This is a genomic window from Methylocaldum sp. MU1018, from assembly GCF_053646775.1.
In genome coordinates this window covers 2962534-3423906 of the sequence record NZ_CM132195.1, presented here as the reverse complement: position 1 = coordinate 3423906, position 461373 = coordinate 2962534, and the positions used below count along the sequence as shown (strand labels likewise).

Genomic DNA, 461373 nt, shown 5'->3' with positions numbered 1-461373 from the left:
GTGGCGGGAGCCCTGCGGGGCGGGGCCGCGGCGATCCAGTACCGCGCCAAAGCCGCGCGCGATCCTCGGCGCGAGGCGGCGTGTCTTTTGATGATCTGCCGCCGGAGCGGGGTGCCGCTGATCGTCAATGACGACGTGGAGCTCGCCTGTCGCATCGGCGCCGACGGCGTGCATGTGGGCAAGGACGATCTGTCGCCGGCGGATGCGCGGAAGGCTTTGGGGTCCGGCGCCATCATCGGCGTGTCCTGTTACGATTCGGTCGAACGGGCCGTTCGGGCCGAGGCCGGCGGTGCGAGCTATGTCGCTTTCGGCCGGTTCTTTCCCTCCAAAACCAAGCCCGACGCGCCTTGCGCCCGATTGGAAACGCTCTCGGCCGCGAAGCGGCGCCTGCGCATCCCCGTGGTCGCTATCGGCGGGGTGGCGCCGGAAAACGGCGGGATTCTTTTGGACGCCGGCGCGGACGTCTTGGCCGTGATCGACGGAGTCTTCGGCGAAACCGATCCAGAGAGTGCGGCGCGGAGGTTCAAATCTCTTTTTGTTCGATCCTGACGGTGCGCGCGTTCCGCCGCTGCCGGGAAGATGCCGGTCCATGCCGGCGGGATATCTCGCCGCGCCGCTTTAAGGTCGTTGCGGGATGAACTGGAGTTGGTTCGCCGCAAATGTGGCCGCCGCATTTCTGCTGCCTCCGCTCAACATGCTCGTCATCGGGGCGATCGGTCTTTGGCAGCTCGGCAAGCGGCCCCGCCTGGGCCGCGGTCTGATCGCCGCCAGTCTGCTCGGGCTGGGGCTGTTGTCGACGCCCTTCATATCCAGCGGCCTGTTGGCCACGCTCCAGGTCCCGCCTTTGCCCGTCTCCGGGCACGACGCCGAGGCTATCGTCATTCTCGGCGGCGGCATTCAGATGAGCGCGCCGGAATACGGCGGCGGCGCGACTCTCAATGCGCGTACCCTGGAGAGACTCCGCTACGGAGCTTCCTTGTACCGCAAGACCGGTAAGCCGATCCTGGTCACCGGCGGCGCGCCCGAAGGCTACGCGTCCGAAGGCCCCATCATGCGCTCGGTCTTGGAGGAAGAGTTCGGCGTTCCTGTCGAGTGGGTCGAGCGCGAGTCGATCAATACGAGGGAAAATGCCCGATTCTCCGCTCGGATTCTCAAGCGGGCGGGCATACGCCGGATTTATCTCGTCAGCCATTCCTGGCACCTGCCGCGGGCGATTCCGGAGTTCGAGCGGGAAGGGCTTGAAACGGTGCCCGCCGGAACCGGATATGTGTCCCCGGATACCCTCAGACTCATCGATTTCGTGCCTGCATTCCGGGCCGTGACGAACAGCGCTTTGGCTCTGCACGAGTGGATCGGGCTGGCGTGGTATCGGCTCCGTGGCCGATGAACCGGCCGCGCGGCTCGCATATTTGCCGACCTGATCTAAGTTTAAGCTGGAATTATTCCGCAACGGATTCATGATCGAGCGGCTTAGGGCTCGGTCCGGCCGATCTCGCTTTCGAGGTCCGCCGCTGCGTTCCGCGGAATGCGTCGATGTTCCCGAATCTTCCATGGAAACGGTCCGAACCGCGCGGGCCGCCCGAGACGGTCCATTCGTGGCGCCTTGCTCGGGCCTTCGGGTGTCGCCAAGCGATTTTTCAGGGGTCTATCATGTCCGCAGAAACCGATACGCTCATTGGTCATTTGTTGGAGGTTCGCAACGGCCGATTCATGGCCAAGTTGCTGACCGAGGAAGAAGGCTTTCGCCCCATCGCGGCGATGGCGGGCGGAGAATCCGAGGTCGTCGGGCAGGTGGGATCTTATGTGTCGATCCGCCAGCATGGTTTTCGCTCGCTGGCGCTGATCAACCATATCGAGGCGGACCGTTCCGGCGCGCGGGCCAGCCGTTCCGCCGCCGGCTGTCTCGTGACGCTCACGCCGCTGGGACAAATTACCGAGGAAGGCGTGTTCCAGCGCGGCGTAAGGCATTTCCCGACGCCCGGCGCCGAATTGCACGTCGTGGCCCAGGACGAGATCAATTCGATTTTCGCCAAGTACCGGCGGTACCGATTCAATCCCGGCTATCTGCGCAGTTGTCCCGCGACGGGAGTTTATCTGGATCCGTCGGCCCTGTGCAGCCGCCATTTCGCGGTTCTCGGGCAGTCCGGTTCCGGCAAGTCGTGGTCGGTGGCCAGTCTGGTCCAGCGCATGGTCGATACCATGCCGAACGCGCACGTCATCCTGCTCGATTTGCACGGCGAATATTGCTGGAAGGATCGGGACAGAGTTTTGCACTCGGCCTTCAAGCCGGAACAGATGCGCTATCTCGATGCCCGGGCTCTGGAAATCCCTTATTGGCTGATGACTTTCGCCGAGTTGCTCGATCTGTTGATCGACCGCAACGATCCGGGAGCCGCCATACAGACTGCGTTCCTGCGCGAGACGATTTTTACGCTGAAGAAAAAAGCGGCGAAATCCCTGGATTTGGAAACGGTCTCGCTCGACTCGCCGATCTACTTCTCGCTACAGGAAGTTTACGACAGTTTCAAGGAAGCCAACGAATTCCGCACCGATTTCGGCAAAAGCAAAGGCCCGCTGTTCGGCCAATTCGACGAGTTTCTGGTGAAGCTGCTGAGCCGGCTCAATGACGTGCGCTATGACTTTCTGCTCAACCCGGTGCGGCGGAACCGCTCGGAAAGCCTGCCGGGGCTGCTGCGGGACTTCGTCGGTCTGGGCAATCCCAAATGCCAGATTACGATCATCGATTTGAGTCCGGTGCCTTTCGACGTGCGTCCGACCGTTTCCGCGCAGATCGGTCGGCTGGCCTTCGAGTTCAACTACTGGAACCCGTTCAACCGCGAATTCCCCATTCTGCTGATCTGCGAGGAGGCCCATGCCTACATTCCCCGGGAATCCAGCACCCAGTTCGAAGGCACCCGCAAGACCATGGAGCGCATCGCCAAGGAGGGGCGCAAATACGGCGTCGGGCTGGGCGTCGTCAGCCAGCGTCCCCATGAGTTGTCGGAAACGGTATTGTCGCAGTGCGGCACGTATATCTGCCTGCGCATCACCAACCCCGACGATCAGGATTATGTGCGCAAACTGGTGCCGGAGGGGGAGTCCGATCTGGTGGATATCCTGGCGTCTCTCGGCCGCGGCGAGGCCATGATTCTCGGCGAAGCCATCCCGCTCCCCACCCGAACCCAGATCTATAAGCCCGATCCCACGCCGAACAGCAACGATGCGGATTTCTACACGGCCTGGAAATCGGGGCCGGACGATCTCGACATCGAAGGCATCGTCGATCGCTGGAGACGGCAGGGACGGTAAGTCTGCCGACCGCCGAAATCTGGGCAAAATTCCGCCGATTTATGAAAACTCTTGAATGTTAATGGTTTAGATCGGCTCTCTATAGCCCGCCCACAAACTTATGCACAGGAACGGTGGATAACCGCCGTTCCGGCTTTAGTGGAGCGGCCACGCCTCAGCGGGTATAATGCCTGTTGGTTATTTGCGCCGCGGATTTCGAGCAGCGCGGCTTCCTTACGGTACAGCAATCCCTCATGACTTCCTTCGCCAAAGAAATCATTCCGGTCAATCTCGAAGACGAGATGAAGCAGTCCTATCTCGATTACGCCATGAGCGTGATCGTGGGGCGCGCCCTGCCGGATGTTCGCGATGGCCTGAAACCGGTGCATCGGCGCGTGCTTTACGCCATGCACGAACTGAACAACGATTGGAACAAGCCTTACAAGAAGTCCGCCCGCGTGGTCGGTGACGTCATCGGTAAATACCACCCCCACGGCGACGCCGCAGTGTACGACACCATCGTACGCATGGCCCAGCCGTTCTCGCTGCGCTATATGCTGATCGACGGCCAGGGCAATTTCGGGTCGGTCGACGGCGACCCGCCGGCGGCGATGCGTTACACCGAAGTCCGTATGGCACGGATTGCGCACGAATTGCTCGCGGATCTCGAAAAAGAGACGGTCGATTTCATCCCGAACTACGACGAATCCGAGAAAGAGCCTTCGGTGCTGCCGACCCGCATTCCGAACCTGCTCATCAACGGTTCGGCGGGCATCGCGGTGGGCATGGCGACCAACATTCCGCCCCACAATCTCACCGAAGTCATCAGCGCCTGCTTGCTGCTGATCGAAAATCCCGATGCCGGTATCGCCGATCTGATGGAGCACATTCCCGGTCCGGATTTTCCCACGGCGGGCATCATTAACGGGGCGAGCGGCATCCGCGAAGCCTATCTCACCGGCCGGGGCCGCATTTATATCCGCGCCCGCTGCGATTTCGAAGAAGAAGGCGGGCGCACCAGCATCATCGTCAGCGAGTTGCCGTACCAGGTGAACAAGGCGCGGCTCATGGAAAAAATCGCCGAGCTGGCCAAGGAAGGAAAGCTCGAAGGCATTTCCGGGCTGCGCGACGAATCGGACAAGGACGGCATGCGCATGGTGATCGAGCTGAAGCGCGGCGAAGTGCCGGAAGTGGTGCTGAACAATCTGTATCAGCAAACCGCCATGCAAAGCGTGTTCGGCATCAATACCGTCGCTCTGCTGGACGGCCGTCCGCGTTGCCTGAATCTCAAGGAGTTGCTCGCGGCCTTCATCGACCATCGCCGCGAAGTGGTTACCCGACGCACGCTGTACGATCTCAGAAAGGCGCGCGAGCGGGCGCATATCTTGGAAGGTCAGGCCGTCGCTCTCGCGAATATCGACGAAGTGATCGAACTGATCAAGACTTCGCCGACCCCGGCGGACGCGAAACAGCGGCTGCTGGAGCGCAGTTGGCGTCCCGGCGTGGTTTCGGAGCTTCTGGCCAGGGCGGAGGATGCGATACGGTCCCGTCCGGAAACCCTCGCGGCCGGCTACGGTCTGACCGAAAACGGCTACAACCTGTCGCCGGAACAGGCGCAGGCGATCCTGGATCTCCGTCTGCACCGCCTGACCGGACTGGAGCAGGACAAGATCATCGACGAGTACAAGCAACTTTTGGCGCAGATCGACGAATTCCTCGAAATTCTGGCCAGCGACAAGCGGCTGATGGAAGTCATTCGCGACGAGCTTCAAGCCATCCGCGACCAGTTCGGCGACAAGCGCCGTACCGAAATCATTGCGGACCGTCTCGATTTGTCCGCCGAAGACCTGATCACCGAGGAAGACGTGGTGGTCACGGTTTCGCACGAGGGCTACGTGAAATCGCAGCCGCTCACGGTCTATCGAGCGCAGCGACGGGGCGGGCGCGGCAAGGCGGCGGCGACCACCAAGGAAGAGGATTTCATCGAAAAACTCATGGTCGCCAACACCCATGACACCATCCTGTGCTTTTCCAGCGTGGGCAAGGTGTATTGGCTCAAGGTGTACGAACTGCCTTCCGCCAGTCGGGTTTCGCGCGGCAAGCCGTTCGTCAATCTGCTGCCGCTGGAGCAGGGCGAGCGCATCAACGCCATTCTGCCGGTGCGGGAATTCGACGAAAGCCATTACGTGTTCATGGCGACCGCGTCGGGTATCGTCAAAAAGGTGACTTTGCGCGAGTTCGAACGCCCGCGCCCGTCCGGGAAAATCGCCATCGATCTCCGCCAGGACGATCATTTGGTGGACGTGGCCATCACCGATGGTAAGCAGCGCGTCATGTTGTTCAGCAACGCCGGCAAGTCCGTGTGCTTCGAGGAAGAGGACGTCCGCCCCATGGGTCGCGGCGCGACCGGCGTGCGCGGCATGACGCTGCACGACGGCCAGAAGATCATCGCGCTCATCATCGGCACCGAAGGTTCGGTGCTGAACGTCACGGAAAACGGTTTCGGCAAGCGCACCGCACTCGGTGATTTTCCGATACACCGCCGCGGCGGGCAGGGCGTGATCGCCATTCAGACCAGCGAGCGCAACGGTTCGGTGGTCGGCGCCGTGCTGGTGCAGGATTCGGACGAGATCATGTTGATCACCGACGCCGGCACGCTGGTCAGAACGCGGGTCGAAGAGATTCGGGAACTCGGTCGCAACACCCAGGGCGTGATGGTCATCCGCCTCAGTCCGGGCGAAAAAGTGGTCGGCGTGGACAGGATTCCCGTACTCGAGGGCGAAAACGACGAATTAGCGGAATCGGACGAAAACCAGGAGGGCGACGATGGCTAGGGTCTACAATTTCAGCGCGGGACCGTCCATGCTTCCGGAGGCGGTGTTGCTGCGCGCGCGCGAAGAATTGCCGGACTGGCATGCCACCGGCATGTCGATCATGGAAATGAGCCATCGCGGCAAGGATTTCGTCGCCATTGCCGAGAAATCCGAAGCGGATCTTCGGGAGCTGATGGCGATTCCGGTCAACTATAAAGTCCTGTTTTTGCAAGGCGGCGCGACCGGGCAATTCGCGGCGGTTCCGATGAATCTGCTGCGGGAAAAATCCAAAGCCAGCTATGTCAATACCGGCCTCTGGTCGGAAAAGGCCATTTCCGAGGCCGGGCGTTACTGCTCGGTCGATATCGCGGCGAGTTCCAAAGAGAGCGGTTTTACGACGATTCCCAACCGCGCGGGCTGGCGTATCGATCCGGATGCCGCTTATCTCCATTACACCGCCAACGAAACCATCGGTGGGGTCGAATTTCAGGATATCCCCGACTCGGCCGGTCTGCCGCTGGTTTGCGACATGTCGTCCAATATCCTGTCGCGGCCACTGGAGGTCTCCCGATTCGGGCTGATTTACGCCGGCGCCCAGAAAAACATGGGGCCTGCCGGCATCGTCGTGGTGATCATGCGCGAAGACTTGATCGGGCAGGCTCGGGCGGACACCCCGTCGATCTTCGATTATGAAAGACAGGCCGACAGCGGCTCCATGCTCAATACGCCGCCGACCTACAACTGGTATCTGCTGGGTTTGGTGCTGGAATGGCTGAAGGAGCAGGGCGGATTGGCCGCCGTCGAGGCACGCAATATCTGCAAGGCGGAAAAGCTGTACGCCGCCATCGACGGTTCGGCGTTCTATTCAAATCCCATCGAACCGGCCTGTCGTTCCCGTATGAACGTCCCGTTCCGTCTGGCGAGAGCGGATCTGGAAAAAACGTTTTCGGCCGAAGCCAAGGCGGCAGGATTGGTCAACCTGGAGGGGCACCGTTCGGTAGGCGGATTCAGGGCGAGCATCTACAACGCGATGCCCGAAGAAGGCGTCGATGCCTTGATCGAATTCATGCACGGGTTCGAGCGGAAGTACGGGTAAGAGATTTTTCCGCTAATACGCCATCAAGAAAGAAAAACAAAAGCCCATGGGAGTCGATCTGCTGCCGGTCTCCATCCGGGAGAAGTACGAGGTTCACGAATGGAAACATGCTTGTGCAATCCTCGCGTCGGATTTCCCGTCCGAATGGCAAGATATTATCGATTTGCTTGAACAGTTTCGTTTTTGCAAGAGTTGGATCACCGTGGGTGGCGGCAGAAAATCCGCGGTTGCCCAATGTATAGACGAATTTCTTTATGCGCGTGGCTGGATGGAAAAGAAATTCGAGACGTCCATGAAAGTGGACGACAAACTCATGAACGCTCCCACCCACAAGGTGGATTGTTACAAAAACCAGATTGCGCTGGAGATCGAATGGAACAATAAGGACCCGTTTTTCGGCTATCGGTTTTCGGCATCACCAGCCAGGTTTATTGCGAGAATTGTTAAACGATGATTGAGCCTACCCTGAGTCCGGCGCAAGATTTCCTGGCACAGATGCAAAACCGCCGTTACGGAGCCGTATTGGCCGATCCTCCTTGGCAATTCGCCAATCGCACCGGAAAAATGGCCCCCGAGCACAAACGCTTGTCGCGTTACTCGACATTAACCTTGCAAGAAATCAAGGAAATTCCGGTTTCTCTGGTTATGGCGGAACAAAGCCATTTGTATTTGTGGGTTCCCAATGCTCTGCTCAAGGAAGGTTTGGAAGTGATGGAGGCTTGGGGATTCGAGTACAAGACGAATATTGTCTGGCATAAGATTCGTAAAGACGGCGGGCCGGACGGTCGCGGCGTCGGCTTCTATTTCCGCAATACGACGGAATTGGTGCTTTTCGGCGTAAGAGGACGGTTGAGAACTCTGGGGCCGGGTAGGCGTCAGGTCAACATTGTGAAATCGCAAAAGCGGGAGCATTCCCGTAAGCCCGATGAACTGTACGACATTATCGAGGCATGCAGCCCTGGGCCTTTTCTGGAGATGTTTGCGCGCGGAAAGCGCCCTGCCTGGGAACAATGGGGGAACGAGGTCGACGGCTACAGTCCCTCATGGCCTACCTACAGCAATCACAGCCAAAATGTCGTCGTGCTGGACGCCCATAGACGTCGACGCGGCTAATCAAGGAAAGAAAACCTCCATGTTCAAGATTCTCACCTACGACAATGTCTCGACAGTCGGTTTGGAGCGACTGCCCCGCGATCGCTACGAGATTGCCTCGGAAATTCGGAACCCCGACGCCATACTGCTGCGCTCTCACGATCTGCACGGCGTACCGATTCCTCAATCGGTGAAGGCGGTGGGGCGCGCCGGGGCCGGGGTGAACAACATTCCCGTCGCGGACTACTCGAAACGCGGCATCCCCGTGTTCAATGCGCCGGGTGCCAATGCCAATGCGGTGAAAGAACTGGTCATGGCGGGCATGCTGTTGGCGGCGCGGAATATCTGCGCGGCCTGGGATTTTGCCCGCCAGTTGCAAGGCGACGACGAAGCCATTCATCACCAGGCGGAAAAAAAGAAGAAGCAGTTCGCCGGTTTCGAACTGGCGGGCAAGACTCTGGGCGTTCTCGGGCTGGGCGCGATCGGTGTAAAAGTGGCCAACGCGGCGACGGGTTTGGGCATGCAGGTGACCGGTTACGATCCGCTGCTCACGGTGGAAAGCGCCTGGCAATTGTCGTCGTCGGTTGCGCGGGCTGCAAGTATCGACGATTTGATCGTCGGTGCCGACTTCGTTACCGTACACGTGCCTCTCAACGATCAAACGCGCCACCTCGTCAACGCGGCGCGGATCGGCATCATGAAAAAAGGAGCGGTCTTGCTCAATTTCTCCCGCGCCGGCATCGTGGACGACACCAGCGTGCGCGGCGCTCTGGATGCCGGCCATCTCCACGCCTACGTGTGCGACTTCCCCTCGCGCGCCATGCTGAATCATCCGCGCGCCATCATACTTCCGCACATCGGAGCCTCCACGGCCGAAGCCGAGGAGAACTGCGCGGTGATGGTGGCCGATCGCGTGCGGGATTTTCTGGAAAACGGCAACATCCGGCACTCGGTCAATTTTCCGGAGGTGGTCATGCCACGCACCGAGGGCGTCCGCCTGGGGATAGCCAACGAGAACGTGCCCAAAATGGTCGGGCAGATTTCCGGCGCCCTGGCCGATGCCAACCTCAATATTCTCGACTTGCTGAACAAGTCGAGAGGAGAGCTTGCTTATACGCTCGTCGACCTCAATGCCGAGGTGCCGTCCGAAACCTTGGAGCACATCAGAGCCATCAAGGGAGTGCTCTCCGCCCGCGTCATATAACGAGTCGTTATGGAGAATTCGAAGAATACATTGGTTGCCGATGCCCCGTTGCGCCATCTCCGCCAGGAGATCGACACGATCGACGATCGGATCTTGGAGCTGTTGAACCGGCGAGCCCGCTGCGCCCAGCAAGTCGCCGGAATCAAGACCGCGGCGGGCGAGGTCGAATGCTTTCACCGTCCCGAACGGGAGGCGGAAGTGCTGCGCCGCATCGCCGAAAACAATCGCGGTCCCTTGAGTCGGGAGGCGGTTACCCGTTTCTTCCGCGAACTCATGTCGGAATGTCTGGCTCTCGAAAAACCGCTGAGCGTAGCCTTTCTCGGCCCGCAAGGCACCTTCACGCAGCAAGCCGCCTATAAACACTTCGGCCATGCCATTCAGTCGGTGCCCTTGCCGGCCATCGACGAGATCTTCCGGGCCGTCGAGAGCGGAGCCTGTCAATACGGGGTGGTGCCCGTCGAAAATTCGACCGAAGGGGTGATCACCCATACCCTGGACAGCTTCCTGCGATCTTTTTTGCTGATCGCCGGCGAGGTGGGCATGCGCATTCATCACAACCTGATGAGCACGCTGAGCCGCTCCGAAGAAATACGAGAAGTTTTCTCCCATCAGCAATCTCTCGCCCAATGCCGGGAATGGCTGGATCGCTATCTTCCCAACGCTCGGAAGACCGCGGTCAGCAGCAATGCCGAGGCGGCGCGACTGGCCGCCGTCACGCCGCATACCGCGGCCATAGCCGGCGAAGTGGCGGCCGAACTGTACGGGCTCGACATCCTGGAGCGCAACATCGAAGACGAACCGGACAATACGACTCGGTTTCTGGTGATCGGACGCAATCCGGTCGGCGCCACCGGAAACGACAAGACGTCGCTGCTCCTGTCGACCCGGAACAATCCGGGCGCCCTTTATGCCGTCCTCGAGCCTTTCGCGAGACACGGCATCAGCATGACCAAAATCGAGTCCCGGCCGTCTCGCCGGGGCGCTTGGGACTACGTTTTCTTCGTCGACGTGGAAGGGCACCGGAACGATCCTCGATTGGCCGAAGCTTTAAAGGAGCTCGAGGAAAGTGTCACGATGCTGAAAATCCTGGGTTCTTATCCTCGGGCCTTGTCTTGATCGTTCGATCCTAGTACTCGATTCATCTCTATGAAAGCAGAACAATTAGCCGTTCCCGGAGTCCGGGCGCTCACGCCTTACCTGCCCGGCAAGCCCATCAGCGAATTGGAGCGGGAGTTAGGCATACGCAACATCGTTAAACTGGCCTCGAACGAGAATCCCCTCGGACCGAGCCCGAAGGCGCTCGAGGCCGCGCGTCGTGCGTTGTCCGAAATACATCTTTATCCGGACGGCAGCGGTTTCGAACTCAAGACCGCATTATCGGGCAAGCTCGATGTCCGCCCCGAGCAGATCACGCTGGGCAACGGTTCCAACGACGTACTGGAATTGGTGGCCCGCGCTTTTCTCTCCCCGCAGTCGAAAGCGGTCTATTCCGAGCATGCCTTTGCCGTTTATCCCATCGTGACGCAAGCCGCCGGCGCGCCGGCCGCCGTCGCGCCGGCCCACGACGGTTCGCGCGGCCCCCGTTACGGCCACGATTTACAGGCCATGGCGCAGCGGGTGGACGAATCGACGCGAGTCGTATTCATCGCCAATCCCAACAATCCGACCGGGACCTATTTGACGACATCCGAGCTGCGCGGTTTTCTCGGCGCTCTTCCCGAGCACGTCATCGCCGTCGTGGACGAGGCGTATTTCGAGTATGTCGAAGCGGCCGACTATCCGAATGGCATCGAGTGGCTGTCCGATTTTTCCAATCTGATCGTGACCCGGACTTTCTCCAAAGCTTACGGACTGGCAGGGCTCAGGGTCGGCTATGCCGTCTCGAGCCCTTCGATTGCCGACCTTCTGAACCGTGTCCGGCAGCCGTTCAACGTCAATTCCTTGGCTTTGGAAGCAGCCAGGGCCGCACTCGAGGACGACGAGCATCTGGCCCGTTCGGTGAGCTTGAATCGAGAAGGGTTGAGCCGGCTCGGCGAAGCCTTTGCCCGGCGTGACTTGAGCTTTATTCCTTCGGTCGGCAACTTCATTACGGTCGATGTCGGAAGACCGGCTGCCCCGATTTATGAGGCGATGCTGCGCCAGGGCGTCATCGTTAGGCCGGTCGCCAATTACGGTTTGCCCAATCATTTGCGTGTGACCGTCGGTACCGAGGAAGAAAACCGGATTTTCCTCGACGCGCTGGACCGAGCCTTGGCGCCATGATCGAACGTTTGTGCGTTATCGGCGTGGGACTGATCGGCGGGTCGGTGGCGCGCGCGGCGCGCGCCGAAGAACTCTGCCGCGAGATCGTCGGAGTCGATGCCGATCCCGATAACTTGCGGAAAGCATTGGAAAGCGGCGTCATCGACGCCGGATTTTCCGATCCAAGGCAAGGTGCTGCCAATGCCGATTTGGTCATGATCGCGACTCCGGTCGGAACCTTTGACGCCGTTTTCGGCGCGTTGAAGCCGGTGTGGTCCACTCTGGCTGCCGTTACGGATGCGGGCAGCACGAAGTGCAACGTCATCGAATCCGCCGAAAGAATCTTTGGCGAAGTTCCCGACAACTTCGTGCCCGGGCACCCGATCGCGGGCGCCGAGCGGAGCGGCGTGGACGCCTCGACCGCCGATTTGTATCAGGGCAAGCGCGTTATCCTGACGCCTCTGAAAACCACGTCTTCGCAGGCGCTGAGGCGGGTCGAGAGCTTTTGGCGATCGATCGGGGCCAAGGTCTTCGAAATGGAGCCCGCCCATCACGACGAGGTGTTGGCCGCGACCAGCCATCTGCCCCACGTCTTGGCTTTTACGCTGACTTACATGCTGGGCAAAAAAGACGAGCAGCAGGAAATTTTTCAGTACGCCGCCGGCGGATTCCGGGATTTTACCCGTATCGCGTCGAGCGATCCGAAAATGTGGCTGGATATTTGCCTCGCGAACCGGCGGGAAATCGTGCCCTTGATCCACCAATTCCGCGAAGAGCTCGGCGTGGCCGCCGGCCTGATTTCCAGAGGCGCCGCGGACGAGCTTTACGCTCTATTCGCCGATGCCCGCAGCGCGCGACAACGATTTTTAGAGCAACTTGAAAAACAATAGCCCCATGCAGAACAACACGATCAGCTTCCGGGTACAGCCGGGCGGTACGCTTCGCGGAGAAGCCCGCGTGCCCGGCGATAAATCCATCTCTCATCGATCCATCATGCTGGGCGCGCTGGCCGAAGGCACGACCCACGTCACCGGCTTCTTGGTAGCCGAGGATTGTCTCGCCACCATGAATGCGTTTCGGGCGATGGGCGTCGACATCGAAGGCCCGGAAAACGGGCGGGTATGCATTCGAGGCGTGGGGCTGCACGGCTTGCGTGCGCCCAAAGATCCGTTATACCTGGGAAATTCGGGCACATCGATGCGTCTGCTCAGCGGCCTGTTGGCAGGGCAGCGATTCGACTCGGTCTTGACCGGAGATTCCTCGCTTTCCCGCCGCCCCATGAAACGGGTTACCGAGCCGTTACGCGCCATGGGCGCGGTAGTGGAAACCACCGAAATGGGAACCGCTCCGCTCAGAATCAAAGGCGGCCTGGAGCTTAGGGGGATTCATTACGACATGCCGGTGGCCAGTGCGCAGGTCAAATCCTGCCTGCTCCTGGCCGGACTCTACGCCTCCGGCCAAACGTGCGTGCGCGAGCCGGCTCCGACCCGCGATCATACCGAGCGCATGCTGGCCGGATTTTCCTATCCGGTGATCCGAAAAGGCGATACCGTGTGCATACGGCCGCACGGCAAGCTGCTGGCCTGCGACATCGACGTGCCCAGTGACATATCGTCGGCGGCCTTTTTCATGGTCGGTGCCGCGATAGGCGAGGGCGCCGACGTTACCCTCCGGCATGTAGGCATCAATCCGACCCGGACCGGCGTTTTGGACATCCTGCGCCTGATGGGGGCGGACATCCAGATTCTCGACGCCCGGGAGATCGGCGGGGAACCGGTTGCGGATATCCGCATCCGTTCGAGCCGCCTGCGCGGGATAGAGATTCCTGAAGAGCTGGTGCCTTTGGCGATCGACGAGTTTCCGGTTCTATTTATCGCCGCGGCTTGCGCCGAGGGAGAAACCCGGTTGACCGGCGCCGAGGAACTCCGCGTCAAGGAAAGCGATCGTATCCAGGTGATGGCCGACGGTTTGCAAGCCCTGGGCATCGATGCGCAACCGACGCCCGACGGCATGATCGTGCAAGGCGGAAAACTGTCGGGTGGCCGCATCGATTCCCGCGGAGACCATCGCATCGCCATGGCGTTCTCCATTGCTGCGCTGCGTGCCGGCGGCTCCGTAGAAATCGACGATTGCGCGAACGTCAACACCTCTTTTCCGAGCTTCGTGGATTTGGCGCGCGATATGGGCCTGAACATCACTGCCATTTGCGGCGAGATCGTATGATCACGAATGTACCGGTGCTTACCATCGACGGACCGAGCGGCGCCGGCAAGGGAACCGTCAGCCGTGCGCTGGCGAAAAAGCTGGGCTGGCATTTTTTGGACAGCGGCGCCATCTACCGCTCACTGGCCGTCGCGGTTTTGCAGGCGGGAATCGATCTTCACGATATCGAGGCGGTCGTTCGTGTCGCCCGATCGATGGATCTTCAGTTCGATGCGAACGATCCGCCGCGCATACTTTTGAACGGCCAGGACATCACCCGTCAAATCCAGTCGGAAGATTGCGGCAGCGCGGCTTCAAAGATTGCTGCTCACGGCCCGGTCAGGCAGGCGCTTTTGCAGAAGCAGCGGGATTTTCGAAGGGAACCCGGCCTGGTCGCGGATGGGCGCGACATGGGGACGGTGGTGTTTCCGGACGCTCCGTATAAGATCTTTCTCACCGCCAGCGCCGAAGTGCGTGCAAACAGGCGGTATAAGCAGTTGAAAGAGAAGGGGGCAGATGTTAACCTTGATCTTTTAACGAAAGAGATTGAAGAGCGGGATCGGCGCGACAAGGAGCGTACCGAAGCACCGCTGACCATGCCTGATGGCGCTGTTCTGGTTGATTCGTCCGATCTCACGATCGATCAGGTTATCGCCCGATGTTTCGATATTATAGGCAATAGGCGAGATCTTGATCGGTAGTTTTCATGGGGTTGCCGACACTGTTCGGCAATAATGTTTAACCAATTAACCCAAACGGCTGAGTAACCTCGGCTGTTGGAACCAAGATCGTTTTATGAGCGATAGCTTTGCACAATTGTTTGAAGAGAGTCTGGCCAAGGCGGAAATGCGCCCGGGCAGCATCATTACCGGCACCGTCATCGATATCGGCCCCGATGTGGTCGTGGTCAATGCGGGGTTGAAGTCGGAAGGCGTCATACCGAAATGGCAGTTCTTGAATGCCGACGGGCAGATAGAGGTGCAGATCGGCGACACCGTCGAAGTGGCCCTCGACATGCTGGAGGACGGCCTCGGCGCTACCCTGTTGTCCCGCGACAAGGCAAAGCGGCTGAAGGCATGGCAGGATCTCGAGCAGGCGCACGAGAAGAATGAGACCGTGGTCGGCCGTATCACGGGCAAGGTGCGCGGAGGTTTCACCGTGGCCGTCGGCGCGCTGCGCGCATTCTTGCCGGGCTCCCTGGTCGATGTACGTCCGGTTCGCGACACCGCCTATTTGGAAGGACGCGATCTCGAATTCAAGGTCATCAAGATCGACCAGAAACGCAACAACGTTGTGCTTTCCCGTCGGGCTGTAGTGGAATCCGAGTTCAGCGCCGAGAAGGAAGCGTTGCTGGAAAATCTCAAGGAAGGCGCGATCGTTGCGGGTGTCGTGAAGAACCTCACCGATTACGGTGCATTCATCGATCTCGGCGGCATCGACGGCCTGCTCCACATTACCGACATGGCTTGGAAGAGGGTGCGGCATCCCTCGGAGGCCGTTCAGATCGGTCAGGAGATTCAGGTCAAAGTCCTTAAATTCGATCAGGAAAAGAACCGCGTTTCGCTTGGCTTGAAACAGCTGGGAGAGGATCCGTGGCTCAATATCGCGCGCCGCTATCCGCCGGGTACGCGCCTGTTCGGAAAAGTCAGCAATCTTACCGATTATGGCTGCTTCGTCGAATTGGAAGAAGGCGTCGAAGGCCTCGTGCACGTATCCGAGATGGATTGGACCAACAAGAACGTCAATCCGGCCAAGGTTATCCAGTTGGGCGAAGAAGTTGAAGTCATGGTGCTCGACATCGACGAGGAACGTCGCCGCATCTCGCTCGGCATGAAGCAGTGCAAGCCCAATCCTTGGGAAGAATTTGCCGCAAGCCACAAGAAGGGCGACAAGATCACGGGCAGCATCAAGTCGATCACCGATTTCGGCATCTTCATCGGACTGGAAGGCGCCATCGATGGCTTGGTGCATCTGTCGGACATTTCCTGGTCCATTCCGGGCGAGGAAGCCATTCGCCAATACAAGAAAGGCGACGAAGTGGAGACCATCATCCTGGCCATCGATCCCGAACGGGAGCGAATCTCGCTCGGTATCAAACAGTTGGAGCAGGACCCCTTCCAGAACTATCTGGCGGCTTACGAGAAGGGCAGCATCGTCACCGGCATCGTCAAAGAAATCGACGCAAAGGGAGCGGTAGTCACTCTGGCCGACAGTGTCGAGGGCTATCTGCGCGCATCCGAGATTTCTCGCGACCGCGTCGAGGATGCTCGTACCCAACTCAAGGTCGGCGACGAAATCGAAGCCAAGTTCATCGGCGTCGACAAGAAAAACAAGACCATTACGCTTTCGATCAAGGCGAAGGATCAGGAGGAAGAAGCTGCTGTAATCAAAGGATATTCGCAGCAACCCTCCTCGGGTATGCCTACTTTGGGAGACATCTTTAAGGAACAGATGGAAAACAAGTAGTCAGGTCAAGCAAGGGGGGCAGTAAATGCCCCCCTACTACTCATGGAAATGGCAGTGACAAAGTCAGAATTGATCAATCTTTTAGCAGAAAAATACGGCCATCTTGCTTTTAAGGACGTCGAGGCGGCAGTAAAAGGAATGATCGAACATATGACTCATGCTCTTTCATCGGGCGAGCGCATCGAAATTCGAGGATTCGGCAGTTTCTCGCTGCATTACCGTCCGCCGAGAGTCGGGCGAAATCCAAAAACAGGCGATTCGGTAGAATTGTCTTCCAAATTTGTCCCTCATTTTAAGCCCGGCAAAGAGTTGCGGGACAGAGTCAATCAATCGCGGGGTTGAATCGCGCCCTGAATTTGGCCCTTCGGCGCCAATCTCGACTCGGAGAGGCTGACGATGCGGTACCTTGTCTTGTCGCTTCCGTCCGAGTTCTCGTTCCCCAGGCATTCCATGTAGTGCGTCAGTCGGTGTAAATCTCTCTTCAACCAAGCCGCTAATCGGTTGGGTTGAAACATAAGTACGAAACGATACTGTCAATATTCACCTTAGAATATTGGGCCCTTCCTTTGTCTCGTGGATGGTCCGCTACTAAGGCGTGTTCGTTTCGACGCATTCGCGGCGTGGATCACGAAGTTTCGGAACGATGACGCTGGTGGCAAGGAGCATCGTAGCGCCGAGATCCGATCTGCGGGCGAAGTAGGGTATCTCCTTTTGCGCCGCCGCCCGGACGAGCTTTCCAGGCAAGACCGGCTCGGTCTTTTTCTTCTGCATTCAGCGTATTCGGACACGGGTAAAGCTGCGCGGCCGAATTTCCCTCAAGCTTCATAAAGCCGTTTCCCCGAAACGGGGGTGCGCCAATCCAGCCGGTTAAACCTCGAACAGTCGGGCGAACGCGCTTTCACAAGTACGAAGGGATTGTAGCGCCCCACGGTTCGGCGCCGGCAAGTATCCGGCCTGGATCTGCGGCAGGGCGCTGATGCTGATCATGAGCGGCAACATCGAGGGATGTGAGCTTGTGTCCGCGCGTCAGGCCGCTTTGAATGAGCATGCGGAGCGGCGGAGCCCGAAGCGGCCGGCATCGTGTCGCCTATCGGTTACGCTTTGTTGAAGCGCATCCGGTCATTGTGGGCGAGTCAGTAAAAGCTTACGCAAAGTTCCGAAAATCCTTACATCTGTTTCAATTGAATATCAGATGTCGGCTGCTAACTTTAAATTTGCCGAATGATTCGATCATAAGGAGGAATGATGTTCAGTTTTGTAAGAGTTATTTTTGCCTTAATTCTTTTCAGTTGCGCTTGGTACGTATCGGCCGAACCTGTAGATATCAATTCCGCGACGGCGGATCAGCTTGCCCAAGGTTTGAACGGCGTAGGCAAGGCGAAGGCGGAGGCAATTATTCAAGATCGCGACAAAAATGGCCGGTTTAAGTCTGTGGAGGATTTGGCGCGAGTCAAAGGAATAGGTCCCGCTACAATCGAAAAAAACCGCGATAAAATCACGGTGGGCATGGAAGCGCCCAATCCGCCGGCGGCGCCTCCCAAGGCCAAATAGCCAAAATCGACCATGAATTTCCTGGGCTCCTTCGAGGAGCCTTTTTTTTGCAAAATAAATTCCCCTATCGTGGTGAGTGCTATCGATCTCGAGGCTAAAATAAACCGGAACAGTCAAAATCGAGTGAAAATTGCTCCTATGAATTCAAACATTGTGTGGCATCAGGCATCTATAACACGTGAAAGGCGAGAACAGCTCAATGGCCATGAAAGTTTTATCTTGTGGTTTACCGGGCTTTCCGGAGCGGGCAAGTCGTCTTTGGCTCACCGCGTAGAAGAACTGTTGTTCGAGCGAGGGTGCCGTACCTATGTGTTCGATGGCGATAATGTGAGGCACGGACTTTGCTCAGATTTAGCGTTCAGCAAAGAAGATCGACGCGAGAACATTCGGCGCATCGGCGAAATGAGCAAGCTGTTTATCGACGCAGGCGTCATTGCGTTAACGGCGTTCATCTCGCCGTTTCGAAAGGATCGCCAAATGGTGAGGTCACTGGTCGGAGAAGGCGATTTTATCGAGGTTTATTGCAACGCCTCGATCGAGGTCTGCGAAAATCGAGATGTAAAAGGATTGTACAAGAAGGCCCGCTTAGGCGAGATTCCCGATTTCACCGGTATTTCCTCGCCTTATGAGGAGCCTGAGAATCCTGAGGTCACCGTGCATTCGGGCGTCGATACCTTGGATACGTGCGCACAAATCGTGCTTCGATATCTTGAGAACAAACACAAGATTTAACCTTAGTCAGTAAAGAGCAAGACAGACAATGAAAAGGATCGTAAGAAAGGCTGTGTTTCCGGTGGCGGGCTTGGGAACTCGATTTCTCCCGGCGACCAAGGCTAGTCCGAAAGAAATGTTGCCCATTGTGGATAAGCCGTTGATCCAATATGCCGTGGAAGAAGCCGTGGCGGCTGGGATTGACGTTATGGTTTTTATAACCAGCCGTACGAAAAGAGCGATCTCGGATCATTTCGACAAGGCTTATGAACTCGAAACCGAGTTGGCCAATCGCGGCAAGTCGGAGATTTTGCGAATCGTTCAAAACATCGTCCCACCGCATGTCACGTGCGTTTATATTCGCCAGGCAGAAGCCTTGGGTTTGGGACACGCTGTCAACTGCGCGCGGGCGGTGATCGGAGACGAGCCATTCGCCGTGTTGCTTGCCGACGACATGATCGATGATGGGAACAGCGGCTGTTTGTCGCAAATGGTTGGCGTGTTCGACGAATGGCAGTGCTCCGTTCTGGGAGTTGAACGGATCGCCCCTTCAGAAACCCAAAGCTATGGCATTGTCAAAGCCAACTTGATTCAGGGTAACGTCGGGAAGCTGGAGCAAATCATCGAGAAGCCGAAGCCGGAAAATGCACCTTCGAATTTAGCGGTCGTTGGCCGATACATCCTGACCCCCGCTATTTTCGACAAGCTCGATAACGTGGCCAGAGGCGCCGGCGGCGAAATTCAGCTCACGGATGCCATTGCGATGCTCCTGCACGAGGAACCGGTGTTGGCCTATGAGTTCCACGGCAAACGGTATGACTGCGGCTCAAAGCTTGGATACCTGATTGCAACCGTTGAGCAAGGTCTGAAACATCCGGAATTGAGCGAAAGCTTCAAGGAATATTTGGGAAATCTCAAGTTATCGCAGTGATGCGGCAAAGGCATCGCCGGGTCGTTGGAAATCTCGATGTCGCAGTGCGCGAGCGGGCCGAGACAGTCGGGGTACTTAACCCGGTGCGCCATCGCGAGACCCCGGCAAGCCGGGACGAGGCACGTTGTGCGCCCGGCGGATTAAAGCCCGCGAACGAAGCGGGTATGGCGGCCAGCAGCGCCGTGTCCGCGATTCGGAATTACGGCTATGGGGGCGTCACCGGACATTCAAGGAGTGGGCGCGAAAGCCTACTTAGATTTGGCGTTGGTTTGCCATACAGCCGATCCCGGCGGAAGCGGAAAACGCTTCATTTCGTTCCGGCCAAGCCTTCTCCTCTGGGATCGCTGGCGGCATAAACGCGATTGGCGCTTTTGTCCCAAAGAATCGCTTGCATGTCGCCATACCGGCGGTCGACCGGTTTCAAGACGTGGCCTCGTTGCTTGAGTCCCGCCTGCTCCGCCTCCGTCAAGCCGCCTGGTTCGTATTGAATGACGTCCGGCAGGTACTGATGATGAAATCGCGGAACGGAAACCCAGGAGTCCGGCGTATGGCCTTCGGAGAAATCCAGAACGGCCAACAGGACCATGGACACGATGCGGCTTCCGCCGGGGGTTCCAACGATTCCTATGCGTTGCGGGCTCTCGAGGAAAACCGGCGTCATGCTGGACAGCATCCTCTTGCCCGGAGCAATGGCGTTAGCTTGGCCGCCCACCAGTCCATAAATATTGGGCGACCCGGGTTGAGTGGCGAAATCATCCATTTCGTCGTTCAGCAATACGCCGGTGCCGGGCGCCATGAATCCGGATCCGAAAGGATAGTTGATGCTTAAAGTGGCGGCGACGCGGTTGCCTTCCCGATCTAGAATCGAAAAGTGCGTAGTGTTTTCTCCATCCGGTTCGGGAACGCTGGGTTGGCTTAAATAAGCGCTCGGCAAGGCCCGGTCCGACCGTATCGCCGCGCGCAAGCCGGCGGCGTAATTCGGGCTCAGCAAGCGAAGCAATGGCATCGTCACGAAGTCGGGGTCGCCCAGGAATTGTTCGCGGTCGTGATAGCTGCGCCGCATAGCTTCGACGATAAGATGCTTGCGGGTGGTGCTGTCGACGGTTTCCAGGCCATAGTCCGACAGAATGTTCAGCATTTCGATCAACCCGACACCTCCGGCTGAAGGCGGCGGGGGCGCGGTGATGCGTATTCCGCGATAGAAGCCCCGGACAGGCTCCCGTTCGATCACGCGATAGTCGGCTAAATCCCGTATGGTCCAGATGCCTCCGGCGTTACGAACGCCTTCGACCAGCTTTTGGGCGGTATCGCCGCTATAAAAACCGGCTCTGCCGAACTCGCCGATCTGTTGGAGGGTATTGGCGAGATCCTTTTGTATGAGGGGCGCTCCGACTCGCGGCACCGCTCCTTCGGCCAGAAAAATGTCGGCCGCCGCTTTCGACCTGCGCAGCACGTCGGCACGAAACGACAACAATCGATGGTGGCGTTCGCTTATGGAAAATCCTTCTTCGGCATAACGGACAGCCGGAGCCAGGTCGGTCGAAAGCGGGAGCCGTCCATAGTGTTCCGCCAGATGTGCGAGCGCTGCGGGCATGCCGGGAATAGCGGCCGAAAGAACGCCATCGATCGATTTGCCGGGCACCGGATTGCCCTTCTCATCGAGGTACATGTCGGGCCGCGCAGCCGATGGCGCCTGCTCCCGACCGTCCAGCATCACTGTTTTGCCGTCGGAAGCTCGATGAAGAAGCCAGAATCCGCCACCGCCAAGTCCCGATCCGGCGGGTTCGACCACCGCGAGTGCGGCGCCGACGGCCACTGCGGCATCGAAGGCATTGCCGCCTTTTTCCAGGATTTCAAAACCTGCCGCCGTGGCGAGCGGATGCGCGCTGGCGATGGCGGCTTGAGGCGGGGAGGCCATCGCCGCCGGCGGGAAAAACAGGAGGCAGATGACGAGTCGGAACAGCTTGAGATCGGACAACGCTCCGCAGAAAACGCTAAATGCGTTGACCAGGACGTTCAAGTGTGAAGAGCAGGGGCGATATCGACGACTGTCCATTACCGGATTGTGTCACTGCACGGCGCGAGAAAGAAGATGCTGTTCCAGTTCGCGGGCGCAGCGAGTTACGGTCTTGGGCTTTTTGAGCCATCGGGATTATCGGCCCGATCCGCTGTCCGGCCGGCTACGCAGCGCGGCTGTTTCCAATGATGAAAATTTTTGTGATGGGCGCCGTCAAGTTTTGAGTCCCAGTACGTCCTGCATGTCGTAACATCCGGGGCCCTTGTCCATAAGCCAGGCGGCGGCCCGCATGGCGCCCTTGGCGAAAGTCATGCGGCTGGAGGCGTTGTGAGTGATTTCGACGCGTTCGCCTTCGTCGGCAAACATGACGGTATGCTCGCCCACGATGTCGCCGGCTCTGATCACGGAAAAGCCGATGCTTTTAGGATCGCGCTCTCCGGTATAGCCTTCCCGCCCGTAAACGGCGCATTCGCGCAGGTCCCGGCCGAGCGCGCCGGCCACTACTTCGCCCATGCGCAAGGCGGTTCCGGAGGGCGCGTCCACCTTGTGTCTGTGATGGGCTTCGATAATTTCGATATCAGTTTGTTCGCCAATGACCTTCGCTGCGATTTCCAGCAGCTTGAGGCACAGATTCACGCCCACGCTCATATTCGGGGCCAACACGACGGGAATCGCGAGAGCGGCCTGCTCGATATCCGCCCTTTGTTCCGGCGTGAAGCCGGTGGTCCCGATAACGAGCCGCTTTCCGTGTTTCCGGCACAGTTCCAAATGTGCCAGGGTCGATTCGGGACGGGTGAAATCGATGACGACATCGAGATCGTCAATGATGTGCGCCAGATCGTCGATCACGGGAAGGTCGAGCCTGAGCAGTCCGGCAAGCTCCCCGGCATCTTTCTCCACCGCGGGACTGCCTTTTCTTTCCACCGCGGCGGTCAAGACCATTCCGTCGCTACCGAGGCAGGCGCGTATCAAGGCGTGCCCCATGCGGCCGGCGGCGCCGACGATTCCGACTTTGATCATTGTAAATTTCCTGGGGTGTAGTTTTGGTTATTGAACATCGATTCGTTAGCGTTACGGTGCTCCGACATGCTCGGCCGCTAAAGTCCCAGTTTGTCGAAGAATTGTTTTACGCCGTCCAGCCAGCCGTGCGCTTGCGGGCTGTGATGGCTGCCGCCTCCGCTCAGGGAATCGTCCAGTTTCTTGATCAGCTCGATCTGTTCTTTATTGAGGTGAACCGGCGTCTCGATGCGGACCCGGCACAATAAATCGCCCTGCGGGCCGCCGCGCACCGGCTTGACTCCTTTGCCCCGCAGCCGGAACAGCCGTCCGGTCTGGGTTTCCGCGGGGATCTTGAGCACGACCTTGCCGTCAAGCGTCGGCACCTCCAGTTCACCGCCCAAACAAGCCGTCGGGAAGCTGATAGGAACTTCGCAATAGAGATTGGCGCCGTCCCGGGTAAAAATCGGATGCTCCTTGACCGAGATTTGTACGTACAAATCCCCCGGCGGCCCCCCGCTTTCTCCCGCTTCGCCTTCGCCGGCCAAGCGGATGCGATCCCCGGTATCCACGCCCGGCGGGATCTTGACCGACAGCGTCTTGGTTTCCTGAACGCGTCCCTGCCCGTGGCAGGCGCGACAAGGATCCTTTATCTGCTGGCCCGTGCCGTGACAGGTCGGGCAGGTTTGCTGTACGGCAAAGAAGCCTTGCTGCATCCGGATGGCGCCGTGGCCTTGGCAGGTCGGGCAGGTCGTGGGGCCGGTGCCCTTCTTGGCGCCCGTGCCGTTGCATTCCTCGCAGGTAACGAAGGTCGGCACGCGGATCTTGACTTCGGTACCCGCCACCGCCTCTTCCAGGGTGATTTCCAGGTTATAGCGAAGATCGGCGCCCCGTTGCGCACGGCTGCCTCGCCTTCGACCCGCGCCGCCGCCGCCGAAGATATCACCGAAGACATCGCTGAAGATATCGCTGAAACTTTCACCGGCAAAGCCGAATCCCCCGGCTGCGCCCATGGATGGATCAACTCCGGCGTGGCCGAATTGATCGTAAGCGGAGCGCTTCTTCGGATCGGAAAGCACGTCATAGGCTTCCTTGATCTTTTTGAACTGCTCTTCCGCCTCCGGATTGTCGCGGTTGCGATCCGGATGGTATTTCATCGCCAAGCGGCGAAAGCTTTTTTTAATGTCGCTATCGCTCGCGTTACGCGGCACGTTTAAAAGTTGGTAATAATCTTCTTTCGTCATAACGTGAAGAGCCGCAGGACTCGGCCTGCGGCTAAGTTGGAAGCGGTGCCAGGGTACACGAAACCGGCCTGATTTTTCAGGCGTTGAGCGTCGACCATCGATGTTCCCTCACTTAAAAGTCCGTCCTGGAGTCGAGGGTGAGGGTGAACGAGCGCCCTGTTTCCACGCATCTGCGCTCATGGCTCGTACCATTCAAGCGACGGGGCGTCTTATTTCCGGTCCTCTTTGACCTCCTCGAACTCGGCATCGACGACATCTTCGCCGGATTTGGCTTCCGCGGCGGGTTCGGGCTCGGCGCCGGGCGAACCGGCCGTTTCGCTTTTCTGAGCATATAGGCGTTCCGCCAGTTTACCCGAAAGCTCGGTCAGATGTTCGGTCTTTCGTTCGATTTCCGCCTTGTCGTCGCCGTTCATGGCGGTTTTCAGTTCGCTGATCGCGGTTTCGATTTTGCTGCGCTCGTCACTTGTCACTTTATCGCCAAGCTCATGCAGCGTTTTGTTCGTCGCATGGATCATGGCGTCCGCATTGTTGCGCGCGGCCACCAGTTCGTGCAGTTTTTTGTCTTCTTCGGCATGCAGTTCGGCATCTTTGACCATCCGCTTGATTTCGTCCTCGGTCAGACCGCTGGAGGCGGTGATGCGGATCGACTGCTGCTTGCCGGTTGCCTTGTCCTTGGCCGATACGTGCAGAATGCCGTTGGCATCGATGTCGAAGGTCACTTCGACCTGCGGAATGCCGCGCGGAGCGGGTGGAATGTCGGTCAGATCGAACTTGCCGAGAGACTTGTTGTCTCTCGCCATCTCGCGTTCGCCCTGCAGGACGTGGATCGTAACCGCGGTCTGGTTGTCCTCGGCGGTCGAGAATACCTGGCTGGTTTTGGTCGGAATCGTGGTGTTCTTCTCGATCAGCTTGGTCATGACGCCGCCCAGGGTCTCGATCCCCAGAGACAACGGAGTGACGTCCAAGAGCAGCACGTCCTTGACCTGCCCGCCCAAAACGCCGCCCTGAATCGCAGCGCCGAGCGCCACCGCTTCATCCGGATTGACGTCCTTGCGCGGCTCCTTGCCGAAGATGTCCTTCACGAAGTCCTGAACTTTCGGCATGCGCGTCTGGCCGCCGACGAGAATGACTTCGTCGATTTCGCTGGGCTTGAGACCGGCGTCCTTGAGCGCGGTTTCGCACGGCCCTTTGGTCTTCAGGATCAAATCCTCGACCAAGGATTCGAGCTTGGCGCGGGTCAACTTCATATTGAGGTGCTTGGGCCCGCCGGCGTCGGCTGTGACGTAGGGCAGGTTGATGTCGGTCTGTTGGCTCGACGACAGCTCGATCTTTGCTTTTTCCGCGGCTTCTTTCAGGCGCTGCAAGGCCAGCGGATCGTTGTGCAGATCGATGCCGTTCTCTTTTTTGAACTCGTCGCAGATGTAGTCGATGATGCGCAGGTCGAAGTCTTCACCGCCCAAATGAGTGTCGCCGTTGGTGGACAGCACTTCGAACTGATGCTCGCCGTCGACTTCGGCAATCTCGATGATAGAAATATCGAACGTACCGCCGCCAAGGTCGTAAACCGCAACTTTGATGTCACCGTGCTTTCTGTCCAGGCCGAAGGCCATGGCCGCAGCCGTCGGCTCGTTGATGATGCGCTTGACGTCGAGTCCGGCAATGCGGCCTGCGTCTTTGGTGGCCTGACGCTGGGAATCGTTAAAGTACGCCGGTACGGTGATGACCGCCTCTTTGATCTCTTCGCCGAGAAAGGCCTCGGCGTCCTTTTTCAGCTTCATCAGGACGCGCGCCGAGATTTCCGGCGGGGCCATCTTTTTGCCGTTGACTTCGACCCATGCGTCGCCGTTATCGGCTTCGACGATCTTGTACGGCACGAGATGTATGTCTTTTTGGACCACGGAATCCTTGAAGCGGCGTCCGATGAGGCGCTTTATGGCGTATAGCGTGTTTTTGGGGTTGGTGATCGCCTGCCGCTTGGCCGACTGACCCGCCAATACCTCGTTGTCGCCCGTAAAGGCCACGACGGAGGGCGTGGTGCGGGCGCCTTCGGCATTTTCGATGACGCGCGGTTTGCCCCCTTCGAGAATGGCCACGCAGGAGTTGGTGGTGCCCAAATCGATACCGATGATCTTCGCCATTTAATTCTCCAGATTAATCAATAGCTTGTGGTTTAGGTGGTGGTATAACGTTAATATGGGGGCGCCGCTGCTGATTTCAAGCTTGTTCGTCGATATGGGGAGACCCCGCGGCGGCTTGAGCCACAACCACCATCGCCGGGCGTAACAGGCGGTCGTGGAGCAGGTATCCTTTTTGGAAAACCTTTACGACCGTGTTGGGCTCGGCATCTGCGGCCGGCTGCATCGCCATGGCTTGATGTAATTCCGGGTTGAATTTTTCGCCCATCGGGTCTACTGCCCGGACGCCGAATTTTTCCAGCACCGAATTCAACTGCTTGAGCGTGAGCTCCATGCCTTCGCGCAGTTTTGCCACGTCCGGGGCGTCTCCCGCCGCGGCTTGCAGGCCGAGTTCGAGGCTATCGGCTACGGTCAGCAGTTCTTTCGAAAACTTTTCCAGGGCGTATTTGTGGGCATTCTGGAGTTCTTTTTCCGAACGTCGGCGCAAATTCTCCAACTCGGCCTGGGTACGTGCGAATTTGTCCCAGTTTTCTTCCGCTTGTCGGGTGGTATCGGCCAACTGTTGCGCCAGTTGTTCGATCGGGGTCGGTTCGACAACGCTTTCTTCGGTCTCGATTGGCTTGTCGATAGAAGACGCCTGTTCCACTTGATCCGGCGCCGTTGGCGGCGATTCTGGCGAAGCCTGGTCTTTGCTCATATAACATGCTCCTTAAACAAAATGACGACGAGCCCGCTGCGCTTGTCTATGCACGCATGGGGCGACGTTGTTCTATCAGATGTGGATTAAGATGGGGGCAGGGATTTCTGATTCAAGGCGGCCCCCAACAATTTCGCCGTGACGTCGACCAGGGGAATGACCCGTTCATACGCCATGCGGGTGGGGCCGATGACGCCAAGGACGCCTACCGCTTCGTCATTCACGGAATAGGAGGCGGTCACCAGGCTGCACTGATCCAGTGCGCGATAGCCGGATTCCTCGCCGATGAAGATCTTGACGCCGGGGGTTTCCAGGCAGCGGTCCAGCAGATGGACCAGGTCTTCCTTCTGATGAAACGCTTCGAACAAGGAGCGCAGCCGCTCCATGTTGGCCAAGTCGGCAAAGTCCATCAAATTGATCTCGCCGGTCAGAACAAACGGTTTCCGGCGTTCTCTTTCATCTTTGAGGGCCAAATCCGCAATTTCGGCGGCGTCTATGATTTCCTGGCTCAAGCGATTCCGCACGTCCTGCAAATCGTTAAACAGACTCTCTCGAATCGCGGTTAAATCCTTGCCCGCGTACGTCGAGTTGAGAAAATTCGCTGCCGCCTGCAAATCGGAAGGAGAAAACCGGCGGGACGTGTGAATGATTTTGTTGTGGACCTCCTGCTCGTTGGTGACCAGTATGACCAGCAGGCGTTGACCGGATAGCGAGATAAACTCGATGTGCCTGAAGGCCACGATTTCACGGCGCGGCGACATCACGAGCCCCGCCATGTGCGTAATTTCCGAGAGGGCCCGGGAGGCGGTTTCGAGCAGGTCGTCGGGATTGTCCTGAGTATCCAGGTTCAGGCGAAGCTGCTTGACGAGGTCTTGCTGTAAAGGCTTGACCGTCAACAAAGTATCGATGAAGAAGCGGTAGCCGGTCACCGTGGGCATGCGTCCCGCCGATGTGTGCGGCGACGTGATCAGCCCGATGTCTTCCAGATCCGCCATGATGTTACGGATCGTCGCCGGGCTTAAATTCAAGCCGGTGTCGCGGGCCAACGCCCGAGAACCAACCGGTTGGCCTTCGCCGATATAGCGCTCCACCAGCACTTTCAGCAAGTGTTGGGCGCGTGCGCTTAACTGGGGATAGTTGGGCACCGATATCCTCGGATGGTAAGGTTTTTAGCACTCGAAACCATCGAGTGCTAAAAAAGTAGCAACCCCTAGATAATGTGTCAAGAAGCTCATACCATATCGAGAAAACGGCGTCTAACATAGAGTGTGTTCTTAACGAACGCGGGACAAACGATTCCGTATCCAAGGAGAGAATCATGCAAGGCGACTCAACGGTTATCGACTACCTTAATCGCGTACTCGGCAACGAGCTGATCGGCATCAATCAGTATTTCCTTCACGCCAGAATGTACAGGAACTGGGGATTGAGCGGGCTCGACAAGTATGAGTACGACCAGTCTATCGATGAGATGAAGCATGCCGACAAGTTGATCGAGCGTATTTTGTTTCTCGAAGGATTGCCCAATTTGCAAGATCTCGGCCATCTGAAGATTGGAGAAAATCCGGAAGAAATGCTCGGCTGCGATCTCCAGCTGGAGCTGCAAAGCGTCTCCCTGGCGCGCGAAGCCATCGACTGTTGCGAAAAGGCTGGCGACTACGTGTCCCGCGATCTTCTGGAAGAGATACTCGAAAGCGAAGAAGAGCACATCGACTGGTTGGAAACCCAGTTGGGTTTGATTCAAAAAATAGGACTACAGAACTATTTGCAGTCTCAAATGTAAGCTGCGGCACAGGCCGTTCGGGCTTGCAGACACGCCGTAATAAGTTTACAGCCGCAGAAACTCATGTCATCTCCTTTCCGGAACGTTGCCCTGATCGGGAAGCCCGATGCGCCGCGCATTGCCGAAACCCTTTCCGTGCTTTACCGGCACCTCGTCGGGCGGAGGCTGCGCGTGCTGGTGGAAAGGGATTGCGCCCATTTCATCGCTGAGTCTTCGCCGGAAACGGGGACTGTCGCCGAAATAGGCCGGCGCTGCGACCTCGCGATCGTCGTCGGCGGCGACGGCACGCTGTTGTCCGCCGCGCGCGTTCTGGCGCAGTTCGAGATTCCGCTGATCGGAGTGAATCTGGGGCGGCTGGGGTTTCTCGTCGACATTTCCCCCTCAGATGCCGGCACCATCCTGGATGAGATTCTCGATGGACGGTTCAGCGCCGACGAGCGTTTCTTGCTGCGCGCGAAGATTTTGCGTAACGGCCGTACATGGCACGAGCAGACCGCGATCAACGAGGTGGTCGTGCATAGCTGGAACGCCGCCAGCATGATCGAAATCGAGACCTCGATCAACGGCGTTTTCCTGAACTCTCAACGTTCTGACGGGCTCATCGTATCCACGCCCACAGGATCTACGGCCTATGCTCTCTCGGCCGGAGGCCCGATTCTTTATCCCACGCTCAGGGCTATTGTATTGGCGCCCATCAATCCGCACACCTTGACCAACCGCCCGATAGTCGTGGCCGACGACAGCGTGATCGAAATCGCTTTCAGGCCCAGCAAGCAGTTCAAGGCGCAGGTCGTGTGTGACAACGTGTCGATTCCCGACGTCGAGATCGACGACCGCATCGAGATCCGAAGAGAGTCGAAAAGCTTCCGTATTCTTCATCCGCTTGATTACGATTTCTTCGAAATTCTTAGAGCAAAGCTCAATTGGAGTTCCGGTTATCGGAGCTAATCATGCTTGCTCACCTCAGCATCAGAGATCTGGCTGTCGTCCAATCGCTCGAATTGGAATTCGAGCGCGGGCTAACCGTGCTGACCGGTGAGACCGGCGCAGGAAAATCGATACTGTTGACGGCTTTGGGATTGGCTTTGGGCGATCGTGCCGATTCCGGTTTTATCCGCCCGGGGGCCGCTCGCGCCGAAATCAGTCTTGCGTTTGAATTGAATGACGCGCCCGAGGCACGTCGCTGGCTCGAGGAAAATGAATTATCGGAGGACGGCCAGTGCCTGGTGCGGCGGATAATCGGCCAGGACGGACGCTCGAAAGCTTTCGTCAACGGGCGCCAGATCACCTTGCAAGCCTTGCAGGAACTGGGATCCAATCTGGTCGAGATACACGGTCAGCATGCTCATGTGCATCTTTTGAAGGCAGCGGAGCAGCGGCGTTTATTGGATGAGGCCGCGAGGAACGAAGCGCTGCTGGTCCAGATAAACGACCTCTATGCGCATTGGCGAAATACCCGGGGCGAATTGGACAGGCTCGCGAACACGGCCAAGGATCAGGCGGCTCGGGAAGAATTGCTGCGCTATCAAATCGACGAGCTGGAGCAGCACGAGATCTCGGGATTGGACTATCCGGCTCTAATCGAAGAGCATACGCTTCTGGCGAATGTCGGCAAAATACTCGCCACGGGCCAAGCCCAGTTCGAACTTCTCTACGAAGACGAGAATCACTCGGTCAACGCGCATCTGGCACAGGCCATCCATGCCTTATCGGACTTGAGTCGGCTGGCTCCCGAGCTGGAAGAAACGGCCGCTCTCCTTAACGAAGCGCAAGTACAGGTTAAAGAAGCGGCTTTGCAACTCCGCCGTCAACTTGAACGTATCGAGGCCGATCCCGGTCGTCTGGATTGGCTGGAGCAGCGCCTTGGAGATATCCATCGCTTAGCCCGCAAGCACCAGGTTCCGCCGGAGGAACTGCCCAAACAGCTCGAATCGTTGCGCTCGGAATTGAGCGGTATCGCTCGCGAAACGGAAAGGATCGAGAGCTTGCAGGCCGATCTTCGGCTGGTTCTCGCGGAGTACGGGGACGTTGCCGATTTCGTATCTCGGCGCCGGCGAGCCTCCGCCGGCACGCTGCAATCGCGTATCTCGGAAATGATTCAGGAATTGGGCATGCCGCAGGGACAGTTTCTGGTCGAGGTGCGTCCCGAGGACAGGAGCGAGCCGAGTCCTTTCGGCATGGATCAAGTCGAGTTCTTGGTCAGCGCCAATCCGGGCTTACCGCCGCGTCCTTTGGCCAAAGTCGCATCCGGCGGCGAACTGTCGCGTATCAGCCTGGCCATTCAGGTGGCGGCTATCGATTCCAAAACCGTTCCGAGCTTGATTTTCGACGAAGTGGATACCGGAATCGGCGGGCGAGTGGCCGAAATCGTCGGCCACAAGCTGCGTGCGCTGGGGCAGGGACGGCAAGTGTTTTGTATAACTCATTTGCCGCAGGTCGCGGCTCAGGGTCATAACCACTTGTTAGTGGAAAAAGCCAGTGTGGCCGGGGTTACGCAGTCGACGGTCCGAAAGCTTTCCCGTGAGGAAAGGAAGCAGGAAATCGCTCGCATGCTCGGCGGAATTCGCGTCACTCAGCAAACCTTGGCCCATGCCGAAGAGATGTTGGACAGCCATGCGCAAAGCGGGTTGGAGGTCTAAAACGCACTGAGAATGCCCCAAAAACGAGCCGTAGGCGCTATTGGTCGTGTGGTCGTCGTTCTCGGGGCGCTTTGACGAAAAATCGAGAGCATTGCCGGGCGGCTTGTCCGGGCCGCCCGATTGGGTCGACAGCTAAGGCGTATTTGCGTTCGCTGAAAAAGAATTACTCCGTGCCGTTTCCGCTGTTCGGGCTATCGGGTACGTCGGCATAGGCGGCGCTGCGGCTCTCTTCGGACTGCCGATACTCGTCGGCGAAGCGGTTGTCGTGAGTTGTCGAAGGTATTTCGCCCGTTTCTCGGATCTCTTCGTGGTTGATGTCGTTTTGCCCTTCACCCGGTTCGTTGTGCTTGCCGGCAAACCTTTTGTCCCGTCTGCCGCGTCCCCGGCGTTTGGCCAGGGGGTGGCGGGGCGATTTGCGAATCGACGGTTCGTTGGAGCTTAAATCTTCCGTTTCGGCTTCGGTCTCTTTCCGGTCGTCCGGGGAAGGCGCAGGCTCGGAAGAAGCAATTGCCGATGCGTCGGCCGAGCTTTGGTTTTCCCGCTCGATACGAGGTTCTTCCAGGGTCGCGGGCTTCGGTAAATAGATTGCCGGAAGATCGCGTTTTTCCTCCTGCTCCAACGATGCGCGCGCTGGTTCGATAAAGATCGGCATTGGAGTATCGGAAGCCGGCGTGGGCATGATGGCCTGGGTTGGATTCTCCTCCACGGGGCTGTAATCGGCCGATGGGCTCTCCGGTATCGGTAGCCCGAACTCCTCGGTTTTCTCCTGCGGAAGGTCTCTCGACTGGCTTTGCGGGCCGCTGTGCACTAGGCCGGGTTCGCCCCTTCTTGCTCGTCTCCGTCGGGATCCTCCCCGTCTCGACTGATCCCGGACGCGCCGGTCGCCGTTGGCGAATTCCTGTTTTTCCGAGAGCGGGGCGCGGGTTTCGGTTTCCCGTGCTTCGAGCATTTCTCCGCCTATGGGACGCGGGCGCTGTTTGAACTCGGCTACCCGAGGCGGTCGCTGCTGAGCGGCGCGCGGAAGCATCGGTTGAGGTTTTTCGAGGTTCGTCTCCTCTTCGTCCTCCGGCTTGCCGCCGGTCAGAATCGACCAGAACCGTTTTATGAAACCTCTCGCAGCCTGTTTCCCGGCCGCCGTCATGGGTGCGGGATGGCTGGGCAGGAATTCTTTGACGGCAGGCTCCGCGCTGGCTGATGCGGTCTCTCTCGCAAATCTCGGGAGTTCGATCCCTGCCGACCTGAGCAGCTGATAACTTGGTTTCTTTTCTCCTTCTTCCTCGGTGCCGCTGCTCCGAACGCGCTGGATTTCATAGGCCGGCGTCTCCAGGTGTTTGCTGGGAATGACGATGATGCCGACCTGGTGCCGTTTCTCAATCTCTTCGATGGTCGAGCGTTTTTCATTGAGAAGATAGGTGGCCGAGTCGATGGGCAGATGAGCGATAACCTTGTCGGTGTTTTTCTTCATCGCCTCTTCTTCGATGATGCGCAGCACCGACAGCGCCAGCGACTGTACGCTGCGCACCGAGCCTTGGCCGTTGCATCGCGGGCAGGTGAGCAGGCTGGATTCGCCGAGCGACGGACGGAGGCGCTGACGCGACATCTCCAGCAAGCCAAAGCGCGAGATGCGCCCGATTTGTATCCGGGCCCGGTCCGATTTGATGGCGTCGCGCAGGCGGTTTTCGACGGCGCGCTGGTTGCGCGCCGCCATCATGTCTATGAAGTCGATCACGAATAAACCGCCCAAATCCCGGAGTCTGAGTTGGCGCGCGATTTCGTCGGCAGCCTCCAGGTTGGTGTTCAGCGCGGTTTCCTCGATATCGCCGCCTTTGGTTGCGCGGGCGGAATTGATGTCGATTGCCGTCAGGGCTTCGCTGTGATCGATTACGATCGCCCCGCCGGAGGGTAACGGCACTTCCCGGCTGTAGGCCGTTTCGATTTGGCTTTCGATCTGATAGCGGCTGAACAGCGGAACGGTATCCTGATACAGCTTCGCCTTTTGGATGAATTGCGGCATGACCTGCTGCAAGAAACTGCGCACCAGCTTGTACGTGCCGGCGTCGTCGATCAGGATCTCGTCGATGTCGCCGCGGAGGTGATCCCTCAATGCGCGAATAATCACGTTGCTTTCCTGAAAGATCAGGAAGGGAGCGGATTTTTCTTTTGCCGAGCGGTCGATCGCCTCCCACAGTTGCAGGAGGTAATTGAGGTCCCATTGCAATTCTTCAGCCGACTTTCCGCCGCCGGCTGTCCGCACGATGAGTCCCATGCCTTCGGGAATTTCGAGCTGGCTCATGACCTCGCGCATATCGGAGCGAATGTCGCCCTCGATGCGGCGCGAAATGCCGCCGGCGCGCGGATTGTTGGGCATCAGGACCAGATAGCTGCCGGCCAGGCTGATGTAGGTCGTTAGCGCCGCACCTTTGCTGCCGCGCTCCTCTTTTTCGACCTGAACGATGACTTCCTGGCCCTCTTTAATCAGTTCCTTGATATCGCGGCGCGAGAACTCCTCATCCAGCGGCTGTCCGAAATAGATCGGTGTAATTTCCTTGAACGGTAAAAAACCATGACGCTCGGCGCCATAATTGACGAAAGCCGCTTCTAGGCTGGGTTCGATACGGGTGATGATGCCTTTGTAAACATTGGCTTTTTTCTGTTCTTTGGAGGGGATCTCTATATCAAAATCGTAAAGTTTTTGTCCGTCCACCAGTGCAACCCGAAGCTCCTCGGGTTGCGTGGCATTGATCAACATTCTTCTCATTCGGCTGGTCCTTTGGCGTTTCCCCGAAGGAGTGGGCAAGCGGTTTCATGCAGCCATTTTTCTTATCAATCAAAGCGTATTCTTAATTGATGTTAATGCGCCTAGCGCGTTGAAAACCGAATCTTGACGTTGCGCGGGATGGCCCGGCCTCGAGAGGAGGAAGGCTCTTCCATTCTTCAGGTAACGCGATGCTCGCTCATCATGGGTCGAGCGAAAAAACCCTGTTTATATCGTTCTTTAGGCCAAATTTCCCTGCCTGATACTTTATGGCTCCTTGAACAATGTTCTGTTTGTCGCCAATAAATCCCGATCGGTGAATGGTTTTTCGATTAGGTTGGGTATGTGGAAGCGACAGGCTTAAGGCCGACTGAAATGAGAGCGGCTAAGTCCGTCTGCCCCGTAGTCGAGTTGTTTACCGCCGATCGTATTCGGCGGCCTCGCTATCTAACCGTAAAACTTGCGATTTCCCGACCCTTGCCGCGTAACCCCGAGAAGGATCGCCTTTTTGTCGGCCTTATGGTTCTCGACGTCAGGTCGCTCTAAATTTCTTCAGGGCTATCATGGTCGGGGTAGTCCGGATAGCTACTTGGCGCGCGGTTGCTGGCAACCGTAAGCTAACTATAACAACCTTAAAGAGAACCATCAATTTGGGTGGTTAAAGCTGATATGATGTCACTATGAAGCACGTGTTAAGTGGCGTTTCCGTTCAATGGATCGAGGTCGATAAGGAGAGTGCGGGGCAGCGAATCGATAATTTTCTGTTCGCGCGTCTTAAAGGGGTGCCGAAAAGCCATGTCTATCGAATTCTGCGCACCGGCGAAGTTCGTCGCAATGGCGGACGTATTCAGGCTCAGGAGAGGCTGGATGCCGGTGATTTGATCCGCGTTCCGCCGCTTAGATTGGCTGTCCGCGATCCTGATCGAATACCCGAAGCGTTTGTCCGAACCCGCTTGGAGCCTCGCATCTTATATGAGGACGACGATCTCTTGATCCTCAATAAGCCCGCGGGGATGGCGGTGCACGGCGGTAGCGGTTTAAGTTTCGGCGTCATTGAAGGCTTGCGGGAAATTCGCTCGGACGCCCGGTTTCTGGAGCTTGTGCATCGATTGGATCGCGATACCTCCGGTTGCCTGTTGATTGCTAAAAAGCGCAGTGCTCTGCGAATCCTGCACGAGCAATTTCGCAACGATGAAGTGAAGAAAGCTTATCTGGCCTTGCTTGTCGGAGCATGGGCGAGAACGCGGTGGACGGTGGATGCGCCGCTCAAGAAGAACGTGTTGCAGAGTGGCGAGCGAATGGTGAAGGTCGCGCGAGAAGGGAAGCCGGCGGTGACCGAGTTTAGGAGAAAGGCGCGCTATGCGAGTTCCACACTGGTCGAGGCTCGTCCGATTACCGGACGCACTCATCAAATCCGGGTTCACGCTCAAGCTATGGGGCACCCGATCGTAGGGGATGATCGCTACGGCGACGAGAAGGTCAATCGGGAGTTTCGCCAGTTCGGTTTGAAGCGTCTTTTTCTTCACGCTCTGGAAACGACTTTCCGCCATCCGCGTACCGGCAAGCCAATCGAAGCCAAAGCTCCGCTCGATCGGGACCTGTCTGAATTTCTCGATGCCCTGCCGCGATGAACGGTCGATTCGATCTTTTGGTTTTCGATTGGGATGGCACGCTGTTCGACTCGGTCGGATGGATCGTGGAATGCTTGCAGCAGGCGGCGTATCGGTGCGGTTTGCCCATGCCGTCCGAGCAGGCGGCAAAAGCTGTTATCGGTCTCGGTCTGAGGGAGGCAATGGAGGCGTTATTTCCCGAGCATCCTTCTGAAATGGCGCTCCGTCTGGCGGAAAACTATCGTCGCCATTACAACACTAAGACGATTGGTGCCGACGGTTTGTTTGCCGGCGTGCTCGATATGTTGGCGGAGTTGAAGGGGCGCGGTTACCGCCTCGCGATCGCTACGGGCAAAACCCGTACCGGTTTGGATCGTGCCCTTGCGGCGACCGGGACGGAGTCGTTTTTTCATTCGACGCGCTGTGCTGACGAGACGGCGTCGAAGCCGGACCCGGAAATGCTCTTTCAACTCATGCGTGAGCTCGATATCGCCGGCGAGAGAACCTTGATGGTGGGCGATTCGCTTCACGACCTGCGCATGGCTCGAAATGCCGGAGTCTCCGCGGTCGGTGTCGGATGCGGCGCGAACGATTTGGTCGAGTTGACCGGGTTCGGTCCTCTGGCATGCCTGGAACGGACCGTCGACCTTCTGGACGTTCTAAACTGACAAGTCGATTTTGGGTTTGAATATCAAGGCAAACAGTGAGAAATTGGCTGAGATAATACTATGGACCAACAAAACATGAATGAAGCGAGGCAGGAAACGGAGGATCGGACGTCTTCGCCTGCATGGGAGCGCGAAATTCTGGAAAAAGTGTTGCTGGCGTCGGTTGCGGAGCAGCGGCGAGCGAGGCGCTGGGGAATATTTTTCAAGCTGTTTATGTTGGCCTACTTGGGCGTCGCGCTTTGGTTGGCCGCTCAGCCGCTGTCGGAACAGCGCGGTAAGGGAGAGAGAAGCCATACTGCCGTCGTCGACGTTGCGGGCATGATCGCGGCCGGCGAAAAGGCCAATGCCGATGCCATCATCGAGGGGCTTAGAGCGGCCGCCGAAGCCGCCGGCACTAAAGGCATTATTTTGCGCATGAACACGCCGGGCGGTAGTCCCGTGCAATCGGCATACATTTATGAGGAGGTCCGGCGGATCAAAAAGCTTAAGCCGGAACTTCCGATTTATGCGGTGGTGGCGGACATGTGCACTTCGGGCGGTTATTACATTGCGTCCGCGGCCGACAAGATCTTCGTCAATCAGTCGAGTATCGTGGGGTCGATCGGCGTGATCATGGATAGTTTCGGATTCGTGGACGCCATCAATAAGCTCGGCGTCGAGCGTAGGGTGATGACGGCCGGAGAGCATAAGGCGATTCTCGATCCTTTTTCGCCGGTCGATCCGGTGGCGAAGGAGCATGTGCAAACGGTTCTCAATTCAATACACCGGCAGTTTATCGAGGCTGTCCGACAAGGCCGGGCCGGGCGCCTGAAAGAGGATGCTCCCGGGTTGTACTCGGGACTCGTCTGGGCCGGCGCCGAAGGCATTGAGCTCGGTTTGGTGGATGAGCTTGGAGATGTCCGTTCGGTGGCAGAAACGGTGATTGGGGCTAAGGACATAGTCAATTACACCCCGGAGGAAAATCTGTGGGATCGGGTGACGAGTCGCATCGGTGCCAGCTTCGGCCGTGCGTTGCGCAGTGCGGTGTCGGCCGGGCTATATCCCGGTTAGGCGGGTTCGTCGGTTATGGCGGAGATCGAGAAAGCATTCGATTTGATTGAAGAAGAGCCGATCTATCGCGGTTTTTTTTACCTGTCGCGCATCCGGCTCAGGCATACATTGTTTCGTGGGGGCTGGAGTGAGCCTCTGAGCAGGGAACTGTTTCATCGGGGCCGGAGTGTTGCGGTGCTTCCCTATGATCCTGTGGCGGACCGGGTGGTGCTTATCGAGCAGTTCAGGGTTGGAGCCATGCCGGTGAACAGAGATCCTTGGCTTCTCGAAATTGTGGCCGGCGTTATTGAGGAAGGGGAGAGTCCCGAGGATGTTGCTCATCGCGAAGCTCGCGAGGAAGCCGGTTGCGAAATTCGCGAACTCATTCGTATCGCCGAGTTTTTTCCTACGCCCGGCGGCTGCTCGGAAAAAATTACGCTGTTTTGCGGAATCGTGGATTCCTGCGATTTAGGCGGCGTGCATGGCCTTGGCGAGGAACACGAGGATATTCTGGCTAGCGTCGTGAGCTTTGATCAGGCGATGGATTTGCTTGAGCGGGGCCTGATTGAAGCGGCCGTCCCGATCATTGGTCTTCAGTGGCTGGCATTGAATCGAGACCGCCTGAGAGATTTATAACGCCGCTTAAGGATGACGCACTCGCCGGGTGTGCTGGGGTTTGGAAGTGGTCTTGTCGGATGTTGGAAGGCTTTGAGGGAAAGAAAGTAACGGCGAGAAAAACAATTTGACGGAGCACTTTTTTTAATCGATAATGCAATTTCTACCGCGCGCCTGTAGCTCAGTTGGATAGAGTACCTGGCTACGAACTAGGTGGTCGGGAGTTCGAATCTCTCCAGGCGCGCCATTATTAAGTTTGTGCGGGGTTTGACCGGTTTCGGTCCTGTTTTTATAATCCCGATGCTTAGCATTCTTCCCCTGTAGCTCAGTCGGTAGAGCAGCTGGCTGTTAACCAGCGGGTCGGCGGTTCGAGCCCGTCCGGGGGAGCCATATTCGTGTATCGCGAACCTTTTTGCTAATCCGGCTTGGGTTCGCGATATGCATGTCAGGGCGCGGCTTGTCGGGCTGTAAGGGTCTGGCGGGTTGTCGGTTTGAGTTGTTTATCCCTTAGTCTGTCATCGGATATCGTCGCGTTTTTGTGCATGATGGCCGATTTTTGATTTGATGTCCGCCGTCATCTTCTGTCTGCGCGCATTCGTTGGTGGGCGGTATCTGTGTGAATTTGGTCTTTGCCGCTCTGGTTTGGCGGATGTTCGCTCTATGGCTTGGTGTATTCCGTCTCCCCTCCTTGTTTTCTAGGTACTGGAATGGGGTGGTGTTGACAAAGCTGTTTTTTAGTTTTAAATTTCGCCGCTTTACCAGCGGCCTTTTGGCGTTTTCTAGGGCGAGTCAGGAGTCTGGTGATGATTTTTCCGAAGGTTGAGCGAAAAAGTTTTGGAGTTTGGTAATGACCACGATAAACCAGTTGGTTCGGAAGCCGCGAGTCAGAAAAAAAGACAAAAGCAATGTGCCGGCCCTGGACAGTTGTCCTCAGCGGCGCGGTGTCTGTACGCGCGTTTATACGACTACGCCCAAGAAGCCGAATTCCGCATTAAGGAAGGTGGCGCGCGTCCGCTTGACGAACGGCGCTGAAGTAACCAGCTATATCGGTGGTGAAGGGCATAACTTGCAGGAGCACTCCGTGGTTCTGATCAGGGGTGGTCGTGTGAAAGACCTGCCGGGCGTGAGATATCACATTGTCCGCGGTAGTCTCGATACGGCTGGCGTTCAAAAGCGTCGCCAGGCGCGGTCTAAGTACGGCGCGAAAAGGCCAAAAAGTTAACTGAATTCTGGGTTGCGTTATGTCTAGAAGAAGAGTTGCTCAAAGAAGAGAAGTTATCCCGGATCCGCGCTTCGGTAGTGAGGTTCTTGCTCGCTTCGTCAATATGTTGATGGTGAGTGGGAAAAAGTCCGTGGCCGAGAAAGTGGTGTACGGGGCTTTGGATTACATTTCCGCCAAGACTAGTCAGTCGTCCTTGGATGTGTTGACTAAGGCTCTGGAGAATGTCCAGCCGCTGGTGGAGGTCAAGTCGCGTCGCGTGGGTGGTGCCACTTATCAGGTGCCGGTCGAGGTTCGTCCTGCGCGTAGATCGGCTTTAGCTATGCGCTGGCTGATTGATTCCGCGCGCAAGAGAAGCGAAAAGGGGATGGTCATGAAGTTGGCCGCCGAGTTGCTTGATGCGAACGAGAGTCGCGGTGCGGCGGTGAAGAAGCGCGAAGACACGCATCGAATGGCTGAGGCAAACAAGGCATTCTCACATTATCGTTGGTAAGTAGCGACTTATTATTTTCAATTCAGGTTAGCGAAGGTTAAGGCAGTGGCACGCACGACTCCAATCGAGAGATACCGCAATATAGGGATTTCCGCGCATATCGACGCAGGTAAAACTACTACCACGGAGCGTGTGTTGTTTTACACCGGCGTCAATCACAAGCTCGGCGAAGTTCATGATGGCGCTGCGACGATGGACTGGATGGAGCAGGAGCAGGAGCGTGGTATTACCATTACCTCTGCGGCAACCACCACTTATTGGAAGGGGATGGGGCTCAACTACCCCGAGCATCGCATCAATATCATTGATACGCCCGGTCACGTCGATTTTACGATCGAGGTGGAGCGCTCGATGCGCGTCTTGGACGGGGCTTGCATGCTCTACTGTGCGGTTGGTGGGGTTCAGCCCCAGTCGGAGACGGTTTGGCGTCAGGCTACGAAGTACGGGGTTCCTCGTATTGCGTTCGTGAACAAGATGGATCGTTCTGGTGCGGATTTCTTTAAGGTTTACCGGCAAATGCGCGAGCGTTTGCGGGCGAACCCCGTGCCTATTCAGATTCCTATCGGCGCCGAGGATTCGTTCAAAGGTGTGATTGATCTGGTGAAGATGAAATCCATCTTGTGGAACGATGCGGACAACGGAACGACGTTTGAATATGCGGACGTTCCTGGTGAGCTTGCTGATATTGCCGTCGAGTGGCGTGAAAAGATGGTCGAGGCGGCGGCCGAAGCCGATGAAGAGTTGATGAACAAGTATCTGGAGCAAGGAGAGCTTTCGGAAGAAGAGATCAAGCGTGGATTGCGTCAGCGTACGATCGGGCTCGAAATTTTCCCGATGCTTTGCGGGTCCGCTTTTAAGAATAAGGGCGTGCAGGCGATGCTGGATGCGGTCATCGATTACCTGCCGTCTCCGGTAGATGTACCTCCCATTAAAGGTGCGGATAGAGATACTGAGCAGCCGGTTGAACGTAAATCGAGCGATGATGAGCCGTTTTCCGCTCTTGCGTTCAAGATCATGACGGACCCGTTCGTGGGAACGCTGACCTTCGTCCGTGTTTATTCGGGTGTCTTGAGTTCCGGTGATAGCGTAATCAATTCGCAAAGCGGAAATAAAGAGCGAATCGGTCGTCTGTTGCGCATGCATGCCAATACGCGCGAGGAGATCAAAGAGATTCGCGCGGGCGATATCGCTGCGTGCGTCGGTTTGAAGGATATTGTTACCGGCACGACCTTGTCCTCTCTGGATAAGCCTGTGGTTCTCGAAAGAATGGAATTTCCTGAGCCGGTGATATCGGTTGCGGTGGAGCCGAAAACGAAAACTGATCAGGAAAAAATGGGGCTTGCGTTACAGAGATTGGCGCAGGAAGACCCGTCATTCCGTGTGCATACCGATGAGGAGTCTGGGCAGACCATTATTTCCGGTATGGGTGAGTTGCACTTGGAAATTATCGTCGATCGAATGAAGCGCGAGTTCAAGGTCGATGCCAATGTTGGTGCGCCTCAGGTAGCTTATCGAGAAACTATCCGGAAGTCCGTCGAGCAGGAAGGGAAGTATATCCGCCAGACGGGTGGTCGCGGTCAGTATGGCCACGTGTGGTTGCGGATAGAGCCTTTGGAAACGGGGGGGTACGAGTTCGTGAATGGCATTGTTGGTGGTGTCGTTCCGAGGGAGTACATCCCGGCTGTGGATAAAGGCGTGCAAGAGCAATTGCAAAATGGTATATTAGCCGGCTACCCCGTTGTGGACGTGAAGGTCACGTTGTTCGACGGCTCGTACCATGACGTAGACTCCAGCGAAATGGCATTTAAGATTGCTGGTTCGATGTGTTTCAAGGAGGGGGCTCGCAAAGCCGGTCCGGTTCTGCTTGAGCCGATAATGAGTGTAGAGGTGGAAACGCCTGAGGATTACATGGGTGACGTCGTGGGTGATTTGAACAGGCGTCGAGGTATGGTGTTGGGGATGGATGATAATGCGGGCATTAAGGTTCTGAAAGCCGAGGTTCCTCTGGCTGAGATGTTCGGTTATTCAACCACTTTGCGATCGCTGAGTCAGGGAAGGGCTACCTACTCGATGGAATTCAAGAAGTACCAAGAAGCTCCTGCGAACATTGCGGACGCGGTGATTAAGAAGGCATCTGTCGGTTAACGTTTAGAGATAAGAATTAGAGAGGTATTCAGGTCGTGTCCAAAGAGAAATTTACGCGCACAAAGCCGCATGTGAACGTCGGGACGATTGGTCATGTTGACCATGGCAAGACGACCCTGACGGCGGCCTTGACAAAGGTGGGTGCGGAGCGCTTTGGTGGTGAGTTCAGAGCGTACGATCAGATCGACGCGGCGCCGGAAGAGCGGGCGCGCGGCATCACGATCGCCACGGCGCACGTGGAGTACGAGTCCCCTACGCGTCACTATGCGCACGTCGATTGCCCCGGTCACGCCGACTACGTCAAGAACATGATCACCGGTGCAGCCCAGATGGACGGCGCGATCCTGGTCTGCTCGGCCGCGGACGGTCCGATGCCGCAGACGCGCGAGCACATCCTGTTGGCGCGCCAGGTCGGCGTTCCCTATATCGTCGTGTTCCTGAACAAGGCCGACATGGTGGATGATCCCGAGCTGCTCGAGCTGGTCGAGATGGAAGTGCGCGAGCTGCTGTCCAAATACGATTTCCCTGGGGACGATACTCCGATCGTGCGTGGTTCGGCCTTGAAGGCCTTGGAAGGGGATCAGAGCGAGATCGGCGTGCCGGCCATCCTGAAGCTGGTCGATGCGCTCGATGTCTATATCCCCGAGCCGAAGCGCGACATCGAAAAGCCGTTCCTGATGCCGATCGAGGACGTGTTCTCGATTTCTGGGCGCGGCACCGTGGTGACCGGGCGTATCGAGCGCGGCAAGATCCGGGTCGGCGAGGAAATCTCCGTCGTCGGTATTCGCGACACCACTAAGACCACCTGTACCGGCGTCGAAATGTTCCGCAAGTTGCTGGATGAGGGCGTGGCGGGCGACAACGTCGGCGTGCTGCTGCGCGGCACCAAGCGGGAAGATGTGGAGCGCGGTCAGGTGTTGGCAGCGCCGAACACCATTACCCCGCACACCCATTTCGAGGCGGAGATTTACGTGTTGTCCAAGGAGGAGGGCGGTCGTCACACGCCGTTCTTCAATGGCTATCGTCCGCAGTTCTATTTCCGTACCACGGACGTGACTGGCGCGGTCGAATTGCCGGAAGGCGTGGAGATGGTGATGCCGGGCGACAACGTCAGAGTCACGGTCAAGTTGATCGCGCCGATCGCGATGGAAGAAGGCTTGCGCTTCGCCGTGCGCGAAGGCGGTCGTACCGTCGGGGCGGGCGTCGTGTCCAAAGTGTTGGAGTAGTTCTGTGCAAAAGCAGCGAATCAGGATACGTCTGAAGGCGTTTGATCATCGATTGATCGATCAGTCGGCCAGTGAAATTGTCGAAACGGCGAAGCGAACCGGGGCGCAGGTTCTTGGTCCGATTCCGTTGCCGACCAAGAAAGAGCGTTATACCGTTCTTATTTCGCCTCACGTCAATAAAGACGCGCGCGACCAGTACGAGTTGAGAACTCATAAACGCCTGATGGACATTATCGAGCCGACGGATAAAACCGTTGATGCCTTGATGAAGCTCGATCTTGCGGCTGGTGTGGATGTACAAATAAAGTTGAATTGATGTATTAGGAGCGATCGATGGCGCTAGGTTTAATAGGACGGAAGTGCGGTATGACCCGTATCTATGTCGAAGACGGCTCCGCAGTGCCGGTTTCCGTGATCTATGTGGAGCCCAATCGCGTCGTGCAAGTCAAGGCTATGGAGACCGATGGTTACCGGGCGATCCAGGTAACTACCGGGGTTAAGAAGAGATCTCGCTTATCTCGACCCGAATCCGGGCATTATGCCAAGGCGGGTGTCGAGGCTGGGCGCGGGTTGTGGGAGTTTCGTCTCGAACACGACGAGGCGGGTGACTATTCTGTCGGATCCGAGCTGAATGTCGATGTTTTTCAGGAAGGCCAATACGTTGATGTGCAAGGCACGAGTATCGGTAAAGGGTTCGCCGGTGTAGTTAAGCGGCATAATTTTAGAACACAGGATGCTACGCACGGTAACTCGCTATCGCATCGGGCTCCTGGTTCCATCGGTCAGAATCAGTCGCCGGGTCGCGTATTTAAAGGCAAGCGAATGGCGGGGCATCTTGGCAACGTTACGACGACCGTTCAGAGCCTCAGGGTGTGTGCAGTCGATAAGGAGCGCTCGCTGTTGCTGATCAAAGGGGCTGTGCCTGGCGCTAAGGGTGCGGACGTCGTTATTAGGCCGGCTGTTAAGAAGTAAAGAGGGTAATATGGGATTGCAGATTCCATCGGCGGTCGATGGCGGTTCGTCGCTCGAAGTCTCAGAAGCGGTTTTTGGACGAGATTACAACGATTCTCTTGTTCACCAGCTCGTTGTCTCTTATTTTGCTGGTGCGCGGTCTGGCACTAAAGCTCAAAAGACGCGCTCCGAGGTGAGTGGGGGCGGGGCGAAACCCTGGAAACAAAAAGGCAGTGGCCGTGCGCGCGCCGGTACGACTAGGAGTCCTTTGTGGCGCACGGGTGGTGTTACTTTCGCGGCACGGCCTCGGTCATACGATCAAAAATTAAATAAGAAAATGTACCGCGCAGCCATGAGGTCGATCTTGTCGGAACTGCTGCGTCAAGGGCGTCTGTTTATTAGTGACGATATTTGCCCGAATGTGCCGAAGACGAAAGAATTTCTCAAGAAGTTGAAGAAGGTGGGTGTGGACCGCGGGCTCGTGGTTACTGACGCCGTCGACGAGAACCTTTTTTTGGCCGCACGGAATTTACGAGACGTTCTGGTTTGTACGGCTAGTTCTGTAAATCCTGTCGCGCTTGTGAATAGTGAAAAAGTAATTTTGACATCGCAGGCCGCAAAGCAACTAGAGGTCGCCCTAACATGAGACAGCTGGAATTGATGAATGTGATCGAGGCGCCGATTATCTCGGAAAAAAGCACCTCTGTTGCTGAGGGCTCCGGGCAGATCGTTTTTCGCGTAAGGAGGTCCGCAACCAAGCCTCAAATCAAGCAGGCGGTTGAGCTCCTGTTCAAGGTGGAGGTTGCGTCGGTTCACGTGATGAATGTGGGCGGAAAGGTCAAGAGATCCGGGCGATTTGTCGGAGAGCGCTCCGATTGGAAGAAGGCCTACGTGAAATTGAAGCCGGGATTCGATATTGATCTGTCCGTTGCTTAGGGCGGCAACGGTGCGTTGACAAGTAAATAATTGCGGAAATATCAGATGGCGCTTATAAAATCCAAACCTACCTCGGCCGGCTCCCGGTTTGTTGTCCGAGTACGGACCGATGGCCTCCATAAAGGAAAACCCTATGCCGGGCTCGTAGAGAAGCAAACGAGAAATTCCGGTCGAAATAATCAGGGGCGGGTAACCACACGTCATAAGGGCGGTGGTCACAAAAAGTTTTACCGCGTTATCGATTTCAAGCGCGACAAGCTGGATATCCCCGGAAAGATTGAGCGGATCGAGTACGATCCCAATCGGACGGCGCATATCGCTTTGGTTGTGTACAAGGATGGAGAGCGCCGCTACGTGATCGCACCCAAGGGTGTGAGCGCGGGGAACGAAATCATATCCTCCGAATATGCGTCGATCCGTCCGGGCAATTGCCTTCCGATCAGAAATATACCGATCGGTGCCCTTATTCACTGTATTGAACTTAAACCCGGTAAAGGCGCTCAATTGGTTCGGAGCGGAGGAGCATCGGCCCAGTTGGTGGCAAAAGAGGGTGCTTACGCCACGATTCGTTTGCGGTCGAGTGAAATGCGTAAGGTGCTCGCCGATTGCAAAGCCGTGATCGGCGAGGTTTCAAATCATGAGCATAACCTAATTTCGCTAGGCAAGGCCGGCGCCACGCGCTGGCGGGGTATACGACCTACCGTGCGAGGTGTCGTAATGAACCCTGTGGATCACCCGCATGGCGGCGGCGAGGGCCGTACGTCCGGTGGTAGACATCCGGTTTCTCCTTGGGGTGTACCCACGAAAGGATACAAGACCCGAAACAATAAGCGCACTGATGCCATGATCGTGCGGGGTCGTAAGCAAAAATAAATATGAGAGGTAGAAAACGTGCCACGCTCGATTAAGAAGGGACCGTTTGTTGATCATCACCTACTGAAAAAAGTAGCGGAGATAAGCCAGTCTGGAACGAAAAGGCCCATAAAGACTTGGTCACGCCGCTCGATGATCATTCCGGAAATGATCGGTTACACCTTGGCCGTCCATAATGGTCGTCAGCACATTCCGGTACTCGTGACCGACAATATGGTAGGGCATAAGCTCGGTGAGTTCGCGCCGACACGGACGTACAAAGGCCATCAAGCCGACAAGAAGACCAAATAATCGGGGTGGTACAACATGGCAACAGTTGCAAAGCTTAACAATACCCGGGTATCGGCTCAAAAATGCAGGCTCGTGGCGGATCAAATTCGCGGATTGAGAGTTGACAAAGCCATTGATCTTCTCAGCTATAGCACGAAAAAGTCGGCGCGAATCCTGAAAAAAGTGCTTGAGTCGGCAATAGCGAATGCCGAGCACAATGACGGAGCTGACGTGGACGAGTTGTTGGTCAGTGCGATAGAGGTAGCTGAAGGGCCTACGTTGAAGCGCATGTCACCGCGTGCAAAAGGGCGTGCTAACCGCATTCTCAAGCGCACATGTCATATAACGATTTACGTCGCAGAGCATCGATAAAGGGTATTTATGGGGCAGAAAGTTCATCCGACCGGGATACGGCTCGGCTACATTAAAGATTGGACCTCCCGCTGGTATGCGCCGAGTAAGGATTATTCGGCTTTTCTTTTCAATGATTTGAAAGTTAGGGAGTTTCTTAAGAAGAAGCTTGGGCATGCGTCGATCAGCCGAATCCAAATAAACCGGCCGGCTAATAATGCCCACATTACCATCCATACCGCAAGACCCGGATTGGTAATCGGAAAAAGGGGCGAGGATATTGATGCTCTAAGAAAAGAGTTGTCCTCAATGATGAGGATTCCCGTCCAGGTTAGTGTAGAAGAGATTCGCAAACCTGAGCTCGATGCTCAGCTCGTAGCGGAAGGCGTGGCTCAGCAATTAGAGAAGCGAATCATGTTTCGCCGGGCTATGAAGCGCGCTGTAACCAATACTCTTCGCCTTGGCGCCGAAGGTGTAAAGATTAACGTAAGCGGACGGCTCAACGGCGCGGAAATCGCGCGCAGCGAATGGTACCGAGAAGGACGCGTTCCGCTCCATACGTTTCGTGCCGATATCGATTACGGTTTCGCTGAGGCGAAAACGACGTACGGAGTCATCGGGGTGAAGGTCTGGATCTTCAAAGGTGAAGTTTTTTCAGCCACAGAAAGCGAAACGAAAAGTGTCGCTTCATCTGAGGCATAATTGGGGCTAGTCGACCATGTTGCAGCCGAAGAGAACTAAATATAGAAAACAGCAGAAGGGTAGAAACACCGGCCTGGCTACGAAAGGTAATCGGGTAAGTTTCGGCGAGTTCGGCTTGAAAGCCGTAGAGCGCGGACGGATTACCGCAAGACAAGTCGAGGCTGCGCGAAGGGCGATTACCCGACATGTGAAGCGTGGCGGAAAAATGTGGATCCGCGTTTTTCCGGATAAACCGATATCCAAGAAACCGTTGGAAGTTCGTATGGGAAGCGGAAAGGGAAGCGTGGAGTACTGGGTTGCCGAAATAAAACCAGGTGCCATGTTGTATGAGCTTGAGGGAGTCAGCGAAGAACTGGCTCGTGAAGCATTTGGCCTTGCGGCGGCTAAACTTCCTATAAAAACAACATTTTCGGTCCGGACGGTGATGTAAATGAAAGCCAGTGAACTTAGGTTGAAGACCGAAGCTGAGCTTAATGAACTGGTGCTCGAATTGCATCGGGAGCGGTTCAACCTCAGAATGCAAAAAGCAACGGGGCAATTGAGTAAACCAGACCAATTGCGAACCATCAGGCGGGACATTGCGAGAGTAAATACGGTCCTGACGGAGAAGAGCGTTTAGTATGAGCGAAACAGCGAAGACATCCCGAACGATTACGGGAAGAGTTAGCAGTTCAAAAATGGATAAAACCGTAACCGTGTTGGTCGAGCGGATGGTGTCCCACCCGGTATATGGCAAATTTATTCGCAGAACGAGCAAAGTGTTGGCTCATGACGAAAATAATGAGTGCCAAGAGGGTGATGTCGTTATCGTTTCGTCTTGCCGTCCGATTTCCAAGAAAAAAGTCTGGAAGCTGGACAGGGTAATCGAGCGGGCAAAATGACACCGATAAGCGCAAAGGCAAGAAAGAAGGAGTATCCAAGATGATTCAGATGCAAAGCAACCTGGATGTAGCCGACAACAGTGGCGCGAAAAGGGTCATGTGCATCAAGGTGCTCGGCGGTTCTCATCGGCGGTATGCAAATATTGGCGACATCATCAAAGTTAGCGTCAAGGACGCTATCCCGCGTGGTCGTGTTAAAAAGGGTGAAGTCTACAACGCGGTGGTTGTGAGAACGAGAAAGGGGGTACGCCGGACGGATGGATCGGTTGTACGATTCGACGGCAATGCCGCCGTTTTGCTCAATAATCAGCACCAACCGATCGGCACGCGTATTTTTGGGCCGGTTACGCGAGAATTGCGCTCGGAAAAGTTCATGAAGATCATTTCGCTTGCGCCCGAAGTGCTTTAACGAGGAGCAATCCGTTATGCGAAAGATTAAAAAAGGTGATCAGGTTGTAGTGCTCAGCGGTAAGGATAAGGGGAAGCGCGGGGCGGTTCTGTCGGTTTCGGCTGATGATCGACTGGTCGTCGAAGGGGTCAATCTAGTTCGCAAGCACCAGAAGCCGATTCCGATGAGAGGAATCAACGGCGGTATAGTAGAGAAGGCCATGCCGATTCATCTATCCAATGTGGCGCTTTACAACCCCGGAACGAACAAACCAGATAAGGTTGGTTTCAGGCTTTTGGCTGATGGTAGAAAAGTTCGTTATTTTAAGTCCACAAACGAAGTTATCGACGTTTGAGTTGGCGGAACACAATTATGGCTAGGTTGCAATCTATATACAAAGAACAGGTGGTTCCCGAGCTGATCAAGCGGTTCAACTACGGGTCGGTGATGCAAGTTCCGCGACTGGAAAAGATTACCCTCAACATGGGGGTCGGCGAAGCCGTGGCCGACAAAAAAATACTTCAGAACGCGATGGACGACCTTCAGAAAATTTCCGGCCAGAAGCCGATTATAACGATCTCGAGAAAGTCGATCGCAGGATTCAAGATTAGGGAAGGTATGCCCATAGGATGTAAAGTTACGCTGCGTCGTGATAGGATGTACGAATTTCTCGATCGGCTCATCAATATCGCGATACCGCGAATCCGGGATTTCCGAGGCTTGAGTTCCAGATCGTTCGACGGCCGTGGAAATTACAGCATGGGTGTTAGGGAGCAGATTATTTTTCCCGAGATTGATTACGATAAAATTGATGCTATTCGAGGCATCGATGTAACTATCACAACCTCTGCTGCAAGCGATCAAGAAGCGCGTGCGCTGCTCGAGCAATTTAGATTTCCGTTTAGAACTTAGGGAAGCACAATGGCGAAAAAATCAATGATCGCGCGCGAGAAAAAGCGCCAATCGCTGGTTGATAAATATTTTAAAAAGCGGTCTGCATTGAAAGCGGTCGTGCAGAGTGCTTCCTCAACGGATGAGGAGAAATATGAGGCACAACTCAAGCTTCAGCAATTACCCAGAGATGCTTCGCCATCCCGTCTTCGCAATCGCTGCAGTCTTACCGGAAGGCCTCATGGTTTCTATCGAAAGTTCGGTCTCGGTCGGAACAAATTGCGCGAGTCGGTTATGCGGGGCGACGTCCCTGGTGTGACCAAGGCAAGTTGGTAAAGGTACGGGCAAGTTTCGGCCCTCGTGAGCCGAACCGTTTTGTTTACGGAGTTTTTTGAAATGAGTATGACCGATCCCTTGGCTGATATGATCATCCGTATAAGAAACGGGCAGGCTGCGGGGAAAAGCGAAGTGGTGATGCCATCGTCGAATGTAAAAGCGGCAGTATGCCGGGTGTTGAAAGACGAAGGCTACATCTTGGATTATCAGGTAAATCATCGCGAAAACAAAGCCGAGCTTTGCGTAGTCCTCAAGTATTACAAAGGTCAGCCGGTAATCGAGCAGTTTGAGCGAGTCAGCACCCCGGGTCGGCGTATGTACCGGTCCAAAAACAAGCTTCCTGCGGTTCTGGGGGGGCTGGGGGCCGCGATAGTATCGACTTCCAAAGGTGTTATGACGGACAAGGAGGCGAGAGATGGCGGTCATGGTGGCGAAGTTCTCTGTCTGGTATCGTAATCACGCTTAGAGACTTTTCAATGTCCAGAATAGCAAAAAATCCAATTGCTCTACCCAAAGGGGTAGAGGCGAGCATGGCTGGTAATGTGATCACGGTAAAAGGTGCTAACGGCACACTGAGCCGGAATATTAGTCCTAAAGTTCAGGTCAGCCTTTCGGAAGGTGTGATATCAATATCAGCAGATAAGAGCGACAAGCAGGCAAATGCTCTGGCGGGTACTACGCGAGCGAACATCGCCAATATGGTTACAGGCGTAAGCGTCGGGTTTGTTCGTAAGCTGACGATGGTCGGCGTCGGATATAGAGCTCAGGCCAAGGGCGATGTGCTAAGTCTTTCGCTTGGATTTTCTCATCCGGTAGAACTCACGGCGCCTAAGGGAGTGACGATCGAAACTCCGTCGCAGACGGAGATCGTGGTGAAGGGTTCCGATAAGCAAAAGGTGGGTCAAGTTGCTTCCGACATAAGGGCTTACCGCCCGCCGGAACCTTACAAAGGAAAGGGGGTTAGATATTCGGACGAAGAAGTCGTCAGAAAAGAAGCTAAAAAAAAGTAGGTAAGTGATGGACAAGAAATCGGCAAGGCTGAAGCGAGCAGCAAAGGCTAGAGCTATCATTAAATCATTAGGCGTCAATCGGCTTACCGTTCATCGGACACCCAGGCATATTTACGCGCAGATTACGAATGCCGATGGCTCAAGAGTTCTAGCTTCGGCATCGACTGTTCAATCTGATGTAAGGTCGGCGTTGGATAGTACCGGAAACATTGAGGCTGCCAGGACTGTCGGTAAATTGATAGCGGAAAGAGCTCTCTCGGTGGGTGTGTCGAGCGTCGCCTTCGATCGGTCTGGTTTTAAGTATCATGGGCGCGTGAAGGCGCTCGCCGATGCCGCGCGTGAAGCCGGACTCGGATTTTAGGAGGAGTTATGGCGAACCTAAGTTCTCAGAGCGGCTCGAGCGAAGGCTTTCAAGAAAAGTTAATTGCAGTTAGGCGTGTTGCAAAAGTAGTTAAAGGCGGACGTCAATTTGGATTTACCGCGCTTACAGTTGTAGGTGATGGTAATGGGCGTGTAGGGTATGGTTTATGTAAGGCACGCGAAGTTCCCGTCGCGATTCAAAAATCAATGGAGCAAGCGCGCCGCAACATGCGCAAGGTCAGCCTGAACGGCGATACGCTGCATTATGCAGCGACGGCATCTACTGGGGCGGCTAAAGTATTTATGCAGCCGGCTTCCCAAGGAACGGGGATTATCGCAGGTGGTGCGATGCGTGCGGTATTCGAGGTTGTAGGAATACATAATGTACTTGCTAAGTGTATCGGAACGAATAATCCGATTAACGTCGTTCGAGCAACGATTAAAGGGTTGACTGAAATTCGCGATCCACGGTTTATTTCCGCAAAAAGAGGTAAGGTTGCGGATAATCGTTCGGGGAAAGGAAAATGAGCGCTAAACAACTCAAGATTACGCAGGTGAAAAGCGAGATCGGGCGATTAAAGTCGCACCAAGCATGTTTGCGTGGCCTAGGCGTGAGACGCATGCACCGGCCTGTGTACGTTTCCGCAACGGCAGCTAATTGCGGAATGATCAATAAGGTAGCGTACATGCTCAAGATTGAGGAAGTTTAAATGTTCTTAAATTCCATCAAGCCGTCTGAAGGTAGTCGAAAGAAAAAGGTACGCGTTGGTCGCGGTATCGGTTCTACGCTAGGTAAGACTTGTGGCAAGGGGCACAAGGGGCAGAAAGCGCGGGCCGGCGGATTCCACAAGGTCGGATTCGAGGGCGGTCAGATGCCGCTTCAGAGAAGGCTACCAAAGGTTGGATTTAAATCGAGATCCAAGGTATTTTCTGCTGAAGTTAGGCTAAACGAGTTGAACGGATTTGCGGGTTTGACCATCGATGTTCAAGCATTGAAGGCGGCCAGTGTAATACCGGCGCAGGCGCGCTCAGTCAAGATTATTGACTCTGGCGAGATTACCGCTGCGGTTGCTCTTGTCGGTGTAAAAGCAACCAAGGGTGCGCGTTCTAAAATTGAAGCGGCTGGCGGAACGATCGAGGCGTAAGTGAGCACCTCTACCTCAACTCTTAGCGATAGATTTGGGAGGCTGACAGAGCTTCGCCAAAGGCTTTTTTTTGTTATCGGTGCCCTTGTGGTTTATCGAATCGGGGCTCATGTTCCTATCCCAGGAGTCGACCCGAAAGCCTTGGCTGCGATGTTTTCTCAGCAGGGTGGTTCGATACTAGATATGGTCAATATGTTCTCGGGCGGAGCTTTGAAGCGTCTTAGTATCTTCGCTCTCGGGATTATGCCGTACATTTCTGCTTCCATTATCATGCAGTTGATGGCTGGCGTCATTCCGAAGCTGGAGCAGATAAAGAAAGAAGGCGAGTCGGGGCGAAAAAAGATTAATCAATACACGCGTTATGGGACAGTTTTTCTGGCTACGTTTCAGGCTGTCGGAGTGGGTTTGGCGCTTCAAAACCAGTCTGCTTCTGGGGTGCCGGTAGTTATCAGTCCCGGAATCCATTTCCTATTTATCACAGCCGCGTCGTTGGTGTGCGGGACGGTGTTCTTGATGTGGCTTGGAGAGCAGGTCACGGAAAGAGGGATTGGAAACGGCATATCGATCATTATTTTTGCCGGTATCGTGGCGGGACTGCCGTCAGCGATAGGGGGCACACTTGAGTTGGCGCGAACGGGCGAGTTGGCCATGATCAGCATCGTCGGGTTGTTCGGTATCGCGCTTGCGGTGACTGGGCTTGTCGTTTTTGTGGAGCGTGGACAGCGGCGGATAACGATCAACTACGCTAAGAGACAAGAGGGCCGGCGAATGTACGCTGCGCACAAGAGTTTCTTGCCTTTGAAATTAAATATGTCAGGGGTAATACCGCCTATATTTGCCTCCAGCATCATTTTGTTTCCTGCGACGCTTGCAGGCTGGTTCGGGAACAGTAAAGGTCTTGGGTGGCTGCAAGATATTGCTACTACGCTGTCACCCGGCCAGCCGCTGTACGTGCTGTGTTATGCTAGCGCAATCGTATTTTTCTGCTTTTTCTATGCCGCCCTAGTATTTAACTCGAACGAAACGGCAGAAAACTTGAAGAAATCCGGAGCGTTTGTTCCTGGTGTTAGGCCAGGACAGCAGACTGCGGCATATATCGATGCCGTAATGACGCGGTTAACCTTGGCGGGTGCGATCTACATTACTGCGGTATGCTTGCTGCCAGAGTTTCTGATCGTTTACTGGAACGTTCCGTTTTATTTTGGCGGGACTTCGTTGCTGATTATCGTAGTGGTGGTGATGGATTTTATGTCGCAAATTCAGACCTATATCATTTCGCACCAGTATGAAGGCCTCCTGAAAAAATCGAATATTAAACTCAGCTAGCGTGGTCATAGAATCACGGTAGATACCGTCATCAATGAGGGGAATTTCAATGAAGGTTCGTGCATCGGTTAAAAAGATCTGCCGAAATTGCAAGGTTTTAAAGCGAAAAGGGATAGTTCGTATAATTTGTAAAGATGCGCGTCATAAGCAACGTCAAGGCTAAGCTTGTAATAGCATGTTGATAAGTGACGTGGTATGATGCGAAATTCAGCCCAAGTCCAGAGATTCGATACGGAGGCAGGATAAATGGCACGAATTGCGGGAGTTAATATTCCCGATCATAAGCACCTGATTATTTCGTTGATGGCGATTTATGGTGTCGGTAAATCTAGAGCGGCTTTGATTTGTCAGGGTGCGGGTCTTGATCCCTCGGTGAAAGTAAAGGAGCTGGGGGAGGCGGAGATCGAGAAAATCCGCGAAGAAGTTGCGAAGTTTGTGGTTGAAGGTGACCTGCGCCGCGAGAGCGCGATGAACATAAAGCGATTGATGGACTTGGGTTGCTATCGCGGACTAAGGCATCGCCGAGGGCTTCCAGTCAGGGGGCAGCGTACCAGAACAAATGCGCGAACCCGTAAAGGCCCACGTCGGCCGATTCGCAAGTAAATAGAAAGAATTGTTTTCGAGGTAAGGCATCGACATGGCTGCATCAAGTCGTCCCGCAAAACGGATTAAGAGAGATATTTCGGACGGAATCGTTCATATCAGTGCGTCGTTCAATAATACCATTATCACTATAACCGATCGTAAGGGTAATGCATTGGCGTGGGCGACGGCTGGGGCTTCGGGGTTTCGTGGATCTCGGAAAAGCACTCCCTTTGCTGCGCAAGTCGCCGCGGAAAAAGCGGGTAGCATAGTGAAGGATTATGGTGTGAGGAATCTCGATGTCCGAATAAAGGGGCCGGGTCCGGGTAGAGAATCGGCAGTTAGAACGTTAAATAATATGGGGTTCAAGATTACGAACATCATCGACGACACTCCGATACCTCACAACGGCTGCAGGCCTCCTAAGAAGCGACGCGTATAAGTAGAGGGGCGAAAAATGGCGAGATATTTAGGGCCGAAATGTAAGCTAAGTAGGAGAGAGGGGACTGACCTGTTTCTTAAGGCCAGGGGCAAGTCTCTCGATGGGAAGTGCAAGTTGGACCAGCAGCCGGGCCAGCATGGTCAGAAGCGCGCAAGAATGTCCGACTATGCCACCCAGCTCCGCGAAAAGCAGAAGCTGCGCAGAATCTACGGTGTGCTGGAGCGGCAGTTCCGCAAGTACTATAAGGCTGCGGCAGGCAAAAAGGGATCGACTGGCGAAAATTTGCTGAATCTGCTTGAGTCGCGCTTGGATAACGTTGTTTATCGTATGGGGTTTGCGTCCACCAGAGCGGAGGCGCGCCAGCTCGTCAGTCATAAGGCGATAATGGTCAATGGCCGTGTATTGAATGTTCCTTCATACCAGGTCGGGCCTGGCGATGTTATCGACGTGCGGGAGTGCGCTAAGTCGCAGTTGAGGATTAAGGATGCGCTACAAGTTTTGGAGCAGTATGGATTTCCGGCGTGGGTTGAGGTGGATTCGAAGCAGATGCGCGGCATATTTAAGGCTGTGCCTGATCGCAGCGACTTGGGCTCAGACATAAATGAGCAACTGGTTGTTGAGCTGTACTCCAAATAATTGTTCCTAATCGATGCAAAACTACTTGCCCAATCTAATTAAACCTCGCTTGGTTGATGTTAATCCGACGGATAGGAATAGCGCGAGGATTGTAATCGAACCTTTAGAGAGAGGGTTCGGGCATACGCTCGGAAATGCACTGAGGCGAGTGCTGCTTTCGTCGATCCCGGGGTGTGCGGTCACAGAAGTGACGATAGAAGGCGTCTTGCACGAATATTCCACTATTGATGGTGTGCAAGAAGACGTCATCGACATTCTTTTAAATCTCAAGAACCTTGCTATCCGTATTTCAGGCGGGCAGGAGGCGACTCTTCGGATTAATAAAGCAGGCCCTGGTCGAGTTTCTGCAAGCGACATTGAGCTAACTCATGATGCGGAAATCTTAAATCCGGAATTGGAGATCGCTAATCTCACCCACTCCGGAAAGCTGAGCATGACGCTGAAAGTCGAAAAGGGACGCGGTTATCAACCGGTCAGTGCGAGGAACTCAGGGGCAACGGAATCTGCGGTGGGCGTCCTCAACGTCGATGCTTCGTTCAGCCCGATTCGACGCGTGTCATATGTGGTGGAGAACGCACGCGTTGAGCAGCGAACGGATTTGGATAAGCTTATCCTGGAGTTGGAGACTAACGGAACGGTCGATCCAGAAGAGGCCGTTCGGCAAGCGGCATCGATTTTAAACGAACATTTGTCGGTGTTTATCGCTCTACAGAGCGAGGAGGCACCGCGAGTTAGTGAAGGAAAGCCTCAATTTGATCCTCTATTGCTGAGATCGGTTGATGATCTTGAGCTAACGGTGCGGTCTGCAAACTGTTTAAAGGCCGAGAATATCTTTTATATCGGTGACCTTATCCAAAGAACGGAAGTGGACCTTCTCAAGACTCCGAATTTAGGGAAGAAATCGCTCACCGAGATCAAGGATGTGTTGGCGACCAAGGGGCTTTCGCTTGGCATGCGGCTCGAGAACTGGCCGCCCGAGGGTCTTAAGAGAGAACAACAAGACTCGTAAAAATAATGTGGGTATAGCAAATGCGGCATCGTAATTCGGGTAGAAAACTTAATGTTACCGGTAGTCATAAGAATGCTTTGTTCCGGAATATGACTGTCTCGTTGATACAGCATGAAGTCATTCAGACGACCTTGCCGAAGGCAAAAGAGATCAGGCGCTTTGCCGAACCCCTGATAACATTGTCGAAGAAAAACAGCGTGGCGGCGCGACGTATTGCGTTCGCCCGCATCAGGGATCGCGACGCGGTTGTGAAGCTGTTTGATGAATTAGGTCCTAGATTTCGGGATCGATCGGGCGGATATCTACGGATTTTAAAGTGTGGATTTCGGAAAGGCGATGCTGCGCCAATGGCGTATGTGGAGCTTGTTGATCGACCGGACGCATAAAAGCGCGAAAGATGCGGGTTCGGCCCGCGGATTCTTCAAACACGATGGCCTGTCTGACCAAATGCTTGGCGGACGGGCCATTTGTTATTGTGGTGCGATGTCACGTTTTGCGAAGCGCTCAGAGATACTCGTGCCGAATAACGAAGCTCTGCCTCTTGATTTCGATAACGACACGGGACTGTTGCCTGGATTGAACGATCATGAATTTATTCGAGAATTCGGTTATGCAATCTAGGCCACTTATTATGGGGATCCTCAACGTAACGCCGGATAGTTTTTCCGATGGCGGGCAGTATTGCGGAGAGACCGAGGCGTTAGCGCATGCGCAGAGAATGTTGTTGGAAGGAGCCGATATTATCGATGTTGGCGGCGAGTCTACGCGGCCAGGTTCTGAACCGGTTAGTGAAGCGGATCAATTGGCGCGCGTCATCCCGGTCATTCGAGCATTGCGCTCTCACTTGCCGGCGGCTGTCGTAATAAGCATTGATACGACGCGGAGCAGAGTTGCAGATGCAGCTATTTCTGCGGGCGCGAATATGGTCAACGATATTTCGGCCGGGAGGGATGATCCGGAAATTTTGGCGGTGGCTGCAAGGGAGGGCGTTCCTTTGGTGCTTATGCACATGCAGGGTAGCCCGAAGAATATGCAGGACAATCCGAAATACGAGGATGTAGTCGAAGAGGTTTTGGCGTTCCTGATGGAACGGGTGGAGGCGGCTAGGGATGTCGGGGTTAGGCCGGAAAATATTATCATTGATCCAGGCATCGGATTCGGAAAGCGTAGAGACGACAACCTCAGATTGATTAGAGAGTTGGGGCGGTTTACGGCGACCGGCTACAAAGTCTTGCTTGGAGCGAGCCGTAAGAAATTTATGGGAGCTATTTGCGGCGAGAGTCGCCCCTCGGAACTAGCCGGCGCGACGATTGCGACGACGGTTCTCGGGGTGGCTGCGGGCGTTGCCTTATTTCGGGTTCATGACGTAAAGCCGAACCGGCAAGCGGCAGATGTTACTGCTGCGATTTTGAGGATGTGAAATTAATCTGCGTCTAATCTGAAGGCTGGTTCCGAAGTCCGATTGCTTTGAAGCGGAATAGCGGTTTTCAAGCTGCTTGTACGGGTATGGCATGGCCCGTGCGGATGATCTGGTTGTGGTCGCCGAGATAAATCAGCGTGGGTTTATAACCGGTCAGTTCGTTCTGGTTCAATCCCACATACGCACATATAATCACGATGTCTCCGGGAGCGGCAAGCCGGGCTGCGGCACCGTTGACGGAAATCACGCCGGAGCCATCTTGTGCGCGGATGGCGTAGGTAGTGAAGCGTTGACCATTGTTGACGTTGTAAATATGGATCTGCTCGTATTCTCTAATCCCCGAACGTTCGAGCAGCAAACCGTCAATGGCGCAAGAGCCCTCGTATTCGAGTTCGGAGTGAGTCACTCGACCTCTGTGTAACTTTGCTTTCAGCATCATCGTTTGCATACAGTAAACCTATGGATAGGCTCCTTCGAGCGGGGAATTATGCGGAAAAACGAAGGCGGTCGCAACCGCACCCGGATGGAATCGGCTTCATGGATGAGCATTTTTATTGTCACTACAGACAGAATCTGGAAACAAAAGTGCCCTCTGGTTTTGACCGTTGCAAGCGGACGCCTATCAACACAATCCCGGAAGAATCAGGTGAAAGAGCAGGCGCATAAGGGACGTGGCCATGAGCGGATGGGGTTAGGTTTGCCGTCATGAGCGGTAAAGTGGTTCAGGCTCATGATCTGACGGTGTCGAGCGGTGACGTCGATTGTTCGACGATATGAAACAATATAAGCTCGGAGTTCGTGCAACCGGGCCTAACTTATCGGCTTTCCCGTGGTCTCAGTTTGCAGCGGGCGAAATTGGATCGAGCAGGCGTAAATGTGCTTTAAAGTAACTTGCGAAAAGCCGATGCTCTGACAAGGGGGTGCGGGATACGGCGCCTTCATGGGACTGGTAAAGAGATCAAGTGATTGTAATCACGAGAATCGGTTAATATCGTCATCCAAATTCATTGGGCGGCATTCAGGAGTAAATAAATGGGTATAGGCATATGGGAGTTGTTGCTCCTTTTCTTGATTGTGCTGTTGCTGTTCGGTACTAAGCGTCTCCGCAACATAGGCGGCGATTTGGGATCGGCAATAAAGAGTTTTCGTAAGGCAATGAACGAGGGCGACGACGAGAAGAGCGGGCGGACGATCGATGGAGAAGCTGTTCACGAGAACAAAGACAAGACCTGATGACGAGCCAAAAAAAGCATGTTCGATATCGGCTTTTGGGAATTGGTTTTAGTTGCCGTGGTCTCTCTTCTGGTGTTTGGGCCGGAACGTCTGCCCAAAGTGGCTAAAGAGGTTGCGCTATGGATTCGAAAAGTTCGTGCCATGGCCAACTCGGTCAAGCAAGAAATCGACCACGAGTTTCAACTGCAAGAACTGCGTCAGTCGTTGTTAGAGGAAAAAAGAAAGCTGGAGTCGCTATCGACCTCGCTTCGGCATAACGAAGAAGAAGGCCGTGCGCCGGCAGCGGACTCTAGCGAAGCACGCGAAAAACCGATCGTTTCCGAGCATCGCGATGGCGAAAAAGGCTGACAAAAAACGGAGTCGGGAACCGATGGAGGACATCGAGCAGCCGTTCATTTCCCATCTGGTGGAACTCCGGAACCGATTGCTGCGCTGCATCGCCGCAGTTTTGTTGGTTTTCATAGGCATGGCCTATTTTGCCAACGAGATCTACGCGTATTTGGCCGGGCCGCTTATGAAGCATCTGCCGCCAGGCTCGCAAATGATCGCGATCGATGTCGCCTCGCCATTCTTGACGCCGTTCAAGCTGACCTTGGTAGCGGCGGTATTTCTGTCGATGCCGTATATTCTTTACCAGGCTTGGGCCTTCATTGCGCCAGGTCTCTATAAGCATGAGCGCCGTTTGGCTCTGCCGCTCCTGTTGGCGAGTACGGTGCTGTTTTATGCTGGAATGGCGTTCGCCTATTACGTGGTTTTTCCGCTCATTTTTGGCTTCCTGACGGCGACGGCGCCCGCCGGCGTCGCGGTGATGACGGATATCACGCATTACCTGGACTTTGTGCTGACCTTGTTTTTTGCCTTTGGCGTCTCGTTCGAAGTGCCGATAGCCACCATTCTGCTCATTTGGAGTGGAATCGCTACACGAGAGAGCCTGTCCGAAAAACGGCCTTACATCATCGTGGCTGCTTTCGTGATCGGCATGGTGCTTTCTCCCCCGGACGTGGTTTCGCAAACTCTGCTGGCGGTACCGATCTGGTTTCTATTCGAGTTGGGGCTTTTGTTTTCGAGATTTTTCCGGTCGAGACACGAAGATCGGATTCCAAGTCTTCAGGACGAATAGTCTGAGACGTTAGCCGGTAGCTCATTTGCCGCTAATGCCGCAATGATTTTTCTGTTTACCGATTTCGGCGCCGAGGGGCCGTATCTTGGACAAATGGAAGCCGTGCTGCGATCGCATGCGCGCGGCGTGGATGTCGTAAACCTCCTCAGCAATGCGCCAGCGGGCGAACCGCGGTGGAGTTCGTATTTACTTGCGGCCTTGTCCAAATCGCTTCCTGCCGGTAGCGTGTTTCTTGCCGTGGTCGATCCCGGCGTCGGCGGCGAACGGTTGCCAGTCGTTCTTTCCGCGGATGGGCGATGGTTTGTGGGACCCGATAACGATCTGTTTAACAGCGTCGCGGTGCAATCGGTCGAAACAGAATGGCGGATCATCGATTGGCGACCGACGACGCTTTCGTCCAGTTTTCATGGCCGCGATCTTTTCGGTCCTATCGCCGCACGTATCGCGGTCCATGATTTCGGCTGGGCCGGCCGCGACTATCAAAAACCGGATTTGGCCTTGTGGCCATCCGATCTGGCCGAAATCATCTATATCGATCACTACGGCAACGCCATTACCGGCTTGCGCCACGCTCCTGCCCATAATGGATTGACGCTTAGTGCGAACGGCCGGCTATTGGCGCAGGCGGACACATTTTGTTCCGTGCCTGCAGGCGAGGCCTTCTGGTACCGAAACTCGATGGGACTCATTGAGATCGCGGTTAACCGCGGGCGCGCCGATCGCGATTTGGGGTTGGCTCTCGGAGCCGCCGTCTCGTTCACGCCGTGATATTACCTTCTGCGAGTCAACGTTCATGCTCTTTCAGAAAAGAGAGCAAGCGCTTGCGGTTGTTCTCCGCAACGAAGGTGGCGATATGCGGTCCGTGGGTCAGCCAAAGCGATTTCGGTTCGCCGGCCGCCTTGAACAGCGCGATGCTGTGACGGGCCGGCACGATTTCGTCGGTGCCGCTACAAATGACGAGCAGCGGTAACGGCGATAACTCGGCAATGTTGTTGATCGGACTGTAACTGTCCGGCATCAGCCAGGAGAGCGGATACTGGAGAGGCCATGTGATCGGGAATTGGCCCAGTTTTTCACGGGCGAGTTCTCGATAGCTGGCAAAGGGAGCGTCCAGAACGATCGCGGATAATCGATCGCGCGCCTGCGGATTGGCGCCGACGAAATAGGCGGCCAAATCTGCGCCGAGACTCTGGCCCAGCAGAAACAGAGGGCTCTTCGTTACGCGAGGTTCGCCCGCGAGCCACCGAAAGCCTGCGGCCACGTCGGTCAGTACCTCGGGCAGATCGGGCGAACCTTCGGATAAACCGTAGCCGCGGTAATCCAGCAGAAACACCTGATATCCCGTTTCCGGCAGCCAGGCGACGTTATAGATGTGGGTGCTGATGTTCTGGGCATTGCCGTGGAGGAAAAACACCGTTCCGCGGGCTTCGCCCTGAGCCAACAAGAACCAGCCGTGCAGTCTGGTTCCGTCGGAGGCGGCCAGACTTACATCTTCGTATTTCAGGCCCAAGTCGTCCGGCGTGAGCCGCATCGCTCGGTCCGGATAAAATAGAAGACCGGCGCATCCGGAAAGGCCAAGGGCAAGCGGAATCATAAAAAGCTTTCCGAAAAGGCGCGACACGTCAATTCTCCATCAGAACCGGATGAAGGTACGACCCGGAATCTTAGAAATATCGACGCACCGACAAAAGAAGTTCATTCGCATAAGCGTGTTCTCCCCGTTCTCGTCCGAGGCGCAGGTTCAGCGAGTAATCCCGCCCCAAATTAACCGTATGGTCCAAGTGCAGGCCGCCAGCGCAATAATCGTCGGCGAGATAGCAATCGATCCGGAAGTCCAGGAGTCCTTGCCCGCCCAGACCTTGATACAACCAGCCGATTCGGGGGCCGAGTCCGATATCGACGCCCGTTCCAATCGCTTCGCCGGCCTCCAGCGTGGCGTTCATCAGGCCGAAGATCATTCCGTCGCCGATTCCATAACTCAAGCCCGCGCCGCCCTCCAGATAACCGACCAGCGGACGTTCGGTTTTGAGCAATTTTCGCCGGGCGCCGAGTCCAACGGACCAGGACAAGGGCTGAATGAACTCCGTGCGCGGCGTTAACGATGCGATATTGATCACGTCCACGGCCTCGACCCGGAATCTGTCGTCCTCGTAGTACCGGAAACTGCCGTCGAGAAATTTGATTTGGGCTCCAAGCCGGTAGCCGGCTGCAGGATCGGTCAGATCGTGATAGGCGGAGCGCAGCCGGAAGGTGCCGAATGCCGTGCGATCGAAAAAACCGAAGCCGAGGTCGGCGCGCCAGGGCCTGTGGCCTTCATCATCCCGGGTTGCGGGGCGCTCCGGCGGTTTCAACGGTGAAGGGGCATCGATCCGGCTGCGAGCCAGCAGGAGCTTGTGACTCAACCTGGCGACACTGTCTCGCGGCAATTTGTCGGCCAATGTGCGGTAACGCAGGGATTCGTATGCGGCTTCCAATAGGGCGGCCCGTTCGGCGGCGGAGCGCAATTTGATGATATCGCTGTCCGGGGCTATTTTTCCGTCTGCAAGCTGTTCGGCCAGGCGGCGCTGGTGCGCTGCAAACTGGCGGGCATGCTCGTTCAGCACTGTGGCCGCGGAGGGGCGGTAACTCACGTCTTTGACCAGGCCCGCATCGACGATGGCGCGGACGGTGTCCGAGGGAATGGCGCGATGAGGAAATTTCTCTCGCAGAGCAAGCGCCGGACGCACGATATCCAGGAGGCTCAGGATACGATAGGAGCAGTTTTCTCCGATAAAGTAATAGTCGAAGCGGATGGGCCGGATTTCCCAGACATGACGGACCAGTTGCGCCGTTTCCTCAGGCGTGAGGTTGAGGGTGTATTCCCAGATGTCGCGATTTTCGAAATCGCTGTATTCCTGGACTTTTTCATAAAACGGCCGTACCGATATCACGCCCGGGTAACCGCCGAATATCCCTCGATAAGCGTAGAACAGTTCGTTGTCCGCCACGTTCACGTCGGCGGCGTAATTGATCGTATAGGCGAGCAGGCGCGCATCTTCATCCTGGTTTTCCCGGTCCAGGCGCAGAAAGGTATGCCCGAACATGGACGACGGGCTGTTGAGATACGAGGCGGGGAAGATCAGGCTGACCGAATGAGCCTTCAATGTTTCCGCCCACTCCGAAAAGGCTTTGCAGTCGAGATCCGACAGTGTCGAAGCGCCGAAGTCGAGCTGGCTCTTCAGCCAATGGTAACGCGCGGGAAATCGGCATCTAGGGTGACGATCGCCGCTCCCCGGCACGAAGTAGGCAAGAACCGTGGCGGATAATTCGGCTTCAGGATCGTGCGCGCCGGTTTCGGCGAGAAAAAAGGCCGGGTCGTCCGCATCGCTTGCCCAATCTCCCAGGAGGGTGCGCCGGTAGTGGCCCAAGGCCAGCCAGGCGGGGTCGTCGTGCAGTCGCATCGCTTGTGCCCGGCGAAGCAGCGTCGCGGGATGTTCCGATCCGGATGCATCGAGAACGGCTGCCTGAAGTAGCAGAGCGGCAGTCAGCCGCAGTAATGCTTTCACGGCGGAAGAAAGGAGAGGCGCTTCGCGATTCGGGGAGCGCCTCGCAAGGCAGAAATCAGCCGGCGTACTTCGACAGAGCGGAGTCGGATTTCATCACGACGATCAAGGCGTCCATCACTTCGTCGCTGGTTACGGAGTCGCGGGGATAAATGACGGCAAAATGCTTTTTGACCAGCGCGTAGAAAGCCGGCCGGTCTTCTTTGGCGATGCCCATGACTTCGGAAAGCCCGGCGAGCGTTTCGCCGTTTCCGCGGGACATGTCCTCGGCTAATTTGGTCATGTTGGCGCCGATGTAGACGCGACCGCCCTTATAACGAATCGTCTGGTTGGCGTTGCAGCCGTTGGTGCCCGACGATAGGCCGAAAGTGTTATTGCCGAAGCTGCCGTTGGTGGTGACGGCGAGCACATGGGCGCCGACGCCGCTGTTGCCGTCGAACAGCAAAGAACCCCAGCCGCAACCTCCTGCTCCGTCTCCTGCGGGGCCGATGCCCTGCGGCGGCGGTGCCGAGTGGGCCAGGACGGGGCCGATTAACAACAAACCACCCGCTATGATCTTTTTCATTGGAATTCTCCTTGAGGTTGTTGAACTGAGGTCGACATCATCCCCTTAATATCAGAAATATCAGATTGTGTCGAAATTTGTAACTTTATCGGCGGAATCGACCCAATTCGGTGCGGTTTCAGTCTCGCGCACGATTTTGCCGGATTTGTCGCAACCGTAATTTGAAACGCCGGAGGGCATTTCCCGAAGCGTTGCGCTCGTATGCCAAGAAAGCGCGGCTCGCTTTAAATACCCTGGCGCTTTGCGTATAGTTTTTGCGCTATATTCGTCCAGAAACAACGACATCCGTGCCAAAAGGCCATTCATGACGCACCCGAACAAGGCCGCACCCGCCATACCCTTTAGATCCCGCTATCCGTTGATAAATCGTTTCAGCGACACGCGGGTCATCGCCATCGATAACGGTCATTCCATAACTTCGGGCGAGTTTCTCCAAGAGGTCGTGAGTCTGGCGGCGCATCTTCCCGATCGCCTCTATATGGTCAATCTATGCGAGAACCGTTACCGGTTTCTGGTGGCTTTCGCCGCGGCTTTGCTCAAAGGACAAATCAATCTGCTGCCGCCGAGCCGGGCGCCCAGGATTTTGCAGCAACTGGCGGAGCAGTATCCGTCGCTTTACGGCTTGGTCGATGGCCCGGACGCTCCGGAGGCACTGGACATGATCGTCCATTATGATCGCCGACCGAGTCCGGTGTCTCCGGAAGCCTGCATCCCGGAGATACCGGGAGATCAAATCGCGGCGATCGCCTTTACCTCCGGCAGCACCGGCCGATCGCAACCTCACGTCAAGACCTGGCGGACCTTTTGCGAAAGCGCGAAATTGATCGGTGCTGGCCTCGGTTTGGAGCCGGAGCGGCCGGTTGCCGTCGTCGCCACGGTGCCGCCCCAGCATATGTACGGCATCGAAACCAGTATCCTTCTGCCGCTCCGTTTTAGCGGAGTGGCGTTGCACTCCGGCAAGCCCTTTTTTCCGGCCGATATCGGCTCGGCTCTGGAAAATTGCCCAAAATCCCGGATTCTCGTAACAACGCCGGTGCACATTCGGGCTCTCATCGAGGCCGGGGAAGCCTTGCCGGATATCGAATTCATCGTGTCCGCCACGGCACCGCTTTCCCAAGACCTGGCCGCCAAGGCAGAAAGCCTGTTTCGAACGCGCGTGCTGGAGATTTACGGCTGCACGGAAGCCGGCTCCATCGCTTCCCGTCGCACGAGCCGCGGCGATATCTGGCGAGCGTTCGAAGGTGTGCGCTTCCAACGAAAGGCCGAAGAATCCTGGGTGGATGCCGATCATCTGCCCGCCGCCATCGTGCTGAGCGATTTGATCGAATGCTGTGACTCCGGACGGTTCAGGCTATTGGGGCGCAGCGCGGATCTGGTGAATATCGCCGGAAAGCGCACCTCGCTCGGCACCCTGAATCATGTGTTGACCGAGATCGAGGGGGTCCGCGATGGTGTTTTTTTCTTGCCGAGCGGCCCGGAAGGGATCGTCCGCCTGATCGCGTTCGCCGTGGCTCCGGGCAAGACCAAAGAACAACTGCTCGCAGAATTGCAGGCGCGTCTCGATCCGGTTTTTCTGCCCCGCCGGCTGTATCTGCTGGACGAATTGCCTCGCTCGGAGACGGGCAAGTTGCCTCGACAGGTGTTGACCGAGCTGGCGGAGAAATTGGCGATGATGTGAGCGCGCCGTTTTTCGCCGGCGCTTGGCGAAGGCCGGCATGCTTCGGACACAAAAGGCCCCGCTCGATTCGGCGGGGCTTTGCGATTGCGGAGCCGGGCAAGCCGGTTATTTAACCTTGATCAGTTCCTTCCCGTCGCTGTCGAAGTGGCAGATCCCCGCGACGAAATACTTGCAATCCGGCGATTGTTCGACCTTGGCGCCATCGTCGGACAGCAATATCTTCAGCGAGCAGTAGTGAGCTTCGCCTTCGGCCTGTTTTTTCAGCACGATTTCGTTTTCGCTGACGGCCTTGGCTTCGCCCGAAACTTCGGCGGAGCACGGTTTTTGACCTTCCTCGGCCGAACCGGTGGGCTCGAAATCGACATCCATGCTTACTTTGATGTCTTCGCCGACTTTGTTGATCTTGAGATGATGAACGTGATTGCCCTCGTGCAGGACGTAGTGGTCCGTGGCGGCGAAGGCGCTCGTGGAAACCAGCAGGGCGAAACTCAGGAACAGGCTTTTCTTCATAATGTACCTCTTTGTTGTAATTGAACTTTCCTGGTCGGGTTTGCCTAGAGCGTTTTCAATACGGACGCAGGGGCAATGTAGGGCGACTTGAGTCGCCCCTGCTACATACTCACACGCATTCCACACGGAATGCCGTTAACGCGAGATGAAAGGCTCTAGTCGCAGCTCGATTAATCGCGCAGCAGTTCGTTGATGCCGACTTTGCTGCGGGTTTTTTCGTCCACCTGCTTGATGATGACCGCGCAGTAAAGGCTGTGGCTGCCGTCTTTCGCGGGGAGGTTTCCGGGGACCACTACCGAGCCGGCCGGCACGCGTCCATAACTGATCTCGCCGGTCATGCGGTTGTAGATCTTGGTGCTCTGGCCGATGTACACGCCCATGGAGATGACCGAGCCTTCCTCGACGATCACCCCTTCGACGATCTCCGAGCGCGCGCCGATGAAGCAGTTGTCCTCGATGATGGTGGGCGCGGCCTGCAAGGGCTCCAGTACGCCGCCGATGCCGACGCCGCCGGACAGGTGCACGTTCTTGCCGATCTGGGCGCAGGACCCGACGGTTGCCCAGGTGTCGACCATCGTGCCGGAATCGACGTAAGCGCCGATGTTGACGAATGACGGCATCAGCACGACGCCGGGGCCGATGTAGGCGCCGCGCCGGACGGTCGCCGGCGGCACCACGCGGGCGCCCATCGCGGCGAAGTGTTCCGGTCCGAAACCGCCGAATTTCGGTTCGACCTTGTCGAAATATTTGGTCTCGCCGCCTTCCATGATCCGATTGTCGGCGATGCGGAAAGACAGCAATACGGCTTTCTTGAGCCATTGATTGACGACCCAGTCCCCGCTTTTCTTTTCGGCGACCCGGGCTCGTCCGCTGTCGAGCAGCGCCAGGGCTTCCAGAACGGCTGTCCGAATCTCGTTGCTGGTCGAGGAGGGGGTGAGGTGGGCTCGGTCTTCAAAGGCTTCGTTAATGATGTTTTCTAAGGACATGGCTTTACTTTTCGATTTACAAGGATTGAATGAACTCTCGAGTACGGTGGGCGGCCTCCACGCATTCTTCCAGAGGAGCCACCAAGGCCATCCTGACATGATTTAGGCCGGGATTGACCCCGTGTGCTTCGCGGGACAGAAAACTGCCGGGTAGCACGGTCAGGTTTTGCCGGGCGTAAAGATCCCGCGCGAATTGCCGGTCATCGCGCTGTATGTCGGGCCAGAGATAGAAGCCGGCCGGCGGCAGCGACAGATCCAGCATATCCTTCAAGACTGCGTATACCGCGGAGAACTTCTGCCGGTATGCCGCGCGATTTTCCGCGACATGCTTTTCGTCCCGCCAGGCTCTGATGCTCGCGTGCTGCACCGGCAGCGGGAGCGCGCAACCGTGATAGGTGCGATACAGTTGATACTGCTTGATGATCTCGGCATCTCCGGCGACGAAGCCGGACCTGAGCCCCGGCGCGTTGGAGCGTTTCGAAAGGCTGTGGAATACGACGCAGCGCTTGAACTCGGTATTGCCCAGGGCATGGGCGGATTGCAGCAGGCCGGGCGGCGGAGCCGATTCGTCGGCGTATAGCTCGGAATAACATTCGTCCGAGGCGATGATGAAACCGTAGCGGTCCGACAGATTTATGAGCTTTCCGTGCGTCTCGGCGCCGATGACGGAACCGGTGGGATTACCGGGGGAGCAAACGTAAATGAGCTGGCAACGCTCCCAAACCTTGTCCGGCACCGACTCGATGTCGGGCAGATAACCGGTTTCCCGCGTCGTATTGAGAAAATAGGGTTCCGCGCCGGCCAGCAGGGCCGCCCCTTCGTAGATCTGGTAGAACGGGTTCGGCATCAGCACCAGCGGCCGCGTCGAGGCATCGACGACGCATTGGGCGAACGAGAACAACGCCTCGCGGGTGCCGTTGCAGGGCAGTACGTGGCGTTCCGGGTCCACGCTTTCCGGTGGCAGGGAAAACCGGCGCGACAGCCAGTCCGCTATGGCCCGACGCAGATCCAAAAGCCCCTTGCTGGCCGGATAGTTGGCCAGTCCGTGGAGATGGGCGATCAAGCTTTCGGCAATGAAATGAGGCGTCGGATGTTTCGGCTCGCCTATCGATAGCGCGATATGAGGTTTGTCGTCCGGCGGAGTGATTCCTTGCTTGAGCTTCGACAGCTTTTCGAAGGGGTAGGGCTGTAGTTTTTGCAGATGAGGATTCATGCAGGGACTGTCAGGTTCCAAAGTTCAGCGCCTTACCGCTGAGCGCGTGTCTAGGAGCGTAGCGAGCGGCCTGGCGCCGCGCGCGCAGCCCTCGGGCTGCACAGTAGCTCTTAAAATACGCTCTCAAAAGCGGGGCATAGTATAAGGGGATATGGAGGAGGTTCCAACTTGCCCGGCTGGAGCGCGCAAACCGCGGCCGGCGCCTCCGAGTCCGGGCGCCGGCCGCGGCTGCGACTAACCGATGCCGTTTAGCCGCGCCCGGAGGAACGGCACGACTTCCTCCAGCGGAATTTGAATCGCTTCGGCGTCCCGTCGACCCTTGTATTCCGCCTGGTTCGACTCGAGCAAACGCTCGCTGACGACCACCCGATGCGGAATGCCGATCAGTTCCAAGTCGGCGAACATGACGCCGGGGCGGGCCTTCCGGTCGTCGAACAGGACTTCGATGCCTTCGTTCCGAAGCGAGCGGTACAGATGCTCGGCGGTTTCCGTCAGCCGTTCCGAAGTCTGCATGTTGATGGGCACCAGAGCGACCTGGAACGGCGCGAGCGCTTCAGGCCAAACGATGCCGCGTTCGTCGTGGTTCTGTTCGATGGCGGCAGCGACTACGCGCGACACGCCGATGCCGTAGCAGCCCATGCTGAGTATCTGGCTTTTTCCCTCTTCGTTCAGCACGGTGGTCTGCATGGCCTCGCTGTATTTGGAGCCGAGCTGGAAGATATGCCCCACTTCGATGCCACGGGCGATGCGGAGATTTCCTCGGCCGTCCGGGCTGGGATCGCCTTCCGTCACCTTACGGAGGTCGTACACATGCTGTGGCGCCGGTTGGTCCCGATCCCAGTTGACGCCGGTCAGATGGAATCCTTTCTCGTTGGCGCCGCAAACGAAATCGCTCATCGCCGGAACAGCGCGGTCGGCAACGACGTTTATGGCTCCTTTCGTTCCAGGCGTTTGGACCGGGCCGATATAACCCGCCCGGCAGCCCATATGTTGCTCGATTTCATCGTCGGTGGCGAAACGGAAACGACCGAGGATCTTTCCGGCTTTGACTTCGTTGAGCTCATGATCGCCCCGAAGCAGCAAGAGGCAGAACTCTTCCCATTCCCTATCGAGGTCGCGCTTGCCGATCATCACGGCGATGGCTTTGACGATCTTTTCGGCCGGGACGTTCAGAAATTCCGCTACTTCGGCAATGCTGGTCCTGCCGGGCGTCGCGACCTTTTCCATGCGGCGGCTCGCCGGCGCGCGCGCCGCGGCGGGGGCAACGGCCTCGGCCATCTCGACGTTGGCGGCATAATCGCTCTGGTCGGAAAAGGCGATGGCGTCCTCGCCGGAATCGGCCAGCACGTGGAACTCGTGCGACATGCTGCCGCCGATCGCGCCGGTATCGGCCAGCACGGCGCGGAATTGCAGGCCCAGCCGTTCGAAGATGCGGGAGTAAGCCTCATGCATCCGGTCGTAGGTTTCCTGCAAGGAGTCCTTGTCGAGATGGAACGAGTAGGCGTCCTTCATCAGGAACTCGCGCGCCCGCATGACGCCGAACCGGGGGCGGATTTCATCCCGGAATTTCGTTTGAATCTGGTAAAAGTTGACCGGGAGTTGCTTGTAGCTTTTGATCTCGTTGCGGACCAGATCGGTGATGATTTCCTCGTGGGTGGGCCCCAGGCAGAAATCCCGCTCGTGCCGATCCTTGAACCGGCAAAGCTCGGGGCCGAACACATCCCAGCGGCCCGATTCCTGCCAAAGCTCCGCGGGCTGCACCGCGGGCATGAGCACTTCCAATGCGCCGCTGCGGTCCATTTCCTCGCGGACGACGTTTTCCACCTTGCGAAGTACGCGCAGTCCCAAAGGGAGCCAGGTGTAGAGGCCGGCGGCGAGCTTGCGGATCAGGCCGGCGCGCAGCATCAGTTTATGGCTGACGATCTCGGCATCGGCCGGGGTTTCTTTGAGGGTATTGAGCGGAAATTGGCTAGTGCGCATGGTGGATGGTCGATACGTCCGGATAAAAAGTAAATCTATTGTATCGTCAGCGGCGGCCGCCCGTCAGCGAAGATTGAGGCGCGCAGTCCGCGTTTCGAACCGGATGAACGGAAAACTTGCTTATCCTTCCCCGCTTTCGCAAAATTCGACTCCGCCGCTCCCGATGTCTCCTTGTGGATGACTTCGTCGATCCTTTTCTCGCCGCTCTCCGGTCGATTTTTCAGTTCGATCCCGAGGTTTACAAATCGTCCGGACATCGCTCCGGATTTCGTTTGCCGCGGCGCGGCTCGGCGCCGGTCTCCGCGACTCGTTTCGGGGGCGCATCGTCATGATCGCGGAAGAAGCGGGGCGGGCAAGGATGACCGTCGGCAAACTGCACGCCCATAACACCCTTGAGTCGCTGCAAGATCTCGGCTTGGAACCGGGGATGAACGTTTGGGGCGGATTCAGGTCTACGGCGGTGAAAGTGTTTGAGCCGCTCGCGAACCTGCCGTAACGGATCGGATCTCGATCAAGTCAGGAAAACGCGTATTTACGCTACGCGGCGGATTGGCTATGGTGCTTCGATAATGACGATTCACGAAATCTAAGGTCCTATACTCATAATCTCATGTGGCTGCAAAAAAGAATCGCTTTGAAACCGCGGCCGCGCGGTTTCCATCTCATCACCGAAGAACTGCTGGGGTTTTTGCCCGAACTGAAAAAAATCCGCGTGGGCATGGTCCATTTTTTCATTCAACATACCTCGGCGTCGCTGGTCCTCAACGAGAATGCCGATCCGAGCGTTCGGCGCGACCTGGAAACTCATCTGAGGAGTCTGGCGCCCGACGGCTCGGCCCATTACACCCATACCCTCGAAGGAGCGGACGATATGCCGGCCCACATCAAATCCTGTTTGATCGGGTCCGGAGTAACCGTTCCCGCCGGCGATGGGCGATTATTGTTGGGCACCTGGCAGGGCATCTACCTGGGCGAGCACCGCGACCAAGGCGGCTCGCGCTCGGTGATCGCCACTCTGAACGGGGAAACGTTTTAACCTTGGAGTAATCAATGAAATTTTTACGTTTGACGCTAATAACGGTATTTCTGTCGGCGTTTTCGGTTCAAGCCGAGGAGAGCGTGTGGGACAAGGGTGTGCCGGTCCTGGAAAAACCGGTGGAAATGACGGTCTACCGCAGTCCCTCGTGCGGCTGCTGCGGGAAATGGCTGGAGCACATGAAAATGCATGGATTTGCCGTGCGCGATATCAAATCCAACGATATGGACAAGATCAAGAAAGAGCTCGGCGTGCCGGAGAAACTGCAATCCTGCCATACCGCACTGGTCGGCGGTTACCTGATCGAGGGCCATGTTCCGGCCGCGGACGTGCAGAAACTGCTGCAAACCAAGCCCGAGGCGCTGGGGCTTGCTGTTCCCGGCATGCCGGCGGGTGCGCCCGGCATGGAGATGGGCGGGAAAAAGATCCTTTCGCCGTGCTGCTCTTCGACAAGAAGGGGGGCGTGAGCACGTTTCAGGAATACCGGTTTTACTGATTTCACCCCAGGGCTGGAGAAGGGCGAGCCGTCATGCTGCTAGCGGGCGATGTGGGAGGGACGAAAACGATCCTGGCCCTGTATGAGGACGAGACGAAAGGACGGCCCGTCCTCGTGAGGGAGGAGACTTATCCAAGTGCGGGATATGGCTCGTTCGAGGCGGTCGTCGAGGATTTCTTGCGCGGCCGGAACGAGCCATTGGACGCCGCGTGCTTCGGAGTGGCCGGTCCCGTCGTCGACGGATGCTGTCATACCACCAACCTGCCCTGGTTGATCGAGGAAAGGCGTCTGTCGGACCTTCTGGGCATTCCTGGGGTAAGGTTGTTGAACGATCTTCAGGCGATGGCCTTGGGCTTGCTCCGGCTGGAGGGCGACGAATGGGTCGATCTGAACCCCCGCGCGGCGCCCGCAACGGGCAACCGGGCGGTCATCGCCGCCGGCACAGGGCTCGGCGAGGCCATATTGTACTGGGATGGCCGTCTCTATCATGCGCTCGCTACCGAGGGCGGCCACGCGGATTTTGCGCCCAACGATGCATTGGAAGACGGCTTGCTCGTTTATCTCCGTAACAAATTCGGCGGCCATGCGAGTTATGAGCGGATCTTGTCGGGGCCGGGGCTCGTCAATGTCTACGAATATTTGCGCGACATTGGCCATGCGCCCGAACCGCCGGAATTGGCCGCCGCGATATGCATGGCGGACGATCCGGCGCGGGAAATCAGCATGCGGGCGCTGCATGAGGGAGATGCGCTGTGTCGGGAAGCCCTGGGCCTGTTCGCGCGCATTTTTGGCGCGGAGGCCGGCAACCTGGCGCTGAAATGCTTCGCCACGGGAGGCGTTCTGGTGGGCGGCGGCATCGCCCCGAAGATCCTGCCCGCGCTACAGGACGGTTCTTTCCTGCAAGGCTTCTGCAGCAAAGGCCGGCTGTCCAAAGTTCTCGCCGCCATCCCGGTCCGCGTTGCGTTGAATTCCCATACGGGGCTGATGGGGGCGGCCGATTATGCGGCGCGCATGTTGCTTGAAACACCTTGATCGTCCGCCGGCCGAATTTTCTTGCGGCCGGCGCGATCCTTGTAATGCCATTATCACATTCACCGCTCAGATTTGATTTGAGCCGATTTCCGGAGGAAGTTCATGATGCGTGTCGATCAAGTTCGCGAAATAGCCAAACGTATGGGCTTGGTTCCGGGCCGTTTGAGCAAGCGGGATCTCATCAGAAAAATCCAGATCGTCGAAGGAAATTTCGACTGTTTCGGCACGGCTCGCGACGCTGCCTGCGATCAGCACGGCTGTCTGTGGCGCGAAGAATGTTTTGCACAAGCCAAAAAGGAGAATCGAGCGCTTTCGATAAAACCGTGAATTTGGACTCAAGGAAGGCCGGGGCGCGGAACCGCGCTGTTTTTTTTGATGCATCTGAACCAAGGAGAGATTGATGATTAATGCCGCGGAGCTTTTGGATTTGGCCCGTAACGAGGGGTTCCGGGACCTGGACTGTTTCCGAACGGAAAAGCAACTGGTATGGGCCATCCAGCGAGCCAGAGGCAAAGCTGCATGTTTTTTGTCCGACAATCGCATGGAGTGCCAGGAATTCGAGTGCCCGTGGCGCCGGGAATGCGTTAAGCCGATTGTCGAGCAGGGCCGCTGAGCGGTCGGCAACCGGAATGTTTCGGTTCCTCGAATGACGCGACGGCGCGCAGCCGGGATCATCGGCACGAGGGGCGGTGGCCGCCGTCCCTCATGCCGGATTTGGCGAGTTCGTCCGCCCGTTCCCGCTGCGGAATGATCGTTATGGCCGCTATTTTCGGATCTCCCCAACCCGCCCGATCGCATGGCAACTCCATATAGGATTGCCCTTCGGAAATCGGAAGTTTAATCTCTTAGCCATGCGTGCGGCTCGGTCGATCCGCGGTCCATGCTTCGCGCCGTTTCCGTGCCGCTTCGAGCCCCCGGTCAGGCGGACTTCCGAACGCCGCTTCCCGAAGATAACGGCTCCCGATGCCGGATTCGCGCGAAAGCCGCGGGGCTCCGGCCGGAGCAAGAATCAGCCCTCGGTTTTTCCAAGGATGGCCTGATCCCTTCGGGCGCATTCATATCCGTCGGACATTTTCGAATCACCAGATTGCATACCTTTATGAGAATCGGCGTACCTAAAGAGATCAAAAACGAAGAAAACCGTGTCGCACTGATTCCGCATTACGCGGCGATGCTCGTCCGGGCGGGGCACGAGGTTTCGGTCGAGACGGGTGCGGGGCTCGGTTCGGGATTCGGGGACGACGAATATATCCGGGCGGGAGCGCGTATTTGCAGAGCCGAGGAAGCCTGGAGCGCGGATCTGGTGCTCAAGGTCAAGGAGCCGGTGGAATCAGAGTATCCCTATCTCCGAGACCAGATCGTCTTCACCTTTTTTCATCTGGCGGGGAGTCCCCGTTCGCTCACCGAGCTCTTGCTGGAGCGCCGCACGACGGCGGTGGCTTACGAAACGCTGGAGGATTCGTTCGGACGGCTGCCGATTCTCGCACCGATGAGCGCGGTCGCCGGCAATATGGCCGTCTTGGTCGGCGCCTATTACCTGGCGGAATTCAACGGCGGCAAGGGCGTGCTGATCGGCAATGTTCTCGGAACACGCCATGGGCGGGTTTTGATCGTCGGCGACGGAGTCGTAGCTTTTCATGCCGCTCAAACGGCCTGGGGGCTCGGGGCCCGGGTTTCGGTCGCGGGCATAGATGCGGCCAAGGGCGAGCGGATGCGGCGCGAGATTGCAGCGGGCCTCGAGTTTTTCGCTTCCGAGCCGGAAGCTGTCGCGCGGCGGGTGCGCGAAGCGGATTTGGTTATCGGCGCCGTGTTGCGGCACGGGGCCAGGACGGACTATGTGGTGACCGGGAATATGGTCGGATCGATGCAGCCCGGTTCGGTCATCGTCGATGTCAGTATCGATCAGGGCGGCTGCGTGGAGACCTCGCGGCCCACGACCCATTCGAAGCCGGTTTACGAGAAGCACGGCGTAATCCATTACTGCGTGACCAACATGCCCGGCGCCTATCCCCGAACATCTACCCTCGCTTTAACCGAGGCGTCCTTTCCATATGTTCTCCGTCTGGCCGATCAGGAATTGGCGGCGGTGCGGGACGATCCGGGATTTGCCAGGGCCATCAACACTTATCAGGGGTATCTTACCTGCAAGCCGGTGGCCGAGGTTTTCGGGCTCGCGGAGCGCTACCGGACGTTTGCCGCACCGTGATCGTCCGAGGATTGCGGCGGAGTCGCGCGGTTATCGGCGTTCGTCTTCTTCGTTGAGAAAGTCGTCCAGGGTGAGGTTCCGCTGATCCGATTCGTGAAGGTCCGAATCGGTGTAGCCGAGGTCGTCGATTTCCACGCCGTCGAAAGGGGCGCTCCAGTCTTCGGGCGGCTCGACGGGCACGAATGGCGACTCGTACCAGGAAGCGAAATCGAATTCGCCGAGGTCGCCATCAAGATATTGAATTTCTATGACGTCATGTTCCTCGTCCAGTGCGACGACGCGGAACGATCTCCCGGTTTCGGCATCTTGATACCAGCTTTCGAGCAGCGGATCTGCAACCGTTGGCATGGCTTTATCCTCCGATAATGCTTGGAAACATGGCTTCCGAAAGGAATGACCCATTCGCCGGTCGCGGGGAAGCATAGCACGAGTCGTCGGCGAAAAAACGGGGCGGCCGGATCCGATGCGGGTACCGAAAAGAGGCTTAGTTTTTCCCCACCAGTGCGACGATCGCTTCGCTCAGTTGGCGTCTTTGAAGATCGCTGCTTAGCGGGTGATCCTGATGGTCGGTGATATAGAAAATGTCTTCGGCCCTGCTGCCGATGGTGGAAATCTTCGCGTTATAGAGCCGCACGCCGCATTGTCTGAACGCCTGGCCAACCTTGGATAAAAGACCGGGGCGGTCGGTGGCGACGAGTTCCAAAATCGAGTAACGGTTTTGCGGGTCGTCATGGAAATAGATTTGAGTGGGCACCGCGAAATGTTTTATTTCCCGCGGTTCGCGCCGGTGAACGCGAAGCGGCGTGCGGCTCGGCTCCAGCAGGCATTCGCGCAATCGGCTACAAATCTGGGTCTGCCTCAGATGATCGTTGATCGGCTCCCCGGTCTGTTCGAGCACATGGTAGCTGTTCAGCACGTAGCCATCGGCGGAGGTCACGATCTTGGCGTCGAAAACGGTGAGCCCGAGTTGATCCAGAACCGCCGTGCTGTAGGCAAATATAAGGTCTTGGTTTTTCGCGTACAGGAAAATTTCCGCGCTCCCCCTCTGGCTGACCGGGCGCAGCAGGACCAGAGGCAAATCGCCCGGCTTGCAGGCGCTGATGGCTACCGTGTGCCAGGCGATTTCCTCCGCCAGGTAGCGCAGGAAATATTCGTCGTTAACCATTCGCCAGACTTTGGCGATGGTTCGGTCGCTGATACCCAGCCGTCTGAGTAGGGCATGGCTCTCGGCCTTGACTGCGTTGATCTTTTCCTCTTGTTCCAGCGGCTTCGCGAGGCCCCGGCGGAACGCCCAGCGCGTCGCGAGGTACAGTTCCTTGAGCAGGGCGTCTTTCCACGAGTTCCACAGGCTCGGGTTAGTGGCGCGAATATCGGCCACGGTCAGGAGATACAGATAGTTCAGCGTGTCCTGGTCGCCGACGGCGGTGGCGAACTCGTGAATGACGTCGGGATCGCTGATGTCCTTCCGCTGAGCGGTCATGGACATGAGCAGATGGTTCTGAACCAGCCATTTGACCAGGTCGGTGTCGCTGCGGTCCAGCCCGTGGCGCAGGCAGAAGTCTTCGGCGATGGTCGCTCCGATCATGGAATGGTCGCCGCCGCTGCCTTTGGCGATGTCGTGCATCAGGCCCGCGATGTAGAGAAGCTCCGGTTTTTCGATGATCTCGAAGATTTCATGGCAGAGGGGGTGCTCGGTTCTGTGTTTCTCCAGCGCAAACCGCCTGAGGTTGCGCACTACGAAGAGCGTATGCTCGTCCACGGTATAAACGTGGAAAAGATCGTATTGCATGCGGCCGACGACGCGGCCGAAGGCCGGAAGATAGGCTGCCAGAATGCCGTAGCGGTTCATCCGCCGCAGTTGATGCGTGATGCCGCCCGGTTGGCGCAGGATATCCATGAAAAGCCGGCAGGCTTCGGGGTCTTTGCGGAAATCTTCGTCGATCAGGTAGAGATGCTGCCGGATGAGACGGATCGTCGCCGCGCGTATGCCTAGCACGCTGGTGTTTTGCTGCAACAGGAGGAATATTTGCAGCAGCGCCAGCGGTTGTTCCCGAAACACGTTCGGGTGCAGGGCTTCGATGTAATTGTTGACCGCCTGGAAGTTTCCGTTTATCGGCAGGATGACGGCGTCCTCGTCGCTATGCAGCACGGCTTCCTTGAACAGTTGCAGCAGCATCTCGTTCAGCCGCTCGAGCCCCATGACGGTGCGGAAGTAGCGCTGCATGAACTGCTCGACGGCTTGATTGATGTTGGGGTCCCGATATCCAAACTGGCTGGCCAGTTCCTTTTGGTACTCGAACAGCAGGCGGTCCTCGCTGCGCCCCGTCAGGGTATGCAGCGCAAAGCGGAGTTGCCAGAGGAAATGTTGCGCCTGCATGAGTTCGCCGTGCTCGGCTTCGGTTAGCCAGCCGCGCAAAAGCAGATCGTTCAGATTCGCGGCATTGTAATGACGCTTGATGATCCAGCCGATGATCTGAATGTCCCGGAGGCCGCCCGGACCTTCCTTGATGTTGGGCTCCAGATTGTAGGCCGTGTCGTGGTACTTGGCGTAACGGGCGGCCTGCTCGGCCATCTTGGCTTCGAAGAATTCTTGGGATGGCCAGATATGCTCGGGGCCGATGCGCGCCCACAGACCTTCGAACAGCGGCGCGGACCCGTGCAGCAACCGGGACTCCATCAGATTGGTGATGACCGTCAGGTCTTGGCGGGCCTGGTCGATACACTCATCGACCGTGCGCGCGCTGTGAGCGGGTTTGAGGCCGATGTCCCAGAGTAAATTGAAAAAATCGGCCAAGCCCCGCCGGTAGGAGCGGTCTTCCGCCCGGTCGGCGCTGCCGTCCCGATGTTCGAGAAGGATCAGGACATCGATATCGGAGTGAGGATGCAATTCGCGTCGGCCGTAACCGCCTACGGCGATGAGCGCAAGATGTTCGGCGTCGGGGCCGAGAAAGTGGTTCCAGCAGGCCCCGAGCAATTCGTCTATGAAATCGGAGCGCGCCCGAATCAATTCGGCGGCCGGAACGCCGGCGTGGAAGCGGGCGGCTAATTCCGCATTGTGCTGTTGGATGTGTTCTCTGAGCGCTTTGATGCGCCTGGAGGACGAGAGGATATGGTCATAATCCGTCGAGTTTAAGGCGGCCGTTTTCAATCGCGTGTGCCTCTTCTTGCCGCAGGGTGAGAATTTCGTAACCGTCTTCCGTAACCAGAACGGCATGCTCCCATTGCGCGGACAGGCTATGGTCCTTGGTTACGGCGGTCCATCCGTCGGGAAGGATTTTGACGTAGCGTTTGCCCAGATTGATCATGGGTTCGACGGTGAAAATCATGCCGGGTTCCAGCGCTATGCCGGTATTGGGTTTGCCGTAGTGGAGCACCTGGGGGTCTTCGTGAAAGCTTCGGCCTATGCCGTGCCCGCAGAATTCCTGCACGACGGAATAGCCGTGCGATTCCGCATGCCTTTGGATGGCGAAGCCGATGTCGCCCAGTCGCGCGCCCGGGCGTATTTGCTGGATTCCGAGATACATGGATTCCTGGCAGATTTTGACCAGTCGTTTGGCGCGTATGGGCACTTCGCCGACGAGAAACATCTTGCTGGTGTCCCCGTGATAGCCGTCCTTGATCACGGTGATGTCGATGTTGACGATGTCGCCGCTCTTCAGTTTCTTCGGACCCGGTATGCCATGGCAGACCTGATGGTTCACCGAGGTGCAGATGGATTTCGGGAAACCTTTGTAATTCAGCGGCGCGGGAATGGCTTTTTGGACGTCGACGATGTAATCGTGGCAAATTTGATCCAGCTCTTCGGTCGTCGCGCCGGGAACCACGAATGGCTCGATCATTTCCAATACTTGTGCGGCGAGTCGCCCGGCGACACGCATTTTCTCGATTTCGGCAGGCGTTTTAAGGATGATGCTCATCGCAGGATTCGTTGCTTCCCGTCGTGTGGCGCTCGGTAGAGCGGGGGGTGTGGGAAAAGTGTCGGATTGTTGAATAAAGCAGGTTATGGTATAAATCGCTGCCATTTTTGGCAATAACACACACGCACCGTCACGTCCGGCGGGGTGCCGGGTCCCTGTGATCCGGTCGTCGGTCGGGGTGCGTGGAGGCTCAACCCGGATGCCGGTTTCAGGCCGGCAGAGATCAATCAGGAGATTCGAATGTCCAATGTCACCATGCGCCAGATGTTGGAGGCCGGCGTGCATTTCGGCCACCAGACGCGCTATTGGAATCCCAAGATGGCTCCGTATATTTTCGGTGCACGGAGCAACATCCATATCATCAATTTGGAGAAAACGATCCCGCTGTTCAACGAGGCCATGAAATACCTCGAGCAGCAGGCGGCCAACAGAGGCAGAATTCTTTTCGTAGGCACCAAAAGAACCACGCGCAAGGTCATCGAAGACGAAGCCAAGCGCTGCGGTATGCCCTACGTGAATTACCGCTGGCTGGGCGGAATGCTCACCAACTTCAAAACCATCAAGCAGTCCATCGCCCGCATGAAAGAGCTGGAAGCGATGCGCGACGACGGCCGGTTGCAGCGGTTCAACAAGAAAGAGGCGCTCGGCATGATGCGCGAGCTGGAGAAGCTGGAGCACAGCCTGGGCGGAATCCGCGATATGGACCGGCTCCCCGATGTGATGTTCGTCATGGACGTGGGCTATGAAAAGAATGCCATCAGCGAAGCGAAGAAGCTGGGCATTCCGGTCGTCGGCGTGGTCGACACCAATAACAGCCCGGTCGGCATCGACTATGTCATACCGGGCAATGACGACTCCATCCGCGCGGTTCAGTTGTATGCCCAGAGCGCCGCGACGGCGATCTTGCAGGGCAAGGCGCACAGCCTGGATTTTGCCGGAGCGGAAGATGAATTCGTCGAGATGGAGTCGGCCGACAAAGTCGAATCCGATCCCGATGCGGAAGCGGCTAACGCATATGGCGAGTGACGGCGCGCGTTTTTTCTTCCGCGCCTGACCAAGTTCGAAACGCCTCCATAAGGGGGCGTTTTTATAAGCGTAAACGCTTGAAAAGAAAAGTTAAGCAATCAATCATGAGGTTCGGTCAATGAATATCAGTGCCGCAATGGTGAAGGAACTCCGCGAACGCACCGGTTCGGGGATGATGGAGTGCAAGAAGGCATTGCAGGAAGCCAACGGAGATATGGAGGCTGCTGTAGAGTTAATGCGGAAAGCCGGTCTTGCAAAAGCGGACAAGAAATCCGGCCGCACCGCCGCCGAGGGCAGCATTTCCGTGAAAACGAGCGCGGACAGCAAGAATGCCGTGATCGTGGAAATCAACTGTGAGACCGATTTCGTCGCCAAGGGCGATGATTTCGCGGGATTCGCCAATGACGTCGTCCAGGCCGCGCTGGACTCGACGGCCGGTTCGCTCGATGAGTTGCTTGCCGCGACGATGCCGTCCACCGGTTCCAGCGTGGAGGAAACACGCCGGGCGATGATTGCCAAGATCGGCGAGAATATCAACGTGCGCCGGTTCGAGCGCATCAAGTCGGAGAACGGCATCGTCGCCAGCTATCTGCATGGCGCCCGTATCGGCGTCCTGGTGGAGTTGATCGGCGGCGATCAGGAATTGGGTCGGGATATCGCGATGCATATCGCGGCCAGCAAACCCTTGTGCGTGGACGAAAAGGGCGTGCCCGCCGAAACCGTCGCCAAGGAACGGGACATCGCCAAGGCGCAGGCTGAAGCCGAAGGGAAGCCTGCCAATATCGTCGAAAAAATGGTAGAAGGCAAAATCAAGAAATTCCTGGGGGAAATCACCCTGCTCGGCCAGCCTTTCGTCAAGGATCCCGATCAGAGCGTCGGCAAGTTGCTGAGCGGTCGGGGAGCGAGCGCCGGACGTTTCGTCCGCTTTGAAGTCGGCGAAGGTATCGAGAAGATCGAGAGCAATTTCGCCGAAGAAGTGATGGCGCAAGTACGGGGCAGCTAAACGTTCGTGAACGGAATCCGGCGGGAGCGCTGTCGCGGCGTTCCGCCGGATCTTGCGGATAACCAATCGACAACACAAAATTTGAACCTATGAGCGCACCAAGATACACCCGAATCCTGCTAAAGCTGAGCGGCGAAGCGCTTATGGGGGAGCAGGGAAGCGGGATCGACCCTCAGACCATCAAGCGTCTCGCGCATGAAGTAAATGACTTGTGTCGAATCGGCGTCCAGGTAGGGCTGGTTATCGGGGGCGGCAACATCATCCGTGGCTCGGAGAAGGCGTCGGAAGGCCTGGACCGGGTTACCGGCGATTACATGGGCATGCTGGCGACGGTCCTGAACGCTCTCGCCATGCAGGACGCTCTGGAAAATCTCGGACAAGCCGTCCGCGTCATGTCGGCCTTGAAGATCAACCAGGTCTGCGAAGATTACATCCGGCGTCGTGCGGTCCGGCATCTCGAGAAAGGGCGGGTCGTCATCTTTGCCGCGGGCACCGGGAACCCGTTTTTCACGACGGATTCGGCGGCAAGCCTCCGCGCGATCGAGATCAACGCCGAGTTGTTGATCAAGGCGACCAAGGTGGAAGGGGTTTATTCGGCGGATCCGCTCAAAGATCCCAATGCGCGATTTTATTCGCGACTGACCTACGACGAGGCCCTGGATCAGCGCCTCAATGTGATGGACGCCACCGCTCTGGTTTTGTGCCGCGACCATAATATGCCGCTGAGAGTGATGAATGTGTTCGAGCCGGGTGCCGTCATGCGCGTGGTCCTGGGCGAAGATATTGGATCCTTAATTGAAACCGGTAAATAACCATGATCGATGATGTTCAAAAACGCACCACGGAGCGAATGAAGAAAAGTATCGAGGCGCTCAAGCATGAGCTTGCCAAGATAAGAACCGGCCGAGCTCATCCCAGTCTCTTGGATCACATCATGGTGTCTTATTACGGCAACGAGGTGCCGTTGACGCAAACCGCCAACGTTGCTGTCGAAGATGCCCGCACGCTGACCGTGACGCCGTGGGAGCGCAGCATGGTTCAGGCTATCGAAAAGGCGATCATGACGTCCGATTTGGGCTTGAATCCCTCGACGGCCGGCTCGGTCATCCGCGTCCCCATGCCGCCGCTCACCGAGCAACGGCGGCGCGACCTGATCAAGGTCGTACGCCACGAGGCGGAGAATGCGCGGGTTGCGATCCGTAACATACGGCGCGACGCCAATAACGAGTTGAAGGCCGCGTTGAAGGAAAAGCAAATCTCGGAAGATCAAGAACGCCGCAGCCAAGAGCAAATTCAAAAATTGACCGATCAGTACATCAAAGACATCGATGCCTTATTAGGTGAAAAGGAAGCGGACTTGCTGGCGATTTGAGCGTCCCTGCTTGCCGCGATGTATCCGCTTTCGTCTCTTTCGTCGATTTTCAGTCAGTATTCGATGGTGCCATCCGGCGAAACCGGCTTCGCTAAGGAGCGGTAAGGCGCCTCGCTCCCCAAAATAATGATCAGTTCGGAATTTAAATATGGAAGTGCCCGCTGTCTCTATCGATGATGACCGGCTGCCCCGCCATATCGCCATCGTCATGGATGGTAACGGCCGCTGGGCGAAAAAGCGCTTTCTGCCGCGCACGGCCGGACATCGCGCCGGTGTCGCGTCCGTGCGAAAGGTTATTGAACATTGCCTGAAGCGCCGAATCGAGGCGCTCACTTTGTTTGCGTTCAGCAGCGAAAACTGGCGGCGCCCTCCCCAGGAGGTGTCGTTGCTCATGGAGCTGTTCCTGGCGACCTTGGAGCGGGAAACCGAGAAACTTCACGAGAACGGCGTGCGGCTTCGGGTGATCGGCGACCGGGCGGCATTTTCGCCTGCGTTGCAGGAGAAGATCGCGTCCGCCGAGAGGCTTACCGGCGGGAATACTCGGTTGAATCTGACAATCGCCGCCAATTACGGCGGCCGTTGGGATATTTTGCAGGCGGCGCGCGCACTGGCCGAAAAGGTGGCGCAGGACGGACTGCGTCCCGAGGACATCAGCGCCGATGCCTTTAAATCCCAACTGACGCTGGCGGATCTGCCGGAGCCCGATCTTTTCATCCGAACCGGGGGCGAACAGCGGATCAGCAATTTTTTGTTGTGGCAGCTGGCTTACACCGAACTCTATTTCACGTCCGACTTGTGGCCGGACTTCGACGATCAAGCGCTCGATCAGGCGTTGAAAGATTATGCCAGCCGGCAGCGCCGCTTCGGATATACGAGCGAGCAAGTCGAAGACCGGGTTTCAGAAAACGTTTGCACTAAGACAAGCGAATTCCGTTAATTTAAATATTTACGAGACAGTCATGCTGAAAAATCGAGTCATTACGGCTTTGGTGCTGGCGCCGCTAATCGTTGCCGCGATTTTGTTCTTGCCCGCGAACTATTTTGCGGTGTTTTGGGGCGCGATCATCTTGGCCGGCGCTTGGGAATGGGGGAATCTCTCCGGGCTCGGTAGCTTATCGGCGCGTTTCGGTTTCGTGGGGATGATCCTTCTTTTTCTGCTCGCCGCGCGGTATTTCGCCATCGACTGGGCACCGGGAGAACTGCCGGCGTGGTTTTACTGGCCCGTGGTGGCTTGGTGGTTCTTGTGGGGGATTGCGTTCCGCCGGATGCCCGAGAAGCTGGTTAAAGCCAAGTACCCGCTTGCCGGGAAATTGGCTGCCGGCGCTTTCGTGCTGATCACCGGCTGGGTTTTTATGGTCTGGTTGCGGTTGAATTTTCGCCAGGAACAGGTCCTTTATCTCGTATTTCTCATCTGGTTGGCCGATGCCGCCGCCTATTTCGTGGGCAGGCGCTGGGGGCATACCAAGTTGCTGGAACCGATCAGTCCCGGCAAGACGGTCGAAGGCGTTTACGGAGCTTTATTCGCTGCGCTGGTCTTCGCCATTGCCGTAGGCGTTTTCGTGAAACTCGAAACGATCCTGCTGGCCGACTTCGTTTTCCTGTCCCTGTTCACGGTGCTGGTCTCGGTTTGCGGCGATCTTTTCGAGAGCCTGGCGAAACGGGTTCGCGGCGTGAAAGACAGCGGTACCGTTTTTCCGGGGCATGGCGGAGTTCTCGATCGTATCGACAGCTTGCTGGCGGCGGTTTCGGTTTTTTACGTCGGCTCATTGCTGCTGCCGCTGTTCCTCGCTGTGGGAACGGCCTCTCTGGAAACGGGCGTCGTCATTCCGCAGGAGCCGGCTATCGAAGGTGCGGAAGACGCGTCTCCGCAGCCGGAAAGCGCCTCGGATGAAGGCTTCACGGAGGAAGAAGCGGTCACCGAAGAAAAATCTCCCTCCAACAAGGAAGCTCCCTGATGAAAGGCATTTGCATTCTTGGCTCGACGGGGTCGATCGGCGTCAGCACGCTCGATGTGGTTGCAAGGCACCCGGATCGCTACCGGGTCGTCGCGCTTACCGCCAACAACAACCTGGGGCGTCTGCATGAACAGTGTTTGCAGTTTCGCCCCCCATATGTGGTTTTGCGCAGCGAGGCTCAGGCCGAAGAACTGAGGGAGCGGTTGAGCGCCGCGGGGTTGTCGCGCATCGAGGTGCTAAGCGGCGCAAAGTCGCTGGAAGACGTCGCCGTGCTGCCCGAAGTGGATAGCGTCATGGCCGCCATCGTCGGTGCTGCCGGGCTTCTGCCCACTCTGGCGGCGGCGCGTGCGGGCAAGACGGTATTTTTGGCGAACAAGGAGGCCTTGGTGATGTCGGGCCAGCTTTTCATGGCCGAAGTCGCCAAGTCTGGCGCCAAGCTGTTGCCGATCGACAGCGAGCACAACGCCATATTCCAATGCATGCCGGCGGATTATCGCGCCGGCCAGTCCGCTTCCGGCGTCCGGCGGATTTTGCTCACCGCTTCCGGCGGCCCCTTTTTGCGCAAGCCCCTGGATGAGTTGGACGACGTAACCCCGGATCAGGCGGTCGCTCATCCGAACTGGGTCATGGGCCGGAAAATTTCCGTTGATTCCGCAACCATGATGAACAAGGGGCTGGAGGTGATCGAAGCCTGTTTGTTGTTTAACATGCCGCCCGAGCGTGTTCAGGTGGTCGTGCATCCGCAGAGCGTGATTCATTCGCTGGTCGATTATGTCGACGGAACGGTGCTGGCGCAAATGGGCAGCCCGGACATGCGTATTCCGATTGCCCACGCCTTGGCCTGGCCGGCGCGTTTTGAGTCGGGCGCGGAACCTCTCGATCTATTCAATGTCAGACAATTGGACTTCGAGGCCCCGGACGAAACCCGCTTTCCGTGTTTGGCCTTGGCTTATGAAGCCGTCCGTGCGGCGGGAACGATGCCAGCCGTCCTGAATGCCGCCAACGAAGTGGCCGTCGCATCTTTTTTGGACCATAAAATACGATTTACGGATATTCCGGAGACGATCAAGCATTGTATGGCAACTATCGCACCGGGCCCAGGCAACACGATCGATGCGGTTCTCGAAGCGGACCGTGCCGCTCGTTCGATGGCTGAGTCATACATTAACCGGTTAACGGTGTATTAACGCCCCATGTTTTCGCTCCTGCACACGCTTTTTTACTTCATCGTAGCGTTAGCGATCCTGATCGCCTTTCATGAATTAGGGCATTTTTGGGCCGCTCGGAAGTTGGGCGTCAAGGTCATCCGGTTTTCTCTCGGGTTCGGAAAAATTCTCTGGCGCCACCAAAGAACGCCGGATAGCACCGAATTCACCGTGGCGGTGCTTCCCTTGGGCGGCTATGTGAAAATGGTGGACGAACGCGAAGGCGCGGTGGCGCCGGCCGATTTGCCCTATGCGTTCAACCGGCAATCTCTGATCCGCCGGGCGGCGATCGTAATCGCCGGGCCGTTAGCAAATTTCGTTTTGGCGATCCTGATTTACTGGCTCGTTTTCATGATCGGCGAAACCGGCGTGCGTCCGGTGCTGGGACCGGTTGCCAGTGGCTCGCTGGCCGCGCAGGTCGGATTTGCGGAAGGCGACGAGATCGTGGCGGTGGCCGGCGAAAAGACGTCGACTTGGAGTCAGGCCATGAGCGAACTGCTCGAGCGGACGATGGAAGGCGAGGCCGTTTCCGTCGATGTGAAGACCAAAGCCGGCGAGCGACTGGAGCGCACCCTGAGAGTGCCGGCGGCGCTTGCTCAACAGCCGGATCTGCTGTATCAGCGTTTGGGCTTTCGCCCTTGGGAGCCGGATCTTCCGCCGGTCATCGACAGGGTCGAGCCGGGCGGCGCCGCGGAGATGGCCGGATTGCAGGCCGGCGATCTGGTGGTCAGCGTAGACGGGAGGCCGATCAAGACATGGCAGGAATGGGTGGAGTATGTGCGCGCCCATCCCGAGGTGTCGCTGGATATGGTCGTGGAGCGTGACGGCGCTCGCTTGTCTCTCCCGGTGAAGCCGGCCGCGGTGGACTCGCCCGAAGGGCGCATCGGGAAGATCGGGGCCGCGGTTCGAATACCCGAGCACCTGATCGATTCCATGCGGGTGGAGTATCGTTTGGGCATCCTTCCGGCGTTCGCGGCCGCGCTGGAAAAAACCGGCGATTATTCGGCGCTCACTTTGAAAATGATAGGCCGAATGCTGGTCGGCAAGGCGGCCATCGAGAATCTGAGCGGTCCGATCAGCATCGCCCAGTATGCCGGGAAATCGGCGAGCATCGGCTTTAACCAGTTTCTTAAATTTCTCGCCATCGTCAGCGTCAGTTTGGGCGTGCTGAATTTGTTGCCGATTCCCGTGCTCGACGGCGGGCATCTCGTGTTTTATGCGGTCGAGGCCGTGAAAGGCAGTCCCGTATCGGATCGGACGCAGGCATTTTTTCAGCAAATCGGCTTATTTATTCTGTTATCCCTGATGAGTCTGGCATTCATTCTCGATATCGAGCGATTGCTGACATAAATCGAAACCGAAGCAACACACGGGTACACTCATGAAGACATATTGGGGCGTCGCGATTTTGGGTATGGCGGCTTTGTTTTTCGGGCCGGCCTATGCCGACAATAAAGCCATCGAACAAGCGTTAAAAGAGGCTTTGCCCGGAGTCAAGCCGGATTCGATTACACCGTCCGCCATGTCCGGACTTTACGAGGTGGTCGTAGGGCCGAAGCTGTTTTACGTTTCGGATGACGGCCGGTATTTGTTTCAGGGCTCGATGATCGACGTCAAGGCGCGCGAAGACCTGACGGAAGGCAAGCTAGCCGGCGCCCGCATAGGCGCCCTGAAAAAAGTCGGCGCCGACAACATGATAGTCTTCAAGCCCAAGAGCCCGAAGCACCTGGTATACGTTTTCACCGACATCGATTGCGGCTACTGCCGAAAGCTGCATTCCGAAATCGACCAGTATTTGAAAGAAGGCATCGAGATCCGTTATTTGTTTTTCCCTCGCGCCGGCGAAGGCTCGGATTCCTACAAGAAAGCGGTATCGGTATGGTGCGCGGATGACCGTAATACCGCTTTGACCAAAGCCAAGCGCGGCGACGCGGTCGAAAGCCGGGAATGCGACAATCCTGTCAGCCGGCATCTGACGTTGGGAACGCAAATGGGCGCCGCCGGGACCCCCATGCTCGTCACCGAAAAGGGGAACATACTGCCGGGATATGTGCCGGCTAGCCAGTTGGCCAAGATCTTGGCTCAAGAGAGCGGACAATAGGCGGTTTTTCCGGAACCGCTCCGTATGCCACGCAAGCCGGGCAGCCGCCCGGCTTCGCTTGCAGAAGCCGCGTCGTTTCTTCTGCGTCTGTTTGACCGAGGCGCCGGGTGACTCCCGGCGCTTTGTTCAGATCGCCAATTTCTTCAGGGCGAACAGCAAATCCAGCGCCTGTTTGGGGGTGGTTTCCTCGGGGCTGATCGTTCTAAGCAAATCCATCGCCTGATTGGACTCGGTCGTCGCGAAAAGGTCGAATTGCCGAGTCTCGTTCTGATTGCGGCGTTCCGCATAAGCCTGATTTTCCAGAGCCATCAGTTTTTCGCGAGCGTTGTCGATCACTTTTCTCGGCACTCCGGCCAGCGCCGCCACTTGCAATCCATAGCTCTGATTGGCCGGGCCGTCCTTAACGGCGTGCAGGAAAACGACGCCGTCGCCATGTTCCACCGCGTCCAGGTGAACGTTCCAGACCCCGGGACATTCTTCAGGGAGCGTAATCAATTCAAAATAATGCGTGGCGAAAAGCGTAAATGCCCGAATCTTTCGCGCCAGGTAATCGGCCGTTGCCCACGCCAGCGCCAAACCGTCGAAGGTGCTGGTGCCGCGACCGATTTCATCCATCAGTACAAGGCTCGATGACGTGGCGTTGTGAAGAATATTCGCGGTCTCGGTCATCTCGACCATGAACGTCGACCGGCCGCTGGCCAAATCGTCGGAGGCGCCGATCCGGGTGAAAATGCGATCGATCGGGCCTATCGCCGCCGCTTCCGCAGGCACGTAGCTGCCGATGTGCGCCATCAAGACTATGAGTGCCGTTTGACGCATGTAAGTGGATTTTCCGCCCATGTTCGGGCCGGTAATGATGAGCATGCGGCGGTCGGAGTCGAGTTCCAGGTCGTTGGGAACGAACGGGGTATCGGCGACGGTTTCGACGACGGGATGGCGGCCGCCCGTGATGCGAATGCCCGGCGTCGAGGCCAGTTCGGGCATGGTCAGTTTCAGGCTTTCGGCACGCTCGGCCAGATTGGCTAACACATCCAGTTCCGATAGACCCGAGGCGCAGTCTTGCAGGACCTTTACGTGACTGCCGAGCATATCCAGCAATTCGTCGTAGAGGGCTTTTTCGAAGGCCAGGGAGCGTTCGCGGGCGCTCAGCACTTTGTCCTCGAAGGCTTTTAGCTCCGGCGTGATATAGCGTTCGGCGCCTTTCAAGGTCTGGCGCCGGATATAATCGGATGGAACCTTGTCGGCCTGGGTGCGGGAGAGTTCCAGATAGAAACCCTGCACGCGATTGTAGCCGACCTTCAGGTTGGATAACCCGGTCCGCTGGCGTTCCCGCTGCTCGAGTTCGACCAGAAAACGTTCCGTGTTTTGGCTGAGGTTGCGCAGCTCGTCCAATTCGGGATGATAGCCTTCGGCGATGACGCCGCCATCGCGGATCAGCATGGGCGGGTTCTCCACGATCGCTCGGCTGATGAGTCCGTGGATTTCGGGCCGTTCTTGAATCCGTTTCCGTATATCCATGAACAGCGCGCTTTCCATCGTTTCAAGTCGAGCGAGAAGCTCGGGCAGTGTGCCCAAGGATGTCCGCAGCACCACGAGATCCCGCGGCCGGGCCGATTTGAGGGCAATGCGGGCGACGATGCGTTCGATGTCCCCGATCGATGCCAGGACATCGCGGACGGGCGCATAGCTCCGATTTTCGAGGAGCGCTCGTATGGCCTGGTAACGCTGGTTGAGGACGCTTGGAGCGCGCAGCGGCCGATGGAGCCAGCGCCGCAGCAGACGTCCGCCCATGGCGGTCGAGGTCCGGTCGAGCACACCGAATAGAGTGAGGTCGATCTGACCCGACGGATGATAATCCAGCTCCAGATTGCGGCGGCTCGCGGCGTCGAGGATGATGCTTTCCTCGCCGGTTTCCGTCCGCAAGCCTTGGATGTGGGGTAGTGCGCTTTTTTGCGTATCCTGAACGTATTGAAGCAGGCCCCCCGCGGCGGCGATGGCGGCAGACAAATCTTCGCAGCCGAAACCGGCCAAATCTTGGGTCTTGAATTGGCGAAGCAATCTGTGGCGCGCGCTTTCCGGGTCAAAATGCCACGGCGGACGTCGGGTGATTCCGCGCCGGGCAGCCACGAACGGCGGCGGAGTCCAATCTTCGCTGATGAGCAGTTCGGAAGGATTCAAGCGTTCCATTTCGCCGGCCAGCCTCTCCAGGCTGCCAACCTCTTGAACGGCGAATCTGCCGCCCGCCAAATCCAGTGCGGCGATACCATAAAGCGCACCGGATTGGACGACGGAAACCAGCAGATTTTCTTTGCGATCTTCCAGCAAGCTCTCCTCGGTGACGGTGCCGGGGCTGACGATACGCACGACCTTGCGCTCGACCGGGCCTTTGGACGCGGCCGGATCTCCGATTTGTTCGCAGATGGCGACAGATTGGCCGAGTTTGATCAGACGCGCGAGATAACCGTCAGCGGCGTGATAAGGCACGCCTGCCATCGGTATGCGTTCGCCGGCCGACTCGCCGCGCGCCGTCAGGGTAATGTCCAGGAGTTGCACGGCTTTGCGGGCATCTTCGTAGAACAGTTCATAAAAGTCCCCCATCCGGAAGAAGAGAAGCTGGTCGGGGTGTTCGGCCTTGATGCGCAGGTACTGCTGCATCACGGGGGTATGGCGGGGGAGAGTGGTCGCTTGATCGGTCATCGGCGTAGTTTATCGGATAGAATAAAAGTCCGCGATTGAGCGAAAGGCCCATTCATGTCGGAAGATGAAGCGTTATACGCGTTGGCGTACGAGGTCGGTCGGGTTTTAAGGCTTCAGGGGCGCGTGCTGGCCTTGGCCGAATCCTGCACCGGCGGATGGGTGGCCCAGTGTGTCACCGACGTGCCGGGAAGCTCCGCCTGGTTCGATCGGGGGTTTGTCACCTACAGCAATCGGGCGAAGTGCGAATTGCTGGGAGTGCCGGGCGAGGTCATCGGCGTTCACGGGGCCGTCAGCGGCGAGACGGTGCGCGCCATGGCGGCGGGCGCCTTGAGTCATAGCGCGGCGGATGTGGCGGCGGCGGTCAGCGGAGTCGCCGGACCGACCGGCGGCACGCCGGATAAACCCGTGGGCACCGTATGGTTCGCCTGGCAAAGTCGCGATAGCCTCTGTCGCGTGCAGCGGATGCGATTCGAAGGCGACCGGCGTAGCGTCAGACGGCAAGCCGTGCGTGTCGCGCTTCAAGGGATTCTTGATGTCTGCCGAGACTAAAACGCTCCGCTTGTTTTTTGCGTTGTGGCCGGACGATGCGGCGCGCGCTTCGCTGGCCGGCACCGTCGAGGCGCTTAAACGAGCGACCACGGCCAAATGGGTAAAACCGGAAAATCTTCATATTACGCTGGCTTTTCTGGGGGAAGTGGATGAAGATCGGTTGCCGCTGATCAATCGGGCTGCCGATAGTATCATCGGTCGATCGTTTAAACTGGAGTTGGACCGGATCGAATTCTGGCCGCGTAGCGGAATCGTCTGTCTCTCGCCTGCGAGCACGCCGGAGGAGCTGAAAAAACTGGTAAGCGGTCTAACCGCCGAGCTCGGCGGGGTCGGGTTCGTCATGGAAAGCAGGCCGTACCGGGCGCATCTGACCGTGGCCCGGAAAGCTCGCCCCGGTGTCGTATCGCAAGCTCTCGCCGATCCGATCGATTGGAATGTGCGTTCGTTCGATCTGGTCGAGTCCCGGATCAGTCGCGCCGGTTCTCTGTATCTGGTGCGTGAAAGCTGGAGCTTGCAGAGTCTTTAGGCTATTCCCGATGGTTCGTATGTGAGATAATTGGCAATTATTTACAATGATTTAGTCGGCATTAAGCGAATGGACGAAAACAAAAAGAAAGCGTTGAGCGCAGCGCTTTCTCAAATCGAAAAGCAGTTCGGTAAGGGGTCCGTGATGCGGATGGGCGACGTCCCCGCAATGCGCGATCTCGAAGTCATTCCCACCGGTTCCTTGTCTCTCGATATCGCATTGGGCTGCGGCGGCCTGCCACGCGGACGCATCGTGGAAATCTACGGTCCCGAATCGTCCGGCAAGACCACGCTGACGCTCGAAGTCATCGCTCAAGGCCAAAGGCGCGGCGGGGTGGCGGCATTCATCGACGCCGAGCACGCCCTAGATCCCGTTTATGCGGAGAAGATCGGCGTCAATCTCGACGACCTGCTGGTGTCGCAACCGGATACCGGCGAACAGGCGCTGGAAATCGCCGATATGCTGGTCCGCTCGGGCAGCGTGGATATCGTCGTGATCGACTCGGTGGCGGCTTTGACGCCTAAAGCCGAGATCGAGGGTGAAATGGGCGATTCCCATGTCGGACTTCAGGCCCGTTTGATGTCCCAGGCGCTGCGAAAGCTCACGGCCAATATCAAACGATCGAACACGCTGGTCATTTTCATCAACCAGATCCGCATGAAAATCGGTGTCATGTTCGGCAATCCAGAGACGACGACCGGCGGCAATGCGCTCAAATTTTACTCTTCGGTCCGCCTCGATATCCGCCGTCTGGGAGCGATCAAGAATGGCGACGAGATAGTCGGCAACGAGACGCGTGTCAAGGTGGTGAAGAATAAAGTGGCGCCCCCGTTCAAGAACGCCGATTTCGAGATTCTTTACGGCGAAGGCGTTTCCCATGAAGGTGAATTGGTCGATTTGGGCGTGGTGCACGGCATTTTGCAAAAGTCGGGCTCCTGGTACAGTCTCGGAGCGGAACGCATCGGCCAGGGTAAGGACAATGCGCGTAATTTCCTGAAAGAGCATCCGGACCTGGCTGCAGGCATCGAATCGAAGATTCGCGAAAAAGCCTTCGGTGGCAGCGTTCCGGCAGCGGAGCGGGCCGCCGCGCCCGATGCGTTCGAGGGGGCCGGATCCTGAGCGATTTTCCCGATTCGTTGCAGGCGGTAAAGGCTGTGGCTCTGCGTTATCTTTCGCATCGCGAATACAGTAATTTGGAGTTGCGGCAAAAACTTTGCCGCAAAGGCTATCCAGAGGCCGTGGTCGAGCAAGTCGTTGCCGATTTGGTTTCCCAGGGCTTTCAGAGCGACAGTCGTTTCGCCGAAGTGTTTGCGCGCAGTCGTGCCGAAAGGGGGTACGGTTTGCATCGGATTCGGCAGGAGTTGCGACTGCGGGGTGTCGATACGGACGGCGCGCTGGAGAGCGCGCGTGACTGGGATAACCTCATCCGAAAAATTTATGTCAAAAAGTATGGTGAGACCCTTCCGGAATCGTTCGAGGAGCGTGCGGCGCGAGAGCGTTTTCTCAGGCGTCGCGGCTTCGAGGCGGATCAGATCCGCCGTCTGTTCAAGAGCCTGAGGCATGTCGGCGGCGACTAAGTCCACAAAAATAAGAATAAAACCATCGGTGGCAGCGAAATGACCAGTGCAGAACTGCGTTCACTTTTTCTGAAGTTTTTTGAAGAGCGGCAACACGCGATCGTTCCATCCAGTCCGTTGATTCCGGCCGATGATCCTACTCTGCTGTTCACCAATGCGGGTATGGTCCAGTTTAAGGATGTCTTTTTGGGGCGAGAGGAGCGTCCGTACGTGCGTGCGGCCTCGGCGCAGCGCTGTGTGCGGGCGGGCGGCAAGCACAACGACTTGGAGAACGTCGGGTATACGGCGCGCCATCACACCTTCTTCGAAATGCTCGGAAACTTCAGTTTCGGCGACTACTTCAAGCGCGACGCGATTCACTATGCCTGGGAGTTTTTGACGGGGGTATTGAAGCTGCCGGCCGAGCGACTCTGGGTTACGGTTTATGACCAGGACAAAGAGGCCGAGGCAATCTGGCTCGATGATGTGGGCGTCGATCCCGCGCGATTTTCTCGTATCGGCTCCAAAGACAATTTCTGGAGCATGGGAGATACGGGGCCCTGCGGACCTTGCACCGAAATTTTCTATGACCACGGCGAAGGCATTCCGGGCGGTCCGCCAGGCTCGACCGAGGAGGACGGCGACCGGTACATCGAAATCTGGAATCTCGTATTCATGCAGTACGATCGTGCTTCGGATGGGGTGCTTACGCCATTGCCGAGACCGTCGGTCGATACCGGCATGGGCTTGGAGCGGATTGCCGCCGTCGTTCAGGGCGTACACAGCAATTACGAGATCGACATCTTCAAGGCTCTGGTTAAGGCGGCGGCGGACCTCGCGCAAATCGAAGCTACCGACCATGGCTCGTTGAGAGTACTGGCGGATCATATTCGCTCGTGCGCTTTCCTGATCGCCGATGGCGTTTTGCCGTCCAACGAGGGGCGGGGGTATGTGCTCCGGCGCATCATCCGGAGAGCGATTCGCCACGGCTATAAGCTAGGCATTCGCGACACCTTCTTTTGCCGCTTGGTCGGTCCGCTTTGTGCGCAAATGGGCGATGCTTATCCTGAGTTGGTGGCGGCTCGCTCCATGGTGGAGCAGGTCCTAAAGAAAGAAGAAGAGCGTTTCGCCGAAACCTTGGAACAAGGTATGAGACTTCTCGAGGCTCATCTCAAGGATATGAGCGGCAAGACGGTTCCCGGAGAGACCGTGTTCCAGCTTTATGATACATATGGTTTCCCGGTTGATCTGACGGCCGATTTCGCTCGAGAGCACGGCTTGACTTTGGACATGGAAGGCTTCGAGCGCGCGATGGAGGCGCAACGGGAGCGCGCCCGCGCTGCGAGCCATTTCGCCGCCGATTACTCGCACGACGAACACCTCGACGTGCACTGCGAATTTACCGGCTATGAGAGTTCGTGCGAAGACACGGCCATTGCGGCGGTGCTGCGGGACGGCAAGTCCGTCGAAGCGCTGGCGGCCGGGGAAGACGGTATTTTGATTTTGACAAAGACGCCGTTTTATGCGGAGTCGGGCGGGCAAGTCGGCGATCGGGGTATCATTCGTGCCGGGGAAAATCTGTTCGAAGTGATCGATACCCAAAAGAAGGGCGGCGATGTGATCCTTCATATAGGCCGGGTATCGAAGGGCGCGTTCGCGCCGGGCCTGACTTGCGAGGCCAAGGTCGATGCCAAGGCCCGGAACGCCACGGCGCTCAATCATTCCGCGACTCATTTGTTGCATGCTGCGCTGAGGAAAGTTTTGGGAGACCATGTGACGCAGAAGGGTTCTCTGGTTAATCCTGATCGGTTGCGCTTCGATTTTTCCCACTTCGAACCGGTTGCGGCGGACCAGCTCGAGGCGGTTGAGCGGTTGGTGAACGAGCAGATTCGGGCCAATAACGGCGTCGCGGCTGAGGTTATGTCGAAAGAGGATGCTCTCAGGGCGGGAGCGATGGCTTTGTTTGGCGAAAAATACGGCGATAAGGTACGCGTCCTTCGAATCGGCGATTTTTCAACCGAACTGTGCGGCGGAATTCATGTCAAACGCGCCGGCGACATCGGCTTGTTTAAAATTGTCAGCGAAACGGGAGTGGCTGCCGGAGTCCGGAGAATCGAGGCCGTTACCGGCGAGGCCGCTCTGGATTGGATCGAAAAAAACGATCGCATTTTGCAGTCCCTCGGGGAAAGAATGAAATCCGGGCGGGAGAGCTTGGATGAGAAGGTTGGCCAGCTTCTTGAGAGAAATCGGGTTCTGGAGAAGGAACTGGAGCGGCTCAAGAGCAAAATGGCGACCGCCGCCGGCGATGATTTGGTCTCCCGTGCCGTAATGATCGACGGCATAAAAGTCCTTGCGGCGAAAGTGGACGAAAGCGATCCCAAGGGACTCAGGGATATGGTGGACCAACTCAGGAACAAGCTGGGCAGCGCGGCGATCGTATTGGGATCGGTCAAAGAAGATAAGGTGACGCTTATTGCGGGCGTGACCAAGGATCAGATCGACCGAATTAAGGCCGGCGATTTGGTTAATGCGGTAGCGGTGCAGGTCGGTGGAAAAGGTGGCGGCCGAGCCGACATGGCTCAGGCGGGAGGAACCAATCCGAAGATGCTGGATGCGGCGCTGAAGAGCGTACCGGATTGGGTGCGACGCCATACGGCATAGTTATAAGCGGACTCCAACGAAAAATATGGCTTTATACGTACACAAATACGGCGGCACGTCGGTAGGCAACATCGAACGGATACGGCATGTTGCCGATAATATTATCGAAGCGCGAGGGAGAGGCGAGGGTGTTGTCGTTGTCGTATCTGCTATGAGCGGAGAAACCAATCGTCTCGTAGCCTTGGCCCAGGAGATTCAAGCCCGTCCCGAGCCGCGCGAGTTGGACGTGCTGCTCGCCACGGGCGAGCAAGTTACGATAGCGCTTCTATGCATGGCTCTGCACGAGAAGGGCATCCCGGCGTGCTCGTATACTGGCGGGCAGGCGAGAATCGTGACCGATCGCGCGCATACCAAGGCGCGCATTCTGAACATCGATACCAATCGTATCCTGGATGATCTCGAGCAGGACAGGGTGGTGGTTGTGGCCGGTTTTCAAGGCATCACCGAGGATGGCGATATTACTACCTTGGGCCGGGGTGGATCGGATACTACGGCTGTGGCCTTGGCGGCCGCGCTCAAGGCGGACGAGTGCCTCATCTACACCGATGTGGACGGCGTTTATACCACTGACCCGCGCGTCGAGCCGCGCGCGCGCCGATTGGATCGGATCACATTCGAAGAAATGTTGGAGATGGCGAGTTTGGGATCGAAGGTGCTACAGATTCGATCCGTCGAGTTCGCCGGTAAGTACAATGTTCCTTTACGGGTGCTTTCAAGTTTTAAAAAAGGTCCCGGCACGTTAATCAGTTACGAGGATGTAGACGTGGAAAAGCCGCTAATTTCCGGAATAGCGTTCAATCGCGACGAAGCTAAGTTGACCATCATGGGGGTTCCCGATCGCCCGGGTATTGCCTATAAAATTCTGGGTCCCATTGCAGATACCAATATAGAAGTCGACATGATTGTCCAAAACATCGGAGAGGACGCCACGACCGATTTCACGTTTACGGTACATCGCAATGACTATGGGAAAGCTTTGGATATCCTGCAGGGCATTTGTGCGGAACTTGGCGCTCGCGAAGTCGCCGGCGACGATAAAATCGTCAAAGTGTCTTTGGTGGGGGTCGGTATGCGCTCGCATGCCGGGATCGCCAGCAAGATGTTCGAGGCCCTTGCCAAGGAAGGGATCAATATCCAGATGATATCCACCTCCGAGATCAAGATTTCCGTGGTTTTGAACGAAAAGTATTTGGAACTTGCTGTTCGAAGCCTGCACGAAGCCTTTAATCTTGAGCAGGCGGTGGATGCGGCGTAACGTAAAAAATTCATTATAAATACAAGAAAAAGTGATATAATGTTACGCTTAACCGTTTGTGTTGGCTTGGCGTTGCGGTAAGCTACGCCGTTTTAAGGTAGGTCATGATCGACCGGAAAGGAAGGACTTATGTTGATATTGACTCGTAGAGTCGGTGAGACTCTTATGATCGGGGACGATGTAACGGTTACCGTGTTAGGGGTGAAAGGTAATCAGGTTCGGATCGGCGTGAACGCGCCCAAGGAAGTTTCCGTGCATCGGGAAGAAATCTATGAGCGTATAAAGCGGGAGCAGCAGGCTCAAACATCGGAAAAAACAGCTGAGCATACCGAATAAGTCGATTATAATCTTGTCAGTTTCGGAGAGATGGCCGAGAGGCTGAAGGCGCTCCCCTGCTAAGGGAGTATAGGGTCAAAAGCTCTATCGAGGGTTCGAATCCCTCTCTCTCCGCCATTCACCGAAGTGCAGAGCGTCTTGATTGGTGGATGCCCAGGTCAGGGCGCCTTTCGAGCGTATCGAGCTAAGTCAATTAAGCATTCATGAGGCAAAGCCGTTTCCGTTCTGGTTCGACTTCGTGATTGGGGTCTGATCCAGGCCGAAAGGTCTTCACATGAATGAGTTTTTCGGTAAAATAGCCGGATTTTTCGGATTGTCCTTGCGTCCTAAGAGGAATTTTAATGGTCACGATTCGTCTTGCCCGTGGCGGCGCCAAAAAGCGCCCTTTCTATCATGTCGTTGTTGCCGACAGCAGATGTAAACGAGATGGTCGTTACATTGAGCGGGTGGGTTTCTTCAATCCGATCGCTTCCGGAAAAGACGAAAGGCTGCGTTTGGACGATGCTCGCGTTCAGTATTGGTTGAGTCAGGGAGCGAAGACTACCGATCGGGTCAATAGTTTGATCAAAGAATTCAGCAAGCGCGCAGAGGCGGTTGCCGCTTAAAGATAGATGCGCGGCACGAGCTTAGAGTGGCGCGGCAGATTATAGTCGGTGAAGTGGCGGGCGCCTTTGGTGTCCGGGGGTGGGTGAAAATCCGCTCATATACGGATCCGGCAGACAATATACTGAGCTATTCGCCTTGGTTGATCGGCGATGGAGAGTCGCAAAGGGAATTCAAGGTTCTCGGCGGGCGCCGGCAGGGTAATTCGGTGGTGGCTCGTTTGGATGGCGTGGATACGCGCGATCAAGCGTTGCAGCTAAACGCATCGCGCATATCCGTCGACAGAGATCGGTTCGAACCTCCAAGGCCAGGCGAGTACTATTGGGCGGATTTAATCGGGATCGAGGTTCGCACTACGCGCGGCGTCAGTTTGGGTACGGTCGTCGGCATGATGGAAACCGGCGCCAATGACGTCATGGAAGTTCGCGGTGAGCGGGACCGCCTGATCCCTTTTGTGATGGGGCAGTTCGTCAAGGATGTCGACTTGAATGCGGGCGTCCTGATCGTGGAATGGGATCCGGATTTTTAGAGTCGGAGCCTGATGCGTTTTGACGTCGTTACCCTGTTCCCCGAAATGGTCGAGAGCGCTGCCAAATGTGGCGTGACGGGACGGGCGATCGAAAAAGGGATCGTTGATCTAAGGCTTTGGAATCCGCGAGATTACGCATCGGATCGGCATCGGACGGTGGATGATCGTCCTTATGGCGGCGGGCCGGGCATGGTCATGAAAGTCGAGCCTTTACGCAGCGCCATTCGCGCTGCTCGGGCCGATTCGAGCCTGCCGATGAAGACGATTTATTTGAGTCCGCAGGGCGATTTGTTACGCCAAGGCGCCGTGGTGCGTCTTGCCCGAAGCCCTCGGCTCATTCTGGTTGCCGGACGCTACGAGGGTGTGGACGAGCGCCTGATCGAAGCCGAAATCGACGAAGAATGGTCGATAGGCGATTATGTTTTGAGCGGCGGCGAGTTGGCGGTGCTGGTGATGTTCGATGCCGTGGCCAGATTATTGCCGGGCGTTTTGGGGCATGCCGATTCGGCCATTCAGGATTCGCACATGACGGGCTTGTTGGATTGCCCCCATTATACTCGGCCTGAAGAGATCGACGGCCGGCGAATTCCTGAGGTTTTGCAGAGCGGGGATCACGGCGCGATTAGACGCTGGCGCCTGAAGCAGTCCCTCGGCCGAACTTGGTTAAGAAGGCCGGATCTGTTGGCCAAGCTGGAACTCGATGCCGAGCAGCGGAGTTTGCTGGAAGAGTTTAAATACGAATTGAAAGCCGGAACGAATTAAGGGGAATAGCAATGTCCAGTCACATTATTCAACAACTTGAACGCGAATGGATGAGCCGGAAAACGGTACCGGATTTCGGTCCGGGCGATACCGTCGTCGTACAGGTGAAGGTGAAGGAAGGAAATCGTGAGCGCTTGCAGGCTTACGAAGGCGTGGTGATCGCCAAGCGGAACAGGGGGTACAACTCCGCTTTCACCGTGCGCAAAATGTCTCATGGCGAAGGCGTGGAGAGAGTTTTCCAGACGTATAGCCCCCAGGTCCAGGACATTCAGGTAAAACGCCGCGGCGATGTCCGTCGATCGAAGCTTTATTATCTGCGTGACCGCACCGGCAAGGCCGCCCGTATCAAAGAAAAAATCTGACCGGGGAAGGATCGCCGCGGCGATTGATGCAAGAATCGATGACGGGCAGCGAGCGCTGCCCGTTTCTCGTATCGGGGGACGAAATAGCCAGGAATGCTTCATAAAAAGGTTATCGCTCGTTACGGATCCGGATGAAGAGGCGCGACTGGTGACCGCATCGTTCGGGCCGCTATCGATAACTGCTCGAAGCAGCCATCGCGTCGGTATCGATTTTGGGTGGATGGCGTTTCGAAGCACGAGCCGCCGAATCCGCCTCCCGACGAAGCGGAACGTCGGCTTCGCGCTTGTTTTCAGGGCCAGGACACCCGTTTCAACCCGTCGCGGCAATCGGCATGGTTTGTCACCGCATCATTCGGTACGTGGATTAGGCGGCTATCGTGGCCACACATCAGGACCATCCTTCGAAATCGAATCTTGGCTATCGAGTCATGAAGGCTATGCGCTCGATTGAACCGCGCATTACCGACTCCGACGGAGAACTGATCCGGCGTTTCATGAATGCCCTGTGGGTCGAAGAGGGTTTGAGCGAGAATACTCAGAAAGCGTACTGTAGCGACCTCGGTCTATTTGCCGCTTGGCTGGATAAGACGCATCGCAAGACGCTTTGCCAGGTGGATGCCGGCGAAATCGAAGGCTACTTGGCGCTGAAGTATCATCAAAAGGCAAGCCAGCGATCCAGCGCCCGATTGCTGTCGAGTCTTCGTAAATTTTACCTGTTCGCCACTCGCGAAGGTTTCATGGACAAGAATCCGACCGTGTCCATAGAGGCGCCCCGGATCGGTCGCCCTCTGCCGAAGACGCTTACGGAAGAGGATGTGGAAGTTTTGCTGGAGGCTCCGAATACCGAAGAGCCATTAGGCTGCCGTGACCGGGTCATGCTGGAAACGCTGTATGCGACCGGGTTGCGGGTAAGCGAACTGGTCGGGCTTACGCTGGGGCAGCTAAACCTTCGCCAGGGCGTGGTTCGCGTGGTCGGCAAAGGCAGCAAGGACCGTTTGGTGCCGATGGGCGAAGAGGCCGAAGATTGGGTGAATCGCTATCTGCGGGCGGCGCGGCCGATGATTCTGAAAGGGAGGCACAGTAACGACTTGTTCGTTACGGACCGCGGGGCGGCAATGACACGCCAGGCCTTCTGGCACCTCATAAAACGCTATGCTTTGCTGGCCGGAATCCACAAGCCGCTTTCGCCTCATACCCTGAGGCATGCTTTCGCGACGCATTTGCTGAATCACGGCGCCGACCTGCGGGTAGTCCAGCTTCTGTTGGGGCATAGCGACCTGTCGAGCACGCAAATTTATACCCATGTCGCCCAAAAGCGCCTAAAGGACCTGCATGCCCGCTGCCATCCGCGCGGTTGAAACCGTTCTGAGCTTGCCCGAGGATTTATGACTACGCTTATCCATCCTACCGCTTGTATCGCCCCCGATGCCGAACTGGGTGCCGGCGTTTCGGTCGGTCCCTATGCCGTGATCGAGGGCCGCACCGAAATCGGGGACGGTTGCCGCATAGAGGCGCATGCCGTGATCCATGCCTATGTCTGCATGGGCCGGAACAATCAGGTCTGCCCGCAAGCGGTCATCGGCGGCTTGCCCCAGGATTTGGGGTTCGATCCCTCGGCGGAAACCTACGTGGAGATCGGCGACGGCAATGTTTTCCGCGAAGGCGTGACGGTGAGCCGCGCCACCCGTAAAGGCGGCGCTACGCGGATCGGCGCGGACAATTATCTGATGAACAATAGCCATGTGGCTCACGATTGCCGGCTGGGCGACAACAATATCTTCGCCAGCGGCGCCACCCTAGGCGGTCACGTTCAGGTAGGCGATCGGGTTTTTTTCGGGGGCGGAGTCATGGTTCACCAGTTCTGCCGTATCGGCAGCTTCGCGATCTTGCAGGGACTTGCGGGCATCAATAAGGATGTCATCCCCTTTACCATGGTCGGCGGAAGGCCGGGCAAGCATTATCGGCTGAACCTGGTGGGCATGCGGCGGGCGGGGATCGACGGGGACCGCTTGAAAGCCGTATCGACCGCCTACCGGCGCTTGCGGAACAAGCAAAGCCTGGACGACTTGCCGGATACGCCGGAACTCATCTATCTTCGTCGCTGGCTGGCGGAAGAGTCGAAGCGGCACGGGACTTTGGGCTTTATCGAGATTCGTGCCCGCGGCGAAGACTGATTTGCCTGCTACATCGACGCATCCACTTTCTTCTTCAGTTAAAAAAAGCACCATGAGTTCACTGAAATGTGCCGTGATCGGAGTCGGTTATTTGGGGAAGTTCCATGCGGAAAAATATGCCGCCCTTTCCGATTGCGAATTGGTCGCCGTAGTCGATACCGATCGGCAGGCGGCTCAAGCCGTGGCCGACAAGACCGGTAGCCGGGCGCTGACCGATTACCGCGAGTTGCTCGGTCGTGTCGATGCCGTCAGCATCGTGGTGCCGACCAGCCTGCACTATCAGGTGACCAAGGATTTTCTGACGGCCGGAGCGCATGTGTTGGTGGAAAAGCCGATCACGGTGACGGTGGCGGAAGCCGATGAGCTCATCCGTATCGCCGAAGAAAAGCGCCGCACGCTCATGGTGGGACATCTGGAGCGCTTCAACGCCGCTCTATTGGCGCTCGATCTGACCGAGGACAAGCCGATTTTCATCGAATCGCACCGGCTGGCGCCGTTCAAGCCGCGCGCCAATGACGTCAGCGTGGTGCTCGATCTCATGATCCACGACATCGACATCATCCTGGACCTGGTCGACTGTGAAGTCGACCGCATCGACGCCAAGGGGGTGCCGGTATTGACCGGCGACGTCGATATCGCCAACGCGCGCATCGCGTTCAAGAACGGCAGCGTGGCCAACGTCACGGCCAGCCGGGTCAGCCAGAAAGTCGAGCGCAAAATGCGCATGTTCATGCCCAATGCTTATATTTCCGTCGATTTCCAAAATCGCGTGCTGACGCGCCATCGTAAAGGTGCGGGCGAAATGTTCCCCGGCATACCGGAAATCGTCAGTGAAGAATCCGTGTTCGAGAGCGGAGACGCTCTGATGGAGGAGGTCAAGCATTTCGTCGCTTGCATCCGCGACGGCCGCGAGCCGCTGGTGTCCGGACACGCCGGGCGGCGCGCGTTGGCGACAGCCACGGAAATTACTCGCTTACTCAACCGCTAATCGTTCATGACATGCGCGCCGCGCCGGCGAGGACCGGCGACGTGGCGTGAGCGATTTCGCCCAGTTTTTGCCTTTCCCGCCGGGTGAGGGGAAAAATGTGTCGCTTGCGACGATTGTCATGATAACGCCTAAAGGAGAGTTAGAACTCATGATCCCCATGGTCGATTTGAAAGCCCAATATCTGCAACTCAAGGACGAAATCGATCAAAGCTTGAGGCAGGTCTTGGATAGCTGCGCCTTTGTCCTGGGGCCGAACGTTAAAGCCTTCGAGGAGGAAACGGCGGCTTATCTGGGGGTCAAGCATGCCATCGGCGTCGCTTCCGGAACCGATGCCCTGCACCTGGCTCTTTTGGCGGCCGGCATCGGCGCAGGAGACGAAGTCATCACGACGCCGTTTACCTTCATCGCGACGGCGGAGGCGATTCGTTATGTGGGCGCGAAACCGGTGTTCGTGGATATCGATCCCAAGACCTTCAACATCGATCCCGCGGCCATCGAGGCGGCGATCACGGAAAAGACCGCCGCCGTCATGCCGGTGCATTTGTTCGGCCAACCGGTGGATATGCAGCGGATCGGCGCGATATGCGAAAAGCACGGGCTCAAGATCGTGGAAGATTGCGCCCAATCCTTCGGCGCCTCGATCGGCGGGCGGCAGACCGGCAGTTTCGGCGTGAGTGCCGGATTCAGCTTTTTCCCGAGCAAGAATCTCGGTTGCTACGGCGACGGCGGCTTGGTAACCACGAATGACGACGGACTTGCCGGCAAGGTCAGGGTGCTGCGCAACCACGGCTCCGAGGTGCGCTACTATCACGACGTGATCGGTTATAACAGCCGGCTCGACGAACTTCAGGCGGCGATCTTGCGCATCAAGCTGAAGCGCATCGACGATTTCAACCAAAATCGCCGCCGTGTCGCCCATTTATATTCGGATCTGATGTCGGATCTTCCGGTGACCACACCTTACGAGGACGGCATCGGCGTTCATGTCTACCATCAGTACACCCTGCTGACCGACCGGCGCGACGCCATCATGCAGGCGCTGCAGAAGGCCGGCGTCGCCTGCGCGGTCTACTATCCGGTGCCCCTCCATCGGCAGAAGGTATTTGCCGACGAGTGTGCGGGGCTAAACCTGCCGGTTACGGAAGCGGTTGCGGAGCGCTGCCTGTCCCTGCCCATCTACCCAGAACTCCAGGAAGCCGATATCCGCCGTATCGTATCGATCATCCGCGCCGTGCTGAATGGCTGAGCGCGCGCCTCTCATCATGCTGAGCGCCGGAGAAGCCTCCGGCGATCTTCATACGGCGAATCTGTTTCGGGAGCTGAAAAAACTGATCCCGAATCTGCGCGGCATCGGCATGGGCGGCGTCAGAATGCGTGAGGCGGGCATCGATCTCCGTTGCGACTCCACCCATCTCGCCGTCATCGGGCTCGCCGAGGTGGCCAAGCATTACGGTGAGATTCGCCGCGCGCTCCGTTCGATGCAACGGATTGCCTGCGAAGAGAAACCGGACCTGTTGATCTGTGTCGACTACAAGGAATTCAATTTCCGTCTTGCCCGGAAGGCCAAGGCTTGCGGCGTCAAGGTTCTGTTCTATGTGAGTCCGCAGGTCTGGGCCTGGCGTCCCGGCCGGGTGAAGAGCTATGGCCGGATCGTCGACCATATGGCGGTGATTTTCCCGTTCGAAGTGCCGTTCTACCAGGCGTATAAAATACCGGTGACTTACGTGGGCCATCCCCTGGCGGGAAAGGTGAAGCCGTCCCTGGGGCGGGCCGAGGCCAGGGCGAAGTTCGGATTTTCGGGCAAAGGCCCGGTCATCGGACTTCTGCCGGGGAGCCGGGCCAACGAGATCAACCGGCTTTTGCCGGTTATCCTGGGCGCCGCCGAACGTCTGGCGGTCGAGTTCGCGGCCGCGGAATTCGTTCTCTTTCGGGCGCCGTCGATATCGGACGAGTTGCTGCAAAGTCATCTCGAAGGCAGCGGCCTCCCCATCCGCGTGATCGAAGGGCAGGATTACGACGCCCTGCAATGCTGCGATGCCGTGATCACGGTTTCCGGCACGGCAACCTTGGAAGTGGCGCTGCTGGGCGTGCCGATGGCGATCGTTTACCGGCTGACCGCGCTGAGTTATTGGCTCGGACGCCTGCTGGTCCGTATTCCTTATATCGGACTGCCGAACATTTTGGCGGGCCGGCATGTGGTCCGCGAATTCATCCAGCATGATGCGACGGCCGACAACATCGCCGGCGAGATTGCCCGAATTCTTCGGGACCGCGACTATGCGGAGACGATGCGGCAGGCGCTGAGGCAAATCAGGGACGAGCTGGGAGAGAAGAACGGCGCGGCCAAACTCGCACAACTGGCGGCGGACATGTTGGAACGCAACGAGAACGGAAGCCGGTCAAGTGGCTAGTGGATGAACACTTTGCGTTGAATCGTGATTTCGTCCCGAGGGGAGACCGTGTCAGCCGCTTTTTCGCCCTCGATGTTTTCGACGTGTATCGCGTTTCCGCAATATTCTTTGGCCTTCTTCTTGGCTATCGAAGCCCGCTCGGCGATCACTTCCTTGGTCAAGTCATTCTGCGCCGCGGTCACCGGCAAAATACCGATAGAGAGAGATACGAAAGGAAAGTATCGTTTTTCGCCGTATCGGTCGCTGGCTTCTATGCCACCGATCTGCCGGTGTTTGGCGGTGTAATAGTCGGGCGCCAGCGCCTCGAAGGTTTGTAAGAGTTGCTGGCACCGTTCCCGCCAGTCGGCATTCCGGAACATGACGATGAAATCGTCGCCGCCGATGTGCCCCACGAAATCCAGATCGGGGTCCGCGATTTCCGTCAAGAGACGGCCTACGAGCTGAATGAGGTCATCGCCGCGGATATAGCCGTAAACGTCGTTATAAGCTTTGAAGTGATCGAGGTCGCAGTAGGCGACGATGAAATCCTCGCGATTGCGCAGGAACTCATCCAGTTTCTGCTGAATCAAAACATTGCCGGGCAATAGGGTCAGCGGATTGGCATGCCGGGCTCTGGTGATTTGCAGGTCGGTGATCGTGCTCAGGAGGTCCAGAAGAGTGCCCTTACCGACCAGTCGTCCGTTGTCCGTAATGATGAATTCGTCGGTCTGATGATTGACGGCGTTGGTCAGGCAGCGGCTGGCATCCTCGAGAGACGTGTGCAAGTCGAATTTAAGCGTCGGCTTGGAGGCGAGTTCTTGTATCGGTTTTCGGCCGTGCAAATCGCGTCCGTACCGGCTTGCCAAAAGATTCATCAGATCGCTGCGAAGGACGAGCCCCAGAGGTTCGCCATCGTCTACGACGGCTACGGATTGGAGCGTTTCGCTGATCCGGAAGATGTCGCCGACCTCTTCCATGCTCGATTGCGGCGATACGGCGGGAACGTCCTTCAGCAGATGGGCGATGGTTAGCTTTTCCGAATAGACGTTGCGTTTTTGCCGGTCGCTGAAGAGCTGTGGATTGAGCGTGACGTCGGGCGTTTTCTTCGGCGGAGCGAAATAGAACCCTTGGGCCATGTCGATGCCCAGTTTGCGCAAGGCCGCGTATTCGCGTTTATGCTCGACGCCTTCGGTAATGGTTTGGCAACCCAGGGATTTGGCGATTTCGATGATCGATTTGATGAATTGGCGCTTGGTTTGGTCTTCGTCGATACCCTCGATGAAATGCCGGTCGATCTTGACGAAATCGGGATTCAATTCGGACCAGAGCCTAAGGCTGGAGTGGCCGGCCCCGAGATCGTCCAGCGCGACCTTGAAGCCCATTCCGCGGTAATGTTGGAGAGCATGCTGGAACACCGTCCAGTCTTGGATGGGTTGGGTTTCGGTGATTTCGACGACGACGCGCTCCGGATCCAGGTTATGATTCTCGAGATACATGAGCGTTCGCCCGTGGATGAATTCATCGTCGGCTAGTGTGACGGGATTGATGTTGATGAAGAGATGCCCCGACAGACCCAGTTTGGCGAACTGCCGGATGATGAGCTTGCGGCACAGAAAGTCCAGCTCCATCAGGCGTTCATACTTGGCCGCCGCGGCGAACAGAACGTTCGGCCGGTGCAGCAAAGACTCGGAAGGTCCCCGAATCAATCCCTCGTATCCGAAAATCGCCTGTTTATCCAATACGACTATCGGCTGGAACATGACGATCAACTGCTCCAACGCGAGTATACGATCAAGCAGGCTCTTGACGTGGACTTCTTGCTTCTGCACCTGGAACTCGTCGCGATCGGTGGATAGGGCCGCCGTTTACCCAGTGAACTATAGCAGTTTGTATCATTTTGACGGATAAATATGACGGCGTGCGTTGTACGGGCGCGTACCCGTAAGTTTACTGCGTTATCCGGTTCCGGCGCTTGCGTCGAACGTCTGTCCGGCAATACTTTCACGGGCGCAGGATTTTTCCATGCCTCCGCCGCTAAGATTTTGAGGTAGTTATCATGAGTCGTGCTTTTGTCAAAGAACCGGACGGCGAACAGGCCGGCGACGATCTTCCCGAACGGCCTCGGAGTTCGTATACCAATTATGTGACTCCCAAGGGGCTGGCGCAGCTTCAGGAGAAGGTGCGGGCGCTGAGCGCGCAGCGGGACGCCCTGGCCGGGAACGATGATTTGGGCGCCCGGCAGCAGTTGAAACAGGTGGAGCGCGATTTGCACTATTACGAGGAGCGCGTTCAAAGTGCCGTGGTGGTGTCGCCCGAAGCGCAGACGGACGACAAGGTGCGCTTCGGTTCGACGGTCGACGTTCTCGATTCGGACGGTCGTACGCTGCGCTTCACGATCGTCGGCGAGGACGAGGCGGATGCGGCTCAGGAAAAAATTAGCTGGATGTCGCCTTTGGCGCGGGCTTTACTGGAGGCTCAGGTAGGCGATGTGGTGACATGGAAACGACCGGTAGGCGATAAGGAGCTGGAAGTCGTGGCGATCCGAAAAGGCTAGTCCGTGCCGGGGAGCTTTCCTGTCCCTTACAGCATCCGCCGCAGTCGGCGGGCCAAGCATCTTAGGCTGGTTGCCAAGCCTCACGGGGTCGAACTCGTCGTTCCGCCTACCGTCAGCGAGGCTCGAGCCCTGGCGTTTTTGCACCAGCATCGCGATTGGGCCGAACGCAAGCTGTCGGAACTGCGCGCGAAAACCGCCGCGTCCCGGCCGGCTCGGCATCTGGAGAACGGCTCGACGCTGCCGTTTCAAGGCCGGGAAGTCGCGCTGGAGGTTCGCGAGCATGCCGGGCGAAGGACGCATATCCAGTATGACGGCCGCTTTCTGATCTTCGTGCCCGCCAATGGCTCGGAGGATCTCCGGCGCATCACCCGGACCGCGCTTTTCAACTGGACGAAATCGTGGATGCGGGGCGAGGCCGGCGCCATCGTACAACGGCACGCCGGCCGGTTCGGATTGTATCCGCGCCAAATCAGGGTCAAACGGATGACGAGCCGATGGGGAAGCTGCGGTCCGAGAAACGACATCAACCTGAACTGGCTTTTGGCTTTCGCACCGCCGTCGATATTGGAATATGTGATCGTGCATGAATTGTGTCATATCCGCCATCGGAACCACTCGGCCGATTTCTGGCATTTGGTTGCCCGGCATCTGCCCGGCTATCTCGCGGAACGCCAGTGGCTGCGCCGGAACGGCGGCGATTTGCTGGGGCGATTCGAGTAAATCTCCATGACCGGCAAGTTGAAGCAAATGCTGATATTCGGCTGCACCGCGATTGCGCTGTATGCCGGCGTGCAGTGGGTCGCGGCTCTCGGCCTGGCCGCCGGGGCGCCGCCCTCGATCCGCGCGACCACCTTGGACGGCGAGACATTCGATTTGCACGACCCTGAAGGCCGGCCGGCCGTGATCTACTTCTGGGCGAGCTGGTGTCGGATCTGCAAGGCGATGCAGGGCTCCATCCGATCGCTGGCGCAAGATACGCCGCTGGTCAGCGTGGCGTTGTTGTCCGGAACCGAAGTTGAGGTTCGGGAATTCCTCGAGCGGGAAGGATTCAAGGTTCCGGTGATTCTCGACCCGGACGGCGCCATCGGCAAAGACTACGGCATACGCGGCGTGCCGGCCGTATTCGTTCTGGGGCCGGACGGCAATATCCGCTTTTCGACCATCGGTTATACCAGCGAGCTCGGGCTGCGGGTACGGCTTTGGCTGGCCCATCTGTAGGAGATTCCGGTTGAGCGGTTTTGTCCCCGATACCATGACGGCCGCCGAGATCGCCCACTGGGGCGGTCCGGAAGTCTTGCGAGCGTGCCGGCGGCCGACGCCGCGGCCGGGGCCGGGCGAGGTGCTGATCAAGGTAGCGGCGGCTGGGGTAAACCGGCCCGACGTCATGCAGCGCAAGGGGCTTTATCCGCCGCCGCCGGGGGCACCGGACATACCCGGCTTGGAAATCGCGGGCGAAGTCGCCGCTTTGGGAGAAGGCGTGCATGCGCCTGCCGTCGGCGAATCGGTTTGTGCCCTGGTGAGCGGAGGGGGATATGCGGAATATTGCTCGGCCGCCGCGGCACTCTGTTTGCCCGTCCCCCGGGGGTTCGGACCGATCGAAGCCGCCGCCTTGCCGGAAACGTTTTTCACGGTCTGGAGCAACGTTTTCGAGCGGGGCGGGCTAAAAGCCGGCGAAAGCGTGCTGGTGCACGGAGGCAGTAGCGGCATCGGCACCACGGCGATTCAACTGGCTCGAGCGTTCGGCGCCACGGTGTTCGTAACCGCGGGAAGCTCGGAAAAATGCCGGTTTTGCGAGCAGATCGGGGCGCGGGCGATCAACTATCGCGAAGAAGACTTCGCCGACCGTATCCGGACGCTGACCGAGGGCAGGGGCGTAAACCTGATTCTCGACATGATCGGCGGCCCTTATCTTCAGCGAAATCTCGGCTGTCTGGCCGCCGATGGCCGCCTGGTGGTGATTGCGGTTCAGGGCGGGCCCAAGGCGGAAATCAATCTGCTGCCCATTTTTTTGAACCGTCTGACTTTGACCGGCTCGACCTTACGGCCGCGCAGCGTGGAAGAAAAAGCCGCGATTGCCGAGGCGCTGAGACGGAACGTATGGCCGCTGCTCGAGTCGGGGCAGGTCAAACCCGTCGTTCACAGCGTTTTCTCCCTGGAGGAGGCATCGGAAGCTCACCGGCTGATGGAAAGCAGCCGGCATATTGGCAAGATCGTGTTGTCGCTCGCTTGAGTGCGGCCTGGCGAACCTGCTTGACCGCTCAGACTCTCTTCGTCCGAATCCCGAAAAACCGGAATACATCGTGATTGCGTCTGGCTATAAAAAATTACCCGTTTTGATTTTATGGGCGGCGAGCCTCGGGCTGGCTGTTCCCGCACCGGCCCGGGCCGAGTTCGAGGAAGGCATGGCAGCCATCGAACGGCACGACTATTCCGCGGCCTTCGCCGAATTCGAACCCTTGGCGGAACAGGGCATGCCGCAGGCTCAAGTCAATTTGGGCAACCTTTACATGAGAGGGCTGGGCGCGCCGCAGGACTATGTCGAGGCCCGGCACTGGTATGAGCAAGCGGCCCGGCAAGGCGATGCGACCGCCGAAAGCAAGCTCGGCGTCCTCCATTTCTACGGTTTGGGGACTCCGATCGATATGGGCGAGGCCGCGCGCTGGTTCCGCAAAGCGGCCGAGCAGGGCGATGCCGGCGCCCGGGCCGTGCTGGGTTCGCTCTACGCGTCCGGCGACGGCGTCGAGAAGGACAATGCTCAAGCCTATTTCTGGTATACGCTCGCGGCCGAGCAGGGCAATCAGAACGCGGTCGACGGCAAGAACAGCCTGGTCGACGAGATGGCTCCCGGCGAAATGGCCCTGGCTCTGGACCGTCTCGCCGAGTGGCAAAGGCAGCAGGAGGCCGCTCAGACGCCGCTGCTGAATAAAAAGCCCAAGACAAAGAAAGCTCAGGCCAAGAGCAAGTCGAAAAAGACTTCCAAAAAGACGAAGGGAAAACACAAGAACGGCTCGCGTTGAGTCTGCCTCTTGTCTCAAGCGAAGTGGCAGACGTAGTCCAGCAGACCCGTCGTTTCGATGTCGAAACGGCTGTTGCCCGGCGCTTGGAACGACTCGCCGGCGCCATAGGTTTTCCATTCCGTCTCGCCGGCCAGCCGGACCCGGCAGGAGCCCGCGATGATTTCCATGATTTCCGGCGCGGCGGTGTTGAAGGTCAGGGCGGAAGGAAAGATCACGCCGACGGTTTTGCGGCTGCCGTCCGGAAAGAGGACGGTATGGCTGATGCATTTGCCGTCGAAGTAAACATTGGCTTTCTTGACGACGCTGACGTTGTCGAATTGCGACATGGCGGCTCCTTCGAAATGGGGGATTATACGTGACGGACCGGGCTCCGGGCATGATCGGCCCGGCAGGATAGACGGAGTATCTGCGAGATGAGCCTTCCGGTAATCTGGCCGCCCAAGCCGCCGCCGGTTATCATGGAGGATTTCGGTAAACTTCTCGCGCTGCGCCCGTCGAATGTTCGAGCAACTTCTCTGGTCTTTGACGCATCGTCCGTACATCACGGCTTTTCTGATCGCATTCCTGTTGCTTTCCTGGCTGGAACAGGGTGCGCTGCGTACGGCGATTTGGGTAGTCGTCAGTTATGGAGTGGCCTTGCTGGCCGAATGGGGAAGCATCAATCACGGAATCCCGTTCGGCAGGTATGTCTACCATTATGAGGCGCTGAGCAACGATTTGGTCGTTTTCGGCGTTCCCTTCTTCGACAGCCTATCGTTTTCGTTCCTCAGCTATGTCAGTTTCTCGCTGGCGCAGTTTTTCATGTCGCCGCTATGGATCGGCGCCTACGATGTCCAGCGCGTAACCTCGGCCGAGATCCGGAACTCGCTGCCGGTGCTTCTCCTCGGCGCCTTCTTCATGATGGTCGTCGATCTCATCGTCGACCCCATCGCCAATCTCGGCAAATACTGGTTCTTGGGGGATATCTATCATTATCCCGATCCCGGCATTCACTTCGGGGTCACCCTGGAAAATTATGGCGGCTGGTATGTCGTCGCGACGGCGACGATTCTGCTGAATCAGTGCGTCGACCGGTATTTGCTGAGCCTGGAGAAAAGGCGCGGGGAACCGGTCAGGCTGGTCTATATGCCGTGCAAAGGATTGTTCGCGCCGTGTTTCTGGGTCGGCATAGTCATTTTTCAGTTGGGGGTGACCTACTGGCTGGCTTACGGGGGAGGCGCGGTTCCCGATCAGGATCGGTTGAAGTTGCAGGCCCTGACCGGCAGCTTCATCATCGCGCCGGTCTTGATGCTCGCCGCGGCGCAGTTGGTCAAGCCGTCCAATCGTATCGCCGGCGACGATATTCGGGATCGGGTCGCTACTTACCCGCCGGCGGTCAGGGAACGGACATAATCCGAGGACTCGGCCCGGCCGATGCGTCCTGCGGCGCGGCATCCGCGTAGCGCCAGCTCACGCCCAGGGATCTTTGCAGACTGTCCAGCAAGTCTTCGAGCTCCACGGGTTTGGTGATGAAGTCGTCGAAGCCCGACGCCAGGCACATTTCCCTGACATCGTCGAACGCATGCGCGGTCACGGCGACCACCTTGGCGTTCCGCCCGGGTTCTTTCTGCCGCAGATGCTTGACGGTCTCGGACCCGTCCATGCCGGGCATCAAAAGATCGATCATGATCAGATCGGGATCGAAAACCGCGAATGCGTCCAGGCATTCTCTGCCGCTCGAGGCCGTTTCTACATTGAAGCCCAGCGACTCCAGCAATGCCGAGAGCATCGTCAGGTTATCCGGGTTGTCGTCGACGATTAATATGCGTCGGGTTTTTCCCTCATAGCCGACGACTTCGGCTTGGTCGGACCTGGGTTGCGACGGTTTCGGTGCCGCCGGCAGTACCAGGGAAACCGTAAAAACGCTTCCTGCGCCGAGCGCGCTTTGCACGTCGATCTGCCCGTTCATGGCATCGACCAGCCGCTTGCTGATGGCCAGTCCCAGGCCGGTTCCTTCGGTAGAATCGTGATAGGCCGCTTGCTCGAACGCCAGGAAAATCCTGCCCAGGTCTTCTTCCGCGATGCCGACCCCGGTGTCTTCTATCTGAAACGAGACCGTTTCGCCATGACGGGAAACTTTCAGGGCAGCGTATCCATGATGGGTAAATTTTATGGCATTGCCCAAGAGATTGATGAGTATCTGCCGCAATCGCTTCTCGTCGCCGATGACGTATTCAGGCAAGTCCGCCGATTTCTCGAATGTAAATCCGATGCCTTTATGACTCGCGCGGAGTTCGAATATCTCGGCGATGCCGTCGAGAAACTCCGGGAAATGGAAGATGGCGTTTTGTATTTCCAGCCGCCCGGCTTCTATTTTGGATAAATCGAGAAGATCGTTGATCAAGGTCAGCAAATGATTTCCGGAGCGGCTGATATAACCGAGATACTCCTTGTTTCTTGCGGTGATATCGGTTTGTTTTTGAAGAATCTGGGTAAATCCGAGTATTCCGTTCAAAGGGGTTCTCAATTCATGGCTGATATTGGCGAGAAACTCGGTTTTGGCTCGGTTTGCAGTTTCGGCCGCTTCTTTGGCGTCCTTCAAAACCAGCTCGACTTGCTTGCGTTCGGTAATGTCGATCCAGGCGCCGATAACTTCCACCAGGTTTCCCTCGGAATCGCGCAGCGATCGGAGCTTGTCGTGAATCCACCGATACGAGCCGTCCTTGTGCCGGAACCGGTATTGGTGCGTCAGTTCGTCCTGGCGGATAAGTCGCTTTTGGTTCTCCAACACGGTTGCTCGGTCGTCCGGGTGAACATGGTCGATCCAGAAGGTCTCGTCGCAATACCATTGGCGCGGTTCATGGCCGGTCACCAGCGTTATGGTTTCGCTGATGAACTCGATCTTGAAGGGGAATGCCGGATTGTCCGTTCGGGAAAGGATGTAGATGACGGACGGGCTGGTGTTGACGATATATTCGAGCCGATTCTGCGACTGCTGCAATTTCTCCTGTTGGGTGCGCAGCGCGAGCTCTAGCTGTTTGTAGTTCGTGATGTCCGTGAACACGACCTGGATCAGCTTCTTTTGATTAAGCTGAATGACCTTCGCGGTAACGCGAATATTCCGCACGATGCCGGTTTTCGTAACGTGTTCGGTTTCGAATGCGTCGCCCCCGTTATCCCGAATTTTCTCGATATGCCGCTTGATGTCCTCTTCCGATTTCAGCCGATCGATGTCGCTTACCTGTAGTTTTCTGAATTCGTCGCGACTGTATTCGAGGTTTTGGTGAGCTTTCGGGTTGAAGTCGATCAATTCGCCGCTTTTGATGTCCACTAATACCAGCGCATCGGGCATTTGCTCGAACAGGGTGCGGTAGCGGCTTTCCGATTCACGCAGCGATTCCTCGATACGCAGACGCTCCCGGATCTCGCCTTCCAGCCGACGGTTCGTCTCGACCAGTTGGGCGGTGCGCTGCTCTACCATTCTTTCGAGATTGGCGTTCAATCGCCTGACTTCTTGTTCCTTTCCCTTTCTCTCCTCGATTTCGTGCTGCAATTGCCGGTTCGCCTCTTCGAGCCGGGCCGGGCTCGGGATCTTCAGCGCGTGGGGAATCAGAGGCCACAGCAGAACCGACGTCGCGACCGAGACGAGTCCGGTAAACAGCTTGATGAAGCCTTCGAGAACATAACCGGGGTGCCAAATCGTCCATATGCCCATCAAATGGGTCGTCCCGCAGGCCGTGATGAAAACGCCGAAGAGGACGAAAATCCAGCGAAACTCGAGATCTCGCCGCTTGATGACGAAATAGATCAGGGCCGCGGGAATCGAGTAATAAGCCGCCGTAATCAGCGAATCCGACAGGATATGAAGAAACAGCAAATCGGGGCGCCAGAGGAGGCATGTCCCATGAGGGATGAAGTCTTTGACCGCCTGGGCAGAGAAGAGATTTTCGAACATGGCAGGTTCTTCCGAGATGAATCCGCTTGCCGCAATCCGATCGGACTCTCAGGGACAAATCGATTGCAGCGCTCCGCGGCGAAACCGTTCCGAAAAGAAGCCGGGTCGATCGGCATGAACGAGCGGTTGCGAAGCGCCGAGGAGGGCAACCGCCTATGGATTGGGCCGCTAGCGGGGACCGCCGCGGCCGGGTGGGGCGGACATCCGGCCGCTCGAAGACGGCGCTTTTGGCGAATGGCCAACTGCTTGCGATTGCTGAGAGCGGCGACCGGCGCGCGTTAAGGATTGACCTTCAACAGTTCCACATCGAAAATCAGGGCCGCGTTCGGGGGGATCACGCGGCCCGCGCCGCGTTCGCCGTAGGCCAATTCCGGCGGAATGAAAAAGCGATACTTAGCGCCTTCCTTCATCAACTGCAAGCCCTCGGTCCAGCCGCGAATGACGCCGTTCAAGGGAAAGCTCACGTTTTCGCCGCTGTCGAATTCCTGGCCGGAGACCAGGCTGCCCCGATAGTTGACGATGACCGTGTCGGTAGCCTTCGGCGAGGCGCCGTTGCCCTCATTGAGAACTTGGTACTCCAATCCGCTCGCCGTAGTTGCCACGCCGGGTTTTTGCGCGTTGTCGACCAGAAATTTCAAGCTCTCCTGTCTGTGTTTGTCTGCGTCGGCCGACGGCGAGGGGCCGCAGCCGGACAGCCCGAATGCAACAAGTACGACCGTTCGGGAAAAAATTCCGAGTTTCTTCATGACGTTTACGCTCCTTTTCGGGGTTGATGGGCGAAGCAGACACTCCACGGATTTCAACGCGCAGCAACCTGGCGGAAGGGATGCGCGCAAGCCGGAGAACGGTGCGCCCGAACAGTGTCTCGATTCATTGACAAAAATTTTTTACTCGGCCGAGGCTGCTTCCGCAAGAATGGTATCAAGCAAATGGCCTCATCGGCGCTCGACTATAACGTATTGGCGCCGGTGCGGGTATCGGGAAGAAATCCTCCGGCCTGCATGGCCCACAGTTTATGGTAAAAATCCTTTGCCGCCAGCAGCTCTCGGTGATTTCCATCCTCGACGATGCGTCCCCGATTGAAAACCAGGATACGGTCGAGGTGCGCGATTGTGGACAACCGATGGGCGACGACGATAACGGTTTTTCGTCCCATCAGCCGGTCCAGGCTGTCCTGTATGGCTTTTTCGGTTATGGAGTCGAGGCTGGACGTGGCCTCGTCGAGAATCAAAATCGGCGCGTCTTTGATCATGACCCGGGCAATCGCTATGCGTTGCCGCTGGCCACCCGATAATTTGACGCCGCGCTCGCCGACCAAAGACTCGTAGCCGTCTTGCATGGCGTCGATGAAATCGTGCGCATGGGCCATCCGCGCCGCGGCGGCGATATCGACGTCTTCGGCGTCCAATCGCCCGTAACGGATGTTGTCCCGCAGCGAACGGTGGAACAGCGAGGGATCCTGGGGAATCAGGCTGACCTGTTCGTGAAGGGATGCCTGGGTCACGTGAGCGATGTCGGTGCCGTCGATCAGAATTCGACCGCCCTGCGGTTCGTAGTAGCGGAGGATCAGCCCTACGAAACTGGATTTTCCGGAGCCCGAGAAGCCGACCAGCCCGACCCGCTGGCCGGGCTCGATGACGACGTTCAAGCCGTCGAATACCCGTTGTCCCGACGCATAACCGAAGCGTACGTCGCGGAATTCGATGCGTCCGTGCGTTACTCGCAGCGGCCGCGCCTTGGGCGCATCGACGATGTCATGAGGTTTGACGATGGTGGCTACGCCGTTAGCGACGTTGCCCACGTATTCGAAGAATTCCAGAAAGCGGCGGCTGAGGTTGCGCGCATCGCCGATGATCAGGAGCGCCAGCCCGGCGCTCATCGCGAAGTCGCCGATGCCGATCAAGCCTCGCTCCCAAAGCGTGAGGGCAAAATAGATGGTGCCTATTTTCAGCGCCGCGGCGGAAATGAACTGAAACCAGCGGACCCGTTCCATGTACCAGAACGTCCGGCGTCCGGCCTTGACCTCCGTTTCCAGGTAACGGTCGAGATAATCCCGCTCGTGCCGCAGCCGTGCGAACAGCTTTACGTTCAGGATATTGGTCACCGAGTCGACGATTTTGCCGTTCACCTGGCTGCGGGTTTCGGCGTACGCCTGAGCGTAGGGGCGGCAGCGCCTTGCCAGCCAGAACGAGACGCCTACATAGATCAGTACCCAGACCGCCACAAACCATCCGAGATCCGCGTGAGCTCGCAGCAGCAATGCGACGGACACGGCGAAGACGATGCCGATCGGCCAAAAATCGAAGAGAACGGCCCAGACGGTGTGATTGACGCTCATCGCGGTCTCGGTGATCCGATGGGCCAGCGCGCCGGCAAAATATCCGCTGAAGTAGCGTACCGAGTGGTGTTGCAAATAAGCGTACAGCATTTGCGTCGTCCTTTGGCGCAAGCGCGGCCCCACCGCGATCAGACAGGCGCCGCTGGCCCGGCTGAACAGGATTTCGGCGATATTCAGCGCGGCGAAAAGCATCAGCGGCGTTTTCAGGCGCTCCGCCAGAGGTGCGGGATCGCCGCTCGCCTCCGTTACGCCGTCGATGATTTGTCCGATGGCGTAGGGCACGAGGATGTTGCTCACGGCCTGTCCCGCTTCCAATATCAGCATCAGCAGAAGCCATCCGCGGAACCCCGCCATACAGTGCATGATGAAGCGAAAGCCGGTATCGGGCAGAGCCGGCGCATCGGCAGTGCGTTTGAATGCGAATCTTGTCGAATCGTTCATGGTAAAGACAAAAACGTGCGGAAAGGAAAGCGGCGATCGGTTTTCAAGATCGGCCGGGCCCGCAACGCGGACGCAAAAAAGCCGAAAAGCCCGTCGACTGCCGCTTTCGGGAGCATTTGCCGCTTTGCCGAGGAGGAATGCGAGACTCGCCGTCGTTAATGACGAGATGCGATCGATCGCGCGCTTCGAAGTGGGCTTTGTCGCTCGAGTGCGCTCGAGCGACAAAGCGAGGCGATTGCCTTCGGTTTAAGGGATGGTCGAAAGGTTCGGACGAACGAAAGCGCCCGCTAGCCGGTTTGCGCGTGGAAGCCGGAATCGAAGCCGATCGAATGGGGGAGTTCGTAACGGTCTTCGGTGCCCGCATCCATCTCGTCGTCCGGTTGGATCCGGATATCCAGCCGGTCAACATCATCTGCCCATCTGTCCAAAAGTGCCGGCAGACTCTTCCTCAAATAATCTCCTTTGATTCTCATGGTACTTTCCTTATTTTGAGTAAGTTGGCAAATTTAGGTCTTCACCTCAGCAAGGCTGCGGTAGTTTAGTTATAAAAAAAATCAAGATTCAGGTAAATCAGAATTCCTTATGTATATGAGCTTATCGATAAGCGATTATGTTTCGGTTTTGTAGCAATCGGCTTGAACCCGCGACGGATTCGAATCCGAATCGGGACGCTTCAGTACGGCGCGCAAAGGCAGATGATCGGAGGTCTCCCGGGCCAGAGGCGTGGAATAGGCGGAGATATCGGCGAGGAGTTCGCGGGGCTTGACCCAAATCCGGTCGAGCGCGAACAGCGGGCATATGGAAGGGTAAGTCGCGATGTCGGGGATGTGGCCGAAATGATTGCGCAGCCAGCGCAACGGTCTGCCCCACAGAAACCACTCGTTCAGATCGCCGAAGAGCAGCGCCGGCGGGGGCGCGTCGGCCAGCAGATTCAGCAATCGCGTCATTTGCTTCCGCCGCTCGCCTGGAAGCAATCCGAGATGGGTGCCGATCGCGCGCAGCGGGCCGCAGGGACTGTCGACCGAAAGATCGATGGCGCCGCGCGGCTCCCGATGCGGAAAGCTGAGATCGATGCGCCAAATGTTACGGACGGGCAGCCGGGTGAGAATGGCGTTGCCGTAGTGCCCGTTGCGGCGCAACAGCGTCGGCCCCGGAATGGCCCGGTAGTGCAAGCGAGAGGCGAAATGTTGCAGCAGGTCGAGAGCGACCTTGGGCTCCCATTGCAGCTCCTGGAGCGCGATGAGATCGGCGTCGAGCTCGCGAATGATCGTCAGCACCCGCTCCGGATCGTAACGGCCGTCACGCCCGATGCAGTCATGAACGTTGTAGGTTGCGACGACTAAGGACATGAGCGGACGGGCTGGCTAACCTGCCGAACCGTCGGCGCAAGCCGCGCTTTCCGCTTCGCGCCGCCGTAGCCATCGGTGCATGGCGAACGCGGCGACGCCGATGACCGCGGCGGAACCGGCGAGCAGGGTAATGTTACCGGGGCTGGGGTGATGAACCGTGGCGGCCAGGCGATCGGAAAAGACGGTGATGGCCGTCGCGCCGGGAAGCATGCCCAAGACGGTCCCGAGTAGAAAATCGCGGAAACGGATATGGGAGGCGCCGGCTACCAGATTGACGACGGTAAACGGCGCGACGGGCACCAGGCGGACGGTGAGCATGGCGAGCAACCCGCGACGGCTCAGCCAGCGGCTGAGCGTGTTGAGCCGTACACCGCCCAGCCGCCGCACGATATTTCGACCGAAAACATGGCCCAGCGCAAACGTGAGGGACGCGCCCGCCAGCGATCCGAGAATCGAATAGACGAACCCCAAGGTGGGGCCGAAGACGACAGCCGTCGTGAAGATCACCAATGTGATGGGGATTGCCGTCAAAGCGGCAAGGATATAAACCCCGAGCACCCAGACCGGCGTCGCCGGAGTCTGTTGCAGCGCACGCCCGATACCGATCAACGTGTCCTTGTCGAGCCATTCGTGCAGCGGGCCCCAGCGCCAGGCGGCGGCGAGCCCTCCGACCGCGGCGAGCAGGCTCAGCGTGGCCATGATCCGTTTGCGTGCCGAAGGACGGTGTTCGGCGGGAACGAGCTCGTCGATCAAGCGGTCGGGATCAATGGGCGTTTCCGGATCGATCACGCTGGCTTCCGGCAGGCGGGCATCGGCTTCGGGCGACACCTCGCCTTCGAGGAATCGAAGCGTGTGCGGGTTTCCGCGCAGGCTCTCGATCGCCAGGATCAGCGACTTTTCGCGTTTGATGGCCTGTTCCACGCGATCTACCGGGACGCCCAAATGCTCGGCCAGCAGACGATCGCGAAAATCGGTTACGGCTTCGGCCGTCCGCGATTCGGTCGCTTCTATGGCGAGATTGCATTCGGTGTCGAGCCCCATCGAGCGATTATTCAGGTTGGCCGAGCCGACCAGCGCGAGACGGTCATCTACCACCATCACCTTGGAATGTACGTTGATACATTGGTCGTTCAGGCCGTCGCAGTGCGGATAGTAGATCCGGAACTTGCTGTGTCGGTCGGCCGCGCGAAGGCGGCGCAGCAGCCGGGCTCGCAGGACTTCCATCGTGGTTTGCTCGAGCCAGCCGCCGCCGGTCAGCCGCGACACGACGACGATTTCCGGAGGGCTCGGCTCGCGAAGGCGTAATTCGAGCAAGGCGCCGACCGAGGAGGCGGTAAGATATTGATTCTCGATGTAAATCGTGTCCCGCGCCGATTTGATGGCGTCGAGATACAACTGCCGGAGCTCGGCGACTTCGGGAGAGCCATTGAACCGCGGAGCGGTCCGGGCAATCGCGACATCGACATCGGTGAGGTCCGGGACGATCGACGGGGGCCAGGGATCGGTTCCGGGAAGGCTGCCGCCGTGCAGTTCGCATCCGGTCGCAGAACGCCAGCGCTCGCGGACGAGCGTGCCGAGTTCCGCCGCGACCGCCCCGTCCACCATCATCTGCACGTCATGCACCGGCGCATAGGCTTGGCCGTTGGAGCGCCGGCGGCAGGGCGCGTCGGGCTCGTGATCCGGCGTGTCCCAGCGCTCCTGCGCCAGGTCCATGCCGCCGACGAAGGCCAGGGCGTCGTCGATGACGATGATTTTCTGGTGGTGGGAAGCGCCGACCGGATGCCTGCCATCGAGATAAAAATGGAGATGCCGGTGGCTTTGCCAGCCGAGCGTGTAGATGGGCAGGACTTCGCGGCCGGGCGCATAAAGCATCGCGAAGTCCCAGTTCAAAATGTAGATTTCCAGCCCGCGTCTATGTTCGATCAGCGCTTTCAGAAAGTCGCCGAGCCGGATCGGAAATCCGTCGCCGACGCCGCCTTCAGCCAGCTTGGTCCGGCTGTCGATGTCCCAGCCGACGATGAAGATGGAGCGCCGCGCACGGATCGCTGCCGTCCGCAAGGCGGGAAAATACGCCGAGCTGTCGATCAGGAACGAAACCCGGCGGGCGCGAGCGCTGCGCCAGCAGTTGCGCCCGGGTTCCAGTATGCGGTTCTCGGCTGTTCGATGGCTGTCGAGATACCTCATTCCTTCAATCTTCCTTGTCGATAAGCGTAAGACACTGAAAAAACGCCGGAATGAGTCTGGTTTCCGACGGCGTGAGGGAATCGCGGAAATGACGATCGGATCTCTTTAGCTTGTTTGACAAGCTTTAGCGGCCGGCGCTCCGAACTCCGGCGATTCCGATGTCCGTGCGAAAGGTTTTTGATCGGGGCCGGGGCAAGGCGAAGGCCGCCGCGGCGACTTCCTCGCTTTCATGGCGCGCGCTTTCACTCTGGTCGCGTTGCGAATACCGCCCATAAAACACCGCCTTCACGTCAGCGTAGGTTTACAGAGCTGTATCGGGGGGATAAGATTCTGAGTTTACCGGTAAATTTCCCACCGGTTTGTCTGCATGTTCGTATATACAAATGCATGACCTTCATGGAAAATACCGATCGCGTACTTTCGAAACCATATTGTTGAAAAGGCGTTGGATATGGCTGTTAATGGACTAACAGTTTTCATTGTCGACGATGACCCTGACGTATGCGATGCCTTAGCGGCATTGCTCAGGGCCGAGGGTTTCGTTGTCGAGACTTATTTGTCCGCGACCGACTTCTTGGCTTCTCTGAAGCCCGAGCAGCAAGGATGCATCATTCTGGATATCAATCTTCCCCAGATTTCCGGGTTGGATCTGCAGCAGATTCTGACGGAGAGGGGATTCAACCTACCCATCATTTTCCTCACGGGATATGGCGACGTACCCAAATCGACCGCCGCCTTCAAGGGCGGTGCCGTGGATTTCCTTGAAAAACCCGTGGACGCCGACGTGCTGATACCGGTGATAAGAAACGCGCTCGTGCTCGGTTATCAGCGCTATGAAGAAAAATCGCGGCAGAACGAACTCGACGCTCTTTATGCGAGCCTGACGCCTCGCGAAAAGGAAATCCTGGTGTTTCTGGCGCGCGGCTATTCGGCGAAACAGGTCGGCAAGGCTTTGGGCATCAGTCATCGCACTGCCGAAATTCATCGGGCTCGAATCATGGAGAAGCTGGGGGTTCAATCGCTCGCCGACCTCGTGGCGCTCGCCATCCAGATGGGCATTCGTTGAGCGGTGCGGCGAGCTTTTGCCTTGTTCTGCGAGGCGCCATCGTTCGATCCGGCCGAAAGCCCGCCGGAACTTTCGCTTTCACGGCGCATAGAGCGCCCGCAAATCGTTCCCCGCGGTTCATGAACGAAGCTCTCGATGCCGTGCCGTCGGTTCTCGTCGTGTTGCGCGCGCGAACGAGTACGTAAAAATACGTACATTCGAATCGCGGCTTGGCGTCGTACCCTACGAAAACATTGGAGAACATACGGGTTTTTTCATAAACCAAAATGTTCCGGTAATCCCGGAATCGCCGAACGCATCGCCCTTGCCTTCGCGGCATCGCTCAAGCCACGGATCGCGGCAGCTCGAATACGGTCCCGAGACGATTCTGTTCGATCCGTAGCCGATACAAACGAGAATACGCAGAACCTCTCGTCATCCGGAATTCCGGCTTTGCAAGCAGACGGGTATCGCTCGGGACGCCGCACAGCGTAATCGGAATGGAGGTCAATCGTGCCCAGCGTCAATAAATCCAGCGAGACGTTGAAGCCGGCGAATCCATTCGCAGTTCTTGGACCGTATCTCGTCGTTCTGGCTTCGGCAGCGGCCGTCGTCGGGTTGACCGCTGCGGCCCATGCAGCGGGCTGGCCGATTCCGATCGGCCTTCCTTTACTGGTTCCGGTCTTCCTCGGCGCCTGCTTGGGCGGATTCGGCGCCGGCCTGTTTGCGATGGCGCTGGGACTGGCCGCGGATCATTTTCTGTTCGGGGCGTCCGCTTTCGATATCCAGCGGCTGTTTCCTCATGCGAATGCCCGGGTTCGTTTCGTATTCTTCATGACCGAAGGATTGCTGCTGATCGGGATCGGTCATTGGTACCGGCTGTCGAGGCAGAAGGCCCGCGAGTCTCTGCGGCGCAGGCAAATGCTGGAACAAGAGATCGTCCGTCGAAGGAAACTGGAAGAATTGCTGGTGCGGAGCCAGCGCGCCGTGAAATCGCAGCTCGCGGAAATCGAAAGTATCTATGCCACGGCGCCCGTGGGACTCTGTTTTCTCGATCGGGATCTGCGCTTTGTCCGCATCAACCGGCGGTTGGCCGAGATTCACGGGGCCTCCGTGGAAGCCCATCTCGGCCGGAGCGTGCAGGAGGCGGTTCCGGAGATCGGCCCGGCGATCGTTCCGCACTTGCGGCGAGCGATCGTATCGGGCGAACCGATTCTGGAAAAAGAGATTGCGGAGACGAGACCGAACGGTTCTCGATCGGAGCGGATTCTGCTGGCGAGTTTTTTTCCGATCAAGGAAAGCGACGGCTTTGTCTCGGGCGTGAACGTTGCCGTTCAGGATATCGCCGGGCAAAAGCGATTCGAGGTCGCGCTGCGGGACAGCGAAGCGCGCTTGCAGTTGGCTCTTGAAATGGGCCGAACGGCGGTGTGGGAGCATGACCCGTCGACCGGCGGCGTAACCTGGTTCGATCCGGCGCAGGTGCGTCCGGCTGTCGATTTCGAGGACCGCTTCCTGGCTTGGTTGCAGGAAATCTCGGCACAGGATTTGTCCGCTCTCCCAGAACCCGAAGACCGTTCCGTCCCGAGCCATCGCCGGGAATTCTGCGTCGCGTTGCCGGACGGACGCTCGAATTGGGTGGAGGTCCGGGGGCGGCGGATGTTGGGTGACTCAGGACATTGCCCGCGACTGGCCGGCGCTCTCGTCGACGTTACCGATCGGAAGCGCGCGGAGGAAGGCCAAATCCGTGCCGAGCGACTCTATCGGGCGGTCGGCGAGTCCATCGAATACGGCCTGTGGGTAGGGACGCCCGAGGGCAGCCTGGCGTACGCTAGCGAATCTTTTCTGGCCTTGACCGGCCTGACCCTGGATCGATGTTCGGATTTCGGATGGCTGGCCGCGGTTCATCCGGATGATGCGCCGCGCGTTTCGGAAAGCTGGCGGCTGGCGGTACGGACGCTGCAGCCGTGGGACAGCGAATACCGCTGCCGCGGCACGGACGGGCGCTGGCATCCGATACGGGCGCGCGGAGTGCCGGTCGAGGACCTCGACGGTTCGGTCATGTGCTGGGCGGGTGTCCATCTGGACATCGGTCGTCTCAAGGAGGCCGAAGACGCGCTCTGCGAAGCCGAACGAAGAAAAGACGAGTTCGTCGCGTTGCTGGCTCACGAACTCCGGAATTTTCTCGCGCCGATTCTGACTTCGGCGCAACTGTTGAAACGGCGCGGCTCGGAGCGGCCGGAACTGCTCGAATCGACCGCCGGCAGCATCGAGCGCCAGGTCAAGTCCCTGACTCGGCTGATCAACGATCTTCTGGATGTCTCGCGGCTTGCGCGGGGTAAGTTAAAGCTGAATTTCGAGGTCGCCGACATGGCTTCGGCCATTGCCCAGGCCGTCGAGGTTTGTCGGCCGGTCATTGAAAAAAACCGCCAGGAGCTGGCGCTTCTGGGAACCGGTCGGCAGCTCTGCCTTTGGGGAGACTCGGCGCGGCTCTCGCAGATCGTCGCAAATCTGTTGATGAACGCCGCGAAATTTACGCCGGCAAGCGGCCGGATAGAGTTGGCGATGAACCGGGTCGGGAAAGACATTTCCGTAACGGTTCGGGACAACGGCATCGGAATCGGGCCGGACGCGCTCGAGCATATCTTCGAACCGTTCGCTCGATTCGAGCGGCCGCTGCACAATGCGCCCGGCGGATTGGGCGTCGGCCTGGCTCTCGTAAAAAGCCTGGTGGAAATGCACGGCGGGACGGTTTCGGCCGCCAGCCCCGGTAAAGACCGGGGCAGTGAATTTTCGATCCGGCTGCCTTTGTATGATCCGGCGTCCGGGCGCCCGATGGCCGGCGAAGGCGAAGCGCGGCCGCTCCGGTCCTCCGTGCCGCGCGACATCGTCAGCCCGGCTCATGTTTTGGAAGGATAGAACGGCTCGCGTTCGGCGGCCGGGACTCGAACCGGCCGCCGACAAAACATCGTGCTTCAGATCTTCAGAAGCAATCTGACCGGGTCTTCCAGCAGTTCCTTCAGGGTGAACAGAAAAGTCACGGCTTCGCGGCCGTCGATGATGCGGTGATCGTAGGAGAGGGCCAGGTAGATCATCGGCCGGATCACGATTTGCCCGTCTTCGACCACCGGTCTGTCCTTGATGGCATGCATGCCGAGAATGGCGCTTTGCGGCGGGTTGAGGATGGGGGTCGAGAGCATGGAGCCGAAGATGCCGCCGTTGGTGATGGTGAACGTGCCGCCGCTCAGATCTTCGAAGCTGAGCTTGCCGTCGCGGGCTTTTTGCGAGAAATCGATGATCGCTTTTTCGATTTCGGCGAAGCCGAGGCGGTCGGCGTCGCGCAGAATCGGTACCACCAGTCCGCGGTCGGTGGATACGGCGATGCCGATGTCGTAGTAATCGTGATAAACGATGTCGTTCCCGTCGATCGAGGCGTTGACGATCGGGAAGCGTCTGAGAGCTTCCACCGTCGCCTTGACGAAGAAGGACATGAAGCCCAGCTTGATCTTGTATTCCTGCTCGAAGCGCGCGCGGTGCTGATTCCGCAGATCGAAAATCTTTTGCAGATTGACTTCGTTGAACGTGGTTAATGTGGCGGTCGTGTGCTGCGCCTCGATCATGCGCTCGGCGATGCGGGCGCGAAGCCGGGTCATGGGCACGCGCCGCCCGGTCCGGCCCTCCGTAACCTCGGCTGCAAGCCTTTCCTTCGGCACGGGTTCCGGCTTCCGGGACGGAGCGATCCGTTCCGCCGCTTCCCTTTGCCGGGATTCCAGATAATCCAGCACATCCTGCTTGGTCAAGCGGCCCTCGCGGCCGGTGCCCGCGATCTGCGCCGGATCGAGGTTGTGTTCCATGATCAGCCGCCGCACCGAAGGCCCTAGGGGTTGGGCGAACCTCGTGGGCCTGGGAGCCGCTTCGAGCGCGGCAGCCGGCTGGGGTTTCGCCGGAATTTCCGCGGGCGCCGCGGTTTCGGCGGCCGCGGGCCGGGTCTCCGTATCGATCACCGCCAGAAGCGCGCCGCTCCCGACCACGTCGCCTTTGACATGGCGGATTTCCTGTAACACCCCGTTATCCGGAGCGGGAACTTCGAGGACTACCTTGTCGGTTTCCAGGTCGACCAGCGTCTCGCTCTTTTGCACCGGATCACCCGGCTGTTTATGCCAGTCGAGCAAGGTTGCGTCGCTGATGGATTCGGGCAGATTAGGCACGGTGACTTCGATGCGCATGAACGATTCCTAGTGGCTCTTGACGGGGCACGGTTCTAAACAGTGCATCTTCGACGACTTTCTTCTGCTGCTCCAAATGCCGATGGAATTGACCCACGGCAGGCGCGGCGGACATGGGACGCCCAGCATAGCTGAGGACGATGTCCTTTTCCAGCAGACTCAGGAATCGGTGCTTGATCTGGTGCCAAGCCCCTTGATTTTCCGGTTCCTCCTGACACCAGATCAATTCTTTCATGTGGGAATAGGCCGCCAGTTCCTGCATGAAGGCATCGTAAGGGAAGGGATAGAGCTGTTCGATGCGGATAATGGCGACGTGTTGAAGGTTTTCCTTGCGCCGAGTCTCCAGTAGATCGTAGAACACTTTGCCGGTGCACAGGATGACGCGGGTGATCTTGGCGGGATCATGGGCGTCGATTTCGCCGATGATGTTGCGAAAGCTACCGGTCGACAGTTCGTCCAGTCGGGACGTGGCCAGCTTGTGTCTCAGCAGGCTCTTGGGCGTCATGACGATGAGCGGTTTGCGGCAGGGCCGCAGCATCTGCCGGCGCAGGAGATGAAAAATCTGCGCCGGAGTCGTCGGGACGCAGACCTGGATGTTCTGCTCGGCGCACAGTTGCAGGTAACGTTCGATCCGGGCCGATGAATGTTCGGGACCCTGGCCTTCATAACCGTGAGGCAGCAGCATGGTCAGGCCGCTGAGCCGCCCCCATTTGGTTTCGCCCGAGGTGATGAACTGGTCGATGACGACTTGAGCATTGTTGGCGAAATCGCCGAACTGCGCTTCCCAAATGACCAGGGTGTCGGGCTCGGAACTGCTGTAGCCGTACTCGAACCCGAGCACGCCTTCCTCGGACAGGAGCGAATCGTAAATGTGAAAGCGCGCTTGTTTGTCGCTGAGGTTCTGAAGCGGAATGTAGGCATCACCGGAATTCTGATCGTACAGAATTGCGTGGCGATGGAAGAACGTTCCGCGTCCCACGTCTTGACCGGTCAAACGTACAGCGTAGTCTTCGGTCAGCAGCGAGGCATAGGCCAAGGTCTCGGCATATCCCCAGTCGAGAGGGAGTTCCCCGGCCGCCATTTTGCGCCGGGTATCGATGATCGCCGCGGCGCGCGGATGAAGGGCAAATTCCGGCGGAATGCTGACCAGGCGTTCGGACAGTTCGCGAATGGCCGTTTGCGGCAAGCCCGTTTCGCAGGGCTGCGTCCATTCCGTGCCGAGGTAATGATCCCACCGGGTTTTGGCGTAGTTCGTAGCGTCGTGAACGATCGGCCGGAAGAACGTTTCGTCCTTTTTCAAGCCGTTCTGGTAGTCCTCTTCCATGCGCTGGACGGCATCCGCGGTCACCGCATCTTCGGCGATCAAGCGGTCGGCGTACAGTTTCCGTACCGACGGATGGTTGCGGATAAACCGGTACATCAAGGGTTGCGTCACGGCCGGTTCGTCCGCCTCGTTATGGCCGTGGCGCCGGTAGCAGATCAGATCGATCACCACGTCCCGCTTGAATTTCATGCGGTAATCGAGAGCCAGCCGGGTGATATAAATCACCGCTTCGGGATCGTCGCCGTTCACGTGAAACACCGGCGCCTGAATCATGTTCGCGACGTCGGTGCAGTACAGCGTGGATCGGGCGTCGAACGGGTTGCTGGTGGTGAAGCCGATCTGATTGTTGATGACGATGTGTATGGTGCCGCCCGTCGTATAAGCGCGAGTCTCGGCCATGTTGAGCGTCTCCATGACGACGCCCTGTCCCGCGAACGCGGCGTCGCCGTGAATCAGGACCGGAAGCACGGCGGTCTCGCCGTCTTCGTTCTCGCGCCGGTCCTGCCGCGCGCGCACCGAGCCTTCCACCACCGGATCGATGATTTCGAGATGGGAGGGATTGAAGGCCAGGGCGAGATGCACCGTGCCGCCCGCCGTTTCGATATCCGACGAAAAGCCCATGTGATATTTCACGTCGCCCGCGCTGGCATGTGGCGGCGCGTTGGCGTAGGTGCCTTCGAACTCCTGAAACAAGGAGCTGGGTTTCTTGCCCAGAATATTGATCAGAACGTTCAGCCGGCCGCGATGAGCCATGCCCATCACGATTTCCTTGGTTCCCTTTTCGCCGGCGCGCTGGATCAGATCGTCCAGCAGCGGAATCAGGGCCTCGGCGCCTTCGAGCGAAAATCGTTTTTGCCCCACGTATTTCCGGTGCAGGTATTTTTCGATGCCCTCGGCCGCGGTGAGGAGCTTCAGCAGCCATCTTTTCTCTTCCGCGTCGAAATTTCCCCGCGCGCGCGCGCTCTCCAGCCGTTTCCGGATCCATTGCTTGATATCGCGGTCGACCATGTGCATGTATTCGGCGCCGATATGGCCGCAATAGGTTCGGCGCAGCATCGAGAGAATCTCGTGCAAGGGCAGCCGTTCCGAACTCCGCAGGATATCGATATAGAAGAGGCGGCCCAGCTCGTCTCCGCCCAGCCCGTAATGGGCGGGGTCCAGGTCCCGCAGTTCCGCCGGAGGGGAGAATTTCAGCGGATTGTTGTCGGCGGCCTGGTGGCCGCGGGTCCGGTATTGTTCGATCAGTTGATCGACGGCGGATTGCTTGCGCAACATGTCTTCCGCTTCGGACACCTCGGCAGGCGACTTGGCGGCGACAGGTTCTTTTCCGGCCGAAGGTTCCCCGAGAGCCAATTCCTGCTGAATCGACCGGAATTTCTCCCGCCAGCTTTCGTCGACGGATTCGGGATTGCGCAGGAACTTTTCGTAGAGATCCTCGAGGAAATTGACGTTGTCTTCGCTAAAAGCCGACGCTTCTTTGAACAATTGTAAGAGTTTATTCATTGTATTGGTCTCGGATGTCCGTCCCGTTGTTTCGGAGTTTAAAGGCTTTATGGCCGCCGCGTCACATGCAATCCATCGGGCGGGCGTGGGACGTTTACAACGTCTCAGACAAATTCGAGCCGGATTTTATCTCGGATGAAGTCCGAAAATTTGCCCGGCCGACAGAGCATCCCGACGAATAAACCCGGCGTCGGCCGGACCGGACGCCTGCCAGCCGATTTAATCCGCCATTCCGGACAATGGCAATACGCCGAGCGTTCGGAATATTCTTGTGCTAGCCTGTTTCATGGCGTGATTTTTGTTTCTGAATGAACTACGGCGGGGAATGACGATGTTCGACGGGTTGGTCGGCCGCGTGCCGATATATACGCGCACTCTCGACGTATACGGCTACGAACTCAGTTTTTGCAGCGGCGAGTCCCTGCGCCTCGGCACCAAAGACGACGAGGCGCGGTGGAAGGAAACGGTGCGTCGGGCCGGCCGGCAGCTGGATCTGAAAGATCTGGTCGGCGACAGCCGGGCGCTGATCCGGGTGCCGCCCGGAGCCCTGGGCGTGTGCGAAGATCTGGATTGGCCGAAATCCCAGGTCGTGCTGGCGATGCCGGAAGAAATCTTGAGCGGCGGCGCGGCGGAGGAAACCGCCTCCCGTCTGGCCGGCGAGGGGTTTACCATCGCCCTTCACAATCCATCCTGCGATTGGGGCGAACTCGGGCGCGAGGCCGGCTTCGTGTCGATCTGTTCTCTGGACGCCCGGAAACTCAACGATTTCAAGTCGGATTGGACGGCCCGCCACGACTCAAACCTGCATCTTCTGGTGCGGGACGTGGAAACGCCGGATGAATACGACCGCTTTTGCAAGCTGGGATTCGATTATTACGAAGGCACGTTCTTCGAGCGACCCAGGCCGTTGCAGGGCTGCGAGATACCGGGAAACCGCCTGGCCGTGCTGGAACTGTTGGCGCGGCTGCAAAACCCGAAGGTCGATGTCGCCGAAGCCGAGGCGATCATCGCGCGTGACATGACCCTGAGCTATAAACTGCTCCGCTTGATCAATTCCGCATTTTTCAGTATGTCGAAACGGGTCGATTCGATCCGTCGGGCCGTGGTTTTCTTCGGTTTGCAGCGAATCAAAAATTGGGCATCCGTGATTTTGGTCAATTCCGTCGATTACCGTCCGCGCGAGTTGCTGACCACGGCGATGGTGCGGGCGAGGACGTGCGAACTGCTGGCCGAGCAATTGCAGCGCCCCGAGACCGAGCTTTATTACATCGCCGGGTTGTTCTCGCTGGTGGACGCGGTCATGGACGTTCCCAAGGCGCAGATTCTGCAACATTTGAATCTCGACGACCGCATCGAGGAGGCGCTGCTCCGCGGCAGCGGCCCGATCGGCGAGGTGCTCCGCGCCGCGATCGCATTCGAGCGCGCCGAGCCCGGCGAAATTCAGGACAGCCGGTTCGGGCAGGGGATGCCGGTCCGTACTTACGTGGAATCGATCCGCTGGGCCGCGGACGTCCACCGGGCGCTGGCAGCGCATTGAGCGCGACCGCCGGGCGGCTCGCGCCGTCTAAATCCCGAGTAATTTGCTTGGCTATTGAGCCGGCTTCGTGAGAAAATCCCAGTCGAGCTTTCGATCCCATCCGACCAGAACGGCAATTCTATGGCGGCCTTACCTGCGCGATTGATCGACCGCTTCGGGCGGCGCATCGATTATGTCCGCATTTCCATCACCGACCGTTGCGACTTTCGCTGCATTTATTGCATGAGCGAAGACATGGTCTTTCTGCCGCGCGCGCAGATTTTGACGCTGGAGGAAATTCTGGCCGTCGCCGCGGCATTCGTGGAACTCGGTGTCGAAAAGATCCGGATCACGGGCGGCGAGCCTCTGGTGCGCAAGGGTGCGGTCGATCTTTTGCAAGGAATCGGCAGGCTGCCGGGCTTGAGTGAACTGGTGTTGACGACCAACGGTTCGCAGCTGGAAAAAACCGCATCCCTGCTGAAATCCGTCGGAATCAAGCGCATCAACGTCAGCCTCGATTCGCTGGATGCCGGCCGGTTCCGGAAAATGACCCGGGTGGGAGATTTGGATCAGGTGCTCCGCGGCATCGACGCCGCGCTGGCGGCCGGTTTCGAGCGGCTCAAAATCAACGCCGTCGTGCTCAAGAACCGAAACCACGACGAGGTGGGCGACTTGGTCGCCTATGCGATTGCCAAGAACATCGACATCAGCTTCATCGAGGAAATGCCGCTGGGCGTGGTCGACGGGCACGACCGGGCCGAAGAATATTATTCCAGCGACGACATCAAGCGCGACCTCGACCGGCGGTTTATCCTGTTGCCCACGCCGGAAACCACGGGCGGCCCCTCGCGTTATTACCGCGTCTCCGGCACCGACACCCGCGTCGGGTTCATATCCCCGCACAGCCATAACTTCTGCGGAACCTGCAATCGCGTGAGGGTAACGGCGGAAGGCCGGTTGCTGCTCTGTCTGGGCAACGAGCACTCGATAGACCTGAAACGGATCTTGCGGGCCAACCCGGGCGATATGGACAAGCTGAAGCGCGCGATCGTCGATTCGATGGCGATCAAGCCCGAGCGGCATTATTTCGACATCAAGGCTCAGCCGGTCATTTTCCGCCACATGAACGCCACCGGCGGCTGAAACCGCCGGAGCGCAAGCGCTATTCCAGGACGATCTCGCCGTCCATGACGTGACGGATATGGAGGGCCGGGATTTCCAGAGTCATCTTTACGGCGAACTTTTCATTTCCGGCCAGCTTGCCGGCCTGTAGTTCGTCGTGCACGACCAGCTCGATTTCCCGCTGCGAAGTCACGCCGACTTTTTTCAGGAACTTGCGGATGCTCATGTTGAACGTTTCGTCGTCCATTGCCGTACCTCCTTCATCTCCCTTTCGATCCGATTTTCCGCGCCCGATTCTGGCACGGCAAGCCGTATGAGACCGCGACCGCCTCGGGGGGTAAGGGAATCGTCACGGGCGGCCCGGCGGCGACGTCGCGCGGTCGTTTCCCGCGCTCCCTCTCAGAACAGCGGCGAGACCCCGAATAGCGCGACATGGAAGTGCAGCATTCCGAGATAAAGCACCAAGGCCAGCGCGATGCGCCACCAGCCGATCTCGGCCAGATCGAGCCGATTGCGCCCCGCGCGGATGGCGTTGAAAGGGACGCTCGATGTTACGGCAGCGAATTTCGCCCAGCGTTCCCCGAGATTTCTTTGACGCTTGGCGTCTATCGAGCGGGCTCCGCCCGCGATCAGGAGCAGCAGGGAGCCGAACAGGACGAGCGCCGCGACATCGCCGTTGGCGATCAGGTGCGCCACGGCCCATAGGCCGATGCCCCAGAGAAGCGGGTGGCGGGTGATGCGCAGAACGCCGCGCGCCGGCTCGGCTTCGGGCGGCGAGGATTCGCCGCTTGCTGGCGCCGGGACGGGCGTCGTCAGGCCGGCGACGGCCAGGATGAAAGCGAGCAGCATCAGCAGCGCCGCTACGGGTTTGAACCACGCGAGCTGTCCCCAGGTTTCGAGATAAGGCGCATGGCGATAGGCCCCGATCAGCCAGATCAGGCCAAGCAGCGAAAGGCTGGAAAAACCGATGCGGTAGATGTGCTCGCCGTATCGTGCAACGAGCCGGCCCCGCCATCGGGTGCCGGCGATCAGGAAATGGACGCCGACGAAAAACGCGGCGGCGAGCGTAAGCTGAATCATGTGGAGGCTCCAGGTTCGAGTTCGGTACGGTGTAGGCGCCACGCCGTCGGCGGCGGGATTCGACCGGCCTATTTTTCCAGCAGGCGAGGCATCAATTCCACCAGATTGCACGGACGGGTACGGTAATCGAGCTGATCGCGGATGAGCAGATCCCAGGCGGTGCGGCACGCGCCGGAGGAGCCGGGCAGACAAAAGAGGTAGGTGCCGTTGGCCACGCCGGCGACGGCGCGGGACTGGATCGTCGAGGTTTTGATGTCCTGATAGGAGAGGGTGCGAAAGACCTCGCCGAATCCGTCCAAGGTCTTGTCGAACAAGACCGAAACCGCTTCCGGCGTGCCGTCGCGTCCGGTAACGCCGGTGCCGCCGGTGGTGATGACGACCCGAACGGTTTCGGAAGCGATCCACTCCGAGACCACGGCGCGTATCCGGTAAATGTCGTCGGGCACGATGCGCTTGTCCGCCAGGCGATGTCCTGCCGCCGTCAGCCGCTCGGCCAAAGTCTTTCCGGAAACGTCGTTTTCTTCCGTGCGCGTGTCGGATACCGTCAATATCGCGATATCGAGGGGAATGAAGCTTCTTTCTTCGGCCATCGAGATGCTTTCCTGTCGTGCGTGTTGTAAATTCAGTCCGCGAGAGGCCGGCTTGCCGTTCGTTCGGAGGCGGCGCGGCCGATTGGAAAACTATCGAACATCCCGGGGAGGCGCAACCCTCACGAAACATCCGGACTTGATTAAATATTAATAAATACTTATATTTTATTTTGCGGTTGGCCCGCAATCGGGCGTCGGTCGGCGCTTCCGGTGATTTTTCAAGGTTGTGGCGCAAGAGGATATGGAGCAAAGGCAGGACATGACTTCAAAGCGTTCCAAGACGGGACTTTTAGCCACAGGGGCAACACTTTGGCTGGTTCTGAGCCAGATCGGGCTGACCGCCGACGCGCGGCCCGACCCAGGCGCCCGCCATCCGCTCAAGCTACAGGAAGCGATCGACCTCGCGTTCGAGCAGAATCCGGACCTGATCGCGGCCGCCGCCCGGATCGGCGAAGCCGAAGCCAAGGTCGCCGAGGCCGCCGCGAACTTCTACCCCAAGCTGACCGCACGGGTCGGTTACGCTTATTCGGACGATCCTTCCCAAGCCTTCTCCTACATCGTGGCACAGCGCCGTTTCAACTTCGGGCAGGACATCAATCATCCCGGCTGGGTGGAAAACTTCCGCCCCGAAATCGTCGGCACCTGGTCGCTGTATCGGGGGGGGCAGGACAGCTACCGGAAGAAAGCCGCCGAACTGGGGGTCGAGGCGGCCGGACTGGAGCGTTCGGCGATCCGCAACCGGCTGGCCGCCGCGGTGACGGCGGCGTATTACGCGCTGCTGTCCGCGCCGCGGCAAGTGGACGTGGCGCGCCATTCGATCGCCGCCGTCGAGCGCGAGCTGATGCATGCCAAAGAACGGGTCGCCCAGGGCATGGCGCTCAAGACGGACGTGTTGTCTCTGGAAGTCCGCGCGGCGCAGGCTCGGGAGTCCGAGCTGAAGGCGCAAAACGCCATCGAGTTATCCCGTTCGGCGCTCAAGACGCTGCTCGGCGGCACGGCGGGCGAGACGGTCGAATTCGGCGAGCCCGCGGACACGGCTTCCGCGCCGCCGAACCGGGACTACGCCGGACTGCTCGATCAAGCCTTGGCCCAGCGTCCCGAAATGCAAGCCGCGATACGCCAGTCGCAAATACGGCGCGAGGAATTACAGGCCGAGCGGGGCGCGCGCTGGCCGCGAGTGAATGCCTACGCCGCTTACGGCCAGAACAGCCGCTCGCCGGATTTCGCGTTCAGCCGCGATAATGTCACTCTGGGCGTCAACGCCGAGGTGGATCTGTTCGCGGGCGGCGCGGTGACGGCGCGCATCGCGCAGGCGGAACGCCGGCTGTCCGAGGCGCAGGCGCTGGAGCAGCGCACCAGGCTCGAGATCGAGGATGAAGTCCGGCGCGCCTATACGACCCTGAACGAAGCGCTGCAACGCCTCAAGATGGCCGAAGCCGGGGCCGCCTCCGCCGACGAGGCGTTGCGTCTGGTCAAGGAGCAGTATCGAGGCGGCACCGCTACCGTGACGCGCTTTCTGGAAGCGGAAACCGACCGCGCAGACGCCGCGCTGCGCGCCATCGTGGCCGGTTACGAGACCCGGGTGGCGGAGGCCCAGTTGCAAAAGGCGGTGGGGCATTGGCGGTAAGGCGCTTTGACGGCCCGTTTCTGATCCTCCGCTTCAGCCGGTTCCCTGGGAAGCGTCGCCGGGGATTTTCGCGCGATCATCAACCGGCAAGACACCGAAAGGCCCGTTCATGACCCATTCCAAGCATTCCCGGACCAAGCTTATCTATGCCTTGGCCGCTGTCGCCGTCTTGATCGTGCTTCTCATGTGGATGCAGGGAAGCTTCGAGAGCAAAGTGGAGCCGGGGGTGAGCGAGGCCGCAGCGAATGGCGAAGTCATCGCCAAGAATGCGACCACGGCCAAGGTGGTCCGGAAGGAAATCGAAAGGGTCTTCGCCTGGCCCGGCACGGTTGCGGCGCGTACGGTCGCGCAGATCGCCGCCAAGGTTCCCGGCAGGATTCTGGACATCGCCGCGCGCGCCGGCGATCGCGTCGAGCGGGGCCAGGTGCTGGCGCGGCTCGACCAGCGGGAGATCCGGGCCCGTCTCGGCCAGGCGCGCGCCGCCCTGGCTGCGGCCGAGGCGCAAGCCGGGCGCGCTCGCGCCGACGCGCGCCGGCTGCAAAATCTCTACGACAAGGAGGCCGCGACCCGGCAGGACCTGGATGCCGTCCTGGCGGCCGCGCGGACCGCCGAAGCCCAGGCTCGGAAGGCCAGGGATGCGGTTCGCGAGGCGGAGTCTTCGCAGGCGGAAACCGTGCTGCGCGCGCCCTTCGACGGCGTCATCGTCGAACGCCGTCTGGAGCCGGGCGACATGGCGCTGCCCGGGGCGCCGATACTGGTCCTTCAGGAGTCGCAGCGGCTCCGCATCGAAAGCGCCGTTCCGGCAAATTGCGCCGGCCTGGTCAAGCTCGGCGAAGAGCTGAAGGTCCGCATCGCCAATCCGGAAAGCGAATTGAGAGCCGCGGTGGACGAAATCCGGCCGGCCGTCGATCCCAAGACCCGGACGGTGCTGGTGAAAGCCCGTTTGCCGGAGGACTCGGGGGTGCAACCCGGCGCTTTCGGCTGGCTCTACCAACCTTGCGGCCAGGACGAGGCGCTGCTGGTGCCGGTTTCCGCCGTGAACCGCGTCGGCCAGCTCGAAAGCGTGCGGCTGGTGATCGACGGCAGGGCTCGGCTGCGCCTTGTCCGCACCGGCAAGCGTCATGACGGGCAGATCGAAATCCTTTCGGGCCTCGATGAAGGCGATACCGTACTGCTTCCGGAGAGCGGCCGATGAGCGCGGAAAGTTCCGTCGAGCGCGGTCTGACCGCCCGCATCGTCGAACTGTTCATCACCTCCAAGCTGTCGCTGCTCCTGCTGATCGCGTCGTTTCTGGCCGGGTTCGCCGCGCTGGTGCTGACGCCGCGCGAAGAAGAGCCGCAGATCGTGGTGCCGGTAGCGGACGTCTTGATCAGCGCGCCCGGCGCTGGCGCCGAGGAAGTCGAAAAACTGGTTTCGACGCCGCTGGAGACCTTGCTGCGGGAAATCGACGGCGTGGAATACGTCTATTCGATGTCGCGGGAAGGCGAGGCCCTGGTGACGGTGCGCTTTTACGTCGGCGAAAACCGCGAGGACAGCCTGGTCAAGGTCTGGAACAAGCTGATGTCCAACCAGGAGCGGATGCCGTCCCTGGTGAACTCGTGGACCGTGAAGCCGGTGGAAATCGACGACGTTCCCATCGTCACCCTGGCTTTGTCGTCGAACGATTCCGCCTACGATACGGCGGCCTTGCGCCGCCTGGCCGACGAGATGAAGGACAAGCTGGCCGGGGTGGAGGATGCCGGCAAGATCGGCGTGGTTGGGGGCGAGCGCCGCCGGATCTCGGTTTATCCCGATGCGGCGCGCTTGGCGGCGCACGGCGCGAGCGTCCTGGACGTGATGCGCGCCTTGCGGGCGGCCAACGTCAATTTGCAGGCCGGGACCTTCGATCAGGCCAATCGCGTCGTCCGTCTGGATGCCGGACCGTTTTTCGCGAGCGCGGAAGAGGTCGCCGGCGCGCCGGTGGCCGGGCAGGGCGGCAAGCTGATTTATCTCCGCGACGTGGCGGATGTGATGGATGGGCCGCAGGAGCCGGAGAGCTACACGCGGATCGGCTACGGGCCGGCGGCCGCCGAGAGTCCGCGGCTGGACCGGACGGAAGCCGCCAGGCCCGGCGAAGAGCGGCAGTCGGTCACCGTGGCCGTCGCCAAGCGCAAAGGGGCCAACGCCGTCGCGGTGGCCGAGGACGTCATCGAGGCGGCGAAAGGGCTATACGGCACCGTGATTCCCGAAGACGTCACCGTCAACATCACCCGCAATTACGGCGAGACCGCCGATCACAAGGTCAACGAACTGGTCAGACACCTGTTCATCGCCATCGTCACGATCATCGTTCTTCTGGCCTTCGCGCTGGGGCCGAAAGAGTCCTTCATCGTCGCCCTGGCGGTGCCGATGACCCTGGGCGTGACGCTGTTCTGCGATCTCGTTTTCGGCTACACCATCAACCGCGTGACCCTGTTCGCGCTGATTCTGTCGCTGGGGCTTCTGGTGGACGATCCCATCGTCGACGTGGAAAACATCTTCCGCCATTTCAAGCTGCGCCGCGAACCGCCCCTGGACGCCACCCTCACCGCCGTGGACGAGGTTCGTCCCCCCACCATCTTCGCGACCTTCACCGTCATCGTTTCCTTCCTGCCGATGTTTTTCATCACCGGCATGATGGGGCCGTACATGGCGCCGATGGCTTTCAACGTGCCGATCGCGATGCTCATGTCGCTCCTGGTGGCGTTCACCGTAACGCCCTGGGCCAGCTATTACCTTCTCAAGAGCGAATACGGTAAGGGCGAGGAAGCGTTCGATCTCAAGCAGAGCACGGTGTACCGGTTTTACCGCCGCACTTTGGGGGAACTCTTGGCGACCGCCGGGCGGGCCAGGATTTTTCTCTGGCTGGTGCTGGCCGCCTTCATCGCATCGGCCTTGCTGGCGGTTTTTCGCATCGTGCCGCTGAAGCTCCTGCCCTTCGACAACAAGAACGAGCTGCAAATCGTCATCGACATGCCGCGCGGCACCACCCTGGAAGAGACGGACGCGGCGGCGCGGGTGCTCGGGAATTATCTCGCGACCGTCAACGAGGTGACCGATTTCGAGAGCTACGTGGGACTCGCTTCGCCCATGGATTTCAACGGCATGGTGCGGCATTACTATCTGCGGCGCGAACCCTACCAGGCCGAGATTCGCATCGATTTGCTGCCCAAGGAGCGACGCGAGCAGCAATCCCACGAAATCGCCCTGCGCATCCGTTCCGACATCGAGCGCATCGCCAAGGCTTACGGCGCCAATGTCAAGATCGTCGAAACCCCGCCCGGCCCCCCGGTGCTGTCCACTTTCGTGGCCGAGGTGTACGCGCCGCTGGACGCGGATTATGCCGATCTGGCGCGGGTCGCCGAGCGGGTGAAGCAGGACGTCGCCGGCATCGAGGGCGTCGTGGACGTGGACGACACCGTCGACGAGCCGCAGACCGTGCTCCGTTATCGGCTCGACCGGCAGCAGGCCGCGCTGCACGGCGTTACCGTGGCGGACGTGGCGGAAACGCTCCGCGCGGCGTTGAATGGAGTATCCGCCGGCACCGCGCACGTTTCGTCCGAGCGCGAACCCTTGGAAATCGTCGTGCGGCTGCCGCGCGCGGAGCGGTCTTCCGTGGCCGATCTGAATACGCTTCGGGTGAAAGGGCTGGACGGCTCGCTGGTGCCGCTGGGCGAAATCGGCCGGGCGATGGAGGCGCCGGCCGATCTGACCATTTACCACAAGAATCTCCGGCGCCTGAGTTACGTCACCGCGGAAATGGCGGGCCGGAGCCCGGTGGAAGCCGTGTTCGACTGGTGGGACATCGAAGAGGAAAAACCGCTGCCCGAAGGTTATACGGTCGATCTGGCCGGGGAAGGGGAGTGGAAGATTACGGTGGACGTGTTCCGCGATCTGGGGCTGGCGTTCGGCGCGGCCCTCATCATGATTTACGTGCTGCTGGTGGCGCAGACGGAGTCCCTGGGCATGCCGCTCATCATCATGGTGGCCATCCCCCTGACCGTCATCGGCATCATGCCCGGCTTTGCGCTGCTCAACCTGCTGTTCACCGAACCGGTGGCCGGTTTCGACGATCCCATCCTGTTCACCGCCACCGCCATGATCGGCATGATCGCCCTGGCCGGCATCGTGGTACGCAATTCCATCATTCTGATCGACTTCATCGAGCGCCTGCGGGCGCAAGGCGAACCGCTCGTCGATGCCCTCGTCGAGGCCGGCGCCACCCGACTCCGCCCCATCTTTCTCACCGCCGCCGCCGCGCTGTTCGGTTCTTTCGTCATCACCTTGGACCCGATCTTCTCCGGCCTTGCCTGGAGCTTCATCTTCGGCATCTTCGCCTCGACCGCCTTTTCCCTGTATGTGGTGCCGGTGGTCTATTACCTGCTGAACCGGAAAGCCGCGCAATAACGGCTTTCCGGCACAGCCGGATGCGGGCTTTTTGGAAGTTCCCGGAATTTCGCGATCCGCAGCCCCGTCTGACTGTCCGTTCCGGCCGAGAATTCCGCAACGATGTGTCGGCGGCGGGCGGCACATCGTCGCGAGGCATGAACTAATGGTTCATCAGGATGTCAATACGTAGGTGTTCTTCCTCCTCGTACCCACCGCATGGTGGGTTTTTTTGTCCTCCGCGAAGAGCGGAATATCGGCCCGAATGACGCGATGAGCCGCGGCGAGCTCGAGCGAGGATCAATCGTCTCTCGCGCCAAAAGCGGCAAACGGAAAGGGCATGCGATCGGTGCTGTAGGACATGAAAAGCATCATGCCGTAGATCCAGGCCGACAGGGCTTCGCCCCACTTCACGCCGCGCCGGGTGGCCCGGCCGGTAAGAAGATGAGCGACGAACTGGAATAGCACGACGGCCCACAAAGTGAAGCGGACGATGCCGAAAAGCGCAAAAAACAGAGCCATGAACAGCAGGCGCTTGAAGGCGTTCATGTTGACCGGGACATTGTTGTTGATCGGATCTTTCATAGGGCGAAAAAGATAAGAGACGCTATGGGCCTATTCAAAGGGTCATTGCCGACGGACCGATTCGCGCCCATCATCGAAGGCAGGGCGAATGACCGTCGGCGGTAAACGATATAAGGGTTTTGCGCCGGTCGATCGACGATCCGACCTGCTCCGGGCGCTGGCGGTCAAGGATTTTAGGAGGGACAGCGACATGGGACAACTCTTATTCGCCAAGCACGACGGCCGCGCGGCTTCATCGCGTTCGCAGGGCGGACTGCGCGTCATTGCGATGATCGAGCTGAGCAAGGGGGCGCTGGTCTTGCTGGCGGGATTCGGGTTTTTCTCGCTCATCGGCCGCGACGCGCAGCGGGTGGCCGAGGACATTGTCGGTCATTTCCACCTCAATCCGGCCAGCCGGTATCCGAGCATTTTCATCGATTTGGCCGGGCGGCTTTCGGACAAAAGGCTGTGGGTTCTGGCCGTCTTCGCCTTTTTATATGCCGGATTGCGGTTTGCCGAGGCTTATGGATTGTGGCGGGAGCGGCACTGGGCCGAATGGCTCGCGCTGGCGAGCGGCGCGGTCTACGTGCCCATAGAGTTTTTCGAACTGCTGGCCGGCGTCTCGTGGATCAAGGTTCTGACGTTCGTCGCCAATGTGACGGTCGTGTCTTATGTCGGCTTCGCGCTATGGCAATTCCGAAGGCATCGTCCGGACAGAGCCGTTCCGGCCGCGGCGAAGCATGAGAAAAAGAAGGCGGGAAGATGGAGCGGGTGATGGGAATCGAACCCACGTCATCAGCTTGGGAAGCTGAGGTTCTACCATTGAACTACACCCGCGCTCGCGTCGTAAGCGCCAATTTTAAGCGTTTTCATGCGCCCGGATCAATCTTCCCGGTTCATTCGGGCGGCTTGCAGATCGGCCGGTCGCGTAAGATAAATTGCGTCTTTGGCCGGCTTCGGATCCGTGACATGATGGAATGCAACCAGCACCACCGGGACTTTGGGGTGGAACGATGGGCCAAGAGATAGCGAAAGTCCGGTTCTCCGATGCCGAATTCGATCATTTCCGCCGGCGTCTGGGAGAAGAAACGGCCTTGCTCGATCGCTGCGTCCGTAGCGGATTCTGTTCGTCGCAAGGGCCTATCGCCGGCTTTGAGCTGGAAGCGTGGCTGATCGATCCGGACATGAATCCCGCGCCGGTCAATGCCGAGTTTCTCGAAATTTTCGACGACTCGCTCGCCTGCCCGGAACTTGCCAAATTCAACGTGGAGTTCAATACCGCGCCGCAATTTCTGGGTGGAGACGCGCTTTCGCGGCTTCGCCTCGAGTTGGACGGCCTGTGGCGAAGCGCCTGCGCGGCGGCGGAAAATCTGGGCGTCGATCTCGTCGCGATCGGAATACTGCCGACGGTACCCGCGGCGGCGCTCAATCTGGGCAATATTTCCGAGATGAACCGATTTCGGGCGCTGAACGAGCAGATTCTGTCGGCGCGTCGCCAGGCGCCGCTGAAGCTCGATATTCGCGGTCATCAGCATCTCGCGATCGAACATCGGGATGTGATGCTGGAGTCGGCGGCGACATCTTTTCAGATTCATCTTCAAGTTCCGCTCGAAAGGGTTCGGGACTATTTCAATACCGCGATCCTGATCTCCGCGCCGCTGGTGGCCATTTCCGCCAATTCGCCTTTTTTGTTCGGCAGGGATTTGTGGGCGGAAACGCGGATTCCGCTGTTCGAGCAAGCCGTCGATACCGGCGGTTATCGGGAGGCCGGTCAGGGTCCTTGGCGTCGGGTCGGTTTCGGCAGCGGTTATGTCCGGCGCGCCATCACCGAGGTGTTCGAGGAAAATTTGCGGCATTATCCGGTCTTGCTGCCGGTGCTGTCGGAGACGCGGCCCGAGCGGTTCGCCCATTTGCGCTTGCACAACGGCACCATCTGGCGCTGGAATCGTCCTCTGGTCGGTTTCGATCCCGACGGTCGCCCTCATATCCGAATCGAGCATCGCGTCATTCCGGCGGGACCGAGCGTCGTGGACATGGTGGCCAATGCCGCATTCTTTTACGGTCTGGTGGAAGCGCTCGCGAACGAGCGCGATGAGCCGCCGATTTCGTTCGCTCAGGCCAAAGACAATTTTTATCGAGCGGCGCGGTACGGTTTGGAGGCGCACATGGTTTGGCAAGGCGGCGTAAAGTTGCCGCTCAAATCATGGATGCTGCGCGAATTGCTTCAAAAAGCCAGGCTCGGCTTGAATCGGCTGGGGCTGACGGAGGCCGATGCCGCCTATTTTTTGGACATCATCGAGCGGCGGGCGTTATCCGGCCAGACCGGCTGCGAATGGCAGCGCCGCTTCATAGCGAAGTATCCCGGAGAGTTTTCGACCATGACGCGTGAATATATCGATCGCCAGAAGAGCGGGGAGCCGGTTTGCCTATGGCCGCTCTGACTCATGCCTCATTCTTGACCCAACTGGATCGTGTCCCGGAAGGCCTGACCGAAATCGACGCGAAGCGTCTTCATACGATATTGCCGGGGCCGACGCTCATTCATCTCCGGGGGCGTCAGGAGAGACCCTTGTTCGTATCCGCGCTGCTTCACGGCAACGAGCCGGTCGGCCTGCACGCATGCCAGGCGCTGCTCAGAAAATATTCGGAACAGCCTTTGCCGCGCGCGTTGTCGATTTTTATCGGCAACGTTGGCGCGGCGCGGGAGGGCTTGCGCCGGCTGGACGGGCAGGCGGATTACAATCGCGTCTGGCCCGGAACCGCTCATCCCCCCTGTCGAGAGACGGCCACGATGCAGGCCGTGGTGGCGGAAATGGCGCGACGCCGGGTTTTCGCCAGCATCGATGTGCATAACAATACCGGGATAAATCCCCATTACGCTTGCATCAATCGGCTGGATCACCGGTTTTTCCGGCTGGCGTCCATGTTCGGCCGGATGGTGATTTATTTCACCTACCCCAAAGGCACCCAGACCTCGGCTTTCGCCGACCTGTGTCCCGCGGTCACCCTGGAGTGCGGCAAGCCCGGACAAAAATACGGAAGCGAGCATGCTTTCGAATACCTGGATGCCTGTCTGCGTCTCGCCGATATACCGGATCAGCCGGTTGCGCCGCAGGATGTGGATTTCTACCGCACCGTCGTGCAGGTCACCGTGCGCGAGGGGGTGTCCTTCGACTTTCAGCCCGGAGACGTCGAGCTTCAGCTGAACGAAGATTTGGATCATCTCAATTTCACGGAGTTGAGCGCGGGCACGGTTTTGGGAACAGTCAAAAACGGCTCGTCCGTTCTTCCCTTGATGGCCTGCGACGAATCGGGGCGGGACGTGGCCTCCGATTATTTCGAAGTGCGCGAGGATCGTCTGACGCTGAAAAAGGCGGTGATGCCTTCTATGTTGACCTTGAACAGGCAGATCATCCGTCAGGACTGTTTCTGCTATCTGATGGAGAAGAAACCGTTCGATTTTTGACGGTGAAAGGAATTCGAATCTTTTGTATCGTACGCGGGCGATGCCACGAAGCACCGCATCGTTCCGGAGCGAGGCGCGAACGAAACGGCCTTGCCGTACCGGACGATCTCATTAAAACGATATCACTCGGAGGAGAGGCAATATGATAGGCGGCATTGTCGCAGTGTTGATTGCGTATTGGTTTTACCGCAGTGCGGAAGAGCGCGGTCTTCCCGCTCTCGAATGGGCTTTTGCCGGGCTTTTGGCCTTTTACATACCTAATTTTGCCTGGAGTTTGTTGGTCGCGAAGCCGTGGATCGCCTCGCTCCATGCACAGCAAGCGACGATGTCGACCGGGCTGATCAACTTTTCGTCGGTCGCCCTCGGTCTCGTGTGCGCCTTGCTGGTTCGGTATTTTGCCTTGCTCAAAGCGGTCAAGGCTCAGTAACGGGAAATGAAAACGCCCTGCGGACGTACGTCCGCAGGGCGTCGGATCGAGCAAGATTCGAGTCTTACAGGTTGCCGGCGTTCTTGCTCAGGTAGGCGGCGACGCCTTCGGGGCTGGCCGACATGCCGGTCTGGCCTTTATTCCAGCCGGCCGGGCAGACTTCGCCGTGTTCTTCGAAGAACTGGAGCGCGTCGACCATGCGGATGAGTTCGTCCATGTTACGGCCCAGCGGCAGGTCGTTGACGACCTGATGACGAACGATGCCGTTCCGGTCGATCAGGAACGTGCCGCGATAGGCCACGGCCGCGCCTTCCACTTCCACGTCATACGCTTTGGCGATGGCGTGGCTGACGTCTGCCACCATGGTGTATTTCACCGGACCGATGCCGCCCTTGTCCATCGGCGTGTTGCGCCAGGCATTATGGGTGAACTGGGAGTCGACCGATACCGCGATCACTTCGACGCCGCGCTTCTTGAGTTCGTCGACGCGGTGATCGAGCGCGATCAACTCGGTCGGGCAGACGAAAGTGAAATCCAGCGGATAGAAAACGACGGCAGCGTATTTGCCTTTGGTTTCTTTCGAGAACCAGTAGCAGTCAACGATTTTGCCATCGCCCAAAACGGCGGCTGCTTGAAAATCGGGGGCTGGTTTACCGACTAATACGCTCATTAAACGTCTCCTTTAGTGTGTCAGATTTAGATGCATTGGCCGTAAGCCTCGGAAAAGAACCGGTGGCTTCGACGGCTTCGGTCATCCTTTGCGATGACGGCCGAAAGTTCAAAAATCAGGAGTCATCGATTCTACACAAAATTAGTCAGAAATTCTTCCGGCAATCGCCCCGCGAAATCCGGGGCTCGCGGCGACGTCGCGGGGCGCGATCAAAAGAACAGCCCGGATTCGGGCGAAGAGGCCGAGGCATAGCGGCGGCGCGGCATGCGGCCGGCGAGAAACGCCTCGCGACCCGCTTCCACGGCTTTTTTCATCGCTGCGGCCATCAGCGCGGGGTTTTTCGCTTCGGCGATGGCGGTGTTCATCAGCACGCCGTGGCAGCCGAGTTCCATGGCGACCGCGGCGTCGGACGCCGTGCCGACGCCCGCATCCACCAGGATGGGAACCTTGGCGTTCTCGATGATGGCCAGAATATTGTAGGGATTGCGTATGCCGAGTCCGGAGCCGATCGGCGCCGCGAGCGGCATGACGGCGACGCAGCCGAGTTCTTCCAGGCGCTTGGCCACGACCGGATCGTCGCTGGTGTAGACCATGACCTCGAATCCCTCCCTGACCAGGATTTCCGCGGCCGTCAAGGTGGCGGTGACATCCGGGTACAGCGTTTTGGGATCGCCCAAGACTTCCAGCTTGACCAGGTTGTGGCCGCCCAGGAGTTCCCGGGCGAGCCGGCAGGTGCGTACCGCGTCCTCCACGGTATAACACCCGGCCGTATTGGGCAGCAGGGTGTAACGATCCGGCGCAACCGCATCGAGCAGATTGGGCTGGCCTGGATCTTGTCCGATGTTGCTGCGGCGTATGGCGATGGTGACGATTTCGGCTCCGGACGCCTCCACGCAACGGCGGGTTTCGTCCAGATCCTTGTATTTCCCGGTCCCGACCAGGAGCCTCGACCGGTAACTGCGGCCGGCGATGACCAGAGGATCGGCCTGTCCGCCGCCGATGGCATGTACGATTTCTATTTTATCGTCCATAGTGAGTCGATGATCTTCATAGTGTCCGTGGGGCACGATTTCGCGGTTCAATTCCACGGCGATGCGCTTGCCGCCCAGGTTCAATTCGGCGATGAGATCGGCCAGGGTCGAGCCGTCGGCCAGGTTGCGCGGTTCGCCGTTGACGAAAATACGCATGGTTTAGGTACTCGATCGGATGCGGCCGGTCGCGGTTTCCTCGCGGCGATGCCGGCGCCGCCGGGCCACGCCTTCCGCCAGATGCCGGAGCAGCGCTTGGCTGTCGTCCCAGCCGAGGCAGGGGTCCGTGATGCTGAGGCCGTATTCCAGCGGCTTGCACGGCTCGAGCTTCTGATTGCCGGCTTTCAGATGGCTTTCGATCATGACGCCGAAGATACGGTGATCGCCGGCCCCGATTTGCGCCGCCACGTCCATTCCCACGGCTATTTGGCGCTGATAGTCCTTCATGCAGTTGGCGTGACTGAAATCGATCATGATATTGGGCGGCAGGCCTGCCTTTTCCAGGGTTTGAGCCGTGGCTTCCACGCTTGCGGCATCGTAGTTCGGCTGTCTTCCGCCGCGCAGAATGATGTGACTGTCTTCGTTGCCGGTGGTGGAAAAAATCGCCGAATGTCCCGCTTTGGTCAACGATAGAAAATGGTGCGGGCGCCGCGCCGCGTTGATGGCGTCTATGGCCACTTTGATGCCGCCGTCGGTGGCGTTCTTGAAACCGACCGGGCAGGAAAGGCCGGAGGCCAGTTCGCGGTGCACCTGGCTTTCCGTGGTGCGCGCGCCGATCGCCCCCCAGGCGATGAGGTCGGACACGTATTGCGGCGTGATGAGATCGAGATATTCGGTGGCGGCGGGCATGCCCATATGATTCAGATTGAGCAGCAGTTGCCGGGCCAGTCTCAGTCCCTTGTTGATATTGAAGCTCTCGTCGAGGCAGGGGTCGTTGATCAATCCCTTCCAGCCGATCGTGGTCCGGGGCTTCTCGAAGTAGACCCGCATGACGATCACCAGGTCGCCGGCCAGTTCCTGCTTGGCTTCCAGTAAGCGTCTCGCGTATTCCAGCGCGGCTTCGGGATCGTGAATCGAGCACGGACCGATGACGACCAGCAGGCGGTCGTCCTGACCGGCCAAAATGCCGTGAATGTCCCGGCGCGCTTGTAGCGTCGTCAGCGCGGCTTCCTGGGTGATGGGAAATTCCTTGTGAACCTTTACGGGCGGAATGACCTCCTTGACTTCACAAATGCGCAGGTCATCCGTGTTGTATTCGTTATGCATTACCGCCATGATCTCCGAGAGCTGTTTCATAGCCTTGTCTTACCGCAGGGATCGCCTCGTCTGCTCGAATAGAAGCGCGCTTAAAAGCCGATTATTGTACTCTCCGCGTGGGGATGGAGCTACCCGGCGCGGGCGCTTTTCAAGAAACGCCGTTGCCCGATGCCGTGTTTTCGTTCGGTTTCACGCGCTCAGAAAGACCGATATTCTGCCCGCCAGAAGAACGGAACCGTTCGCTTCCACGGTAAAGGCGTACAGCAGACTGGTTTCGTTTCCGACCAGCATTTCGGCGCGGATCACGAGAGCGGATTCGACGAGATCGAGGTCGTCGACGGCGAGTTCGATCTCGCGGACGGCCACCAGATATCCCGGCTTCATGGGGGCGCCCCGCCGTCCGGCCAGCAAACCGCCGTGTATCGCGGCGGCTTGGGCGGCGTATTCGATGCCGCATACCGCGCTCAGGCCCCCGGCGCGGCGCAGCGGATTATCCGGCCGCCGGTGGCCGGCGGTCGACGCGACGATGCGGGTTTCGTCCCAGTCGAGCACGGCATCGAGCAGGCACATGGCTCCCGCATGAGGGAGCAGGCCGCCGAGTTCGGACCGGTCTAGGCGCATGGCGTAAGCTCGACCTGCAATGGTCTGCTGTCGGCGCAGCCGAAGCTCAGTTCGGCGGGTTCCGAGCGAGCCAGAGCCGCCAGCAGCGGCAAACTTCGGGCGGCGGGATTGCCGGCGCGCAAAGCCTCCAGCCCGGCGTTTTCCATGCGGCCGGGATCGCCCGTGCCGGCGGCATCGAAGCCGAGCGCCAGTTCGCCGAGGCTGCGCCCGGATGGTTCGGGAGCAAGCAGCATGGCGACCGCGAACGGGGCCTCTAACGGACGAAATTCGAAAATCGGCTGAAACGGCGGGAAGTCGTAAGCGACGAGCAGAACTTTCGCGCGTTCGGTGCATGCCTGGCCGGCGGTTTCCAGGAGTCCGACGGCGAAGGAGTCGTCGAAGCAGGACAGGCTCGTCGATGCCTGGCGCGAGCCGGTCGCGATGCTCCAATATCCGGAGGCCGCGTTATGGACCGAGTTGTGGAACTGGGTCGGCGAGATCTGCCGCTCGGGAGTCGCCAATTCTTCGAAAATCCGATGGATGATTTCCACCTCGCCGCCCGAGGACGTGAACACCGTCGCGACGTCTCCCGCATTGACCTCTGGCAGCAGCGCTTGTTCCGCCACGTCGAGCGCGAGCCGGGTGACGGCGGTGCTCCTCCGCCGCTCCGCCGGAGGCAGCCGGCCGGCCAGGAGCCGCGGCAGCTCGCCGCCCGCATAGGCTTGTCGTCCCGCCAGAATCTCCCGGCTCTCGCTCCAAGACGGAAGTCCGGGGCCGATGACGCCGACGCCTTCGATAAATACGCGGATCATGAGCGTTTCCCCAGAACCAGACTGGCGTTGTTTCCGCCGAAACCGAAGGCGTTGCTGAGGACGGTCCGGACCGGCCGGCGCAGTTCCTCCGTGGCGATCCAGGATGCGATTTCCGGATCGACCCGTCCGGTGTTCAGGCTGCGCGGCACGAAGCCTTCGCGAAGGCTCAGGCAGCTGACGACGACGTTCACGATTCCCGCCGCTCCCAGGGTATGGCCGGTCCAGCCCTTGATCGAGCTGCACGGCACGGTTGCGCCGAAGATGCCGGACACGGCCTTGTCCTCGGCGGCATCGTTGGCCTGGGTGGCGGTGCCGTGCAGATTGACGTAATCGATGGCGGCCGGCTCGACCCCGGCCCGTTGCATTGCCTTGCGCATGGCCTCAGCCGCGCCCAGGCCGTCGGGATGGGGCGAGGACATGTGGTAGGCGTCGGTGCTTTCGCCATAGCCGAGCAGCGCGATATCGCCGGCGCCGCGATCCGGCTTTTCCAGCAGCGCGAAGCCGGCCGCTTCGCCGATGGAAATGCCGTTGCGGTCCGCGTCGGCGGGACGGCACGGGGCGGACGACACCAGTTCAAGCGCGGTGAAGCCGTACAAGGTGGTAAAGCAGAGGCTGTCGACGCCCCCGACCACCGCGGCATCGCACAGCCCCGTCCGGATCAGGCGCGCGGCGCTGGCGAACACCTTGCTGCTGGACGAGCAGGCCGTGGATATGACGGATGCCGGGCCCTGTAGATCGAGATAGCGCCGGGTGAAATCGCCGACGGAGAAAGTGTTCTGGGTCTGCCGGTAACGAAAATCGCGCGGCAGCGCGCTGGTTTCGGGATCGCGCCGGCGATAGGCGGATTCGGTTTCCAGGATGCCGGACGTGCTGGTGCCGAGGATCACCGCGATTCTCTCCGGTCCGTAGCGCCGGCGGGCGCTTTCCACGGCGCGGGCGAAGCCGTCCTGTTCGAGGCCGATCCGGGCCAGGCGGTTGTTGCGGCAATCGTAATCGCTCAAGGCTCCGGCGATGGGCTCGTGTTCGATGCCCTCGACCCGGCCGATATACGTGTCCAGTTCGGCACCCGGAAAGTCGCAGTAGCGAAGACCGCTGCGCCGTTCCCGAAGCGCCGCCAAAGTCGCAATCAACCCCCTTCCCAGGCTGCTGGTCAGGGTGAATGCGGAAAGAATCAATGGCTGCATCAGGTCGGTGTGGAGAAAAATGGTGTGAGACGGAGACGTGAAAAGTTCAACCTAAATTCAGCCGTTGGCCGTATCCCGAAACGTTGCGTTTCCTCATCTCCTGATTTAGCGAACGCATGGTTTTCGCTCCCCGATGGTCGGAAATGCGCAAATACCCTTTTCCGACACGCTTCTCTGGGAGAGGGGAAGCGACCGTCGACGTGGCTTTGCAGTCATTTCGAAGATTTAACTGCGGTTATCGGATTCAAATATTATGCCGAAGACGGATTCCGTCTGGCCAGCATCGCCGCGAAAAGAACCGCGAGCGCCGCACCCATGGCCACGGTGCTGCCGATGGCGTTGAGAATGTTGACCTTCGACGTGGCCAGAATGCCGAAGGCGGTTACGGCGCTGAAGCTGCAAATCAGCAGCGACAGGAACGTTCGGTTGCGTTCCTCCGGCGTTCGGCCGGGTTTGTTGAAAAACAGGGCCTGGTCCATGCCGAGCCCCATCACCAGGAGCAGCGAGACCAGATGATAGAGCGACAGCCCGCCGTGCTGCCGCATCAATACGGCCGCGGCAACGAAAGCCGCGGCGGCCATCGGCGTCAACACCCGCAGCATGCCGCCCACCGAGCGAAGTCCCGCGGTCAGCAGGATCACGATGGCGACGAGGCTGGCGCCGAGCAAATGAACGGCTTCGCGCCGATAACCCCGGAGCAGCCGGCTCGATGCTTCGCGAAGATCCAGATAAATCACGTCATTGCCCGCTTCCGCCGCGAGCGCGGCTTGCAGGTGCGCGGCATCGGCCACGCCGACGAGCGGAACCAGGGCGATCCACAGATCGCCGTGCCGGAACAGAAGCGACTCGATCTTGAGCCGGAACGTGGTTCCGGCGAAGCTCGCTTGGTCGAGCAGCGGCGCCCGTTTCGCCTGCGACGCATCGGCCAGGAAAGGCTCGAAAGCACCGCGCTTGAACGACGTTTCGCGCAGCGCCTCATCGAGATTCCGCCGTAGGGCGGCCGCCTCGGGCAAGGCCGACTGCCGGAGGCTTTGCGTTTCCCGGCTGGGCAGGTAAAGCGCCGCCATGTCGAAACCGGCCAGCGTCCCGCCGTCGACCAGCGGCTTCAGGATTCCTTGCAGACGCTCGCTCCGGCGCAGGACGCTCTCCGCATCGCCTCCGGTTACGACGATTAGCTGGCGAAGGTCCGGCGCGCCCAGGTCGCGCCGCAGGGCTTCGTCCAGCGCCTTGCGCGATTCGGGCACCGGGCTCAAGGCGTCGATGTCGTCGTTCCAGAGCGACGCGCCGGAGCCGGCGATCGACACGGTCGCAGCCAGAATGAGCATGGGCGGGACCCAGCGGAACCGGTACAGCCGGTCGAGAAACGCATCGGCGCGCAAGCCTTTGACGATCCGGTCGGGCAAATCGATGTGTTCCGGCATCAGCGCCGGCATGATCCAGCGGCAGGTCAGCCCGGCGGCCAGGAGTCCCGTCGCAGCGAAAACGCCCAGTTGGGAAAGGCCCTCGAAGCCCGAGAACAGCATCGCGGCAAAGCCCGCCACGTTGGTGAGTATGCCCAGCCGGAGCGTCGGCCAGATCAGCCGCACCGTCTGGCGGCTGGTTTCCTCGCGGCGCACGTGGGCGAACAGATGGTTGGGATAATCGGCGGCGACGCCGATCAGGGTCGCGCCGAAACCCAGGGTGATGCCGTGTATGCCGCCGGACCAGAGGCTGACCGCGCAGGTTCCCGCCAAGGCGCCCGTCGCCAGCGGCACCAGGCCGAGCAGGATGACCCGCAGCGATCGGAACACCGCCGCCAGCAGCAGGGTAATCGCCAGCGTGTTGAGCAGGGACAGCCGCGCGGCATCCTGGGTGATCGTGGCGTTGGCTTCCACCGAAAAAACACCGGGGCCGCCCAAGAGCAGATCGACCGGACGGCTACCTCTGATCGCGGCGAAGCCATTCCGAATCGAAGCCACCGCCTCGGCCTGGGCGTCCAGATCGAAAGCGGGCGCCTTCGTCTCCGCGACGAGCAGCGCCCGGCGGCCGTCCGGCGAGAACCAGACGCCCCGGCGCATGGACGGTCCCCTCGACGCCATCCAGGGCCGCAGGGTCTCGAGGAATTCGCCGGTCGGATCGCGCGGCAGAAATTCTTTTTCCAGCAAGCCGGCGGGCGAGGCCAGTTCCGTCAGGCGCGCTTCCAGGGCGCGCCTGAGCCCCGCCGAGCCGAACCGCCGTGCGCCGACTTCCGGACTCAAAAGGTAGCGGTTCCGGAACAGGAAATCCCGGTCGGCCGCGGAAAGCCCTTGAGAGCCGTTGTCGACCCGTGCGAACGACGCATCGTTCCGCAGCCGTTCCGCCAGTTGCCGGCTGATCTCGGCCAGATCGGTTTCGTTACCCCCTTCCAGCGCCACGAGCATCAGGCGGGACGCGACGCCCTGGCGCAACTGCTCGACCAGAATCTGCTCCGCGATCCCGGCTTTTTTCGGGAGAAAATGAGTGAGGTCGGTGGACACTGGGGTGCGGAACAGCGCGATCCAGGCGCCGATCGCCATGAGGACCAGCCAGGCGAAGACCGGCAGGCGTTCTCTCACGGCCGATGCTCGATGGTCATGACCGAGACGTCGCCTCCGGTTTCCTCGATTTCGATGCGATCGATGCGGTCGCCGCCGCCTCGAATGCGGACGAACCGCACCAGCCTGGCCATATCCGGCTCGGTAGGCACCAAGGCCAGCAGCCAGTTGCGCTGCGACCCCCCGAAACTGACTTTGTAAAAGCGGTTCAAGGTCGCCAGATCGCCGGCCAGCGGCGCCCTGATGCTTTCCACGAAGGCCCAGATGGCCGGTTGAGAAGCCAGCGAGAGCGTTTGTTTGATGCCCTTGGCGGGGTTCTCTATGGTCAGGGAATCGCCGTCCACCGTATAGCGTTCCTCGAACGGAGACAGCACGCGCTTTTCCAGGAAGGACGGCGCGCGATAGGTCAAGGTGCCGCTCAAGCGCAGGGGCTCTTTGAGGAGCGCCACGGTCTTGATTTCGGTATAGCGTTTTTCGCCGCCCTCGATGCGGGACAAGGCGTTCATCAGCGCCGCGATATCCCAGCGTTCGTCCGCGCCGACCGGGATCGCCGCAAAAACCAGGCCCAGCAGGATCATCCCGAGTTTTCGCGAGATGCGCCGCATGCGCCAGGCTACGTGGCTTTTCGTTTCCATAAAAGGTTCGAACGATGTGATCAGGCTTTGACGGCGCGGCAACGGGAAACCCTCAACCGCTCCGGTTACGGCGTCCGAAAACGCGGCGCGCATCGCCGGGTTCAAAAGAATGTCTGTACTTCTGAATTTTTGCCGGGCGAAGACGGATTCCGGGGCGCGAACAGGCTAGAGCGGTTTCATCTCGGGTTGACGGCATTCCGTGCGGAACGCTCGTGTCGTCCGTATTGAAAACGTTCTAGTGTAGCGGCACGCCCGCGGCGACGGAAGCAGTTCCGTCACCCGGCCGGTGAAGACGGGCCCGGCGACTCGCCAATACGGAACGGCCGCGCTATCGATACCGTGCCCCATCGGCGGCTTGCGGCACTCAAGCGACCCGCACCGCCAGCCGGTTGATCCCATCGGCCAGCGCGGCCGAAACCGCCGCCGCGGGCACTTCGGCGGCGCCCAGGCGGTAAGGGTTGGCGCTTCGGTCAAAGGGCAGGTCGGCGCCGTTGAGGTTCACCGCGGTCGGGCCGCATCCGGAGCCGTCGACGCGATAAACCACTTCGACCGTCCGGCCCAGGAGTTGCGTCTCGATCCGCAGCCCATCCAGGCTCTTCGGAATCACCGGATCGATCACCAGCCGGTTCTTCTCCCGGCATAACCCCAGAAAGCACCGTAGAATCAGTCTCATGCCGATGCCGGCGCCGCTGGAATAGATCCGCCAGCCGCCGTCGAGGGGGATTTCGCCCCGCCGCACCCGGTCGTACTCGGCCTGGGCCCGGTAACGATCGGCGAAGGTCGCATCCGAACTGGAGTAGTAGCCGTTGGATTGCCGCAGGGTGGCGGCGGGAACCAGCGCGCGGAGACCGACGGGATTGGCCTTGCACAGGGCTTCGAAAAACCCTTCGGCATCGCCGTAGCGGGCCAGCGCTTCGGCATAGCGCAGATGGGCATGGGTGTACATCAGGCCGATTTCGCGGCCGAAGAAGCTGCTGCTCTCGGCGCGCTGGAAAATCCTCTGCGGGCCGCCGCGGTATGTCATGGGCCGGTCGAACAGCCGGGCGCCGTCGGGCGCCGAGAGGCGGTCTCGAATGCAGGCGAGGTGGGTTTCCGCCTGGGCCGGGGTCAACATGCCGTTGATGACGGCATGGATCATCGGCAACAGGCTGTAGGCGAGGCCGGTGGTCCGGTCCCGCGGGTGCAGCAGATAGTCGATGCGGCCGTCGCCCCCGAAATAAGCGAAACCGGCGAGAAGATCGTCGACCAGCAAAAGCCGCCGGAAATCCTCCAGGACACTCTCGGCCGCCGCCTCGAAGCCGGCCGCGCGCTCGTCCAGACCCAGACGGCGCAGAGCTTGCGCGAGGGTGGTCAGGGTCTGGTAGTGTAGGGTGACGGTCCAGGTGCTGCACAGCCGTTCGCGCATGGCCGGATCCACCGGTTGCAGCGCGTCGTTCCAGTCCCCGTGGCCGTAGGCGGCGAGCCGCGTGCCCGGGATCGTCCGCGCTCCAATGACCGTAAGCGCCCGCTCCACATGCTGCCATAGCGTCGCCCATTCGGCCTTGCCGTCGCCTTCGGGATGGAAGAAGGGCACCGATTCCTCCAGCAGCGAGGCGTCTTCCGTGGCGGAGAGGTACTGTGCGAGCGCCAGGATGGGCCAGAACACGATGTCGCCGTGGGAGTCGGAAGGCCGGATGTTCCGCTCCCGGTCGAAGAACATGAACCATTGCGGCCAGTCGCCGTCGGCGTTCTGGGCCTTGAACACCCGGATCAGGAGGTCGCGCAGCGGCTCGAAGCGGCCCAGTGCCAGCAGCATCTCCACGGGACCCTGGGTCACGTCGCGGGTGCCCCAGCCGCCGCCGGAATACTGCTCCAGGCCGCGGGGGCTGAGATAGTGGATCAGCGCGTTATGGGCGAACCAGGGCAGGATGTCGGCGAGTCGCGCCGCATTCCCGGCCAGAGGGCTTTCGGCAGGCGGTTCGATGCGCGTTCCGGCGACCGCCTCCGTCCAGTACCGATCCGGGCTCATCTCCTCCCCGGCCGTTGCGTCAACGGCCATCAGGCAGCCCGTCATGCGGAAGCCGATCTCCGTCGCGGGGGCCGTGACCAGGCACAGGAATGGTTGGTGGCGGGAGCGGCCATCGGCGAACAGGAGCTCGTCTCCGCCCACCTGCTCCAGGCCCGTGCCGGGGACGGGATCGATGCGGAATCCGCCACCCGGAAAACGCCGGCCGACGTCGCTCTCGGCAATCGGACGGACGAACACGCCCTGCTCGTCCCGCTCGTACCGCACCGGTACCGCCTCGGCGCCGTCGTCGCCGTTGATGGCGACATGATTGGAAATCAGGCAACGCACGGAGGGGCCGGACAACACCTCGACGGCCAGATTCAGCTCGTGTCTGTCGGTCGGCGCCAGGCTTCGCACTTCGATCAGCCCGTCATCGTGTTTGTAAATCCAGCGGCAGCCTTCGGGCATCATCTCGAAGGCCGAGGGGACATCGAGCAAACGCCAGTCTCCGGCCAGGTCTACGAAAATGCGCTGGCCGTGGGAGCGGAACAGGCTCAGATAGCTGTGGGTGGTGGACAGGAATCGGTTGATGGACACATGCCCTTGCGTCACCATCGAGTGGAACACGCCGGCCATCCAGACGGTGGACGTCAGTCCGGCCTCGTCGGGAGTCAGCCCGCTACCGGTTCGAAGGATATGGCCGTGGGGCCGCAGCACTTTCAGTTCCTTGACTTTCAACGCCACGTGCCGGCGCGAACCCGCGAAAAAGGACAGCAGAGCCTCGTCGACGACCTCTTCCTCCCGACGTTCGCCGCCGAACAGATGGTCAAGATCGGCTTCGGTCAGTTCCAGGGCATCGAGCAGCGGCGCGGAGCCGAACAGATTCGCGTCCGGCGCGATACCTTCGGGCGCGTTCCGGTCCCATGACGGTGCGGCTTCCGGCAGACTCAGGACTCGATCGACGTAAACCAGGTCGGCATCGGAGCTCGCCGCCGGATGATCTTCCCGGAACCCGCCGAAAAAACCGGCCACCTCCGTGGCGCCGGGTTCCAGCCGCAACGGGGCATCCTGAATCGCCGCCATGGCGTGCTCGTGCTGGCGGCGGAATCCGGGCAAACCTTCCGCCAGTCCCGGCGGCAGCCGGCCGGCGCGAGCGGCGAGGCCATAGACCTGCAAGGCGTCGGTGGCGTAACTCGTGCCCCGCCGCAGCGATCCCACGATCGCCCAGGGATTCCGCCCTCCCACGGACAGGTTCTGGCGCGAAGCCAGAACGATTCCGCGCTCGGGATGGGCCAAGGGCGCGTGGTCCAGATATTGGCTGACGTAATACTCGTTGAGCCTCACCGCGCCATACGGGGCCAGTCCCAGGTCCTGGGTATGGATCAGCTCCACCGTTCGCGGTGCGCGGCCCGTATTCTCCAGCCGCACGTGCCAAAACCAGGCAGGCGCGGATTCCGCGAGAACCAGAGAGACGGTAAACCGGATGTCCCGCCATTCGCCGCTCGCGACGAGACCTCGCCGGTCACGGCGAATCGCGGCGGGGCTCCGGGGACCGAGCAATGGAACGGCTTCGACCGGATTGCCGGGCAAACGCAGATAGAGATTGGCGGGACCTCCCTCCACCTCGTTGCCCGGAAAGAGGTTGATGAGAATGTCCTTGTGATCCATGCGCCGAATCGAGCCGTTGGCATTCACCTGTACGGAAAGGCCGGAAGGGCTTTCGAGACGACCGGATTCCATCGGGGGAGGGGGATTGTGATTCGCCATGAGCGAGGTTCCTTACATCTGTTGTGCCGGTCCGGAAGGCCGCGGCGCGATCCGATTCGACGAACTCCAAAAGGCTAGAGCATTTTCATCTCGCGTTGACGGCATTCCGTGCGGAACGCGTATGTCGTGGGGGAGGGCGACTCAAGTCGCCCCTACATCGCCCCTGCATCCGTATCGAAAACGCTCCAACGGTTCGCCCATCCCGGAGCCGCCGGTAATTTTTCGGGTTCACGAGGGAGGGGCGTGTCTAATTTATCAGAACTTTATCCTTCCATGGAGCCGCGAACCGGTTGCTCCGAAGGAGCGGCTCATCGGCGGATGCCGAAACCCGACAGCCCTAACGGACGGAACTCGGAACTACCGCCCCGGCCTCTAATAAGACCAACGAGCCTCGCTGCGGCAGGCTCGTCAGGCATGGAGATTCGACTCGGACGGCTATTCCCCCAGAGTCATGCGCCCACCCGATCCAAATACCTCCGTTGCCCGAAAAATTCGTCAATGACGTATGGAGGAGACTCGACATGACTGCCGATTTCACAAATCTCGACGAAAGAGAGGCCATCAGCGCTTTTGGTCCTGCCCGTTCCACCGTAACCGGAGCGCCCCTGAACGCCGACGAATTGCGCCAAATCCACGCCTTCTGGCGCGCTTCCAATTATCTGGCCCTGGGGATGATTTACCTTCAGGACAATTCGCTGTTGCGGGAATCGCTCAGGCCGGAACACATCAAGAACCGGCTGCTGGGGCACTGGGGCGCCAGCCCGGCACTGTCCTTCGCCTATACCCACATGAACCGCGCCATCCGAAAATACGACCTGGACGCCATTTTTCTGGCCGGTCCGGGTCACGGCGCGCCCGGCGTATTGGGTCCGGTGTACCTGGAAGGCACTTATTCGGAGATTTATTCGGACAAGAGCCTGGACGAGCAAGGGCTCAAGATCTTTTTCAAACAGTTCTCCTTCCCCGGCGGGATCGGCAGCCACTGCACGCCGGAAACCCCCGGCTCCATCCATGAAGGCGGCGAACTGGGCTATGTGCTCTCCCACGCCTGCGGCGCGGCCTTCGACAACCCCGATCTGATCGTCGCCGCAGTGGTGGGCGATGGCGAAGCCGAAACCGGACCTCTCGCCACTTCCTGGCACATCAACAAATTCCTGAATCCGGCTCGCGACGGCGCGGTGCTGCCCATCCTCAATCTCAACGGCTACAAGATCAACAACCCGACTCTTTTGGCCCGGATCAGCCATGAAGAACTGAAAAAGCTGTTCGAGGGCTATGGCTGGACCCCCTATTTCGTGGAAGGCTCCGATCCCGACAGCATGCACCAGGCGATGGCCGCCACGGTGGATCGCTGCGTCGAGGAGATTCGTTCGGCCCAGGGCGAAGTCCGCCGCGGCGGCATCGTCGGTCGTCCGCGTTGGCCGATGATCGTGTTGCGTAGTCCCAAGGGCTGGACCGCGCCCGATACGGTGGACGGGCACAAGATCGAAGGCTTCTGGCGCGCGCACCAGGTGCCCATCGCCGACGCGAAGAAGAACCCGGAACATTTGAAGCGCCTGGAGGACTGGTTCCGCAGCTACAAGCCGGAAGAACTGTTCGACGAGAGCGGCGCGCCGGTGCCGGAAATCCGCGCCCAGGCCCCGACCGGCCAGCGCCGCATGGGTTCCAACCCGCATGCCAACGGAGGCGTACTGAAGAAGATGCTGCGCATGCCCGATTTCCGGGATTACGCCATCGCCGTGGACCAACCCGGCCAAACGGAGGCGGAAAACACCCGGCCGCTCGGGGTGTTCCTGCGCGACATCATGGTCGCCAATCCGAACAATTTCCGCCTGTTCAGCCCGGACGAAAACACCTCCAACAAGCTCACCGCCGTGTACGAGGCCAGCAAGAAATTCTGGATCGAAAACTACCTTCCGGAAGACGCCGACGGCGGCGAACTGGCTGTCGACGGGCGGGTCATCGAAATGCTCAGCGAGCATACTCTGGAAGGCATGCTGGAAGGCTATCTTCTGACCGGACGGCACGGCTTCTTCTCGACCTACGAAGCCTTCGTCCACATCATCGATTCCATGTTCAACCAGCACGCCAAATGGCTGACCATCTGCAACCATTTGTCCTGGCGGGCGAAAATCGCTTCACTCAACTTGCTCATCACCTCCACGGTGTGGCGGCAGGATCACAACGGCTTCACTCACCAGGACCCCGGTTTTCTCGATATCGTGGTCAACAAGCGGGCGGAAGTGACCCGCATCTATCTGCCGCCCGACGTGAACAGCCTCTTGTCGGTGGCCGACCATTGCCTGAAGAGCGAGAACTACGTCAACGTCATCGTCTGCGACAAGCAATCGCACCTGCAATACCTGGACATGGACAACGCCATCGCCCACTGCTCGAAAGGCATCGGTATCTGGGACCGGGCCAGCAACGACCAGGGGGTGGAACCGGACGTGGTATTGGCCTGCGCCGGCGACATCCCCACCCAGGAAGCCCTGGCCGCCACCGCTCTCTTGCGGGCGGAATTCCCCGATCTCAAGATCCGCTTCATCAACGTGGTGGACCTGTTCAAGCTGCAACCGGAGACAGAACACCCGCACGGTCTTTCCGACCGCGACTTCGACAGCCTGTTCACCGTGGACAAGCCGATCATCTTCAACTTTCACGGCTATCCCTGGCTGATTCACCGCCTGGCCTACCGGCGGACCAACCACAAGAACATGCACGTCCGCGGCTACAAGGAAAAGGGCAACATCAACACGCCCCTGGAGCTGGCGATCCAGAATCAGATCGACCGCTTCAGCGTTGCCATCGACGTCATCGACCGGGTGCCGAGAATCCGGGTGGCCGGCGCCCATGCCAAGGAGAAGTTCAGGAACCGGCAACTCGCCTGCCGGCATTATGCCTACGAGCATGGGACGGATCTGCCGGAAGCGGCGGAGTGGCGGTGGCCGGGCTGACGAATGCGGATCGGATTCCGTCCGGCGCTTCGGCCGCCGTCGCCGCACACTTGTGACGAGATCCGGTTGGAGATGGAGAGCCGGGCCGCGCATCAACGGACGCGGGAAACCTACGGACCGGAACGGTTGCAGCAGGATTTGGCCGCGCACGGAGTCCCGTTTCGCCTGGCGCATCGGATCCGGACCGCGCTGCCGTCGTCGGACGAAGGCGTAGCAGCCCGCCCGGCTCACCCCCGGCACACGGCACAATCGTTTCACGGAATAAGCCTTCTTCGCCTGATCAATGAACGGATATCTCCGCCCACTTCCTGCGCGAAGAAGGCCGCCGCCTTTACCGGAATATCGCGCTCCTGCTTCAGCCGACGGTTCTCGTCCCGCAGTCGCCGCCGTCCGCTTGCCATTCCCGTGGAAGGCTTCGCTTTCATCGGCCCGGAACGCCTGGATCCATCACCCCAGCATCTTCGGGTTGATCCCCAGGTTGCGACCGGCCTCGGCCTGAGTGTGCCCGTGTTCGGTCACCAGCCGCACCGCATCCTGCCTGAACTCCTTCGTATAGCGTTTTCTTGTCACCAATTTTCACCGCAGTTGTAGAGCTTAACTCCTTAACGCAGGTGTCTGCTGGCATTGGATCACGTCAGACTCGCCGATGCCTCCCCTGTATTGGCCAGCTTTTGGTGGCCTTTACCTCACTTCACCGGTGCGAGTTCGAAAATCACGATTTCGGCGTCGCCTCCTCCGATATTCTCTACGGTCATGGCGGCTCCCGTTTCCCAGAAAACATCGCCCGGACCGTAGACGTGCGTTTCGCCCGAGTCCTCCACTCTTAGTCTCCCCTTGAGCACGTAGCGCGGGCCGGGACCTTCGTGGGTATGCAGAGGCGTCTTGTGGCCGGATGGGAACTGAACCCGAATGACCCGCGTTTCCACCGTATCGGCGGACAGCGGCACCACCTTCTTCAACAACAATTGCCGGGCCATCGGAGCCGCCTCCTCGGCATAGGTTGAGCCAATTCCGGCACCGAAACCTAATGCGCCCAGCATGAGGGCAATGTACGAACAGCGTGAAATTCCTTGCATGGCATGACCTCTAGAAAATATTCATCATCGTCTTCCCGGCAAAAGCTTGGACGGAAAGACGGTTGAATGGGTGCCCGACCGACTCGGTTCGGCTTCGGGCTTATCCGCCTCGCCTCTTCGGAACCGAGACTCAGCCGACGCGCCCGGCCTTCATCGCCTCCGGTACTTCGATCAGCTTGCCGCTGCGTACGTCATAGATGAAGCCGTAGATCGGAATGTTTTTCGGCACCAGAGTGTGGTTGCGGATCCGTTTCACGTCCTCGACGACGCTTTGCTCCTGATTCTCGATGGTCAGCCAGTTGATGTATTTGCCGTCCGTCGAACCCGGACCCTTGCCGACATCGTGCCAGCCGCCGGCGTCGATGGTGGCGGTTTCCAGGCTGCTGCTCAGCAAATCGCTCATGATCTCGTTGGTGAACAATTCCATTCCGCAATCGGTGTGATGGATCACGAACCACTCGCGGGTTCCGAGCAGCTTATACGAGATCACCAGGGAACGGATCGCATCGTCGCTGGCCCGCCCGCCCGCATTGCGGACCACGTGAGCATCGCCCTCGGAAAGACCGGCGTACTTGGCGGGATCCAGACGGGCATCCATGCAAGTCAGGATCGCGAAATGCCGTCCCGGCGGCATGGGGAGGTGACCTTTGTTGAAGCCGGACGCATAGCCCTGGTTGGCATTCAGCACTTCAGTCAGGATTTGGCTCATCAGATTTCCTCCTAAGGATGGTTGTTATTGAAGCCAAGTCGCCGGTCAGGCTCGGCGGTAGATCAAGGCGAAGTTATTGGCCGGCATGTCCGTGGCTTGATCCAATGTCAGGCCATGCTGGGCGGCGGCACGGTTCAGGTCGGCCGTATCCTTGAGCCCCCATTCCGGCACGCCCGCTGAACGCAGGGTCCGATCGAACTCTTCGTTCGACGGTGTCGCGAATCTCCCCTCGACTTTGAAAGGGCCATAGATAAACAGAAAACCGTCGTCCGCCAACACTTGCGAGGCGCACTGCATCATGCCGTCCGCGATGGAAACCGGCGCGACCTGAAAGATGTTGATGCAGTAGATCGCGTGGAATTCCTCTTCGTCCGGATCGGGCCAGGTTTCCGGCTGGGTGAGATCCAGCCGGCGCGGCTTACGGATGTTGCTGAGACCGCTATCCGCCGTCAGCTTTTCGATATTCGGAAACACTTCCGCGTTCATGTCCGAGGGATGGAATTGCAGATGCTCGAAATGCGGGGCGAAGTAGTGCAGGTGCATGCCGCTCCCCGAGGCGAATTCGAGCACGTGGGCTTCGTCCTTTGGCAGCAGCGTTTTTAGTGTTTCCAGGATCGGATCCCGGTTGCGACGGCCGGCCCAAGCCACGTAGGGGCTCAGGGGATGGGGATCCAGTGGGGGTCTGTCTTGGGACATAAAAAATTCTCCTCTGGAAGGATCTTGTTTTCATGATTCAGGTCAGGTGTCCGGGAACCGGGCGAATTAGAATAGGCAGCTTGCGTGCCAATCTTGTTTGATTCGGATTTAACATAAAAACAAGCAATTACAAGGAGGAGCATGTATGGTAGTGAAAGATAGCTTCACTAAATGAAGCTAGGTTTCGCGTAATCTCGTTCCGGGCCGTTGATCACTCCGCTGTCCGCAGCCAAGCATTTCGGACCGGTCTCGCGGCGAGTCCGTTTCCGCCGATCAGCGCTTGTTGCGCTCGCACAGACTGTCCAATCGGCTGGCGAAAGCCCGCTCCCACAGGCCATAAACCCATCCGAGAACCGGTCTAACGAAAGCGGATTAAACGTTACCCCTTCGCCGAAGGCATCCCGCATGAGTTGGCGGGCGTCCATGAAGGCGCTGTTCGATCTGCGAGCCTAGCCAATTCCGGAAGACGCGGCTACTCCGGCAGATCGTTCAGTTCGTAGCTGGTACTGCGTCCGCCCGCATCCGATTTTCGCAGCACGCCCCGCGCAAGCAGGTCGTTGATATCGCGCAGGGCCGTGTCCGGCGAGCACTTGGCAATGGCCGCCCATTTACTGCTGGTGAGCTTGCCTTCGAAGCGGTCGAGCAGCCGATGGAGCAGCTTCACCTGGCGTTCGTTCAATGGCGTGGCCGCCCAGCGCTGCCAGAAGCGTGCCTTGGTTAGTACGGTGTCGAGCGTGTGCTGTGCTTGATCGATGGCGCGATGGAGCGTGTCGAGGAACCAGGCGAGCCACTCGGTGACATCCATCGACTGTTTCTGGGTCCGCTCCAGGATGTCGTAGTACGCCTTGCGTTCTCGCCGGATCTGCGCCGACAAACTGTAGAAACGCTGGGGACTACCATCGGCGCGGGCCAGCAGCAGGTCGCCGATGGCTCGGGCGATACGGCCATTGCCGTCGTCGAACGGGTGCAGGGTGACGAACCACAGATGGCCGAGGCCGGCCTTGAGCAAGGGCGGCTCAAAGGACGCGCTATTCACCCAGTCGAGGAACCGCCTGGTTTCGGCCTCCAGACGATCGGCGGGCGGTGCTTCGAAATGCACCCGCTGCCGGCCAACGGGGCCAGACACCACTTGCATGGGCCCCGTGGCATCGTCGCGCCAGCCGCCGACCTTGATCCTGGAAAGACCGGAGTAGCCGGTTGGAAACAGCGCGGCATGCCAGCCGAACAGTCGTTCCCGCGACACCGGTGCATGGCAGTTGGCAGTGGCATCGAGCGCCATCTCGACCATGCCTTCGACGTGCCGATCGACAGGGGGCAGGGCGCCGATGTCCACGCCCAGCCTACGGGCGATGCTTGAGCGAACGGATTCGGCGTTGAGCTGCTCACTCTCGATCTCGCTGGTCTTGATCACATCTTCGGTGAGCGCAGCAAGGCTCGCCTGATCGCGCAGCGCCATACCCACGTCGGCCAGGCGCCCCAACAAGATCCCCTGGGCGCGACTGACCTCGGCCATAGGACTGGCCAGTGCCGCCAAATCGTAGCGCCAGTTCGGCCAATCACCGGTCTGCCAGATGTAAAGATAATCGCCGCTATTCATGCGGATATTATGGATCGCAATCTCCGCATCGCCCAGCCATTTACCGCAAGATATGCGGCGATAGAGGCGCTATTCGCCGCATGGCAGGCGAAGAGTCGCGCTGCACAAAAAGAGGGGTCAGCCAGCGTAGCCCGGATGGAGCTTTGCGGAATCCGGGACGATCGGTGCCTCGACTCCCCCGGATTCCACTGCGTTTCATCCGGGCTACTCGCTCATCGCGCGCCGCGCCGGTTCGTCCCTTGCCGCCGCATGGGGCATCTCCACCCCGAATCAACCCGGCGTAGTTTGTAGGCCAGGTCAATAGTACTCATGCGGGCGTGTAGCCCTCTCATTGCAGGACCACTGGTGAAGCCAAGCCGTAGACTATTAGCTGGAACAATTCGTTCGATGTCGATACGCCGTCGCGGCGGGTGGTGAGCAACGTATTTCCGGCTGAGTCTCGGTAGATTCCCACGTTGAACCCGCTCGAGGTTTGAAGCGCATAAGTGCAGTTGCCCTGATCGATGATCCGGAATTTCTCCCAGGCCAGGACTTGTGTCGCATCAGTGTGGAAGATGGTCGATGTGGTACTGATGCATGCACCTGGAAAGCCCGGGTCGCAGTCGATATGTTTTTGCACGAGTCCTCCACCACCGAGGGCGGTAACGAAGGTCACACCATTGGAAGTCTGCAGAGCATGGGAGCCGTCGCTTTGCCGGATGAGTTTAAATCGCGACTCCGGTTCTGCCCGTCCGGCTAGTATTATGTCTCCTTGCGGTGACTGGCCGCCTGGCAACTGGGCGGACAGAAATGTACCGTCCGCGGTCAGAATGCCGTACTCGAATCCCGATCCTACGTCGCCGCACTTGACGATCCGAAATTTTTCCCAATTTTGAATCTGCGTCGCATCGGTATGAAAGGCATCTGCGGATTTGCCGCCGGCTCCGACTGCCGTGACATAAAACCCGTTTATCGTATTAATCGCATAAAAACTGGGCGCGAAGTCGCCGACACTCAGATCGAGCAGTCGAAATCGCTCCCAGTCTAGGGCTTGCGTGGCATCTGAGTGAAAAGCACCACTCGTCAGGCCTCCTCCGTTCAGCGCAGTCAAATAATTGCCGCGGGACGTCTGAATGCTCTTGTCGTGAGGCGTGTCGGGGTAAGTCACGGCAAATTTGAACTTTTCCCAGGGCCCGGCTGTCGTCGCGGTCGTCAGGAGGACAGGTTCGGCTATCCTTCCTCCCCCATCAATCGCGGTCACATAAAAGCCTTTGTAAGTCCGCAGCGCGAACTCGCCCGGCCAAGGCAATAAGGCAGGGAGACTCTGCATTGGGGCAATCCCGCCCTCCTGGACTTCACCAGAGGCCGGTTGGCCTTGACCCTGTTCGACGACGCTAGACGACGTTAGAGAACCGGATGGGGATGCGGACGCATCCGCGGCGTGGCCCGCCAGGCTCATGAGAAAACAAGCGATGGGCCAGAGTGATGGCAATCGGTGTGTTCGCATACTGGACCTCTTATCTCGTTCAATCCTAAAGAACAGGAAATTCACGCGGCGACTTCGCCATAGCGTGGTTGATGTAAGAATCGGGGCTGCTGCAATAACAGATTATCGCAGGCACAGCGGATAAATCATTGAAATATTTAGATGCCAAGGATGAAAACGTAAAGGGCCGCCGAGATTGCCCGCGGCGGTCCACCGCATCGAGCGTCTTGCCGGTATACAGAACGCCCGCCACGCTGACCAGATAGTCGATGACGCCGGGCTCGCGATCGACAGCTGCCGAGGCGACCGCCGCGCCGACACCCTGGGCGGCCCCGGTCACCAGGGCAATGCGCGGACGCGGACTGAAGTCGGAAAGGGAGCAATGTCGTTAAGTTAAGCCGTCATGCCGGCAGGGAATGTCGGCATCCATAGTACAGGGATGTGACCCGAGCCGATGCCATCCTTGGCGTTTAGATTCCGGCACAAAACCGTCGGGAACGGTTTTGGACAGCCGCGGGCTCGTCCGAAGGACGAGCCCCAGGGAAGGGGCGAGCACTCCCTGCCGGCATGACGGCTTAACTTAACGACATTGGCCCTACTGCCGCACGTATACTGATCGGCTATCTCGCGGAATTGGGAGATAGACTGGAGGTGCGGCCAAGAAAATCGAGGATGTTTGTCAAACAGAGAACGTGTGGTAAGAGTGTGACGGATGATGAACAAAAATCGTTCAATTACTTGTTGGGCTTTGAAATGAACAAAGAACTAATACGGCTGATCAAGAGAGAGAAATGGTCAAATGTCGACGGGCCGGCAAAAAGTCCCGGAGGTGGCGATAACCGGCAAAATAGACGCTTCGTTTTTTCGGGAATGGTTCACCGATGTTGACCATCAGAGATCACGTCACCGCCGATTTGTTCGACATCAGTGATCACTTTAGTAAACCCAAACGGCAGGCGCTGGAGCGCTCATGGGCGGGTGTCTTTCGCGACCACTTGCTCAAACACCTGAGGTAAGCTGGAAAAAGTGGACACCAAAGTTTCCAATGATGAGACGGAGGTGTTGCATGCGAAAGTTACCGAAAGGAACCTATACCCAAGAATTCCGTGAGCAGGCGGTGAAATGGGTGCTGGAAGAAAGCTTGTCGTTGCGGGAAGCTGGACAGCGGCTCTCGCTGTCGCCCAAGACCCTGCAGAACGGGGTGATTGCGGCGCGAAAAGGCACGTTGAAGGCCATCGGGCCGAGCCGGCCGCCCTTGACCGAGCTGGAGTTGGCCCGGCTGAAGCGAGCTTTGCCAAGGAAGAGCGAAGCGAAGGATGCCGCTGCAAGATCCGCGCTGATGAAGACATTGCGACTCGACGATCCGGTGCGGTTGATGTGCCGGGTGTTCGACGTGTCTCCGAGCGGATTTTACGCCTGGCTGAAACGACCGTTGTCGCGGCATGCCCGTGACGAGCCCCGGCTGGAGGTGGAGATCCAGGCCGCGCATCAACGGACGCGGGAAACCTACGGGCCGGAACGGTTGCAGCAGGATCTGGCCGCGCACCGCATCAAGCGGATCCGCAAGAAGCTGGGGCTCCGCTGCCGACAGAAACGGAAGTTCAACGCGACCACGGATTCCCGGCATGGCCTGCCGGTGGCGGATAACCTTCTGGGCCAGGACTTTACGATAGCACGGGCGCCCAACGAGGTTTGGCTCAGCGATCTGACGTACATCGCGACTGGCGAAGGGTGGCTGTACCTAGTCGGCCACAAGGACTTGTTTACCGGGGAAATCGTGGGCTACGCGCTGGGTGAACGCATGACGACGGCGCTGGTCAGGCAGTCTCTGTGGCGGGCGGTATCGATCCGGCGGCCCGCTCCGGGCCTGATCCACCATTCCGATCGGAGCCGCCAGTATGTCGCCTACGCCTATCGGGCGCTGCTGGAGCCGTTCGGTTTTCAGGCCTCCGCCAACGGCGCCAGGCCCGATTAGGCTATCTGTCGCCCGCGGCCTACGCCCAACCGTTCTATCGGAATCAGCGGGCGGCTTGATCTTTGGCGTCCACGATTGCCAACCGACCTCAGGTTTGGAGATTATATTCGGCATGGACGTTATCCATCGTCTTTTCTCTCGATTTCGGCCAAGAGAGCACGCATCCGCACCTGTTCGACGGTGATGCATTCCCATAGATCACTTTCCCGGAATTGTTTGCGCAGCGTTCGGCAGCCTTCCATCAGCAGCAATAGATCGTGAAACACCTGATCGGAAATCTGACGGGACAGCAGCAAATGAAGCGGGAGTTCCAGAATACCGGGCGGTTTATCGACGATCTCGAAAATCATATGTTCCCGCCCTTCCCGAAGCAGAACCGGCAGCCGAAGGCTATTCGGCGCCAGGGCCAGGCGTTCCTCGCTGGCCGATTGCTCGGACAGCCCGAACAGCTGCCACCAACCGTACCAGGACCGATCGTCCCGGAAGTTTCTATCGGGTAAGTCGAGCACGAAACCATACCCGCTTTTCCAGGGGTGCACCGCCTCCTTGAAGCCGAGGCCCTGGGCGATTTTCAGCGCCAGAACGTGGGCCCGGCTGCGGAGTGATTTCAAATCGGTCTCTCTGGGCAAACGTCGCGGTTCCGTATTCAGACGCTCGTCGGGAAAGAGCGCCGGCTCCGCATCGGTTTCGTGCATCGAGAACAAGAGCTGATCGTTTGCGTTCGAATCGGGATCTCGATCGCTGTCGGCGATTGACCGATCGGGCTTCGGTGCGGCCGTCGCAGCCGCACTTGCCGGACCATCGGCGTCAGCAATCGGTCGCGCTTTGGCGACTATGAGTTTCGGTTGTCCTCCATGCGTATCGTTACCGGTTCCTGAACACCGTTCTTTCTGACCCAATGCAGCGACATCCGATCGCGCGCCATCCGGGATTTCCCGGTCCGCCATGGCTTCGTCCCGCTCCTCCGAGGTTTCATGAAGGAGCGCATCCATTTCGATTCGAATGCGATTCAGCGGATGGCCGGACAATTCCGCGAGCCGGCAATCGATCTCGCGCCGCGCTGTCGTTAGATCCGGCGTATCGCCGTCTTGGCCGGCCAACACGTCGGCAAACCAGGGATCGAAGGCGGGAAGCGGCGCGGGTGCGGACGCTGAAAGCGAGCGATGCACGACCCGATAGGCCTGCTCGATATCGCGGATCCGGTCGATCTGATGGCGTCCCAATCCTCCCCGCAATGTCCTTGGAATCAAGGGTTCCAGAGCTTCGGCGGCGTATTCGTAGCGGATCATCTGGCGGCGCGAGATCGTGTAGCCCTTGGCAGCCAGCCGGCGCTGAAATTCGCTGCGGGACAGTCGGCAACCGCTTTCCTGTTCCAATTGCATCTGGAGATCCTTCAAGGCCACGGCCTTGTCGATCAGCAGCATCTCGCCGCGCAGTTCGTTTTCGTCAGATGAGCGCTGAGGACGTGACTTTCGGATTTCCAGGGAACGAAGAGGCAATGCACTCGGCGAAATGACTCGTGCTGTGTCTCTTGCCATAGTTCCTTGAGGATCATCAGCCGAGTGTTGCCGCCGGACTCCACCATGAAGAGTTCGTCACCGGGGCGCCGGGTCACGGTAAGCGGATTGTTGAGGCCGGCATGGGCGCGGATCGAGTCCTTGATGTCGTGATAACGGGGATTGAGCTCGCGCCGGGGATTGCGGTCGTACGGCTTGATCTCCAGGAGCATTTGGGTCGTGGTGAGTGGGTCGGTAGCGGGCAAATCCCGGCTGGCACCGAAGTTTCCCTCCAATAAGAGGCCGCGTACATCGGGGATGGTCGTCTTGCGGCTCATGGAGCGCCTGTCACGCCTTGTTCGGCGGTAACAGCTCGGCGAGCTTCAGATGAGGAAACAGCTCGACCACCAAACCCAGCATGGTATCCAGAGCCGTGGGGGATTGATTTCTGGACCTTCGCTCCAATCGGTGGACCGGTTGTTTGTACGTGGCAGCCTCCCGATAGACGACCGAGGCCGGAATCAGCGCATCCAGAATGGTGATGGCGCCTTTGCTGGGAAGATAGGCTTCGCTACGCAGATCTTCAACGATGCGGCGGGCGTCCACCGTGCGGTCCTGTCGGTAAATGACGCCGCGCAAAGGACCGATGGGGGTACCGAGATAAGCCATCGGTTTCAATTTACGTCGAAAGTGAAAAGCACTGCTCGCCATCTTTATCTGGCTCTTCAAGGGCGGAGCATCACATCGATAGAATACTTGGAGGTCAAAGCCTACATCAGGCAAAGGCAAGCTCGTGGTGCCTCGCCCGCCACCATCAATAAGGAAGTTGGACTGTTTTGTGCCGCGATAAATTACTGTCGGGATGAACTCGGATGGAAAATCCCGAATCCTGCCGCGAAGAAGAAACTTCGAGAGCCCCAAGGTATAACGCGCTGGATAACGCCGGATGAGGCGCAACAGCTCATTGCTGCCGCGAGAGACAATCGTCGCGCACCTTGGCTGGTGGACTTCGTCCGCTTGGCGTTGAACACGGATTGTCGACTCGGCGAAATGCTCGGGTTGACGTGGGATCGCGTTGATTTTCAAAACAACCTGATTTGGCTCGGTGAACAGGACCAGAAGGGCCGCAAGGTCAGCACGGTACCGATCAATCAGGAGGTGAGGGGGCCGCGGCTATCCAGGGCCAATTTCAGGGCCGGCTACTGCCCGGAGAGTCCCTGGGTGTTTTGCCGGAAGGATGGCGAGCGATTGACCACGCTTCGCCGTTCGTTTAAGTCGGCAATCAAGAAAGCAGGGATCAAAAATTTCAGGATTCACGACCAGCGCCACGCCTTGGCGAGCGGGTTGGTCATGGACGGCGTACCGTTGTATACCGTTCGAGATGTCCTTAGGCACAGCTCGATCAAGATGACCGGGCGCTATGCTCATCTCAGCCCGGAGAATACCAGGGCTGCGTTGAGCCTCTTGGATAAGTCACGAAATAGTCACGTTGACGGTCGTGAAAAACCATCAAGGTTTAGCTAAGTGATTGATTGTGTGGCGCCCCGGATACGATTCGAACGTACGACCTTCCCCTTAGGAGGGGGACGCTCTATCCTACTGAGCTACCGGGGCGAAGACTGTTTTGGGCTCGGCACCCCCGCTGCCGACGATTCCCATCGGTTCCATTCCTTCTCATTTTACCCCATGACTCGGCAAAATGCGCCGTGTCATGGCCCGCTTCAAAAAACTTCCATTCGGCAAATGATGCGCCCAGGTTCGCCTGAAAGGTCATGAACCGGTCTCGAAAACGTTTCGCACGAAGGGCAGGGCGCCAAGATGCGCACTTCCGTCGACTCGCCGGATCGCGGCCGCTAACGGCGAAAGAACAGGTTGATCAGCAGAGTCAGCACGAGACTGACGACGATCATCGACGTAATGGGGACGAAGATGTACCGATGTTCGTCCTGAATGCGTATGTCGCCGGGAAGTTTTCCGAACCAGCCGAACAGTCCCGGCACGTAGGATAGGAGCAAGCCGAGCAGAAACAGGGTGATACCGGCGTAAATGAGTATTTTCCCGAAGGGCATGGTTCAATCTCTTTGCGAAGTTTCGCCGCCATCCTTCAAGTAGACCGTGGCCGACAACAAGAGTGCCGCGAGCCCCAGCAGCCACCGGATGTCGGTTTCGGTGGTCCGGCGCTCGGCGAATTCCGGGGTGCGCAAGGCTTCGGCGAGACCTTCCGGCGTTTCCAGGCGATGGTAGCGGAGGCCGGTTGTCGCGCTCAGTTCGCGCAGGCGGGTTTCGTCCAGCCAGGAAAGATAATAGCCTTCGCGCGGCGGTCTGGGCGCCGCTTCCGGTTCTTTGGTTTCGTAGACGGTGCTGGATTCCGGCATCTGCGCGATGTCGGTATTTTCCCAATAACCGATGAGCCGGTTTTCGCGGTCGTATTTCGGGACGGTGGTCGGGTGCAATCCGCCCACGCCCACGATCAGACCGGCGATTTCTCCCGGTTTCCCGGTAAACAGAGGGCTGAACGTTTGCGGCGGCGCTTCCTGGCCGTCGGTGAAGAATGCCAGTCGGATGCCGGGATCACGGTTCCCGATATCGCGGATTGCGGCATAAAGACCTTGCGCGATAAGGCTGTTGGCCGCCCAGGCCATGCGCCAATCGACGTGGGCGAGCACGTCGTCGATCACGGGCAGGTGCTCGCAAACTTCGATGGGTTCGAACAGCAGTTGAACGCTCTGTGTCGAAAACAGCCCGAGCCCGACTTCCGAGCCGCAGGGCAGGTCGCGTACCGCCCGGCGGATCGATTCCTTGACGAAGCCGAGCCGGTCCGCCGGCATGCCTTCGATATGGTAATCGCGGACATTCATGCTTTGTGTGATGTCGATGACGAACGCATAGCGGTAGACCCGCAGGGGCAGCGGGAATTTCGGGTTGGCGAAGGTCAGGGCGACGAGCGCGGCGGCAACGAGCAGCGCCGCCGCGCGCCAGTCTCGGCGAAAAAGCCGTGTCCTCGGAGCTTGCGAAAAGACCGTGTCGAGCGGCCCGCATCCGTGCCGAGAAGCGCGGCGGGTTTTTTTCCAGCCTTTCACGGCGCGCCGCCCGGAATGGTGGGAACGGTCGCGAATACGCTGGGTTTCGCTCCGTGCCAACCCGCCTTTTCCCGCTCCTTGGCCGGCGGCGTGATCCGGTGGGCGTATTCGAGATTGAAGCGGGCATTCCAGTCATCCGGATTCAGCCGCACGGCATCCTGCAACTGCTCCTTGGCTAGAGCGACCAGGGTGTTGACGCGGACGTATTCCAAAACGCCCTTGGCGTTCCACAGCACGGCGGCTTCCCGAAGATAAAGCGTGCCGAGATTGTAGTGCATGCGCTCGCGAAAGTGCTCGTCGCCGCGGCCGAGGATGCTGCCGTAAAGGCGTAGCGCCGCTTGCGTCTCACCCGCTCGCTCAAGCTGCCGGGCTTTGGCGAAGACCAGAACGGGCGGCGTTTCGCCGTCGACCTCGATCCGTTCCGGATGGGCGATCAGGTCGTTTTGCCGGGTGATTCGGAAAACGGCATGGCTTTCGTAAACGGCTCCCGCCAGCAGCGCCGCCAGAAGGCTCCAGATCAGCGCCGGCCAGCGCCGCATTCGTATCGAGGGTGCGATCAAGCGGGCCATGTCTTTACCTCCAAGGATTTGGCGCCGAGCAGCAGCGCCAAAAATGCGAGAGCGGCGGCGTAGCAATAACCGGATACATCCCGGCGCGGCAGTTTTTCCCGGTAGCGCAGCGGAAGGTTTTCCAAGCGCTCCACCTCGGCGATGGCGCGTTGCAGCGCTTCCGGATTTTCCGCCTCGAACGCCCGGTAGGACACGCCGAGATTTTGGAAATACTGATGAAGGAAATATTCCGGCGTCGTACTTTCGCCCGGATTGACCGGCTTCTCGGAGAGACGTCCGCTCCTCGGGTTGCGGAGGTAGATCCAGTAAAGGGTCGCCCGCGTTTCCTGGAACCACTGCCGGAGTTGGTCGCGGGTTTCTTCTTCGATGCGCGCCGCCCCGTCCGAAACCAGCAGGATGATTCGGGAACCGGTGAAAGGTTTTCCGGTGTAAAAATCGAGCGCCATCGCCAATCCCGGAGCGATATTGGTCACCCCGTGGCCACGCCCGCCGGCGGCTTCGATGGCCGCCAGGATCGCCGGCCGATCCTGGGTGAACGGCATGACATAGATCGGTGCGGCCGAAAAATCGATCATGGCGAACAGATCGTGTTCCCGGCGGGCGACGAATTCGCCCAGCAGTTTTCGGGCTACGGCGCCTTTGGTTTGCTGCGCGCCGCCGCCCAGATAACGGCCCGAAAAGTTCTCGTTCATGCTGCTGCTCCGGTCGAGCAGCAGCACGACATGAGCCCCGGTGCCGATTCTGTCCACCCATTGCTCGCGCAAATAAGGGCCGGCTATGGCCAGGCTGAGACATAGCGCCGCCGCCGCGGCGGCGAAGCGCAGCAGCCGGTCGAGCAGCGTCGACAGCGGGTCGTTCGGGATCAGCGAAATCGTGGAGTAGGGAGTCGCGGCCTGCCCGCGCCTAAACAAAGGCAGCAGGGCGGTCATGCCGAGCAGCAAGGCCCACGGCGCGGAGAACCCGATATTCAAGCACTCCTCCTCTCGGCGGCCGCGCATCGGCGGCATAAGGCCTCCAGCCGGCTGAACGGGTAATCCGCCGGAATCGGCGCATCGGGTGCGGTGAAAAAGACGCGCCGGGACAGCGCGAAAAAATGGTTCAGTTCGTCTCGGATTTCCGCGAAGGCTGGGCGGTTTGCGAGGAACATTTCCAGTTCCCCGGCAAACAAACGAAAACCGGCGGTGTCGTCCAGGGCGCGGTGCAGGAGCTTGACCGCGCTGCGGTACGCATCGGCATCGCCCGATTCGTGGCCGAGCTTCCCGAAATCGCGCAAGCTGCGCGCGAATGGCGGCCGGGCACCGGCGAAGAACGGTAATTTGCCGTATCGCCAGGCGAGAAGCAGGAGCGCGGCCGAAATTCCGGCCAGGCAGGCGATCAGCCTCAGCCCGTGCGGATGGGTCGGGAGCGGTTCGGGATCGGCGGATTCGCGAATTTCGACGCTTTCGTCTGCGACGGCGGGCGGAATGATCGGGGAGACCGTCAGGTCCGACGGCGGCGTTTGCAGCTCCAACGGGGCCGGACCCCGGAAACGGATGGGCAGGGCCGGAATGGTGAGTTTTTCCGGCTGCCGTACGCCCTTGAACACCTGATAGTCGAGACGCAATCGGTAATGCGCCGCATGCCCGTCGGCGGTCTTCGTCCAACTGACGGCGCGGATGTCCAGCCATTCGTTGAGCGCGCCGGGTTTGGGCAGATATTCGGTTTCCAGGGCATAAGCCTTGGGCACGGTGACGAGGATGTCATGCTCCACCCGGTCCCCTATGACATAGCCGAAATTCCGCGGCGCCGACAGCTCGACGAGAGGCGTCGATTCGCCGGAGTGGGCGAGGGCGGAAGCCGACAGAAGCATCAGGCCAAAGCCGAAATTCGGTTTACGTTGCGGGCGCATCGTTCAATTTCGATAAAAATAACGAGTCAGCGCGTCCGGCTCGAAGCGGTCGATCAGAAAGAAGGGTTCCCGGCCGTAAAGCGCGCATGTCTGCTCCAGATCGTCGCGCCGCTTTGCGAACGAAGCCCGGATGTTCTCGCGTAACGTAGGGCGCATGAACAGCCGCCTGCGCGCTCCGGTCTCGGGGTCCTCGAAATAAATCAGGCCCAGCGAGGGTAGCCGGTCGTACTCGGCGCTGTCCCACAAGACCACCGGAACGACGTCGTGGCGAGCCAGAGTCTTGAGCAGGGTATCGAGGCGGTCCAGGGTGAAGTGGAAATCCGAAACGAGGAACACCAAGGCTTTCTGTTTGCCGAGATACGGCGCGACCTGGTTCAGTCCGTCGGCGGATGCGCCCTGCGGCCGGAGGTTTTTCAGGTTCTGCAACAGTTCGGGAGCGGCACCTTTGTGCCAACGCAGCGGCAGGAAAAAATCCTGGCGTATCGCGCTGTCGCAGCCGATGAAGCCGAAGAAATCGCCGCTGCGGTAGGCGGAATAGGCCGCCGATGCGGTGAATCCGGCCAGCAGTTCAGTTTTCGGTGCCGTGCCGCGAAAGCCCATGGAAGCCGAGAGGTCGGCGACCACGTAAACCGGAATCGCACTCCTTTGGCGGAAGGTTCGCACCATGAGCTGACCGAAGGGATCGTGCAGCGTGGCGCGTACATCCAGGTTTCGCGGGTCGGGATGGGCGGTCAAGGGGGCGTACCCGGCGAATTCGTGGCCGCCGCCGTGCTGTGCGCTGCGATGGCGGCCGGGGTGGATGCCGGGCGAGCGCCAAGCGACGTGGTAATGGAACTCGGGGATCAAGGCGCCGCGACGCGTTGCAGAATACCGATCATGAGTTCACCGACCAAATCGCTTCGGCGAAGTTCATAAACCGGATTGAAGAAGACCCGGTGAGCGGTCGTGTTCGCGAAGACCTGGCGAATGTCCTCGGGGATCAGGCGGGTCCGGTCGTTCAGCCAGGCCGAGACGCGGGCTGCCCGCATCATCATGCTCATTCCCCGCGGGCTGGCGCCGGCCAGGATCAATTGATCCATGTCCACGCCGTCGATTTTGACGCCGTAATTCTGCGGCTTCCGGGTGGCTTGCCAGAGATCGAGCGCGTATTGTTGCAGCGTATCGCTGGCTTTGATTTCGCCCTGGATGACGCGGGAGATGTCCGCGATGTCGCGGTAGGATAGAACGTCCGGTCGGACGCTCGCGATCAATCGATCGGTGTCGTGAAAACGAGGGTCGAATATCAGGGCGCGTTGCAGCGCCGGATCTTGCGGCGTTTCGATGTGCAGCTCCATCAGGAAGCGGTCGCGCGCCGCCGAGGGAATTTCGAAGGTTTCTTCCTTCTCGACCCGGTTACGGTCGGCGAACACCTGGAGATGCGGGAAGAAATACTCCCGGTTGAAGGCCGTTATGCTGCGTTCGGCCATGACCCGCAACAGCAGCGAATGAACTTGCGGGCGGGCGCGGTTCACCTCGTTGAAGAAGAAAACCGAAAGTTGTTCGCCGTGCTTGAGGATCGGACCCGGATCGACCTGGGGCTTGCCCAGTTCGTTGATGTAGGTATGGTAGACGAGATCGTTGGGCATCAGATCGATGGTGCCCTCGATGCGTTCGTAAGCGCCGCCGAGTCCGCGCGCGACCGCTCGCAGCAAGGTGGTTTTGCCGACTCCGACGTCGCCTTCCAGCATGACGTGGCCGCGGGAAAAAATGGCCAGCGTGATTTGATGGATGGCGTGATCGAGGCCGATGACGGCCTTTCCGATCTCCTGTTCGAAGTCCAGGGCGTGACGCCGCCAGTCGGCGAGCAGTGTGTCTTTATCGTAGTCGGACATAGGTCGTGCGCGGGGCGATAGTGGCTAAGAGCGGGGTCGCGGGCGGCTGATGCGGCTGAATAGGTTACCGCATCGGGAACTGCAAAGTAAAAAACCCCGCAAGGCGGGGTTTTTGATCAGCTTCGACTACCGGGTGATTGCTTTCCGGGCATGGCGCGATTTCGCAATCGATAGACCCTCAAGCGGCCGTCGTGGTGCTGGTCTCGGTCGGTTTGGCCGAATCGATGAGCGGATCGAAGCGCTGGATTTGGCTGTATCCGAAGGAGATCAGTTGCACGCCGATATCGACGACCAGTTTGTAAAGTTCCGGCATGCGCGAGACGAGATAGCCGATATAGCCCAGGGCCGAGATGCCGAGCCCGGCGGCGAGGACGGTCGGCAGACCGATGCCGTGGAAGATGCGGATGATCTGGGTCAGTATGTCCAGCGGCAACAGCAGCATGACGCCGAAGTAGACGAGCGCCATGAAGGTGAATAACACGAACACCACGAATTTGAATGTTTTCGCCAGAATAAGCTCTATTTTCATGCGTATTTTTTCCTTCCCAAGCTGAAGCTAAAAATCTTTTGTCCCGGACGGGACGATGGGAGTCGTTATTGCCGCCCAAGTCTCCACGGTGGATCGGGAGCCCCTGCAAAAAACAAAAGCCGCGAAAGGCCGGCTTGAATAATGATGGCTGTAATATTTTTGGGCGGCATTTTAGCATATCAATTCGCCTCGGCCAGCTTTAATCCGGAACGAAAAGACTCGGATCGAACCGTTGGGATGCGGCGATCCGGCGTCGTCGCGGAACATGTGCCGACCGCGCGATGCGATGAACGGTGGTTTTTTCGATGCCTTGCCCTGCGTGTGCGAGAATCGTTTCTCGTTCGTCGCAGGATTTTTCAACCGGCCCGTCTTTCCGAAATGACCAAGAAAATTTTTCGCCTGTTTCCACCGCCTTTTGAAGAGGTGGCTCTGGAAGGGCTTTATCTTCAACTCAACCTGCACCGGCTGGGTACGCCCGAATCGCCGTTCGTCTATGCCAATTTCCTCACGAGTCTGGACGGGCGGATTGCATTGGAGGATTCGAGCGGGCAGACCTATCTCCCCAAGAGCCTGACCACGCCGGACGATTTCCGCTTGTTTCTGGAGCTGGAATGCCAGGCGGACTGCCTGATCACGCACGGCGGATATCTCCGTTCGCTGACGCAGAAGCGTCTGGGCAATATCCTGCAAGTCGGCCTGACGGACACGACGCGCGACTTGGCGGAGTGGCGCAAGGCGCGGGGGCTGGCGGCTCAGCCGGCCATCGTTGTCGCGAGCGCCAGTCTGGATTTTCCGATGCCGCCGTCCGTCAGTGCGCACGGCCAGACATGTTATATCGCCACGGGAGAACGGGCGGACCCCGCGAAACTGGATTATTGGCACAGCCAAGGATACGAAATCATCCTCGCGGGCCGGGAAAAAATGGTGGAGGGCGATCTGTTGACGCGCAAACTGGGCGAGCTGGGCTATCGGGCCATTTACCTCATCGCCGGGCCGCACATGTTGGATACGATGGTCAGGAGCGGACGCCTGGGGCGGCTGTTTCAGACCATCACCCATCAATTGATGGGCGGGGAGGCTTTTCGCACCCTGCTGCCGGGCCCGGAACTGGGGCTGTTCGGACATCTCAGGCTGCTGTCCTTGTATTACGATCCGACCTCGCCGTCAGGGGCGGGGCAGTGGTTCGCTCAATTCGAAAGCAATAACGCGTAGAGGCTGTCTTTGAAGGCGGAGGGGCGGATGATGAAAACGGCACTCGTTACCGGCGCGGCTCGCCGTATCGGTGCGGAAATTGCGCGGCGGCTGCATGCGGCGGGATACAATGTCGTGCTGCACCATCATCGGTCGGCGGCCGATGCGGAGGCTTTGTGCGACGAGCTCAATGCCGTCCGGGGGGATTCGGCTCGTTTGTTGCGGGCCGATTTGCGGGAAACGGGCGGGTTGAGCGCCGTGATCCGCCAGGCGGCGGAGTGTTGGGGTGGGCTGGACGTGTTGGTGAATAACGCCTCCGGTTTCTATGCCACTCCTTTGGGAACGGTGACGGAGGCTCAATGGGACGATCTCTTGGGCAGCAATCTCAAGGCGCCGTTTTTCCTGGCTCAAGCGGCCATCCCGTTCCTGCGCCTGCGTAACGGTTGTATCGTCAATATCGGCGACATCCATGCCGACCGTCCGCTCAAGGCCTATTCCGTCTACAGTCTCGCCAAGGCCGGATTGTCCGCGATGACCCGCGCCCTTGCCAAGGAATTGGCGCCCGATATCCGCGTCAACGGCGTCGCGCCGGGAGCCATTTTATGGCCCGAGCACGATATGGATGGCGCGAAGCAAGCGGAAATTCTGGACCGCATTCCCATGAAGCGCGCCGGAGACGCCTCGGATATCGCGAGAGCGGTATTGTTCCTGGTCGAGGATGCGCCTTACGTGACCGGGCAGATACTGGCCGTGGACGGCGGAAGGAGTCTGTTCAGCTAATATCCGACACCGCGCCGACTCGCCACTGCTTGGCGCCGGTTTTGTCGAATTTGGCCCATAGCTCGCCATAGCTCTCGCCGATTACCGGATGCTTTCTGTTCGGCGCGATCTCCGCGAGCGGTTCCAACACGAAGGCGTAACGTGTAATGTCCTCGCGCGGCAAGGCGAACTTTCCTTCTTGGAGCACCTCGTCGCCGTAAAGGATCAGATCGATGTCGAGGGTGCGCGAGGAGAATTTTTTGCTGTCTCGCGTGCGGCCGTGATGGTTTTCGATCTCGCTCAGAGTCTTTGCGATATCGGATACCGAAAGTTCGGTGGTGAACGCCGCCACCAGGTTGTAGAAGCGGCCCCCTTCGAAGCCTACCGCCTCGCTTTCGTAGATGCTGGAGACAGTCAATGGGCCCATCCGTTCTTCCAGCTCTTTCAGGGCGGACGGAATGTGCTTCTCTCTTTCGATATTGCTGCCGATGCTCAGGAAAACATCAGGCATATTCCCGTTTTTCTCCTCTTTCGATGATGATTCCGACATCGCTCGCTTTGCGAATCGCGCCCTTCTTGTTGAGCGTCAGCCTGAGCCACGGGACCTCGAATTCGTCGATAACGATTTGAGCGACCTTTTCGGCCAGGGTTTCCACGAGAAAGAAATCGCTTTCCTCCACGAAAGAGATGATGCGTTTGGAAACCGCCTTGTAATCGAGCGTGTATTCGATATCGTCCGATGCCGCCGCTTTACGGATGTCGGCGCCCATTTCCAAGTCGATCAGGACGGTTTGTTTGATCTGTCTTTCCCAATCGTAGATGCCGATCACCGTCTCGATCTGCAGGCCGCGTAGAAATATAATGTCCATCGTCAATCCGATCGGTTTTCGCTATTTTGCGAATTGGTAACACAAAAAATACAAATCTGACAACCGGGACATATTACGCACATGGCGGTTTGGCTTTTAGTTCCTCTTGCTTATTTCATGGGTTCGCTGTCCAGCGCGGTCATCGTAAGTCGATTGTTTCGCCTTCCGGATCCCCGCGAGCAGGGCTCGAAAAATCCCGGCGCGACCAATGTGTTGCGGTTGGGCGGAAAAAAAGCCGCTGCGATCACTTTGCTGGGGGACGCCGCCAAGGGGGTGATTCCGGTTCTGTTGGCCAAGGCTCTGAGCGCCGACCCGCTCGTCGCGGCGCTGGTCGGTCTGGCCGCTTTTTTCGGACATCTTTACCCGGCGTTCTTCCAGTTTAAGGGCGGCAAAGGCGTCGCCACCGCCTTGGGCGTGCTCTTGGGATTTTCGTGGACGGTAGGGCTGGCCGCTCTATCGACGTGGATCGCGACCGCTTTCGCCTCGCGCATTTCGTCGCTTGCCGCTTTGGTCGCGGCCGTGTTCGCGCCCGTTTACGTTTGGCTTTTGACCGGATCCGAAGTGCTGACCGGAGCGTCCGTCGTGATGGTCTCGTTTCTGATCTGGCGACATCGCGGGAATATCGAACGTTTGCTCCAGGGCCAGGAGGCCCGGATCGGGCGCAAAGCTTCGTGATTTCACCGTCGCGGCCCGCTTGAGCCGCTCGTTTTTACGAAGGACCGAGCGGCGTCAACGCGCTTAAAGACCACCGCGGAAAAGCCTTGATTTCGGCCGGCTCCTTTTGACCCGCCAGCAGCCTCCGACAGCCGGCAAACGCGATCATGGCGCCGTTGTCGCCGCAAAATTCGAGCCGCGGGAAATATACATGGCAGTTTTCTTCCCGAGCCATGTGCCGAAGCTTGTCGCGCATCGATCGATTGGCGCTGACCCCTCCGGCGACCACCAGGCGAGTAAGCCCGCTTTCCTTGAGCGCCCGCCGGCATTTAATCACCAGAGTGTCGACCACCGCGTCTTGGAATGCCTGGGCGATATCCGCTTTATCCTGTCGAGTTTTGGCGGTGGAGCCGAATGTTTGCAGCGTATGGGTCTTGAGACCGCTGAAACTAAAGTCGAGACCTGGCCGGTCGGTCATGGGGCGAGGGAATTCAAATCGATGCGCAGCGCCTTCCTCCGCCAATTCTACGATCGCCGGGCCGCCCGGATAGCCGAGATCGAGCATTTTGGCGGTTTTGTCGAAGGCTTCTCCGGCGGCGTCGTCCAGAGATTCCCCCAGGATGCGATAAAGGCCGATGCCTTCGACCTCGACCAATTGGGTGTGGCCGCCCGAAACGAGGAGCGCGATGAACGGAAAATCGGGCGATTCCGGTTCCAGCAAAGGAGCGAGAAGATGACCCTCCATGTGATGTACGCCTATGGACGGAATTCCCCAGGTCCACGCCAGGCTGCGAGCGACGGAAGCGCCCACCAGCAATGCGCCGATCAGTCCCGGGCCGGCGGTATAAGCGATCCCGTCGATTTGCCGTTTTGAGATGCCGGCGTCCGCGATCGTTTGCCGGATCAACGGAATCAGCTTTTTGATGTGATCGCGGGAGGCCAGTTCGGGCACTACCCCTCCGTACGCGGCATGAATTTTTACCTGACTGTACAGGCGATGGGCCAAAAGCCCCTTCTCGGCGTGATAGATCGCCACGCCGGTTTCATCGCAGGATGTTTCGATGCCGAGTACATACATACAATTTGACTTTTATCTTGCAGTCTGTAGTGAGTATAATTAGAGCTTTTAAGTTGGCGGGGTAATCTCGCCTCGGAATTTTGTTGTTTTTAATCGTCAATTTTTGGGAAGCTACATGCCGTCGATTAAGCTTAGAGAAAACGAGCCCTTTGAAATTGCCATCCGCCGCTTTAAACGTGCCTGCGAGAAGGCCGGCGTTCTGTCTGAAGTGCGCCGCCGCGAATTCTACGAAAAACCGACCGAGGAACGTAAGCGTAAAGCGGCTGCGGCAGTGAAGCGGCATTTGAAAAAGCTTTCCCGCGAGCGGTTCGCCTTGCAGAATTTGCGCAAAGGGCGTCCGCAGACCTGATAGTTGATTTCGATGAGCGGACTGAAAGAACGCCTCCAGGCGGATATGAAGGCCGCCATGAAATCCGGCGAAAAAGAGCGACTGGGCGTCATCCGGCTTATCATGGCCGGCATCAAGCAGCGCGAGGTGGACGAGCGTATTCAGTTGGATGACGCACAGGTTCTTGCCGTTCTGGATAAAATGGCCAAACAGCGGCGTGAATCCATCGCGCAGTTTCAATCGGCAGGCCGGGATGACCTGGTTGCCGTGGAACAGGCGGAGCTGAGCATCATTCAGGAATATCTGCCTCAAGCCTTGAGCGAAGATGAAGTGGAGTCTCTGATTAAGGAGGCTCTGGTGGAATCGGGTGCTTCCGGGATCGGCGATATGGGTAAGGTCATGGCTGTGCTGAAGCCGAAAATGCAGGGGCGGGCCGACATGTCGGCGGTGAGCTCGCGGGTCAAAAACCTGTTGAGCACCTGAAGCGTTGGATTTTTCTGTTTCTCGAGAACGGCGTAGCATGAACTGAACCTGCCGGTATAGACAATGGCCGGCAAGATCCCTTCTCAATTCATTCAAGATTTGGTTGCTCGTGTCGATCTAGTCGATCTGATCGATGCGCGAGTGCCGCTCAGGCAGGCGGGCAGTAATTTTACGGCTCGCTGTCCTTTTCATAACGAAAAAACTCCCAGCTTTACCGTAAGCCGCGACAAGCAGTTTTACCATTGCTTCGGGTGCGGCGCGCACGGCAATGCCATCGGTTTTTTGATGGAGTATGATCGCCTGAGTTTTGTCGAGGCGGTGGAGAGTCTCGCCGCGTCGGTCGGGCTGAAAGTCCCGACGGAGACCCAAAGCGCGGTTGTAGATCCGCAGTCTAGAATTGCGAATGCCATTTACGATTTGCAGGAAACTATTTCCCGATTCTATGCGCATCAGTTCAAGGCCCATCCCGAAGCGGCGCGAGCGGTCGCTTATTTGAAGGGGCGCGGGGTAAGTGGGGAAATCGCTCAGAGATATCGTCTGGGCTATGCGCCGCCGGGGTGGCAGAATCTACCGTCCGAGTTTTCGCGGGAACTGCTGGAAGCGGCGGGGCTCATGATCGTAAAAGACGACAAGGCCTATGATAGATTCAGGGATCGTATCATTTTTCCCATCCGGGACCGTCGAGGCCGGATAGTGGGGTTCGGCGGGCGGGTGATGGGCGATGAAACGCCGAAATACCTTAATTCTCCCGAGACCGTCGTTTTCAAAAAGCACAAGGAAGTATACGGTTTGTACGAACTGCTGAAGCAGTCTGGAAGACCCGAGCGCATCGTGGTGGTCGAGGGCTATATGGATGTCATCGCCTTGGCGCAGAATGGCCTTTTCAATGCGGTTGCGACACTCGGTACCGCGACTTCCGCCGATCATGTCGAGCTGCTGTTTCGTTATACCGACGATCTGGTCTTTTGTTTCGACGGAGACGCTGCGGGACAGAAGGCGGCCTGGAAGGCGCTCGAAGCAAGCCTGTCCTTTCTGCGGGATGGGCGGCAAGTCCGTTTTCTCATTCTGCCGGACGGCCACGATCCCGACTCCCTGATGGGAGACGAAGGCGCGGACGCTTTCTCAAAGCGTATCGACACCGCGCAGCCTTTTTCCGATTATTTCTTCAGATGTCTGGCGCGTCGGCTCGATTTAGGTACATTAGAGGGGCGCGCCGCCTTGGTCAAAAGTGCCAAGCCATTGATTGCCAAGTTACCTGCCGGTGTCTTTCGAGAGATGATCGAGAAGCGGTTGGCGGAACTTGCGAGACATGGGGTAGTCGAATCATCCGTCAAATCGGCTAAGCTTGTAGGACCGTCGGAATCAAGGATCGCGTCCGTAAAAAGTCGAATGCGGCCCTCTGCGTTGCGTATCTTCTTGGCGCTTCTGGTCCAAAATCCAGAACTTGGCGTCATGATCGGGAGCGAATTGCGTAAAAAATTATGCGCTCTCAACAAATACGGACACTTAATTGAAAAGGTGCTAGGGATTCTGGACGAAAACCCGGGCTTGACTGGCGGCGGAATCCTGGAGCACTTTCGCGGTGCGCCGGAGGAAACATTTATTGCCAACCTCATGCGATGGGATACTCTGTTACCCCAGGAGGGTATACGAGTCGAGTTTTCGGATGCTTTAATGCGTTTCGAACAGCATCTCAAGCGGAAGCGTTTGGATGAGCTCATCAAAAAATCGGAAAAAACGCAGCTCAGTTCTGAAGAGCGGGAGGAAATGCGAATGCTCATGAACGCATGAGACCAGCCTTCGCAAGTTTCCTGTTTTCTCAAACTTTTAATATACTGTATTGTTTTGCGGGCATACAGCAGTCGCGAGTCAGTTGATGAATCTGGAACAGCAGCAATCTCAGCTTAAAGAACTTATCGCTAAAGGCAAGATGCAAGGGTACCTCACCTTTTCCGAGGTAAACGACCACTTGCCCAGTGACATCGTCGATCCCGAGCAGATGGAAGATATCATCTGCATGATCAATGACATGGGAATCGAAGTGCATGAGGATGTGCCGGACGCGGATCTCATCCCCGAGCCCGCCGTCGTTACCGAGGAAGACGAGGACGAAGCGGCAGAAGTCGCGGCGGCGCTTGCCTCATCCGTCGACACCGAGTTGGGGCGAACCACCGATCCCGTACGCATGTACATGCGCGAAATGGGAACGGTCGAGTTGCTGACCCGCGAAGGCGAATTGAGCATCGCCAAGCGCATCGAAGAAGGGCTGAACCAGGCCGCAAACGAGCTGGTCCGTTTCCCGGCCGCCATGGACCATTTCATAAACGCCTTCGATGCCGTGGAAAAAGGAGAGGCTCGATTGTCGGATTTGATATCCGACTTTTTTGACCCGGCGGCACAGTCCGAAGAGGTCTTGGTGGACGACGATGCCGACACCGAAATTCTCGATGATGCCGAAAGCGGGCCGGATCCCGAGCTGGTAAAAGAAAAGCTCGAGCTCTTCAATAAACAGCACAAATCGGCTGTCAACGCGCACAACAAGTACGGTTATCATCATGAACGCACCCAGAAAACTTTCGACGCTCTTGCGGAGAGCTTCATGGAGTTCAAGAAAACGCCTCAGTTTTTCAAGGAATTGACCGATCTGTTGCATAGTGCGGTCGAGAAAATCCGAGAGCAGGAACGAATCATTCAAGATATCTGCGTCGTCAAGGCAAAAATGCCGCGAGCGGAGTTCATAGCCTCGTTCATCGGTAACGAAAGCAATCCGGATTGGCTTCAGAAAAGGCTGGAATCGGGCGACGAAATATTCAGATCTTATGGCGATGAGTTAAGACGCGCGCAAAACAAGCTGGCGCAGGTGGAAAAGGAAAATCAACTGTCCATTGCCGATATCAAAGAAATCAATCGGCGTGTTTCTATCGGCGAAAACCAAGCGCGCCTCGCCAAAAAAGAGATGATTGAGGCCAATTTGCGTTTGGTGATTTCCATCGCCAAGAAATATACTAATCGCGGCTTGCAGTTCCTCGATTTAATCCAGGAAGGCAATATCGGCCTCATGAAAGCGGTCGATAAATTCGAATATCGGCGCGGATACAAGTTTTCCACTTACGCTACCTGGTGGATTCGCCAGGCGATCACGCGCTCGATTGCCGATCAGGCCCGGACTATCCGAATTCCGGTGCACATGATCGAGACGATCAACAAGCTGAACCGAATTTCGCGCCAGATGTTGCAGGAAATGGGACGCGAAGCCACTCCGGAAGAGTTGGCGGTACGCATGGACATGCCCGAAGACAAAGTACGCAAAGTACTGAAAATTGCCAAGGAGCCCATCTCCATGGAAACCCCCATCGGTGATGATGAGGACTCACATTTGGGGGATTTCATCGAAGATTCTCGTGTGATGTCTCCGATCGAGCATGCGACCGTCGCGAGCTTGCGCGAAACGACCCAGCAAGTGCTGGCCGGATTGACGGCGAGAGAGGCGAAAGTGTTGCGTATGCGCTTCGGAATTGATATGAATACCGACCACACGTTGGAGGAAGTGGGTAAACAGTTCGATGTAACCCGTGAGCGTATTCGTCAGATCGAAGCCAAGGCATTGCGGAAACTCCGTCATCCTTCGCGCTCCGAGCAACTGCGCAGTTTCCTCGACATGGATTAGTAGCCAGTTTCCGGGCCCTTAGCTCAGTTGGTTAGAGCAGGGGACTCATAATCCCTTGGTCCAAGGTTCAAGTCCTTGAGGGCCCACCAAGTAAAACAAAGGCTTGCAGCGATGCAGGCCTTTTTTATTTCCCGCGATTGTTGCTAAGGTACAATTTCGGTACAGTGCGCAGTACGAGACACCGTACCGAGAGACTTATGGCAACCATCGTTAAAACCCCTTCGGGCACCTGGAAAGCCGTCATTCGAAAATCCAGTTGGCCGACGACGGCCAAGACCTTCCGCACCAAGCGAGATGCCGAAGACTGGGCGCGGCGTACCGAGGATGAAATGGTGCTCGGCATCCATATCCAACGCGCCCCCGCCGAGCGCATGACGGTGCAGGCCGCCCTGCAACGATACCTGTCCGAGGTGACCCCAACCAAGCGGCCGTCAACGCAAGCCGCAGAGCGCCGAAGAGCGGCCATTCTGATCGAGAAACTTGGTAAGTACTCTCTGATCGCTCTGACGCCCGAAATTGTTGCTCAGCACCGCGACAATCGCCTTGCCGGCGACTTTGGCGACAACGGCGAGCGCATCCCGCGAAGCAACAATACCGTGCGGCTGGAACTCGCCCTTTTGGGCCATATGTTCACCGTAGCCATCAAGGAATGGGGTTTGGGGCTGACCTATAACCCGGTGCTCAATATCCGGCGTCCGGCGCCAGGACCGGGGCGCAATCGCCGGTTATCCGCCGACAAGGAAAAGCGGCTGTTGGAGGCCGTGGCCGACCACTCGAACCCGATGCTGCGATGGATTGTGGGCATCGCCCTCGAAACCGGCATGCGGTCGTCGGAAATACTGACGTTGCGCCGCAATCAGGTCGACCTTGAGCGACGGATCGTGCGGCTGCTGGAAACGAAGAACACGACGCCACGTACCGTGCCGCTGACCCTCGGCGCGACTGAGTTGTTCCGGCAGGCGTTGAATAATCCGATCCGCCCTATCGAAACGGATTTGATCTTCTTTGGCGAACCGGGGAAGGACGGCCACCGGAGCCCATACCAGTTCAATGCGGTATGGACTCGGCTGAAAAAGGAACTGGGCCTAGAAGACTTCCGCTTCCACGACCTGCGACACGAAGCGGTGAGCCGCTTTGTGGAGGCCGGCTTGAGCGATCAGGAGGTCGCTGCAATCAGCGGTCACAAATCCATGCAAATGCTCAAGCGCTACACACACCTGCGCGCTGAGGATTTGGTGGAGAAATTGGAACGTTTAACCCGCCGATGACGGCGCTACGCGGCGTTTAAGTGCAACCGATACTGCTTGGCGACTTATGCCAAGCCGACGCGCAATTTCCGTCTGGTTAGTTATCCCGGTGCGCATCATCCTTTCGATGCGGCGAATTGTCGTCTGGCGCAACACCCTATAGAGCAAACGATAGGCGTGCCGGCGTGCGGCAACATGGGATTCGATATCCCACGAGGGCAAGCGGTGCACGTAGTATTTGCTCCATACTCTCCGTATTAACGCCTCAAACACTTCTTTGTGTTTTCTGTCCCTCTGGTAGTTGCGCCGTGCTTCGTCACCTCGTCGAGGGTTGTGGTGTTCGCAGTAAAGCCGGCTCGGCCTGATTGATTTCTCCGTATCGCCGGGCAGGGAGATTTTGCTAACGACGTTGGCTTTGCGTTTCCATACGGTGCGTAGCGCTCGGCGCTCCACCTGGTCGAAAAAGCTCTCATCTGAGAAGTTCCCCCGCATCTCCGGTATATCGCAGTACGCTAGCAGCATATTGCCTGGTTCATAAGGGCCAAATTCGCCGGCAAGTGCACGACGATACCGGTCCGTGAGAACTTCCGCCTCACGTCGCGCCTCCGCCCTGTGCTTCTCAGTCAGGACTACTTCTTTTACGGCATCGCCACTTAGTCGCTCGTAGTATTTGATAGCTTCGAGTGCTACTACGTATTCGGTTTGTCGCCAGCAGAGCTCGCAAAAACGCCAACGGTATTCGTCTGCCGGATTGCTTGCAAATTTTGCTTTGATCCGTTTGGACGTTGTTTTATCGGGCGGTGCCCATCGCCCTAATTGGCCTGTGAGTGGATCGTACGCCCTGATCGTCATAGCTCAGAATGTCAACAATCGTCTAACTAATTAGGCGCAAATCTACCCAACTTCTCCGTACTCTTCAAGACACCAACTAACACGGAGACTCAAGTGAACACTACCGCCCGACTGACCGAAAAATACGGTGTGCTGCTGAACATTAGCCAGGTCGCCGAAATACTCCAACGAACCCCAGATGGATTGAGGTTTACGCTTCGAGGCAACTCGCCGCTCGCGCAAAAGCTGCGCCCTGGCCGACGAAAGATCGGGCGACGGGTATTGTTCACGGCTGATGTCGTTGCGTCCATCGTCGATCACGGAGTAGAGGAGTAGGGAATAGGCCAGGTTCAAATCGGAATCCGACGCGATGGAATCATCAATCATGCCGGATTTGGTATATCCCGATTATTCGGGGAGTGATTTGACGTCGTCTTGTCACCCGTGCGAGACGCCCGTTATTCCGCCAGCCAAGGCTGATTTTCATGGTCAGCAACTCGATTTGTTTTGCTCGTTTTTGTGCAACGGCAAGGACGAGCGTGACCGACTGTCTAATACGTTCGACCTTTGGGACAGCGTGCCGCGCTATTCGGTATCGCGCCTAGCTATGGACAGAGAACGAAAGAAGCGAGGCTTTCTCGATTTGCTAGAAATCAAATTCCAATATCGGAGCACTCCATTACAGGTGGTTATTCAGCCTGCCCGTGTCCGCGAAAAGACGCGATTGCGTCGCCATTTTTTGCGAAACCTTTTGGGACTTCCGAGTCACCAAAAGGAGCAAAAAATTGGCGACGAGTGATTGCCTTCGGCGCCCCGGCCGTCCCCGCTCGTCTGGTCCGGACCCAACAAGGGGTCCGGACACCGCTCGCAGATGACTCGACGCTCGGTCGCGATGCCTTGTGTGAGACCTACGACCGCCGCTATCGCGTCGACCTTCGGTCTCACACCCGGCGCTCGGGCTTCCGGGGACTACTCGACTCGCTCGCTCACTCCATGTCTCGCAGCGAATGGTGCGACCAAAGACTACTACCCTAGCGCTAACGAAGAACTTGTAGAAGATGCGTTACGTAAGATTGCCGCCGGCAGAATCACGGATATTTCGACAAGCTATAGTGGACCCCGTTTTCGGGACAGTCATTTAAGATGGTGACGGAGGAGAAACTGGAGTCCGTAGTGAGCGAGAAGAAACGCAAGATATTCAGCGGGGAATTCAAGGCGAAAGTAGCCTTGGAAGCCATCCGGGAGGTGAAGACGATCAACCAAATTGCCCAGGAATTCGGGGTGCATCCGACCCAGGTCGGACTGTGGAAGAAGGCGTTACAGGAACAGGCGGGGAGCCTGTTCGAGACCAAACGCGGCCCGAAACCGGTGGACGAGTCGGCGAGTCCCGAGCGGCTGTATTCCGAAATCGGGAGGCTGAAGATGGAACTGGACTGGCTCAAAAAAAGTCCGGGATCAGCCGTTAAGGGAGCGCGAGGGCTGGATCGACCGGGAGGGACCCTTGGCGCCGAGCCGCCAGTGCGCCCTGGCGGGCGTCTCCCGCTCGATCCTTTATGCGCCCCGCCGCGAGGTGGAGCCCGATTCGGAGGACCTGGAACTGCTGGCGCTGATCGACGCGGAATACACCCGGCATCCCTTCTACGGCAGCCGCCGGATGACGATCTACCTGCGTGATCTGGGATACCGGGTCAACCGCAAGCGCGTCCAGCGGCTGATGAGGACGTTGGGGCTGGCGGGGATGGCGCCCGGGCCCAATAGCAGCCGTCCGCATCCCCGACACCCGGTGTATCCCTACCTGTTGCGGGGCGTGGAGATCGACCGTCCGGACCAGGTCTGGAGCGCGGACATCACGTACGTGCGCCTTCCCCGTGGGTTCGTGTATCTGGTGGCGGTGATCGACTGGTACTCGCGCAAGGTGCTGGCCTGGCGGGTCTCGAACACGCTGGACAGCGGCTTCTGCGTGGACTGCCTGGAACAGGCGCTCCGGGTTTATGGCGCCCCCGAGATCTTCAACAGCGACCAGGGCTGCCAGTTTACCGCGGAAGCTTTCACGGGGAAGTTAACGGAGTACGGGATCGCCATCAGCATGGACGGGCGCGGGCGGGCCTTGGACAACATCTTCGTCGAGCGCCTCTGGCGGAGCGTCAAGCACGAGGACGTGTATTTGAGGGGTTATGCGGGCCTGCCGGAATTGCTGGTGGGGCTGACATGCTACTTCGAGTTCTACAACACGGAGAGGAAACATCAGTCGCTGGGCTACCTCACGCCGGACCAAGTCTACCGGACCGCCATCGGCGGTGGCGCCAGGATCGTGGACAACTTCACCGGCGGGGAAACCGCCGAAAAATCAAACCAAATCGAATCGGGGCCGCGCCGTTCCGCGGCAAGTGATCCGGCACCCTCTTAAATTCGGTTCGAATTTGTCTTGACCAGGGGTCCACTTAACTGGGTTCGGCTTGCGTTTCGGCCCATTCTCCCCATTGCTTAAAGAAAAATGGGATTTTTGCTGCCTGGCATTAATCACGCAACGAGCGCACCCACTCAGGATGCATTGGCCGAGCGTTCGGGCCGGATTCGCCACCGACGACACACCAACGTATTGTCGGCGTATGATTTTCAATTTCTCTCCGTTCGCCCTCCGCTGTCTGATATCCGTCACCTGAGTGTCCGGCAGTTTCGCCATGGCGTTCTTTTCCCCGTTCTGATCCACGCACCCGAAGCGCATGAATGTGTTGCTCCGAGCATGTCGCAAGCTCTAGGTTTTCCGGTCTGTTGTCCGTTTTGATTCCGTTCTTGTGGTTGATTGTCATGCCGTCCTGGATTGGGTCATCCAGATGTATCCATACAAGGTGATGGACCATGCAGTAATACCGAATCCCTTGAATCATGACCCTGACCTGTAAGTATTCTCTTTTCACGGTGCCGTGCTCCGCTCTCCTGCGTGTGCACCGAGCAATCATGGTCCCGCCTTTCCATCGATCCCCCTTCCTCATGGCAATCCGCCATTCTTGGCCTTTGTTGTCTATTGTCGGTTCCCCAGACTTGACGGCCTCGTAAACCTTCAATTCGCTCATTGTTGGCTTCATGGTTTCTGAAATATTTTTCGAGATTAATGTGGCCTAAAAGTGGCTCAGCCGAAACCCACCACACTGCGGGCGGCGTGAGATCACCGGCCGGGCGATCGTCCCGGACATAGGTCCACAGCCGACCGGTCTTCGTCTGGCCCTGACCGGGCGCGAGCACCGGGACCGGGGTATCGTCGGCATGCAGCTTCGGACCGGCGAGCACATGGCGGCGGATCGCCAAGGCCGACGGGCGGAGGAGGCCCGCGGCTTCCCCGACCCAATCGATCAAGGTGGACCGGGACAGGTCCACGCCTTCGCGGGCGTAAATGGCCGACTGGCGGTACAGCGGCAGATGATCGCCGTATTTCGAAACCAGCACATGGGCCAGGAGCCCCGTTCCCGCCAAGCCTTGGGCAATGGGACGGCTCGGCGCGGGCGCCTGGACGATGCGGTCGCACCGGCCGCAGGCACACTTGGGGCGGACGTGGCGGATCACGCGGCGGGCCGGGACGTACGCCAGGATTTCGGAAACATCTTCGCCCAAGGGCTTCAAGGGACCGCCACAGTTTTCAACGGTACAAGGCATCCAGACCGCCGGATACACCCTCTTCAAAACGTTCAGAAAAAATTTTCGCCACCGAATACGGGTTCGATTTTAGGTTTCCGTCATTACAGGTATGGGGGTGAAGACTCTCGGGTACGAATACGAATCCTGGTTGCTTGAACTCGCTCGGAGGGCAAAAACATGGCTTGGAATGAAGAGGAAGACACGACGATCTATCACGTGGTCGTCAACCATGAGGAGCAGTACTCGATCTGGCCGGAATACAAGGATGTGCCCAAAGGCTGGCGAACCGTAGGAAAGACCGGTCCGAAACAGGCGTGCCTGGACTACATCAAGGACGTGTGGGCGGACATGCGTCCCTTGAGCCTGCGCAAGCAGATGGAGGGGGCTGCTCGACGGGAAGCCGCTCCGGAGGAGGGGGCGTCGTGATGCCCATGCGGCGAGCCCTACGGCCCGGCGGGTATTCTTTCTGAGAAGGAGACAAGGATGCTCCAGGCTCTGCATCCCACCGCCGACTTTTCCCGGCTGCAGCCGGACGAAGTTCATGTCTGGTGCGTACCGTTGAGTTCCAATATCGGCAACGCTGAAACACTGGGCGCACTTCTCTCGCGGGATGAATGCGAGAAGGCCGGCCGGTTCGTTTTCGAACGGGACAAAATTCGATACGTCGCGGCCCGGGGAATTCTCCGCCGGCTGCTCGGCGGATATCTGAACATCGATCCCGCTGAAATTCGATTTTCCTACGGAGCTTCCGGTAAACCCGAACTGACAGGCCGTCTCACCGAGCGGCTTCGATTCAATCTCTCCCATGCCGGCGATTGGGCGGTCTACGCCATCTCTGGGGATCGGGAGGTCGGCATCGATATCGAGCCTTTGAGAACGGATATCCCCTGGCAACAACTGGCACCGCTCGTTTTCTCATCAAACGAGCAAGCTGAATTCGCCGAAATCCCAATGCATGAAAAGGCTGCGGCATTCCTGCGGGGTTGGACGAGGAAGGAGGCCTACCTCAAGGGACGCGGCGAAGGGTTGTCGCTGTCCCTCGATGCCTTCGATGTGCCCTTGAGATCGCTTGAAGACCGGGATTCCGTCTGTATTCGAAACGCTTCGGGGCGATCTTCCGGTTGGCGGCTTTATCCACTCGAACTTATCCACGGTTTCGCTTCAGCTTTGGCCGTAGAGGGAGCACAAGTCCGGATCACGGTATGCCACTGGAGCGGCCTAGCCGTGATCCAGTCGGCAAATAGAGCCGTCTTTCGTTCGTCTGAATTCAGGCCACTCGCATTCTCCTATACGGCCGATCCGGTCGGAAAAAGCACCGACACGGGCTTGGTAGGGAAGGATTTATGCAACCGTTTGGATGGGATATGGCCGAATTGATGAGCTGGAATCCGGTCGCCGGACCGGTAGCAGACGTGCAACCGGAGAGTCCGGTCGCGCCCAAGATACACCCTTCGATCGAGCGCAGGGAAAAGCTTTCATCCGACGATTTCTTCTCCGAGTACGTGGCGAAAGGCCGCCCCGTCGTCGTCACCGGCGCTCTGAATCGTTGTCCGGCACTCGCTCGCTGGACATTCGACCATCTGCGCCGGGTCTCCGGTCAGCGTTTCGTCAAGCTCAAGCAGGGGGTGGCCGAGGAAGGCGTCGCCGGTTTGAGGACGGTTGACGCCAGATTAAGCGACTATCTGGATCAGTTGGAGGTCTACGAATCCCGGCTTGAATCGGACGAAATGGCAGCCAAGGATCGGCCGCCCCATTTTCACGACGTACCGCTACTCAGCCTCTTACCCGATGCGGCCAACGACCTCCGTGGCTTTCCGTCCGATTATTTTCCGGGCTGGTACCGCCCTTATTGGTTGCAGTTCGCCCAGTTCTTCCTGGGGCCGAAACACAGTCTGACGCCGCTCCATTTCGATTGCCTGCTCACCCATAACCTGTTCTTCCAGGTGGCGGGGCGGAAGCGTTTCATCCTGCTGGATCACGATCAGCTTCCGTACTGTTACCGTTATCGGTGGCGTTGGTGCGAAGCGGACCCCGAAAACCCCAACTTCGAGCGCCATCCGCTTTTCCGGGAGGCGCTGGTTCGAGAGTGCACCGTGGTGGAGCCGGGAGACCTGCTTTACATGCCCCCGGGAATGCTTCACCACGTCCGCAGTCTCGACTGTGAATCCCCTCCCTGGGACTCACCCCTGCGGGGCCCGCTTGGCAGCGATCCAAATCCGTTCCCGATGGATTTGTGCGCCATCTCCTTCAACGTGGATTGGCATACCCGCGACAGCTCCGTTCAGGGAATTCTGGCGTTGGGACGAGGGATGCCGCTCAAGAACGTGTACTACAACACGGTGATTGCCCGCGGCCTGTGCGCTGGCATTTCCGCAGAGCGGCTACTCCCCTGGTACCGCTCCTATCTGAATTACGTTTCATAAAGGAGGCCGCAATGCGCAACTTCGAGGAGTCCGGAGCGACGGGAAATGTTAGGACGACTTGTTTCAATCTGGTCGAGCTGCTGGGTGCCAGAGCCTACGAGAATGCCGCAGGAAAAGGATACGTCTTCCTCGGCGACGGCGAAATCGAAAGCGGCCGGCTGACATTTGCCGACCTGGACCGGCGCGCCCGCGCCATTGCCGCTCGGCTTCAGACCCTGGGTATGATCGGGGAGCGAGCGCTGCTGCTGTATCCGCCGGGGCTTGAATATATCGAAGCCTTTTTCGGCTGCTTGTATGCCGGAGCCATCGCGGTACCGGCTTATCCTCCGACCCGCCAACACCTGCCGCGTCTCCAGGCCGTGATGCGCGACGCCGCGCCCGGGGTCATCATGACCACGGCGGAACTCGTCGCAAAATTCCGGGATGAATTCGTCGGAGGCGCGCTGTGCGCCGCGTCGAACTGGCTCGCCACCGATGCCGTGGCTTCGGGCGAAGCCGGGCGTTGGCGGGCGCCCGTACTCGCGCCGGAAAGCCTCGCCTTCCTGCAATACACCTCGGGCTCCACCGGCGATCCCAAGGGCGTGATGGTGAGCCACGGCAACCTGCTCGCCAACCAGGAAGCCATCCGGCAAAGCTTCGGGCACACGGAGCATTCCACCGTAGTCGGCTGGCTGCCCCTGTATCACGACATGGGTTTGATCGGAAACATTCTCCAGCCGCTTTATGTCGGCTCTACCGCCGTCCTGATGTCGCCTATGGCCTTTCTGGAGAAGCCGGTACGCTGGCTGAAGGCGATTTCCGAATATCGGGCCGCGACTTCCGGCGGCCCCAACTTCGCTTACGATCTCTGCGTTCGCAAGGTGACGGCCGAACAAAAGCGCGGCCTGGATCTCAGCGCCTGGACATTGGCCTTTAATGGGTCCGAACCGGTGCGCGCTGCGACTTTGGAGCGCTTCGCCGGTGCCTTCGCCGAATGCGGCTTTCGCCGCGAAAGTTTCTTTCCTTGTTACGGTCTAGCCGAGGCTACGCTGTTTGTAACAGGAACGGGGCTGGAGACCGGAGGCTTGAGGCTGGAGGAGAAGCCTGACAAGGCCGATTTCGACGATTCCTCAAGTCTCAGTCCTCCAGTCTCAAGCCTCGTTTCCTGCGGCTTGCCCGCGGATCGCCATATTGTCCAAATTGTCGATCCCAATACGGGAAAACCGTGCCTACCGGGCCGGGAAGGCGAAATCTGGGTCTCGGGTCCCAGCGTGGCGCAAGGTTACTGGAACTGCGCCGAGGAATCCGAGAATACCTTTCGAGCGAGACTTGAAGCTGGAGACTTGAGGCCGGACAAGAAAGGAACTAAGGCATTTCCTCAAGCCTCCGGTCTTCAGCCTCAGACCTCATACCTCCGCACCGGCGACCTGGGATTACTCGACGACGGTCGGTTGTACGTCACCGGGCGCATCAAGGACCTGATCATCATCCGAGGGCGGAACTATTACCCGCAGGACATCGAGCACGCCCTGACTGACAGTGTGGATGTCCTGCGTCCCGGAGGCTGCGCCGCATTCTCTGTGACCTGTCAGGACGAGGAAAAGCCGATCGTGGTCGCGGAACTGACCCGCGAAGCCATACGGAAGGCCGATTACGAAGCGATTTTCGCATCCTTGCGGAGCGCCCTGGCCGAAATTTGTGAATTGACGGCCGCCGAGTTGGTTCTGGTCCGGCCCGGCGGCGTTCCCAAGACCTCCAGCGGCAAACTGCGGCGCCAAGCCTGTAAGCAAGCGTACCTGGAGGGTGCTCTACCGGTGTTGGCGCGGTCGGACGACCCGAAGGAAAGGGGCGCGCAGCTTGCCGGGCAGGACAGCTCGGCTACTTCGGGTGGGACGAGGAAGGCGAGCGAACGCAAGGCGACGCCGCAGGAATTCCAACTCCAACTTCTGCAGGAAGCCTTGTCCGTCGTTCCTCAACCGCAACGCGCGGCACTGATCTCCCGTTTCCTCCGGACCAGGATCGCCCATCTGCTGAAGATCGAGGAATCCGCCGTGTCCGTGGAATCGCCGCTGCGAGCGTCGGGCCTCGATTCCCTCAAGGCCGTCGAACTCAAGCACACGGTGGACGAATTATTGGGCATCGAGGCCCCGTTGACGCTATTCCTGTCCGACCGGTCGGCGGTGGAAGTGGCTGAAGCCTTGGCTGGCCAGACCGGAGACCGGACGGCCGTAGAGGAAGACGAACCGGCTTCACCTTGTTCAAGCCTTTCTGCCACCCAGCTTTCCATGTGGACGATGCAGCACATGGAACCGGACAGCATCGTTTACAACCTGCATCTGGCCTTGCGCATCGAGAACGGCACCGATGCGGAGTCATTGCGGCGATCCTTCTACCGCCTGGCGGAACGGCACGACATGCTGCGCACGGTTTATCGCAACGACGGCGACGAGGTCTTTCAGTCGGTATTGCCGCTGGCCGACCTGCCCGACTTCTTTACTGCCGTAGACGCCTCTGCCTGGTCGGAATCCGAACTTCAAGACGACATGGCACGGCAGGTCCGAGAGCCGTTCGATCTGGCGCAAGGTCCAGTCTTGCGGGTAGTTCTTTACCGCCAAGGGACAGCGGAACCTCCCGTTCTTCTGCTTTGCGCTCATCACATCGCCCTGGACCTTTGGTCGGTCCTCATCCTCGTCGACGAGTTGAGAAAAATTCACTCGGAACGGAGCGAAGCTTCAGAGTTGAGCTTGCCTCCATCGGCTTCCAACTACGCAGCCTTCGCAGCCTGGCAACAGAGCTATTTGCAAAGCCCGGTCAGCGATGCCGACTGGGATTACTGGCGGCAGCAGCTTGCGGGAGAACTCCCGATCCTCGCTTTGCCCACCGACCGTCCGCGGCCGGCGGTTCCGGACTACCGCGGCGCTTCGGTCGCGGTTCGCCTGAGCCGGGAGGAGACCGGGCGGCTACGAGAACTAGCCGGGCGGAGCGGAGTCACCCTGTTCACCCTATTGCTCGCGGCGTACAAGGTCCTGCTCCATCGCTACACCCGTCAAACCGATCTGATCGTCGGCGTTCCGACCAGCGGACGCAGCCAGGCCCGTTTCGCATCGGTTGCGGGCAACTTCGTCAATCCGGTTCCGTTGCGCAGTCATCCCTCCGGCGACAAGCTCTTTTCCGTCTATTTGGCGGAGGTGCACGAGGCTTTGCTCGGTGCGCTGGAGCACCAGGACTACCCGTTCTCGCTCATGGTGGAACGCCTAAACGTCCAGCGTGACGCCGATCACTGGCCGGTCTATCAAACTCTGTTCGTGTTGCAGCAGGCGCAGACTGGTATCGGAAATGAACTCGCACAGCTTGCCCTTGGAGAGGACGGCGAGATTTCAGCCTGGAGCGATTGGCCGGTACGCCCCCTGGCGATTCGAAAGCGAGTCGAGAATTTCGATTTGAAGCTCATGGCCGCGGAATGCGATGAGGAACTGCTGTTTTCCTTCCAGTACCGCAGTGATCTGTTCGAACCGGTCACCATCGCCCGCCTGGCCCACCACTTCGAAATCCTGCTAGGGAGCATCGCCGCCGGTCCGCGAGCCCCGCTCGGCGATCTTCCACTGCTCTCGGAAGCCGAACGCCAGCGGATGCTGGCGGAGTGGAATGCGACCGCGAACCCCGGTTTCCGGGCTCAAACGTCGACCCTCAGCCGACTGTTCGAAGTCCAGGCGGAAAAAACTCCGGAAGCGACCGCGGTCATTTTCGGAAACCGACGGCTTACCTACCGCGAATTGAACGCTTGCAGCAATCGTCTGGCCCACGCTTTGATCGCAGCGGGAATCGCGCCCGACACGCCGGTCGGGATTTGTGCCCGCCGCTCCCTGGAAATGGTGATCGGGCTTTTAGGTATTCTGAAAGCGGGCGGCGCCTATCTTCCTCTCGATCCCAACTATCCGGCCGAACGTCTCTCGGCGATGTTAAGCGACGCCAAGGTCTCTCTAATCCTGACCCAGCCCGAGTTTGTGCCTGCGTTTCCGGATTTCGCCGGGACGGTCTTGTCCCTGAATGCCGGACTAGAGAACTTTGCCGGCATCCCCGAGCACAACCCGAACGTGCCCATCGGGGAGGAGATACTGGCCTACGTGCTGTTTACCTCCGGTTCCACGGGGCGCCCCAAAGGGGTGGGGATATCCCACAAGGCCGTGCGGAACCGCCTGTTGTGGATGCAAGATCGCTTCGGGCTGGATGCGACCGACGCGGTGTTGCAGAAAACCCCGTTTACCTTCGACGTTTCGGTGTGGGAATTCTTCTGGCCCCTCATCGCAGGGTCTCGCCTGATCGTCGCCGCGCCGGGAGACCACCGGGAACCGGAGCGGCTGGTCGATCTGATCGAGCGGCACTCGGTCACTACCGTGCATTTCGTTCCGTCCATGCTGGGTGCCTTTCTCGAATCGGCGGACCTTAATCGATGCGCCTCCCTGCGCCGGGTCATCTGCAGCGGGGAGGCGCTGACGGCGGATTTGCAAAACCGCTTCGTCGAACGCTCCGCCGCCGAGCTTCACAATCTTTACGGACCCACCGAGGCCGCCATCGACGTAACCGCATGGGACTGCGGGCGGAACCGAGCCGAACGCACGGTTTCCATCGGCCGCCCCATAGCCAATACCAAAGTTTACCTGCTGGACGATCGCTTAAACCCAGTTCCAGTAGGGGTTGCCGGCGAGCTTTACATCGGTGGCATTCAACTGGCCCGTGGCTATCTCAACCGTCCCGATCTGACCGCCGAGCGCTTCGTACCCGATCCCTTTGCGAGGCTTGAGGCTGGAGACTTGAGGCTGGAGGGGAAATATCTGTCCGCATCTTCCTCAAGTCTGACACCTCAGGTTTCAGGCCGCCTCTACCGCACCGGTGACTTGGCCCGCTACCGGCCTGACGGGGCGATCGAATACCTCGGCCGCATTGACCACCAGGTGAAAATCCGAGGTTTTCGCATCGAACTTGGGGAAATCGAAGCGCGGTTGCTGAAGCATCCGGCCGTGAATGAAGCCGCCGTGGTGGTGCGGGGCGAAAATCCCGACGAAAGGCAAATCGTGGCCTATTGGACCAGCGCCCAGGAGCCGGCGTCCCCGGCCGATGCGCTGCAATTCTTTCTCAAGGAAGCCCTGCCCGAGTACATGATCCCGGCAGCGTTCATGCGGCTGGACCGCTTGCCGGTGACGGCCAATGGCAAGCTGGACCGCAAGGCCCTGCCGGCCCCGGATCTCGGCCAGCAATTCGCCTACCAATATGTGGCACCGCGCGACCCCGCCGAGGAATGCCTGGCGAACATCTGGGCGGACTTGCTGGGAATCGAGCGGATCGGTATCCACGACAACTTTTTCGCACTGGGCGGGGATTCCATTCGGGCGATCCAGGTGGCGAGCCGCGCTCATCGGGCAGGATGGCCGATCACGCCGCGCATGGTCTTTCAGTACCAAACCGTGGCCGAGCTGGCGGAAGCCGCAGAGCGCGCCGGCGAAGAGGAACGCGACGGCGAACAGCGGCCGAACGCCGGACTGCGCCCGGCGTTCCCGCTGGCCGAACTGGATCCGGCATTCCCGCTGGCCGAACTGGATCCGGCCGAACTCGACGGATTGTTGTCCCTTTATCCGGATATCGAGGACATCTATCCCTTGGCGCCGATGCAGGAGGGGCTGCTGTTCCATAGTCTGCTCAATCCCGATTCCGGCATTTATCTGATGCAGGATCGCTACCAAATCGAGAGCCCGGTGGATGCCGAAGCGTTCCGGCAAGCCTGGCAGGGTGTGGTGGACCATCATCCGATCCTACGCACGTCGTTTTTCTGGGAAAGCCGGCAACGAGCTCATCAAATCGTCCACCGCCAAGTCCGGGTTCCCTTCGAATATTTCGACTGGCGCGATCTTTCCGACGAGGAGCGCAGAGAGCAGATGGATCGGCTGCTGGCGGAAGAACTGCGCGAAGGATTCGATTTCAGTCGGGCGCCCCTGTTCCGAGTCCGGCTTTTCCGCTTCGAGGAGGCTCGCTACCGGTTCGTCCGCAGCTACCATCACATCTTGCTGGACGAGTGGTGCACCTCGGAGATCCTGAGCCATTTCCTGGCCAATTACGAAGCCCTGCTCGGGGGACGGGAGTTGCCGGCTCGACGGACGCCGCCATTCAGGGACTATATCGCCTGGCTCGGCCGGCAGAACGGCCGGAACGCGGAGGCGTTCTGGCGCCGGGATTTGGACGGATTCAGCGAACCGACTCCCTTGAGCGTGGACCGTCCGGTCGCAGATGATGCGCGTGCGGCGGGCGAAATGGACGAGGCGATCGACTTCCTCACCGAGGACGATACCCGTGCTCTCGCAGCGCTGGCGCAGCGCCGCCGGGTTACCGCCAACACCTTTCTCCAGGCGGCCTGGGCTCTGGTGCTGAGCCACTACAGCGGTCGCGACGACGTGGTTTACGGCGTCACCGTGGCCGGGCGACCGGCGGAATTGCCGGGCGTGGAAAAGATCCTCGGACTGTTCATCAACAGCCTGCCGCTGCGCGTAAAGGTGGCGCCGGATTTGTCGGTGGCGGATTTCCTGCAGCAACTGCTGCAACACAACCTGGATATTCGCCGGTACGAATACACCTCGCTGGTGACGATTCAGTCTTGGATTGGTCTGCCCCATGACCGGCCGCTGTTCGACAGTCTGCTGGTGTTCGAAAATGCCCCGATCGATCAGGCGCTTCTGGAGAAGAAGCGGGCGCTGAAAATCGCTTACGAGAAGAATCGTACCCACACCAATTATCCGATTACCGTCGTCGTCATACCGGGGCCGAAACTTCACCTGCAAATCACCTATCAGCGCGCGCGCTTCGACAGGGCTGCCATCGAGCGGATGCTGGGGCATTTCAAGCGGCTACTGGAGGGAATGATCCGCAATCCCGCTGCCCGGTTGATCGACCTGCCGGTTCTGACCGAGGCGGAACAGCGCTGGGTCGACGATGTCCATCGGACAGTCTCGGCTCCGCTGGCCTGTTCCGATTTCTCTCTGGGGTTCGCAACTCAGGTTAGGCGCGCCCCGGACGCCGTTGCAGTCGCCTGCGGCGGGCAGCGGGCGACTTACGCCGAACTGAATGCCCGTACCGACCGACTGGCGCAGGCGCTGGCGGCGCGAGGCGTCGGTTCCGACGTGGTGGTCGCCCTGCTGGATGATCGCGGCGTCGATCTTCTGGCGATGATCCTGGCCGTGCTCAAGGCGGGCGGGGCCTATCTTCCGCTCGACCCCGGCCATCCCGACGCTCGGCTGGCTCAGATTTTGAGAGAAAGTCGCGTCGGCCTGCTGCTGGCCGGCAACGCCTGCCTGGAACGCGCGCGGTCCCTGGCGGAGCGGGCGCCGTCCGCCGACGATTTCGGCCCCGCGTTCGAGATTGAAGCGGCAGTCCTGTGCCTTGCGGACCTGGATGCAGCACCCCCGGACGGCCAGCCGCTACCGCTGCCGCCGCACCCGGAGCGGCTCGCCTATGTCATTTACACCTCCGGCTCCACCGGAACGCCCAAGGGGGCGATGGTGGAACACCGCGGCATGCTGAACAACCTGCTCAGCAAGATACCGGCGATGGATCTCAACGCTGCGGATGTGATTGCTCAGACCGCGTCCCAATGTTTCGATATTTCCGTGTGGCAGTTCCTCACCGGATTGTTGTGCGGTGCTCGGGTGGAAATCCTGCCTGACACTGTCGTCCTCGATCCCGGACGTTTGCTCGATGAAATCGCGGCGCGCGGCGTGACCGTTCTGGAAGCCGTCCCGTCCCTGATCCGGGCGCTGCTCGACGTGCCCGAATCGGAGTCGCGACTGAAACGGCTTCGCTGGCTCCTCCCCACCGGCGAGACTTTCCCGCCCGAACTTTGCCGGCGCTGGATGGATCGCCATCCCCATGTGCGGTTGCTCAACGCCTACGGTCCGGCCGAGTGCTCGGACGACGTCGCCTATCACTTCATCGCCGACAAGCCGGCGGAGACCGAAACCGTCATGCCGATCGGACGGCCGCTTCCCAACCTGCGGCTCCATATCGTGGACCGTTGGCTGCGGCCCGTTCCCGCGGGCGTTCCCGGGGAACTGTGCGTATCGGGCGTAGGCGTCGGGCGCGGATATCTCAACCGGCCGGATCTGACCGCCGAGCGTTTCGTTCCGAACCCGTTCGCCGTCGAGCCCGGCGAGCGGCTCTACCGGACCGGGGATCAGGCTCGTTATCGCGCCGACGGCGTGATCGAGTTCCTGGGTCGGATCGACCATCAGGTCAAGATCCGCGGTTACCGGGTCGAGCCGAGCGAGATCGAGGCCCAGCTCTTCAAGCACCCGCTGGTGAAACAGACCGTGGTCGTGGCGAGAGAGGATCGCAGCAGAGCGCAGCGTCTGGTGGCCTATGTCGTACCCGAGGCCGGCGCGAAAGCGGATGTCGAGCCGGCTGTCTCTGCCTTGCACGGCGAAATGCTCCGCGAGTTTCTGGAGCGAACCTTGCCCGGCTACATGATTCCATCGCTGTTCCTGACCTTGGAGCGCATGCCGCTGACGCCGAACGGCAAGATCGACCGCAAGGCCCTCCCGGAGCCGGAGGCTTGCAGCCTAGGAGAGCACCATGACGTTCCGCCGCGCAATCCCGCCGAAGAAAGGCTTGCGGATATCTGGAAAGAGGTGCTCGGCATCGAGCGGGTCGGCATTACGGACAACTTTTTCGACCTGGGCGGACACTCGCTGTTGGCTGTCCAGGTGCTGTCGCGGGTGCGGGCCGTGTTCGGGATCGATTTGGCCCTGCGCAGCTTGTTCGAGGCGCCCACCGTGGCACGGTTGGCACTGCTGGTCGAGGAAGCGCTGATCGAAAAGCTCGATGCGCTATCCGACGACGAGGCCGAGTCCCTGCTGCAATATGTTGAAATCGAGGAGCTATCCTAATCATGGCGGCCGAGTTCAAAACAGTCACCCCGCGCCTGCGCAAATTCTGGCTCGACGTCCATCTCTATCTGGCGCTGACGGTCGGCTTCCTGTTCGTGCTGCTGGGACTGAGCGGCAGTCTCAACGTCTTCTACCTCGAACTGGACGGCCTGCTGAATCCCGAGCTGCACGTCGAGCAGACTCAGGGGCCATACCGCCCGCTGGACGAGATCATGGCGTCGGTACGGGCGGCCCATCCGAACCGCTCCGGGTCCTGGCTGGTGTTCATGCCCCGCCCCGGACAGCCGACCCTGCGGGCGGTTTACCCGAAGCCGGATGAGTCGGCCGACAAACTGTTCGCACCTCTCATGGTGAACGTCGATCCCTATACCGCCGAAGTGCTGAGCAGCCGATTTTGGGGCGACACGCTGACGACGATGATCTACGAACTGCATGCGAGCTTACTGCTGGGCAAATTCGGCGCGGCGGAAGCCGGCAGAATCGGCTTCAAGATCGTCGGTTTTCTCGGCGTCTTCCTCTTCGTCTCCGTCGCGACCGGGCTTTATCTCTGGTGGCCGCGCGGCGGCAAGTGGCGGCAAGCCCTCACCCTCAAGCGCGGCGCCAGCGCCGTGCGGCTGAACTACGACCTGCACAAAACCTGCGGCGTTTACGCCGCGCTCGTGCTGCTGGTTCTGGCCTTCACCGGCTTCTCGTTTGCCTACCGGGATTGGGTCAGGCCGGTGGTCGCGTGGCTGTCCCCGGTGAGCGCCGAGCCGTTCAAGAATCCGCCGGCGTTGAAATCGACCCCCTTGCCCGGCGCCGAGCCCATTTCCATCGATCAGGCGGTGGCGATCGCCGACCGGGTGTTCCCCGGCGCGGAACTGCGCTGGATCGCCACCCCCGACGGCCCCGACGGTTACTACGCCGTCGAAAAGCGCCAGGACGGCGAGGCGAACGTCCGCCGGCCCCGCAGCAAGGTATGGATCGACCAGTACAGCGGGAAGATTCTGAAGATCGAGGACCCGAACGCCTTCACCGCCGGCGAAACCTTCCTCAATCTCATGTGGCCCCTGCACAACGGCGAAGCCTTGGGTCTGCCGGGGCGCATTCTGGTTTGCGCCACCGGATTCGTCCCCTTGGCGCTCTACGTCACCGGTCTGATCCATTGGCTTAAAAAGCGGCAGGCCCGCCGGTTCGCGCGCTCCGTAGACCGAGGGCAGGGGGCAAAGGCTCGGCCGATTTCCGTTTTGACATCCGAGGAGGTTCGCGATGAATGCCGATAATCCGCTCCCCGCGCGCGCCCGGCTTTCGCCGGCCAAGCGGGCACTGCTGGAAAGACAGTTGCGCGGTGGCCGGGCTGTTGATTCCAAAATGTCCGTCATTCCGCGGCGAGCGGCGGGCGGCGGCGCGCCGCTTTCCTTCGCCCAGCAACGGCTTTGGTTCCTCCATCAACTGGAGCCGCACGGCGCCGCCTACCATCTTCCAGCGGCGCTGAGGCTCGAGGGCAGGCTGAACGTCGCGGCGCTGCAAAACAGCATCGACGAGATCGTACGGCGCCACGAAGTGTTGCGAACCGCCTTCGCGATGCAGGGAGACCAGCCGGTGCAGACCGTTCTGCCGCAACTCCGCTGTCCGATTCCCCGGATCGACCTGAGCGGACTGTCCGACGAGGTCCGTATGTCGGAAGTACGGCGTCTGGCCGAGGAGGAAGCGCAGCGCCCCTTCGATCTCTCTACGGGACCTTTGTTGCGGCTGTGTCTGCTCGCTTTTGAGGAACGGGATCACGTGCTGCTCCTGACGCTGCACCATATCGCCGCCGACGGCTGGTCTTTGGGCATTCTGATCCGTGAATTCTCGACGCTGTATCGAGCGTTCGACGCCAACCGGCCTGCCTCCCTGCCCGAACTTCCCATCCAATACGCCGATTTCGCGCTCTGGCAACGGAAGCGTTTGCAGGGCGAGAGGCTGGAGCGCCACCTGAGCTATTGGAAGCAGCGGCTTGCCGGCGCCCCCGCCGGCCTGGATCTGCCCACCGACCGGCCGCGCCCCGCGGTCAGGAGCTACCGGGGAGCCCATTATCTCTGTTCGGTGTCCGCGGCGCTGACCGCCGGGCTTTACGATCTATGCCGCCGGGAGAGCGCCACCCTGTTTCAGACCCTTCTGGCGGCGTTCGGCGTTCTGCTTTACCGCTACAGCGGCCAGAGCGACATCAGCATCGGCACCCCCGTGGCCAACCGCACCGAAGTGGACACGGAAGGACTCGTCGGGTTTTTCGTCAACACCCTGGTGCTGCGCACCGATTTCTCGGGAAGTCCGACCTTCGCCGAATTGCTCGGGCAGGTACGGGACCGGATGCTCGACGCCCAAACCTACCAGGAACTGCCGTTCGAGCGGTTGGTGGAAGAGCTGCAGCCGGTGCGCGACCCGAGCCGCACACCGCTGTTCCAGGTGATGTTCGCTCTGCAGAACATGCCCATGGAAAACCTGGAGTTGCCGGATCTGAGCGTCGCCTGGGTGCCGCTCGATAGCGGGACTTCGATTTTCGACCTGAGCTTGCTGGTAACGGAACGGGGCGGAAGCCTGGAAGCTCTGTTCGAATACAGCACCGACCTGTTCGAGGAAGGCACGATCGTTCGCATGGCAGGCCACTTCCGGCGTCTTCTGGAGATTTTCGCGTCCGCGCCGGAAACCCGCATCGGCGAACCGCCCCTGCCCGACGAGGCCGAACGGTGGCAATTGTTGGACGAGTGGAACGCCGCGAAGCCGGCGGTTCCGGACGGCCGAACCCTGAATCTCCTGTTTCAAGCCCAAGCCGAGCGGCAGCCCGATGCCGAAGCGGTGATCTCTAAGCGCGGGAGGCTCAGCTACCGGCAGTTGAACGAGCGCGCCAACCGGCTGGCGCGCGAACTGCGGCGCCGGGGCGTAGAGCCGGAAACGCGAGTGGGCCTGTGTTTGGACCGTTCCCCGGAACTGCTGGTCGGGATGCTGGCTATTCTCAAGGCGGGAGGCGCTTACGTACCTCTCGATCCCGCGTATCCGACCGAGCGCCTTGCCGCCATGCTGAGCGACTGCGGCGCATCGCTGGTGCTAACCCGGGAGCGGCTGCTCACGGTGCTCCCGGAATCCGGCGCGGACGCGATCTGCCTGGACCGCGACTGGCCGCTCATCGCCGCGCAGCCGGCGGATTCGGTGCCGTCTTTGGCCGCTCCGGACAACGCCGCTTACCTCATTTATACGTCCGGTTCCACCGGCCGGCCCAAGGGCGTGGTCGTCAGCCATCGCAACGCCGTCGCCTCGACTCTGGCCCGGTTCCGGCACTATCCGGAATCCGTGGACGGATTTCTGCTGCTGCCGTCGTTCGCCTTCGACAGTTCGGTGGCCGGCATTTTCTGGACTCTGAGCCAGGGCGGCCGCCTATGTCTTCCGTCCGAGGACGGCATCACCGATCCGGCGGCCTTGGCCGGGTGGATAGCCGAAGAAGGACTGAGCCATTTGTTGTGCCTGCCCTCGCTGTACGGCCTGCTGCTGGAACAAGCCCCGGCGGACCGGTTGGCGTCCCTGCGCGTGGCGATCGTGGCCGGGGATGTGTGTCCCCCGGATCTCGCGGTCAGGCACCATCGCCATCTTCCCTCGGTGCGGCTTTACAACGAATACGGCCCCACCGAAAACACGGTGTGGAGCAGCGTCCACGAAATTGCCCAAGTCGCACCCGGACAGCCGGTCCCGATAGGGCGGCCGGTCGCCGGAGTCCAGGTTTATCTGCTGGACCGCTGCCTGAATCCGGTACCGGTAGGGGTGCCGGGAGAACTCTGTGTCGGCGGTGTTCAGCTGGCGCGGGGCTACCTGAACCGGCCCGATATTACCGCCGATAAGTTCATTCCCGATCCATTTTTTAGGCCTGAGGCGGGCGACTTAGGGCTGGCGGACAACGATTCGCCCGCCTCGCTCTCAAGCCGCAAGCGGCAAGCCTCCGGTCGCCTGTACCGCACCGGAGATCTGGCCCGTTACCGTCCGGACGGCACGATCGAGTTCCTTGGGCGGATCGACCATCAGGTCAAGATCCGCGGCTACCGGATCGAACTCGGGGAGATCGAGGCGCGACTGCTCGCCCATCCCGAGGTGAAGGAGGCGGCGGTGCTGGCTCGGGAGGACCCGCTCGGCGCTAAACGGCTGGTGGCCTATCTGGTGCTTCGCGACGGCACGGAGGCGGGCGAGCATGCCGGTGTCGTCACCGACTCGGTGCGCGCTGCGCTCAGGGCCGGCCTGCCCGAGTACATGATACCGGCGGCCTATGTAGTGTTGGAGGCGTTGCCGAGGACCCCAAATGGCAAACTCGACCGGGTGGCCTTGCCGGCTCCGGAGTTCGGACACGTTTTCACCGCGCGGTATGCGCCGCCGCGCACAGCGGACGAAGAGCTGCTGGCCCGCGTCTGGGCGGAGGTGCTGCGAATGGAACGGGTAGGCATCCATGACAATTTCTTCGAACTGGGTGGCGATTCCATCCGGGCGATGCAGGTGGTAAGTCGCGTCCGCGAGGCCGGTATGAGCCTCAATCCGCGCCTTCTGTTTCAGTGCCAGACCATCGCCGAATTGGCTCCAGCATTGGGCCGGACGGATGTGATTGAGGGCGAGCAGGGGCCGATCGTTGGCGAAGCGCCGTTGACACCGATCCAGTATTGGTTCTTCGAACAGCATCTGGTCAACCCTCACTATTGGAACCAGTCGGTTCTTTTGGAGATACGCGCACCACTGACACCTCTGATAGTGGGAAAAGCCGTCGAATACCTAGTCGCCCATCATGACGCCCTCAGGCTTCGATTCCGGCAGGAAAACGGCGTCTGGCATCAAACCTTTCTTCCGCAAGAGGATCACGCGGTGTTCGAACGGGTCGATCTGGGCGGCGTGGCGGCGGGTGATCGGAAAGCCCGGATGGAAGATGAAAGCAACTGCCGGCAGGGCAGCTTGAATTTGGAAGACGGCCCCTTGATAAGGGTGGTTTGGTTCGATCTGGGAGAGGGACAGAACCCGCGTCTCTTATTGACGATTCATCACCTGGTGGTGGACGGTGTGTCCTGGCGCATCCTGATCGAGGATTTGTACACTGCCTGCCGACAGCTCATGGAGGGGCGAACCGTCGCCTTGCCGGCTAAAACCACCTCTTTCAAGGAATGGGCCGAACGTCTGCGCGATCACGCCCGATCCGAGGCCCTGGCGCGGGAACTGGATTACTGGCTGCACGCGCCCCGCGAATACGTCGATCCCGTGTCACCGGACATGCCCACGGGGGCCGATACCGAAGAGGCCAGCGAAACGTTGGCCTTGTCTCTGGACGAGGAAAATACCCGTTTATTGCTGCGAGGGATCCCTTCGGTCGAACGAATCGACATCGGCGACATTTTGCTCGGAGCCCTGGCGTACACCTTGACCTCCGGGAGCGAACCCCGCCAGGTTCTCATCAACCTGGAAAGCCACGGCCGTGAAGATCGGTTCGAAGGCGTGGACCTATCCCGCACGGTGGGCTGGTTTACCTGCCTTTTCCCCGTCCTGCTGAGCCTGCCGGCCGGCGCATCGCTTGCCGAATGCCTGGATGCGGTGAAACGGCAGTTGCACCGCATTCCGCACAGGGGGCTCCCCTACGGCATAGGACGTTACCTCGGCAGCGGGGAGATTTCCCGACGGCTGGCGGCTTATCCCGAACCCAAGGTGACTTTTAATTATTTCGGCCAGCTCGACCCGACCTTGCGGGAGGGGGCGGCTTTCGCCCTAGCCCAGGAATCCGGCGGAAGAGATTTCGACCCACGGGGAAAACGCCCCGGCGAACTGAGCATCGATGCCCGCATCCTGGATCAACGCCTGCACATTGAATGGAGTTACAGCCGACACCGCTATTACCGATCCACAATCGCAAACCTGGCACAGCAATACCTGGACTGTTTGAGAGAAGCGACCCGATGGTGTGCGGCGAAGCCCGTTCTCGCCGAAAACGCGATGGCGCCGGGAATCCCGGGAAGCGGACTGCCGGATTTGCGCGCCGAAGCCGTTCTGGATGAAACCGTTTATCCGCGCTTTGGCCGGCAGGCCGAAGCGGACTGCAACGCGGTACTGTTGACCGGAGTGACCGGATTCGTCGGGGCGTTCCTGCTGGAAGAAATCCAGAAGCAAACTCCGGCGGCGGTTTACTGCCTGGTACGAGCCTCGAACACGGACGAGGCCGGAAAAAAACTGTTCAGCCATCTGGACCGGTATGGTCTGGCCGATTCGATCGACCGGGCACGGGTTGTGCCGATCTGCGGCGACTTGGCGGAGCCGCGTTTCGGCCTTTCGGAACGGGATTTCGCTGATCTGGCCGGGCGAATCGATGCCATTTACCACAACGGCGCCCTGACCAACCTGATCCAGCCCTATTTTGCACTGAAACAAGCGAACGTGTCGGGCACCCGGGAGATCCTGAGACTCGCCTGTTCGGTCAGGCAGAAACCGGTTTACTACACCTCGACCCTGTCGGTTTTCGGAGAGGCTGAAAGCCCTTCCGGAAGAGGATTCGACGAAGACGATGTGCCCGAGCCGAGCTCGGCTTTGACCATGGGCTACGCCCAAAGCAAATGGGTGGCTGAACAACTGGTCAGAACTGCCGGGATGCGTGGCTGCCCGGTGATGATCTTCCGGTTGGGTGCCGTGACCGGGCACAGCCGCACGGGAGCGTGGAGCACCGACGATTTCCACTGCCGCTTGCTCAAAACCTGCGTCGAACTGGGCAAACTGCCCCACATGATGGAGAGGATCGACATGACGCCGGTCGATTATGCCGTCCGCTCCATCGTGTATCTCTCGCATCGAACTGAATCCCTGAGCAAAACCTTTCACCTGGTTAATCCAAACCCTTTGCCGATAAGCGATTTTGTACGATTGGTCGACCGCCTTGGATATCCAATGGAATTACTCGATTACGGTGAATGGAAAAAGGAGATGTTCAAGTTGGTCTTAGGCTCGCCAACGCATGTTTTATACCCGTTTTTACCTTATTTCGATAATGGCAAGCCGGAGGATGGTGTTAAGTACAGACGTGTCGAACAGAGATTCGATTGCGAAAAGACTCTGAGCTTTTTGTTCCGTAGCGGAATTTCGTGTTGTCGAATAGATGCCGATCTCTTGAGTACCTATTTTTCATATCTTCTGAGTACTCGATTCTTAAGCTCCGAGTAAAACCGATAAGCGATTTGCAGAAATTCGAGGTCGTGGCTGGCTGAATATCGTTTGGAAAATCAAGTCATGGCATCGTTGGAAAAAACTATTTTAAAACAGGTATAGCAATTCTGTGAGCTAATGGGGGAGTAATAATGAATGAGAAAAACAATCGACCCTTTTCGAATCTGAATATCTGCGTGGCGGCTTTGTTTATAAGCGCCCTCAGTGCACGAGCGGCGGAAATTCCTATCGAAAATCGCGTCGGCACGGAAGAAATGGATAACGCATCTTCCGAGAGGAAATCGCTTCAGAAGAGCGCTGAAGCCAAAACGGCCGGAAAAGAAAGTCCGAAACCGGCAGAATCACCTATTTCCCTGGATATGGTGACGGTAATGGACAAGTATGAGGACGAGGAAGAACAGCGTGGCCGTTATTACGTGCCAGACGCGACTACTGCCACCAAAACCGACACGCCGCTCATGGAGACGCCGGCATCGATCCAGGTGGTGCCGCGGGCCGTGATGGATGATCAACAGGCTATCCGATTGGAGGATATTGTGAGAAACGTCAGCGGCGTCCAAGTAAAGCGCCAGCTCGGCGATCTCTTCGATTCATTCATTATTCGCGGTTTCGATACGCGATTTACGGTCTATCGAGATGGATTACGGCTCGCGGAGCAGTCTTTCGAAACCGCTAATCTGGATCGTACCGAGGTCCTCAAGGGGCCGGCGTCGGCATTGTTTGGGCGGATCGAGCCGGGCGGTCTCGTCAATATGGTGACGAAAAAGCCGTTGACCGAACGCTATTATTCGCTGGGCCAACAGTTCGGTTCATTTGATCTATACCGCACGACCCTCGATGCCACAGGGCCGGTTACTGATAACGGCGATCTGTCCTACCGTCTCAACTTCGTTTATCTGGACAGCGGCTCGTTTCGGGATTTCGTCGATCGGGAACGCAAATTCGTAGCGCCTCAGTTGACTTGGAGGCTTACCGAGAACACCGATATCAACTTCGGATACGAGTTCAAAGACGATGCGGTAACCGGCGATCGCGGCATCCCCGCGATCGGAAATCGGCCCGCCAAAGTCCCCATCAGCCGATTCATCGGTGAACCTGATTTGTCCCTGAACGAAGCCGAAAGCCATCTCGGGCACATCGGCTGGACGCACCGTTTCAACGACAACTGGCGAGCACAACAGAAGTTCGTCATCAACTTCGTCGACACCTTCAACCGGAACATCATTCCCATTTCCCTGCGAGCGGATAATCGGACTATCAACAGAGGCCTGTTCAATGGTCTCACCGAGCGGGAGACCTATGCGACCGATATCAATCTCAACGGGAAATTCGAGGCATTCGGCACTCAGCATAATGTGTTGGTCGGATTCGATTTTCTGCGTTTTCAGAGTCGCCGCGGCGTAACGTTTCTGACAGGCGCAGATTTTATTCCGGCACTGGATACATTTAACCCGGTTTACGGGATAGCCATTCCCGACAACCTTCCCGTCAACAATTTTTTTTCCACCAAGCAACAGTGGTTCGGCGTTTATCTCCAGGATCAGATCGATCTGACCCGTAATCTTCATTTGCTTTTCAGCGGCCGTTACGACTGGGCGGAAAATGCGAGCGGCTTTTCGTCGACCGGCTCTCCGAACTTGAATACGGTCAGAAATAACGAATTCAGTCCCCGCGTCGGGCTCTTGTTTAGCCCGAGGGATTGGTTATCCCTGTATGCCGACTGGACTCATGCCCTGGGTGCCGCCAATGCGGGGCAATCGGCGGACGGCAAGCCGTTCGATCCCGAGTTTGCTGAACAATTTGAGGGTGGGGTGAAACTGGAATTGTTGGATGGACGTTTCAACGCCAATCTGGCGGTTTACGAACTGACCAAGGAAAACATTTTGACCGCCGCCAGGGTCGATCCTTCAACCGTCACCGGTCCGGCCATTCAAGAGGCCATCGGCGAGGCGCGGAGTCGGGGTGTTGAATTCGATTTCACCGGCCATCTGACCGACGAGCTGAGTGTAATCGGCAGCTATGCCTATACCGATACCCGAGTGCTAAAAGATAACAACGGAAATGAAGGCCACCGTTTGCCAAATGTGCCGGAGCACGCGGGCAGTTTATGGGCGAATTACGAATTACCTCTCGGATTCAAGGTGGGAACGGGCGTTTATATCTCGGGCCAAAGGCAAGGTAATGCACAAAACGACGTGCAGTTGCCCGGGTTTGTTCGCTGGGACGCCATGGCAGCCTATCAATGGAACATCGGCGCTTCGAAAATCACGGCGCAAGTGAATGTAAACAATATCCTGGACAAGCAATACTATAAATTTCTGGATGTTGGCGGAAACCCGAGATTCGACATCAACCCGGGCGAGCCTCTCACGGTCATCGGGTCTTTGAGGTTGGAATATTAGCTCTCCATCGAAACCAATACCCTGAGGTGAGTATTCGGTATTTGAGACTCTATTATTAGTTGCGAGACAGGAATGAACGCCAATAAATCGTCAATTATTTTGAATCGAACGGTAGGCAGCCTTCCGATATTCATATTGTCCTGTGAACGCTCAGGATCGACGCTCCTGCGATATATTGTGGATACTCATCACGATATATGCTGTCCTGGACAACTTTACCTGGGAAAACTGTGCCACTCTCTCTATACGTCAGCTTATTACTCCATAAGTCAAGTGAGTATTGACGATGATGAGGAAGAGAAACAGCGGATTGCCTTTGCAGAGGCTCGGCAGACTGTCGAGAATTTGATGGGTCGTTATGTTAATGCTAAGGGAAAGCGAATGTGGTGCGACAAGACAACGGCGAATGTCGAGTATCTTACGGTTCTGGATAGGACTTTTACGGAGGCAGGATATATCCTTTTATACAGGCATTGTATGGATGTAGCTTACTCTTGTATAAGAACTTCAAAGTTTGGTTTTATGCCGGAATTGTCGTCTTATCTTAGCAGATCTCCGGAGAATTTCGTTACCGCTGTGATCGAGAGTTGGACGGATAAAACCAGAAAACTCCTGGAATTTGAAGGTAAGAACAAGAATAAGACGCATCGGCTCACTTACGAGTCGCTTGTATCCGATCCGGCGCGAGTGTTACCTGCCATGTTCGAGTTCATGGGGGTCGATTGGAACGATGCCATTTTGGAGCAGTGTTTTTGCGCACAACATGATAAGGGTGAAGGGGATACCAAGATAGAGTTTGAGCACAATATTCATATGGATTCGATTGGAAAAGGATACGCAATACCGCGAGATTTTATAACTGATGCCATGCGTAGGCAGGCAGACGAATTACTGGCGTGTCTAGGTTATCCATCCATTGACGATTATTTTGATTTCCATGCGGACAGGAAAGAAGCTACCGAGGGAAAAGCTCCCGCATATCGATCTGATAATGGTCGAATACGCGATTTTTTGGATCGGAGCTTTGCGGCACGTGGTAAGAGAATCGGGCCAGCAAATCTGGTTGGCAAAAGCTGCAAGGTTATCGTTTCCGATGTGGAGGGCGGAATATGGATAATTGATCCGACTGCTTCAGAAAAGATACGGAGAACCGATGACCAAAAAACGACCTGTACAATATTACTTACATCCGATCTGCTTATCGATATGGTTGAAAAGAAACAAAATCCAGTTTCTGCATACGAAGAGGGAAAATTGGAGGTTATCGGAAATGTGGCTGCGGCATTTGAATTTGGTCGGATTTTATTTAATTAGATAAGTGGGTTAATAACTCGATTAAAAGGAATAAGTCAAGAGGATTCGTATATGAAAACCGAGCTGAAACAGGACATTCAAAACAAGGCGCCTGTGCTCATTCTTTCGTTAAAACGTTCGGGCTCTACATTGTTGAGAAATATGATCGATTCTCACCCGGACATATTCGCTTCGGCATTTATGATCGGGCCGCTGTGCGAAGCAGTTTATTCCACCAGTTATTTGTCCCTGGCGCATCTGGCCAACGGCTTGACGGAATCCCAGCGCCGCGAACGGGCGATCGCCAAGGCGGGTGAAATCGTCGGCCGCCTGATGCAGAGTTATGTTGCCGAAGGCAACGCCCGGTTTTGGTGCGACAAATCCCTGGTCAACCTCAATCACTTGCAGACCATCCGCCAAGCCCTGCCCGAGGCACGGTACATCTGCCTGTATCGGCATGGCCTGGACGTCGTGCAATCGTACATTTCCATGTGCCGCCTGGGATTTTTGCCGGAAGTCTGCGGCCATATCCAGAAAAGCCCGCATAACGTGGTGGCGGCGATTGCCGAATATTGGGTGGAACGCAACAGCGCCATCCTGGAATTCGAGAAGGCCAACGCCGGGCGCTGTTACCGGGTGAATTACGAGACCTTGGTCAGGCAGCCCGAAGAAACCCTGTCCGGCTTGTTCGCCTTTCTGGGCCTTAAGTGGGACAGCGCCTTGCTGGAAAAGACCTTCGGCAAGCCTCGGGACGGTTTCGCCGAAGGGGATATCAAGTTCCATTTCTCCAATAAGGTTCATACGGATTCCATCGGTAGCGGCGCCTCGCTTCCGCTCAACACCGTGCCGGCGCCGCTGCGGGCGCGCATCGAAGCGCTGCTGGCGGAATTGGGTTATGCGGAACAACCGGGGCCGGTAGAGAGGTCCGAAACCGGCACCGGCGTGGCCGCGGTGCTGGAGCAGTTCAAGCAAGCGATAGACCGCAAGGCCGACTATGGCCGGACCATCGGCGGAACCTGCAAGTTGGTGATAAGCGGCTGCGAGCAACAGGAATGGACGATCGACCTGACCAAGCCCAAAGGCGTGATAGAGCCGGGCGGCCGCGCGACGGATTGCGTCATCACCCTGGCGGCGGACACCCTGATCGACTTGGCCGCCGGCAAGCGTTCCGTGGTGGACGCTTTCGAAAGCGGCGCCATCGGCATCGCCGGAAACGTCAGCCTGGCGACCAGTTTCGGCAAGCTGCTGCTGGCGTAGTGGGGATGCCGTGTTTCCGGCAAGCGTCTGTTCACAGGGGATTTTCATGACGCTCATTTTTTTCTTGTTGCGCGCGGCCAAGCGGCAGATGGTGTTGGCGCTTTGCGCCGGCCTGCTGAATGGCCTTTGCAGCGCCGGGTTGGTCGCGTTCGTGGTCGCCGTGGTTTTCCACGAGGAATACGCTTCCTATCCCTTGGAGTGGATATTCGTGGTTCTCATCGCGCTGATGGTGTCCAGCCGCATATGTTCCTCGCTGCTTCTGACGCGGCTCGGCCAGTCGGCCCTGTTTCGGCTGCGCGGGGAGTTGGCGCGGAAAATTCTCGCCACGTCCTATCGCCGGTTGCAGGAATTGGGCGCGCCGCGCTTGCTGGCGAATCTTACCGATGACGTCGCCGCGATCGCCGAGTCGTTTTCCTGGATTCCGTTGCTGTGCATCAATCTTGCCACCGTGTTCGGTTGCCTCGCCTACGTGGGCTGGCTGTCGCCGCAGCTTTTTGCGGTGATGGCGGCGGTCATGGTTCTCGGCGTGCTGAGTTTTCGCGGCGTCCAGCGTCGCGCCATCGGACGATTCAAGAGCGCGCGCAAATGCGAAGACCGGCTTTTCCAGCATTTCCGCGGACTGACCGAAGGCGTCAAGGAGTTGCAGCTCAACCGGGAAAAGCAGCTCGCATTTTTCGTCGACGAATTGCAGGCGACGGCCGACCGGGGGAAGCGGCACCAGGTTTCCGGGATGACCGCCTATGTGCTCGGGGCCAATTGGGGAACGGGGCTGTTTTATCTCGTCATCGGCCTGTTCTTGTTCGTGCTGCCGAAATATCTGCCGTTGCCGATGGAAACCGTGGCCGGCGCCGTCCTTGCCGTGATGTACATGATGGCGCCGCTGGTGAACCTGTTCAACGGCTTGCCCGTCCTGGGGCGGGCTCAAGTCGCCCTGGGGAAGTTGAATCATCTGAGCCTGGATATCGAAGCGGATTCTCGTCTGCGGCAAAGCCGGGATACGCGGGCCGAAACGGACGGGATCAGCCGCGTGGCGCTTGTCGATGTGACGCACCGCTATTTTCGGGACGATACGGTCGGGGACTTTTTGCTCGGCCCGATCAGTCTGGAATTGGTTCCCGGCGAACTGATCTTTCTCATCGGCGGCAACGGCAGCGGCAAGACCACGCTGGCTTTGCTGCTGATCGGGCTTTATGTGCCGGAACGCGGTGTCATTCGTCTCAACGGCGAACCGATCACCGATGCGAATCGGGAGTTTTATCGCCAGCACTTTTCCGTGGTGTTTTCCGATTTTTATCTTTTCGAGAGTCTGCTGGGTTTCGAAAATCGGGAGCTGGACGAAAAGGCGCAGGAATACCTCAGACAGCTGCAACTCGATCACAAGGTCAAGATAGAAAACGGCCGGTTTTCTACCCTGGATCTTTCCCAGGGCCAGCGCAAGCGCCTGGCCTTGCTGGTGGCCTATCTCGAAGACCGCCCGTTCTATGTTTTCGACGAGTGGGCCGCCGACCAGGACCCGGTATTCAAGACGATTTTCTACGCCGACATCCTGCCGTCGCTGAAGGCCAGGGGCAAGACGGTGGTGGTGATTACCCACGACGACGGTTATTTCCATCTGGCCGACCGCTGTGTGCGGCTGGAAGACGGAAAAATCACGGAAATATTCGTACCCGAAGCGAAGGGTGCCGTCGGGGAAGCTTTGACTCGTCCAAGCCGGCAAGATGATGAGCATAGGGCAGAACAGTATGCGGGCGCTCTGTAGGCGCATGCCCGGCCGTTTATGACCCGCGTGCGAGCGGCGCAACGGTTGCCCCGTGTTTGTTATTAAAGGGTAATCCGATGATTTCCAGACTGGTGCGCAACGTTGCCGTCGCGACCGTATTGGCGGTGATTGTCGCCGTCGGCGGGGCTTTTTTGATTCTGCGGGCATCGTTGCCGGAACGGGATGTGGCCTATGCCATGGAGGGATTCCATGCGCCCGTCGATGTCGAATTCGACCAGCACGGCATTCCGCGCATCCTGACCGCAACGCGGGAGGATGCCTTCAGGGCGCTGGGCTTCGTGACCGCCCAAGAGCGCCTGTTCCAGATGGATCTGTTGCGGCGGCGCGGCGCCGGACGACTCGCCGAGATTTTGGGAGCGCCTCTGCTGGACAGCGACCGCTGGCACCGCATCATGGGTTTCGGGCACGTCGCCGCGGATATCGTGGCGCGCCTGCCGGACGATCAGAAAGCCGTCCTGAACGCTTACGTCGGTGGCATCAACCAGGCCATGGAAAAGACGAAGGTGCTGCCGTTCGAATTTCTCGCTTTGAACTACCGTCCCGAGCCGTGGCGCGCCGAGGACAGTCTCTTGGTGGTGCTGGGCATGTTCGAGACGCTTACTTGGGGGGGCGGCGAAAAGGAGCGCATGACGACGGTGATGGAAGCCGCGTTGGGGCCGGAGATTCTGGCTTTTTTTACGCCCGACTCCGATCGCTATGCCGACAGCGCCGCCGCTGGCTCGATAGCCAGGCGACCGCCGCAACCTCTGCCGCGGGAGGCGCTGGCCGCACTGTTGAGCGGGAGTTCCCGCCGACAGGCCGGATTGGTGGGCGTTTCCGAGATCGTGGCGGGTTCCAACGGATGGCTGGTCGGTCCGCGGAAGACCGGGGACGGACGCGCGATACTGGCGAACGACATGCACCTGGAACTTCGGGTGCCCAATATCTGGTATCGCGCCGAAGTGCACCTCGGGGATGGTTTCTTGTCCGGGATTACTCTGCCGGGAGTGCCGCTGTTCATTTCCGGTACCAATCGCCGCGTCGCCTGGGGTTTCACCAATGTCGCGGGCGATTTCCTCGATTTCGTTTCGCTCGACGTCGATGGGCAAGACCCTGCGGTTTACCGGACACCTTCCGGGAGCGCGGAATTCGGATCGCGCCGAGAGACGATCCGCGTCAAAGGCATGCCTGATACGGCCGTCGAGGTGCGCACCACGATTTGGGGGCCCGTGTTGCCCGAGCCGTTGCTCGGGAAGCCGGTGGCCGTGCATTGGACGGCCTTGGACCCGCGCGCGACCGATTTGGATTTATTGCGCTTCGGCGATGCCGAGGATGTGTTCCAAGCCTTGGCGATTCTCCAGCAGGCCGGGGGACCGCCCTTGAATGGGCTGGTCGCGGACGGCAAGGGCAACATCGGCTGGACCTACGCAGGCCGGATTCCGGCAAGAGTCGGGTTGGACGGTCTGGTCAGCCGGTCTTGGGCGGAGGGCGCTAGGGGCTGGAAGGGGTACGTCCCAGGCAAAGACAAACCGCGCATCGTCAATCCGCCCGCGGGATATCTGGTCAATGCCAACCAGCGCATGGTGGGGCGGGAGTATTCCCACGTCGTCGGGCATGATTTCGACAGCGGTTATCGCGCGTACCGGATTTCCGAACGGCTCGCGGAAATGGGCAATATCACGGAATGGGACCTACTGAAGGTACAACTGGATACCCAAACCGACTTCTATCGCTACTACGAAAATTTGGCCCTGGCCATTCTTGACCGGAAACGAAAGGACGATGCCGAAGCGGAATCGAACGGTCTGCGGCGTTATCTCGAGGCCTGGGACGGTCGGGCCGAACCCGGCTCCCGGGGCCTTCCGGTTCTGGTGGAATTCCGCCGGATTTTGGCGGACGCCGTGCTCTCGCCCTTTTTCGCGCGATGCCGCGAACTGGATCCGGATTTCGAATACAACTGGCGCAATATGGACGAACCGTTACGGGCATTATTGGAAGCCCGAGCGCCGGAATTGCAGCCGGAGAGAGACGTTTACCCCGATTGGGACGCCTTCATTTTGGCCAAGCTGAAGGAGGCAACGCATCGGACGATGGCGAATTGCGGCGCCGGCACGCTGGATGATCTGACCTGGGGGTGTGTCAACAAGGCCCGTATCGAACACCCGTTTTCCGCTGTCGCGCCGCTGCTCGATGCGGTCTTCAACATGCCGGAGCAGGCAATACCGGGATGCCGCCACTGCGTACGTTTGGCGAACGTCCGGGGCGGCGCCAGCGAGCGTCTGGTCGTGGCTCCGGGCCACGAGGCGAGCGCGATTTTCCATATGCCGGCCGGGCAGTCCGGGCATCCGCTTTCGGAGTTCTACCGGGATCAGCAGAAAAACTGGGTGGACGGCGCGGCATCGGAACTATTGGCGGGCGAAACGGTACATCGGCTGAAGTTTCGGCCGATCAAGACACGATAAGGAGAAGGATGTGGTTGATGTGGAGATTGGTCAGATCGGGAAGGCGCTTCCAATGAACATCGTTTGGCATCGGTCAACGGTGGCGCGAAGCGACCGAGAACGGGAGAACGGGCATGGCGGATTGATCTTATGGTTCACCGGCTTGTCCGGGGCGGGCAAATCAACCTTGGCCAACCGGGTGGAAGAAAGTCTATTTCAAAGCGGATGTCGTACTTACGTTCTCGACGGCGACAATGTTCGACACGGGTTGTGCTCGGATCTCGGTTTCAGCAGCGAAGATCGCCAGGAAAACATCCGTCGCGTTGGCGAAACGGCAAAGCTTTTTTGGGACGCCGGCATCATTGTGCTCACGGCCTTCATTTCTCCGTTTCGCGCGGATCGGGAAATGGTGCGCGGACTGGTGGAGCCCGGGGAATTCATTGAAGTTTACTGCAACACGCCGCTGCAGGTGTGCGAGCGGCGCGATCCCAAAGGGCTGTATCAAAAGGCGCGGCGGGGAGAAATATCGGAATTTACGGGCATCTCCTCGCCCTACGAGGCGCCCGACAATCCTGAAATCGAGGTTTTCACGGGACATGACGGCTTGGAGGAATGCGCGGCTGCCGTCATCGCCTATCTGCGGGTGCATGGAAAGCTGCCGGATCTGGCCGGTTCACCCCGAAAGGAGCGAGGGGGACCGTGACCACTCGGCGAATGGCGCCGGGAAAATCGACCTTCTTCGAAGGGTTTTTAGCGACCTTATTGGTAATGACCGAACAAATTCGATAAGAACAGGAGTACCAGGATGAAAATCGTTTCACTCGAAGCGGAGTGCGCTCTGAACGAGGGGGTCCCGGATGATGCGGAGAGCACGGCACTCTCGGCCGGAGGGGTGGGGCAGGTGACCGAGGCAGTGGACAATGGCCATTACCTCCGCCGCCAGGCGGCTATTGAATCCAACGCCCGCAGCTATCCGCGCCGGTTGCCGATAGCCTTGAGACGGGCGCAAGGACTTTATCTGGAAGACGCCAGCGGCAAGTCTTACATCGACTGTTTGTCCGGCGCCGGGGCTCTGGCATTGGGGCATTATCATCCGGTTGTAACGGAAGCCATCGAGCGGGCCTTGGCGGACCGCATTCCTTTTCAAACCCTGGACCTCACGACACCGATCAAAGACCGCTTCGTGGAGGAACTTTTCTCCACGCTGCCGAAGGCATTCGTCGACCGAGCCCGCATCCAGTTCTGCGGACCGTCCGGCGCGGACGCCGTCGAAGCGGCGATCAAGCTGGTCAAGACCGTCACCGGCCGGCGCTCCATCCTTGCCTTTCATGGTGCTTATCACGGCATGACCCACGGCGCCTTGGGATTGACCGGCGAACTCGGCCCGAAGCTGGCGGTATCCGGGCTGATGGCGGACGTGCATTTTCTGCCGTTTCCCTACGCCTATCGTTGCCCTTTTAACCTCGGCGGAGAAGCGGGCTGGCGAGCTTCCCTGGATTACATCGAACGGCTGTTGGACGACTCCAACAGCGGCATCGCGGCGCCCGCTGGCATGATTCTCGAACCGGTGCAAGGGGAGGGCGGCGTCATTCCGGTGCCGGATGAGTGGCTCCGGGAGATTCGGCGCATCACCCGCGAGAGGGATATCCCCTTGATCATTGATGAAGTGCAGACCGGAATAGGCCGCACGGGGCGGATGTTTGCCTTCGAGCATGCCGGCATCGTTCCCGACGTATTGGTGCTTTCCAAAGCTATCGGCGGCGGCCTGCCTCTCAGTGTCATCGTTTACCGTCAGGACCTGGATGCGTGGCAGCCCGGCGCACATGCGGGTACGTTTCGCGGAAACCAGATGGCCATGGCGGCAGGCAGCGCCACCCTGCGTTTCGTGAAGGAAAAGGAACTGGACTGCCACGCCGCCGCCATGGGCGAACGGCTGATGGAATGTTTGCGGATGATTCAGGACGAATTTCCCTGTCTTGGAAACGTGCGAGGCCGTGGATTGATGATCGGCGTCGAGGTGGTCAACGCTCGGGCCGAGCCGGATCGCCTCGGGGCTTATCCTCCGCATCCCGAGCTGGCGCGCCGAATTCAGGCGGAATGCCTGAGCCGCGGGTTGATATTGGAACTGGGTGGCCGAAAAGGAAGTGTGCTGCGGTTTTTGCCGCCGCTGATCGTGACTGCGGAGGAAATCGACCGGATCGCGGCGATCGTAGAGAACTCCGTCGCCGCGGCATCAAAAGTTTAGGCTTGGGCGATTACTATGGATGTGACACGTTATTGCTGCGTTAGATGCAGGGGCATTTTGCGTGTAACCGATAGCAAGAGGGTGAGTTGTGCTTCGTGCGGAAAGAAATATCCCATAATAAATGACATCCCTCTTTTTTTATTACGGCCCGACCCTTATCTGTTTTCTTGTGTCAATGCGATCGAAAATGAGAGATCAAGGCTTATAAATATTACGAAACTGCTTAAAAGCAACGAGAGATTCGGACTGCCGGATGATCTGATAGAACGTGGGAAACGAATGATGGGAGGTATTTCTACCAATTTGTCGTTGATGGAGACCCATTTAGCGCCAATATTAAGCAGTATCGAATCCTTAGAATACTCGAATGAGTTTTTGGATTGGTTTTTTAGCTATACCTCCGGACGTCCATTCGAGTACATGCTCAAGTATTTTTATCAAGATTGGTCTGGATCGGAAGATTTCGTTACCGTGAAAGATCTGGTCACAAAGGCGCTAATCGAAGAATGTGGACACTCCATAGATTCCGTCGCAGTCTTAGGATGTGGGGCATGCGGCCTTCTCTATCACATTGCTCGGCATACTCGAAACGCCTACGGAATCGATTTGGCGCTTCCTACCTTGTTATCCGCGAAATCCCTGATCGAAGGACATGGGATGACGTTCAATTTGCCGGATGCCGCGTGGCAAAGCATAAGAATAGAAGCACCCCAGCCAATAACCAATGTTCGTCTGATCTCAGCGGATGTAACACGGTTGCCATTCGACGATCAAACCATATCGGTTGTAGTAACTCAGTTCTTGTTAGACCTTGTAGGTGACATTGACCGTTTTGCGAGCGAAATATCACGCGTTCTTGACGAAAACGGTTTATGGATTAACTTTTCGGTTCCAATTTCCGTACCGGGAGATCCAGTAGAATTCGGAGTAAGGTCGCCAAAGGAAATGGAGCCATTGCTTGAAAAGCTCGGATTCTCGGTTGTATTGTCGGAGAGGAAAAGATTCAAATTATGGAATTTTAGCAGCATCTATGACGGCGGGTTGATTGCTGATCACGAATGTCATTTTTTTGTTGTCAGAAAATCGAAAAATAGCCTTTCTGAAAATAGAGATATTTTTTCTGATTATTTTTTAGGCGGCAACCGGGCGATTTGGGAGACAGTGCCACGCATTATCGGTCGGCGGGAAATTTCCATCATAAAAAGACAAATGTTTAATACCGGCTACGTAGCAGAATCGATTCAAGTAAATGTGAAATCGGAATGGCTCCCAATTGAGAAGATAAATGCTGATCTTCTGGAGTTAATATTAGGAAATATGGATGGAAGTCAAACAGTTAGTAATATTTATGAAAAAGTAATCGCCAGTGGCGCAATGTTGAGTGAAGATGATTTTATCGAATTTATTCTCGCCATGATTGTATATTATTCGTTAATTGATATTTCATAGTTCTATAGTGGTGTTCCAGATCTTCAGATGGGAGCTTTATAAACCATATTATTGGTAGATCCATAAAAACTCGGAGTCATAGGATGAATGTTGATACTATTTTTAACACCGAAGACACAAATATAGCTGAATCGTTTGTATTTGATCAGAGAGTTGTCAATGTTTTTGATGATATGGTAAGCCGTAGCGTACCGGGATATGCAACAATCCAATTGTTAACTGCGGATCTGGCAATCGATTCCGTCAGGATGGATGGATCTACGATTTAGGGTGCTCGACGGGTAATACCATAAAGGCTCTGTTACAGCGGGCAGTTGCCCCGTTAAAAATAGTGGGTGTGGACAATTCGCCGGATATGCTCGAGAAAAGTCGGTTAAATTTCGAAAACGGCGCGGGCGATCATCGGATAGAGTGGGTTGGAAAAGATATCAACGACCCGACGTTTTACGGCCATGGAAAACCAAGCGTCGTTATTATGAACTTGGCGCTGCAATTTACGCGGCCTTTATTGCGTAAAAATATAATCAAATCGGCCTTTGAAAATCTTTGCTCAGGGGGCTGCCTTATCTTGGTGGAAAAAACCATTCAGGAGGACTTATTCATAAATAAGTTGTTTATTGAATATTATGATGGATTCAAAAGGGATATGGGATATACGGAGCTTGAAATCTCAAAGAAAAGAGAAGCTCTTGAAAATCGATTGATTCCATTTTTTGTAAGTGAAAATATGCAAATGCTATTTGATGCAGGTTTTAGTCATGTTTCTACGTTTTTTCAGTGGATGAATTTCGTGGGTTTTTTAGCGGTTAAGGACTAATGTCTCGCCATTGTAGCCAGAAGATGGATTGCCGCTATCAGCAAGATAACTGTTCAATAATCTACGCTCGTTTGATGAAATCGCCGGCGAAACATTTTTAGATCTCGCGTGGCCGCACGACGCTAAAACGGGAAATACAGAAAAGGAGGTTGAATATCGCTGTGGTCTTGCTTAGTCCCTGAGAAGTATCACGATGAAAAATCCGCTGATAAGGCTAAGAGCAACCAAACATTTTGACTGGCATTGACCCGAAAAGAACAGTTCGCCACTGCAATACTTGAGCCGCCGGCTAGCGGGATCGGATCGGGATTGGCGTGAACTATCCGGGGGCGGCGTGGAGCAGTCCTTTTACATCCCCATTGAGGAGGCGATCCGTGAGTTGGAAGCGATCAAGCAAACCGCTTCCATCTGCGGCGGACTGTCCCAGGGCATCGTACCGGTGCGGCCCGAGCCGGTGGCCCTCGCCGGAACGGCCATCGAGGGCATTCTGATCGCGCCATTCGAATCACTTGCGGAAGTCTTGGCCCTCTTGGATGACGATTCATCGGAAATTTTTGGCCCCTCGAATACGGGGTCGGTCTCGATCTTTCGTCATTAACCTGTAGCCGCGTTGATCGTTGCCATAGACTCGTTCAATAAATAGAACAATCATCCAGAACAATAACGATGAGATGCCGCAAGTCTCCGAAGTCTGGCCTGGAAAACGTCTGCGTTCACAGAGGAGTCGCTATGGCGGCGGCGCTGGCGATGCATGTGCCGGTTCCCGCCGTTGCGAGAGAGCCCGAACCGGCGGTAGCGCCGTCAACCGATACGCAGGCCGTCGTTCAATTCGACATTCCGGCGCAAGATCTCGCAAGCGCCCTGACGGCATTCTCGACGCAGAGCCGTATCCAGGTTCTCTACGAGGGTGACATCGCACAAGTCCTGCGGAGTACGCCGCTGAAGGGCGCTTACGTTCCAGCCGAGGCGCTTCGGATTCTGCTGAGCGCGCTGCCGGTGCAAGCCCATTTCATCGACCCGCACACGGTCACGCTGAAGCGGAGGGCTGCGGAGGCCCAGGCAAATCCTAGCGAACAGGGCGATATCGCGCTTGGAAAAATAACTGTGACCGCCAGAGGCGGCCACGGTGCCGACGATCCCTATAACAAGGATTACGCTGTCCTGAACGCCGTCACCGCCACCAAAACCGATACACCGATTATGGAGACGCCGGTCTCGGTTCAGACGGTATCCCGGCCAGTAATGGACGATCAGCAGGCGATTTCCGTCGGCGATGCTCTGAAAAACGTGAGCGGCATACAGTCCGGCGCTTACACGTTTTACGACAATTTCATGCTTCGCGGATTCGATACCGGTCTCGGAAATACTTACCGCAACGGTCTCCGGCAAACGTCGATTTCTTTTCTGGAAACGGCCAATTTGGAGAGGATTGAGGTTCTCAAAGGTCCCGCGGCGGTGCTGTTCGGGCGTATCGAGCCAGGGGGACTCGTTAATCTTGCGACCAAACGACCGTTGGACGAAGCCTATTACTCGGTACAACAGCAGTTCGGCTCGTACGACCTCTATCGCACCACGGTGGACGCCACCGGGCCGTTGCTCGACGACCGCTCGCTGCTGTATCGGATGAACATCGCCTACAAGAGCAACCGCTCGTTTCGGGATTTCGTCTCGCAAGAACACGTGTTCGTGGCGCCGTCGCTCGCCTGGCAGCCCGCGGATCGGCTGGCGTTTAACCTCGACGTCGAATACCAGTACGACGAGTTCGTCGAAGACGGCAGCGACAGCGGCATTCCCGCTATAGGAAACAGACCTGCGCCTATCCCCATCAGCCGGTATTTGGGAGATTCGACGGCCAATCGCAGGAATCCCAACACGCAAGAGCGGGTGCTCGTGGGACTGGATTGGTCTTATCGGTTCAACGGCGATTGGAAGCTGACCAACCGCTTTCAGTACCTGACCGTCGATTACGATCAGACGATTCTGTTTGCCAATGGTCTTCGCCCCGACAACCGGACCTTGGACCGCAGCTTGTGGCGTACGGCGCAGAGTCGCAGTTCTTACGGCACCAATCTGGATCTGACGGGCCGTTTCGCGACCGGGATAGCGGAGCACGCCGTTCTCGCCGGTCTCGATTTCTTCCGCCTGGATCAGCAAGCTGACGGCTTCTCGGGAGATACGCCCCTGGTTCCGCCCATCGATATCTTCGATCCTGTCTATGGTGTCGATTTATCCTCGCTGACGGCGCGCGACGACAATCTCTTTTTCGAGCGGCGCGACCAATGGTACGGAATTTACTTTCAGGACCAGATCACCCTCTGGGACAAACTGCATATTCTCGGCGGAGGGCGCCAGGACTGGGCGGAAAGCGGTTCGGGTTCTTCTTCCGTTTCCTTCGGCGATCTCAAGATGGACCTGCAACGCACCGAGTTCTTCAGCCCTCGCGTCGGTGTCCTCTACCAGCCGTGGCCCTGGCTTTCGCTGTACGGGAACTACATCGAATCCTTCGGCAGCAACAACGGAGGACGCTCCGTCAGCGGCAAGCCGTTCGATCCTCAAACCGCGGAGCAGTACGAAGTCGGGATCAAGACGGAGTTTTTCGGCGGGCGTTTGAATTCCACGCTGGCCTTCTACGACCTGACCAAGCAGAACAGTCTTACGCCGGATTCCGCCAATCCGGGTTTCAGCGTCGCTATCGGAGAAGCCCGCAGCCGCGGCGCCGAACTCGATGTGGCCGGCCGGGTAACGGAGAATTGGAGCCTGATCGGCAGCTACGCCTACACCGATACCGAGATCACCAAGGACAACAGCGGAAACAAGGGCAACCGGTTCGCCGCCGTACCGCGTAACTCAGGGAGCTTCTGGGCCAAATACGAATTTGATAGGGGCTATTTGCGGGGCCTTAGCCTCGGTACGGGTGTTTACATCCGCGGACGGCGCGAGGGCGACAATGCCAACACTTTCCAGCTTCCCGGCTATGTCCGCTGGGATGCCAGTGTCGGCTACAGCTTCGAGCAGTTCGGTTCGAGAATCACGACCCAGCTGAACGTCTATAACCTGCTGGACAAGACTTATTACGACCATTCGAGTTTCCGGGCGAATATCCGTCCCGGCGAACCCCTGACCTTTTTAGGGTCTTTGCGGGTGGAGTATTGAGCCTGCCGCTCGGGGCGGACCACGAGAGCGTTTTCGCCGCAGTACGGCGGTGCGGAAGGGGAGACCGCCGTGTACACCCGCACTGTAGGGCGAGATGACCGATTGCAGGTCAGCAATCCCGTGCCGACAGTAACGTCTGGAAGGGATTTCCGGCCTACGTCCGGGCGGGCTACGCCAAACCGGGAAATACTCCAAGGGCAGAGCGAACGACATGAGCTTGCGTGTCGAAATGTGAAACGCGACGGCCGCGCAACGCTTGATCAGACCGCTTTTCCCATTCAAAGCACGCCTCAAACCGCGGCGGTCGGTATGAGTCTCGTTTCCGTAGCGCGCCGGCTTTATCGGAGTGACCGGCGGTATTCCGGTGTTCGGGTAGGAGCTGGCAGGCAGGGTGATGCGCGAACCCCGACATTTCACGCCTTGTTCTTGTTATTTAAGCCATATAGGAACGCAAAATGAATCGTCATTTCTGGGTGCTGTGGCATCGTTACACCGGTCTTCTTGCGGCCGGTTTTCTGATCCTCGTAGGATTGACAGGCAGCCTGCTGGCTTTTTTTCCGGAGCTCAACCGGACCCTTACGCCCGATCTGTTCCCGGCAACCAAACCGGCGCACGCGATGGGGTTGGGGGAACTGGCTTTCAAGGCACAAGCCTTGCTGCCGCAAGCCGAAGTGACTCGGGTCTATGCCGATCCATTCGGACGGTCCGTACTCGTTTGGGTCGGCCCGCGCAATGATCCCGCAACCGGCGAGCCTTATCACCTCGATTTCAATCAGCTCGTTTTCGATTCCGAGACCGGTCGGGAGTTGGGGCGCCGTATGGTAAGCGACTGGCCGACCGGATTGGATAATCTGATGCCGTTCATTTACCGTCTGCACTACAACCTTGCCTTGGGGCCGCTGGGGCGCTGGGTGTTGGGCATCGTCGCGCTGGTCTGGACGATCGATTGCTTCGTGGCGTTTTATCTGACCTTGCCGGCCGGTCGGAAGTCGCGGAACGCCGCAGGGCATGTGGCGCATACCCGAAGCGCTGCGGCCGGATGCCGGACGGGGCGGTCCGGCATGAGTCCATCAATCGATGCGCCTTCTTCGTCGGCATATCCTATGAATTATCAGCTTTCCCAGGAGGAGAAAGTGGAACGGCGGAGCGCCCCGGCAGACCGCTCCTTCTGGCAGCGCTGGAAACCCGCTTGGCTGGTAAAGTGGAAAGCTTCGGCTTGCCGCATCAATTTCGATTTGCACCGCGCGGGCGGCCTATGGCTGTGGGTCATGCTCCTGGTCTTCGCCTGGTCCGGCGTAGGTTTCAGTCTTCATAAAGAGGTCTACCGGCCGGTGATGGGCCTGTTTTTCGACCTGCCGAACGAGGCGGGGTCGGCTCAGCGAGAGCCGCCTCCGAACGGCGTTCCGCTGGACTGGCGAGAGGCTCAGGCCACAGCCGAGCGCCTGGTGCGGAAAGAAGCCGAAATTCATGGCTTTACGATCGACGAACCGAGGGCCTTGTACCGCCAGCCGGAACTGGGACGCTACCACTATCGGGTCAGGAGCAGCCTGGATGTGGGGAATAGGAATGGCGACACGACGGTCAATTTCGATCTCTATTCCGGACAGTTACTGGACGTATATCTGCCGACCGCCCAGCATTTCGGTTACACCGTAACGCAGTGGCTCTATGCTCTGCACGAAGCCAGGGTTTTCGGCTTACCCTATCGGATTTTCGTCTGTGTTCTGGGGCTTGCTATCGTGATGCTGTCGGTGACCGGCATAGTGATCTGGCTGCGCAAGCGCCGGGCACGCACGCATTACGCTTCTGTATCCGCGCCAATGCGCAGTAAGTACAAAACCAGTCCTGGAAAAGTCCCGCGATAGGCGGACTCCGGAGACGAACAAAGACTTGGGCGGTTTCGCCGGTTTTCTGCCGACCCTGCAGGAAGACCGGCCGGCAAGCTCGATTCCGGGGTCCTATGGCCTTGCCGCTGTTCCGACAAGGCTCGACCCGAAGAGGCCCCGGTGGGTTTACTTTCAGGCACGCTATCCAGCCCCGTGGGTCGCTCTCTTCGGTTAACGCGTTATCGAACGTCTTAAGGAACGCCATGAAGAAATTCATCAATTCTGTCGAGAGTCTGCTGGACGAGAGCGAGCGCGGCTTTGCGCTGGCCCATGCCGACATCGTCCGCTTCAATCCGGACCCCCGCTACATGGCCCGCACCGCCCCGCGCGCGCCGGGCAAGGTGGCGCTGATTTCCGGCGGTGGCTCCGGGCACGAGCCCCTGCACACCGGTTTCGTCGGTCTCGGGATGCTGGATGCCGCCTGTCCGGGGCAGGTGTTCACCTCGCCCACGCCCGATCAAATGCTGGCCGCAGCACAGGCGACCGAAAACGGCGGCGGCGTGTTGTTCATCGTCAAGAATTACGCCGGCGATGTCATGAATTTCGAGATCGCGGCGGAAATGCTCGAGTGCCCCCACGAGACCGTACTTGTGCACGACGACGTGTCCATTCCCGAACACCAGGGCATGGGGCGGCGCGGCGTGGCGGGGACGACCGTCGTCGAAAAGGTCGTCGGCGCGGCGGCGGAAACCGGAATGGATCTCGCCAATTGCAAGGCGCTGGGCGAGCGGGTGGTGCGGGCGACGGCCTCGATGGGCGTGGCGCTGACCAGTTGCACCGTTCCGGCCCTGGGCAAGCCCACCTTCGAGATCGCCGACAACGAAATGGAAATGGGCGTGGGCATTCATGGCGAAAAGGGGCGGGAACGCATGGCCTTGGCCGGCGCTTCAGAAATCGTCGAGCACCTGACGCACGCCATCGACGGCGAGCTGAAACCCGCCAGAGGCCAGCCGGCCTTGCTGCACGTCAACGGCTTCGGCGCGACGCCGCTGATGGAGCTTTATCTGGTCTACGATCTGGCTCGCCAATTCTGGGATCGGCGCGGGGTGAACGTCGTCCGTTCGCTGGTCGGCAATTTCACCACATCGCTGGATATGGCGGGTTGCTCCGTCACCCTGACTCTGCTGGATGACGAGATGATCCGGCTGTGGGACGCGCCGGTGCACACGGCGGCGTTGCGGTGGGGGTGTTAGGCTGACGGCGAATTCTTCGCCACGGCGCCGGCGATCGCCCCGATCATCAACTGGTTCGCCCGGGGTTCCTACCGCCACGGCTTCATCGAAATCCTCACTCACCCGGACAGCTACCGCAGCACGCTCAACGCCCAAAGCGCGTACCTCTCGGTCAAGCGGCAACTGCTCAACAACCGGCGCGAGCTGTATCTGGCCTTAGGGGCGTTGTTGTTTGAACCGCGTTAAACCATGCTGAAAATCGTTCTCCCCGTTCTCGTCGTACTGGCTGGAATCACCGGAGCCTGGGCTGTCATTGCGAATCGCCCGGTGATCGAATCCCAAGACTCCAAGGCAGAACCGCCCCTGGTGACGGTCGTGCGCGTCGAACCTCAAACCCTGAGATTGAATATCCGCTCACAAGGCGTGGTCACGCCGCGCACCGAGATCGATCTGGTGTCGGAAGTGGCGGGCAAGGTGATCCGGATCCACCCGGATTTCGTTGCCGGGGGCTTTTTCGAGGCGGGCGAGGAACTCGTGAGCATGGATTCCCGGGATTACGATCAAGCCATCGTCGCCACCCAAGCCCGCATTGCCGAAGCCAGGCGCCAACTGGCCCAGGAGGAAGCTCAGGCCGAGCAGGCCCGCAGCGAATGGCAAGCGCTGGGCGAAGGCCAACCCTCGCCGCTGATCCTGCATGAAGCGCAACTGGCCGAAGCCCGCGCCAAGCTGAAAGCGGCCGAGGCCGACCTGGCCCAGGCCAGATTGCAACGCAGCCGCTGCGAACTCCACGCGCCCTTCGCGGGCCGCCTGCTCAGGCGGCAGGTGGGCCTCGGACAATACGTGCAGCCGGGCGAAACGCTGGCGCGCCTCTATTCCACCGACGTGGCCGAGGTCCGCTTGCCCGTGGCCGCCGACCAACTGGCTTACCTCGATCTGGACCTCAGACGGCGCGGCGGCCATCGCCTGGAAGGTCCCAAGGTCATGTTCATGGCCGATCTGGGCGGGACCGAGCAGCGCTGGGAAGGCCGCATCGTGCGCAGCGAAGGCATGGTCGACGAAGCGACCGGCCTGTTGCATCTGGTGGCCGAAGTCCCGGAGCCCTATTCCCGAAAGTATCCCCAACCCCTCTTGGCCGGATTATTCGTCAAGGCCGAGATCGAAGGCCGAATTCAGGACAAGCTGTTCATCCTGCCGCCGGGGGCGGTCAATGTCTCCCAAGAGGCGATGCTGGTGGACGGTGCGGAGCGATTGCACATTCGGCGATTGGATGTGTTGCGCAACGAACCGGACCGTGTTCTGGTGAAGGGAGACCTCAGCGAGGACGATCGCGTCGTCATCTCGGGCGTTCAAGTGCCGGTGGAAGGCATGAAAGTCAGGCTCGAGGCTTCAGGCCGGGCGTTCGGCGACGGGCGGAAAGCCGGAGATTCGAGAGCCCAGGCCGGAGGACAGGGATGATGCCGCCCTCGAACCCTGCGCCCGAAACCTCCGGCCCGATCGCCTGGTTCGCCGCCAACCCCGTCGCCGCCAATCTCTTGATGCTGCTGATCCTGTTCGGCGGAGTCGGCAGCTTGATCGTCATGGACAAGGAGGTGTTTCCCCGATTTGCGCCCCACCAAGTCGAGATCAAGGCGATTTATCCGGGGGCCGGGCCTTTGGAGATCGAAGAGTCGGTGTGCGTCCGCATCGAGGAAGCGATTTATGACCTGCCCGGCATCAAGCGGCTGAGATCGGAGATCAAGGAGGGCGAGTGCGGGGTGAATGTGGCGATCTTGCCGGTGCACGACAAGGATCTGGTGATGAACGCGGTGCGCGGGCGGGTCCAGGCCATTCAGCGACTGCCGAAGGCCTCTGGAAAAAATCGAGGTACAACCGGCTTATCGCGAGGGCGACGACGGCGTCATTTGGGTGGCGCTGCACGGTCCCGCCGATCCGCTCACTCTCAAGCAAATAGGCGATCGCATCCAGGCCGATTTGGCCCGTATCCCCGGCGTGACCCGCGCCCTCAATTATTACGATCTGCCTTACGAAATCGCCGTCGAGGTTTCCTCGGAACGGCTGCTGCAACACCGGTTGTCTCTGCATGACGTGGCCGAGGCGCTCCGCCGGGCTTCGGTGGATTTGCCCGGCGGACTGGTGAAGAGCCCGGCCGGCGAGTTGCTGCTGCGAGTCAGCGGCAAAGCACGGGAGGGCGCTTCTGTCGGTGATCTGGTGCTCAAGACCCATCCGGATGGCAGCCGGGTGTTGCTCCGCGATGTGGCCGTCATCAAAGATGGCCTGGAAGAACGCCTGTCGGCATGGCATCACAACGGCGAGACGGCTCAGGGCTGGGAAATCCACGCCGAGCACGACACGGTCGAGGTGGCCCGCCGGGTCAAAGCGTATGTAGAAAAAATGAGGGCGCAATTGACGGAAGGGCTGGCGCTGATTACCTGGTGGGACGATTCGCAAGCCTATGAAGAACGTGTCCGCAGTCTTATCGAGGATGGTCTTAGCGGTTTCGTTCTAGTCTGCGCGGTGCTGACCCTGTTCCTGAATCTCAAGGTGGCCTTGTGGGCCGGCGCCGGGATTCTCACCTCGGTGTTCGGCGCATTCTGGCTGATGCCGATGCTGGACGTCTGGCTCAACATGCTGTCCCTGTTCGGATTCCTGTTGGCCATGGGCATTCTGGTGGACGACGCCATCATCATCGGGGAGGCGGTGCATAAACGGCAGATCACCGGTTCTGCCTCAAGCCTGACGGCCGCGATTTGCGGCGCCCGCGAAGTGGCTGTTCCGGTGATTCTGGCGGTGTTGATCGCCCTGGTGGCTTTCCTGCCCGGCCTGTTCCTGCCCGGTTGGGCGGGTCAGATGATGCGGCCGATTTGCCTGGTGATGATTCTGACGCTGGTGTTCTCCCTGGTCGAAGCCCTGTTGATTCTGCCCGCGCATCTGGCCGCCCCCGCCAAACCCACCCCATCGTCCTCCTATTTGGCGCGACTGCGCACTAAGCTCAACGGGGGGCTGGAGGCTTTCGTCCTCCGGATTTACGGGCCGTTCCTGGAAAAGGCCCTGGCATGGCGCTATCTCGTCGTCGCCGGTTTCGCCGTGTTGCTGATGCTCAGCGCCGCCCTGGTGGCGGGCGGCCATATCCGGCTTTCCCTGCAGGCGGATGTCACCAAAGACAGTTTCTGGGCCAATCTGACGTTGCCCCAGGATGCGCCCTACGGTGAAACTCGCCGGATGGCGGAAAAAGTGGAGCGGGCCTTGCTGGAGCTACGGAAAGAAATGGATGGAAAAGAAAACGCCCCGGATAAACAAAGCGTCATCGTCGGCCTGGAAACGATGGTTTGGGAACACGGCGCCGGGTTCTGGACCGAGCTTTCGCCGGCAGGACGGCAGCGCATCGTGGTCGGGGATTTCATTCGTGAATGGCGCCGGCGCATCGGCGATCTCGGCCGGGCCAAGATCGATTTCATTTACAAGGAAGGCGACGTTCCCTACGACATCGAGTTCGATTTGGGCGCGTCCGATCCGCCTCTGCTGACTGCGGCGGCCGAACAGCTCAAGCGCAAGTTGGCCAGCTATCCCGGCGTGTACGACGTGGTGGATTCCGCCGAACCGGGCAAACCCGAGGTCCGTCTCCGCCTGAAACCCACAGCGGAGCGTCTGGGACTGCGGCTGGAAGACCTTGCAGAACAAATGCGCCACGGCTATTACGGCGACGAGGTGCATCGGCTGCAGCGCGGGCGCAGCGAGGTCAAGGTGATGGTGCGCCTGCCCCGGGACGAACGGCAATCCCTGGATGACCTGTATAACCTGCCCATTCGGCTGCCCAATGGAGGACAAGCCCCTTTGGGGAGCTTGGCCGAGATCGATCGGGTACCCGGCTATGCCAAGCTGGTCCGGCAGGATCGGCAGCGGGTGCTGAAAGTGCAGGCCCGGGTCGACCCCGAGTCGGCGGACGTCAATGCGATCTATGCCGGCCTGGAAGCCTCGGGAATCCCGGAATTGAAACGGAGATTTCCGGGCTTGGATGTCGAGATCGGCCAAGAACGTCAGGAACAGGAAGCGGCCGTCCAGGCTTTGGCCTTCAATACCCTGATCGCCCTGGGGGTGATCTACGCGCTCATCGCCGTGCCGTTTCGCTCCTACACCAAGCCGCTGATTTTTCTGCTGGCGGCGCGGTCTTGGCCCACTGGCTGGCCGGACCGCCCTTGTCCATGGAATCCCTGGTCGGCATGATCGCCGCCAGCGGGGTGGTGGTGAACGACAGTCTGGTGCTGCTCGACTACATCAAGGAGCGAGGAGAGACCGGTCAGCCGGTATCGGCGCTCATCCTGGAGGCCTGCACCGCCCGGTTTCGTCCGATTCTCCTGGCGTTTCTCACCAATTTCGCCGGCTTCCTGCCGACCTTGCTGGAAACCAGCGAACAGGCGCAGTTTCTCATTCCGATGACCTTGTCCCTGTCGGCGGGTTTGCTGATCGGCATGGCCGCCAGCCTGATTCTGACGCCTGTCTGTTACGCCATCTCGGGAAAGTCGTGACGGGCCGATCAGGATGGCTCGAAAGTGCAATGAATGCTTTGCCCGTCAGTTCTATCGCAACCGGCGCGATTCGATGATGTGATAAAGCGCCGGCAGCACCAACAGCGTCAGCAGCGTGCTGGAGATCAGCCCGCCGATGACCACCGTGGCGAGCGGTTTCTGCACTTCCGCGCCGGTGCCGGTGGCGAGCGCCATCGGCACGAATCCCAGGGAAGCGACCAGTGCGGTCATGAGGACCGGGCGTAGCCGGGCGACGGCGCCCTGCGCGATCGCCTGTTCCAGCGGCAGGCCGTCCTTGCGCAGATGCTCGATGAAGCTCACCAGAACCAGGCCGTTGAGCACCGCGACGCCGGAAAGGGCGATGAAGCCGACGGCTGCGGTAATCGAGAACGGCATTCCGCGCAGCCACAAGGACAATACGCCGCCTACGACCGCGAACGGTACGCCGCTGAAGATCAGGAGAGCGTGCCTGGCCGAGCTGAAGGCACCGAACAGCATCAGAAAAATTAACAAGAAGCATGCCGGCACCACGATTTGCAGCCGCGCCTTGGCCTTGACCAGGTTTTCGAATTGACCGCCCCAGTCCAGCCAGTAGCCGGCGGGCAGCCGGATCTCCGCGTCGATGCGCTGGCGCGCTTCGGCCACGAATGAGCCGAGATCGCGCCCGCGAACGTTGGTTTGAACCACGATGCGGCGTTTGCCGTTTTCCCGGCCGACCTGGTTGAGACCTTCGGCCGTCTCGATCCGGGCCACTTCGCCGAGCGGGAGATAACGAGGCTGGTCCGAGCCGGCGGCGCTCTGTCGCAGCGGGATGGGGAGTCGCCGGAGCGCTGCCACGTCACCGCGCTGGTTTTCCGGCAGGCGGACCGCCAGGGCATAGCGGCGGTCTCCTTCGAAGACCAGGCCGGCGTCGCGCCCGCCCACGGCGACGGCGATCACGTCCTGCACGTCGGCGATGTCGATGCCGTAACGGGCGATGGCGGCGCGGTCGACGACGATGCCGAGGGTCGGCAAGCCGCCGGTCTGCTCGACCTTGACGTCGGCCGCGCCGGGCACGTCCTGCAACAGGCGTGCGATGCGCCGGGCCAGCGGCTGCATGACGTCGAACTCGTCGCCATAGAGCTTGACCGCCACATCGCCGCGCACCCCGGCGATCAACTCGTTGAAACGCATCTGGATCGGCTGGGTGAACTCGTACTGGTTGCCCGGCAGTCGTTCCAGCGCCGTTTCCAGTTCCTCGATCAGTGCCGCCTTGGGTTTGTCCGGCTCCGGCCAGTCTTCCCTGGGCTGGAGGATCACGAAGGTGTCGGAGATGTTCGGCGGCATGGGATCGGTGGCCATTTCCGCGGTGCCGGTCTTGCCGAACACGTAGGCGACCTCCGGCAATCGGGCGATGGCCTTTTCCACCTGCGCCTGCATCGCCAACGATTGGGTCAGGCCGGTGCTGGGGATGCGCATGGCCTGTACCGCGAGATTCCTTTCGTCCAGCGTCGGCACGAATTCCTGGCCCAGGCGCGCGAACAGCCAGAGCGCCCCGACGACGGCGGCCGCCGCCGCCGCCGCGACTCGTCCCGGATGCCGGAGGCCGGCCGCCAGTAAAGGCGCATAGGCGGTTCTTGCCGCGCGCATGAAGCGGTTGTCCTTTTCTCTCAGATCGCCCCGGAACGCCAGGGCCGCCATGGCCGGCACGAAGGTCAGGGACAGCGCGAAGGCCGAGAGCAGGGCGAGAATCACGGTCGCCGCCATCGGATGGAACATCTTGCCCTCGATTCCGGTCAGGCTCAGGATCGGCACGTAGACGACGATGATGATCGCCTCGCCGAATACGGACGCCTTGCGCACCTGTTTCGTGGCGACAAAGACTTCGCGCAGGCGTTCGTCCCGGGTCAGCGGCCGCCCCTTGGCCTGCTGCGCTTCGCTCAAATGCCGCAGGCAGTTTTCGACGATGATCACCGCGCCGTCGACGATCAGGCCGAAATCCAGGGCTCCGAGACTCATCAGATTGCCGCTGATGCCGGCTTGCACCATGCCGGTCGCCGTCATCAGCATGGCGAGGGGAATGATCAGAGCGGTGATCAGGGCGGCGCGCAGGTTGCCCAGAATCCAGAACAGCACGGCAATGACCAGAATGGCCCCCTCCGCCAGGTTGTTCCGCACCGTCTCGATCGTGGCGTCCACCAGTTGGGTGCGGTTCAACACCGGTTCGATGCGGACGTCCGGCGGCAGGGCCTTGCCGATGTCCTTCAGTCTGGCGTCCACCGCCGCCGCCACTTCGCGGCTGTTTTCGCCGATCCGCATGAGTGCCGTGCCCACCACCACTTCCTCGCCGTTTTTCGAGGCGGCGCCGGTTCGCAGTTCCTTGCCGATGCCGACCGACGCCACATCGTGGACATGGATCGGAGTTCCGCCGCGGGTGTCGACGACGATATCGGCGATCTGGCCGGCATTCGCGATGCGCCCGTCCGAGCGGACCTGGAACGCCTCTCCATCGCTTTCGATGTAACCGGCGCCGATGCTGGCGTTGTTGCGTTCGAGCGCGGCGATCACATCCCGGAAAGTCGTTCCGTAGGCGAGCAGCTTCGCGGGATCGGGCTGCACCTGGTATTGCTTCACATAGCCGCCGATGGCGTCCACCTCGGCCACGCCCGGCACGGTCTTGATCTGGGGGCGGACGATCCAGTCCTGGACGGTGCGCAGGTAGGCGGCCTGCTCGAACGGGCGGCGCAAATATTGCCCTTCCGGGGTCAGATAGCTCCCGTCACCTTGCCAGCCCGGCGCGCCGGCGGCGACCGGCGCGCCCCGGCCGTTCGGGTGAACGTATTCCACCGTCCACATGTAGATTTCGCCGAGCCCGGTGGCAATCGGCCCCATTTTGGGTTGAGCGCCGGGGGGCAGGCTCTCGCGCGCTTCGAGCAGGCGCTCGCTCACCTGCTGGCGGGCGAAGTAGATGTCCGTATCGTCGTGAAACACCGCCGTCACCTGCGAAAAGCCGTTGCGCGATAGCGAGCGGGTGTAGTCGAGTCCCCGGATTCCGGCCAATGCCGTCTCGATGGGAAAGGTGACCTGCTTTTCGACGTCCGTAGGCGAGAGGCCGGGCGACAGGGTATTGATTTGCACCTGCCGGTTGGTGATGTCGGGCACTGCGTCTATCGGCAGACGGCCGAGCGAGAAACCGCCCAGAACGGCCAAAGCGAGGGTGAACGTCACCATCATCAGACGGCGCCGGATGGAGAATTCGAGGATTCGTTCAAGCATGGCGCGGCTCCCGCGTCGAAGGTGCGGCGAGGAACGGCGGTTCAGTGTTCATGCTCGGCCTCGCCTTTTTCCAGTTCGGCCTTGAGGATGAAGCTGCCGGTCGCGGCGTAGCGCTCGCCGGGTTCGAGCCCGGCGACGATCTCCACGTAATGGTCGTCGCCGCGGCCGAGAGTCACCGGACGCGGTTCGAAGCCTTCTTCTTCCTCCACGAACACCACGGCTCGCTCCGTCCGGTCGCTTGCCAAGCCGCCGCTTTTGACGTGCTGCAGAGCGGAGCGGGCGATCCGCACGGAGACCTCGACCGCACCGGTTTGCAGCCGTCCGGTAACGAACAGTCCCGGTTGCCAGCGGCCGTCCCGGTTGTCCACTTCGGCGCGAGCGAAAGTCCGGCGGGTTTGTTCGCTGATCAGTGGTTGAACGTGAATTATTTTCCCCCGGATTTCGGGGCCGTTCTCGTCGGCGCTGATCGTGACGGTCTGTCCGACGCGCACCAGCGGCAGATCCTTGGGGTAAACGTTCAAGTCCACCCAGACCGTGTCCAAATCCCCGAGCAGGAAAATCGAGTCGTTGGGCTCCACGGCTTCGCCCAAGGCGATGTGACGCTCGAGGATGGTGCCGGGGAAAGGCGCGGCGATGTCGTAGCGGCCCAGCGCTTCATGGGGATGGAGCGATTCCAGGGAGCGCCGCGTCAGCGCCCGCAACTCCTGCAATGAAACGCCCATCGCCATGAGTTTTTGTTCCGCGGTATGTTCCTCGACTTGGGCGACGGCCAGGGCTTGCCTGGCTTCCTGATAGATTTGCTTGGAGGCGATTTCCTCCTTCCAGAGGATTTCCTTGCGCTTGAAGGTGGCCAAGGCGAGGGCCGCCCGCTCGCGCGCCGCGAGATAAGCGGCCCTGGCTTCGGCCAGCTCGCGGCTGTCGATCACCGCCATGATTTCGCCGGCTCCGACGCGATCGCCAAGCGTCTTCCTGACCTCGCGCACCACGCCGGCCACGCGCGGCACCACGTGGGCGAGCCGGTCGGCGTTGATCGCCACCTGGCCGTGCAGATTCAGCGTCACGTCCAGCCGGCCCGGCCCCGCGGCCTCGATTCGGACGCCGCTTTGCTCGAGTTGCTCGGCGCTCAGGCGGACCGCGTGCTCCTCGTGGTGATCATGACCGTGTTCGTGGGCATGCTTCGGCGGTTGCGGCGCGGCGGAGGCCGTTCCGGAAAACGGCGCTAAAAACGCCAGGACAAGCCCCGGGATGACGAAGCGAGCGGCGATCCCGTCTCGACATTGCGGGCACGGACGGCGGGGCGGAAGGCCCCATTGAAAAAAACGATGTGAGCGCATGATGAAAGTCTCGATAGCCGTGAAACGCCGTACCGCAACGGACGGGCCGGCGCGGTACGGATCGGGCGCGACCCGCGCGGATCGCGGGAATGGCGGCGATAAAGACCTAGATCAGCAGCACGACGCTGCGACGGAGAAGAATGCGGGAGTCGGCGACAGGCGGGCTGTGCGCGCGAAAAACGGCGACGGCCGCCCTGACGAAAGGAAGCAGGACGAAACACAACGCGGCGAGCGCGGCCCATGCCGGTTCGCCGAAACTCTTTCCGACTCCGGGGAAGGGCGTATGCGAGCCGTGCTCGTCGCCGACCAGAGGGATGTCGACGCAGGAGCGGTTATCGGAAATTTGGGCCGGATCATGGGCGGCCTGCTTCAGGTCCGGTGAATCCGGATGGCCGTGATCGTGCTCGGCGCGCTCCACCGCCACATGCCCGTCCGCTCCGAAACAGAGGACATAGGCCGACGGCTCCGGAGCGCCCGGAGCGAAGTGCCCCAGTACCGCCAGGATGAGCCACAGGCTCAAGCCGAGCTTCAGATATCGATGATGCGCCAGCGTATGAATGTTCACGACGGCCGGATGATAACAGGGCTTTCCTCGAGAAGTCATTACCGGTCCGGCACGATGCGCCGGCTTGCCGCGTTCCGGCTTCATCCAAGAGCCGATGACGCAGCACCGCCTCGGCCCGCCTTTCGGCGGCGCTCTAAAGCAACGCCCGAATGGCCGGATAATCCGAGTAAAGCCGCTGGCGAAAGGTTTCGATCGCGGCCTCGCTTCGCTCCGCGCGCGGGATGTCTACCGGAATATCGCAAATCACCGAAGCCGGGCGCGACGATAAAAAGATCAGCCGGTCCGCCAGTTCGATCGCTTCGCGGAGATCGTGGGTGACGAACAGCACCGTGTGCGGGCGCTCTTGCCAGAGCGCGATCACCAGTTCGCGCACGCGCCGGGCCGTGGGCGGATCGAGCGACACGAACGGTTCGTCCATGAGCAACAGATCGGGGTTGACGGCGAACGCCCGCACCAGGGCCGCGCGGCGGCTCATGCCCAGCGACAGCCGCTCCGGATACGCATCCTGGGCGTGGGCGAGTCCGACCACCTCGAAGAGATGATCGAGATGGGCGGGATCGGCCGCTTTCGGCAGGGCCAGCTCGATGTTTTCCCGCACCGTGCGCCAGGGAATGAGGCGCGGATTTTGAAAGACGTAGCCGATGTGCGGCTTGCCGGACCCGGTTCCGATCCGGACGTCGCCTTCATAATCCCGATCCAGTCCGGCTGCTATATTTAGCAGCGTAGTCTTGCCGCAACCCGACGGACCGACGAGGCAGGCGAATTCGCCGGCTCCGAGCGTGATGGCCAAATCCTGGAGTATCGCGGGCGCGCCCGCTTCTTCCCTGGGCCGGTAGGCTTTTCTGACGATCTCGATGTGAATCGCGGTCATCGGCGCCACCGTTTGGCATGGCGATCGAGCGGCTTGAGGATGCCGATTTCGATGAATTGAATGACGACCACGAAGGCGATGGTGTAGGCGAGGATGGCGGAGACGTCGAACATCTGGAAGAACAGGTGCAGTTGAAAACCCATGCCGTTGCTGCGCCCGAGAAGCTCCACCACCAGGATGATCTTCCAGATCAGGGCGAGTCCGGTGCGCGAGGCGGCGATGAAAAACGGGTACAACTGGGGCCAGATGACGTGGCGCAAAGTCTTGTACCGGCCGAACCGATAGGCTTCGGCCATTTCCAGAAGATCCCGGTCCAGCGTGCGCGTACCTTCCCTCAGGGTCACCACGACGTTGGGCAGCTTGTTGACGACCACGGCGGCGATGGCGGCGCTCTCCACCAGCCCGAACCAGGCGTAACAGAGGATAATGGTCACGAGGGCCGGTATGTTTAGAAAAAACATCAGCCAGCTGTCGAAAAAACGGTCCAATCTGTCGTGCCGGCCCAGAAGGATGCCCAAGGCGGTTCCCAGGCTCATGGCGAGGACGAAACTGACGGCCAGCCGCGCCAGCGTCACGCCGAGATGATACGGCAGATCGCCGGAACGCAGTTGCGACAGGAACACCTCGGATACGTTCAGCGGCGACGGCAGCAACGGCGATCCGGCGACGGTCGCGGCGGCTTGCCAGCAGGCGAGCAGCGCCACGATCGAGGCTATCGGGTAGAAAAAGGCGGCGCGCATGACAGGAATCGGCGGAGATGGGCGTGAGGACGACTGAATACGGGCGACGTGCTATTTTAAGGGTTTAGCGGTATTTATGATAAACAATCCCGCTTTCTTGAGAAAAATCAGGGCTTTTTCGACAACGATTCCGGAACTATGAGCGAATCTGCATCCGATCTCCGCAACGATCATATCAGCTATCGGCTCAAGCTGCGCCGTATCGCCATCGATACCTATCGGGAAAACGTCGCCTATCTTCATCGGGAATGTTCGGTTTACCGGGCGGAAGGTTTCCAGGCACTCGCCAAGATCGAGGTCTTTTGCAACGGCGAGCGGATCGAGGCCGTGCTGAACGTGGTGGACGACGACGACATCGTCGGCCCCGATGAACTGGGGCTTTCCGAACAGGCGTTCAGCCAGTTGTGCGCGGAAGAGGGACATGACGTCCGGGTCGCGCAGGCGGAGCCGCCGGCCTCGATGGATGCCGTGCGCCGCAAGATCGGCGGAGAGCGGCTGGGCTACGACGACTATATTTCCATCACCCGCGACATCGCGAATCGCCGCTATTCGAAGATGGAAATGGCGGCCTTCCTGGTGGCGACCGGGCAGAACGGCCTGGACCGGGACGAAGTGCTTCTTTTGACCAAGGCCATGCTGGCGACCGGGAGCCGGATCAACTGGAACGAGCCTTTGGTCGCCGACAAGCATTGCATCGGCGGCATTCCCGGCAACCGGACGTCCATGCTGGTTGTGCCCATCGTGGCGGCGCACGGCACCTTGATTCCGAAGACCTCGAGCCGGGCCATCACGTCGCCGGCCGGCACGGCGGATACGATGGAGGTTCTGGCGCGCGTCGACCTGTTGCCGGAGACCCTGGACAAATTGGTTCGCATCGAGCGTGGCTGCCTGGTCTGGGGCGGCACGACCCGTCTGGCGCCGGTGGACGATATGCTGATCTCGGTCGAACGCCCGCTGGGCATCGATTCGCAGGGCCAGATGGTGGCGTCGATCTTGTCCAAGAAGCTCGCGGCGGGCGCGACGCATCTCTTGCTGGATATTCCGGTGGGGCCGACCGCCAAAGTCCGGCATATGCGCGATGCGATGCAGTTGCGGAAACTTTTCGAGTACGTCGGAGACCGCCTGGGACTTTACCTGGAAGTCATGATCACCGACGGCCGGCAACCTGTCGGCCGCGGTATCGGGCCGGTCCTGGAGGTGCGCGACGTGACGCAGGTGCTGGAGAACGACCCGCTCGCGCCGACCGATTTGCGGGAAAAATCCCTGCGGCTGGCCGGGCGCATCATCGAATTCGATCCGGATGTGCGCGGCGGCCGGGGCTATGCCATCGCCAGAGAAATCCTGGAGTCGGGACGAGCCTTGGAAAAGATGAACCGCATCATTCAGGCGCAAGGCGTGCAGGAGCAAAAATGCGAGTTGGGCAGGCTGACTTACGAAGTTTGCGCCGAACGTTCGGGCACGGTCACCCATATCGACAATTTTTTTCTCGCCCGCGTCGCGCGATTGGCCGGAGCGCCGATGTCGAAGGGGGCCGGCGTCGATTTGCTGAAGAAGCTGGGCGATAAGGTGGAACGAGGCGAAGCGCTTTACCGCATTCATGCCGAATTTCCGTCGAATTACGATTTTGCCTGCGATTTCGTTCGCCAGCGCACCGGGTACGAACTGGGCGAATCCGATAAAATACCCAAAGGTTACGTGGAATTTTGACCATGATTCTAGGATTTCCCGATTCTCGCGGTCAGGCCGTGGCGGTGGCGGAGGCTCTGGACGCCCGGTACGGCGAAATCGGCATCCATCGTTTCCCGGACGGCGAAAGCAAAGTGACCTTGCCGGAGGTCAGGGGCGAGCATATCGTGGTATTTCGCAGTCTTCCGGACCCCAACGACAAATTGGTCGAACTGCTCCTGGTGGCTCGCGCCTTGCGGAACCGGGGCGTCAAGCGATTGTCTCTGGTAGCGCCTTATTTGTGTTACATGCGCCAGGACTGCGCGTTTCGGCCGGGCGAGATCGTCAGTCAAAAAATAATCGGGGGATTCCTGGCCGAATTGTTCGAAGACGTAGTGACCGTCGATCCCCATTTGCACCGCATCAGCCGGCTCGAAGAAGCGGTTCCGGCGAGAAACCCGATCGTCGTGTCGGCCGCGCCGTTGTTCGCGCGCCATCTCGCAGACCGATCCGACAGGCCGCTGTTGGTGGGGCCGGATGCCGAATCGGAGCAATGGGTCGGCGCCATCGCCGAAGGCTGCGGATTGCCCTTTGCCGTTGCTGTCAAGCAACGTTTCGGCGACAGGGCGGTGTCCGTGGAGACGCCCGATTTTCAGGTAGAGAGCCGGAGCGCGGTCTTGATCGACGACGTCGCCAGCACCGGCACCACCTTGATCGAAGCCGTCGCCAGGCTGCGCGCGCAGGGGATCGAAAAAATCGGCGTGCTGGTGACGCATCCGCTATTCGTCGAGAACGCCGTGGACAAGCTGCTGCGGAGCGGCGTTTCCGAGATCGGCAGCAGCGACAGTATTCCCCATGCCACGAATGTCGTGTTTTTGACGCCGGTTCTGGCAGAAACTCTAAAAAATGCGCTCGATTACAATCGAAACTCCAGCTAACTGACATTTCATGCTGATTTTCCTCAATCTGCTGCGGACGATATCGCTCAGGAAGCTGATTCTCGTCGGTTTTACGGTGGCGATACTACCTTTGGTGCTTGCCCTGGTATTCGCCGTGACGGCGGTCAAGGAGCTGGCGGTTTCTTCCCAAAAAACGGCTTATCGGGTAGCTCAGATCAGCCAGAAAAAGGAAATGCTTCGCGAAAAGCTCACCGATTTCGAGCGCAAGGCCAAGCGGCTCATGGTTTTGGAAGACGAGCCGAGCCGCCTGGCTTTCGAGGCGGCTCACCGGGATCTGGGCGAGGTGATCGGCAATCTTTTGAGCCTGACCGAAGAGTCGGGGCTGGTCGTCCAGCTCCGGCAGTTTTCGGAGGAGGAAGCGGCGATCTACCAGTATGTTTCGTCGGACGAACTGGCGTCGAAGCCCGAGAAAAGCGACGCGCGCCTCGCCGTCGCGGCGCGCGAGCCGCGGGCCCGCGTCAGAAAGACGCGCATGGAAAAGGCCGACGAGCTGTTTTCGGCGCTCGGTCTCAAGGCGCGGGACCTCACGCGTGGTTTTTCGGGCATCGTGGACTCCGAAGTCGGCGATCTGGAAAATCGGTCCGCCGCGGTTCAGCGCCGCATGTTGCAGGAATCGTCGATCCTGCTGCCCATATCGGTCGTTTTGATCTCGTTCGTGACTTTTTTCATCATTCGGTCGGTACGGCAAATGGATCGCGCGATACGCAAGCTCGGCGCTGGCGACTTCATTCGCCCGATTCAGGTGACCGGGCCCAAGGATCTGGAATATCTGGGCGAACGCTTGGATTGGCTGCGCAGCCGGCTGCGGACGCTCGAGGAAGCCAAGCAGCAATTCATCCGTCATGTGTCCCACGAAATCAAAACGCCCCTGGCGACCATCCATGAAGGCACCGAGCTGCTGGCGGACGAAGTGGTCGGGGAGCTGAACACCGAACAAAGAGAAATCGCCCAGATCGTGGTCAGCAATACGCAAAAGCTGGACACGCTGATCGCCGAATTGATCAACTACAGTCAAGTCAATGCCCGTCCCGGCGCATTGCTGCGGGAAACGGTCGACATGGCGAAACTCGTGACGGAATTGATCGAGGACTACCAGATTCGATTGCGCGCCAAATCGGTCGAGCTGACCGAACATCTGCGGCCGGTCGAAATCGACGGCAATCCGGATCAATTGCGTACCGTTGTTGATAATTTGCTGTCAAATGCAGTTAAATACTCGCCTCTCGGCGGCGAGATCCGCGTGACTTTGCGTCAAAACGGCGGGCATATGGAATTGGAGGTCGAAGACGACGGTCCGGGCATAGAACCCGACGAGCGCAAGCAGGTCTTCGAGCCGTTCTTTCAAGGAAAGGCTGCCCGAGAAGATGGGGTCGCGGGCACCGGCATGGGTTTGGCTATTGTCAGCGAATGCGTTTCCGGTCATCATGGCAAGGTCGATGCCTTGGAGCCCCGCCCGGATAAAAAAGGCGCCCGCATTCGGGTGCAAATACCTTTACGGTTAGATTAAGCAATACATGAAATTCCCCTCCCGCGCTACGGCTCTGATCGTGCTATTGGCTATCACGGGTTGCGCAGGATTCAGGAGCAAGGAGCAGGCTGACGCTGCTCTCCAGGCGCCCGAGCAGAAATACGCCAGCTATGTGTTCGAGGATCTCCTCCGGTTTTCCGCCGACATCGCCCGCCTGACCCCGGCCGAACGGCTTTCCGAGTGTCAGCAGCTACAGCAGCGCTACCAGGCCGATCGAAGCTTGGGCGTACGCCTGCATCTTTTTTTCGCGCAGGCGGCTACCGAAGCGTGCGGCGAGATCCGCAATACCGCCGCGATCGTGGATGCCTCTCTGTCCGAACTTCAGGACGAACGCCTCAAGGCGTTGCTGATTTATCAGAAAGAAATTCTGACCCGTCTCGACAACGAGATCGAGCGCCGCAAGCACTCGGAACGCCGGGTATCTCACACCGTATCGAAAGAAAAGAAGGCGCACCGGCGGCTGAAAACGCAAGAGAGCGAATTGAAAGAGCTTCAAGAGAAATTGAATGCGCTCAAAGCCATCGAGCAGCGCCTGGACGAGCCAAACAGCGGGCAATAACCTTATGAATACCGCACGTAAACGAGTCCTTTTAGTGGACGATGATCCGGATCTGTTGCGCCTGGTGGCCTTGCGCCTCACTGCGGCGGGATTCGAGCTGGAAACCGTGAATAGCGGACCGGCAGCCATTTCGCGGGTATCCGTGTTCCGCCCCCACGTCGTGGTGACGGACCTGCGCATGGACGGTATGGACGGCCTGGCGCTGTTCGACGTCCTCCATGAGCAGTATCCGACGCTGCCCTTCATCATCATGACCGCCCACGGCACGATCAGCGATGCCGTCAGCGCGACCAAGCGCGGCGTGTTCGGCTTCGTGTCCAAGCCGGTGGACAAGAACGAACTGGTCAAGCTGGTCAACCAGGCCATGCGAATCGGACTCACCAACGGCGCCACCGTCGATCAGGATGCTTGGCGAGAACACATCATTACGCAGAGTCCGCTCATGGAAGAACTGCTGAGTCAGGCCAATCGCGTCGCCCAGAGCAAGGCGAGCATATTCATCGGCGGAGAGAGCGGCACCGGCAAAGAGTTGCTCGCGCGCGCCATTCACGACGCCAGCACGCGGGCGGATGGGCCATTCGTGGCGGTCAATTGCAGCGCGATCCCGGAAAATCTTTTCGAATCCGAGCTTTTCGGGCATCGCCGGGGCGCATTCACGGGCGCCACCCGCGATCACAAAGGGCTGTTCCGGGCCGCCGACGGCGGTACCTTGTTTCTGGATGAAATCGGGGACATGCCCAAGTCTTTTCAGGCCAAACTGCTGCGCGCGCTTCAGGAAATGAAGGTGCGCCCGGTAGGGGCCACCGACGACGAACCGGTCGACGTGCGCATCATTTCCGCAACCCATGCGGATTTGGACAAGGCTATGGCGGAAGGGAATTTCCGCGAGGATCTTTATTACCGGCTCAATGTCGTTACCCTGATGCTGCCGCCCTTGTCCGAGCGTCCCGAGGACATTCCTTTGTTGGCGATGCATTTCCTGAGAGAGCTCGCGGAAACCTACGGCAATCGGGTCAAGGGATTTTCGCCGGAAGCCATGGAATGTTTCGTCAATTTCGAATGGCCCGGAAACGTGCGGCAACTGCGCAACGTGGTGGAGCAGTGCGTGGCGCTGTCCTCGACGCCGCTGATTCCGGTAACGCTGGTACAACGGGCGCTGAGAGACGAACCGTCGTCGTTCCTGTCCCTGCAGGAAGCGCGCGAGCAGTTCGAGCGAAACTATTTGATCCGGTTGTTGCAGATGACCAACGGTAACGTCACGCAAGCCGCCAAGCTGGCCAAGCGTAACCGGACCGAATTCTACCGTTTGCTCAGCCGGTACGGCATGAATCCATCGTTGTTCAAGACCTGTTCCGATGCCGCGCCCTAAACTCCCGAAAACTCCGGAGGTCGAGATCCATACCGATGTCGAAGGCGCCTCCGCTCTTTTTCCGATCCGGATTCAACCGAACCAGCCGCTCCGTGAACACTGAAAAACTCAACAACCTGCATCTATCTGCCGCCTGTCTCCTACGCGGGCTTCGCTTGCTTGCGACACCCGGGTTGCGCCATCTTGTAGGCATTCCTTTGCTGATTAACCTGGTGCTCTACGGAATCGCCCTGGTCGGCGGAATCCATTATTTCTCGGCTTTCATCGACTGGCTGGTGCCGGCCTGGCTGGATTTTCTGCGCTGGCTGCTGTGGCCTCTCTTCGGCCTGAGTTTCCTGCTCGTCGTGTATTTCACGTTTACGGTGCTGGCCAATCTGATCGGAGCGCCGTTCTACGGCCGCCTGGCCGAAAACACGATCGTTCTGCTAAAAGGACGGCTGGCGCTGGCGTCGGAAGTCTCTTTGGGCAAAGCGCTGGTGAGCGATTCGCTGTCCGAGGCGAAGCGGCTGCTCTATTTTCTGACGCGCGCCGTTCCGCTGCTCGTCCTTTTCCTGATCCCGGGCCTCAACCTGATCGCGCCGTTCCTTTGGCTGGCGTTCAGCGCCTGGTTCCTGGCGCTGGAATACATGGCCTATCCGCTCGAAGCCCACGGCTACCGGTTCGACGAACAGCGCCGCATTGCAAGGAAACTGCCGTTCGGCGTGCTTAGCTTCGGCGGACTGATCACGCTGGCATTGACCATCCCCGTGCTGAACGTGCTGATCCCGCCGGCGGCGGTGATCGGCGCGACGCTTTATTTCCTGGAAGGACAGATCGGGGAGCGATCCGATACCGGTTCGGCCAACAGATAATCGCCCGAATCGGCGATGGCCGTCAGCCGGGCGGCGGTGATGCGGTTCGCCAGGGATCGCTCCGGTTCCGCTCGGGCCGCCACGCGCAGATAGTTCGGCGTGTAGCCGAAAACGTCGAGGCGGTCGTCCGGGGCCGCTTTCTCGGTTTCCCAGAGAACGGGGAATTCGCGTCCCAGGAAACGCTCGAAGCTTGCCCGCTTCAGCCTTTCCGAAACTTCGTGCAGCGCGCGACTTCGGGCCTTCTTGACCTCGGCGGAGACATGGCCCGGCATTTCCGCGGCCTTGGTGCCGGAGCGCGGCGAATAGGCGAAGATGTGGATGTGACCGAACTCGATCGCTTCGATGAACGCCAGGCTCTCTTGCCATTCCGCCTCGGTTTCGCCGGGAAACCCGACGATCACGTCGGTGGTGATGTTGATGTCCGGCACGTCCTTCCGCAATTGGCCCACCAGCCGGGCGAAATCGGCCGTTTTGCAGCGACGGGCCATGCGTTTCAGTACCGAATCGGCTCCGCTTTGCAGCGGCAGATGCAGGTGCGGCATGAATCTCGGATTCTCGAAAAGTGCGCTGAAGGAATCCGGCAAATCCCAGGGCTCCAGGGAGCCCAGGCGCAGGCGCGGGATATCGGTGCGTTCGAGTACGGCGCGAATCAGCCGTTCGAGGTCGTCGTCGAGATCGCTGCCGTATCCACCGAGGTGAACGCCGGTGAGCACCGCTTCCCGGACGCCTTGGGCGTGCAGATCGTCGATCTCGGCGACGATCTCGTCGATGCTCCGGCTCCGTTCCTCGCCCCGTGCGACGGTGACGATGCAGAACGTGCAGCGGTAACGGCAGCCGTCCTGAACCTTGACGAAAGCGCGTTGCCGGCCGAGCCGAAACAAGGCCGATTCGCCGGGATCGGTCGAAAAGGCCGGCATCACCGGCAGATCGAGCTCGTTCCTGGCGATGTCGATCAGGTTCCCCTTGTTCCGGTTGGCGACCACCAGATCGACGCCCAAGCCTTCCGCTTCCTCCCGGTTCAGGGTGGCGTAGCAGCCGCTCAGCACCAGCTTGGCTTTCGGATTTTCCCGCGCCGCGCGGCGGATCAGATGCCGGGATTTGCGCACGGCTTCCTGGGTGACCGCACAGGAATTGAGCACGACGAGATCGGCCTCCTCGGAGTCGTCGACGATGCGATGGCCCTCCCGCTGGAGCTGCCGCGCCCAGGTTTCGAGCTCCGCCTCGTTGAGACGGCAGCCCAAGGCTTTCAGATTGACGCGCATGATGTTCCGTTAACTATAAAATCGATAGGTAATGACTATGGCCGCAAGCACCCCGGCCAGATCCGCCAGAAGCCCGCAGCCTACGGCATATCTCACGTTTTTGACACCGACCGCCCCGAAATACACCGCGAGCACGTAAAAAGTCGTTTCGGTGCTGCCCTGAACGACGGCGGCGAGACGCGCCGCAAATGAATCGACGCCGTAGGCGCGCATGCTGTCCAGCATCATCGCGCGCGCCCCGCTGCCGCTGAACGGCTTGATCAGCGCGGTCGGCAAGGCGTCGACGAAGCGCGCGTCGATTTGGGCCGCATCGCATAGGAAACGCATGCCGGACATGATCGCTTCCAGCAGCCCGCTCGCCCGCAATACGCCGATGGCGACCAGCATCGCCACCAGATAGGGCAGGATGGCGATCGCCGTGCGGAAACCTTCCTTGGCGCCGTCGACGAAGGCTTCGTAAGCATCGATCCGCTGGCGGACCGCTCCGGCCAAAAACAGGACGATCAGCGAGAACAGCAGCAGATGGCTGAAAGCCGCCGAGCTCCGTTGCATTTCGTCCTGGCTCAGGCTGCCGAAATAAAGCGCCAGCCCCGCCACGGTCAGAACGAATCCGCCCAAATAAGCCACGATGACCGGATCGCGAAGATCGATGCGCTGCCTGAGGGCGACGCTCGCGAATCCGACGAAGGTGGAGCAGAAGGTCGCCATCAGGATGGGAATGACGATATCCGCCGGATGCGCCGCGCCCATCTGCGCCCGGAACACCAGTATCGACACCGGGAACAAGGTGATGGACGACGCATTGATCACGAAGAACAGGATCTGGGCGTCGCTGGCCGTGTCCGGCTTCGGGTTCAGGCTTTGGAGTTCCTGCATGGCCTTGATGCCGAGCGGTGTGGCGGCGTTGTCGAGCCCCAGGACGTTCGCCGAGAGATTCATCACCATCGCGCCCAGGGCCGGATGATCCGGGGGAACCTGCGGCATCAGGCGGCGCAGCAAGGGCGTCAGTCCCCGGGTGAGCAGCCGGAGAAAGCCGCCGCGCTCGCCGACCCGGAGCATTCCCAGCCAAAACGCCAGGGCTCCGGTGAGCCCCAGGGAAATCTCGAAAGCCGCCTTGGCGCTGTCGAACACCGCCTGCATCAGGCGGGCGAAAATCTCGGCATCGCCCAGCCACAGCCACTGGGCCAGTCCGGAAACGAAGGCCGCCAGGAAAAAGCCCAGCCAGAGGTAATTCAACAACAAAACGTAAATTTTGTAGTTGTAGGATGGGTAGAGCGAAGCGAAACCCACCGGTTCCGCGGTCTTGCCCGGCGGGTCAGGACGCGCAGAGAATCCAGCAGCGACGGCATGGTTGATGGCTGCGCGCGCCTAACCCACCCTACATCTGATACATGCATCGGAACTCTGGTTTCGGCGAGGTGCTCAGACATCGGGCGGCGGCGGAGCCAGGACCTCGCGGCTTCCGTTGGTTTCGGCGGGGCCCACGATGCCCGCTTTCTCCATGTCCTCGATCATCCGCGCCGCGCGGTTGTAGCCCACCTTGAACCGGCGCTGCACGCTGGAGATCGACGCCTTGCGCGATTCGGTGACGAAGCGCACGGCCTCGTCGTACAGCGCATCCAGTTCTTCCCCGTCTCCGCCGCCGGACGATTTGGCGCCGGAAAAATCGCCGCCGTCCTCGGAGAAGCGGGTGATTTCGTCGATGTAGTTGGCGCGCCCGGTCCGTTTCAGGAACTCGACCACGTTGTGGACTTCCTGGTCGGACACGAAAGCGCCGTGCGCCCGCATCGGCAGCCCGGTGCCGGGCGGCAGATAGAGCATGTCGCCGTTGCCCAGCAGGGCTTCGGCGCCGCCCTGGTCGATGATGGTGCGCGAATCGATCCGCGACGACACCTGGAAAGCGATGCGGGTCGGGATATTGGCCTTGATCAAGCCGGTGAGGACATCCACCGACGGCCGCTGGGTGGCCAGGATCAAATGCAGTCCGGCGGCGCGCGCCTTCTGCGCCAGACGGGCGATCAGTTCCTCCACCTTCTTGCCCACGATCATCATCATGTCCGCCAATTCGTCGATGACGATGACGATATAGGGCAGGGGCGCGAGGGTAGGGGGCTCTTCGTCCTCCAGGGCTTGGTCGGCGGACCACATGGGATCGCGGATCGGTTCGCCGGCTTCGATGGCCTCGGTGACTTTCTGATTGAAGCCCGCGAGATTCCGGACGCCCAGCATGGACATCAGCTTGTAGCGCCGCTCCATTTCCGCCACGCACCAGCGCAGGGCGTTGGCGGCTTCCTTCATGTCGGTGACGACCGGCGTCAACAGATGGGGAATGCCTTCGTACACCGAGAGTTCCAGCATCTTGGGATCGATCATGATCAGGCGGACCTCGTCCGGCCGCGCCTTGTACAGCATGCTGAGGATCATGACGTTGACCGCGACCGATTTGCCGGAGCCGGTGGTGCCGGCCACCAGCAAATGAGGCATGCGGGCGAGATTCGCCACTACCGGCTGGCCGCCGATGTCTTTTCCGAGCACCAGGGTCAGGGGCGAGCCGGAGTGCTGGTAAGGTTCGGACGAAAGTACCGAATGGAGCAGCACGGTTTCGCGTTCCTCGTTGGGGATTTCGAGGCCGATCACCGATTTGCCGGGGATGATCTCCACCACCCGCACGCTGGTGACGGACAAGGCCCGAGCCAGGTCCTTCGCCAGTCCGCTGATCCGGCTCACTTTGACGCCGGCGGCCGGCTGGATTTCGAAGCGCGTGATGACGGGGCCGGGATGCACTTCGGTAACCTGGACCTCCACGCCGAAGTCGTCGAGAATCGTTTCGACGTGCCGGGACATCTCTTCCAAAGCCGCGTCGGAGTAGCCCCTGATCTTCGGCGCGACGCCGTTGAGCAGATCGAGCGGCGGCAACTCGCCCTCGTTCGGCAGAGGCGTGTTGGCCGACTTCGCGGCTTTTCGGAATCGGAGCGGTTCTCTGGGCTCCTTGGGTTCCTTGGCGATTTTGATTTCGACGGGTTCCGCTTTTCTCTTGACCGTGGGTTCGATTCGCTTGGGTTTGGTCTTGTCCCTCGGCGGATCGATCCGGGACTGCCCGCTTTCCGCGCTCCGGCTTTCCGGCGTCCGAGTTCCGGCAAGCGCCCGGAACGCGGCGAAAAAGCCGTTGGCGGCGGTCAAGCCGCCTTTCCCCACCGCGTCCAGCAAGCCCAGCCAGGACAGGCTGGTATAAAGCGAAACGCCCGCCAAAAAAAACGAGATGAGCAAGACGGTGGCGCCGGTCGTGCCGAAGGCTCCGGTCAACAGTCCGGCAGCTTCCTGGCCGAGAATGCCGCCGCTGGTTTCCGGCAGCGCCAAAGGGGGCCGCAGCACGTGGATGTCGGCCAGGGCCGATCCCGCCGCCATCGCCGCGCCGAAACCGAACCAGCGGAACAGGTAGTTCGCGGCGCCGGAGGGTTCTTTCGATGCGGGGCCTTTGTAGATGGAATAACCGTAACCGGACAGCAGAAACGGAAACAGGAAAGCCGGAATTCCGAGCAGGGAAAGGGCGAAATCCGCGAGCCAGGCCCCGACGGAGCCGCCGCCGTTGGCGATGGCGCGGCCCGTGCCGTTATGAGACCAGCCCGGATCGCCCGGGTCGAACGTAATCAGGGAGATCAGGAAGAACAGCGAGACTGCCAGGTAAATCAAAAAGGCTGCTTCGCGCAGCCCTCTGACCAGTACCGAGCCCAGATCCTGACCGATCGTGAGCTTTTTGTAAAATTGCGACAAAATTCTCACCAAATCAAACAAATAAATGGTCGCCGTATTGTTCAAAATCGGCGTGATTTAATCAAGTGTCGGGCTTTACGCCCGAAAAGCTTATCGTCATACTTGGTATTTTCCGTTGCGACATCCACCTACCGAGGAGCACATGACCGAACAAAGACATTGCCGGTTGTTGATCTTGGGATCCGGCCCCGCCGGGTATAGCGCCGCAGTATACGCAGCACGGGCCAACCTGAACCCCGTCCTCGTCACCGGTATTCAGATGGGCGGACAATTGACCACGACGACCGAGGTGGACAACTGGCCCGGCGATCCGGAGGGGCTTCAGGGGCCCGATCTCATGGATCGCATGCGCCGCCATGCCGAACGCTTCGACACCGAGATCGTCTTCGATCACATTCATACCGCCGACCTGTCGTCGAGACCGTTCCGGCTGACCGGCGATTCCGGCGTATACACCTGCGATGCCCTGATCATCGCGACGGGCGCGTCCGCCCGCTACTTGGGGCTGCCGTCCGAAGAGGCGTTCAAGGGCAGGGGCGTCTCGGCCTGCGCGACCTGCGACGGATTCTTCTACCGCAACAAGCCGGTGGCGGTCGTCGGCGGCGGAAATACGGCGGTGGAGGAAGCCCTCTATCTCGCCAACATCGCGTCTCACGTCACCGTGGTGCACCGGCGGGATAAGTTTAGGTCGGAAAAGATTCTTTCGGAAAAACTGCTGGAACGCGCGCGGTCCGGCAACGTGACCATCGAGTGGAATTACGTGGCGGATGAAGTCCTGGGCGACGATTCCGGGGTCACCGGCCTGCGCATCAAAAGCGTGCAGGACGGCGCGACCAAGGATTTGAAGCTGGACGGCGTTTTCATCGCCATCGGCCATACGCCCAACACCGAAATATTCGCCGGGCAGTTGGACATGCGCGGCGGTTACATCGTCGTCAAGAGCGGACTCGAGGGCAATGCGACCGCAACCAGCGTGCCGGGCGTTTTTGCCGCCGGCGACGCGGCCGATTCCGTTTACCGTCAGGCCATCACCTCGGCCGGTTCGGGATGCATGGCGGCGCTCGACGCCGAGAAATATCTGGACGGCCTCGTCGGCGGCTGACCGCTGTCTTGTCCCGGCCTCGGAAATGCGGGCGGCCGCGCCGGCTGCCCGCGGGATTGCTCGAATAAGAAGATCAATTAATGGAGCCCTTATCCATGTCCCAATATCGAAAGTTCATTTGTTCCGCCTGCGGTTACGTTTACGACGAGGAACTGGGCGACCCCGATTCCGGCATAGCCCCCGGCACGCGCTGGGAGGACGTCCCGGACGATTGGGCATGTCCCGAGTGCGGGGTGGACAAAAGCTACTTCGATCTCATGGAGTAAGCTGAGCGAACTCGGACGGCCCACCACGGTTTTTTCAACCTTAGGGCATCCCGAAAAACCGTGTACTTCGACCCGCTCGGTGCGAACGGTTCCCATCGGATCGATCGGCTCCGCTCGTGCCGAGCCTGTCGAAGCCTGAACGGGGTCGGTTTTTCGAGGTGCCCCTTCGGAGCGTTTTCCGGTTTGGCGTACCGCCTAAAGGCAGGTCGGGAAAGGATTCCCGGCCTCGCCTTCAATCGCAAATGAGCCTTGAGTATGGTGTAGGATGCGCTGAGGCACGAAGCGCATCGATCGCGGACTTCGGTCTCAGTTCGCCGGGAGCATTTTTCACCTCGGGACGTCTGGGGCATGGACAAATCGGCAGGACATCGGAGCCGCCCGCAAGCGAGCCGGATAGGGAGGTCCGGCATGAGCCGCACCCATCGCGAACGATGCGCTTCCCTTCGTTCAGTGCATCCTACAAATTTAATCCGGCCTACGTTTTTGAGCGCGATTCCCAGTCCACATCGCGGAACCGCGGCGAAAAACGCTAGCCCGCCGTTTTCTGGCGCTTCCGGGCGGATGCCGGAAGAACTCGTTCCAGCAGTTTCGAACCCTGAACCGCTTCGGGGGCCGAGGCCGGCGACGAAAGGCTCGCTATCCGCCGGCCTTCTTCCATCAGGGTCTGCCGTTCTCGTTCCATCTCCCGCAACTGTTCGGCCACCCGGTCGCCGCCCAGATCCAAGGCCAGCGCGATGCCGTCCCGCAGTCCCTTGACGGCGGTACGTTCGGCCGAGGGTTTCAGCTTGCGATAAAGAAAGTAGGGCAGCAGCCAGGACAGGACGATGAGCAACGCGCTGTGGATGGCGAAATCGGTTCCCAGATAGCCCAGGTGGTAAAGTGCGCTTTCGTAGTAGCCCTTGACGACCTGGTAGGAGACCCAGCCGATCGCGACCAGCGGCAGGAAAACCGCGAGGAAGCCGGAAAGCTTCAGGAAAAAGCGCTGTAGCGCGTTTCCCGGATTGGCCAGGGCCAGCCGGAGCGACCGTTGTCCTTCCGCGAGAACGCCGTGGCCCGTTCCGGCGGCTATCCGGTCCAGTCGGGCCTTGAGCGGCACGACGGCCAGTTCCCGTTCGCCGGCTTCGACGATCAGGCGGTCCAGCGCATCCCGATACCGGCTCTCCGCCCAGCCGTCCCACAAGATCGATTCGGGCGGCGCTTTTTCGGTTTCGGCGTTCCCGCCGGCGGATTTCGTGAGATCTATGCGCCGGCGCAGCAGGCTGGCCTCGTGGGTGACGAACGCGCGGGCGACCTCCTGAATGGGCCATTCCAGGCCTTTCATCAGTTCGTCGCGGGTCTCCTGCCAAATTCCGGACCAATTCGATTCGAGGCCGGTGTAACCGTCGCGGCTGCCGAGTTTTTCGAGACACTCGCGCAATGCGTCCCTAAGCGCGTCGAGGCGCAAGGTTTCCGCCCGGAGTTCCAGTTGGTGGATGACGTGGCGGTCGGCCATGTCCTGGAGGATGGCCTGCAAGGTCTCGAAATCGTCGGGTTTGCGCTCGCCCTCGGTTTCGCGGCTGTCGGTGCGGAGCAGGATGGGATTCCTGAAACCGGCCTTGGCCAGCAGTTTGGCGAAATCTTCGATCTGAGCGGGATGGCCGTGGTCCCACTGATTCATGACGAACAGCCAGGCGTGCTCGCCGCCGTGCGCCTGCAACAAGCGCCAGCCCTTGTCGTCGCGATAGCGTTCGGGGCTGACCACGTAAATCAGGACGTCGATGTGGGGCAGCCAGTCCAGCACGAGTTCCCGGTTGCGCTGTTCCGTGCTGTCGATGTCCGGCATGTCGATCCAGAGGATTTGCCGGCGTTGATCGTTATGGTGATAGGCCACGCGCACCCGGTCGACCGGAAAGTTTTCCGGGAGGTGCTGGATCTTGACCGAATCGTGGAGATAGATCGACACCTCTCGCGAGGTTGGCCGCTCGACCCCGGATCGGGCGATGGCCTGGCCGGCAAGCCGGTTGAGTAGCGTGCTCTTGCCGACGCCGGTGCCGCCGAAAAAAGCCGCGACCAAGGGGCGGTGCGTGCCGGCCTCGAACAAGGCCGCCGGGGTTCGAATATCCACCTCGCCGAGGGCGCGAATGTCTCCCGACGTCAGCCAGCCCTCGGCGGAGGCTTTTTCCGCCCAGGTCCGCGCCGTCGTCAGCAGTTGTTCGAAGGGTATTTGCATGGCTCAGACCCGTTGTGCTTCGGCCGACTCGATGGCCTCGGGGGAAATGTTGAATTGGCGGGAGGTGTCCATTTGTTCCGACAGGCCGATCAAATAGGCGTGAACGGTCCGCTGGAACAGTTTTTCCACGGCGTCGAACTGTTTTTGCTTGAGATCGGCCGCCGCTTTGTTCATGTAGCGCCCGAGCGCGCTCTCGGCGAGCAGGGTGGTCAGCGAGAGAATGGCCGGCGCGATGATGAAATCCTGCACGCCGATGCCGCCGGTGTGCAGGGCGACGGCCAGCGCGGCGGCGTCGGTGGTCACGCGGGTGGCCCTGAGGCCGTTCAGGACGGCGGGATGTTCGCGCAGGCGATCGTACAGGCCATGAGCCGTTTTCTCGATCTCCGGCTGAAATTCTTGAATGTATTGGTCGATGGCCAGCGCGTAGCGATTGGCCAGGACCGGCCTCGTGCTTCTGAGCAGCCCCGCCATTTCTTTCCACCAGGCTTGTCGGGACGGCTCGTCGTCGCGTTTCAGAAGAATGGTTTCGCTGATGCGGATGAACAGGTGTTCTTCGGCCTGGCGCAGGATCGCGGCCTCGCCGCTGACGTTCTGCTGGCGGCGCCCGCCGACCGTCCGGCCCAGCTTCACGAGCTGTCGCACCGGCCAGGTGACGACCTTGCGCGCCGCCAGCAGCGTGCCCGCGAGTCCGGGAATTTCGAGCAGCGTCAGGAGTTCCGCCAGCGCCCGCTGAAATGTCTCGTAATGGTGGGGGTGGTCGAGGTAGTCCCGTCGATAAAGATTCAGGCTGTCGCGGACGGCCTCGTCGACCAAAGCGCGCCATTCGGCCTTGAGGCTGTGCTCGGCCTTGACCGGCGCCAGCCAGTCGTGCCAATGGGTTTGAATGAACTGTTTGGCGTTCTTCGCGTGCTGCTCGCGATGGATTCCCCGGGTCGCCCTGTCCACGGCGCCCAGGAGCTGGGTGCGCTCATCCTGCAACAGGGCGAAATCGTCGACCTGCATGTTTTCCAGATAAGGAACGGTGACGACGGGCGGCGGCGCATCGCGGCGGGCATTCCGCCATTTCTCTTGAAGCGATCCGACCAGCGTCCGGTAGGAGGCTTTCTCGATCTTGTTCAGGCAAATGACCGTGGGTTGAGACAGCGGCTCCAGAAGGCCGATCAGTTCCCAGACCGACAAGTCGGCGTACTTGTCCTTGCTCAGGACCAGCAAAACCACATCGGCCAGGGCCGCCACGCGCAGCACCGCTTCCCGGTAATCCTCGGCATCGACGGAGTCGAAATCCGGGGTATCCCAAAGCGCCGTTCCGCTCAAGGCGTGCCGGGCATCGGCGGCGGTTTCCACGAGCGCGAAGCAGTCGTAGCGGTCGGACGGCAAGGTATTCCGGGGGCAGCGCTGGTAATGGCGGAAATAGTCGTCGACCCAGTCCAGGCGGTCGGCCGGGAGATTGATGCAAAAACCCTGGGGGTGAACGGTAAAACCGGCGAGCGGACTGACTTCGGCGAGTTTCTTTTCGAGCAGCCAGTTGATGACCGAGCTTTTTCCGGCCTGGGTGGGGCCGAGAACGGCGATCTGCAGCGGATGATCCTTCTTCGACCGGTTCAATTCTCCCTTTTCCAGCACGGCCTCGCCGAAGCTTATGGATTGCAGGTTTCTCCGCAATTCCAGGCGGCGCGCCTCGTCCTCCGCCGGAATGTGTTTCAAGACGGTTTCATAACTCTGCTTCAGGCGGCGGATAAAGGAAAGCATGATCGGGGTCGCTGAAGGGGCATCCACGTTGCTGAAAGGCAAATTGTACACGATGGCGTTTCGCGCGGGCTGTTCCGAAGCTTTGAGGGTTCGACCTTTCGATTTGCGGGAAAACATGGGCTGTGCGGCGATGGTGATTCGGGGCGATGCGGCTCCACTCGGTTTCGGCCTAAGAATCCCGGCGCGCTGCGCGTGGGGTCGCGTCTCGAAGCGCTCGATTTTACACGTTATTCGGGCGCCGTTTCGACGTTGGTCGTGTTGTATCGTTATGTTGTAATTCCGTGACGAAATCGGAGCTCAAGGTTCTTCGTGAAAAGCCGCATAAAGATCGGATGGGGCTTCGCCCTGGCGATGGGGCTCGCAGCCCATCAAAGCCAGGCTGCCGCCGACCCAAAAGAAGCGAAGCCAAAACCGGCCGGCCGCCGTTCAGTTGTTACGGCAGTCAAATGAATGATCATCTGGCCGGCGTCGAGCCGCCGCGACCCGGCTTTAACGCGCACGATACGCTGGGCTTGCCGAGCTGGCTGAATCTGAGCATCGAGCACCGGACGCGCTATGAAATGCTGGACGGGCAATTCCGCGCCGGCGCCTCGGGCGGCGACCAGCAGATTCCCATGCAGACTTGCGTGTTTCTGGAAGCGAATTTCGAGCCTTTCAGAATCGGCGCGGAATTTCTGGATGCCAGGGAATACGGGGCCGACCAGGGTTCGACGCTCAACAACACCCATGTCGACGAGGCGGATTTCGTGCAGATTTACGGCGCCTGGACCGATGAGGACGTACTGGATTCGGGGCTCGGAATGGACATCGAGGCGGGACGGCAGACCATGAATCTGGGCAGTCGCCGGCTGGTCGCGCGCAACGTGTTCTGCAATACCATCAATGCCTTCACCGGCGTGAATGTCCGCTTGCGCGACGGCGAGGGAAAATGGCAGTTGCGCGCTTTCGCCGCTCAGCCGGCTGCCCAACGATCAGGCGGAACTGTTCGACGGGGAAGCCTACCTTTTTCACTTGCACGAAGAGGACCGTCCCAACGGCGCCACCGCCAACCGCCGTCTGTTCACGCCGGGCGTGCGCTTTTTCAGACCGCCGGCAAAAGGCCGCTGGGACATGCAGGTGGAGACCATCGCCCAGGTCGGCGAATCGCGGGCGACTGCGCGCCGCAACGACATGCGGGATCTGTCTCATCGCGCCTGGTATCAACACGCCTCTTTCGGTTACACCTTCGACATGCCCTGGTCGCCCCGCTTCGTGGCCCAATACGACTATGCCACGGGCGACGAAAATCCCGACGACGACAAGAATCAACGTTTCGACACGCTGTACGGGGCGCGCCGGTTCGAGTTCGGCCCCACCGGGATTTTCGCCGCTTTCGCCAGGAGCAACATCGATTCGCCGGGATACCGGCTGTTCGTCAGCCCGCGCCGGGACGTTTCGGCTTTCGTGTCCCATAGAATGTTCTGGCTCGCATCGGACAAAGATCAGTGGACGCCGGCGAGACTCCAGGACAGGACCGGACGTTCCGGCGACTTCGTCGGCCATCTGGTGGAAGTTTCGGCGCGCTGGGATGCGTTTTTCAACGTATCGTTCGAATCCGGCTGGACGCGCCTGATCAAGGGCGAATTCGCGAAAGACGCCCCGAATGCGCCCGATCCTAAGGACGCGGATTACTTCTATGCCCAAACCGTCCTGCGCTTCTGACGAACGCTCGATCACAGGATTCGCCGTGCTTTCAAAACGGCTCTCTCCGCTTGTCCGGTCGATCTTGTCCCGCAGGATTCGGCGTTTCGTACGGAACCAATCTCCCGAAAAAATGGCCAAATGAGACGACCGCCGGTGCCGGAGTGCCGGTATTCCGGGAGTGGCCGCGCGGGCGAAGCTCCCGATTTCATCGTCGCAACAGGGAGATATCGATATGTTGCTTTGGATTATTTTCGGCGGCGTTGCCGGCTGGGTAGCCAGCATGATCGTGGGCAGGGAAGATCAGATAGGAATCCTGGGCAATATCGCGGTGGGCATCATCGGCGCTTTTATCGGAGGCTGGATTGCCGACCGCCTGGGGTTCGGAGGAAAACCCGGCGTGGAGCGTCCGACAAGTCTGGTAAGCTTTGCGACGGCGGTACTCGGCGCCGTGATTTTCCTGGCTATTCTCAATGCCTTGTTTTAGGGCGGCTTCGGAGGCGGCAGCATGGCCAGCGCCGTTTTGGGGACACGGACGGCGCGCGGGCGCGAGCGGCGACGCTCGGAGCCCGCTCAGGCAAACTGCCCGGATCGAGGTGCGGACTCGCATAATCTTTTCGCGGGGGGGGGTGATCGTGAACCATTGGTCAATGAAAGCTTTCGGGAGTTTTCTCGTCGTTTGGGCGTGTTCCGGGCCGGCCACGGCCCAGAAGCTCGGTCCCGAGCCGGACGACGACGTGTCCGAAGCGGTAGAAGCGGCCTCGCTCGATGAGATCGATCTCGAATTCAGCGAGGAAGAGCGGATGCGGCTCAAGGAACTGCGAGCCTGGCTGCGCCAGCGCAATCTCGAAAGGGCGCGCGCCGCGGCATTCGGTTCCGGAGAACCGGACGGAACAGGCCCGACGTACCGGCCGGCGCCGCCGCAACTCCTGCACGACGCGCGAAGCTGGCAAGGCCCGCGGCAGTCCCGGTTGTCTACGGGTCCCGGCGCCGACGAGCGCGTGCGCAATCGCTACGCGCTTCGCGGTCCGGAAACCCTGGAACCGCCGCGGCAACAACCGGTTCCCGACCGCCAGGCGGATGTCCGGGCGCCTTCGGCAGCGGCCGAGACCAAGGCCAGGAGCCGCGTCAGGCTGGTTTGGACGAGCGATGTGGCTCGCCATAGATCCGGTTCGCGCTAAAGCGTTTATCCGGTTTGATGCGGTGCTTCCCAAGCTGAAGTAGGCCAGCAATCACTTGCCGATAAAGGATCTCGACGCGAGTTCCCCGTCGTCGCGTCGGATCTGTTTATTCATCAGGCCCGTCAATACCTTCCCGGCATTTCGGGCCGAGATCGATACGCGCCCGGCCTTGGCCGACGCGGCTTGCCGCCGCGCCGGGGCATCCTCGCCCCGCTATCTGGGCCCTACGAACGGCGGTCGTCCGAACTGCACATAGCGCATGTTGGCGGTACAGCCTACGGTGGCGCAGGTGCCGCTGGGCACGCCGGGCGGCAGAGGGTTGAGGATTACGTCGTAGCCCAGGGCGGCGAACCGATCGTCGGTTCCGGGCGTGAGTCGGGCAGAGAAATAGTCGCCGAAGCGGGTAATCTGGGTGGCATTGCTCGATGTCACCGGGTAAAGCACGAGGTCGTCCTTGAAGCCCACCGAGACCTGGGGATACCCCAAAGTCCCGCCGCCTCGCCGCCACGATGGCGATGTCCGGCTTCACCAAATCCCGGCCGCTGCCCAGGCAGCAACCGCGAAGGCATGATCGTTATTCCAGATATCGTATTCGCTGGAAACCCGGTAGCCGTTGTCGCCGGACGGCGTGAGAGTCTCCAGCCGAACATAGGCCTGGGGCCGTCCGCCGCCGGCGTTCGCGCCCGCGGTGAAGGTAAACAGGTATTCCGGCCGGAAAGTCACATCGCCAAGCGCCGAACTTCGTGCGGCAGTCGGTTGGAGAAGAGGAATGCGGGCCAGGCGGCGTTGGGAACTGGGCGGCCTTATCCGTCAGGAAGACAGGTGCTTTCGGCTTACACCTCGTTGGTCTGGGCTTCCTCGACTTTTTCGGCTTTCGCGAGCTTGCTGTGCCGCATCGAATAGACGAAGTAGACGATCAATCCGATAGCGAGCCAGATCACGAACCGATACCAAGTGGTCGAGGGCAGAAAAGCCATCAGCGCCCCGCACGAGACGGCGCCGAGCGTCGGGAACAACGGGTTGGCGGGCATTTTGAAGGGGCGGCGCATGTCGGGGGCGGTGATGCGCAGGATCATCACCCCGAGGCAGACCAGCACGAACGCGAACAGCGTTCCGATGTTGACGAGTTCGGCGAGTTCGCCGAGCGGCACCAGGCCGGCTACGGATGCAATCAGCAGCCCGCACAGGACGATCACCCTCACCGGGGTTTGGGTTCTCCGGTGGACGGTCGAAAACCATGAAGACAGGAGCCCGTCGCGAGCCATCGCGAAGATGATGCGGGTGAGCGCGTAATAGAGCACCAGCATGACCGTGGTGAGCCCGGTAATCACGCCGGTGGCCACTAGCGCGGAGGCCCAGTTCAAACCCAAAAGCTGGAGCGCGTGGGCCACGGGAGAGGACACGTTGAGTTCGGTGTAGGGAACGACCGCGGTCAGCAAGCCGGCGACCAGGATATAGACCAGCGTGCAGAAAGCCAGCGCGGTCACGATGCCGATGGGGACGTCCTTTTTCGGATTGCGCGCTTCTTCGGTGGCGGTGGAGACGGCATCGAACCCGACATAGGCGAAGAAAACGATGGACGCTCCCGCCAGGATGCCGATCGGCTTGCCTTCGGCGGTGTGATCGAACCAGCCGAACGGCATGAAGGGCTGCCAGTTGGCGGTATCGACGTTGAACAGCGCGACCGAGACGAATACGCCGATGGTCAGCAGTTTGATGAAAACCATCACCGAATTGAGCCGCGCGCTCTCTTTGACGCCGACGATCAGCAGCGCCATCAGCATCAGCACGATGGCGGCCGCCGGAAGATTGATGATGCCGCCCAGTTCCGGCGCGCGGGTCAGATAATCGGGGAGCGGTACGCCCACGGCCGTCAGGGCGTTGTTGAAATATCCGGACCAGCCGTTGGCCACGGCCGCCACCGACAGCCCGTATTCCAGGATCAGATCCCAGCCGATGATCCAGGCGATCAACTCGCCGAACGCCGCATAGCTGTAGCCGTAGGCGCTGCCGCACCCGCCCACGCTCGATGCCAGCTCGGCGTAGGACAGCGCGGCGAAGGTGCAGGCCAGGCCCGCCATCACGAAGGAAATGATCACCGCCGGTCCCGCCTGGGTCGCCGCAGCGATCCCGGTCAGCACGAAAATGCCGGTGCCGATGATGGCTCCGATGCCGAGAAGAGTCAGGTCCATCGCGCTCAGACAGCGTCGCAGCCCGCTGTCCTGACAATCGTCCGTCGTGGTTCTTTTGGTGCGGAAAATCTGCATGATCGGGTTCTCACAGGCTGATTTTTGTGATGGGCATTATGCCTGATAAGCCGAGCCGATGACGATTCCAGCCGTTCCGGGAACGGGGCGGACGCGGTCCGGATCGTCGCCGGCGGATATGTCTTGGCGCGGCGCCTTCGCGATTCGGCGGAAACGGCCAAGCGTTCTCCCCGCCCTCCCCGAACTTCGAATGATCGGGGAGGACGCTGTGAGAGGGAACGAAGCCGGGTTGGAACGGAGACGCCTTCGTCACGGTCCGGCCGGGACGGCGTTTCTCCGCGTTTTCATTGCAAAAGGGATGACGGATCGGGATTCGGACGCGGCGCGTTCCGCGGCTTTCTCCCGAAACCGCGGGTTCAGTGGATTTCGCCGCGCCAGGCGCCGGTTTCGTGCCCCCGGGACTCGATGAAGTCTCTGAAATTTTCCAGATCTTCTTCGAGATTGGACGATACCATGCCGAGCATGCTGCCGACTTTCTCCATCACGGTTTCCGGCTGGTATTCGACGTCTACGCTGACGCGCGTGCGGTCTCCGCTTACCGGCTCGAAATTCACGCTTCCGTGGTTTTCCGGGCCGGCCGTGGTGCGCCATGCGATGCGCTGATCCGGCACCTGTTCGACGATTTCGGTATCCCATTCCTTGTGCGTGCCGCCGATCTCGGCATGCCAGTGCACGTGGCTGTCGTCGATTTGATGGACTTCCACGATGTTTTCCATGAAATTGGGAAACTCCTCGAATTGCGTCCATTGGTTGTAGGCAACCTTTACCGGTACGTTGACTTCGATGGATTTGTGCAGACTAGCCATCGCATACTCCTTGAGTCTGGTCTAATTCGGTTGTCCGGAATGCACCGGCCGAAGCGGTGCATGGGTCCCATCAGTCGTTGCCGACGAATGCTCGAGGCGCCGCCATCGGCGCCGTTCGCTCACCCATCAGCTCAAAAATTAGACACCGGGCGATTGGCACGGTTCGAAAGGAATCCGGACCCAGTAAGGGCGTCCGCCCGGATCACATCACTGTGCTCCTGAAGCCGGCACCGCACTCGATCCGACCCGACCCGCCCCGGCTTGTTCGGCCATTAACCCGCCGGCTTTCCGCAGAACGCCGAACCTTCGGGTGCTTTGTCTGATCTATCACAGCGGAAGTGACAAGCATGAGATTCGAGCAAATGAAGCCTATAAGCCACTCGCTGACTACTTCAAATTGAGTCTTGGCGAAAGAACGGAGCCCCGAAAAGACGGCAGGGATGAGCCACTCTGGAACAATATGGTTCAATGGGAACGCCGAAAACTAAGAACCTATCCCAATAGGCTCAAGAAATCCTTCGACAAGCTCAGGGCGAACGGCCTACTGGGATAGGCTCTTATTCGTCATTTCATCGCCGGGTTGTACGAGGGCGTCCACCCTGCCGACTGGTCTACGGTCTCGCCGGGTGTCGTGGCCTGTCAATGGGAGTGACAGTTCATTTGCCGGGATTCGCTTCACTCATCCCAGTCTACGGGCGGAAAGGCGCCGCTGCGTCGCGCGGGGATCATTCGCGCCGTACGAGCTTGAAAAAGCGGCTCACTTCTCCGCTCTGCGTCTTTTCCTGATAAAGGAACGCCAGTTTCTGTTCTTCGAACTTGTCGAAAAAAGCTTCCCAAGAGATCCGCTCCAGCGTATCGCCGCCCTCGGTGAACCGGATGCGCAGGATGCCGGCTTCGTCATCCTTGCCCGCCGTGCCTTTCACGGTGGCGGGCCAGCCGCCCCGCTCTTCCACCCAGCGGCGGATTTCCTCGTGGTTCGTGGTTTTTTTCGATTCGTGCGACATGTCGATATCTCCCGGTAGCGATCGTTCGGTAGCAAACCCTCGCGGCTAAGCCGCTTTTTCGTTCGGCGCGCCACCCTCGGCCGCAAAGCTTCTAACCGTAGCCATGAATGATGCGCGGTCTGGGACTGGACCCGCGCGCCCGGCGCACATGGTTTTCCAGTTCTATGGCCCTATGGGTCGATGTGTGGGCGGCAAGCACCTTGGCGCGCGCCCGTTCGCCGATGCGGAGCCGTTCGGTTTCGGATATTTCCCGGATGTAACGCAAAACGTCGTCCGCCCGTTCGGCCACCAGAATTTCCTCGCCGATCCTGAAGAAGCTGTTGAGCCCCTGCCAGAAATCCGAAATGACCGGCGTGCCGCAGGCGGCGGCCTCGAACAGCCTGACGCTGGGCGAATAGCCGGCGCGAATCATGTCGCGGCGGGTGAGGTTCAGAGTGAAGCGCTGCGAGGTGTAGAAACGCCGGTGCTGGGCGGGCGGCAAATGCTCGATGCGGCGAACGTTCTCGGGCCAGGCGATGGTTTCCGGGTATTGCGGTCCGGCTACCGCGAACCGGCCGTCTTTCCAGGCGAGCGCCGGTTTCAGCAGCAATTCTTCGAGCGTCGGTTGCCGGTCCTCGCTGTAAGTGCCCATGTAGCCGAGGTCGTACTCGATCGCGCCGAAGTCGGAAGAATATAGATCCGGATCGGCCGAGCAGTAGAGCGGCTCCACCCGCTGCGCGCGATACGAGCGCTTCAGCCAGGACAGGATCGGGCCGCCGGTGAACGACAGATACAGCCCGTACCGCGGGATCAGGTCCGGGTGCAGATATTCGTAGTCGCCGTGCACCAGCTTGGCCAGCGTGACCGGCGTATCGATATCGTAGAAAGCGGTCAGGCCGTTCGCGGTGTCGATCACCCATCGTCCGACCGCGACGCCCTCGGGAACGTAGGAGCCGACGATGACCAGATCGGCTTGCGCCACGTTTTCGGCGAACCGGTCTTTCAGCTCCTCGATGCTGCTATAAAGACAGGTCGTGCCGTAAGGCGGCTCGGGCAAGTCGCGGTTTTTCGCATACCAGGGCTCGTCGCGCTCGAGAAACAGTACCGAGTGGCCGCGCGCGCTCAGACCGCGCACCAGCGCCCGGTACGTCGTGGCGTGGCCGTTGCCCCAGGATGAGGTTATCGAAAGGCCCAGAATGACGATGTTTAGCGGCTCGGACATGGTCAGGCTCCTGTTTGCGGTTTTAACGAGGCATCGAACCGTTCGAGAAGGGAAGGCTCTTCGGCGCCGCATTGCGGCGAAGTCGGGAGGGTCGGAAGGCTGTCCTCGGTCAGCCCGTTCAGAATCCGATGAACTTGCGCCGCCCGGTGCGCATAGGTGTGTTCGGCGATCGCCCGGCGCATGGCGGCGGCGCCGATCGCGCGGGCGCGTCGTTCGGAAACCGTTTCCAGGTACCGGACGACATCTTCGCCGGTTTCGGCAACCAGAATCTCCCGGCCCGGTTCCAGGAACCTGTCGATGCCCTCCCAGGCGTCGGTGACGATGCAGGCGCCGGCGCCTGCCGCCTCGAATATCCGGGTGGCGGGGGAATGGCCGAAGCGCGCCATGCTGCTGCGGTTGATGTTGAGGACCATGCGCGCGCTGCAATTGAACGCGTTGTGCTGGTGCGCGTACACATGGCCGCAGTAGCGGAGATTGGGGCGTTCCGGCGCGTTGTGCTCCCAGCCGCTTCCGCCGAGCAGGAAACGGGCGTCGGGGAGCCGTTCCGCGGGTTTGAAGAAGAATTCGTACACGCGCGCTTCCCGGTCCGGAAGCCGGTTGCCGAGAAATCCGAGACTGGCGGCGAATGCCGGGTCGGGCGCCGCCGGAAAATGCGTGGCCGGATCGAGCGCGTTATAGACCGGCACGCAATCGCGCGCTCCCAGCGCCCGGTAAGCCGCCACGACCGGCGGGCCGCCGCCGTAGGTCAGGATGATGTCGTAACGGGGAATCAGGGCTCGGAAAGGATCGTCCGGATTCTGCCGAACCCGCTCCAGCGTGGCGGGAGCGTCGACGTCCCAGAAGATGACGAGCCGGCCCGGACCGCGAAGGCGCGGTATTTCGCGTTCGAGCCAGTCGTCGAACACGCCGACGCCGCTCGCCTTGACCAGAATGTCCGCCTGCCGGGCGGCGTCGAGCGCCGCCGAAACGCCCGCTTCGGTGGCGGGATAAACCACCACGTCGGCCCAGGTCGGATTGGCGATGTCGCGGTGCCGCTGACGTTCGAAGGCGTCCGGTTCGTAGAAGGTGATGCGGTAGCCCAGCATGCTCAAGGCGCGAATCAACCCGCGGTAGTACGTGGCCGCCCCGTTCCAGTAGGACGAGACCAGACTGGAGCCGAAGAACGCGACTTTGGAGCAATGCCTCATAAAGACCTCTCTTACGTGACGGCGGATTCTTTCCTCGGCGTGTGTTCCGCGGAGCGGGACAGGCGCAGTTCGCGGCAGATGTCGAGCAACTCGTCCACGCGATGGGCGCAGGTATGGCGCCTGAGCACGGCGGCCCGGCCCCGCTCGGCCAAAGTCCGCGCGAACTTGCGGTCGTGCAGGATCGTTCCGATGGCGTCCTTCATGTCGCGGCGGGTGCGGGCGACCAGGAAATCGCGGCCCGGCGCGAACAATTCCTCGACGTCATCCCAGGGCGCGCAGACCAGGGGGATGCCGCAGGCCAGCGCCTCGAACGGGCGGATGGTCGGTATGCCCGGCAGCGCCCGGCAATAAGGCCGCCGCGGGATGTGAACCGTCACCTTGAAGCGGGCGAACATCCGGGGAACCTCGTAATTCGGCAGCCATCCGCCGTACTCGATCCCGGCCTCGGACAAGGCTTCGCGCGCCGCTTCCGGGTAGCGCACGCCGTAGACCCGCGCCCGCAGCTTGAGCGCCTTGACCGGATCGAACAGGAATTCCTCGAGTTCGCGGGTGCGCTCGTCGTCGCCCCAGTTGCCTATCCAGATCAGATCGCCTTCCTCGGGCGCGGGCCGCATCGGCCGGAATACGCGGGTATCGGCGGCTTCATGCCAGGTCCAGGCGCGCGCGGCCCAGCCCCGGTCTAGATAGATGTCGCGCAGCACGTTGCCGAACGCCAGCACGCCGTCGAAATGTTCCAGGTCGTAGCGGGCGATCGATTTCGGATCGGTCACGGCACGGTGATGGGTGTCGTGGAACAGCAATAGGTAATGGCCCGATCGGGCGCGGTGGCGTCCGATCTTTTGGATCAGGGCGGGATCGTTCCATTCGTGGACGATGACCACGTCCGCGTTCGCCAGAACGGCGCCGATATCGATATCGTCGACCGTGTAAAAGCGGCTGAGCAATTGGGGATAGGCCTTGAAAAATCCCATCAGCGAGTCGGGATGCGGCTCGGCCCGAAGGTTCCGGAGGCTCCAGCCGTCGGTCGGCTCATAAACTTCGACGCTGTGGCCGCGTTGCAGCAGTTCGGTGGCGACGCCGCGCAAAAAATGGGCATTGCCGTGGTTCCAGTCGGAGATCAAGGAGTGATAGAAGAGAACGAACTTCATTCTGTGGTTCCGGTGTTATCGTTGGACAGGGCGGGATTGCGCCGGTTTCCCGGCCGCGATTCCGGGTCGAACCGGTTCATGCCGGCAATCCCTGCCGGAAAAGCGCGCTTGCGGTTTTGCCGGGGCGGCGTTCGACCCTCCGGCTATCGGCGACCAGTTCGTGATAAGCGTTCCAGTAAGCGGCGGCCATCCGTTCCGGCGTGAACCGCGCCGCCCTGGCGCGCGCCCTGGCCGCGTAGTCGCGCCGCAAATCCGGTTCGTCGATCAGTTTTTGAAGAGTCGAACGCAGCCTCTCGGCATCGTTCGGGGCCACGAACAAGGCGGCGTCCTGCCATACCTCGCGAAGGCTCGGAATATCGCCGAGCACCAGCGCACAGCCCGCCGAGGCCGCTTCCAGCGCCGACAGTCCGAATGGTTCGTAACGGGCGGGCAGGGCATAGATGGCGGCATGGGCGAACCAGTTCGCCAACTGCTCGGGGGCAAGCCGCCCCAGGCAACGGATGTCCGCGAACTCGGATGTTCCGCCGTCGGGATGGCGGGCTTCGCCGGCGATATAGACCGGCCACGACAGCCGCGCCGCGATCCGGGCGAGGGCGGCGATATTCTTGGCCGGGTCCCACAAGCGGCCGGCGGCCAGAACGAGCGGCTTCTTGTTGCTCTCGGGTAGAGCGGCGCGTCCGTTGGAAATCACCCGGGACGCCGGCAGCGGACCGTACAGCCTGCGCAATTCGGCGAGCATGGCCGCGGTCGGCGCCACCAGGCGGTCCGCCGCCCGCAGCCCGGCGCCGACGACCTGCCGGTAGCGGTCCAGGCGTTCCGGCGCCGGCTCGCCGTATACCGCCTGCCACCACGAGAACACGCAGGAGTGGCCGACCATCAGCACCGGGGCCGGCCAGGGCAGGTTGCCGTGGGGATAATCGTTCAAATGAATCAGGGACGGCTTGAACTCGTCCGCCAACTTGAGTAGCCATTTGCCGGCGGCGTCGAGGTCCGTCCAGGGATCGTCCATCCAGACCAGCTTGTAGCGGCTCTCGGCGACCCGAACGTTGGCCAGCGCCGCGACCTCGCGCCGCTGGTCGGCGGATAGGGGCGCGCCCATCGTGGCCAGCAGAATGTCCGCGCCGAAGGGTTCCAGTCCGCGCGCCAGTTCCAGCGCATAGCGCCAGACTCCGCCCATCGTGTCTGCCGTCATGAGAACTTTCATCGTCCGTAAATCCTGTCCAGTACGGCAGAGACTTCGAGCAACTGCCGGGTTTCGGGGGCATGGCGGCTGCTTTCCGCGAGCCGCCGGGTCCAGTCGAGAAGCGCCCGTCCGCCCCAGGCATCGGGGTAGGCGGCGACGACTTCGCGCTGCGTTCCGTCGAAGCGCTCGACCATGAAGTCGTAAAAGGATCCGTTGACGTTGCGGAGCGCGGCCGCGCCCCGGGTGCCGTAGAACGTGAAATCGATCACCGCGTCGCAGCCGGCCGGCAGGCGCCAGGAGCAGGCGATGCGGGCGACGGCGCCGCCGGCGAATCCGAGCTCCGCGACGGCGTAGTCTTCGATCCGCGCGGCCGGTTTCGGGAGAAGCCTTCCCTGAGCGTACAAGCGGCTGGCGACCTCCTCGACCGCCGGAAAGTCCAGCATCCACAGTGCCAGGTCGACCAGATGGGTGCCCAGATCCATGACGCAGCCGCCGCCGGCCCGCTCCCTGTCGTAGAACCAGGGTTTGTCCGGTCCGTAGGCGTTGTGGAAGGTCAGATCCATCGCATAGACCTCGCCCAGATCGCCTCGGCGGACGGCTTCGCGGATTTCAGGCAGGCCGCGCACATGGCGATAGCTCAAATCCACGCCCAACAGTTTGTCGGCGCGAAATGACGCATCGATGACGCATTCGGCTTCCTGCCGGGTCCGGGCCAGCGGTTTCTGGCAAAACACCGCAAGGCCCCGTTCCAGCGCCGCCGTCGCCTGGCGGGCATGGTCGGCGCTGGGCGTGGCGATGACCACGCCGTCGATCGGGCTTTCGAAAAGACTCTCCGGTCCCTCGCTCAGCGCCGCTCCGGGCGCCAGGCAGGCTGCCTTCCGCCGCGCTTCGGCCGACGGATCGGCGATGGCCGCGATTTCGGCGCAGCCGTCCTCCGCCACGGCGGCCATCCGCTGGTGGCCGATCCAGCCGACGCCGAGAAAGCCCAGCCGCGGGCGCTTCCGTCCGGGGCGGGACGCGGCGGGAGACACCGGGGCGGCGCTCATGGCAGCGCCACCGCTTTCAGAAAACCCTCGGGGCGCGACTGCATCAGTTCGAACGCCAGGGGCAGATCCCGAAGCCCGAAACGATGGGTGTAAAGCGGCGACGGATCGAGGCGTCCGGTGGCGGCGGCCGCGACCGCCGCGCGCAGACCGCCGGCGTACTGTTCCGGTTCGCGTTCGTGCGCGTTGACGACATCGAGGCCGCGCCAGTTCCACAGTTGCATGTTCACCTGGCGCCGTCCGTCCTGATGGTAGCCGGCGATCACCAGGCGGCCCCGCGTCCGGGTCAGCTCGGTGGCCAGATCCAGGGTGGCCTGCTCGCCCGCGACTTCGATCACGCAATCGCAGCCGGCATCGTCGGTCAACGCCCTGACCCGGTCGATCGCGCCCTGAAAGTCGCCGGCGGGCAGCGCCTCGGCCGCGCCCTGGCGACGGGCGACATCGAGCGCATAAGGACGGCGCGACAAGGCGATCACGCGGGCGCCGGCCTTGGCGGTCAGGTTGACGAGCAGGGCGCCGAGAAAACCGATGCCGACGATGGCCACCGTGTCTCCGGCCCGGACATCGCTGCGCCGGAACACGTTCATCGCGCAGGCCAGCGGTTCGCCGGGGAAGAGCCGGTCGTCGAGTATGGACGGAAGGGGAATCGCGGCGGCGGCGTCGGCCAGATCGTATTCGGCGTAGGCGCGGTAGGACAGAATCGCCACCCGGGTGCCGACGGCCGGGTGCTCGACTTCCGCGCCGACCGCCTCGACGCGGCCCCAGCCTTCATGTCCGGGAGCGCCGGGCGGAAACGGATAGTCGAACCACGGGCGTCCTTCCCAGACCGGAAGATTCGAGCCGCATACGCCGCAGCCCTCGAGCTTGACGCGCACCTGGCGCGGCCCCGGCGCGGGTACTGTGACGGGTTTGATCCGAATGTCCCGGGGCCCGGCGAAAACCGCGGCCATGCAGCGAACGGGTTCTGCCGTTTCCTGCGACGGGGCTCGTTCCGTAGCCGGTTTCACGTGTCTATGTCCTCCTTGTTCGTGGATCAGCCATCCGGGCTGAATTTTCCGTTCTGGAAGCGGAAATCGGGCGATCAAAAGCCGGGTTTTCGTTCCGTCGACCGCTCCGCCATCGTGCGTTTTCGGCTTTTTTCGGGCTCCGCGCGGTCAGTGCCGGAGTTTTTTGGATCGCGCCGTCGTGGCGACTTTGCCGGGTTTGTACCGCGTCTTCCGGCCCGAGTACATTAGTAACCATTCGTATGTCGCCGCCACGCCGTCGCGCACTGCGACCTCCGCTCGCCAGCCGGTGGCCCGGTTCAGCTTGCGGGTGTCGGAGACGTAATATTTCTGATCTCCGCTGCGCCACGGCGCGAATTCCAGCGCCGGACGGCGGCCGTGCAGTTCCTCGACGAGATCCAGCAGCTCGATCAGGCTGGTGGTTCTGGCCGGCCCGCCGCCGACATTGAAGACCTGTCCCCGCAGCCGGGCGATGTTGTCGGCCGCCAGCCGCAAGGCTCTCGCCAGATCGTCGACGAACAGCACATCCCGGACCTGCAAGCCGTCGCCATAAATGGTGATCGGCCGATCCTGCAAGGCGCGGATCAGGAAATGGGCCACCCAGCCCTGATCCTCGGTGCCGTGCTGGTGCGGCCCATAGATGCAACTCATGCGGAACACGGCGGCGGGTAGTCCGTAGCTGCGGGCGTAGTCGAGGACGTATTGGTCGGCGCTGCCTTTCGAGCATCCGTAGGGGCTGTGGAAATCCAGCGGTCGGTCTTCGCCGATGCCGTTTCGGGCAATCGCCTCGTCGCGCGGCATATAGCGATCGCCCTGGCGGTGCATGGCGAGATCGCCGAGATCACCGTACACCTTGTTGGTCGAGGTGTAGATCAGCGGCGGCGGGCCGTCGGCCGAACGCAGGGCTTCGAGCAGGTTGAGCGTGCCGTGGAGGTTCGCTTCGAAATCGGCGACCGGATCTTCGAGGCTGGTGGTGACCGCCACCTGAGCGGCGAAATGGAACACTTGCCGGGCCCGGCGGACGGCGCTCAGCACCGCGTGAAAATCCCGGACATCGGCGATTTCGACCTGGACCTGATCGCCGTAGGTCGAGCAGAGCCAGTTGAGGTTGCGCTCGACGCCGGGCCGCCCGAGGTTGTCGAAGATGAGTACCGGAATGCCGTCGTCGAGCAGGCGCTCCGCGAGATTGGTGCCGACGAATCCGGCTCCGCCGGTAATCAGCACCGGCCGGGGATCGTCGTCGACGCGGTTTCGATCCGGGCGGGACGACGGTTGAATCCGGTCTTTCATAGCCGCAGTCCCCGCCGCGAAAGTTCCTCGTTGGCCGCCTCGAAGCGGTCGGCGGCCGCCTGGGTTTGCAGCCATTCCATCAGTTCGGCCAGGCCTTCGTCCAGGCCGACGCGCGGACGATAACCGAGGATGTCCTCGGCTTCGCGGATGTCGGCGAAGCAGTGGCGGATATCGCCGACCCGATATCGCCGGGTGATCTCCGGCCGGATGTCCTCGCGGCCGAGCAGCCGTCCCAGATGCTCGGCGATCTCGCGCACCGTATGGTTACGGCCGCTGCCGACGTTGAACACCCGTCCGGCGGCCTCGTCGCGCTCGAGCGAGAGCAGACAGGCTTGCACCACGTCGCGGATATTCACGAAATCGCGCCTTTGTTCGCCGTCCTCGAAAATCAGCGGACTGTTGCCGTTCAGATAGCGCGAGGCGAAGATGGCGAGCACGCCGGTGTAAGGGTTGGACAGGGCCTGCCGGGTTCCGTACACGTTGAAGAAGCGCAGCGCGACGGCCGGGATGTCGTAGGCTTGGCCGACCAGCAGGCAAAGCCGTTCCTGATCGTATTTCGACAGCGCGTAGACCGAGGCCGGCGAGGCGGTCTTAGATTCCGGCGTGGGCAAGGGTTGCAGCGGGGCGCCGTGAGCGTCGAGCAGTTCCCAATGGCCGCGCCGGAGCTGCGCCGGCGGCCGCTCCGGGGGAGCGCAGGTCCGGCCGTCGGCGGTGCGGTAGAGTCCCTCCCCGTAAACGCTCATGCTGGACGCCACGGTCAGCTTTTTCACCGGCTGCTCGATCAACCGTTGCAGCAGGACCGCGGTGCCGCGGTTGTTGATGTCGGTATACCGCTCGATCTGGTACATGCTTTGGCCGACGCCGACCGAGGCGGCAAAGTGGAACACGGCGTCGACGTTCCTCAGCGCCTCGCGGACCGAACCGGGATCGCGTACGTCGCCGTGCACGAACTCGACCGCGCGATTCAGATAGAGCGGCGGCCGTCCGGCGTCTCCGTGGACCTGCTCGCTGAGCTGGTCGAGCACCCGGACCCGATAGCCTCGCTCGATCAACCCATCGGCCAGGTGCGAGCCGATGAACCCTGCTCCGCCGGTAATCAAGATCCTTTCCATGGTTCCTCCTGTCGATCGTTTCGGTTGTGTCAAGACGCCGGTAAGAGGCGTTTTTGTCGGCAAGGGATCGCCGGCCGCTACTCAAACCTTTGTAGGCCGGGATAAGGCGAAGCCGTTTCCGGCGGGTGAAAACGCCGGACAAATCGGCGGGATAGCCGATTTACTCGCCTCATCCCCGAGGCTCACCCTTCGGGCCGTGCTCGGTACGTTCCGGTTCGCTCCAGGCGAACGGGTGCACGCGAAGCGCCCGCAGGGTGCAGCGCAGGGATATGCTGCATGAAACGCCGCGCTGATTACGGCCTACGATTTTGCAACTACGCATTATTCACGCGAGTAGCGTTTGAGCCCGGGATATGAAGGTGGCGCGGTTCCCGGCGTCCGTGCCGGAATCAACTGCCGGTCATGGCTTTCGACGCCTGTCCCTTCGCCGTCAGAATGCCCTCGAAGTAATCTAAGGTGCGCTTGAGGCCATCCGCGAGAGGCGTGGACGGCGTCCAGCCGAGTTTTTCCCTGGCGTGGCCGATGTCCGGGCAGCGCCGGACCGGATCGTCCACCGGCAGCGGCCGAAAGACGATTTTCGAGCGCGCGCCGGTCAGTTCGATGATCGCATCGGCCAGCTCGAGCATGGTGATCTCGGCCGGATTGCCGAGATTCAGGGGACCCGACACATCGTCGGGCGTCACCATGAAACGCAGCATCGCCTCGATCAGGTCGTCGACGTAGCAGAAAGACCGCGTCTGACGACCGTCGCCGTAAATGGTCAGCGGACGGTTTCGCAGCGCCTGGCTGATCAGGTTCGGGACTACGCGGCCGTCGTTGAGCCGCATGTACGGGCCGTAGGTATTGAAGATACGGCCGACTTTCACGCGCACCCGGTACTGGCGGAAATAATTGAGGAACAAGGTTTCGGCGCAGCGTTTGCCTTCGTCGTAGCATGCCCGCGGTCCCACCGGATTGACCGCGCCGCGATAAGCTTCGTGCTGCGGATGGGTTTCCGGATCGCCGTACACTTCGCTGGTCGACGCCTGGAAAATCGGGGCATTCGAGCGGCGGGCCAGTTCCAGGAGATTGAGCGAGCCTTGCACGCAGGTCTTCAAGGTATGGACCGGATCGGCCTGATAGTGGATGGGCGAGGCGGAGCAGGCAAGGTTATAGATTTCGTCCGCGTCTTCGATGCGCAACGGCTCGGTGATGTCCTGACGGACGATGTTCAAAGCGCCCAGTTCCTTGAGTCCGATCAGGGTCTCCTTGCCGCCGGTTCGGAAGTTGTCGACGCAGGTGACCGCGTGGCCCTGCATCAGTAGGCTGCGGCAGAGATTGGTCCCGAGAAATCCGGCTCCGCCGGTTACGACGATGTGTTTCCGTCCGCTCTCTGTCATATCCATGATCTCCGCTTTAAGTGCATCCTTGACGTTCTCGGGCGAATGACGGACCGACCGGTCGGACCCTTCTCTCGTCCGATGCCGCGGACGAAGCCCGCGACCCGAACGGCACGGCCGATGTCTTGCGGCAATCGGACAAACGTGCCCGACCGGCTTGAATCGGCGCCATGAGGAGGAGCCGCGCGCCTTGCGGTTTGCTGATGTTATGAGTTGGTAACCGAAAGGTTACGAATGACTCTTCCCTGTTTGGAACTTGAAACGATCCGTGTCCCGGGTGTATCGCCGGCTACTGATGTTTTGGTCCGCACGGCTCGGCAAAAGTTCAACGACATCTAAGTTGATGATCGGGCCCGACGCCGCCGACGCCGCAATGCGATCGGGCGGCCGGCCGTTACCGTGCGCACGGAAAGCGAAACCCTGTTCGACTCGCCTAGTTGCAATACCGGTATTCGCTTTTGCGCCGGAACGTCACGTTGCCGCCGTTCTCCGTGACGATGAGAACATGCGGCGGCGGAGCATAGATCATCGGAATTATGCAGTTTGGACCCGGCCGTGTTTCCTTGATATGGATCTTGATGAGCGGCGGCTGGCCCGGCAGCGATTTCGTCACGTTCGTCACCTCGATGCCCGACGTCGCGGTTCCTCCGCCGAGCGCCGTAACGACCACCATCCGCTTTCCAAAGTCGATGGTCGGCACGGGTTCGCCCGGATGGATCTCGTTCCAGAACTCGGCCCAGCGGTCCGCATCCTGGATGGCCCTGTCCAGGGGATAATCGATGGTCTTTCCGCCTTCGGGTTCCGGAACGGCTTCGAATGGGATGTTTTCGACCTGTTGCGGCATCCCTTTCGTACCCGCCGCACCGACGGCTTGGATTGCCGGTCCGGCGAACGTTTGCCCGGAGACGGCCAAGGATCCCCACATCATCGCGTGGACGATGGCGATAATACCGATGCCTTTTTCGTTATTCATGACTCACTCCTTTGGACTGTGAAGGAGCACGGCATTCGTGCCCCGATCGACGTATTGAAGCCGCGACATTCGAGGAAGCTCCGGAATGGCCGGCCGGAACCTCCGACTTTGGGGGCCCGTTATTGATAGGGACATAAGTTTGCCCATGCCGTGAAATATTTAAGTTAGAGCGGGGAGAAGAAGCAATGTGCGCTAGTCCTATGGAGTTATACCGGACAAAGGAGCAATCGACATGGCAGGCGAGTCGGAAGAACCGAAACCTCCGTTTCCGGAGCAGCATTTGGAGCAGCCGGAGTTGGAATCCGATCTGGAACCTCGGCCGAGATATCTGGCGCCTTTTTATAAAGGGGCGGACAAACTCAAGGACAAGGTCGCGCTGGTGACGGGGGCCGATTCGGGCATAGGGCGGTCCGTCGCCGTGCTGTTTGCGCGGGAAGGGGCGGACGTCGCCATTCTCTACCACGAGGCGCATTCCGACGCCGAAGAAACCAAGCAGGCGGTCGAAGCGGAGGGGCGCAAGGCCATCGCCATCTGCGGCGACGTCAAGGACTCGTCTTTTTGCCGGCAGGCGGTGGAGCGGACCGTCCGGGCGTTCGGCAAGCTGAATGTTCTGGTGAATAACGCGGCCTATCAGAAACACCGCGGCAGTCTCGCCGAGATATCGGAAGAACAGTGGGATCTGACGTTCAAAACCAACATCTACGGTTATTTCCATATGACCAAGGCGGCGTTGCCGCACCTCAAGAGCGGCGATGCCATCATCAACACCGGGTCGATTACCGGGCTGGAGGGTAACGCCAACCTTTTGGATTACTCGGCGACCAAAGGCGCGATCATCGCTTTCACCAAGTCGCTGGCGCAGAATCTGGCGGAATCGCGGATTCGGGTGAATTGCGTCGCTCCGGGGCCGGTTTGGACACCGTTGAACCCGGCAGACCTGCCCGCCGAAAAAGTGGCCAAATTCGGCATGCAAACCAAATTCAAGCGGCCGGCCCAGCCGGAAGAGATCTCGCCGGCTTACGTGTATTTCGCGTCCGAGGCGGATTCGAGCTATGTTACGGGCGAGGTGCTGACCTTATTGGGCGGAGAGACTCGCGCGGGCTGAGCGTGCATTTCTCCGGGCGCCCGCCGATACGTTCGGCGCCGCCGGCCATGATTTCCCGGTCTTTTTCTGCGCTCGCACTCAGGATCGGGGAGCGGGCTTCGATCTGTCGGTATCGTTTGTTTCCGCGCCGTTATGCGGCGGGGCGACGGTATCGGCCAGGTAAGCGTTGCGTTCGCCCGAAGGTTCGTCCTAGGCGATGTCCTGCCGGATTCGATGCTCCATTTCGGCGTTGAGTTCGGCGCCCAAAAGCACCACATACGCCGTGAGGTAGAACCAGGTGAGCAGAATCACGATGGCGCCGACCGAGCCGTAGGTTTTGTTGTAGTTTCCGAAATTGGACACGTAAAAGGAGAACAGGCCCGAGCCGATCAGCCACAGCGTCACCGCCAGCACGGCGCCGGGGCTGACCCACGGCCAGCGGGGTTTGTCGCGGCAAGGGCCGTAGTGATAAACGGCGGCCAGTCCGAAAACGAACGCCAGCCCGAGGAGCGGCCAGCGCAGGATCGTGAACAGAAACGACAGAAATCCGCCGAGGCCGGTAAAGCTGAGAAATGCGGGCAGTCCGACGACCAGGCCGATGGCGACCAGCGCGAAGAGAATGCCTCCGAAGGTGAATGTCAAGGCCAGGCCGTTCAGTTCGAGAAAGCCGCGTTTCTCCTGTTCGTTGTAGACGATGTTCAGCGCGGTGATCAGGGACGTAGTGCCTCTGGCGGCGCTCCAGATCGCCAGCACGAGACCGAAAAGGACGCTCAGGCTCAAGGTACCGCCGGCGTGGCTGACGATATCGTTCAATTGACTGCTCAGAAGTTTTTGGGCCTCGGGAGGGACGATGCCCGCCAGCGCCTCGATTTCTTTCTGGACGTCCGCAGGGTCGGCGACAAGACCGTAGATGCCGACCATCGCCGCCAGGGCGGGGAAAATCGCCAGCAACGCATAGAACGCTACGCCAGCCGCCACGAACGAAATATTGTGTTCGGCGACCTGGTCTTTAACGCGGTAGGCGATGTCGCGCCAATCTTCGAGCGGAATATCCCGAAGGTGCGCCAACGTGCGGCCGCGGTCGCCGTAAGCGGAAACGCGAGTCGATGTCGGCATCTGTAGAACCTCTCTGACCCATCCGGAGGTCGAAATTTCGATTGGCGGATACGGCGGGCGAAATCCCGCGGCATCGGCTTCTACGCCCGCCGCGCTTCGTGCGCAGCGGCCGCGACGCGCGGAGCGACGTGCGTCGCGGCTTCTTGCCGAGATCGTCGCGCGTTTACGGCGTTCCCGGGGAGTCGTAGCCGGCTCCGCGGCTTATCGATCCGGAGCGGCGCCGGTCGCCCATGCCCCGGCGCCGCTCGTCGGCAGGCGGAATTCGCGTGGCGGCTCCGATCGTTTCGGCCAGGACTCCCTTGCGGCGGTCGCCTATGCTTCCGCGGCGTTCGCCCATCGGCGATCCGGCGGCGGCCGCCGCTTCGCCGCTTCCCAGGTCGTGTCGGATTTCGCCCGATATCGAGCCTGCGGCGATCGGGCCGCGCTCGGCCGTCGGCCGGCGTTCGGTTTCGATCGCGCCCTCGTGCATGATTTCCCGGCCGGTTTCCCGGACTTGATGCAGTAAGCGGTCGCTGGCCTCGCCCATCATTTCGTCTTCCATGCGGGTGCGCGGCATGGTGGCGCCGAGCGCCGCGCCGACGGCGATTCCCAACGCCCCCAATACCAGAGGCTGTTCTTCGATCAGGCTTCGATACTGGCCCTGTAGCGTGCGGCCGAGGCGTGCCGCCCGATCCTGCGCTCTGTGGGTCGCCTCTCCGGCTTTTTCGCGGACGCTGCTCACGGTGTCTTCGACGGAATGCCGGACATGGCTCGCCGTTTCGCCCATTCTCTCGCGGACATGGCCGACGGTTTCCGATACCGCGCTTTTGGCGTGTTCCAGTCTTTCGCCTGCGGCGTGCATGCCGGAGCGCTCGATTTCGCCATGCCGGCTGTGCAGGCTTTCCATCCCGCGCGAGGCAGATGTCGCGTGTCGGGAAGACATGCGGCGACCGGCCCGGAAACCCGTGCCGCCGCTCCGGCCCGAGACCGCCAGCCAGGCGAGCCCGATTCCGAGCAGCGTAACCGGGATCGGATTTTCCTTGACGACGGACTTGGCATTCACGCCGAACCGCCGCACGCTTTCGACGAGTTGCTCGCGGTCGGCGTTTTCATCCAGATAATTCAAGGTTTGATCCAGAAGTTGCCCGGGCGAAAACCGCTTTTGAATCGTGTCCAGGGTTTCCGCCATCTGGCTCCGGGTCCGCTCGATGTCGCTTTCGATTTGTTCGGATTTTCTGGTCTCGTCGTATGTGGTAGCCATAGCGTTCTCCATTCGGTTGCGGAAGAGCCTCCGTTTCGGACGGAGGGTCTCCAGGCTCTCGTCGCCGGGCCGGCGACGACGGATGATGGTTTCGTGCGCGTCGTTTCCGGGAGCTTTCACATCCGCGCCAAGCATTGTTCGATCCAGGCCCGGTGCCTGCGTTCGTCTGCCAGGTTGCGCTCGAGTACGGGGCGAACCTGGGGCGGGACGTCGCTGCGATTCAGCGCCTGCCGGTACGCCTGATGGGTGTCGTCCTCGTTGGATTTCATGGCCTGGAGAATGCCTTGGTCGCCGGCGATATTGCCGATGATGACCTTGCCTTGGGTCAAAACGGCCTTGAAATCGGCCTCGGTGGGCGGCACTCGACCAAGGTCGCGTGCGATGCGGCCGAGTTCCTGGATGTGGCGCTGGTGATCGCTCATGAATTGACCGAATCGATCGCCTATCGCGCGGTCGCCGATGCGCTTGATCGCCGCCTCGTATGCGGCGGCGGCGTCGAAGTCGAGCGCGATCAGATTGGCGAGCGTATCGATGAAAGAGTCCTCGTTTCCAATTAGGGTAGGCATACGGGTCCTCTTCGATCACTCTGTCGGATGTGTCTTCCGTTCCAAACGGCAGCGCGTCATTTCATATGCTCGCGCAAAACGTCCGAGTCTCTGCGGAGCGACTCGCCGGATTTTTTCGGCATCAGATTTTTCGCCTTGAGATTGCTGCGGCCTTTTTGCAGCAATACCAAGCCGACGATGAGAACGATCGATCCGATGATCAGCGGCGAAATCCAGGGATTCTCGACGGCGACGGTTCCCATGAGGTCGTCGAGCCCGGCGACCGCCGCCAGCAACAGGATCAGAAATCCCGCAAACAGCACGGCGCCGCCGGCCGTCAGCGAGCCGACCCCGGCGCCCGCTTCGGACACTTTTTCGGAAAGCTCGGCTTTCATCAACTGCCCCTCTTGACGGACGAGAGTCGATAACTCCCGGGTAAAGTCCGTAATCAGTCCGGCAAGCGAGGAGTCTTTCTTGCTCGTAACTTCATCTGGTTGCATGACCGTATTCCTTCGAATAGTGGTTGTTCCGGCGTTTTTCGCGCCGGGTATAAAGCCTTTCGGAGCCGGACGCCTCAATGGGTATACCTGGGTTCGGCGCCCGTGCGCTCCCCGGCGCCATGCGTGGATTCGGCCTCTCTCCGCTCCGCGGAGCTTTTGAGAAAGCGCGAGAGCATGAACCCGGCGAGCACGCTTCCTCCGAAGAAAACTCCCGGATTCCGGCGGGCGAAGTCTTCGGTCCGGCTGACCCATGTGCTCAAGTCGCCCTCGCGAACGGTATCGACCATTCTGTCGAGAGCTTCCGCCGCGCGATCGACATAGTGGGCGGTGGTGGGCTGCTCCCGCTCGTTCAACTGCTGAGCGGTCCGGTGCAGTGCCTCCGCCATGCCGCCGATCTGCTCGGCCGCCGCATGGCGTTGCCCCTTGAGCAAGGATTTTCCTCTCTGCCTGGCTTCTTCCTTCAGCCGTTGCATGTCCCGCCCGATCTCGCCGGCGGCCTGTCCGGCCTCGGTCTTGAACTCCGAGGGATGCGTTTCCGGGCCGGCGGAGACGTTCGCGCCGGGCTGATTCGATAAAGGCGATTCATGGATGCTCGAATCGGTATCTACGTTAGTCATAACGCCACCTCGGCTTGCCTTGATTGATAATTCGCAAAGTATTCTCTTTTATACTCTGAGAAACCAGACGTATTACTTCGTATATTCGATTTATTCATCCCGGATCATGCCTTGATATTGTGCTGAAGATACCTATTGCGATCCGCTTGTCGTGATCGCGTGTTTGTCTCGTCGACGAATTATAAGGTTCGAATTAAGGCGCTTATGAGAGAGTGCCTAAGGTCGCCTCATGGCGGTTATAGAGGCGGAGCGAACATGACAAAACCATTGTCTCTAAAACAACAGAAATACGGTTTTTTGCTTTGCCGCGACAGTCGGTTGGAAGCGGGCCATAAATGCAAATCCATGTCGCTATTCTCCAATGGACGGCAAACCGGAAAGTCTTGTTTGTCGGAGTTTTTATATAGATTTTAGAGGTTCGGTAAAGTTCTGGTCCGGCGGGGCCGAAGGAGATGATCGGAAGTATCCGGGTATCTTGTTTTCGAAGCCGGGAAATCGTCATCGACGATGTAGCGTAACGCGGTGGCGGCTGCTTTCCGGTCGATTCCTTTGGGGGCGCCTGGAAAAACCGCGCACTTCGACAAACTCGGTGCGAACGGTTCCCATCGGATCGATCGGTTCCGCTCGTACCGCGCCTGCCGAAGCCTCAACGGGGTCGGTTTTTCGAGGTGCCCTTGGGCGGGTCGGCGGTCAGGATTCGGCGGCGCCGGTCTTGGGCAGGCGCGGTGTCGAACGCCTGGAAGAACTCAGATAAAGCGCCGCGCCGACCCCGGCCAGCAGGGCCAGGGCGCCAGCGGTCCAAGCCGTCCTGCGGCGGGCTCGCCGGGGATCCAGCCAGCCGCCGTGCACGACGTCGAACTCGGCTATGGGCTCGAACAGATTGCCGGGCGAATCCGGGCCGGGCCTATCCTGAAAATGGTCCCGCGCCACCTTTTTCGCCACGACACGTTCCGCCAGGGGCGGCACGAGATTTCGCATCGCGATCATCCGCCCCGCGTTACCTACCGTGACTTCACGCCTGGGGCGGCGAATCGTCTGCAGAATGGCTTCCGCTACGTCTTCGGGCGCATAAACCGGCGGCATTGCCCGGACCGCTTTCCCGGAGTAGTTGGCGGCATGCTGAAACAGCGGCGTGTCGATGGTCGCCGGAAGAACGGTGCATACCTGGATATCGGGCGTATCGCGCAGTTCCATGCGCAAGCTTTCCGAGAATCCGGTGACGGCGAATTTGCTGGCAACATAGGCGCTGGCATACGGCGCCGCCACTTTTCCTTCTACGGATGCCACATTGATCAATACGCCGTAGCCTTGTTTTCGGAAGTGGGGCAGAACCGCCCGCGCGCCGTGAACGTAGCCGAAAAAGTTGGTTTCTATCACGCGCCGAAAGGCGTCCGCGGGCGCGTCCTCGAACCGGGACAGCATGGTGACGGCGGCGTCGTTGACCCAGGCGTCGATCCGCCCGTAGGCCTGGACGGCGCGGTGCGCCAAGTGCCTGACTTGTTCTTCGTCGGTGACGTCGGTTTTTACCGCCAACGCGCGGCCGCCGATTTGCTCGCATTCCCGGGCCACTTCGCGCAATACGTCCGCCTGGCGAGCCGCCAGCACGACCGTCGCATGCCGCTCGGCGGCCTTCATCGCCGTGGCCCTTCCGATGCCGCTGGACGCTCCGGTAATGACGATCACGGAATCGGCAATGTCCAATCGCATGGAAACACGTCCTTTTGCTGTGTAAAGAAAGTAAGGCCTACTCCGGATCGCCCTCGCTCTTTTCCCGAGGATGCAGGGGATTTTTGCGGCTTTAGTTTTTGCGACTATCGGTAAATCCGGTGGCGCAGATTCGAAAGCCTCGGCCGGGAGCGCCGAAACGAGCGGAGCGCGGCAAGACGTCTCTCGGCCGACTGCTCCGCACGGCCGCGCCGGTTCTAAGCGGTCCCGATGAGCCTGTTCAAAACGTTCACGTGCTGCTGTTGTCTCGGCAGCAGGGTGGTTTGAATCAAGTGCCGGACGTCTCCCGGGATGTCGGCGTCGCGCAAGGCTTCTTCGTAATCTTTGATGCCGCTTTCCTCGCCCTGGCGCAGGGCGCTGAGAGCCACCTTGTCGCCCAGCAGCTTGGCGCCGCCCATGACCATCTTCGACCAGGAGCCCCAGGCCCCTGAGTCTTCCGAGGGTTTGCCTCCTTGCTCGACGATCCGGGTCCTGAGTCTGCTGGCGGAGTCCCGGTGATCTTCGCAAATCGACGAAATCTGCTGCGCTTCGCCGAGCGCCGCCTCGTGGCGCAGTTTGTCCAGGGCTTGCTGATAGGTTTCGACGGCGGATATTTCGCTGCGTAATAGCTTGTTGAGTTTGGATTCATCCCATGCCATAGACGCCTCCTGATGTGGGGTCGGTTGCGGATCGGCCGGCGATTAACCGACGCTGACCTCGCCGGTCGTTGCGATGTCTTCTGCGCCGGCTTGTTCGAAAATGTCTTTGGCTTTGGACCGTTGATCGCTGTCCTCGGTATGCGCGGAAATCAGAATGTTTCCGTCCTTGATCTTTCCCTCGTAACGTTTGGCTTCGTACTCGGGTATTCCCAGGCCGACCAGGGCGCCGACCAGCCCTCCGGCCGCCCCGCCGGCGGCGGCTCCGCCAAGGGCGGCCATGATCGGGCCGGCCGCGATGAACGGCCCCACGCCCGGGATGGCCAAAGTGCCGATTCCGGCCAGCCAGCCCAATACGGCGCCTACGCCCATTCCCAGGACTCCTCCGGTGGTCGCGCCTTCCGGCGCCTTGGTGTGCTGCTCGTGAGCGAAATCTTTGGTCGTCGATTTGTCGGGGAACAGGACCGAAATGTCGTTGTTCGAAAAGCCCGAAGATTTCAAGCGGTCGATGATCGATTCGGCCTGGTCTCTCGTCCGCGCGATACAAAATACGGCTTTTTTCATGTCAAATTCCTCGGGAAAAGGGTATGAACATCAGTTTTTGGCTGAAATAAATACTCGCGATTCGCCTGCTTCGTGAATTTATCGGAAACGAAATGGAATGTTTTCCAAAGCCGGATCAGCGGGTAACGCCCACGACGGTTTATTCCGGGGAGTTATATATGAAACTGGCGGCGTATGTTCGATTCATGAGCTTATGAACGAACCGGGAAAAACCCGCGGCCGCCAGTCGGTTCGAGTATGCGGTTTACATCTTCATGCCTTCAACCTGCTTTTCGGCTTCTTCACGCGCTATCCCGTATCTTTCCTGAATCTTGCCTATCAGCTTTTCCCTTTCGCCATTGATTTCGTCGAGTTCATCGTCGGTCAGTCGGCCCCATTGCGCTTTAATGGCGCCTTTGACTTGTTTCCAGTTACCTTTGACTTGATCCCAGTTCATGACGTTTCTCCAAAAATCCCGCCGCCGGACGAATATTGATTTTCCGGGGCTCGAAAATTTAAGTACATATACGTATTGACGGCATATGCGCTTTCCCTCGAACGTATTCGACCGATCAAAAGTTCGTAAAGCTTCGACAAAGCCTCTTCCGAAAGATTCCTCGTCAAAAAATGGATTGAGAAAGGCATTATTTTTATCGCAAGGAAATGTCGCCGCGCGAATCGAGGCTATCCTTTTCGACTGTTCGGACGTGTAAAAGCAAATCTGCTTTTGCGTTCGCGACCGGGTGGACGATACTGAAAAGCCCTTGTTCCGATAATGTTTTCAACGGCCTGATCGCGTGGCGCATGGCGGACCGCTTGTGATCGTTCCCGCACCAAGGTATAAAGCCGGAAAGAGATTTCGGAGGAGTCGCGTCATGACCGAGGAACTCAAGCCTTCATGGAAAGACCGGGGTCCCGAGCAAGACCAAACCAGAAAACCCGAATTGCAAACTGCGTCGCGCAAGGAAGCGCAGCGCCCGGACCCGACCCGCTACGGCGATTGGGAGAAGGAGGGGCGGTGCATCGATTTCTAGTCGCCATGTCCGTTGTTGCCGGCGAAAATTCCTGCGCGCGGGTTCGTCGTCCGATTCCGGAACCGTCCAGTCGGTTTTCGCCGTCATGAGCGAACGCCCGCTGTCGCCGCATCTCCAAATTTACCGGCTGCCGCCGACGCCGGTCTTGTCGATCACGCATCGCATCACCGGTGTGCTGTTGAGTCTCGGATTGATTTTCTGGGCGATAGGCCTGGTGGCGGTCGCCGAGGGAGAGGCCCGGTTCGCCTGGATTCAAGGCGCTTTACGCTCGGTGCCGGGCAGGTTGCTGGTGTGGCTTTGGCTGTTTTCGCTGTTCTTTCATTTTTCTCACGGCCTCAGGCATCTCATCTGGGATACCGGATACGGTTTCCGGCGGGATACCTTGGACCGTTACGCGTATTTCGAACTGGTCGCCGCGGTGCTGCTGACCCTGGGATTGTTCGTCCTCACATGATCGCCTTTCTCGAAAGCCTATGAACTATCGATCGCCGCTGGCCCGCGCCCGCGGGCTGGGTTCGGCCAAGCTGGGAACTCACGAATGGTGGCGGCAGCGAGTGACCTCGATCGCGCTGATTCCGCTGATATTCTGGCTGGCGTTCGCGGTCGTCGCGCTGCCTTATGCGGATTACCAGCAAGTCGTCCGCTGGATAGCCACGCCTTGGAACGGCATCCTCATGCTGTCTTTCATCATTGTCGCGTTCTATCACGCGACACTGGGGGTGCAGGTGGTGATGGAAGATTACATTCACATCGACTGGCTGAAGATGCTCGGCATTCTGGGCATGAAACTGGTTTTCGCCTTTCTGGCGCTGGCATCGCTCTATGCCACGCTGCGCATCATGTTTATGGGGTAGCATGACCAAAGCCTACGAGATCATTCGCCACACTTACGACGCCGTGGTCGTCGGAGCCGGCGGCGCGGGTTTGCGCGCGGCGCTGGGGCTGGGCGAGAAGGGCCTGAAAACGGCCTGCCTCACCAAAGTTTTTCCGACGCGCAGCCACACCGTCGCGGCGCAGGGCGGCATCAGCGCCGCGTTGGGCAACATGGGCGAGGACGACTGGCGCTGGCACATGTACGACACCGTGAAGGGCTCCGACTGGCTGGGTGACCAGGACGCCATCGAATACATGTGCCGCGAGGCGATTCCCGCCGTCATCGAATTGGAGCATTACGGCGTCCCTTTTTCGCGGACCGAGAACGGCAAGATTTATCAGCGCGCCTTCGGCGGCATGACCACCCATTTCGGCGAAGGCACCGCCCAGCGTACCTGCGCGGCGGCCGATTTGACCGGTCACGCCATTCTCCACACGCTTTACCAGCAGTCGCTCAAGCACGAGGTGGAGTTTTTCATCGAATACGTCACGCTCGATCTCATCATGGAGGACGGCGAATGCCGCGGGGTGCTGGCTTGGCGGTTGGACGACGGAACGCTGCATCTGTTCCGTTCCCATATGACGATCCTGGCGACCGGCGGCTACGGGCGCTGCTATTTCTCGTGCACCTCGTCGCACACCACCACCGGCGACGGCAACGGCATGGTGCTGCGCGCCGGATTGCCGCTCCAGGACATGGAGTTCGTTCAATTCCATCCTACCGGAATCTACGGCGCCGGCTGCCTGGTCACGGAAGGGGTGAGAGGCGAGGGCGGCTATCTCACCAATTCCGAAGGCGAGCGCTTCATGGAACGCTATGCGCCGCACGCCAGGGACCTGGCCTCGCGCGACGTGGTGAGCCGCGCCATGACCCGGGAAATCCTGGAAGGGCGAGGCGTCGGGCCGGACAAGGACCACATCTATCTGCATCTGGAGCACGTCGATCCCGCGGTGATCGAAGAACGACTGCCCGGTATCAGCCAGACCGTGATGATCTTCGCCGGCGTGGATGTGACGAAGGCGCCGATTCCGGTGCTTCCGACCGTGCATTACAACATGGGCGGCATCCCCACCAACTACAAATGCGAGGTGGTCACTCTCAAGGACGGCAACCCCGAGACGCCGGTACCCGGCTTGATGGCGATCGGCGAAGCGGCCTGCGTGTCCGTGCACGGGGCGAACCGGCTCGGGTCCAACTCCCTGCTCGATCTGGTGGTGTTCGGGCGCGCCGCGGCCTTGCGCTGCGCCGAGCTGATCCAGCCCAAGCGGCTCCACAAACCGCTGCCGCCCGACGCTTGCGACCGGGCGCTGCCGCGCTTCGACCGGTTGCGTCATGCCGACGGCTCGCAAAAGACCGCGGAGATCCGCCTGGCCATGCAGAAATGCATGCAGAGCCATGCCGGCGTATTCCGAACGGGCGAGGTGCTGCGGGACGGCATCGACCAGTTGAAAGCGGTCGTGGATTCCTTTCAGGACGTGCGCGTTTCGGATCGTTCGCTCGTTTGGAATACCGATTTGGTCGAAACCCTGGAACTCGACAATCTTCTCGGCCAGGCCATGGTGACCATCGCCGGGGCGCTCAATCGCGAAGAAAGCCGCGGAGGGCACACCCGCGAGGATTTTCCCGAGCGGGACGATGCGAACTGGCTGAAACACACCCTGCTGTGGCTGGATGAGCCTCACAAAGTCCGTATCGATTACCGTCCGGTCCACCTGTACACCCTGACCGACGAAGTCGAAGCGATCCCGCCGCAAAAAAGGGTGTACTAGAGTAAAGGTCATGGGGCTTTTTTCACTACCCAAGAATTCCACCGTCAAACCCGGCAAGGTTTATCCGGCGCCAGAGGGCGCCACCCATGTCAGGCGATTCGAAATCTACCGCTACGATCCCGAATCCGGAGAAAATCCGCGCCTCGACGTGTTCGAGGTCGACCTGGACCGCTGCGGGCCGATGGTGCTCGACGCCATCATCAAGATCAAGAACGAGATCGACAGCACGCTGGCGTTCCGCCGCTCCTGCCGGGAAGGCGTGTGCGGTTCGTGCGCCATGAACATCGACGGCCGCAACACGCTGGCCTGCACCAAGGCGATCGCCGATTGCCCTGAGGTGATCAAGATTTATCCTCTGCCGCACCAGCCGGTGATCAAGGACCTGGTGCCCGATCAAACCCACTTTTTCGCCCAGTATGCCTCGATTCGGCCGTGGATCCAGACTCAAACACCGCCGCCCGCCGACCGCGAGCGCCTTCAGAGCAAGGAAGAGCGGAACCGTCTGAACGGCTATTACGAGTGCATCTTGTGCGCGTGCTGCTCGACGGCTTGTCCCAGTTACTGGTGGAACAGCGAACGCTACCTGGGGCCTGCGGTTCTGCTGCAAGCCTATCGGTGGATCGTGGACAGCCGGGACGAGAACACCGGCGAGCGGCTGGACGAATTGGAAGATCCGTTCAAGCTGTACCGGTGCCACACGATCACGAACTGCACCTCGGTGTGTCCGAAAGGGCTGAATCCCGCCAAGGCCATCGCCGAGATCAAAAAGTTTCTGATCGAGCGGCAACGCTGAGCCGATGGAACGCGCGCAGCTCCGGTGGCGCTGCCGCCGCGGCATGCGGGAACTCGACCTGTTGTTGCAGCGCTACCTGGACGATACGTACGATCGAGCGCCCAAGGCGGAAAAATCGACCTTCCTCCGGCTTTTGGACGAGCCGGACGAATGCCTCTGGCGTTATCTTTGCGCCGACTTCACCCCGGTAGATTCAGCGCTGGCCGAGCTTGTCCTCAAAATCCGTTCCGCCGCTCCATCTCAGACTTAACCCGTCCCGCAGCCTGGCGATTGCCGTGGCGGCCGCTTACGTGCTGGCGGCGTTCGCTTCCCTGGCCAATCCGTTGCCCGCATGGATGAAGCTGGGAATGCTCGGTGCCGTGCTGTTCGGCGGGTTTGCGTGCCGCCGCGGCGATGCGCTGAATCCGGCCGTCACGGAGCTGGTGCTCAAATCCGGCGGCGAGTGTGATCTCGTTTTGCCTTCCGGCGTGCAGTCCGGGACGCTGCTGGACAGCAGTATCGTCACCGCATGGATGGTCATTCTGCACATCGAAAGCGGAGCGAAGACGCATGCCGTCGCCGTATGCCGCGACAGTACCGACCCCGAGTCCTTCCGAAGGCTTCGGGTTCATCTTCGGTGCCGGTATTAGGGCGTTTTTCGTTTCGGTGGCGCGGGGCGGCAGATTCGCGGTCGGCGCGGTGAAAACGCCGGATCTCGAATGATTCGGCCACGCCGTGCATGTGACGGAACGCGCCGTCCTCCGCAAACAGACACGCCCGGAATTCACATTTCGACCGGCTTTGGTTTTATCCTATGGCGCATTTTCGACGGCATTTGGACCGGCCATTTCGAATAAGAGCGCGAAACATGAGAGAACGGGGTTCGAGTATTCAAAAATCAATCGTCTGGCTGCTGGTGGCGCTGACCGGGGCGGCGGCGCTGGGCGGCATCGCCTTGAACCGGGGGGAGAGCGTCAACAGCCTCTGGTTCGTGACCGCGGCGATTTGTGTCTATGCCTTGGGCTATCGCTTCTACAGTGTGTTCGTCGCGGCCAAGGTTCTGGGCCTGGACGGCACGCGGGCGACCCCGGCGGAGCGCTTCAACGACGGGCGCGATTTCGTGCCGACCAATCGCTGGGTGGTGTTCGGCCATCATTTCGCCGCCATCGCAGGGCCGGGACCTCTGATCGGTCCGACCTTGGCGGCGCAGTTCGGTTATCTGCCCGGCACCTTGTGGATACTGATCGGAGCCGTGATCGGCGGCTGCGTGCAGGATTTCGTGATCCTGTTCTGTTCGATCCGGCGCGACGGGCGCTCCTTGGGCCAGATGGCGCGCGACGAACTGGGGCCCATCGGCGGCAATGCGGCGCTATTGGGCGTGATGTGCATCATGATCATCCTCATCGCGGTGCTGGGCCTGGTAGTGGTGAACGCCATGAAGCACAGCCCTTGGGCGACGTCCACGGTGGCGGCGACCATTCCCATCGCCATGATAGTCGGTATCTACATGCGGCATCTCAGGCCGGGGCGGGTGATCGAAGCGACGGCGCTCGGCGTGAGCCTGCTGCTGCTGGCGGTTTGGGGCGGCGGCGCCATCGACGGGATGGAAGGCGTCAGGGCATGGTTCGATTACGACGGAGCGCAACTGGCGCTGATGGTCATCGTCTACGGCTTCGCCGCGGCGGTGCTGCCGGTATGGCTGCTGCTGGCGCCGCGCGATTACCTCTCCACCTTCATGAAACTCGGGACGATAGCCGCTCTGGCGGTGGCCATCGTCGTTCTTCACCCGGACGTGAAGATGCCGGCGCTGACCCGGTTCGTCGACGGCAGCGGACCCATCTTCGGCGGCAAGCTGTTCCCGTTCGTGTTCATCACCATCGCCTGCGGCGCCATCTCCGGCTTTCATTCGCTGATTTCCTCGGGCACCACGCCCAAGCTCCTGGCCAACGAGGCCGACGCCCGCTTCATCGGCTACGGCGCGATGATGATGGAATCCTTCGTGGCGATCATGGCCATGGTGGCGGCGACGGTGCTCGATCCCGGCGTCTATTTCGCCATCAACAGCCCGGCGGGCGTGGTCGGGAAAGATGCCGCGGAAGCGGCGGCGAAGATCTCCGCCTGGGGATTTCCGGTGACGGTAGCCCAAATGTACGCGCTGGCCGAGCAAATGGGCGAATCCACCCTGTTCGCCCGCACCGGCGGCGCGCCTTCGCTGGCGGTGGGCATGGCCAGCCTTTTCGCCAGCGCTTTCGGACAGGGATTGCTCTCGCTCTGGTATCATTTCGCCATCATGTTCGAAGCGCTGTTCATCCTGACGACGCTGGATGCCGGCACGCGCGTCGCCCGCTTCATGTTGCAGGACGTGCTGGGCAACTGGATACCCGCGCTCGGGCGGACTTCCTGGTATCCGGGCGTGATCCTGACCTCCGGATTTGTTGTGGCCGGCTGGGGCTATCTGCTCTACATCGGTGTCATCGACCCCTTGGGCGGTATCAACAGCCTGTGGCCCTTGTTCGGCATCGCCAACCAGATGCTGGCGGGGATCGCCCTGTGCGTGGCCACGACCATCCTGGTCAAAACGGGGAAACTCCGTTTCGCCTGGGTGACCGGCGTGCCGCTGGCGTGGCTCTTGATCGTCACCACTTCGGCCGCTTGGGAAAAACTGTTCAGCCCCGAGCTTCGCATCGGCTTTCTGGCGCATGCGCGGGATTTGAGCAACAAGCTGGCGGCGGGACTGTTGCCCGACGATCAGGCCGTCAAGGCGCCGCAACTCATCTTCAACGATTATCTCGATGCCGGCCTGACCGCGCTGTTCCTGGCCGTTTCCTGGATTCTGGCCGCGGATACGCTTAGGGTGTGCGGGCTGATTCTGACGCGAAAACCCCACCCGCCGCTCAGCGAATCACCCCACATCCCGAGCCGACTGGTCGAGGATTGGGCGAGGGATTGACGGCATTCGACGGACGACCGCCGAAGCGGCGGAATCGGGCATGCTTCCCGCGAAACGCTTTCCCGGCCCGCAATATGGCATCCGATATGGCTCTGGAAAGCGCCGGGCAGTCGTTCGGGGGCCGTGATGCGGGCGTTGCGGGCTGAACTTTTCATGGGCGCCCGAGTCGCTATTTGAAAGAGTAAGGCATTTCCTCCCGGCGGATTTCCGGGACGACCCGCCTCAGTGCTTATGGACGAGTGATGCGCCGGCGTACCGATTTCTGCGGATTCATTTGCGCCGTATTTTTCGTCGCCCTTTCGCTGGCCGGATGCGTTAAGGTGGGGCCGGATTATGTTCGGCCGCCGGTCGCCGCGTCGGAGCATTGGCTGGACGCCGACGATGCCCGGCTGAAAGGCCGCGGGCGCGGGAATTACCGGACGTGGTGGACGGTGTTCAGGGACCCCGTCCTGAACCGGTTGATCGACATCGCCTATCGCGAAAACCTGCCCTTGCGCGAGGCCGGCGTGCGCGTGCTCGAAGCCAGGGCCCAACTGGGAGTCGCGATCGGCGAATTGTATCCGCAGCTCCAGCAGGCGTTCGGATCGCTACAGTACACGAGGCTCAGCGAAAGAACCGTTCAGGGCTCGTTTTCCAGGATATTCGAATACACCCAATCGCAAATCGGGCTGAACGCCAGTTGGGAGCTGGATTTCTGGGGCCGGTTCCGGCGCGCGGTGGAATCCTCCGATTTCAACCTGCTCGGCACGCTGGCGGATTACGACAATACGCTGGTCAGCCTGACCGCCGACGTCGCGAGCACTTACGTTCTGATGCGCACCGCGGAAAAGCGCTTGTCCATCGCCCGGCGCAACGCGGAGATACAGCGGGAGAGCCTCAGGATCGCCGAGGCGCGGTTTCACGGCGGCACCACCTCGCAGCGCGACGTGGAGCAGGCCCGAACCGTTCTGGCCAGCACGGAAGCCACGATACCGGCCTTGGAGATCCAGTTGCGCCAGAGCACCAACGCATTGAGCGTACTCCTGGGAATGCCGCCGGGAGATCTGGGCAATCTCCTTGCGGGTTCCGCGGACATACCGGTGGCCCCGCCGTACGTCGTGGTCGGCATTCCGGCAGACCTGCTCCGGCGCCGGCCGGATGTCCGCCAGGCCGAATTCCGAGCGGCCTCGCAATCGGCCCAGATCGGCGCGACCAAGGCGGATCTCTACCCGGCATTTTCCCTGACCGGGCAGTTCGGCGTGCTGGCCGCCGACGTCGGGAAGTTTTCCCTCGCCGACATGTTCGATTGGCGGAGCCATTTCGGCAGTGTCGGCCCGACCGTCCGGTGGAACATCTTCAACTATGGCCAAATCAGCAATCAGGTGCGGATGCAGGATGCCCGCTTTCAGGAATTGCTGATTCAATACCAGAACGCGGTCCTCAATGCGCAACGGGAAGTGGAGGACAATCTCGTCGCCTTCCTGAAATCCGAGGATCGCGCCCGGTTTCTGGCGGACAGCACGGCGGCGGCCCAGCGCTCGATGGAGTTGGCGGCGTTGCAATACCGCCAGGGCATCACGGATTTCACCACCGTCCTGACCGCCCAGCAGGCGCTGCTGACGGAACAGGACAATCTGGCCAGCACCTTGGGCGAGATTTCCCGCAACCTGGTCGGGGTGTACCGGGCGCTGGGCGGCGGCTGGCAGATCCGGGAAGGGCGGGACCTGGTGCCCGAATCGGTCAAGAAAGTCATGGCCGAGCGCACCGACTGGGGCCGGATATTGTCGCCGGCAGCGTATTTGCCGCCGGCGGAGCCAAAGCCCTTGGTGCGTCCGCCGGACTGGTAAGGGAGATCGCCGTTGTGCTCCATCCATGCCGCTATGGATCAAAGAAGCGTCGGGAGTCAGGCATTGGGAAAACAGATACCGGCAGGGAATGGCGGTTCGGTCGCGGCTATGGCGATGCTGTGGGCGGCGTTCGCCCTCTTGTCGGGTTGCGGCGAAAAGAATGCCTATGTTCCGCCGCCGCCGCCCGAAGTGACAGTGAGCCGGCCGGTCCTTCAGCGGGTCACCGGCTATCTCGAATTCACCGGCAATACCCAGGCCATCAACACGGTGCAGCTCACGGCCCGCGTGCAGGGTTATCTGGAGAAGGTCTTTTTCCAGGACGGCGATCGGGTGAAGAAAGACCAGTTGCTGTTCCTCATCGAACCGGACACTTACGAGGCGCGGCTCCGGCAGGCCGAAGCCCAGGTGCAGCAGGTCAAGGCTCAACTCGATCATGCCGAGACCGAACTGGTCCGGTTCAGCGGCTTGCTGCGGCAGAACGCCGCCGCCCAGACCGACGTCGACAACTGGCGCTATCAGTGCGACAGCGCCCGGGCTTCGCTTCTGGCCGCTCAGGCCAACCGCGATCTGGCCAGGCTCGATCTGAGCTACACCCATGTCACCGCGCCGTTCGACGGCCGCATCGACCGCCGTCTCCGCGACCCCGGCAATCTGGTGGGGGCGGGCGAGAACACCGTTTTGGCCGTCATCAACCAGATCGATCCCATCTATGTCTACTTCACCATCAGCGAGGTGGAATTGCTGAACCGCATCCGGACGACCGGGGTGTCGCCGAGCGAAGCGGAGAGGCTGAACATCCCGGTCTTTTTGGGATTGGCTAACGAGGAAGGCTATCCGCACCGGGGATCTCTGGATTTCACCGGGATCTCGGTCACGCCGACCACCGGCACGCTGTTGCTGCGCGGCATCTTCCCGAATTCGGACGGCAAGATTTTGCCGGGGTTGTTCGCTCGCGTGCGGGTGCAGATGATCGATTCGGAGCGGGTCGCCGTGCTGGTGCCGGAGACGGCCCTGGGCTATGACCAATTGGGCGCCTATGTTCTGGCGGTGAACGGCGAAAACGCGGTGGAGCGCCGGGGCGTCGAAACGGGCGCTCGGGTGGACGGGCGCCGCATCATCGAGGAGGGATTGCAGGGCGATGAATGGGTGGTCGTTTCAGGCTTGTTGCGGGCCATTCCCGGCGCCAAGGTAACGCCGATCCGGAAGCCTCCGGAGAACGACAAACCGGCATCGGACGATACCCGGCCATGGAACGACGCACCATGATTTCCGAATATTTCATCGAACGGCCCATCTTCGCCAACGTCATCGCCATCGTCACCGTCATCATCGGTCTGGTCTGTTTCCACAATCTGCCGGTGGCGCAGTATCCCGCCGTGGTTCCGCCCACCATCCAGGTTTCCACCCGCTATCCCGGCGCCAGCGCCGACGTGGTGGCGGCCACCGTGGGCATTCCCATCGAGCAGGCGGTCAACGGCGTGGAAGACTCGCTGTACATGCAATCCACCAGCGGCAGCGACGGCTCGTATACGCTGACCATCACCTTCGATGTGGGCACTGATCTCAACAAATCAGTGTCGCTGGTACAAAACCTGGTGAACAGCGCCCAGGCGCAGCTTCCGGCCTCGGTTCAGCCGCAAGGCATCACGGTCCGGAAAGTGTCCACCGATATCCTGATGGTGATCGGCCTGTTCTCGGAAGACGACCGGTTCGACGATACTTATCTTTCCAACTACGCGGTCATCAACCTCCAGTATCCGCTGGCCCGGATTCCCGGCGTCGGCCAGGTGTCGGTCCGCGGCGCAGGGCCCTACAGCATGCGGATCTGGCTGGATCCGGACAAGCTCTATCACTTCGGACTCACCACCCTGGACGTGGTGAATGCGGTACGCGGCCAGAACGTGCAGGTGGTGGCGGGACAACTGGGCGGACCGCCGGTGCCGCCCGATCAAGCCTTTCAATTCACCGTCAACGCGCTCGGTCGGCTGACCGACGTGGAGCAGTTCGAGAACATCGTGATCAAGACCGCGCGGGCCGAAACGGCGCAGATCGTGCGCATCCGCGACGTGGCCCGAGTGGAGTTGAGCCGGCAGAACTACGCCAATTTCTCGGAAACGCGAGGGCATCGGTCGGCCAATATTCCAGTCTTTTCGCTGCCCGGCGCCAACGCCCTGGACGTGGCCGACCGGGTGCGGCAGGCCATCGCGGACATGAGCAAGCAGTTTCCGCCGGGGCTGAAATACGAAATCCGTTACGACACCACGCAATTCGTGCGGCAAGCCATCCGCGACGTCTACGAGACCCTGTTCGAAGCCGGCATCCTGGTGTTGATCGTGATCATGGTCTTTCTGCAAGACTGGCGGGCGATGCTGGTCCCGGCGACCACGGTTCCGGTGACCATCATCGGGGCGTTCGCCGCCATGGCGCTGCTCGGTTTCGGCATCAATCTCATGACCTTGTTTGCGTTGGTTCTGGCCATCGGCATCGTGGTCGACGATGCCATCATCATCGTGGAAAACGCATCGCGCTACATCGAGCAGGGTCTCCCGCCGAAGGACGCGACCGTCAAGGCGATGCGGGAAATGACCGGGCCCGTGGTCGGCATCACCCTGGTGCTGACCGCGGTATTTCTGCCCGCCGCATTCCTGCCCGGCATTACCGGGCAACTGTTCCGGCAATTCGCCCTGGTCATCGCCTCCACCGCCATCATCAGCGCAATCAACGCGCTGACTCTCAAGCCGGCGCAGTGCGCGCTGTGGCTGCGCCCGCGCCCGCATCGGGAGAAGAGAGACAATGCGTTTTATCGCGGATTCAATGCGGCTTACGGTCATGTGGAAAAGCTCTATGTCCGATCGATCCAGCGGATGGTGCTTCGCCCCGTGCTCACGACCGTGCTGTTCTTGGCCGTCGTGGTCATCGCCGGGGCGCGTTATGTCTACCATCCCACGGGATTTCTGCCGACCGAGGATCAGGGCTATGCCATCGCGGTCACGCGGCTTCCCGAGGGCGCCGCGCAACCCCGCACCATCTCGGTCGCGAAGAAATTCGACGAGATTATGCGCAGAACCAAGGGTATCCAGGCCTGGGTGACCATCGGCGGCTTTTCTCTACTCGACGGCGCCAACCTGCCCAATGTCTTTACCACGTTCGTCGTGTACGACGACTGGAGCCGGCGCGGTTCGGAGCTGAGTCAGGATCGGATTCTCGCCGGTCTCCGGCGCGATCTGGCGGATTCCATAGAGGAAGCCCAGGCGATCGTGATCGTGCCGCCGCCGATCCGCGGCCTCGGACAATCGGGCGGCTTCCAGTTGATGGTCGAAGACCGGGACAATCTGGGCCTTCAGGAGCTGCAAAAATCCGTCATGGAAATTGTTCGCGCCGCCGGCACTCAATCCGGCCTGCGCGGCCTGGCTTCCACTTTCAGCGCCCGGAATCCCCAGCTTTACCTGGACATCGACCGAATCAAGGCGGAATCCTTGAACATTCCGGTGGCCAGCGTGTTCGAGACGCTCCAGGCTTATCTGGGTTCCTCTTTCGTCAATCTGTTCAACAAGTTCAATCAGGTGTTTCAAGTGTACGTACAGGCGGACGCTCCGTTCCGCTTGCAGCCACACGATATCGAAAACCTCTATGTACGCAACGCTCGGGGCGAAATGGCGCCTCTGGGCACTCTGCTGGACATCCGCCGGACCCTCGGCGCGGAATTGATCACGCGCTACAACCTGTATCCCGCCGCCCAGATTTTGGGTTCCGCCGCGCCGGGCTTCAGCTCGGGACAGGCTATCGGGTTGATGGAGCAGGTCGCGCAAAAAGTCCTGCCGCGCGGCATGGATTATGACTGGACGGGAACGTCCTATCAGGAAAAGCGGGTCGGACATCAGGCCTACTTCATCTACGCATTGTCCATCACCCTGGTGTTTCTGGTACTCGCCGCGCTTTACGAAAGCTGGACGTCGCCGGCGGCGGTGATTCTGGTCGTTCCGATGGCGCTGGTCGGCGTGCTGGCGGCGTTGGTGATCCGCGGCATGGACAGCAATCTGTATACCCAGGTCGGACTGGTTCTGATGATCGCGCTCGCCAGCAAGAATGCCATCCTGGTGGTGGAGTTCGCGCGGGAATTGCGCGCGGAAGGAATGTCGATCACCGATGCGGCGGTCGAGGCCACGCGCCGGCGGTTCCGCCCGATCATCATGACCTCGTTCGCCTTTATTCTGGGAGTCGCGCCTTTATTGATCGCCACCGGTGCCGGAGCGGCCAGCCGCCAGTCCATCGGCACCGTGGTTTTCGGCGGCATGCTGGCGTCGACCTTTCTCGCGATTCCGTTCGTCCCTGTGTTTTTCGTGCTGATGCAGGGATTGAGCGAAAGGCGCATCGCGAAGAAATCCGAGGCGCCGGGCGCGCGCAAGTCGCGGCCGACTCGGGAGTGAGCGGCGATTCGGGCGCATATCGCCGGCGGGTTTAACCAAATGATCGTTCGTTCTTTATTTTCAAAAGGCTGTTTCTGATATAGTTTTCGGCGATTATTCAAACTGTGCGGACAGGCGGCCGGCCGTCGGCGCGACCGGAAAGGCTTCGGCTTTTCGTGTGTCGGGGCGTTCCGGGCGACGGCGAACTCTTTTTTCCCTCCGCCGCACGGCTTCCGGAAGCGACTCGACTTCGGCGGAAAGCGCGAAGACTTGTGGCTTATAGATCATGATTGCGATATAAACTCGATCCGATTTAATCGCATTTCAGTCGGCAACCCCTTCAAGAGACGATTCAGTGAGCGAACTTAGCGGTCCGTTGACTCCCCAACAATGGGATACTTTGAGACGATTGGCAGACGAATTTTCCCGCGAGCAGAAGCTTTGGGCGAGCGGTTATCTGGCGGGGCTGAGCGATGCCGCGCAAAGGCCGGCCGCATCGGCACCGACCCAATCTCCGGAGCATCCGGGAGTTGTCGTGCTGTTCGGCTCGCAGACCGGAAACTCCGAAAAGCTCGCCAAAGCGCTGCATGCTCGGTTGCGGCAAAGCGGCATCGCAGCGCGGCTGGAGGACATGGGCAGTTACAAGAGCGCCCAGCTCCGGCGCGACCGCTGTCTCCTCGTGATCGTGAGCACTCACGGCGAGGGCGAGCCGCCGGACAATGCCCGTCCGTTTTATGAATTCCTGCACGGCAAGAAAGCGCCCAAGCTGGACGGTTTGCAGTTTTCGGTGCTGGCCCTGGGCGACACGAGCTACGAATATTTCTGCAAGACCGGGCGCGACTTCGACCGCCGGCTGGAGGAATTGGGCGCCGCCCGCCTCTGCCCCCGGGTCGACTGCGACGTGGATTACGAGGAAGCGGCGGAAGGCTGGATGGGCGACGCCCTGGCGGCTCTGGTCCGATTACGCCAGCCGCGGGTGGAGATATCGGCGTCGGCAGCGGTCGAGCCGGTATCCGCCTATTCCAAGAAACAGCCTTTTCCGGCGACCATGCTGGAAAACGTCCGTCTGACGGGACGAGGCTCCACCAAGGACGTCCGGCACATCGAGCTCTCCATCGAGGATTCCGGCCTGCGCTTCGAGCCGGGCGACGCGCTGGGCGTGGTTCCCTCGAACTGGCCGGAGCGGGTGGCCGAGCTGATCGAGGCGGCCGGGCTGTCCTCCGGGGCGGTCGTTTCCGGTTCCGACGGTGCCGAAACCACGCTGGAAGACGCGCTCCTGCATCATTACGAAATCACCACGCTAACCCGGCCGTTTCTGGAAAAATACGCAGAGTTGTCCGGTTCGGGCGAATTGGCCGAACTGCTCAAAGAAGGAAACCGCCAGCTTCTTCGGGATTTTCTCTACGGCCGCGAAATCATCGATGTGCTGCGGCGCTATCCGGTACCCGGCATCGCGGCCGATCGGTTCGTCGCCCTGCTGCGGAAACTTCCGCCCCGGCTCTATTCCATCGCCTCAAGCCTCGAAGCCGACCCCGACGCGGTGCATCTCACCGTCGGCGTGGTGCGTTACGAGAGTCACGGAATCGAGCGCCAGGGCGTGGCGTCTACCTTTCTGGCCGAGCGGGTGGCGGAGAACGGGCCGGTGCCGGTGTATGTCGACAGCAACCCCAATTTCCGGCTGCCCAAGGACCCGGACGCTCCGATCATCATGGTCGGGCCGGGTACGGGGGTGGCGCCTTTCCGCGCCTTTCTGGCGGAACGGGAAGCCTCTGGAGCCGGGGGCAGGAACTGGCTGTTCTTCGGCGACCGGAATTTCCACACCGATTTTCTGTATCAAAGCGAGTGGCTCGATCATCGGAAGAACGGTCTCCTGACCCGGATCGACGTGGCGTTTTCCCGGGACGACGACGACAAGGTCTACGTGCAGCACCGGATGCTCGAACGAAGCCGCGAACTCTACGCCTGGCTGGAGGAGGGCGCTCATTTCTACGTCTGCGGCGATGCCCAGCGGATGGCCTCTGACGTCCACGAGGCTTTGATCACCGTCGTGGCGAAGGAAGGGGACGTCGACCGCGACCGGGCCGAGGACTATGTCCGGACGTTACAGTCCTCTAAACGATATCAGCGGGACGTGTACTGAGGAGGCCGCCATACATATGAAAGTCGAGCACATGCAACTCACCGAAGAAGAAGCCCTCAAGGCGCGCAGCCGTTATCTGCGGGGCACGATAGAACAAAGCCTGGCCGATCCCGCGACCGGCGCCGTGTCCCCGGAAGACGCCAAGCTGCTCAAATTCCACGGCACCTACCAGCAGGACGACCGGGATCTCCGCAACGAACGGCAAAGGCAGAAGCTGGAGCCGGCCTACGGCTTCATGGTTCGCATCAGGATGCCGGGCGGCGTCTGCACGCCCAGTCAATGGCTGCGGCTGGACGAACTGGCCCGGCGGTACGGCCACGGTTCGCTGCGCATCACGACCCGCCAGACCTTCCAGTTCCACGGCATCGCGAAACGGCACCTCAAAGCCACCATCGCCGGCATCAACCATGCCTTGCTGGACACCATCGCCGCCTGCGGAGACGTCAACCGCAACGTGGTCTGTCACAACAACCCGTATCTTTCGCCGCTGCACGAAGAAATCTACGACTGGGGCAAGCGCCTCGGCGCGCACCTGCTGCCGAAGACGCGGGCCTACCACGAAATCTGGCTGGATGAGGAGCGCGTCGCCGGAACGCCGGCCGAGGAGGAGCCTCTGTACGGCAAACACTATCTGCCGCGCAAGTTCAAGATCGGCATCGCGCTGCCCCCGCACAACGATATCGACGTTTACGCCCAGGACCTGGGATTCATCGCCATCGCCGACCGGGACACGTTGCTCGGTTTCAACATCGCCGTGGGCGGCGGCATGGGCATGAGCCACAGCGAGCCCGCCACCTATCCCCGTCTGGGCGAGGTCATCGGTTTCTGCCGATCCGATCGGCTCCTCGAAGTGGCGGAAAACGTCCTCAAGGTGCAGCGCGATTTCGGCGGCCGGAGCAACCGGAAACACGCCCGGCTGAAATACACGCTGGACGACCGCGGCACCGAGTGGTTCAAGACCGAACTGGAAGCCCGTCTCGGCTGGCGTCTCGAACCTGCGCGGCCGTTTCGCTTCGAAAGCACCGGCGATCGCTTCGGCTGGGTGCGGGACGACCGGGGGCGCTGGCATCTGACCCTCGGCGTTCTCAGCGGTCGCCTGACGGACACGCCCGAGGCCGCCTGGCTGACGGCGCTGCGCGAAATTGCCGCGATCCACGAGGGCGATTTCCGTTTGAGCACCAATCAGAACCTGATCATCGCCGGGATCAGCGAGGCGACCAAGCCCAAGATCGAGGCCTTGCTCGATCGGCACCGGATTCCCGACGCCGAGCGGTGGAGCGGCTTGCGGCAGCATGCCCTGTCGTGCGTGGCGTTTCCCACCTGCGGGCTGGCCATGGCCGAGAGCGAGCGCTGGTTGCCGTCGCTTCTCGCGCGGCTCGAACCGATACTGAAAAAGGCCGGATTGGAAAAAGACGCCATTACCCTCCGGATCACTGGCTGCCCCAACGGTTGCGGGCGTCCGTACCTGGGCGAAATCGGCCTGGTTGGCAAAAGCCTCGGGAAATACAACCTGTACCTGGGCGCGGGTTTCGACGGCGGCCGCTTGAACGCGTTGTACCGGGAGGGCATTTCGGAAGACGAGATCGTGGCCGTGCTGGGGCCCATCATCGCGCATTATGCCCGCGACCGGCGGACGGCGGAGCCTTTCGGCGATTTCGTCATTCGCGCGGGTTATGTCTCCGAAGTCAAGGCGGGCCCCGAAATCCATCGCAAGAACTAGTGCAGTATCACCCGTCCTCTGGCGAGTCTAATGGAGCATGCTTTAGATGAGCATGGCGAGGCTGAGCGGCCGGGAGGATCGGATGGCCAAGAAGTACCGGGTGACGTTGACAGACGAGGAGCGGGGCGAGTTGGAAGGACTGATTGGCAAAGGTAAGGCGGATGCCCGCAAGTTGGCCCACGCGCGGGTTTTGCTTCAAGTGGACGAATCAGCAGGGGGCCCCGGCCGCATCGATACCGACGTGGCCTCGGCCTTGAATCTGAGTCTCCGCACGATCGAGCGGGTGCGGCAACGGTTCGTGGAAGAGGGCTTGGCCGCCGCGTTGTTGCCGAGGCCGAGCCCGCGCGTGTACCCACGGGCGCTGGACGGGGCTCAGGAGGCGCACCTGATCGCCCTGGCCTGTTCGGCCCCGCCCGAAGGCAAGCCGCGCTGGACTTTGCGGCTGTTGGCCGAGCGGATGGTCGAACTCGATTATGTCGACGCCGTCTCCTATGAGACGGTCCGGCGCGTGCTTAAAAAAACGAACTCAAGCCGCCTCTTCGGAAGATGTGGGTGATTCCGCCGAAGGCCTCGGCCGAGTTTGTCGCGGCCATGGAGGATGTCCTGGAGGTTTATCAACGGCCGTACCAGGCCGAGCGACCGGTGGTCTGTTTGGACGAGACCTTCACTCAACTGATCGGCGAGGTGCGGGAACCGCTGCCGGGGGCGCCGGGCCGGGTGGAACGCTACGACAGCGTCTATGTCCGCCACGGAGTAGCGAGCGTGTTCCTGGTCTTCGAGCCGCTGGCCGGGTGGCGCGAAGTCCAGGTGACCGACGGCCGGACCCGAAAGGACTTTGCCCACGTCGTGCGCGACCTGGTCGAGGGGCGGTACCGGGACGCCGAGAAGGTGGTGCTGGTGATGGATCAGCTCAACACCCACTCGACGGCGAGCTTGTATGAGGCCTTTCCCCCGGACGAGGCGCGGCAGTTGGCCGAGCGGCTGGAAATTCACCACACGCCGAAGCACGGCAGTTGGCTGGACATGGCCGAAATTGAACTGAGCGCCCTGGCCCGCGACCTCCCGGGGCGGGTCGGCGAGCGGGCCGATCTGGTCCGGCACGTCGCCGCTTGGACCCAGCGCCGCAACCAAGTCCAGGTGACAGCGAACTGGCAGTTCACCACCGCCGACGCCCGGATCAAACTCCGCAAGCTCTACCCGACAATTGAGGGCTGACAGAGTACTAGGCTGATGCCCGCGCCAGGCTGCGGATCAAGTTTATGGCGGCGCTCTCGACGGACCCGCCGAAAGCGATGATGCCGTCTTCATGGCCGCCCATGGCGATGACCGGGCCTTTCGAAGCTCGAATCAGGCGCCCGACCTCGTCTGCCATCTCCGGCGTGCCGTAGCCGACCTGCCGGTCGGTGACGGGAATGCCTAAAGCTCCGGCCTTTTCCCAGATTTCAGGCGAGTGAACGTGCAGCACGCAACCGGCTTCGCCGGCGCTTCGGTACACCGCGGCATGGGTCAGGGCTTCGGAAGAGGGCGGTACCGGACCCTCGGCGACGATCAGGTTTCGCTCCAGATCGAAACCCGTGACCCGGCTGTAGTGCTCGTTCGAAAGCGCCGGCAGGCCGCCGGTTCGCGTTCCGCTGATCAGAAACCCGGTCGCCCCGCAGCGAATGCTGACGTTGCCGTAAGCCAGGCCGCCATACCGGCGAGAATCCAGTCCGATGAGTCCGAGGCGATAAAGGATGGTTCGCCAGGCGTTCAGCTCGGCGACGACTTCGGGATCCGCAGGCGGAGCCGCCGTGTAATTCAGGCGGTACTTGACGACGCCTTCCTTGTCCTGCTTCTGGTCTAAATCATTCATCTTCGAATCGACAGCCTCGGTGCAGAACAGCCGGCCGGGGAAGCGAAGCCCGCAAAAGCCTGACTCCGTATAGAGAACGAACGGATGAAAAAATATTCGCGCGTTTTATAATAAAAAGATTGTGCGCGGTCCGCGAGTCGAATTTTTGGAGCGAACCTTGAAAGGATGCCTGGCCGAGCCGGTAAATCCGAGGCAAACGGAGTATAATCCGGACGGATTTCATGTGCGAATGTGGCGAAATTGGTAGACGCGCTGGATTTAGGTTCCAGTGGGGCAACCCTTGAGAGTTCGAGTCTCTCCATTCGCACCAAATGTTCAGTAGACACCGGGGAGCCAAGCTTCCTAGCGTTAATATCCGGTCAAGGATATCAGAGTACGGCGCATCAGCCAGCAATTTAGGCGATTGTGCTTTCCGAGCCAGTCCCCTCCGATACTTTTTTCCATTCTTGAGGTAACAGCGACATGCAAGTTTCTGTCGAAACGACATCTGAATTGAGCCGAAAAATAACCGTACAGGTGCCGGAGGATGAGGTTCAGGAAAAAATAGCCTCACGCCTGAAATCTTTGGCAAACAAGATCAAGATCGACGGTTTCCGTCCCGGCAAGGTGCCTCAAGGTTTGGTGAAACAGCGTTACGGGCAGCAAGTCCGGGAAGAGGTTCTCTCGGATTTGATCGAGTCGAGTTTCTACCAGGCCGTTCGGGAGGAGAAGCTCAAGCCCGCGGGTATTCCGCAAATCACCGCTCGCCGGGCCGATGAGGGCAGTGGACTGGAATATGAGGCGAGCTTCGAAGTGATGCCCGAGTTCGTGCTGATGCCGCTGGAAACATTGGAGGTCAAGCGGTTCGTGTCGGAGGTGACCGAACAGGATGTGGATGCCATGCTCGAGCGCCTCAGAGAGCAGCGGAAAACCTGGCAGGAGGTCGAGCGTGCGGCGGCGATGGGCGATCGCGTCACGATTTCCTTTGAAGGCAAAATCGGAGAAGAGTCGTTCACCGACGGAAAAGTTGAAAACCTGCCCGTTATCCTGGGCGTCAATCAGATGATCCCGGGATTCGAAGACAAGCTGGTCGGCGCGGCGGCGGGATCGACGCTCGAATTCGAACTGTCGTTCCCGGCGGACTACCCCAGCCCGAAGCTGGCCGGCAACACGGCGCAATTCACCGTCGAGACGCTGAAGGTCGAGGAAAGCGTGCTGCCCGTCGTGGATGAGGAGTTCGCGAAATCCTACGGCATCGAGGAAGGCAGCGTGGAAGCCTTCCGCAACGATGTTCGCGCCAATATGGAGCGCGAGATGAAACGGGCATTGCAGACGAAGACGAAATCTTCGGTGATGGATGTCCTGTTCGCCAAAAATACGATTGTTTTGCCGAATGCCTTAATTCAAGATGAGCTGAGCCAACTTTTGGCGCCTTACCGGGAAGCGGCCCAAAAAAGGCGGCAGGATCTCGATGAAGCTAAATTGAAAGAGCAACTCGAGCCCATTGCCCGGAAAAGAGTCGCTTTGGCGTTGATTCTCGGGAAGGTCATCGAAACTAATGGTCTCGTCGTGGATCAAAAGCGGGTGCGTTCGACCGTAGAAGACCTGGCCATGAGTTATGAGAATACGGAAGAAGTGGTGCGCTGGTATTATGCGGAACCTTCGCGGCTTCGCGAAGTGGAGAACGTGGTCATGGAGGATCAGGTGGTCGATTTGGTACTAGACAAAGCGAAGGCGGCCGAGGAAACGGTGCCGTTTCAAGAACTGATGCAGCAGGCTACCGGCAGATCCTCACAAGCGGCGTAAATTTCATCCAAGAGATCCCATGATGTTCACCGGCGATTTTGCGAAAACCGTCAATGCTCGGGCGACGGGACTGGTGCCCGTCGTCATCGAACAGTCCGCGCGCGGCGAAAGGGCGTTCGACATCTATTCCCGCCTGCTCAAAGAGAGGGTGATTTTTCTGGTTGGGCAGGTCGAAGACTACATGGCCAATCTGATCATTGCCCAGCTTCTCTTTTTGGAATCGGAAAATCCGGACAAGGATATCCATCTTTATATCAATTCTCCCGGCGGCGTGGTGACGTCGGGGCTGGCGATTTACGATACCATGCAGTTCATCAAGCCCGATGTGAGCACCCTGTGCATCGGCCAGGCGGCCAGCATGGGAGCGTTGCTGCTGGCCGGCGGCGCGCCCGGGAAGCGATACTGCTTGCCCCATTCGAGGGTCATGATCCATCAGCCTTTGGGCGGTTTCCAAGGGCAGGCCAGCGACATAGACATTCATGCTCGCGAAATTCTCGCGACTCGCGACAAGCTGAATCGGATTTTGTCGAAGCATACCGGTCAGCCATTGGAAAAAATCCAGGTCGATACCGATCGCGACAATTTCATGAGTGGAGAAGACGCAGTGCAATATGGTCTAATCGACAAGGTGCTCGCTAACCGGGAACCGGGATCCGGCGGTTAAACGAATCGGAACCCGAGGCTAGCGGAGTCACAGAAGTATGCTAGTAGCGACTGGTAGGTTGCTACAACAGTCATCTGACGAATAAGAGGTTTGCGATGAGTGACGATAAACACGGCAAAGACGGGGGCGGAAAACTTCTTTACTGCTCGTTTTGCGGAAAAAGTCAGCATGAGGTCAGAAAGCTCATTGCAGGTCCCGCCGTATTCGTCTGCGACGAATGTGTCGAGTTGTGCAACGATATCATTCGCGAGGAGCTTCAGGAGAATGTTGCCGGCAGCGTAGACAAGTTGCCGAAGCCGAAAGAGATCAAGAACGTGCTCGACGAGTACGTCATCGGCCAGGAGAAGGCCAAGCGAATCTTGTCGGTTGCGGTCTACAACCACTATAAGCGGCTCCGGCTTCATACCCATTTGAAGAAAAACGAAGTCGAACTGGCCAAGAGCAATATTCTCTTGATCGGACCGACGGGGTCGGGCAAGACCTTGCTTGCCGAAACGCTCGCCCGATTGCTGGACGTGCCGTTCACGATCGCCGATGCGACCACGCTGACCGAGGCCGGCTATGTCGGCGAAGACGTCGAAAACATCATTCAGAAGATTTTGCAGAAATGCGATTACGACGTGGAGAAGGCGGAGTCCGGCATCGTCTATATCGACGAGATCGACAAGATTTCCCGCAAATCGGACAATCCGTCGATTACGCGCGACGTATCGGGCGAGGGCGTGCAGCAGGCGCTCTTGAAGCTGATCGAAGGCACCGTGGCCTCGGTACCTCCTCAAGGGGGGCGCAAGCATCCTCAGCAGGAATTCTTGCAGGTCAACACGGCGAACATTCTTTTCATTTGCGGCGGAGCGTTCGCCGGGCTGGAAAAGATCATTCGCTCCCGCTCTGAAAAAGGCGGCATCGGTTTTTCCGCCGAGGTCAAAACCAAAGACGAACGTCGCAACGTCGGCGAAGTTCTGGCCGACGTGGAAGCGGAGGACCTCATCAAATACGGCCTGATCCCGGAATTCGTCGGCCGCTTGCCTGTGGTCGCGACTCTCGAAGAACTGGACGAGCGGGCGCTGGTTCAAATTTTGACCGAGCCTAAAAATGCTCTGGTCAAACAATACAAGAAGCTGTTCGAGATGGAGGGCTGCGATCTGGAAATCCGTGAGGACGCGCTTCGGGTCATCGCGCGCAAGGCGATGGAGCGGAAAACCGGTGCGCGCGGTCTGCGAACGATTCTGGAGCACGTCTTGCTGGATACCATGTACGAGTTACCTTCCGCCGAACACGTTTCCAAGGTTGTCATCGACGAAAAGGTGATTCGAGGCGAATCGGATCCGTATTTGATTTATCAAACCGAAGAAAAGCAGTGCGCTTCGGTGGAATAAGATATCTTTTAGATCGCTATCGATGTCGTGCGGCAAGCCGTTAATCGATAGCGAAATCAAATGCTGGGTACGTCAAGTTTTGTCTTTGATCGACGATTTCGAATCTTGATGCCCGACTGACGGTTTAAGCGTTACGCGGGCCCGGCTCGTCGGGCCGGCCGCTATCCGGATTCGGAGTTTTCTCTTGAAATGAGGCGTACGCCGAAGTCTTTTGGATGCCTCCGATTTTTCACAAAGGACGGTTCTTGCAAGCGTTGTTGGATCATCGGTGTCTCGAACTGTCGGCGTAACCTCCTGTCCGTGTTCAATCTGTTCCGGCGGCGTCGGTCGGCGGCTTGTCCGGGCTGAGGCATTATCGAATATTTGCTCCCGCGTTCTTCTCGAAAAACGACTCGGACTCGTGAACCTCGATGACGCATCCGTATCCAAGTGGCTTTGCGTATTGACCGAGCTTGGGCCGCGGATTCTTGGCGATCCGTTCATCCGGAGCTTTTCCGCTCAACCCGATAGCGCCCGATTTTATCGGGCCCAGTCTTGTTTTTTGCCCGAAGCTTACCTATATACTCAGTAACAACGCGTACTCAATTTAATACCCACGGGTGGCCAATGGAAAATACCTCGCTTGAAAATCGTGCAAAACCGGAAAAATTGGTGCCGGTGCTCCCGTTGCGGGATGTCGTAGTCTATCCGCATATGGTCATACCGCTTTTCGTGGGCAGGGAAAAGTCGATATTGGCGCTGGACAGCGCCATGCGGGATAACAAACAAATCTTGCTGGTGGCGCAGAAAGAAGCCGAGCTGGACGATCCGGGCTTTGGCGATTTGTACCAGATCGGCACCTTGTCGAATATCCTGCAACTGCTGAAGCTCCCTGACGGCACAGTGAAAGTGCTGGTCGAAGGCAGCGAGCGCAGCACGGTGGAAAAATTTCGTGTCGCCGACAAGCACTATGTGGCCGCCGTTTCGCCATTGCCGGACGAGATCCGCATCACCGATCAAGAAGTCGACGTGTTGATGCGCACCGCCATCAACACCTTCGATCACTACGTCAAGCTGAATAAGCGGATTCCGCCCGAAGTCTTGAACTCTCTTGCCGGCATCGACGAACCGAGCCGGCTGGCGGATACCATCGCCGCGCATATGACCATCAAAATCGAAGACAAGCAGTCGATTTTGGAGATGAGCGACGTGGCGGCGCGGCTGGAGCGGCTGATGACGCTCATGGAAGGCGAGGTAGATATGCTGGAGATGGAAAAGCGTATCCGCGGTCGGGTCAAGCAGCAGATGGAGAAGAATCAGCGCGAATATTATTTGAACGAACAAATGAAGGCTATCCAGAAGGAACTGGGAGAAATGGAGGACGTGCCGAACGAATTCGAGGAGTTGTCGCGCAAGATCGAAAAGGCCGGCATGTCCGAGCCTGCTCGTACCAAGGCCGAAACGGAGTTGAACAAGCTCAAGTTGATGTCGCCGATGTCCGCCGAAGCCACAGTGGTCCGGAATTACGTCGACTGGATGGTCAACATGCCGTGGAAGAAGCGTACGAAGATTAGCCATGACTTGCAGCGGGCCGAGGAAATCCTGGAGACGGAACACTACGGCCTGGAGAAGGTTAAAGAGCGTATCCTCGAGTATCTGGCGGTTCAACAGCGCGTCAAGAAGCTGAAAGGTCCGATATTGTGCCTGGTCGGGCCGCCCGGCGTGGGCAAGACCTCGCTCGGCCAATCGATCGCGCGGGCCACTAACCGGAAGTACGTTCGCATGGCCCTGGGCGGGGTTCGCGACGAGGCCGAGATTCGCGGCCACCGCAGAACTTACATCGGCTCGATGCCGGGCAAAATCCTGCAAAACCTGGCCAAGGTGAAAACCCGCAACCCGATGTTCATGCTCGATGAAATCGACAAAATGGCGATGGATTTCCGCGGCGATCCCGCCGCCGCATTGCTGGAGGTCCTGGATCCGGAGCAGAACCATACCTTCAACGACCATTATCTGGAGGTCGATTTCGATTTATCCGAGGTGATGTTCATCGCGACGGCGAATACCTTGAATATCCCGGCACCGCTTCTGGACCGCATGGAAGTGATCCGCATCGCGGGTTACACGGAAGACGAGAAAGTCAATATCGCCATGCGCTATCTGATCCCCAAGCAAGTCAAGAACAACGGGCTCAAGGATAGCGAAATTCATATTACCGAATCGGCCGTTCGGGACATCATCCGCTTTTATACCCGAGAAGCCGGAGTCCGGAGTCTCGAACGCGAAATCGCCAAGATTTGCCGGAAGGTCGTCAAGAGCCTGGTGCTCAAACCGAGTACCAAAAAAATGAACGTGACCCACCGTAACATCGACGACTACTTGGGCGTCAGGCGCTATCGCTACGGACGAGCCGAAGAGAAGGATCAGATCGGACAGGTCACCGGCTTGGCGTGGACCGAGGTGGGGGGCGAGCTTCTCACCATCGAATCGGTCATCATGCCCGGTTCCGGCAAGCAAACCTATACCGGCAAACTCGGCGAAGTCATGCAGGAGTCGATCCAGACCGCGATTACGGTTGCCCGAAGCCGTGCCGAAACGCTCGGCATCGATCCGGCGTTTTATCAGAAGCACGATGTGCATATCCACGTACCGGAAGGGGCAACGCCCAAAGACGGCCCCAGCGCCGGTATCGGCATGTGCACGGCTTTGGTTTCCGCGTTGACGCAGATACCGGTGAGATCCGATGTCGCCATGACGGGCGAAATCACGCTTAGGGGCGAGGTTTTGCCGATCGGAGGGCTCAAGGAAAAGCTTCTGGCAGCCCATCGAGGCGGTATCTCGACGGTCGTGATCCCGCAGGAAAACGAAAAGGATTTGGCCGAGATTCCCAAAAACATCAAGCAGGACCTCAAGATCATTTCGGTTCGCTGGATCGATCAAGTCCTCGAGACGGCGCTGAAGCACATGCCGGAACCCTTGAAGCCGTCTACTGCGCCTGAATCGGAAGGCGTGACTAAATCGACGGGCGCTACTGGCATGATCGTTGCTCATTAGTCGGTTTTCTCGGAAAGCGCTTTTGCATGTTCAGAGAATCGCCATGATGGCGAAAATCTGCTGAATCCCAGGCGCTGTGCGGCTTGACAGTACTTTTTGTCTACTGCTACATTTCGGCCGGCGAGTTCGAGCGTAGCCAGACATATAGGGATGGACGAAGGCGTGCGGCAATGTAAAGAACTTAGATTCAACACTATCGACCAAAGGGGGAAATAATGAATAAAGCGGAACTCATTGATGCGATCGCTAAGTCAGCGGATCTGACTAAGGCGGACGCCGGGCGTGCACTCGACGGTATGATTGACGCCATCATTACGGCTTTGAAAAACGGCGAAACCGTTTCCCTGGTGGGTTTCGGCTCCTTTGGAGTAAAGGAGCGCGCCGAGCGTCAAGGCCGCAATCCGCAGACGGGAAATACGATCACCATCAAAGCTGCAAAAATTCCCTCATTTAAGGCTGGTAAAGCACTTAAAGATGCTGTAAGCTAGTCAACTCTTTCGGGTGCTTAGCTCAGCTGGGAGAGCATCGCCCTTACAAGGCGAGGGTCGTAGGTTCGATCCCTACAGCACCCACCATAATGGAGCGGTAGTTCAGTTGGTTAGAATACCGGCCTGTCACGCCGGGGGTCGCGGGTTCGAGCCCCGTCCGCTCCGCCAATTTTCAAAAAGCCCGCGCCCTTAGGCAGCGGGTTTTTTTTTGGGCAGGTGAGCTTGCCCGTCTTGTAGTGTAATGATTGCTTTCAAAGCTGTATCAGGTCCTGCATATGCTTCAAGCGATTCGTGATCGTGCCCAAGGCATCTTCGCCTGGGTTATGTTGATTCTTGTCGGCGTGCCGTTCGCTCTGTGGGGAATTCAGAACTATCTGGATTCCGGCAAGGAGCAGCCGCTAGCCATCGTCGGCGATAGGGACATTTTCGAGCGTGAGGTGAACCAGGCTTATCAGCAGAGCCTCTCGAACCTGGTGGGATTGGCCGAATTCGACGAGAAGCAACTCAAGCATGAAGCGCTGGAAAGGCTCATCCGAGAGGAGGTCATTGCTCAGAATGCCGAGGATAAAAAACTGGCGGTCAGCGACAGTGCCGTTCGCGAGTTCATCCAGACGCTTCCCTATTTTCAAACCGATGGCAAGTTCGACAAGGAAAAATACAAGATCATGCTGTCGTCCCAGGGCTTGAGTCCTGCCCAGTTCGTCGCGCAGGTCAGAAGAGCTTTGCTGATGGAGCAATACCAGCGCGGATTGCTCGATAGCGCCTTCGTGACGCCCGATCAAGTCACCGCGTTGTTTCGCCTCAAAAATCAGGAGCGCGAGATCGAATACCTTAAGGTCCCGTTGAAGACATCGAACCGCGCGATTTCCGATGCGGAGATCGAGGACTACTATCGGAAAAATCTTGCGGCTTATCAAAATCCCGAGCGCGTTTCGGTCGAATATATTGCGGTTCGTCTTGAAGACATCGCCAAGGAGACCCAGGCAACCGAAGAGGATCTGCGCAGCCTGTATGAAGAGCAGAAGGCCAACTTTACTTCCGAAGAGCGGCGCAAGGTCAGCCATATTCTCGTCGCGGTGGATCCTGAAGGCGGCGAAGCCGCTGAGAAGGCGGCCTTGACCAAGATAAACCAAATTCAAGATCGTTTGGCCAAGGGCGAAGATTTTGCGAAGGTTGCAAAGGAAACTTCGGATGATCTGGTATCCGCGCAGAACGGCGGCGATCTGGGCTTCATCACTAAAGGAGCCATGGAGCAAAATTTTGCCGATGCGGCGTTTGCGTTGCAGCAGGGCGAGTTATCCAAGCCCGTAAAAACCTCCTTCGGCTACCATCTGATCAAGGTGACCGAGTTATCCGCGGCCAAGACCAAGTCGTTTGATGAGGTCAAAGACGAATTGCGCAAAACCTTCCAGCACAATGCGGCGGAAAACAAGTTTTACGAACAGGGCCAAACCCTGACGGAACTCGGCTACGAGCATCCTGACAGCCTCGAGCCTGCGGCAAAAGCGCTCGATCTTAAAATCGAGAGTACCGGATACTTTACCCGGGATGCGGGAGAAGGCATCGCTGCCGAATCCGCAATAAGAACAGCCGCATTCAGCGAGGACGTGCTGAACGGCCGAAACAGCGATCCGATCGAATTAGGAAACGAGAAAGCGATCGTTTTGCGGATGAAGGAACATCAACCGGCCTCAGACAAACCGCTTGCGGAGGTGAAGGAAGACATCGTCAGTAAATTGCGCGCCGAGGATGCGCGACAGCAGACTCGCAAGCAGGCGGAAGAGATTTTGCGTCAGGCGCAGCAAGGCGTTCCACTCTCGAACTTGGCCAAAGAGCACGGTTTGTCCGTCGCCAAGGAAGCGGCGCTGCGCCGCGACGCGAAAAATCTGTCCCCGGCTCTGATGAACGCCGCGTTTAAAGCTTTTCGTCCGACGTCTCAGCAGCCGGTGGCAGCAATCGTGGAGCTTGAGAATGGCGACCAAGTCGTCTTCAATCTCATGTCCGTCAAGGACGGTGCTGCCCAGGGAGATGCCAAGGAAGCGGATGCGGCTCGCCAGTTCCTCGTTAAAAGCGCCGCGCAGCGCGAATTGTCGTCCTTTGTGGCGCAGTTGCGCCAGACCGCCGATGTCTACGTCAAACCCGAGGCCGACGACTGATCCGAGTCATAGTTGCGAGAGCTTGTATCCTCTCGATTGCAACAGGTTGAGGAGGCCGTGTTCGCCGACCAAGTGGCCGGCCTCCAAGACAACGAAATAAGTCCTGCCATCCCCCGCTAGTTCCTCTATCTTTTGGGCCATCACGGCGCTTCGGTCGGTGAACAAGAGTTTGAACAGTTTGCGCATAGCTGGAAGCGTCTCGAAGCGGCGGCGCACGATCAGTTCAAGGTTCGACGAATCTCCGCGCGCCCAGGCTTCGGCCATCGATTTGAAATAATCATCCCCGCGCTCGATCTCGTTGATCGACTGTAGCAATATTTGCTCCTGCTCGATCTCGGATAAGCCGTCCAAGACCTTCGCTTGTTCATTGATCGAGTCTAATTGGAGGACGGGCTTTTGCGTCTGTGTTTCTTTGACAAAGGCTTTGTCGACGCTGAGTTCTTGCGTATAACCCGCCCGTTGCGCGGCTAGAGCCATCAAACTCAGTGACGCCATCCACGGCTTCCGGGCCGAGATCGTTTCCTCCGCCATGCCCAAGGCGCCGGAAAGCGTGATGACTTTTTCCCAGGTAGCGGCTTTGATTCGATTCTTCAAATTGGAATTGTCCGGGTACACGCCTAGGTTCGCCGTCGCGGCGAGGAGCTCGGCCGGGCTCAAGGCTCGTATGTCCGCCCCGACCACCAGCACATCGGAACCCGAAAGGGCATCCGTGACGGCTTCCGGGAGCGGATACATTTCGTTCGCGCCAAAAGGAAGAGCGCCCATGAGGTATACCGTGCCTTTGGCGGATGCCGCTTTCCAAAGAAAATGTGGCCGGCTATCGTCAGTAGCCGATCGAGACAAGGCCGGCGGCAGTTGAGCCGAAGTCAATTCCTGGCAAGGTCGGTCTTGGTAAAAGACCTTGTTTTGCCGATCCAGGCATTTATAAACGTCGGCGAGCGCCGCGGTCGGCAGCGCCTCGAGTACGGCAAGAGACAGATAAGCGAGCGTGATGAATCGGATCATGAGCGTGGTTTTCCTCCTGACCGGACGACGATCGACGAAGCGATCTGATGACACCTCAAATGTAGCTCAAATGGCCCCGTCGACAATTCGACCGGCGTACCGGAATGGCGCTATGGCGAGCGATAAATCTCGGCGGCGATTCTAGGGTGAACTCTTACATCTTCGTTTCGATCAAAAGTAAGTAGCGTAAAAGCTGACGTCGGCGGCGATTGTGCTGCCAACCTAAGGTCAAACAGCGCTTAAGGAGGAGTATGAGAATCGCACAGGTAGCGCCTTTGTACGAGAGTGTGCCTCCGAAACTTTATGGGGGCACGGAGCGTATCGTGCATTACCTCACTGAAGAATTGGTAGGCGCCGGACATGAAGTTACGCTTTTCGCCAGCGCCGATTCGGAAACGAGCGCCACGCTCGAACCGATCGTTTCGAAGGCATTGCGTCTCGATCGAAATGTAATAGATCCGTTACTGCCCCACCTGCTGATGATGGATCAGGTGCGCAAGACGGCCGACGAGTTCGACGTCATTCATTTTCATACCGGTTGTCTGCATTTTCCGGTATTTCGCGAATGCTCGACTCCGCATGTCACCACCCTGCACGGGCGATTGGACATCAGAGAGTTAAGTCACCTGCTCAAGGCATTTCCGGATACCCCGCTCGTCTCCATCTCGGATTACCAACGCAAGCCGGTGGCTTGGGCGAATTGGACGGCCACGGTTTATCATGGCTTGCCGGAAGAGCTTTACACGTTTCGCGCCGAGCCAGGCGCCTATCTCGCATTTCTGGGGCGTATCTCTCCGGAAAAACGGGTCGATCGGGCTATAGAAATCGCGATTTGCGCCGGCATGCCGCTCAAGATCGCGGCCAAGGTCGATAAGGCCGATCGCGAATACTTCGAGCAGATCAAATCACTTCTCGATCATCCGCTGGTGGAATTCGTGGGCGAAGTCGACGAGCGGGAAAAAAACGAGTTGCTCGGCCACGCCTATGCTTTGCTTTTTCCCATCGATTGGCCCGAACCGTTCGGGCTTGTGATGATCGAGGCGATGGCTTGCGGTACGCCGGTGATCGCCTTCAGGAACGGTTCGGTGCCGGAAGTGATGCGGAATGCGAGAACGGGTTTCATCGTCGAGGATGTTCGACAAGCCGTAGCGGCGGTTGAACGGGTTGGAGAGCTCAACCGGGCGGATTGCCGCCGGGAGTTCGAGTATCGTTTTTCCGCCCGTCGCATGGCGAGCGATTACATTCGGATCTATCGTCAACTCTGTCAAAAACATAAGCAGAAAACGTCTTCAGCCCTGAAAGTCTTCGGCTCGGAAGTCCTGGAGGAGGACGGGAAGCGTCTTCCGATGCTAAGCAAGCAAACATTCTAGTGTCGACCCGGCAAAAAGGGGTGATCCATGGAAGACGCTGCTTCCAGCGAAAATCAGTGGTATGTCGCTGCCACTTCGTCGCGGGCGGATGAGCCTTCGCGCGTGTTGAAAGCCGAGGACACGTTCGGCATTTTCGATCGCCACGGCGACATTCATCAAGAGAGTTCGAGCGAGCAGGGACTTTATCACGGCGGGACGCGCTATCTCTCGCTCCTGAATTTGAGAATCAATGGGCAGCGCCCCCTGCTGCTCAATTCCACCATCAAAAAGGACAACAGCCTGCTGGCGGTCGATATGACCATGCCTGATCTCTACGAAAACGAGGTTCTGGCGATACCGCGAGGCAGTGTCCATGTGTTTCGATCGGTGGTTTTGACGAGCCAGGTGAGACATGAGCATCTGCGCCTGGTCAACTACAGCGATCGAACCGTGGATCTGAGCGTCGAGCTTTGGTTCGCTGCCGATTATCGCGACATTTTCGAGGTCCGCGGCGTTTGCAGAGAGGCGCGGGGAACCTTGCTGCCCTCGGACATAAAAGAAGATGCCGTGATACTCGCTTATAAAGGATTGGACGGCGAAATCCGGCGGACTTGCATTCGATTCGACTGGCGGCCCAATCGGCTTGATGCGGTTTCCAGCCGTACGGCACTTCAATTGGGCGTCCGCGACGAATGTCATCTGCATGTCTCGGTAAGCTGTTCCAGCGGCGATGCTTGCTTACCGCCGGGCAATTATTACCAGGCCATAGACCGGATCGGGGCGAATACCGCCGCTTCTCAGTCGAACGTTGCCCATATCGTGACTTCGAACGAGCAATTCAACGATTGGCTCAGCCGGTCCGCCGCAGACCTCGATATGCTGATCACGGAAACCTCTTTCGGTCCCTATCCCTATGCCGGCGTTCCGTGGTTCAGCACGCCTTTCGGCCGCGACGGCATCATCACTGCACTCCAAACGCTTTGGGTTCGGCCGCAACTCGCCAAAGGCGTCATCACCTATCTTGCCGCGACCCAGGCTCAATCGCTGGAACCCGAGCGCGATGCCGAACCCGGCAAGATTCTCCATGAAGCGAGATCAGGGGAAATGGCGGCTTTGGGGGAAATTCCCTTTCAGCGTTACTACGGCACGGTGGATGCGACGCCGCTCTTTATCGTTCTTGCCGGTCATTATTATCTCCGCACCGGAGATCGGGCCTTCATAGAAGCGATTTGGCCCCATATCGAGCGGGCCCTGACGTGGATCGATCGTCAGGGCGATTGCGACGGCGACGGTTTTGTCGAATATGCTCGGCATAGCGTCAACGGCTTGGTGCAACAGGGCTGGAAGGATTCCAACGACTCGGTGTTTCACGCCGACGGAACGCTTGCGCCGGCTCCGGTAGCGCTATGCGAAGTGCAAGGCTATGTCTACGAAGCCAAGCACCTGGCGGCCGAACTGGCCGAATTGCTGGGCCACGAAAAATGGGCGCAGCGGTTGCGACAGGAAGCGGCCGCACTGAAAACCCGCTTTAACGAAGCGTTTTGGCTCGACGAACTGGATACATTTGCGCTTGCGCTGGACGGCGACAAACGTCGTTGCGCCGTACGCACCTCCAACGCAGGCCACGCTTTATTCACCGGGATCGCGGACCCCGATTATGCTCGCCGCGCCGCCGACACGCTGCTAGCCGCGGACTCTTTCAACGGATGGGGCATCCGCACGGTTGCGGAAGGGCAGAGCCGCTACAATCCGATGTCGTACCACAACGGCTCGGTCTGGCCTCACGATACCGCCATCGCGGCCATGGGCCTGGCACGCTATGGTTTCAAAGACCAGACCTTGAAGATTCTGACCGGATTGTTCGAGGCCGCCGTGTTTCTCGACTTGCATCGCTTGCCCGAGCTTTTCTGCGGGTTCTCCAGACTTCCGGGGCAGGGCCCCACGCTGTATCCGGTAGCCTGTTCTCCGCAGGCCTGGGCCAGCGGGGCAGTCTTCCAGCTCTTGCAGAGTTGCCTGGGATTGAGTTTTTCGCCTGAAAAACCACAGATCAGGTTTTATCATCCGCGGCTTCCGAATTACCTCAACTGGCTGCGAATCAGCAACTTGCGTTTCGACGACGGCCTGGTCGACCTCGCCTTGACGCGGCATGCTCACGACGTGGGCATCAATGTAGAGCGCAAGGAGGGCGATATCGAAGTGACGGTCGTGGTCTGATGCGTACGCCATAGGATCGGCTGGCTACGGAGGATTTAGGACTTGTCTAGAAGGTGCCGCATGTCGGCGGCGTTACGCTGCGCAAAATTTCCGAAATTATTGTTGAAGAGCACGTGCGTTTCCCTCACTTTCGTGGCGAGCTTTTCAATCGAACCGGCCAAATCGTGCAATTCATCGGCCGAATAGAGATAGTTGAAACGATCGGTGGACGATTCGAGCCCCTTTCGATTCCAGGTCTCGCAGTTCCGGCCGTGCAAACGGACCACCGCCATTTCGGGGGAGGTGATTTCCCAAAGCGGCGGAATGCTGTTGGCAAATCCCTGCGGTTCATCCACCACGACATGCGTCAATCCGTGGCTCCGTTCGAATTCGAGCACGCTTTCGCGCTGCCCGTCGTCAAACCATGAGCGGTGACGGAATTCGACGGCCATGCGAAACCCCTCCATCGCTTGAGAGCAAACATCGATGTGCTCGAGATTGCTTCGCTGATAGACGAACCACGGCGGAAACTGAAACAGTACCACGCCGAGCTTTCCCGCGTCTTTCAAAGGTTTAAGGGCCGAGCGAAAACGTAGCCAAAGTTCGCCGAGAAGCTCTTCCGGCATGTCGCGATAATAGACGTTCTTTTTCTCGACCGGCCCCAAGGCCGCGCGAATATCCACCGGAAGCACGTTCGGCGGGGTTTGATGCTGCGTGAACAGCCGAAAGCTTTTGACATCGAACAGAAATCCGGGCGGCGTCCGTTCGACCCAGAGGGCCGCGTTCCGCTCCGACGGCAGGGCATAATAGCTGCTGTCCACTTCGACCAGGGAAAATTGGCTGGCGTAGAAGCCGAGCCGTTCCGCAGGCGTCTTGACGCGGGCCGGATAGAACAAACCGGAATCGATCAGGCTTTTGTCGGCCCAAGACGCGGTTCCCACCAGAATCATCGTTTCCCTCGATTCGCAGCGATGCGGTTTGTAGCCATTGTGGAATGCGATACCAAGCCTCGTCCTTACCGAAATGACCATGCCTCGATTGTTTATAGGACCTTCGGAAGCTCATCAAGTTGCCAAATGAAATGCCCCACTGGTCGTGGGGCATCGAGGGTTGAGACAAACGTAAAAAGGCTATGTTGGATTTCTTATCCTTCGGCGATCATCGGCTACCCATTTCTGAAAGCCATTAGTGCCTTCGCCAGCATTGCGGCACCGAGTTGTGTGTCGGATCTGCGCATGCAGACGGTCTGCTGTTCGCCATGGGCGACGAGTTCCTCCTCGCCTCCGTCGCCGATTCGGAAATAATCAAAAAGCATGGTGACGCGGCTTTGAGTCACCGCCCCGGCGTACATGCGGATAGCCACCTCGTCGAAGGCGAACAACTCCTGATAATACTCGCAGGAAGCCTTGCCCGTCTGCCGACACGTGATGGACGGCGTTCCGCTTGTGAAAGACCGAGGTGCGCTGGGTTATTCGACCATCAATATAACCGAGCGCTACGCTCATCAGTCACGTTGATGGTCGTGAAAGACTATTAATGTTTAGTTAAGTTATTGATTTTAAAGATGCGACTCAAGTGTACGACCTTCCCTTAGGAGTCCCGATATGCTGTCTGAAAGAAAGCCAAATCGATTGCAAAAATTTGACAATCTTTCTCGTCACCACTGCTTTTGAAGCGCTGTGCAATATGGGCAGGCTGAATTTCATATCCGTGAGTCGCGCGGCGGTCTACAGAATGATTCAGGCCGGCGATTATGATCAGCAAATTGCACAAGGAAAATGTACCGCAAGCGATTCGAGGCTATTTGGGGTGTCGATTCCCCAGAATGATCCGATTGGGGGCCCCGTTGCGTACGCCTGAACCGGGCGGAAGTGGAGGCCTGGATAGCTTCGAGAGCGTCCCAAGGCGTGTAACGTCATGCACTACGGCGATGGGATAGGAACTGAGGTGGACTACGAAACTAGCCGTAACTTATTGATTTGGCGGAGAGGGAGGGATTCGAACCCTCGTGCCGGGTTTCCCCGACCATCCGATTTCGAGTCGCGTGTAATAGCATGTCCGACGATCTCAGGATGTTCAATGTATTTCATAATGCATTGATCCATAAGCATATAACCCTTGCCGTTGAATCTCATATTGCACATAAAGTTCCCTTTGGCGCATAGTGCCATGCACTACAGCATGCACTACGGATGAGGTCTCATGGCTGCGTTTTCGGATAAAAATATCAAGGGCCTGGCAGTCACAGGTGTCAATTACCGGCGTTACGAAGGGGGCAGTGATCCCGGTTTCGGTGTTCAGGTTACCGCCGCCGGCGTCAAGACGTTTTTTTATCAATACACGCACGATGGCCGTAGGCGATTTCTGCGCCTAGGCACGTACCCTGATACGACGCTCGCCGAAGCGAGGCAACGTGCACGAGCTGCCCGGTCCCAGGTGGATCAATGCATTGATCCCCAAGAGGATGTCAAACAGCGCGCCCACGAGGCAAAATCCCGAGGCTCGGTGCAGCAATTAACCGATGCTTTCATTGAACACATGAAAGCGAACGGTCGCCGATCCGCCGACGAGGTGAAGCGCTGTCTTGAAAAGGATGTTCTTCCGCATATCGGAGCGATTCCTGCCCGCGACATATCACCGGCACATATCCGAGAAATTCTTTATCGGCTGATCAGCCGAAAGGCAGCAGTTCAAGCAAACAGGGTTCGTTCCTACCTGCACACGATGTTCAAGTATGGCATTCATCATGATAACGATCCAAGAAGCCTTGGAGCGGAAGTCCTGTTTGGAATTGCCCATAACCCCGTCGAGGCGGTACCGAAAAACGCCGCGGTGGAAAACGCCCATGATCGGAATCTATCATGGGTCGAAATCCAGACGATTTGGAACACGGAAGGCTTTTATTTGCCTTATCGCCTGGCAGTTCGACTATTGTTGGCCACTGGTGGACAGCGTTCAGGTGAAGTTACTCGTGCGGCCTGGTCAGAATTCGATCTCGACGCAGGCCTATGGCTACTTCCCGCGGCCAGGGTAAAAAATAAACGGGATCATCTAATTCCCCTTACTAATCTAGCCGTCGACATTCTGAATGAGTTGCGCGGCATCTATCCTGGAAGTAAGTGGCTATTTCCTGGTCGCCATAATCCATTGGCATTGAAGCCTTGGAACGAATCGACTTTACCACACGCCGTTCAGGACTACTGCACGGAAAGCGGGATGATCCCTTGGACGCCCAAGGACCTTCGACGCACTGTAAAAACGCGAATGGGAGAGTTGGGTATCGATAAAATGGTACGAGACCGGATCCAGAACCACGCATTAAATGACGTTTCGGCGAAACACTATGATCGCTATGACTATGTCTCGGAAAAGCGCGCAGCACTTGATGTTTGGTGCAGTCACCTTACCCGGATGTCTTTATGAATAGATACTGCTACAGCTAAAACCAAGGAACAGTCTTCGGTCATTTTGTGAGGCTATCAAACATGCCAGCGTATTAATCAGACAATCTAGCTAGAAGGCGCCCGCTGGATTCGTGCAGTCAGAACGATCTGATTGACCTTCGGGTCAATTACAGCTTCGTCTCCATCTAAGTGCAGCATGCGCAGATAATAAAGTGCCAGTGCCTTACGTACGTCTAGCTGCAACTTGCCATCGACCATGCCGTAATCATCGGCAATCACTGCTTGCTGCTCCGCTCCTAACTCAGGGTTAGGAGCGATGATCCAGGTTTCCCAGGTATCCCAATCGCAATCTTCTTCTTTGAAATGTTGTCCGTACTCGCGGAATTCAGGAGAGGAAAGGAATCGCGCCAACACAAAATCCCGAAATTCACCATGCTCGTGGCTAAATGCGCGCACATGCCAGCGATAACCGGTGTATATCAAAGTATGGGGTTCCAACAGGAGTACTCTTGGCTCGCGGCTCATGGATTGATACGTGACAGCGAGCTGACGCTTTTCACGAATGGCCTGATTCACGACACGGAGCAGTTGTAAGTCGAGCCTCCGTTCGGGTAGTCGCATCAGTTCCACGCTGACAGCAGCCGGCATGATTGGCAACGTCACGGACTGTCCCAACTCATGACCTGCTTCGATCAGGCGCAGATATTCGTCTGCAGTACCGCGGATGAAGCAGGGATGGAAGTGGTCGGTGGGAAAGTAGGCTTTCTGGTTGAGATCATAAGCGAGATTGTTGGGCGCCAACTGGTGATAAAGCGAAAAATCCTTCGAAGCCTGCCCGCGCGAGATACCAAACAGTCGAGTCAGCACCGGAGTAGTCACCCGGCCTTCCCACAATGCAGTGGCCTCAAGCATCGCCAGACGCTGGCGGACGTCCCACTTCAGCTCACCGGAGGCAACATGCGATGGCTTTTTCTTGGCTGAAATATTCATCGCGCAAATAATGTGTCATATTTGTTGACACATCAAGTCCGGCTGACTAAAGTTTCTTTCGTTGTCGATCAAGGAGACCAGATCGATTGATCATTATTCAAGCAGATCAGTCAGTTCAAGTCTATGTGGGACAGCGAGTACATCTGGAAATGAAAGTGTTGCGGCGGATCATTGCGTCACACAAATCGACGAACGAAAATCAACCACATTGCTGCCACGTCAACTGTCGCTGCCCAAATCAATGAACTGCCGATGCGAGGTAGATGGAGTTGCCATGCCTCTACCTTCGAAAATTCTATATTTTGATACCGCAGCAACCACGCGGCTCGCTCCCGAAGTGTTGGATAAAATGGTTCAGCAGTTGGGTAGCGAGGAGCTGTTTGCCAATCCATCTTCAATTTCGCATCGTCCGGGTCAACTGGCTGCTGCGGTAATCGATGAAGCACGCGCTCAGGTCGCCTGCGAGTTGGGATGTGAGTTTGGTGAGGTCATATTCACGTCCGGGGCTACCGAAGCCAATAATTTGGCACTTCGGGGAGTCGCCTTAGCTCATGCAGATCAGGGCCGTCACATTGTTACGTCGGCCATCGAACACAAGTCGGTGTTGGATTGCTGTGTTGCATTGCAAGCGGAAGGTTACGAGATCACCTACCTGATTCCGAATGATGGAGGATGGGTCGAGCCTGAGGCTGTTGCTCGGGCCTTGCGGGCTGATACCTTGTTGATTTCATTGCAGCACACCAACAACGAAACCGGTGTGATGCAACCTATCGCCGAAATCGCCGAACTCGCCACTGGAGCAGGAGTATTGCTCCATGTCGATGCCGCCCAGGCAGCGGGCAAGTTCTGCATCGACCTACAGGAGATTCCCATCGATCTCCTCACGCTGTCCGCTCATAAGTTTCACGGACCTAAGGGGATTGGTTGTCTGGTCGTACGTGACCGTCGTCATTTGCGTTTACAGCCGCTGATGTACGGCGGGGGCAAGAATTCGGACTGCGTCCTGGCACCCTGGCAACCCATCAAATCGTCGGTTTGAGTTCGGCGTTGAACCTTGCGAAGGCACGGCGCGAAGCCGATTTGTCCCATGTCCGCTTATTGAATCGCCGGTTCTTAGAGCAGTTGACCGCACGGCTGCAAGTACAAGTGAATGGCGACCGTGCCCATAGCTCCCCTTATATCGTCAATTTTTCCATCGAAGGCATCAGCAGCGATGCATTAATTAACCAACTTATGGGGGCACTCGCGATTTCTTCAGGCTCAGCATGCTCAACGGGAGCAGTCGAGCCCTCTTATGTGTTGCGTGCAATGGGCATTGAAGGCGGCCGATTGTACGGTGCAGTAAGGCTAAGCTTTAGCAACAACCACACGCTTTCGGAAATTGATTACGCGGTAGAACAAATTACCGCAGCGGTATATCGCATGCAGGAGCTGGATTAGGTGAAGTTGAATCGAGAAAAAACCACATTTGGCCGTCACGAGACCTTTCCCTTGCGCTATGGTTGGCTCACCAAGGGTTTTGAAGCAGTAAAAGATGCGCCGGGCTTCTTTAATGACCCCGAGCAGGCCATGGTGGAACTCGGTGTCGGTCGCAACATGGTGAATGCCATTCAATACTGGCTGCACGCCGTTGGCGTAGTGGACTTTGTTGATGGCAAAGGCCATGCGACGGAACTGGGAGAGACGCTTTTAGGTGATGGCGGGGACTGCTTCCTAGAAGACGAGGCGACGCTCTGGATCATACACTGGCTGCTGGCTTCCAATGCGGAAATGGCGACTGGCATTTATTGGTTTTTCAACCATTTCTCCATGGCAAGATTTAAAGATAAGGAAGTGCTCCCTTCGCTTGGGGAGTTCGTCGAACAATACTTGAAGCTGCGCCGCTCGCAGAGCACCCTGAAATCAGATACATCAACCTTGCTGCGCATGTATGCACCTCAAGATGGCCGCAACGATGAACAGCTCGATTCCCCGCTTGCAACCTTGCAACTCATCGAGCCAGAAAGCGGGGGCACCTATCGCAGTATGCGTGTGATGCGTCCGTTCTTGCCCCCGGTAGTTCTGCATTTTGCCCTGTCTCGACGTTTCGAGGCGGAACCACAGCAAGCCGCGCTACCGATACGAACACTCCTTTACAGCGATAATGACTGGGCCGCTCCTGGGGCCATTTTTCGCCTCAGCGAGGAAGGGCTCATGGCGGTCTTGAACAAAGTCATGGAGTTGTATCCAAACTGTTATGAATTACGAGATACCGCAGGCGTACATCAGATTTATCGCGGCAAGGTCGCCGCGAATTCTCTCGGTGTGCTGAAGGCCTATTATCAGCGAGCAATGTCATGAGCGGTTTGGATCAGCGGATTCAAATCAAGGGCACCTATACCCGCTCGATCAACCTCGCGCGCGACAGCGAAGTTCTGGATTTGGTGAAAGCCTATCTGCCCACTTCGCGGGCGCTGCAGGGATTATCGAAAATCGCCGAAGGTTTGCACATTGGTCCTGGTGAGCGGGCACTCGCACTAATCGGCCCCTACGGCTCCGGCAAATCAGCTTTTGGCTTATTTCTTGGGGCTTTGCTGTCTCCGGAACATGACGCAGCAAGGCAAACGGCCGAACAGATCCTCCGCAAAGCGGATCCCACGCTGGCTCGGCGTTTTGCGAATGCTTTGGAAAAACCCCGCGGATTCTTGCGGGTACAGATCAATGGAATCCCGGATTCGTTGGTTCGCCAACTCATGTCGGCATTTGCGGTGGCAGTCGAAAAGAACGGTCTTGCCGAAACGCTGGTCAGGGATGTCCGCGCAGCCGCCCGCCCTGGCATCTCGATGGATGAGGTACTCGCCCTGTTCAGACGGGTGCAATGTGCTTGGGCGGATGTAGGAGGAACAGGTGTCCTGGTTGAAATCGACGAATTGGGGAAGTTTCTCGAATACGAGTCCTATCATCCCCAACACCGTGAAATCCATCTCCTGCAACTGTTAGCGGAACACGCGCAAACCGCCCACAGCGCCCCCTTGCATCTGGTGGTGATGCTGCATCAGGCGTTCGAACAGTACAGCCATCGACTTGGAAAGCATTTGCGGGATGAATGGCAGAAAGTTCAGGGCCGCTTTTCCGCATTGGCATTCCTGGAACCTCCCGAGCAGTCACTACGGATCGTCGCCGCGGCCTTTGAGCGGGAAGGCCGATTGCCACCCGAGGTCGAGTCCACAATGGAAGAGTGGACGAGCCGTCTGGCAGCGGAGGGTGCCTTACCGCAGGGACTCGATGAAGCCAAGGCGCGTGCCATCTTCCGACGCTGTTATCCATTGCACCCGATGACCTTATTAATTTTGCCGGTGCTATGCCAGAAGGTCGCGCAAAACGAACGTACCTTATTTTCCTATCTCGGCAGTAGCGAGTCCTTCGGTTTGCGAGAACGACTGAGCAAGATGCGGCTCGGCGACTGGATCGAGCCGTGGCAGCTTTACGACTACTTCATGCTCAATCCGGCCGCTGGATTTTCCGATCCGTTGACTTATCACCGCTGGATCGAAGTCGCTACCGCCTTGGAGCGGCTGGATGCACCGCCGGACAGTGCAGAAGCGCGACTGCTGAAGACAGTCGGTCTACTCAATTTAATCGGTGCGCAGCGTGGACTGAAAGCTAGCCGTGCACTCCTGCAGGGACTATTCGGCGCAAACATTGATGGCTTGCTGGAAAGGCTGGAAAGCACGTCAACCATTCATCTGCGCCACTTCAATCAAGAATACCGTGTTTGGCAGGGCAGCGACTTCGACCTCGCTGGGGCGTTAAATCAGGTCGCGGGCGAATATTCCGCGCTTCCGCTCGATGACCTGCTGAATTCGCTAGCCCCCTTAAAACCTATCGTCGCGCGTCGCGCGACCATTTCGACCGGCAGCGTGCGCAGTTTCACTCCGGTTTTCACCTCGCGCCTGCACTGGCCGCCCCAAGAGGATGGTGCGCTAACTTTGTGGTTTTACATCGCCGAAAGCCATGAAGAAACGCGCCTGGATCAGTTGCCCCCATTAACCATTGTTGCAGTATGCAGTTTTACCGATCGTTTCCGCGAGGCGGTGATTGAATGGGTGGCCTTGAAGGAAGTCGCTAAACGCTATGCCGTACTCCAATATGACCCAGTCGTTCAACGTGAACACCGTGTTTGGCTGGCCAATGCTGAGGCGGAAGCGCTGCAATTGATCCGCGCGCTACTGGATGAGTCGGAATCGGCAGCGCTGCGCTGGTTTTGGGGCGGAAAAGAAGTATTGATCAACAATCGCCGTCACCTGCAACAACGTCTATCGCAATGGGCAGAGCAAACCGTTTACCCCAAATCCCCCCGGTTTCATAACGAACTGATCAATCGCGACCAGCCCTCGCCGAGTGCCAATTTGGCTCGCAAACGCCTGCTCGCCGCCATGCTGGCCGCTCCAGGCGAGGAAAGCTTAAGCATTGCCAAAACACCGGCCGAAAAAAGCCTTTACCTCTCGCTGCTGAAAAAAAGTGGACTGCATCGGCGAGAGAACGGAAGGCTGGGATTCTATCCGCCGGACGAGAAGGATCCCTGCCGAGTGGGTCCTATGTGGAAGGCCATGACCGAATTACTTGGCAACGGAGGCGAGCGCCAAGTCCCGCTGCCAGAACTCTATGCCAAACTCATGGCGCGTCCCTATGGCGTCAAGCAAGGGGTGTTACCAATCATGGTAATCGCCTATTTGTTGGCGCACCGCCGCGAAGTGGCCTTGTACCAAGAAGGCGCATTTAGCGAAGCCGTATCTATCGAACAAGCTGAATTGTTGTGTCGTCGTCCTGACTTGTTCGCGCTGGAGCGTTTCGATCTCGGCGGACTGCGCGGCGAATTGTTTGACCGCTACATCGGCTCGGTAGTAGGCCAGGTCAGGCAGGACGCAAGCTTGCTGGACATCGTGCGCCCGCTGGTACGGTTTATGGGCAACCTGCCAGAGTACACGCGACACTGTTCAACGCTGAGTCGTGAAGCCAAGCAAGTGCGCGAAGCATTCGAGCATGCGAAAAGTCCTGGCGTATTGCTATTTCAAGCACTGCCTGAAGCCTGTGGAATTGACCCGGCGGAATTTGCCTCGGGTGCCACTGCCGCTGTTGAACGGTTCGTACAACAGCTTGTCGAGGTTCTGCGCGAGTTGAACAAAGCCTATCCGCGCCTGCTCGACCATTGGCAGGGCGAGTTAAGCCGAACCTTGCTGGGTGCCGATGTGCCCGATTTGCCCAAGCTCAGACGCACGCTGGCCGAGCGTTATCGAGGCCTGGAGGGCTACACTCCTGACCGCCTTGGCGTCGGTGCGCTCGCCAAGCGCCTAGCCGACACCGCGCACGAACAAGACCGCGTGTGGCTTGAATCCCTTGCTACCTTGTTAGGCCGGGTACCCCCCCAAAAATGGCGCGAAGATACCCGCATGCAAGCCGAATTGCGCTTGCGGGAAATGGCCCAACAACTGCGCGATCTGGAAACCCTACGGCTTTCCGTGGCCGATGGTAAATCCGACGGCGCGGTCTTACTGAAAGTGGTTGATGTCGAACACGGAGAACGCACGCGTGTGGTGCACTTGACGGCTACACAGTGGGCTAAAACCTTCGGCAAGGTCGACAGTATCGCCGAACAATTCGACGGACTAGACGAATCAGAGCGGCTGGCCGTGATCGCCGAGCTATTCAAACGTTTCAACCCCAGCACGGGAGAGCACCCAAATGAATAATGCACAGCCCAATACCAAACCCGTCCGTCATTTGCTGGGCTTGTCTGGCGGCAAAGACAGCTCCGCCTTGGCGATTTATTTGCGGGACAAAATTCCGGAAATGGAATACTTCTTTGCCGATACCGGGGCAGAGTTACCAGAAACCTTAGCATACATCGATATGCTGGAGGACTATTTAGGAAAGCCAATAAAACGGCTGAATGCTGGGCGGGACTTCGAATACTATCTCAAGCTTCATAATAATTTTCTTCCATCGCCCCGTCAGCGTTGGTGCACAATAAACTTAAAACTTATTCCATTTGAGGAATTCGTCGGCAATGATGAATGCATTTCTTATATAGCAATTCGCGCCGATGAACCTTCGAGAACAGGCTATATCTCGAAAAAGCCTAATATAAGAACAGTTCTGCCATTTCGTGATGATGGAATAAATAAAGAAGATGTAATGAAAATCTTGGAGGCGTCTGGCTTAGGACTGCCAGAATATTATCAATGGCGCAGCCGCTCAGGATGTTATTTCTGTTTTTTTCAGAGGCAGGAAGAATGGGTTGGTCTTAGTATGCATCATCCGGAGCTGTTTGAAAAATCTAAGCAATATGAAAAAACCGATGATGCTACCGGGAAACGATATACTTGGAGTCAAGAGGGGACTCTTGATGAGATTGTGGCAAAGGCTAGCGACATAAAACATATCCCTAAAAAGCAGAAATCTAAGAAATTGATCGACAATATCTCTGCTTATGACGATGAGGGCTGCATAATTTGTATGCTTTAGCTGTCTGGATAAGAGATGTTAAGAAGGCTTATGAATTTTATTCATCAGCTCTAGTTTATCTGGCTGTAAAAGTGTTTTTCGCAAGATAGCTGTAGCATGGATTCCTTGGAAAGTGCTTTTCTTCACATAAGGACTTACAGCGAAGGCGGCAAGCCTTCTCTACACAAGCCCCTGTTAATTTTATTTGCTCTTGGCCGTTGCTATGCAGGACATCAAAGAATGATTCCTTTCAGCGATGTTGACGTAGCGCTTACCAAGCTATTTGATGAGTTCTATCCAGTAGCAAGCGACTCAGGCAATACGCATTACCCATTTGGCAGACTGGAAACTGATGGGGTATGGGAGGTCCAACATAGCTCCACATTGAAACGAACTAGTGCCGGACACTTATTTAAGGCTGAGTTATTTGAGAAGGATATACATGGTGGTTTCCGAGCCGATATATACCAAGCCCTAGCCTCTAATGCTGATCTTATCAATCGATTTGGGAACCTGATACTTCAAAGGTATTTCCCATACGAACATCATACCGCACTACGTACGGCAGTTGGTTTACCCCAGCAGGTCGAAGAAATAAATAATTCAGCTAGACACGCTAGGTTCTGTTGACATATCACCGAAGCCAGATGAGAGCGGCGACGAAGCGCAGAAATCCCATATAGTTTCGGGCTCGCTTTTCATAGCGTGCAAAGACTCTTCGGTAATGTTTGATTTTGTTGAAGAAGCACTCAATCAAATGACGTTCTTTGTAGATAAACCAGTCACAGGCTCGGGCCGTGCTCCGATTGCCGCGCGATGGAATGACGGCTGTCATACCACGTTTCTCAACGGCCACAATGAGCGCATCAGCGTCATAGCCCTTGTCACCGACAAAGGCCTTGGCGCCCTCCAGAGTCAAGGCAAGCAAGGTCTCGGCTTGACCGATATCGCTGGCTTGCCCACCGGTCAGCACGAACTCCAGCGGATTTCCCAACGCGTCAGTGATCGCGTGGACCTTGGTGCTGAATCCACCACGGGATCGCCCCAAGGCCTCATCCTCGGTGTGACTACCGGCGGCACCGGCCGCGCAGGGATGAGCACGATTCACCGTCGAGTCAATAAAAACCGCCTGCAAATCAGGTTGCTGAATACACCCGGAATGCAGGGCTTCCCACACACCATGGCGACACCAGCGGGAGAAGCGCTTGAAGATCGAGTTCCACCGTCCCAGCGGCTCTGGAAGCATGCGCCAAGGCATGCCACCGCGCAGAATCCACAACACCGCTGCGAGAAACCCTCGGCAGTCCTCAACGCAACCGATACGAACGCGCTTATGCGCCACCAAGATGGGGTACATCACGCCCCATTCCTCGTCGCAAATTTCCAGTCGATTCGCCATTTGAAAAATCGACGAAGTCTCTGGAAGCTCGCGGCTTATGTCAACAGAACCTAGTGTTTACACGTCGTTAGCACAGTCACTGCCTACCATTCCATCAATGGAGTCTGTCATGGAGCTCATGGAAAACGGCTATATCGGCTACCTCAATTCACTTCATAACCTCGGTGCCGATGGGGCTAATGCCCTGGCCGAATCACAAGCATTAAATCGATATTTCGCCGCGCTTTATGAGCCTTTTCCATTGATCGAAGCGGTCTTATCGGCCTTACAGTCAGGGAGGACGGATCGAGTAGTCGTACTTACCGGTCATGCCGGAGATGGCAAGTCCACCATCGCCGTTGACGTGTTGAAACGCCTGCGGGGATTGCCCCTCGATGAGCCCCTGCCCTGGCCGCCTAACGAGCGGGAAGAAATATCCGGTTTGCCAGAAGGCGCGGTAACCATCGTTAAAGATGTGAGCGAATTAAGCGCCCAGACACGCTTGCAATGGCTGGAAGAAGCTTTCAGCCAACCGGGCAGTTGGCTACTAGTGAGTAATACCGGTCCGTTGCTGAACAGCTTCCGAGAGTTCGCCGAACAACGCGGCCAGCTCGGCGACCTGGAAAATGAGCTGTTGGCCAAACTGGACGCGCCATATGCGGGAGGTGCACTTGATCGACACACATTATCCGGGCGCTTTGACAAGGATCTAGTCATCTTTAACCTAACCCGTCTGGACAACGTCGACCTTGCGGCGAGGGTATTGGGCAAAATGCTAAACCATCCCGCATGGAGCGATTGCGCAAGCTGCTCCATCGTGGCCTGCTGTCCCTTGCAAATGAACCGGCGCGCGTTGCTTCAAGTGGGGGCGGACGTCCTTGATCGAGTGCGCTGGATTTACCAGCGACTGACCCACTACGAGCAACGCTTGACCCTACGGCAAATGGTTGCCCATCTGGCCTTGAGCCTGACCGGCGGCATGGGATGCGCTAAAGCCCGACAATCGGTCGAGGAATCGATTGGTGAAGGCAAGGAGAAAGGCATAGATGGCTTGGCATGTATCGTGTTCAGTGAGGGTTTTTTCGGTTTTCGTCAAGGCAAGCCTTGGGTTGAAGCCGAGGGCCTGCGGGCCGTGGCCCTCGCCCGGCGTTTGCCGTCGGGCGGTCCTATCGCGGTGGACTATGATCGCCAATTGACAGCGCGCGATGGCGTGGTTTGGGCTGACTTGCCCGACGACATGGCCATGCTGGCAAAGCGTTGGGGTGAGAACGCACGTAATGCTAGCGGAGTGCCTTTGCGGTTTTCCTTGCGCCGGCTGCTTTATATCTTTGGGCGGCCAGTTGCTGAAAAATCCATTGCCAAGACCGAATTCATCGATGCTTTTTTGCAGTCGCCCTGGCTGCGGGATTTTGACCGCTGGCAGCGAGAAAATCGTTTGACCTTGAGTCGAAGCGATCAAAAAAAGCTTACCAAGGCATGTCTGCGTGTGCTGTTGGAGTGCTATTCCGGCTTCAGCTCAGGGCAATTTCACAGCCACGATCGCCTTTACCTGACCTTGCGCCGCACCGACCGTGCTATCGCCCAACCAACCCAATTAGTAGTGGCTACTCTGCTATTCGAGGATTTCGGCCTCGACTTCGATCTCGACCATCGCTTGCCTCTGCTGTGCTACCGCGAAGGCAAGGCTGTACTCAAGCTCGGCCTCCCATTGCTCGATTACATCCAAAGCCGTGACAGAGGGGAACTCGGCGGGGAATTGGCGCGAATTCATTGGGCGCAATTGGAAACCTTCCGGGCCAAGCTTCTTCGCGAGGTGGCCAATAATCGCAACTCGGAGGAAATTGCCTTGCTACGCGCTGGTATTGACGGACAGGTCAATTTGCACCGCTTCCTTTTCGACCCTGCACGTAATAGTTTGGAGGTGGATGACTAATGGACGCCAATGGAAACTCACTCATGGATACCCTTAAGCCCTTTCCAGCCGACGGCGATCACATCGTGGCCGATAGCACGAATCCGGCCATTAAGTTGTATGGGCGGAGATTCTATAAAGACCAAACACAAGTCGAGTATCTTGCCGAGTTTCTACTGGTATTTTCCTCACCGAAGAAAAATCCTGCCGAGGCCCAAGAACGCCTAGGTGACTATAGCTTTAGTTTACCGTCCAGCGGAACATCGGGTTACTGGACTGAAAACCATATTGCCCTAAAGCTTTTCGCTTTTTTTCCTAGTTCCAAACTGGAAACCCGCCATACGGCGCACCGGGATGCCTATCTGGAAGCACTGGATGTATTGAAGGATCATGTGTCCGGCTCTGGTGAAAAAAGGGAAGAAACCGTACGTTTGCTGCAAAGCCTGCTAGGCGGTTTTGTCGGCGTTGGAAAAAATCGTACTTGGGCCACTTATACTTTTTTGCCAGTTTCCAAGGAACTCCTTGCAAGTGAATTAGTTTGGTCTCATTCAACAGCATTAAAGGATCAAATTAAGTCCTGGTCTGATTGCAGTTCTAGAAAGTATTTTGCATCAGATCGCCATATCTTTATGGCAAGAGGTGGTGAATTGCTGTTCTTGCAATTGGCAAATCTCTTTGCTGATCCAAATAACCTTGACATAAAGGCTATATTACAGGCTCCCTCCTACCACCATCTTGGTTGCAACCATATATCCGACTTGGCGCAGAAAGTAGAAAACCAGTTACGTGAGTTGTTAGTTGAGGCTGTCGGGACATTGTCGAAAATCGCACGATTAATTGAAGAAAGCCTTGCTCATTATCGCTTAGACACTCAATACAGTTATTCGAATTTGGGGTGGGTGCCTAAGGCTAGTCGCATCGAGGCACTGCTATTTGCGCAAGAAATACATAACCTGTGTAAGGCCACTTTAAGCCCGTTAGAGAAGCTGGATTTGTTGCAGACATTATGCTCACTTCATGTGTTGCGTAGTTTATGTTTTCAAGCTTGTCGACTGGATAATACGGAGGCGGCGACGCCAGGGTTCGTCGGGGGCTATGCTTGGATTCCTTGCGACCTTGAAGCAGAAGCTAGGTCGCCCATTCGCCTTATGGCCCAGGTTTCGTTTAACCACATCGAGGCCCTACTCTATCGTGTTCTTAGAAACAAAGATCTAGTCGACGCGGGTAACTCAGCTAGCCAAAAAGAAGCTGATAAGAATGGCTTCCAAATTTTCAGAAAAATCGGCAAAGAAACCGGTTTAGTCGTACCCCGCAAGGGTGGGGGGCAACGGTTTGTGTTGACTCCTGAACTGCTGCGGTTTCTCGTGGCTGCGTTGGTACGCCCTGGAGAGCGGATAAGACTCACTGAATTTTATCGGCGCGCTTTTGCTCATTATGGGCTAGCGCTTGGTGGCGAGTCATTGGCCGTCGGCTTGGATTGGTGCGGCACTGCGGGCGGTAAAAAGAGTTACGCCGTAGCGGCCGATACAGATTGGATCGAAGAAGCACTACAACAAGGTGGATTTCTCGTCGAATTATCGGACGCCGTGTCCATCGTATATAACCCCGGCGAGCTCAAGGACTAATCAATGAATCTGTTTGTCGAAAGCCTGGCGAATTATTTGAAACAGGAATGGGATCATGCACTCAACGCTGTCCATGGCCCTAAAGAGGCCCGTTTCATCCTGCAAAGCCTGGACCCTGAAAGCACATTTTCGTTGTTTGCTGAGTTGGAAGAACACCGCCAACGGTGGGGCCAACGGCATAGCATAGAATGCCATTTCCGCGTCGCGACGGGGTTATGGCGCGACTGGCAAATAAGCACCGATGCCGACACGCTCGATAAAGCCATGAGACGACTGGGCGGCTTAGGCCCAAATGGCGAGCGCTGTTGGATCGACGAAGACGATCGACTGACGTTCTACCGAAATCGCACCCGCGCCCCTCACCTGGATGGCCTGGTGGTGGTGTTGGTGGGTTTTAACCATGCCTCCGACCAAGGCGGACAAGCGGATTTTCACCGTGTAGACGAACAAAGGTTGTGGCAGGAGATGGGGCAAAGCTTCGAGGGCTGGGTGCGCCGCATGGCCGCGCATTATGCACCGGACGCTTCCGACATCGAAATCGAGCGTTTCGATGAGGTGATCCAGCAACTCTTTCATACCCGCTCACGACAGCTTAACAAGCTGGCTGAGTTTCTCGATCAGGTTGCCGGCGACGGTAAAGACATCGTGACGCTCGGTGATCTCTTAAGGAAACTCTGAACAAGTCCCTGGCCCCGATAAAATAATGCCCAACGTCCAATTTTAGACAGGTCGACCCCCGATGAAGCAACTCGGACTCAGTGCCACCGTGTTTGTGAAGAAACCAAAGCTGACCAAGCGTCAGAAATTTCTCCAGGAGATGGAGCAGGTGATTCCTTGGGGGTTGTGGACGAGCCGGATTGCGCCGTACTACCCGACGGCCGGCCGGGGCAGGCGTCCCTTTCCTTTGGAGACGATGTTGCGCATCCACCTGATGCAGCACTGGTTCGGCTACTCCGATCCGGCGATGGAAGAGGCGCTGCATGACATTCCGATGCTACGCGAGTTTGCCGGGCTGGATGCGGGCGAGGACGCCATGCCGGATGAAACCACGATCCTCAAGTTCCGGCGCCTGTTGGAAACCCATCAGATGGCGCAAACCCTATTCGATGAAACGGCGGCCCTATTGGCGGAAAAGGGCTTATTGTTGCGTCAAGGGACCATCGTGGATGCCACCCTGATCGCCGCCCCGCCGTCCACGAAGAACCGCGAGCGGAAGCGGGATGGCGAGATGAGTTCGACCAAGAAGGGTAACAATTACCACTTTGGCATGAAGGCGCACATCGGCGTGGATGCTGATTCAGGCTTGGTGCATACGATGGAAGTCACCACCGCCAAGGTGGCGGACGGGGTCATGACCGAGGCCCTGTTGCACGGCGAGGAGCAGGTCGTCCTGGGCGATCGGGCCTATACCCGCAAGGACCGCAATCTGGAGGTCGAACGCCAGGAGGGCGAGCCGGTCTGGGCGTTTCCCTTCAAGCGTAAGAAGGGCGAGGACTTGCCTGCGGAACAAGCGCTTCACAACCGCATGCTGGCCGCGCTGCGGGCGGTGGTCGAACACCCCTTCCGGATCGTCAAACGCCAATTCGGCTATACCAAGGTCCGGTACCGGGGACTCTTCAAAAACGGGCAGCAACTCTACCTGCTGTTTGCCCTCAGCAATCTCTACCAGGTGCGGGAGGAGTTGAGGGCGGCCTAGGGATCAATCCGTGCATCGCCCCGGAAAACCGGGGGCGAGGGGCGGAAAGAGCGCCGATAGCGGGCGCCAATGGGGAGGGAAAAACGACCTTTTTCGGCTGGTAGCCCCGGCCGGTTTATCGGAGCCACCAATAAAACGCACTTATTCAGAGCTTCCTTAAGACAGTTTTACGCGCGCTTGTCCTATTGGGGAATACCGCCGCTCCTGAACGTGCCAACCAGAAAGAAAGAAGTGACGTATTTGAAAGAGGCGGACGCTTTCATTAATCATCAGCGTTTCAAAACCCCCACCGAACAGAAAAAAGCCTGGAAGAAGCTGGCTGAGGCTTTCGCCGATGGCCGTTTGGATGTGCCCGAGGAGGTCGAACCCGCGCATGGTCCGGTATTCGCGGATACCAAAGCCTATCAAGCTGTTCTGCATGACTTCATCCATAGCGCCGATGGCGAGGCGCGAAAAAAGCTGTTGCAGGCCGATTTGGTGCCGGTGCTGGAGGTTTTGAAACGTAAGGACAACAAGCCTCCGTCGCCGCCCAAGACCCTGCGGCTTTCCGGCCTGAGCTTTGAAGTGATGCTGCAAGCGGTGTGGCATACCTTGCAGGAGTTCCAGCAGAAAGTCCTCGGTAACCGGCCACTAACAGAGATTCTCGATGGGATACGCATCTTCGTGGTCAGTTTCAACCATGATTTAGCCGCTTCCCCCGATAGTGATTTGGACAGCGAAGAAGTGGCGCGTGAGTTGTTGGACGGATGCTTGGGTGGGTTAGACAAAGTCTTCGAGCAAATCGACTGGCGTTTGCCCATAGATGCAGATCAAGCCCAGCTGCCGCGAGATGCTTGGGAAAAGTCCATTCCTTTGCGGCTCGATATGACTACGCTGAAGTTTGGCACCGGCAAAGCGCGTCCGCATGTGAAGCTGCGCGTCGAGCTTGAATATTGCCCCGGTGAGGAACCGCTAGTCGAAGACAGCGATGATGCCGTTATCGACGAGGAGGAAGTATCGAGTACACGGGCGTTTCGAAAGGCCGTCATTTGGGCTTTCGAGCCCACCCAGCCTGAAAGAGTGCGCTACGAGTGCGCGAAAGCGGTGTTGGAACAGTGGGGGTGCATGCAGCCGGGACAATTGATGTTACCCGCTTTTCGCATGCCTACCGTTGCGATGACTGCGTTGTATTTTGCCGCCGACGAGGAGGAGGCCAACCGCTTGGTCGCCCAGGCCCTCGCTGAAATGCGCGTGGTGAATCTACTGGCCGATCTAGGCCCGCAATCAATGGCTGGAGCTTTGCGGGGGGCCGTTCAGCAAGTGTCAGATGGTTATCGGTCTTGGCTGAAATGCTACGTCAAGAACGGCTACTACGCTGCCAATGTGGGTTATTTCCAGGCGTTTTCGAAAGCCTACCGGTCAGTGGCGGAAACGGTGCTGGACACCGGGTTGTTAGGTAGCGCTGAAGTTTTGCGGCGGTTGTACAAGTCATTCTTGTTGATCGACGAAATCGCGCAACCGAATGACGACTATTTGGCGTCGGCCGTCGCCTGGGGACTCAGTCCTCCGGTGATGGAACTAGCTGAAGCGCGAATCTGTTTCTTGCGGGATAGCTTCCCGGAAGTCGTGTGTGAACTTGCGCTAGGGCGCGGCGCTAAATCTGCATTCGAGCAACTGCTGAATCTGGCCGAACTCCACCGTCCGTTGGCTGGGTTGGTGGTTGACTCACATAAAAGGCTGTCGGCCGAGGTCAAGTCGTTTGGATTGTTGCACCATATAGGCATGAGTCCGCCCGTCGAGAAAAGCTTGGCCGTACAGACTCTGTTGCGCGAAGAGGCAATCGATGACGACGATGATATTGCCGACAGTGTGCGGCCAAACGCGGAAAGCGAGGTAGTGCTGCAAGTCTTACGAGATTATGTGCGCTTCTATCCCTTCGCCAATGATGGCATTCGAATTCTCGCTTTGAATGTGGATGAGCTAGCGACAATTCTATCCGGAGTTGACCGGTTTTTACGCGACTACCTTAAAAATGACTGCTCAGAAAATTGGCCGCCTTTCCACTGCTCGGTGATGGTGTACTCCACCTCTTCTTCGCCGATGGTGACGGAAAATCGTCTTACAGCTTGGCGTGAGCACCTCATGGAAACCTGCCGCGAAAATGGACGGTCTTTACGCTTGTCGATTGGCCATCGCTACGCACGCGAGCGTAATCGAATGATGGAGTTACTCACGCAAGAGGGGCGATTGTACGATGTGGCGTTGCTGTTCCACTTCCTCGAAGGCGAGTTGACCGGAGAAATCAAGGAGGCGCTGCCCTTCCAATTCGATTACAACCCGCTGAATATCAGCCGGTTTCCTATCTGTGAATACCCACGGCCAATCCAAGAAGGCAATGTGTATAAGCGGCAAAGCCTGTTGAGCAACCGCCGTCTCGGTATCCAAACTCGTCATGCGGACCTTTCGGCCAGGCTGCGTCATCCGCAAAACTCAAGCCGAAACCACCTCATTTTCGGCCATGTCGATTTTCAGCCATGGCAACCCGTAGTAGAGGGTTTGCATCAGAAGGCGCAATGGGTGGCCTGCATCGATCCTTTCGTGGACAAATATATGTTGTGCGGCAGAGAGGGGGATGGGCCACGCAAGATCGTCGGTTTTGCCTCTGGGCTTGGAGACCACGGTGAATTGAACCTGTCAGTTTCCACCGAGCAGGACACCCTGACCAGCTTGACGAATGTCGTGCATGGAAACCTGAGCGACTTGCTGCCACTTCAGCCATCGAACAAGCTGGGAACGATGGCATCACAAGTGGTACACGAAGCTGAGGAAATCATCGGCCTTGCATCACTGCATGCCGTGGTCGGTGAAGGCGAGAAAATCCGAGAGGTCGTGGGTTTCGCGGCAATTCGGAGGGCTCTGGCTAAGCCGGCGGGAGCGGATATGTCGCAATTGTTGCCAATCGATGCCTTACTGCATTGGTTCAAGGATAACGATGTCGTGCTACGCCCAGATTTATTGCAGGTGTCGTTGACCCTGCGAGAGAACGAGCTCCCGCTGGTTCAGGCGGTGGTGATTGAATGCAAACTCGGCCAACACAACCCGATCCATCAAGCCAAAGCTGTCGATCAAGTGTGTGCCGGTTTGAGCCATTTAACTCAGTTGTTCTCACCGAATCGCGCCGACATTGCCCGAATGAGTTTCGACCGTCGTTACTGGTGGGCACAGTTACAACGGGCGATGACGACGCGAGCCTTGGTCAATCTGCCCGAGGCGGAAAGAAATAAACTCGATCGGGCATTGGAGTATTTGGCCGAAGGCTATTATGAGATCACTTGGCATGGAGCGATTTTCACCTTTTGGACCGATGACCCCGGCCCGGACCCTGACGTGCAAGGGATAGCACTGCCAAGCGATACCTTGATGCGACCATTCCATGCCCCTGAAGGTTTCGCAATTTGGCACCTGGCTTTGGGATATGAAGGATTGTTGGATCTATTTGCCCAACCGAAATCGTCTCCACAATTGACCATGGAAGATAAGCCAGCCATCCGGATAGGTGCGGAAGTTGCGCCCCCTAGCTCCAAATCCCCACCAAAAGAGGACATGCAACCCTCGTCCACCGTGACTGTTGATATCGACACCACGCCTGGACACAAGCCGCCGTTGGCAACTCCCTACCACGAGCCTCTACCGGTCGACCTAGGTCTTGCACCTAAGACGGTGGTCACTGCGCCAAGCATCGAGACATCTGCGCATGCCGAACCGGCCAAGGTGGATCATTTACGGAAGTCTGGGAGTGATACAAGCGCCGGAGCATTGCCAGGTCATTTTGAAATCGTGACACCGAAAGCCGACACCGTGCCCGATAGGCTGCTGATTGGCATCCGCGCAAACGGCGAGCCGGTGTATTGGTATTACGGGCATCCGCGGTTGAATAACCGGCATTTGTTGATTTTTGGTTCTTCGGGTTCGGGAAAAACTTACGGTATCCAGTGCCTGTTGGCGGAAATGGCCGCGCAGGGCTTGCATTCGCTCATCATCGACTACACGGACGGTTTCTTACCACAACAGACCGAGCCCCTGTTTCGTGATGTCGCCAAACCGCAGGATCATTTTGTCATTAAGGATAAGTTGCCGCTCAATCCTTTCCGCCGACAACGGCAAATGATCGATCCGTCCATACCGCTCTTGGAAGAAAGCCCATTTCAAGTCGCTACCAGGATCGCCAGCATTTTTTCTTCGGTGTTTGAGACGATGGGCGATCAACAGCGCTCGACCTTGATTCGTGTGCTGGAAACCGGCATTGACCAAGCGTCTACCTTTAACTTGGACGATCTTTTACCTCGTCTGCGAGAGGAAGATTCCTACGGGGAGACGCTTGCAAGCAAGCTGGAGCCTCTGATCAAGTCGCAACCCTTCCGTGAAAGCGGTGATGAATCCGCCTGGGAACGCATGTTGTCCTCACCGGAGCGTTGGGTGCAAGTACTGCAACTCAAAGGGCTCGCCCGCGATATTCAAATGATGGTAACCGAGTTTACCTTGTGGGACTTGTACGATTTTGCTTGTAATAGTGGTAATAAAAACCGCCCCATCCCCTTGGTCTTGGATGAGTTCCAGAACCTGGACCGCAGCAGCGGTTCCCCTATCGATAAAATGGTGCGCGAGGGACGTAAATTCGGACTGTCCCTGTTGCTTGCCACGCAAACCATCAATCGCTTCAATCAGGACGAATGTGCCCTCCTATTTCAGGCAGGCCATAAGTTAATCTTCAAACCGGCCGACCCAGAAATCGACCGTTTTGCCCAGCTACTTAGTCAATACAAGGGTGGCACCAAAAGCGAATGGGGGCAGCATTTGGCGCGCTTGAAAAAAGGCGAGTGTTGGTCATTAGGTCCCGTGCTGACATCCAATGGCGCCCTGGAGGAAAAGGCTGTTCTGGTTTCCGTCACGGCTTTAGAAAAGCGGTCGTTGAACCGGTAACCCATGCAAAATTCCACACCAGATGTAACGACGCTTTCGCTAAGTTTCCCCCAAACTTTCCTACCGGACAGGGACCTTCTTGCCCGCTTAATTCGCTTTGCCGCCAATAATGGAAGTGGTGATAAAGAAACTATCAGCACGGAAACCGGCATTCCGACGGGTAAAAGTACCGGGAAGGTCGAGCCGATGATTCGTTATGCCCAGGGCATGGGCTTGGTGAAAGCCGAGAAAGATGAAGGTGTCTGGCGATTGCGTTTAACTCCGCTCGGGCAAACCGTAAGTGAACAAGATCGCGCTTTGAGTGAGCCGGTGACCCAGTGGCTGCTGCACTTGATGTTATGCCGTCGCGTTGGTTTGGCTACGCCTGCAACAGGTGTTGCCGATGCGTGGTTTTTGCTGTTCGGAGAGGGCGCGGTGCGCCTCGGCAAGCGTTTCACCCAGGCTGATTATCTTGCGGCCTTGCAGGAGCGCCACGGTAGTAAGGCTGCTTTGAAGACCTTGGCAAGCTTGGTTTTGCGTAATTATTTCGAGCCTAAGGCATTCGGAAGTATAACTGCTTTGCAAAAGGAAGAATCCCCCGACGGAGAGCAGTTTTTCATTCGCCAAAGCGTTCCGTTCAAACCCGATTATTTCCCCGCTTATACCGCGTACCTCTATTTACTTTGGGATGAATTTTTCAGCGGCCAGGTTCAGATCGATTTTGATGAGTTCGCTGCGCAAACTCGATTATTGGCTCTGTTCGGCTGGGTTGAGGGGCAAATAGCGAACTGGCTCGACTGGATGACGAACCACGGCAGCATAAAAGTCGACCGACACACCGGAACGCCAATTTTGCTGCGCTTGCAGAAAACAGACACCGTGCTCGCAGGACTTTACGACGGTCTCATTTAATTTCGGAGTTATCAGGAGAAGAACTTTGGAAATCGGCAAACTCATCCGGTTCCAGGAGGAACGTTTTTTCGAGGGTGCGGTACAGTTACGCTGGCTGCAAACGCAGGAAGAGAAGGCTCTTCAGGCCGCCCAAGCATTTGTTTTTCATGGGCCCCGCTATCACGGTGCGAGCAGTGCTGAGAATGAGGGCATACAAGGTGGCTACCGGCTGAAGGATAGCGCCAGCTTCGTCCGGGACCTGTTGAAATCCATTGATGCCGGACGGCGAGGCGAGGAAACGAATCCATATTGGATGGTCGTTGCAGGCTATGGCTCCGGTAAATCCCACCTCGCTCTGACTTGCGCGGCTCTCCTCGGCAGAGACGCACGTGTTGCCGAATCGATCTTGGCGCATATCGAAAAGGCTGATATAGCCATCGGCGCTGAGGTACGCGAGCAATACACTCAACTTACCAAACCTGTCTTGGTCTTATCCTTGGACGGCATGTCCGGGTTTCATCTTGGCAATGCGCTCAATCAAGCCGTCCTCGCCCAGTTGCAGCATTTTGGGGTCGATTCGAGTGCTATTCGTGATCTGTCGCCTCGCTTTCAAACCGCGGAGCAATTCGTCGAACGCAATTTCGAATATCGCTGCGATAGTTTTTCACGGCATTTGCCGGGGCTAGATAGCAGGGAAATTCGCGCTCGCTTGCGCAACAACGATGAAGATGTCTATACAGCCGTCGATGCTATTTACGTCGATGCGAATGGTTCACCCATTCCAGTCGTCGGTCAAGAGTCTGCGCAGGAGTTGATAAATACTCTTTGCGAGGTGTATTGCGGTCCGGACGGTCAGTTTTCGAGCATCGTCATTCTGTTCGATGAATTCGGCCGTTATCTGGAATACGCAGCCGAGAAGCCAAGACTGGCCGGCGACGCGGCGTTACAGCAGGTGTTCCAAGGTGTGCAGGACAACAGTGGCAAAGTTCGTTTTGTGGGGTTTATTCAATACGAGCTCAAAACCTATCTGAAGCGCTTCGGCAGCGCGGATCTGCGCCAATTGCAGCGTTATATCACTCGCTTTGACGCCGCCCAGAAGTGGTATCTCTCAACCAACCTGGAAACGATCTTCGCCCACATGATCGGCAAGAACGAGGCCGAACTGAACATGATTTGGCGCCATACCCAGGCTGATATCCATTGGCAAACAACCTGGCGATACCTGTCGCAAAGCATTCCCGGCTTTCATCGATTTCCGGTTTGGAGCGAAGTCGAGCAGTTTTCCCGAGTCATCGGTCAAGGCTGCTGGCCCTTGCATCCCTTTGCCACCTGGTTCTTGACGCGCCAGAGTGATGTGGTGCAATCGCGCTCGGCATTGACGTTCATAAAGGACGTGATTGAACACGCAGCCGGTGAAACCGCGCTCATTAATGGACGCCTGCGGCAAATCAGCGCCGCTGAGTTGGTGCTGACAAGCATGTTATCGGAGTTGATCGCTGCGGAACGCGAAACCGGCGGGACGAGCGCAGAAACCCTGCAATTGCTGTTAGCGAAATTCCAAGCGCACCTGAATGCTGAGCAGCAGCGGGTACTGGCAAGCGTCGCAATCCTCGCGAAGATGCGGATCGGGAAGCGAAACCAAGAAACCATGGATCGCTTGATTGGGGAGGTAGCCGCGCTAGATTTAGAGGATGTGAATACGGCACTCCGCGTCTTGGGCCAGGAGCTTGGTGCCTTGGAATGGAATCGAGACCTTGGACAGTACGAGCTAATTGCTGATGCGGCAAGCCGGGGGCAGTTTCAGCAATGGCTTCGCAAGAAACAGGCGGCTATCAGTGCCGATGCAGTGCGCGACTTATTTATCCGACGCGCTGCAAAGGATAGCGAGCTCGGTAATGTTGAAAGCGATTTCGGGCATCACCACGATATTCGAACCAAAGAGTGGCTTTTCGATGCGCAATACGCGCATGTCCACACCATAGAAAACGCCATCAAACGCGCATTTCAAGAATGGAGAGAGGCCACCGATCCGGGCGAGGCGAAAGGCCGCTTGGTATATCTGTACCTCCATGCCAACGATGATGTGCCCACCGTGCAAGCCAAAGTACAAACCTGCTTGCGCGACGAACTCGGACGTTTGGGACTGGACAAGGCCTCTATTTGGGTGATTGGCATCGTGGACAGGCGCGGTTCCATTGCGGAACACATCGCGCGCTTAGAGATATTCGAGGAGAGTTTACCGGATGAGACCGAACGTTTTCGGCGTTTCATTCCAGAGGAACGCGATCGCAGTCGGTTATCTTTGAGCGAGGCCGTTCGCGAGGCGATCGGCGATCGTGCTTTTTGGATCGCAGGCATTGCGGAAGTCCCTGCAGGCCGGCTGAAATCCGTCGCCGAGGCTATAATTTGCCCAAGTTTATCCGCATGTCTTGCCATTCCCGTTTGACGGATTCGCCACTGCTAATGGTGCTGGTGCTGCTGACGCGGCTCAGTTGGTACGTAGCCTGACCAGTGGCCAAGTTGATGGTCATTGGGTCATGTCGCAAGCAAAGAGGCTGCAGAATCGTGCAAGTTCGGTTCTAGCCAACAGTTGGCGGGCCTTGCCTTCCAATGGACAACTGACCGCACCGTCTGAACCCAAAGTCAAAACGGTCTATGCCTGGTTGCAACGATCCCATCGAGACGAGCCCACGAAAACCCTCTGGACGTCCTATCGCGCTTTGATCGCCCCACCTTACGGCATGAATGCATCATCCGCTGGTTTGCTGCTTGGCTTGCTGATCGGAAGCAGCAACCCACCCTGCCGCATCGAGCAACGAGGTGAAATGGTTGCCTCTAGCGACTGGGTTGCCTCAGCCGTTCATCCTCAGAAGCATTTTTTCAAGCGAGAGATTCTAGAAAATACCACTCTGCGGTTTTTATCGGAAAACGCGGAAACTCGCTGGCGGTCTCTGTTGGAGCGCTGGGAGAGCGAGGAAAACTATCAGAAAAAGGTTGATATCAGCCAAGAAGCCGAGCGGCTTCGGCGGGCCGACCCACTTCCCGAAGTTCTCGAAGGACGCTACTGCTATTTACGAGACGAATCCGAAAAGGCCGCGAAGCAATTGTTGATTGCTCTATCTCAACGGAATGAATGGGAGCGTGAGCTTGAAAAAGCGGACCGCCAAAATGATGTCGGCACTCTCCTGAGAATTGGTAGCCATTTGGTGAAGCAGCGTGCCGAGATGGAAGACAATCCCCACTGGTCCCAAACCGACGTCGATGCATGCGATCAGTTGCTGGAGCCATTAAGGAATATGGTTTCAGCATTGATTAACGACTGGATTCCAAGACAGAGTTGCAACAGTGTTCCTAAGGTCGGCGAATTTCGGCACCGTATTGAAAAAGCGTGCGCAAGTCTCAAGGATCTGGGCTTCAGGAGAGAATCAGAGGTTCTTGAGCAGCAATCCTATCGTGCCATTCATCAAGTGGAGCAGCGGCAGAGGTTTTCTCTAACGTTGGACGAAAGTGACGATTATCCGCGTCAACCCGCGCCCACTGAATCGACGCCTGTAAAGGACCTCAGGAATAGTATCGAACAGGGGGAACGCTTAATCGAAGCTATTAAAAAGGCGGCAACGGCGCTAAGCGAGGAAGAAATTGCTGCAAGGATCAACGCTATTAAACGGCGGCAGTCGAATCTGAAAGACATGTTAGTTCGCCAACGAAATGCCCTTAGCCAGCTTTACGGCGTGAAAATCGAAAGCGACGCTGCGTTACAAGATACCTTATTGAAAGTGCGAAGGCTGCGCGAGATTTTTGTTGAGACATCTGATGCAAACGAGATCAATGATCTCGTGGTTCAACTAGAGCGTATTCAGACTGATATTGCGGCTTGGGAAAGAGACTCGAATAACAATCCGGAACATTTATCCGATTTGTTGCAGCAGCATATCATGCATCAGCTCGACGATATCCAGGCGTTATTGGAGGAAAAAGAAATCGATCCAGCTTGGGATTTAATGGGTATTTATCAGTCCATCGCCCAGGAGCGAGTTCATGTTCAAAAAAGGCTTTCTGCTGAGTGGCTCAAGCCAAGGCTGGCGTTGGCGACTGAGGTTTTGAAACTAGACGCCAAGCGCTGCGATTTGCTGGCAAGGGAGCTTGCTGCAGCCCCGGAATATCTTTCAAACGATGACCGGCAACAAGCTGAAAAGCTGCTACGCGAGGTGAATGAGCGGATCGCCGAACTCGCCGAGCAGCATCGGCATGAGCAGGCAAGTAAATGGCTGCAACGCTATCTTGGGCTTAGCGAAAGCAAAATCGCATCGCTCGATCGATTTGAAACCGAGCAGTATCTCAAGGAGTTACGGAACCCGCCAGTCGATTTGGTTCACGAGGAACGCACCGACGTAGAGCCTATCCTGACGAGGTTGATGACTCATCTTGATCACATCAGTATGGATGAAATCCTAGGACGCATTGAACGGCTTCCCATTGAGCGGCAACGCCAACTTCTTTCGATTTTATGTGATCGTCTAGCAGCTTAGGAGGAAGTGACTTTGTAGCGACCGCTGACCGTCGACAGGATAAGTCATTCCCGGAAGGCTCTCGGAACTCTAGTCCCTTCGCCGGGCCCCTGTCTCAATTCCCAGGCACTCCCTCGCGGTGAATTGGAATAGCTGACGTGTAGCGGACGATCCTTGCCATAGAAATACAAGCGATCGAACGGCAGCTCGGCCATGATCCAGCGGGCAACTTCCTCCATGTCTTCATCCTCCACGATGAAGTCCACCGCCGCGCCAAGGCGGGAGCAAATGGGTTTGCCCTGTCGGTTCAGCTCGTGCGCTGAGTGTTGATCAAGCTTTGGAGCGATGCGGCCTGGGATCTGTTTGGCCATCTCCGGTGAGCAGAATCCATAAGTCAGCTTGATCATCCCGAAATAATCGATCACGGGATCGAGAATGCGGGTCGCCAATTCGTAAAGCGCGGTGTAGCTGTCCGGCTGCTTCGGCAAGTTGGCCATTCCGGTTCGCGCCTGCGTTTCTCCGCATTCAATCAGTTCCCGGTAAGTGAAATGGCTGCCGCATGGGGCGTCGAGATCGGGTATCGTTTGGCTGCGAGTCAGCTGAAATCCTCGAACCTCCCACCTTGCCTGGGCAAGCAGCAGGTCGAATTCGGTGGGCTTTGGACCATAGCCGGTGAAATCCAGGAAACCGGCTTTTTCTAATGCTTCATCGAATGCTAGTTGCTCTGCATAGTTTGGGAACTCTTCATTGATGTACCGGGATTTGCGATAGAGATAGGGAGGTTCATAAGGTTCGCCGTAGTCAAAAATATCGAGATCTTGTTCCCGCAGTTTGATCTTGATGCGCTGCACCATGCTCGGCAGAGGTTTGCCGGCAAAGTCGTCGAAGCTCATGAGAGTGAGCTTGCCCGAGCGGATGTGGATCTTAATTAGGTCGGCGCTAGTGGCATCGCCGTACAGGCGCAGTCCGCATCCGACATAGGTACGTAGCATCGGCGGTAACTGCACGACGAGTTCTGTCGGCAAGGTCAGAGATTCGCTCTCTTCCATCCAACCGATGCCATGTTCGGCCGCCTCACGAGAGGCCGCATCGATGTGCTCCGGGTTGCCGGCGGCGAATAGAAGATCGCGGCCGGCTTCCAGCGCTTCCCTGTAATCGCCGAAAAATGCCTTGACGTCTTTCTTGAGTCGCTCTTCCAGATGACGATAGGGTTTGCGTCGTTCGAATTGCAGTTGTGCGAAGTAGACGCGCAAATCGTCGATGCGCGATTGGCGGGCTTGTCCAAGAATCGTTTCGGCGTGGTCTTTGCGGGCTTTGATAAAGTGGAGCGCGGCAGGAAGTGAGCCGAAGTGCTCGGCAAGCGCTATCGACGAGAGTGTCGAAGCGGGTGGGCGGGCGGGTACTTCGCCTGGGCATTCCTCTTCATGCACCCGTTCTGGGGCCGTTTCTTCTGACAGTGAGAAAACCCGGGCTTGGTCCTCCGCGACTGGGGCCAGGGTAGGCTGAGCGGCCGCCATCATGGTCGGAATTTCGCTGCGCTCCGGGTCGCGTCCCAGCGTGAGACAGGTTTCCCATAAGGCCTCCAACCACTCGCGGTGTTGTTGATACTTTTCCTCGGCCTTATCGCGGCGGGCTGGTTTTTCAGGGCGGGATAAGTATGCCAGGCGCAGGATATTTCGCCGGTTGACCTGACGACCGGTCATGAAGCTCTGTTCGGCATCCTTGTCCTTGAAGACATAAAAGATGCCAGGGCCGACCGGAATTGGCTCTTCATCCAAGGCTTCAGCCAAATAGGCGCGCAGTTCACCTTGCGTGTAGTACTTCTGAAAGGTGTTGCGCGAGGTCAATACGCCATCGCCGTATGGCATGCCACGTAGCGCCTCCGGGTTGGCAAGCATGGCCGAAATTACCAGCAATTCATCAGCCAGCACATATGCGCCTTGCAGAGCTTCGAGGCGTTCAGCTGGGTCTTCGATGACGTTGATGACAAATCCTAGATTGACGATGTGCGCCGGTCGCTTGCTCCCATCGGCAGCGTAGTACGGGTCCCATCCGGTCGCTTCTATGCCGTTTTCGCGCAAGCCTCGTAAGTCGTCGCCTCGGCCGCAGCCATAATCGAAAACAGTTCTTGCTCCATCGAGCAACCCAAATCGGGCCAGAGTCTGGATCGGTGCTGAAAAGCTATATCGCGTCAGCGCGGTAAGGTGGCGTGCGACACCCTGGAAGGTCTCTCTCAGGACTTCGCCGGGTATGTCCGATTCTTCATTGCCAATCGGTAAGAGCTGATGTCCGACAACACGATAGCCCTTTTGGCCTAGCAAAGCCTGCCAGGCTTGCTGAAAACCTATGCGCGAAGTGTCGTCGAATAGACCGATCTCCTCAGCGGCGGCTGTTAGTGCCGCAAATTCAGCATATTTCGGGTGAGCCCGAGCGAGCAGCAATTCCTTACGGTGAAGAATCGGTGGATTAAGCGAACCATCGTAGGTCCGGAAACGAAACGTGCCGTTGCTGAGATCGGCCGTCCAATATCGCTTCAGAGTTGGGAACCCTTCCTCAAAGAAGCCAGGATAATCCAGCAGCGTGATCCGAGTACCTTCCTGGCTGAATTTGATGACGTTGAAATCCTGCTCCTGAGACGTGTTAGTGAGGGCAGCTGCGGCTTCTACCAATTCGCGATCGTTGCCGTCCGGACTAAGCACGGAGAGGTGAACATACAAATTTTGCGCAACTGTTTTTCCGACTGAGGACATCATCAAACCGAAATCGTCTTGGTGGTAAATGGGCAACCTTCAGTATTTAGAAACATTTCAGGAGGGGCATTCTCGCGTAGCCTCATTCGGAATGTTTCATCCAAGCGTAATCTATTCAATCACCGGTACCTAAAAAGACCAAGATAATCGCCGCATGAATCGGCGATCCTGGCTCCTCTGTTTTTCCTACCTGCTGTTGGCACCCCACTTGGCCAGGGGAGCGGACTTCGTGCCGGCCCCTGAGCCTCCTTTTTTCATCGACAAGGAGCGGGGATGGTTTTGGCGGGAAATCGAGTCTGAACCCAAGAAGCAAGCCAATGCCAAGCCGACACCCGAGAACAAGCCCCCTCCAAATTCGCCCCCAATTACTTCGACAGCATCCACCAATCCAGAGCCAGCCCCGCTAACCGCCGAGTGGTTCCGCAAGAACCTCGAACGTTATCGGGACAAGGCCATCGATGATCCGTCCCCGGAAAATGTCGCGGCTTACTACTACCTGCAGCGCGTCATGATGGACAAGGCGCAGCGGTTCACCGATGTGGCGCGGCACGTGGTGATGTCCGATCCGCTGTTGGACGAGAACCAGCGCCGGCCCATCGCCACCTTTGCCGCGAATGAGGCCAACCATCAGGCGGGGTTGGTAAGTGAGCAGGCGCTCGCTTCGATCGCTAGCCAGGCCGGCATCCTGTTTTTCTTCCGCTCGGACTGCCCCTATTGCCATATCCAGGCGCCGCTCCTTGCGCTGCTGGAGAAGCGCTTCGGCTTCAAGGTTTACGCGGTTTCCCTCGATGGAAAACCCATGCCGGGCGGACTCTATGCCGATTTCCACACGGACCGCGGACAAGCCCATCTGCTGGGTGTGGTGTCCACGCCGGCGCTGTTTCTGATGAAGCCGCCGGCCGAGATCGTTCAGTTGTCCCAAGGCACGCTTTCCCTGGACGATCTGTCCGGCCGCATCCTGCTGGCCGCCAAGGATTCCGGCTGGATCGACGGGGCGACGTTCGAGGCGACCCGTGGCCAGCGAACGGTTCCAGCCATCATGCCACCGTCCTCCATCATCACGGCCGAGGTCATAAACAGTCCAGCGGATCTGGTCGGCACCTTGCAACGGCAAGCGGGGCTGCCGTCCGGCGGAATGTCGCAATTCCCCATGCTCGGGAGTCCATGATGCATTCTCGTCCGATCCTGCGAATCACCGTTCTCCTCGCGGTCATCCTGCTGCCGGCGTCGGCCTTCGCCGATCTGCAGCAGGAAATGGACGCCATGTTCGGCACCATGACCAACGTCACTTCTCCCACCGCCCATCTGGGCCAGCGCCGCGGCGTGATCACGGGGGGCTCCGTGGTGGCGCGCAACCGGGTCATGAGCGCCAACATGGTGTCCTTCGTACCGCCCTCGTTCAGCGCCGGCTGCGGCGGTATCGACCTGTTCAGCGGCTCGTTCTCGTTCATCAACATGAACCAGTTCGTCGACCTGATGCGGGCGGTGGCGGCCAACGCCGCCGGCTATGCCTTCCAGTTGGCCATCAACGCCATGTGTCCGGACTGCGGCAACATCATGTCGGACCTGCAGAAGAAGGTGCAGCAGCTCAACCAGATGTTCTCCAACTCCTGCCAGCTGGCTCAGGGGTTGGTGAACGACGCCGCCAGCCTGTTGCCGGGCAAGGTGCAGAACGACATGAAGATGTCGACCATCTCCTTCTCGAAAGGCGTCACCGATGTCTTCGGCGCATTGACCAATTCCAGCTCGCAGGGCGATCCGGTCCAGCAGGTGAAAACTAACGCAGCCACGGACATGGAAAAGGTGATTCAGGGCAACCTGGTCTGGCGGGCGCTGAACCAGAACAGTGCTGGCAGCTGGTTCAAGTTCGGCGGCAACGAGTTCCTGCAGGCGGCAATGAGCGTCACCGGTTCGGTGATCGTCAAGCCGCCGGAGACGGCGCCGGATGGCAAGGGCGAGAGCAATCCGGTCATCACGCTGCCCAACCTCCTCCGGATCAAGGATCTGCTCAACGGCTCGGGCAGCTCCGACTATCAGACAGTCAACATCTATGAATGCGACACCACCGACGTCGACGGCTGTCTGAACCCGATTTCCAAAAGTGTCACTCTCGTCGGCCTCAAGAAACGGGTGCGCGACATCCTGGTCGGCGGCGGCGGAGATGGTTTGATCTACAAGTTCGCCACCAACACCGGCCCATTGACCGCGGATGAAATGGCCTTCATGGAACTGGTGCCCGGCGCCATCAGCGCCATGATCCGCAACCTGGCCCGCGAGGATTACGGTATGGCCCGGCTGTTCGCCGACGAGGGATCGCCGGTGATTGCCCTGGAGATGGCCCAGCTGATGATCCAGGGCATGCTGGACGCGGTGCGGCAAGCCAGCTCCCTGCAGGACCATGCCTATGCCACCAAGCTGGCCGACACCCTGGACAAGGCCCGGCTCGACCTTCAGTCCGAGTCGGCGGAACTGTCCGGCCGCTACGGCAATCCGCAAACCCTCATGCAGTTCTACACCAACTTCATGACCGGCTCGAAGAGCAGAGACTACGGCTCTTTTACCCAGACGCCGGGTTCCCAGGCCGCCTATCCGGTACCCTGACGGAATCGATATGGTCTTCGACATCTTTTCCATCGGCGATTCGGCGTTCCTCGCCGCCATCCTCAATGCCATCGCCATGATCGCCGGTACCGGCCATTACACCATGGCCGCCGGCATCGGCGCGGTGCTGGGCGTCATCATGACCCTGGTGCGGGGACTCACCCAGTACGACGCCCGCGGCATCCGTTATCAGGACATGATGGCGTCGATCCTGATATATCTGATCTTGTTCGCTCCCGGTGTCAAAGTCACCATCGAGGATGCCTACACCGGACAGGTGCAAGTGGTGGACAACGTGCCCATGGGCCCGGCGGTGGCGGGCTCGATCATGTCCAATCTGGGTTATCGGCTCACCCGTCTGTTCGAGCAGGGGTTCTCCACGCCCAGCATGACCGAGCACGGCTTCGCCGATACCCTCCAGGTCATGACCCTGGTACGCAAGAATCTGCTGTCCCGGGTGGAACTGGGCAAGGCGAACTCGCCCAATGCCGGCGGCGATTTGGAAAACTCCCTGGTCAACTACGTCAAGGAATGCACGCTCACCGGCGTGGACCTGGGGTTGTTGACGCTGGATGGGATCATGCGCCAGGCCCAAGTCCTCGATGCCATCAAGTTCGACTCCGACGTCTACACCACGGAAATATATGTCGGCGGCGCCCCGAAGATACAGGATTGCACCGATGCCTGGGCGACGCTGGACACCTATGTGAAGACCTTGGCGGTTCCGGAGGTAGAAAATGTGCTGAAGGAAGCGCTGAAAGTCGCGTTGCCGGGCGACGTGCAGCCGCGAATCGACGATGCCTTGACGGTGCTGACCGGCGGCGGTGTCAGCGCGCTGGACTACATGCTGGCCTCGCTGATCACGCCCATGTTCGAGAAAGGCGTGGTCGGCCGGCACGAGGATGGCATGAAATGGAACAAGGCGGCCATGGTCGAGCAGGCCATCCAGCAGCGCAACACCCAGTGGGCCGGCGAGCAGAACCTGTTCACCCGCATCGTGCGACCGATGATGACCTGGATCGAAGGCTTCAGCTACGCCATTACCCCGCTGATGGCCTTCGCCGTCATGCTGGGCGCGCAAGGTATCCGGATCACCGGCCAGTATTTCCTGATGCTGCTCTGGATCCAGCTCTGGATGCCCATCCTGGCGGTCGTGAACCTCTACATCACCATGGCCGCGGCCGGCAAAATGGCCGCGCTCGATGCCGCTCAGTTCAACTTGCCGTCGATTTACGGCATCTACCAGATGGACCTGGCCATTCAGGAATGGCTGGGGGTGGGCGGCATGCTGGCCTCGTCGACGCCGGCCATCGCCCTGATGCTGGTCTACGGCGGCTCGGTCACCGCCACCCATTTCCTGGGACGCATGCAGGGTGGCGACTTCGTCAATGAAAAGATCGGTTCCCCGGACATCGTCAGTCCCGCACCCGTGGTGAACATGCAACCGAACTATCAGCATGCGCCGCTGACCGGGGCGACCCTGTTCGGCGCAGAAAAGGTCCTGCCGTCCTTCCAGGCCGGCAAGGATCTCAGCGCCGCGGTTTCCTCGGCCTCCGTCGCCATGCAGCAGGCTTCCAGCAGCTTCATGGCAAACATGTCGAACACCGCGTCCCGATCCAGCGGACTGTCCCGCGAAGGCTTCGACGCACACTCCGCAGGCAGCCGCATCGCCAGCAGTACCAGCCAGACCGACAAGTTCATGCGCGCCAGCGGCGAGGACCTGGCGCAGCGTTACCGCGACACCGGCATGTCTGGCGATGATTTTGCCGCTGTCGTGGGCGGTTCGGCGGGACTGCCGAAGGATCTGTTGCCGGTGTCCGTTTCCGGGCAATTGCAGAACCAGTTCCGCGTCAGCCAGTCACGGGCCGATGAGATCGCCTCGGATATTTCCCAAAGAGTCACCGAAGACCACGGCTGGCAGACCGATCTGGCCCGCAGTGTCGCGGCCGATGCGCAATCGGGAACCCGAGAGGTGGCCTCGCTGGGATTGCAGAAGCAGGACTTGTCGTCGCTGCAAAAAAGTGCCACGGACACGGTTTCGGCCACGGAGACATACAACCAAAGCGTATCGGCGCAGATGCGCTTTGGTGCTTCGGCGAGCTACGGTGCCGCCGAAACGGGACGGCGATTCGCAGGCGATCGGAACCTGATGTCCGGACTGGACGGGGCCTTGGACCGGTTTGGGCTTAGAGGGGATGCGCAACGCCTGGGCGCGGAGTGGCGGGCGTCCGGATTGATCGCCGACAAGGATCAAGCTTTTGCAGCCGCCGGCATTTCGTTGCTCGCGGGATACTCATCCCCCATGTTCAGGCGACTGGATGAGCACGAAGCGAGGTTGGCCGAGGCTGCCGGCTATCAGCTATTGGGTGACGCCTGGAACGCGCCGACACGCGCCGACCAGCTACCGGATCGAAACGCCAGCCTGACTACCCAATCCCCGGAATTTGGGACAATCCAATCCCTGGTTGATCAGGTGGGGTTTCACGATCCAAGAAACGATGCGGCGGGTTTGGATGGCCGCGTGACGGGCAGTATTCAGGCGACCAACGGACGAGTTGCAGACGGAGAGCGCACGGTCAATTCGGCCTATCAGACTGGACTGGGACAAGTGCATGGCGCATCGGACCTGGAATTCGCCGGCATGCATGCCGAAAAGGCCGAACACCTTCGAGCCGAGATCAGCAAGGCCGCCAACAGTCAGCAGTCGGCCGCGGAACTGGAATACGACGTGGTTGGCGGCAGCATATACAACGCGGCCCAGAACATCTCGGGCATTGGTGCATCCGGTGCGGGTGCGGTCAAGGCATTCATCGACGAGTTCGACACCGCGCGTGGGCATGGGCTATCCATTGGCCAAGCTTTCCAGTTCGCACTGAAGGCTGCCCCGGAAGGGGGACAGAAAGCTTTGGATACCTGGGCCGATCAGCGGGTGGCCGAAGCGGGAAGCCGGTTGACGCCGAGTCAGCAGGCCTACTATCGTGCAGCCATGTTTGAGTCCTTCGCCGGGGTGTCGCTGCCCGAAGACTACAATCCTTACGTCGGTCAATTAAGCCAGTTGCACGAACAGCTACGAGATGAACATGGCGATACTGTAGGTACCGACATAGCCGCCTTACTGCGCCGTGCGGCGGGTCAAAATCGTGCCGATCTCATCAATTTGCTCGGTACCTACAACGCAACACAACGATCCAGCAGGTAGAACTTAAATGCCCGCTTTTGACCCCAATGCTGTCGTCAAGCCTACCTGAGTCACAATGACCGGTTCCAAAGTGGAGCCGATTTAGGCGCAGACGAGCGACGGGACGGCAGAAGGAGGTCAGTGAGCAGCGCGTCACTCTCCATCCACACTCAACTCTCTTGCTCTTCGGGGTACTCTGCTTGAGGGATTGATACCCAACCATCACGAGAAATGCCTGCCCCGATGCGGATATTCTGGCTTTCAGTTGCCGCCCAGTGCCCACCTCGGTGTAATACAGCACGAATCACTGACTTCCTCGGGTGATCCTCATCGGCTTTGGCAGAACTACAAATGGCATTCCAGGTATGCTTGTCCGGCATGCTGTCCAATCGTGGACCGACCAGTTGATCCAGGATTTCAGTCGAAACATTGTGCCGCCCGCCATGATGAGGCACCTGGAAATACCGAATGCCTGGCAACGCGAGTCCGGCAAAAGGCGCGTAGTCTATAACCTCTTGCAGCGCTTCACGCCCGGCATCGCCAGTAAGCATGACACGATGACCGTTCAGAACAGCCGACTGGACCACACTCATTTCATTTTCACGACTGGTAGGCTCCGGCGGAAAATATTCCTCGCCCCACAGGGACTTGATGTAGGCGGTCGCGGCCTTCACCGCCCGGAATATGCTGCTCAGCGCGCTATCCAAAGCACTTTCTTCAACAGCTTCCGGTGTCTTCGCGGAGTCCACGATCAGGTCGAAGTAGCGATCTAGTGTGGGTGCCATCACCATGAAGGGACCGATGTTCTGCCCCTGAAGAGGGGCATGGATTGGAATTCCCTTCTCAACCACAAGATCCTCAAGAATTGCCGTGGCATCGTAGATGGAGCGCAATTTCCGTCTCAGTGCTTCAACTGATTCATAGGTCTCGAAGCGATCAATCAACTGATCTGCATAGATCCACGGCCTGTTGATCCAAAGATTTTTGACCGTGCATTGCTCCAAGACTTTTCGCAGCCCATTGGCGTGATCGCGATCGGGGTGTGTGAGGATCACATGGTCGATGACTGTTGTTCCATAGTACGTCTTCAGGTGCTCGACGATCTGATCTCCCGTCTCCAGATACCCACCGTCAACGACGTGCACGCCCTCCGTGCCATTCACCGAATAGCGTAGCGTGATTGCATCCCCGCTTTTCGCTGTTTCGACGCCAAGAAAATCGATCTCGAAGTAGTCAGCCATACATCCCTCTCGTTCTATGCCAATCAAAGTACCGGCGGCTTTACCGCTACCAGCGATCCACCGCACACCTGAGTCCCGTCGGAGTCCATACCAACGACACAGCGGGAAGACCGCCAGCATCCTCGGCAATGCTGCGCAATGTATTTCGGTCTATGCCAGAATGTGCGCCGCCGTTTGGGTGGCTGTGCCAAGTTCCGATGAAGGCCAGATACCCCAAAGAGCTTCCATTCGCCGTGCGCAAATTTTGAACAAGTCCATTCGTCCCGAGGACGAATCGGGAGGACTCCCGAATGCTGTCAGGCGGCGCATTCACGATACCCGCAATGGTGATGGTTCGATTCTCAAACGAGATGCGACCGACCAGGGCTCCGCCTGTTTCCAGAGCGCCCCAGCGCAGCGCATCAGCGTGGATCGCTTGCACTACAGGGTGCAGAACCCGAATGTTCCAGCCACCATCGTCTGCTACGTCGAGCACAGTGGTCGGGCCAAGGCTGGTGCTGGTCCATGCCATGCTGAGGCCTTCGGCATCCGAGACCCCGGCGCAAAGCGTCGCCTCCTTCGGGAGTCCGCCAACGAGCCAGCGTTCCAGTTGCAGGCCAGCCAATGAAGCAGAACGCGAAACAACGGCATCGGACATTGGCATCGTCAGTGAACGGCAGTTGTCGCCCACAAAAATACGCGTCGGCTCAGACGTATCGCCGGCAATCGACGCCCGCAGTTCCGGCACAAACCGACAGCACTCGAACAAGAATGCCGTAAGGTCGTCAACCCGACCGGCGCGACCAGGCCCTTCAAGCAAAACCGCGACACAGCGCCCCTGCCCATACATGACGATCCGTGCCAACCGCGCAGGGGATTGGTTCAGCGCCGTTGATTGCGTTTCTGCGGCCAACACCTGAAGTGAGGCTGTCGCATCCACGATGAGGGCCGCATCCTGCGGAACGGTTGCAGCAAACTGCGCAGCATCGACCAAGAGAGTCACTGCGTCGGTGTCGAACGCTTGCGATTGAAGATGCGACAGCGACTCAAAGGCCATCTTCATCAGCGCCGACTTCCGAGGTGGGACCAGCACCGATGCCCGCTCAATGAGTGCATGCCGGGCCGCGTTGTGAGGCGACATGGACTCGTTATCAACGAAGGTCATTGAGCCGAAACCCGCTCGCCCCAGTTGCATCGCGATTTTCGATCCCACGCTTCCGCAGCCGAGCATGACCAGCGGCTGCGATGTGGCTGCTGATGGAATTCCGGACGTTCTTGCCAGCAGTTCGGGAGACAACGCATGTGCATGAAAAGCTGGGTGAACCGTGGCGTTTCGCTCCAGGAGCGATTGAGCGTTGAGTTCATAGCGCACCACGTAGGGCAATACCTCGATACTTCTCCCAGGTGAGCCCACAAGCGACACTGGTCTTTGAACAGTCAGAATCACAATCGCATACAAGCCATGCGTCCAGCCACGCGAGTCTTGCTGCATATCCAGAATCGAACGTCCGTAGTAGCCGTCTAACCCTTGGGCCAACGCATCACGATCGATACCAAGCTCCGCGGCTCGATCAAGCAGCGTCTCGAGATCGACAACCGTCTCGGGTTGATAGTGTCCGACCACATGCGGGTGGCCTCCAGCCATGGGGGCCCGTGCAATGAAGGCAGCGGTATAGCCATTTCCCCATTTGCCCAACTTGTCGTCGTGAATATCCTGGTAGAACACAGGATCGATTTGTGCGGTCAGTTCGGCATTGACGATGGCGTATAGCCCGCCATCAATCGTCACGTAGCCTGCGGGAACCACCAAAATCGTGCCGTCAGCGAGAGCGGCGGCCGCGACATTCTCGGCACTGAATACAAGGGTCGAAGGACAACTGTCTCGACGCGTCGGCTCCCACCCCTGTTCAAGGTCCAGCAACGTCCCGGCTGCGGACTTGTGCAACCAAACGATCAACTGATCGACGATGGCGTCCAGACCAAACCGATGCAGCAGCTCGTCCAACGATCCCTCGAACAGACAAGGCGAGACCAACTCGCCTTCGCGATGGGGATTGATGTGCGGCAAGTTGAGTGGGAAGTCCGCACGCAAGAAAGGCTTGGGTGCAGACATGGGCCAGTCACTGCCGAATACCAGAACGCATGTCTCGACCGAGCGCACGCCGGTCTCGGATACGCCATTGCGCCGAGACCTGCTCGGCAGTTCAACAGCAACATCGACTTCAATCTGCGTCGATTCACCACTTTTCCTTGGCTCGCCAACGCGGACAAGGCCCCTATGCCGCTGAAGTTGATGCAGTGCGTCTGCAATGGCGCCCGTCATGATGCCCCGTGCGGCATGGGAGTGCGCGCGGAGGTGATCACGGCGGCGGCCTTCGATCCGGCTTCCTTCTTCGAGGGAGGCTGCACACCCTGAGCTGTGACGGTGAAAACGAGGGGCTCCACGGATTTTTCGCTCGGGTACTCACCAGTGCAGTAGAACTCGCCTTTTGCTTCGTCCACGATTGCTACGTACTCACGCTTCGCGCGTATGCAGGGCGGATCGCTGTCGTCGTCTGCGATCGGCTTGCAACTGGCGACGATGACGGCGCCGTCGCGGGTCTGCGAAAGCGCCTTGCGGGCGTCGGCATCGAGTTTGGCCTTTTCGCGATAGTCCGACCAACTGTCATAGGACAGCGAATGCCAGGAACAGTGATGCGGTGCCTGCATGATGTCGTACTCAAGCACATTGGCTTCGGCCTTGTGACGCTGCCACTGGCGGTTCCAGATGAATACCTCGGCATCGCCACCGGTAAGGAATTTCGCGCCATCCGGCGTCTGTGCATCAGCGGCCAATGTGAAGTTCAGGATCACGCTGGACTGGTTCTTGACCAGGCACTCTTCCTCTTCTTCGTCGTCCCGGGCATCCAGGGGTGCCAGAAGAAACGCGGAGAAGAATGCGGAACTCTTGCCATTGATCGTCGAGAAGCGCGTGTCCACCTTCCGCACAATCGAGGTTAGATCATCGGTTTTTCCGTCAATGTCCTCGCCCATGATCTGAATGCGGTCACCATTTCCGACAGCGAAACTCTTGTCACGGTTAAGTTGCACGCGTCGACGCGCCTCCGTGTTGAAGGCCTTGGCGTCGTCGCTCAAGGTATGCGTCTTGCTGGTGCGTCGAAATACGATCGGGGACGACCACATCTCGCGGATCACGATCTTCTTGTCCTTGTCGTCCTTCTTGTCGTCCGGATACTTGTCCAGCGGCCCCAGGTGGAAATGCCGCATCAGGCCGCGGCAATGGTCTTGGTCCGGGTGGCTCAACAGAAGCGCATCGACGTACGGCCTGCCGTTCTCATCCTTTTTCAGTCGTTCGCGCAGATCCTTGGCGACATCGCGCGCCTCCCCGTCCGGGTCGTCGGCGTCTTGCCTGATGTTTACATCGATCAGCAGAGTCGTTGCGTCGAGGTCGCCGAACTTGATGAGAGTCATGTCCCCGTTGTCGACGGGGAAAAAGGTAATGGTTGTGGGCATTTGGGTCTCCGGGTAGACGACCGAATGATGATCGCGTATAGTTAATATACGACTATATATTATATCCGTCTACTTTTTAGGTGTTACTGATGCAAGAGCCCCCTGTTACTGCCGCCGAACCTGCTGAGCCCAAGGGGCTAAACTGGGGATTGGAGAGCAGACTTCAATTCATTGATTTCCGTCTGCGCTGGGAGCGGCGCATCAATCGGATAGATCTCACCGAGCACTTTGGCATATCGGTTCCTCAAGCATCACTGGACATTGCCAAGTACACGGAACTGGCTCCAAGTAATCTGATTTACGACCGCAGTTCCAAGACCTACACGGCAGCGTCGTGTTTTCGCCCGCTTTACCAACGAAGCTCGGCGCAACGCTATCTAGCGGAACTGCTGGCCACCAAGATGGGAGTCATCGAGCCGGCGGCCAGCTTTATCGGTTCAGCGCCTGAGGCAGATTGGGCGCCTTCCCCCTGGCGCACGATCAATGAAGAGACCGTCGAAGCAGTTGTCCGGGCAATTCGGCAGCAGGAAGCCATTTGGGTGAGCTACCAGTCCATGACGTCCTTGAACGAATCAGTTCGTTTGTTGTCTCCGCACGCCCTTGGCAATGACGGTTTTCGCTGGCACATGCGCGCGTTTTGCCACAAGCGCCAACGCTTCAGCGATTTCGTCCTCGCTCGAATCCTGCGCATCGAGGGCTTCGAAGCGAGCCAAGTGGACTCCAGCCAGGATTCGCATTGGCAAACTGTATTGACGCTGGTGCTTGCACCGCATCCCGATTTGCCCGCTGCCAAGAAACGAGTCTTGGAGTTGGACTATGGAATGGAAAACGGACAGGTCAAACTTCCTTGCCGTCAAGCGTTTCTGTACTACACCCTAAGGCGTTTGGGCTTGCATACCAAGGAAGCACGCGACCCTCTCGAGCAGCAAATCACTTTGAAGAACCGCGATGAAATTCAACCCTATATTGAGGCCTTGTCGGCCCAAAGCTAACCGCCCATGACAACTATTATTGAACTGGTCAAGGACCCCTACGAGCGCAAGGCACGCGTTGTCCCAGGACTTCTTGTGGCCTTGCCGCTGCTCGTTCCCTTGTTGTGCGTCTACGGAGCAAAGCATCCTGTGCTTACGGGTGTGATCGGCTTGCTTGGCGGCTGCGGCGCCATTTATGCACTTGCGAGCGTGGCTCGTGGGCGCGGGAAAAAGCTTGAAGAGATGCTGGTTACAAAGTGGGGCGGCATGCCCACAACCATAGCGTTACGCCATCGCGACAAGTTTCTCGATAGTGTCAGCAAGCAGCGCTACCACTCGGCGATCACGGCCAAGCTGGGCATTGCCATGCCAACGGCAGAAGAAGAATCAGTAAGCCCAGACAAGGCAGACGACATCTACGTTGGTGCCACCAAACGGCTTCGCGAGGTCACGCGTTCTAACAAGCAGCTTTTGCTGAAAGAGAACATCGCCTATGGATTTCACCGCAATATGTTGGCGATGAAGCCCGTCGGCATCGTGTCGTGCCTCTTGGGTATTCTCTACGGATTGCTGATTGCAAAGGCTCTGCAGGTAACACCTCCCTATTTTGACCCTGTGCACCTTGCCGATCCGGGACTCGCCGCAGGCTTGACGCTGCTCATTTCGATGGCGTTACTGGCTGGCTGGCTGCTGTATTTCGAGGAGAGCGCGGTCAACCGGATGGGTTTCGTCTATGCGGAACGCCTTTTTGAGTGCTTGCCGTCTTTGCCTTCTTCGGCCCCGCGGAAAAGAGCAACAAAATCGACTACGGACTGAGATCCCATCCAATCTGCAATTGCGCTCGAGCTGTTGGCCTGATGTGGAGAGCTACATGAGGCCGACGAGCTGGCGACTGGGCGGAGAAACGAACGTCAGCTACCTGGGGATTCTGTTGAAAAGTCCGTTTTCGGTCCCGACAGAAAAATTTTTGCCCCGTAGGGCCTCGCAAGTATTCTTTGGCGTGGGGGCTTACGGCTTGCATTCGTAAACTCCCCTACAAGCCTGGTAATCGCAGTGAACCCCAAATCTAACTCAGATCACTAGGCACATTGGCTTTGACCACAAAATCCGAACGGTCAGAATTTCGACTTTTTCAACAGAATCTAGGCGCTGCCGCCATTTGAACGTCTGAACGGTAAGCAGGCCGAATGCCGGCTTATGGCTGTGCTCGGTCAAGCGGCGCGGCCAGATTCTGCGGTTATTGTCCGCCAGACGCCGTTGACCAACTTGGTTGCAGTAGGCACCACGAGAATAAAACCGAGGACTAACGAACCGATGTTGGAATCTTTCTGCCCGGTCATCAGGAAGTACAAGCCAACCAGAAACGTCATGGCGTAGGCAGAGAAAAATGCGACCCGGACAATTATCTCCAGGAGTATGCCTACAGGGCCCTCCCTGAAAAAGTTCCGGACTTCGCCGGCACAATAGGGGCAAAACGACCGATTCGGCCGGCCGTACCAGAACGTCATCCGTGGAACGATCAACCTGCTGCAATGATGGCACGAAACCCGCCCATTCCAATAGGTGCGGCCGACTTCCACCAAGGAATCGGGGTTGAGGCGAACGCCGACGGCACGCGGACCCTTTCGGTCTTCACGGGGTTCGAAAAGAATGAAGTTGCCGGATTTCGGCGAGAAGTCACCCACGGTGTCGGCGACGTGGAAGAACCGGCGAACGCCGTCGTCGCCATCGATAAAGCCGTAACCTTTTTCCTGGGAAAACCATTTGATGGTTCCCTTCTGGGGCTCTGCTCTCTGGTCCTGTCTGGTCGTCAATCTCATGGGAATTCCCTTAGCTGCGTCTATGCACATGTGTACCGGCAGAGTTCCCGCCGGATCCGACTCGGTGCTCTCTGCAGCGTATAGGTTCTCACAAGGTGTTGTCTTGGCAAGTGGCAGCCGGATGCGGGAGGCGCAACGATCAGGATTTGATAGCAAGCCCAGGTGATACTCGCCGTCGACTTGCACCGCCGACGGCGAGAATTGACTAGAACACATCCTTACGGTCGTTGGTACCGTTGCTGCCCGCTGAAAGGCGGCGGATGTCCAAAGGCAGTCTCCATAAGCTCAAACGTTCGTCTCCCAGAGGTTACCTACACCTGCCGACCTCTTGCGTACCGATGCTGAACCCAGACCTTAAACCGAGATCACTGCAGCAACTCGAGGTCCCCAAGAGTTACACTACCGCTTCGACCGCTGTTTCATTGCCGTTTTGGCAAAGCCGGACTTACCCGCCTGGGCCGCCGCGAAGCATATCGGACAGTTGGGCGGCAATCGGCAGTCGCCCGCTACCAGATAGGGCGAACAGCACTTGGAACAGCGGTGCATCCGTGCCGTTTTCGACCGCAGATCGCGTGCAACGACCCAGGCCTCCGTGGGGTTGGCCGGGCGTTTGCCTTGCAGATGGCCGGTCAGCGTCGAAAACAGGTCCCAGGCTTCCAGCACCGCTTGGATGTCGATGTCCTGGAGCACCTTCTTCCCGCCCATCCTCAGATACAGAGTCGCAAACAGCGACACGTAGATGTGGCTGTTCCGGTTCGGAAGCAGCGTGGACACGGACGGGAGAAGCCCGGCACTTGGCGAACGCCCATGGATTTCCCGGTACCAGTCCCTGATGTCTGCCAGCGGTATCTGGGTGTGCAGATGAATAATGGGTGTCCGCAGATTTCGCCGAATCAACTCCCGCGCCAGGGCGCGCCGCTCATGCTGCGCCGTGATGGTCGTCATGGCCCTGGCCCTCCGCGGCGATCAACAACAACACCCGAGCCTTCACGAGTTCCTCGTCCATCTCGGTATTTTCAAATTCCTTCCAGAACTTGTCCGGTAGCCTCGACTCATAGCAAAGCGCACCCGATCGGGCCAAGGTCCTGATCTGCTCGAAGGACAGGCCGGGCAGACGCTTCACGTTATCCTGCGAGATCCCCATGACCAGGGACGCCGTTTGCGACCTTCCTTTCAGCGCCATTTCCCGCGCCTTGAGCAAATAGAACAGGTTCAACTCGTACAAATCCACATCTGAGCTCATCAACACACCTTATCGTTAACCCCTTTCGGGGATGTGAATAGTTCACTGAAATCGATGCCGGGCATCGATAACATTCCCGTGAATTCGGCGTTACAGGGGGTTCACGACAGGAGGTTCGGGGCCGGAGCGCGTGTGCAGGGATGTCCGCGCCTGCGCTATTTCCTTACTCATCGTGAGCCTTACAAAATTCGTTCCGGCTGGTCTTTTGCCGGCATCTGATGCAGGGTCTGCCTGCTCATTCCTCATCAAAGCAGCCATCGGATTTGTTGGGCGATGGCCAGCACGCGCCGGCCGTAGCGATACGCATCGGCATCGTTGCGCCAGCCTGTGTGATATCGCCCAATACCGAGGGCAAGGTCGCCGGGTGCCGAGTCAATTGCCTCAGTCAGTACGTCGGCGCCTACCCGTATGTTGGTTTCCGGATCCAGCAGATCGTCGGGGCGGTGGACGCGATGGCCGTTCCAGCGGACGTTGACCTGCATCAGGCCGACGTCGATGCTGCGAATACCCTTGTTCAATGTCTCGTTGAGGATTCCCCTGGCTTCAAGCCGGGAAGATGGAATGATGGGGCGGCCTTGCCTGTTGAGTGCCCAGGGCCAGGGTGCCGCCAGACGGGCGTTGATCTGGGCGGACTCGACCAAAGCCACTGCGTAGAGAATGTAGGGATCCAGCCCACGTTCCGTGGCGATCTGCCACCAGGCTGTAGCATGCAGGATGTCTCGGGGGACGGCCCGGCTTTTAGGAACCGCTAAGGTGGTGTTGGCTCCGCTATTGGATAGACTGTCGCCACACCAGCCGGCCGGAGGCGACAGTAATAGCGTGGCGGCCAAGGTGACAATGCAGTGGCGAGTCGTGGCTTTTGCGCCGGCTTTTCGGATCACCAAGCCAGAGCCGACACCATTGAACGGTTCCGCACCGCTCATCCCAGCATCCCTTCCTTCAACCGATCACGAACCCGGCGGAAGCTGCTGACCGTGGTGCTGGTCGGCCTGTCTTCGCCGAGGGCGCTCACTCCTGCAGCAGGAGCACCGGCGGTCCCCGAGCGCAGAACGGTCATCCCGACACTGGCGAGCAGCCTCACTCGTTCGGCACGCTCGCGAGGCGGGATCTGTTCGAGATCGGCTAGCAATTCGGCGTAGGCCCGGCTGGGAAACTTGACGACGATCCGCATCATTCCGCCCCGAAGTGATAGAAGCCTCGGGCGTTGGCCAACTCGGGCTGATCGGGAACGAAGATCGGGTTGGACGGAAACAGGCTCTGGGCGACCGGTTCGTAAAGCGCCGCACCGCCGCCGGTCAGCAGGACCGCATCCACGCTGCCCGATTCCTTGCGCAGCGACTGACGCAGCGCTTCGAGCGCTACCGGCGCTACCCGTTCGGTGGCCTTTTCGAGATAGGGTTGAAGGTCGACTGGCCGGCCGAAGAGCAGGACGCGATCGCGGCGCCCTCGCAAGGCTTCTTCCAGGCGCTCCACCGGCGCAGTCCCGCCGTGCTCGTCGGCCATCAATCGGCTGGCATGGTCCAGCAATACCGACATGGCTTCGAGACTGGTACCGCTGGAGGACTTGCGGATTTCGCCGGCTTCGACTAGCACCCAATCGACCGAGAAGAAGCCCGGGTCGATGATCAACACGCGGCCTTCCTCCAGAACGCCTTCACCCGGTCTGGACCAGAGCAGATCGAGATAGCCACCGATCGGCTGGGGTACCACCCTGACGGTTTCCACTTTTACTTCGCGTTTGGGAGTGACTCGATGCCGTCCGGTCAGGTCGGCGACGACCGCTTCGCGCCTTGAACGTTCCAGCCAGTGTGAAACCGGCAGCCCGGTGATCAGGCAGTCCACCGTATCGTGTTCGGCCAGCAGCAGCGAGGCATGAAACAAGGCCCGGTAGGAGGCGGTCTGGGCGTATTCCTGGTGCAGCGCCCGGTTCCACATCGCGAATTTCCCCGGATTCACGCAGGCCGCCCACAGGTCGTCGTCCACACTGACGCGCACGGCGTTCTCCTCCTTGCCGATCGACTCGGGCAACCGATCCACCGGTGCGGCACCGGCCGGATACAGCGAGACCGTCGGTGAACTACCCGACTCACCCATGGCCAGTTTCAGATTCGAATATCCAATATCCATTCCCAATACAAACATCGCTTATCCACGCTCGGTTGTGGTCGTTCAAACAAGAAAGCGGTATCCGGCAGGTCTGCTGGAGTAACCCGTGTTGGCTGATTAGATGGATGGAATCAGGCCGGGTATTCAGCAGGCGCTCTGCAGGACCGAGGCGAGTCTATCAACGCGTTTATCGGGGCAGTGTCAAAAATGTTGGGCCAAATTGGCCATCTTTTCGGGCACCGGTGAGGTCGGTGTGGTGTTAGATTGCGGCCGCTCTGGACGACAGGGTGGCGGGTGGAAACCAATTCACTCCATAAACCGCGAGATATCAGAAGCGATCGGCGATCCGTCCCAACAAGAGTTGGGAATCGCATGGCTGATAGGTATTGGTATCCAGGTCTTCCGACGCCAATTTGCGGAATACATGGAATCCATGGCGGTAGCGAATAGGTCTTCTGTTGCCCGATGTAAATAGGCCGGTAAATCCCAACCTGAGGTTGGCATTTCTGATAACGCCATTCCCTTGGGATTTACTGTCGTCCTGATACTTAAACCAGCGGGATCTTGGATAACCAAGCCGGTTGGGAATTCGGGATCAAATCCCAACAGATAGGTAATGGGGAAACAGCAATGGAAAAACCAGCAACGATAGAATCGCAAACAGCCGATCTGCCCGCAGTCTCAGTCCCCGTCTGCGAGTGGGTCGCGACCCGGTTGAACGACTTGCAAACCGAGGCCAAGCTCCTGGTGGACGATTACTGGGTGCGTCTGAAGCAGGGTCGGTCCGGTCAGAAGCGCTATGCCCGGGGCAAACTGGGCGTGAGGCTGCGTGCGCGGGACACCGGCGCCTTCAGCATCGAGTGGTATGAGATGGGGGTGTTGGGCGGCACCGGCCGCTCCATCGCCAGGAAGCAGCTCAACAAGGGACGCGCTCACCGCTATGCACTGGATCAGCCCCTGAAAAGCGAGCCCGAGTGGATCGCGAACCTGGTGCAGGAGGCGGAAGACGCCTTTGCCGAGATCCGCAAGCGCCAAGCGCTGTTGGTGGAAATCCGCGACGCCCTGGTCGCCTATGAATCGGAAATCAGCGGGAGCCCCGTCACGGCGGCGATAATCGTCGGCCGGGGCCTGGAGGCGGACGTGAAGGTGGCTTCGAGCCGGGAGGCGCCATGAACGCCAAGCAGGGAAAAGGCCAGGACGCCCGCGAAGAGATTGAATGCATGGTGGTCCACCAGTCCGATGGGGAGGCCAGCCGCTTCGAGCAATGGGTGGTCGCCAGCCAACTGCACTGTTTTCTGGCCCTGGACAGGGACTTTTTCGGCTGGATCGAGGAGGCCGTCGACGCGGGACGCTTCCGGCGCGGTCCGGATTTCTTCCCGGTCCCCGACGCATCCGCGGAGATTTCGCCGGATTACCACCTCGGTCTGGACATGGCCTTGTTCATGGCGCTCAACGAATACAGCGGGCGCGGCCAACAGGCTGCACGCTACATCGACGCCCGGCGTCGGCAATACGAATGGGCGAGGCGGACAATTCACCTCAGGGGAGGAAACAACATGCAGAGAACCATCGAACAGGACATGGCGAATACCGAGGAAGACCACGGAGCAGCCGACATCGCTCAATCTCGAGCGAACGGCAAACAAGACAATCGGGGAGAATCGACGACGCGAGCCCTGCAAGCGGAAGTGCAGGGCGCACCGATCATCTTCGACTTTGACGGACGTCCCTTGCGCGTGGTCATGCGGGATGGGGAGCCGTGGCTCGTCGCCAAGGACGTGTGCGATGCCCTGGAACTCACGAATTCTCGAATGGCCATTCAGGCCTTGGACGACGATGAACGGGGCGTCGGTTCAACTTACACCCCCGCCCGGAATCAACATGGCGAACGGGGAAGCCAGGAACAGGCGGTCAACATCATCTCGGAATCGGGGTTCTACGTCCTGGCGCTGCGTTGTCGGAAGGCGATGACGCCGGGGACCACCGCGTACCGGTTCCGCAAATGGGTCACCGGTGAAGTCCTGCCGGCGATCCACAGGCAGGGCCGCTACGAAGCGAAACCCGAAGTCGCCAGAGACCCCGTGGAATCGCCATGGCTGTATGTGGGGTCGCCGGACAACCTGGACCTGAAGGTCCCGCGTATGCCTTATGTCGAAGGCGGCTATGTGTTCCTGCTGGAGCTGTCTACCGGCGGCGTCATGCTGTGTGCCTCCAACGAACCGGGCGTCAATGCGCGTAACATCGGGCGAAAGCTGGCGGAATTCGAGGTGGTCATCGTCGAGGTGGCCGTCACCTGGCCCCACCCGCAATACCTCCTGCTCAAGAACCGGATCCGGCAGGTACTCTCGGATCTTCCCGCCCACCGCAGCACTTACAAGGGCGTGGACATTCCCACGGTTCAAGTCCGAGCCGAACCCGTGTTGGTCGATGCGTTTGCGGGGCGGGTAAAAATCCTGGGAACTGCGGGTAGCAAGGAGGCGAAGCTCGATGACATGCTCGACGAAGCCTCACGGCTGCTGGACAGGCTACGCAACGCCGTCGATGGGTCCGGGACCGTGAAGAAGGCTCCTTCCCGGTGACGAACACCCAGGGAAACCCGGGCTCAAAACGCTGCTGGCCTAGAGTCGGGCGATTGCCGCGGTCGGCAGCCAGAGTGTCAGCGGAGAGTCCGGAAAACGCTCAAACTCAAAACGCTCGTAATACCGCCTGGCGCGTTCGTGCTTGGCGTCGACCACGACGCCGACCATACCGATTTCCTCGGAAAGTCGCAGACACCGGGAAAGCGCATCGGCCAGCAGCAGCTCGCCCAGTCCTTGCCTCTGATAGCGCTGATCGACCGCCAACCGGGCCAACCGGGCGACCGGCAGGGGGAAGTTGGGGAACCGGGATTGATAGACATCGGGCAACTGATCCTTCCGAATCGCCGACATTGCCAGGCTGTAATAACCCAGGATCGTGGCGCCGTTCGCGGCGACATAGGTCCGGCTGACCTTGGCTGCGGCGTGTTGGCGGGCAAATCGCTTAAGATAGCCGTCCAACTCCGAATCGCCGCAGGAAAAACCGCGGCGATCGTGGCGCGTGTCCAGCGCTTCGATCGCTTCCGGAAGACCGCCCGTCACGAGGCATCACGTTCGGCTTGCCATTCGCGACGCCGCTGCATGGCAGCGGCCAGCTTCGGACGCGGTTTGTCGGTATGGTCCAAGGCGGTAAAGAAAGCGTCCCAGTCACGGGGCGACAGTGTCATCAATTCCGCCTCGCTGAGCACCTGTTTGGCGCGTTCCTGCGCGGCGCCCAATAGAAACGCGCTGACGGACACGCCGGCGGTCGATGCGGCACGAACGATCAACTCCTTGATTTCCGGCGAGGTGCGCAGGTCGATGCGCTCGTAAGACGTGGTGGCAGTGGTCATGGCAACCTCGGTCACTGATACGGAAAATATACGGATTGAGTCTATAAGATGCCGGCCGCATCAGCAAGGTTCCGTATGAATGCCGTATTTAATCCCGGTCCTGTTGGCTGTCAATCGCCACCCAGGCAATGCGCCAACACCTTGACCTGGTCAAGTGATAGCGGACACCCCAGTTAAGCGGCATTGGCCAAATGGCCGTTCTTCTCAAATTCGTCCGGGCTGCGATAACCCAGGAACGAATGCAGACGGCGACAGTTGTAGAACATCGTGATGTACTCGACGATATCCCGGCGCGCTTCTTCTCGAGTCTGGTAACTCCGCCAATGGACCCGTTCGGATTTGAGCGAGCCAAAGAAGCTCTCGACCACAGCGTTATCCCAACAATCGCCCTTGCGACTCATGCTGCCTGTCATCCCATACGCCTGCAGCAGGCCCCGAAACGCCCGGCTGGCATACTGCACGCCTTGATCAGAATGATGCAGCAGTTGACCCCGGGGCGGTTGCCGGCGCCACAGCGCCATCCGGAGCGCGTCACATGCCAAGGCGCTGGTGAGGCGCTTTCCCAGAGACCAACCCACGACCTTGCGGGCGTATAGGTCAATCACGACGGCCAGATACAACCAGCCTTCGGCCGTCCAGACATAGCTGATGTCCGAGGCCCATACCCGGTCCGGCGCTGCTACTCGGAAACCCCGCTGCAGCCGATTCGGAAACACGGGCTGGCTGTGTGCGCTGTTTGTCGTCACCCGATACCGGCGGCGATAGCGCACCCACACCCCAGCCTCGCGCATCAGTCCACGTGCCTGATAGCGGCCGACCCGGTAGCCTAGTCGTCCCAGCTCCCGTGCCATGCGCCGCGAGCCATAAACGTGGTCCGAGTCGGCCGCCAATTGGCGCACTGCGTCCAGTTTCGCCTGGCGCATCGGATCTGGACCGCGCTGCGGTCGCCGGACGAAGGCGTAGTAGCCCGCCCGGCTCACCCCCAGCACACGGCACAATCGTTTCACGGAATAAGCCTTCTTCGCCTGATCAATGAACTGATATCTCAGCCCACTTCCTTCGCGAAGAAGGCCGCCGCCTTTACCAGAATATCGCGCTCCTGCTTCAGCCTACGGTTCTCGTCCCGCAGTCGCCGCAGCTCTTCCTGCTCTGCCGTCCGTTTGCCATTCCCCCGAAACGCTTCCTGCTCATCCACCCGGTATTCTTGAATCCATCGCCCCAGCATCTTCGGGTTGATCCCCAGGTTGCGACCGGCTTCGGCCTGGGTGTACCCGTGTTCGGTCACCAGCCTCACCGCGTCCAGCTTGAATTCCTTCGTATAGCGTTTTCTTGTCATCATCTCTCACCTCAGTTGTAGAGCTTAACTCCTTAACTCAGGTGTCTGCTGGCATTGGACCACGTCAGTCATCCTCGAGTACAGTCCGGAAACTTTTACCGCCACCGAACTCGATTTCGCGCTTGAGGTCTGCGATGCGGCCACGGAGACCTGGGGTGCGACGCCGGAGAAAAAGGCCATCCTCAATCTCCCAAGTACGGTGGAAGTCGCCACACCTAATGTCTATGCCGATCAAATCGAATGGATGCACCGCCATCTAGCGCGCCGGGACAGCGTCATTTTGAGTCTTCATCCCCACAATGACCGCGGCACCGCTACGGCTGCCGCCGAATTGGGTATGATGGCCGGCGCCGACCGGGTCGAAGGTTGCCTCTTCGGAAACGGCGAGCGAACCGGCAACGTCGACTTGGTCACCCTGGCCCTCAACTTGTATACGCAAGGCATCCATCCCGGCCTCGACTTTTCCGATATCAATGCCGTGGCCCGCACGGTAGAACATTGCAACCAACTGCCCATCCATCCGCGTCACCCTTACGTGGGGGATCTCGTCTTCACGGCCTTCTCCGGATCCCACCAAGACGCCATCAAGAAGGGATTCGCTGCCCAAAAAGCGGACGAGCCGTGGAACGTGCCCTACTTGCCCATCGATCCCGCCGACCTCAGTCGCAGCTACGACTCCGTGATCCGGGTAAATAGCCAGTCCGGCAAGGGGGGAGTCGCCTATCTCATGGAGAGCGTGTACGGGGTGGTCATGCCCCGGCGCTTACAGGTGGAATTCTCCAGGGTCGTGCAAGAACACACCGATGCCCATGGCCGCGAGTTGAGCGCCTCCGATATCTGGCGACTGTTCTCTTTTACTTATCTGGAGTCCATGGCGCCGGTGCGTTACTGCGAGCACCATCTCTTTGAACTCGGTGACGCTCAGGGGATTCGGCTTTGCATCGAAGTCGCCGATACCCGTTACCTGTTCAGCGGAGAGGGCAACGGCCCTATCGATGCAGCGGCTCATGCGTTGCGGGAAGCCGGTATCCATATTCAGGTGCGCAGCTACGAAGAGCGCTCGATGGCAGCCAGCACCGACGGTGGCGACGCCCAAGCCTGCGCTTTCGTCGAAATCGTCGTCCATGGCCGTGAGTTTTATGGAGTCGGTATCGACGCCAATATCGTCACCGCCTCCATCAAGGCTATCGTCAGCGCCCTCAATCGCAGCAGCTTTGGACATCAGAGTGTGCCGTGGCGGCTGGTTAGCGAGGAGGCTAGGCAGGCAGAGCAAAACGAAACATGAAGACCATGGACCGGTTTCCAAGATGGCTCGGTCGCAAGATTTTGCGAGACCGCTCACGGCAGCAGATCAGCCAGCGGGCCGGGCGAGTCGGCGGCAAATGCGTTCCGCAGACTGATAGAGACAGGAATAATGCGATAAACCCTCCAGGATCTCGACCTGCGAACAAACGGGAATCGCCAAGGCCTGGTAGTCGGACATTGCTACCGGCGACCAGTTGTCCAGTCTGCCGTGCCAGATGTGGGTTTCGGTGGCGACTTCGGACAGCCTGGCTCCCCAGGGCTGCACATAAGCCTCGATGTCCCTGATATAGCCCGGTGTTCGCTCGACGAAACAGTCCCGCAGGGTTTCCGTCATCCGCGCCTGAAACTCCGTGTCGGCTGCCAGTGTCCGGTCCTCGCCGGTGGCGCTTGCGAAGAGCAGGCTGAACAAGGCGGCCGGGAACGACCGGGCGAGCAGGCCTTGTCCGCGCGATAGGTATTCGAACAGCTTCGGTGCGGTCCGCGCCAGCCGAAAAAACCCGCCGCCGGCCATGGCGCCGAGAAAATCGCCCGCTTCCAGCGGCGCCGCCGCCGACACCAGATGGAGGCTGCGAACACCCGCGCCGAGATGGCGGCAGGTCTGCAAGGCTACAAACGCACCGATGGAAAATCCGATCAGGTCGACCGATGCTCCGCCGGCCATCCCGGAAATTACCTCGGCCAAGGCGCAAAAATACGCCTCCCCTTTCGGTGACCGGTCGAGGGCGAATCGGTCGAAGCAGAGGACATTCAGGCCATGCTCCTTTCCCAACCGGTCAAACAGCGCAGCTTCGCCGGGAGCGCCGGGCACACCGTGGAAGTAAACAACGATCCGGCCATTTTCGGAACCGAATTGCCGATAGGCCAAGGGTATTTCCACTTCAGCCCAGTTCCAGTTTCATGGGGATATGGATCACTCCCGATTCATCGACCACTTCGCCGTGCCCGACAAACCCGAGTTTCTCGTACAGCCCCACCGCAAAGCGCGAGGAATTCACGGTGAACACCCCCGGATTGCAGGCTTCGAGACTGGCGGCCCTGGCCGCCTGCCAGAGTGCTCTCGCCAAGCCTTTGCCCCTGGAAAGGCTCGGCCACGAATAGGTGATAAAGGTGCCGGTCGTCCCGCATGGCGACGACACCGACCAGTTCGCCGTTTTCCTCGGCGACATGGTAGCGATATCCGGATGCCAGATAGCCTCTGATGGCCGGTTCCTCCATGGAGCCGAGCAGCCGGCGTGTCGCCTCTGCGGAGAACTCGTGGGCAATGTATCTTGCTGCCAGATCACGAACGAGGGCGCTGATGCGCGGCGCATCGGTCAGTGCTGCAGGCCGAATTTTCATGAGTTCCCGATGATTCATGACGTCGAAGCTCGCTTCGCCTGCGATGACGGGCTGACGGCCTCCGAATTCCACGGATAAAGACGCGGCACAAGGAGGCTCAGAAGAGTCGCCAGTACGACGGCGACCCCGGACCCGACGAAAAACATGGTCCAACTCGTCGGCCGGATGACGCCGAGCGAGACAATGACGAACAGCATCGGAAGGTCCAGGAAGTGGGTGAATGTCGGCAGTTGTTCCGCCCGAGCGTTTTCCAGTTCCACCGTGACGGCACCGGCCGAGAGCGCCTCCTGAGTCAGCCGGCGCAAGCGCATGAAATAGAGCCGAGTGACCGTGTTGCTCTCGACGAATTCGAAAGCGAACAAGGCCACCATCCCGGCCAGCCAGGGCGTGTTGACGAAATCCCAGCCGCCGAAGAACCGGACGATCATCCACGCTCCCGACGCGAGCAAGAGCAGCGCTCCGGGAACCACGACGCCGTCATAGAACACCGCGATATTGCGGATGGCCTCTGCAAACCGGGGTAGTTCGCGGACTTGCCGTGAACGGAGATCGGATACCCACACGCCGATCAAACCACCGCCGATCAGGACGGCGCCCAACACATGGACGAATTTCAGCAAGGCGTAGGTCATTTCCATCCTCGTGTTCTTGATGGTTGCGGCTCAAAATTGGACGCATTTAGAACCTGATCCGCCGCAAGAGATTGGATAGTTTTCGCCCCAGGAAAAACAAGCAAGGAATGGTCGCCAAAATGGAAACAACCACCGCAGGACCGAACCAAATCAGTTTTTCCATTTGAATGTGGCCATCGTTAATCCCCGCACGGAGTAATAGGCTGCACACGGGAAGATTACCCAGCAATGCCGTCAGCGTGCCGGGTGCATATTGGCGAAGAGCCAGCGTCGCGAACAAATGCGGAACGAACACATTGAGCAACATCGCCAAAGCGTAACCAGCCAGCACATAAGCCGCCGTTGTCTGAGGGCCTTGCTCCGCGGAGACGTAAGCGACGCCGTACGCGGCGATTGTTAGTACGATCACCGCGAAGCGGAACTCGAACGGCCCCACCGGCATAGGCCATCGCCCGTTGCGCAGCGAGCAATTTGGCAAAAGTAACGCCTCTTCCGCATTATGCAGTGTCACCGCAAGCGCGAATAACCAACCTAGGCAGGGGTATGTCATGGGGCGATGATATGAAGCATGCCCCGGGGTGTCGACTGAGTTTCAGCGTTCATCCGGTGTTTCCGTTTCGAGATGGGGCGGGATGGCCATCACCGCATCGGCTGCCGGATGATAGTTTTCCAGTTCGCCGGGGCGGCTTTGCGGATATCGCTCAAATAGATTTCGTGATGTTTCCCGATGCGCTGGCTCCGGGAGTCGATGAAGCGATGCAGCTTGTTTATCGACGGCCCCTCCTCCGAGAACGGACCGACATGCAGGATTTGCGCGCATCGGCCTTCCTCGAAGGCTTCCAGGTGCAGTCTGGAAATGGCCGTTGGGTTCTTCTTTCTGGTCACTTCGGCCATTGCAGCCTCGACGATTTCCCGCGTAACAAAGGCAGGCTGCATGATCATCAGGGTCCATTTCCAGACCGATTTGTCATGAACGCTGAACTGCGCCATATCCTCCGCCCACCAAAGCCCTTCCAGCGGCATGACGCCATAGTCGACGGCCGTCGCTCCTTTCTTGACCATGAACTTGATGGCATACGACACGGCGAACAAGGCCTCGACCGCGTCGGAAAAGGCCTGCGAGGTGTTGGGGTCGTCTTCGCCATCCACCATCAGGTAATTCATGGTCGGGACGTCGACTTCCATAACCTTCCCGGCGGAAGGCTGGTACAGGTGCTTCATCTCTTTCTTGAGGTCGCGCTTTTCCATGGCTCTTCCAAAGTTCTTTAATAGAGGACATCAGCTCTTTGCTTCTCCGGCTCTGACTGCAGAATACCCGGGATTTGGCTTGCGACGCACGGGGGATACCGGACGGCACCGATCGGCCGTGTTCAGTAAGGCGTTCCGTTCTTGTGAGAGAATTCGTAGGCACCCCGCGTCGCCCTGGCCGCCAAATCCTCGTCCGGATAGTGTGCTTTATCCCCCGGCAGGCGGTCGCCCACTTCCAGATAGACAGCGACGCGATCGCTGCGGTTGACCAGGTGATGGCCATCCGCCTTGCCGGCCGGAAAGCCGGCGCACAAACCGACGCCGAGCGCTTGGTCGCCATTCTCCGTCACCAGCGTCAGTTCGCCTTCCAGCACATAGATGAACTCATCCTGGCGGGTATGCCAGTGCCTGACCGCGGACATCGCCCCCGGCTCCAGCCGGACGAGGTTCACGCCGAAGGTTTGCAAACCCAGCGCATCGCCGAGGGCCTGTTTGCTTCGGCCCAGGGTCAACGATCGGAGTTCTTCCGTCGGATAGATCGAGCCGGTCCTAGCGGGAACGTCGGCGGGGTCGAGGGCCGGCATTATTAGGGGTTTTTCCGTATTCATGTTTATCCATTCACGATTCTTCAAGCTCATGGCTAGGATAGCAACCCTGTTCTTGACGTCCATGCCCGATTCATGGTCGTTTCACGCCGTCCCTTTCAGTACCGACTCGTTCTCCGGCTTCCACGCCTCCACTTGAAGCCGCACCATGGCGACATGGATTTGCCCGTCGGCATCGCAGGCGCTCCCGACCTCGGCCAGGTAGCGCTGGGCGACGGCTTCGATGAACCGTTCCCGCCCTGCCGCCGGAACTCTCGATGTGTAGGGATGCCAGACCGTGCGCAGCCAGCCTATGAAGGCTTCCATGTTCCCGTGCACCATGTCCTTGTCGACCAGTTCGACCCGCCGTGGCTCCAAGCCTGCCTCCGTAAGCCAGCGCCGATAGCTTTCGGCATCGTGGAATCCGTAGGTGGATTCGAATCCCTCGAAATACTGGCGCCACGTTGGATCAGCGGCGACCGCCTCGAACGCCGCGATCAGCGCAGCGGCACTGCCTCGCCCGCCCATTTCCATAAGGCAGCGGCCACCCGGTTTCAAGGCGCGGGCAATGCCGGCCAGCGCCGGCCGCGGATCCTTGACCCAATGCAAGGCCGCATTGGAAAAGACCACGGTAAATTCCGATTGGAAAGGCAGAACCTGGGCGTCCGCTTGCTGGAATGCGAGCTTGGGACGGCCGTGGTGCGCCAGCGCATGTGCAATCATGTCGGCCGACAAGTCCACGCCGACCACACGGCCCTCGGAAACTTGCCGGGCAATGGCCGCGGTGATGCGCCCGTCGCCGCAGCCGATATCTAGAACGGTGTCGTCCGGGCGCAGGTTCAAGCCGGCCAAGAGCTCTCGCGCCCAGCGCTCCTGGCCGGCCGAATGGCGGGAATAATCCTTCGGGTTCCACTGATACATCGCTGTTCTCCTCATCGTGAATGGACGGAGGAAAGCATGCCGAAGGTGGAACCCGAGGGGAATTGATCTTCGGCTAAGGCGCCATCGCCGTGCGCGATGGCCGGAGTCAAACCGCTCCGGCCCCGAGGTGATCCACCAGCAGACGCGCTGCGGCGGACAGGCCCTCCAGGGAGCGTACGCACAGATGCAGCCGGCGCCTGGCCCAGTCGTCGTTCAAAGCCAGCGGCACCAGTCCCAGCGAGGCGGTATAAGGTGTGGTCGCGGCCTTCGGCACCACGCCGATGCCGAGTCCCGCCGCCACCATGGCGCAGACCGCATCGAAGCTGGTGACCCGTATCTTCAGATGGAGCGCGTGCTCCGCATCGGCGGCGGCGCGCAGCAGCCGGTAGTGCAAGGCGCTGTCGCTGTGCAGGCCGATGAAATCGAAATCCAGCGCCTCGCGAAAATCGATGCGCCGGCGCTGGGCCAGCGGGTGATCCGGCTGCACGAGCAGGACCAGTTCGTCTTCGCGGAAAGGGATCAGCACCAGATCATGGCCGGCGGGGATCTCGCTCACCAGCCCCAGGTCGGCGAGATTGTCGGCGACGGCTTGGGCAACGGCCCCGCTCACCTGTTCTTCCAGCTCTACCTGAATTTCCGGATGAACCGACAGGAACGAGGCGAGCGCCTGGGGCAGGAATTCGACGATGGCCGAGATATTCGCGAACACCCGCACCTGTCCCCGGATTCCCGCCGAATAGCCGCGCAGCTCCCGGTCCAACTGCCCCGCCTGATTTAGGACGGCGCGGGCGCGGGCGAGCAAGGCAAGACCGGCCGGCGTAGTCGCGACGCCCTTGCTGCTGCGCAGCAGCAACGCCGTACCATAGGCGGCTTCCAGATCGGACAAGCGCTTGCTGATGGCCGAGGCTACGGTGTGGCACTGATCGGCCGCCTTGGCGATGCTGCCGGTCTCGGCCACGGCGATGAACAATTCCAGATCCTTCAGATCGAAGCGCATGTTTGCGGCCGGGATGAAGATCTGAAGGGCATGACGTGTTTCAGTCGGCTAGCGGCCAGCCGGTGCCGGCCCCATAAGGACTCACGCATCGTCATCGACGCGTTCGGTCTTCAGAAACCGGAAGATGGCCGGGTTTTCGCAGCCGGCGGCATTGAAGCGCAGCCAGGGGGAGGCTTCCTGCTGGGGCCGGAACAGCGCGCCCGGCGCCAGCATGATGCCCTGTTTGGCCGCCGCCGTGGCCAGTGAGGTAGCGTTCTCGGACGCTTGTCGGCGCGCCCAGATGAACAAGCCATCCTCCGTGTCCTGATAGATTTCCAGACCGCTCTGCTCCAGGCTTCTGACGGCCTCGCCCCGCACCTTGCGCAGGCGCGAGCGCAGCTTTTCCAGATGCTTGCGGTAATAGCCGTCGGTGAGGAGTTCATAGACCAGCCGCTCGTCGATTTCCGAGGTGGTCAGGCTGGTGAGCAGCTTGAGGTCGGTCAGGCTCTCGGCGATTTCGTATTTGCAGGCCAGGAAACCGACCCGAAGGCTCGCGGACACGGTCTTGGAAAAGCTGCTGACGAACAGCACCCGCTCCAGCTGATCGAGGGTGGCCAGGCGCGTGGCCTGTCCCGTCAGCAGGTCGCCATAGATGTCGTCCTCCACGATCAGCAGATCGTAACGCTCGGCCAGTTGAAGCACCCGGTGGGCGACCGCCTGGCTGATGCTGACTCCGGTGGGGTTGTGCAGCAGTGTGTTGGTGAAAAAAATCTTCGGCCGGTGTTCCTGGATCAGGTTTTCCAGCGCGGAAGTGTCCGGCCCCTGGGTGGTCCAGGGCACGCCCACCAGCCTCGCCCCCGTGAGCTTGAGGTGGCCGAACAGGGTGTAATAACCCGGATCGTCCACCAGCACGGCGTCGCCCGGTTTGACGAACAGCCGGCTGATCAGATCCAGGGCGTGGGTGGCGCCGCGGGTGGTGACGATCTGCCGGGGCGCGCAGCCGATGCCCTGGTCTTCGAGCCGCCGGGCCAACAGCGACCGCAAGGGTTCGTGGCCGCCCGGCAGGCCGTAGCCAGTCAGATGCGAGCCGCTCTTGCGGGCGAGCGTGCGCAGGCTGCGCTGGATGCCGGCACCGTCCATCCATTCGCCGGGCAGCCAGCCGGCGGCGGGCATGGCGATGTGGGGCTGCTCCTGCAAGGCGTTGCGCAGCAGCCAGAGCACATCCATGGCGCGCTCCAGCTGGCAGGACTGACTGGCCGCTGCGCTGGACTCCTGGCGCGGGGGCACATAAAACCCCGAGCCCTGCCGGGATTTGAGATAGCCCATGGCCACCAGCCGATCGAAAGCCTGGACCACGGTGAACTTGCTGACCCGGTGGCTGACCGCGAAATGCCGGATCGAAGGCAGGCGCGTACCGGGCCGCAGGGCCCGTTCGTCCACGCGCTGCTTGATGCCAGCCACGATCTGCTCGATCAGGGGACGGCTGTCGTGGGGATCGATATCGAGAGAATTCATGACTGTATTGTCTCCGCAGCCAGTACAGGCTGGCCGGATGTAGGAGCAACTGTATCTGTATTGTCCGCGTCAGGAGCCTTATTGTATGGTCAACGGGGTGGAGAAACACGCTGTCAACGAGGAGCCATCATGAAACTGTACGACATGGAACCATCCGGCAATTGCTACAAGACAGCCCTGCCCGGCTGCGTGGGGATGCCGGGACTGTGACCATGAACCCGCCGCTGTCCCGCCGCGCGGCGCGGCTCACCAGCTCCCTCATACGTGACATCCTGCAGGTGACCCAGCGGCCGGGCGTGATTTCCTTCGCCGGCGGCTTGCCCGCGGAGGAACTGATGCCGGTCCTGGACTTCACCGGCCTCGCCGGAGACTGCCGGCAATACGGCCCCAGCGAAGGCGAGTCCGCCCTGCGCCGCCTCATCGCGGAAAGCCTGTCCACGCTGGGTATGGACTGCGGCGGCAACCAGGTTCTGGTGACCTCCGGTTCCCAGCAGGGCATCGACCTGGTGGGCAAGCTGTTCGTCGACGAAGGCTCGCCGGTGTTGCTGGAAGCGCCCACCTATCTGGCCACCATTCAGGCGCTGGGCGTGTACGGCGCGGAGTTCCAGGGGCTGCCCCTGGCTGACGACGGCATCGATCCGGATGCGCTGCGCCGGGCCATCGTGCGCCGCCGACCGGCCTTCATCTATCTCATCCCGACCTTCCAGAACCCCTCCGGCTGTTGTTACCCGGACGACGTCCGGCGTGCCGTGGCCAAGATTCTCGACGAAACCGGCATACCGCTGATCGAAGACGATCCCTATCGCGATCTCGCCTACCAGCCGGCCGAGCGGACGCCGATCTGCACCTATCTGCAGCGGGCGCCCTGGGTGTATCTGGGCAGTTTCTCCAAGATCACTGCGCCGGGATTGCGGGTCGGATATCTCGCCGCCTCGCCCTCGCTGTTTCGCGGATTGGTGCGGCTCAAGCAATCCAGCGACCTGCACACCAATCGGCTCGGCCAGGTCTGGCTCACGCGGTTTTTGAGCTCGGACGGGTTCGACGCACACCTGGCGCGCATGATCGAAGTCTACCGGGAGCGGCGCGATGCGATGCAGGCCGCCCTGCTGCGCCATTTCGCAGGGCTGGCCCAATGGCAGGCGCCCGCCGGTGGGCTGTTCTTCTGGCTACGTTTGACCCTGGAGTGCGACACCCTGGCCGCACTCCAGGCAACCTTGGCGCGCGATGTGGCGTTCATGCCGGGGGAGCTGTTCTTTCCCGCCGGGAGCCTGCGCTACCCGGCCGTGCGGCTGAATTTCAGCCACGCGGCGCCGGACAAGATCGAACAGGGCGTCGCCGTGCTCGGCGAACTCTTGGGCGAGCTCGCCAGTGGCGTTCCAAGGCAGCGCGAGCAGACCTCGGCAACCGTATGAACCTTTTTCCACACGAAGGAATTCCCATGAGCCTGACCCTGATCATCGGCAACAAGAACTACTCGTCCTGGTCCCTCAGGCCCTGGCTGTTCGGCCGCTTTGGCATTGTCGATGCCATGTACGCACCGGTGGCCTTGCGCATTCATACCTATCAACTGGACGGACGCAGGGCCGTTGGCGCAGGAATACGTAGACACGGTGCCCGGCCATCCGGCCGTGGCGGATTTAAACGGCCTTCTATTTCGGCGTGCAAGGTCATCCGACAAACGGTCGCTTTCTTGATGTCGCGCGGGATAGCAAACCGATGTCTGCGAACCCAGGCGAATTCAAAAGCAAGCTTCGGAGTGTAAGGTCTGCAAGGGGTAGATACCTTATGCCTACCTTGTAGATTGGACCTGAAACCGATGAAAGTGCCCGACACTCCGAATATGACCGACGCGAATGCCTGCTGGGCCGCCGTGCTCGCCCGCGACCCGGCAGCGGATGGCCGGTTTGTCTATTCGGTGAAAACCACCGGCGTCTACTGCCGACCGTCCTGTCCGTCACGCCGACCCAACCGGAAAAACGTTCGCTTTCATGATAGTCGGGCCGAGGCCGAACGCGCGGGTTTCCGCCCTTGCCGCCGTTGCAGGCCCGATGAGCCCCCCTTGGCGGAACAGCAGGCTGCCGTGGTCACCGCCATCTGCCGGCAACTCGAAACCGCGGACGAGATTCCGAGCCTCGCCGAACTGGCCTCGCGGGTAGGTCTGAGCTCTTACCATTTCCATCGAATCTTCAAATCTGTCACCGGCCTGACGCCCAAGGCTTATGCCGCCGCCCACCGGGCCGGGCGCCTGCGGAGCGAGCTGGAACGGAGCGGCAGCGTGACGGAGGCCATCTACGATGCCGGTTACAACTCCAGCGGCCGTTTCTATGAAGAGTCGCAGCGTGTTCTGGGCATGACGCCTTCCCGCTACCGGGCCGGAGGTGCCGGCACCGAGATTCGCTTTGCTCTGGGTGTCTGCTCGTTGGGCTCCATCCTGGTGGCCATGAGCCCCCGCGGGGTTTGCACCATCGCCTTGGGCGACGACCCGGAAACCTTGGTCCGCGACCTGCAGGACCGCTTTCCCAAGGCTCAACTGGTCGGCGGGGACGAATCTTTTGAGCGCTTCGTCGCGCAAGTGGTGGGCTTCGTCGAAGCACCGGCCCTGGGACTGGATCTGCCTTTGGACATCCGCGGTACCGCCTTCCAGCAGCGGGTCTGGCAGGCGCTGAGGGAAATCCCGTTTGGCAGCCAGGCGAGTTACAGCGAGATTGCCCGGCGCATCGGCGCCCCCAAGGCCGTGCGCGCCGTGGCCGGTGCCTGTGCCGCCAATACCCTGGCCGTGGCGATCCCCTGCCATCGTGTGGTGAGGACCGACGGCGATCTGTCCGGTTACCGCTGGGGCATCGCGCGCAAGGCCGAACTGTTGCGGCGGGAGCGCGAGCCGTGAGCTTCGAGTCTTCCGTCACCTTAAACCTCCCGGCCGATTTCCGCCGCGAAGACATTCTTAAATTTCACCGGCGCGACCGATTGGGGGTGGCCGAACGGGTCCAGGATGGCGTGCTGCGGAAAGGCATCGCCTGGGACGGTCGTCCGGCCTGTCTGTGTATCCGGTTCGATAGAGACCGCGCGGAGGTCGCCTTGAGCATCGACGGTGAGCCGGCCGGGCTTGATGGCGGTGCCTTGCTCGCCATGGCCAGGCGCATGCTGGGCCTGACCCAGCCCATAGCCGCCTTCGAGGAGGCCCACCGCGCCCATCCGCAACTGGGCAAGCTGATCGCACGGCAGCGAGGCTTACGCGTACCGCTCACCGCCACGCCTTTCGAAGCGCTGACCTGGGCCATTACCGGCCAGCAGATCAGCGTGGCCGCGGCGGTGGCCATGCGGCGGAATTTGATTGAGGCGGCGGGTTTGCGGCACGTCAACGGTCTCTTCTCCTATCCGGATGCGAATGCGATCGCCGCCTTGAGCGAAGAAGAGCTGGGCCGTGCCGGCTACTCGAAAGCCAAAGCCCAAACCCTGAGTCTCCTCAGCCGCTTGGTGTCTAACGGCGAACTTCCCCTGAACGCCTGGCTGACCGGCGCTCCGCCGGTCGATGAAATCCGCGAGCGGCTTTCCACCATTCGCGGTATCGGTCCCTGGACCATCGATTACGCCTTGTTGCGCGGCTACGGCTGGCTGGACGGCTCGCTCCACGGCGATGCCGGAGTCCGGCGCGGACTGCAGGGGCTGCTGGCCATGCCGGACAAAATCACCGAAGACCAGGCCAGGCGCTGGTTGACCCCGTTCGCTCCCTGGCGCGCCCTGGTGGCCGCCCATCTGTGGACATACTCGGCGGAAAACTGACACGTTCCGATGAAACGGGTCGAATCCTACGATCGGGAACACGTGGCCCGCGAACTGAACGACCAGGGCAACGCGGTGCTTGAACGGTTGTTGCCAGCCGACGAATGCCGTGACCTCGCGGAGCTTTATTCCGATGAGCACCGCTTCCGCAGCCGTATCGTCATGTCGCGGCACGGATTTGGACGAGGCGAGTACCGGTATTTCCGCTATCCCCTGCCGGATTGTGTCGAAAGCCTCCGAACCGAGCTTTACTCCCATCTTGCACCGATCGCCAACCAGTGGAATGAAGCCATGAGTTTGGCCGTTCGCTATCCGGCAACGCTTCCGGAATTTCTGCTGCGTTGCCAGGCTGCCGGACAAGGACGGCCCACGCCCTTGCTGTTGCGGTACGGGGCAGGCGATTACAACTGCCTTCATCAGGACCTCTACGGTGAGGAGGTCTTTCCCTTGCAGGTGGCCGTGCTGCTGTCCGAGCCGGGATCAGACTTTACCGGCGGCGAGTTCGTGATGACCGAACAGCGTCCCCGGATGCAGTCGCGGGTGGAGGTCGTGCCCTTGCGGCAAGGTGATGCCGTGGTCTTCGCCGTTCACCACCGTCCGGTGGCTGGGACGCGCGGACACCACCGCGTCAATCTCCGTCACGGCGTCAGCCGCATCCGTTCCGGGGCCCGGTACACCCTCGGAATCATTTTTCACGACGCTGGCTGAGACCCGTAAATTCAAAAGCAATATCCGGGGTTTCGCGTCACGGGATTTGGTTCAGACTACCCCGACCTTCAACACAGGAGAGAACGAATTGAGGACGAAGATTTGGATCGCGCTGCTGGCGGTTTATGGGGTCTGGGGATCGACCTATCTGGTCATCCGATTTGCAGTGGAGACCCTGCCGCCATTCCTGTCGGCGGGCCTGCGCTTTCTGGTCTCCGGCGGGATTTTGCTACTCTGGCGATACGCGGCCGGCGATGCCTTGCCGAGGCTCCGGCAGTGGCGGTCGGCCGCCATCGTCGGCACCCTGCTGCTGCTCGGCGGCAACGGCTTGGTCTGCTGGGCCGAGCAGACCGTCCCTTCAGGCGTGGCAGCGCTGATGATCGGTGCGGTGCCGATGTTCCTGGTTCTGGCCGATGCGTTCCGGCCGAAAGGCGCCAGGCCCACGGGCCGAGTGATCATCGGATTGGCCGTCGGTTTCTGCGGCATCTACCTGCTGGTTGGCCCATCGGACTTTTCCTTTGGGCTGCAGTGGAATGCGCTGGGCGTGGCTGCCCTTCTTCTCGCAGGTCCGCTCTGGGCCATCGGTTCCGTGTACAGCAAGACGGCCGATCTGCCGAAGTCGGCCTTGATGACCACGGGCGCGGAAATGCTCACCGGCGGTTTTTCCTTGATGATCGCCAGCGGTCTCAGCGACGAATGGACGGGATTCAGCTTCACCCAGGTTTCCAACCACTCGTGGCTGGCCTTGGCGTATCTCACCGCCTTCGGCTCCATGGTCGGCTTCGTCGCCTACATCTGGCTGTTGCAGAATGCGCCGATCCCGCTGGTGGCGACCTATGCCTACGTCAACCCGCTGGTTGCGGTGTTCCTGGGCAACTGGTTCGCGCAGGAACTACTGACACCGCGCATCCTGTGCGCGGCGGCGATCATCATCGGAGCGGTGGTCTTCATCAACCGCGCGCCCAAGGCCCGGGCCCGAAAACCGGCGCCGGTGGCGATGCGCCGGGAAACCAGAGCCCAACTGGCTATGAAACGGAATCCGACGAGAGCCAGGGATGAGATGGCCAAGGGCTCATTCGAGGCGGCTCATGATCCACATCAGTCGCTCGACGGCGGCATCGATCCGCTCCGAGGGGATCATACCGTAACCCAGGACCAAGCCGTTGGGCGGGGGCTTCCCGAGCGCGTATCGTTCGAGCGCATGGAGACAAATGCCATCGGCCGCCGCTGACGCCACCAATGCGCTGGCCGGATTGTCCTGCCGCAGCTCCACTGTCAGGTGCAGGCCCACCGCGTCCCCCAACGGCTGCAGCCGATCACCGCCGTGTCGCGACAGGGCCCGGAGCAGGACCGCACGACGCTGTGCGTAGATCTTGCTCATCTTGCGCACATGGCGGGCCAAGTGGCCTTCGTCGATGAAAGCCGCCAGGGTGTCTTGGGATGGCGTCGGGCAATGCCAGTCGGCGCACCCCTTGGCGGCGACGAGCGCGTCCCGCGCCCAAGGCGGTGCCACCACAAACCCCAGGCGCAGTTCCGGGAACAGGCTCTTGGAGAAGGTCCCGACGTAGCAAACCGAGCCACTTGTATCGAGCGTCTGCAGGGCATCAAGGGGCCGGCCACTCAGGCGAAACTCGCCGTCATAGTCGTCTTCCACCACCACAGCCCCCCTTTCCTGCGCCCATTCGAGCAGGGCAACGCGACGCTGCGCCGACAGGGTGAGCCCCAAGGGAAACTGGTGGGAAGGTGTGACGCAGACCACCCGGGCGTCGGACGGCAGGCAATCAACCCTCAATCCTTCCGCATCCACCGGGACAGCGGCTACTCCGGCGCCGGCGGCGTTGAAGGCATCCCTCAGCGGCGGATAACCGGGGTCTTCGACCGCGACCGTCGTTCGGCCGGGTGTGACCAGGATGCGGGCCAGCAGATCGAAAGCCTGCTGAGCGCCTGCGGTGACCACGATCTGTTCCGGCGAACAGGAAACCGCACGGGCGAAGGAGACGTGCTTGGCGATCGCCGTCCGCAGTGCGAGCCGGCCCTGCGGGTGGTCGTAGACCGACGGCATCTTCGACCAGTCCCTCAGCCCTCTGGCGGACAGGCGCCGCCATACCGGCAAGGGGAACGCCGATTTGTCGGGGAGCCCGGGCCTGAAGTCGAAGTCGAAAGCCCCGTCGACCGCAGGCAGCGTGGGCCGAGCCTGTCGCCAGGCTTCGTTCAGGCGGCTGTCCGGCCCGGCCGGCGGACGCTGAGATGAGCGTGGGGTGATGGGCGCCACATAGGTTCCCGAGCCCGGTCGAACCACCAGATAGCCTTCGCTCAGTAACAGGTCGTAGATGGCCAACGCGGTATTGCGCGAAACACCGACCGCTGCGGCAAAGTCCCGGGTCGAAGGCAGCCGTGTGTCGGGCTGGATGCGGCCGTCGAGGATCGCCGCCCGCAGCTGACCATGCACGGAGCGCAGCAGTTCCTGGGAACCCTTGGGCGGCAGGGTGATGGGCAGTTGGAAAGGTGGCTCCATGTTTTTTTTCATTTATGGTCCTTTTAGGGAATCAGTCGCGGCTTTATTGTGCCAGCACCGTCACCTCACCAGAAAAGGAGCATCCCATGTCGGCCATCGAACCATTCATCCCTGCAGTGGCAGACAACCCGCAATTGCCGTGGATTCCAACGAGCCCTGGCATTTCCAAGAAGCTGCTGGCCCTGTTTCCCGAACGCGGGGAATGGGTCACGCTGCTGCGACTGAAGCCGGGGGTCCGCATCCCACTGCATCGGCACCAGGGCGAAGTTCACGGCTATCTCCTCAGCGGAAGCCGGCGCATCGAACCGGAAGGACGACTGCTGGGTCCCGGCGATTACCAATACGAGCCGGCCGGCCATGTCGACACCTGGCGCGCTCAAGGCGATGAACTTCTGGTGAGCCTGTTCTTCGTGCGCGGGGCGGTGGAATATCTGGCTGAGGACGGCTCCGTCCTGCGCCGGGAAACGGCCACCACCAACACCGAAGAATACCGCTGCGCCTGCGCCAAGCAGGGTCTCGCCCCGCTCGATCTGAATCGCTGATCGCGGGTCTCGCAATTTCCAGAACAGGTGTGCCGATCATGTTCCCATCCCAAATTTCCGCTGCCGATCATCACCCCAGAAAGCGCGTGTCGGTCCGGGACTGCGAGATCAGCTACGTCGATGTTGGCGAAGGCGATCCTATCGTCTTCCTGCATGGCAACCCGACCTGGTCCTACCTCTGGCGCAACATCATTCCCCACGTGCAGAACCTCGGCCGCTGCCTGGCCCCGGACCTGGTGGGCATGGGGCAGTCCACGCCGGGGTCAGGCTACCGATTCGTTGACCATGCGAAGTACCTGGATGCCTGGTTCGAGACCGCAGGCATCGGCAGCCGGGTGATCCTGGTGGTCCACGACTGGGGTTCCGCCCTGGGCTTCCACTGGGCCCGCCGTCACCCGGAACGGGTGCAGGGCATCGCCTATATGGAAGCCCTGGTGCAGCCCAGGCTATGGGACGATTCCCCCCCGCCGCGGGAGCATCTTTTCCGCGTTCTGCGATCGGACGAAGGCGCTCGCATGGTGGCGGAGGAAAACTTCTTCATCGAGACCGTGCTACCGAAAAGTGTCCTGCGGAGTTTGTCCGAGGAAGAAATGGCGGGCTACCGGTCGCCTTTCCCAACACCAGCCTCCCGGCTGCCGACGCTGGCCTGGGCGCGCGAGCTGCCCATCGACGGCGAGCCTGCGGATGTCACTGAGGTGGTCGAGACCTACGGCGCCTGGCTCGCTGCGAGTGACATTCCCAAGCTGTTCATCAACGCCGAGCCGGGCGCTCTGCTGGGACCGCGTGCACGTGAATTCTGCCGGTACTGGCCGAACCAGACCGAGATCACCGTACCGGGGATCCATTATCTGCAGGAGGATTCGCCCCAAGAGATCGGCGCGGCGCTGGCACAGTTCGTCATGGCTATCCGGGCTGCACCGGGCCCGGCAAACATCGGCGGCGGCAGGAGGGCCGGCGCAGCGACCGACCCGGGGCACAGCGCCTGAAACCCATTTTCCCGATCCAAACCAGGAGAAAAACATGCAAGTCAAATCCTATCTATTTTTCGACGGCCGCTGCGAAGAAGCGCTGGCTTTCTACCACAAGGCGCTGGATGCCGAAGTAACCATGCTGAAACGTTACAAGGAGAATCCCGATCCCTCCAGGGAAGACCGCGCACCGGTGTGCGATTCCGAGGACAAGATCATGCACTGCGAGTTCCGCATCGGTGAGACCACCGTACTGGCTTCCGACGGCCGATGCCAAGGACAGCCGAGCTTCCAGGGTTTTGGCCTAGCGCTTTCCGTCCCCGACGAGGCCAAGGCCGAGCAGACGTTCGACGCCTTGGTCGATGGCGGGCGGGTGCAGATGCCGTTGGGCAAGACCTTCTTTTCACCCCTCTTCGGGATGGTCATCGATCGTTTCGGCGTGCTGTGGATGATTCTCGTAAGGAAATAAGTCTGGCCCTGCCAGCTTCGTAGGCGAGATCCGCAGTGATATGCCGGCAAGCGTACGGCAGCCCTTTCCGTTCGCGGATTCGTTGAATCCCAGATGCTGTAGCTCTTCGGGTGAGATGGAGAGTGGCGGCGATGACAGAACTGGAAGCGTATTGGTCCGCGCCCTTAGCGGAGATCGAGCAGGAAGAGGTCATGATCGATCTTCACTGCAAATCATGCATTTCAAGCACACAGAAGGCATCGCTTTTTCCTGTGAGAAGTCACCGTGATGGGCCATCCGAAATCTCGCCGCTCGCTGGCACAGTGCTTCCGCCGCAGGTAACGTTAGGACTGGTGGATTGTTCGATGTTGCCACACCTCGATCACGAGATGCTGCCAGAGAATTCCATGGCTCATGCGGAAAAATGGGCCGCCGGCATACGTGTGCCGGCGTACGCCATGGACGATCAGGCCGCCATCTAAGTGATCGATGGCATGGTCGAGGTTATTTTCCGAAGGCCATTGGAAACGATTTATGCCTTAATGGGCGGAGTGAGAGTTTGCTGGAGGACGATGATGAGGCGGCAGGCAATGCAGCCTACCCTAAGTCGAGATTCATCGTTGCGAGTATCCGCAACAGATTCAAAGGCGCGCCGCCAAACCAGGCGCGGCACCTGACCCGACCCACGACTGAGCTGCGTCGGCTGCCTGTAATCGGCTGTTGCGGGGACAAGCGAAAAATTTGCGTCATAACACAGGAGATCGGAAAGATGACTGTAGACGTACCCAAGGGACAGGCAGGGTGCCCGTCTGGATTCATCGGCAAGCTCGTCGGTCATATCATGAATTGGTACAACCGGCAGGATAACGACTGGACGATTTCCTTGCTCGACGTGCAGCCCGCCGATCAAGTATTGGAAATCGGCTTCGGTCCGGGCCAGGCCATCGAGTGCGCCGCCCAGCACGTCTCCCATGGCTTCATTGCGGGTGTTGACCTGTCGGCGACCATGGTTGAACAGGCAAAGCGTCGCAACGCCTCGTACGTACGCATGGGCCGCGTGGAACTGCGCCAAGGGGACGTCGCCGCCTTACCGTATGAAAATGCATCGTTCGACAAAATCTTCGCGGTCAACTGTATCTACTTTTGGCCGGAACCGATGCGCGCCTTACGCGAGATGCATCGCGTACTCAGGGCGCAAGGGCTGCTGGCTATCACGGTGCGAGTCAAGCAACACGCTCCCTATTCGCTTTATACGGGCGACAAGCTGACGGCCATGCTGAGCGAAGCAGGTTTCCGGCAGGCGCGATTCCAAAACGGACCCAATCCCGGACATCCCATTGGCTGTGTTTTAGGCATCAAATAATTCCGCGACGGAAACATTCGCCTGCGCACGTGCCTGGCCGCCCGCCTCTCATCGGGACCGATCTTACCCGGATTGGGTCGCGGATACCGCGCCCGCAGGGGCCCGACAGGAGAGTCGGGCAACATTGGGCTAGGAGAGGGCTTTGCGTCGTGACATTGCTTTCATTAGGCTCAGTAACAACACCCGTGGTTCCCTCTTGCAGCGGGCTAACCCTTCGCTGCACCCGAAGGTTATTAAAGGAGATGTCTTGACGCAGTATTTGGTTGCTATTCACCACCCCGATGACTACGAGCCGTCCGTTGCATAGGACGAAGCGATGTCCCGCAACATTAACATTTCATCACGATTGAGGAGTGACGCATGGGTAAGCCAGCAAAGAACACGATTTGCCTTTGGTACGATGGCGACGCCGAGGAAGCGGCGCGGTTTTACGCCAAGACCTTTCCCGATTCATTCGTCGGCGAGGTGCACCGCGCACCGGGAGACTTTCCCTCCGGGAAGGAAGGAGATGTGTTGACGGTCGAGTTCACCGTGATGGGCATTCCCTGCCTCGGGCTCAACGGCGGACCGTCGGTCAAGCACAATTGGGCGTTCTCGTTTCAGATCACGACCGCCGACCAGGCCGAAACGGATCGTTATTGGAACGCCATCGTCGGCAACGGCGGTGAAGAGAGCGCGTGCGGCTGGTGCAAGGATAGATGGGGATTGTCCTGGCAGATTACGCCGATCGCCCTGACGGAAGCGGTCACCGATCCCGATCGCGCTGCTGCCAAGCGTGCGTTCAACGCGATGATGCAGATGAAAAAGATCGACATCGCTGCAATCGAGGCGGCGCACCGAGGTTGAGGTGGCATCTTTAAGGCGTGCATCGCGGAAGGCACAAGGGCACATAACGGGAGGAGCCAAACCCGCTCGGTCCTGGACCTTCGGTTCAACCGAGAGGAGACCATATTCGCGGCATACGAGAAGGGATATGACGACGCTCCGTCGAAGCCGTAAAACGGCCACATGACATTGTAAGTAGTCCATAAACCCCATCCTTTTGTTGCGGTGCTGATTCGCGGATGCTGTAGGCCTTCGGAACCTGCGGAGGTCGAGTCCGATGACAGAGCGAGCAGCATGGTCGGCGTACTAGGCGGCGGTCGAGCGGGAAGAGTCGAGATCGATTTTTTCTGTAAATCATGCATCTCAAGCACGCAGAAAGCGTCGTTTTTCATGTGAGGAGGCATCATGAACGCAGATGAATTAGCCATCCGAAATCTCGTCGCCCATTGGCACAGTGCTTCCGCCGCCGGTGATGTGGAAGCAGTCCTGCGCCTTATGGACGAGGATGTTGTTTTTCTTGTCGCGGGTCATCCTCCCATGAAAGGTCGCAGCTCTTTCGCAGAAGGGCTGCGCGGATTGTTGGCCTCGCACCGCATCGAATCCACGAGTGAAATCCAGGAAATAGAAGTCTCGGGGCATCTGGCCTATTGCTGGACCGTGCTCAACGTTCGGGTCATACCAAAGGCTGGCGGTCGTCCGGTGATTCGGTCAGGCAGTGCCGTATCCATTCTCCATAAGCAGACCAATGGTTCGTGGCTGGTGGTTCGCGATGCAAACCTATTGGCCATGGCAACGTGATGCGCAATCTTTCGACCGCAAGTCCGATGACCGAAGCGCTTCATGCGAATGGCCCGAATGCCGAGCATCGAGAGAAACTCATGCAGTTCGGCCGCCTGGTCGGCAGTTGGGACATCGATGTGATCTACTACGGCGAATCGGGGAAGGTACGGCGCCGAACACCAGGAGAGTGGCACTTTGGCTGGGCGCTTGAAGGCCGAGCTATCGAGGATGTCTGGATAGTCCCGCCACGCTCGCAACGACCATCGGAAGGGCGGGCTCCTGGGGAGTATGGTGTCACGTTAAGATTCTACGATCCTGGGATGGGTGCTTGGAGGTCAACCTGGCATGGCCCTGTGAACGGCATCGTTTGGCCCTTCATTGCGCGGCAGGTCGGCGAAGAGATGGTCCTGGAGCGGACCCAAGAGGATGAAAGTCTTAGCCGCTGGATATTCAGCGAAATGGAGCCGGATTCATTCCACTGGCGCGCGGTCACCTCAACGGATGGCGGAAAGACATGGCGGCTTGAACAGGAGATGTTTGCAAAGCGCCGCCATTGAGAGCCTGCGTCCGCTGCTTCAGCGTCACGTAGTAATTCCGCTCGGGCAAGGCGATTTGATGCCGCCTCAGCCTTCGCCGCTCATCACCATGGCGCCGTATTCTTCCGGCGTAATCGTGCCGCCCAGTTTTTCGGCAATGCCCTGGTCACGTGCCGGTAGGACATCCTGCAAGGCATCAATACGCTTCCATTGTGGCCCCGGTGTCTCACATCCGGGTTGCGGTGCGTACTTTGAAGTCGCCACCCGCTGGTAGGGATGTATATAGCGCGGGCAATTGATGAAAATCTCGGCAACCGTCACCCGCACCACCAGTTCGGCCTCGTGGAACTCTTCGAGCAGCGGGTCGCTGCGGTCGATGCGGGCTTCGCCATGCACGCGTATGCGGTGCGGGGTTTCAAAGTCGATGAACAGCATGCCGACCTTGCCGTTTTCGGTGATGTTGCCCATGGACAGGAACATGCCGTTGCCGTCGTAGCTGGGGAAGGCGATGGTCTTGCTGTCCAGCACCCGCACAAAGCCCGGCGGGCCACCCTTGTAGGAGCAGGTGGGGTAGCCGCGATGGTCGATGGTGGTGAGGAAGAACAGGTCGCGGCTTTCGATGAAGCCCCGGTGCTCTTCGGCGATTTCCTGCTGGACGATGATGTTCTTGACCCGGTCCGCCATGCGGGCGGTATCGAAGGACTGTTGCAAGGCAAGATGCTGGCTGCCGTAAAGGTCGCTCATGGAAACTCCTGGGGCAAGTTAAAAGGGAGCGCCAGACAGCGCGATTTCCGCAATGGACGATGCCCGACAGTATGCTCGACTCCGTTTCTTTCCGCTGTCCCGAGGCGGAACGAAAACTTGACTGAAACGGCGGTGTCGTCGTTTACATCCACCCGCCGCGCTTCTACCATCGGCATCCGGTCTCTACCACGATGAGGCGCCAGGAGCCATGGAGCTACCGACGTCGACGGCAATCACTCTTTCGACCACCGAGGTGCCGAAGCGGGAACGGCTGGCGTGGCTGCGCGAGGTCATTGACCTGGTCAAGTGATAGCGGACACCCCAGTTAAGCGGCATTGGCCAAATGGCCGTTCTTCTCAAATTCGTCCGGGCTGCGATAACCCAGGAACGAATGCAGACGGCGACAGTTGTAGAACATCGTGATGTACTCGACGATATCCCGGCGCGCTTCTTCTCGAGTCTGGTAACTCCGCCAATGGACCCGTTCGGATTTGAGCGAGCCAAAGAAGCTCTCGACCACAGCGTTATCCCAACAATCGCCCTTGCGACTCATGCTGCCTGTCATCCCATACGCCTGCAGCAGGCCCCGAAACGCCCGGCTGGCATACTGCACGCCTTGATCAGAATGATGCAGCAGTTGACCCCGGGGCGGTTGCCGGCGCCACAGCGCCATCCGGAGCGCGTCACATGCCAAGGCGCTGGTGAGGCGCTTTCCCAGAGACCAACCCACGACCTTGCGGGCGTATAGGTCAATCACGACGGCCAGATACAACCAGCCTTCGGCCGTCCAGACATAGCTGATGTCCGAGGCCCATACCCGGTCCGGCGCTGCTACTCGGAAACCCCGCTGCAGCCGATTCGGAAACACGGGCTGGCTGTGTGCGCTGTTTGTCGTCACCCGATACCGGCGGCGATAGCGCACCCACACCCCAGCCTCGCGCATCAGTCCACGTGCCTGATAGCGGCCGACCCGGTAGCCTAGTCGTCCCAGCTCCCGTGCCATGCGCCGCGAGCCATAAACGTGGTCCGAGTCGGCCGCCAATTGGCGCACTGCGTCCAGTTTCGCCTGGCGCATCGGATCTGGACCGCGCTGCGGTCGCCGGACGAAGGCGTAGTAGCCCGCCCGGCTCACCCCCAGCACACGGCACAATCGTTTCACGGAATAAGCCTTCTTCGCCTGATCAATGAACTGATATCTCAGCCCACTTCCTTCGCGAAGAAGGCCGCCGCCTTTACCAGAATATCGCGCTCCTGCTTCAGCCTACGGTTCTCGTCCCGCAGTCGCCGCAGCTCTTCCTGCTCTGCCGTCCGTTTGCCATTCCCCCGAAACGCTTCCTGCTCATCCACCCGGTATTCTTGAATCCATCGCCCCAGCATCTTCGGGTTGATCCCCAGGTTGCGACCGGCTTCGGCCTGGGTGTACCCGTGTTCGGTCACCAGCCTCACCGCGTCCAGCTTGAATTCCTTCGTATAGCGTTTTCTTGTCATCATCTCTCACCTCAGTTGTAGAGCTTAACTCCTTAACTCAGGTGTCTGCTGGCATTGGACCACGTCACATCGGCCGGGAGTACATCAAGGTCGAAATTAGTCCGCCCGCCGACGGCTGCCTGTTCAACGAGATGGCGATCCATCCCTGGGAGGACCTGCGGCTGTCAGTCATCCGGTCGAGCGCCATCGCCATCGAACGGCTCGCCGGTGAGCCGTACCAGGTCAGCCAGGATGCCTACTTCGCGGTGGTCCTGCTCTCCGGCCGATACGCGCTGGAACAGCAGGGACGGGAGGTTTTCCTCAAGCCCGGTGACATCGCCTTTTACGACGCCACGCGCCCTCACCGCATCCACTGCCCGGGAAGCATTTCCAAGCTGATCGTTTCCGTTCCGCGGACGATGCTGCGGGATCGGATTGCCGGCATGGAACACTGTACGGCGCTGCGGATTCCGGACCATGAGGGGATAGGCCTTGTGGCATCCCAGTTCCTCCGCTGCGCGGCCGGCCAAGCCGGCGGTCTGAATCCGCGCGAGTTCCTGCCGCTCGCCCAACCATCGCTGGAATGGCTGGCCCTGGCCGCGGTATCGGTACGTCCGCTGGAGATCCACCGCTTCCGTAGCCGGTCGCTCTCGCTGCATCGGGTCAAGGATTTCGTCGAGCGGCACCTGGCCGACCCGGACCTGAATACCATATTGGTCGCAAAAGCCGTCGGTCTATCGTCCCGCTACGTCAATGCTCTGTTCGAGGACGAGGGAAACTCCCTGATGCGCCACGTCTGGCAGCGCCGGCTGGAAAAATGCCGCCAAGACTTGGAGGACCCCGCACACGCCGGCCATCGCCTGTCGGAGATCGCATTCCGCTGGGGGTTCAACGACTTGTCACACTTCAGCCGTGCATTCCGGCAGCGCTTCGGCTGCTCGCCAAGGGAGTATCGGCGGCAGGCCCAAGGGCGAATTATTCCATCAGACTGATGCGAGCGGCGGTTGGGAAGGTAACTTCACTCAGCCAGTGTTTCTGTGGGCATGACCGCTGGCGGCTCGGCAACATCCGACCCATCACCTGCATCGCCGACCTCCGGGGCCAGCATGTTGGATTCCATGCCGTCGCTGCTATCGCCGGTGGCCTCCCGAACCTCGGCCTCCTTACCCCGCCTTCCGGCCGATGCCCTTGCCCGGCGTTCGATCGCCACGATGCGCCGGCCGAGTCGCAGCAGCCTTTGTTGCCACTGATAAACGCCATCTGAGCGTTGCTTGTTGCTCAACACGCCGCACAGCCATAGGGCGTCCAGGGCGATCATCAGTTCGTCCATTTTTTGCAGTAAGGCCACGAACTGGGCGACCTGGGGCGAGACGATGCGGACTTCGACCTGCTCCGGGTTGGTGTAGCGGGGAGAGGACGTGATGCCGTTGTCCTCACGGAGTTTCTCGATACGCCCCCTCTCGTTCTGAATATCCTTGGCGCATTCGCCGATCATCGCGCCGACCATGCCTTCCACTTCGTCGATCTCCCGGTCGTCGCCGATGATGCGAAGGATCACGTCGATCGCATAAAGGGAACTCACCACCCGGGGAAACTCCCGTTCGAACACCCGCTGCGCCTGTTCGCTCTGGATGGTGATGCGCTGGTCGAATACCGGCCGGCTGTAGGCGCGGTTCTTGGCTTCTGCCATGGGGTTGTCCTCGGGTCGCTGATGAATGCCAGTTCGCGATCCTAGCCTAGCCCTCCAGACCTCGGCTGGATAAAAGCTGCGGTGAAAGACGCATCTATTCCGACACGGCCCCGCACACTCACGTAGTACAACATCCCTCGATTTTGATCCTTCCCGTTTTTTGGAAGATCAGAACCCTGCGGCTTTCCTTGTAGAGTCTCAGGGAGCGCAAGCTGGGCGCTCAACAAGAACAGCCATCCTTCATCAACCCCATCCGGGCGTCATGCCCGGACCGGGGTTCATGGCGCTCATCCCTTCAGGAGATCGCCATGAAAGCCATCCTCTTTGTTCTCAGCGTCACGGTGACGGCCGCTGTCGTTCTGGGCAGCCAAGCTGTCGGCCACCTCACGAGCCGGGCTGAGCGCCTGGATCTGGTCGTGGACGCTGCAACCCGCTAGCGCTCAAACCCTGACCAGGAGATGTCTGTATCCCTCTTGAAAGGGGATGTGGGCATCCCGAATGCCGGCGATCCGCACGCGCCGGCTCTATCTTTCCGATTTCCCGAGTGCGGCGGGGGAGACCATCCATGTTGAACAAGGCACAACTCATCGGCCGATTGGGCCGCGATCCCGAGGTACGCTACACGCCGGAAGGTAAATGCATCGCCAATCTGGCGCTCGCCACCTCCGAGTCCCACAAGGACAAGAGCACGGGCGAAGTGAAGCAGGCCACCGAGTGGCATCGGGTCGTCCTGTTCGGACGCCCCGGCGAAGTGGCCGGGGAATACCTGAAGAAAGGCTCGCTGGTTTTCATCGAGGGACGTATCCGGACCCGGAAATGGAAGAACCAGTCCGGTCAGGATCAATACACCACGGAAATCGTCGGCCACGAGATGAAAATGCTCGATGGCCGTTCCGAGGCGAGGGCATCTGCCCAAGCCACGAATTCCGGCCAGACCGGCGGCGGTGCTTCCTTGGCTGCGCCGACGGACGAAGGCTTCGACTTCGAGGACGACGACATTCCCTTCATTTCCGTCGTCGCCGTGAAACGCGACCGACTGGGTCGTCCGCGATTCGCCGTCTGACATTTATAGTGCGTTGAGTTGACTGGCCGAGCGGCCGGTTATCGTGACGATTAATTCATCAACCCAAACCGGGGGATACCCTCCCCGGCGGGATCAGGGTGTCCCCTCACAGGAGACCCCCATGAACAACAAGCTGATCCAGAAATTCGCCGAACGCTTTTCCGTCGACCAGACCAAGGTCATCGAGATCCTCAAGGCCACCGCGTTCCGGCAAAAGCCCGGCTCCACGCCGGTCACCGACGAGCAGATGATGGCCTTGCTGATCGTGGCCGACCAATACGGCCTGAACCCGTTCACCAAGGAAATCTACGCCTATCCCGACAAACAGAACGGCATCGTGCCGGTGGTCGGGGTCGACGGCTGGGCGCGGATCATCAACCAGCACGCCAACTTCGACGGCATGGAGTTCAGCGCGTCGGACAACCTCGTGGAACTGCCCGGCGCCAAGCCCTGTCCGGAATGGATGGAGTGCGTGATGTACCGCAAGGACCGCAGCCATCCCATCGCCATCCGGGAGTATCTCGACGAGGTGTACCGCGAGCCCTTCTCCGGCAACAAGGACGGTCGCAACTACACCGTCAACGGGCCCTGGCAAACCCACACCAAGCGTTTCCTGCGCCACAAGACCATGATCCAGGCCTCCCGCCTGGTGTTCGGCTTCGTGGGCATATTCGATCAGGACGAGGCCGAACGTATCCTCGAGGGTCAGGCCGAACCCGTGACTGGCGGAACCGACCTGACGCCTTACACGGGCGGCGAGGCCAGTCCGGATGCCAAGCGCATGGCGCCGAAGCTCATCGCCCGGGCGGAAAAAGCCAGCGCCTGGCAGGCGGCGCTCGATTATGCCGCCGAGCATTTCAGCGGCTTCGATCTGAGCTACGTCACCGCGGAGATCAACCAGGCGCGACAGGCCAAACTGGCCGCTGTGCCGGTCAACTCTGATGGAGCGGCATCCGGCCACCAAGCACTGGCGGAGGCCAAGAAGACGCTCAATCCGGAACCGGCCGAAGCCTGATCCGATTCTCTGAACCCTACCCGGGGCGCCATGCATCGCCCCTGCGGGATGCATGGCGCCTCTTCTGGAGGATGCCATGAACGATTCAAACATCACCAAATCGGCCAACCGGTTGCCGCTGCACACCGACTGGGAACGCTACGAAACACCGGCTGCGGTGCGCAAGCACGGGCGGCAATTCCTGGAACGGATCTGGCGGCAACTAGAAGGCGAACGACCCGGATCGGGTCTGGAGCGCATCGCTCAGCACTTCGGCGCTCGCAGCTTCGAATCCGAAGATGCGACGCTGCTGTTCTTCGAGGACGCTGATCAGGCCGCCGCCTGCGCCCGCCTGTTGCAAGAGACGGGGGAGGCCTTGTCGATCGAGGTGCAACTGAGCGTGCAAAGACGAGATCGCGCTGGTACTCTCGACGCAACTGTCCTCGATGGGAGGACGGCATGAAGATCGTGGACCTGAAGCAACGCACGCCGGAATGGCATGCCTGGCGCAACGCCGGCGTCACTGCGTCCGAGGCACCGGTCCTGATGGGCTCGCCCTACAAGACGCCTTGGCGGCTGTGGGCGGAGAAGCGCGGCCTGGTATTGCCGGAAGACCTTTCGGGCAATCCCCATGTCCAGCGCGGCCTTCGGGAGGAACCGATCGCCCGCCGGCGCTTCGAGGATCGGCACGGTGTCCTGCTGTTGCCGATCTGCGCGCAATCGACCGACGAACCCATACTCCGGGCCTCGTTCGACGGACTCACCGACGACGGCCATCCGGTCGAACTGAAGGCGCCGACGGAAGCGAAGTTTCGCGAGGCGCAGGCCAACGGCACCGAGTCGGAACTATACCGGCGCTATTACGCGCAAGTGCAGACCCAGATCTATGTAGCCGAGTCCGACAAGGCCTTTCTGTCGCTGATCTTCGGCGAGGAGGTGCTCGATCTCGATGTTCCCCGCGATGACGACTGCATCGTCCGGATCGTCGAGCGGGCCCGGGTCTTCTGGGAGTGCATCCAGACCGGCAAGGAACCGCCCTTGGATCCGGAACGGGACCTGTATGTGCCCAAAGGCCCGGAACTGGAAGCCTGGCTCCATCTGGCCGCCGACTATCGGCAACTCGATGAGAAACGAGCACCCTATGTGGCGGAACTCAAGGCCATCGAGAAGAAGATGGCCGAGATGGAGCAGCGCTTCCTGGCGATGATGGGGGAGTTCACCCTCGCCGAATCGTCGGGTGTACGCATCAGCCGTTATCTCAGGCGCGGGGCCATCGACTACAGGGCTGCATTTCTGGAATGGCGGCCGGATATCCAGGAGAGCGATCTGGAACCGTTCCGACGGAAGGGCGCCGAGCAGGTTCGGCTGACCCTGCGCGACGACGAAGACAGCAGAACCGAAGTGCCGTTCGAGCCGGAAGCCCTGAGACGGGTGGCCGGTCTCGATTACTGGTTCTGAGGTTTCAACCGCCCCGGTTTTTACCGGGGCTTTTCCCTTGACGCTTGTCCGTGGCAGGCCTCAGCGGAAAAATCCGGTTTCCGATTTTTAGCGCTTTCCGATGGGAAACGCTGAAATCCTGCCCAGTGCAGGCGTTCCGTCCGAGGGCGGCGGCGAAGGTATTTCTTCGCCGTGCCGGGTGCGTCAAACCCGGTTCAACCCGCCGCAAGGCTTTCACCCATAGGGGAGACATTCCCCCTATGGGAGATCTGTCTCCCCGATCTTGAATCAGGAGGCAGATATGAGCAGAAACCACGATCGATTGGCCGTGAAAGCGGCCCAACTGGCAGCCGAGAACACCCTGCTGGACCTGGCAACGGAAAAACCCGCCACGGTGGCCGGTGCCTTGCTAGCCCATCCCGACCTCTTTCGGGAACTGCACGACGACATGGCGCGCATGCTCCTGCTTGCGCTCATGGACCGGGGACAGGCGGAGACGCTGCGCCAGCTTCTGGGGCTGAAGGCTATCGGTCGCCGCAAGGCGCCGCTGTTGGCCGAACTACTCCTTCGGGATGCGTTCGGCGAGTAATACGGCCTGGAGCAGTTGGGAGGCGGGACTGTCGTCTTCGACCTTCCATTTCCGTGCTGCGCGCTCCAGGGCGCCGTTGTGCTCGTCGACGGTGGCCGGTGTCTGGTAGACGCCGGTCATCTTGCGAAAGGCGCCGAGTTCGCGTGCGCTGAGTCGCAGCTTGTCGCCCAGTTTGATCATGACGGGATGTCCGTTACCGAAAACTTATCGTAACGCAGCATCCTCAATACGCAACCCCGGCGGGGAGGTTCAGCCTTTCCCTTGGGGGGGACGTGAACCTCGTCGCGGGTGTCACCCTGCAAAGGAGGTTCCCATGTACCCAGTATTTCCCGTATCCACCACCTTCGGCGTGCCGGCGCCGGCCGCCATGGTCGTCGAAGGCTTTGCCGATGCGTCCCATCCCTGTGTGCCGGTGCGCAGGGACTACATCTTCCGCAAGGATCACTTGCGGGACGTGTTGGCCTTTCTATCCGCACCTAAGGGCGATGGTCTGTTCATCACCGGTCCCACCGGTTCCGGCAAGACCTCGCTGATCGAGCAGGTCGCAGCCCGGCTGCACTGGCCGGTGCAAACCGTCACCGGCCACGGCCGGCTGGAACTGCATGACCTCCTGGGGCAATACATGCTGCTGGGCGGTGGCGAGATGCGTTGGGTCGACGGACCTTTGTCCCTGGCGGTCCGCCACGGACACATCTTCCTGGTGAACGAGATCGATGCCATGGAGCCGTCCGAACTGATCGGCCTCAACGACATCGTCGAGGGCAAGCCGCTGACGCTGCCGCAAACCGGCGAAGCGGTGAAGCCCCATCCCAAGTTCCGCCTGGCGGCCACCGGCAACAGCGCCGGTTCCGGCGATCAATCGGGACTCTATCAGGGCATCCTCCGGCAGAACCTGGCCTTCCTGGATCGGTTCCGGCTGATGGAAGTGGGCTATCCGGACGCGGCCGAGGAAATACAGCTGCTGGTCGACGTGGTGCCCACCATGCCCCAGCCGGTCATGGAAAAGATGGTCAAGGTCGCCAACCAGATCCGCAAGGTCTTTTTGGGCGGACAGGATGGTGCGGGCGAGTTGTCCGTCACCCTGTCCACCCGCGGGCTGATCCGTTGGGCCAGCCTGGCGGCGACCTTCAAGGGGGCGCCTAATGCGTTGGCCTATGCCCTGGACAGGGCGCTGACCCTCCGGGCCGAGCCCGCCGAGCGCGAAGCGATCCACCGCATCGCCTCGGACGTGTTCGGCGAGGACTGGGGAGGTGTCTGATGGCGGATTTCGAGCTGTATCGATACACCCATGCCGACGGCTCCTCCAAGGATTGGGCGATCCGACTCAACGGCGACGGCAGCTTCACCACGCGGTGGGGCCGGACCGGATCCCGCTTGCCCCAGGACAAGACCAAACCCCTGCGGCACCCGGACGAGGTTCACCACCTGAAGCAGGCCAAACGGCGCAAGGGGTATGAACTCATCGGCCGAGTCGAGATCGATAACGCCGGGAACCTGCTGACACCCGTCCAGGGCATCACGCCGGCCACTCCGCCGTTTCGGCCTCAGATCAAGGCGGTGTACTGGAGCATCGAGCTCATAAACCCCGGAAAACGTGCGGTTCGAGATCGGCTCGGCAACCGGGTTCAAGCGTTGATCGGACTGATCAAGGCGGCCGGCGACATCGAGGCGTCATCCCGATGGAACGGCTGGCGACAGTTGATCGACCTGACCGAGAGCGATGCCCTTGTGGAGCTTTCCGGTCAGATTCGCCATGGGCACGGTGTCATTCCGCTGCTGTTCCTGATGGCCTTGCGGCAATCGGCGCTGGACGATGTGCAAATCGGCATCGCCGGCGAAGATGGCCGCGAGATCGGCGATCTCAAGGCCGAACACGAGCTGTTGCCCTGGTTCGGTACCGACCTGGATGCGGTGCGTCCCATGGCGGAAGCCCTGGAACTCCTGCAGCCTAGGATAAATTTGACCACCCTGGCCGGCGACGATTTCTACTTTTGAAGCCGTTTCCTGACTCCCATGGGGCGCATCGTTCGCCCTTGGGGCGTGGTGCGTCCCTTCACGACATTGGAGACGTACCATGCAAGAAACCATGATTGTTTTGGACCGCCTGCTGGTGGTCAAACTGGATGCCACCATCTGGGGCGGCCGCAAGAAACTCCGCAAGGAAGATCTGATTCTGGCCGACGGCAGCGTGCTGCCGCCGGAGGATCTGGCGTCGCTGGGCTCGAAGAAGATCGCCGACCCCGGCGAGCTGGCGGTGTTCAACCGCCTCAAGAAGGAAGCCGAGCGGATTTGCCTGAAGGTCGGCACCCGCTTCCTGGGCGGATTCGCCGTGCCGGAAGGCGCCATCGGGTCGATTCGGTGCGAACTGGATCGGATCGCCTCGAGTTTCGAAATCGCGCGGGGTGAGTTCCTGTCCCGTTACGACGAGGCCATTTCCGACTGGGTTGCCAAGCATCCGGCCTTCGCGCAAGCGATCCGCCGCGCGGTGGACCCCGTCGACGTGGTGGCGGCCGGTTTGCGGTTCGACTATGTGGTGTTTCGAGTTTCGCAGCCTGAACCGGACGAAGGCGAAAATTCGCCGGAGATAGCCGAAAGCCTGAGCCGTAAGGTCGAAAGCTTGAGCGACAACCTGTTCCGGGAAGTCGCCCAGGATGCCAACGACCTGGTGGAACATTCCCTGTTGGGACGGCAGAGCGTGACGCGGAAAGCCTTGAGTCCCTTCAAGCGGATCCGCGACAAGCTGGACGGGCTGGCGTTTCTGGATCATCGGGTGAGCCCGGTGGTGCAAACCATCGATGACTTGCTGTCCCGGGTGCCGAAAGTCGGCGCTCTCGATGGCGCCTATCTCCAGGAAGTCTTTGCCTTCGCCTTGCTTCTGTCCGATCCGGAAAGGATCAAGCGGCACGGGGAGGGGCTGACCCAGGAGGCGGTGTCGCCGTCGGTAACGGACAGTGGGCTTTCCCCCAATGTCCGTGCCGGACGAGGAACGCCAAGCCGAGCTGGACATCCTGTCCACACCGGACAGTCCAGCGGAATCCTCGACCATCGACCGATTCAGTCTGTTCGACGGAATCGAGGAAGAAATGGACGCCGATGAGGTTCCCGCCGAATCTACGCCTGAGATGGCCGAAACATTCATTCCCGCGAGCGACCCCGCACTCGTACCGGCATCCCCGGCCGAGTTCTGGTTCTGAACCGGTCTATCGTGGCGTTATCGTCATTCGAGTCTTGAACCCCACCGGGGCAAACCTGCCCCTTGGGGTGTGGTTTGCCCTGCTCTCAAGGAGCCAAACCATGAAAGACAGAACCCTGAACAGGGCATTTCCCATCGTCGCCGCCGCCATCGGTCAGCGATTCGGCATCAAGGTCCGAGTCGGTGGCGATCAGGCCTACACCACGGGAGATGCCATCCAGTTGCCCGGCTATGACGGCGATGATCCGGATTACAAGGATTACGCCTGGGGGCTGCTGGCCCACGAGGCATTCCACATCCGCCATTCCGACTTCACGATCGACTACGGGCGCTCGGTCATCCGCCGGCGACTCTGTGGCGCCATCGAAGATGTTCGCATCGAGTACGAAGGCGCCAGGGAGTTTCCAGGCACCCGGCTGACCATTCGGACAGTCATTAAGAAAATGGTCGACCAGGGCAGGTTCAAGGCTCACACCGAGCAAGATCATCCCGGCGACATACTTCACGGCTACGTGCTCAAGAGCCTGCGTGCCAGGGTGCTGGGGCAGGCCGCCCTGACTCCGCTGGTGACCGAAAGCGAGCAAGCCCTGAGGGCCCGATTTCCCAAGGGTGCCGTGATCCGCCTGAAGGGTTTGCTGTCGGAAGTGCCGGAAGGCCTGACCTGCGAGCGCGACTGCCTATCCCTGGCGGACCAGATACTCGAGATGATCGAGGACGAAGTCAGGAAGGAAAAGGAAGCCGAGTCGACACGCCCGGCAAGCGGGTCCGATTCGGACCGGGACGATGGTGCCGATCCGGATGAGTCCGATAGCAGTGCTGGCGAAGAGAATTGCCGGCCGGAGTCTGGACACGACGAAACGGCAGACGCCAATCCGGAGGATGGCCAGGCTGGCCAAAATCCGGATCAGGCAAGCGCGACGTTGGACGTTGCCGGTTCCGAGCAACCCATCCCTGCCGACGACGGCGGAGTTCAGCGCACCGGGATCGACACCGCGGCTTTGGAGACATTGCTTCAGCAAATCCTCAGCACCGAAGAAGACGACCTGGAACAGGATGTCTTCGAGGCGGTAAAGGAGGCGCTGAGGATCGACGACGCCCAGGTGGCTCCTGTCTGCCTGCCCAGTGGCGATGACCCCAGGCGCAACGAGGCGATGGGGCTGGCGCTGCACCGCAAGGTTCTGGTGGAGTCCGGGAAGATTCGGGCGGCCCTCCAGGGTGTGGTGCAGTCGCATCGTCGTAATCGGCCCGTCCGCAAACGCTGCGGTCAGCGGATCGACAGCGGGCACCTGCATAGGCTGCCCGCTGGCGAAACCCGGGTCTTTCTGCGCCAGGCGCACAGGGTGAATCCCAACACCGCGATTCACCTGCTCATCGACCGGTCGGACAGCATGGGTTATCAGGCCCATGATACGGCAGGCCGTGCGATGGGAACGCGGATGCCCCTGGCACTGGATGCGTCCATGGCGTTGGCTCTGGCCCTGGAAGGCATACCGGGAGTGAACCCGGCGATCACCGCTTTTCCGGGTGGAGATGAACAGTCGGTGTATACCGTGCTCCGTCATGGCGAGAAGCTCCGTCCGAACGTCGGGGCTTTCGCCTTGACGCCGGGCGGCAGCACGCCGATGGCCGAGGCGATCTGGTACGCCGCCGCGTCATTGTGCCGGTGTCGCGAACCCCGCAGGGTGGTGATGGTCCTGAGCGACGGCCAGCCCGACGACCGTTTGTCGACCCTGGACATCCTGGCGCGCTGCCAGCGCTCCAGCATCGAAGCGGTGGGGATCGGTTTGGGTATCGACGTCAGTCACCTTTATCCGAAGTCCATCGTGATCAACGATCTTGGTGAGCTGCGAACCCGGTTGTTCGAACTGGCGAAGGATCTGCTGATCAACCCATAAACGCTGCGCCGACCTCGTGTCGGCGCCTTCTCCCTGTCGATCTCCTTCAGGTCGGCATGGAGAAGGCGAATTCCTGTACGGCACCCTGGCGGTCCGTACGCGATGATCCCAGCTGGGGATCGAAAACAAGCAGCCACCCGATCGTCCTGCCGAAGGCCTCGCTTTCGGCAGGACCCGTTACCATCCCGCACGGGGAGTTACGACTCCCCTCGGGGCGCGTTTCTCCTCACGCTTCAACGACAGGAGAAACCCATGTATTTCCTCTTTGGATTGATCTTTATCGGCGCCGCGATTGCATCCATCCTGGCCATCGGCCGGGCATCGATGGCGCTCATCGCAGTTGCGACCGAGGCGTGCCGGCGTGTGCTTCGGTGGCATCGCGCCAAACGTGCGAAAGCCAGGCAGGCGATTCCCATCCTGCAGATACCCACGCCGAAGCTCGACTGGGAGGCGTTGTCCCGCGACACGCGGCAACGCCTTCTTAAGCGGGGACCCCGGGCCAGTCGAGAAACCATCCTGCTTTCCACGCTCGACCTGGAAATCGCCGTCGAACTGAAGAAACAGGAGTTGCAACGGCTGAAGCTTGAGACGGCCGCGCTCAAGGCGCAGTCGGCCAAGCCCCGCAAGGGCGGGCAAACCACTTCTAGCGGTTTGCTCGAAACCGCTAGGCCGGAACCGAGGACAGTTTGGGGCGTCGCAGGCGCTGACGATAGCGTTCCGAGGCCCAGCGATCGATCTGACGGATCTCGGGATCGTCCTGATCTGCTCGCTCAAGGGCAAAGATCAGTTCGTCCACGAGCCCTTCAAAGCGATCGCTTCCGCCATTGAAGACCTGAAGCCTCAGGCCGTCGACGGCGACTGTCCTGACCGGATGGTGCGCCGGCGTTTCTTCCAACAGGAGGAGATTCCAGGCCGCAATGGCCTGGATCTTGGCCATTGCCGGTGCTAGGCCGAAAAGCCGCTGGAGGTCGGCGACCAAAGCTCGGTCGGATGTGTCCTGCAGATCGACCTCAACGTGGGATAGCTTGTCGGACAGGTCGGCCATTTCGCGAAAGTAGCGATGGCATTCGTCGAGTTTCTCCCGGGCTTCCGCACGGATTTGCGCTGGAGAAGCTTCGCGTAGCCATCGTTTGAACCATTGCTTGAACATGTTCGGAAACTCCTGGTGTGTCGGCACTCCACCCGAACATACCGGAGAAATCCCGTTTAACAAGACCCACCCAGCCTCGCGTTTTCCTAAAACGCAGGGCTTTCATTCACCCCGAGGGGCAGTTCGTCCCATGCAGGGTCGGTCTGTCTCTCGAATCACGGAGCAGACCATGACGACTCATACCTTGTATGTACTGGACGTGACTGGCGATTACCGGCCGGCCGACACCCCGATCATCATTGCCGAAGCCAAGCGGCGCCTGGCTTCCAGGTTCCGCCGCGGCGCGGCCTTGTCCTCGCCGGCGGCGGCGAAGGAGGCGATTCAGCTGAAATTGTCGGAACGCGAGCACGAAGTGTTTGGTTGCCTGTACCTCGACAACCGGCACCGCGTGATCGAGTTCGCCGAGTTGTTTCGCGGCACCATCGACGGCGCCAGCGTCTATCCTCGCGAGGTGGTCAAGGCCGCGCTGGGATGCAATTCGGCGGCGGTGATCTTTTTTCACAATCATCCGTCGGGAGAGGCGTCGCCCAGCGAAACCGACAAGACCCTGACCCAACGCCTGAGAACGGCACTGGCCCTGGTCGACATCCGCGTGCTGGACCACTTTGTGATCGGTGGCGATGCAGTCTATTCGTTCGCCGAGTCCGGCCTCTTGTGAGGCCCGGAGCTTAGCCCGTTTTTACAGACATATCGTCGTAAACCCTACTGGGGGAATTCCCCCCTCAGGGGATGCCCTCCGGATCACCCAGGAGGACATATGACTCTCAAGTTCGGCCGACCGCCGCCACGAGCGGCTCCGTCCGGCAAGGCCGTTCCAACCGATATTCGCGGCGCCTTCACGCACGAATACGTGCAATGGTCGGACGCGGACGTTCAAGCCCTGCGACGGGGAATCCTCATCCGGGCCATCGAGGCACTGGACAATTCCCGGCTCGGCACGCCAGCACGATCCGAGCTGCTCGATTGGGTCGGCCGCGACGGCATCGCACCGTTTTCATTCGCGGCCTGCTGCCTTGCGGAAGGCGTCGATGCGGATGCTTTACGTGACTTGCTGGCGGCTCGGTTCCACCTGAACCGGCAAGTCGCGTAGCTATTTCAATCACGCTTTCCACTTGGACGATCATCGGAAAGCATCAACCCGGCCGGGAAGAACGTCTCCCTGGTTGGGAGCGTTTTCCCGGCATTTCCCAGGAGAACGTTATGAATCCGAAAGTCTTGATCGTGGTGTCGGGCGGTGTCGCCTGCGCCTACGTCGATGCCGGCGTCGATGCGGTCATCGCCGATTTCGATCACCTGAAGGCGGCCGACCCGGCCGATATACAGCCGATCGATGCGCGGTTCCAGGCGCTGATGGCATTGGCCGGCATCGCCGGCGGCTGGCCGGTGAGCGAGAACGGTGTCGTCAACGACGCACTCCGCCACCCGGAAGTTGAGGGAGGTGTTGCATGAGTGCGATCTACGGCTGCACGGCCGAAATCCACCTGCCACCTCCCAATGCGGAGATTCATAGGGTCATCGAAAACCTGGGCAGGCGCCTCGGATGGGCCAGCGATGCCCAGCTCGAACAGGAGTCCGCAAGCGACGGCACGGTCTGGCTGAACGTCCATTGTCCGGAACAGAACTGCGGTCATGCCTTCATCGAGGATCTGGATGCCGCATTCGCCGAACTGGCCCGGCACGCCATCGAAGGTTTTGCCGTCGACTACGTGTACGAAGCCGACCGGGGTGCCGATTTCCACGGTCCGACGGCTGAGGCGAAAGCCATCGCCAAGCGGAACTGGAATTTCGCCAGGGCCGCTTACTATCTGGAACAGGAAGGCATCGATCTTCATCGGTTGCTGGAACTGCCGGTAGCCGCGTCCGCCGTGGTGGAAGACATCAAGGCGGCTTACGGGACTGGCCACGGGAATGAGGCCGACGAAACCCGCCTGGACTGGCCCGATCGGGCCCACAGCTACCACCAACGGGTGGAGCGGCGGTAGAAGATCATCATCACCGACCGATAAGGTCACCTTACCCACCCGCCGGGGGATGTCGTCCCCCTGGGGGGGCCGCGTGCTCCGGCTTTTTTCATAGGAGAACCGCCATGCACATGCTGCATTTCATACTGATTCAGTCCGACCGAGACCTGGAAGCCGGGGAGGTCTTCGTCCTGGCGGCCGACGCCATCGAGCCTTTTAGGGACGAGGTGTTCGACTGGCACGCCGAGGGGCCCGGTCGCTGGGGGCAGGAATATCCAGCTCCGCTGTCGTTCAGGAAGGATCCGGATCGATTCCGGTCCGAATTGGCCAGCATCATTTCTGGGATCGAATGCAGTCGGCACGATACTCTCGACTATCTGGTGCGCCAGTTGGGGCTGAGAGCGGACAGCCCGTCGGAGTCTTTGGGACGGGCCCTGTTCGGCAACGCCGGATCGCTGCCGGAACATACCCTATGGGCCGCAATCCGGTTCCTGAAGCTGATGCGCGGGGACTATGTCCCGGACAGCGGCTTCTACGACGCCATCGAAGGCTCCGCCAGGATGCCGAATCCTGAGCAAATCCTTCAACGGGACCTCGGCGAGACCGAGGACCTTTACCTGGTGCCCATGGACCTGCACGGCTGAGGGAGGACACATGAGAACCCAAGTAAGCTCACTGGACTCGACGCCGATCCGTTTGGCGGCGAGGGGTCGATGGCTGGCGATACTCGGGGATCTATGTCCCGAACTGGAAGCCGTGTTGGCAAAACCCGGCCGGCATCACGCTTGCCCTGTCCACGGCGGACGGGACGGCTTTCGCCTGTTCCGGGATGCGGACATCTCGGGAGGCGGCATCTGCAACTCCTGCGGTGCCAAACCGGATGGTTTCGCGCTGCTGATGTGGTTGCGGAACTGGAGCTTCCCTGCCGCTTTGGCGGCCGTGGCTCAAGTGCTGGGTAGTGGGTCGAATTCCGGGCCACTGTCCGCTCGACCGCCTGTTCGCAACAATGATCTCAACCGGCAAGGGAAAGATCAGCGGATCAAGGCGCTGCTTCGCCATACCTGGACGGCGGCATCGCCCTGGGATGCACCTGAGTCCGCGCCATTGAGAACCTATCTCCGTCACCGCGGCCTGGATCCGGAGGCGCTTGGCGGGCAACTGCCGCTACGCTTCCATCCTTCTCTGCCATACCTGGAAGACGGGGTTTGCCTCGGACGTTATCCGGCCATGCTGGCGCTGATGTCCGATACGGAAGGCCGACCGGCGACAATACACCGCACCTTTCTGACCGCGCATGGACGGAAGGCGCCGGTCTCATCGCCGAAGAAACTCATGCCGCATGCTTCCGACCGCTCCTTGATCGGCGGGACTGTGCGTTTGGGACCTGCATCATCCATATTGGGAATCGCTGAAGGCATCGAAACGGCTTTGGCGATTCACCAGACCACCGGTATGACCGTTTGGTCTGCCCTGAGCTGCACACTTCTGGAAAGGTTCGTTCCTCCAGGTAGTACCGAACAAATCGTCATTTGGGCGGATCGGGATGCAAACGGGGCAGGTCAGCGTTCGGCCGAAGTCCTGCGGAAGAACCTGGAGGCCAAGGGCATTAAGGCATCCATCCTGCTGCCACCCCGCAGCGGAATGGATTGGCTGGATGCGCTGAACCGATGTGGCGTCGACGGATTTCCGATTCGACGAAACGATTTGGCCGATGCCGCTTGCAAGAACGAGCAATCCGGCCGTAGGAATTTAAAGGGCGGAATCGAGCGAGTCGTGATCTAACGCTCGTTGGAAATAATGGGTAATCGATCAACCGTCGAAGCTCGCGAAAGTCCACTCTGTTCTATTGATCAATGAAAATGAAAAGCCCGCAGATCTCACGGTTTGCGGGCTTTTTTGTCGAAGGGGAGAACGCACATCGGTAGCTCGGACACTGAACGCGGCAAAGCCAAGAAAGCAAGGAACATTAGGTATCTGCTATCGGTGCGGTCAGTCGCCGTACGGTCAGTTCGGCGCGTTGTTCGATCAGAGTTAAGATCCTCTCGAGTATGGCGCGACCGGCAAATTCCGGTGCAGCCTGGAGTTTGCGGGCGGTAACGGGCAGTCGCTTCGCCAGTTCCAGAACGCGCTTGCGCGTTTGCGCCTTGGCGAGACCGGCCGCTTCCGCAAACTGGTCCCAATGGCGGGCCTGTACTTCGCTAAACAGGTATTTGCTACCGAGCGTCATGGCCATCTTGGGGGTGAGGTCCGGGTACACCGCGGTCGACAGCGCGTCGTAGAGGGGGGCCAGGATGGGGACCTTGCCAGTATAGAGCAGGGAGAAATTCTTGGCATGGGCATCGTGGTTGCCGATCAGCGCATTGAAAGCCACATAGTCGAGCAGACTCAGGACCTTCGGCGCACTAGGTCGGGTGACCCGGCGCACCAGTTCGAAACAGTGCGCGAGACCGGGTCCACCCTCGTTCTGGTATTTCATCTCGGGCACCACGCCCAATGCCTGACAGAAGTCTTCCTGATGCAGCCGGTGAATCCGGCCTTCCACACCGTTCGTTCGGTCGTAGCGCTCCACCAGAAGGAAGCGGCGATCACCGATCGAGCGGATACTGGCGCGGGCAGCCTTGAGCTGCATGGCTTCGGCCAGCGCTAGGCAGAACCCCTCGTTGGTGACGCTGTCCTCGATCCCGTGAATGGCCGGCTTGAGGATGTGGGAACTGGGCGTGCCGTGACGGGGCAGACCGATCCGGTCACCGTCCACCACCACCGGCAATTTGTCTTGGGCGCCGGCCAGCGACAGGCGCAGGCCATCCCGTCCGGCCAGCATCGGGCGACGGGGCAGTTCGTCCAACAGGGCAATGACCGCCTCATTGCTCAGCCATTCGATTTCACCTTCGCCTACGGGATTCGGAGCGTTCCCCGGTTCAAGAAAGGTGACGGCTCCGGCGCATTCTCCGCCGATGCGATCCAGCAGGGCAAAGTCGTTTTGCCCGGACACCTGGAGTTGTTGGGCAATCAAGCGGCGCAACTGGCCTTCGGGCAACAGGCCGGCGAAGAAGGGGCGCGTCCTGCGGTCGTCGAAGGGCTCGGTCTGCAGTGGCAGCGAGCACGACAACGCGACGGCATTCGGCCGCTTAAGCCAATCGTCGGTGTAGCGGAAGCTCAGCCTTCCGTCGATCAGCGCCAAGGTACCCACTCGGTCAGCGAAGAGCCAAACCTCGAGCTCATTAGTCATCGCCGCAGTCCTCGCTGCGTGAAGTTGCCGTCGGCAGGCCGCTCAGTGAAAGCGCTCCGCCCAAGGCTTCGATGACCCGCAGGACGGTTTCCAGACGTAGGGTAGGCTTTCCTGCCTCCAAATCGACGATGAAGCGCAGGCCGCAGCCCGCCGCTAACGCCAACTGGGATTGTGTCAATCCCAGTTGCTTGCGAGCGGCGCGCAGCGCCTGACCGAGTTGTTGGGTGGAACGAATGCTGATCATGATTTTCCCGTTCGGGAAATTATCAGGCAGAATTGACAGCAGTGCCAGAAGAATTTACCGAACGGGAAAGTTTGTTCGCGGCGATTATGCCGTATCCCGAATGTTCCCGAACGGTAAAGCGATTCGGACAACGCGAGGGTGCGTGGGTCACGCACCTCGATCGTTCGAAAATTCGGATGATGGCCCGTCTATTGTTTGTCCTTTTCGCTGATCTTTCGCGTCACCGCTTTTTCTGACGCTCTGTACGATGTGGACAGGCTGAACTTCATGAAACATGAAGCCGATTCCAACACACCAGGTTTCTACCGTAAGGATTGTCCAGTGAGGGTGCGATGAGCAAAAGAACGTTGGTAACGATTACGGATGCGGCAAAGATCATCTGTGTCAGTCGAGCGACAGTCTACAGAATGATTCAAGCCGGTGGCTATGACCGGCAAATTGCCCAGGGTACCAAGTCCGAGGAGGACGTACCGCGTGCGATTCGAGGGTATCTGGGGTGCCGATTCCCCGGGATGATCAGATTGGGTCCCCGTTGTGTGCGCCTGAACCGGGAGGCAGTGGAGGCGTGGGTGGCTGCAAAAGCGTTCGGAAGCGAGTAACGCCATGCACTATGGCATGCACTACGGGAATTTCAGACTAGCTGGTTCAGTGAGTGCCGGTGTTGCATAAGTAACTGATTTGGCGGAGAGGGTGGGATTCGAACCCACGTGGGGATGTTAGTCCCCCATCCGATTTCGAGTCGGCGCCGTTATGACCGCTTCGGTACCTCTCCCCGGAAAAGACTGATATGATACGACACTCTTGTCGAGAACTAAATGGTGGGGGACATGAATTTGTCGGAAATCATGCCCTTCGGCCTAAAACTACAAGACACTCCAGGCCGAAGTTTAGATGACAGAAGAAGTGTAGACAAAAAAACCGAATTTATAGGGGGGCGACAAAAAAAATCGGCATTAAAAAAATCCAAGTTTTTCCATTTCCTCGTTTATCTCTTCTGCACCACGTCTTTTTCGGGGTGCGTTCGAGAAACCTCCCAGCCTTTAACTCAGCTGGAGCGGATAAAGCGATCCGGCGAACTGCGGGTCGTCACCCGGTATGGACCCTCCACTTACTACGAAAGTATCAACGGGGCGGTGGGTCTGGAGCATGATTTGGCGGAGCTTTTTGCCAAGCAACTCGGCGTCGAAGCGAAATTCATCGTATCGGATTCGGCGAAACAGGCCATTCAGACTCTCGATGACGGGCAAGCGGACATCGCGGCAGCCGGGCTAATCATCGACGAAACGCGGAAGAAGAAATTACGCTTCGCGCCATCGTATCGCGTCCTTGCCGAGCAAGTGCTGTACAGCGACAGCCGTCCGCGGCCCAACGGCATCGCCGATCTAGCCGATGGCGTGCTGGAGGTTCCGGCGGGCACCAGCCATGTTAATACCCTCAAAACGCTGAAGCGTAACCATCGCGATCTTAACTGGCGAATCAATTTCGAGCAGGACGTTCACGAGCTTCTATTTCTCGTCAGCGAAGGACTGGTCGATTACACCATTGCCAATTCGGATCAGGCATTGATCATGCGCCGCTATTATCCGAAGCTGCAAGTCGCCTTCGATATCGGCAAGACCCGGGAGCTAGCCTGGGCTTTGCCCATGTCCGAGGATGCCAGCCTGTACGACGAGACCGTTCGTTTTTTCCGGGAGATCAAAGAAAACAAGACGCTGGACCAGTTGATCGACCGCTACTATGGCCACGCCGAAGCGTTCGACGTGACTTTGGATAGTTCGTTGCGTCGCGACTATCAAACCCGCCTGCCCAAGTTCAAGCGTTGGTTCGTGCAGGCGGGCAGGCGGTATGACATCGATTGGCGTCTTTTGGCCGCCGTTGCTTATCAGGAGTCCAAATGGAGCAGTACGGCAGTGTCTTCCGAAGGCGTGCGCGGCATGATGATGCTGACCGGCGTCACCGCCAAGGAGCTGAAAGTAACCGATCGGTTTAACCCGGCCCAAAGCATTTGGGGGGGCGCGTCCTATCTTCGGCAGACCTTGGCTAATATTCCGCCGCAGATCGAAGACCCCGATCGCACCTGGTATGCCTTGGCGGCCTACAACCTGGGTTATGGTCATATCGAGGATGCCCGGGATCTGGTCGCAAGGCGCGGCGGCGATCCCGACAAATGGATCGAAATCAAGAAGGTGTTGCCGCTGCTGGGCAAACCTAATTGGTACCGGAAGACCAAGTACGGCAAAGCTCGCGGCGGCGTGGCTGTTCATTATGTAAACAGCATACGCCGGTACTACGATCTCCTGGTTTGGCTTACCGAAGAAAATAAGGCCGGCAAGCTCGCCATGGGGCCGGGAAATTCCCGGGGGTCGGGTGTTTAGCGTCTTTCTTGAAAAAAGCGTCTGAGGAGGCTGCCGCAGTCCTCCTCCAGGACGCCGCCCCGGTATTCGACCTTATGGTTGAGAAATTCGGCGTCGGCCAGTTGCAATGCGCTGCAAACGGCGCCCCGCTTGGGATCCGAAGCGCCGAACACCAGCCGCTTCACGCGGGCATGAACGATGGCGCCCATGCACATCACGCAGGGCTCCAGGGTGACGTAAAGAACGGTGTCGACCAGCCGGTAATTGCCGAGCCGCGCGCTGGCCGCTCGAAGTGCCATGATTTCGGCATGGGCGGTAGGATCGTTCGCACCGATCGGGCAGTTCCAGCCCTCGGCGATCAGCGCATCGTCCTTTACCAGTACCGCACCCACGGGCACTTCGCCCGTGTCGCCGGCGCGACCGGCAAGCGCCAGGGCGTGGCGCATCCAGTCTTCGTCGCTCGGAGTCACGGGTGAAAAATTATTCCCACTCGATCGTAGCCGGCGGCTTGCCCGAGATGTCGTAGGTTACTCTCGATATGCCGGAGACTTCATTGATGATCCGGCGCGAGACGAGATCGAGGAAGTCGTAGGGGAGGTGCGCCCAGCGGGCGGTCATGAAGTCTATGGTTTCGACGGCGCGCAGCGCGACGACGAAATCGTAGCGGCGCCCGTCGCCCATGACGCCGACCGATTTGACCGGCAGAAATACCGCAAACGCCTGGCTGACCTTGTCGTACAGATCGTGCCGGCGAAGCTCGTCGATGAAAATGGCGTCGGCGCGGCGCAGCAAATCGGCATATTCCTTTTTGACTTCGCCCAGAATACGTACGCCCAGGCCCGGGCCGGGAAACGGATGGCGATAAACCATCTCGTAAGGCAGGCCGAGTTCCAGTCCGATCTGTCGGACTTCGTCCTTGAACAGCTCCCGCAGAGGCTCGACCAGCTTGAGGTTCATGTTTTCCGGCAGACCGCCGACATTGTGATGGGATTTGATCACGTGGGCCTTGCCGGTCTTGGAGCCGGCGGATTCGATCACGTCCGGATAAATCGTGCCCTGCGCCAGCCAGCGGGCATCGCTGATTTTGCCCGCCTCTTCGTCGAAGATTTCGACGAAGAGTCTGCCGATGATCTTTCGCTTTTGTTCCGGGTCGTCGATGCCTTCGAGCGCGTGCAGGAATCTGTCCTCGGCATTGACTCGGATGACATGGACGCCCATGTGCTGCGCGAAGGTCGTCGTGACTTGATCGCCTTCGTCGAGACGCAAAAGTCCGGTATCGACGAATACGCAGGTAAGGTGATCGCCGATGGCTTTGTGCAGGAGCGCTGCGACCACCGAGGAATCCACGCCGCCGGAAAGACCGAGAATCACCTGGTCGTTTCCTACTTTGGCCCGAACGGCCTGCAAACTGTCTTCGATGATATTGCGCGGTGTCCAAAGCGCTTCGCAACCGCAGATGTCCTTCAGAAAACGTTCGAGAATGCGCTTCCCCTGCCGGGTATGGGTCACTTCAGGGTGAAACTGAAGACCGTAATAGCCGCGTATGTCGTCAGCCATGCCCGCTATAGGGGCGCTTTCGGTCGAGGCGATGAGTTTGAAGCCGGGCGGCAAATCCGTTACCTGGTCGCCGTGACTCATCCAAACGTCGAGCAGGCCGTAACCTTCCGGGGTGGTATGGTCTTCGATGCCGGACAGCAGGCGGGAATGGCCGCGGGCGCGAATCTGCGCATAACCGAACTCGCGATGGGCGCTGGCTTCCACCCGGCCGCCCAGTTGTTCGGCCATGGTCTGCATTCCGTAGCAGATGCCCAGCACCGGCAATCCCAGATCGAATACGATGGCGGGTGCCCGAGGCGTGTTCGCCAGCGTGACGGTCTCCGGCCCTCCGGAGAGAATGATGCCGCGAGGCTGATACTCGCGAATGAACCGCTCGTCGCAATCGTATGGGTGAATCTCGCAATACACGCCGATTTCTCGGATGCGGCGCGCGATCAATTGCGTGTATTGAGATCCGAAATCGAGAATTAAGATCTTCTGGGAATGGATGTTCAAAGCCATGGAACCTAGGGTCGGTTTCTGTCAGTCGAGCCAGTAATTAGGTGCTTCCTTGGTAATCGTCACGTCGTGTACGTGGCTCTCCCGAACCCCGGCCGAGGTCACTCGAACGAAGCTCGCATTGTTGCGCATGGCTTCGATGGTGTCGCAACCGGTGTAGCCCATGGCCGAACGTACGCCCCCGATCAGCTGATGAATGATTGCGATCAGGCTGCCTTTGTAGGGGACGCGGCCCTCGATACCCTCGGGAACGAGTTTTTCGGCATCGGTACTTTCCTGGAAGTAGCGATCGCTCGATCCCTGCTGCTGTGCCATGGCGCCCAGCGAGCCCATGCCGCGGTAGGATTTGTACGAACGCCCCTGGTATAACTCCACTTCGCCGGGAGCTTCCTCGGTGCCGGCGAACAGTCCGCCGATCATGATCGAGTAGGCGCCTGCCGCCAATGCCTTTGCGACGTCGCCGGAATAGCGAATGCCGCCGTCGGCGATAATGGGAATTCCGCTTCCTTTGAGCGCCTCGGCGACGTTGGCCACGGCCGTGACCTGCGGGATGCCGACGCCGGCCACGATGCGGGTGGTGCAGATCGAGCCGGGGCCGATACCTACCTTGACCGCATCCGCTCCCGCCTTGACCAGATCTCTCGCCGCTTCGCCGGTGGCGATGTTTCCGCCGATCACCTGTACCTGCTTGAAGTTCTGCTTGACCCAGCGGACGCGGTCCAATACGCCCTGGGAGTGGCCGTGAGCCGTATCGACCACGATCACGTCGACGCCGGCTTCGACCAGTGCGGCGACCCGATCTTCGGTACCGGCTCCGGTGCCGACGGCGGCGCCGACGCGAAGGCGCTCCTGCTCGTCTTTACAAGCCTGCGGGTAATCCTTGGCTTTTTGGATGTCCTTTACGGTAATCAGTCCCCGAAGCTGGAAGTTGCTGTTGACGACCAGAACTTTTTCGATCCGGTGCTTGTGCAGGAGGTGGATGGCTTCCTCCTTGCTGGCGCCTTCCTGTACCGTGACCAGCTTTTCCTTGGGCGTCATGGCCTTGGTCACTGGTTCGTCGAAGCGGGTTTCGAACCGAAGGTCGCGGCTGGTGACGATGCCCACGAGATTTTCCCCGTCCACGACGGGCACGCCCGAGATTCTTTTGGAACGGGTCAATTCCATGACTTCCCGAATGGTGGTGTTCGGAGAAACCGTGATGGGCTCTTTGATCACCCCGCTCTCGTATTTTTTGACGCAATGAACTTCATAGGCCTGGCGTTCAACGGTCATGTTCTTATGGATAATGCCGATTCCTCCTTCTTGGGCCATGGTGATGGCCAGGCGGGACTCGGTGACTGTGTCCATGGCGGCAGACAGCAGAGGGATGTTTAGGCTGATGTTGCGGGTGAGCTGGGTTTTCAGGCTGACGTCGCGCGGCAGCACGGCCGAGTGAGCAGGAATGAGGAGGACATCATCGAATGTGAGCGCTTCTTGAATCACACGCATAATTTGCTCCCGCCAACTAAAATCCACAGATTGTATTGAAAAGGCCTGTAAATTGCAATGTTGGGTCCCGGTTCAACGCTGAAGCCCAACGCATGTGCGTCGGCATTTTCCTTTTCGCAGCCGACATATCCCGCATTCCAGGATCGTTTAACCCGGAGATCGTAAAAAAGCCGGGGCTCTTCGGTCGAGTTCCATTTTCGACTCGGGATCGATTCCCTGTTCGATCAAGCCAAAAATCGTCTGGGCCATGGCGGCTTGCGCTATGGGCTCAAAGAACGCTGACTTCAAGGTCCAGGCGAATGCGGTGGCGAACACGTATTGCCACAGCCCTATCGAGACGGGCAGCGCATCGGTGATGCCCTTGATCGGGATCAGAAGTACGGCGAAACCGATCGCGAAGCCCAGGAGTTCGAAAAGACTCAGGTAAAGGCGGCTCTTGAGGAGTCTCGAGAAGTGCTGGATGTGAACGGCCAAGGCATCTCGGGCCGAACGCCGGGCATCGTCCGCGTCCGACAGGAAATGCCAAGCCAAGACCGCTTGATGATTAGTGGCGAGCAGACGCCCCGCGATCCAGGCCAGGACCCGGGAGAGTCTCGGGTTGCCCAGGCTGGACGCCAATTGATCCTCGGGGAGCTTTTGCAGGGTTTGCTGGATGGCGTCGTCCAGTTCGGCCAGTCCGGAAACGCTGGGAAAGCGCCGCGCGACCAATTGCTTCGCATAATCGATTTGAGCTTTGCCTTCCGGAATGGGCTGTCCCTTGGATTGCTCGGCCGACAAAGCCAGGTTTCTCGCTTTAATGTTATAGAGAAAGTTCGCGCGCAACTTGTACATCACGAAGGCAAACACGATAAAGCCTGCGAGGGCGCCGGCCGAGGCGAATGCGGTCGGATTTTGGCTCAGGGAGCCGAGGCCGATGGCCGTTCCGGCGCCCGCCGCGGTCATGAAAACATAGCCCAACGCCACGGCCAAGCTTACCAGTAGCCGATAGAGCACGAACGGCATTGATTTTTCGATGAGCCGCGTGGCGGCCAGCAAGTTGAGATCCCGCATCGCATCCTCCAAGGTCAGTTTGTCTTGATGTTAGAGTTTTCTCTGACAGATCAACGGGGTTTGGCTTTAAGAAACCTAAAAGTACGAATCTTACGGAAAAATCCGGTTGTTTTTCCAGAAGAGTCAAGGTCGCTGTCCGGCGTTTCCCATCGGCAAACGTTCACGATTTGCTCGTTCGTTTCGGTTTTTGCGGCGACTTTGCCTGGATGTTCGGCAAGCCGGTGTGCTGGGTGCGGAGCGGCATTGCCTTGCGCGCGACCCGATTGCCTTCGTGCTGATTTCCGGTGCCCTCGGGTTGCCACGTCGGCACCAGATGGTGCTTGCCGTTTCCGATCAGGTCCGCGCGTCCCATGCGTTTCAGCGCTTCGCGAAGCATCGGCCAATTGTTGGGATCGTGATAGCGCAGGAAAGCTTTGTGCAGGCGCCGCTGCGCGAGCTTTTTCGGGACGAACACCGTTTCGCTGGTGCGCGTGACGCGGTGCAGCGGGTTTTTTCCGGAATGATACATGGCGGTTGCGGTCGCCATGGGCGAGGGCAGGAAGGCTTGGACCTGATCGGCTCGAAATCCGTTACGCTTGAGCCACAGCGCGAGATTCAGCATGTCCTCGTCGGCGGTGCCCGGATGGGCGGCGATGAAGTACGGGATCAGGTATTGTTCCTTTCCGGCCTCCTTCGAGTATTTGTCGAATAGGGCCTTGAATCGGTCGTAAGTGCCGATGCCCGGTTTCAGCATCTTGGACAGGGGGCCGGACTGGGTATGTTCCGGCGCGATCTTCAAATAACCGCCGACATGATGGGTGGCGAGTTCTTTGACATATTCCGGCGACGTGACAGCGAGGTCGTAGCGCAATCCCGAGGCGATCAGGATTTTCTTGATGCCGGGCAGCGCGCGGGCGCGGCGGTAAAGCCGGATCAGCGCGGTGTGGTCGGTGTTCAGATTCTTGCAGATGCCGGGATATACGCAGGACGGCCGGCGGCAGGTGGCTTCGATCGTCTTGTCCTTGCAGGCGAGCCGGTACATGTTCGCGGTCGGTCCGCCGATATCGGAAATCACCCCGGTGAAGGCGGGCGAAGTGTCGCGAATCGTTTCTATTTCGCGGATGATCGAATCTTCCGAACGGCTTTGAATGACGCGGCCTTCGTGTTCCGTGATCGAGCAGAAAGTGCAGCCGCCGAAACAGCCGCGCATGATGGTGACCGAGTGCCGGATCATCTCGAATGCGGGAATTTTGGCGGCCCCGTAAGATTTGTGCGGGACGCGCGAATAGGGGAGACCGTAAACGCCGTCCATCTCCTTGGTGCTTAGGGGGACCTGCGGCGGGTTGATCCAGACGTCCCGCTCCCCGTGGCGCTGAACGAGCGCGCGGGCATTGCCGGGGTTGGTTTCCTGGTGCAGAACGCGCGAGGCATGGGCGTAGAGCACGGGGTCGGCCTTGACCGTCTCGTATGCCGGTAAGCGGATGACGGCCCGGTCGCCGGAGGCTTTGCGCCTGGTCAGGCGGACAGTCGCTTCGGATTTTTCGCCGGCAGGTTCCTTGGCGCACCCGGCCGGTTCCTCGAGATACGGGTTCTGTTTGGGGGCCTGCGCTCCGGGCGTGTCCACGGAGGTGGAATCGATCTCGGTCCATCCGGGAGGCGTTTGTTTGCGGATGAACGCGGTTCCACGAATGTCCGTCAGCCGGTCGATGGATTCTCCCGCCGCGAGCCTGTGGGCGATTTCCACCACCTGGCGTTCGCCGTTTCCGTAAACGAGAAGATCGCCCTTGGCGTCGAGCACGACCGAGCGGCGCACCGTGTCGGACCAATAATCGTAATGGGCGATGCGGCGGAGGCTCGCTTCGATTCCGCCGAGAACGATCGGCACATCTTTGAAAGCCTCCCGGCAGCGCTGCGCATAAACCGTGACGCAGCGGTCGGGCCGTTTGTCGGGGGCTCCGTCGGGGGTGTAAGCATCATTCGAGCGAACGCGACGGTCGGACGTGTAGCGATTGACCATGGAATCCATATTGCCGCCGGTGACGCCGAAGAACAGATTGGGTTTGCCCAGCTTCTGAAAATCGGCGGCGGACGTCCAGTCCGGTTGCGCGATGATGCCGACCCGAAAGCCTTGGGCTTCCAGCAGTCGACCGACGATCGCCATGCCGAAGCTGGGATGATCCACGTAGGCATCGCCCGTCACGATGACGATGTCGCACGAGTCCCAGCCCAGGGCGTCCATTTCGTCGCGGCTCATGGGTAACTGCGGCGCTACCCCGAAGCGTTTGGCCCAGTATTTTCGATAAGAAAAAAGATCGGGAGTCATGTTCATCGCGAGCCGGCGAGGAAAACTATCAAAGGGAATCGAACCTGACAGGAACGACCGCGTGGTTTTCCGGATAATATCCGAGAATATAACTGGGGATTTTAGCGTGAAAACGCCATTGAAGATGCCCTGACGCCGGTCGGCAGGCGAAATTCAAAAATGACGGAAAGGAACCGCCGTCATCGAAGGGATTCGAAGATGCGGAAACGCTACGGTTTCAGTGCGGCGCGGGCTTTGGATTCCCGGATCACGCCCATTCCCCAGATACCCCAGGATGCGGTTTTAAGCATCAATAAAGGAATGGCGACTGCGTTGAGGCCCCAGAGAACAACAGCTAGCGCGCTTGCGCCGGACAGGCTCCATGCAAAAACACCCCAACGTCCGCCGATTACAACCCGGAGAAGGCGCCTCGATGTATTTTGCAATTTGCTCATAAATGGGCATCCAGCAAGCGGGTGACGGTGTACCATGCGGCATTGAGCGGCGGAGATGCGATGGCCGGAAATCGCCTGCTGAATGCATAGCTGGAATGCTAGCAAGTAGGTTTGATATAAGCAAATAAATTATAAAAAAATAGTAATCAATGCCGACTTTTTTAGCGCATTAAAAAGCCACTGCCTGAAAGTGCTCCAGGCAGTGGCAATTACCGCGGGCGGCGCTTAGGCGAAACTAAGTCGTCGCCAGCGCTCTGCCGATTACAGATCCGGGCAGAGATCTTTGCCGATCAGGTTCGACACGCTCCCCATCACCTGCAGCAAGACGCCCATGATGGCCAGAGCCAGCCAGCCGAAGATCACGAAGCCGTAGTGCAGCGGTGCTACGAACAGCTCTTCCATGAACCAGAAGGTGTGACCCCACTCGTTCAAGCCGACGTTCGGCAGAATCATGAACGGACCGGTCCACAGGATCAGGTACGCCAGCGACAGGCCTTTCGTCGTCGTCTGGAAGTACGGCAGGCGGGTGTGTGCGTACAGGAACGCCGCGCCGCCGCTGATGATGTAGATCGGGTAGCTCAGGTAGAACTCGATGATGTGCGACGGCGTGAAGTCGGTGTCGCGCACGATCGTCTGGTGCCAGGTGCCGTCCTGCTCGGTGAAGAAGCTCGCGCCCCAGTAGATGGCCCACGCATAGGCGAACAGCCAGATCAGGTGGGTCAGGTTGCGGCGCAGTTCTTCGCGCGGGGTCATGGCCGCCATGTTGCGGTCACGGGTCTTCCACAGGTAGCCCCACAGAACCGAGGCGGTGATCACTTCCAGTACGATTTCGGTGTACAGGAAGTTCATCCAGTACGTCTCGAATTCCGGTGCGAACGAGTCCAGACCGGCCGACCAGCCGTACAGACCTTCGTACCACCGGACCCACGTATAAAATACCAAGTAGATCGTAAACGCAAAAGCCAACCACTTTACGTTAAATAAGGGTTGTTCTTTTGCTTCTATACCACCTGCTGTTGTTGCAGCCATAGTGACCTCCATTGCTTGTTGTTGATTACAAGTGATGCCAGAGATACGTATGTAGAATCCCTGACCCCGGATTAGAGTAAGGAAGCTGAAGAAAAATTCCAATTTCCTTGGAAAATTTTTAAGCGACTGAAATAAAAGGAAAATAAATTTGAATTTCGAAGGCGGAGCGAGCCGGCATCGTTCGCTTTGCTGGACCGGTTCATGCGTTATTCGGAAACAGGCGGGTTTTTTGTTGGCCGGGCAAAATGGTAAGATCAAATCGATGTAATGCGGGTTATCCAGTATCTGGCTGATTTACAAGCCATAAGAAACAAGCTCCTCGATCGGCAGGATGACTTCATGAGTGTAGTCATCGGTGTCTACGCCGCTCTTGTGTGCGGATGCCGATCCTTATTTTATGAAATCCGTCAATCGCGCGACTACCATTGTTCCCTCTATGAAGCCCCGTTATTCGTATTCGGCGGGTTCTCCCATTCCACACGGAGTCCATTTGCACAAGGGCGGGGTGAATTTTTCGCTGTTCAGTCGGCACGCCAGCCAGGTTTGGCTGCTGCTTTTCGAAGATACCCATGCCGCCAAACCGTTTCAGGTCATCGAACTCGACCCGCAGCATCATAAAACCGGCGACATGTGGCATGTCTGTGTCCAGGGTGCGGGAAGAAATTTGGTTTACGCTTTCCGTGTCGACGGACCTTTCGCGCCTGAGCTAGGGCATCGTTTCGATTCGACGAAAATACTGTTAGACCCATACGCGACGGCGCTCACCTCTCCGCTTCGGTGGGATTTCGCGGGATTTTCCTCCCGCCGCCAGTCATCGGCGTGTTCCGAGCGCACGGCTTCGGTGGTCGTCAAGAGCCTCGTTACCGGCAACGGTTTCGACTGGGAGGATGACCGTCCCCTTTACCATTCTTGGTCCAGCCTGGTTATTTACGAGACGCACGTGCGCGGTTTGACGGTGCACCCGTCGTCCGGCGTCAGATCGCGCGGCAGCTATCTCGGCGTCATCGAAAAAATTCCACACCTGAAACGGCTCGGAATCACCGCGGTCGAGTTGATGCCCTTGCAGGAGTTCAATCCTAACGAGGTGACCGCGGTCAATCCCATGACCGGTGAGAGACTTCGCAATTATTGGGGTTACAACACCATCGCTTTTTTCGCACCTTTCGAGGGGTATGGCAGCCGTCTCTATCCCGGCTGCCAGGTCGACGAATTCAAGACCATGGTCAAAGCCTTGCACAAAGCCGGGATCGAGGTGCTGCTCGACGTGGTGTTCAATCACACGGCGGAAGGCGACGAAACCGGACCGACACTCAACTTCCGCGGTTTGGACAACAGCATCTATTACTTGCTGGAAGACGATAAAAGCCGCTACAAAAATTTCTCCGGCTGCGGCAATACGATGAACTGCAATCACCCGGTGGTCCGCAACTACATTCTCGATTGCTTGCGGTATTGGGTCGTGGAGATGCACGTGGACGGGTTCCGCTTCGATCTGGCCTCCATCTTGGGGCGCGATCGCAACGGCCATTTGGTCGCCAACGCGCCGCTTCTGGAACAGATCGCCGAAGACCCGATTCTGCGCGACGTAAAGCTCATCGCCGAGGCATGGGATGCGGGCGGCGCTTATTTGGTCGGACGTTTTCCGGGAGAGCGCTGGTCGGAGTGGAACGGCCTGTATCGCGACGACGTACGGCGCTACTGGCGCGGCGACCTCGGCATGACCGGGGCTTTCGCCAGCCGGATATGTGGCAGCGCCGACCTTTACGAGCACAGCGGAAAGGCGACGGTCAACAGCATCAACTTCGTGACCTGCCACGACGGGTTTACGCTGAACGACCTGGTCAGCTACGAGTACAAGCACAATCTGGCCAACGGCGAAGAGAACCGGGACGGTTCGAACGATAATCACAGCGCCAATTACGGCGTGGAAGGGCCGGCCGACGATCCGGGCATCAACCGGATCCGACTCAGGCAGATGAAGAACTTCATCGCCACGCTATTGGTTTCCCGCGGCGTACCGATGATTTTGGGCGGCGACGAGTTCTGCCGCACCCAGTCGGGCAACAACAATGCCTATTGCCAGGATAACGAGATTTCCTGGTACGACTGGCGCTTGTTGGAGCAGAACCGGGAGTTCTTCGAATTCGTGCGGAACATGATCGCCTTTCGCGCGCGTTATCCCGTTCTATCGTCGGAAAGATTCTACAGGCCCGAGGACGTGAGCTGGTTCAACCCGTCCGGGCAAATACCCGATTGGCACTCCGACAGTGCCGTGGGATGCCGGATTCATGCAGAAAACGAGGGCGGGCAAGACCTTTGTCTGCTCTTCAATCCGCTGACGCATGGCGTGAGCTTCGGATTGCCGGATCTGCCGTGCGATTCGGTTTGGCTCAGAGTTATCGATACCAGCGCGGCGCCGCCTTTCGACATCTGTCAGCCCGGTCAAGGCATCCTGTTCGGCGGCAGGTCGTCCATTCAGTTGCAGGAGCGTAGCATGGTCGTGTTGCTCGCGGAGCGCCATCCGGGGCAAAAATGAGAACGGCCGGTTTTTGCCGGCCGTTTCAAGTCGTTCACGACTCGTGCGAAACGCCTAAGGTGTCACCGATTGAGCGGTCGTGAACCGGTTGCCTTTGTTGTCTCGAATTTCGGCCTTCAACTCGCCCGCCGTTTCCGGCACGAAATAAAAGCGGAAGTTCGGGTCCGCGCTGATGGCGATGTCGGTCTGCGCGGTTAAGATCGGTTTGTCGTTGAAGCTGACTTTTACTTCTTCCACGAAGTGGGCCGGCTTGATCATCCGGGTCAACTGATCCATCTGTAAGCCGGTGATGTTCGGGTGGCTGATGAGCAGTTGAGCCAGATTCGGCTGTTGCAGGGTTGCCTTTTCACCGTCCAGCTTGAACTTCATCTTGCCCATCCGCACCATGGCGGCCTCGAGATCCGTGCCGATGGGGGCCGAACAGCCGCCGCTCGCCTTGACGAAGGCTTTGTTCAGATAGAGCTTGCCGTCGTTGGTCTCGGCGATGGCGCGAATATGGGTGTAGGCGTTGATGCGCACCCGCATGGCCAGGTCGGCTTTTCCGCTTTCCGGTGTGAAATGGAACGTGCCGGAGAACGGAACCGGATTGTTGTCGATGATCAAGGTCACGGCCTTGATGTATCGATCCTTAGTCTGCGGAATCTTGCTGTTGATCTGGATCGGGACCAGCGCCGGATCTTCCGCACGGTAGGGTGCGGTCAATTCGACGATTTGATTGCCCTCTTCGATCGGACGGTCGCCGAAAAACTTTTGTCTGAGCCCGCCGTTCCATACCGCTTCTTCCTCGCCGGCGGCGAACGCCGGGCCGGTCAGTACTGCCAAGTAGGCCAAGGCCAGCCACAGACCTTTGCCGAATGTTTTCAATTGCTTCATTTAAGTATTCTCCGGTGAAGTGTTCGGGGGCTTAATCGTCTTCCCATTCCAGTTCGGCGAACGCGGTGGAAATGTTCCTTTTGTGGAATTCGTCGAACAGTTGCCAGTCGTCGCGGGCCGACAGCCCGACGTTCGTCATGGCGTCTTCCATGGTTTTGCCGTCCTTGATGAACGCTCTGATCTCGGACTGCAGCGTCTTGAGATAGCGCTCCTCGGGTTCCAAGGCTTTCGGCCAGTCGGCCGATACCGGGCCATGTCCCGGTATCGCCAGCTTCGCATCGACCGGTTTGAGTTGCTCCAGGGTTGCCAGCCAGCCGTTGAGGCTTCCGTCGACCACGGGCAAATGTCCCATGAACAGGAGGTCCGCGAGCCAAAGCGTTTTGGTTTGCGGGTCGTAAATGCTGAGATCGCTGTCGGTGTGGGATGTCTTATGGGCTTTCAAAAGCAGCGTCCTGGCGCCGAGCTCCAGCACGAGCGTATCCCGAACCGAATGATCGGGCGGCACGAAGTTCTCGGCCCTTAAACTGAAGCCGAGATCGCGCTCGGCCTTTTCCTGATAGAAAGGTGCGCGCATGGTCATGGCTTCGGCCAGCTTGTGGTGGCCGATGAAACTGATGCCGGGCTGTTTGAATGCGATATTGCCGTAGATGTGGTCCGGATGGACGTGGGTGTTGATGACGTAGCAAATGGGCGTCGTGGTGATGGATTTTATGGCGCTTTTCAGAGCATAGCCTTGCTCCGGGCTGCCGCCCGTGTCGATCACCGCCACGCAATTTTGGCCGACGATGAAGCCGATATTGGCGATCTCGCCGCGGTTGTGCCGATCCGGCAGTTCGTGGGTGCCTTGGTGAACGTAGATGCCCGGCGCAACCTGCTGGAGCGAGAGTTCGGGGGGAGCGGCCCGCGCGGGAGCATCGAGCGCGACGAGTGCCAGGAGAAGCGTAATAGCTGAAACTTTCATTACGGTCTTGTGTTTTCTTGGTTGGCGATCAAGAGTTCGAGGAGAGCCCGGCCGGCTCGCGACCGCATTTTCGCTTTGGGTGCGATGATGTTCAACTGCCGGCGAAGGCCATCGGGTGGGTTGATCCTTCACGATGAAGCGTGATGCCCGATGCGCGCGCAAAGCCTTTCGGACGGCATTTTGCAGTGATTTCAATTGCTCGGCGGTTCGGGTGACGCTTGCCGGCTTCGCCACGATCGCGGCTGTTTTGAAGCTCAATACTAGAAGGTGTGCGCCGTATGGTTGCAACACCGGCTATCGGCCGGCTTCCGCTTTCCCCGGAAAGGCCGGCGCCTTTGCCAATACGGATCGCCGTGTCCGGCTAGGGCGATGCTCGACAAGCTTGGTGGATCATTCAGGAAATCGCACGGCGATGGATCTCGACTGAAATTATGCCGGTCCGAAAGACATATTCGACGAAATGCGCAGGGCCATCGGCAGCATCGCCGGGATTATCCGGATCGATTGGAGAGACGATTCCGTCGTCTATCCGTGCGAGCGAGCCCGGCGAACCGATCGTCTTCGTGGGCGATTTTCCGCACAAGGGTGGCGAGTTGCCGGGGCGGATCGGTCGGCCGATTCGTCGATGTACATAGGCGGCTCCGACGGCAGATTTTGCCCGCGGAGCTTTTTTTTCGCGCCGCTCGAAAAGCGGTCTATCCGTTCTGCGGCGCGCCCCGCAGCAGCTTTGGCATTATTGACTTTTAACCTGAAATACTTCAACTTACGCACGCAGACGGGCTTGTCGGGGAATTTCCACGATTGTTTTAGGGAATGTTTCCTTACGCAAAATAAAATCCGTCCTATTGTTTTTAGGGTAACTTATCGTTAACAAAACGTATTCTGTGCACGCAGAATACGAGGAGGAAAAGAGATGAAAAAACCCGTGAAAAGTTGGCTGATCGCAACGTCGGTGGCATCGTTGCTGGCAGCCCCGGGGATTTCCCAAGCCAATACCGAAGTCGAAGCTCTCACGAAGGACCCCAAGAACTTCGCTACCTGGGGCGGCGATTACTATGGCATGCGCTATAGCACGCTGGACCAGATCAATAACAAGAACGTCAAAGATCTTCAGCCTGTCTGGACTTTCTCCACCGGTATGCTGCGTGGTCACGAAGGCGGACCGCTCGTCGTGAACGACGTGATCTACATTCAAACGCCTTACCCCCACAAAGTTTACGCGCTCGACCAAGGCACTCAATCCGTCATCTGGGAATATTCTTATTCGCCCGATAAGGACGTTGATCCCAACCAGGTAATCTCGGTCATGTGCTGCGACGTGGTAAACCGCGGTCTCGCATACGGCGACGGCAAACTCTTCCTGGCCCAGGGCGATGCCACGCTGGTCGCTTTGGACGCCAAGACCGGCAAAGTGGTTTGGAAGACCAAGAACGGCGAGCCGAAACTCGGCATGACCAGCACCAACGCTCCGCTCGTGGTAAAAGACAAAGTCATCACCGGTATCGCCGGCGGTGAATTCGGCGTTCGCGGTTTTCTCGCGGCTTACAACATCAAAGACGGCACCCTGGCCTGGAAAGGCTATAGCATGGGGCCGGATTCCGATATCTTGGTCGATCCGGAAAAGACCATGACCTGGACCGACGGCAAAATGGCGCCGGTCGGCAAAAATTCCAGCTTGAAAACCTGGGAAGGCGATCAGTGGAAGCTCGGCGGCGGCACCACCTGGGGCTGGTTCAGCTACGACCCGAAACTCAATCTGGTCTACTACGGCTCCGCCAACCCCGGAACCTGGAACCCGACGCAGCGACCCGGCGACAACAAATGGTCGATGACTCTCTGGGCGCGCGACGCGGATACCGGCGTGGCCAAGTGGGTCTATCAGATGACCCCGCACGACGAATGGGACTACGACGGCATCAACGAGGTGCCCTTGATCGATCTGAAAATGACCGACAAGAACGGCAAGGAACACGACAAGCTGGTCGTCCATTTCGATCGTAACGGTTTCGGCTATACGCTCGACCGCGAAACCGGCGAGCTTCTGGTCGCCGAGAAATTCGACAAGGCCGTCAACTGGGCCAGCCACGTCGACATGAAGAGCGGCCGTCCGCAGGTGGTCGATCAATACAGCACCCAGAAGGGCGGCGTCGATCACAACACTACCGGGATCTGCCCGGCTGCACTGGGCAGCAAGGACCAGCAGCCGATCGCGTTCTCGCCCAGGACCAATTTGGTTTATATTCCGGGCAACCACGTGTGCATGAACTACGAGCCGTTCGAGGTTGAATACACCGCGGGCCAGCCGTACGTCGGTGCGACTCTGACCATGTTCCCGGCCGGCGTTGACGCCAAGACCGGCGAGAAGAACGGCTCGCACAACCTCGGCGTATTCACCGCCTGGGATCCGACCACGGGTAAGATCGTCTGGTCCAAGGACGAGCCGTTCTCCGTATGGAGCGGCGCGATGGCGACCGCCGGCGACGTCGTATTCTACGGCACTTTGGAAGGCTACCTGAAGGCTGTCGACGCCAAGACCGGCCAAGAACTCTATAAGTTCAAGACGCCGTCGGGCATCATCGGCAACGTCAACACCTGGAGCTACAAAGGCAAGCAGTACGTCGGCGTCATGTCGGGTCTCGGCGGTTGGGCCGGTATCGGCATGGCCGCGGGCCTCGAAGGCGAAAGCGAAGGTTTGGGTGCTGTAGGCGCTTACCGCAGCCTCAGCAACTACACCAAACTGGGCGGCGTATTCACCGTGTTTGGTTTGCCCAATAAATAAATCTAAAGCGTTAGATTTATAGTACGCCCCGGCTGATTCGTCAGCCGGGGCGTTTCTTTTTTGGGTTAACGAACGCCGAATTTTCGCGTTTACCATGCCTCTAAAGCTTACTCGTTCGTGTTATAGGAGTTCTTCATGGCCGTTAAATGCTATTCCCGTTGGCCTGCGGTGCTTTTGGCTTCAGTGTTGATGCCTTTGTCCGCCGCTCAGGCGGACAAAGAAGCTTTCAAAGTTTGTGCAGATCCGAATAATCCGCCTTTCTCGGATAAGAGCGGTCGCGGTTTCGAGAACAAAATTGCAGAACTGTTCGCTAAAGAATTAGGTAAAAAAGTCGAATATACCTGGTTTCCGCAGCGGATCGGCTTCATCCGCAATACCTTAAAGGCGCAACTGCCGGATTCCGACGAATTCAAATGCGACGTGGTGATGGGCGTGCCTACCGGATACGAGCTCGCCGCCACCACCAAGCCTTATTACCGTTCGACCTATGCTTTGGTATACAAGAAAAAGCGCGGCTGGGATGACATCAAATCGGAGGGCGACTTGGAGCGCCTTTCGGATGAACGCAAAAGCAAGCTGCGTATCGCCATGTTCGATGGGGCGCCGGGCACAACCTGGCTGTTCGATCACCAGCTTGCCGACCAAGGCGTGCCGTATCAAAGCATGACGGGAGATGCGGCGGTCAACACCGCGCAGATGCTCGAGAAAGATTTCTCCGAAGGGAAAATCGACATGGTCATCGTATGGGGGCCGATAGCCGGCTATCTGATGACTCAGGGGAAACCGGGAACTTTCGAAATGATACCCATGAAATCGGATGAATCGGTGAAATTCGATTTTCCCATCTCCATGGCCGTTCGCTTTCCCGACAAGGAGCGGAAAGAACAGTTGAATGCTCTGATCGATCGAAACGCGGAGCGGATTCAGGCTCTCTTGCGCGAATATCGTGTGCCGCTGGTCGACAAGGAAGGAAAGCTGATCGAAGAGGCGACGAAGAAAAGAAAAAAATAAGAAATCGAGGCAGCGGGCCGGTCATTGGGCCTCGTATCCCGCTGCCCGAAACGCGGACGTCTTCAGATTTCTCTTCGCATGTGCGGAAAGAGAATGACGTCGCGGATCGATGGGGAATCGGTGAAAAACATTACCAACCGGTCGATTCCGATCCCTTCTCCGGCGGTCGGCGGTAGCCCGTACTCCAGGGCGCGGATGTAGTCCGCATCGTAGTGCATGGCTTCCTCGTCTCCGGCGTCCTTGTCGGCCACCTGTTTTTTGAACCGCTCGGCCTGGTCTTCCGGATCGTTCAGCTCGGAGAAGCCGTTGGCGATTTCCCGGCCGCCGATGAACAGTTCGAAGCGGTCGGTCACGAACGGATTCTGATCGTTGCGCCGGGCCAGAGGCGATGTCTCGGTCGGATATTCGGTAATGAATACCGGCCCCGTCAGCCGATGTTCCACGGTTTTTTCGAAAATCTCGGTTTGCAGTTTGCCTAGTCCGTCCGCCGGCGTGACGAGATAGCCGAGACGTTCCGCCACTTGGGCCGCCCGATCGCGATCGGCGAGATCGTCCGTCGTCAGTTCGGGATTGAAACGCAGTATCGATTCGAGCACGGTCAGCCGCTCGAACGGCTGAGCCAAGTCGTAGCTGTGATTCTCGTGCGCGACCGTGGCGCTCCCGAACAGATTCAGGGCCAGACCGCGCAACATTTTCTCGGTCAAATCCATCAAGTCCCGATAATCCGCATAGGCCTGATAAAACTCCAGCATCGTGAACTCGGGATTGTGTCGCGTCGACAGGCCCTCGTTGCGGAAGCTGCGGTTGATCTCGAAAACCTTTTCGAAGCCGCCGACCACCAGTCGCTTCAGATACAGTTCCGGAGCGATGCGGAGATACAAATCCATATCGAGCGCATTGTGATGGGTGATGAAAGGCTTGGCGCGCGCGCCGCCGGGGATCACCTGCATCATCGGGGTCTCCACTTCGAGGAAGTCTCGCTCGAGCAGAAACTGGCGAATGAACTGAACGATGGCGCTGCGCATTTTGAAGATGCGCCGCGAGTCCTCGTTCATGACGAGATCGACGTAGCGCTGCCTGAGACGGGTTTCTTCGTCGGTCAGACCGTGAAATTTCTCCGGTAAGGGGCGCAGTGACTTGGTGAGCAGGCGGATGCTCGTAGCCCGAATCGACAGTTCGCCGGTCTTGGTTCGAAATACCGAGCCTTCGACGCCGATGATGTCGCCGACATCCCAATGCTTGAAGGCTTCGTACTGGCCTTCCGGCAGGGCATCCTTTTGCAGGAAGACCTGAATGCGCCCGGACATGTCCTGAATATGAGCGAAGCTCGCCTTGCCCATCAATCGCTTGGCCATGAGCCGGCCGGCGGCCTTGACCCTGACGTTGCGCGTTTCCAGCGCGGCGCCGTCCTCGTCGCCGTACTGCTCGTGGAGCGTTTGCACCAGCGTGTTGCGCCGGAAATCGTTCGGGAAGGCCTGGCCGCTCTGACGCAGTTCCGCCAGTTTTTCCCGCCGTTGAGCGATGAGTTTGTTTTCGTCGAGTTGTTCGGTCATACCGTTTCTTGTTACGAAAATTTTGAATTCGAGGAAAGCTCCGCCCGAGCGGCGTAAACCAGTCCGATCGCGGCGGGCCGGACCACGCCAACCCTGATTCCGATCGGGCTTTACAGGCCGCTTTTCAGGCTGGCTTCGATGAACATGTCCAGATCGCCGTCCAGCACGGCTTGCGGGTTGCCGGTTTCGATCCCGGTGCGCAAATCCTTGATCCGGGACTGGTCCAGCACGTACGAGCGGATCTGGCTGCCCCAGCCGATGTCGGACTTGGAGTCTTCCAGCTTTTGTTTTTCCGCGTTGCGCTTCAGCATTTCCATTTCGTAGAGTTTGGCCCGCAACTGTTTCATGCATCGGTCGCGGTTGGCGTGCTGGGAGCGCTCGGTCTGGCACTGGACCACGATGCCGCTCGGGACGTGAGTGATGCGCACGGCGGATTCGGTCCGGTTGACGTGCTGTCCGCCGGCGCCGCTGGCCCGGTACACGTCGGTGCGGAGATCGGCTGGATTGATTTCGATGTCGATCGTGTCGTCCACCTCGGGCGAAACGAATACCGAGGAGAACGAGGTGTGCCGGCGATTGCCGGAGTCGAACGGCGATTTTCTGACCAGGCGGTGCACGCCGGTCTCGGTTCTGAGCCAGCCGTAGGCGTATTCGCCTTCGAAGCGGATGGTGGCGCTCTTGATGCCGGCGACGTCGCCGGGCGACTCTTCGATCAGTTCGGTCTTGAAGCCGCGCCGCTCGCCCCAGCGAAGATACATGCGCTCCAGCATTTCCGCCCAGTCCTGGGCTTCGGTGCCGCCAGAGCCGGCCTGAATGTCGAGAAAGGCATTGTTCGGGTCCATTTCGCCCGCGAACATGCGGCGGAATTCGAGCTCGGCTACCAGCTTTTCGAAGCGTTCGAGATCCGTAGCCACGGTATCCACGGTCGCTTCGTCGTCTTCTTCCACCGCCAGCTCGAGGAGTTCCTCGGCGTCGTTAACGCCGTGCTCGATGCCGACCAGGTTATGGACGACCGATTCCAGTTGCGTGCGTTCGCGTCCCAGGTTTTGGGCTCTTTCGGGATCGTCCCAGATTTTCGGGTCTTCGAGTTCCTTTAAAACTTCGTCCAGCCGTTCGCGTTTGGTATCGAAGTCAAAGATACCCCCTAAGAGCTTCCTGGCGGCTCTTCAAGTCTTTGATTTGGTTGTAGAGGGGATTGAGTTCGCGCATGGTGAATGGTTTTCGGTATCTGGCGAAAAAGTCGCGATAGTACTACAGATGGGCTCGAAGAAAAACGAGGGGAAGCGCTCGGCTCGACTCGGCATCAGTCCCAACGCTCGTCTCGCACCTGAATCATGCCGTTTTCGATGCGAACCGGAAAGCACGGAAGGTCCTCGTAGGCCGGGGGCTTGAGGACCTTGCCGGTTTTCAGGCAGAAGCGGGCGCCATGACGAGGGCAGACGATCTCGCAGCCTTCCAGTCGGCCGCTCGCGATTTCGGCACCGTCATGGGTGCAGACGTCTTCGATGGCGTAGTACGCGCCGTCGATCATGAACACGGCAACGTCCGTTCCGTCGACATCCACGACGACGTGTTCGCCGTTTTCCAGACTGCCATCGCGAGCGACATCGATCCAATCGGACATGAAACGGCTTCCTCTATTCGGTGCTGACGGTGGCGGCCTCGCTCTTGAGCGCCGCTTGCAGCGAATGCCAAGCCAGAGTGGCGCATTTCACCCGGGCCGGATAGGCGCGCACGCCCGCCAGGACCGCCAGTTTGCCGATTTCTTCCAGATTTACGGCCTCGTCGTTCTTGCCGGTGGTGATGCGGTGGAAAATATCGAACAAATGCTGGGCCTCGTCTTCGGTTTTACCTTTGACGATTTCGGTCATGAGCGAGGCGGAAGCCGTCGAAATCGCGCAGCCCGAGCCCTGGAAGCTGACGTCCTCGATCACGCCGTCGTTCACTTTGACGTAAAGCGTGATCTTGTCGCCGCACAGCGGGTTGAACCCCTCGATCTTGCGGGTGGCGTCTTCCATCACCCGGAAATTGCGCGGATTGCGGTTGTGGTCGAATACGACTTCCTGATAGAGATCCCTGATCTGATCCAGCATTAGCCGAACACCTCGATGACTTTGCGAATACCGTTCACCAGAATATCGATTTCCTCGAACGTGTTGTAGAGCCCGAAGGAGGCGCGGGCGGTCGCGGGCACGCCGAAGAAGTCCATCACCGGCATGGCGCAATGATGCCCGGCGCGGACGGCGATGCCGAGGTGATCCAGAATCGTGCCGATGTCGTGGGGATGGACGCGCTCCAATGTGAAGGACAGGATGGCGCCTTTCCGTTGCGCCGTGCCGACCAGGGCCAGTTGGGAAATTTCGAGCACCCGTTCCGTGGCGTATTGCAGCAATCGGTGCTCGTGTTCTGCGATGGCGTCCATGCCGATGGCCTGGAGATAATCCACTGCCGCGCCCAGGGCGATGGCGTCCGCGATGTTCGGCGTGCCGGCTTCGAACTTGAAGGGCAGGGCGTTGTACTCGGTCTTGTCGAAGGTGACGCGGCGGATCATGTCGCCGCCGCCCTGGTAGGGCGGCATCGCCTCCAGCCATTTCTCCCTGCCGTACAGAATGCCGATGCCGGTCGGTCCGTACAGCTTGTGCCCGGACAGGGCGTAAAAATCGCAGTCCAGATCCTGGACGTCCACGACCATATGCGGCGCCGCCTGCGCGCCGTCCAGAAGCACCGGAATGTCCCGGCTGTGCGCCAGCTCGACGATGGCTTTGACCGGGTTGATCGTTCCCAGGGCATTGGACATGTGGGATACCGAAACCAGTCGGGTGCGCGGCGACAAGAGCTTCTCGAACTCGTCCGGCAGCAGTTCGCCCTCGAGATCCATCGGGGCAACTTTCAGCTTGGCGCCGGTTTGTTCGCACAGCATCTGCCAGGGCACGATGTTGGAGTGGTGCTCCATGGCGGTGATGAGGATTTCGTCGCCTTGTTTCACGGTGCTGCGGCCGAAGCTTTGGGCCACCAGGTTGATGGCTTCCGTGGTGCCGCGCACGAACACGATTTCGTGGCTATGCCTGGCGTTGAGAAACTTCTGCACCGTTTCACGTGCACCCTCGAACAGCTCGGTCGAGCGCTGGCTCAGGGTATGGACGCCGCGATGAACGTTGGAGTAGTCGTTCTCGTAAACTCGGCGGATGCAATCGATGACTGCCCTGGGCTTCTGCGTGGTGGCGGCGTTGTCCAGATAGACCAGCGGTTTGCCGTTCACCGTTTGACGGAGAATCGGAAAATCCTCGCGAATCGCCGCGACGTCATAGCCGGGATTCTGCGGCACGGCGGCCCGGGGTGCGGAAACCTTGTTCATAGCCAATCCTTTCGAATGTCGGATTGCGGCAGAAAAGACAACAATTCGCTTTGAACCAGTCTCTTGAGGCCGTTCAGCCGAATCTTTTCGGCCATTTCGTTGGCAAAGGCGAAAGTGAGCATGTTGCGTGCCGTCGGTTCGTCCACGCCGCGCGATTCGAGATAGAAAACCGCCTCCGGATCGAGTTGCCCGACCGTCACGCCGTGGGCGCATTTGACGTCGTCGGCATGAATTTCGAGCTGCGGCTTGCTGTCGATCTCGGCGTCTTCCGACAAGAGCAGGTTGCGGTTGCCCATTTCGGCATCGGTTTTCTGGGCCTCCGGATGAACGACGATGCGCCCCGAAAAGACGCCTCGCGCCCGATCCGCGGCGATGCCACGGTAGGTTTCGCGGCTGATGCCGCACGGTGCCCGGTGATGGATCAGGGTTTGGGTGTCCAGATGCCGCCGTCCGGTCGCGAGGAACAGGCCATCCAGTTCGCATTCCGCCGCAGGGCCCAAATGGGCGTGAATTTCGGTGCGGGCCAACAGGCCGCCGAAGGCCAAGTGATGCTGGCGGAATCGGGCGGATCGCGCCTGTCGCGCGTAGATGCCGCCGAAGTGGTAGCTCTTGGCGGTCTCGCTCTGGAGCTTGTAATGGTCGAGTCCCGCGTTTTCGCCCACCGAAATCTCGGTGACCGAGGCCGTGAGGTAGCTCGAGTCTTCGGTCCCCGCATACGTTTCGACGATGCCGGCCTCGGCATTCCGCTCCAGCGCGATGAGATTGCGGGTCACGGCCAGTCCGTCCGGGCGGGTCGAGAAATGGATCATCTGCAAAGGCTTGTCCAGAACTTTGCCGGCCGGGACGTACACGAACGCGCCGTCTCTGAAGAATGCGGCGGTGAAGGCGATGAAGCCGTGCGCTTGTTCGGGAACCGCCCGGTTCAGCAAACTCTCGATACGATCGGGATGCCGTTCCAGGGCTTCCGCCAGGGACATCGCGATCACGCTTTCGGGAAGGCCGGCGGTCACGGAATGTTCGGCGGAATAAACGCCGTCGACGAAGACCAGCGACCACGCATCCGCCAGTCGCAGCCGCGCCAGAGCGTTCGTGTCCGCCGTGCCCGCGGTGGAGCCTGCCGTCGGCACGAACAGCTTCTTCTCCAGGGGGGCGATATTGGTGTATTTCCAGGCTTCCTCGCGCGGCGAGGGGAAACCGCCGGCGGAGAAGCGGCCTCGAGCCTCTTCCCGCAACCGGCGCAGCCACGGCAGATGCTCGCCCGGCAGGGCCAATGCCCGATAGTGTTCGACGTAGTGCTGAGCCGCGCTCATATCAGGCACCTGCGGAAGTCAGTTGGTCGACCCAGCCGTAGCCTTTCTTTTCCAATTCCAGCGCCAGGCCGGCGTCGCCCGATTTCACGATCCGGCCGTGGGCGAGCACGTGCACGTGATCCGGCTTGATGTAGTTGAGCAGGCGCTGATAATGGGTGACCAGGATGAAGGAGCGGTCCGGCGAACGCAGGGAGTTCACGCCTTCCGCCACCAGCCTGAGCGCGTCGATGTCGAGTCCCGAATCGGTTTCGTCGAGGATGCACAGGTTGGGTTCGAGCACCGCCATCTGGAGGATTTCGTTGCGCTTCTTTTCGCCGCCTGAAAAGCCCTCGTTGACGCCGCGGTACAGGAATTGCTCGTCCAAGTTGACGGCCTTGATCTTTTCCTTGACCAGTTTCAGGAAATCCATCGCGTCGACTTCGCTCAGGCCCTTATGTTTGCGGATGGCGTTCAGGGCGGCTTTCAGGAGATAAATATTGCTGACGCCGGCGATTTCCACCGGGTACTGAAAGGCGAGAAAAACGCCTTCCCGCGCGCGCTCCTCGGGTTTCATTTCCAGAAGATTCCGGCCGAGGTAGCTCACGGTTCCGTCGGTGACTTCATAACCCGCACGGCCGGCCAACACGTGCGACAAGGTGCTTTTGCCGGAACCGTTCGGTCCCATGATGGCATGGACCTCGCCCGGCTTGATGTCCAGGCTGATGCCCCTGAGGATGGGCTTGTCGTCGACCTGGACGTGGAGATTTTCGATCTTGAGCATAACTGGCTTACCTGAAGTGAATTCTGTTGAATTGGCCGATCGGGATACTAGCCTACGCTGCCTTCCAGGCTGATCCCCAAGAGCGCCTGGGCTTCCACGGCGAATTCCATGGGCAGCTCCTTGAACACCTGTTTGCAGAAGCCGTTCACGATCATCGATACGGCGTCCTCGGCGGACAGGCCGCGCTGCATGCAGAAGAACAGTTGGTCATCGCTGATCTTGGAGGTGGTGGCTTCGTGTTCCACCTGCGCCGTGGGCTGCCTGACCTCGATGTAGGGGAAGGTATGCGCGCCGCAGCGGTCGCCGATCAGCAGCGAGTCGCACTGGGTGTAATTGCGCGCGTTCTCGGCCGATTTCAGGATCTTCACCAGGCCGCGATAGCTGTTCTGGGCGCGGCCGGCGGAAATCCCCTTGGAAATGATGGTGCTCTTGGTGTTCTTGCCGAGATGGATCATCTTGGTGCCGGTGTCGGCCTGCTGGCAGTGGTTGGTGACCGCCACCGAGTAGAACTCGCCAACCGATTCGTCGCCCCGCAGGATGCAGCTCGGGTATTTCCAGGTGATGGCCGATCCGGTTTCGACTTGAGTCCAGGAAATCTTGGATTTGCGGCCCCGGCAGTCGCCCCGCTTGGTGACGAAGTTGTAGATGCCGCCACGGCCTTCTTCGTCGCCCGGATACCAGTTCTGCACCGTCGAATATTTGATCTCGGCGTTGTCCAGGGCCACCAGTTCCACCACCGCGGCGTGGAGCTGGTTTTCATCCCGCATCGGGGCGGTACAGCCTTCGAGATAGCTGACGTAAGAGCTTTCTTCGGCAATGATGAGCGTGCGCTCGAACTGGCCCGTTTTCGCCGCGTTGATGCGGAAATAGGTGGACAGTTCCATCGGGCAGCGCACGCCTTTCGGGATGTAGACGAAGGAGCCGTCGGAGAACACCGCCGAATTGAGCGCCGCGAAGAAGTTGTCCGAGGGCGGCACGACGCTGCCCAGATATTGCTTCACCAGTTCGGGATGATTCTGGATGGCTTCCGACATGGAGCAGAAAATCACCCCTGCCGCGGCCAGCTTGTCCTTGAAGGTGGTGGCGACCGATACGCTGTCGAACACGGCGTCGATCGCTACGCCGGCCAGCCGTTCCTGCTCGTAAAGCGGGATGCCGAGCTTGTTGTAGGTTTCCAACAGCTTCGGATCCACCTCGTCGAGGCTTTTCGGTTTTTCCTGAGACTTCGGCGCGGAATAATAGCTGATGGCCTGATAATCGACGGGGCCGTAGTTCACGAACGCCCATTTCGGCTCCGCCATGTTCAGCCAGTGGCGATACGCTTCGAGCCGCCATTCCAGCATGAACTCGGGTTCGTTCTTCTTGGCCGAGATGGCGCGAATCACGTCTTCGTCGAGGCCGGGGGGCAGGGTATCCGCCTCCAGGTCGGTGACGAAGCCCGGCGCATAGTCCTTCTTGATGAGCTTATCCAGGGTTTGTGCTGTCGCAGACATGATGTTTACTCCGCCTTTCTATCTCGGCTGGTAGTGAAGGGAGCTGACCGGGATACGGATTTCCTCGGGCGCTTTGGTTAAGGGCATGACCATTTCGGCCAGGCTGACCGATTCCAGGGCGGTTCGGATCGCCCGGTTGATGATGCCCCAGTGGTCTCGAATCTGGCATGACGAGGACTGCTGGCATTGGTCATGCTCCAGTTCGCATTCCGTTAGGGCTATTGGCCCTTCGAGGGCGTAAATGATGGTCGCCACACTGGTCTTGGCCGGCGATCGGGTCAGTTGATAGCCGCCTTTGGCGCCGCGCGTGGATTTGAGGATACCGGCCTTGGTCAGAATTTTCAGGATCTTGCTCACCGTCGGGATGGCAACGCCGGTCGAATCGGCCAAATCGGTCGCGGCATAAGTGCGCTCGGGCTCTCGGGCCATATATCCCAAAACGATGAAGGCATAATCGGTTAATTTGCTGATGCGAAGCATGACGCTACCTTTCTAATTAAGGACCATTTTAGTCCTGTATAATTCCCAAGTAAAGTAGTAGGCTTTTGCCGGGTTCGCCAATGTTTGGAATGAGGTAAAGAAGTCGTCCGGCGCGGACGCGACCATGCCCGGAGTCCAAGGCACGGTCGTTCGGCGTTATACTTCGCGTTGAACGAACCCCTTCGCAATTGCCCTGCCCAGGCGCTTCTATTGTCAGTTGTTAAGGAAAAAACGTAATGACCAAGGTTTGCCCATCCATGGGGATTTTTCTTCGGTTTGCCATAGCCGCCTTGACTCTCGGTTCCGGGATGGCGAGCGTCGTTTGTGCCGAAGCTTCGGAAATCATTCCGGATACCCCCGCCACTCATATTCAAAGCCTCGTCAAGGAAGGGGTGCATCCGAAATTGCGCTGGGGCAAATTTCCCGATTACAAGACGCAACTGGAACAGCTTTATTATCAGAATGGTCTTGCGCCTTTATGGCTGCATGCGGGAAAACCGACGCCGCAGGCGCTGGCGCTGGTGGCCAGTTTGGGCGAGGCAGACGACAAAGGCTTGAATGCCGCGGATTACGACGCCGAGCTTTTGGGCAAGTGGTCGGGCGAACTCCAGGCGATGACCGCAAATCCTCGGGAAATCGCCTCCTTCGATGTCGCCTTGAGTCTTTCGGCGATGCGTTATGTCTCCAATCTTTACCTCGGCCGCATCGACCCGCACAACATCAATTATGGGCTCAGCATCGAGTCCAAGCGGGTGGATTTGCCGCATCTGGTGCAGAAAATCGCTCAGAGCCCGCAACCGGTCGCGATGATCGAGGCCCTGGAGCCCAAGCTTCCCGTTTACGAGAGGCTCAAGGCGGCGCTGCCCCGCTATCGGAAGCTGGCGAGCGAAATGGCTTCGGTTCAGCTCTCCTTTCCGGCGAAGTTCAGTCCGGGCGGTCGCCACAAAGACGTGCCGGCGCTCAGGCGTTTATTGCATGCCACGGGCGATCTGGAGGAGATCAAGCCGGGTTCCGCAAACTCCCATGCCTATGGACCCGAGCTGGCGGAAGCGGTCAAGCGGTTTCAGCGCCGCCACGGGTTGACGGCGGACGGCGTCATCGGAAAAACCACGCTGAATCAACTGAATTTTCCGCTGGCGGATCGGCTGCGCCAGATTCAGCTCGCATTGGAGCGCCTGCGTTGGCTACCGGAACAGATCCGCGGCGAGTATCTTCTCGTCAACATTCCGTCGTTCCAGTTGTTCGGCTTTCGAGACGGCTCCGCTTTCGGACGGTCCGATCTTCAGATGAACGTCATCGTCGGAGAGTCGGTCGACGGGCGCCATACCCCTATCTTCCACGCCGACATGACCTACATCATCTTTCGGCCGTACTGGAATCTACCGTACAAGATCACGGCCAAGGAGATGTTGCCGCAAATTCTCAGCAACCCCGGTTATCTGGCGAGGAACAACCTGGAACTCGTTCCCAATTTCTCGCCCAACGCTCCTGTCTATGAACCGAGTCTCAGAAATGTCGAGATGCTGGCCACCGGCGCCCTCAAGTTGAGACAGAAGCCCGGCCCCAAAAACGCCTTGGGTTTGGTCAAGTTTGCGTTCCCCAATCACAACAACATCTATCTGCACAGTACGCCGTCCAAAGGCTTGTTCAAGAAAGCCAGGCGCGATTTCAGCCACGGCTGCATCCGGGTGGAAGACCCGGTCGGCCTGGCCGAATTCATTCTGGCGGATCAGGGCGAATGGACGCGCGAACGGATCGAATCGGCCATGAACGGCACCAATCCGAAGACCGTTACCCTGAAGCGAGCCGTGCCCGTCTATATCTTTTATTCGACCGCCCTGGCGGACGAATCGGGCAATGTGAGCTTCTATGACGATATCTACGGCCACGATTTGATCCTCAGCGAGCTGTTGGCCAAAGGCTTTCCCTATCCGTCATGACCGGCTCCGACGTCGGCCTGCCCGAGGCCGTGGCGGAGCTTGCTTCCGGATTCGGGAAGCATCGGAAGTCCGAGAGCGTGCCGATCGAACGGCAAGACTAGGCGGGGAAGCGCTGCGAATCGGTCCGTTTCGGCGCTTACCAGGAGCGAACTCTGCCGGTATCCAAATGAACGAAATTGGAGCGCCGGTAATAACCGACGCCGCCCTGTTGCAGGGCGAGTGCCGCCTTTTGGATCGTGCGCGTATTGACGTCGCTCATGCGGATATCTATCGCTCGGCCTTCCATGTGCATGCTGTGCTCGGCCACGCCGCGGCTGATCTTGCGCAGCATCCGGTTGGTTTCCGGCGAGCGGTATCCCGAGACCACCTGAAACGTGCCGCGGCTCCCGGTGAACGCCGAAATGGCGTAGAGCAAATCGAGCAGAGCCGGGTCCATCGCGTGGATGCTGTCGGTGCGATGGTCGCGCAGAAAGTAGTTGAACCGACTCAGGGTTCGACGGTCGTAATGTTGCTGGGGACAGCAAAAAAACGTCAATTCTTCGTCCGTATTTAAATTATGGAACGAGAGCTTGCGCTCTTTGCTGAAAACCTTCGCGAACGCATCGGCGGAAGGCAAGAGCAAGGCGCCGACGGCCGCCATTCCGGCGCGCGTCAAAAATGCCCGCCGCGACAGGCTGCTTTGGGGTACTTGAGGAGTGTAATGAGAAATTTCGTTCGTGCTCATATGCTAAGTTCCCTTTTTGAGTGAGGTCTTCGCATAGGCATCGACGAATTCTCCGTAGTCCTTTCTCTGCGGACGCGCAGAGGCGGGGAATTCGTCGATGTCTGGATGGGCGGGCAATCCGCTCACCAAAAAAACGCAGACTTTACTTTTCGCGTCCTACGGAATCAACCCTTGAAATCACCTCCTTGTTTAAAGCAGATATCGTGCCTTTTTCGGACGGCGCCGCAAGTGCTTGCGATTCAACGCTTAGCCGTCCAAGCGGCGCCATGTCGGCGCGGCGGTTAAATGCTTCTTTTCTCATTGGGAAATATTGACGGCGTCGAAATCCGCCGCCCGGTCATGGGCGGACGGAGCCGAATCGTCGCCTTCGCGTACCAGTTGGCACGTCAAAAAACCGGCGGATTTCGCGGCGTTCAATTCTCCTTCGATATCCGAGAGAAACAGCACGGATGCGGGCGGCAAGCCGATCTGCCGGGCGATCTTGCCGTAGGACCCGGCTTCTTGCTTGGGGCCGATGCGGGTGTCGAAATAGCCGGAAAACAGCGGCGTCAAATCGCCGTATTCGGTGTGTCTGAACAGGAGTTTCTGGGCGTGGACGGACCCCGAGGAGAATACGTAGAGATCGATGCCCTGAGCTTTCCATTCCTTTAGCTTGCGCACGGCGTCCTCATAGATGTGACCGCAATAATCTCCCTTGCGGTATCCCTCTTCCCAGATCATCCCCTGCAAGGCTTTGAGGGGCGGCGACTTGTGATCCTCGTCGATCCAGCGAATCAGCCGTTCCGCGACTTGTGCCGCGCTCAGCGCCGTTTCGCAGAGCGTACGCACTTCGTCCAACAGCCGCGCAACTTCCGGATCGTCGGCATGACGAGCGACGAAGCCCATCATACGCTCGCGGGAATAGGGGAACAATACGTCTTTGACAAAGGATATGGATGACGTAGTTCCTTCGATATCGGTCAAAATTGCGCGAATCATGCGTACTGCGCCAGGAATTGTTCGAGTTTGGGGAAAGTGTCGGCAATGGCATGGCCGGTGAATCGGGCGACCCAGCCTTCGGGCGTGGTGAACAGACGGATGGCCTTGAGGTTAGGGTTCTCCCCCATGTCGAACCAGTGCCGGGTGTGCGCCGGAACGCTGATGAGGTCTCCTTGCTCGCACAGCAGCATATAGACCTTGTTCTCGGGATGGAGATAAAAAAGCCCGCGTCCCTCGACGAAAAAGCGCACCTCGAAATCGTCGTGGACATGCTCGTTCAGGAACTTGGCGCGCATGTCCGCTTTCTGCGGATGATCCGGTCGAATGCCGATCACGTCGACCGAGCGGAATTCGTAGCGGTCGACCAGACGGTCGATGGATTGGCGATAGGCCGCGATGACGGCTTCCTGATCGGCGTCGGGAGAAAATTCCTGGTCGGCGGTCCAGCGCTCGAACAGCACGCCGATTTCCCAGAGCTTTCGGGCAATGGCTTCGGGTTCGCGGATGACTTCGGCGTTTTCCGGACGGTCGTCGGGGTGTATGGTCAGCAAGCTCATGGCGTTCTTACTCCGTGCAAGCGGATTTCGAGATCGAACAGAAATTCCAATGCCTCCACGTGACGCAGCGCATCCTTCACCGAGGCTCCCCAGGTATAAAATCCGTGACCGGCGATGACATAGCCGTGGATGTCGCCGTGGAGTTCGATATATTCGTCCACCGCGAGCGCCAGCCGGGGAATATTTTGATCGTTGGGGAAGATCGGGATGACGATGCGGGTTTCGTGGGTATCGATTCCCGGCAGGGCTTTCAGCAGCTCGTAATCTTCGAGCGCCAGTCGGTCGCAGAAAAATCGCGACAGCAGCGTGGCGCTCGGAGCGTGCGGATGCAGTACGGCGCCGATGTGCGGGTAACGGCGATAGATCGAGGTATGCAGCAAAGTTTCGGCCGACGGCTTTTTGCCGTCCAGCGACCGGCCTTCGGCGTCGATCAGCATGATGTCGTCGGGCGTGAGTTCTCCCTTGTGCCTTCCGGACACCGTTATGGCGATGCGCCCGTCTCCGAGCCGGGCGGAAAAGTTTCCGCTGGTCGCGGGCGCCCAGCCCCGGGCGTGAATATAGCGCCCCGCTTCGATCAACTCGCGGGCGCGCTGCTGAAATTCGTCGTGCATGGATGATGTCTGCCGTGCAGCAAAGCCGGGGATTGTAGACGTCCCGGAGCGCCGGCTCAATCCGGAGGTTTTCTCAGAGACATGTCCAAAGCCGCTCGCGCAGCCCCGAGGACCGCTCGGGGACGCGCTTGATGGCATCGTCCAGAATTTTCTGCGAACCCTGTATTTCGGCGCGATGCCGGGCCCGGGTGATGGCGGTGTAAATCAAGGGGCGGTCCAGGATGGGGCTTTCGGCGTCCGGCAGCGCCAGCACGATCTCGTCGAATTCGGACCCCTGGCTTTTGTGGACGGTCATGGCGTACACGGTTTCGTGTTCGGGCAGGCGCGCCGGCGAAAAGCCACGGATGTGGCCGTCGGCATCCTCGAAAAAGACCCGAAGTCCGGCGTCCGTGTCCAGCGCGATGCCGATGTCGCCGTTGAAAAGCCGAAGATCGTAATCGTTGCGGGTCACGATCACCGGTCGGCCCGGATACCACCGACCGCCCCGGCGCAACCGTCTTCGCGCGTACAGCCGTTCTTCGAACAGCCGGTTTATGCCGGCCGCCCCGCTGTCGCCTTCCCGATGGGCCGTGAGCACTCGGAAACGGCCGAAGAGCCGCAGGATGTCCCTGGGGTCGGCGCCCGAATCCACGGCCGCGAAAAAAGCGTGGTAGCCGCGCTCCAGGGTTCGGGCCAAATCCGCTCGGCCGCCGGTTCGTGCCCGCTCCCAGTGAATGTCGGGATGGCGCCCGCCGGCCAGCAATTCGATCGCTTGTTTGGCGTGCCCTCCGTTGATCAGCCGCGCCAGCTGGCCGATGCCGCTTTCCGAGCCGAAGCGGTGGCTGTGCGTGAGCAGGGCGACGCAGTCGGACAAAGCCGGCGTGAACAGATCGCCCGACGGAATTTCGACGCCCGAGGCCGCGTAGAGTTGATCGCAAAACGCCGGGCTATAGCCGGACGATTCGCACAAATCGCCGAACACCGCGCCGGCTTCGACCGACGCCAACTGATCCTTGTCTCCCAGCAGAATCAGCCGGGCGCTTTTCGGCAGGGCGTCGATCAGTTTGGCCATCAGCGCCAGATCGATCATCGATGCCTCGTCGACCACCAGCACGTCCACCGGCAGCGGGTTTTTCCGGTCATGGCGGAAGTGAACGGAGTCGGGTTTGGCGCCCAGCAACCGATGCAGCGTGGAGGCGGTCTCGGGAAGAGCGTCGAGCACGGCTTGCGGCAGCGGCAGCTTCGCTTTTTGCTCGCGGATGGATTCCTGAAGCCGCGCCGCCGCCTTGCCGGTGGGCGCGCTCAGCGCGATGCGCAGCAGCCTTTCTCCGGACTGGGAGTGCAACGCAGCAAGTATGCGGACCACGGTCGACGTCTTGCCCGTGCCGGGGCCGCCGGAAATGACGCAGAAGCGCCGCAGCGCCGCCACCGCCGCGGCCAGTTTTTGTCGGTCCGGCACGGCGGTGTTGTGGGCGAAGAGCCGGCCCAGCTCGGCGCGAAGCTTGACCGGGTCGATCTCCGGACACGGGCTTTGCGCGAGCGCCATCAAGCCGTCGGCCAGCGTTTTCTCGTAATGCCAATAGCGCGCCAGGTAAAGGCGTCGGCTTGCATCGAGGATCAGCGGCGCGAAACTTCCGGGTTCGCCGACCAGCTTGGCGTTTCGGAGTATGGCGAGCCAATCGGAAAGCTCGGGCAGCCTGATCGCGGCATCGCCGTTTTCGGCGATGATCTCGGCGCCCGCATAATCGTCGAGACGGATACAGACGCGGCCTTCCGCGACGGCCTGGTAGACCAATTGCGCCGCCCACTCGACCGCTTCATGCGGCGCGCCATCCAGCCGGCCCAGGTAGGCGGCGAACTGTTTCCCGAGCGGCGAGAACTTCAAAAGCCTCGGAGCGGCCGAGGTTGGTTTGGCCGATAGCGGACGGGCGGAAGAACGCAACGAGGCAGCGCGGGCTTCGGAGTTCATGGCGTTATTGTTCGAAGTAAAAAGATGGCATATTGTCACGCCATTTTGTTTTGCAAACATCTCTTGTTGACTGTCGTCCCACCTCCAAATAAGGAAAGAATACTGCTGGCGGGATGTCACTGGAAAAAAGAAAAGGGCAAGAATGCGCGACCCCACTGATTTGAGTCTCGACGAGATCGAGAACATAGAAAAGTTAAGTCTACGGGCTCTGTTCGTAGCGGCAGCGGATTTTGGAATGGATGCTTCGGATGTGTTCTATCAAAGCAATGACGATCCGAAAGATGTTGCCGAAGACGTTACGCGCGAAATGCTCGACAGGGTCGGCGGCTATGGAGTGCCGCAGCGGATCTTTGGTAACGTGGATTACCGAAAAGCGCGCTATGTCATTCTGCCGGACTTTTCCATACGCCAGGCTTTATTTGTAGGTAGCAAGGCAGAAAAATCGGCAAGTTCTGCAAGTTTGCAGATGTCCCAGCTATCAATGGAGGTTCGGCAGCATCGGCAGAACAGTGTCGTGGATGTGCCGGGAAAAATCGGAGCGATCGAAGAATATGCCGGGAAGTCCTACTTATCCACCATACTGCTAACCCATTATCACTATGATGCTTCCGCGAACGGAACCGGCCGGGACGTCCCGCCTTACCGCCTTTTGAAACTTACTATGGCTGCGATTCCCAACGGAAAGCTTCAGGATCGATATAACCCGAGTCATTCTGATACTATTTGGTTGGCCGGCCGAAATGCGCCCTCGCTTGGCGAGGACTTCCGCGTCCGGCTTAGCTTTTCGGCGTTGAAATTGAAGGCAAAATGGCGAGTTCAGACGATTAAGTTTGATTCCAATACCAGAAGCATTTTCGCGGAGTGGGTGGAATAAGTATGTACGAACCTGACGAAATTTATGAGGGCGATGCCCGATGTATAGCGTCAAATATTGCTGCTGAGTCCGTCAGCCTGAGTGTCTGGTCGCCTCCTTATCACGTGGGCAAGGCCTATGAACGCGATATGTCTTTTATCGAGTGGAAAAACTTATTAAGGCGTGTCATCGAAGCCCATGTCCCTATTTTGAAGCCTGGTGGTTTTCTCGTCATTAACATAGCCGATATCCTTTGTTTTAAGGATGATAGTATCCCACGTATCATGGCGGAGAACGTTACCCGGAGAAAACGCTCGGATATTACGCGCGAAAATGTACTTGAAGCAATGGCGCAGAACCCTGGGGCGAGTCGCTATGAAATAGCTAAAATACTTGGCTGTAGCGAGCAAACGGTTGATCGTCGGCTCAAAGGAAATAATATCCGCGGGGGTAAATATGAGACGCAAACCAGGGTGAAACTGGTTTGTAACATGCTGGAAGATTTTGCCTATGAAGTAGGCTTATATCTTTACGATAGAAGGGTCTGGGTTAAAGACGCTGCTTGGGAGAATTCTCGATGGCATACTATGTCGTATCGGTCGGTCGATGAATTCGAGCATCTTTTGTTTTTTTGGAAACCGGGAATTACGAAAGTCGACAAATCGCGTCTTGCTAAAGATGAATGGGTTGCGTGGGGATCGCGAGCAGTCTGGACCATTCCCTCGGTAAGAGCCAATGACGATCACGAAGCAAAATTTCCTTTGGAATTGCCGCGACGAGTGATTCAGTTGCTTACCGAACCTGGCGATACTGTCATTGACTGTTTTGCAGGGAGCGGTACTTCGGGAGTTGCTGCTATCTTGGAAAAGCGGCGATTCATTGGCGTCGAAATTTCTCCCCAATATGTTCAGCTAGCGAAGAAACTGCTTCGAACGGCAAAGGAACAGAGCCGACAAGAGGCGCTGGACTTGCGAGTCGCTCAGTCCGCCGCTCAGTATGTCGCTTGACTGCGAATTCGAATTTCAAAAATCATCCATTAACAGACATTCCAAAGCTTGGATGAGCTCAAAACTCGGCTTGTCCCCAAAAATACCCGTTTTCCGCTTGGGCGATATACCTCTCAAAAACAGGTAATAAACTCCGCCGAAATGGGTTTCGTAGCCGTAATTCGGCAGTCTTTGCTCGAGGTATCGGTGCAGGGCAACGGTGTAGATGAGGTATTGAAGGTAATAATGCTCGCGCGCCATCGCCTCGACGAGGCGGTCGGAGGCGTAATCGGCAGGGGTGTTGCCGAGCCAGTTGGATTTCCAGTCGAGCAGGTAATAGCGCCCGTCCGCTTCGAACACCAGATCGATGAAGCCTTTCATATAGCCTTCGATGTGCCTGAAGTCGAGCAGCCGGGCGGCCTCGGCATAGCGGCGGTCGCACCGGAAGCGGGGATCGGCCAGGAGTTTTCGTAATCCGTCGGAATCGCCGCCGCGCAACGCATAGGTGAATTCCATTTCAGCCAGGCGCTTTTCTGCCGGAATGTCCGACAGCTTGAGCCCATTATCGTCGAGCGGCGCTTCGAGAGCGGTTTCGACCGCCTGCCGCACGGTCGGCACCCACTCATCGCCGATGCCGTGAGCTTTCAGCTTGCGGCGGACGAGATCGGTTAGCCGTTCGGAATCCCGGCAGGCGAAATCCCATTCTTCGAGAATGGCGTGCAGGCACGATCCGGCCCGAGCGCCGCGGGGGAAGGCGAATATCGAATCGCCCGGCGCTTCCGGCAAATCGGAGTCGGGCAGAACGTCGTAATCCGGCGCTTCGCTGTGTCGTCCGGTGGTCAGACCGGAAAAGCTGCTCATCCGCCAGCTCGGGTAAAGCGGCGGACGCCGGAAGGAACGAACGGCCAGCGTCGTAACGTTCTCCGGCGCCGAGCCCCGGTGCCGGACGAGACGGGTTTCGGCGAAACCCAGGCTCACGCAGCCGGGCGCTCGCTCTGAAAACCGGTGGATATCGGCTGCAATGAGATCGGTATCGGCTTCCTGCAGTCTCGTCTCCAACGCTGCCAACGGATCGTCCTCCGGCGCCAGTGGTCTGCCGTGCAGCAGCCAGGCCAGGGCGGTCGAGTGAAAGCCTTCGCTTTTATCCCGGCCGTTGCGAACGTTGCCCCAGACGACATGGCAGCGGTACACGGCGCGCGTGAGCGCCACGTAAAGGACACGCAGGTTTTCCGACATTTCTTCTTGAATGGCCTGGCGGCGGTTCAGCTCCAACTGCGCCGAGCCGAGGTCCAGAACCGATTCGCCGTGGCGGTGCAGAAGCACGGACTCCGCTTTTCGCTGCCGCAGCCGCCCGTCCCACAGAAACGGACAGAACACGAGCGGGTATTCGAGCCCCTTGCTGGTGTGGATGGTCACGATCTTCACGCGCTTGGCGTCGCTTTCCAGCCGCAGCAGGGCGGTTTCGTCGTTCTTGGACGGATTCCGGATGGCGCGGCCGAACCAGCCGAGCAGCGTGTCGATGCTCGATTTCTTGCGGCTCTCCACTTGCAGGAGTTCTGCCAGATGCAGGAGATTGGTCAGCCGTCGCTCGCCGTCGCGGAATTTCGGCAGATGCTCGGTGATGCGGGCGTCTTCGAACCAGCGGCGGAACATCGGCATGAAGCCTTCGCTCAGCCAGATCTGGTGGTAAGCCTGAAAGCGGTCGACGATCGCCTCCCAGGCGGCTTCGTCCCTTTGTAGATCGAAAATGGCGTTGGCCGTGCGGTCCATGAGTTCCGTCGCCAGCGCAGCCTTGATGAGCGGCTCCCGCCCCGGCTGGGCGACCGCCTGCAAGATCCGCTCGAGCTCCGCCGCTTCCGGGCTCGAGAACACGTTCTCCTGCCCCTGGCGCACGCTGGGCACGCCGGAGGCCGTCAGTGCGTCCTCGATCAATCGCGCCTGGACGTGGGTGGAGACCAACACGGCGATGTCGCCCCCGTCGAGATTCCGCTCGCCCAGCCGGGCCTTGCCCTCGCTCGCGGCATCGAGCAGCCGGACGATTTCGAAGGCGGTCGCCAGGGCCGCCGATCGGCTGGCTGCGCCCTTCGAATAAGCCTTCTCTTTTCCCTTCTCGTCTTGCTCCTGCGGCAGCAAGAGGAAGCGGAACGGTTCCTCGCCATCGCCTTCGATGTCCAGAACGGCGCGCGGCCGTGCGGCGGGTTTAACCTCCGGATAGGGAATCTCGTCGAGCAGGAAGGGTCTGGGGTGGCCGACGAACAAGGCATTGACCGCGACGATGAGATCGCGCTCGGAGCGCTGGTTGGTCTTGAGCGTGCGGCGGGTGATGCGTTCGTTGCTGCGCGCTTCGAGGTAGCTGAAGATGTCCGCGCCGCGAAAGCCGTAGATCGCCTGCTTGGGATCGCCGACGAAGAATACCGGCGAACCGCCGTCGCCGTAGACGCGCCGGAAGATGCGGTACTGGGTCGGATCGGTATCCTGGAACTCGTCGATCAGAGCGGCCCGGTAACGGCGGCGTACGGTCTCCGCCAGGCGCTCGCCGTGTTCCGAATCCAGCGCGGTCGCCAGCCGGTTCAGCAAATCGTTGTAGCAGACGACTTGCAGCGCGCTCTTGCGCTGGTCCAGTTCGGCGTTGCAGAACTCGATCAGGCGCCGCTTGAGGCATTGAAGCCGGGCTTCGAAATCCAGGCGCAGCGTCTCGTCCGCTTCGATCACGGATTGGCCGCACTGGAAAAAGGGATGCCGCGGAGGCTCGCAGCCTTTCTTGACGGCAGCGGCAAGGGCCTCGGGCGTCAGGCGTCGGAGGCCGCCGGGCAGCTCGATCAGGGGCGGCACTTCCGGCAAGACGACCGGCTGCGGAGTCCGCTCCGGCGGCAGCCATCGGTCGAAAAAATCGGCCGTTTCGGCTAGCCAGCTTCGCAAACTCTCGGGTTTGACGCGCGTTTTGTTGAAATCCGGATAATTCAGCAATAGGGCCTCGATGGCGTTTCTTTCGGCATGCCAGACTTCCGCCGCTTCGAGCACGGCTTGCCCGAAACGCGCGAGGGCGTCGGTTTCGTCCGGCGGTTCGACAGGCCCCGCGATTTTCAGGAACGGCTTGCCCACATGCGGCTGGATTTCGCCCAGCCAGACATCGGGCGATTGGTTCTTCTGGGCCAGAAACTCGGCCCAGGCCGGAGAGGCGAGATAGACCTCCCGCCGCCAGAAATCGTCGACGATTTCCCGCAGCAAATCGGTCTCGTCCGGCATCAGCTCGCAATCGAAATCCGCTCCCGATTCGAAGGCGCTTTCGTTCAAGAGGCGCTGGCAGAATCCGTGAATGGTGTGGACCGCGGCCTCGTCGAACCCGCTGATCGCGTAACCGAGGCGGCGCACGGCGGTTTCGGTCCGATCGCCGTAAAGCTCGACGATGCGGCGGCAGAATTCGTCGTCGCTCTCGCCGGTTTCGAAAGCGGAAAGAACCTCCCGCAAGCGCTTGCGGATGCGATCCTGAAGCTCGGCGGTGGCCGCCTTGGTGTAGGTCACCACCAGGATCTGATCCACGCTCAGCCCGAGCTCCAGAATCAGCCGGACGTAAAGCCCCGAAATCGTCCAGGTCTTGCCCGTCCCGGCGCTCGCCTCGACCAGATTCAGCCCGCCGAGCTCCGCGGCGTAGATGTCGAACTCGGGGGTATGGTCGGTGGATAGCTGGCTGGAAGGGAGCATGGGCGATTTCGTTTAATACCGTAGAACGCGGTGAAGAACGAGCCGCATCCTACGGCACGGAGCACTTCTCCGGCAACGATGCCCAATGTTGAGGTGGATAGACTGGGTATCTACACAAGTTTGTGGGCCATCATTCCAATCACAAACGATCACTCCGGGAGCATCGGGATGACCCTTCCCGTTTGTAGGATGCGCCGACGAAGGAGGCGCATCATTCGCGATCGATGCGGTTCGTGCCTCACCGCACCCTACGCGGGCTGTCGCTCGACGATCTCACCGCCATCACCCGTGCCCACATTCACCCCCAAGCATCCCGCGCCGCCCTCGGCCGACTGCTCAAGCGCGAGGGCGTGTCGCGGCTGGCTGATCTGATTCCCGCCGGGGAAGGCGACGTGGCCCCCAAGAAACCCTTCAAGGACTATGCGCCCGGCACCTCCACGTTGATCTCAAGGAACTGCCGAGGGCGCCGGACGAAGCGGATCACACCTATCTGTGCGTCGCCATCGACCGTGCCAGCCGATGGGGCTACTTCGAGATTTTGCCCGATAAGACCGCCGAGGGACGCGGGCTTTCCTGGAGCGCCTGGCCGCCGCGTGTCCGTTCAAGATCGAGAAAATCCTGACCGACAACGGCAAGGAATTCACCGACCGGTTCACCGCCCAAGGCGAACGCGAACCGACCGGACGCCACTTCTTCGATCAAGCGCGCCACAAACTCGGCGCCGAGCACCGCCTGATCCCGCCGGGCCATCCGCAGACCAACGGCATGGTGGAGCGCTTCAACGGCCGCATCGCCGACCTACTCCGAAGTACCCGCTTCCGGAGCGCCGCCGAACTCTCCGTCGTCTCGGAACATTATCGCCAACTCTATAACGGCCACATCCCGCAACGCGCCTTGGGCCACGTGTGCCCTATCCAAGCCCTTCAGACGTGGCGGGAAAAAGCCCGTAGGCTGGGTTGTAGCCTTGCGGAAACCCAGCGTTTCCATGCCTCAATTGCTGGGTTTCGTTCCTCAATCCAGCCTACGGCCTTCGTCCGAAATCATCGAGACGTCTCTTTCGTCATCGCCGCCAACATCGGGTTTATAAGCTCAACGGCCAGTGCCTCGAATCTTTCGTCCAAAGGATCGCTGCCTCGATAAACCGTCTGGTAATAGGGATTCATGCTTTCGCCGGACTGGAATTCCGAACCTTCCCAAATGCTCCAGGCCTGTCTTTGGGCGTTGAACCGGATAGCCTCCGGATCGCCGCCGAGTCTTGTCGGCGGATCGTGCCGGTGGCGGGTGTAGGCGTGGCTGGTTTTGGGGAAGAAAGGCAGCGGGGCGGATAAGCCTTGCCAGTAAGCGCTCAGCAGTTTCGCAAGCTCGTTTTCGGGATTGTCGACCGCCTGGAAGGTGAGGGTTTGTTTGGGCGTGTGAAGGATGGACTGCGGTATCACGCCTTCGGGGACGATCAGGCAGAGCATCAGGTGCCGGAGCCAGAGGTCGAAGAGCTGGCGGGGGCTCGGCTCTTCGAAGCTGTAGTCGGTCAGGCCGCCGGCGCCGACTTCGGCGAGGGAGCCGATGAGGTGCAGGCCGTTCGCTTCGAAATCCACCGGCAGCGGTTCGAAGCGGGGTTTGATGAGGTCCGGGAGCCGTTTGACGGCGAAGCTTTCGACCAGCCGTTGCTCCTTGCCGTGCAGCGCTTCACCGAAACGGCCGTGGGGTAAAAGGCCCTGGGCGTCGGCGAGCAGCAGCGCGCTCTGCGGTTCCCGATCCAGCGCCAGGGCGTTTAAGAGATTTTGGCGGACCTGGTTTCTCGTACGGTAATCGAGCGCGAAAGGTTCGCGGATTTCGAATTCCGTCGCGGCGTCTTCCAGAATCAGGTTCAGCCGCCGCCGCAGAAGATAGCGGACGGGGTTGCTGAAGAAATAAGCGAGGCTTTCCGGATCGACGGTTCGCCATTCCTCTTCGGGTTCCGGAAGGGGGCCACCGAACAAGGGCGCAGGTTCCTCGTCGCCCCGTCCGATCAGTCGCGCCGCGGCCAGCCAGGTCGACGAAAAGCCCGGCAGCCGGGAATCGTCCTTGAAATAGCCGGGGTCGAACGGCTGCAGCGGATGTTCGGTCACGAGATGGGACTCGATGTCGCCCTCGGCCGGCTCGCCGCTTTGTTTCGCGACGTCGATGAGTTCGGACACCAGCGGGGAGGGCGGCAGTTCGGCGTTGTCGCGGACGCTCCGGCCCACGTAGCTGAGATAAAGCACCTCGCGCGCCGACAGCAGCGTTTCCAGAAAGAGATAACGGTCGTCGAGCCGGCGGGAGCGGTCTCCCCGGCGGGGATGCTTCGCCATCAGGTCGAAATCGGGGGGATGGCGCTGGCGCGGAAAGCGGTCGTGGTTCAGCCCGAGCACGGCGATGACCTCGAACGGCAGGCTGCGCATCGGCACCATCGCGCAGAAGGTGACTGCGCCCGTCAAAAAGCCGCCGGCGCTCGAAGGCTGGCACAGGCGGTCGGCGAGCCAGCGCTTGATCACCCGGATTCCGACCGGCTCGCGGAAGCCGGCTTGTTCCGAAAGCTCCCGCAACAAATCGAGGGTTCCGCGCAAGTGGAGCAGCACCGATTCGTCCTCGTCCCGCGGATCGAACAGCCGGTCGATGAACGCGTTCAGTCGTTCGACCCACTCCGCCACGGGTTGCTTCGCCTTGAACCGGTCCGCCCATTCGAACAGGGTTTCCAGAAATTCCGCGAAGCGTTCCAGGATCAAAACCCGGCTGCCTTCGATGTCGTCGTAAGGGAGGGTTTCGGCGAATAGCGGGAAACCGTCGCCGGCCAGTTCCTGCGGCAGGGCATAGCCCAGCATCAGGCGCTTCAGGCCGTCGCGCCAGGTGTGGCGCGGAATGTCCGGTAGCCGGTATTCGGTCTTGTGGGCGCCGTCCCGCCCCCAGCGGGTGCCGACCGCCCGCGCCCAGTGATGGATCATGGGAAGATCGTCTTCGAATAGCCGGAAACGGCGCTGTATGGCGGACTGTTCCAGGTAGCCGAGCGTCGTGTCCGCGGCGAACCGGCTCTCCGGGAGATCGAGCAGGGCGAGAAAAGTTTCCAAAAGCGGCTGTTCGTGGGTCAAGCCGCGGTCGGCGATGCTGAAGGGGATTTGCGGCGCATCGTGGCTTTCGGCGAAGACCGCTTCGATGTAAGGCGTGTATTGCTCGATGTCCGGCGTCAGCACGGCCACGTCGCTCGGTTTCAATTCTGGGTTTGAATCGAACAGTGCTAAAAGCTGATCGCGAAGGACTTCGACTTCGCGCATCGGACTGTGGCAAGCATGAACTTGCAGCGAACGGTCGTCCGGCCGTATCGGCAAGCGTCCGGCGCTGCGGCGGTCGACGAGTTCCAGGATGTCGGCCTGGATAATGTGCAGCATCGAATCGCGCGGCGGTTCGGCGCGGAACAGGTTGTGCAGCTCCGCATGCTCGGCCAGTTGATCGAAGAATTCGCGGCCTTGTTTTCCGAGCGAAGCCAGCAAAGGATGGCCGACTTCCAGGTACAAATCCTCCGGCGGGCGTTCTCCGGCCAGTCGCCCGATTTCCCGCGGGGCCCGGATTTCGCCCCAGTATTCGCGGCAGGGATTGATCGCGTACAGATTGACTTCGGTCTGTTTGGCGAGCGCGTTCAGCACATCGAGAAACGCCGGCGGCAGCGACGAAACGCCGAACACGGTAATGCGCCGGGGCAGTCGCTCGGCCGCCGAATCGGATTCGAGCGCCGCCAGCAGTTCGTTCATGAAGCGGGCGCGGTGGAGCGCGATTTTCGCCGCTGTCAGGTCGCGCCACAGCAGGGCTTGCCAATCCTCATCCCCGCCCAAATCCAGCGTTTCGCCGCGCTCCCACGCGTCTATCCAGTCCGCACGGTAGATGAGATATTGATCGAACAGATCGGCGATCCGCTTGGCGAGCCGGAACTGGCGGAGTTCGTCGCCGTTTTGGAGATAGCCCGAAAGCCGCGGAGTCCGCTCCAGATTCGCGGACCGTCCCAGCCAGTCGAAGATGCGGAAGGTGAGCACCTCGCTGGAGAACGCCGAACGCCTCGGGAGTTCGCCGAGGAATTGCCGGAGCAGGTCCCAGACGAACGAAGCCGGGAGTTGGAAACGGACGTTCGCGCAGATGCCGAGATGGTCCGCCAGGCGCAGGGACAGCCAGCGCCCCATGCCGAGGCTTTGAACGATGACGAAGTCCGGTTCGAAAGGCGAGGCCGGCGGCGTGCTGTCCGCCGTCAACAGTTCGGCGAGGAATTCCAGCTTGTCGGATTGGTAGAGGTGGAGCACGGGGCGGCCAGCTTGGTTTTGTCGTGATTCGGTCGATGCCCTGCATGACAGAAAAAAGCCTGCTGCAAACTTAATCGAGCAGGCTTTTCCAGGGTTTGCCGGTTAGCGCGTTTTCAATACGGACGCGGGGGCGACTTCAGTCGCCCTCCTCACGACATACGACACAGCGTTCCGTACGGAATACCGTTAACGCGAGATGAAAACGCTCTGGCGCGGCAGGCTGGGGCGAGGAGCGAGCCCCGCCGTTTTCAGGACCGCGGATGCCGAATCGGACCGGGATTCCGCAAAGCTTCATCCCGTCCTGCGGACTTTGCCCTTTCTACGGCGCGGGGCATCGGTTTACGCCTTGCCCAAATGGGGCCATTGATAGCCCTTGAGCAGGCCCTGCCAATAAATCGCCGGAATGATGTAGCGCTTCAACAGATACATGCTGTAGCGCTCCTTACCCTGGTCGAAGGGGAAGGTTTCCCGGGGCTTCAGGTCGTAGTCGAATTCGGCCAGGATCAGTTTGCCGTAGCCGGTGATCAGCGGGCATGAGGTATAGCCGTCGTACTGGGCTACCGGCTGTCCGCCGTTCATCACCGACAGGAGATTCGCGGTCATGACCGGGCTTTGCGCGCGGATCGCCGCCGCCGTCTTGGACGTGGGCAGGCTGCTGGCATCGCCCAGGCTGAATACGTTGGGATAACGGACGTGCTGCATGGTTTCCTTGTTCACGTCCACCCAGCCGCCTTCGTTCGCGAGCGGACTTTTCTTGATGAAGTCCGGAGCGCTCATGGGCGGGACCACGTGGATCATGTCGTAGGGCTGGACCACGTTTTCCCCGGTGTCGAGATTCTTGAACACGGCTTCTTTCGAAGTGGGGCGCAGTTCCACCAGATTGTGCTTGAAATGAACCTCGATGTTGCGCGGTTTCACCACCTGTTCGGTAAGGCTGGCGGCATATTTGGGCGCCGTGAAGATGGTGGGCGTGGCGCAGTAGTAGACGACGCGGGATTTGTCGCGGATGCCGTGCTTGCGGAAATAGTCTTCCGCCAAATACATGATTTTCTGCGGCGCGCCGGCGCATTTGATGGGCGGCGGCGGAAAGGTGAACACGGCGTTGCCGCCCTTGAAGTTGCGGATGTTTTCCCAGGTGCTGTTGACGCTGTCGTAGCTGTAATTGCTGCATACGCCGTCCTTGCCCAGCGCTTCCTTGACGCCCGGGATCTTGTCCCAGTCGATCTGAAGACCCGGACAGACGACCAGGTAGTCATAGCCGATTTCCTTGCCGTCCCGGGTTTTCAGCGAATTGTTGGCGGGGTCGAATTCCGTGGCGGCGTCGCGTATCCAGACGGCGCCTTTGGGGATCAAACCGGCCATCGGCCTGACCGACTGCTCGCGGTCGACGACGCCGCCTCCGACGAACGTCCAGAAGGGCTGGTAATAATGCTTGTCGGACGGCTCGACGATGGCGATGTCCGATATGCCTGCGTGCAGCAGCCGGGCGGCGATGCCGAGCCCGGCAGCGCCGCCGCCGATGACGACGACGCGGTGATGAATCTTGCTATCCATGGGATCTTCCTCTCGATTGAATGAATTGAGGGTTTGTATTGGCCGGGATTTCTTGTTTCTCTTCAGGCTTCGTTCCCAGCGATTTTGGTTTTTTTTCGTCCACGCAATTCTGCCTCGTATGACGATCCTTTGACAATAAAACATTCCGATCGCGGAGAACTCGCCCCGGCAAGCCTTTGTGATGGCTGAGGCCGGATGAAGCTGTTATTTTGATCCGGCGGAGGCAACACGATTTTGGGGATTGGGTTGCGCTCCGGCCTGTTCACATATCTATAAGGAAAAAGAAATGCATGAAAAACAGTTTTGGGTAAGCGCGTGCATCATCGCCGGGATGATCCTTTCGGCTTCCGCTTCCGCGGACATGACGATCAAGTCGGGAACGGGGCGCACTCAAGCCGTGGTCGAGGCCTCGATCCACTACGACGATTTGGGGAACGACGACATCGGCTGGCCGCCCATAGCGCCGAATTACGAGGGGGATACCCAACTCGGGGAGATGGTCGTCAAGCTGGACAAAAAAATGACGCTGATGTGTGCGGTCATGGGAAAAGGATACGACCTACAGGTCGTTTCGGGCTCAAATGGTCCGATCCTGCTGCCGAACGGGCAGCCTCTCATAGTGCCCGGGCATCTTCGCCATATCATCACGTGCACCGATTCGCAGGAGTCGCCGCTGTCGCGGCTGAGCACGGATGGCGACACGCTGGTCGATATCTCTCCGACCGCGAATCCCTGCCGATTCGCGGTCACGGAGGTCATGCACGCCAAGGCGCCGCAACTGACGGTGCCGCTGGGCACGGGAACCGTTAGCGTTCCCGGAAATACCGGACTGTTCGGGCGCGTTACCGGCGGCACCCTGACCATAAAAGGTACGATCGACGCCTGCGCCGGCCAAAACGTATTCACCAGCATCACCGGAAGGCTGCAAACGCCTTAGAGCCGATGCGGGCCGCGGTCCGCTAAACCGGAGGATCGGCCGGGCCGATAGGTTTCATGCGCCGATCCTTTTTGACCGAATCTTCCTTTCCCTCGTTTTCGGCCTTGGCCGGTGTCCGAAATTTGGCGCGGCGCCGAGTTTTATCCGTCCATGCGGCGACGAAAAGCGTGCGGTCTCTGCTAAGTTATTGTCTGCGATGAGTTTTTTGGCGGGCATCATTGTTGCTGCGAATAACGAAAAACTCCGAAGTTCCGCAATGGCGCAACAAGACAAGCTGGATTTGAGCGAAGAAAAGAAAAACTCATCCGCGAGCATCGTTTTCATCGTTCTCGGGGCTGTATCGGCGACGCTCGTCGTCGTGTTCGCGGCGCTTTACTTCCTGGGAATCGTGCCGCCCGAGCATCCGCCGGAGGCGGCGTCGGCGTCCTCCGGCGAAGCCCGCGCCCTGCCCATGATTTATTACGCCCTGGACCCGGCCTTCGTGGTCAATTTCAAGAGCAATCCGGATGCGCGCCTGCTCCAGGTCGGTTTCAGCGTGGCTTCGAAAAACCAGGCCGTGATCGACGCCGTGAAAAAGCACTCGCCGATGATCCGCAACAACGTGCTTTTGCTGTTGAGCGGGCAAGATCCCGCCGCGCTCAAGACGGCCGAAGGCAAGGAGGCGCTCAGAGGCAGGCTGCTCGATGAAATCAATGCGATCGTCTCGAAGCAAACGGGCCGCAGAGATGGCGTCGAAGAGATTTTTTTCACCGGTTTCGTCATGCAATAGCCATGGCCGTTCACGATCTTTTGACCCAGGAAGAAATCGACGCCCTGTTGCACGGCGTCGACGACGGAGACATCGGCACCGAATCGGAGATCGACTTCCGGAGCGGCGAGGCGCGGCCCTACGATTTCACCAGCCAGGACCGCATCGTGCGCGGGCGGATGCCCACGCTGGAGATGATCAACGACCGTTTCGTGCGCCATTTCCGCATCAGCCTGTTCAACCTGCTCAGGCGTTCCGCGGAGATTTCGGTGTTGGGCGTTCAGGTTCTGAAATTTTCGGAATACATACACAGCCTGTTCGTGCCCACCAATCTGAACGTGATCCGGCTCAACCCGTTGCGCGGCCGGGGATTGATGGTCATGGAGCCGACCCTGGTGTTCACCGTCGTGGACAATTTTTTCGGCGGCAGCGGGCAGTTCTACAACAAGATCGAGGGGCGCGAATTCACCCCGACCGAGATGCGGATCATTCAGATGCTGCTCGATTTGATTTTCAAGGACATGAAGGAAGCCTGGGCGCCGGTCATGCCGATCGAATTCGAATACATGGGATCGGAGGTGAACCCGCAGTTCGCCAACATCGTGAGTCCGGCCGAGGTCGTCGTGATCTCCACGATCCATATCGAACTGGAAGGCGGGGGAGGCGATCTGCACATCACGCTGCCGTATTCCATGATCGAGCCGATCCGGGAGCTTCTGGACGCCGGCATCCAGGGCGATAGAAGCGAGGACTCGGACGATCGCTGGCGCACGGCGCTGCAATCGGAAATCCTGGATGCCGAGGTCGAAATGCACAGCACCCTGGTCGAAAAAACCTTGTCCCTGGAGGACATGCTGCGGCTGAAAGCCGGCGACGTGATTCCGATCGAAATGCCGGAAACCATTACGCTCGTCGTCGACGACGTACCCGTGTTCCGGGGCAAGGTCGGAATATCGCGGGGCAATTATGCCGTGCAGATTCTGGAGAAGGTCAGCCGTACCAGCGGCGATAAAGAGCGATTGATCGGGATATTGGGAGGCGGAGGCGAACGAATATGAGCGACGAACTGGAAGAACCGATGGAAGGAGCGGACGGAGCCGGCGAATCCGAGCATTTCGCCGACGATTGGGCGGCCGCCCTGATGGAACAGCAGGAAGCCGCCCAAAAAATGGCGGAGCCGCCGCGGCAGTCGGCGCCGAGAGCGGAGCCCGCGACCTTCGAAGATCTCGGGAAATCGCCGCCGGGAGCCGGCACGGCGAAATCCGAAGACATCAACCTGGACGTGCTGCTGGACGTGCCGGTGACGATCGCGATGGAAATCGGGCGCGCCAAGATCAACATCCGCAACCTGCTGCAACTGGCGCAGGGCTCGGTGGTCGAACTGGACCGGCTGGCGGGCGAGCCGATGGATGTGCTGGTGAACGGCACCTTGATCGCTCACGGCGAGGTGGTGGTGGTCAACGACAAGTTCGGTATCCGCCTCACCGATGTCATCAGCCCCGCGGAGCGGGTGAGAAAGCTGAAATGAAGGCGCGTTTTCTTGCCGCGCCGCTGTTGACGACGATGTCGCCGGTCCTGCAAGCCGAGACCGTTTCCGCCCTGCCTTCGGCGGATATGGCGAAGAGCCTGGCCGGGTTGCTGGCGGTACTGGCGGTCATTTTCGCCCTGGCCTGGCTGCTGCGGCGATTCGGCAGCTTCTCCCGGCTCGCGCCCGGAAGCTTCCGCGTGCTGGCCGCGGTGTCGCTGGGATCGCGGGAGCGGGTCGTGCTGTTGCAGGCTGGGGGGAAGCAACTGGTGCTGGGCGTGGCGCCCGGGCGGGTCGAGACCTTATGCGTTCTGGAGGATTCGGAAATTATCCCGGTCGAGGGCGGCGCGCCGGCAGCCGAGGCCGGGGCCTCGTTCGTGGAGCGTCTGCAGGAGCTGACGGGGCGGCGGGCATGAACCGGCGGTTGCGCTCCTCTTTGACGTCTCTCGGGATGATTTCGGCCGTGTTCGCGTTGTCGACTCTCCCGGCGCAAGGCGCTCCCGGCATCGAAGCCTTCACCGTGGCCGCCGACGGCCGGGGCGGACAGACCTATACGGTCACGATACAGGTTCTCGCGCTGATGACGGCGCTGACCGTGCTGCCCGCGCTGTTGCTCAGCATGACCTCGTTCACCCGGATCATGATCGTTCTGGCCATCTTGCGGCAGGCCCTGGGCGCCGGGCAAACGCCCAACAATCAGGTGTTGCTCGGCATTTCGCTGTTTTTGACCCTGTTCACCATGCTGCCGGTGTTCGAGCAGGTGAACGATCAGGCCTTGCAGCCGTATATGAAAGAACAGCTCGCGCCGGGCGCGGCGCTCGAACGCGCCGCGGTCCCGTTCCGCCGGTTCATGCTCAGACAGACCCGGGAAACGGATCTCGAGGTGTTCGCGCGCATTTCCGGAAAAGGGGACATCGCGAGTCCCGAGGAAACGCCGTTTTCCCTGCTGGTGCCGGCCTTCATGATCAGCGAGCTGAAGACGGCCTTTCAAATGGGATTTCTCCTGTTCCTGCCGTTTCTGATCATCGACCTGGTGGTGGCCACCCTTCTGATGTCGATGGGCATGATGATGCTGTCTCCCATGATCGTTTCGCTGCCGTTCAAGCTGCTGCTGTTCGTTCTGGTGGACGGCTGGGCGCTGGTGGTCGAGACCTTGGCGGCCAGTTTTTTCGTCGAGTAAATTTTTAGATGACACCCGAAACGATAGCCGCTTTAGGCCAGCAGGCGATGGTCGTCACCCTGCAGATCGGCGCGCCCATGCTGCTCGCGACGCTGGCCGTGGGCCTTGCGGTTGCCTTGTTCCAGGCGGCCACCCAGATCAACGAAATGACCCTCACCTTCGTGCCCAAGCTCATCGTCATGGCGATCGTGCTGATGCTGGCCGGCCCCTGGATGCTGCAACTCCTGATCGATTACACCCGGTCGCTGATCCGCAGCATACCCGGCTTGATCGGTTGACGGCATGCCGGCGCAGTTCGGCGAAAGCCAGCTCCTGGCGATGATCGCCGGCGTCGCCTGGCCTTTTTTGCGGGTCGGCGCCCTGTTTCTCGCGATCCCCGTTTTTACCGGGCATATGGTGCCGGTCCGCGTTCGCGTCATGCTGGCAGCGTCCATCACCTGGCTGATCGCGCCGACCTTGCCGGCCATGCCCGATGCGGCCCTGTTCAGCCTGTCCGGTTTCTGGATCGCGGTTCAGCAATGCCTGATCGGCCTCTCGATCGGCTTCGCTTTGCACCTGGTGTTCGAAGCCATCGTTTTCGGCGGGCAGAGCATCGCCTACAGCATGGGGCTGGGTTTCGCATCGATGATCGATCCGCAGACCGGCGTGCAGGTTCCGGTGATCGCCCGGTTTTACCAAATCCTGGCGACGCTGCTGTTTCTCGCCTTGGACGGTCATCTGGTATTGATCCGCTTGCTGGTCGACAGCTTTCAAATCCTGCCGGTCGGATTCGAGGGATTGAGCGCCGAC

At 59.1% G+C, this 461373-nt stretch carries 412 protein-coding genes, 10 tRNA genes and 7 pseudogenes (2 of these 429 cut by a window edge); 261 read left to right on the top strand and 168 right to left on the bottom strand.

Annotated elements, in window-relative coordinates; all coding sequences use genetic code 11:
• The 18 genes from thiE to galU all read left to right on the top strand — a co-directional run.
• A protein-coding gene (thiE, locus tag ACWJKU_RS15740; RefSeq protein WP_454143730.1) for a thiamine phosphate synthase crosses the window boundary here: on the top strand, window positions 1-549 show its 3' portion. It extends 90 nt beyond the left edge of the window; only the last 549 of its 639 coding nucleotides appear in the window; its start codon lies off the left edge, out of view; the stop codon is at window positions 547-549.
• An 85-nt stretch (window positions 550-634) separates the two neighbouring features.
• Window positions 635-1387 (top strand): YdcF family protein, encoded by a 753-nt coding sequence (locus tag ACWJKU_RS15735; protein WP_454143728.1) that lies wholly within the window; start codon window positions 635-637, stop codon window positions 1385-1387.
• Between the two features lie 263 nt (window positions 1388-1650).
• Window positions 1651-3309, top strand: coding sequence for an ATP-binding protein (locus ACWJKU_RS15730; protein ID WP_454143726.1), 1659 nt, complete (start codon window positions 1651-1653; stop codon window positions 3307-3309).
• 233 nt (window positions 3310-3542) lie between these two features.
• Entirely contained in the window at window positions 3543-6122 is a 2580-nt protein-coding gene (gene gyrA, locus ACWJKU_RS15725) for a DNA gyrase subunit A (RefSeq protein ID WP_454143724.1), read from the top strand.
• Window positions 6115-7197, top strand: a complete 1083-nt coding sequence (gene serC, locus ACWJKU_RS15720; protein ID WP_454143722.1) for a 3-phosphoserine/phosphohydroxythreonine transaminase — start codon at window positions 6115-6117, stop codon at window positions 7195-7197. The genes gyrA and serC overlap by 8 nt, the downstream gene beginning before the upstream one ends.
• 46 nt (window positions 7198-7243) lie before the next feature.
• Complete coding sequence (locus ACWJKU_RS15715; protein WP_454143720.1) at window positions 7244-7651, top strand: BglII/BstYI family type II restriction endonuclease; 408 nt, start codon at window positions 7244-7246, stop codon at window positions 7649-7651.
• A complete protein-coding gene (locus tag ACWJKU_RS15710) occupies window positions 7648-8310 on the top strand; it encodes an MT-A70 family methyltransferase (protein ID WP_454143718.1) in 663 nt (220 codons plus the stop codon). Before ACWJKU_RS15715 ends, ACWJKU_RS15710 begins: the two co-directional genes overlap by 4 nt.
• Before the next feature lie 19 nt (window positions 8311-8329).
• On the top strand, window positions 8330-9493 hold the full coding sequence (locus tag ACWJKU_RS15705; protein ID WP_454143716.1) for a phosphoglycerate dehydrogenase: 1164 nt from the start codon (window positions 8330-8332) through the stop codon (window positions 9491-9493).
• 9 nt (window positions 9494-9502) lie between these two features.
• The gene (pheA, locus tag ACWJKU_RS15700) at window positions 9503-10609 is read left to right on the top strand and encodes a prephenate dehydratase (RefSeq protein ID WP_454143714.1); all 1107 of its coding nucleotides are present in this window, start codon (window positions 9503-9505) and stop codon (window positions 10607-10609) included.
• A gap of 30 nt (window positions 10610-10639) precedes the next feature.
• Window positions 10640-11755: a histidinol-phosphate transaminase gene (hisC, locus tag ACWJKU_RS15695; protein ID WP_454143712.1), complete on the top strand. Its 1116-nt coding sequence runs from the start codon at window positions 10640-10642 to the stop codon at window positions 11753-11755.
• Window positions 11752-12624, top strand: a complete 873-nt coding sequence (locus tag ACWJKU_RS15690; RefSeq protein ID WP_454143710.1) for a prephenate dehydrogenase — start codon at window positions 11752-11754, stop codon at window positions 12622-12624. The genes hisC and ACWJKU_RS15690 overlap by 4 nt, the downstream gene beginning before the upstream one ends.
• Window positions 12625-12628: 4 nt before the next feature.
• A complete protein-coding gene (gene aroA / locus ACWJKU_RS15685; protein WP_454143708.1) occupies window positions 12629-13957 on the top strand; it encodes a 3-phosphoshikimate 1-carboxyvinyltransferase in 1329 nt (442 codons plus the stop codon).
• Window positions 13954-14637, top strand: coding sequence for a (d)CMP kinase (cmk, locus tag ACWJKU_RS15680; protein ID WP_454148157.1), 684 nt, complete (start codon window positions 13954-13956; stop codon window positions 14635-14637). The genes aroA and cmk overlap by 4 nt, the downstream gene beginning before the upstream one ends.
• A gap of 94 nt (window positions 14638-14731) precedes the next feature.
• Window positions 14732-16402 (top strand): 30S ribosomal protein S1, encoded by a 1671-nt coding sequence (rpsA, locus tag ACWJKU_RS15675; RefSeq protein WP_454143706.1) that lies wholly within the window; start codon window positions 14732-14734, stop codon window positions 16400-16402.
• 54 nt (window positions 16403-16456) lie between these two features.
• Window positions 16457-16744, top strand: a complete 288-nt coding sequence (gene ihfB, locus ACWJKU_RS15670) for an integration host factor subunit beta (RefSeq protein ID WP_454143704.1) — start codon at window positions 16457-16459, stop codon at window positions 16742-16744.
• Window positions 16745-17644: 900 nt separating this feature from the next.
• Complete coding sequence (locus tag ACWJKU_RS15665) at window positions 17645-17953, top strand: ComEA family DNA-binding protein (protein ID WP_454143702.1); 309 nt, start codon at window positions 17645-17647, stop codon at window positions 17951-17953.
• Between the two features lie 138 nt (window positions 17954-18091).
• Window positions 18092-18685 (top strand): adenylyl-sulfate kinase, encoded by a 594-nt coding sequence (gene cysC, locus ACWJKU_RS15660; RefSeq protein ID WP_454148155.1) that lies wholly within the window; start codon window positions 18092-18094, stop codon window positions 18683-18685.
• A 28-nt stretch (window positions 18686-18713) separates the two neighbouring features.
• The gene (gene galU / locus ACWJKU_RS15655; RefSeq protein ID WP_454143700.1) at window positions 18714-19595 is read left to right on the top strand and encodes a UTP--glucose-1-phosphate uridylyltransferase GalU; all 882 of its coding nucleotides are present in this window, start codon (window positions 18714-18716) and stop codon (window positions 19593-19595) included.
• Window positions 19596-19902: 307 nt separating this feature from the next.
• On the opposite strand, the gene ggt is transcribed toward galU, so the two are convergent.
• The 6 genes from ggt to hrcA form a co-directional block, all read right to left on the bottom strand.
• Window positions 19903-21651: a gamma-glutamyltransferase gene (gene ggt, locus ACWJKU_RS15650; RefSeq protein ID WP_454143698.1), complete on the bottom strand. Its 1749-nt coding sequence runs from the start codon at window positions 21649-21651 to the stop codon at window positions 19903-19905.
• Between the two features lie 174 nt (window positions 21652-21825).
• A complete protein-coding gene (gene dapB / locus ACWJKU_RS15645; RefSeq protein ID WP_454143696.1) occupies window positions 21826-22632 on the bottom strand; it encodes a 4-hydroxy-tetrahydrodipicolinate reductase in 807 nt (268 codons plus the stop codon).
• 77 nt (window positions 22633-22709) lie between these two features.
• Entirely contained in the window at window positions 22710-23852 is a 1143-nt protein-coding gene (gene dnaJ / locus ACWJKU_RS15640) for a molecular chaperone DnaJ (RefSeq protein WP_454143694.1), read from the bottom strand.
• A gap of 209 nt (window positions 23853-24061) precedes the next feature.
• Window positions 24062-25990: a molecular chaperone DnaK gene (gene dnaK / locus ACWJKU_RS15635; protein WP_454143692.1), complete on the bottom strand. Its 1929-nt coding sequence runs from the start codon at window positions 25988-25990 to the stop codon at window positions 24062-24064.
• Between the two features lie 76 nt (window positions 25991-26066).
• Complete coding sequence (gene grpE / locus ACWJKU_RS15630; RefSeq protein WP_454143690.1) at window positions 26067-26684, bottom strand: nucleotide exchange factor GrpE; 618 nt, start codon at window positions 26682-26684, stop codon at window positions 26067-26069.
• Window positions 26685-26770: 86 nt separating this feature from the next.
• Complete coding sequence (hrcA, locus tag ACWJKU_RS15625) at window positions 26771-27829, bottom strand: heat-inducible transcriptional repressor HrcA (RefSeq protein WP_454143688.1); 1059 nt, start codon at window positions 27827-27829, stop codon at window positions 26771-26773.
• A 173-nt stretch (window positions 27830-28002) separates the two neighbouring features.
• Here hrcA and bfr point away from each other — a divergent pair, with 173 nt between their 5' ends.
• The 3 genes from bfr (at window position 28003) to recN (ending at window position 31106) form a co-directional block, all read left to right on the top strand.
• The gene (bfr, locus tag ACWJKU_RS15620; protein WP_454143686.1) at window positions 28003-28467 is read left to right on the top strand and encodes a bacterioferritin; all 465 of its coding nucleotides are present in this window, start codon (window positions 28003-28005) and stop codon (window positions 28465-28467) included.
• A gap of 63 nt (window positions 28468-28530) precedes the next feature.
• Complete coding sequence (locus ACWJKU_RS15615; protein ID WP_454143684.1) at window positions 28531-29415, top strand: NAD(+) kinase; 885 nt, start codon at window positions 28531-28533, stop codon at window positions 29413-29415.
• Between the two features lie 2 nt (window positions 29416-29417).
• Window positions 29418-31106 (top strand): DNA repair protein RecN, encoded by a 1689-nt coding sequence (gene recN, locus ACWJKU_RS15610; RefSeq protein WP_454143682.1) that lies wholly within the window; start codon window positions 29418-29420, stop codon window positions 31104-31106.
• Window positions 31107-31269: 163 nt separating this feature from the next.
• Here recN and ACWJKU_RS15605 read toward each other — a convergent pair whose 3' ends face one another.
• Window positions 31270-33864 carry an Rne/Rng family ribonuclease gene (locus ACWJKU_RS15605; protein WP_454143680.1) on the bottom strand — a complete coding sequence of 865 codons (2595 nt, stop codon included), beginning with the start codon at window positions 33862-33864 and terminating at the stop codon, window positions 31270-31272.
• A gap of 677 nt (window positions 33865-34541) precedes the next feature.
• On the opposite strand from ACWJKU_RS15605, the gene rluC reads away from it, so the two are divergent.
• The 40 genes from rluC to folP all read left to right on the top strand — a co-directional run bounded on the left by rluC (window position 34542) and on the right by folP (window position 57375).
• A complete protein-coding gene (gene rluC, locus ACWJKU_RS15600) occupies window positions 34542-35492 on the top strand; it encodes a 23S rRNA pseudouridine(955/2504/2580) synthase RluC (RefSeq protein ID WP_454143678.1) in 951 nt (316 codons plus the stop codon).
• Window positions 35489-36139: an HAD-IA family hydrolase gene (locus tag ACWJKU_RS15595; RefSeq protein WP_454143676.1), complete on the top strand. Its 651-nt coding sequence runs from the start codon at window positions 35489-35491 to the stop codon at window positions 36137-36139. The genes rluC and ACWJKU_RS15595 overlap by 4 nt, the downstream gene beginning before the upstream one ends.
• Window positions 36140-36214: 75 nt before the next feature.
• Window positions 36215-37189, top strand: coding sequence for a S49 family peptidase (locus tag ACWJKU_RS15590; protein WP_454143674.1), 975 nt, complete (start codon window positions 36215-36217; stop codon window positions 37187-37189).
• A 15-nt stretch (window positions 37190-37204) separates the two neighbouring features.
• Complete coding sequence (locus tag ACWJKU_RS15585; RefSeq protein ID WP_454143672.1) at window positions 37205-37804, top strand: NUDIX domain-containing protein; 600 nt, start codon at window positions 37205-37207, stop codon at window positions 37802-37804.
• 149 nt (window positions 37805-37953) lie between these two features.
• A tRNA-Arg gene (locus ACWJKU_RS15580) sits at window positions 37954-38030 on the top strand.
• Window positions 38031-38097: 67 nt separating this feature from the next.
• Window positions 38098-38173 (top strand) — tRNA-Asn (locus tag ACWJKU_RS15575).
• A 457-nt stretch (window positions 38174-38630) separates the two neighbouring features.
• A complete protein-coding gene (rpsL, locus tag ACWJKU_RS15570; protein ID WP_119630040.1) occupies window positions 38631-39005 on the top strand; it encodes a 30S ribosomal protein S12 in 375 nt (124 codons plus the stop codon).
• A gap of 19 nt (window positions 39006-39024) precedes the next feature.
• Window positions 39025-39495 (top strand): 30S ribosomal protein S7, encoded by a 471-nt coding sequence (rpsG, locus tag ACWJKU_RS15565; RefSeq protein WP_454143670.1) that lies wholly within the window; start codon window positions 39025-39027, stop codon window positions 39493-39495.
• A gap of 45 nt (window positions 39496-39540) precedes the next feature.
• Window positions 39541-41640: an elongation factor G gene (fusA, locus tag ACWJKU_RS15560; RefSeq protein ID WP_454143668.1), complete on the top strand. Its 2100-nt coding sequence runs from the start codon at window positions 39541-39543 to the stop codon at window positions 41638-41640.
• Window positions 41641-41675: 35 nt separating this feature from the next.
• The gene (gene tuf, locus ACWJKU_RS15555) at window positions 41676-42866 is read left to right on the top strand and encodes an elongation factor Tu (RefSeq protein ID WP_454143667.1); all 1191 of its coding nucleotides are present in this window, start codon (window positions 41676-41678) and stop codon (window positions 42864-42866) included.
• Between the two features lie 4 nt (window positions 42867-42870).
• Window positions 42871-43182, top strand: a complete 312-nt coding sequence (rpsJ, locus tag ACWJKU_RS15550) for a 30S ribosomal protein S10 (protein ID WP_324877509.1) — start codon at window positions 42871-42873, stop codon at window positions 43180-43182.
• 17 nt (window positions 43183-43199) lie between these two features.
• The gene (gene rplC, locus ACWJKU_RS15545) at window positions 43200-43838 is read left to right on the top strand and encodes a 50S ribosomal protein L3 (protein WP_454143665.1); all 639 of its coding nucleotides are present in this window, start codon (window positions 43200-43202) and stop codon (window positions 43836-43838) included.
• A 10-nt stretch (window positions 43839-43848) separates the two neighbouring features.
• Window positions 43849-44463, top strand: coding sequence for a 50S ribosomal protein L4 (gene rplD / locus ACWJKU_RS15540; RefSeq protein WP_454143663.1), 615 nt, complete (start codon window positions 43849-43851; stop codon window positions 44461-44463).
• Window positions 44460-44753, top strand: coding sequence for a 50S ribosomal protein L23 (gene rplW / locus ACWJKU_RS15535; RefSeq protein WP_454143661.1), 294 nt, complete (start codon window positions 44460-44462; stop codon window positions 44751-44753). The genes rplD and rplW overlap by 4 nt, the downstream gene beginning before the upstream one ends.
• A gap of 45 nt (window positions 44754-44798) precedes the next feature.
• Complete coding sequence (rplB, locus tag ACWJKU_RS15530; protein WP_454143659.1) at window positions 44799-45626, top strand: 50S ribosomal protein L2; 828 nt, start codon at window positions 44799-44801, stop codon at window positions 45624-45626.
• 18 nt (window positions 45627-45644) lie between these two features.
• Window positions 45645-45917, top strand: coding sequence for a 30S ribosomal protein S19 (gene rpsS / locus ACWJKU_RS15525; protein WP_454143657.1), 273 nt, complete (start codon window positions 45645-45647; stop codon window positions 45915-45917).
• A gap of 15 nt (window positions 45918-45932) precedes the next feature.
• Entirely contained in the window at window positions 45933-46268 is a 336-nt protein-coding gene (gene rplV, locus ACWJKU_RS15520) for a 50S ribosomal protein L22 (protein WP_454143655.1), read from the top strand.
• 9 nt (window positions 46269-46277) lie between these two features.
• Window positions 46278-46949, top strand: coding sequence for a 30S ribosomal protein S3 (gene rpsC / locus ACWJKU_RS15515; RefSeq protein ID WP_454143653.1), 672 nt, complete (start codon window positions 46278-46280; stop codon window positions 46947-46949).
• Window positions 46950-46965: 16 nt separating this feature from the next.
• Window positions 46966-47379 (top strand): 50S ribosomal protein L16, encoded by a 414-nt coding sequence (rplP, locus tag ACWJKU_RS15510; protein WP_454143651.1) that lies wholly within the window; start codon window positions 46966-46968, stop codon window positions 47377-47379.
• Window positions 47380-47568, top strand: a complete 189-nt coding sequence (gene rpmC / locus ACWJKU_RS15505) for a 50S ribosomal protein L29 (RefSeq protein ID WP_454143649.1) — start codon at window positions 47380-47382, stop codon at window positions 47566-47568.
• Window position 47569: 1 nt separating this feature from the next.
• Window positions 47570-47830: a 30S ribosomal protein S17 gene (gene rpsQ, locus ACWJKU_RS15500; RefSeq protein WP_454143647.1), complete on the top strand. Its 261-nt coding sequence runs from the start codon at window positions 47570-47572 to the stop codon at window positions 47828-47830.
• Window positions 47831-47870: 40 nt separating this feature from the next.
• Entirely contained in the window at window positions 47871-48239 is a 369-nt protein-coding gene (gene rplN / locus ACWJKU_RS15495) for a 50S ribosomal protein L14 (RefSeq protein ID WP_454143645.1), read from the top strand.
• Between the two features lie 16 nt (window positions 48240-48255).
• A complete protein-coding gene (gene rplX / locus ACWJKU_RS15490) occupies window positions 48256-48573 on the top strand; it encodes a 50S ribosomal protein L24 (RefSeq protein WP_454143643.1) in 318 nt (105 codons plus the stop codon).
• Window positions 48574-48590: 17 nt separating this feature from the next.
• Complete coding sequence (gene rplE / locus ACWJKU_RS15485) at window positions 48591-49130, top strand: 50S ribosomal protein L5 (protein WP_454143641.1); 540 nt, start codon at window positions 48591-48593, stop codon at window positions 49128-49130.
• A 9-nt stretch (window positions 49131-49139) separates the two neighbouring features.
• Complete coding sequence (gene rpsN / locus ACWJKU_RS15480; RefSeq protein ID WP_454143639.1) at window positions 49140-49445, top strand: 30S ribosomal protein S14; 306 nt, start codon at window positions 49140-49142, stop codon at window positions 49443-49445.
• Window positions 49446-49505: 60 nt separating this feature from the next.
• Window positions 49506-49901: a 30S ribosomal protein S8 gene (gene rpsH, locus ACWJKU_RS15475; RefSeq protein ID WP_454143637.1), complete on the top strand. Its 396-nt coding sequence runs from the start codon at window positions 49506-49508 to the stop codon at window positions 49899-49901.
• A 20-nt stretch (window positions 49902-49921) separates the two neighbouring features.
• The gene (gene rplF / locus ACWJKU_RS15470) at window positions 49922-50455 is read left to right on the top strand and encodes a 50S ribosomal protein L6 (protein ID WP_454143635.1); all 534 of its coding nucleotides are present in this window, start codon (window positions 49922-49924) and stop codon (window positions 50453-50455) included.
• Between the two features lie 7 nt (window positions 50456-50462).
• Window positions 50463-50816, top strand: coding sequence for a 50S ribosomal protein L18 (rplR, locus tag ACWJKU_RS15465; protein WP_454148153.1), 354 nt, complete (start codon window positions 50463-50465; stop codon window positions 50814-50816).
• Between the two features lie 8 nt (window positions 50817-50824).
• Entirely contained in the window at window positions 50825-51343 is a 519-nt protein-coding gene (rpsE, locus tag ACWJKU_RS15460; RefSeq protein WP_454143633.1) for a 30S ribosomal protein S5, read from the top strand.
• Entirely contained in the window at window positions 51340-51525 is a 186-nt protein-coding gene (gene rpmD / locus ACWJKU_RS15455) for a 50S ribosomal protein L30 (RefSeq protein WP_454143631.1), read from the top strand. Before rpsE ends, rpmD begins: the two co-directional genes overlap by 4 nt.
• On the top strand, window positions 51526-51960 hold the full coding sequence (rplO, locus tag ACWJKU_RS15450; protein ID WP_454143629.1) for a 50S ribosomal protein L15: 435 nt from the start codon (window positions 51526-51528) through the stop codon (window positions 51958-51960).
• Entirely contained in the window at window positions 51961-53286 is a 1326-nt protein-coding gene (gene secY, locus ACWJKU_RS15445) for a preprotein translocase subunit SecY (RefSeq protein WP_454143627.1), read from the top strand.
• Between the two features lie 49 nt (window positions 53287-53335).
• Window positions 53336-53449 carry a 50S ribosomal protein L36 gene (gene rpmJ, locus ACWJKU_RS15440; RefSeq protein ID WP_324877549.1) on the top strand — a complete coding sequence of 38 codons (114 nt, stop codon included), beginning with the start codon at window positions 53336-53338 and terminating at the stop codon, window positions 53447-53449.
• A gap of 83 nt (window positions 53450-53532) precedes the next feature.
• Window positions 53533-53889, top strand: a complete 357-nt coding sequence (rpsM, locus tag ACWJKU_RS15435; RefSeq protein WP_454143625.1) for a 30S ribosomal protein S13 — start codon at window positions 53533-53535, stop codon at window positions 53887-53889.
• Between the two features lie 34 nt (window positions 53890-53923).
• Entirely contained in the window at window positions 53924-54310 is a 387-nt protein-coding gene (gene rpsK / locus ACWJKU_RS15430) for a 30S ribosomal protein S11 (RefSeq protein ID WP_454143623.1), read from the top strand.
• Between the two features lie 15 nt (window positions 54311-54325).
• The gene (rpsD, locus tag ACWJKU_RS15425) at window positions 54326-54946 is read left to right on the top strand and encodes a 30S ribosomal protein S4 (RefSeq protein WP_454143621.1); all 621 of its coding nucleotides are present in this window, start codon (window positions 54326-54328) and stop codon (window positions 54944-54946) included.
• A 13-nt stretch (window positions 54947-54959) separates the two neighbouring features.
• The gene (locus ACWJKU_RS15420) at window positions 54960-55955 is read left to right on the top strand and encodes a DNA-directed RNA polymerase subunit alpha (RefSeq protein WP_454143619.1); all 996 of its coding nucleotides are present in this window, start codon (window positions 54960-54962) and stop codon (window positions 55953-55955) included.
• 20 nt (window positions 55956-55975) lie between these two features.
• Entirely contained in the window at window positions 55976-56341 is a 366-nt protein-coding gene (gene rplQ, locus ACWJKU_RS15415) for a 50S ribosomal protein L17 (protein ID WP_454143617.1), read from the top strand.
• Window positions 56274-56576: a hypothetical protein gene (locus ACWJKU_RS15410; protein ID WP_454148206.1), complete on the top strand. Its 303-nt coding sequence runs from the start codon at window positions 56274-56276 to the stop codon at window positions 56574-56576. The genes rplQ and ACWJKU_RS15410 overlap by 68 nt, the downstream gene beginning before the upstream one ends.
• Complete coding sequence (folP, locus tag ACWJKU_RS15405) at window positions 56542-57375, top strand: dihydropteroate synthase (protein WP_454143615.1); 834 nt, start codon at window positions 56542-56544, stop codon at window positions 57373-57375. The genes ACWJKU_RS15410 and folP overlap by 35 nt, the downstream gene beginning before the upstream one ends.
• A gap of 67 nt (window positions 57376-57442) precedes the next feature.
• On the opposite strand, the gene panD is transcribed toward folP, so the two are convergent.
• Window positions 57443-57823 carry an aspartate 1-decarboxylase gene (gene panD, locus ACWJKU_RS15400; RefSeq protein WP_454143613.1) on the bottom strand — a complete coding sequence of 127 codons (381 nt, stop codon included), beginning with the start codon at window positions 57821-57823 and terminating at the stop codon, window positions 57443-57445.
• A 584-nt stretch (window positions 57824-58407) separates the two neighbouring features.
• On the opposite strand from panD, the gene tatA reads away from it, so the two are divergent.
• From tatA to ACWJKU_RS15380, 4 genes are read left to right on the top strand one after another with little or no spacing between them, the layout of a single operon-like run.
• On the top strand, window positions 58408-58608 hold the full coding sequence (tatA, locus tag ACWJKU_RS15395) for a twin-arginine translocase TatA/TatE family subunit (protein WP_454143611.1): 201 nt from the start codon (window positions 58408-58410) through the stop codon (window positions 58606-58608).
• 18 nt (window positions 58609-58626) lie between these two features.
• Window positions 58627-58956, top strand: coding sequence for a Sec-independent protein translocase protein TatB (gene tatB / locus ACWJKU_RS15390; RefSeq protein WP_454143609.1), 330 nt, complete (start codon window positions 58627-58629; stop codon window positions 58954-58956).
• Entirely contained in the window at window positions 58940-59728 is a 789-nt protein-coding gene (tatC, locus tag ACWJKU_RS15385; RefSeq protein ID WP_454143607.1) for a twin-arginine translocase subunit TatC, read from the top strand. Before tatB ends, tatC begins: the two co-directional genes overlap by 17 nt.
• Before the next feature lie 42 nt (window positions 59729-59770).
• A complete protein-coding gene (locus tag ACWJKU_RS15380; RefSeq protein ID WP_454143605.1) occupies window positions 59771-60496 on the top strand; it encodes an SAM hydrolase/SAM-dependent halogenase family protein in 726 nt (241 codons plus the stop codon).
• A 16-nt stretch (window positions 60497-60512) separates the two neighbouring features.
• Here the strand turns inward: ACWJKU_RS15380 and ACWJKU_RS15375 are convergent, their stop codons facing one another.
• The 3 genes from ACWJKU_RS15375 to ACWJKU_RS15365 all read right to left on the bottom strand — a co-directional run bounded on the left by ACWJKU_RS15375 (window position 60513) and on the right by ACWJKU_RS15365 (window position 63835).
• The gene (locus ACWJKU_RS15375; protein ID WP_454143603.1) at window positions 60513-61322 is read right to left on the bottom strand and encodes an alpha/beta hydrolase; all 810 of its coding nucleotides are present in this window, start codon (window positions 61320-61322) and stop codon (window positions 60513-60515) included.
• 70 nt (window positions 61323-61392) lie between these two features.
• Window positions 61393-63273, bottom strand: coding sequence for an Lnb N-terminal periplasmic domain-containing protein (locus tag ACWJKU_RS15370; protein ID WP_454143601.1), 1881 nt, complete (start codon window positions 63271-63273; stop codon window positions 61393-61395).
• A 55-nt stretch (window positions 63274-63328) separates the two neighbouring features.
• A complete protein-coding gene (locus ACWJKU_RS15365; RefSeq protein WP_454143599.1) occupies window positions 63329-63835 on the bottom strand; it encodes a DUF3015 family protein in 507 nt (168 codons plus the stop codon).
• Window positions 63836-64139: 304 nt separating this feature from the next.
• Between ACWJKU_RS15365 and ACWJKU_RS15360 the strand changes: the two genes are divergently transcribed.
• Entirely contained in the window at window positions 64140-65513 is a 1374-nt protein-coding gene (locus ACWJKU_RS15360) for an AMP-binding protein (protein WP_454143597.1), read from the top strand.
• Between the two features lie 105 nt (window positions 65514-65618).
• Here ACWJKU_RS15360 and ACWJKU_RS15355 read toward each other — a convergent pair whose 3' ends face one another.
• The 4 genes from ACWJKU_RS15355 to ACWJKU_RS15340 form a co-directional block, all read right to left on the bottom strand.
• The gene (locus ACWJKU_RS15355) at window positions 65619-66023 is read right to left on the bottom strand and encodes a hypothetical protein (protein WP_454143595.1); all 405 of its coding nucleotides are present in this window, start codon (window positions 66021-66023) and stop codon (window positions 65619-65621) included.
• A gap of 170 nt (window positions 66024-66193) precedes the next feature.
• Window positions 66194-67009: a 2,3,4,5-tetrahydropyridine-2,6-dicarboxylate N-succinyltransferase gene (dapD, locus tag ACWJKU_RS15350; protein ID WP_454143593.1), complete on the bottom strand. Its 816-nt coding sequence runs from the start codon at window positions 67007-67009 to the stop codon at window positions 66194-66196.
• Window positions 67010-67025: 16 nt separating this feature from the next.
• Entirely contained in the window at window positions 67026-68222 is a 1197-nt protein-coding gene (gene dapC / locus ACWJKU_RS15345) for a succinyldiaminopimelate transaminase (protein ID WP_454143591.1), read from the bottom strand.
• Window positions 68223-68456: 234 nt separating this feature from the next.
• Window positions 68457-70202, bottom strand: coding sequence for a proline--tRNA ligase (locus ACWJKU_RS15340; protein ID WP_454143589.1), 1746 nt, complete (start codon window positions 70200-70202; stop codon window positions 68457-68459).
• 328 nt (window positions 70203-70530) lie between these two features.
• Between ACWJKU_RS15340 and ACWJKU_RS15335 the strand changes: the two genes are divergently transcribed.
• From ACWJKU_RS15335 to glk, 4 genes are all read left to right on the top strand, one after another.
• Window positions 70531-70698 (top strand): hypothetical protein, encoded by a 168-nt coding sequence (locus ACWJKU_RS15335; protein WP_454143587.1) that lies wholly within the window; start codon window positions 70531-70533, stop codon window positions 70696-70698.
• A gap of 138 nt (window positions 70699-70836) precedes the next feature.
• On the top strand, window positions 70837-71238 hold the full coding sequence (locus ACWJKU_RS15330; protein WP_454143585.1) for a secondary thiamine-phosphate synthase enzyme YjbQ: 402 nt from the start codon (window positions 70837-70839) through the stop codon (window positions 71236-71238).
• A gap of 14 nt (window positions 71239-71252) precedes the next feature.
• Window positions 71253-71705 (top strand): DUF411 domain-containing protein, encoded by a 453-nt coding sequence (locus tag ACWJKU_RS15325; RefSeq protein WP_454143583.1) that lies wholly within the window; start codon window positions 71253-71255, stop codon window positions 71703-71705.
• Window positions 71706-71767: 62 nt separating this feature from the next.
• Window positions 71768-72766 (top strand): glucokinase, encoded by a 999-nt coding sequence (glk, locus tag ACWJKU_RS15320; RefSeq protein WP_454143581.1) that lies wholly within the window; start codon window positions 71768-71770, stop codon window positions 72764-72766.
• 66 nt (window positions 72767-72832) lie between these two features.
• Here glk and ACWJKU_RS15315 read toward each other — a convergent pair whose 3' ends face one another.
• Complete coding sequence (locus ACWJKU_RS15315; RefSeq protein ID WP_454143580.1) at window positions 72833-73156, bottom strand: hypothetical protein; 324 nt, start codon at window positions 73154-73156, stop codon at window positions 72833-72835.
• 709 nt (window positions 73157-73865) lie between these two features.
• Here ACWJKU_RS15315 and ald point away from each other — a divergent pair.
• The gene (ald, locus tag ACWJKU_RS15310) at window positions 73866-74972 is read left to right on the top strand and encodes an alanine dehydrogenase (RefSeq protein WP_454143578.1); all 1107 of its coding nucleotides are present in this window, start codon (window positions 73866-73868) and stop codon (window positions 74970-74972) included.
• Window positions 74973-75002: 30 nt separating this feature from the next.
• Here the strand turns inward: ald and ACWJKU_RS15305 are convergent, their stop codons facing one another.
• The 3 genes from ACWJKU_RS15305 to map all read right to left on the bottom strand — a co-directional run bounded on the left by ACWJKU_RS15305 (window position 75003) and on the right by map (window position 78994).
• Window positions 75003-75320 (bottom strand): DUF6763 family protein, encoded by a 318-nt coding sequence (locus ACWJKU_RS15305; protein WP_454143576.1) that lies wholly within the window; start codon window positions 75318-75320, stop codon window positions 75003-75005.
• A 136-nt stretch (window positions 75321-75456) separates the two neighbouring features.
• Window positions 75457-78120: a [protein-PII] uridylyltransferase gene (glnD, locus tag ACWJKU_RS15300; protein WP_454143574.1), complete on the bottom strand. Its 2664-nt coding sequence runs from the start codon at window positions 78118-78120 to the stop codon at window positions 75457-75459.
• Window positions 78086-78994: a type I methionyl aminopeptidase gene (gene map, locus ACWJKU_RS15295; protein WP_454143572.1), complete on the bottom strand. Its 909-nt coding sequence runs from the start codon at window positions 78992-78994 to the stop codon at window positions 78086-78088. The genes glnD and map overlap by 35 nt, the downstream gene beginning before the upstream one ends.
• Before the next feature lie 135 nt (window positions 78995-79129).
• On the opposite strand from map, the gene rpsB reads away from it, so the two are divergent.
• The 9 genes from rpsB (at window position 79130) to ACWJKU_RS15250 (ending at window position 87551) form a co-directional block, all read left to right on the top strand.
• On the top strand, window positions 79130-79915 hold the full coding sequence (gene rpsB / locus ACWJKU_RS15290; RefSeq protein ID WP_454143570.1) for a 30S ribosomal protein S2: 786 nt from the start codon (window positions 79130-79132) through the stop codon (window positions 79913-79915).
• A gap of 118 nt (window positions 79916-80033) precedes the next feature.
• Window positions 80034-80918 (top strand): translation elongation factor Ts, encoded by an 885-nt coding sequence (tsf, locus tag ACWJKU_RS15285; protein ID WP_454143568.1) that lies wholly within the window; start codon window positions 80034-80036, stop codon window positions 80916-80918.
• Window positions 80919-81007: 89 nt separating this feature from the next.
• Window positions 81008-81730: a UMP kinase gene (gene pyrH / locus ACWJKU_RS15280; protein ID WP_454143566.1), complete on the top strand. Its 723-nt coding sequence runs from the start codon at window positions 81008-81010 to the stop codon at window positions 81728-81730.
• A 2-nt stretch (window positions 81731-81732) separates the two neighbouring features.
• Window positions 81733-82290, top strand: a complete 558-nt coding sequence (gene frr / locus ACWJKU_RS15275; protein WP_454143564.1) for a ribosome recycling factor — start codon at window positions 81733-81735, stop codon at window positions 82288-82290.
• Between the two features lie 148 nt (window positions 82291-82438).
• The gene (gene uppS, locus ACWJKU_RS15270) at window positions 82439-83227 is read left to right on the top strand and encodes a polyprenyl diphosphate synthase (protein ID WP_454143562.1); all 789 of its coding nucleotides are present in this window, start codon (window positions 82439-82441) and stop codon (window positions 83225-83227) included.
• A gap of 22 nt (window positions 83228-83249) precedes the next feature.
• Window positions 83250-84245, top strand: coding sequence for a phosphatidate cytidylyltransferase (locus ACWJKU_RS15265; protein WP_454143560.1), 996 nt, complete (start codon window positions 83250-83252; stop codon window positions 84243-84245).
• Window positions 84245-85432: a 1-deoxy-D-xylulose-5-phosphate reductoisomerase gene (ispC, locus tag ACWJKU_RS15260; protein ID WP_454143558.1), complete on the top strand. Its 1188-nt coding sequence runs from the start codon at window positions 84245-84247 to the stop codon at window positions 85430-85432. Before ACWJKU_RS15265 ends, ispC begins: the two co-directional genes overlap by 1 nt.
• A gap of 6 nt (window positions 85433-85438) precedes the next feature.
• Window positions 85439-86800, top strand: coding sequence for an RIP metalloprotease RseP (rseP, locus tag ACWJKU_RS15255; protein ID WP_454143556.1), 1362 nt, complete (start codon window positions 85439-85441; stop codon window positions 86798-86800).
• A gap of 31 nt (window positions 86801-86831) precedes the next feature.
• Window positions 86832-87551 (top strand): DsbC family protein, encoded by a 720-nt coding sequence (locus tag ACWJKU_RS15250; protein WP_454143554.1) that lies wholly within the window; start codon window positions 86832-86834, stop codon window positions 87549-87551.
• Window positions 87552-87677: 126 nt separating this feature from the next.
• Here ACWJKU_RS15250 and mutS read toward each other — a convergent pair whose 3' ends face one another.
• On the bottom strand, window positions 87678-90248 hold the full coding sequence (gene mutS, locus ACWJKU_RS15245; protein ID WP_454143552.1) for a DNA mismatch repair protein MutS: 2571 nt from the start codon (window positions 90246-90248) through the stop codon (window positions 87678-87680).
• A 54-nt stretch (window positions 90249-90302) separates the two neighbouring features.
• Between mutS and ACWJKU_RS15240 the strand changes: the two genes are divergently transcribed.
• The 17 genes from ACWJKU_RS15240 (at window position 90303) to lpxB (ending at window position 104960) form a co-directional block, all read left to right on the top strand.
• Window positions 90303-90797 carry a CinA family protein gene (locus ACWJKU_RS15240; RefSeq protein WP_454143550.1) on the top strand — a complete coding sequence of 165 codons (495 nt, stop codon included), beginning with the start codon at window positions 90303-90305 and terminating at the stop codon, window positions 90795-90797.
• The gene (thpR, locus tag ACWJKU_RS15235; RefSeq protein WP_454143548.1) at window positions 90781-91323 is read left to right on the top strand and encodes an RNA 2',3'-cyclic phosphodiesterase; all 543 of its coding nucleotides are present in this window, start codon (window positions 90781-90783) and stop codon (window positions 91321-91323) included. Before ACWJKU_RS15240 ends, thpR begins: the two co-directional genes overlap by 17 nt.
• A gap of 69 nt (window positions 91324-91392) precedes the next feature.
• Complete coding sequence (gene recA, locus ACWJKU_RS15230; RefSeq protein WP_454143546.1) at window positions 91393-92442, top strand: recombinase RecA; 1050 nt, start codon at window positions 91393-91395, stop codon at window positions 92440-92442.
• 35 nt (window positions 92443-92477) lie between these two features.
• Window positions 92478-92900 (top strand): regulatory protein RecX, encoded by a 423-nt coding sequence (locus ACWJKU_RS15225; RefSeq protein WP_454143544.1) that lies wholly within the window; start codon window positions 92478-92480, stop codon window positions 92898-92900.
• 39 nt (window positions 92901-92939) lie between these two features.
• Window positions 92940-95540 (top strand): alanine--tRNA ligase, encoded by a 2601-nt coding sequence (gene alaS, locus ACWJKU_RS15220; protein ID WP_454143542.1) that lies wholly within the window; start codon window positions 92940-92942, stop codon window positions 95538-95540.
• Window positions 95541-95565: 25 nt separating this feature from the next.
• On the top strand, window positions 95566-96795 hold the full coding sequence (locus ACWJKU_RS15215) for an aspartate kinase (RefSeq protein ID WP_454143540.1): 1230 nt from the start codon (window positions 95566-95568) through the stop codon (window positions 96793-96795).
• A gap of 129 nt (window positions 96796-96924) precedes the next feature.
• The gene (csrA, locus tag ACWJKU_RS15210; protein WP_454143538.1) at window positions 96925-97131 is read left to right on the top strand and encodes a carbon storage regulator CsrA; all 207 of its coding nucleotides are present in this window, start codon (window positions 96925-96927) and stop codon (window positions 97129-97131) included.
• Between the two features lie 24 nt (window positions 97132-97155).
• A tRNA-Ser gene (locus tag ACWJKU_RS15205) sits at window positions 97156-97248 on the top strand.
• A 224-nt stretch (window positions 97249-97472) separates the two neighbouring features.
• A complete protein-coding gene (gene rpsP / locus ACWJKU_RS15200) occupies window positions 97473-97736 on the top strand; it encodes a 30S ribosomal protein S16 (protein WP_454143536.1) in 264 nt (87 codons plus the stop codon).
• A gap of 26 nt (window positions 97737-97762) precedes the next feature.
• The gene (rimM, locus tag ACWJKU_RS15195) at window positions 97763-98263 is read left to right on the top strand and encodes a ribosome maturation factor RimM (protein WP_454143534.1); all 501 of its coding nucleotides are present in this window, start codon (window positions 97763-97765) and stop codon (window positions 98261-98263) included.
• A 12-nt stretch (window positions 98264-98275) separates the two neighbouring features.
• Window positions 98276-99025, top strand: coding sequence for a tRNA (guanosine(37)-N1)-methyltransferase TrmD (gene trmD / locus ACWJKU_RS15190; protein WP_454143532.1), 750 nt, complete (start codon window positions 98276-98278; stop codon window positions 99023-99025).
• Between the two features lie 11 nt (window positions 99026-99036).
• Entirely contained in the window at window positions 99037-99387 is a 351-nt protein-coding gene (gene rplS, locus ACWJKU_RS15185; RefSeq protein WP_454143530.1) for a 50S ribosomal protein L19, read from the top strand.
• Between the two features lie 428 nt (window positions 99388-99815).
• The gene (gene xerD / locus ACWJKU_RS15180; RefSeq protein ID WP_454143528.1) at window positions 99816-100745 is read left to right on the top strand and encodes a site-specific tyrosine recombinase XerD; all 930 of its coding nucleotides are present in this window, start codon (window positions 99816-99818) and stop codon (window positions 100743-100745) included.
• Window positions 100746-100772: 27 nt separating this feature from the next.
• Window positions 100773-101561 (top strand): acyl-ACP--UDP-N-acetylglucosamine O-acyltransferase, encoded by a 789-nt coding sequence (lpxA, locus tag ACWJKU_RS15175; RefSeq protein ID WP_454143526.1) that lies wholly within the window; start codon window positions 100773-100775, stop codon window positions 101559-101561.
• A gap of 52 nt (window positions 101562-101613) precedes the next feature.
• Window positions 101614-102549: a Gfo/Idh/MocA family oxidoreductase gene (locus ACWJKU_RS15170; RefSeq protein WP_454143524.1), complete on the top strand. Its 936-nt coding sequence runs from the start codon at window positions 101614-101616 to the stop codon at window positions 102547-102549.
• Window positions 102550-102697: 148 nt separating this feature from the next.
• Window positions 102698-103795, top strand: a complete 1098-nt coding sequence (locus tag ACWJKU_RS15165) for a DegT/DnrJ/EryC1/StrS family aminotransferase (RefSeq protein WP_454143522.1) — start codon at window positions 102698-102700, stop codon at window positions 103793-103795.
• Window positions 103788-104960, top strand: a complete 1173-nt coding sequence (gene lpxB / locus ACWJKU_RS15160) for a lipid-A-disaccharide synthase (RefSeq protein WP_454143520.1) — start codon at window positions 103788-103790, stop codon at window positions 104958-104960. Before ACWJKU_RS15165 ends, lpxB begins: the two co-directional genes overlap by 8 nt.
• On the opposite strand, the gene ACWJKU_RS15155 is transcribed toward lpxB, so the two are convergent.
• Window positions 104957-106768, bottom strand: a complete 1812-nt coding sequence (locus ACWJKU_RS15155) for an EAL domain-containing protein (RefSeq protein WP_454143518.1) — start codon at window positions 106766-106768, stop codon at window positions 104957-104959. The two genes, lpxB and ACWJKU_RS15155, sit on opposite strands and share 4 nt — an antisense overlap.
• 227 nt (window positions 106769-106995) lie before the next feature.
• Here ACWJKU_RS15155 and ACWJKU_RS15150 point away from each other — a divergent pair, with 227 nt between their 5' ends.
• The 5 genes from ACWJKU_RS15150 to ACWJKU_RS15130 all read left to right on the top strand — a co-directional run bounded on the left by ACWJKU_RS15150 (window position 106996) and on the right by ACWJKU_RS15130 (window position 110510).
• On the top strand, window positions 106996-107493 hold the full coding sequence (locus ACWJKU_RS15150; protein ID WP_454143517.1) for a GreA/GreB family elongation factor: 498 nt from the start codon (window positions 106996-106998) through the stop codon (window positions 107491-107493).
• 3 nt (window positions 107494-107496) lie between these two features.
• On the top strand, window positions 107497-108213 hold the full coding sequence (locus tag ACWJKU_RS15145; protein ID WP_454143515.1) for a M48 family metallopeptidase: 717 nt from the start codon (window positions 107497-107499) through the stop codon (window positions 108211-108213).
• Between the two features lie 6 nt (window positions 108214-108219).
• Complete coding sequence (locus tag ACWJKU_RS15140) at window positions 108220-108711, top strand: protein disulfide oxidoreductase (RefSeq protein WP_454143513.1); 492 nt, start codon at window positions 108220-108222, stop codon at window positions 108709-108711.
• A gap of 34 nt (window positions 108712-108745) precedes the next feature.
• The gene (locus ACWJKU_RS15135; protein ID WP_454148151.1) at window positions 108746-109723 is read left to right on the top strand and encodes an NAD(P)H-quinone oxidoreductase; all 978 of its coding nucleotides are present in this window, start codon (window positions 108746-108748) and stop codon (window positions 109721-109723) included.
• 70 nt (window positions 109724-109793) lie between these two features.
• Entirely contained in the window at window positions 109794-110510 is a 717-nt protein-coding gene (locus ACWJKU_RS15130; RefSeq protein ID WP_454143511.1) for a tetratricopeptide repeat protein, read from the top strand.
• Window positions 110511-110524: 14 nt separating this feature from the next.
• On the opposite strand, the gene ppnP is transcribed toward ACWJKU_RS15130, so the two are convergent.
• Window positions 110525-110836: a pyrimidine/purine nucleoside phosphorylase gene (gene ppnP, locus ACWJKU_RS15125; protein WP_454143509.1), complete on the bottom strand. Its 312-nt coding sequence runs from the start codon at window positions 110834-110836 to the stop codon at window positions 110525-110527.
• A gap of 172 nt (window positions 110837-111008) precedes the next feature.
• Between ppnP and ACWJKU_RS15120 the strand changes: the two genes are divergently transcribed.
• A complete protein-coding gene (locus ACWJKU_RS15120) occupies window positions 111009-111902 on the top strand; it encodes a carotenoid biosynthesis protein (protein WP_454143507.1) in 894 nt (297 codons plus the stop codon).
• On the opposite strand, the gene ACWJKU_RS15115 is transcribed toward ACWJKU_RS15120, so the two are convergent.
• The 6 genes from ACWJKU_RS15115 to ACWJKU_RS15090 form a co-directional block, all read right to left on the bottom strand.
• Entirely contained in the window at window positions 111886-114444 is a 2559-nt protein-coding gene (locus tag ACWJKU_RS15115) for an ATP-binding protein (RefSeq protein WP_454143505.1), read from the bottom strand. The genes ACWJKU_RS15120 and ACWJKU_RS15115 overlap by 17 nt on opposite strands.
• Before the next feature lie 278 nt (window positions 114445-114722).
• Complete coding sequence (locus tag ACWJKU_RS15110) at window positions 114723-115190, bottom strand: FKBP-type peptidyl-prolyl cis-trans isomerase (RefSeq protein WP_454143503.1); 468 nt, start codon at window positions 115188-115190, stop codon at window positions 114723-114725.
• 203 nt (window positions 115191-115393) lie between these two features.
• On the bottom strand, window positions 115394-117223 hold the full coding sequence (locus ACWJKU_RS15105; protein WP_454143501.1) for an ABC transporter ATP-binding protein: 1830 nt from the start codon (window positions 117221-117223) through the stop codon (window positions 115394-115396).
• 287 nt (window positions 117224-117510) lie between these two features.
• Window positions 117511-117696 (bottom strand): hypothetical protein, encoded by a 186-nt coding sequence (locus ACWJKU_RS15100; protein WP_454143499.1) that lies wholly within the window; start codon window positions 117694-117696, stop codon window positions 117511-117513.
• A 135-nt stretch (window positions 117697-117831) separates the two neighbouring features.
• Window positions 117832-118572 (bottom strand): endonuclease/exonuclease/phosphatase family protein, encoded by a 741-nt coding sequence (locus tag ACWJKU_RS15095; protein ID WP_454143497.1) that lies wholly within the window; start codon window positions 118570-118572, stop codon window positions 117832-117834.
• Between the two features lie 15 nt (window positions 118573-118587).
• Entirely contained in the window at window positions 118588-120756 is a 2169-nt protein-coding gene (locus tag ACWJKU_RS15090) for a VTT domain-containing protein (protein ID WP_454143495.1), read from the bottom strand.
• A 451-nt stretch (window positions 120757-121207) separates the two neighbouring features.
• Here ACWJKU_RS15090 and ACWJKU_RS15085 point away from each other — a divergent pair, with 451 nt between their 5' ends.
• Both ACWJKU_RS15085 and ACWJKU_RS15080 read left to right on the top strand, forming a co-directional pair.
• A complete protein-coding gene (locus tag ACWJKU_RS15085) occupies window positions 121208-121822 on the top strand; it encodes a response regulator transcription factor (RefSeq protein WP_454143493.1) in 615 nt (204 codons plus the stop codon).
• Between the two features lie 492 nt (window positions 121823-122314).
• Window positions 122315-124717, top strand: a complete 2403-nt coding sequence (locus ACWJKU_RS15080; protein WP_454143491.1) for a PAS domain-containing sensor histidine kinase — start codon at window positions 122315-122317, stop codon at window positions 124715-124717.
• A 56-nt stretch (window positions 124718-124773) separates the two neighbouring features.
• Here the strand turns inward: ACWJKU_RS15080 and odhB are convergent, their stop codons facing one another.
• Together odhB and ACWJKU_RS15070 are read right to left on the bottom strand one after the other, a co-directional pair.
• The gene (gene odhB, locus ACWJKU_RS15075; RefSeq protein WP_454143489.1) at window positions 124774-126024 is read right to left on the bottom strand and encodes a 2-oxoglutarate dehydrogenase complex dihydrolipoyllysine-residue succinyltransferase; all 1251 of its coding nucleotides are present in this window, start codon (window positions 126022-126024) and stop codon (window positions 124774-124776) included.
• A complete protein-coding gene (locus ACWJKU_RS15070) occupies window positions 125999-128851 on the bottom strand; it encodes a 2-oxoglutarate dehydrogenase E1 component (RefSeq protein ID WP_454143487.1) in 2853 nt (950 codons plus the stop codon). Before ACWJKU_RS15070 ends, odhB begins: the two co-directional genes overlap by 26 nt.
• A 135-nt stretch (window positions 128852-128986) precedes the next feature.
• Between ACWJKU_RS15070 and ACWJKU_RS15065 the strand changes: the two genes are divergently transcribed.
• The 3 genes from ACWJKU_RS15065 (at window position 128987) to moaA (ending at window position 131510) form a co-directional block, all read left to right on the top strand.
• A complete protein-coding gene (locus tag ACWJKU_RS15065) occupies window positions 128987-129163 on the top strand; it encodes a hypothetical protein (protein ID WP_454143485.1) in 177 nt (58 codons plus the stop codon).
• A 19-nt stretch (window positions 129164-129182) separates the two neighbouring features.
• Window positions 129183-130388, top strand: a complete 1206-nt coding sequence (locus ACWJKU_RS15060) for an EAL and HDOD domain-containing protein (protein ID WP_454143483.1) — start codon at window positions 129183-129185, stop codon at window positions 130386-130388.
• Window positions 130389-130508: 120 nt separating this feature from the next.
• Window positions 130509-131510 (top strand): GTP 3',8-cyclase MoaA, encoded by a 1002-nt coding sequence (gene moaA / locus ACWJKU_RS15055; RefSeq protein WP_454143481.1) that lies wholly within the window; start codon window positions 130509-130511, stop codon window positions 131508-131510.
• Between the two features lie 19 nt (window positions 131511-131529).
• Here moaA and ACWJKU_RS15050 read toward each other — a convergent pair whose 3' ends face one another.
• The 3 genes from ACWJKU_RS15050 to moaB form a co-directional block, all read right to left on the bottom strand.
• A complete protein-coding gene (locus tag ACWJKU_RS15050; protein WP_454143479.1) occupies window positions 131530-131736 on the bottom strand; it encodes a DUF6494 family protein in 207 nt (68 codons plus the stop codon).
• Window positions 131737-131888: 152 nt separating this feature from the next.
• On the bottom strand, window positions 131889-132569 hold the full coding sequence (locus tag ACWJKU_RS15045; protein WP_454143477.1) for an NnrU family protein: 681 nt from the start codon (window positions 132567-132569) through the stop codon (window positions 131889-131891).
• A gap of 68 nt (window positions 132570-132637) precedes the next feature.
• Window positions 132638-133159 (bottom strand): molybdenum cofactor biosynthesis protein B, encoded by a 522-nt coding sequence (moaB, locus tag ACWJKU_RS15040; protein ID WP_454143475.1) that lies wholly within the window; start codon window positions 133157-133159, stop codon window positions 132638-132640.
• A 259-nt stretch (window positions 133160-133418) separates the two neighbouring features.
• Here moaB and ACWJKU_RS15035 point away from each other — a divergent pair, with 259 nt between their 5' ends.
• The 3 genes from ACWJKU_RS15035 to ACWJKU_RS15025 all read left to right on the top strand — a co-directional run bounded on the left by ACWJKU_RS15035 (window position 133419) and on the right by ACWJKU_RS15025 (window position 139211).
• A complete protein-coding gene (locus ACWJKU_RS15035; protein ID WP_454143473.1) occupies window positions 133419-134786 on the top strand; it encodes a TolC family protein in 1368 nt (455 codons plus the stop codon).
• Window positions 134787-134895: 109 nt separating this feature from the next.
• Window positions 134896-135981: an efflux RND transporter periplasmic adaptor subunit gene (locus tag ACWJKU_RS15030; protein WP_454143471.1), complete on the top strand. Its 1086-nt coding sequence runs from the start codon at window positions 134896-134898 to the stop codon at window positions 135979-135981.
• A complete protein-coding gene (locus ACWJKU_RS15025; protein WP_454143469.1) occupies window positions 135978-139211 on the top strand; it encodes an efflux RND transporter permease subunit in 3234 nt (1077 codons plus the stop codon). Before ACWJKU_RS15030 ends, ACWJKU_RS15025 begins: the two co-directional genes overlap by 4 nt.
• A 279-nt stretch (window positions 139212-139490) precedes the next feature.
• Here ACWJKU_RS15025 and ACWJKU_RS15020 read toward each other — a convergent pair whose 3' ends face one another.
• On the bottom strand, window positions 139491-139775 hold the full coding sequence (locus ACWJKU_RS15020) for a DUF4389 domain-containing protein (RefSeq protein ID WP_454143467.1): 285 nt from the start codon (window positions 139773-139775) through the stop codon (window positions 139491-139493).
• A 190-nt stretch (window positions 139776-139965) separates the two neighbouring features.
• Between ACWJKU_RS15020 and ACWJKU_RS15015 the strand changes: the two genes are divergently transcribed.
• Window positions 139966-140529, top strand: coding sequence for a DUF2127 domain-containing protein (locus ACWJKU_RS15015; protein WP_454143465.1), 564 nt, complete (start codon window positions 139966-139968; stop codon window positions 140527-140529).
• Here the strand turns inward: ACWJKU_RS15015 and ACWJKU_RS15010 are convergent.
• Window positions 140518-140591 (bottom strand) — tRNA-Gly (locus ACWJKU_RS15010). The genes ACWJKU_RS15015 and ACWJKU_RS15010 overlap by 12 nt on opposite strands.
• Before the next feature lie 176 nt (window positions 140592-140767).
• Between ACWJKU_RS15010 and ACWJKU_RS15005 the strand changes: the two genes are divergently transcribed.
• The 3 genes from ACWJKU_RS15005 (at window position 140768) to ACWJKU_RS14995 (ending at window position 143647) form a co-directional block, all read left to right on the top strand.
• Window positions 140768-142195: a glutamate--cysteine ligase gene (locus ACWJKU_RS15005; protein ID WP_454143463.1), complete on the top strand. Its 1428-nt coding sequence runs from the start codon at window positions 140768-140770 to the stop codon at window positions 142193-142195.
• Complete coding sequence (locus ACWJKU_RS15000) at window positions 142183-143220, top strand: M14 family metallopeptidase (protein ID WP_454143461.1); 1038 nt, start codon at window positions 142183-142185, stop codon at window positions 143218-143220. Before ACWJKU_RS15005 ends, ACWJKU_RS15000 begins: the two co-directional genes overlap by 13 nt.
• Window positions 143221-143362: 142 nt before the next feature.
• Window positions 143363-143647 carry a hypothetical protein gene (locus tag ACWJKU_RS14995; protein WP_454143459.1) on the top strand — a complete coding sequence of 95 codons (285 nt, stop codon included), beginning with the start codon at window positions 143363-143365 and terminating at the stop codon, window positions 143645-143647.
• A gap of 64 nt (window positions 143648-143711) precedes the next feature.
• On the opposite strand, the gene ACWJKU_RS14990 is transcribed toward ACWJKU_RS14995, so the two are convergent.
• The 9 genes from ACWJKU_RS14990 to ACWJKU_RS14950 form a co-directional block, all read right to left on the bottom strand.
• Complete coding sequence (locus ACWJKU_RS14990) at window positions 143712-144317, bottom strand: peroxiredoxin C (protein ID WP_454143457.1); 606 nt, start codon at window positions 144315-144317, stop codon at window positions 143712-143714.
• A 209-nt stretch (window positions 144318-144526) separates the two neighbouring features.
• Window positions 144527-145504, bottom strand: a complete 978-nt coding sequence (gene thiS / locus ACWJKU_RS14985) for a sulfur carrier protein ThiS (RefSeq protein ID WP_454143455.1) — start codon at window positions 145502-145504, stop codon at window positions 144527-144529.
• A gap of 3 nt (window positions 145505-145507) precedes the next feature.
• Complete coding sequence (gene aroG / locus ACWJKU_RS14980) at window positions 145508-146611, bottom strand: 3-deoxy-7-phosphoheptulonate synthase AroG (RefSeq protein WP_454148149.1); 1104 nt, start codon at window positions 146609-146611, stop codon at window positions 145508-145510.
• 180 nt (window positions 146612-146791) lie between these two features.
• Window positions 146792-147223, bottom strand: coding sequence for a hydroxymyristoyl-ACP dehydratase (locus ACWJKU_RS14975; protein ID WP_454143453.1), 432 nt, complete (start codon window positions 147221-147223; stop codon window positions 146792-146794).
• A complete protein-coding gene (locus ACWJKU_RS14970) occupies window positions 147214-148014 on the bottom strand; it encodes a beta-ketoacyl synthase chain length factor (RefSeq protein WP_454143451.1) in 801 nt (266 codons plus the stop codon). The genes ACWJKU_RS14975 and ACWJKU_RS14970 overlap by 10 nt, the downstream gene beginning before the upstream one ends.
• Window positions 148011-149198: a beta-ketoacyl-[acyl-carrier-protein] synthase family protein gene (locus tag ACWJKU_RS14965; RefSeq protein ID WP_454143449.1), complete on the bottom strand. Its 1188-nt coding sequence runs from the start codon at window positions 149196-149198 to the stop codon at window positions 148011-148013. Before ACWJKU_RS14965 ends, ACWJKU_RS14970 begins: the two co-directional genes overlap by 4 nt.
• A 251-nt stretch (window positions 149199-149449) precedes the next feature.
• Window positions 149450-151771: an MMPL family transporter gene (locus tag ACWJKU_RS14960; RefSeq protein ID WP_454143447.1), complete on the bottom strand. Its 2322-nt coding sequence runs from the start codon at window positions 151769-151771 to the stop codon at window positions 149450-149452.
• Window positions 151768-152385 (bottom strand): LolA-related protein, encoded by a 618-nt coding sequence (locus tag ACWJKU_RS14955; RefSeq protein ID WP_454143445.1) that lies wholly within the window; start codon window positions 152383-152385, stop codon window positions 151768-151770. The genes ACWJKU_RS14960 and ACWJKU_RS14955 overlap by 4 nt, the downstream gene beginning before the upstream one ends.
• Window positions 152386-152749: 364 nt before the next feature.
• Window positions 152750-156139, bottom strand: a complete 3390-nt coding sequence (locus ACWJKU_RS14950) for a GH36-type glycosyl hydrolase domain-containing protein (RefSeq protein ID WP_454143443.1) — start codon at window positions 156137-156139, stop codon at window positions 152750-152752.
• Window positions 156140-156660: 521 nt separating this feature from the next.
• On the opposite strand from ACWJKU_RS14950, the gene ACWJKU_RS14945 reads away from it, so the two are divergent.
• Complete coding sequence (locus ACWJKU_RS14945; RefSeq protein WP_454143441.1) at window positions 156661-159096, top strand: phosphoketolase family protein; 2436 nt, start codon at window positions 156661-156663, stop codon at window positions 159094-159096.
• Between the two features lie 447 nt (window positions 159097-159543).
• Here the strand turns inward: ACWJKU_RS14945 and ACWJKU_RS14940 are convergent, their stop codons facing one another.
• The 7 genes from ACWJKU_RS14940 to ACWJKU_RS14910 all read right to left on the bottom strand — a co-directional run bounded on the left by ACWJKU_RS14940 (window position 159544) and on the right by ACWJKU_RS14910 (window position 164979).
• Window positions 159544-159666, bottom strand: a complete 123-nt coding sequence (locus tag ACWJKU_RS14940; RefSeq protein ID WP_454143439.1) for a transposase — start codon at window positions 159664-159666, stop codon at window positions 159544-159546.
• A gap of 116 nt (window positions 159667-159782) precedes the next feature.
• Entirely contained in the window at window positions 159783-160136 is a 354-nt protein-coding gene (locus ACWJKU_RS14935; protein ID WP_454148147.1) for a cupin domain-containing protein, read from the bottom strand.
• A gap of 166 nt (window positions 160137-160302) precedes the next feature.
• A complete protein-coding gene (locus ACWJKU_RS14930; protein ID WP_454143437.1) occupies window positions 160303-160881 on the bottom strand; it encodes a beta-class carbonic anhydrase in 579 nt (192 codons plus the stop codon).
• 45 nt (window positions 160882-160926) lie between these two features.
• Complete coding sequence (locus tag ACWJKU_RS14925; RefSeq protein ID WP_454143435.1) at window positions 160927-161577, bottom strand: DUF938 domain-containing protein; 651 nt, start codon at window positions 161575-161577, stop codon at window positions 160927-160929.
• A gap of 472 nt (window positions 161578-162049) precedes the next feature.
• A complete protein-coding gene (locus ACWJKU_RS14920) occupies window positions 162050-163174 on the bottom strand; it encodes a Fic family protein (RefSeq protein WP_454143433.1) in 1125 nt (374 codons plus the stop codon).
• A 328-nt stretch (window positions 163175-163502) separates the two neighbouring features.
• Window positions 163503-164483 carry a fascin domain-containing protein gene (locus ACWJKU_RS14915; protein WP_454143431.1) on the bottom strand — a complete coding sequence of 327 codons (981 nt, stop codon included), beginning with the start codon at window positions 164481-164483 and terminating at the stop codon, window positions 163503-163505.
• Between the two features lie 202 nt (window positions 164484-164685).
• The gene (locus ACWJKU_RS14910; protein ID WP_454143429.1) at window positions 164686-164979 is read right to left on the bottom strand and encodes a hypothetical protein; all 294 of its coding nucleotides are present in this window, start codon (window positions 164977-164979) and stop codon (window positions 164686-164688) included.
• A gap of 541 nt (window positions 164980-165520) precedes the next feature.
• On the opposite strand from ACWJKU_RS14910, the gene ACWJKU_RS14905 reads away from it, so the two are divergent.
• Window positions 165521-165655, top strand: a complete 135-nt coding sequence (locus tag ACWJKU_RS14905) for a hypothetical protein (protein WP_454143427.1) — start codon at window positions 165521-165523, stop codon at window positions 165653-165655.
• 50 nt (window positions 165656-165705) lie between these two features.
• Window positions 165706-166673: pseudogene (locus ACWJKU_RS14900) on the top strand (IS3 family transposase).
• A 60-nt stretch (window positions 166674-166733) separates the two neighbouring features.
• Here ACWJKU_RS14900 and ACWJKU_RS14895 read toward each other — a convergent pair.
• Genes ACWJKU_RS14895 through ACWJKU_RS14885 form a run of 3 tightly spaced genes read right to left on the bottom strand, consistent with a single transcriptional unit; the run spans window position 166734 to window position 168779 of the window.
• Window positions 166734-168038, bottom strand: a complete 1305-nt coding sequence (locus ACWJKU_RS14895) for a hypothetical protein (protein WP_454143425.1) — start codon at window positions 168036-168038, stop codon at window positions 166734-166736.
• Window positions 168029-168448: a hypothetical protein gene (locus ACWJKU_RS14890; RefSeq protein ID WP_454143423.1), complete on the bottom strand. Its 420-nt coding sequence runs from the start codon at window positions 168446-168448 to the stop codon at window positions 168029-168031. The genes ACWJKU_RS14895 and ACWJKU_RS14890 overlap by 10 nt, the downstream gene beginning before the upstream one ends.
• A 10-nt stretch (window positions 168449-168458) precedes the next feature.
• On the bottom strand, window positions 168459-168779 hold the full coding sequence (locus tag ACWJKU_RS14885) for a hypothetical protein (protein ID WP_454143421.1): 321 nt from the start codon (window positions 168777-168779) through the stop codon (window positions 168459-168461).
• Window positions 168780-168866: 87 nt separating this feature from the next.
• Here ACWJKU_RS14885 and ACWJKU_RS14880 point away from each other — a divergent pair, with 87 nt between their 5' ends.
• Window positions 168867-169634: a tyrosine-type recombinase/integrase gene (locus ACWJKU_RS14880; RefSeq protein ID WP_454143419.1), complete on the top strand. Its 768-nt coding sequence runs from the start codon at window positions 168867-168869 to the stop codon at window positions 169632-169634.
• A 13-nt stretch (window positions 169635-169647) separates the two neighbouring features.
• Here ACWJKU_RS14880 and ACWJKU_RS14875 read toward each other — a convergent pair.
• The 9 genes from ACWJKU_RS14875 to ACWJKU_RS14835 all read right to left on the bottom strand — a co-directional run bounded on the left by ACWJKU_RS14875 (window position 169648) and on the right by ACWJKU_RS14835 (window position 176047).
• Window positions 169648-169724, bottom strand: a tRNA-Arg gene (locus ACWJKU_RS14875).
• A 239-nt stretch (window positions 169725-169963) separates the two neighbouring features.
• Window positions 169964-170179: a DUF2905 domain-containing protein gene (locus ACWJKU_RS14870; RefSeq protein ID WP_454143417.1), complete on the bottom strand. Its 216-nt coding sequence runs from the start codon at window positions 170177-170179 to the stop codon at window positions 169964-169966.
• A gap of 3 nt (window positions 170180-170182) precedes the next feature.
• Entirely contained in the window at window positions 170183-171250 is a 1068-nt protein-coding gene (locus ACWJKU_RS14865; RefSeq protein WP_454143415.1) for a vWA domain-containing protein, read from the bottom strand.
• The gene (locus ACWJKU_RS14860) at window positions 171187-171759 is read right to left on the bottom strand and encodes an MxaK protein (RefSeq protein WP_454143413.1); all 573 of its coding nucleotides are present in this window, start codon (window positions 171757-171759) and stop codon (window positions 171187-171189) included. The genes ACWJKU_RS14865 and ACWJKU_RS14860 overlap by 64 nt, the downstream gene beginning before the upstream one ends.
• Window positions 171747-172730, bottom strand: a complete 984-nt coding sequence (locus ACWJKU_RS14855; RefSeq protein WP_454143411.1) for a vWA domain-containing protein — start codon at window positions 172728-172730, stop codon at window positions 171747-171749. Before ACWJKU_RS14855 ends, ACWJKU_RS14860 begins: the two co-directional genes overlap by 13 nt.
• Window positions 172727-173647 (bottom strand): hypothetical protein, encoded by a 921-nt coding sequence (locus ACWJKU_RS14850; RefSeq protein WP_454143409.1) that lies wholly within the window; start codon window positions 173645-173647, stop codon window positions 172727-172729. The genes ACWJKU_RS14855 and ACWJKU_RS14850 overlap by 4 nt, the downstream gene beginning before the upstream one ends.
• 3 nt (window positions 173648-173650) lie before the next feature.
• Window positions 173651-174493 (bottom strand): DUF58 domain-containing protein, encoded by an 843-nt coding sequence (locus ACWJKU_RS14845; protein WP_454143407.1) that lies wholly within the window; start codon window positions 174491-174493, stop codon window positions 173651-173653.
• A complete protein-coding gene (locus ACWJKU_RS14840; RefSeq protein WP_454143405.1) occupies window positions 174490-175518 on the bottom strand; it encodes an AAA family ATPase in 1029 nt (342 codons plus the stop codon). Before ACWJKU_RS14840 ends, ACWJKU_RS14845 begins: the two co-directional genes overlap by 4 nt.
• 178 nt (window positions 175519-175696) lie before the next feature.
• The gene (locus ACWJKU_RS14835; protein ID WP_454143403.1) at window positions 175697-176047 is read right to left on the bottom strand and encodes a hypothetical protein; all 351 of its coding nucleotides are present in this window, start codon (window positions 176045-176047) and stop codon (window positions 175697-175699) included.
• A 378-nt stretch (window positions 176048-176425) separates the two neighbouring features.
• Here ACWJKU_RS14835 and ACWJKU_RS14830 point away from each other — a divergent pair, with 378 nt between their 5' ends.
• A complete protein-coding gene (locus tag ACWJKU_RS14830) occupies window positions 176426-177259 on the top strand; it encodes a RibD family protein (protein ID WP_454143401.1) in 834 nt (277 codons plus the stop codon).
• A gap of 27 nt (window positions 177260-177286) precedes the next feature.
• On the top strand, window positions 177287-178018 hold the full coding sequence (locus ACWJKU_RS14825; protein WP_454143399.1) for a pteridine reductase: 732 nt from the start codon (window positions 177287-177289) through the stop codon (window positions 178016-178018).
• On the opposite strand, the gene folK is transcribed toward ACWJKU_RS14825, so the two are convergent.
• Window positions 178011-178508 (bottom strand): 2-amino-4-hydroxy-6-hydroxymethyldihydropteridine diphosphokinase, encoded by a 498-nt coding sequence (gene folK, locus ACWJKU_RS14820; RefSeq protein ID WP_454143397.1) that lies wholly within the window; start codon window positions 178506-178508, stop codon window positions 178011-178013. The two genes, ACWJKU_RS14825 and folK, sit on opposite strands and share 8 nt — an antisense overlap.
• Window positions 178501-178866 (bottom strand): dihydroneopterin aldolase, encoded by a 366-nt coding sequence (gene folB / locus ACWJKU_RS14815; protein WP_454143395.1) that lies wholly within the window; start codon window positions 178864-178866, stop codon window positions 178501-178503. The genes folK and folB overlap by 8 nt, the downstream gene beginning before the upstream one ends.
• 81 nt (window positions 178867-178947) lie before the next feature.
• Between folB and plsY the strand changes: the two genes are divergently transcribed.
• Window positions 178948-179541, top strand: a complete 594-nt coding sequence (gene plsY, locus ACWJKU_RS14810) for a glycerol-3-phosphate 1-O-acyltransferase PlsY (protein ID WP_454143393.1) — start codon at window positions 178948-178950, stop codon at window positions 179539-179541.
• A 34-nt stretch (window positions 179542-179575) separates the two neighbouring features.
• Here the strand turns inward: plsY and tsaD are convergent, their stop codons facing one another.
• Window positions 179576-180598 (bottom strand): tRNA (adenosine(37)-N6)-threonylcarbamoyltransferase complex transferase subunit TsaD, encoded by a 1023-nt coding sequence (gene tsaD, locus ACWJKU_RS14805; RefSeq protein ID WP_454143391.1) that lies wholly within the window; start codon window positions 180596-180598, stop codon window positions 179576-179578.
• Between the two features lie 115 nt (window positions 180599-180713).
• Here tsaD and rpsU point away from each other — a divergent pair, with 115 nt between their 5' ends.
• From rpsU to ACWJKU_RS14775, 6 genes are all read left to right on the top strand, one after another.
• On the top strand, window positions 180714-180947 hold the full coding sequence (rpsU, locus tag ACWJKU_RS14800; protein WP_324873080.1) for a 30S ribosomal protein S21: 234 nt from the start codon (window positions 180714-180716) through the stop codon (window positions 180945-180947).
• Between the two features lie 12 nt (window positions 180948-180959).
• Window positions 180960-181409, top strand: a complete 450-nt coding sequence (locus tag ACWJKU_RS14795; protein ID WP_454143389.1) for a GatB/YqeY domain-containing protein — start codon at window positions 180960-180962, stop codon at window positions 181407-181409.
• 63 nt (window positions 181410-181472) lie between these two features.
• On the top strand, window positions 181473-183200 hold the full coding sequence (dnaG, locus tag ACWJKU_RS14790) for a DNA primase (protein WP_454143387.1): 1728 nt from the start codon (window positions 181473-181475) through the stop codon (window positions 183198-183200).
• Between the two features lie 85 nt (window positions 183201-183285).
• Window positions 183286-185076 carry an RNA polymerase sigma factor RpoD gene (gene rpoD, locus ACWJKU_RS14785; RefSeq protein WP_454143385.1) on the top strand — a complete coding sequence of 597 codons (1791 nt, stop codon included), beginning with the start codon at window positions 183286-183288 and terminating at the stop codon, window positions 185074-185076.
• Window positions 185077-185088: 12 nt separating this feature from the next.
• Window positions 185089-185165: transfer RNA gene (locus ACWJKU_RS14780), tRNA-Ile, on the top strand.
• 240 nt (window positions 185166-185405) lie between these two features.
• Window positions 185406-186344: a site-specific integrase gene (locus ACWJKU_RS14775; protein WP_454143383.1), complete on the top strand. Its 939-nt coding sequence runs from the start codon at window positions 185406-185408 to the stop codon at window positions 186342-186344.
• Here ACWJKU_RS14775 and ACWJKU_RS14770 read toward each other — a convergent pair.
• Together ACWJKU_RS14770 and ACWJKU_RS14765 are read right to left on the bottom strand one after the other, a co-directional pair.
• On the bottom strand, window positions 186330-187175 hold the full coding sequence (locus ACWJKU_RS14770; RefSeq protein WP_454143381.1) for a hypothetical protein: 846 nt from the start codon (window positions 187173-187175) through the stop codon (window positions 186330-186332). The two genes, ACWJKU_RS14775 and ACWJKU_RS14770, sit on opposite strands and share 15 nt — an antisense overlap.
• 42 nt (window positions 187176-187217) lie before the next feature.
• Window positions 187218-187541, bottom strand: a complete 324-nt coding sequence (locus ACWJKU_RS14765) for a hypothetical protein (protein WP_454143379.1) — start codon at window positions 187539-187541, stop codon at window positions 187218-187220.
• On the opposite strand from ACWJKU_RS14765, the gene ACWJKU_RS14760 reads away from it, so the two are divergent.
• Together ACWJKU_RS14760 and ACWJKU_RS14755 are read left to right on the top strand one after the other, a co-directional pair.
• Window positions 187525-187953, top strand: a complete 429-nt coding sequence (locus tag ACWJKU_RS14760; protein ID WP_454143378.1) for a hypothetical protein — start codon at window positions 187525-187527, stop codon at window positions 187951-187953. The two genes, ACWJKU_RS14765 and ACWJKU_RS14760, sit on opposite strands and share 17 nt — an antisense overlap.
• 374 nt (window positions 187954-188327) lie before the next feature.
• Window positions 188328-189561, top strand: a protein-coding gene (locus ACWJKU_RS14755; RefSeq protein ID WP_454143376.1) for an IS3 family transposase whose coding sequence is annotated in 2 segments (ribosomal slippage) — window positions 188328-188596 and window positions 188595-189561 — 1236 coding nt in all. Because the reading frame shifts where the segments join, the coding sequence is not laid out codon by codon here.
• 109 nt (window positions 189562-189670) lie between these two features.
• Here the strand turns inward: ACWJKU_RS14755 and ACWJKU_RS14750 are convergent.
• Both ACWJKU_RS14750 and ACWJKU_RS14745 read right to left on the bottom strand, forming a co-directional pair.
• Window positions 189671-189964 carry a DUF5131 family protein gene (locus ACWJKU_RS14750; RefSeq protein ID WP_454143374.1) on the bottom strand — a complete coding sequence of 98 codons (294 nt, stop codon included), beginning with the start codon at window positions 189962-189964 and terminating at the stop codon, window positions 189671-189673.
• Between the two features lie 331 nt (window positions 189965-190295).
• Window positions 190296-190787, bottom strand: a pseudogene (locus ACWJKU_RS14745) (IS66 family transposase); the annotation flags it as partial.
• A gap of 177 nt (window positions 190788-190964) precedes the next feature.
• Here ACWJKU_RS14745 and ACWJKU_RS14740 point away from each other — a divergent pair.
• The 23 genes and pseudogenes from ACWJKU_RS14740 (at window position 190965) to ACWJKU_RS14630 (ending at window position 233698) form a co-directional block, all read left to right on the top strand.
• A complete protein-coding gene (locus ACWJKU_RS14740; RefSeq protein ID WP_454143372.1) occupies window positions 190965-191213 on the top strand; it encodes an MbtH family protein in 249 nt (82 codons plus the stop codon).
• Between the two features lie 57 nt (window positions 191214-191270).
• On the top strand, window positions 191271-192164 hold the full coding sequence (locus ACWJKU_RS14735; RefSeq protein ID WP_454143370.1) for a 4'-phosphopantetheinyl transferase family protein: 894 nt from the start codon (window positions 191271-191273) through the stop codon (window positions 192162-192164).
• Window positions 192152-193210 (top strand): cupin-like domain-containing protein, encoded by a 1059-nt coding sequence (locus ACWJKU_RS14730; RefSeq protein WP_454143368.1) that lies wholly within the window; start codon window positions 192152-192154, stop codon window positions 193208-193210. The genes ACWJKU_RS14735 and ACWJKU_RS14730 overlap by 13 nt, the downstream gene beginning before the upstream one ends.
• Before the next feature lie 11 nt (window positions 193211-193221).
• Window positions 193222-202116: an amino acid adenylation domain-containing protein gene (locus tag ACWJKU_RS14725; RefSeq protein ID WP_454143366.1), complete on the top strand. Its 8895-nt coding sequence runs from the start codon at window positions 193222-193224 to the stop codon at window positions 202114-202116.
• A 2-nt stretch (window positions 202117-202118) separates the two neighbouring features.
• Window positions 202119-203378 (top strand): PepSY-associated TM helix domain-containing protein, encoded by a 1260-nt coding sequence (locus ACWJKU_RS14720; protein WP_454143364.1) that lies wholly within the window; start codon window positions 202119-202121, stop codon window positions 203376-203378.
• Window positions 203365-209298 carry an amino acid adenylation domain-containing protein gene (locus ACWJKU_RS14715; protein ID WP_454143362.1) on the top strand — a complete coding sequence of 1978 codons (5934 nt, stop codon included), beginning with the start codon at window positions 203365-203367 and terminating at the stop codon, window positions 209296-209298. The genes ACWJKU_RS14720 and ACWJKU_RS14715 overlap by 14 nt, the downstream gene beginning before the upstream one ends.
• A gap of 374 nt (window positions 209299-209672) precedes the next feature.
• Complete coding sequence (locus tag ACWJKU_RS14710; protein ID WP_454143360.1) at window positions 209673-211703, top strand: TonB-dependent siderophore receptor; 2031 nt, start codon at window positions 209673-209675, stop codon at window positions 211701-211703.
• A 72-nt stretch (window positions 211704-211775) separates the two neighbouring features.
• Window positions 211776-213017: a sulfotransferase gene (locus ACWJKU_RS14705; RefSeq protein ID WP_454143358.1), complete on the top strand. Its 1242-nt coding sequence runs from the start codon at window positions 211776-211778 to the stop codon at window positions 213015-213017.
• Window positions 213018-213068: 51 nt separating this feature from the next.
• Window positions 213069-214253 (top strand): sulfotransferase, encoded by a 1185-nt coding sequence (locus tag ACWJKU_RS14700; protein ID WP_454143356.1) that lies wholly within the window; start codon window positions 213069-213071, stop codon window positions 214251-214253.
• A gap of 46 nt (window positions 214254-214299) precedes the next feature.
• Window positions 214300-216012: a cyclic peptide export ABC transporter gene (locus tag ACWJKU_RS14695; protein WP_454143354.1), complete on the top strand. Its 1713-nt coding sequence runs from the start codon at window positions 214300-214302 to the stop codon at window positions 216010-216012.
• A gap of 77 nt (window positions 216013-216089) precedes the next feature.
• Window positions 216090-218474: a penicillin acylase family protein gene (locus tag ACWJKU_RS14690; protein WP_454143352.1), complete on the top strand. Its 2385-nt coding sequence runs from the start codon at window positions 216090-216092 to the stop codon at window positions 218472-218474.
• A gap of 52 nt (window positions 218475-218526) precedes the next feature.
• Window positions 218527-219156: an adenylyl-sulfate kinase gene (cysC, locus tag ACWJKU_RS14685; RefSeq protein WP_026611512.1), complete on the top strand. Its 630-nt coding sequence runs from the start codon at window positions 218527-218529 to the stop codon at window positions 219154-219156.
• A gap of 102 nt (window positions 219157-219258) precedes the next feature.
• Complete coding sequence (locus ACWJKU_RS14680; protein WP_454143350.1) at window positions 219259-220698, top strand: diaminobutyrate--2-oxoglutarate transaminase; 1440 nt, start codon at window positions 219259-219261, stop codon at window positions 220696-220698.
• A 279-nt stretch (window positions 220699-220977) separates the two neighbouring features.
• The gene (locus ACWJKU_RS14675) at window positions 220978-222147 is read left to right on the top strand and encodes a class I SAM-dependent methyltransferase (RefSeq protein ID WP_454143348.1); all 1170 of its coding nucleotides are present in this window, start codon (window positions 220978-220980) and stop codon (window positions 222145-222147) included.
• 83 nt (window positions 222148-222230) lie between these two features.
• A complete protein-coding gene (locus tag ACWJKU_RS14670; RefSeq protein ID WP_454143346.1) occupies window positions 222231-222416 on the top strand; it encodes a hypothetical protein in 186 nt (61 codons plus the stop codon).
• Window positions 222344-222964, top strand: coding sequence for a methyltransferase domain-containing protein (locus ACWJKU_RS14665; protein WP_454148145.1), 621 nt, complete (start codon window positions 222344-222346; stop codon window positions 222962-222964). The genes ACWJKU_RS14670 and ACWJKU_RS14665 overlap by 73 nt, the downstream gene beginning before the upstream one ends.
• Before the next feature lie 334 nt (window positions 222965-223298).
• Window positions 223299-223562 carry a hypothetical protein gene (locus ACWJKU_RS14660; RefSeq protein ID WP_454143344.1) on the top strand — a complete coding sequence of 88 codons (264 nt, stop codon included), beginning with the start codon at window positions 223299-223301 and terminating at the stop codon, window positions 223560-223562.
• A 131-nt stretch (window positions 223563-223693) separates the two neighbouring features.
• The gene (locus ACWJKU_RS14655) at window positions 223694-226117 is read left to right on the top strand and encodes a TonB-dependent siderophore receptor (protein ID WP_454143342.1); all 2424 of its coding nucleotides are present in this window, start codon (window positions 223694-223696) and stop codon (window positions 226115-226117) included.
• Between the two features lie 455 nt (window positions 226118-226572).
• A complete protein-coding gene (locus ACWJKU_RS14650) occupies window positions 226573-227982 on the top strand; it encodes a PepSY-associated TM helix domain-containing protein (RefSeq protein WP_454143340.1) in 1410 nt (469 codons plus the stop codon).
• A gap of 224 nt (window positions 227983-228206) precedes the next feature.
• Complete coding sequence (gene dhaK, locus ACWJKU_RS14645) at window positions 228207-229196, top strand: dihydroxyacetone kinase subunit DhaK (protein WP_454143338.1); 990 nt, start codon at window positions 228207-228209, stop codon at window positions 229194-229196.
• A 228-nt stretch (window positions 229197-229424) separates the two neighbouring features.
• The gene (locus ACWJKU_RS14640) at window positions 229425-230630 is read left to right on the top strand and encodes an efflux RND transporter periplasmic adaptor subunit (RefSeq protein WP_454143336.1); all 1206 of its coding nucleotides are present in this window, start codon (window positions 229425-229427) and stop codon (window positions 230628-230630) included.
• On the top strand, window positions 230627-231259 hold the full coding sequence (locus ACWJKU_RS14635; protein ID WP_454143334.1) for an efflux RND transporter permease subunit: 633 nt from the start codon (window positions 230627-230629) through the stop codon (window positions 231257-231259). Before ACWJKU_RS14640 ends, ACWJKU_RS14635 begins: the two co-directional genes overlap by 4 nt.
• A pseudogene (locus ACWJKU_RS14630) lies at window positions 231165-233698 on the top strand (efflux RND transporter permease subunit). Before ACWJKU_RS14635 ends, ACWJKU_RS14630 begins: the two are co-directional and overlap by 95 nt.
• Before the next feature lie 51 nt (window positions 233699-233749).
• Here ACWJKU_RS14630 and ACWJKU_RS14625 read toward each other — a convergent pair.
• From ACWJKU_RS14625 to ACWJKU_RS14605, 5 genes are all read right to left on the bottom strand, one after another.
• The gene (locus tag ACWJKU_RS14625) at window positions 233750-236953 is read right to left on the bottom strand and encodes an efflux RND transporter permease subunit (RefSeq protein ID WP_454143332.1); all 3204 of its coding nucleotides are present in this window, start codon (window positions 236951-236953) and stop codon (window positions 233750-233752) included.
• A gap of 41 nt (window positions 236954-236994) precedes the next feature.
• Entirely contained in the window at window positions 236995-238287 is a 1293-nt protein-coding gene (locus tag ACWJKU_RS14620; protein WP_454143330.1) for an efflux RND transporter periplasmic adaptor subunit, read from the bottom strand.
• A 106-nt stretch (window positions 238288-238393) separates the two neighbouring features.
• Window positions 238394-238891 carry a hypothetical protein gene (locus tag ACWJKU_RS14615; RefSeq protein WP_454143328.1) on the bottom strand — a complete coding sequence of 166 codons (498 nt, stop codon included), beginning with the start codon at window positions 238889-238891 and terminating at the stop codon, window positions 238394-238396.
• 94 nt (window positions 238892-238985) lie between these two features.
• Entirely contained in the window at window positions 238986-239723 is a 738-nt protein-coding gene (locus tag ACWJKU_RS14610) for an ABC transporter ATP-binding protein (RefSeq protein WP_454143326.1), read from the bottom strand.
• Entirely contained in the window at window positions 239720-240463 is a 744-nt protein-coding gene (locus ACWJKU_RS14605) for an ABC transporter permease (protein ID WP_454143325.1), read from the bottom strand. The genes ACWJKU_RS14610 and ACWJKU_RS14605 overlap by 4 nt, the downstream gene beginning before the upstream one ends.
• A gap of 138 nt (window positions 240464-240601) precedes the next feature.
• Between ACWJKU_RS14605 and ACWJKU_RS14600 the strand changes: the two genes are divergently transcribed.
• The 6 genes from ACWJKU_RS14600 (at window position 240602) to cysZ (ending at window position 247394) form a co-directional block, all read left to right on the top strand.
• On the top strand, window positions 240602-242170 hold the full coding sequence (locus ACWJKU_RS14600) for a thymidine phosphorylase family protein (RefSeq protein ID WP_454143323.1): 1569 nt from the start codon (window positions 240602-240604) through the stop codon (window positions 242168-242170).
• A gap of 2 nt (window positions 242171-242172) precedes the next feature.
• Window positions 242173-243066 carry a ribose-phosphate diphosphokinase gene (locus ACWJKU_RS14595; protein WP_454143321.1) on the top strand — a complete coding sequence of 298 codons (894 nt, stop codon included), beginning with the start codon at window positions 242173-242175 and terminating at the stop codon, window positions 243064-243066.
• A 10-nt stretch (window positions 243067-243076) separates the two neighbouring features.
• Entirely contained in the window at window positions 243077-244594 is a 1518-nt protein-coding gene (locus ACWJKU_RS14590; protein ID WP_454143319.1) for an ATP-binding protein, read from the top strand.
• A 7-nt stretch (window positions 244595-244601) separates the two neighbouring features.
• Window positions 244602-245174 (top strand): hypothetical protein, encoded by a 573-nt coding sequence (locus tag ACWJKU_RS14585; protein ID WP_454143318.1) that lies wholly within the window; start codon window positions 244602-244604, stop codon window positions 245172-245174.
• A gap of 34 nt (window positions 245175-245208) precedes the next feature.
• Window positions 245209-246543: a sigma 54-interacting transcriptional regulator gene (locus tag ACWJKU_RS14580; protein WP_454143317.1), complete on the top strand. Its 1335-nt coding sequence runs from the start codon at window positions 245209-245211 to the stop codon at window positions 246541-246543.
• A gap of 92 nt (window positions 246544-246635) precedes the next feature.
• Window positions 246636-247394 carry a sulfate transporter CysZ gene (gene cysZ, locus ACWJKU_RS14575; protein WP_454143315.1) on the top strand — a complete coding sequence of 253 codons (759 nt, stop codon included), beginning with the start codon at window positions 246636-246638 and terminating at the stop codon, window positions 247392-247394.
• Here cysZ and mtaB read toward each other — a convergent pair.
• The 3 genes from mtaB to ACWJKU_RS14560 all read right to left on the bottom strand — a co-directional run bounded on the left by mtaB (window position 247337) and on the right by ACWJKU_RS14560 (window position 252427).
• A complete protein-coding gene (mtaB, locus tag ACWJKU_RS14570; protein ID WP_454143314.1) occupies window positions 247337-248656 on the bottom strand; it encodes a tRNA (N(6)-L-threonylcarbamoyladenosine(37)-C(2))-methylthiotransferase MtaB in 1320 nt (439 codons plus the stop codon). The two genes, cysZ and mtaB, sit on opposite strands and share 58 nt — an antisense overlap.
• A 9-nt stretch (window positions 248657-248665) precedes the next feature.
• The gene (locus ACWJKU_RS14565) at window positions 248666-249946 is read right to left on the bottom strand and encodes a nucleoside recognition domain-containing protein (protein WP_454143312.1); all 1281 of its coding nucleotides are present in this window, start codon (window positions 249944-249946) and stop codon (window positions 248666-248668) included.
• A 132-nt stretch (window positions 249947-250078) separates the two neighbouring features.
• Window positions 250079-252427: a DNA translocase FtsK gene (locus tag ACWJKU_RS14560; RefSeq protein WP_454143310.1), complete on the bottom strand. Its 2349-nt coding sequence runs from the start codon at window positions 252425-252427 to the stop codon at window positions 250079-250081.
• Window positions 252428-252569: 142 nt separating this feature from the next.
• Here ACWJKU_RS14560 and trxB point away from each other — a divergent pair, with 142 nt between their 5' ends.
• On the top strand, window positions 252570-253529 hold the full coding sequence (trxB, locus tag ACWJKU_RS14555) for a thioredoxin-disulfide reductase (protein ID WP_454143308.1): 960 nt from the start codon (window positions 252570-252572) through the stop codon (window positions 253527-253529).
• Window positions 253530-253624: 95 nt separating this feature from the next.
• A complete protein-coding gene (locus ACWJKU_RS14550) occupies window positions 253625-253795 on the top strand; it encodes a rubredoxin (RefSeq protein WP_454143307.1) in 171 nt (56 codons plus the stop codon).
• A gap of 529 nt (window positions 253796-254324) precedes the next feature.
• Here the strand turns inward: ACWJKU_RS14550 and ACWJKU_RS14545 are convergent.
• Together ACWJKU_RS14545 and ACWJKU_RS14540 are read right to left on the bottom strand one after the other, a co-directional pair.
• Window positions 254325-256004: a GTPase gene (locus ACWJKU_RS14545; RefSeq protein WP_454143305.1), complete on the bottom strand. Its 1680-nt coding sequence runs from the start codon at window positions 256002-256004 to the stop codon at window positions 254325-254327.
• A gap of 3 nt (window positions 256005-256007) precedes the next feature.
• The gene (locus ACWJKU_RS14540) at window positions 256008-257804 is read right to left on the bottom strand and encodes a GTPase domain-containing protein (protein WP_454143303.1); all 1797 of its coding nucleotides are present in this window, start codon (window positions 257802-257804) and stop codon (window positions 256008-256010) included.
• A gap of 281 nt (window positions 257805-258085) precedes the next feature.
• Here ACWJKU_RS14540 and ACWJKU_RS14535 point away from each other — a divergent pair.
• The 4 genes and pseudogenes from ACWJKU_RS14535 to ACWJKU_RS14520 all read left to right on the top strand — a co-directional run.
• Window positions 258086-258661, top strand: a pseudogene (locus ACWJKU_RS14535) (alginate export family protein); the annotation flags it as partial.
• Window positions 258654-259454 carry an alginate export family protein gene (locus ACWJKU_RS14530; RefSeq protein WP_454143302.1) on the top strand — a complete coding sequence of 267 codons (801 nt, stop codon included), beginning with the start codon at window positions 258654-258656 and terminating at the stop codon, window positions 259452-259454. The pseudogene ACWJKU_RS14535 and the gene ACWJKU_RS14530, both read left to right, overlap by 8 nt.
• Window positions 259455-259668: 214 nt before the next feature.
• Complete coding sequence (locus tag ACWJKU_RS14525; protein ID WP_454143301.1) at window positions 259669-259920, top strand: GlsB/YeaQ/YmgE family stress response membrane protein; 252 nt, start codon at window positions 259669-259671, stop codon at window positions 259918-259920.
• Window positions 259921-260083: 163 nt separating this feature from the next.
• Window positions 260084-260614, top strand: a complete 531-nt coding sequence (locus tag ACWJKU_RS14520) for a hypothetical protein (RefSeq protein ID WP_454143299.1) — start codon at window positions 260084-260086, stop codon at window positions 260612-260614.
• Between the two features lie 213 nt (window positions 260615-260827).
• On the opposite strand, the gene ACWJKU_RS14515 is transcribed toward ACWJKU_RS14520, so the two are convergent.
• The 15 genes from ACWJKU_RS14515 to ACWJKU_RS14445 form a co-directional block, all read right to left on the bottom strand.
• Window positions 260828-261100 carry a hypothetical protein gene (locus ACWJKU_RS14515; RefSeq protein ID WP_454143297.1) on the bottom strand — a complete coding sequence of 91 codons (273 nt, stop codon included), beginning with the start codon at window positions 261098-261100 and terminating at the stop codon, window positions 260828-260830.
• A gap of 39 nt (window positions 261101-261139) precedes the next feature.
• Entirely contained in the window at window positions 261140-261337 is a 198-nt protein-coding gene (locus ACWJKU_RS14510) for a hypothetical protein (protein ID WP_454143295.1), read from the bottom strand.
• A gap of 110 nt (window positions 261338-261447) precedes the next feature.
• Complete coding sequence (locus ACWJKU_RS14505) at window positions 261448-262881, bottom strand: amino acid permease (protein WP_454143293.1); 1434 nt, start codon at window positions 262879-262881, stop codon at window positions 261448-261450.
• A 356-nt stretch (window positions 262882-263237) separates the two neighbouring features.
• On the bottom strand, window positions 263238-263687 hold the full coding sequence (locus tag ACWJKU_RS14500) for an SRPBCC family protein (protein WP_454143291.1): 450 nt from the start codon (window positions 263685-263687) through the stop codon (window positions 263238-263240).
• Between the two features lie 725 nt (window positions 263688-264412).
• Window positions 264413-264691, bottom strand: coding sequence for a hypothetical protein (locus ACWJKU_RS14495; protein ID WP_454143289.1), 279 nt, complete (start codon window positions 264689-264691; stop codon window positions 264413-264415).
• A 91-nt stretch (window positions 264692-264782) separates the two neighbouring features.
• Window positions 264783-265892: a CgeB family protein gene (locus ACWJKU_RS14490; RefSeq protein WP_454143287.1), complete on the bottom strand. Its 1110-nt coding sequence runs from the start codon at window positions 265890-265892 to the stop codon at window positions 264783-264785.
• 2 nt (window positions 265893-265894) lie between these two features.
• Window positions 265895-267079 (bottom strand): CgeB family protein, encoded by a 1185-nt coding sequence (locus ACWJKU_RS14485; RefSeq protein ID WP_454143285.1) that lies wholly within the window; start codon window positions 267077-267079, stop codon window positions 265895-265897.
• Window positions 267080-267090: 11 nt separating this feature from the next.
• The gene (locus ACWJKU_RS14480) at window positions 267091-268227 is read right to left on the bottom strand and encodes a CgeB family protein (RefSeq protein WP_454143283.1); all 1137 of its coding nucleotides are present in this window, start codon (window positions 268225-268227) and stop codon (window positions 267091-267093) included.
• 76 nt (window positions 268228-268303) lie between these two features.
• Window positions 268304-269431, bottom strand: coding sequence for a glycosyltransferase family 4 protein (locus tag ACWJKU_RS14475; protein WP_454143281.1), 1128 nt, complete (start codon window positions 269429-269431; stop codon window positions 268304-268306).
• Entirely contained in the window at window positions 269428-270456 is a 1029-nt protein-coding gene (locus ACWJKU_RS14470; RefSeq protein WP_454143279.1) for a Gfo/Idh/MocA family protein, read from the bottom strand. The genes ACWJKU_RS14475 and ACWJKU_RS14470 overlap by 4 nt, the downstream gene beginning before the upstream one ends.
• Window positions 270453-271460, bottom strand: coding sequence for an MDR/zinc-dependent alcohol dehydrogenase-like family protein (locus ACWJKU_RS14465; RefSeq protein WP_454143277.1), 1008 nt, complete (start codon window positions 271458-271460; stop codon window positions 270453-270455). Before ACWJKU_RS14465 ends, ACWJKU_RS14470 begins: the two co-directional genes overlap by 4 nt.
• Before the next feature lie 147 nt (window positions 271461-271607).
• Complete coding sequence (locus tag ACWJKU_RS14460) at window positions 271608-272747, bottom strand: NAD-dependent epimerase/dehydratase family protein (RefSeq protein ID WP_454143275.1); 1140 nt, start codon at window positions 272745-272747, stop codon at window positions 271608-271610.
• On the bottom strand, window positions 272744-273859 hold the full coding sequence (locus ACWJKU_RS14455) for an NAD-dependent epimerase/dehydratase family protein (protein WP_454143273.1): 1116 nt from the start codon (window positions 273857-273859) through the stop codon (window positions 272744-272746). Before ACWJKU_RS14455 ends, ACWJKU_RS14460 begins: the two co-directional genes overlap by 4 nt.
• Before the next feature lie 389 nt (window positions 273860-274248).
• A complete protein-coding gene (locus ACWJKU_RS14450; protein ID WP_454143271.1) occupies window positions 274249-275238 on the bottom strand; it encodes a UDP-glucuronic acid decarboxylase family protein in 990 nt (329 codons plus the stop codon).
• A gap of 433 nt (window positions 275239-275671) precedes the next feature.
• Window positions 275672-276211: a hypothetical protein gene (locus ACWJKU_RS14445; protein WP_454143269.1), complete on the bottom strand. Its 540-nt coding sequence runs from the start codon at window positions 276209-276211 to the stop codon at window positions 275672-275674.
• A 232-nt stretch (window positions 276212-276443) separates the two neighbouring features.
• Here ACWJKU_RS14445 and ACWJKU_RS14440 point away from each other — a divergent pair, with 232 nt between their 5' ends.
• Entirely contained in the window at window positions 276444-277316 is an 873-nt protein-coding gene (locus ACWJKU_RS14440) for an SDR family oxidoreductase (protein WP_454143267.1), read from the top strand.
• 189 nt (window positions 277317-277505) lie between these two features.
• Here ACWJKU_RS14440 and ACWJKU_RS14435 read toward each other — a convergent pair whose 3' ends face one another.
• The 9 genes from ACWJKU_RS14435 to ACWJKU_RS14395 all read right to left on the bottom strand — a co-directional run bounded on the left by ACWJKU_RS14435 (window position 277506) and on the right by ACWJKU_RS14395 (window position 284673).
• The gene (locus tag ACWJKU_RS14435) at window positions 277506-278411 is read right to left on the bottom strand and encodes a YihY/virulence factor BrkB family protein (protein ID WP_454143265.1); all 906 of its coding nucleotides are present in this window, start codon (window positions 278409-278411) and stop codon (window positions 277506-277508) included.
• A gap of 163 nt (window positions 278412-278574) precedes the next feature.
• Entirely contained in the window at window positions 278575-279651 is a 1077-nt protein-coding gene (locus ACWJKU_RS14430; protein WP_454143263.1) for a DUF3618 domain-containing protein, read from the bottom strand.
• 116 nt (window positions 279652-279767) lie between these two features.
• Window positions 279768-280217 carry a PA2169 family four-helix-bundle protein gene (locus ACWJKU_RS14425; protein ID WP_454143262.1) on the bottom strand — a complete coding sequence of 150 codons (450 nt, stop codon included), beginning with the start codon at window positions 280215-280217 and terminating at the stop codon, window positions 279768-279770.
• A gap of 56 nt (window positions 280218-280273) precedes the next feature.
• The gene (locus tag ACWJKU_RS14420; RefSeq protein ID WP_454143260.1) at window positions 280274-280696 is read right to left on the bottom strand and encodes a phage holin family protein; all 423 of its coding nucleotides are present in this window, start codon (window positions 280694-280696) and stop codon (window positions 280274-280276) included.
• Between the two features lie 74 nt (window positions 280697-280770).
• Complete coding sequence (locus ACWJKU_RS14415) at window positions 280771-281313, bottom strand: hypothetical protein (RefSeq protein WP_454143258.1); 543 nt, start codon at window positions 281311-281313, stop codon at window positions 280771-280773.
• A 690-nt stretch (window positions 281314-282003) separates the two neighbouring features.
• A complete protein-coding gene (locus ACWJKU_RS14410) occupies window positions 282004-283020 on the bottom strand; it encodes an SDR family oxidoreductase (protein ID WP_454143256.1) in 1017 nt (338 codons plus the stop codon).
• Between the two features lie 215 nt (window positions 283021-283235).
• Window positions 283236-283676: a DUF2383 domain-containing protein gene (locus ACWJKU_RS14405; RefSeq protein ID WP_454143254.1), complete on the bottom strand. Its 441-nt coding sequence runs from the start codon at window positions 283674-283676 to the stop codon at window positions 283236-283238.
• A gap of 42 nt (window positions 283677-283718) precedes the next feature.
• Complete coding sequence (locus ACWJKU_RS14400) at window positions 283719-284237, bottom strand: hypothetical protein (RefSeq protein WP_454143252.1); 519 nt, start codon at window positions 284235-284237, stop codon at window positions 283719-283721.
• 244 nt (window positions 284238-284481) lie between these two features.
• Entirely contained in the window at window positions 284482-284673 is a 192-nt protein-coding gene (locus tag ACWJKU_RS14395; RefSeq protein WP_454143250.1) for a CsbD family protein, read from the bottom strand.
• A 418-nt stretch (window positions 284674-285091) separates the two neighbouring features.
• Between ACWJKU_RS14395 and ACWJKU_RS14390 the strand changes: the two genes are divergently transcribed.
• From ACWJKU_RS14390 to ACWJKU_RS14325, 14 genes are all read left to right on the top strand, one after another.
• On the top strand, window positions 285092-285250 hold the full coding sequence (locus ACWJKU_RS14390; protein WP_454143248.1) for a DUF1674 domain-containing protein: 159 nt from the start codon (window positions 285092-285094) through the stop codon (window positions 285248-285250).
• Between the two features lie 85 nt (window positions 285251-285335).
• On the top strand, window positions 285336-285704 hold the full coding sequence (gene sdhC, locus ACWJKU_RS14385; RefSeq protein ID WP_454143246.1) for a succinate dehydrogenase, cytochrome b556 subunit: 369 nt from the start codon (window positions 285336-285338) through the stop codon (window positions 285702-285704).
• Between the two features lie 19 nt (window positions 285705-285723).
• The gene (sdhD, locus tag ACWJKU_RS14380; RefSeq protein ID WP_454143244.1) at window positions 285724-286104 is read left to right on the top strand and encodes a succinate dehydrogenase, hydrophobic membrane anchor protein; all 381 of its coding nucleotides are present in this window, start codon (window positions 285724-285726) and stop codon (window positions 286102-286104) included.
• Window position 286105: 1 nt separating this feature from the next.
• On the top strand, window positions 286106-287893 hold the full coding sequence (gene sdhA, locus ACWJKU_RS14375; protein ID WP_454143242.1) for a succinate dehydrogenase flavoprotein subunit: 1788 nt from the start codon (window positions 286106-286108) through the stop codon (window positions 287891-287893).
• 10 nt (window positions 287894-287903) lie between these two features.
• Window positions 287904-288686 (top strand): succinate dehydrogenase iron-sulfur subunit, encoded by a 783-nt coding sequence (locus ACWJKU_RS14370; protein ID WP_454143240.1) that lies wholly within the window; start codon window positions 287904-287906, stop codon window positions 288684-288686.
• Window positions 288687-288690: 4 nt separating this feature from the next.
• Entirely contained in the window at window positions 288691-288936 is a 246-nt protein-coding gene (locus tag ACWJKU_RS14365) for an FAD assembly factor SdhE (RefSeq protein WP_454143238.1), read from the top strand.
• A 25-nt stretch (window positions 288937-288961) separates the two neighbouring features.
• Window positions 288962-289315 carry a protein YgfX gene (locus tag ACWJKU_RS14360; protein WP_454143236.1) on the top strand — a complete coding sequence of 118 codons (354 nt, stop codon included), beginning with the start codon at window positions 288962-288964 and terminating at the stop codon, window positions 289313-289315.
• Window positions 289316-289533: 218 nt separating this feature from the next.
• A complete protein-coding gene (locus tag ACWJKU_RS14355; protein ID WP_454143234.1) occupies window positions 289534-291615 on the top strand; it encodes a carbon starvation CstA family protein in 2082 nt (693 codons plus the stop codon).
• A 242-nt stretch (window positions 291616-291857) separates the two neighbouring features.
• Entirely contained in the window at window positions 291858-293441 is a 1584-nt protein-coding gene (locus ACWJKU_RS14350) for an efflux transporter outer membrane subunit (RefSeq protein WP_454143232.1), read from the top strand.
• A gap of 33 nt (window positions 293442-293474) precedes the next feature.
• The gene (locus tag ACWJKU_RS14345) at window positions 293475-294707 is read left to right on the top strand and encodes an efflux RND transporter periplasmic adaptor subunit (protein WP_454143230.1); all 1233 of its coding nucleotides are present in this window, start codon (window positions 293475-293477) and stop codon (window positions 294705-294707) included.
• On the top strand, window positions 294689-297868 hold the full coding sequence (locus ACWJKU_RS14340; protein ID WP_454143228.1) for an efflux RND transporter permease subunit: 3180 nt from the start codon (window positions 294689-294691) through the stop codon (window positions 297866-297868). Before ACWJKU_RS14345 ends, ACWJKU_RS14340 begins: the two co-directional genes overlap by 19 nt.
• A 334-nt stretch (window positions 297869-298202) precedes the next feature.
• Window positions 298203-299987 (top strand): assimilatory sulfite reductase (NADPH) flavoprotein subunit, encoded by a 1785-nt coding sequence (locus tag ACWJKU_RS14335; protein ID WP_454143226.1) that lies wholly within the window; start codon window positions 298203-298205, stop codon window positions 299985-299987.
• A 16-nt stretch (window positions 299988-300003) separates the two neighbouring features.
• Window positions 300004-301707 carry an assimilatory sulfite reductase (NADPH) hemoprotein subunit gene (gene cysI / locus ACWJKU_RS14330; RefSeq protein WP_454143224.1) on the top strand — a complete coding sequence of 568 codons (1704 nt, stop codon included), beginning with the start codon at window positions 300004-300006 and terminating at the stop codon, window positions 301705-301707.
• A gap of 82 nt (window positions 301708-301789) precedes the next feature.
• Window positions 301790-302922 (top strand): IS630 family transposase gene (locus ACWJKU_RS14325; protein WP_454148056.1). Its coding sequence is split into 2 segments (ribosomal slippage): window positions 301790-302222 and window positions 302222-302922, totalling 1134 coding nucleotides; the frame shifts between segments, so codons are not numbered across the junction.
• Window positions 302923-302929: 7 nt separating this feature from the next.
• Here the strand turns inward: ACWJKU_RS14325 and ACWJKU_RS14320 are convergent.
• Complete coding sequence (locus tag ACWJKU_RS14320) at window positions 302930-303559, bottom strand: class II aldolase/adducin family protein (protein WP_454143222.1); 630 nt, start codon at window positions 303557-303559, stop codon at window positions 302930-302932.
• A 225-nt stretch (window positions 303560-303784) separates the two neighbouring features.
• Here ACWJKU_RS14320 and ACWJKU_RS14315 point away from each other — a divergent pair.
• The 9 genes from ACWJKU_RS14315 to ACWJKU_RS14275 all read left to right on the top strand — a co-directional run bounded on the left by ACWJKU_RS14315 (window position 303785) and on the right by ACWJKU_RS14275 (window position 313061).
• Window positions 303785-303869 (top strand) — tRNA-Leu (locus ACWJKU_RS14315).
• Window positions 303870-304021: 152 nt separating this feature from the next.
• On the top strand, window positions 304022-305344 hold the full coding sequence (tig, locus tag ACWJKU_RS14310) for a trigger factor (RefSeq protein ID WP_454143220.1): 1323 nt from the start codon (window positions 304022-304024) through the stop codon (window positions 305342-305344).
• 19 nt (window positions 305345-305363) lie between these two features.
• Entirely contained in the window at window positions 305364-306008 is a 645-nt protein-coding gene (gene clpP / locus ACWJKU_RS14305) for an ATP-dependent Clp endopeptidase proteolytic subunit ClpP (RefSeq protein WP_454143218.1), read from the top strand.
• Between the two features lie 95 nt (window positions 306009-306103).
• Window positions 306104-307384, top strand: a complete 1281-nt coding sequence (clpX, locus tag ACWJKU_RS14300) for an ATP-dependent Clp protease ATP-binding subunit ClpX (protein WP_454143216.1) — start codon at window positions 306104-306106, stop codon at window positions 307382-307384.
• A gap of 606 nt (window positions 307385-307990) precedes the next feature.
• The gene (gene lon, locus ACWJKU_RS14295) at window positions 307991-310417 is read left to right on the top strand and encodes an endopeptidase La (protein WP_454143214.1); all 2427 of its coding nucleotides are present in this window, start codon (window positions 307991-307993) and stop codon (window positions 310415-310417) included.
• A gap of 215 nt (window positions 310418-310632) precedes the next feature.
• A complete protein-coding gene (locus ACWJKU_RS14290; protein WP_454143212.1) occupies window positions 310633-310905 on the top strand; it encodes an HU family DNA-binding protein in 273 nt (90 codons plus the stop codon).
• 11 nt (window positions 310906-310916) lie between these two features.
• Window positions 310917-310992: transfer RNA gene (locus ACWJKU_RS14285), tRNA-Val, on the top strand.
• A gap of 4 nt (window positions 310993-310996) precedes the next feature.
• Window positions 310997-311073, top strand: a tRNA-Asp gene (locus ACWJKU_RS14280).
• Window positions 311074-311180: 107 nt separating this feature from the next.
• Entirely contained in the window at window positions 311181-313061 is a 1881-nt protein-coding gene (locus tag ACWJKU_RS14275) for a SurA N-terminal domain-containing protein (RefSeq protein WP_454143210.1), read from the top strand.
• A 6-nt stretch (window positions 313062-313067) separates the two neighbouring features.
• On the opposite strand, the gene ACWJKU_RS14270 is transcribed toward ACWJKU_RS14275, so the two are convergent.
• Window positions 313068-314066 carry a TraB/GumN family protein gene (locus ACWJKU_RS14270; RefSeq protein WP_454143209.1) on the bottom strand — a complete coding sequence of 333 codons (999 nt, stop codon included), beginning with the start codon at window positions 314064-314066 and terminating at the stop codon, window positions 313068-313070.
• A 251-nt stretch (window positions 314067-314317) separates the two neighbouring features.
• Here ACWJKU_RS14270 and ACWJKU_RS14265 point away from each other — a divergent pair, with 251 nt between their 5' ends.
• Window positions 314318-315436 carry a glycosyltransferase family 4 protein gene (locus ACWJKU_RS14265; RefSeq protein WP_454143207.1) on the top strand — a complete coding sequence of 373 codons (1119 nt, stop codon included), beginning with the start codon at window positions 314318-314320 and terminating at the stop codon, window positions 315434-315436.
• Window positions 315437-315463: 27 nt separating this feature from the next.
• Window positions 315464-317629 carry an amylo-alpha-1,6-glucosidase gene (locus ACWJKU_RS14260; protein WP_454143205.1) on the top strand — a complete coding sequence of 722 codons (2166 nt, stop codon included), beginning with the start codon at window positions 315464-315466 and terminating at the stop codon, window positions 317627-317629.
• A gap of 35 nt (window positions 317630-317664) precedes the next feature.
• Here ACWJKU_RS14260 and ACWJKU_RS14255 read toward each other — a convergent pair whose 3' ends face one another.
• Both ACWJKU_RS14255 and ACWJKU_RS14250 read right to left on the bottom strand, forming a co-directional pair.
• On the bottom strand, window positions 317665-318558 hold the full coding sequence (locus ACWJKU_RS14255; protein ID WP_454143203.1) for a DUF72 domain-containing protein: 894 nt from the start codon (window positions 318556-318558) through the stop codon (window positions 317665-317667).
• Window positions 318559-318773: 215 nt separating this feature from the next.
• The gene (locus ACWJKU_RS14250; protein WP_454143201.1) at window positions 318774-318989 is read right to left on the bottom strand and encodes a hypothetical protein; all 216 of its coding nucleotides are present in this window, start codon (window positions 318987-318989) and stop codon (window positions 318774-318776) included.
• An 821-nt stretch (window positions 318990-319810) separates the two neighbouring features.
• Between ACWJKU_RS14250 and ACWJKU_RS14245 the strand changes: the two genes are divergently transcribed.
• Window positions 319811-321031, top strand: a complete 1221-nt coding sequence (locus ACWJKU_RS14245) for a tyrosine-type recombinase/integrase (RefSeq protein WP_454143199.1) — start codon at window positions 319811-319813, stop codon at window positions 321029-321031.
• 86 nt (window positions 321032-321117) lie between these two features.
• Here the strand turns inward: ACWJKU_RS14245 and ACWJKU_RS14240 are convergent, their stop codons facing one another.
• Complete coding sequence (locus ACWJKU_RS14240; protein ID WP_454143197.1) at window positions 321118-322002, bottom strand: helix-turn-helix transcriptional regulator; 885 nt, start codon at window positions 322000-322002, stop codon at window positions 321118-321120.
• A gap of 274 nt (window positions 322003-322276) precedes the next feature.
• Here ACWJKU_RS14240 and ACWJKU_RS14235 point away from each other — a divergent pair, with 274 nt between their 5' ends.
• The 6 genes from ACWJKU_RS14235 (at window position 322277) to ACWJKU_RS14210 (ending at window position 329115) form a co-directional block, all read left to right on the top strand.
• Entirely contained in the window at window positions 322277-323041 is a 765-nt protein-coding gene (locus ACWJKU_RS14235) for a cysteine desulfurase family protein (RefSeq protein WP_454143195.1), read from the top strand.
• Between the two features lie 8 nt (window positions 323042-323049).
• A complete protein-coding gene (locus ACWJKU_RS14230; protein ID WP_454143193.1) occupies window positions 323050-323442 on the top strand; it encodes an aminotransferase class V-fold PLP-dependent enzyme in 393 nt (130 codons plus the stop codon).
• Complete coding sequence (locus ACWJKU_RS14225) at window positions 323443-324342, top strand: DUF4007 family protein (protein WP_454143191.1); 900 nt, start codon at window positions 323443-323445, stop codon at window positions 324340-324342.
• The gene (locus tag ACWJKU_RS14220) at window positions 324339-327731 is read left to right on the top strand and encodes a hypothetical protein (RefSeq protein WP_454143189.1); all 3393 of its coding nucleotides are present in this window, start codon (window positions 324339-324341) and stop codon (window positions 327729-327731) included. Before ACWJKU_RS14225 ends, ACWJKU_RS14220 begins: the two co-directional genes overlap by 4 nt.
• Window positions 327724-328506 (top strand): phosphoadenosine phosphosulfate reductase family protein, encoded by a 783-nt coding sequence (locus ACWJKU_RS14215; protein WP_454143187.1) that lies wholly within the window; start codon window positions 327724-327726, stop codon window positions 328504-328506. Before ACWJKU_RS14220 ends, ACWJKU_RS14215 begins: the two co-directional genes overlap by 8 nt.
• Window positions 328507-328602: 96 nt before the next feature.
• Entirely contained in the window at window positions 328603-329115 is a 513-nt protein-coding gene (locus tag ACWJKU_RS14210; RefSeq protein ID WP_454143185.1) for a hypothetical protein, read from the top strand.
• Between the two features lie 4 nt (window positions 329116-329119).
• On the opposite strand, the gene ACWJKU_RS14205 is transcribed toward ACWJKU_RS14210, so the two are convergent.
• Window positions 329120-329884, bottom strand: a complete 765-nt coding sequence (locus ACWJKU_RS14205) for an IS5 family transposase (protein WP_454143183.1) — start codon at window positions 329882-329884, stop codon at window positions 329120-329122.
• A gap of 109 nt (window positions 329885-329993) precedes the next feature.
• Between ACWJKU_RS14205 and ACWJKU_RS14200 the strand changes: the two genes are divergently transcribed.
• From ACWJKU_RS14200 to ACWJKU_RS14165, 8 genes are all read left to right on the top strand, one after another.
• Complete coding sequence (locus tag ACWJKU_RS14200) at window positions 329994-331796, top strand: hypothetical protein (RefSeq protein ID WP_454143182.1); 1803 nt, start codon at window positions 329994-329996, stop codon at window positions 331794-331796.
• 23 nt (window positions 331797-331819) lie between these two features.
• Window positions 331820-333400, top strand: coding sequence for a hypothetical protein (locus ACWJKU_RS14195; protein WP_454143180.1), 1581 nt, complete (start codon window positions 331820-331822; stop codon window positions 333398-333400).
• A gap of 3 nt (window positions 333401-333403) precedes the next feature.
• The gene (locus tag ACWJKU_RS14190; RefSeq protein WP_454143178.1) at window positions 333404-334078 is read left to right on the top strand and encodes a hypothetical protein; all 675 of its coding nucleotides are present in this window, start codon (window positions 333404-333406) and stop codon (window positions 334076-334078) included.
• Between the two features lie 61 nt (window positions 334079-334139).
• The gene (locus tag ACWJKU_RS14185) at window positions 334140-335096 is read left to right on the top strand and encodes an IS5 family transposase (RefSeq protein ID WP_454143176.1); all 957 of its coding nucleotides are present in this window, start codon (window positions 334140-334142) and stop codon (window positions 335094-335096) included.
• A 231-nt stretch (window positions 335097-335327) separates the two neighbouring features.
• On the top strand, window positions 335328-340055 hold the full coding sequence (locus ACWJKU_RS14180; RefSeq protein WP_454143174.1) for an ATP-binding protein: 4728 nt from the start codon (window positions 335328-335330) through the stop codon (window positions 340053-340055).
• 3 nt (window positions 340056-340058) lie between these two features.
• Window positions 340059-340946, top strand: coding sequence for a hypothetical protein (locus ACWJKU_RS14175; protein ID WP_454143172.1), 888 nt, complete (start codon window positions 340059-340061; stop codon window positions 340944-340946).
• Between the two features lie 25 nt (window positions 340947-340971).
• Window positions 340972-343371 (top strand): hypothetical protein, encoded by a 2400-nt coding sequence (locus tag ACWJKU_RS14170; RefSeq protein ID WP_454143170.1) that lies wholly within the window; start codon window positions 340972-340974, stop codon window positions 343369-343371.
• Window positions 343355-345454, top strand: coding sequence for a hypothetical protein (locus ACWJKU_RS14165; RefSeq protein WP_454143168.1), 2100 nt, complete (start codon window positions 343355-343357; stop codon window positions 345452-345454). The genes ACWJKU_RS14170 and ACWJKU_RS14165 overlap by 17 nt, the downstream gene beginning before the upstream one ends.
• Window positions 345455-345498: 44 nt before the next feature.
• On the opposite strand, the gene ACWJKU_RS14160 is transcribed toward ACWJKU_RS14165, so the two are convergent.
• The gene (locus ACWJKU_RS14160) at window positions 345499-348186 is read right to left on the bottom strand and encodes a DNA phosphorothioation-associated putative methyltransferase (RefSeq protein WP_454143166.1); all 2688 of its coding nucleotides are present in this window, start codon (window positions 348184-348186) and stop codon (window positions 345499-345501) included.
• A gap of 151 nt (window positions 348187-348337) precedes the next feature.
• Between ACWJKU_RS14160 and traF the strand changes: the two genes are divergently transcribed.
• The 3 genes from traF to ACWJKU_RS14145 are packed head-to-tail and all read left to right on the top strand — an operon-like array spanning window position 348338 to window position 353983.
• Window positions 348338-349351, top strand: a complete 1014-nt coding sequence (gene traF, locus ACWJKU_RS14155; RefSeq protein WP_454143164.1) for a conjugal transfer protein TraF — start codon at window positions 348338-348340, stop codon at window positions 349349-349351.
• The gene (locus tag ACWJKU_RS14150; RefSeq protein WP_454143162.1) at window positions 349348-350784 is read left to right on the top strand and encodes a conjugal transfer protein TraH; all 1437 of its coding nucleotides are present in this window, start codon (window positions 349348-349350) and stop codon (window positions 350782-350784) included. The genes traF and ACWJKU_RS14150 overlap by 4 nt, the downstream gene beginning before the upstream one ends.
• A gap of 10 nt (window positions 350785-350794) precedes the next feature.
• Window positions 350795-353983 (top strand): conjugal transfer protein TraG N-terminal domain-containing protein, encoded by a 3189-nt coding sequence (locus ACWJKU_RS14145; protein WP_454143160.1) that lies wholly within the window; start codon window positions 350795-350797, stop codon window positions 353981-353983.
• Between the two features lie 149 nt (window positions 353984-354132).
• On the opposite strand, the gene ACWJKU_RS14140 is transcribed toward ACWJKU_RS14145, so the two are convergent.
• From ACWJKU_RS14140 to ACWJKU_RS14130, 3 genes are read right to left on the bottom strand one after another with little or no spacing between them, the layout of a single operon-like run.
• Entirely contained in the window at window positions 354133-355203 is a 1071-nt protein-coding gene (locus ACWJKU_RS14140; protein WP_454143158.1) for a ComEC/Rec2 family competence protein, read from the bottom strand.
• Window positions 355204-355249: 46 nt separating this feature from the next.
• A complete protein-coding gene (locus tag ACWJKU_RS14135) occupies window positions 355250-357505 on the bottom strand; it encodes a ThiF family adenylyltransferase (RefSeq protein ID WP_454143156.1) in 2256 nt (751 codons plus the stop codon).
• The gene (locus tag ACWJKU_RS14130; RefSeq protein WP_454143154.1) at window positions 357502-358695 is read right to left on the bottom strand and encodes a hypothetical protein; all 1194 of its coding nucleotides are present in this window, start codon (window positions 358693-358695) and stop codon (window positions 357502-357504) included. Before ACWJKU_RS14130 ends, ACWJKU_RS14135 begins: the two co-directional genes overlap by 4 nt.
• An 89-nt stretch (window positions 358696-358784) precedes the next feature.
• Here ACWJKU_RS14130 and ACWJKU_RS14125 point away from each other — a divergent pair, with 89 nt between their 5' ends.
• Together ACWJKU_RS14125 and ACWJKU_RS14120 are read left to right on the top strand one after the other, a co-directional pair.
• Window positions 358785-359687: a WYL domain-containing protein gene (locus tag ACWJKU_RS14125; protein WP_454143152.1), complete on the top strand. Its 903-nt coding sequence runs from the start codon at window positions 358785-358787 to the stop codon at window positions 359685-359687.
• Between the two features lie 6 nt (window positions 359688-359693).
• Window positions 359694-360482: a hypothetical protein gene (locus ACWJKU_RS14120; protein ID WP_454143150.1), complete on the top strand. Its 789-nt coding sequence runs from the start codon at window positions 359694-359696 to the stop codon at window positions 360480-360482.
• Window positions 360483-360877: 395 nt separating this feature from the next.
• Here ACWJKU_RS14120 and ACWJKU_RS14115 read toward each other — a convergent pair whose 3' ends face one another.
• From ACWJKU_RS14115 to ACWJKU_RS14090, 6 genes are all read right to left on the bottom strand, one after another.
• Window positions 360878-361702 (bottom strand): cold shock domain-containing protein, encoded by an 825-nt coding sequence (locus ACWJKU_RS14115; RefSeq protein ID WP_454143148.1) that lies wholly within the window; start codon window positions 361700-361702, stop codon window positions 360878-360880.
• Between the two features lie 183 nt (window positions 361703-361885).
• Window positions 361886-362431 carry a FlhC family transcriptional regulator gene (locus ACWJKU_RS14110; protein WP_454143146.1) on the bottom strand — a complete coding sequence of 182 codons (546 nt, stop codon included), beginning with the start codon at window positions 362429-362431 and terminating at the stop codon, window positions 361886-361888.
• Window positions 362406-362729, bottom strand: coding sequence for a flagellar transcriptional regulator FlhD (locus ACWJKU_RS14105; protein ID WP_454143144.1), 324 nt, complete (start codon window positions 362727-362729; stop codon window positions 362406-362408). Before ACWJKU_RS14105 ends, ACWJKU_RS14110 begins: the two co-directional genes overlap by 26 nt.
• Before the next feature lie 245 nt (window positions 362730-362974).
• Window positions 362975-363652 carry a lytic transglycosylase domain-containing protein gene (locus tag ACWJKU_RS14100; protein ID WP_454143142.1) on the bottom strand — a complete coding sequence of 226 codons (678 nt, stop codon included), beginning with the start codon at window positions 363650-363652 and terminating at the stop codon, window positions 362975-362977.
• Window positions 363649-363903 (bottom strand): hypothetical protein, encoded by a 255-nt coding sequence (locus ACWJKU_RS14095; protein WP_454143140.1) that lies wholly within the window; start codon window positions 363901-363903, stop codon window positions 363649-363651. The genes ACWJKU_RS14100 and ACWJKU_RS14095 overlap by 4 nt, the downstream gene beginning before the upstream one ends.
• Complete coding sequence (locus ACWJKU_RS14090) at window positions 363900-364871, bottom strand: ParM/StbA family protein (RefSeq protein WP_454143138.1); 972 nt, start codon at window positions 364869-364871, stop codon at window positions 363900-363902. Before ACWJKU_RS14090 ends, ACWJKU_RS14095 begins: the two co-directional genes overlap by 4 nt.
• Window positions 364872-365465: 594 nt before the next feature.
• Here ACWJKU_RS14090 and mobI point away from each other — a divergent pair.
• Both mobI and ACWJKU_RS14080 read left to right on the top strand, forming a co-directional pair.
• Window positions 365466-366008, top strand: coding sequence for a conjugative transfer protein MobI(A/C) (gene mobI / locus ACWJKU_RS14085; protein WP_454143136.1), 543 nt, complete (start codon window positions 365466-365468; stop codon window positions 366006-366008).
• Entirely contained in the window at window positions 366005-367414 is a 1410-nt protein-coding gene (locus ACWJKU_RS14080; protein ID WP_454143134.1) for a BRO family protein, read from the top strand. Before mobI ends, ACWJKU_RS14080 begins: the two co-directional genes overlap by 4 nt.
• Window positions 367415-367453: 39 nt before the next feature.
• Here the strand turns inward: ACWJKU_RS14080 and ACWJKU_RS14075 are convergent, their stop codons facing one another.
• The 3 genes from ACWJKU_RS14075 to ACWJKU_RS14065 all read right to left on the bottom strand — a co-directional run bounded on the left by ACWJKU_RS14075 (window position 367454) and on the right by ACWJKU_RS14065 (window position 369583).
• Window positions 367454-367954 (bottom strand): GNAT family N-acetyltransferase, encoded by a 501-nt coding sequence (locus ACWJKU_RS14075; protein ID WP_454143132.1) that lies wholly within the window; start codon window positions 367952-367954, stop codon window positions 367454-367456.
• A complete protein-coding gene (locus tag ACWJKU_RS14070; RefSeq protein WP_454143130.1) occupies window positions 367951-368244 on the bottom strand; it encodes a type II toxin-antitoxin system TacA family antitoxin in 294 nt (97 codons plus the stop codon). The genes ACWJKU_RS14075 and ACWJKU_RS14070 overlap by 4 nt, the downstream gene beginning before the upstream one ends.
• Window positions 368245-368417: 173 nt before the next feature.
• Window positions 368418-369583 (bottom strand): IS3 family transposase gene (locus ACWJKU_RS14065; protein WP_454142624.1). Its coding sequence is split into 2 segments (ribosomal slippage): window positions 368418-369328 and window positions 369328-369583, totalling 1167 coding nucleotides; the frame shifts between segments, so codons are not numbered across the junction.
• Between the two features lie 67 nt (window positions 369584-369650).
• On the opposite strand from ACWJKU_RS14065, the gene ACWJKU_RS14060 reads away from it, so the two are divergent.
• Window positions 369651-370865 (top strand): 2-isopropylmalate synthase, encoded by a 1215-nt coding sequence (locus ACWJKU_RS14060; RefSeq protein ID WP_454148143.1) that lies wholly within the window; start codon window positions 369651-369653, stop codon window positions 370863-370865.
• A gap of 66 nt (window positions 370866-370931) precedes the next feature.
• On the opposite strand, the gene ACWJKU_RS14055 is transcribed toward ACWJKU_RS14060, so the two are convergent.
• From ACWJKU_RS14055 to ACWJKU_RS14010, 10 genes and pseudogenes are all read right to left on the bottom strand, one after another.
• Window positions 370932-371762, bottom strand: a complete 831-nt coding sequence (locus tag ACWJKU_RS14055) for an alpha/beta hydrolase (protein ID WP_454143128.1) — start codon at window positions 371760-371762, stop codon at window positions 370932-370934.
• A gap of 1 nt (window position 371763) precedes the next feature.
• On the bottom strand, window positions 371764-372051 hold the full coding sequence (locus tag ACWJKU_RS14050) for a GNAT family N-acetyltransferase (protein WP_454143126.1): 288 nt from the start codon (window positions 372049-372051) through the stop codon (window positions 371764-371766).
• Window positions 372002-372223 (bottom strand): annotated as a pseudogene (locus ACWJKU_RS14045) (N-acetyltransferase family protein); the annotation flags it as partial. The gene ACWJKU_RS14050 and the pseudogene ACWJKU_RS14045, both read right to left, overlap by 50 nt.
• Window positions 372224-372237: 14 nt before the next feature.
• The gene (locus ACWJKU_RS14040; RefSeq protein ID WP_454143124.1) at window positions 372238-372855 is read right to left on the bottom strand and encodes a DUF2269 domain-containing protein; all 618 of its coding nucleotides are present in this window, start codon (window positions 372853-372855) and stop codon (window positions 372238-372240) included.
• 46 nt (window positions 372856-372901) lie between these two features.
• A complete protein-coding gene (locus ACWJKU_RS14035) occupies window positions 372902-373405 on the bottom strand; it encodes an HXXEE domain-containing protein (RefSeq protein WP_454143122.1) in 504 nt (167 codons plus the stop codon).
• 89 nt (window positions 373406-373494) lie between these two features.
• Entirely contained in the window at window positions 373495-374103 is a 609-nt protein-coding gene (locus ACWJKU_RS14030; RefSeq protein ID WP_454143120.1) for a GyrI-like domain-containing protein, read from the bottom strand.
• Window positions 374104-374225: 122 nt separating this feature from the next.
• The gene (locus ACWJKU_RS14025; RefSeq protein ID WP_454143118.1) at window positions 374226-374711 is read right to left on the bottom strand and encodes a cupin domain-containing protein; all 486 of its coding nucleotides are present in this window, start codon (window positions 374709-374711) and stop codon (window positions 374226-374228) included.
• Window positions 374712-374792: 81 nt separating this feature from the next.
• Window positions 374793-375608 (bottom strand): class I SAM-dependent methyltransferase, encoded by an 816-nt coding sequence (locus ACWJKU_RS14020; RefSeq protein ID WP_454143116.1) that lies wholly within the window; start codon window positions 375606-375608, stop codon window positions 374793-374795.
• Between the two features lie 106 nt (window positions 375609-375714).
• Window positions 375715-376605, bottom strand: coding sequence for a LysR substrate-binding domain-containing protein (locus ACWJKU_RS14015; RefSeq protein ID WP_454143114.1), 891 nt, complete (start codon window positions 376603-376605; stop codon window positions 375715-375717).
• 81 nt (window positions 376606-376686) lie between these two features.
• Complete coding sequence (locus tag ACWJKU_RS14010) at window positions 376687-378099, bottom strand: aminotransferase-like domain-containing protein (protein ID WP_454143112.1); 1413 nt, start codon at window positions 378097-378099, stop codon at window positions 376687-376689.
• Window positions 378100-378395: 296 nt separating this feature from the next.
• On the opposite strand from ACWJKU_RS14010, the gene ACWJKU_RS14005 reads away from it, so the two are divergent.
• The 6 genes and pseudogenes from ACWJKU_RS14005 to ACWJKU_RS13980 form a co-directional block, all read left to right on the top strand.
• Window positions 378396-379511, top strand: coding sequence for an aminotransferase-like domain-containing protein (locus ACWJKU_RS14005; protein WP_454143110.1), 1116 nt, complete (start codon window positions 378396-378398; stop codon window positions 379509-379511).
• 26 nt (window positions 379512-379537) lie between these two features.
• Entirely contained in the window at window positions 379538-379861 is a 324-nt protein-coding gene (locus ACWJKU_RS14000; RefSeq protein WP_454143108.1) for a hypothetical protein, read from the top strand.
• Window positions 379862-379939: 78 nt separating this feature from the next.
• Window positions 379940-380983, top strand: coding sequence for a bifunctional DNA-binding transcriptional regulator/O6-methylguanine-DNA methyltransferase Ada (gene ada / locus ACWJKU_RS13995; protein WP_454143106.1), 1044 nt, complete (start codon window positions 379940-379942; stop codon window positions 380981-380983).
• Window positions 380980-381879: a DNA-3-methyladenine glycosylase family protein gene (locus tag ACWJKU_RS13990; RefSeq protein ID WP_454143104.1), complete on the top strand. Its 900-nt coding sequence runs from the start codon at window positions 380980-380982 to the stop codon at window positions 381877-381879. The genes ada and ACWJKU_RS13990 overlap by 4 nt, the downstream gene beginning before the upstream one ends.
• Before the next feature lie 9 nt (window positions 381880-381888).
• Window positions 381889-382587, top strand: a complete 699-nt coding sequence (locus ACWJKU_RS13985) for a 2OG-Fe(II) oxygenase (protein WP_454143102.1) — start codon at window positions 381889-381891, stop codon at window positions 382585-382587.
• A gap of 46 nt (window positions 382588-382633) precedes the next feature.
• Window positions 382634-383530: pseudogene (locus ACWJKU_RS13980) on the top strand (EamA family transporter); the annotation flags it as partial.
• Window positions 383531-383659: 129 nt separating this feature from the next.
• Here ACWJKU_RS13980 and pdxR read toward each other — a convergent pair.
• Window positions 383660-385114: a MocR-like pyridoxine biosynthesis transcription factor PdxR gene (gene pdxR, locus ACWJKU_RS13975; protein WP_454143100.1), complete on the bottom strand. Its 1455-nt coding sequence runs from the start codon at window positions 385112-385114 to the stop codon at window positions 383660-383662.
• A gap of 74 nt (window positions 385115-385188) precedes the next feature.
• Between pdxR and ACWJKU_RS13970 the strand changes: the two genes are divergently transcribed.
• The 8 genes from ACWJKU_RS13970 (at window position 385189) to ACWJKU_RS13935 (ending at window position 390585) form a co-directional block, all read left to right on the top strand.
• Complete coding sequence (locus ACWJKU_RS13970) at window positions 385189-385644, top strand: 2,4'-dihydroxyacetophenone dioxygenase family protein (protein WP_454143098.1); 456 nt, start codon at window positions 385189-385191, stop codon at window positions 385642-385644.
• 38 nt (window positions 385645-385682) lie between these two features.
• Window positions 385683-386630, top strand: coding sequence for a haloalkane dehalogenase (locus ACWJKU_RS13965; protein ID WP_454143096.1), 948 nt, complete (start codon window positions 385683-385685; stop codon window positions 386628-386630).
• Window positions 386631-386664: 34 nt separating this feature from the next.
• On the top strand, window positions 386665-387081 hold the full coding sequence (locus tag ACWJKU_RS13960; protein ID WP_454143094.1) for a VOC family protein: 417 nt from the start codon (window positions 386665-386667) through the stop codon (window positions 387079-387081).
• A gap of 131 nt (window positions 387082-387212) precedes the next feature.
• Window positions 387213-387542, top strand: coding sequence for a hypothetical protein (locus ACWJKU_RS13955; protein WP_454143092.1), 330 nt, complete (start codon window positions 387213-387215; stop codon window positions 387540-387542).
• A 287-nt stretch (window positions 387543-387829) separates the two neighbouring features.
• Window positions 387830-388423 (top strand): class I SAM-dependent methyltransferase, encoded by a 594-nt coding sequence (locus ACWJKU_RS13950; RefSeq protein WP_454143090.1) that lies wholly within the window; start codon window positions 387830-387832, stop codon window positions 388421-388423.
• A 360-nt stretch (window positions 388424-388783) separates the two neighbouring features.
• The gene (locus tag ACWJKU_RS13945) at window positions 388784-389269 is read left to right on the top strand and encodes a VOC family protein (protein ID WP_454143089.1); all 486 of its coding nucleotides are present in this window, start codon (window positions 388784-388786) and stop codon (window positions 389267-389269) included.
• A gap of 384 nt (window positions 389270-389653) precedes the next feature.
• A complete protein-coding gene (locus tag ACWJKU_RS13940; protein ID WP_454143087.1) occupies window positions 389654-390046 on the top strand; it encodes a YybH family protein in 393 nt (130 codons plus the stop codon).
• 26 nt (window positions 390047-390072) lie between these two features.
• A complete protein-coding gene (locus ACWJKU_RS13935) occupies window positions 390073-390585 on the top strand; it encodes a hypothetical protein (RefSeq protein ID WP_454143085.1) in 513 nt (170 codons plus the stop codon).
• A 66-nt stretch (window positions 390586-390651) separates the two neighbouring features.
• Here the strand turns inward: ACWJKU_RS13935 and ACWJKU_RS13930 are convergent, their stop codons facing one another.
• Window positions 390652-391308: a pyridoxamine 5'-phosphate oxidase family protein gene (locus tag ACWJKU_RS13930; protein ID WP_454143083.1), complete on the bottom strand. Its 657-nt coding sequence runs from the start codon at window positions 391306-391308 to the stop codon at window positions 390652-390654.
• Between the two features lie 325 nt (window positions 391309-391633).
• Window positions 391634-392799 (bottom strand): IS3 family transposase gene (locus tag ACWJKU_RS13925; RefSeq protein WP_454142624.1). Its coding sequence is split into 2 segments (ribosomal slippage): window positions 391634-392544 and window positions 392544-392799, totalling 1167 coding nucleotides; the frame shifts between segments, so codons are not numbered across the junction.
• A gap of 38 nt (window positions 392800-392837) precedes the next feature.
• Between ACWJKU_RS13925 and ACWJKU_RS13920 the strand changes: the two genes are divergently transcribed.
• A complete protein-coding gene (locus ACWJKU_RS13920; protein ID WP_454143081.1) occupies window positions 392838-393767 on the top strand; it encodes a helix-turn-helix domain-containing protein in 930 nt (309 codons plus the stop codon).
• Between the two features lie 26 nt (window positions 393768-393793).
• On the opposite strand, the gene ACWJKU_RS13915 is transcribed toward ACWJKU_RS13920, so the two are convergent.
• A complete protein-coding gene (locus ACWJKU_RS13915; protein WP_454143079.1) occupies window positions 393794-394465 on the bottom strand; it encodes a hypothetical protein in 672 nt (223 codons plus the stop codon).
• 308 nt (window positions 394466-394773) lie between these two features.
• Here ACWJKU_RS13915 and ACWJKU_RS13910 point away from each other — a divergent pair, with 308 nt between their 5' ends.
• The 6 genes from ACWJKU_RS13910 (at window position 394774) to ACWJKU_RS13885 (ending at window position 398548) form a co-directional block, all read left to right on the top strand.
• Window positions 394774-394902: a hypothetical protein gene (locus ACWJKU_RS13910; RefSeq protein WP_454143077.1), complete on the top strand. Its 129-nt coding sequence runs from the start codon at window positions 394774-394776 to the stop codon at window positions 394900-394902.
• A gap of 128 nt (window positions 394903-395030) precedes the next feature.
• Window positions 395031-395528 carry a single-stranded DNA-binding protein gene (gene ssb, locus ACWJKU_RS13905; RefSeq protein WP_454143075.1) on the top strand — a complete coding sequence of 166 codons (498 nt, stop codon included), beginning with the start codon at window positions 395031-395033 and terminating at the stop codon, window positions 395526-395528.
• 121 nt (window positions 395529-395649) lie between these two features.
• A complete protein-coding gene (gene bet, locus ACWJKU_RS13900) occupies window positions 395650-396543 on the top strand; it encodes a phage recombination protein Bet (protein WP_454143073.1) in 894 nt (297 codons plus the stop codon).
• Window positions 396544-396619: 76 nt separating this feature from the next.
• Complete coding sequence (locus ACWJKU_RS13895) at window positions 396620-396985, top strand: hypothetical protein (RefSeq protein ID WP_454143071.1); 366 nt, start codon at window positions 396620-396622, stop codon at window positions 396983-396985.
• On the top strand, window positions 396982-397980 hold the full coding sequence (locus ACWJKU_RS13890) for a YqaJ viral recombinase family nuclease (protein WP_454143069.1): 999 nt from the start codon (window positions 396982-396984) through the stop codon (window positions 397978-397980). The genes ACWJKU_RS13895 and ACWJKU_RS13890 overlap by 4 nt, the downstream gene beginning before the upstream one ends.
• 280 nt (window positions 397981-398260) lie before the next feature.
• Window positions 398261-398548, top strand: a complete 288-nt coding sequence (locus ACWJKU_RS13885) for a hypothetical protein (RefSeq protein ID WP_454143067.1) — start codon at window positions 398261-398263, stop codon at window positions 398546-398548.
• Here the strand turns inward: ACWJKU_RS13885 and ACWJKU_RS13880 are convergent.
• Window positions 398519-398728, bottom strand: coding sequence for a hypothetical protein (locus tag ACWJKU_RS13880; protein WP_454143065.1), 210 nt, complete (start codon window positions 398726-398728; stop codon window positions 398519-398521). The two genes, ACWJKU_RS13885 and ACWJKU_RS13880, sit on opposite strands and share 30 nt — an antisense overlap.
• Before the next feature lie 133 nt (window positions 398729-398861).
• Between ACWJKU_RS13880 and ACWJKU_RS13875 the strand changes: the two genes are divergently transcribed.
• The 4 genes from ACWJKU_RS13875 (at window position 398862) to ACWJKU_RS13860 (ending at window position 403636) form a co-directional block, all read left to right on the top strand.
• Window positions 398862-399806, top strand: coding sequence for an AAA family ATPase (locus ACWJKU_RS13875; protein WP_454143063.1), 945 nt, complete (start codon window positions 398862-398864; stop codon window positions 399804-399806).
• Entirely contained in the window at window positions 399806-400543 is a 738-nt protein-coding gene (locus tag ACWJKU_RS13870; protein WP_454143061.1) for a hypothetical protein, read from the top strand. Before ACWJKU_RS13875 ends, ACWJKU_RS13870 begins: the two co-directional genes overlap by 1 nt.
• Window positions 400544-400622: 79 nt before the next feature.
• Window positions 400623-401645 (top strand): DUF3150 domain-containing protein, encoded by a 1023-nt coding sequence (locus ACWJKU_RS13865; protein ID WP_454143059.1) that lies wholly within the window; start codon window positions 400623-400625, stop codon window positions 401643-401645.
• A gap of 197 nt (window positions 401646-401842) precedes the next feature.
• The gene (locus tag ACWJKU_RS13860; protein ID WP_454143057.1) at window positions 401843-403636 is read left to right on the top strand and encodes a VWA domain-containing protein; all 1794 of its coding nucleotides are present in this window, start codon (window positions 401843-401845) and stop codon (window positions 403634-403636) included.
• Between the two features lie 664 nt (window positions 403637-404300).
• On the opposite strand, the gene ACWJKU_RS13855 is transcribed toward ACWJKU_RS13860, so the two are convergent.
• Window positions 404301-404849 (bottom strand): hypothetical protein, encoded by a 549-nt coding sequence (locus ACWJKU_RS13855; RefSeq protein WP_454143055.1) that lies wholly within the window; start codon window positions 404847-404849, stop codon window positions 404301-404303.
• 106 nt (window positions 404850-404955) lie between these two features.
• Between ACWJKU_RS13855 and radC the strand changes: the two genes are divergently transcribed.
• From radC to ACWJKU_RS13825, 6 genes are all read left to right on the top strand, one after another.
• Window positions 404956-405444 (top strand): RadC family protein, encoded by a 489-nt coding sequence (gene radC, locus ACWJKU_RS13850; RefSeq protein WP_454143053.1) that lies wholly within the window; start codon window positions 404956-404958, stop codon window positions 405442-405444.
• Between the two features lie 99 nt (window positions 405445-405543).
• Window positions 405544-405876, top strand: coding sequence for a hypothetical protein (locus ACWJKU_RS13845; protein WP_454143051.1), 333 nt, complete (start codon window positions 405544-405546; stop codon window positions 405874-405876).
• Between the two features lie 110 nt (window positions 405877-405986).
• Complete coding sequence (locus ACWJKU_RS13840) at window positions 405987-406235, top strand: hypothetical protein (RefSeq protein WP_454143049.1); 249 nt, start codon at window positions 405987-405989, stop codon at window positions 406233-406235.
• A complete protein-coding gene (locus tag ACWJKU_RS13835) occupies window positions 406232-406768 on the top strand; it encodes a hypothetical protein (protein ID WP_454143047.1) in 537 nt (178 codons plus the stop codon). The genes ACWJKU_RS13840 and ACWJKU_RS13835 overlap by 4 nt, the downstream gene beginning before the upstream one ends.
• Before the next feature lie 104 nt (window positions 406769-406872).
• Complete coding sequence (locus ACWJKU_RS13830; protein ID WP_454143045.1) at window positions 406873-407391, top strand: hypothetical protein; 519 nt, start codon at window positions 406873-406875, stop codon at window positions 407389-407391.
• Between the two features lie 10 nt (window positions 407392-407401).
• On the top strand, window positions 407402-408529 hold the full coding sequence (locus ACWJKU_RS13825; RefSeq protein ID WP_454143043.1) for a DUF7146 domain-containing protein: 1128 nt from the start codon (window positions 407402-407404) through the stop codon (window positions 408527-408529).
• A 184-nt stretch (window positions 408530-408713) separates the two neighbouring features.
• Here ACWJKU_RS13825 and ACWJKU_RS13820 read toward each other — a convergent pair whose 3' ends face one another.
• From ACWJKU_RS13820 to ACWJKU_RS13810, 3 genes are all read right to left on the bottom strand, one after another.
• Window positions 408714-409976 (bottom strand): HipA domain-containing protein, encoded by a 1263-nt coding sequence (locus ACWJKU_RS13820; RefSeq protein WP_454143041.1) that lies wholly within the window; start codon window positions 409974-409976, stop codon window positions 408714-408716.
• Window positions 409969-410220 carry a helix-turn-helix transcriptional regulator gene (locus tag ACWJKU_RS13815; RefSeq protein WP_454143039.1) on the bottom strand — a complete coding sequence of 84 codons (252 nt, stop codon included), beginning with the start codon at window positions 410218-410220 and terminating at the stop codon, window positions 409969-409971. Before ACWJKU_RS13815 ends, ACWJKU_RS13820 begins: the two co-directional genes overlap by 8 nt.
• A 679-nt stretch (window positions 410221-410899) precedes the next feature.
• Window positions 410900-410992: transfer RNA gene (locus ACWJKU_RS13810), tRNA-Ser, on the bottom strand.
• 43 nt (window positions 410993-411035) lie between these two features.
• On the opposite strand from ACWJKU_RS13810, the gene mltF reads away from it, so the two are divergent.
• Window positions 411036-412595, top strand: coding sequence for a membrane-bound lytic murein transglycosylase MltF (gene mltF / locus ACWJKU_RS13805; protein WP_454143037.1), 1560 nt, complete (start codon window positions 411036-411038; stop codon window positions 412593-412595).
• On the opposite strand, the gene tadA is transcribed toward mltF, so the two are convergent.
• From tadA to amoC, 7 genes are all read right to left on the bottom strand, one after another.
• Window positions 412592-413044 carry a tRNA adenosine(34) deaminase TadA gene (gene tadA, locus ACWJKU_RS13800; protein WP_454143035.1) on the bottom strand — a complete coding sequence of 151 codons (453 nt, stop codon included), beginning with the start codon at window positions 413042-413044 and terminating at the stop codon, window positions 412592-412594. The two genes, mltF and tadA, sit on opposite strands and share 4 nt — an antisense overlap.
• Before the next feature lie 10 nt (window positions 413045-413054).
• The gene (gene guaA, locus ACWJKU_RS13795; RefSeq protein ID WP_454143033.1) at window positions 413055-414632 is read right to left on the bottom strand and encodes a glutamine-hydrolyzing GMP synthase; all 1578 of its coding nucleotides are present in this window, start codon (window positions 414630-414632) and stop codon (window positions 413055-413057) included.
• Between the two features lie 21 nt (window positions 414633-414653).
• Window positions 414654-416117 (bottom strand): IMP dehydrogenase, encoded by a 1464-nt coding sequence (gene guaB / locus ACWJKU_RS13790; RefSeq protein ID WP_454143031.1) that lies wholly within the window; start codon window positions 416115-416117, stop codon window positions 414654-414656.
• A gap of 147 nt (window positions 416118-416264) precedes the next feature.
• The gene (locus tag ACWJKU_RS13785; RefSeq protein ID WP_454143029.1) at window positions 416265-417167 is read right to left on the bottom strand and encodes a hypothetical protein; all 903 of its coding nucleotides are present in this window, start codon (window positions 417165-417167) and stop codon (window positions 416265-416267) included.
• A gap of 160 nt (window positions 417168-417327) precedes the next feature.
• Window positions 417328-419469 (bottom strand): YgiQ family radical SAM protein, encoded by a 2142-nt coding sequence (locus tag ACWJKU_RS13780; RefSeq protein WP_454143027.1) that lies wholly within the window; start codon window positions 419467-419469, stop codon window positions 417328-417330.
• A gap of 209 nt (window positions 419470-419678) precedes the next feature.
• A complete protein-coding gene (locus tag ACWJKU_RS13775) occupies window positions 419679-419903 on the bottom strand; it encodes a hypothetical protein (protein ID WP_454143025.1) in 225 nt (74 codons plus the stop codon).
• Window positions 419904-420164: 261 nt separating this feature from the next.
• The gene (gene amoC / locus ACWJKU_RS13770) at window positions 420165-420932 is read right to left on the bottom strand and encodes a bacterial ammonia monooxygenase, subunit AmoC (protein WP_454143023.1); all 768 of its coding nucleotides are present in this window, start codon (window positions 420930-420932) and stop codon (window positions 420165-420167) included.
• 397 nt (window positions 420933-421329) lie between these two features.
• Here amoC and glgX point away from each other — a divergent pair, with 397 nt between their 5' ends.
• Complete coding sequence (gene glgX, locus ACWJKU_RS13765; RefSeq protein WP_454143021.1) at window positions 421330-423468, top strand: glycogen debranching protein GlgX; 2139 nt, start codon at window positions 421330-421332, stop codon at window positions 423466-423468.
• Window positions 423469-423522: 54 nt separating this feature from the next.
• On the opposite strand, the gene ACWJKU_RS13760 is transcribed toward glgX, so the two are convergent.
• Together ACWJKU_RS13760 and ACWJKU_RS13755 are read right to left on the bottom strand one after the other, a co-directional pair.
• Window positions 423523-424341 carry a quinoprotein dehydrogenase-associated SoxYZ-like carrier gene (locus ACWJKU_RS13760; protein WP_454143019.1) on the bottom strand — a complete coding sequence of 273 codons (819 nt, stop codon included), beginning with the start codon at window positions 424339-424341 and terminating at the stop codon, window positions 423523-423525.
• A gap of 31 nt (window positions 424342-424372) precedes the next feature.
• Window positions 424373-425302 carry a quinoprotein relay system zinc metallohydrolase 2 gene (locus tag ACWJKU_RS13755; RefSeq protein ID WP_454143017.1) on the bottom strand — a complete coding sequence of 310 codons (930 nt, stop codon included), beginning with the start codon at window positions 425300-425302 and terminating at the stop codon, window positions 424373-424375.
• Window positions 425303-426215: 913 nt separating this feature from the next.
• On the opposite strand from ACWJKU_RS13755, the gene ACWJKU_RS13750 reads away from it, so the two are divergent.
• The gene (locus ACWJKU_RS13750) at window positions 426216-428081 is read left to right on the top strand and encodes a methanol/ethanol family PQQ-dependent dehydrogenase (protein WP_454143015.1); all 1866 of its coding nucleotides are present in this window, start codon (window positions 426216-426218) and stop codon (window positions 428079-428081) included.
• Window positions 428082-428216: 135 nt separating this feature from the next.
• Window positions 428217-429092 (top strand): substrate-binding domain-containing protein, encoded by an 876-nt coding sequence (locus tag ACWJKU_RS13745; RefSeq protein ID WP_454143013.1) that lies wholly within the window; start codon window positions 428217-428219, stop codon window positions 429090-429092.
• Between the two features lie 62 nt (window positions 429093-429154).
• Here ACWJKU_RS13745 and lysS read toward each other — a convergent pair whose 3' ends face one another.
• From lysS to ACWJKU_RS13700, 9 genes are all read right to left on the bottom strand, one after another.
• Window positions 429155-430645, bottom strand: coding sequence for a lysine--tRNA ligase (gene lysS, locus ACWJKU_RS13740; protein WP_454143011.1), 1491 nt, complete (start codon window positions 430643-430645; stop codon window positions 429155-429157).
• Between the two features lie 110 nt (window positions 430646-430755).
• A protein-coding gene (gene prfB, locus ACWJKU_RS13735) for a peptide chain release factor 2 (RefSeq protein WP_454143009.1) occupies window positions 430756-431854 on the bottom strand; the annotation gives its coding sequence in 2 pieces (ribosomal slippage) (window positions 430756-431778 and window positions 431780-431854; 1098 coding nt in all).
• Between the two features lie 94 nt (window positions 431855-431948).
• Window positions 431949-432269, bottom strand: a complete 321-nt coding sequence (locus ACWJKU_RS13730) for a non-heme iron oxygenase ferredoxin subunit (protein WP_454143007.1) — start codon at window positions 432267-432269, stop codon at window positions 431949-431951.
• Between the two features lie 13 nt (window positions 432270-432282).
• Window positions 432283-432738: a Fe-S cluster assembly sulfur transfer protein SufU gene (sufU, locus tag ACWJKU_RS13725; RefSeq protein ID WP_454143005.1), complete on the bottom strand. Its 456-nt coding sequence runs from the start codon at window positions 432736-432738 to the stop codon at window positions 432283-432285.
• On the bottom strand, window positions 432738-434000 hold the full coding sequence (locus ACWJKU_RS13720; protein ID WP_454143003.1) for a SufS family cysteine desulfurase: 1263 nt from the start codon (window positions 433998-434000) through the stop codon (window positions 432738-432740). Before ACWJKU_RS13720 ends, sufU begins: the two co-directional genes overlap by 1 nt.
• Window positions 433997-435310, bottom strand: coding sequence for a Fe-S cluster assembly protein SufD (gene sufD / locus ACWJKU_RS13715; RefSeq protein WP_454143001.1), 1314 nt, complete (start codon window positions 435308-435310; stop codon window positions 433997-433999). The genes ACWJKU_RS13720 and sufD overlap by 4 nt, the downstream gene beginning before the upstream one ends.
• Before the next feature lies 1 nt (window position 435311).
• Window positions 435312-436070, bottom strand: a complete 759-nt coding sequence (sufC, locus tag ACWJKU_RS13710; RefSeq protein ID WP_454142999.1) for a Fe-S cluster assembly ATPase SufC — start codon at window positions 436068-436070, stop codon at window positions 435312-435314.
• Window positions 436071-436117: 47 nt separating this feature from the next.
• On the bottom strand, window positions 436118-437563 hold the full coding sequence (sufB, locus tag ACWJKU_RS13705) for a Fe-S cluster assembly protein SufB (RefSeq protein WP_454142997.1): 1446 nt from the start codon (window positions 437561-437563) through the stop codon (window positions 436118-436120).
• 18 nt (window positions 437564-437581) lie between these two features.
• Window positions 437582-438043 carry an SUF system Fe-S cluster assembly regulator gene (locus tag ACWJKU_RS13700; RefSeq protein WP_454142995.1) on the bottom strand — a complete coding sequence of 154 codons (462 nt, stop codon included), beginning with the start codon at window positions 438041-438043 and terminating at the stop codon, window positions 437582-437584.
• Window positions 438044-438279: 236 nt separating this feature from the next.
• Between ACWJKU_RS13700 and ACWJKU_RS13695 the strand changes: the two genes are divergently transcribed.
• The gene (locus ACWJKU_RS13695) at window positions 438280-439983 is read left to right on the top strand and encodes a L,D-transpeptidase family protein (protein WP_454142993.1); all 1704 of its coding nucleotides are present in this window, start codon (window positions 438280-438282) and stop codon (window positions 439981-439983) included.
• 136 nt (window positions 439984-440119) lie between these two features.
• Here ACWJKU_RS13695 and ACWJKU_RS13690 read toward each other — a convergent pair whose 3' ends face one another.
• From ACWJKU_RS13690 to recD, 5 genes are all read right to left on the bottom strand, one after another.
• Window positions 440120-440707 (bottom strand): YcbK family protein, encoded by a 588-nt coding sequence (locus tag ACWJKU_RS13690; RefSeq protein WP_454142991.1) that lies wholly within the window; start codon window positions 440705-440707, stop codon window positions 440120-440122.
• Window positions 440708-441004: 297 nt separating this feature from the next.
• Window positions 441005-441685, bottom strand: coding sequence for an acireductone synthase (gene mtnC, locus ACWJKU_RS13685; RefSeq protein WP_454142989.1), 681 nt, complete (start codon window positions 441683-441685; stop codon window positions 441005-441007).
• On the bottom strand, window positions 441682-442242 hold the full coding sequence (locus ACWJKU_RS13680) for a 1,2-dihydroxy-3-keto-5-methylthiopentene dioxygenase (RefSeq protein WP_454142987.1): 561 nt from the start codon (window positions 442240-442242) through the stop codon (window positions 441682-441684). The genes mtnC and ACWJKU_RS13680 overlap by 4 nt, the downstream gene beginning before the upstream one ends.
• Entirely contained in the window at window positions 442239-442853 is a 615-nt protein-coding gene (locus ACWJKU_RS13675) for a methylthioribulose 1-phosphate dehydratase (protein WP_454142985.1), read from the bottom strand. Before ACWJKU_RS13675 ends, ACWJKU_RS13680 begins: the two co-directional genes overlap by 4 nt.
• Window positions 442854-442926: 73 nt before the next feature.
• A complete protein-coding gene (recD, locus tag ACWJKU_RS13670) occupies window positions 442927-444801 on the bottom strand; it encodes an exodeoxyribonuclease V subunit alpha (protein ID WP_454142983.1) in 1875 nt (624 codons plus the stop codon).
• 142 nt (window positions 444802-444943) lie between these two features.
• Here recD and ACWJKU_RS13665 point away from each other — a divergent pair, with 142 nt between their 5' ends.
• Together ACWJKU_RS13665 and ACWJKU_RS13660 are read left to right on the top strand one after the other, a co-directional pair.
• Window positions 444944-445675, top strand: coding sequence for an SfiI family type II restriction endonuclease (locus tag ACWJKU_RS13665; RefSeq protein ID WP_454142981.1), 732 nt, complete (start codon window positions 444944-444946; stop codon window positions 445673-445675).
• Between the two features lie 2 nt (window positions 445676-445677).
• The gene (locus ACWJKU_RS13660; protein WP_454142979.1) at window positions 445678-446661 is read left to right on the top strand and encodes a DNA methyltransferase; all 984 of its coding nucleotides are present in this window, start codon (window positions 445678-445680) and stop codon (window positions 446659-446661) included.
• Window positions 446662-446676: 15 nt separating this feature from the next.
• Here the strand turns inward: ACWJKU_RS13660 and recB are convergent, their stop codons facing one another.
• On the bottom strand, window positions 446677-450342 hold the full coding sequence (gene recB, locus ACWJKU_RS13655; protein WP_454142977.1) for an exodeoxyribonuclease V subunit beta: 3666 nt from the start codon (window positions 450340-450342) through the stop codon (window positions 446677-446679).
• Window positions 450343-450599: 257 nt separating this feature from the next.
• Here recB and ACWJKU_RS13650 point away from each other — a divergent pair.
• A pseudogene (locus ACWJKU_RS13650) lies at window positions 450600-451281 on the top strand (integrase core domain-containing protein); the annotation flags it as partial.
• 101 nt (window positions 451282-451382) lie between these two features.
• Here ACWJKU_RS13650 and recC read toward each other — a convergent pair.
• Both recC and ACWJKU_RS13640 read right to left on the bottom strand, forming a co-directional pair.
• On the bottom strand, window positions 451383-454640 hold the full coding sequence (gene recC, locus ACWJKU_RS13645; RefSeq protein ID WP_454142975.1) for an exodeoxyribonuclease V subunit gamma: 3258 nt from the start codon (window positions 454638-454640) through the stop codon (window positions 451383-451385).
• 339 nt (window positions 454641-454979) lie between these two features.
• Complete coding sequence (locus ACWJKU_RS13640) at window positions 454980-456194, bottom strand: NAD(P)/FAD-dependent oxidoreductase (protein ID WP_454142973.1); 1215 nt, start codon at window positions 456192-456194, stop codon at window positions 454980-454982.
• A 286-nt stretch (window positions 456195-456480) separates the two neighbouring features.
• Between ACWJKU_RS13640 and ACWJKU_RS13635 the strand changes: the two genes are divergently transcribed.
• The 8 genes from ACWJKU_RS13635 to fliR form a co-directional block, all read left to right on the top strand.
• Window positions 456481-457131 (top strand): hypothetical protein, encoded by a 651-nt coding sequence (locus tag ACWJKU_RS13635; RefSeq protein WP_454142971.1) that lies wholly within the window; start codon window positions 456481-456483, stop codon window positions 457129-457131.
• A gap of 256 nt (window positions 457132-457387) precedes the next feature.
• Window positions 457388-457900, top strand: a complete 513-nt coding sequence (locus ACWJKU_RS13630) for a flagellar basal body-associated FliL family protein (RefSeq protein ID WP_454142969.1) — start codon at window positions 457388-457390, stop codon at window positions 457898-457900.
• Between the two features lie 2 nt (window positions 457901-457902).
• On the top strand, window positions 457903-458937 hold the full coding sequence (fliM, locus tag ACWJKU_RS13625) for a flagellar motor switch protein FliM (RefSeq protein WP_454142967.1): 1035 nt from the start codon (window positions 457903-457905) through the stop codon (window positions 458935-458937).
• Complete coding sequence (gene fliN, locus ACWJKU_RS13620; RefSeq protein WP_454142965.1) at window positions 458934-459407, top strand: flagellar motor switch protein FliN; 474 nt, start codon at window positions 458934-458936, stop codon at window positions 459405-459407. The genes fliM and fliN overlap by 4 nt, the downstream gene beginning before the upstream one ends.
• Window positions 459404-459820: a flagellar biosynthetic protein FliO gene (gene fliO / locus ACWJKU_RS13615; RefSeq protein ID WP_454142963.1), complete on the top strand. Its 417-nt coding sequence runs from the start codon at window positions 459404-459406 to the stop codon at window positions 459818-459820. The genes fliN and fliO overlap by 4 nt, the downstream gene beginning before the upstream one ends.
• On the top strand, window positions 459817-460584 hold the full coding sequence (fliP, locus tag ACWJKU_RS13610; RefSeq protein ID WP_454142961.1) for a flagellar type III secretion system pore protein FliP: 768 nt from the start codon (window positions 459817-459819) through the stop codon (window positions 460582-460584). Before fliO ends, fliP begins: the two co-directional genes overlap by 4 nt.
• Before the next feature lie 8 nt (window positions 460585-460592).
• Window positions 460593-460862, top strand: coding sequence for a flagellar biosynthesis protein FliQ (gene fliQ / locus ACWJKU_RS13605; RefSeq protein WP_454142959.1), 270 nt, complete (start codon window positions 460593-460595; stop codon window positions 460860-460862).
• A gap of 4 nt (window positions 460863-460866) precedes the next feature.
• Window positions 460867-461373 carry the 5' portion of a flagellar biosynthetic protein FliR gene (gene fliR / locus ACWJKU_RS13600; RefSeq protein ID WP_454142957.1) on the top strand. The gene runs 270 nt beyond the window's last position, so only the first 507 of its 777 coding nucleotides appear in the window; the start codon lies at window positions 460867-460869; the stop codon falls past the right edge of the window.

Coding starts and splice junctions, on each gene's coding strand:
- ACWJKU_RS15735 (WP_454143728.1), top strand. CDS start 635: ATGAACTGGAGTTGGTTCGCCGCAAATGTGGCCGCCGCATTTCTGCTG.
- ACWJKU_RS15730 (WP_454143726.1), top strand. CDS start 1,651: ATGTCCGCAGAAACCGATACGCTCATTGGTCATTTGTTGGAGGTTCGC.
- gyrA (WP_454143724.1), top strand. CDS start 3,543: ATGACTTCCTTCGCCAAAGAAATCATTCCGGTCAATCTCGAAGACGAG.
- serC (WP_454143722.1), top strand. CDS start 6,115: ATGGCTAGGGTCTACAATTTCAGCGCGGGACCGTCCATGCTTCCGGAG.
- ACWJKU_RS15715 (WP_454143720.1), top strand. CDS start 7,244: ATGGGAGTCGATCTGCTGCCGGTCTCCATCCGGGAGAAGTACGAGGTT.
- ACWJKU_RS15710 (WP_454143718.1), top strand. CDS start 7,648: ATGATTGAGCCTACCCTGAGTCCGGCGCAAGATTTCCTGGCACAGATG.
- ACWJKU_RS15705 (WP_454143716.1), top strand. CDS start 8,330: ATGTTCAAGATTCTCACCTACGACAATGTCTCGACAGTCGGTTTGGAG.
- pheA (WP_454143714.1), top strand. CDS start 9,503: ATGGAGAATTCGAAGAATACATTGGTTGCCGATGCCCCGTTGCGCCAT.
- hisC (WP_454143712.1), top strand. CDS start 10,640: ATGAAAGCAGAACAATTAGCCGTTCCCGGAGTCCGGGCGCTCACGCCT.
- ACWJKU_RS15690 (WP_454143710.1), top strand. CDS start 11,752: ATGATCGAACGTTTGTGCGTTATCGGCGTGGGACTGATCGGCGGGTCG.
- aroA (WP_454143708.1), top strand. CDS start 12,629: ATGCAGAACAACACGATCAGCTTCCGGGTACAGCCGGGCGGTACGCTT.
- cmk (WP_454148157.1), top strand. CDS start 13,954: ATGATCACGAATGTACCGGTGCTTACCATCGACGGACCGAGCGGCGCC.
- rpsA (WP_454143706.1), top strand. CDS start 14,732: ATGAGCGATAGCTTTGCACAATTGTTTGAAGAGAGTCTGGCCAAGGCG.
- ACWJKU_RS15665 (WP_454143702.1), top strand. CDS start 17,645: ATGATGTTCAGTTTTGTAAGAGTTATTTTTGCCTTAATTCTTTTCAGT.
- cysC (WP_454148155.1), top strand. CDS start 18,092: ATGAATTCAAACATTGTGTGGCATCAGGCATCTATAACACGTGAAAGG.
- galU (WP_454143700.1), top strand. CDS start 18,714: ATGAAAAGGATCGTAAGAAAGGCTGTGTTTCCGGTGGCGGGCTTGGGA.
- ggt (WP_454143698.1), bottom strand. CDS start 21,651: ATGGACAGTCGTCGATATCGCCCCTGCTCTTCACACTTGAACGTCCTG.
- dapB (WP_454143696.1), bottom strand. CDS start 22,632: ATGATCAAAGTCGGAATCGTCGGCGCCGCCGGCCGCATGGGGCACGCC.
- dnaJ (WP_454143694.1), bottom strand. CDS start 23,852: ATGACGAAAGAAGATTATTACCAACTTTTAAACGTGCCGCGTAACGCG.
- dnaK (WP_454143692.1), bottom strand. CDS start 25,990: ATGGCGAAGATCATCGGTATCGATTTGGGCACCACCAACTCCTGCGTG.
- grpE (WP_454143690.1), bottom strand. CDS start 26,684: ATGAGCAAAGACCAGGCTTCGCCAGAATCGCCGCCAACGGCGCCGGAT.
- bfr (WP_454143686.1), top strand. CDS start 28,003: ATGCAAGGCGACTCAACGGTTATCGACTACCTTAATCGCGTACTCGGC.
- ACWJKU_RS15615 (WP_454143684.1), top strand. CDS start 28,531: ATGTCATCTCCTTTCCGGAACGTTGCCCTGATCGGGAAGCCCGATGCG.
- recN (WP_454143682.1), top strand. CDS start 29,418: ATGCTTGCTCACCTCAGCATCAGAGATCTGGCTGTCGTCCAATCGCTC.
- ACWJKU_RS15605 (WP_454143680.1), bottom strand. CDS start 33,864: ATGAGAAGAATGTTGATCAATGCCACGCAACCCGAGGAGCTTCGGGTT.
- rluC (WP_454143678.1), top strand. CDS start 34,542: ATGAAGCACGTGTTAAGTGGCGTTTCCGTTCAATGGATCGAGGTCGAT.
- ACWJKU_RS15595 (WP_454143676.1), top strand. CDS start 35,489: ATGAACGGTCGATTCGATCTTTTGGTTTTCGATTGGGATGGCACGCTG.
- ACWJKU_RS15590 (WP_454143674.1), top strand. CDS start 36,215: ATGAATGAAGCGAGGCAGGAAACGGAGGATCGGACGTCTTCGCCTGCA.
- ACWJKU_RS15585 (WP_454143672.1), top strand. CDS start 37,205: ATGGCGGAGATCGAGAAAGCATTCGATTTGATTGAAGAAGAGCCGATC.
- rpsL (WP_119630040.1), top strand. CDS start 38,631: ATGACCACGATAAACCAGTTGGTTCGGAAGCCGCGAGTCAGAAAAAAA.
- rpsG (WP_454143670.1), top strand. CDS start 39,025: ATGTCTAGAAGAAGAGTTGCTCAAAGAAGAGAAGTTATCCCGGATCCG.
- rplC (WP_454143665.1), top strand. CDS start 43,200: ATGGCGCTAGGTTTAATAGGACGGAAGTGCGGTATGACCCGTATCTAT.
- rplD (WP_454143663.1), top strand. CDS start 43,849: ATGGGATTGCAGATTCCATCGGCGGTCGATGGCGGTTCGTCGCTCGAA.
- rplW (WP_454143661.1), top strand. CDS start 44,460: ATGAGACAGCTGGAATTGATGAATGTGATCGAGGCGCCGATTATCTCG.
- rplB (WP_454143659.1), top strand. CDS start 44,799: ATGGCGCTTATAAAATCCAAACCTACCTCGGCCGGCTCCCGGTTTGTT.
- rplV (WP_454143655.1), top strand. CDS start 45,933: ATGGCAACAGTTGCAAAGCTTAACAATACCCGGGTATCGGCTCAAAAA.
- rpsC (WP_454143653.1), top strand. CDS start 46,278: ATGGGGCAGAAAGTTCATCCGACCGGGATACGGCTCGGCTACATTAAA.
- rplP (WP_454143651.1), top strand. CDS start 46,966: ATGTTGCAGCCGAAGAGAACTAAATATAGAAAACAGCAGAAGGGTAGA.
- rpmC (WP_454143649.1), top strand. CDS start 47,380: ATGAAAGCCAGTGAACTTAGGTTGAAGACCGAAGCTGAGCTTAATGAA.
- rpsQ (WP_454143647.1), top strand. CDS start 47,570: ATGAGCGAAACAGCGAAGACATCCCGAACGATTACGGGAAGAGTTAGC.
- rplN (WP_454143645.1), top strand. CDS start 47,871: ATGATTCAGATGCAAAGCAACCTGGATGTAGCCGACAACAGTGGCGCG.
- rplX (WP_454143643.1), top strand. CDS start 48,256: ATGCGAAAGATTAAAAAAGGTGATCAGGTTGTAGTGCTCAGCGGTAAG.
- rplE (WP_454143641.1), top strand. CDS start 48,591: ATGGCTAGGTTGCAATCTATATACAAAGAACAGGTGGTTCCCGAGCTG.
- rpsN (WP_454143639.1), top strand. CDS start 49,140: ATGGCGAAAAAATCAATGATCGCGCGCGAGAAAAAGCGCCAATCGCTG.
- rpsH (WP_454143637.1), top strand. CDS start 49,506: ATGAGTATGACCGATCCCTTGGCTGATATGATCATCCGTATAAGAAAC.
- rplF (WP_454143635.1), top strand. CDS start 49,922: ATGTCCAGAATAGCAAAAAATCCAATTGCTCTACCCAAAGGGGTAGAG.
- rplR (WP_454148153.1), top strand. CDS start 50,463: ATGGACAAGAAATCGGCAAGGCTGAAGCGAGCAGCAAAGGCTAGAGCT.
- rpsE (WP_454143633.1), top strand. CDS start 50,825: ATGGCGAACCTAAGTTCTCAGAGCGGCTCGAGCGAAGGCTTTCAAGAA.
- rpmD (WP_454143631.1), top strand. CDS start 51,340: ATGAGCGCTAAACAACTCAAGATTACGCAGGTGAAAAGCGAGATCGGG.
- rplO (WP_454143629.1), top strand. CDS start 51,526: ATGTTCTTAAATTCCATCAAGCCGTCTGAAGGTAGTCGAAAGAAAAAG.
- rpmJ (WP_324877549.1), top strand. CDS start 53,336: ATGAAGGTTCGTGCATCGGTTAAAAAGATCTGCCGAAATTGCAAGGTT.
- rpsM (WP_454143625.1), top strand. CDS start 53,533: ATGGCACGAATTGCGGGAGTTAATATTCCCGATCATAAGCACCTGATT.
- rpsK (WP_454143623.1), top strand. CDS start 53,924: ATGGCTGCATCAAGTCGTCCCGCAAAACGGATTAAGAGAGATATTTCG.
- rpsD (WP_454143621.1), top strand. CDS start 54,326: ATGGCGAGATATTTAGGGCCGAAATGTAAGCTAAGTAGGAGAGAGGGG.
- ACWJKU_RS15420 (WP_454143619.1), top strand. CDS start 54,960: ATGCAAAACTACTTGCCCAATCTAATTAAACCTCGCTTGGTTGATGTT.
- rplQ (WP_454143617.1), top strand. CDS start 55,976: ATGCGGCATCGTAATTCGGGTAGAAAACTTAATGTTACCGGTAGTCAT.
- folP (WP_454143615.1), top strand. CDS start 56,542: ATGAATTTATTCGAGAATTCGGTTATGCAATCTAGGCCACTTATTATG.
- panD (WP_454143613.1), bottom strand. CDS start 57,823: ATGCAAACGATGATGCTGAAAGCAAAGTTACACAGAGGTCGAGTGACT.
- tatA (WP_454143611.1), top strand. CDS start 58,408: ATGGGTATAGGCATATGGGAGTTGTTGCTCCTTTTCTTGATTGTGCTG.
- tatB (WP_454143609.1), top strand. CDS start 58,627: ATGTTCGATATCGGCTTTTGGGAATTGGTTTTAGTTGCCGTGGTCTCT.
- tatC (WP_454143607.1), top strand. CDS start 58,940: ATGGCGAAAAAGGCTGACAAAAAACGGAGTCGGGAACCGATGGAGGAC.
- ACWJKU_RS15380 (WP_454143605.1), top strand. CDS start 59,771: ATGATTTTTCTGTTTACCGATTTCGGCGCCGAGGGGCCGTATCTTGGA.
- ACWJKU_RS15375 (WP_454143603.1), bottom strand. CDS start 61,322: ATGATTCCGCTTGCCCTTGGCCTTTCCGGATGCGCCGGTCTTCTATTT.
- ACWJKU_RS15365 (WP_454143599.1), bottom strand. CDS start 63,835: ATGAAAAAGATCATAGCGGGTGGTTTGTTGTTAATCGGCCCCGTCCTG.
- ACWJKU_RS15360 (WP_454143597.1), top strand. CDS start 64,140: ATGACGCACCCGAACAAGGCCGCACCCGCCATACCCTTTAGATCCCGC.
- ACWJKU_RS15355 (WP_454143595.1), bottom strand. CDS start 66,023: ATGAAGAAAAGCCTGTTCCTGAGTTTCGCCCTGCTGGTTTCCACGAGC.
- dapD (WP_454143593.1), bottom strand. CDS start 67,009: ATGTCCTTAGAAAACATCATTAACGAAGCCTTTGAAGACCGAGCCCAC.
- dapC (WP_454143591.1), bottom strand. CDS start 68,222: ATGAATCCTCATCTGCAAAAACTACAGCCCTACCCCTTCGAAAAGCTG.
- ACWJKU_RS15340 (WP_454143589.1), bottom strand. CDS start 70,202: ATGCGCACTAGCCAATTTCCGCTCAATACCCTCAAAGAAACCCCGGCC.
- ACWJKU_RS15335 (WP_454143587.1), top strand. CDS start 70,531: ATGATCGCGGAAGAAGCGGGGCGGGCAAGGATGACCGTCGGCAAACTG.
- ACWJKU_RS15325 (WP_454143583.1), top strand. CDS start 71,253: ATGAAATTTTTACGTTTGACGCTAATAACGGTATTTCTGTCGGCGTTT.
- glk (WP_454143581.1), top strand. CDS start 71,768: ATGCTGCTAGCGGGCGATGTGGGAGGGACGAAAACGATCCTGGCCCTG.
- ald (WP_454143578.1), top strand. CDS start 73,866: ATGAGAATCGGCGTACCTAAAGAGATCAAAAACGAAGAAAACCGTGTC.
- ACWJKU_RS15305 (WP_454143576.1), bottom strand. CDS start 75,320: ATGCCAACGGTTGCAGATCCGCTGCTCGAAAGCTGGTATCAAGATGCC.
- map (WP_454143572.1), bottom strand. CDS start 78,994: ATGGCAGCGATTTATACCATAACCTGCTTTATTCAACAATCCGACACT.
- rpsB (WP_454143570.1), top strand. CDS start 79,130: ATGTCCAATGTCACCATGCGCCAGATGTTGGAGGCCGGCGTGCATTTC.
- tsf (WP_454143568.1), top strand. CDS start 80,034: ATGAATATCAGTGCCGCAATGGTGAAGGAACTCCGCGAACGCACCGGT.
- pyrH (WP_454143566.1), top strand. CDS start 81,008: ATGAGCGCACCAAGATACACCCGAATCCTGCTAAAGCTGAGCGGCGAA.
- frr (WP_454143564.1), top strand. CDS start 81,733: ATGATCGATGATGTTCAAAAACGCACCACGGAGCGAATGAAGAAAAGT.
- uppS (WP_454143562.1), top strand. CDS start 82,439: ATGGAAGTGCCCGCTGTCTCTATCGATGATGACCGGCTGCCCCGCCAT.
- ACWJKU_RS15265 (WP_454143560.1), top strand. CDS start 83,250: ATGCTGAAAAATCGAGTCATTACGGCTTTGGTGCTGGCGCCGCTAATC.
- ispC (WP_454143558.1), top strand. CDS start 84,245: ATGAAAGGCATTTGCATTCTTGGCTCGACGGGGTCGATCGGCGTCAGC.
- rseP (WP_454143556.1), top strand. CDS start 85,439: ATGTTTTCGCTCCTGCACACGCTTTTTTACTTCATCGTAGCGTTAGCG.
- ACWJKU_RS15250 (WP_454143554.1), top strand. CDS start 86,832: ATGAAGACATATTGGGGCGTCGCGATTTTGGGTATGGCGGCTTTGTTT.
- mutS (WP_454143552.1), bottom strand. CDS start 90,248: ATGACCGATCAAGCGACCACTCTCCCCCGCCATACCCCCGTGATGCAG.
- ACWJKU_RS15240 (WP_454143550.1), top strand. CDS start 90,303: ATGTCGGAAGATGAAGCGTTATACGCGTTGGCGTACGAGGTCGGTCGG.
- thpR (WP_454143548.1), top strand. CDS start 90,781: ATGTCTGCCGAGACTAAAACGCTCCGCTTGTTTTTTGCGTTGTGGCCG.
- recA (WP_454143546.1), top strand. CDS start 91,393: ATGGACGAAAACAAAAAGAAAGCGTTGAGCGCAGCGCTTTCTCAAATC.
- alaS (WP_454143542.1), top strand. CDS start 92,940: ATGACCAGTGCAGAACTGCGTTCACTTTTTCTGAAGTTTTTTGAAGAG.
- ACWJKU_RS15215 (WP_454143540.1), top strand. CDS start 95,566: ATGGCTTTATACGTACACAAATACGGCGGCACGTCGGTAGGCAACATC.
- csrA (WP_454143538.1), top strand. CDS start 96,925: ATGTTGATATTGACTCGTAGAGTCGGTGAGACTCTTATGATCGGGGAC.
- rpsP (WP_454143536.1), top strand. CDS start 97,473: ATGGTCACGATTCGTCTTGCCCGTGGCGGCGCCAAAAAGCGCCCTTTC.
- trmD (WP_454143532.1), top strand. CDS start 98,276: ATGCGTTTTGACGTCGTTACCCTGTTCCCCGAAATGGTCGAGAGCGCT.
- rplS (WP_454143530.1), top strand. CDS start 99,037: ATGTCCAGTCACATTATTCAACAACTTGAACGCGAATGGATGAGCCGG.
- xerD (WP_454143528.1), top strand. CDS start 99,816: ATGAAGGCTATGCGCTCGATTGAACCGCGCATTACCGACTCCGACGGA.
- lpxA (WP_454143526.1), top strand. CDS start 100,773: ATGACTACGCTTATCCATCCTACCGCTTGTATCGCCCCCGATGCCGAA.
- ACWJKU_RS15170 (WP_454143524.1), top strand. CDS start 101,614: ATGAGTTCACTGAAATGTGCCGTGATCGGAGTCGGTTATTTGGGGAAG.
- ACWJKU_RS15165 (WP_454143522.1), top strand. CDS start 102,698: ATGATCCCCATGGTCGATTTGAAAGCCCAATATCTGCAACTCAAGGAC.
- lpxB (WP_454143520.1), top strand. CDS start 103,788: ATGGCTGAGCGCGCGCCTCTCATCATGCTGAGCGCCGGAGAAGCCTCC.
- ACWJKU_RS15150 (WP_454143517.1), top strand. CDS start 106,996: ATGAGTCGTGCTTTTGTCAAAGAACCGGACGGCGAACAGGCCGGCGAC.
- ACWJKU_RS15140 (WP_454143513.1), top strand. CDS start 108,220: ATGACCGGCAAGTTGAAGCAAATGCTGATATTCGGCTGCACCGCGATT.
- ACWJKU_RS15135 (WP_454148151.1), top strand. CDS start 108,746: ATGACGGCCGCCGAGATCGCCCACTGGGGCGGTCCGGAAGTCTTGCGA.
- ppnP (WP_454143509.1), bottom strand. CDS start 110,836: ATGTCGCAATTCGACAACGTCAGCGTCGTCAAGAAAGCCAATGTTTAC.
- ACWJKU_RS15120 (WP_454143507.1), top strand. CDS start 111,009: ATGTTCGAGCAACTTCTCTGGTCTTTGACGCATCGTCCGTACATCACG.
- ACWJKU_RS15115 (WP_454143505.1), bottom strand. CDS start 114,444: ATGTTCGAAAATCTCTTCTCTGCCCAGGCGGTCAAAGACTTCATCCCT.
- ACWJKU_RS15110 (WP_454143503.1), bottom strand. CDS start 115,190: ATGAAGAAACTCGGAATTTTTTCCCGAACGGTCGTACTTGTTGCATTC.
- ACWJKU_RS15105 (WP_454143501.1), bottom strand. CDS start 117,223: ATGAACGATTCGACAAGATTCGCATTCAAACGCACTGCCGATGCGCCG.
- ACWJKU_RS15100 (WP_454143499.1), bottom strand. CDS start 117,696: ATGAGAATCAAAGGAGATTATTTGAGGAAGAGTCTGCCGGCACTTTTG.
- ACWJKU_RS15095 (WP_454143497.1), bottom strand. CDS start 118,572: ATGTCCTTAGTCGTCGCAACCTACAACGTTCATGACTGCATCGGGCGT.
- ACWJKU_RS15090 (WP_454143495.1), bottom strand. CDS start 120,756: ATGAGGTATCTCGACAGCCATCGAACAGCCGAGAACCGCATACTGGAA.
- ACWJKU_RS15085 (WP_454143493.1), top strand. CDS start 121,208: ATGGCTGTTAATGGACTAACAGTTTTCATTGTCGACGATGACCCTGAC.
- odhB (WP_454143489.1), bottom strand. CDS start 126,024: ATGCGCATCGAAGTCACCGTGCCTAATCTGCCCGAATCCATCAGCGAC.
- ACWJKU_RS15070 (WP_454143487.1), bottom strand. CDS start 128,851: ATGAATAAACTCTTACAATTGTTCAAAGAAGCGTCGGCTTTTAGCGAA.
- ACWJKU_RS15065 (WP_454143485.1), top strand. CDS start 128,987: ATGAAGTCCGAAAATTTGCCCGGCCGACAGAGCATCCCGACGAATAAA.
- ACWJKU_RS15060 (WP_454143483.1), top strand. CDS start 129,183: ATGTTCGACGGGTTGGTCGGCCGCGTGCCGATATATACGCGCACTCTC.
- moaA (WP_454143481.1), top strand. CDS start 130,509: ATGGCGGCCTTACCTGCGCGATTGATCGACCGCTTCGGGCGGCGCATC.
- ACWJKU_RS15050 (WP_454143479.1), bottom strand. CDS start 131,736: ATGGACGACGAAACGTTCAACATGAGCATCCGCAAGTTCCTGAAAAAA.
- ACWJKU_RS15045 (WP_454143477.1), bottom strand. CDS start 132,569: ATGATTCAGCTTACGCTCGCCGCCGCGTTTTTCGTCGGCGTCCATTTC.
- moaB (WP_454143475.1), bottom strand. CDS start 133,159: ATGGCCGAAGAAAGAAGCTTCATTCCCCTCGATATCGCGATATTGACG.
- ACWJKU_RS15035 (WP_454143473.1), top strand. CDS start 133,419: ATGACTTCAAAGCGTTCCAAGACGGGACTTTTAGCCACAGGGGCAACA.
- ACWJKU_RS15030 (WP_454143471.1), top strand. CDS start 134,896: ATGACCCATTCCAAGCATTCCCGGACCAAGCTTATCTATGCCTTGGCC.
- ACWJKU_RS15025 (WP_454143469.1), top strand. CDS start 135,978: ATGAGCGCGGAAAGTTCCGTCGAGCGCGGTCTGACCGCCCGCATCGTC.
- ACWJKU_RS15020 (WP_454143467.1), bottom strand. CDS start 139,775: ATGAAAGATCCGATCAACAACAATGTCCCGGTCAACATGAACGCCTTC.
- ACWJKU_RS15015 (WP_454143465.1), top strand. CDS start 139,966: ATGGGACAACTCTTATTCGCCAAGCACGACGGCCGCGCGGCTTCATCG.
- ACWJKU_RS15005 (WP_454143463.1), top strand. CDS start 140,768: ATGGGCCAAGAGATAGCGAAAGTCCGGTTCTCCGATGCCGAATTCGAT.
- ACWJKU_RS15000 (WP_454143461.1), top strand. CDS start 142,183: ATGGCCGCTCTGACTCATGCCTCATTCTTGACCCAACTGGATCGTGTC.
- ACWJKU_RS14995 (WP_454143459.1), top strand. CDS start 143,363: ATGATAGGCGGCATTGTCGCAGTGTTGATTGCGTATTGGTTTTACCGC.
- ACWJKU_RS14990 (WP_454143457.1), bottom strand. CDS start 144,317: ATGAGCGTATTAGTCGGTAAACCAGCCCCCGATTTTCAAGCAGCCGCC.
- thiS (WP_454143455.1), bottom strand. CDS start 145,504: ATGCGTATTTTCGTCAACGGCGAACCGCGCAACCTGGCCGACGGCTCG.
- aroG (WP_454148149.1), bottom strand. CDS start 146,611: ATGCATAACGAATACAACACGGATGACCTGCGCATTTGTGAAGTCAAG.
- ACWJKU_RS14975 (WP_454143453.1), bottom strand. CDS start 147,223: ATGCGCCTAGACCGGTCCGAACTCGGCGGCCTGCTCCCTCATGCGGGA.
- ACWJKU_RS14970 (WP_454143451.1), bottom strand. CDS start 148,014: ATGATCCGCGTATTTATCGAAGGCGTCGGCGTCATCGGCCCCGGACTT.
- ACWJKU_RS14965 (WP_454143449.1), bottom strand. CDS start 149,198: ATGCAGCCATTGATTCTTTCCGCATTCACCCTGACCAGCAGCCTGGGA.
- ACWJKU_RS14955 (WP_454143445.1), bottom strand. CDS start 152,385: ATGGAAACGAAAAGCCACGTAGCCTGGCGCATGCGGCGCATCTCGCGA.
- ACWJKU_RS14950 (WP_454143443.1), bottom strand. CDS start 156,139: ATGGCGAATCACAATCCCCCTCCCCCGATGGAATCCGGTCGTCTCGAA.
- ACWJKU_RS14945 (WP_454143441.1), top strand. CDS start 156,661: ATGACTGCCGATTTCACAAATCTCGACGAAAGAGAGGCCATCAGCGCT.
- ACWJKU_RS14935 (WP_454148147.1), bottom strand. CDS start 160,136: ATGCTGGGCGCATTAGGTTTCGGTGCCGGAATTGGCTCAACCTATGCC.
- ACWJKU_RS14930 (WP_454143437.1), bottom strand. CDS start 160,881: ATGAGCCAAATCCTGACTGAAGTGCTGAATGCCAACCAGGGCTATGCG.
- ACWJKU_RS14925 (WP_454143435.1), bottom strand. CDS start 161,577: ATGTCCCAAGACAGACCCCCACTGGATCCCCATCCCCTGAGCCCCTAC.
- ACWJKU_RS14920 (WP_454143433.1), bottom strand. CDS start 163,174: ATGAATAGCGGCGATTATCTTTACATCTGGCAGACCGGTGATTGGCCG.
- ACWJKU_RS14915 (WP_454143431.1), bottom strand. CDS start 164,483: ATGCAGAGTCTCCCTGCCTTATTGCCTTGGCCGGGCGAGTTCGCGCTG.
- ACWJKU_RS14905 (WP_454143427.1), top strand. CDS start 165,521: ATGTTGACCATCAGAGATCACGTCACCGCCGATTTGTTCGACATCAGT.
- ACWJKU_RS14895 (WP_454143425.1), bottom strand. CDS start 168,038: ATGCTGCTGATCGACAAGGCCGTGGCCTTGAAGGATCTCCAGATGCAA.
- ACWJKU_RS14890 (WP_454143423.1), bottom strand. CDS start 168,448: ATGAGCCGCAAGACGACCATCCCCGATGTACGCGGCCTCTTATTGGAG.
- ACWJKU_RS14885 (WP_454143421.1), bottom strand. CDS start 168,779: ATGGCTTATCTCGGTACCCCCATCGGTCCTTTGCGCGGCGTCATTTAC.
- ACWJKU_RS14870 (WP_454143417.1), bottom strand. CDS start 170,179: ATGCCCTTCGGGAAAATACTCATTTACGCCGGTATCACCCTGTTTCTG.
- ACWJKU_RS14860 (WP_454143413.1), bottom strand. CDS start 171,759: ATGGCCCGCTTGATCGCACCCTCGATACGAATGCGGCGCTGGCCGGCG.
- ACWJKU_RS14850 (WP_454143409.1), bottom strand. CDS start 173,647: ATGCGCCCGCAACGTAAACCGAATTTCGGCTTTGGCCTGATGCTTCTG.
- ACWJKU_RS14840 (WP_454143405.1), bottom strand. CDS start 175,518: ATGTCCGACTACGATAAAGACACACTGCTCGCCGACTGGCGGCGTCAC.
- ACWJKU_RS14835 (WP_454143403.1), bottom strand. CDS start 176,047: ATGAAAATAGAGCTTATTCTGGCGAAAACATTCAAATTCGTGGTGTTC.
- ACWJKU_RS14830 (WP_454143401.1), top strand. CDS start 176,426: ATGACCAAGAAAATTTTTCGCCTGTTTCCACCGCCTTTTGAAGAGGTG.
- ACWJKU_RS14825 (WP_454143399.1), top strand. CDS start 177,287: ATGATGAAAACGGCACTCGTTACCGGCGCGGCTCGCCGTATCGGTGCG.
- folK (WP_454143397.1), bottom strand. CDS start 178,508: ATGCCTGATGTTTTCCTGAGCATCGGCAGCAATATCGAAAGAGAGAAG.
- folB (WP_454143395.1), bottom strand. CDS start 178,866: ATGGACATTATATTTCTACGCGGCCTGCAGATCGAGACGGTGATCGGC.
- plsY (WP_454143393.1), top strand. CDS start 178,948: ATGGCGGTTTGGCTTTTAGTTCCTCTTGCTTATTTCATGGGTTCGCTG.
- tsaD (WP_454143391.1), bottom strand. CDS start 180,598: ATGTATGTACTCGGCATCGAAACATCCTGCGATGAAACCGGCGTGGCG.
- rpsU (WP_324873080.1), top strand. CDS start 180,714: ATGCCGTCGATTAAGCTTAGAGAAAACGAGCCCTTTGAAATTGCCATC.
- ACWJKU_RS14795 (WP_454143389.1), top strand. CDS start 180,960: ATGAGCGGACTGAAAGAACGCCTCCAGGCGGATATGAAGGCCGCCATG.
- dnaG (WP_454143387.1), top strand. CDS start 181,473: ATGGCCGGCAAGATCCCTTCTCAATTCATTCAAGATTTGGTTGCTCGT.
- rpoD (WP_454143385.1), top strand. CDS start 183,286: ATGAATCTGGAACAGCAGCAATCTCAGCTTAAAGAACTTATCGCTAAA.
- ACWJKU_RS14775 (WP_454143383.1), top strand. CDS start 185,406: ATGGTGCTCGGCATCCATATCCAACGCGCCCCCGCCGAGCGCATGACG.
- ACWJKU_RS14770 (WP_454143381.1), bottom strand. CDS start 187,175: ATGACGATCAGGGCGTACGATCCACTCACAGGCCAATTAGGGCGATGG.
- ACWJKU_RS14760 (WP_454143378.1), top strand. CDS start 187,525: ATGGAATCATCAATCATGCCGGATTTGGTATATCCCGATTATTCGGGG.
- ACWJKU_RS14765 (WP_454143379.1), bottom strand. CDS start 187,541: ATGATTGATGATTCCATCGCGTCGGATTCCGATTTGAACCTGGCCTAT.
- ACWJKU_RS14750 (WP_454143374.1), bottom strand. CDS start 189,964: ATGACAATCAACCACAAGAACGGAATCAAAACGGACAACAGACCGGAA.
- ACWJKU_RS14740 (WP_454143372.1), top strand. CDS start 190,965: ATGGCTTGGAATGAAGAGGAAGACACGACGATCTATCACGTGGTCGTC.
- ACWJKU_RS14735 (WP_454143370.1), top strand. CDS start 191,271: ATGCTCCAGGCTCTGCATCCCACCGCCGACTTTTCCCGGCTGCAGCCG.
- ACWJKU_RS14730 (WP_454143368.1), top strand. CDS start 192,152: ATGGCCGAATTGATGAGCTGGAATCCGGTCGCCGGACCGGTAGCAGAC.
- ACWJKU_RS14725 (WP_454143366.1), top strand. CDS start 193,222: ATGCGCAACTTCGAGGAGTCCGGAGCGACGGGAAATGTTAGGACGACT.
- ACWJKU_RS14720 (WP_454143364.1), top strand. CDS start 202,119: ATGGCGGCCGAGTTCAAAACAGTCACCCCGCGCCTGCGCAAATTCTGG.
- ACWJKU_RS14715 (WP_454143362.1), top strand. CDS start 203,365: ATGAATGCCGATAATCCGCTCCCCGCGCGCGCCCGGCTTTCGCCGGCC.
- ACWJKU_RS14710 (WP_454143360.1), top strand. CDS start 209,673: ATGGACAAGTATGAGGACGAGGAAGAACAGCGTGGCCGTTATTACGTG.
- ACWJKU_RS14705 (WP_454143358.1), top strand. CDS start 211,776: ATGAACGCCAATAAATCGTCAATTATTTTGAATCGAACGGTAGGCAGC.
- ACWJKU_RS14700 (WP_454143356.1), top strand. CDS start 213,069: ATGAAAACCGAGCTGAAACAGGACATTCAAAACAAGGCGCCTGTGCTC.
- ACWJKU_RS14695 (WP_454143354.1), top strand. CDS start 214,300: ATGACGCTCATTTTTTTCTTGTTGCGCGCGGCCAAGCGGCAGATGGTG.
- ACWJKU_RS14690 (WP_454143352.1), top strand. CDS start 216,090: ATGATTTCCAGACTGGTGCGCAACGTTGCCGTCGCGACCGTATTGGCG.
- cysC (WP_026611512.1), top strand. CDS start 218,527: ATGAACATCGTTTGGCATCGGTCAACGGTGGCGCGAAGCGACCGAGAA.
- ACWJKU_RS14680 (WP_454143350.1), top strand. CDS start 219,259: ATGAAAATCGTTTCACTCGAAGCGGAGTGCGCTCTGAACGAGGGGGTC.
- ACWJKU_RS14675 (WP_454143348.1), top strand. CDS start 220,978: ATGATGGGAGGTATTTCTACCAATTTGTCGTTGATGGAGACCCATTTA.
- ACWJKU_RS14670 (WP_454143346.1), top strand. CDS start 222,231: ATGAATGTTGATACTATTTTTAACACCGAAGACACAAATATAGCTGAA.
- ACWJKU_RS14655 (WP_454143342.1), top strand. CDS start 223,694: ATGGCGGCGGCGCTGGCGATGCATGTGCCGGTTCCCGCCGTTGCGAGA.
- ACWJKU_RS14650 (WP_454143340.1), top strand. CDS start 226,573: ATGAATCGTCATTTCTGGGTGCTGTGGCATCGTTACACCGGTCTTCTT.
- dhaK (WP_454143338.1), top strand. CDS start 228,207: ATGAAGAAATTCATCAATTCTGTCGAGAGTCTGCTGGACGAGAGCGAG.
- ACWJKU_RS14640 (WP_454143336.1), top strand. CDS start 229,425: ATGCTGAAAATCGTTCTCCCCGTTCTCGTCGTACTGGCTGGAATCACC.
- ACWJKU_RS14635 (WP_454143334.1), top strand. CDS start 230,627: ATGATGCCGCCCTCGAACCCTGCGCCCGAAACCTCCGGCCCGATCGCC.
- ACWJKU_RS14625 (WP_454143332.1), bottom strand. CDS start 236,953: ATGCTTGAACGAATCCTCGAATTCTCCATCCGGCGCCGTCTGATGATG.
- ACWJKU_RS14620 (WP_454143330.1), bottom strand. CDS start 238,287: ATGCGCTCACATCGTTTTTTTCAATGGGGCCTTCCGCCCCGCCGTCCG.
- ACWJKU_RS14615 (WP_454143328.1), bottom strand. CDS start 238,891: ATGACTTCTCGAGGAAAGCCCTGTTATCATCCGGCCGTCGTGAACATT.
- ACWJKU_RS14610 (WP_454143326.1), bottom strand. CDS start 239,723: ATGACCGCGATTCACATCGAGATCGTCAGAAAAGCCTACCGGCCCAGG.
- ACWJKU_RS14605 (WP_454143325.1), bottom strand. CDS start 240,463: ATGCGCGCCGCCTTTTTCTACCCGATAGCCTCGATCGTGGCGCTGCTC.
- ACWJKU_RS14600 (WP_454143323.1), top strand. CDS start 240,602: ATGAGCGAATCTGCATCCGATCTCCGCAACGATCATATCAGCTATCGG.
- ACWJKU_RS14595 (WP_454143321.1), top strand. CDS start 242,173: ATGATTCTAGGATTTCCCGATTCTCGCGGTCAGGCCGTGGCGGTGGCG.
- ACWJKU_RS14590 (WP_454143319.1), top strand. CDS start 243,077: ATGCTGATTTTCCTCAATCTGCTGCGGACGATATCGCTCAGGAAGCTG.
- ACWJKU_RS14585 (WP_454143318.1), top strand. CDS start 244,602: ATGAAATTCCCCTCCCGCGCTACGGCTCTGATCGTGCTATTGGCTATC.
- mtaB (WP_454143314.1), bottom strand. CDS start 248,656: ATGCGCGTCAATCTGAAAGCCTTGGGCTGCCGTCTCAACGAGGCGGAG.
- trxB (WP_454143308.1), top strand. CDS start 252,570: ATGACCGAACAAAGACATTGCCGGTTGTTGATCTTGGGATCCGGCCCC.
- ACWJKU_RS14550 (WP_454143307.1), top strand. CDS start 253,625: ATGTCCCAATATCGAAAGTTCATTTGTTCCGCCTGCGGTTACGTTTAC.
- ACWJKU_RS14545 (WP_454143305.1), bottom strand. CDS start 256,004: ATGCAAATACCCTTCGAACAACTGCTGACGACGGCGCGGACCTGGGCG.
- ACWJKU_RS14530 (WP_454143302.1), top strand. CDS start 258,654: ATGTCCGCTTGCGCGACGGCGAGGGAAAATGGCAGTTGCGCGCTTTCG.
- ACWJKU_RS14525 (WP_454143301.1), top strand. CDS start 259,669: ATGTTGCTTTGGATTATTTTCGGCGGCGTTGCCGGCTGGGTAGCCAGC.
- ACWJKU_RS14520 (WP_454143299.1), top strand. CDS start 260,084: ATGAAAGCTTTCGGGAGTTTTCTCGTCGTTTGGGCGTGTTCCGGGCCG.
- ACWJKU_RS14505 (WP_454143293.1), bottom strand. CDS start 262,881: ATGCAGATTTTCCGCACCAAAAGAACCACGACGGACGATTGTCAGGAC.
- ACWJKU_RS14500 (WP_454143291.1), bottom strand. CDS start 263,687: ATGGCTAGTCTGCACAAATCCATCGAAGTCAACGTACCGGTAAAGGTT.
- ACWJKU_RS14495 (WP_454143289.1), bottom strand. CDS start 264,691: ATGTCGCACGAATCGAAAAAAACCACGAACCACGAGGAAATCCGCCGC.
- ACWJKU_RS14490 (WP_454143287.1), bottom strand. CDS start 265,892: ATGTCCGAGCCGCTAAACATCGTCATTCTGGGCCTTTCGATAACCTCA.
- ACWJKU_RS14485 (WP_454143285.1), bottom strand. CDS start 267,079: ATGAGGCATTGCTCCAAAGTCGCGTTCTTCGGCTCCAGTCTGGTCTCG.
- ACWJKU_RS14480 (WP_454143283.1), bottom strand. CDS start 268,227: ATGAAGTTCGTTCTCTTCTATCACTCCTTGATCTCCGACTGGAACCAC.
- ACWJKU_RS14475 (WP_454143281.1), bottom strand. CDS start 269,431: ATGAAAGTTCTCATGACGGCAGACACGATGGGCGGAGTCTGGCGCTAT.
- ACWJKU_RS14470 (WP_454143279.1), bottom strand. CDS start 270,456: ATGAGCGCCGCCCCGGTGTCTCCCGCCGCGTCCCGCCCCGGACGGAAG.
- ACWJKU_RS14460 (WP_454143275.1), bottom strand. CDS start 272,747: ATGAAAGACCGGATTCAACCGTCGTCCCGCCCGGATCGAAACCGCGTC.
- ACWJKU_RS14455 (WP_454143273.1), bottom strand. CDS start 273,859: ATGGAAAGGATCTTGATTACCGGCGGAGCAGGGTTCATCGGCTCGCAC.
- ACWJKU_RS14450 (WP_454143271.1), bottom strand. CDS start 275,238: ATGACAGAGAGCGGACGGAAACACATCGTCGTAACCGGCGGAGCCGGA.
- ACWJKU_RS14445 (WP_454143269.1), bottom strand. CDS start 276,211: ATGAATAACGAAAAAGGCATCGGTATTATCGCCATCGTCCACGCGATG.
- ACWJKU_RS14440 (WP_454143267.1), top strand. CDS start 276,444: ATGGCAGGCGAGTCGGAAGAACCGAAACCTCCGTTTCCGGAGCAGCAT.
- ACWJKU_RS14435 (WP_454143265.1), bottom strand. CDS start 278,411: ATGCCGACATCGACTCGCGTTTCCGCTTACGGCGACCGCGGCCGCACG.
- ACWJKU_RS14430 (WP_454143263.1), bottom strand. CDS start 279,651: ATGGCTACCACATACGACGAGACCAGAAAATCCGAACAAATCGAAAGC.
- ACWJKU_RS14425 (WP_454143262.1), bottom strand. CDS start 280,217: ATGCCTACCCTAATTGGAAACGAGGACTCTTTCATCGATACGCTCGCC.
- ACWJKU_RS14420 (WP_454143260.1), bottom strand. CDS start 280,696: ATGCAACCAGATGAAGTTACGAGCAAGAAAGACTCCTCGCTTGCCGGA.
- ACWJKU_RS14415 (WP_454143258.1), bottom strand. CDS start 281,313: ATGACTAACGTAGATACCGATTCGAGCATCCATGAATCGCCTTTATCG.
- ACWJKU_RS14410 (WP_454143256.1), bottom strand. CDS start 283,020: ATGCGATTGGACATTGCCGATTCCGTGATCGTCATTACCGGAGCGTCC.
- ACWJKU_RS14405 (WP_454143254.1), bottom strand. CDS start 283,676: ATGGCATGGGATGAATCCAAACTCAACAAGCTATTACGCAGCGAAATA.
- ACWJKU_RS14400 (WP_454143252.1), bottom strand. CDS start 284,237: ATGAAAAAAGCCGTATTTTGTATCGCGCGGACGAGAGACCAGGCCGAA.
- ACWJKU_RS14395 (WP_454143250.1), bottom strand. CDS start 284,673: ATGAACTGGGATCAAGTCAAAGGTAACTGGAAACAAGTCAAAGGCGCC.
- ACWJKU_RS14390 (WP_454143248.1), top strand. CDS start 285,092: ATGACCGAGGAACTCAAGCCTTCATGGAAAGACCGGGGTCCCGAGCAA.
- sdhC (WP_454143246.1), top strand. CDS start 285,336: ATGAGCGAACGCCCGCTGTCGCCGCATCTCCAAATTTACCGGCTGCCG.
- sdhD (WP_454143244.1), top strand. CDS start 285,724: ATGAACTATCGATCGCCGCTGGCCCGCGCCCGCGGGCTGGGTTCGGCC.
- sdhA (WP_454143242.1), top strand. CDS start 286,106: ATGACCAAAGCCTACGAGATCATTCGCCACACTTACGACGCCGTGGTC.
- ACWJKU_RS14370 (WP_454143240.1), top strand. CDS start 287,904: ATGGGGCTTTTTTCACTACCCAAGAATTCCACCGTCAAACCCGGCAAG.
- ACWJKU_RS14365 (WP_454143238.1), top strand. CDS start 288,691: ATGGAACGCGCGCAGCTCCGGTGGCGCTGCCGCCGCGGCATGCGGGAA.
- ACWJKU_RS14355 (WP_454143234.1), top strand. CDS start 289,534: ATGAGAGAACGGGGTTCGAGTATTCAAAAATCAATCGTCTGGCTGCTG.
- ACWJKU_RS14350 (WP_454143232.1), top strand. CDS start 291,858: ATGCGCCGGCGTACCGATTTCTGCGGATTCATTTGCGCCGTATTTTTC.
- ACWJKU_RS14345 (WP_454143230.1), top strand. CDS start 293,475: ATGGATCAAAGAAGCGTCGGGAGTCAGGCATTGGGAAAACAGATACCG.
- ACWJKU_RS14340 (WP_454143228.1), top strand. CDS start 294,689: ATGGAACGACGCACCATGATTTCCGAATATTTCATCGAACGGCCCATC.
- cysI (WP_454143224.1), top strand. CDS start 300,004: ATGAAAGTCGAGCACATGCAACTCACCGAAGAAGAAGCCCTCAAGGCG.
- ACWJKU_RS14320 (WP_454143222.1), bottom strand. CDS start 303,559: ATGAATGATTTAGACCAGAAGCAGGACAAGGAAGGCGTCGTCAAGTAC.
- tig (WP_454143220.1), top strand. CDS start 304,022: ATGCAAGTTTCTGTCGAAACGACATCTGAATTGAGCCGAAAAATAACC.
- clpP (WP_454143218.1), top strand. CDS start 305,364: ATGATGTTCACCGGCGATTTTGCGAAAACCGTCAATGCTCGGGCGACG.
- clpX (WP_454143216.1), top strand. CDS start 306,104: ATGAGTGACGATAAACACGGCAAAGACGGGGGCGGAAAACTTCTTTAC.
- lon (WP_454143214.1), top strand. CDS start 307,991: ATGGAAAATACCTCGCTTGAAAATCGTGCAAAACCGGAAAAATTGGTG.
- ACWJKU_RS14290 (WP_454143212.1), top strand. CDS start 310,633: ATGAATAAAGCGGAACTCATTGATGCGATCGCTAAGTCAGCGGATCTG.
- ACWJKU_RS14275 (WP_454143210.1), top strand. CDS start 311,181: ATGCTTCAAGCGATTCGTGATCGTGCCCAAGGCATCTTCGCCTGGGTT.
- ACWJKU_RS14270 (WP_454143209.1), bottom strand. CDS start 314,066: ATGATCCGATTCATCACGCTCGCTTATCTGTCTCTTGCCGTACTCGAG.
- ACWJKU_RS14265 (WP_454143207.1), top strand. CDS start 314,318: ATGAGAATCGCACAGGTAGCGCCTTTGTACGAGAGTGTGCCTCCGAAA.
- ACWJKU_RS14260 (WP_454143205.1), top strand. CDS start 315,464: ATGGAAGACGCTGCTTCCAGCGAAAATCAGTGGTATGTCGCTGCCACT.
- ACWJKU_RS14255 (WP_454143203.1), bottom strand. CDS start 318,558: ATGATTCTGGTGGGAACCGCGTCTTGGGCCGACAAAAGCCTGATCGAT.
- ACWJKU_RS14245 (WP_454143199.1), top strand. CDS start 319,811: ATGGCTGCGTTTTCGGATAAAAATATCAAGGGCCTGGCAGTCACAGGT.
- ACWJKU_RS14240 (WP_454143197.1), bottom strand. CDS start 322,002: ATGAATATTTCAGCCAAGAAAAAGCCATCGCATGTTGCCTCCGGTGAG.
- ACWJKU_RS14235 (WP_454143195.1), top strand. CDS start 322,277: ATGCCTCTACCTTCGAAAATTCTATATTTTGATACCGCAGCAACCACG.
- ACWJKU_RS14220 (WP_454143189.1), top strand. CDS start 324,339: ATGAGCGGTTTGGATCAGCGGATTCAAATCAAGGGCACCTATACCCGC.
- ACWJKU_RS14215 (WP_454143187.1), top strand. CDS start 327,724: ATGAATAATGCACAGCCCAATACCAAACCCGTCCGTCATTTGCTGGGC.
- ACWJKU_RS14210 (WP_454143185.1), top strand. CDS start 328,603: ATGGATTCCTTGGAAAGTGCTTTTCTTCACATAAGGACTTACAGCGAA.
- ACWJKU_RS14205 (WP_454143183.1), bottom strand. CDS start 329,884: ATGGCGAATCGACTGGAAATTTGCGACGAGGAATGGGGCGTGATGTAC.
- ACWJKU_RS14200 (WP_454143182.1), top strand. CDS start 329,994: ATGGAGCTCATGGAAAACGGCTATATCGGCTACCTCAATTCACTTCAT.
- ACWJKU_RS14195 (WP_454143180.1), top strand. CDS start 331,820: ATGGATACCCTTAAGCCCTTTCCAGCCGACGGCGATCACATCGTGGCC.
- ACWJKU_RS14190 (WP_454143178.1), top strand. CDS start 333,404: ATGAATCTGTTTGTCGAAAGCCTGGCGAATTATTTGAAACAGGAATGG.
- ACWJKU_RS14185 (WP_454143176.1), top strand. CDS start 334,140: ATGAAGCAACTCGGACTCAGTGCCACCGTGTTTGTGAAGAAACCAAAG.
- ACWJKU_RS14175 (WP_454143172.1), top strand. CDS start 340,059: ATGCAAAATTCCACACCAGATGTAACGACGCTTTCGCTAAGTTTCCCC.
- ACWJKU_RS14160 (WP_454143166.1), bottom strand. CDS start 348,186: ATGATGTCCTCAGTCGGAAAAACAGTTGCGCAAAATTTGTATGTTCAC.
- traF (WP_454143164.1), top strand. CDS start 348,338: ATGAATCGGCGATCCTGGCTCCTCTGTTTTTCCTACCTGCTGTTGGCA.
- ACWJKU_RS14150 (WP_454143162.1), top strand. CDS start 349,348: ATGATGCATTCTCGTCCGATCCTGCGAATCACCGTTCTCCTCGCGGTC.
- ACWJKU_RS14145 (WP_454143160.1), top strand. CDS start 350,795: ATGGTCTTCGACATCTTTTCCATCGGCGATTCGGCGTTCCTCGCCGCC.
- ACWJKU_RS14140 (WP_454143158.1), bottom strand. CDS start 355,203: ATGGCTGACTACTTCGAGATCGATTTTCTTGGCGTCGAAACAGCGAAA.
- ACWJKU_RS14135 (WP_454143156.1), bottom strand. CDS start 357,505: ATGACGGGCGCCATTGCAGACGCACTGCATCAACTTCAGCGGCATAGG.
- ACWJKU_RS14130 (WP_454143154.1), bottom strand. CDS start 358,695: ATGCCCACAACCATTACCTTTTTCCCCGTCGACAACGGGGACATGACT.
- ACWJKU_RS14125 (WP_454143152.1), top strand. CDS start 358,785: ATGCAAGAGCCCCCTGTTACTGCCGCCGAACCTGCTGAGCCCAAGGGG.
- ACWJKU_RS14120 (WP_454143150.1), top strand. CDS start 359,694: ATGACAACTATTATTGAACTGGTCAAGGACCCCTACGAGCGCAAGGCA.
- ACWJKU_RS14115 (WP_454143148.1), bottom strand. CDS start 361,702: ATGTGTTCTAGTCAATTCTCGCCGTCGGCGGTGCAAGTCGACGGCGAG.
- ACWJKU_RS14110 (WP_454143146.1), bottom strand. CDS start 362,431: ATGACGACCATCACGGCGCAGCATGAGCGGCGCGCCCTGGCGCGGGAG.
- ACWJKU_RS14105 (WP_454143144.1), bottom strand. CDS start 362,729: ATGAGCTCAGATGTGGATTTGTACGAGTTGAACCTGTTCTATTTGCTC.
- ACWJKU_RS14100 (WP_454143142.1), bottom strand. CDS start 363,652: ATGAGCGGTGCGGAACCGTTCAATGGTGTCGGCTCTGGCTTGGTGATC.
- ACWJKU_RS14095 (WP_454143140.1), bottom strand. CDS start 363,903: ATGATGCGGATCGTCGTCAAGTTTCCCAGCCGGGCCTACGCCGAATTG.
- ACWJKU_RS14090 (WP_454143138.1), bottom strand. CDS start 364,871: ATGTTTGTATTGGGAATGGATATTGGATATTCGAATCTGAAACTGGCC.
- mobI (WP_454143136.1), top strand. CDS start 365,466: ATGGAAAAACCAGCAACGATAGAATCGCAAACAGCCGATCTGCCCGCA.
- ACWJKU_RS14080 (WP_454143134.1), top strand. CDS start 366,005: ATGAACGCCAAGCAGGGAAAAGGCCAGGACGCCCGCGAAGAGATTGAA.
- ACWJKU_RS14070 (WP_454143130.1), bottom strand. CDS start 368,244: ATGACCACTGCCACCACGTCTTACGAGCGCATCGACCTGCGCACCTCG.
- ACWJKU_RS14050 (WP_454143126.1), bottom strand. CDS start 372,051: ATGTCGCCGAGGAAAACGGCGAACTGGTCGGTGTCGTCGCCATGCGGG.
- ACWJKU_RS14040 (WP_454143124.1), bottom strand. CDS start 372,855: ATGACCTACGCCTTGCTGAAATTCGTCCATGTGTTGGGCGCCGTCCTG.
- ACWJKU_RS14035 (WP_454143122.1), bottom strand. CDS start 373,405: ATGACATACCCCTGCCTAGGTTGGTTATTCGCGCTTGCGGTGACACTG.
- ACWJKU_RS14030 (WP_454143120.1), bottom strand. CDS start 374,103: ATGGAAAAGCGCGACCTCAAGAAAGAGATGAAGCACCTGTACCAGCCT.
- ACWJKU_RS14025 (WP_454143118.1), bottom strand. CDS start 374,711: ATGAATACGGAAAAACCCCTAATAATGCCGGCCCTCGACCCCGCCGAC.
- ACWJKU_RS14020 (WP_454143116.1), bottom strand. CDS start 375,608: ATGTATCAGTGGAACCCGAAGGATTATTCCCGCCATTCGGCCGGCCAG.
- ACWJKU_RS14015 (WP_454143114.1), bottom strand. CDS start 376,605: ATGCGCTTCGATCTGAAGGATCTGGAATTGTTCATCGCCGTGGCCGAG.
- ACWJKU_RS14010 (WP_454143112.1), bottom strand. CDS start 378,099: ATGAATTCTCTCGATATCGATCCCCACGACAGCCGTCCCCTGATCGAG.
- ACWJKU_RS14000 (WP_454143108.1), top strand. CDS start 379,538: ATGAGCCTGACCCTGATCATCGGCAACAAGAACTACTCGTCCTGGTCC.
- ada (WP_454143106.1), top strand. CDS start 379,940: ATGACCGACGCGAATGCCTGCTGGGCCGCCGTGCTCGCCCGCGACCCG.
- ACWJKU_RS13985 (WP_454143102.1), top strand. CDS start 381,889: ATGAAACGGGTCGAATCCTACGATCGGGAACACGTGGCCCGCGAACTG.
- pdxR (WP_454143100.1), bottom strand. CDS start 385,114: ATGAAAAAAAACATGGAGCCACCTTTCCAACTGCCCATCACCCTGCCG.
- ACWJKU_RS13970 (WP_454143098.1), top strand. CDS start 385,189: ATGTCGGCCATCGAACCATTCATCCCTGCAGTGGCAGACAACCCGCAA.
- ACWJKU_RS13965 (WP_454143096.1), top strand. CDS start 385,683: ATGTTCCCATCCCAAATTTCCGCTGCCGATCATCACCCCAGAAAGCGC.
- ACWJKU_RS13960 (WP_454143094.1), top strand. CDS start 386,665: ATGCAAGTCAAATCCTATCTATTTTTCGACGGCCGCTGCGAAGAAGCG.
- ACWJKU_RS13955 (WP_454143092.1), top strand. CDS start 387,213: ATGACAGAACTGGAAGCGTATTGGTCCGCGCCCTTAGCGGAGATCGAG.
- ACWJKU_RS13950 (WP_454143090.1), top strand. CDS start 387,830: ATGACTGTAGACGTACCCAAGGGACAGGCAGGGTGCCCGTCTGGATTC.
- ACWJKU_RS13945 (WP_454143089.1), top strand. CDS start 388,784: ATGGGTAAGCCAGCAAAGAACACGATTTGCCTTTGGTACGATGGCGAC.
- ACWJKU_RS13940 (WP_454143087.1), top strand. CDS start 389,654: ATGAACGCAGATGAATTAGCCATCCGAAATCTCGTCGCCCATTGGCAC.
- ACWJKU_RS13935 (WP_454143085.1), top strand. CDS start 390,073: ATGACCGAAGCGCTTCATGCGAATGGCCCGAATGCCGAGCATCGAGAG.
- ACWJKU_RS13930 (WP_454143083.1), bottom strand. CDS start 391,308: ATGAGCGACCTTTACGGCAGCCAGCATCTTGCCTTGCAACAGTCCTTC.
- ACWJKU_RS13915 (WP_454143079.1), bottom strand. CDS start 394,465: ATGGCAGAAGCCAAGAACCGCGCCTACAGCCGGCCGGTATTCGACCAG.
- ACWJKU_RS13910 (WP_454143077.1), top strand. CDS start 394,774: ATGAAAGCCATCCTCTTTGTTCTCAGCGTCACGGTGACGGCCGCTGTC.
- ssb (WP_454143075.1), top strand. CDS start 395,031: ATGTTGAACAAGGCACAACTCATCGGCCGATTGGGCCGCGATCCCGAG.
- bet (WP_454143073.1), top strand. CDS start 395,650: ATGAACAACAAGCTGATCCAGAAATTCGCCGAACGCTTTTCCGTCGAC.
- ACWJKU_RS13895 (WP_454143071.1), top strand. CDS start 396,620: ATGAACGATTCAAACATCACCAAATCGGCCAACCGGTTGCCGCTGCAC.
- ACWJKU_RS13890 (WP_454143069.1), top strand. CDS start 396,982: ATGAAGATCGTGGACCTGAAGCAACGCACGCCGGAATGGCATGCCTGG.
- ACWJKU_RS13885 (WP_454143067.1), top strand. CDS start 398,261: ATGAGCAGAAACCACGATCGATTGGCCGTGAAAGCGGCCCAACTGGCA.
- ACWJKU_RS13880 (WP_454143065.1), bottom strand. CDS start 398,728: ATGATCAAACTGGGCGACAAGCTGCGACTCAGCGCACGCGAACTCGGC.
- ACWJKU_RS13875 (WP_454143063.1), top strand. CDS start 398,862: ATGTACCCAGTATTTCCCGTATCCACCACCTTCGGCGTGCCGGCGCCG.
- ACWJKU_RS13870 (WP_454143061.1), top strand. CDS start 399,806: ATGGCGGATTTCGAGCTGTATCGATACACCCATGCCGACGGCTCCTCC.
- ACWJKU_RS13865 (WP_454143059.1), top strand. CDS start 400,623: ATGCAAGAAACCATGATTGTTTTGGACCGCCTGCTGGTGGTCAAACTG.
- ACWJKU_RS13860 (WP_454143057.1), top strand. CDS start 401,843: ATGAAAGACAGAACCCTGAACAGGGCATTTCCCATCGTCGCCGCCGCC.
- radC (WP_454143053.1), top strand. CDS start 404,956: ATGACGACTCATACCTTGTATGTACTGGACGTGACTGGCGATTACCGG.
- ACWJKU_RS13845 (WP_454143051.1), top strand. CDS start 405,544: ATGACTCTCAAGTTCGGCCGACCGCCGCCACGAGCGGCTCCGTCCGGC.
- ACWJKU_RS13840 (WP_454143049.1), top strand. CDS start 405,987: ATGAATCCGAAAGTCTTGATCGTGGTGTCGGGCGGTGTCGCCTGCGCC.
- ACWJKU_RS13835 (WP_454143047.1), top strand. CDS start 406,232: ATGAGTGCGATCTACGGCTGCACGGCCGAAATCCACCTGCCACCTCCC.
- ACWJKU_RS13830 (WP_454143045.1), top strand. CDS start 406,873: ATGCACATGCTGCATTTCATACTGATTCAGTCCGACCGAGACCTGGAA.
- ACWJKU_RS13825 (WP_454143043.1), top strand. CDS start 407,402: ATGAGAACCCAAGTAAGCTCACTGGACTCGACGCCGATCCGTTTGGCG.
- ACWJKU_RS13820 (WP_454143041.1), bottom strand. CDS start 409,976: ATGACTAATGAGCTCGAGGTTTGGCTCTTCGCTGACCGAGTGGGTACC.
- ACWJKU_RS13815 (WP_454143039.1), bottom strand. CDS start 410,220: ATGATCAGCATTCGTTCCACCCAACAACTCGGTCAGGCGCTGCGCGCC.
- mltF (WP_454143037.1), top strand. CDS start 411,036: ATGGTGGGGGACATGAATTTGTCGGAAATCATGCCCTTCGGCCTAAAA.
- guaA (WP_454143033.1), bottom strand. CDS start 414,632: ATGGCTTTGAACATCCATTCCCAGAAGATCTTAATTCTCGATTTCGGA.
- guaB (WP_454143031.1), bottom strand. CDS start 416,117: ATGCGTGTGATTCAAGAAGCGCTCACATTCGATGATGTCCTCCTCATT.
- ACWJKU_RS13785 (WP_454143029.1), bottom strand. CDS start 417,167: ATGCGGGATCTCAACTTGCTGGCCGCCACGCGGCTCATCGAAAAATCA.
- ACWJKU_RS13780 (WP_454143027.1), bottom strand. CDS start 419,469: ATGACTCCCGATCTTTTTTCTTATCGAAAATACTGGGCCAAACGCTTC.
- ACWJKU_RS13775 (WP_454143025.1), bottom strand. CDS start 419,903: ATGAGCAAATTGCAAAATACATCGAGGCGCCTTCTCCGGGTTGTAATC.
- amoC (WP_454143023.1), bottom strand. CDS start 420,932: ATGGCTGCAACAACAGCAGGTGGTATAGAAGCAAAAGAACAACCCTTA.
- glgX (WP_454143021.1), top strand. CDS start 421,330: ATGAAATCCGTCAATCGCGCGACTACCATTGTTCCCTCTATGAAGCCC.
- ACWJKU_RS13760 (WP_454143019.1), bottom strand. CDS start 424,341: ATGAAGCAATTGAAAACATTCGGCAAAGGTCTGTGGCTGGCCTTGGCC.
- ACWJKU_RS13755 (WP_454143017.1), bottom strand. CDS start 425,302: ATGAAAGTTTCAGCTATTACGCTTCTCCTGGCACTCGTCGCGCTCGAT.
- ACWJKU_RS13750 (WP_454143015.1), top strand. CDS start 426,216: ATGAAAAAACCCGTGAAAAGTTGGCTGATCGCAACGTCGGTGGCATCG.
- ACWJKU_RS13745 (WP_454143013.1), top strand. CDS start 428,217: ATGGCCGTTAAATGCTATTCCCGTTGGCCTGCGGTGCTTTTGGCTTCA.
- lysS (WP_454143011.1), bottom strand. CDS start 430,645: ATGACCGAACAACTCGACGAAAACAAACTCATCGCTCAACGGCGGGAA.
- ACWJKU_RS13730 (WP_454143007.1), bottom strand. CDS start 432,269: ATGTCCGATTGGATCGATGTCGCTCGCGATGGCAGTCTGGAAAACGGC.
- sufU (WP_454143005.1), bottom strand. CDS start 432,738: ATGCTGGATCAGATCAGGGATCTCTATCAGGAAGTCGTATTCGACCAC.
- ACWJKU_RS13720 (WP_454143003.1), bottom strand. CDS start 434,000: ATGAACAAGGTTTCCGCACCCCGGGCCGCCGTGCCGCAGAATCCCGGC.
- sufD (WP_454143001.1), bottom strand. CDS start 435,310: ATGAGCGCGGCTCAGCACTACGTCGAACACTATCGGGCATTGGCCCTG.
- sufC (WP_454142999.1), bottom strand. CDS start 436,070: ATGCTCAAGATCGAAAATCTCCACGTCCAGGTCGACGACAAGCCCATC.
- sufB (WP_454142997.1), bottom strand. CDS start 437,563: ATGTCTGCGACAGCACAAACCCTGGATAAGCTCATCAAGAAGGACTAT.
- ACWJKU_RS13700 (WP_454142995.1), bottom strand. CDS start 438,043: ATGCTTCGCATCAGCAAATTAACCGATTATGCCTTCATCGTTTTGGGA.
- ACWJKU_RS13695 (WP_454142993.1), top strand. CDS start 438,280: ATGACCAAGGTTTGCCCATCCATGGGGATTTTTCTTCGGTTTGCCATA.
- ACWJKU_RS13690 (WP_454142991.1), bottom strand. CDS start 440,707: ATGAGCACGAACGAAATTTCTCATTACACTCCTCAAGTACCCCAAAGC.
- mtnC (WP_454142989.1), bottom strand. CDS start 441,685: ATGATTCGCGCAATTTTGACCGATATCGAAGGAACTACGTCATCCATA.
- ACWJKU_RS13680 (WP_454142987.1), bottom strand. CDS start 442,242: ATGAGCTTGCTGACCATACACCCCGACGACCGTCCGGAAAACGCCGAA.
- ACWJKU_RS13675 (WP_454142985.1), bottom strand. CDS start 442,853: ATGCACGACGAATTTCAGCAGCGCGCCCGCGAGTTGATCGAAGCGGGG.
- recD (WP_454142983.1), bottom strand. CDS start 444,801: ATGAACTCCGAAGCCCGCGCTGCCTCGTTGCGTTCTTCCGCCCGTCCG.
- ACWJKU_RS13665 (WP_454142981.1), top strand. CDS start 444,944: ATGCGCGACCCCACTGATTTGAGTCTCGACGAGATCGAGAACATAGAA.
- ACWJKU_RS13660 (WP_454142979.1), top strand. CDS start 445,678: ATGTACGAACCTGACGAAATTTATGAGGGCGATGCCCGATGTATAGCG.
- recB (WP_454142977.1), bottom strand. CDS start 450,342: ATGCTCCCTTCCAGCCAGCTATCCACCGACCATACCCCCGAGTTCGAC.
- ACWJKU_RS13640 (WP_454142973.1), bottom strand. CDS start 456,194: ATGGATAGCAAGATTCATCACCGCGTCGTCGTCATCGGCGGCGGCGCT.
- ACWJKU_RS13635 (WP_454142971.1), top strand. CDS start 456,481: ATGCATGAAAAACAGTTTTGGGTAAGCGCGTGCATCATCGCCGGGATG.
- ACWJKU_RS13630 (WP_454142969.1), top strand. CDS start 457,388: ATGGCGCAACAAGACAAGCTGGATTTGAGCGAAGAAAAGAAAAACTCA.
- fliM (WP_454142967.1), top strand. CDS start 457,903: ATGGCCGTTCACGATCTTTTGACCCAGGAAGAAATCGACGCCCTGTTG.
- fliN (WP_454142965.1), top strand. CDS start 458,934: ATGAGCGACGAACTGGAAGAACCGATGGAAGGAGCGGACGGAGCCGGC.
- fliO (WP_454142963.1), top strand. CDS start 459,404: ATGAAGGCGCGTTTTCTTGCCGCGCCGCTGTTGACGACGATGTCGCCG.
- fliP (WP_454142961.1), top strand. CDS start 459,817: ATGAACCGGCGGTTGCGCTCCTCTTTGACGTCTCTCGGGATGATTTCG.
- fliQ (WP_454142959.1), top strand. CDS start 460,593: ATGACACCCGAAACGATAGCCGCTTTAGGCCAGCAGGCGATGGTCGTC.